At 66.7% G+C, this 347,895-nt stretch carries 295 protein-coding genes, 4 tRNA genes, 3 pseudogenes and 1 riboswitch (1 of these 303 only partly in view); of the genes and pseudogenes, 129 read left to right on the plus strand and 173 right to left on the minus strand.

Annotated elements, in window-relative coordinates:
• Nucleotides 1-541: the beginning of a TonB-dependent receptor gene (locus AB9O74_RS02695; RefSeq protein ID WP_176988925.1), read on the minus strand. Its footprint begins 2,594 nt before the window's first position; the window shows 541 of its 3,135 coding nt (coding positions 1-541); it begins with the start codon at nucleotides 539-541; its stop codon lies off the left edge, out of view.
• Between the two features lie 326 nt (nucleotides 542-867).
• Here AB9O74_RS02695 and AB9O74_RS02700 point away from each other — a divergent pair, with 326 nt between their 5' ends.
• A complete protein-coding gene (locus tag AB9O74_RS02700; protein WP_369348311.1) occupies nucleotides 868-1,929 on the plus strand; it encodes a LacI family DNA-binding transcriptional regulator in 1,062 nt (353 codons plus the stop codon).
• A gap of 24 nt (nucleotides 1,930-1,953) precedes the next feature.
• Here AB9O74_RS02700 and AB9O74_RS02705 read toward each other — a convergent pair whose 3' ends face one another.
• Nucleotides 1,954-2,478, minus strand: a complete 525-nt coding sequence (locus tag AB9O74_RS02705) for an N-acetyltransferase family protein (protein WP_369348312.1) — start codon at nucleotides 2,476-2,478, stop codon at nucleotides 1,954-1,956.
• A gap of 145 nt (nucleotides 2,479-2,623) precedes the next feature.
• Between AB9O74_RS02705 and AB9O74_RS02710 the strand changes: the two genes are divergently transcribed.
• Nucleotides 2,624-2,971 (plus strand): hypothetical protein, encoded by a 348-nt coding sequence (locus AB9O74_RS02710; protein ID WP_176988922.1) that lies wholly within the window; start codon nucleotides 2,624-2,626, stop codon nucleotides 2,969-2,971.
• A gap of 20 nt (nucleotides 2,972-2,991) precedes the next feature.
• On the opposite strand, the gene AB9O74_RS02715 is transcribed toward AB9O74_RS02710, so the two are convergent.
• Genes AB9O74_RS02715 through AB9O74_RS02730 form a run of 4 tightly spaced genes read right to left on the minus strand, consistent with a single transcriptional unit; the run spans nucleotide 2,992 to nucleotide 6,391 of the window.
• Complete coding sequence (locus AB9O74_RS02715) at nucleotides 2,992-3,369, minus strand: putative quinol monooxygenase (RefSeq protein ID WP_369348313.1); 378 nt, start codon at nucleotides 3,367-3,369, stop codon at nucleotides 2,992-2,994.
• 48 nt (nucleotides 3,370-3,417) lie between these two features.
• Nucleotides 3,418-4,242 carry a carboxymuconolactone decarboxylase family protein gene (locus AB9O74_RS02720; RefSeq protein ID WP_369348314.1) on the minus strand — a complete coding sequence of 275 codons (825 nt, stop codon included), beginning with the start codon at nucleotides 4,240-4,242 and terminating at the stop codon, nucleotides 3,418-3,420.
• 8 nt (nucleotides 4,243-4,250) lie between these two features.
• The gene (locus tag AB9O74_RS02725; RefSeq protein WP_369348315.1) at nucleotides 4,251-5,462 is read right to left on the minus strand and encodes an MFS transporter; all 1,212 of its coding nucleotides are present in this window, start codon (nucleotides 5,460-5,462) and stop codon (nucleotides 4,251-4,253) included.
• Entirely contained in the window at nucleotides 5,459-6,391 is a 933-nt protein-coding gene (locus tag AB9O74_RS02730) for an alpha/beta hydrolase (RefSeq protein ID WP_369348316.1), read from the minus strand. The genes AB9O74_RS02725 and AB9O74_RS02730 overlap by 4 nt, the downstream gene beginning before the upstream one ends.
• A gap of 232 nt (nucleotides 6,392-6,623) precedes the next feature.
• Between AB9O74_RS02730 and AB9O74_RS02735 the strand changes: the two genes are divergently transcribed.
• Nucleotides 6,624-7,517 (plus strand): LysR family transcriptional regulator, encoded by an 894-nt coding sequence (locus tag AB9O74_RS02735; RefSeq protein WP_369348317.1) that lies wholly within the window; start codon nucleotides 6,624-6,626, stop codon nucleotides 7,515-7,517.
• A 3-nt stretch (nucleotides 7,518-7,520) separates the two neighbouring features.
• On the opposite strand, the gene AB9O74_RS02740 is transcribed toward AB9O74_RS02735, so the two are convergent.
• The 5 genes from AB9O74_RS02740 to AB9O74_RS02760 form a co-directional block, all read right to left on the minus strand.
• Nucleotides 7,521-8,006, minus strand: a complete 486-nt coding sequence (locus AB9O74_RS02740) for a DUF2165 family protein (RefSeq protein WP_369348318.1) — start codon at nucleotides 8,004-8,006, stop codon at nucleotides 7,521-7,523.
• 180 nt (nucleotides 8,007-8,186) lie between these two features.
• Entirely contained in the window at nucleotides 8,187-8,534 is a 348-nt protein-coding gene (locus AB9O74_RS02745) for an RcnB family protein (RefSeq protein ID WP_176988916.1), read from the minus strand.
• Nucleotides 8,535-8,668: 134 nt separating this feature from the next.
• Complete coding sequence (locus AB9O74_RS02750; protein WP_369348319.1) at nucleotides 8,669-9,196, minus strand: DUF6622 family protein; 528 nt, start codon at nucleotides 9,194-9,196, stop codon at nucleotides 8,669-8,671.
• Between the two features lie 195 nt (nucleotides 9,197-9,391).
• Entirely contained in the window at nucleotides 9,392-10,396 is a 1,005-nt protein-coding gene (locus tag AB9O74_RS02755; protein WP_369348320.1) for a PHB depolymerase family esterase, read from the minus strand.
• A gap of 49 nt (nucleotides 10,397-10,445) precedes the next feature.
• Nucleotides 10,446-11,849, minus strand: a complete 1,404-nt coding sequence (locus AB9O74_RS02760) for a GntP family permease (RefSeq protein WP_369348321.1) — start codon at nucleotides 11,847-11,849, stop codon at nucleotides 10,446-10,448.
• Between the two features lie 157 nt (nucleotides 11,850-12,006).
• Between AB9O74_RS02760 and AB9O74_RS02765 the strand changes: the two genes are divergently transcribed.
• The 4 genes from AB9O74_RS02765 (at nucleotide 12,007) to AB9O74_RS02780 (ending at nucleotide 18,979) form a co-directional block, all read left to right on the plus strand.
• Nucleotides 12,007-14,205, plus strand: a complete 2,199-nt coding sequence (locus AB9O74_RS02765; RefSeq protein ID WP_369348322.1) for a TonB-dependent receptor — start codon at nucleotides 12,007-12,009, stop codon at nucleotides 14,203-14,205.
• 11 nt (nucleotides 14,206-14,216) lie between these two features.
• Nucleotides 14,217-15,095: an alpha/beta fold hydrolase gene (locus tag AB9O74_RS02770; protein ID WP_369348323.1), complete on the plus strand. Its 879-nt coding sequence runs from the start codon at nucleotides 14,217-14,219 to the stop codon at nucleotides 15,093-15,095.
• Nucleotides 15,092-15,574 (plus strand): MaoC family dehydratase, encoded by a 483-nt coding sequence (locus AB9O74_RS02775; protein WP_369348324.1) that lies wholly within the window; start codon nucleotides 15,092-15,094, stop codon nucleotides 15,572-15,574. Before AB9O74_RS02770 ends, AB9O74_RS02775 begins: the two co-directional genes overlap by 4 nt.
• Nucleotides 15,575-15,643: 69 nt before the next feature.
• Entirely contained in the window at nucleotides 15,644-18,979 is a 3,336-nt protein-coding gene (locus AB9O74_RS02780) for a PAS-domain containing protein (protein WP_369348325.1), read from the plus strand.
• Between the two features lie 42 nt (nucleotides 18,980-19,021).
• Here AB9O74_RS02780 and AB9O74_RS02785 read toward each other — a convergent pair whose 3' ends face one another.
• Nucleotides 19,022-19,696 (minus strand): response regulator transcription factor, encoded by a 675-nt coding sequence (locus AB9O74_RS02785; protein ID WP_346491210.1) that lies wholly within the window; start codon nucleotides 19,694-19,696, stop codon nucleotides 19,022-19,024.
• An 88-nt stretch (nucleotides 19,697-19,784) separates the two neighbouring features.
• Here AB9O74_RS02785 and AB9O74_RS02790 point away from each other — a divergent pair, with 88 nt between their 5' ends.
• Both AB9O74_RS02790 and AB9O74_RS02795 read left to right on the plus strand, forming a co-directional pair.
• Nucleotides 19,785-21,638 carry a 3-hydroxybutyrate oligomer hydrolase family protein gene (locus tag AB9O74_RS02790; protein ID WP_369348326.1) on the plus strand — a complete coding sequence of 618 codons (1,854 nt, stop codon included), beginning with the start codon at nucleotides 19,785-19,787 and terminating at the stop codon, nucleotides 21,636-21,638.
• A gap of 24 nt (nucleotides 21,639-21,662) precedes the next feature.
• A complete protein-coding gene (locus AB9O74_RS02795; RefSeq protein WP_369348327.1) occupies nucleotides 21,663-23,324 on the plus strand; it encodes a fatty acid--CoA ligase in 1,662 nt (553 codons plus the stop codon).
• A gap of 72 nt (nucleotides 23,325-23,396) precedes the next feature.
• On the opposite strand, the gene AB9O74_RS02800 is transcribed toward AB9O74_RS02795, so the two are convergent.
• Nucleotides 23,397-24,293 (minus strand): LysR substrate-binding domain-containing protein, encoded by an 897-nt coding sequence (locus AB9O74_RS02800; protein ID WP_369348328.1) that lies wholly within the window; start codon nucleotides 24,291-24,293, stop codon nucleotides 23,397-23,399.
• 103 nt (nucleotides 24,294-24,396) lie between these two features.
• Between AB9O74_RS02800 and AB9O74_RS02805 the strand changes: the two genes are divergently transcribed.
• Nucleotides 24,397-24,795, plus strand: coding sequence for a tautomerase family protein (locus AB9O74_RS02805; RefSeq protein WP_176988905.1), 399 nt, complete (start codon nucleotides 24,397-24,399; stop codon nucleotides 24,793-24,795).
• Nucleotides 24,792-25,352: a DUF4865 family protein gene (locus tag AB9O74_RS02810; RefSeq protein WP_369348329.1), complete on the plus strand. Its 561-nt coding sequence runs from the start codon at nucleotides 24,792-24,794 to the stop codon at nucleotides 25,350-25,352. Before AB9O74_RS02805 ends, AB9O74_RS02810 begins: the two co-directional genes overlap by 4 nt.
• A gap of 83 nt (nucleotides 25,353-25,435) precedes the next feature.
• On the opposite strand, the gene AB9O74_RS02815 is transcribed toward AB9O74_RS02810, so the two are convergent.
• Genes AB9O74_RS02815 through AB9O74_RS02825 form a run of 3 tightly spaced genes read right to left on the minus strand, consistent with a single transcriptional unit; the run spans nucleotide 25,436 to nucleotide 29,541 of the window.
• Nucleotides 25,436-26,413, minus strand: a complete 978-nt coding sequence (locus AB9O74_RS02815; protein ID WP_369348330.1) for a DUF2268 domain-containing putative Zn-dependent protease — start codon at nucleotides 26,411-26,413, stop codon at nucleotides 25,436-25,438.
• A gap of 55 nt (nucleotides 26,414-26,468) precedes the next feature.
• Nucleotides 26,469-27,851, minus strand: coding sequence for an aldehyde dehydrogenase family protein (locus AB9O74_RS02820; protein WP_369348331.1), 1,383 nt, complete (start codon nucleotides 27,849-27,851; stop codon nucleotides 26,469-26,471).
• A 34-nt stretch (nucleotides 27,852-27,885) separates the two neighbouring features.
• Nucleotides 27,886-29,541: an acetolactate synthase large subunit gene (locus AB9O74_RS02825; protein WP_369348332.1), complete on the minus strand. Its 1,656-nt coding sequence runs from the start codon at nucleotides 29,539-29,541 to the stop codon at nucleotides 27,886-27,888.
• Between the two features lie 114 nt (nucleotides 29,542-29,655).
• Here AB9O74_RS02825 and AB9O74_RS02830 point away from each other — a divergent pair, with 114 nt between their 5' ends.
• The 4 genes from AB9O74_RS02830 (at nucleotide 29,656) to AB9O74_RS02845 (ending at nucleotide 35,515) form a co-directional block, all read left to right on the plus strand.
• Nucleotides 29,656-30,843, plus strand: a complete 1,188-nt coding sequence (locus AB9O74_RS02830) for a DUF6708 domain-containing protein (RefSeq protein ID WP_369348333.1) — start codon at nucleotides 29,656-29,658, stop codon at nucleotides 30,841-30,843.
• Between the two features lie 197 nt (nucleotides 30,844-31,040).
• Nucleotides 31,041-32,222, plus strand: coding sequence for a helix-turn-helix domain-containing protein (locus tag AB9O74_RS02835; RefSeq protein ID WP_369348334.1), 1,182 nt, complete (start codon nucleotides 31,041-31,043; stop codon nucleotides 32,220-32,222).
• Between the two features lie 87 nt (nucleotides 32,223-32,309).
• Nucleotides 32,310-34,325: an amidohydrolase family protein gene (locus tag AB9O74_RS02840; protein WP_369348335.1), complete on the plus strand. Its 2,016-nt coding sequence runs from the start codon at nucleotides 32,310-32,312 to the stop codon at nucleotides 34,323-34,325.
• Complete coding sequence (locus AB9O74_RS02845) at nucleotides 34,322-35,515, plus strand: dipeptidase (protein ID WP_369348336.1); 1,194 nt, start codon at nucleotides 34,322-34,324, stop codon at nucleotides 35,513-35,515. Before AB9O74_RS02840 ends, AB9O74_RS02845 begins: the two co-directional genes overlap by 4 nt.
• On the opposite strand, the gene AB9O74_RS02850 is transcribed toward AB9O74_RS02845, so the two are convergent.
• From AB9O74_RS02850 to AB9O74_RS02860, 3 genes are all read right to left on the minus strand, one after another.
• Complete coding sequence (locus tag AB9O74_RS02850; RefSeq protein ID WP_369348337.1) at nucleotides 35,496-36,677, minus strand: MFS transporter; 1,182 nt, start codon at nucleotides 36,675-36,677, stop codon at nucleotides 35,496-35,498. The genes AB9O74_RS02845 and AB9O74_RS02850 overlap by 20 nt on opposite strands.
• Nucleotides 36,678-36,778: 101 nt before the next feature.
• A complete protein-coding gene (locus tag AB9O74_RS02855; RefSeq protein ID WP_369348338.1) occupies nucleotides 36,779-37,684 on the minus strand; it encodes a LysR substrate-binding domain-containing protein in 906 nt (301 codons plus the stop codon).
• Nucleotides 37,681-38,601: a hypothetical protein gene (locus tag AB9O74_RS02860; RefSeq protein WP_369348339.1), complete on the minus strand. Its 921-nt coding sequence runs from the start codon at nucleotides 38,599-38,601 to the stop codon at nucleotides 37,681-37,683. The genes AB9O74_RS02855 and AB9O74_RS02860 overlap by 4 nt, the downstream gene beginning before the upstream one ends.
• Before the next feature lie 134 nt (nucleotides 38,602-38,735).
• Here AB9O74_RS02860 and AB9O74_RS02865 point away from each other — a divergent pair, with 134 nt between their 5' ends.
• Nucleotides 38,736-39,485: a rhodanese-like domain-containing protein gene (locus tag AB9O74_RS02865; protein WP_369348340.1), complete on the plus strand. Its 750-nt coding sequence runs from the start codon at nucleotides 38,736-38,738 to the stop codon at nucleotides 39,483-39,485.
• Here AB9O74_RS02865 and AB9O74_RS02870 read toward each other — a convergent pair.
• From AB9O74_RS02870 to AB9O74_RS02980, 23 genes are all read right to left on the minus strand, one after another.
• Complete coding sequence (locus AB9O74_RS02870) at nucleotides 39,458-39,946, minus strand: type II secretion system protein (RefSeq protein ID WP_369348341.1); 489 nt, start codon at nucleotides 39,944-39,946, stop codon at nucleotides 39,458-39,460. The genes AB9O74_RS02865 and AB9O74_RS02870 overlap by 28 nt on opposite strands.
• Complete coding sequence (locus AB9O74_RS02875) at nucleotides 39,943-40,338, minus strand: type II secretion system protein (RefSeq protein ID WP_369348342.1); 396 nt, start codon at nucleotides 40,336-40,338, stop codon at nucleotides 39,943-39,945. Before AB9O74_RS02875 ends, AB9O74_RS02870 begins: the two co-directional genes overlap by 4 nt.
• Nucleotides 40,325-40,804, minus strand: coding sequence for a type II secretion system protein (locus tag AB9O74_RS02880; RefSeq protein WP_369348343.1), 480 nt, complete (start codon nucleotides 40,802-40,804; stop codon nucleotides 40,325-40,327). Before AB9O74_RS02880 ends, AB9O74_RS02875 begins: the two co-directional genes overlap by 14 nt.
• Nucleotides 40,804-43,146 (minus strand): secretin N-terminal domain-containing protein, encoded by a 2,343-nt coding sequence (locus AB9O74_RS02885; protein ID WP_369348344.1) that lies wholly within the window; start codon nucleotides 43,144-43,146, stop codon nucleotides 40,804-40,806. The genes AB9O74_RS02880 and AB9O74_RS02885 overlap by 1 nt, the downstream gene beginning before the upstream one ends.
• A gap of 1 nt (nucleotide 43,147) precedes the next feature.
• Nucleotides 43,148-43,651, minus strand: coding sequence for a hypothetical protein (locus tag AB9O74_RS02890; RefSeq protein ID WP_369348345.1), 504 nt, complete (start codon nucleotides 43,649-43,651; stop codon nucleotides 43,148-43,150).
• Nucleotides 43,648-44,199 carry a hypothetical protein gene (locus AB9O74_RS02895; protein WP_369348346.1) on the minus strand — a complete coding sequence of 184 codons (552 nt, stop codon included), beginning with the start codon at nucleotides 44,197-44,199 and terminating at the stop codon, nucleotides 43,648-43,650. Before AB9O74_RS02895 ends, AB9O74_RS02890 begins: the two co-directional genes overlap by 4 nt.
• The gene (locus AB9O74_RS02900; RefSeq protein WP_369348347.1) at nucleotides 44,190-44,687 is read right to left on the minus strand and encodes a hypothetical protein; all 498 of its coding nucleotides are present in this window, start codon (nucleotides 44,685-44,687) and stop codon (nucleotides 44,190-44,192) included. Before AB9O74_RS02900 ends, AB9O74_RS02895 begins: the two co-directional genes overlap by 10 nt.
• On the minus strand, nucleotides 44,684-45,373 hold the full coding sequence (locus AB9O74_RS02905) for a hypothetical protein (protein ID WP_369348348.1): 690 nt from the start codon (nucleotides 45,371-45,373) through the stop codon (nucleotides 44,684-44,686). Before AB9O74_RS02905 ends, AB9O74_RS02900 begins: the two co-directional genes overlap by 4 nt.
• Entirely contained in the window at nucleotides 45,366-47,060 is a 1,695-nt protein-coding gene (locus tag AB9O74_RS02910; RefSeq protein WP_369348349.1) for a GspE/PulE family protein, read from the minus strand. Before AB9O74_RS02910 ends, AB9O74_RS02905 begins: the two co-directional genes overlap by 8 nt.
• Nucleotides 47,060-48,130: a type II secretion system F family protein gene (locus tag AB9O74_RS02915; RefSeq protein WP_369348350.1), complete on the minus strand. Its 1,071-nt coding sequence runs from the start codon at nucleotides 48,128-48,130 to the stop codon at nucleotides 47,060-47,062. Before AB9O74_RS02915 ends, AB9O74_RS02910 begins: the two co-directional genes overlap by 1 nt.
• 110 nt (nucleotides 48,131-48,240) lie before the next feature.
• Complete coding sequence (gene gspG, locus AB9O74_RS02920; protein WP_369348351.1) at nucleotides 48,241-48,672, minus strand: type II secretion system major pseudopilin GspG; 432 nt, start codon at nucleotides 48,670-48,672, stop codon at nucleotides 48,241-48,243.
• Entirely contained in the window at nucleotides 48,672-52,520 is a 3,849-nt protein-coding gene (locus tag AB9O74_RS02925; protein ID WP_369348352.1) for a hypothetical protein, read from the minus strand. Before AB9O74_RS02925 ends, gspG begins: the two co-directional genes overlap by 1 nt.
• Before the next feature lie 124 nt (nucleotides 52,521-52,644).
• Nucleotides 52,645-53,559, minus strand: a complete 915-nt coding sequence (locus AB9O74_RS02930) for a hypothetical protein (RefSeq protein WP_369348353.1) — start codon at nucleotides 53,557-53,559, stop codon at nucleotides 52,645-52,647.
• A gap of 10 nt (nucleotides 53,560-53,569) precedes the next feature.
• The gene (locus AB9O74_RS02935; protein ID WP_369348354.1) at nucleotides 53,570-58,483 is read right to left on the minus strand and encodes an RHS repeat-associated core domain-containing protein; all 4,914 of its coding nucleotides are present in this window, start codon (nucleotides 58,481-58,483) and stop codon (nucleotides 53,570-53,572) included.
• Nucleotides 58,483-64,983, minus strand: a complete 6,501-nt coding sequence (locus tag AB9O74_RS02940) for an Ig-like domain-containing protein (protein WP_369348355.1) — start codon at nucleotides 64,981-64,983, stop codon at nucleotides 58,483-58,485. Before AB9O74_RS02940 ends, AB9O74_RS02935 begins: the two co-directional genes overlap by 1 nt.
• A 10-nt stretch (nucleotides 64,984-64,993) precedes the next feature.
• Nucleotides 64,994-69,922 (minus strand): hypothetical protein, encoded by a 4,929-nt coding sequence (locus tag AB9O74_RS02945; protein WP_369348356.1) that lies wholly within the window; start codon nucleotides 69,920-69,922, stop codon nucleotides 64,994-64,996.
• Between the two features lie 10 nt (nucleotides 69,923-69,932).
• Complete coding sequence (locus tag AB9O74_RS02950) at nucleotides 69,933-70,574, minus strand: rhodanese-like domain-containing protein (protein WP_369348357.1); 642 nt, start codon at nucleotides 70,572-70,574, stop codon at nucleotides 69,933-69,935.
• A 152-nt stretch (nucleotides 70,575-70,726) separates the two neighbouring features.
• Nucleotides 70,727-75,664: a hypothetical protein gene (locus AB9O74_RS02955; protein WP_369348358.1), complete on the minus strand. Its 4,938-nt coding sequence runs from the start codon at nucleotides 75,662-75,664 to the stop codon at nucleotides 70,727-70,729.
• A 248-nt stretch (nucleotides 75,665-75,912) separates the two neighbouring features.
• The gene (locus tag AB9O74_RS02960) at nucleotides 75,913-78,165 is read right to left on the minus strand and encodes a TonB-dependent receptor (protein ID WP_369348359.1); all 2,253 of its coding nucleotides are present in this window, start codon (nucleotides 78,163-78,165) and stop codon (nucleotides 75,913-75,915) included.
• 223 nt (nucleotides 78,166-78,388) lie between these two features.
• A complete protein-coding gene (locus AB9O74_RS02965) occupies nucleotides 78,389-79,387 on the minus strand; it encodes a dipeptide epimerase (protein ID WP_369348360.1) in 999 nt (332 codons plus the stop codon).
• A gap of 184 nt (nucleotides 79,388-79,571) precedes the next feature.
• Complete coding sequence (locus tag AB9O74_RS02970; protein WP_369348361.1) at nucleotides 79,572-81,014, minus strand: serine hydrolase domain-containing protein; 1,443 nt, start codon at nucleotides 81,012-81,014, stop codon at nucleotides 79,572-79,574.
• Between the two features lie 37 nt (nucleotides 81,015-81,051).
• The gene (locus AB9O74_RS02975; RefSeq protein WP_369348362.1) at nucleotides 81,052-82,671 is read right to left on the minus strand and encodes an amidohydrolase family protein; all 1,620 of its coding nucleotides are present in this window, start codon (nucleotides 82,669-82,671) and stop codon (nucleotides 81,052-81,054) included.
• Nucleotides 82,671-83,690 (minus strand): alpha/beta hydrolase, encoded by a 1,020-nt coding sequence (locus tag AB9O74_RS02980; RefSeq protein WP_369348363.1) that lies wholly within the window; start codon nucleotides 83,688-83,690, stop codon nucleotides 82,671-82,673. The genes AB9O74_RS02975 and AB9O74_RS02980 overlap by 1 nt, the downstream gene beginning before the upstream one ends.
• A 340-nt stretch (nucleotides 83,691-84,030) precedes the next feature.
• On the opposite strand from AB9O74_RS02980, the gene AB9O74_RS02985 reads away from it, so the two are divergent.
• The 4 genes from AB9O74_RS02985 to AB9O74_RS03000 are packed head-to-tail and all read left to right on the plus strand — an operon-like array spanning nucleotide 84,031 to nucleotide 88,685.
• On the plus strand, nucleotides 84,031-85,383 hold the full coding sequence (locus tag AB9O74_RS02985; protein WP_369348553.1) for a TolC family protein: 1,353 nt from the start codon (nucleotides 84,031-84,033) through the stop codon (nucleotides 85,381-85,383).
• Nucleotides 85,376-86,392, plus strand: a complete 1,017-nt coding sequence (locus AB9O74_RS02990; RefSeq protein WP_369348364.1) for an HlyD family secretion protein — start codon at nucleotides 85,376-85,378, stop codon at nucleotides 86,390-86,392. The genes AB9O74_RS02985 and AB9O74_RS02990 overlap by 8 nt, the downstream gene beginning before the upstream one ends.
• The gene (locus AB9O74_RS02995) at nucleotides 86,389-87,576 is read left to right on the plus strand and encodes an ABC transporter permease (protein WP_369348365.1); all 1,188 of its coding nucleotides are present in this window, start codon (nucleotides 86,389-86,391) and stop codon (nucleotides 87,574-87,576) included. Before AB9O74_RS02990 ends, AB9O74_RS02995 begins: the two co-directional genes overlap by 4 nt.
• Complete coding sequence (locus AB9O74_RS03000; RefSeq protein WP_369348366.1) at nucleotides 87,573-88,685, plus strand: ABC transporter permease; 1,113 nt, start codon at nucleotides 87,573-87,575, stop codon at nucleotides 88,683-88,685. The genes AB9O74_RS02995 and AB9O74_RS03000 overlap by 4 nt, the downstream gene beginning before the upstream one ends.
• A gap of 434 nt (nucleotides 88,686-89,119) precedes the next feature.
• Here AB9O74_RS03000 and AB9O74_RS03005 read toward each other — a convergent pair whose 3' ends face one another.
• Nucleotides 89,120-89,725: a hypothetical protein gene (locus tag AB9O74_RS03005; protein ID WP_369348367.1), complete on the minus strand. Its 606-nt coding sequence runs from the start codon at nucleotides 89,723-89,725 to the stop codon at nucleotides 89,120-89,122.
• A gap of 393 nt (nucleotides 89,726-90,118) precedes the next feature.
• Here AB9O74_RS03005 and AB9O74_RS03010 point away from each other — a divergent pair, with 393 nt between their 5' ends.
• The gene (locus AB9O74_RS03010) at nucleotides 90,119-91,168 is read left to right on the plus strand and encodes a YiiX/YebB-like N1pC/P60 family cysteine hydrolase (protein WP_369348368.1); all 1,050 of its coding nucleotides are present in this window, start codon (nucleotides 90,119-90,121) and stop codon (nucleotides 91,166-91,168) included.
• Nucleotides 91,169-91,326: 158 nt separating this feature from the next.
• Here AB9O74_RS03010 and AB9O74_RS03015 read toward each other — a convergent pair whose 3' ends face one another.
• A complete protein-coding gene (locus AB9O74_RS03015) occupies nucleotides 91,327-91,683 on the minus strand; it encodes a YkgJ family cysteine cluster protein (protein ID WP_346477304.1) in 357 nt (118 codons plus the stop codon).
• A gap of 137 nt (nucleotides 91,684-91,820) precedes the next feature.
• Between AB9O74_RS03015 and AB9O74_RS03020 the strand changes: the two genes are divergently transcribed.
• Nucleotides 91,821-92,261, plus strand: a complete 441-nt coding sequence (locus AB9O74_RS03020; protein ID WP_369348369.1) for a response regulator — start codon at nucleotides 91,821-91,823, stop codon at nucleotides 92,259-92,261.
• Here AB9O74_RS03020 and AB9O74_RS03025 read toward each other — a convergent pair.
• From AB9O74_RS03025 to AB9O74_RS03045, 5 genes are all read right to left on the minus strand, one after another.
• Nucleotides 92,229-92,813: a hypothetical protein gene (locus tag AB9O74_RS03025; protein WP_369348370.1), complete on the minus strand. Its 585-nt coding sequence runs from the start codon at nucleotides 92,811-92,813 to the stop codon at nucleotides 92,229-92,231. The genes AB9O74_RS03020 and AB9O74_RS03025 overlap by 33 nt on opposite strands.
• Before the next feature lie 132 nt (nucleotides 92,814-92,945).
• Complete coding sequence (locus tag AB9O74_RS03030) at nucleotides 92,946-94,217, minus strand: carbohydrate porin (protein WP_369348371.1); 1,272 nt, start codon at nucleotides 94,215-94,217, stop codon at nucleotides 92,946-92,948.
• On the minus strand, nucleotides 94,214-95,611 hold the full coding sequence (locus tag AB9O74_RS03035) for a cytochrome c (protein ID WP_369348372.1): 1,398 nt from the start codon (nucleotides 95,609-95,611) through the stop codon (nucleotides 94,214-94,216). Before AB9O74_RS03035 ends, AB9O74_RS03030 begins: the two co-directional genes overlap by 4 nt.
• Nucleotides 95,608-97,248 (minus strand): GMC family oxidoreductase, encoded by a 1,641-nt coding sequence (locus AB9O74_RS03040; protein ID WP_319206139.1) that lies wholly within the window; start codon nucleotides 97,246-97,248, stop codon nucleotides 95,608-95,610. Before AB9O74_RS03040 ends, AB9O74_RS03035 begins: the two co-directional genes overlap by 4 nt.
• Nucleotides 97,249-97,294: 46 nt before the next feature.
• Nucleotides 97,295-97,903, minus strand: a complete 609-nt coding sequence (locus tag AB9O74_RS03045; RefSeq protein WP_369348554.1) for a sugar dehydrogenase complex small subunit — start codon at nucleotides 97,901-97,903, stop codon at nucleotides 97,295-97,297.
• A gap of 119 nt (nucleotides 97,904-98,022) precedes the next feature.
• On the opposite strand from AB9O74_RS03045, the gene AB9O74_RS03050 reads away from it, so the two are divergent.
• The 4 genes from AB9O74_RS03050 to AB9O74_RS03065 all read left to right on the plus strand — a co-directional run bounded on the left by AB9O74_RS03050 (nucleotide 98,023) and on the right by AB9O74_RS03065 (nucleotide 102,101).
• Complete coding sequence (locus AB9O74_RS03050; RefSeq protein ID WP_354273099.1) at nucleotides 98,023-98,274, plus strand: hypothetical protein; 252 nt, start codon at nucleotides 98,023-98,025, stop codon at nucleotides 98,272-98,274.
• 6 nt (nucleotides 98,275-98,280) lie between these two features.
• Nucleotides 98,281-98,475, plus strand: coding sequence for a hypothetical protein (locus AB9O74_RS03055; RefSeq protein ID WP_369348373.1), 195 nt, complete (start codon nucleotides 98,281-98,283; stop codon nucleotides 98,473-98,475).
• A gap of 189 nt (nucleotides 98,476-98,664) precedes the next feature.
• Nucleotides 98,665-100,251 (plus strand): SDR family NAD(P)-dependent oxidoreductase, encoded by a 1,587-nt coding sequence (locus AB9O74_RS03060; protein WP_369348374.1) that lies wholly within the window; start codon nucleotides 98,665-98,667, stop codon nucleotides 100,249-100,251.
• Nucleotides 100,252-100,376: 125 nt separating this feature from the next.
• Nucleotides 100,377-102,101 carry an EAL domain-containing protein gene (locus AB9O74_RS03065; protein WP_369348375.1) on the plus strand — a complete coding sequence of 575 codons (1,725 nt, stop codon included), beginning with the start codon at nucleotides 100,377-100,379 and terminating at the stop codon, nucleotides 102,099-102,101.
• On the opposite strand, the gene AB9O74_RS03070 is transcribed toward AB9O74_RS03065, so the two are convergent.
• Nucleotides 102,091-102,765 (minus strand): ChrR family anti-sigma-E factor, encoded by a 675-nt coding sequence (locus AB9O74_RS03070; RefSeq protein WP_369348376.1) that lies wholly within the window; start codon nucleotides 102,763-102,765, stop codon nucleotides 102,091-102,093. The genes AB9O74_RS03065 and AB9O74_RS03070 overlap by 11 nt on opposite strands.
• Nucleotides 102,762-103,388: a sigma-70 family RNA polymerase sigma factor gene (locus AB9O74_RS03075; RefSeq protein WP_176988872.1), complete on the minus strand. Its 627-nt coding sequence runs from the start codon at nucleotides 103,386-103,388 to the stop codon at nucleotides 102,762-102,764. The genes AB9O74_RS03070 and AB9O74_RS03075 overlap by 4 nt, the downstream gene beginning before the upstream one ends.
• 162 nt (nucleotides 103,389-103,550) lie before the next feature.
• Here AB9O74_RS03075 and AB9O74_RS03080 point away from each other — a divergent pair, with 162 nt between their 5' ends.
• The 7 genes from AB9O74_RS03080 to AB9O74_RS03110 all read left to right on the plus strand — a co-directional run bounded on the left by AB9O74_RS03080 (nucleotide 103,551) and on the right by AB9O74_RS03110 (nucleotide 110,205).
• On the plus strand, nucleotides 103,551-104,690 hold the full coding sequence (locus tag AB9O74_RS03080) for an SPFH domain-containing protein (RefSeq protein WP_369348377.1): 1,140 nt from the start codon (nucleotides 103,551-103,553) through the stop codon (nucleotides 104,688-104,690).
• A gap of 21 nt (nucleotides 104,691-104,711) precedes the next feature.
• Nucleotides 104,712-106,058, plus strand: coding sequence for a TFIIB-type zinc ribbon-containing protein (locus tag AB9O74_RS03085; RefSeq protein WP_369348378.1), 1,347 nt, complete (start codon nucleotides 104,712-104,714; stop codon nucleotides 106,056-106,058).
• A complete protein-coding gene (locus AB9O74_RS03090; RefSeq protein WP_176988869.1) occupies nucleotides 106,055-106,321 on the plus strand; it encodes a hypothetical protein in 267 nt (88 codons plus the stop codon). Before AB9O74_RS03085 ends, AB9O74_RS03090 begins: the two co-directional genes overlap by 4 nt.
• Nucleotides 106,322-106,390: 69 nt before the next feature.
• Entirely contained in the window at nucleotides 106,391-107,338 is a 948-nt protein-coding gene (gene pip, locus AB9O74_RS03095) for a prolyl aminopeptidase (protein ID WP_369348379.1), read from the plus strand.
• A 9-nt stretch (nucleotides 107,339-107,347) separates the two neighbouring features.
• Nucleotides 107,348-108,100: a sulfite exporter TauE/SafE family protein gene (locus AB9O74_RS03100; protein WP_369348380.1), complete on the plus strand. Its 753-nt coding sequence runs from the start codon at nucleotides 107,348-107,350 to the stop codon at nucleotides 108,098-108,100.
• Nucleotides 108,101-108,304: 204 nt separating this feature from the next.
• Nucleotides 108,305-109,528 (plus strand): MFS transporter, encoded by a 1,224-nt coding sequence (locus AB9O74_RS03105; RefSeq protein ID WP_369348381.1) that lies wholly within the window; start codon nucleotides 108,305-108,307, stop codon nucleotides 109,526-109,528.
• On the plus strand, nucleotides 109,525-110,205 hold the full coding sequence (locus tag AB9O74_RS03110) for a hypothetical protein (RefSeq protein WP_369348382.1): 681 nt from the start codon (nucleotides 109,525-109,527) through the stop codon (nucleotides 110,203-110,205). Before AB9O74_RS03105 ends, AB9O74_RS03110 begins: the two co-directional genes overlap by 4 nt.
• Here AB9O74_RS03110 and AB9O74_RS03115 read toward each other — a convergent pair.
• A pseudogene (locus tag AB9O74_RS03115) lies at nucleotides 110,162-110,329 on the minus strand (helix-turn-helix domain-containing protein); the annotation flags it as partial. The gene AB9O74_RS03110 and the pseudogene AB9O74_RS03115 overlap by 44 nt on opposite strands.
• 353 nt (nucleotides 110,330-110,682) lie before the next feature.
• Between AB9O74_RS03115 and AB9O74_RS03120 the strand changes: the two are divergent.
• Both AB9O74_RS03120 and AB9O74_RS03125 read left to right on the plus strand, forming a co-directional pair.
• Complete coding sequence (locus AB9O74_RS03120) at nucleotides 110,683-112,350, plus strand: hypothetical protein (RefSeq protein ID WP_369348383.1); 1,668 nt, start codon at nucleotides 110,683-110,685, stop codon at nucleotides 112,348-112,350.
• Between the two features lie 117 nt (nucleotides 112,351-112,467).
• Nucleotides 112,468-112,845, plus strand: coding sequence for a hypothetical protein (locus AB9O74_RS03125; protein ID WP_369348384.1), 378 nt, complete (start codon nucleotides 112,468-112,470; stop codon nucleotides 112,843-112,845).
• A gap of 81 nt (nucleotides 112,846-112,926) precedes the next feature.
• Here AB9O74_RS03125 and AB9O74_RS03130 read toward each other — a convergent pair whose 3' ends face one another.
• The gene (locus AB9O74_RS03130) at nucleotides 112,927-113,724 is read right to left on the minus strand and encodes a helix-turn-helix transcriptional regulator (RefSeq protein WP_369348385.1); all 798 of its coding nucleotides are present in this window, start codon (nucleotides 113,722-113,724) and stop codon (nucleotides 112,927-112,929) included.
• Between the two features lie 104 nt (nucleotides 113,725-113,828).
• Nucleotides 113,829-114,605 (minus strand): annotated as a pseudogene (gene xth / locus AB9O74_RS03135) (exodeoxyribonuclease III); the annotation flags it as partial.
• Nucleotides 114,606-114,787: 182 nt separating this feature from the next.
• Between xth and AB9O74_RS03140 the strand changes: the two are divergent.
• From AB9O74_RS03140 to AB9O74_RS03155, 4 genes are all read left to right on the plus strand, one after another.
• Nucleotides 114,788-115,408, plus strand: coding sequence for a DNA-3-methyladenine glycosylase (locus AB9O74_RS03140; RefSeq protein WP_369348386.1), 621 nt, complete (start codon nucleotides 114,788-114,790; stop codon nucleotides 115,406-115,408).
• The gene (locus AB9O74_RS03145) at nucleotides 115,405-115,989 is read left to right on the plus strand and encodes a M23 family metallopeptidase (protein WP_369348387.1); all 585 of its coding nucleotides are present in this window, start codon (nucleotides 115,405-115,407) and stop codon (nucleotides 115,987-115,989) included. Before AB9O74_RS03140 ends, AB9O74_RS03145 begins: the two co-directional genes overlap by 4 nt.
• 93 nt (nucleotides 115,990-116,082) lie before the next feature.
• Complete coding sequence (locus tag AB9O74_RS03150; RefSeq protein WP_369348388.1) at nucleotides 116,083-116,580, plus strand: ferritin-like domain-containing protein; 498 nt, start codon at nucleotides 116,083-116,085, stop codon at nucleotides 116,578-116,580.
• A gap of 91 nt (nucleotides 116,581-116,671) precedes the next feature.
• The gene (locus tag AB9O74_RS03155) at nucleotides 116,672-117,739 is read left to right on the plus strand and encodes a catalase family protein (RefSeq protein WP_369348389.1); all 1,068 of its coding nucleotides are present in this window, start codon (nucleotides 116,672-116,674) and stop codon (nucleotides 117,737-117,739) included.
• A 15-nt stretch (nucleotides 117,740-117,754) separates the two neighbouring features.
• Here AB9O74_RS03155 and AB9O74_RS03160 read toward each other — a convergent pair whose 3' ends face one another.
• Complete coding sequence (locus AB9O74_RS03160) at nucleotides 117,755-118,648, minus strand: LysR family transcriptional regulator ArgP (RefSeq protein ID WP_369348390.1); 894 nt, start codon at nucleotides 118,646-118,648, stop codon at nucleotides 117,755-117,757.
• Between the two features lie 101 nt (nucleotides 118,649-118,749).
• Between AB9O74_RS03160 and AB9O74_RS03165 the strand changes: the two genes are divergently transcribed.
• The gene (locus AB9O74_RS03165; RefSeq protein ID WP_346488197.1) at nucleotides 118,750-119,367 is read left to right on the plus strand and encodes a LysE/ArgO family amino acid transporter; all 618 of its coding nucleotides are present in this window, start codon (nucleotides 118,750-118,752) and stop codon (nucleotides 119,365-119,367) included.
• Nucleotides 119,368-119,370: 3 nt separating this feature from the next.
• Here AB9O74_RS03165 and AB9O74_RS03170 read toward each other — a convergent pair whose 3' ends face one another.
• From AB9O74_RS03170 to AB9O74_RS03200, 7 genes are all read right to left on the minus strand, one after another.
• Nucleotides 119,371-119,994 (minus strand): AAA family ATPase, encoded by a 624-nt coding sequence (locus AB9O74_RS03170; protein WP_369348391.1) that lies wholly within the window; start codon nucleotides 119,992-119,994, stop codon nucleotides 119,371-119,373.
• A 3-nt stretch (nucleotides 119,995-119,997) separates the two neighbouring features.
• Nucleotides 119,998-120,339, minus strand: a complete 342-nt coding sequence (locus tag AB9O74_RS03175) for a type II toxin-antitoxin system prevent-host-death family antitoxin (protein ID WP_179458839.1) — start codon at nucleotides 120,337-120,339, stop codon at nucleotides 119,998-120,000.
• Between the two features lie 93 nt (nucleotides 120,340-120,432).
• Entirely contained in the window at nucleotides 120,433-122,727 is a 2,295-nt protein-coding gene (locus AB9O74_RS03180) for a GH92 family glycosyl hydrolase (RefSeq protein ID WP_369348392.1), read from the minus strand.
• 190 nt (nucleotides 122,728-122,917) lie between these two features.
• Complete coding sequence (proP, locus tag AB9O74_RS03185; protein WP_346491159.1) at nucleotides 122,918-124,405, minus strand: glycine betaine/L-proline transporter ProP; 1,488 nt, start codon at nucleotides 124,403-124,405, stop codon at nucleotides 122,918-122,920.
• A gap of 280 nt (nucleotides 124,406-124,685) precedes the next feature.
• Nucleotides 124,686-125,012 carry a thioredoxin family protein gene (locus AB9O74_RS03190; protein ID WP_369348393.1) on the minus strand — a complete coding sequence of 109 codons (327 nt, stop codon included), beginning with the start codon at nucleotides 125,010-125,012 and terminating at the stop codon, nucleotides 124,686-124,688.
• Between the two features lie 11 nt (nucleotides 125,013-125,023).
• Nucleotides 125,024-125,437, minus strand: a complete 414-nt coding sequence (locus AB9O74_RS03195) for a host attachment family protein (protein ID WP_319206196.1) — start codon at nucleotides 125,435-125,437, stop codon at nucleotides 125,024-125,026.
• Nucleotides 125,438-125,553: 116 nt separating this feature from the next.
• The gene (locus AB9O74_RS03200) at nucleotides 125,554-126,666 is read right to left on the minus strand and encodes an alpha/beta hydrolase fold domain-containing protein (protein ID WP_369348394.1); all 1,113 of its coding nucleotides are present in this window, start codon (nucleotides 126,664-126,666) and stop codon (nucleotides 125,554-125,556) included.
• A gap of 174 nt (nucleotides 126,667-126,840) precedes the next feature.
• Between AB9O74_RS03200 and AB9O74_RS03205 the strand changes: the two genes are divergently transcribed.
• From AB9O74_RS03205 to AB9O74_RS03225, 5 genes are all read left to right on the plus strand, one after another.
• Nucleotides 126,841-127,845: an aldo/keto reductase gene (locus AB9O74_RS03205; RefSeq protein WP_369348395.1), complete on the plus strand. Its 1,005-nt coding sequence runs from the start codon at nucleotides 126,841-126,843 to the stop codon at nucleotides 127,843-127,845.
• 61 nt (nucleotides 127,846-127,906) lie between these two features.
• Complete coding sequence (locus tag AB9O74_RS03210; protein ID WP_369348396.1) at nucleotides 127,907-128,584, plus strand: DUF3348 domain-containing protein; 678 nt, start codon at nucleotides 127,907-127,909, stop codon at nucleotides 128,582-128,584.
• A gap of 10 nt (nucleotides 128,585-128,594) precedes the next feature.
• Nucleotides 128,595-131,000: a DUF802 domain-containing protein gene (locus tag AB9O74_RS03215; protein ID WP_369348397.1), complete on the plus strand. Its 2,406-nt coding sequence runs from the start codon at nucleotides 128,595-128,597 to the stop codon at nucleotides 130,998-131,000.
• Complete coding sequence (locus tag AB9O74_RS03220) at nucleotides 130,997-131,644, plus strand: OmpA family protein (RefSeq protein WP_176988844.1); 648 nt, start codon at nucleotides 130,997-130,999, stop codon at nucleotides 131,642-131,644. Before AB9O74_RS03215 ends, AB9O74_RS03220 begins: the two co-directional genes overlap by 4 nt.
• Entirely contained in the window at nucleotides 131,634-132,239 is a 606-nt protein-coding gene (locus tag AB9O74_RS03225) for a DUF2894 domain-containing protein (protein ID WP_369348398.1), read from the plus strand. Before AB9O74_RS03220 ends, AB9O74_RS03225 begins: the two co-directional genes overlap by 11 nt.
• Nucleotides 132,240-132,257: 18 nt before the next feature.
• On the opposite strand, the gene AB9O74_RS03230 is transcribed toward AB9O74_RS03225, so the two are convergent.
• The 3 genes from AB9O74_RS03230 to AB9O74_RS03240 form a co-directional block, all read right to left on the minus strand.
• Nucleotides 132,258-132,551: a hypothetical protein gene (locus tag AB9O74_RS03230; RefSeq protein ID WP_369348399.1), complete on the minus strand. Its 294-nt coding sequence runs from the start codon at nucleotides 132,549-132,551 to the stop codon at nucleotides 132,258-132,260.
• A complete protein-coding gene (locus AB9O74_RS03235) occupies nucleotides 132,548-132,811 on the minus strand; it encodes a hypothetical protein (RefSeq protein WP_369348400.1) in 264 nt (87 codons plus the stop codon). The genes AB9O74_RS03230 and AB9O74_RS03235 overlap by 4 nt, the downstream gene beginning before the upstream one ends.
• Nucleotides 132,812-133,052: 241 nt before the next feature.
• Complete coding sequence (locus AB9O74_RS03240; RefSeq protein WP_369348401.1) at nucleotides 133,053-133,439, minus strand: hypothetical protein; 387 nt, start codon at nucleotides 133,437-133,439, stop codon at nucleotides 133,053-133,055.
• 141 nt (nucleotides 133,440-133,580) lie between these two features.
• Here AB9O74_RS03240 and mdcA point away from each other — a divergent pair, with 141 nt between their 5' ends.
• From mdcA to AB9O74_RS03285, 9 genes are all read left to right on the plus strand, one after another.
• Nucleotides 133,581-135,224 carry a malonate decarboxylase subunit alpha gene (mdcA, locus tag AB9O74_RS03245; RefSeq protein ID WP_369348402.1) on the plus strand — a complete coding sequence of 548 codons (1,644 nt, stop codon included), beginning with the start codon at nucleotides 133,581-133,583 and terminating at the stop codon, nucleotides 135,222-135,224.
• Nucleotides 135,225-135,234: 10 nt separating this feature from the next.
• Nucleotides 135,235-135,555 (plus strand): malonate decarboxylase acyl carrier protein, encoded by a 321-nt coding sequence (mdcC, locus tag AB9O74_RS03250; RefSeq protein WP_319206214.1) that lies wholly within the window; start codon nucleotides 135,235-135,237, stop codon nucleotides 135,553-135,555.
• Complete coding sequence (locus AB9O74_RS03255) at nucleotides 135,552-136,448, plus strand: biotin-independent malonate decarboxylase subunit beta (RefSeq protein ID WP_369348403.1); 897 nt, start codon at nucleotides 135,552-135,554, stop codon at nucleotides 136,446-136,448. Before mdcC ends, AB9O74_RS03255 begins: the two co-directional genes overlap by 4 nt.
• Complete coding sequence (mdcE, locus tag AB9O74_RS03260) at nucleotides 136,439-137,143, plus strand: biotin-independent malonate decarboxylase subunit gamma (protein WP_369348404.1); 705 nt, start codon at nucleotides 136,439-136,441, stop codon at nucleotides 137,141-137,143. The genes AB9O74_RS03255 and mdcE overlap by 10 nt, the downstream gene beginning before the upstream one ends.
• A 3-nt stretch (nucleotides 137,144-137,146) precedes the next feature.
• Nucleotides 137,147-137,785: a malonate decarboxylase holo-[acyl-carrier-protein] synthase gene (gene mdcG / locus AB9O74_RS03265; RefSeq protein ID WP_369348405.1), complete on the plus strand. Its 639-nt coding sequence runs from the start codon at nucleotides 137,147-137,149 to the stop codon at nucleotides 137,783-137,785.
• The gene (mdcB, locus tag AB9O74_RS03270; protein WP_369348406.1) at nucleotides 137,782-138,648 is read left to right on the plus strand and encodes a triphosphoribosyl-dephospho-CoA synthase MdcB; all 867 of its coding nucleotides are present in this window, start codon (nucleotides 137,782-137,784) and stop codon (nucleotides 138,646-138,648) included. Before mdcG ends, mdcB begins: the two co-directional genes overlap by 4 nt.
• The gene (gene mdcH / locus AB9O74_RS03275; RefSeq protein WP_369348407.1) at nucleotides 138,645-139,562 is read left to right on the plus strand and encodes a malonate decarboxylase subunit epsilon; all 918 of its coding nucleotides are present in this window, start codon (nucleotides 138,645-138,647) and stop codon (nucleotides 139,560-139,562) included. The genes mdcB and mdcH overlap by 4 nt, the downstream gene beginning before the upstream one ends.
• Nucleotides 139,563-139,649: 87 nt before the next feature.
• The gene (locus AB9O74_RS03280) at nucleotides 139,650-140,993 is read left to right on the plus strand and encodes an SLC13 family permease (protein ID WP_019184589.1); all 1,344 of its coding nucleotides are present in this window, start codon (nucleotides 139,650-139,652) and stop codon (nucleotides 140,991-140,993) included.
• A 75-nt stretch (nucleotides 140,994-141,068) separates the two neighbouring features.
• Entirely contained in the window at nucleotides 141,069-141,788 is a 720-nt protein-coding gene (locus AB9O74_RS03285; RefSeq protein WP_319206228.1) for a GntR family transcriptional regulator, read from the plus strand.
• Here the strand turns inward: AB9O74_RS03285 and AB9O74_RS03290 are convergent, their stop codons facing one another.
• Nucleotides 141,789-143,156, minus strand: coding sequence for a protein-disulfide reductase DsbD family protein (locus tag AB9O74_RS03290; protein WP_369348555.1), 1,368 nt, complete (start codon nucleotides 143,154-143,156; stop codon nucleotides 141,789-141,791). It abuts the gene before it with no gap.
• A gap of 114 nt (nucleotides 143,157-143,270) precedes the next feature.
• Nucleotides 143,271-143,516, minus strand: a complete 246-nt coding sequence (locus AB9O74_RS03295) for a hypothetical protein (RefSeq protein ID WP_369348408.1) — start codon at nucleotides 143,514-143,516, stop codon at nucleotides 143,271-143,273.
• Nucleotides 143,517-143,690: 174 nt separating this feature from the next.
• Between AB9O74_RS03295 and AB9O74_RS03300 the strand changes: the two genes are divergently transcribed.
• The 3 genes from AB9O74_RS03300 to AB9O74_RS03310 all read left to right on the plus strand — a co-directional run bounded on the left by AB9O74_RS03300 (nucleotide 143,691) and on the right by AB9O74_RS03310 (nucleotide 148,374).
• Nucleotides 143,691-146,192: an ATP-binding protein gene (locus AB9O74_RS03300; protein ID WP_369348409.1), complete on the plus strand. Its 2,502-nt coding sequence runs from the start codon at nucleotides 143,691-143,693 to the stop codon at nucleotides 146,190-146,192.
• Nucleotides 146,193-146,301: 109 nt separating this feature from the next.
• Nucleotides 146,302-146,877, plus strand: a complete 576-nt coding sequence (locus AB9O74_RS03305) for a metal-dependent hydrolase (RefSeq protein ID WP_369348410.1) — start codon at nucleotides 146,302-146,304, stop codon at nucleotides 146,875-146,877.
• A 231-nt stretch (nucleotides 146,878-147,108) separates the two neighbouring features.
• Nucleotides 147,109-148,374 (plus strand): hypothetical protein, encoded by a 1,266-nt coding sequence (locus tag AB9O74_RS03310; protein WP_369348411.1) that lies wholly within the window; start codon nucleotides 147,109-147,111, stop codon nucleotides 148,372-148,374.
• Here AB9O74_RS03310 and AB9O74_RS03315 read toward each other — a convergent pair.
• Nucleotides 148,286-150,352, minus strand: a complete 2,067-nt coding sequence (locus tag AB9O74_RS03315) for an autotransporter outer membrane beta-barrel domain-containing protein (protein ID WP_369348413.1) — start codon at nucleotides 150,350-150,352, stop codon at nucleotides 148,286-148,288. The genes AB9O74_RS03310 and AB9O74_RS03315 overlap by 89 nt on opposite strands.
• Nucleotides 150,353-150,854: 502 nt before the next feature.
• On the minus strand, nucleotides 150,855-153,338 hold the full coding sequence (locus tag AB9O74_RS03320; RefSeq protein ID WP_369348414.1) for an autotransporter outer membrane beta-barrel domain-containing protein: 2,484 nt from the start codon (nucleotides 153,336-153,338) through the stop codon (nucleotides 150,855-150,857).
• A gap of 244 nt (nucleotides 153,339-153,582) precedes the next feature.
• On the opposite strand from AB9O74_RS03320, the gene AB9O74_RS03325 reads away from it, so the two are divergent.
• On the plus strand, nucleotides 153,583-153,804 hold the full coding sequence (locus AB9O74_RS03325; protein WP_369348415.1) for a hypothetical protein: 222 nt from the start codon (nucleotides 153,583-153,585) through the stop codon (nucleotides 153,802-153,804).
• A gap of 27 nt (nucleotides 153,805-153,831) precedes the next feature.
• Here the strand turns inward: AB9O74_RS03325 and AB9O74_RS03330 are convergent, their stop codons facing one another.
• The 8 genes from AB9O74_RS03330 to AB9O74_RS03365 form a co-directional block, all read right to left on the minus strand.
• On the minus strand, nucleotides 153,832-154,074 hold the full coding sequence (locus tag AB9O74_RS03330; RefSeq protein ID WP_369348416.1) for a hypothetical protein: 243 nt from the start codon (nucleotides 154,072-154,074) through the stop codon (nucleotides 153,832-153,834).
• Between the two features lie 312 nt (nucleotides 154,075-154,386).
• Nucleotides 154,387-155,157: a 2,3-dihydro-2,3-dihydroxybenzoate dehydrogenase gene (locus AB9O74_RS03335; RefSeq protein WP_369348417.1), complete on the minus strand. Its 771-nt coding sequence runs from the start codon at nucleotides 155,155-155,157 to the stop codon at nucleotides 154,387-154,389.
• The gene (locus tag AB9O74_RS03340; RefSeq protein ID WP_369348418.1) at nucleotides 155,154-159,065 is read right to left on the minus strand and encodes an amino acid adenylation domain-containing protein; all 3,912 of its coding nucleotides are present in this window, start codon (nucleotides 159,063-159,065) and stop codon (nucleotides 155,154-155,156) included. The genes AB9O74_RS03335 and AB9O74_RS03340 overlap by 4 nt, the downstream gene beginning before the upstream one ends.
• Nucleotides 159,062-159,313 carry a phosphopantetheine-binding protein gene (locus AB9O74_RS03345; RefSeq protein ID WP_369348419.1) on the minus strand — a complete coding sequence of 84 codons (252 nt, stop codon included), beginning with the start codon at nucleotides 159,311-159,313 and terminating at the stop codon, nucleotides 159,062-159,064. The genes AB9O74_RS03340 and AB9O74_RS03345 overlap by 4 nt, the downstream gene beginning before the upstream one ends.
• Complete coding sequence (locus tag AB9O74_RS03350; protein ID WP_369348420.1) at nucleotides 159,310-159,945, minus strand: isochorismatase family protein; 636 nt, start codon at nucleotides 159,943-159,945, stop codon at nucleotides 159,310-159,312. Before AB9O74_RS03350 ends, AB9O74_RS03345 begins: the two co-directional genes overlap by 4 nt.
• Nucleotides 159,945-161,597 (minus strand): (2,3-dihydroxybenzoyl)adenylate synthase, encoded by a 1,653-nt coding sequence (locus tag AB9O74_RS03355; RefSeq protein ID WP_369348421.1) that lies wholly within the window; start codon nucleotides 161,595-161,597, stop codon nucleotides 159,945-159,947. The genes AB9O74_RS03350 and AB9O74_RS03355 overlap by 1 nt, the downstream gene beginning before the upstream one ends.
• Nucleotides 161,598-161,613: 16 nt before the next feature.
• Nucleotides 161,614-162,792 carry an isochorismate synthase MenF gene (locus AB9O74_RS03360; RefSeq protein ID WP_369348422.1) on the minus strand — a complete coding sequence of 393 codons (1,179 nt, stop codon included), beginning with the start codon at nucleotides 162,790-162,792 and terminating at the stop codon, nucleotides 161,614-161,616.
• Nucleotides 162,789-163,988, minus strand: coding sequence for an MFS transporter (locus tag AB9O74_RS03365; protein WP_369348423.1), 1,200 nt, complete (start codon nucleotides 163,986-163,988; stop codon nucleotides 162,789-162,791). Before AB9O74_RS03365 ends, AB9O74_RS03360 begins: the two co-directional genes overlap by 4 nt.
• A 455-nt stretch (nucleotides 163,989-164,443) precedes the next feature.
• Between AB9O74_RS03365 and AB9O74_RS03370 the strand changes: the two genes are divergently transcribed.
• The 4 genes from AB9O74_RS03370 (at nucleotide 164,444) to AB9O74_RS03385 (ending at nucleotide 168,737) form a co-directional block, all read left to right on the plus strand.
• On the plus strand, nucleotides 164,444-166,840 hold the full coding sequence (locus tag AB9O74_RS03370; protein ID WP_369348424.1) for a ribonucleoside-diphosphate reductase subunit alpha: 2,397 nt from the start codon (nucleotides 164,444-164,446) through the stop codon (nucleotides 166,838-166,840).
• 61 nt (nucleotides 166,841-166,901) lie between these two features.
• Complete coding sequence (locus AB9O74_RS03375; protein WP_070425230.1) at nucleotides 166,902-167,942, plus strand: ribonucleotide-diphosphate reductase subunit beta; 1,041 nt, start codon at nucleotides 166,902-166,904, stop codon at nucleotides 167,940-167,942.
• Between the two features lie 13 nt (nucleotides 167,943-167,955).
• On the plus strand, nucleotides 167,956-168,420 hold the full coding sequence (locus AB9O74_RS03380; protein ID WP_369348425.1) for a flavodoxin: 465 nt from the start codon (nucleotides 167,956-167,958) through the stop codon (nucleotides 168,418-168,420).
• The gene (locus AB9O74_RS03385; protein WP_176988796.1) at nucleotides 168,414-168,737 is read left to right on the plus strand and encodes a thioredoxin family protein; all 324 of its coding nucleotides are present in this window, start codon (nucleotides 168,414-168,416) and stop codon (nucleotides 168,735-168,737) included. Before AB9O74_RS03380 ends, AB9O74_RS03385 begins: the two co-directional genes overlap by 7 nt.
• A gap of 29 nt (nucleotides 168,738-168,766) precedes the next feature.
• On the opposite strand, the gene AB9O74_RS03390 is transcribed toward AB9O74_RS03385, so the two are convergent.
• Together AB9O74_RS03390 and AB9O74_RS03395 are read right to left on the minus strand one after the other, a co-directional pair.
• A complete protein-coding gene (locus AB9O74_RS03390; RefSeq protein WP_369348426.1) occupies nucleotides 168,767-169,078 on the minus strand; it encodes a DUF3817 domain-containing protein in 312 nt (103 codons plus the stop codon).
• 217 nt (nucleotides 169,079-169,295) lie between these two features.
• On the minus strand, nucleotides 169,296-170,057 hold the full coding sequence (locus AB9O74_RS03395) for an SDR family NAD(P)-dependent oxidoreductase (RefSeq protein WP_369348427.1): 762 nt from the start codon (nucleotides 170,055-170,057) through the stop codon (nucleotides 169,296-169,298).
• A 101-nt stretch (nucleotides 170,058-170,158) separates the two neighbouring features.
• On the opposite strand from AB9O74_RS03395, the gene AB9O74_RS03400 reads away from it, so the two are divergent.
• From AB9O74_RS03400 to AB9O74_RS03415, 4 genes are all read left to right on the plus strand, one after another.
• The gene (locus AB9O74_RS03400) at nucleotides 170,159-171,067 is read left to right on the plus strand and encodes a LysR family transcriptional regulator (protein WP_346488269.1); all 909 of its coding nucleotides are present in this window, start codon (nucleotides 170,159-170,161) and stop codon (nucleotides 171,065-171,067) included.
• A gap of 177 nt (nucleotides 171,068-171,244) precedes the next feature.
• Nucleotides 171,245-172,024 carry a DeoR/GlpR family DNA-binding transcription regulator gene (locus tag AB9O74_RS03405; protein WP_369348428.1) on the plus strand — a complete coding sequence of 260 codons (780 nt, stop codon included), beginning with the start codon at nucleotides 171,245-171,247 and terminating at the stop codon, nucleotides 172,022-172,024.
• Nucleotides 172,025-172,036: 12 nt separating this feature from the next.
• A complete protein-coding gene (locus AB9O74_RS03410; RefSeq protein ID WP_369348429.1) occupies nucleotides 172,037-173,185 on the plus strand; it encodes an MFS transporter in 1,149 nt (382 codons plus the stop codon).
• 55 nt (nucleotides 173,186-173,240) lie between these two features.
• Nucleotides 173,241-174,065 (plus strand): oxaloacetate decarboxylase, encoded by an 825-nt coding sequence (locus AB9O74_RS03415; protein ID WP_369348430.1) that lies wholly within the window; start codon nucleotides 173,241-173,243, stop codon nucleotides 174,063-174,065.
• A gap of 6 nt (nucleotides 174,066-174,071) precedes the next feature.
• Here AB9O74_RS03415 and AB9O74_RS03420 read toward each other — a convergent pair whose 3' ends face one another.
• Together AB9O74_RS03420 and AB9O74_RS03425 are read right to left on the minus strand one after the other, a co-directional pair.
• Entirely contained in the window at nucleotides 174,072-174,392 is a 321-nt protein-coding gene (locus AB9O74_RS03420; RefSeq protein WP_346477377.1) for a multidrug efflux SMR transporter, read from the minus strand.
• Nucleotides 174,389-174,760 (minus strand): multidrug efflux SMR transporter, encoded by a 372-nt coding sequence (locus AB9O74_RS03425; protein WP_369348431.1) that lies wholly within the window; start codon nucleotides 174,758-174,760, stop codon nucleotides 174,389-174,391. Before AB9O74_RS03425 ends, AB9O74_RS03420 begins: the two co-directional genes overlap by 4 nt.
• A 108-nt stretch (nucleotides 174,761-174,868) precedes the next feature.
• On the opposite strand from AB9O74_RS03425, the gene AB9O74_RS03430 reads away from it, so the two are divergent.
• Entirely contained in the window at nucleotides 174,869-175,732 is an 864-nt protein-coding gene (locus tag AB9O74_RS03430) for a LysR family transcriptional regulator (protein WP_369348432.1), read from the plus strand.
• Nucleotides 175,733-175,741: 9 nt separating this feature from the next.
• On the opposite strand, the gene cml is transcribed toward AB9O74_RS03430, so the two are convergent.
• From cml to AB9O74_RS03460, 6 genes are all read right to left on the minus strand, one after another.
• Nucleotides 175,742-176,941: a CmlA/FloR family chloramphenicol efflux MFS transporter gene (gene cml, locus AB9O74_RS03435; protein WP_369348433.1), complete on the minus strand. Its 1,200-nt coding sequence runs from the start codon at nucleotides 176,939-176,941 to the stop codon at nucleotides 175,742-175,744.
• Between the two features lie 149 nt (nucleotides 176,942-177,090).
• The gene (locus AB9O74_RS03440; RefSeq protein ID WP_369348434.1) at nucleotides 177,091-178,020 is read right to left on the minus strand and encodes a M14 family metallocarboxypeptidase; all 930 of its coding nucleotides are present in this window, start codon (nucleotides 178,018-178,020) and stop codon (nucleotides 177,091-177,093) included.
• Between the two features lie 76 nt (nucleotides 178,021-178,096).
• The gene (locus AB9O74_RS03445; protein ID WP_369348435.1) at nucleotides 178,097-178,753 is read right to left on the minus strand and encodes an SDR family oxidoreductase; all 657 of its coding nucleotides are present in this window, start codon (nucleotides 178,751-178,753) and stop codon (nucleotides 178,097-178,099) included.
• Nucleotides 178,754-178,830: 77 nt separating this feature from the next.
• A complete protein-coding gene (locus AB9O74_RS03450) occupies nucleotides 178,831-179,250 on the minus strand; it encodes a cupin domain-containing protein (protein WP_346488041.1) in 420 nt (139 codons plus the stop codon).
• A 118-nt stretch (nucleotides 179,251-179,368) separates the two neighbouring features.
• On the minus strand, nucleotides 179,369-180,346 hold the full coding sequence (locus AB9O74_RS03455) for a zinc-binding dehydrogenase (RefSeq protein ID WP_369348436.1): 978 nt from the start codon (nucleotides 180,344-180,346) through the stop codon (nucleotides 179,369-179,371).
• 50 nt (nucleotides 180,347-180,396) lie between these two features.
• Entirely contained in the window at nucleotides 180,397-181,167 is a 771-nt protein-coding gene (locus AB9O74_RS03460; protein ID WP_346480909.1) for a hypothetical protein, read from the minus strand.
• Between the two features lie 192 nt (nucleotides 181,168-181,359).
• On the opposite strand from AB9O74_RS03460, the gene AB9O74_RS03465 reads away from it, so the two are divergent.
• A complete protein-coding gene (locus tag AB9O74_RS03465; RefSeq protein ID WP_369348556.1) occupies nucleotides 181,360-182,640 on the plus strand; it encodes an Nramp family divalent metal transporter in 1,281 nt (426 codons plus the stop codon).
• 84 nt (nucleotides 182,641-182,724) lie between these two features.
• Nucleotides 182,725-183,558 carry a class I SAM-dependent methyltransferase gene (locus AB9O74_RS03470; protein ID WP_369348437.1) on the plus strand — a complete coding sequence of 278 codons (834 nt, stop codon included), beginning with the start codon at nucleotides 182,725-182,727 and terminating at the stop codon, nucleotides 183,556-183,558.
• Between the two features lie 35 nt (nucleotides 183,559-183,593).
• On the opposite strand, the gene AB9O74_RS03475 is transcribed toward AB9O74_RS03470, so the two are convergent.
• The 7 genes from AB9O74_RS03475 to cyoA are packed head-to-tail and all read right to left on the minus strand — an operon-like array spanning nucleotide 183,594 to nucleotide 190,087.
• Complete coding sequence (locus tag AB9O74_RS03475; RefSeq protein ID WP_369348438.1) at nucleotides 183,594-185,093, minus strand: MFS transporter; 1,500 nt, start codon at nucleotides 185,091-185,093, stop codon at nucleotides 183,594-183,596.
• A 37-nt stretch (nucleotides 185,094-185,130) separates the two neighbouring features.
• Complete coding sequence (locus tag AB9O74_RS03480; protein WP_369348439.1) at nucleotides 185,131-185,700, minus strand: SCO family protein; 570 nt, start codon at nucleotides 185,698-185,700, stop codon at nucleotides 185,131-185,133.
• Nucleotides 185,697-186,137 carry a copper chaperone PCu(A)C gene (locus tag AB9O74_RS03485; protein ID WP_369348440.1) on the minus strand — a complete coding sequence of 147 codons (441 nt, stop codon included), beginning with the start codon at nucleotides 186,135-186,137 and terminating at the stop codon, nucleotides 185,697-185,699. The genes AB9O74_RS03480 and AB9O74_RS03485 overlap by 4 nt, the downstream gene beginning before the upstream one ends.
• Nucleotides 186,138-186,175: 38 nt before the next feature.
• Nucleotides 186,176-186,499, minus strand: coding sequence for a cytochrome o ubiquinol oxidase subunit IV (cyoD, locus tag AB9O74_RS03490; RefSeq protein WP_369348441.1), 324 nt, complete (start codon nucleotides 186,497-186,499; stop codon nucleotides 186,176-186,178).
• Complete coding sequence (cyoC, locus tag AB9O74_RS03495) at nucleotides 186,496-187,134, minus strand: cytochrome o ubiquinol oxidase subunit III (RefSeq protein ID WP_179458797.1); 639 nt, start codon at nucleotides 187,132-187,134, stop codon at nucleotides 186,496-186,498. Before cyoC ends, cyoD begins: the two co-directional genes overlap by 4 nt.
• Entirely contained in the window at nucleotides 187,131-189,110 is a 1,980-nt protein-coding gene (gene cyoB, locus AB9O74_RS03500) for a cytochrome o ubiquinol oxidase subunit I (protein ID WP_369348442.1), read from the minus strand. The genes cyoC and cyoB overlap by 4 nt, the downstream gene beginning before the upstream one ends.
• Before the next feature lie 2 nt (nucleotides 189,111-189,112).
• Nucleotides 189,113-190,087 (minus strand): ubiquinol oxidase subunit II, encoded by a 975-nt coding sequence (cyoA, locus tag AB9O74_RS03505; protein WP_369348443.1) that lies wholly within the window; start codon nucleotides 190,085-190,087, stop codon nucleotides 189,113-189,115.
• Nucleotides 190,088-190,277: 190 nt separating this feature from the next.
• Here cyoA and AB9O74_RS03510 point away from each other — a divergent pair, with 190 nt between their 5' ends.
• Nucleotides 190,278-191,645 carry a PLP-dependent aminotransferase family protein gene (locus AB9O74_RS03510; protein ID WP_369348444.1) on the plus strand — a complete coding sequence of 456 codons (1,368 nt, stop codon included), beginning with the start codon at nucleotides 190,278-190,280 and terminating at the stop codon, nucleotides 191,643-191,645.
• Nucleotides 191,646-191,664: 19 nt separating this feature from the next.
• On the opposite strand, the gene AB9O74_RS03515 is transcribed toward AB9O74_RS03510, so the two are convergent.
• The 5 genes from AB9O74_RS03515 to AB9O74_RS03535 form a co-directional block, all read right to left on the minus strand.
• Complete coding sequence (locus tag AB9O74_RS03515) at nucleotides 191,665-191,934, minus strand: hypothetical protein (protein WP_313212984.1); 270 nt, start codon at nucleotides 191,932-191,934, stop codon at nucleotides 191,665-191,667.
• Nucleotides 191,935-192,015: 81 nt separating this feature from the next.
• On the minus strand, nucleotides 192,016-192,558 hold the full coding sequence (locus AB9O74_RS03520; RefSeq protein ID WP_369348445.1) for a hypothetical protein: 543 nt from the start codon (nucleotides 192,556-192,558) through the stop codon (nucleotides 192,016-192,018).
• Nucleotides 192,559-192,575: 17 nt separating this feature from the next.
• Nucleotides 192,576-193,622: a DUF2955 domain-containing protein gene (locus AB9O74_RS03525; protein WP_369348446.1), complete on the minus strand. Its 1,047-nt coding sequence runs from the start codon at nucleotides 193,620-193,622 to the stop codon at nucleotides 192,576-192,578.
• Entirely contained in the window at nucleotides 193,619-194,749 is a 1,131-nt protein-coding gene (locus AB9O74_RS03530) for an HlyD family secretion protein (protein WP_346477398.1), read from the minus strand. Before AB9O74_RS03530 ends, AB9O74_RS03525 begins: the two co-directional genes overlap by 4 nt.
• A gap of 28 nt (nucleotides 194,750-194,777) precedes the next feature.
• Nucleotides 194,778-196,433, minus strand: a complete 1,656-nt coding sequence (locus AB9O74_RS03535; protein WP_369348447.1) for an efflux transporter outer membrane subunit — start codon at nucleotides 196,431-196,433, stop codon at nucleotides 194,778-194,780.
• Between the two features lie 51 nt (nucleotides 196,434-196,484).
• Here AB9O74_RS03535 and AB9O74_RS03540 point away from each other — a divergent pair, with 51 nt between their 5' ends.
• Nucleotides 196,485-197,084 (plus strand): TetR/AcrR family transcriptional regulator, encoded by a 600-nt coding sequence (locus AB9O74_RS03540; protein ID WP_369348448.1) that lies wholly within the window; start codon nucleotides 196,485-196,487, stop codon nucleotides 197,082-197,084.
• Between the two features lie 95 nt (nucleotides 197,085-197,179).
• The gene (locus tag AB9O74_RS03545) at nucleotides 197,180-197,872 is read left to right on the plus strand and encodes a type 1 glutamine amidotransferase domain-containing protein (RefSeq protein WP_369348449.1); all 693 of its coding nucleotides are present in this window, start codon (nucleotides 197,180-197,182) and stop codon (nucleotides 197,870-197,872) included.
• A 17-nt stretch (nucleotides 197,873-197,889) separates the two neighbouring features.
• Here AB9O74_RS03545 and cueR read toward each other — a convergent pair whose 3' ends face one another.
• The 4 genes from cueR to AB9O74_RS03565 form a co-directional block, all read right to left on the minus strand.
• Nucleotides 197,890-198,390: a Cu(I)-responsive transcriptional regulator gene (gene cueR, locus AB9O74_RS03550; RefSeq protein WP_346491098.1), complete on the minus strand. Its 501-nt coding sequence runs from the start codon at nucleotides 198,388-198,390 to the stop codon at nucleotides 197,890-197,892.
• Nucleotides 198,387-200,927 (minus strand): copper-translocating P-type ATPase, encoded by a 2,541-nt coding sequence (locus AB9O74_RS03555; RefSeq protein ID WP_369348450.1) that lies wholly within the window; start codon nucleotides 200,925-200,927, stop codon nucleotides 198,387-198,389. The genes cueR and AB9O74_RS03555 overlap by 4 nt, the downstream gene beginning before the upstream one ends.
• A 118-nt stretch (nucleotides 200,928-201,045) precedes the next feature.
• The gene (locus AB9O74_RS03560) at nucleotides 201,046-202,356 is read right to left on the minus strand and encodes a sorbosone dehydrogenase family protein (protein ID WP_369348557.1); all 1,311 of its coding nucleotides are present in this window, start codon (nucleotides 202,354-202,356) and stop codon (nucleotides 201,046-201,048) included.
• Between the two features lie 8 nt (nucleotides 202,357-202,364).
• Entirely contained in the window at nucleotides 202,365-202,781 is a 417-nt protein-coding gene (locus AB9O74_RS03565; protein ID WP_369348451.1) for a DUF2231 domain-containing protein, read from the minus strand.
• A gap of 123 nt (nucleotides 202,782-202,904) precedes the next feature.
• Here AB9O74_RS03565 and AB9O74_RS03570 point away from each other — a divergent pair, with 123 nt between their 5' ends.
• Entirely contained in the window at nucleotides 202,905-204,032 is a 1,128-nt protein-coding gene (locus tag AB9O74_RS03570) for an alpha/beta fold hydrolase (protein ID WP_369348452.1), read from the plus strand.
• 47 nt (nucleotides 204,033-204,079) lie between these two features.
• On the opposite strand, the gene AB9O74_RS03575 is transcribed toward AB9O74_RS03570, so the two are convergent.
• Nucleotides 204,080-205,018: a LysR family transcriptional regulator gene (locus AB9O74_RS03575; RefSeq protein WP_369348453.1), complete on the minus strand. Its 939-nt coding sequence runs from the start codon at nucleotides 205,016-205,018 to the stop codon at nucleotides 204,080-204,082.
• 147 nt (nucleotides 205,019-205,165) lie between these two features.
• Here AB9O74_RS03575 and AB9O74_RS03580 point away from each other — a divergent pair, with 147 nt between their 5' ends.
• Complete coding sequence (locus AB9O74_RS03580; protein ID WP_369348454.1) at nucleotides 205,166-206,323, plus strand: alkene reductase; 1,158 nt, start codon at nucleotides 205,166-205,168, stop codon at nucleotides 206,321-206,323.
• 73 nt (nucleotides 206,324-206,396) lie between these two features.
• On the opposite strand, the gene AB9O74_RS03585 is transcribed toward AB9O74_RS03580, so the two are convergent.
• Together AB9O74_RS03585 and AB9O74_RS03590 are read right to left on the minus strand one after the other, a co-directional pair.
• The gene (locus AB9O74_RS03585; protein WP_369348455.1) at nucleotides 206,397-207,968 is read right to left on the minus strand and encodes an arylsulfatase; all 1,572 of its coding nucleotides are present in this window, start codon (nucleotides 207,966-207,968) and stop codon (nucleotides 206,397-206,399) included.
• Between the two features lie 103 nt (nucleotides 207,969-208,071).
• Nucleotides 208,072-212,835 (minus strand): ATP-dependent helicase, encoded by a 4,764-nt coding sequence (locus tag AB9O74_RS03590; protein ID WP_369348456.1) that lies wholly within the window; start codon nucleotides 212,833-212,835, stop codon nucleotides 208,072-208,074.
• A gap of 248 nt (nucleotides 212,836-213,083) precedes the next feature.
• On the opposite strand from AB9O74_RS03590, the gene AB9O74_RS03595 reads away from it, so the two are divergent.
• A complete protein-coding gene (locus AB9O74_RS03595) occupies nucleotides 213,084-214,871 on the plus strand; it encodes an FAD-dependent oxidoreductase (protein WP_369348457.1) in 1,788 nt (595 codons plus the stop codon).
• Here the strand turns inward: AB9O74_RS03595 and AB9O74_RS03600 are convergent.
• Together AB9O74_RS03600 and AB9O74_RS03605 are read right to left on the minus strand one after the other, a co-directional pair.
• Nucleotides 214,868-216,025: a histidinol-phosphate transaminase gene (locus AB9O74_RS03600; RefSeq protein ID WP_369348458.1), complete on the minus strand. Its 1,158-nt coding sequence runs from the start codon at nucleotides 216,023-216,025 to the stop codon at nucleotides 214,868-214,870. The genes AB9O74_RS03595 and AB9O74_RS03600 overlap by 4 nt on opposite strands.
• Nucleotides 216,022-218,697, minus strand: coding sequence for a TonB-dependent receptor plug domain-containing protein (locus AB9O74_RS03605; protein ID WP_369348459.1), 2,676 nt, complete (start codon nucleotides 218,695-218,697; stop codon nucleotides 216,022-216,024). The genes AB9O74_RS03600 and AB9O74_RS03605 overlap by 4 nt, the downstream gene beginning before the upstream one ends.
• Nucleotides 218,698-219,121: 424 nt before the next feature.
• On the opposite strand from AB9O74_RS03605, the gene AB9O74_RS03610 reads away from it, so the two are divergent.
• On the plus strand, nucleotides 219,122-221,017 hold the full coding sequence (locus AB9O74_RS03610; RefSeq protein ID WP_369348460.1) for a DUF885 family protein: 1,896 nt from the start codon (nucleotides 219,122-219,124) through the stop codon (nucleotides 221,015-221,017).
• On the opposite strand, the gene AB9O74_RS03615 is transcribed toward AB9O74_RS03610, so the two are convergent.
• From AB9O74_RS03615 to AB9O74_RS03635, 5 genes are all read right to left on the minus strand, one after another.
• Nucleotides 220,992-223,289: a patatin-like phospholipase family protein gene (locus tag AB9O74_RS03615; RefSeq protein ID WP_369348461.1), complete on the minus strand. Its 2,298-nt coding sequence runs from the start codon at nucleotides 223,287-223,289 to the stop codon at nucleotides 220,992-220,994. The two genes, AB9O74_RS03610 and AB9O74_RS03615, sit on opposite strands and share 26 nt — an antisense overlap.
• A 14-nt stretch (nucleotides 223,290-223,303) precedes the next feature.
• Nucleotides 223,304-223,843 carry a DUF4136 domain-containing protein gene (locus AB9O74_RS03620; protein ID WP_313218548.1) on the minus strand — a complete coding sequence of 180 codons (540 nt, stop codon included), beginning with the start codon at nucleotides 223,841-223,843 and terminating at the stop codon, nucleotides 223,304-223,306.
• A 78-nt stretch (nucleotides 223,844-223,921) separates the two neighbouring features.
• Entirely contained in the window at nucleotides 223,922-224,329 is a 408-nt protein-coding gene (locus tag AB9O74_RS03625; RefSeq protein ID WP_369348462.1) for a response regulator transcription factor, read from the minus strand.
• Nucleotides 224,330-224,444: 115 nt separating this feature from the next.
• Nucleotides 224,445-225,065, minus strand: coding sequence for a response regulator (locus AB9O74_RS03630; RefSeq protein WP_369348463.1), 621 nt, complete (start codon nucleotides 225,063-225,065; stop codon nucleotides 224,445-224,447).
• Nucleotides 225,066-225,295: 230 nt separating this feature from the next.
• Nucleotides 225,296-226,267, minus strand: coding sequence for a helix-turn-helix domain-containing protein (locus tag AB9O74_RS03635; protein WP_313211403.1), 972 nt, complete (start codon nucleotides 226,265-226,267; stop codon nucleotides 225,296-225,298).
• 403 nt (nucleotides 226,268-226,670) lie between these two features.
• On the opposite strand from AB9O74_RS03635, the gene AB9O74_RS03640 reads away from it, so the two are divergent.
• The 4 genes from AB9O74_RS03640 to AB9O74_RS03655 all read left to right on the plus strand — a co-directional run bounded on the left by AB9O74_RS03640 (nucleotide 226,671) and on the right by AB9O74_RS03655 (nucleotide 230,352).
• Nucleotides 226,671-228,176 carry an ATP-binding protein gene (locus AB9O74_RS03640; protein WP_369348558.1) on the plus strand — a complete coding sequence of 502 codons (1,506 nt, stop codon included), beginning with the start codon at nucleotides 226,671-226,673 and terminating at the stop codon, nucleotides 228,174-228,176.
• A gap of 88 nt (nucleotides 228,177-228,264) precedes the next feature.
• Entirely contained in the window at nucleotides 228,265-229,152 is an 888-nt protein-coding gene (locus AB9O74_RS03645) for a phosphatase PAP2 family protein (RefSeq protein WP_369348464.1), read from the plus strand.
• Between the two features lie 68 nt (nucleotides 229,153-229,220).
• On the plus strand, nucleotides 229,221-229,613 hold the full coding sequence (locus AB9O74_RS03650) for an OsmC family protein (RefSeq protein WP_369348465.1): 393 nt from the start codon (nucleotides 229,221-229,223) through the stop codon (nucleotides 229,611-229,613).
• Nucleotides 229,614-229,770: 157 nt separating this feature from the next.
• A complete protein-coding gene (locus tag AB9O74_RS03655; protein ID WP_369348466.1) occupies nucleotides 229,771-230,352 on the plus strand; it encodes a fasciclin domain-containing protein in 582 nt (193 codons plus the stop codon).
• A 197-nt stretch (nucleotides 230,353-230,549) separates the two neighbouring features.
• On the opposite strand, the gene AB9O74_RS03660 is transcribed toward AB9O74_RS03655, so the two are convergent.
• The 3 genes from AB9O74_RS03660 to AB9O74_RS03670 all read right to left on the minus strand — a co-directional run bounded on the left by AB9O74_RS03660 (nucleotide 230,550) and on the right by AB9O74_RS03670 (nucleotide 237,205).
• On the minus strand, nucleotides 230,550-231,395 hold the full coding sequence (locus AB9O74_RS03660) for an OmpA family protein (RefSeq protein WP_369348467.1): 846 nt from the start codon (nucleotides 231,393-231,395) through the stop codon (nucleotides 230,550-230,552).
• A gap of 78 nt (nucleotides 231,396-231,473) precedes the next feature.
• Nucleotides 231,474-236,000, minus strand: coding sequence for a YadA-like family protein (locus tag AB9O74_RS03665; RefSeq protein WP_369348468.1), 4,527 nt, complete (start codon nucleotides 235,998-236,000; stop codon nucleotides 231,474-231,476).
• Between the two features lie 215 nt (nucleotides 236,001-236,215).
• A complete protein-coding gene (locus AB9O74_RS03670; protein WP_369348469.1) occupies nucleotides 236,216-237,205 on the minus strand; it encodes a helix-turn-helix domain-containing protein in 990 nt (329 codons plus the stop codon).
• Nucleotides 237,206-237,996: 791 nt separating this feature from the next.
• On the opposite strand from AB9O74_RS03670, the gene AB9O74_RS03675 reads away from it, so the two are divergent.
• The 14 genes from AB9O74_RS03675 to AB9O74_RS03740 all read left to right on the plus strand — a co-directional run bounded on the left by AB9O74_RS03675 (nucleotide 237,997) and on the right by AB9O74_RS03740 (nucleotide 252,171).
• Entirely contained in the window at nucleotides 237,997-238,188 is a 192-nt protein-coding gene (locus tag AB9O74_RS03675) for a Flp family type IVb pilin (RefSeq protein WP_176988743.1), read from the plus strand.
• Nucleotides 238,189-238,286: 98 nt separating this feature from the next.
• Nucleotides 238,287-238,832 (plus strand): prepilin peptidase, encoded by a 546-nt coding sequence (locus tag AB9O74_RS03680; protein WP_369348470.1) that lies wholly within the window; start codon nucleotides 238,287-238,289, stop codon nucleotides 238,830-238,832.
• Entirely contained in the window at nucleotides 238,829-239,317 is a 489-nt protein-coding gene (locus AB9O74_RS03685) for a pilus assembly protein (RefSeq protein ID WP_176988741.1), read from the plus strand. The genes AB9O74_RS03680 and AB9O74_RS03685 overlap by 4 nt, the downstream gene beginning before the upstream one ends.
• Before the next feature lie 19 nt (nucleotides 239,318-239,336).
• Nucleotides 239,337-240,374 (plus strand): Flp pilus assembly protein CpaB, encoded by a 1,038-nt coding sequence (gene cpaB / locus AB9O74_RS03690; protein WP_369348471.1) that lies wholly within the window; start codon nucleotides 239,337-239,339, stop codon nucleotides 240,372-240,374.
• A 19-nt stretch (nucleotides 240,375-240,393) separates the two neighbouring features.
• Nucleotides 240,394-241,761, plus strand: a complete 1,368-nt coding sequence (locus AB9O74_RS03695; RefSeq protein ID WP_176988739.1) for a type II and III secretion system protein family protein — start codon at nucleotides 240,394-240,396, stop codon at nucleotides 241,759-241,761.
• Nucleotides 241,762-241,786: 25 nt separating this feature from the next.
• The gene (locus tag AB9O74_RS03700) at nucleotides 241,787-243,064 is read left to right on the plus strand and encodes a CpaE family protein (RefSeq protein WP_369348472.1); all 1,278 of its coding nucleotides are present in this window, start codon (nucleotides 241,787-241,789) and stop codon (nucleotides 243,062-243,064) included.
• Nucleotides 243,049-244,401, plus strand: coding sequence for a CpaF family protein (locus AB9O74_RS03705; RefSeq protein ID WP_346477442.1), 1,353 nt, complete (start codon nucleotides 243,049-243,051; stop codon nucleotides 244,399-244,401). The genes AB9O74_RS03700 and AB9O74_RS03705 overlap by 16 nt, the downstream gene beginning before the upstream one ends.
• Before the next feature lie 2 nt (nucleotides 244,402-244,403).
• Entirely contained in the window at nucleotides 244,404-245,342 is a 939-nt protein-coding gene (locus tag AB9O74_RS03710; protein WP_369348473.1) for a type II secretion system F family protein, read from the plus strand.
• A 36-nt stretch (nucleotides 245,343-245,378) separates the two neighbouring features.
• Nucleotides 245,379-246,329: a type II secretion system F family protein gene (locus AB9O74_RS03715; RefSeq protein WP_369348474.1), complete on the plus strand. Its 951-nt coding sequence runs from the start codon at nucleotides 245,379-245,381 to the stop codon at nucleotides 246,327-246,329.
• Nucleotides 246,330-246,334: 5 nt separating this feature from the next.
• Complete coding sequence (locus tag AB9O74_RS03720; protein WP_369348475.1) at nucleotides 246,335-247,228, plus strand: Flp pilus assembly protein TadD; 894 nt, start codon at nucleotides 246,335-246,337, stop codon at nucleotides 247,226-247,228.
• Entirely contained in the window at nucleotides 247,225-247,677 is a 453-nt protein-coding gene (locus AB9O74_RS03725; protein WP_369348476.1) for a DUF3613 domain-containing protein, read from the plus strand. Before AB9O74_RS03720 ends, AB9O74_RS03725 begins: the two co-directional genes overlap by 4 nt.
• 13 nt (nucleotides 247,678-247,690) lie before the next feature.
• Nucleotides 247,691-249,862 (plus strand): TadG family pilus assembly protein, encoded by a 2,172-nt coding sequence (locus tag AB9O74_RS03730; RefSeq protein WP_369348477.1) that lies wholly within the window; start codon nucleotides 247,691-247,693, stop codon nucleotides 249,860-249,862.
• A gap of 92 nt (nucleotides 249,863-249,954) precedes the next feature.
• Nucleotides 249,955-250,674: a DUF2968 domain-containing protein gene (locus AB9O74_RS03735; RefSeq protein WP_369348478.1), complete on the plus strand. Its 720-nt coding sequence runs from the start codon at nucleotides 249,955-249,957 to the stop codon at nucleotides 250,672-250,674.
• Between the two features lie 120 nt (nucleotides 250,675-250,794).
• Nucleotides 250,795-252,171 carry a serine hydrolase domain-containing protein gene (locus tag AB9O74_RS03740; protein WP_369348479.1) on the plus strand — a complete coding sequence of 459 codons (1,377 nt, stop codon included), beginning with the start codon at nucleotides 250,795-250,797 and terminating at the stop codon, nucleotides 252,169-252,171.
• A gap of 76 nt (nucleotides 252,172-252,247) precedes the next feature.
• On the opposite strand, the gene AB9O74_RS03745 is transcribed toward AB9O74_RS03740, so the two are convergent.
• Entirely contained in the window at nucleotides 252,248-252,682 is a 435-nt protein-coding gene (locus AB9O74_RS03745; RefSeq protein ID WP_369348480.1) for a hypothetical protein, read from the minus strand.
• Between the two features lie 126 nt (nucleotides 252,683-252,808).
• The gene (locus tag AB9O74_RS03750) at nucleotides 252,809-253,276 is read right to left on the minus strand and encodes an N-acetyltransferase family protein (RefSeq protein ID WP_369348481.1); all 468 of its coding nucleotides are present in this window, start codon (nucleotides 253,274-253,276) and stop codon (nucleotides 252,809-252,811) included.
• A gap of 28 nt (nucleotides 253,277-253,304) precedes the next feature.
• Between AB9O74_RS03750 and AB9O74_RS03755 the strand changes: the two genes are divergently transcribed.
• Both AB9O74_RS03755 and AB9O74_RS03760 read left to right on the plus strand, forming a co-directional pair.
• Nucleotides 253,305-254,153, plus strand: coding sequence for an AraC family transcriptional regulator (locus AB9O74_RS03755; RefSeq protein WP_369348482.1), 849 nt, complete (start codon nucleotides 253,305-253,307; stop codon nucleotides 254,151-254,153).
• A gap of 73 nt (nucleotides 254,154-254,226) precedes the next feature.
• Nucleotides 254,227-254,865, plus strand: a complete 639-nt coding sequence (locus AB9O74_RS03760; RefSeq protein WP_369348483.1) for a LysE family translocator — start codon at nucleotides 254,227-254,229, stop codon at nucleotides 254,863-254,865.
• A 60-nt stretch (nucleotides 254,866-254,925) separates the two neighbouring features.
• Here AB9O74_RS03760 and AB9O74_RS03765 read toward each other — a convergent pair whose 3' ends face one another.
• The 5 genes from AB9O74_RS03765 to AB9O74_RS03785 form a co-directional block, all read right to left on the minus strand.
• Nucleotides 254,926-257,649 carry a TonB-dependent receptor plug domain-containing protein gene (locus tag AB9O74_RS03765; RefSeq protein WP_369348484.1) on the minus strand — a complete coding sequence of 908 codons (2,724 nt, stop codon included), beginning with the start codon at nucleotides 257,647-257,649 and terminating at the stop codon, nucleotides 254,926-254,928.
• Between the two features lie 198 nt (nucleotides 257,650-257,847).
• Entirely contained in the window at nucleotides 257,848-258,615 is a 768-nt protein-coding gene (locus tag AB9O74_RS03770) for a SapC family protein (RefSeq protein ID WP_176988726.1), read from the minus strand.
• A 119-nt stretch (nucleotides 258,616-258,734) separates the two neighbouring features.
• Nucleotides 258,735-259,523 (minus strand): CDP-diacylglycerol diphosphatase, encoded by a 789-nt coding sequence (locus AB9O74_RS03775; RefSeq protein ID WP_369348485.1) that lies wholly within the window; start codon nucleotides 259,521-259,523, stop codon nucleotides 258,735-258,737.
• Nucleotides 259,524-259,622: 99 nt separating this feature from the next.
• Complete coding sequence (locus AB9O74_RS03780; protein WP_369348486.1) at nucleotides 259,623-260,249, minus strand: decarboxylase; 627 nt, start codon at nucleotides 260,247-260,249, stop codon at nucleotides 259,623-259,625.
• A gap of 100 nt (nucleotides 260,250-260,349) precedes the next feature.
• Complete coding sequence (locus tag AB9O74_RS03785) at nucleotides 260,350-260,844, minus strand: DUF1543 domain-containing protein (protein WP_369348487.1); 495 nt, start codon at nucleotides 260,842-260,844, stop codon at nucleotides 260,350-260,352.
• A gap of 170 nt (nucleotides 260,845-261,014) precedes the next feature.
• Between AB9O74_RS03785 and AB9O74_RS03790 the strand changes: the two genes are divergently transcribed.
• Nucleotides 261,015-261,320, plus strand: a complete 306-nt coding sequence (locus AB9O74_RS03790; RefSeq protein ID WP_346477457.1) for a hypothetical protein — start codon at nucleotides 261,015-261,017, stop codon at nucleotides 261,318-261,320.
• A gap of 79 nt (nucleotides 261,321-261,399) precedes the next feature.
• Here AB9O74_RS03790 and dld read toward each other — a convergent pair whose 3' ends face one another.
• From dld to AB9O74_RS03825, 7 genes are all read right to left on the minus strand, one after another.
• A complete protein-coding gene (gene dld / locus AB9O74_RS03795; RefSeq protein WP_369348488.1) occupies nucleotides 261,400-263,121 on the minus strand; it encodes a D-lactate dehydrogenase in 1,722 nt (573 codons plus the stop codon).
• Entirely contained in the window at nucleotides 263,118-264,278 is a 1,161-nt protein-coding gene (gene lldD / locus AB9O74_RS03800) for an FMN-dependent L-lactate dehydrogenase LldD (RefSeq protein ID WP_369348489.1), read from the minus strand. Before lldD ends, dld begins: the two co-directional genes overlap by 4 nt.
• A 3-nt stretch (nucleotides 264,279-264,281) precedes the next feature.
• Entirely contained in the window at nucleotides 264,282-265,046 is a 765-nt protein-coding gene (lldR, locus tag AB9O74_RS03805; protein WP_354273660.1) for a transcriptional regulator LldR, read from the minus strand.
• Between the two features lie 67 nt (nucleotides 265,047-265,113).
• Nucleotides 265,114-266,772: an L-lactate permease gene (lldP, locus tag AB9O74_RS03810; RefSeq protein WP_369348490.1), complete on the minus strand. Its 1,659-nt coding sequence runs from the start codon at nucleotides 266,770-266,772 to the stop codon at nucleotides 265,114-265,116.
• 185 nt (nucleotides 266,773-266,957) lie between these two features.
• Nucleotides 266,958-267,392, minus strand: a complete 435-nt coding sequence (locus AB9O74_RS03815; protein WP_369348491.1) for a VOC family protein — start codon at nucleotides 267,390-267,392, stop codon at nucleotides 266,958-266,960.
• The gene (locus AB9O74_RS03820) at nucleotides 267,389-267,847 is read right to left on the minus strand and encodes an MgtC/SapB family protein (RefSeq protein ID WP_121037036.1); all 459 of its coding nucleotides are present in this window, start codon (nucleotides 267,845-267,847) and stop codon (nucleotides 267,389-267,391) included. Before AB9O74_RS03820 ends, AB9O74_RS03815 begins: the two co-directional genes overlap by 4 nt.
• 99 nt (nucleotides 267,848-267,946) lie before the next feature.
• Entirely contained in the window at nucleotides 267,947-268,705 is a 759-nt protein-coding gene (locus tag AB9O74_RS03825) for an SDR family NAD(P)-dependent oxidoreductase (RefSeq protein WP_369348492.1), read from the minus strand.
• A gap of 208 nt (nucleotides 268,706-268,913) precedes the next feature.
• Between AB9O74_RS03825 and AB9O74_RS03830 the strand changes: the two genes are divergently transcribed.
• On the plus strand, nucleotides 268,914-270,008 hold the full coding sequence (locus AB9O74_RS03830) for an alkene reductase (RefSeq protein WP_369348493.1): 1,095 nt from the start codon (nucleotides 268,914-268,916) through the stop codon (nucleotides 270,006-270,008).
• Nucleotides 270,009-270,019: 11 nt separating this feature from the next.
• Here AB9O74_RS03830 and AB9O74_RS03835 read toward each other — a convergent pair whose 3' ends face one another.
• The 4 genes from AB9O74_RS03835 to AB9O74_RS03850 form a co-directional block, all read right to left on the minus strand.
• The gene (locus AB9O74_RS03835; RefSeq protein WP_369348494.1) at nucleotides 270,020-271,891 is read right to left on the minus strand and encodes a hypothetical protein; all 1,872 of its coding nucleotides are present in this window, start codon (nucleotides 271,889-271,891) and stop codon (nucleotides 270,020-270,022) included.
• Nucleotides 271,892-272,013: 122 nt separating this feature from the next.
• On the minus strand, nucleotides 272,014-273,909 hold the full coding sequence (locus AB9O74_RS03840; protein ID WP_369348495.1) for a CocE/NonD family hydrolase: 1,896 nt from the start codon (nucleotides 273,907-273,909) through the stop codon (nucleotides 272,014-272,016).
• Nucleotides 273,910-274,007: 98 nt separating this feature from the next.
• Nucleotides 274,008-274,403, minus strand: a complete 396-nt coding sequence (locus AB9O74_RS03845; RefSeq protein ID WP_369348496.1) for a hypothetical protein — start codon at nucleotides 274,401-274,403, stop codon at nucleotides 274,008-274,010.
• Nucleotides 274,400-275,755, minus strand: a complete 1,356-nt coding sequence (locus AB9O74_RS03850; RefSeq protein WP_369348497.1) for an MFS transporter — start codon at nucleotides 275,753-275,755, stop codon at nucleotides 274,400-274,402. Before AB9O74_RS03850 ends, AB9O74_RS03845 begins: the two co-directional genes overlap by 4 nt.
• Nucleotides 275,756-275,859: 104 nt before the next feature.
• Between AB9O74_RS03850 and AB9O74_RS03855 the strand changes: the two genes are divergently transcribed.
• On the plus strand, nucleotides 275,860-276,756 hold the full coding sequence (locus AB9O74_RS03855; RefSeq protein WP_176988711.1) for a LysR family transcriptional regulator: 897 nt from the start codon (nucleotides 275,860-275,862) through the stop codon (nucleotides 276,754-276,756).
• A 138-nt stretch (nucleotides 276,757-276,894) separates the two neighbouring features.
• Here AB9O74_RS03855 and AB9O74_RS03860 read toward each other — a convergent pair whose 3' ends face one another.
• Entirely contained in the window at nucleotides 276,895-279,714 is a 2,820-nt protein-coding gene (locus AB9O74_RS03860) for a beta-glucosidase (protein ID WP_369348498.1), read from the minus strand.
• 267 nt (nucleotides 279,715-279,981) lie between these two features.
• Nucleotides 279,982-280,425 carry a winged helix-turn-helix transcriptional regulator gene (locus AB9O74_RS03865; protein WP_369348499.1) on the minus strand — a complete coding sequence of 148 codons (444 nt, stop codon included), beginning with the start codon at nucleotides 280,423-280,425 and terminating at the stop codon, nucleotides 279,982-279,984.
• Nucleotides 280,426-280,500: 75 nt separating this feature from the next.
• Between AB9O74_RS03865 and AB9O74_RS03870 the strand changes: the two genes are divergently transcribed.
• The 7 genes from AB9O74_RS03870 (at nucleotide 280,501) to AB9O74_RS03900 (ending at nucleotide 289,088) form a co-directional block, all read left to right on the plus strand.
• The gene (locus tag AB9O74_RS03870) at nucleotides 280,501-281,808 is read left to right on the plus strand and encodes an MFS transporter (RefSeq protein WP_369348500.1); all 1,308 of its coding nucleotides are present in this window, start codon (nucleotides 280,501-280,503) and stop codon (nucleotides 281,806-281,808) included.
• Nucleotides 281,762-282,196 (plus strand): VOC family protein, encoded by a 435-nt coding sequence (locus AB9O74_RS03875; RefSeq protein ID WP_070425312.1) that lies wholly within the window; start codon nucleotides 281,762-281,764, stop codon nucleotides 282,194-282,196. The genes AB9O74_RS03870 and AB9O74_RS03875 overlap by 47 nt, the downstream gene beginning before the upstream one ends.
• Nucleotides 282,197-282,452: 256 nt before the next feature.
• Nucleotides 282,453-283,067, plus strand: coding sequence for a translesion DNA synthesis-associated protein ImuA (gene imuA, locus AB9O74_RS03880; RefSeq protein ID WP_369348501.1), 615 nt, complete (start codon nucleotides 282,453-282,455; stop codon nucleotides 283,065-283,067).
• Nucleotides 283,068-283,076: 9 nt separating this feature from the next.
• On the plus strand, nucleotides 283,077-284,492 hold the full coding sequence (locus AB9O74_RS03885) for a DNA polymerase Y family protein (RefSeq protein ID WP_369348502.1): 1,416 nt from the start codon (nucleotides 283,077-283,079) through the stop codon (nucleotides 284,490-284,492).
• Nucleotides 284,489-287,593 carry an error-prone DNA polymerase gene (locus AB9O74_RS03890; protein WP_369348503.1) on the plus strand — a complete coding sequence of 1,035 codons (3,105 nt, stop codon included), beginning with the start codon at nucleotides 284,489-284,491 and terminating at the stop codon, nucleotides 287,591-287,593. Before AB9O74_RS03885 ends, AB9O74_RS03890 begins: the two co-directional genes overlap by 4 nt.
• A gap of 110 nt (nucleotides 287,594-287,703) precedes the next feature.
• Nucleotides 287,704-288,210, plus strand: a complete 507-nt coding sequence (locus tag AB9O74_RS03895; protein WP_319207236.1) for a hypothetical protein — start codon at nucleotides 287,704-287,706, stop codon at nucleotides 288,208-288,210.
• A gap of 110 nt (nucleotides 288,211-288,320) precedes the next feature.
• On the plus strand, nucleotides 288,321-289,088 hold the full coding sequence (locus AB9O74_RS03900) for a YggS family pyridoxal phosphate-dependent enzyme (protein ID WP_369348504.1): 768 nt from the start codon (nucleotides 288,321-288,323) through the stop codon (nucleotides 289,086-289,088).
• A 55-nt stretch (nucleotides 289,089-289,143) separates the two neighbouring features.
• On the opposite strand, the gene AB9O74_RS03905 is transcribed toward AB9O74_RS03900, so the two are convergent.
• Nucleotides 289,144-290,040, minus strand: a complete 897-nt coding sequence (locus tag AB9O74_RS03905; protein WP_369348505.1) for a LysR substrate-binding domain-containing protein — start codon at nucleotides 290,038-290,040, stop codon at nucleotides 289,144-289,146.
• A gap of 98 nt (nucleotides 290,041-290,138) precedes the next feature.
• On the opposite strand from AB9O74_RS03905, the gene AB9O74_RS03910 reads away from it, so the two are divergent.
• Complete coding sequence (locus AB9O74_RS03910; protein WP_346477475.1) at nucleotides 290,139-290,330, plus strand: hypothetical protein; 192 nt, start codon at nucleotides 290,139-290,141, stop codon at nucleotides 290,328-290,330.
• A 313-nt stretch (nucleotides 290,331-290,643) separates the two neighbouring features.
• Here the strand turns inward: AB9O74_RS03910 and AB9O74_RS03915 are convergent.
• Nucleotides 290,644-290,814 (minus strand): annotated as a pseudogene (locus tag AB9O74_RS03915) (AraC family transcriptional regulator); the annotation flags it as partial.
• Between the two features lie 57 nt (nucleotides 290,815-290,871).
• Here AB9O74_RS03915 and AB9O74_RS03920 point away from each other — a divergent pair.
• On the plus strand, nucleotides 290,872-292,185 hold the full coding sequence (locus tag AB9O74_RS03920) for a chloride channel protein (protein WP_369348506.1): 1,314 nt from the start codon (nucleotides 290,872-290,874) through the stop codon (nucleotides 292,183-292,185).
• Nucleotides 292,186-292,239: 54 nt separating this feature from the next.
• Here AB9O74_RS03920 and AB9O74_RS03925 read toward each other — a convergent pair whose 3' ends face one another.
• The 3 genes from AB9O74_RS03925 to AB9O74_RS03935 all read right to left on the minus strand — a co-directional run bounded on the left by AB9O74_RS03925 (nucleotide 292,240) and on the right by AB9O74_RS03935 (nucleotide 294,578).
• Complete coding sequence (locus AB9O74_RS03925) at nucleotides 292,240-293,226, minus strand: MDR family oxidoreductase (protein ID WP_369348507.1); 987 nt, start codon at nucleotides 293,224-293,226, stop codon at nucleotides 292,240-292,242.
• Nucleotides 293,227-293,314: 88 nt separating this feature from the next.
• Nucleotides 293,315-293,809 carry a lysozyme inhibitor LprI family protein gene (locus AB9O74_RS03930; protein ID WP_369348508.1) on the minus strand — a complete coding sequence of 165 codons (495 nt, stop codon included), beginning with the start codon at nucleotides 293,807-293,809 and terminating at the stop codon, nucleotides 293,315-293,317.
• 127 nt (nucleotides 293,810-293,936) lie between these two features.
• Nucleotides 293,937-294,578: a TetR/AcrR family transcriptional regulator gene (locus tag AB9O74_RS03935; RefSeq protein ID WP_369348509.1), complete on the minus strand. Its 642-nt coding sequence runs from the start codon at nucleotides 294,576-294,578 to the stop codon at nucleotides 293,937-293,939.
• A 114-nt stretch (nucleotides 294,579-294,692) separates the two neighbouring features.
• Between AB9O74_RS03935 and AB9O74_RS03940 the strand changes: the two genes are divergently transcribed.
• Nucleotides 294,693-296,987: a TonB-dependent receptor gene (locus AB9O74_RS03940; RefSeq protein ID WP_369348510.1), complete on the plus strand. Its 2,295-nt coding sequence runs from the start codon at nucleotides 294,693-294,695 to the stop codon at nucleotides 296,985-296,987.
• A gap of 17 nt (nucleotides 296,988-297,004) precedes the next feature.
• Nucleotides 297,005-297,910, plus strand: a complete 906-nt coding sequence (locus tag AB9O74_RS03945; RefSeq protein ID WP_369348511.1) for a tyrosine-protein phosphatase — start codon at nucleotides 297,005-297,007, stop codon at nucleotides 297,908-297,910.
• Between the two features lie 109 nt (nucleotides 297,911-298,019).
• On the opposite strand, the gene AB9O74_RS03950 is transcribed toward AB9O74_RS03945, so the two are convergent.
• Both AB9O74_RS03950 and AB9O74_RS03955 read right to left on the minus strand, forming a co-directional pair.
• Complete coding sequence (locus AB9O74_RS03950; protein WP_369348512.1) at nucleotides 298,020-298,835, minus strand: trypsin-like serine protease; 816 nt, start codon at nucleotides 298,833-298,835, stop codon at nucleotides 298,020-298,022.
• Between the two features lie 73 nt (nucleotides 298,836-298,908).
• Nucleotides 298,909-299,376, minus strand: coding sequence for a MarR family winged helix-turn-helix transcriptional regulator (locus AB9O74_RS03955; RefSeq protein ID WP_369348513.1), 468 nt, complete (start codon nucleotides 299,374-299,376; stop codon nucleotides 298,909-298,911).
• Nucleotides 299,377-299,442: 66 nt separating this feature from the next.
• Between AB9O74_RS03955 and AB9O74_RS03960 the strand changes: the two genes are divergently transcribed.
• Nucleotides 299,443-300,921 carry an FAD-dependent oxidoreductase gene (locus tag AB9O74_RS03960; RefSeq protein ID WP_369348514.1) on the plus strand — a complete coding sequence of 493 codons (1,479 nt, stop codon included), beginning with the start codon at nucleotides 299,443-299,445 and terminating at the stop codon, nucleotides 300,919-300,921.
• A gap of 51 nt (nucleotides 300,922-300,972) precedes the next feature.
• Here AB9O74_RS03960 and AB9O74_RS03965 read toward each other — a convergent pair whose 3' ends face one another.
• Together AB9O74_RS03965 and AB9O74_RS03970 are read right to left on the minus strand one after the other, a co-directional pair.
• A complete protein-coding gene (locus AB9O74_RS03965; protein ID WP_369348515.1) occupies nucleotides 300,973-301,557 on the minus strand; it encodes a DUF3011 domain-containing protein in 585 nt (194 codons plus the stop codon).
• 47 nt (nucleotides 301,558-301,604) lie between these two features.
• Entirely contained in the window at nucleotides 301,605-301,886 is a 282-nt protein-coding gene (locus tag AB9O74_RS03970; protein ID WP_369348516.1) for a hypothetical protein, read from the minus strand.
• An 84-nt stretch (nucleotides 301,887-301,970) separates the two neighbouring features.
• On the opposite strand from AB9O74_RS03970, the gene AB9O74_RS03975 reads away from it, so the two are divergent.
• Both AB9O74_RS03975 and AB9O74_RS03980 read left to right on the plus strand, forming a co-directional pair.
• Nucleotides 301,971-302,771: an AprI/Inh family metalloprotease inhibitor gene (locus AB9O74_RS03975; protein ID WP_369348517.1), complete on the plus strand. Its 801-nt coding sequence runs from the start codon at nucleotides 301,971-301,973 to the stop codon at nucleotides 302,769-302,771.
• Between the two features lie 109 nt (nucleotides 302,772-302,880).
• Nucleotides 302,881-303,651 carry a hypothetical protein gene (locus AB9O74_RS03980; protein WP_369348518.1) on the plus strand — a complete coding sequence of 257 codons (771 nt, stop codon included), beginning with the start codon at nucleotides 302,881-302,883 and terminating at the stop codon, nucleotides 303,649-303,651.
• A gap of 43 nt (nucleotides 303,652-303,694) precedes the next feature.
• On the opposite strand, the gene AB9O74_RS03985 is transcribed toward AB9O74_RS03980, so the two are convergent.
• From AB9O74_RS03985 to AB9O74_RS03995, 3 genes are all read right to left on the minus strand, one after another.
• The gene (locus tag AB9O74_RS03985) at nucleotides 303,695-304,381 is read right to left on the minus strand and encodes a L,D-transpeptidase (RefSeq protein WP_176988692.1); all 687 of its coding nucleotides are present in this window, start codon (nucleotides 304,379-304,381) and stop codon (nucleotides 303,695-303,697) included.
• A 155-nt stretch (nucleotides 304,382-304,536) separates the two neighbouring features.
• Nucleotides 304,537-304,806 (minus strand): hypothetical protein, encoded by a 270-nt coding sequence (locus AB9O74_RS03990; protein WP_088433391.1) that lies wholly within the window; start codon nucleotides 304,804-304,806, stop codon nucleotides 304,537-304,539.
• 135 nt (nucleotides 304,807-304,941) lie between these two features.
• Complete coding sequence (locus tag AB9O74_RS03995) at nucleotides 304,942-305,718, minus strand: helix-turn-helix domain-containing protein (protein ID WP_369348519.1); 777 nt, start codon at nucleotides 305,716-305,718, stop codon at nucleotides 304,942-304,944.
• A 96-nt stretch (nucleotides 305,719-305,814) separates the two neighbouring features.
• Between AB9O74_RS03995 and AB9O74_RS04000 the strand changes: the two genes are divergently transcribed.
• From AB9O74_RS04000 to AB9O74_RS04010, 3 genes are read left to right on the plus strand one after another with little or no spacing between them, the layout of a single operon-like run.
• On the plus strand, nucleotides 305,815-307,281 hold the full coding sequence (locus tag AB9O74_RS04000) for an efflux transporter outer membrane subunit (RefSeq protein ID WP_369348520.1): 1,467 nt from the start codon (nucleotides 305,815-305,817) through the stop codon (nucleotides 307,279-307,281).
• A gap of 30 nt (nucleotides 307,282-307,311) precedes the next feature.
• Nucleotides 307,312-308,448 (plus strand): HlyD family secretion protein, encoded by a 1,137-nt coding sequence (locus AB9O74_RS04005; RefSeq protein ID WP_369348521.1) that lies wholly within the window; start codon nucleotides 307,312-307,314, stop codon nucleotides 308,446-308,448.
• Nucleotides 308,445-310,043 carry a DHA2 family efflux MFS transporter permease subunit gene (locus tag AB9O74_RS04010; RefSeq protein WP_369348522.1) on the plus strand — a complete coding sequence of 533 codons (1,599 nt, stop codon included), beginning with the start codon at nucleotides 308,445-308,447 and terminating at the stop codon, nucleotides 310,041-310,043. Before AB9O74_RS04005 ends, AB9O74_RS04010 begins: the two co-directional genes overlap by 4 nt.
• A 79-nt stretch (nucleotides 310,044-310,122) precedes the next feature.
• Here the strand turns inward: AB9O74_RS04010 and AB9O74_RS04015 are convergent, their stop codons facing one another.
• The 9 genes from AB9O74_RS04015 to AB9O74_RS04055 form a co-directional block, all read right to left on the minus strand.
• Nucleotides 310,123-310,977, minus strand: coding sequence for a hypothetical protein (locus AB9O74_RS04015; RefSeq protein ID WP_369348523.1), 855 nt, complete (start codon nucleotides 310,975-310,977; stop codon nucleotides 310,123-310,125).
• Between the two features lie 26 nt (nucleotides 310,978-311,003).
• Nucleotides 311,004-311,300, minus strand: coding sequence for a heavy-metal-associated domain-containing protein (locus tag AB9O74_RS04020; protein WP_369348524.1), 297 nt, complete (start codon nucleotides 311,298-311,300; stop codon nucleotides 311,004-311,006).
• A gap of 12 nt (nucleotides 311,301-311,312) precedes the next feature.
• Nucleotides 311,313-312,323, minus strand: coding sequence for a 2Fe-2S iron-sulfur cluster-binding protein (locus AB9O74_RS04025; protein ID WP_369348525.1), 1,011 nt, complete (start codon nucleotides 312,321-312,323; stop codon nucleotides 311,313-311,315).
• Nucleotides 312,324-312,332: 9 nt separating this feature from the next.
• Entirely contained in the window at nucleotides 312,333-313,799 is a 1,467-nt protein-coding gene (locus tag AB9O74_RS04030; protein ID WP_369348526.1) for an efflux transporter outer membrane subunit, read from the minus strand.
• Between the two features lie 44 nt (nucleotides 313,800-313,843).
• A complete protein-coding gene (locus tag AB9O74_RS04035; protein ID WP_369348527.1) occupies nucleotides 313,844-316,972 on the minus strand; it encodes an efflux RND transporter permease subunit in 3,129 nt (1,042 codons plus the stop codon).
• A complete protein-coding gene (locus AB9O74_RS04040; protein ID WP_369348528.1) occupies nucleotides 316,969-318,135 on the minus strand; it encodes an efflux RND transporter periplasmic adaptor subunit in 1,167 nt (388 codons plus the stop codon). Before AB9O74_RS04040 ends, AB9O74_RS04035 begins: the two co-directional genes overlap by 4 nt.
• A gap of 306 nt (nucleotides 318,136-318,441) precedes the next feature.
• Complete coding sequence (locus AB9O74_RS04045; RefSeq protein ID WP_369348529.1) at nucleotides 318,442-318,714, minus strand: hypothetical protein; 273 nt, start codon at nucleotides 318,712-318,714, stop codon at nucleotides 318,442-318,444.
• Between the two features lie 786 nt (nucleotides 318,715-319,500).
• Nucleotides 319,501-319,680: a hypothetical protein gene (locus tag AB9O74_RS04050; protein WP_369348530.1), complete on the minus strand. Its 180-nt coding sequence runs from the start codon at nucleotides 319,678-319,680 to the stop codon at nucleotides 319,501-319,503.
• A gap of 646 nt (nucleotides 319,681-320,326) precedes the next feature.
• Nucleotides 320,327-320,701: a glycine zipper 2TM domain-containing protein gene (locus tag AB9O74_RS04055; RefSeq protein WP_176988680.1), complete on the minus strand. Its 375-nt coding sequence runs from the start codon at nucleotides 320,699-320,701 to the stop codon at nucleotides 320,327-320,329.
• A 196-nt stretch (nucleotides 320,702-320,897) separates the two neighbouring features.
• Between AB9O74_RS04055 and AB9O74_RS04060 the strand changes: the two genes are divergently transcribed.
• From AB9O74_RS04060 to AB9O74_RS04075, 4 genes are all read left to right on the plus strand, one after another.
• Nucleotides 320,898-321,305, plus strand: a complete 408-nt coding sequence (locus AB9O74_RS04060) for an H-NS family nucleoid-associated regulatory protein (RefSeq protein ID WP_369348531.1) — start codon at nucleotides 320,898-320,900, stop codon at nucleotides 321,303-321,305.
• A gap of 11 nt (nucleotides 321,306-321,316) precedes the next feature.
• Nucleotides 321,317-321,673, plus strand: a complete 357-nt coding sequence (locus AB9O74_RS04065; RefSeq protein WP_179458704.1) for a VOC family protein — start codon at nucleotides 321,317-321,319, stop codon at nucleotides 321,671-321,673.
• Between the two features lie 64 nt (nucleotides 321,674-321,737).
• A complete protein-coding gene (locus AB9O74_RS04070) occupies nucleotides 321,738-322,652 on the plus strand; it encodes a hypothetical protein (protein ID WP_369348532.1) in 915 nt (304 codons plus the stop codon).
• 183 nt (nucleotides 322,653-322,835) lie between these two features.
• Entirely contained in the window at nucleotides 322,836-324,890 is a 2,055-nt protein-coding gene (locus AB9O74_RS04075) for a TonB-dependent receptor (RefSeq protein WP_369348533.1), read from the plus strand.
• Nucleotides 324,891-324,938: 48 nt separating this feature from the next.
• On the opposite strand, the gene pnuC is transcribed toward AB9O74_RS04075, so the two are convergent.
• From pnuC to AB9O74_RS04100, 5 genes are all read right to left on the minus strand, one after another.
• Nucleotides 324,939-325,535, minus strand: coding sequence for a nicotinamide riboside transporter PnuC (gene pnuC / locus AB9O74_RS04080; protein WP_369348534.1), 597 nt, complete (start codon nucleotides 325,533-325,535; stop codon nucleotides 324,939-324,941).
• Complete coding sequence (locus AB9O74_RS04085) at nucleotides 325,532-327,697, minus strand: TonB-dependent siderophore receptor (RefSeq protein WP_369348535.1); 2,166 nt, start codon at nucleotides 327,695-327,697, stop codon at nucleotides 325,532-325,534. The genes pnuC and AB9O74_RS04085 overlap by 4 nt, the downstream gene beginning before the upstream one ends.
• Before the next feature lie 67 nt (nucleotides 327,698-327,764).
• A riboswitch (TPP riboswitch) is annotated at nucleotides 327,765-327,860 on the minus strand.
• A gap of 39 nt (nucleotides 327,861-327,899) precedes the next feature.
• The gene (locus tag AB9O74_RS04090; RefSeq protein ID WP_369348536.1) at nucleotides 327,900-329,036 is read right to left on the minus strand and encodes a phosphotransferase enzyme family protein; all 1,137 of its coding nucleotides are present in this window, start codon (nucleotides 329,034-329,036) and stop codon (nucleotides 327,900-327,902) included.
• 101 nt (nucleotides 329,037-329,137) lie between these two features.
• Nucleotides 329,138-331,336, minus strand: a complete 2,199-nt coding sequence (locus AB9O74_RS04095; protein ID WP_369348537.1) for a hypothetical protein — start codon at nucleotides 331,334-331,336, stop codon at nucleotides 329,138-329,140.
• Between the two features lie 72 nt (nucleotides 331,337-331,408).
• Nucleotides 331,409-331,798 (minus strand): RidA family protein, encoded by a 390-nt coding sequence (locus AB9O74_RS04100; RefSeq protein ID WP_176988673.1) that lies wholly within the window; start codon nucleotides 331,796-331,798, stop codon nucleotides 331,409-331,411.
• 139 nt (nucleotides 331,799-331,937) lie between these two features.
• On the opposite strand from AB9O74_RS04100, the gene AB9O74_RS04105 reads away from it, so the two are divergent.
• Nucleotides 331,938-332,855 carry a LysR family transcriptional regulator gene (locus AB9O74_RS04105; RefSeq protein WP_369348538.1) on the plus strand — a complete coding sequence of 306 codons (918 nt, stop codon included), beginning with the start codon at nucleotides 331,938-331,940 and terminating at the stop codon, nucleotides 332,853-332,855.
• 29 nt (nucleotides 332,856-332,884) lie between these two features.
• Here AB9O74_RS04105 and AB9O74_RS04110 read toward each other — a convergent pair whose 3' ends face one another.
• Nucleotides 332,885-333,262, minus strand: coding sequence for a hypothetical protein (locus AB9O74_RS04110; RefSeq protein WP_369348539.1), 378 nt, complete (start codon nucleotides 333,260-333,262; stop codon nucleotides 332,885-332,887).
• A 184-nt stretch (nucleotides 333,263-333,446) separates the two neighbouring features.
• Here AB9O74_RS04110 and AB9O74_RS04115 point away from each other — a divergent pair, with 184 nt between their 5' ends.
• Entirely contained in the window at nucleotides 333,447-334,583 is a 1,137-nt protein-coding gene (locus tag AB9O74_RS04115; RefSeq protein WP_369348540.1) for a sensor histidine kinase, read from the plus strand.
• A complete protein-coding gene (locus AB9O74_RS04120; protein WP_369348541.1) occupies nucleotides 334,580-335,356 on the plus strand; it encodes a LytR/AlgR family response regulator transcription factor in 777 nt (258 codons plus the stop codon). The genes AB9O74_RS04115 and AB9O74_RS04120 overlap by 4 nt, the downstream gene beginning before the upstream one ends.
• A 4-nt stretch (nucleotides 335,357-335,360) precedes the next feature.
• Here AB9O74_RS04120 and map read toward each other — a convergent pair whose 3' ends face one another.
• From map to AB9O74_RS04170, 10 genes are all read right to left on the minus strand, one after another.
• Nucleotides 335,361-336,128 (minus strand): type I methionyl aminopeptidase, encoded by a 768-nt coding sequence (gene map / locus AB9O74_RS04125; protein ID WP_369348542.1) that lies wholly within the window; start codon nucleotides 336,126-336,128, stop codon nucleotides 335,361-335,363.
• A complete protein-coding gene (locus tag AB9O74_RS04130) occupies nucleotides 336,125-336,337 on the minus strand; it encodes a ParD-like family protein (RefSeq protein WP_088433419.1) in 213 nt (70 codons plus the stop codon). Before AB9O74_RS04130 ends, map begins: the two co-directional genes overlap by 4 nt.
• A 74-nt stretch (nucleotides 336,338-336,411) precedes the next feature.
• The gene (locus AB9O74_RS04135) at nucleotides 336,412-336,843 is read right to left on the minus strand and encodes a RidA family protein (protein ID WP_369348543.1); all 432 of its coding nucleotides are present in this window, start codon (nucleotides 336,841-336,843) and stop codon (nucleotides 336,412-336,414) included.
• 117 nt (nucleotides 336,844-336,960) lie between these two features.
• Nucleotides 336,961-337,863 carry a cation diffusion facilitator family transporter gene (locus AB9O74_RS04140; RefSeq protein WP_354273284.1) on the minus strand — a complete coding sequence of 301 codons (903 nt, stop codon included), beginning with the start codon at nucleotides 337,861-337,863 and terminating at the stop codon, nucleotides 336,961-336,963.
• A 28-nt stretch (nucleotides 337,864-337,891) separates the two neighbouring features.
• A complete protein-coding gene (locus tag AB9O74_RS04145; protein ID WP_369348544.1) occupies nucleotides 337,892-340,180 on the minus strand; it encodes an Orn/Lys/Arg decarboxylase N-terminal domain-containing protein in 2,289 nt (762 codons plus the stop codon).
• A 21-nt stretch (nucleotides 340,181-340,201) separates the two neighbouring features.
• A complete protein-coding gene (gene adiC, locus AB9O74_RS04150; RefSeq protein ID WP_176988665.1) occupies nucleotides 340,202-341,551 on the minus strand; it encodes an arginine/agmatine antiporter in 1,350 nt (449 codons plus the stop codon).
• Nucleotides 341,552-341,602: 51 nt separating this feature from the next.
• Nucleotides 341,603-343,048 carry a DcaP family trimeric outer membrane transporter gene (locus AB9O74_RS04155; RefSeq protein WP_369348545.1) on the minus strand — a complete coding sequence of 482 codons (1,446 nt, stop codon included), beginning with the start codon at nucleotides 343,046-343,048 and terminating at the stop codon, nucleotides 341,603-341,605.
• A 432-nt stretch (nucleotides 343,049-343,480) separates the two neighbouring features.
• A complete protein-coding gene (gene dsbG, locus AB9O74_RS04160; protein WP_176988663.1) occupies nucleotides 343,481-344,302 on the minus strand; it encodes a thiol:disulfide interchange protein DsbG in 822 nt (273 codons plus the stop codon).
• 41 nt (nucleotides 344,303-344,343) lie between these two features.
• The gene (locus AB9O74_RS04165) at nucleotides 344,344-345,144 is read right to left on the minus strand and encodes a TlpA family protein disulfide reductase (protein ID WP_369348546.1); all 801 of its coding nucleotides are present in this window, start codon (nucleotides 345,142-345,144) and stop codon (nucleotides 344,344-344,346) included.
• A gap of 114 nt (nucleotides 345,145-345,258) precedes the next feature.
• Nucleotides 345,259-346,323 (minus strand): helix-turn-helix domain-containing protein, encoded by a 1,065-nt coding sequence (locus AB9O74_RS04170; RefSeq protein WP_369348547.1) that lies wholly within the window; start codon nucleotides 346,321-346,323, stop codon nucleotides 345,259-345,261.
• Nucleotides 346,324-346,533: 210 nt separating this feature from the next.
• Between AB9O74_RS04170 and AB9O74_RS04175 the strand changes: the two genes are divergently transcribed.
• From AB9O74_RS04175 to AB9O74_RS04200, 6 genes are all read left to right on the plus strand, one after another.
• Nucleotides 346,534-346,932 (plus strand): heavy metal-responsive transcriptional regulator, encoded by a 399-nt coding sequence (locus tag AB9O74_RS04175; protein ID WP_369348548.1) that lies wholly within the window; start codon nucleotides 346,534-346,536, stop codon nucleotides 346,930-346,932.
• A gap of 73 nt (nucleotides 346,933-347,005) precedes the next feature.
• Nucleotides 347,006-347,188, plus strand: a complete 183-nt coding sequence (locus tag AB9O74_RS04180) for a hypothetical protein (protein ID WP_369348549.1) — start codon at nucleotides 347,006-347,008, stop codon at nucleotides 347,186-347,188.
• An 81-nt stretch (nucleotides 347,189-347,269) separates the two neighbouring features.
• Nucleotides 347,270-347,345 (plus strand) — tRNA-Ala (locus AB9O74_RS04185).
• A gap of 49 nt (nucleotides 347,346-347,394) precedes the next feature.
• Nucleotides 347,395-347,470 (plus strand) — tRNA-Glu (locus tag AB9O74_RS04190).
• Nucleotides 347,471-347,694: 224 nt separating this feature from the next.
• Nucleotides 347,695-347,770, plus strand: a tRNA-Ala gene (locus tag AB9O74_RS04195).
• A gap of 49 nt (nucleotides 347,771-347,819) precedes the next feature.
• A tRNA-Glu gene (locus tag AB9O74_RS04200) sits at nucleotides 347,820-347,895 on the plus strand.

The raw sequence follows: 347,895 nt of genomic DNA on the forward strand, positions 1-347,895 counted from the left end.
GCACATTGGCCTGGCTGGTCTTGTAGACCTCGATGCCGTTGATGGCCTCGGCGGCGAGCTGGGCGAAGTTGAACGCGCGGGTGCCGCCGTCGACACCGCCGATGGCGACCTGTCCCGAGGCACCGAACGCATCAGCACCTGGCATCTGGCGCCCGTTGAGCGTCACCATGTTGAACTGCGGGCCAAAGCCTCGCGCCGTGACCTGCGCCCCTTCGCCATCACGGCGCTCGATGGAGATGCCGGTGATGCGCTGCAGGGATTCGGCCAGGTTGGTGTCCGGGAACTTGCCGATGTCCTCGGCACTGATCGCATCCACCACGCCGGCCGAGTCGCGTTTGATGTCCATCGCCTGGCTGAGGCTGTTGCGGATGCCGGTGACCTGCACGGTATCCAGCTGCGTCGGGCTGCTGGGCTGGGCCTGCGCTTGGGCGACGGGCGCCGGCGTTGAGGCGTCCTGTGCGAAGGCGGGATTGATGACCAGGACGCCGCCCACAAACGTGAACATGGCCCTGGAGGTGAACTTCGCCAGCGTGCGGCTCATGAACGAGCCCCCCGGCCTTGGGTACGACGGAACGTAGAAGCGCTCATGACTCTCCCCTCTGACATATACGATCGAATGGATGTACCGCCCCTCCTGGGGGCACGTACGGGCGATGCCCGTCTTCCACACCGAACATCGCAGTGCGCTGTGCGCTCACTGCGACTCACACTCGCTTTCAGGCTTGCCAGAACAGCCGCGTGGTAAAGGGGGGGTACCCACTGGCCCTTACCCCGGCCAGGTGGTAGCGCTACCATCACGTCACGGCCGCAGACTAATCATCCGGGGTCTCGCTTGTCATCATGCAGCGCAGCAAAGGAAACGAGCCCTTGAAGAACAGCCACAGAACCGTCCGTCGAAAAGCGAGTGCCATCACCATTGACGACGTCGCGGCGCACGCCGGGGTATCCGCCATGACGGTGTCCCGCGTCATCAACGGCCATGCCGGGGTACGCGAAGGCAACCGCGAGCGTGTCATGCGCAGCGTGCTCGAACTGGACTATCGGCCCAATCCTGCAGCGAGCGCCCTGGCGGCGGCGCAGCACACCTGCATCGCGCTGATCTACACCAATCCCAGTTCCAGCTATCTTCGCGAACTGCTGGTCGGGGCCCTGCGCGGCTCCACCCGGGCCGCGGCGCAGCTGGTGATCGCGACCTGGGATGACCTGGGCGCGCAGGCGCGTCGCGAGGCGGCGCAGCAACTGTGCAGCAGCGTGGCGGGCGTGATTCTTCCCCCACCCCTGTGTGAGTCGAAGGACATCGTCGACGAATTCCTGCTCGGCGGCGTTCCCGTCATCTCCATCGCGTCCAGCCATTTCAGTGACAGCGTGTCCTGTGTGCGCATTGACGACCGCCAGGCAAGCCACGACATGGTGTCGCACCTGATCAGCCAGGGACATACCCGCATCGGCTATATCAAGGGCGATCCGAATCAGACCGCCAGCGCGCACCGCTGGCAGGGCTACCGGGATGCGCTGGCTGGCGTGGGCATCGCGTACGACGCTGCACTCGTCCAGCCCGGCTGCTTCACCTACCGCTCCGGACTGGAGGCGGCCGAAGGGCTGCTGGCCCTGCCGCAGCCACCCAGCGCGATCTTCGCCAGCAACGACGACATGGCGTCTGCCGTTGTTTCCGTGGCGCATCGTCGCGGCCTGGAGGTGCCGCGCGATCTGTCGGTGGTCGGTTTCGACGACACCTCCGCGTCGACGATGGTGTGGCCGGAACTGACCACGATCCGTCAACCGGTGGCGGAGATGGCGGACACTGCCATCGACATCCTGTTGCGCGAGATTCGACGCCCGGCCGCTTCGGCGCGCGGCATCGTCAACCACGTGCTTCCACACCAGTTGGTCACGCGGGCGTCCGTATCGCGGCCTTTGCCGGACGTTTAGCCGCCTGCCTCGGAGGCAGCCACCTTACAGGCGATGGTCCAGGACCTGGCCCGGCCACCCGTCTATGTTGAAGGTCGACAGCCTTTCGTAACCGCACGATTCGTAGAAACGCACCAGGTCGCCACTGCCTCCGCCATAGCAATCCACGCGCAGGTAGGCAACACCCGCGGCACGTGCCTGCTCGTCGGCGAACGCCATCAGCCGGCGGCCGATACCGCGCACGCGCGGATCCCGCGAAGCAACCAGCACACGGACATAGAGCTCTGGCTGGGTCGCCGCGGGCACGTAAGGCATGGCCTCGCCCAGCGCCAGGAATGCGCGTACCTCACCCTGCCCTGTTTCAGCCACCCAGGCGCCGGGCAGCGCGCAGGCATCGGTCACCTGGGTGATGCGGCGCGGAATGGACGACCATGCTTCGCTGCCCCACTGCTGCGGGTTGCCGATGGCCACGAACCACGCAATCACTTCGTCGAACAACCGCAGCACAGCGGGCGTATCGGTCACCCTGGCGCGACGGATGGTCAGCGCTTCCTTTCCTGGATCAGTCACGCATGTCACTCCTGCCGGTGGCGCTACGCCACGTCCAACAGTAGTTTGCCGCCATCTGTGGCAGACACCAAGTCTACCGAGGCGATGTCTGCGCGATATCGTGCACTGTTATCATGGGTGGCTGTATGGACAGGGATGTTGAAGGATGTTGAAGCTGCGGCTGGCGCAACGCTGGGAGCGATTGGGCGTTCGAGATGCCGACGTCGGCGTGATGCTGTTGTTCGCACTGCTCGCCGCGTTCCTCGCCTGGGGCGCCTATGAGATGGCCTATCCCGAACACGGCTGCATGCGGATGGGCAAGGGCAACAGCGGCCCGCTCCAATGCGACCCAGGGGAGCTGATGAAAGAAGCGATGTGGCCGATGTTGCTCAGCGCCCTCAGCGCCTACGCCGTCCTCTATGGTCTGTGGGGCTGGATCAAGGACATGGCGAGGCCGCTGACGCTGGACGGCGATACGGCCAGCGCTCCGGATGCCGATCAGCAAGGGCCTTGAGCGGGCCGCTGCCCGTCGGCTCACTTGATCTTCAACGCCGGTAGCAGCGGATCGACGTCCACCAGCTCCAGCGACGTGACCATGTGCAGTGTTCCGCTCTTGTACGCGAGGAAGTGCGGGCTCTTTACATGTGCTTCGTAGGCCTGGCGGTTGGCGTAGATCTCCAGGATGGTCAGTCGTGTCGGATCCTCCTTGTCAAACACCGCATACAGCGACAGAACACCAGGCTCAAGCGCCATTGAAGCGCGGACCTCTTCAGCCAGCGCCTCCCGATAGGCGGGGAGATGGGCAGCGTCCACGGTGATTTTCGACAGTCTCGTCATCTGCGCCTCCTCTGCCCGAGCGCTGAAGGAAAGCGCGATCAGACAGATTGAGATGCCCCACATTGCCTTGTTCATTGCTTTCTCCGACGCCTGCGCGTCATTCGATGAAAACCTCTCTCCGCGTCACTCGGTGCGCAGGGAGTCCAGTTGACGTTCAATGGCCTCGCGCGCACGCGTTGCCGCCTGCGGGTCGAAACGCGCGTCAAGAACATCGGCCAGCTCACGCAGTTGCTCGACGCTCACGCCGATGTTCATGCTTATCCCGACGTGAGACTGCAGCTGGGGTTCGACCCCGGACATCGCAGCCAGCATGCTGACGGTCGCCAGCTCGCGGCTCTGCCAGTCCAGGTTGTCACGTTCGAAGATGTCCCCGAACAGATGCGTCCGTAGATACGCGTTGGCCTGCGGGGCGAACTCGAACAAGGGTCCGGCGACCGGCGCACCTGCCAGCGTGGTTTGATTGGCCGTCCCTGCCGCCAGCAACGCATCGCCCTTGGGTATCGGCTTCACCGGTTCTCGACCGGCCTCATCGTGGATGCCGCGCTGCCTGCGTGCGTCCACCACCTTCATCATCTCGCCGAGTGCATTGAGGCTTCGGGGAAAGCCGGCATAGGCGTACACCTGTACGAGGATCTCGCGCACCTCGGCCACGCTCAGCCCCGCGTCCAGACCGTGATTCACTGCCTCGCCAAGGCGGGCCATGTCACCCGCCGCTGCGGCAGCGCTGATCGGAATGATGGCCTGCTGCCTGGCATCCAGTACGGTGGCCGGCTCGTTAGTAGAATTGAGATTCATCGGCTTCTCCTTCGTATGCATGTCGGAGTGGACCTCCGGGTTGGACGCTACCTTCGTGAGCGCCACGATGTGATGATTCTGCTCGGCCGACCCTGCCGGCAGCGTACCGAATGCGAGGCAAACGCTGAGCAGCTGCCCAGTGATCGACGTCATGCGCCTCATCAGCTTCGGGCCTCCGCAGCCATCGCCGAGGGGGCGGCGGACCCGGCGTCCGCGGCCGTGACATAGGCCAGCAGCGCCGCAGACACCAACACGCCGGCACTGGCCAGGAATGTGCCGGCGAAGCCGACGCTGTCCAGCAGCAGGCCGCCGAGGGTGGAGCCCAGCGCGATCGAGCACTGCACCACCGCGACCATCAGCCCCCCGCCCGATTCAGCGTCGTCGTTGCTGAAGGTTTGTGCCAGCCAGCTCCACCACCCCACCGGTGCCGCCGTGGCCAGCAGGCCCCATGCCGAAAGCAGTGCGGCCGTCGGCCACAGCTGCGGACCCAGCGGAACCAGTGCCGCGGCAATCACCGCCATCAAGGCAGGAACCGTCACCAGCGTGCGGTAAAGCCCGCGCCTGAGGAACGCCCCGATGGCGAGTGTCCCGACCAGGCCGCTTACACCGATGGCCAGCAGCACCAGCGGGACAGTGGCATCACCCGCGTTGGTGACCCGTTCCAGGAACGGTCGTACATAGGTGAACAAGGCGAACTGGCCCATGAAGAAGGCGCCGCACGCGGTCATGCCCAGCGCCACCACCCGCCGCCGGAGCAGTACGAGCACGCCGCGTTGTGGCTGCCTGCGCTCCGCTGCCATGGACGGCAGGCAGGCCCACTGCCACGCCAGCGCGACAGCCGCCACCGGCAGCAGGCACAGGAATGCCCCGCGCCACCCGATCACACCGCCCAGGTAACTGCCCAGCGGCGCGGCGATCACCGTTGCCAGCGCATTGCCGCCGTTGAAGATCGCCAAGGCACGCGGCACCTGTGCTGCGGGCACCAGCCGCATGGCGGTCGCCGCAGACAGTGACCAGAACCCACCGATCACCACGCCGATCAGCGCACGGCCGATCATGTAGACCGGATAGTTGGGGGCCAGCGCCACGACCAGACCCGACACCGCCATCAACGCAGTCAGCGTAAGAAGCAACGTTCTGCGGTCGATGGTCCCGGCCAGCCGGGAGATCGACAGGCTGGTCAGCACCGCGAAGGCGCCCGAGATGGCAATCCCATAGCCGGCAAGGCCCTCGGTCACGCCAAGGTCCGCGGCCAAGGGCGTGAGCAGGCTCACGGGCATGAATTCGGATGCGATCAACGCGAAGACGCACAGCGTCATCGCGAGCACGCCGCCCCAGTTGCCCTTGTCCCCGGTGGTGTCGGGACGACTCATTTCCCGGCCAGGCTCTGCTGGAAGAACGCCGTCAGCTTGGCGAACGGAATCAGGTCGGTGCGGTCATACAGGTCCACGTGCCCGGCGCCCTTCACCCAGTAGAGCTCCTTCGGTTGGCCGGCCCGCCGGTACGCGTCTTCGCTGAACTCACGGGAGTGTGCGGTGTCGCCGGAGATGAAGAGCATCGGCCGTGGCGAAAGGGTCTCGATGTCGTTGAACGGATGGAAGTTGATGAACTTGACCAGGCTGCTGAACAGCGGCTGCGTGGTCAGTTCAGGGCGCTCGCCGGCGGCCGCGTAAGCGCCGCGCGGCGTGCGGTAGAAGTCGAAGAACTCGCGCTGCACGTCCGGGGTATCGGGCTCGAGCGTGTTCACGGTCCCGGGCACATACACGCGCTGCCCGCCCTTGAACTCGACCAGACGCTGCTGCGCGGCCGCCTGGATCATCTCGTTCCGCTGCTCCAGCGATTGCGCCTTGTTCAGCCCCTGGCGCACGGCGGCGCCCATGTCATACATGCTGACCGTCGCGATCGCCTTGATCCGCGGGTCGATCTTGGCCGCGCTGATCACGAAGCTGCCGCTGCCACAGATGCCCAGGCCGCCCACCCGTTCCGGGTCCACGAACGACTGCGTGCTCAGGAAGTCCACGGCTGCACTGATGTCGTCCGAATAGATTTCCGGCGATACCAGGTGACGCGGCGTACCCGCGCTTTCACCCCAGAATGACAGGTCGATCGCGAGCGTCACGAAGCCCTGTTCGGCCAGCTTCTGCGCGTACAGCTGCGAGCTCTGCTCCTTCACCGCGCCCATCGGATGACCGACCACCACGGCCGGCGCGCGGCTATCGCGTCCCAGACCCTCGGGCCGGTACAGCGTGCCCACCACCTCCATCTGGTACTGGTTCTTGAACCGGACGCGCTCGCCCGTCACCCGGTCGCTCCTGTAGAAATTGTCCGCCCCCGTGCTCCTGGTGGCCGCTGGCGCGTCAGAAGCCCACGCAGAATGTGGAACGAGGTGACTGGCGAGCAGCGCCAGCAGCAGCGTGGTGGGTTTCATGCGGACCGCCTCTGGAGGAGTGAGGACGCCACGATAGGCCAGGGCCGTTACCGCGATAAGCCGGCTGAAAGTTGATGCATTACTGAGTTGAGCTCACAATTGGCCCATGAGCGCAGTGAAGACCAACGACCTGCAAGCCTTCCTGGTGGTGGCGCAGGAGCAGAGTTTCACCAAGGCGGCGGCCCGCCTGGGCGTCACCCCGTCTGCGTTGAGCCATTCGATGCGGCTGCTGGAAGAGCGCCTGGGCATCCGGCTGCTGGCCCGGACCACCCGCAACGTCTCCCCGACCGAGGCGGGTGAGCGCCTGATGGGCTCCATTGCCCCGCACTTCGAGGCCATCGGCGCAAGCGTCGAGGCACTCGGCGACCTGCGCGACCGCCCGGCCGGGACGCTGCGGATTTCCTGCACGGACGACTCCATGGAGACCATCATCCGTCCCCGCCTGGCCGGGTTCCTCGCCGAGTATCCGGACATCACGCTCGAGTTCTACGTCGACTACGGTTTCACCAATGTGGTGGAACAGCGCTTCGACGCGGGCATCCGGCTGGGTGAGGCGCTGAGCAAGGACATGATCGCGGTCCGGGTGGGTCCGGATTGGCGGCTGGTCGTGGTGGGGTCTCCCGATTATTTCGAGACGCATCCCAAGCCCAGGAAACCCGCCGACATCACGCGCCACCGTTGCGTGAACATCCGGCACCGCCCGAACGGCGCCATCTATGCCTGGGAATTCGAGGAAAAGGGCAAGGAGTTCACCGTGCGTGGCGACGGGCCGCTGGTGTTCAACAGCATGGTGCACGTCATCAATGCCGCACTCGACGGGCTGGGCCTGGCGTATGCGCCCGAGCCCATGGTGGCCGATCACATTGCCGAGGGGCGGCTGGTGGCCGTCCTGGACAAATGGTGTGTGCCCTTCCCCGGCTATCACCTCTACTATCCGAACCGTCGGCAACCCTCGCCGGCATTCTCGGCGCTGGTCGCGTGGCTCAAACGGGATGCCTAACGCTCACGCCCATGACCCGTTGAACAGGAAGAATGCGCCCAGGATCCAGACAAGCAGCATCAGGTGCCCGCGCTGCAGGTCGTCCTGACGGATCCAGTACGCAAACCAGAGTCCGCCGAGGTGCATGGCCAGCAGCAGGAGGGTGAAGAGGCTCAGCGCCAGGTTCAACCACGGACGGGCCTGATCAATGCCACTCGCAAACAGGAGTAGATAGCACCCCATCGCCATCGCTGAAAGCGCCAGCAGCTTCAGGGCCAGCAGCGCAAGTGCTGCGCTTCTGCTCAGGACACTGGACGTCACCGCACGCGTCGCAAGCGCGGTTTCAACCGGCGGCGCCTGCCGCAGCAGTGCCATGGACAGGGTGAGGCCCACCGCACCGGCCAGTTCGCGGAATGCTCTGATGTTGTCGATGACGGCGATTGCCAGCCAGACAGTCAAGCCCATCGCGTAGACGGATTGGAACAGCCAGATCGACATCGGCAACGACATGGGAGAACCATCCTGAGGAAGCTGGGCTGAGCAGCCTATTACCTCAACCGCGATTCAGGTCAACAGCGACCTCTTCCCCCTCGCGCCAAACCCCAGCCCGACCTCATCGAGGCGAGGGCTGGGGCAGTTTGACCGTGCGACGCCACGACCCGCCGTGGCGGCCAGCCGGGGGGCGTGTTCCTATCGGTGCAGTGCGTCGATGATCACGCCTGTTGCGATCTCCACCAGCAGGTACTCGGTATCCGACTGTCGAACCCAGCGATGACCGCGACCAGGGTCCCGCAGACGATAGTGCGCGTAGTCGTCCACCCAGTAGCGGCGGTCGACCTCAGCCCAAGGCAGCCTCTCCCCGCGTCGCCATGCCTTTTTCTGCCATCCCGGCGGTGGGGCATCGCGGTTGTGGGGGCCGCCGGCGTGAGGGGGTGGGCCATTGCCCCGTGCGTGGTGCGGCGGGTCGGCCCAGGCGGGAGCTGTGGCCATCGCCACTGCGGCCATCAGCGTAATGCCGAGCAAGCGTCGGGTTTTCATAGGACAGCCTCCACTTCGGCCGCAGCGTGCGGCGTCACAGCGGCGAATATAGGCCGCTGCGTGTGAATGGATCGACGCGCCCTGCCCTGACCCCACGGGTGCCCCGGTTCCACGTCGGCCAGGGCTTCACAGGCTCAGCCCGCCGCTTCCAGCTTTCCGCTTGGCATGACAAGCCGTGCAGCGCGCAGGTATCGCACGTACTTTCCAATGAAGATGCCGGTGAAACCGCCCGACAACAGCAGGTAGGCCGCGCGGAAACTTCCATCGGCGCTCAGTGAAGGAGACGCGGAGAGCGCAACCTCGAAACCGTACTTCACCGCGAACGTAACCAGCAGCAGCGGCAGCAGGCTGTAGTCCGCGCTGCGCCACACCTTCCCCGTGGACGCGTTGAGGGTGAGCGTTGCGCGTCGCAGCAGCATCCACCCAAGGGCCATGCCCGCGCCGATGCCGACCAGCCACTCGGCCCACGCCTCCCAGGAACCGCCGAAGCGGTGGCCGAGCGACCAGGCTCCCCAGGCGGTGAACAGGGCCGGCACGATGGCCAGTTTCGTGAGCGAGGTTTCACCGGGTTTCATGGCGGCGATGCCGCGGCTGACGAGGAAGACCAGAAGTGCCCAGACCCACACAGGGGTGTTCGAGATGAGGTGCTGCAGCATGATCACGGGGAGTCCTTGATGTGGGTGGGTGCCGGCGATGCAACGCCGCGCGGGAATGGCTCCATTCTCGCTTTGCACCGCCCCATCACAAGTGACAGGTGTCAGGCATCCGAAAGTACATTTTCCGGGGCTCCATCGTCCGGTGCCCTGGGTAGATCGGCGCCCCTCCCCGGCCTCTGAGCGGGCCTTCGGTCCGCGCCTTCAGCGCTGCTGATCCCTCAGGAACAGCCAGGTAATCAGCGTGGCGTCCGGCCCCTTCGGATCGGTGAACGGCAACCCGGACTGGCTACCGCTCCAGGCATGCCCCATCCCCTGCACCACGTAATGCTGGGCCAGTGTCCTGCCCCCATAGGTGTACGTGTCCACCGTGTAGGCGCGCCCGCCGGGCACCTGGCCCTGGAACGTGCTTGTCGGCAGATACTTCACCGAATCGTTGTCCACGCCATCGTCGGCCAGGTCATTGGTCTGCAGGAACTGGCGCACGGCCTGCTGTCCGTTCACCGGGTTGACCGTGGCATCCGCGCTGCCATGGAACACCAGCACCGGCATCGGTCGCGGCGACGGTGAGCCGGCGCACTGCCAGGCAAGCCGGCCGTTGCTGTCCGGGGAGTAGATGCTGCCCGCCAACAGCGCGTAGGCGCTGCCCGACACCGTGGTGGCGCCCTTGTACATGCCGCCGGAATGCACCGCGCCAGCGGCGAACACGTCCGAGTAGCACGCCAGCATGATCGAGGTCATCGCACCACCGGCGGAAATGCCGGTGACGTAGACCCGGCGCGGATCGATGTTGTAGCCCGCCTTCACCTGGCCCACGATTCCGGCCAGGATCGACGCCTCGCCACTGCCCCGCGCCTGGTTGATCGGCAACTGCCAGTTCCAGCACCGTGCGGGGTTGGCGGTGACGTTCTGTCGTGGGTAGACCACGATGAAACCTTCCGTATCGGCCACCTCGTTGAAGCCCGACGCCTCGCCCATCAGGTTCGGCCCGTTGACGCAGCCGTGCAGCACCAGCAGCAGGGGCAGTGGTTGGCTTTCCTGGTAGCCGGCCGGCACCCACACCTGGTACTCGCGGCTGCCGAACACATTGCCGTAGAGACCCACATCCCAATGCCCAGCGGGGCCTGCAGCAAAGGCGCTGCCCGCCGTCGCCAGCCAGCTGCACACCACCAGAAGTGCCGCCTTGATCGAATCGATTCCAGATGTCATCGCCAGATCCTCATGCGTGAGTTGTGGGTAGAGTGTTGCGACGCCGCTGTCAGACCCAGCCGGTGGCGTAGTAGATGCCGATCACCAAGAACACCGCGAGGGTCTTGATGACGGTCACGGCGAATATGTCCTTGTAGGCCTGGCGATGGGTGAGCCCGGTCACCATCAGCAGGGTGATGACGGCACCGTTGTGCGGCAGGCTGTCCATGCCGCCCGAAGCCATCGAGGCGACGCGATGCAAGACCTCCATCGGAATGCCGGCGGCCTGCGCATTGGCAATGAAGGTGTCCGACATCGCGGCCAGGGCGATGCTCATGCCGCCGGACGCCGAGCCGGTGACGCCGGCCAGGCCGGTTACCGTGACCGCCTCGTGCAGCAGAGGATCCTTGATGAAGCCCAGCGCGTTGGCCACGACCATGAAACCCGGCAGTGCGGCGATCACCGCACCAAAGCCGTATTCCGACGCGGTGTTCATGGCGGCCAGCACCGCACCGCCGATCGCGGCCTTGGTGCCCTCGGCGAACTTCGTCACCACCGGGCGCCAGGCCAGCGCCAGCACCGACAGGATGCCGACCAGCAGCGCACCGACGACGGCCCAGATCGCGCCAATCTTCGCCACGTCCTGCACCACCGGTACGGAACTGCCCAGTACCGATGGCACGAAGCTGTGCTCGGCCCCATACCAGTGCGGCATGCCCAGGGTGAACAGCTTGTTGGAGAGGAACACCAGTACCAGCGGCAGGATGGCAATGCCCGCATGCGCCAGATGGGTGCCGGTGAACGGTGCCGGCTCGTTCACCAGGGTGGCCGGATCGCCGTATCCCTCGCCGTTGCGCAGCGCGACCCGGCGCCGCCACTCAAGGTAGGTCATGCCCACCGCAAGCACGAAGACGCTGCCGAGCGTGCCCAGCACCGGGGCCGCCCAGGTATCGGTGCCGAAGAACGTGGTCGGGATGATGTTCTGGATCTGCGGCGTGCCGGGCAGCGCGTCCATGGTGAAGCTGAAGCCGCCCACGCCCAGCGTGGCCGGGATCAGGCGCTTGGGGATGTCACTCTGGCGGAACATCTCGGCGGCGAACGGATAGACCGCGAACACCACCACGAACAGCGACACGCCGCCATAGGTGAGCAGGCCCGAGACCAGCACGATCGAGAGCATCGCCCGCTGCGGCCCGAACAACCGGATCGCCGCACCGACAATGGAGCGGGAAAAGCCGGACAGTTCGATGAGTTTGCCGAACACGGCGCCCAGCAGGAACACCGGGAAGTAGAGCTTGAGGAAACCGACCATCCTGTCCATGAACAAGCCGGTGAACATCGGTGCCACCAGCGAGGGGTCGGTCAGCAGCACGGCGCCGAGCGCGGCGATGGGCGCGATCAGGATCACGCTGTATCCCCGGTAGGCGGCCAGGATGAGGAAGCCCAGTGCTGCAAGTACGATCAGTAACGACATTCGGCGCGTCCCGCTGAGGATGCGCCCAGTATCCCGATCTGGCGGTCGCTGCCGACTGGACCTAGGTCCACTCGCCGGTGTACCCCGGCACCGCTAGCCTAGGCTCCAGGGGTGGCAATGGGCCATCTGCAATGCACATGCCTGGGGGGAGGACCGAATGAAGCGGAACTGTTTGAGCCTGATGATCGGCACGCTGTTGGCCTCCGGGCCGGTACTGGCGCAGGACGCACCACAGGCCGCGCCGTCGGCGGGCAGGACCGCATCGGCCACCACGCTGGACAGCATCACGGTCACCGCGCGCAAGCGCGAGGAAACCCTGCAGGAAGTCCCGGTGGCCGTCACGGCCTTCACCGCCGAAGCCCTGGACAGGATGAACGTGCAGGACATCAGCGACCTGGATGGACAGGTGCCCAACCTGACCATCTACGCTGCGCGCGGTGCCAGCAGCACGGTCACGGCGTACATCCGCGGCGTCGGCCAATCCGACCCGACCTGGGGGGCTGACCCGGGCGTGGGCATCTACCTGGACGACGTCTACATCGCGCGCCCGCAGGGTGCGCTGCTGGATGTGTTCGACGTATCGCGCATCGAGGTGCTGCGCGGCCCGCAGGGCACGCTGTATGGCAAGAACACCATCGGCGGCGCGATCAAGTACATCTCCCGCGGGCTGCCGACCCAGACCGAAGGGTTCGCCCAGATCACCGCGGGCAACTACAACCAGCTGGACGCCAAGGCGGCCATCGGTGGGCCGCTGGGCGGGCCGGACAGTGGCCTGCGTGCCCGCGTGGCGGTGGCCAGCATGAATCGTGACGGCTTCGGCGAGAACACCTTCAACGGCCAGCCGGTCAGCGACAAGCAGATCAATGCCGCGCGGTTGAACCTGGGTGCGTACGCGGGCGACGATCTTGACGTGCAGTTCGCCCTGGACTGGGTCGATGACCAGTCGGGCATGCGGGGTTCCAGGATGCTGGCACCCAACCCGTTCCTGCGGGCGTACCCGCCGATGGATGACCGCTACGACATCCGTTCGGGCATGCGCAACCTCAACAGCGTGGAGACGAAGGGCGCCTCGGCGACGGTGAACTGGCGACCCAGCGAGGACGTGGCGCTGAAGTACGTGGTGGCCAAGCGCGAATCGGACAGCGAGGCGAACATCGACTTCGACAGTACGCCGGTGAAGCTGGCCGACGTTGGCGGCACCTACAACGACAACCAGGTCAGCAACGAGGTGCAGCTCAACTACGATGCGGGGGGCCGTGTGCGCGGCGTCGTGGGCCTCTACCAGTTCAGCGGTGAAGCCGGTGGTCAGATCCAGAACAACTACTTCAGCGCGCAGTTCGCGGACAACCAGGGCAAGGTGCTGACCGACAGCATCGCGCTGTATGCGGACTGGACCTTCGACCTGACCAGCAGGCTCAAGCTTGACGCAGGCGCCCGCTACACCGACGAAGACAAGCGCGCGATCGTGCTGAACCGCCTCTATTCCGATCCGACCTTCAGCCGGCCGGTCGCCGTGACGGCGGATTTCGACAAGAAGACCAACTTCAAGAACGTCTCGCCGAAGGTCTCGCTGGACTATCAGGTCACGCCGGACATCATGGTCTACGGTCTTGCCACGCGGGGATTCAAGTCGGGCGGCTACAACATCCGCGCCAATGCCGTGGCGGTGCCGCGCTCGGCCGAGCCGTTCGATGACGAAACCGTCGACAGCATTGAGATAGGCAGCAAGATGGCCTTCCTCGACCAGCGTCTGTTCCTGAACCTCTCGGCCTTCCACAACAAGTACAAGGACATCCAGCTTTCGGTGTTCACCGGCATCGATACCAATGGCGATGGCGTGGATGACGGCTTCTTCGGCGACTTCACCAATGCCGGCTCCGGCACCATCAATGGTCTGGAGATCGAGTACCAGTACCTGCCCAGCCAGCACTGGTTGATCTCGGGCAACCTGGCCTGGCTGGACGCCAAGTACGACGAGTACATGGATCGCGGCGTCAACGTCGCCGACCAGATGAAGTTCACCAACGCACCGGACTTCTCGGGCGCGTTGAACGTGGAGTACCGCACCGAGCTGGCCCGCGGCGGCAATCTGTCCGCACGCGTGAGCTACAGCTACCAGAGTGAAGTGTGGCCGACCACCGACCTCAGCCCGGTGATCCGCCAGGACGGCTACGGACTGGTCAACGCCGGTGTGATCTGGAAGCTCGATGAGGCCTGGACGTTCTCGCTGCAGGGCACCAACCTGGCCGACAAGGCGTATCGGACCACCGGCTACAACATCCCGGCGGTCGGCACGCTGATCGGGTTCTATGGTCCGCCGCGCCAATATAGTCTCAGTGCCCGTTACGATTTCTAGGAATCACCTGCATGACGCCGTCTTACGATGATCTGTACTGGAACAGTGACGATGGCCTGCGCCTGCACGCGCGCGACCATGCGCCGGAGGCGGGGCAAGCACCCCGGGGCACGGTGGTGTGCATCCCCGGCCTGACCCGCAACGGCGCCGATTTCGATGCGCTGGCCGGTTCACTGACTGCGGCCGGTTGGCGCGTGATCGCTGTCGACCTGCGCGGGCGCGCAGGTTCAGAACGCGCGCCGGACCCGTCCGGCTACAACCCACGGGCGTATGCCGACGACATGGTGGCGCTGCTACGCTCGCAGAACATCGACAAGGCCGTGTTCATCGGTACTTCGCTGGGCGTGCTGGTGACCATCACCCTCGCCTCCCGTGCGCCCGGACGTATCGCCGGGGCGGTATTGAACGATGCCGGCCCCAAGGTGCCGCGCGACGCCCTGGCACGGATCGGCAAGTACGCCGGCAAACCCGTGCCGCCGATGGATCCGGCGCAGGCCACTGCCTACGTGGAATCCATCGGCAAGGCCGCGTTCCCCCGCTTCACCGCCGAGGACTGGCGGGCGATGGCCTCACGTACCTTCCGCCAGCGCGAGGATGGGCTGCTGGTGCTGGACTACGATCCGGCGGTGATCCGCACGACCCGGCCGTGGGTGCTGTGGCTGCTGCGCCCGGTGCTGTGGCGCGCGGTGCGTGGGCTGACGGCACGCGTGCCGGTGCTGGTGGTGCGTGGCGCGTTGTCGGACATCCTGCCTGCCGATGTGGCACGGCAGATGGCCGCGACATCGACGAACGCCCGTCTGGTCGAAGTGCCGGAGGTGGGCCATGCGCCGACCTTGTCCGAACCGGAGGCGCGTGACGCGATCCTGGCCCTGCTGGAGCGTGTGCGATGAGTGCCGCTGCATCGAGCGAAGCGCTGCCTGCCGCCCTGCAGGCCCTGCAGCAATGGGCGGCCAACGAGCGGCTGGGCGGCGTCATGCGGATCGCGCAGCCGCGCATCGATGCGTTCGCGGACGCCACTGGTGACCACAACTGGATCCACGTCGATCCGGCCCGCGCAGCGGCCGGGTTGCCGGGTGGGCAGACCATCGCGCATGGCTTCCTCCTGCTCTCGCTCACGGTGGAAGAGGATGTGGCCGCCCTGGTCGGCTTCCCCGGCATCGCCCATGTACTGAACTACGGGTTGAACAAGGTGCGCTTCCTGGCGCCGGTGCCCAGCGGTTCGCAGGTGCGGGTGCGCTCGCGGCTGGTGTCATTGGAAGCGCGCCAGCCGGGTCAGTGGCTGCTGACCCAGCACAAGACCGTGGAAGTGGTCCCCGGCGGCGAGGTGGCACTGGTCGCCGAGCAGCTGTCGTTGATCGTCGCCGGCTAGTCCCGCTCCGCCCCACAGCGCATGGCTGGCGTGCTGCACGCCGGCTGTGGTTCTCTCTACACTGGAGCGATGTTGACGCCCTCCATCGTCCTGTTCGCCTGCATCGCGTGGACCGTGCTGTTGTTCGGCGTCGCGCTGTGGGGCGAACGTCAGGGGCACCGCCTCACGAAGGCATGGCCCGCCATCTACGCGCTGTCGCTGGGCGTGCACTGCACCGCATGGACGTATTACGGGGCAGCCTCGCAGGGCGTGCAATGGGGCTTCCCGATCCCGCCGACGCTGATCGGCATGGCACTGATCTTCGCCTTCGGCCTGCCGTTCCTGGCGCGGCTGGGGCGGCTGGCCAAGCAGCACAACAGTGCGACCATCGCCGATCTGGTGGTCGCGCGGCTGCGTGCCGATCAAGGGCTGGGTGCCACCATCACCCTGGTCGCGTTGTTCGGCATCATTCCCTACATCGCGTTGCAGCTCAAAGCGGTCAGCCAAGGGCTTGGCACCTTGCTCGGCGATCAATTCGCGCCCGTCGGGTGGCAGCTGGACATGTCGTTCTGGTTCGCGCTGACGATGGCGGCGTTCACCACCCTGTTCGGTGCGCGCAAGGCGTCGGCCACCGAGCACAACCGCGGCATCGTGGTCGCGCTGGGCCTGGAATCGCTGTTGAAACTGGGAGCGCTGCTGGCCATCGGCCTGTATGCCGGGCTGTCGGTGCACCAGGCGGGTACGCCCCTGCTTGAGAAGATGGCTGAGTTGCCGCCGCCAGCGGTCGTGCCGGACTACCTGACCATGGTGGTGCTCGGTGCGATGGCTGCGTTCACCCTGCCCCATCAGTTCCATGTGGGTGTGGTCGAGCTGCGCCAGTCGTCGGACCTGAAGACGGCGCGCTGGCTGTTCCCGGTGTATCTGCTGCTGATCGGACTGCCGTCGGTGCCGATGGCGCTGGCCGGTGCCGCGCAGCTGCCGTCCTCGGTGTCGCCCGATCTGTACGTGCTGGCGCTGCCGCAGGCGCGCGGGCACCACCTGCTGGCCTTGTTGGCCTACCTGGGCAGTCTGAGCGCCGCCACCGGCATGATGATCCTGTCCGGGCTGACCCTGTCGATCATGCTCGGCAACCATGGGGTGGGATCACGGCTGCTGGGAGGCGTGCATGGCGTCAACGCCGGTGCCGACCTGCGTCCCCGCGTGCTGGCCTTCCGCCGCGCCGGCATCCTCGCCGTCTTCCTGATGGCGTGGCTGTACAGCCGCGCGATGAGCGGCACCGAGGCACTCAGCGATTTCGGCCTGATGTCGTTCACCGCGCTCTCGCAGTTGGCACCGGCGGTGCTGCTGGCGGTGTACCGCCCGCGCACGCCCTCCCCGGCGATCATCGCCGGCATCGTGCTGGGATTGCTGGTCTGGCTGTGGCTGGTGCTGCTGCCGATGGTGGTCCCGACCCCACCGCCGTCGGCCAACCCGGGCGGGCTGCACTGGCTGGCGATGTTCTCGTTGCGTCCGCAACCGGGCCATATCGCCATCAGCATGGGTGCAAGCCTGGCGGTCAACCTGGTGACCGTCGTGCTGGTGTCGCGTGCGGTACGTCCCTCGCTGCCGCGACAGCGCGACGCGGTGGCGGCGGCGTCGTTGCGCAAGACCGCCGGTCGCTTCCTCGGCCAGGAGCGGGCACGGCAGCTGATGGACGGGCACGCCGGGCAGATGCTGGATGACGACCGGGTCACCGCCATCGAACGTGAACTGACCGCCGTGGTAGGTGCGGGCATGGCGCGGCTGCTGGTGGAAGCCGCACGGGATGGCGGCGCCGCGCCCCTGGACGCGGTCACCCGCGCGGTGGGCGAAGCCACCCAGGCGCTGCGCTTCAACCAGCGCCTGCTGGAAGCGGCGCTGGAGAACATGAGCCAGGGCATCAGCGTGGTCGACGCGCAGCTGCAGCTGGTGGCATGGAACAGCCGCTATGCCGCACTGTTCAAGTTCCCCCCGGAGCTGCTGCAGGTGGGGCAGCCGGTGGTCAACCTCACGGCGTGGGCGTTGGGCCAACTGAAAATCGGCGACACCCCCGGCGACACGCCCGACAAGGCACTGCAGCGCCGCGTGGTGCACATGCGGCGCGGCACGCCGCATCTGTCCGAACGGATCTTCCCGGATGACACGATCGTCGAGATCCGCGGCAACCCGATGCCGGGGGGCGGTTACGTGGCTACATTCACCGACGTCACTGCCTTCCGCCGGGCCGAGGACGCACTCAAGCGCAGCAACGAAACTTTGGAACGCCGCGTGCAGGACCGCACGGCCCGGCTGGAGCTGGCCGTGCACGAAGCCGAGCGCGCGAACGTGGCCAAGACCCGCTTCCTGACGGCGGTCGGCCACGATCTGATCCAGCCCCTGCACGCGGCGCAGTTGCTGACCGATGCCATGTCGCAGCACATCGACTCCGAGTTCCTGGACAGCTTCCTTCGCCAGATCCGTGGCGCCTTGGACTCGACCGACGACCTGCTGTCGGGCCTGCTGGATATTTCACGGTTGGAGGCCGGCGGGCTGGTCGCCGATCCGCGCCCGTTCGCGCTGTCCACCGTGCTGGATCCGCTGGCGCAGGAGTTCGCCGTGCTGGCCGCCGCGCACGGCCTGCAGTTCCGTTATGTGCGCACCCGCGCCTGGGTGCACAGCGACCCCTTGCTGCTGCGCCGCGTGTTGCAGAACTTCCTGGCCAATGCCATCCGCTACACCCGCGCCGGTGGTGTCCTGCTGGGGGTGCGTCGCCAGGGCCACGGGCTGTTGATCGGGGTGCATGACAGTGGACCCGGCATCGCGCCGACGCAGCAGGCGGTGGTGTTCGAGGAGTTCCATCGCGGTGACCGCAGCATCGGGCAAGGCTTGGGTCTTGGCCTGACCATTGCGCACCGGATCGCCGCCCTGCTGCATGCGCCGCTGCACCTGCACAGCGTGCTCGAGCGCGGCTCGGCCTTCTCCATCACCGTGGCGCGGTCAGTGCCTCCCGCAACACCACGAACGGAGCCCGCCGCCAGCGGCAGCAGCGCCATCAAGGGCCTGCGGGTGCTGGTGGTCGATAACGATCCGGACGCGCTGGAGGCCATGCGGCAGATGCTGCTCTCCTGGGGTTGCGACGTCATTGCAGTGTGCGACCCGAGCGCGCTGGAGGCGTCGGCGCACGAGGCCGCGTTGTGGTTGTTCGATTACCACCTCGACGATGGCGATACCGGGGTCGCGCTCTGGAAACGCCTGGTTGCCGTCCATGGCCCGCGGCCGACCGTGATTCTCAGCGCCGATACCGGCGGTGACACGCGCGACGCGGTGCGCGAGGTGGGTCTGTCGCTGCTGAACAAACCGTTCAAGCCCTTGGCGCTGCGCTGGGCCATCAACCACCTGTTAGCCAAGCCGGGCACGGTAACGCCTTGAGGCCCCGGCACTGCGCTGGCCAAGCGATGTCCGTGCCGCGGATCAGGCGTCCTGTGCCGCTTCGATCTGTCGGGATGGATCGGTCAACCCCATTTCGTGCAGCACGCGGATGGCCTGCGCACGATTGCGCACCCCCAGGCGGCCCATGATGCGGGTCATATGCGCCTTGACGGTGCGCAGCTGCACGCCCAGCCGGTCGGCGATCTGCTTGTTGAGCAGTCCTTCGGCCACCAGGCTGAGCACCTTGTATTGATGTGGAGACAGGCTGGCCAGGCGCGCGGCAAGATCGGCGTCCTTGCTGAAGGGCGCCACCCGCGCCACCGGCTCGCGCAGCATCGCCGGGATCCAGCGCTCACCTTCCAGCACGGACTGCAGCGCAGACTGCAGATCGGTCAGCCCCGAACTCTTGGGCAGGTAGCCTGCCGCACCCAGGTCGATCGCGCGGCGGATGACGTGCGGCTCTTCGTTGGCCGAGACGATGATGATCGCCAACCCAGGCTGCAATGCACGTATGGTCGCCAGCCCGGCAAGCCCGTGGTTGCCCGGCATATGCAGGTCCAGCAGCATCAGGTCGATCTGCTGGTGCTCGATCGCTTCCAGCACGCTGTGCAGTGAATCGGCCTCGCTGATCTGCAGATCGACCACCGCCTCCTCGGCCGCGCGATGCAGCGCAGCGCGGAACAAGGGGTGGTCATCGGCAATGAGCAGGGTCGGCATGTCCAGCCGAGGTTAGCAAATCGTCCGCGATCGGGCACGGGTACCTAGGTACGCTGGCGCGTCCCGACCGGCTTGCTAGTGTGGCGCCATGAACATCCGTCGCCCCGTTGTACTGCTGTACGCCGCGCTGCCGCTGTTGTCGGGGTGCCTCGCCGTTGCCCATGCCGCCCAACCCCGTGCGGATGGTGCCGCGCCGGTGTTCGAACAGTGGCGGGAAACCACGCATCGCGGCAACGATGACCTGCTGACGGCAGGCTTGGGAATCGATGCACTGCGCGTGGCCACCGCACCGGCATTCGCCAGCCCGGCGCGACCGACGGCCGGGGAAGCACGGCGCCGCGCGATCTGGAGCAGTTGGCGCGGCATCGCCGACCTGACCCCGGGCGGTGGCTTCGGCGATGTCTACGGCAGCCTGCAGCCGGCCCCGGGGCGCGAGTTCTCGGCCTACGCGCGCGTCCCCGGCGCCCGCCATCCCCATCGCGTGCTGGTGCAGGTGCCCGACACCTTCGATACCTCCAGACGCTGCCTGGTCGTCGCCGCCTCGTCCGGCTCGCGTGGCATCTACGGCGCGATTGCGGTTGCCGGGAGCTGGGGCCTGGCCCATGGGTGCGCCGTCGCCTACACCGACAAGGGCGCCGGCAGCGACTACTACGACCTCGACGCCCGCATCGGCGTCCAGGCCGACGGCACGCCTGCTGGCGAGGGCCCATTGGCCTTCGTGCCCGCAGCCACGGCGGCCGCGCACGGCGTTGCGTTCAAACACGCGCATTCGGGAGACAACCCCGAGGCGGACTGGGGCCGACATCTGCTGCAGGCACTGCAGTTCGGGCTGCAGGCGCTGGACCGCGCCTACCCCCGCTCCGCTCCCTTTACCACGGCGACGACGCGCACGCTGGGGGTGGGCGTATCCAATGGCGGTGGTGCCGTGCTGCGTGCGGCGGAGATCGAGGGCGCCGGGTTCGATGCGATGGTGGCGGGCGAGCCCAACGTGTCGGTCGCGGGCGCGCCACCGCTGTACGATTTCGTTACCCGGTCGGCGCTGCTGATGCCCTGTGCGTTGCTGGCACTCGATGATCTGCCACAGCCACCCCTGCAGTCACAGGCAGCACCGGCAGGCGCGCAGCGTTGCGCCCTGCTGAAGTCCGGCGGATGGGTCCAGGGTGATGACACCGCGGCACAGGCACAGTCTGCACGCCAGCAGCTTGCCGACGCAGGGCTGAGCGGCGGCGCCCTCCGCGCCGGCGCGTTTCCGACCGGGTTCGATCTGTGGCACGCGATCGCGGTGACCTACGCATCGGCCTATGGACGCTACGGCCCGGGCGAACATCCCTGTGCGTACAGCTTTTCGGCCGCCGCTGCTGACGGTAGCCCCGGTCCGGCGGCTGCCGAGGTTCGTTCCACCTGGTGGAGCGAAGGCAGTGGCATCCCACCGGGCAGTGGCGTGGTGCTGGTGTACGGTGGCGCGGCACAGTCGGCAGAGGATCCGCTGCACGGTTTGAATTGCCTGCGCGCGCTTGGCAGTGCCGACAGCGCCGATGCGCGGCGGGTACGCGCCGGCATCGCCGAGGCGGCGGTCAAGGCCCCGCGCCGCGGCCTGCCGATCGTGGTCATCCACGGCCTCGACGACGGCCTGGTGCCGATCGGGATGACCAGTGATCGTTACGTGGCGCTCGCACGCAGTGCCGGGGCGCAGATTGCGTACTGGCGGGTGGACAACGCCCAGCACTTCGACTCGCTGTTGGGCTTCCCGGACTACCGGACGCGTTACGTGCCGTTGCTGCCCTACATGTTCGCCGCCCTGGACCAGGTGTGGGATCACCTTGAGGATCCCGCCCGCGCTCTGCCACGGGATGCGCTCATCCACCCGACACCCCGCGCGGACGCCCCGCTGCTGCGCGACACCCTGTCCATTCCCGCGCCCCAGGCCAGTCCCGGCCGCTGACGCGCTGTTTCCCAGGAAAACCCCATGTCGCTCTCCACCGCCGCGTCCTCGTCCCTACCCGGGACCCTTGCATATCCGCTGCTGATCAAGCAGCTGCTGCATACACCACTGGCGGTGCGTCCGGAGCAGGAGATCGTGTGCGGCGAAGCGGTCCGCTTCGACTACCGCACCTTGCAGGCGCGCATCGGCCAGTTGGCCGGCCTGCTGACGTCGCTGGGGGTAAAGCACGGCGATACCGTGGCGGTGATGGACTGGGACAGCAACCGCTACCTGGAGAGTTACTTCGCGGTGCCGATGATCGGTGCGGTGCTGATGATGGTGAACGTCCGCCTTGCTCCCGAGCAGATCGCCTACACGCTCAATCACAGTGGCGCGCGGGTGCTGCTGGCCAATCGCGAGTTCCTTCCGGTGCTCGAAGGCATCGATGAACAGCTGCCGGATCTGCGCACCCGGATCCTGCTGGATGATGCCGATGGCCCGCTGCCGACCGGTTTCGCAGCCGAGTACGAAGCCGGCCTGCGTGAGGCCACGCCCATCACCCACTTCCCGGACTTCGACGAGAACACCCGCGCCACCACGTTCTACACGACCGGAACCACCGGCCTGCCCAAAGGGGTCTACTTCAGTCATCGGCAACTGGTGCTGCACTCGCTGGCGGGGATGGCGGCCCTGGGCAGTGCAGCCAGCCAGGGGCGCCTGCATCGCGACGATGTCTACATGCCGATCACGCCGATGTTCCACGTCCATGCCTGGGGCCTGCCCTACGTGGCCACGCTGATGGGCCTCAAACAGGTCTATCCCGGCCGCTATCTGCCGGGCCGCCTGCTGGAGCTGATCGCGCGCGAGAAGGTGACCTTCTCGCACTGCGTGCCGACCATCCTGCATATGCTGCTCGACCATCCCGCCGCTGCCCAGACCGATCTGCGCGGCTGGAAAGTGGTCATCGGCGGCGCTGCCTTGCCCCGCGCACTGGCGCAACGGGCTCTGGCCCGCGGCATCGACATTTTCGGCGGCTACGGCATGTCCGAGACCTGCCCCCTGCTCACCCTTGCCCAGATCGATACCGAGGCCGTGGCGGGTTCGGATGAGGCGCTGTCGTTGCGGACCAAGGCCGGCATCCCGGTGCCGCTGGTGGACCTGCGGATCGTGGACGAAGCCATGAACGACGTGGCCCACGATGGCATCGCCACCGGCGAGGTGGTGGTGCGCGCGCCCTGGCTCACCGAAGGCTATCTGCACGACCCGGATGCGTCGGCGGCGCTATGGGCGGGCGGCTATCTGCATACGGGAGACATCGGCAACATCGACGCCGGCGGCTATCTGCGCGTCACCGACCGCATCAAGGATGTGATCAAGACAGGCGGCGAGTGGATTTCCTCGCTCGCGCTGGAGGACATCATTGCCATGCATCCGGCGGTCAGCGAGGTCGCCGTGATCGGCGTCAGCGATGCGAAATGGGGCGAGCGACCGCTGCCGTTGGTGGTCACCCATGCCAACAGCGCGGTGACCGAAGCCGAGATCATCGAACTGGTCGCAGCGCGCAGCCGCTCAGGCGATATCTCCCGCTACGCGATCCCGGACCGGGTCAGCTTCGTGGAGGCGATAGAGCGCACCAGCGTCGGCAAGATCAACAAGAAGAAGCTGCGCAGCCTGCATGACCAGGGCGCGGCCAACGACGCCCGCTGAGGCTCGGCTGCAGGGCGGGGGCACGGATCAACGCCGCGGTCCGGCTGATGCCCCGATCCAGCAGATAGCTGCTCACCGCAACAGCCAACCGCCAGGCAGCGACGCGTGCAATGCCTGCTCGATGATGTCGGCCAGATGCGCGGCCGGTGCGCTGTTCTGCTGCGGCGCGCGGTGCAGTGCCAAGCCCAGCGACGGCAGCGGCGGCAGGCCATGCGCAGCCGGTGGTAATGCGCGCAGCGTGGTCGGCAGTCCGATCGGCGTGCGCAGCGCGAAGCCGAGCCCGGCGGCGGTGGCTGCCCACAACCCGCCCAGGCTGGGGCTGGTGAAGGCCAGCCGCCACGCGATGCCGTGCCGGTCCAGCGCCTCGCAGGCCAAGGTGCGCATCAGGCACGGTGCCTCCAGTGCGATCAGCGGCAACGGCTCGTCGCTGTTGCGGTGCCAGTGTGGGCCGCCGTCGGCCGCGCTCAGCCAGCACAGCGGTACCGTCGCGATCCGCGCCGCTGCGGCATTGCCCTCGTCCCACGCCAGTGCCAGGTCGAGCTGGCCGCTGGCCACCTTGTCCAGCAGCTCGGCATTGCGTGCGATGCGGCCCTCGATGCGCACCTGCGGATGGGCCTGTGCGAACTGCCCGAGCACCTGCGGCAGCACGCTTTGCCCGAAGTCCTCCTGGATGCCCAGCCGCACCCAGCCCTGCAGTGGCTCGCGGTGCAGCGCCGCGACCGCCTCGTCGTTGAGCCCGAGCATGCGCCGCGCGTAGGACAGCAGCACCTCGCCCTCCCCGGTCAGGCCCAGCCCGCGGCCGGAGCGACGCAAGAGCGGCACACCGGCCTGCTCTTCAAGCTTCTTCAACTGCGCACTCACCGCCGAGGTGGAGCGGCCCAGCCGGTCGGCGGCGCGCGCGTACGAACCGGCATCCAGGCCGGTCACGAAACTGCGCAGCGCATCCATGTCGAGATTGGTCAGACGCATATGACTGTTCCATATTCCGGGATTGGCGATCCCGAATAATCCGGTTTTCAGGACGCCCCAGGCAGGCGAGAGTACACCTCCCCGCCCCGCTTCGGAGTTCTCCGTGCCCATTACCCGCATCTCGCTCCTCGCCGGCCGTTCGCCGGCCTACCTTGGGGCGCTCACCAACGCCCTGGACCGCGCACTGGTCGAAAGCTTCCAGGTACCGCCACACGACCGGTTCGTGGCCGTGCACCAGCATGCCCCGGGCGAACTGGTGTTCGACCGCCATTACCGTGGCGGCCCGCGCTCGGACCAGTACGTGCTGTTCCATATCACCACCGGCAAGCCGCGCAGCGCCGCGACCAAGGCGGCGTTCTTCCGGCGACTGGTCGATGAGCTGGAGCAGGCGCCGGGCATTCCCGCCCAGGATGTGATGGTGGTGATCGCCGAATCGGGCTGGGAGGACTGGTCGTTCGGTGGCGGCATTTCGGCGGCCGATGACAGCGGGACAGCACCATGATCGCCATGCAATACAGCGTCGTTCTGGACGACGCCCATGACATGGCGCAGATCGACCGTCGCATCGCCGACAAGGGGCCGCTGTTCGACGGTTACCCGCAACTGCGCATGAAGGCCTGGCTCAGTGCGCGCCGGCAGGCGGGTGTGCCCGGCAGCGTCAATCTGTACGCGCCGTTCTATCTCTGGGCAACACCGCAGGGTCAAACCGACTTCCTGGCCAGTCCGGCATTTGCCACGCTGTGCCGCGACATGGGCCGGCCTGCGGTGCAGACCTGGTTGCCGTGGCATGCCGAACTGGCGCCGGGGCTGGCGCAGGCGCGCCACGCCAGCCGCACGATCACTCCGATCAGCGCCGATGCAGATCTGGCGGCACTGCGTGCCCAGGCCGTTGCCGAGGCGAGCGATGCGATCGCACGCGGTGCGCTGGCGGTGGTGAATGGGTTCGATCCCGCTGGGTGGACTCAGCTGCGCCTCCAGCTATGGAAGCAGGCTCCTGTCCTGGAGGACGCAGCGGCTCAGGTGTATGCAGTCGGCCATGTGTCGTTGCCGACCACGTGAATGCGCCCGGCCTGCCGCATCCGACCAATCTTGCGTGGATGATCAGAGCATCTCTGGAGAAACGTCTCGCGGCCTCACGGCTATCACTCGATCACCACGCCCGGCTTCCAGCCACTGCCTGCCAGGATGGTGTGGGGGTCGCCCATCGTGATGATCTCCTTGAGCGCCTGACGCTTGTCTTTGGCATTGGAATAGTATGCTTTGACGATGCGATAGCCGACCCAGTAACCGATGTCCTGTGGATTGGATGCGGAGGAGTTGTACAACCAGTTTGAGAAATCGGTTGATCCCATCTCTGCCTGGAATCTTGACTCGAGTTCCAGCTCCCGCCCCTTCACCAGGTCGGCCATGTAAGCGTAGGCGACATCACCGGTAAGCAGCTCCGTCAAGAATTCGGCTGAGCCTTCGACAAGCGATACATCAAGGACCGTAGCGTCTGGCTTGTCGGTCAGCGCGGGATTCTGCTGGACATGGACGAATTCATGGACCATGACGCGCACGAAGCGATCTTCGACATCCGGATTGATGAAGGTGGTCGCGCACAGCGCCTCCAATCCGATATTGATGCCGTCATTCGGGCCCGCGACAGCAACGGGGCGCCCGCGCCCTACCGAAACCGTCACCGCGGGAAACCGGGCGTCAGCGTACATTTCGGAGAAGAGACTCAACGCGCGGCCCACGCGAATCCTGGCGGCAGGGAGCACCGTGGCGCAATTGCGTGCGTCGACATAGATTTCCGGTCTATCGGCGATGGCTTTGGCGATGCGCTCCCCGGTGATATTGCGGATGCGGGCGAAGTGCTTCAAGCCTTCGGACCCCATCGCCAGATAGTCGCGCTGCAGCTGATCTGCTGTCGGCTTGCCATCGGAAGCCTCGTAGATCGCATAGAAGCGGTCGACGTCGCTGGTCACCACACGCGGCTCAGCGCCGGCTGGAAAGGCCAGCATCGCTTGTACGGCCCCAAGTCCAAGAACGATGAGGGAGGTCACTGCTTTTCGCGGTACAACCCAGCGCGCAGGGTCAGCGAGTGCGGTCATGCGCAGGTGGTGCAGCGACGACATGGAAACACCTCTCGGAGAATGGATTCACGGGTAGCGTCCCCGGCCAAGCACTCACTCAGCTCCTGCGCATCAGGATCATCTTCTCCTGCGACATGTCCCGCATCGTGTACGGAATGCCCCCGGTGCCGTAGCCCGACTCGCGGCGGCCGGCGAAGGGCATCCAGTCGGTGCGGAACGCCGTGGGGTCGTTGATCATCACGGCCGAGGCATCCAGCCGGTTGGCGGCGCGCAGGGCGATGTCGATATCCTGGGCGAACACACTGGCCTGGAATGCGGTAGGCAGGGAGTTGGCGCGCGCGATCGCCTCGTCGAGTTCGGTGTAGCGATAGACCGCCACTACCGGGCCGAAGATTTCCTGCGTGGTCACCCGCGCGTCACTGGCCGGATCGAGCAGCACGGTGGGCTGCAGTGTGGTCTCCGAGAGGCGCTTGCCGCCCGTGGCGAGCTGCGCGCCGCCGCGCACGGCCTCCTCGATCCATTCGGTGACGCGGTCCGCCTCGCGTGGCTGGATCAGCGGGCCTACCTCGGTGTCCTTCAGCGTGGGATCGCCGGTGCGCAGGCGTTCGACCCGGGCGATGAGTGCCTGGGTAAAGTCATCGGCAACCGCGTCATGGACGAAGATGCGCTGCGTGGAGACGCACACCTGACCCGCATGGTAGTAGCCGCCCTTGACGATCGGCTCGATGACCTTGGCCAGATCGGCACTGCGGTCGACGAGGGCCGGCGCAACGCCGCCATGCTCCAGCGCCGAACGTGCACCGCGTGCCAGCTTGGCATGCAGCGACCACCCTACCCGCGCCGAGCCGATGAAGCTCAGGAAGGCAACGCGGCGGTCCGTGGCCAAGGCCTCGGCCAGGTCGTTGCTTTCCGGGAGGAAGCTCTGGCACCACGGTTCGGGCAGCCCGGCCTCATGCACCATCGCCACGAATTCCAGGCAGGACAGCGGCGTTGCCGAGGCCGGCTTGATGATGACCGGGCAACCGACCGCGATGGCCGGTGCCACCTGGTGAACGATGAGGTTCAGCGGGTGGTTGAACGCCGAGATCGCCGCCACGATGCCGATGGGCTCGCGGGTAGTGAACGCCCAGCGTCCCTCCGACGCTGCCGACAGCCCCATCGGTATTTCGCGGCCGGCAAAGTTGCGCAGCTCATCGGCGGCGTTGTGGACGCCATCGATGGCGCGCGTGGTCTCGATGATGGCATCCGGCAGCGGCTTGCCGCCCTCGCGGGCAATCTGCAGGGCGAGGTGGTCGCGCCTGGCGTCCATCAAGGCGGCAAGCCTGCGCAGGATCGCGATGCGCGCGTGCGGCGCAAGCCAGCCGTCGCGGTCCTTGAAGACCCGTTCGGCGGCGCTCAGCTTGTGCTCCAGCGCGGTGGCAGTGTCGAAGCCGATCTCTGCGATCGGGGCGCGGTCGAAGGCCTGTACGACGGTCAACATGCGGGACTCCTTGAGGGGGTAGCATCGGAGGCGATCATGCGCAGCCCACGTTCGGGGTGCGGTTGCGCAGTTCATCCACCAGCACGCGGGTGTTCTCGGAATAGTCGATGGGCACGTCCAGCACGTGGACGCCACCGCCCGCGAAGGCGGCTTCGATCATCGGCACCAGCTGGTCGACGGCCGTCACCCGGCTGCCCTTCGCGCCGTAGGCCTCGGCATACTTCACGAAATCAGGGTTGCCAAAGCGCATCCCGAAATCCTCGAAGCCATCCACCGCCTGCTTCCAGCGGATCATGCCGTAGGCACTGTCGTTGAGGATCACCACGACCAGGTTGAGTCCGAGCCGGACGGCGGTTTCCATCTCCTGGGAGTTCATCATGAAACCGCCATCGCCGCACACGGCCATGACGCGCCGCTTCGGGTACAGCATCGCGGCCATCATGGCGGACGGCAGGCCGGCCCCCATCGTGGCCAGCGCATTGTCGACCAGCAGCGTGTTGGCGACATGTGTGCGGTAGTTGCGCGCGAACCAGATCTTGTACATGCCATTGTCGAGGCAGACGATGCCGTCATCCGGCATGGACTGGCGCACGTCATGCACCAGCCGCTGCGGCGTCACCGGGAATCGGTCCTCTTCCGCGCGGTCGTTGAGCCGGGCCAGGATGTTCTGGCGCAGCTCGATCATGCCCTCATCGGCCGTCAGGCGCCCCTCCAGGCGATCGGCCAGGGCATCCACCGAGGGGCCGATGTCGCCCAGCACCTCGATATCGGGGTGGTAGACCTGCTCGACCGTGGCCGACTGGAAGCTGATATGGATGACCTTGGGGCCACCGCCGCTCTTCATCAGGAAGGGGGGCTTTTCAACGGTGTCATGGCCGATGGCGATGATCAGGTCCGCGCGGGCGACGGCCTCATGTACATAGTCGCCCTCGGACAGTGCGGCCGTGCCCATGTAGAGGTTGGAGCCGCCGGTCACCGCACCCTTGCCCATCTGCGTGTTGAAGAACGGCAGCCGCGTGCGCGCCACGAACGTGGACAGCGCCTCGGTGAGCCACGGCCGGCTTGCGGCCGCACCGATCATCACCAGCGGTCGCTTGGCGGCGAGGATGGCGGCTTCCGCCCGATCCAGCGCGGCAGCAGGCGCGATCGGACGTTCCAGGGGATGCACCGGAATGACGGGCACATCGTCCACTTCCTCACCGGCGACATCCTCCGGGAGCTCCAAGTGTACCGGGCCCGGGCGTTCTTCCATCGCCACGCGGAACGCATCCCGGACCGTGGCGGGAATCGCGGCCGGGCTGACGATCTGGCGCGTCATTTTCGTGAGCGGCTTCATCGACGCCACGATGTCCACGATCTGGAAGCGCGCCTGCTTGGCGCTCATCACAGCCTTCTGCCCGGTGATGAGAATCATCGGCCACGCACCAAGGTGGGCATAGGCCGCGCCGGTCGAGAAGTTCAGTGCGCCGGGGCCGAGCGTGGCCAGGCACACGCCGGGCCGGCCTGTGAGCCGGCCGTGGGTGGCGGCCATGAACGCGGCCGCCTGCTCGTGGCGGGTGAGGACCAGCTGGATGCGCGAGTTCCGCAGCGACTCCAGGAAGTCCAGGTTCTCCTCGCCCGGCACGCCAAAGATGCGGTCTACGCCTTCGTTTTCCAGCGCCTTGACCAGTAGATCCGAGCCCTTCTGCATAGCATTGATCCTTGCGGTGAGGATGGGCTCACTATACGCCGGCTTGTTTTCCCGCCCGGTGACAGTCGTTATCCCGTGTGAAATCATGCAACGTTGTCCATCCGGCAACAGCGCGTGTTCAAACGTCTCTTCAAGAGAAGCAACAAGGAGGTTGCGGCCGAACCAGGCCTTGACGTCCGCAGTCAACGTCCTTCAGCGGGGGAAATCCGGGTCGAAGGCCTGAGCGAGACCCTGTTCCTGTCCCCGTTGCCGGTTCACACCGGCCAGGTCCAGGCATCCCGTCGAAACTTCTCGGACGTGAACGATGTGTTCCTGGAGATGGGCGGAAGCAACTGGGGAACGGTCGAGGGAAGCAAATGGCTGGCCGGGGCCATCTCGTTGCTGGTGATGATGGTCGTCGGCGTGCCGGCCCTTATGGTTCTGTATGGCGTGCTCGCCTATCCGCAGAACTGGCCGGATCCCTGGGGCGAGTTGAAATCGTTCATCCAGGTGTTTGCACTGGGGTCGCTTGGCGGCCTGCTTCCACTGGGGGCATTCGCCTACGGCCTGCTCGGTGACACATTCAAGCGTGACAAGCCCTACCCCGTGCGCTTCAACCGCCAGCGCCGCGAAGTCTGCTACATCGACCGCAAGACCCGCCGCGTCCTGATCGTGCCATGGGAAAGCGTTGTCGCCTGGGTGTCCAGTTCCCAGGGCGTGACCGCGTACGGCGCGACCCGCCAGTACACCTTCGGCATGGGACTGGAGGATGAAGCGCTGGACAGGGTGCAGTTCATCCTGTTGTCCCAGCCGAGTGATTCGCACTCCCTGGGCATGTGGACGGCGATCCGCAACTACATGGAAGACCATCAGCAGTTCAATGCGCCGAACCCATGGTTCAAGGCACTGGGCCTCACGCCGAGCGCGGATCGCCTGAAGACCTACGAGGGGATGCACACGTTCGAGATCGAGCGTGAGGATGCTCGCGCGATGGGCTCGCTGGACGATGGCGGCGACGATCTGACCCCGGAGCAACGGGAGAAGTACGGATACAGCACGCGCTCCTACTGGCCGCTTCGTCGCTGGTACCTCTGGCGCGTACTGACGTTCTGGAAGGCGCCTTATCTGCTGGCCGAATGGGTTCATCGCCGGGACCGACCTGTGCTGCCGGAAGCAGTGGTGGCCTGGTCCCAGGCACTGCCCGAAGCGCAATGGGCCAAGCCCAGCGCCGCGCTTGTGAAAGCCAATCAGATCGTGAAAACGGCGATGGATAAACAGGGCGCGACCTTCGTCGATGCCTGCAAGGCAGCGGGACTGCAGTGAGGTGCCGGTGTGGCGTGGTTGAGCCCGCGGGGTGAGGCCTGGCGCTGGCCGCCGGCATCCGCGCCAGCCAGCGTGGAACGGCAAGGTGGGCATGCGCTGGAACTGGTAGGCACGACGCGTTGCCCCCTGCCGCCGGTCACTTGCGGTGAGGGGCGTCTGCATCCGAACATGCAGCGGACACCTTCGCGGATTGGCCGATGACGCCGTTCACTACCTTGGCATTCGCCGCTCAGTCGATGACCGTGGGGATTACCGCATTGACTGCGGCGCTCGCCTTTCGCACCGGTACGCACTCCGGCCGCCGGCTCGCTGCGTTTTTCGGGACGCTGGGCCTTGCGCTTTTTGCCAGTGCCGTGCTCACCGGATGGCAGTCGTGGCTTCCCGGCCCAGCCGTCCGGTGGCTGCAGATAGTCAATGTCGTTCCGGTCTATCTCATCGGGCCGTTTCTGTACGCCTATGCGGCCAGCCTGCTGCAGGGTGGCACCCCGCAACGCCAGCCCAGGGATATCTGGCACTTCCTGCCTGCCGCGCTGGCCGCGTTCGCCATGCTGTTGTCTGCGATATGGCCTCCGGCGTTCGCCTGGCCTGGGGCAGCGGTAGCGCTGCAGGTCATCACCCACGCATGGGTGGTCATTGCGGTGCCCTATCTCGCGCTGTCGGCCTGGCGGCTGCGCGACGCGCCGCAACGCCTGGAGGAAGTCTCCGCGGACGAGGCGAGCCTGCGCATGCGCTGGCTTCGCCACCTGATCACCGTGATTGCCGTGCTTTGGCTGATCATCGGCCTTGAACGGATCAGTGTCGCACTGGGCGCCAGCAGCTGGCCGTGGCCCAGCGCGCTGCTCGCGCTGGCGATGATCACTGTCACGTATCTGCTTGCCTGGGGCGGACTGCAGCTCGGCGTGCTGATGCCGGCACGGTTGATGGACCGGCACGAGGCGCCGGGCGATCCCGCCGCTTCCCCTGACCCGGCCGGTCGCTACGCGCGCTCGGGCCTCGGCGACGCAGAGCGGATGCACATCGCCGCCGACCTGCGCCGACTGATGCGCGAACGGCGTCTGCACAACGACGGCGAGCTCGACCTGAAGCGGCTCAGCGAACAGAGCGGATGGTCGCCCAACTACATTTCCCAGGCCCTGAACCAGGAGCTTGGCCAGAACTTCTTCGAATTCGTCAACAGCATGCGCGTCGCGGATGCCGAATGCTGGCTGACGGACACCAATGATCAGCGCTCCGTTCTCGATATCGGGCTGGCGTGCGGATTCGGCAGCAAATCAACGTTCAATGCGGTCTTCAAGCGCATGACCGGCTTGACCCCTACGGCATTCCGTCGTCGGGCGACGACGTCCGATCCAGCAGGGTCGCGCGTTCCCGTTGTCTGATCCCATCGGCCTGGACGCCCGCCCGCCAACCCGGTGCGATGCTTCGCGCGGGTCGGGTACACCGGGTGCCTGCGGCTAGGAGATTCCATGCATACGCTTTCTGTTCTGCTGTTGTTGTTGGCCACCGTGACCGCGCAGGCGGCAGAAACCCACGAGTACCAGGTACTGCTGCAGGGCAACAGTGCCGGCAAGCAGACCATCAAGGCTGCGGCCGACGGCCTGACGGAGGTCGATTACCACTACAACGACCGGGGGCGTGGCGACGAGACGAGCGCGCAGTGGCGCCTCGACAGCGATGGGCTGCTGATCGATTACCGGGCGCGGGGCAAGAACTACACCAAGGCCGAGGTCAACGAGACATTCTCGCTGCACGAGGGCCACGCACGATGGAGCAACGCCAGTGAGCAGGGTGACCGGGTACTGGATGCTCCCGCGTTCTTCATGCCCATCTCGGCACCTCCGGAAATGCAGGGTGTGCTGGCGCGCGCCCTGCTGAAGGCACCGGGGCACCGCCTTGCGCTGCTGCCCTCCGGTGACGCATCCCTGGAGAACGCCGGGTCGCTGCGGCTCCAGACCCAGAGCGGGACCGTTGAACTGGTCCACTACCGCATCACCGGGCTGGACTTCACGCCCACGTCGGTGTGGCTGATGGGCGACGGAAGCACCGCTGCGGTCACCTACGCATCGGGCTGGGTCGCCGTGCTGCCGAAGGAACTGGAAGCGAGCCTGCCCGAGATCGTTGGCGCCCAGGAGCGCGCGGACGCCGATTGGTCGGCCAGGCTCGCACGCGATCTCACGCATCAGCCCAAGGGGCCGCTGCTGATCCGCAACGCCCGTCTGTTCGATCCGCGTGATCTCGTCGTTACCCCCGGCACCAGCGTACTCGTCCAAGGCGAGCGGATCATCCGCGTTGCCGCCGATGCACACATCGCCACCCCCGCCAATGCCGAGGTGATCGATGCGGGCGGGCGCTTCCTGCTGCCGGGCCTGTGGGATGTGCACAAGCACTACGCCGAGGCCGACGGTCCACTGGATATCGCCGGCGGCGTCACCAGCAGCCGCGATCTTGCGAACAACACCGACAACTTCATCGAGCGGGTCAAGCGTTTCGACGCCGGGACCGAGATCGGCCCGCGGGTCTCGATGGCCGGCTTCATCGACGGACCGGGGCCGTACGCCGGGCCGACCAAGATGCTGGTCAGCACGCCGGAGGAGGCCTGCCGCGCCGTCGACTGGTACGCGGATCGCGGCTATGTACAGATCAAAACGTATTCCTCGCTCAAGCCTGAGCTGTTTCCGGTGATCGCAGACCGTGCGCACGAACGCGGCCTGCGCGTCAGCGGGCATGTCCCGGCCTTCGTATCGGCACGCCAGTTCGTGGAGGGTGGCGCTGACGAGATCCAGCACATCAACTTCATCTTCCTCAACTTCATGTATCCGCGCGTACAGGAGACACGCAACATGAAGCGGCTGACGGAGATCGGCGAGCACGCCTACGAATACACACCCGATCAGCCGGAGGTGCAGGAGTTCATCGCCTTCCTGAAGCGCCACCACACCGTGCTCGATCCGACCCTTGCCGTGTTCGAGGATCTGTCCGGTGATCCCGACGACCCGGTGCCGCCGGGTCTGCGTCCGATCGCGCACCGGCTGCCGCCGCAGGTCCAGCGCAATTTCGGCTTCGGCGCCCTTCCCGTCCCGAAGGGTCACGAGGAGGCATACGCCAAGGCCTTCCCTTCGTTGATGCGCATGTTGAAAGCCCTCCATGATGGCGGCGTTACCTTGATGCCGGGCACCGATGGACTGGCCGGCTATCTGCTGCATGCCGAACTCGAGATCTACGCCCGCGCCGGCATTCCCAACGCTGAAGTGCTGCGCCTGGCCACGCTGACGCCTGCCCAGGTGATGGGCGTGGACAAGGATCGCGGCGTGATCGCAGCAGGCAAGCTGGCCGACATGGTGCTGATCGACGGGGACCCACTCCAGGACATGCGTGATATCCGCAACGTTGACATTGTGCTCAAGGGTGGCCGGGTCTTCGATCCAGCCGCCATCGAGCAATCACTCGGCATCCAGCCACGCAAGCAGGTACAGACCCGATGACGTTCCAGACTGATGCGAAGACGAACGATCCCTCCGACGCGGAGCGATCGCGGCGACGTTTCCTGGGTGCCTGCGCGCTAGGTGCCGCCGGGGCCCTGCTGCTGCCGGCGCAGGCCGGCGCCGCTGCCCCGGCGGCTTCCGCAGGCCCGCAGTGGCCGGGCTATCGGCGCGCCACCGTGATCGATGCGCTCAGTGGCGGGCCACTCGATACACGGGACACCACCGACTACGCGCCGCTGAGTGCACGTTCCCTGGCCGACGCGCGCGCCTCCGGGCTGACCGCCTGCACCATTACCGTCAGTGGCGTCGGCAGCTACCTCAACGACTACGCGTTGACGATGCGCAACATCGCCTACTGGAATGCGCAGCAGGCACTGCATGAGGACGCCCTGAGCCTTGTGCGTACCGGTGCGGACCTTGTCGATGCCAAACGCAGCGGGCGCCTCGGCATGATCTACGGCTTCCAGGATGCGACGCCGTTCGGCGAGGACAGTGAACGCTTCGATACCTTCCATGGCCTGGGCGTACGCGTCTACCAGCTCACCTACAATCGCCGCAATCTGGTCGGTGACGGCTGCCTCGAGCCGGCCAATGCGGGGCTGAGTCGATTCGGTCGCGAGCTGGTCGAGAAGATCGATGCCGGCCGAGGGCTGATCGATCTCTCGCATGCTGGCCAGCGCACCACGCTGGATGCGATCGCAGCGTCCCGGCACCCGGTCACGATCAGTCATACCGGCTGTGCCGCCCTCGCCGACAACCCGCGCAACAAGAGCGATCAGGAACTGCGCCAGCTTGCGGCACGGGGCGGAGTCGCGGGCATCTACCTGATGCCGTTCCTGCGCCAGCAGGGGCAGCCGACGGCAGAGGACCTGATCCGCCACATCGAACACGCCATCAACGTCTGTGGCGAGGAACACGTCTGCCTGGGCACCGATGGCATGATCTCCTCGATCGACCTGACCCCGGAGTACCGCGAGCGGCTGCGCGCCGTCGTCGAGGAGCGCATCAGACTCGGCATCTCCGCGCCCGGTGAAAGCGGCGATGTGGTCACCTTCCTGCCCGACCTCAACCAGCCCGATCGCTTCGACCGCCTGGCGTTCCTGCTGTCCCGGCGCGGGCACAGTGACGCCCGCATCGAGAAGATCCTGGGCAGCAACTACGCACGGCTGTTCACGGACGTATGTGGATGATGGCGCTCATCCGTCGCCGCTGCAGATACAGCACGATGCCCGCCAGGAGCGCGGCCACGGCCCCTGCCAGCGGCACCGATGCCAGCGTCGCGTAGCTGATCGTCAGGCTGCCCACGGCGCCGCCCAGCGCGGTGCCCAGGTTGAACGAGGCGATGTTCAGTCCGGCCGCCACCGAGCTGTAGCCGGGAATGAAGTGCTGGGCCTGCTTGAGCAGGCGCAGGGTCAGCAGCGTCACGATGGAGAAGAAGCAGATGCCCAGTGTGCCGATCAGGAGCATCATCATGGCCGGCACACCTGCGAAGCTGTACAGCCCGAGCAGATTCACCGCCAACGCGACCAGCGCCAGCAGGAGGCTGCGATCCCCGTCCATGGCATCGCCGAGGAATCCGCCGAGCAGATTGCCTGCGATGGCGCAGACACCGAACAGCAGCATGCCCAGGCTCAGCCACTGCACGTCCACGCCGGTGATCTGTTGCAGATAGGGCGAGACGAAGGTGAAGAACGAGAACGTGGCGACGCTGACCAGCGCGCCGATGCCCGCCGTCATCAGCAGCTGCGGGTGGGTGATGGCCTGGATGCCCTTCCATGCGCCGCCTCGGGCGGACGGAGCAGCGGTCCCACCCCGCGGCATGCACAGCGCCAGGCCCAACATGCCGGCCACGCTGAGCGCCCCGATGGTCAGGAAGACCACCCGCCACGACCACACGCTGCCGAGGTAGGTTCCGATCGGAACGCCGAACGCCAGGGCGAGCGTCAGTCCGATCCAGACCACCGACAGCGCCCGGCCGGACCGCTGCGGCTCGACCAGCCGCGTGGCTGCGTCCGAGGCCACCGCCATGAACACGCCGTGGCCGAGGCCGACCACGAAGCGGATCACCAGCAGGGTCACCAGGTTCGGCGACGCACTCATCAGCACGCTGCCCAGCCCAAGCAATGCGGTGGCCAGCAGCAGGATCTGCCGGTCACGCCAGTGGGCGACCAGGGCGGTGATGAAGGGTGCACCGATGGCCGCGCCCAGCGCATAGGCTGCGATGGCCGTGCCGACGAGGGAGATCCGCGCATCGAGATCATCGGCAATGGCGGTCAACAGCCCCGCGACAACGAATTCAGACAGACCGAACGCGAAGGCGCACAGCGAAAACACATAGATGGCAGCAGGCATTGCGGATCCTCGACGGCGGAGCTGCCGAAGACTAGTGCCTGCTGTGATGTGGGTGAAGGACCGTCTGCATACCGCGGCAAGATGCGGCGCGTCTCATCGTTTCAAGGCGGTGGCAGCGCCTGCAGCACGGCGTCGATCAGCCGGTCGCGGATCGCGGAGGCGCGGTTCTCGTTCCATGCCATGAACAGGTCCAACCGTGCCATGGCCTCGGGCGCATCGACCTGGAGCGGGCGGAACACAACATCCGGCCGTGCGGCCGTCGCCAACGAGGCGGGCAGCAGCGCGATGCCGAACCCGGCGGCCACCAGGGCGATCAAGGTCTGCATCTGCCGGCCGTGCTGCACGATGTCGGGCACGAACCCGGCGCCCTGGCACAGGCTGATGAGCTGGTCATGAAAGCCCTTGCCCAGGGTCCGGGGCGACGCAACGAACGCCTCGTCCCTGAGGGAGGCAAGGTCGACGGTCGGGCTTGCTCCAAGGCGATGGCCAACGGGCAGCGCCACGCAGATGGGCTCGTTCAGCACCGCGGCCAGGCGCAGGTGCGGTGTCGTCGTTCCCGGTGCCCGCATGAAGGCGATGTCCGCCCTGCCCTGCTCCAGCGCGTTGATCTGCTCCTGGGTAGTGGCCTCCCGCATCGTGAAGGTGATGCCGGGGTTGGCCTGTCGAAACGTGCGCAGCACGCGCAGCAACGGGACATACGGGGCGATGTTGATGAAGGTCAGGGTGAGGTGACCTTCGATGCCCTGTGCGACCCGGCGCGTCTGCGCCACGCCCTCTTCGAGGGACTGCACCGTGCGGCGGGCGGTTTCAAGGAAGGCTGCGCCGGCCGGGGTCAGCGCCACGCTGCGATTGGTCCGTTCGAACAACGGCGCGCCCACGAGGCCCTCGAGCCGGCGGATGGCCTGGCTCAGCGGCGGCTGTGCCATGTGCAGCCGCTCGGCCGCGCGATTGAAATGCAGCTCCTCGGCCACGGCGATGAACTGCTGGAGCAGGCGGGTCTCGATCATCGGGGCGTCTCCGCTTCCATCAGCTCCCGGCGCTGGGCCTCGATCCATGCGTCGCCGGCGGCACGTGCCTGGGCATCCAGTTCCTTGTTCTGCCGCTCGATCTCCTGATACTCCGCCCATACCTCGGGTGTGATCGTGTCGAGTCGATGGTCGGAACGCAGCGCGATCGAGGGAGCGGCGCCCGTGGAGACCGTGAAGTTGTCGAACAGCCATTGCCGTCGCTGCTCGGGCGAGGCATGCAGCAGGTCGGGCTCCGCATAGGTCTGCATCGGCAGGGTCTGCTCGGCAAGCGGGGTATCCGAAGAAATCCGTGCCAGCCTGACGACGAGGCGCTCATGGTCCCGGTCCTTCCGGTACAGGGCGACGGTGTCGCCGTCGATCCACAGCGCATACCAGTACCCCGCGATGGGATGGACCTGGAAAGGTCGTTCACGGACCAGGATCAGATCGCCGGGATCTCTGTAAAGCGCCCGCCAGCCCGGAGCGGCCGGGCGGATGCTGCAGTCGGCCGTCCCTTTCATGATCGTGTCCAGCGTCGGCGTGCCATTGCGTGCTGCAAGCCGCGTCGTCCAGCAGCGTGAGCCGTCACGGTTATGCGAGGCGATCAGCACCGCGTCTTCGTCCAGCACCACGGCATCGGTATGCACGAACTGATCGCCCGCTGCGTCACGATCCTGCAGGAGCGCGGAGAATCCCTGATCGGACAGCCTGTTGCCGTCCACGTACAGCACGTACGTCGTGTGGTGCTGATACCGGCTGACGTTGATGTCCAGTCGGCTTTCGGTCACGGCCACGACCTTCAACGTGTCCGAGGACAGCACGGTTTCCCGGTGGGTCCGGGCACATCCCGTCAACAGCGGCGCCGCACACAGCAACAGTGCGGCGGAACGCAGGAGGGAATCCAGTCTGAAGCTCATCGCGCTGTGGCCTGCGGGTGTGGGGCGGACTCGTGCAAGCATATCTGCTTCGGCGCCAGTGCAACCCTCTGTGGCCTCGCCTGCCGGCGTGCGGGTCGTTTACCATTGCGTCACAGTCCCATGGAAGAGACGATATGGCAGCCTTCAGCCTCACCCTTGCCGCAGCCATGCTGCTTGCTGCAGTCACCGGCGGTGAATCGACCCCGCAGCAGGACGTTCAATGCAGACGCCCACATCTGCTTCAGCTTGGGATGGTCACCCCGGACCTTCCTGCGCCCTCTTCGCAGTGCCTCATCCAGGCATCGCGCGTGACGCAGGCCATGCCCCTGATCGATCTGCGGACACGGCAGGATTTCGTGAGTTATCACCCGGCCGGCGCAAGCAACCAGCAGATCAGCCAGCTAATCAGCCAGCGGCCCCTAAACGTAGTCGTGTATGACACCGGGCGCCTGAGGCAGGACGCCGTGCTGCTGTGCGCCCGGCTGCAGCGCTACGGCCTGCAGGATGTACGTGTTGTCGACGGGGGCGTGGCAGCCTTGGCGCGTCACCGTAATGCCCCGCAGGCGATGACCCTGAGTCGGCTGGGCGACACCGAGGCAGCGGCCGCGATGCTTTCCGGCAGCGTGCGGATACAGTCAATTGCGCCGGCACTCGCCCAGTTGGTCGCCGCGCAGGGCATATCGAGTGCACCGCAGGGGCAGATGCTGATCCTCGGACAAGATCAGGCGCAGGTAGCGCCCCACTTCTCTGCAGGAGCCCGCACATCTGGAGTGTACTGGGTGGGCGACGCCAATCGCCTTCGCCAGCTGCTGCAGACCAGCATGGCGCAGGAGCGCAAGCGCGAGGATGGCCCTGGCTACAATCCCAACTGTTCCGCGCTTTGAGCCGGGACGGACTGCTGCTCCATCACCATGAACGTCCATCCGGCGTAGCTCGTCGCATCGCTGAATCCTGCATCTTCTTCATCGAATCCAGACTGTTTGAGGGGCGTGCGATCCGAGAGGGAATGGACGCCGATGATCTGGTTTCCCTGCATGATCAGTCCCCAATCGGCACTGCGGGAGAAGGGATCAACCGGGATGCGGCGAAGGTGGCGATGCAGTGTCCCGCCGCGCTGGTCCTCCAGTAGCTGATCCAGTGTCTGCGGCAGCTGCCGGCTTGGGTGGGCCTGCCGGAACGACAACAGCGCTGCCCGGAACGCATGCCCTTGCCGCAGCAGCTCCTGCTCCTCTTGTTGCCGGCGATCAAGGTGTTCCAGCGCCGCAAGGCCGGTTCCAGCCAATGCCAGCAGTGCAATGACGAACAGCAGTGACAGGTAGGCGAACCCATGGGCCTTTTGGTTCATAACGTGGAGAACTCGCGACCCTCAAGGGTGCGGCCTTCGGCACCACTGTGCACGTCGCTGATGCCGCCCTTCTGCTCGCCCTCGGCAGGCTTCAGCAGCCAACTGGCGTTGCTCCCGGTGACCGGGTCGATCGGCAAGGCGCGCAGATAGCGCAGGTCGACCAGCTCCTGCAGCGTGGCAGGGTGCCGCCCCTTGTCCTCCTGGAACCGGTCGATGCTCTCTCGCATGATCTGCAGGCTCTGCTGCAGGCTGAGGTCGCGTGCGCGGTCAAGCGAGTGGTCATAGCGCGGCAAGGCGATGGTCAGCAGTACCGCGATGATCGCCACTACCACGATCAGCTCGATCAGGCTGAAGCCGCGTGCCTTTCCCGCAGCCCCATCACCAGCGCGCATAGGGCACCTCGTTGAGGCCTTTGTCGCGCGACTGGCTGTACACATCGAATACGTCCTCGCCGGGCTGTGGATCATCTGCGCTGCTGGCGTAGCTGCGCAGGCCCCAGCCCGCAGCCGGATCTCCATCCGTGCCGCGGTGGAACGGGTCGCGCGGTATCCGTCGCAGGAAATAGAGCGTGGCCCCAGTGGGGCTGGACGCGTCGGTCACTCCGTCCACCAGCACCTGAAGGTCGGGCGGGTAGCCAGAGTCCCCGGCCTTGACCGGCACCTTGCCGGTCTCCGTCGCTCGCTTGTATCGGTCTATTGCGAGACGTATCTCTGCGAGTGATCGCCGCAACTCGGTTTCACGATGCCGCTGCAGCATGGTCTGCCCGACCGGTACGGCCATTCCCAACAGCATGCCGAGGATGGCTAGGCTGGCGATCAATTCCACAAAACTGAATCCGCGGATACGGCTGGTAAGCATCAGCGCACGCTCACGCTGGCATTGCTGGCCCTCACGGCATCGCCTCCCGGCTGCACCTGGGCAGACAGTACGCTGATTTCAGTTCGCTGGGCCGGCGCTATGGCTTTGAAGTTCACCCGCAGCAGCGCGCCCTGTCCCGCCACGGCGCTGCCCTGGCGGACCACGGTCGCCATGATACGGCCATCGCTGAGGTTGACCTCCTTGGTCAGGCTGCTCTGGCCGCCGCCCTGGTTCATGAAGTTGCCCTCCTCCACGCTGACCACCTGCAGTACCTGCGGATCGAAGCCGAGCATCACCGGGACCTGCTCCACTGCCTGGCTGCTGGCCAGGTTCAGGACCGCAGTGAACTGCTCGCCACTTTTAACCTCGCCGGGCAATTGCCAACCCATGACTATGCTGGGCTGGGCGGCAGCGGCGGCAGCGGCGGCAGCGTTGGTGGCTGGCAAGGCTTGCTGGTTGGCAGAGGCTTCCGGCAGCGGTGTGATCACGGGCGAGATCACCGACACCGGGGCCGCCGCATCACCGGCGGCCTTGCCATCGTCGGCGGTGTTGTCGGCAGCCGGGGTCGACTGCAGGTCGGCCACGCCGCCAAGCCGGGTCGCTGTCCCGCTCTCGAACTGCAACTGTTCGATGGACGAACGCCCGATACCACGGATAAGTCGCGGCGTGATGGACAGGACGATCTCGGTATCCTGCTTGTCGGATTTGCGGCTGCCGAACAGGCGGTCGAGTACCGGGAAACGGGAAATCCACGGCAGACCATTGGCTGTCTGACGGTCCTCCTTGTTGATCAAGCCAGCCAGTACCTGGGTTTCACCGTCGCGCAGGCGAAGCGTGGTCTCCGCATTGCGAGTGCCGATCTGGTAAGACAACGTGCCGGCCTGCGAGACGATTTCGCGGACCAGGTTGCTCACCTCCAGGCTGACCTTGATGGACACATCGTCTGATGCATAGACGGCCGGCTCCACTTCCAGCTTCAGGCCGACGTCCACGTAGTTTACGGTCTCGGACACGAAACCGGTCGACGTCGAGGTCGAGGTGATCACCGGCACCTTGTCGCCGATCATGATCTTTGCCTTCTGTCGGCTCTGCACGCGGATTTTGGGATTGGCCAGGATACGAGCGTTGGAACGATCCTCACCGATACGCAGCGCTGCATTAGGGATGTTGGCACGGATACTGCTGGAGTTGATGGCACGCAACTGGTCGAGGTTCATCCATTCGGCCGCCTGGTCGGCGCCTCTTATAGAAACACCGATTTCCTTGGGCAGGTTCAGGCCGGCATCGACAATGGCTGTTCGCTTCACCTCAAGGATTTCAACATCCAGCATGACTTCCGGATCACCGATGTCGTGCAGCGCCACCAGTTTCTCTGCCAGCGCAATGGCCTCCGCGCTGTCGCGGATGACGATCATGTTGAGCTTTTCATCGACAACCACGTTCTCGGTCTTCAAGATCGCCTTGATGCTGTCGGCCACTGCCTTGGCGTTGCCATTGGACAGAAAAAAGCTACGGATGCTCAATGGGCGATAGTCGCTGATCTTCTGCGGCGTGCTGGGGTAGACCAGAATGGAACGTGAATTGAGTACGCGTGTTTCAAGCTGGGTAGAAAGGCTGATCATCCGGATCGCTTCGTCCATCGGCGTGTCCCGCAGGCTGACGGACGCCTTCAGGTCCGGGCGGACTTCCGGGTCGTAGATGAAATTCACCCCTGAAGCCTTGGCGAGGACCTCGAAGATTAGCCTTGCCGGCACATCCTTGAATTCAAGGGTCACCGGCTTGCGGAAGCGGCCATCCAGACCTTCTTCCACCCGGCGCTGGAAGCCTGCCGACTGGAGGCGCTCCCTGGAGTTGAGTGCGCGTACGTTGCGGGGGTCCTCGGCCAATACCAGATCGAGCAGTCGCTGCGCTTCGGGCAGCTTGCCGGCGCCGATCATCTCGTCGATACGGGCCACCTGTGCATCGTGCTGTCGACGCATATTCAGCGCACGCTGCCGTTCACGCAGGAAGCTGTTGTTGGGATCTATCTGCAGTGCCTGCTGGTAGGCGCCTTCGGCGCCCGCAAGGTCGCCGCTCACCAGTGCGGCGTCGGCCTGCCCGCCCAATACTGCCAACGCATCATCGCGGCGACGCAGGAACTGTTGGCGATAGCGGACATTGTCCGGCGCGGCTTCGGAGGCCTGACGGTAGTAAGCCACTGCCTCGACATACTGCCCTGCCTCGAACGCCTTGTCGCCGGAGCGGACCTGCTGCTGCGACGCGCAACCAGTGAGCAGTGAGAGAAGTATCAGCCAGCGCAGGCGAAGGCGGGGAACCACTTGGGAGGAAGAGGACGGAGGCATCTCAGTCCTGGTCTGAAATAGTGACATCACTGATCGGGTACTCGCGGCTTGTGCCATCGCGCAGGGAGGTGAAGACGGCCATTTCTTCGCGGACGCCTTCGTAACGGTAGTGCTCGTCAACCTGTTCGCCAGGCTGGAGCGTATAGCTGGTGTTGTTGCACATCACAGATACCCAGTGCACTTGCCCGGACAGGACCCAGCCGAGCATCTGCAGGTCGGGGGCCGATGCGATCGGCGGTACCGACACGTCCAGCACTGGCGCAGCGGCCGCTATCAGCGGCGGTGAAGCGAACAGGTCCCCGGGCATCTGCCCCGCCCGCGCGGCCAAGACGCTCGCGCCTGCGGGGTCCGGCCTGGGGGTTTCGCGGGAGGGGAGCGCCGTCGGCACGGTGCTGCGTGTCGGCATGACGGTCGCGGTGCTTTCGGTGGCTGGGCGGAGCCAGAGAGCCAACAACAGGCCGGCAATGCTGAACGCGTAGATCCGGCGGCGTTTCCGGGCGATCATGGTGACCCCTCACCCATCCGCGCTTCCACCGCATCCAGGTAGACCGTCGAAAGGTGGATCTCCGCATCCAGCTCGGCCTGGCCGGGCTGGTCGCGTCGCAGCTGCAACCTTCCGATGTACACGGATCGATCAACCGCCTGCAGCGTGTCCAACAGCGGGGCCAGCGCGTCCCAGCGGGCCCGGGTGGCGTAAGTAATGGTCTGCCGGGTAAGTCCAGCGTCCGGACGCGACTGATAGTCGAACTTCAAGGCCGCGGGCGGCGCACCATTGGGCAACAGTCGCGCAAGTGCCGCATCGGTGATGCGGAATCTATCGGCAACGCCGGGCAGCGCCGGCGCACTGGCCAACTCCCTTGCAGGTCGCTGCACGGGCAGTGCCAGTCCATCGTTGCCTCGCTCCTGCGCCGCCAGCGACGAGGCGGTCCGTGCGACCATGACCGACTGGACGCACAGCAAGCAAACGACGCACAAGGTTGCCCATGCAAGCGCCCCGCCCCGCAGGAAAAGGCGTTGCATCGACCAGGCCAGCGAAGGCACATTCACTGCCATTGCGCATCCACCTCGAAGGTCAGCCCAGCGACCTGCTGTTCGATTCGCAGCAGCCTTACCTGCGCGAGTGGCGCCGTGGCTTCCAGCCCCTGCGCAAACGCAGTCACCGCCTCACGGTCGTCAGCCTCGGCCACTATGCGCACGGCGCCAGAAGCAGGGTTCACGTCCAGAGACAGGAGTCTTACGCCAGCGCGTGGCACCAATGCGCCAAGCAGTGTTGACCAGTCACGGTTGAGCAGCGCCAACTCCGTGCGGATGCTTTCAGCGGCGCCGGGGCTCAGCGGCGGCGCGGCAGGTGTGGGTGGCGGCGCTGTGTGAAGCGGTCGGGCGCTCGGCTGCGCCTGCTCCATCTCCTGCAGTCGCCCATCCAGCGACCACTGCAGCCACAGCAGGGATGACGAGCACGCCACCCCGACGATGGCCAGGATGGCCCAGCGGGTGAGCCGCGAAGGGGCTACGAGTGCAAGATCGTGCAAGGACGCGCTCACGTCAGCACCTCACACATACTCCTGGCTGCCGCATCGGTGGCCGCGATCCAGCGTATTGCCGCCGGGTCGGGGTAATCGAGGCGCTTTCGCCGCATCCACACCGGTATCGCATCCAGGCCACTGCCCTGCAGCGGCAACCGTTCGATCCCGACCGGCTCGCCATCCTGCAGGTGCAGCGCGCAATAGCCATCGTCTTCACCTGCCAGCAACAGGATGCGCCCACTGGGGGGCGGTGGGTCTGTAGCAACCGCGGCAAACACGCTGCTGGTCATCACGCTGATGGAGCGTCCCTGCAACTGGGAGGCAACCCGCATCCGCACGCCGGGCGGCCAGGCCACACTGACCAGTGGCATGCCATGGCGGGGCCAGTGCAGGCGGATTTCGTGGCCATGCCCACTACCCAACTGCGCCTCCCACAGTTGCGCCGCCTGTCGGCGCAGGGCCGTGGCACTGGCAATGCTGACCGTCCAGGGCGTGCAGGCCAGGGGCACCGAGGCTGCCGACAGCAGCACCCGGATGGACTGGCGTCGCGACAACGTGGCAAGCCAGACATCCAGCCCCTCCAGATCCAGGCCGTCTGCACCACTGCGATTGCCTTGCACCATCGCGTTGTCGGCTCCCAACGGCAGGCCGTGCCAGCGTGTGCGGGTTAAGTAGAGGGTTGCTCTTTTCATACGATCACGCATCACTGAAAGTCACTCGATTAACCTCCGCCAGCGTGGTGTCGCCGCGAAGGAAAAGCGTCATCGCTGCCTCGCGCAAGGTGACGCCCCCCAGTTTGGCGGCCTCGGCGCGCAGTGCACTGACCGGCGCCTTGGTGGCGACCAGATCGCGCAGGCGGTCGTTCATTACAAGGTACTCTGCGACGACTTGGCGCCCCTTGTAACCCGTTCCGCGGCAATGGCTGCAGCCGACCCCTGCCCGCACCGGATGTCCCTCCAGACTGGCAGCATCGAGCCGCGACATGGCCAGCTGCTCCGGATCCGGCTGTGCGGGTCCGCTGCACTGCGGGCAGTTCAAACGCAGCAGGCGCTGCGCCCAGATCCCAACCAGGGCGGAAGACAGACTGTAGGCATCCACGTCCATGTGCAGCAGACGACCAACCACATCGAAGATGCTGTTGGCATGCACCGTGGTGAGAACGAGGTGGCCCGTCAGGGCCGCCTGTACCGAAATCTGCGCCGTCTCTTCGTCGCGCACCTCGCCCACCATGATCTTGTCCGGGTCATGGCGCAGGATCGAACGCAGGCCGCGGGCGAAGGTCAGTCCCTTCTTTTCGTTGACTGGAATCTGCAGTACGCCGGGCAGCTGATATTCGACCGGGTCTTCGATAGTGATGATGTTCTCGCTACCATGGTTGATCTCCTGCAGCGCTGCATACAGTGTGGTCGTCTTGCCAGAGCCGGTTGGGCCGGTAACCAGAATCATGCCGTAGGGCTGGCTGACCAGTCTGCGCATGGTGTCCCGCGCGAGGGGCTCAAGATTGAGGTCGGCCAACTTGAGCGCATGGTCGCTACCGCCGGTCAGGGCACTACGATCAAGCAGGCGCAGCACGGCGTCCTCGCCGTGGATGCTTGGCATGATGGAAACGCGGAAGTCCACCTGCCCCCCATGGCTGCGGACGCGGAACCTACCGTCCTGGGGGATGCGCCGTTCGGCGATATCCAGCAGAGACATGACCTTGATGCGGGAGATCAGTCGTTGCGCCATGTCCACGCCATTGATGTCCGACACCGACACCAGGACACCATCCAGCCGGAACTTGACGCTCATGCCAGCCGGCGTTGATTTGAGGTGGATATCCGAAGCCCGCTGCTTCAGTGCGTCGTACAGGATCGCACTGACGGCACGTATGACCGGGCTTGAATCGGCTTCGATGGCTTCCAGCGATACCACCTCGCCATCCATACCTTCCGCCTCGGCGAGCTGATCGCCCAGCTGCACCCCCGTGGCACGGACGGCCTGTTCGGCGTTTGCCAGCAGGGCCTGGATGTCATCCATGTGGGCCAGCAACACGCCGTATCCGGGTGGCAAGTGCTCACGCGCCCAGTCCACCATCTCTTCGGCGAAGGGATCCGCCAGCACGAGCAGCAGCGGAGCGCTTTCAGCCTGGCGAATCACAACGCAGCCGCGTCGGAAACACTCTACATAGCCCAGCAGAGCGAAATCGGGCTGACCGGCGAAGAGCGCACGTCCCTCAGCGGCCTCCAGTCCACTCAACCCGGCCAGTGCCTGCACAAAGCCGGGATTGTCCACATCGAGCATCTGCTGCAGTTGCTGCAGCCAGGAGGATTCGGTTCCCAGGGCGGCGAGCCTTGCTTCACGCACACTCTCAAGGGTGAGCGTACCCGGCAGTTCCAGCGTCATGTCCATCAACCCACGCTCCCGACCAGTTCAAAGATCGGCGCATACATCAGTACTACAACGCCCCCGATCACCACGCCGATCAGTGTCATCAACAGCGGCTCGAACAGGCGTGAGAAAGCCTCGACGCGGCGGTCGAGTTCGAGATCGAGGAAGTCCGCCAACTTGTCCGTCATCGCGGGCAAGGCGCCACTTTGTTCACCAACGCGCAGCAGACTTCCGGCAAGGGGTGGCACCATGCTGCTGTCGGCCAGCGATTCGCTGAGCTTCTGTCCACTACGCAGGCGCTGCACCGCAATTCGGACTTCATCCGATTGCAGGGGTGACAGCACGCCGCGCACCATGTCCAAGGCCTGCACTAGCGGAATGCCACTGTGCAGCAGCATCGACAGCGTGCGGTAGAAGCGTGACAGGCCCAGGTTGCTGATCACTGCCGACAGTACCGGGGTGCGGGCCGCGGCCCGGTACAGGAGCAGCCTGCCCCCAGGCTGGGTTGCCAGCCAGGTCGCGCCCGCAGCACTAGCCAGCAACGCCACCAGCAGCATCAGAGGGTGCGCGTTCAAGGTGGTGCCTGCCCAGAGCAGAGCGCGGGTACCTGCACCAACTGCACGGCCAGAGCCGTCCAGAATGGTGGAGAACTTGGGTACGACATAGCCGACCAGGAACAACACCACCCCTCCGCCAACGATCAGCAGGAGCATCGGATAGATCGCGCTGGCCAGCACTTTACGGCGTATCTGCTCGATACGGCGGTCATACTCCAGGAAGCGCTCCAGTGTGTCTGCAAGACCGCCAGCGGTTTCGCTGGCTGCTACGCCTGCAACCAGGATAGGCGTAAACAGCGGCGCCTGTTTGGCCATTGCGGTGGAGAAACTGGCGCCTTCCCGAAGATGGGTCAACATGCGCGCAAGTACTCCACGGAACCCGCCGTCGGCTTCCTTGTCGTGCAGCGTCTGCAATACTTCGACGATGTTCAGGCCGGCCCGCAGCAATGTGAGGGCCTCCTGCAGGAATACCCCCAGGTTGAAGCGCACCCGCGCCGTGGCGACAGCCGCCCGCTGCGGAACGATCCGCAGCACGCGCCCCCCACTGCGAGTGGCCTGCCTCCCAGCCGCTTCGCTGCATTCGGCCTCTACGTCCAACCACACAGTCTGCGCTCCCAGCGCGACCTGAACACGGTGCTTCACCCTCAGCCCTCCGTGCCGATATCGGCATCCTCGTCTTCGCCGCCCGGGCGCCCGTCCTTGCCGAGGGAGACGATTTCGTAGTCCTGGCCATTGCTGGGAATTCGGTACAGGTAGGCATTTCCCCACGGATCCAGCGGCACCGCCTTCTGCAGGTAGGGACCATTCCAGCGGCTGTCACCTTCGGGCTTCTGGGTCAGGACGGACAGGCCCTCCTCCACCCGCGGGAAGCGGCCCACATCCATGCGGAACGCATCCGTTGCCTTGCGCAGTGCGTCGATCTGGTTGGCGGCGGCAGTGCGTTCGGACTTGCCGATCTGCTGGAAATAGCGCGGAGCCACGAGTGCGACCAGAAGGCCGATGATGACCACCACCACAAGAAGTTCCATGAGGGTGAAGCCAGTGGTGCGGCGACGGGGAGAGTGAATGAGATTCATCAGAGGGCCTTCAACTTCAAGGATAGCTTCGGCGCTTCATCGCCGAAATCAGTAGGGGACATCAGCACGAACTCGCCGACGCTGGTGGACGATTCTCCCTGGCCGATGGAGCCATAGATGAGCGTGCCCAGGACCACGGTGTACCCAGGTGCTGAATCGATCGTTGCAGTAACCGAGTTGACCCGGGGACCGCTGTTGTTGATCACGAGCCTGTAGCGGTACGTCCAGCGACGCAGCAGGCTGGAATAGCTCTTCGAGACCCGTTTGTAGCTGACGCTCAGTCCATCGATGGACGTATGGATGCCGTTGTCGACGGTGATGCCGTTGAGCGGATGGGCGGCAACACCCATGTACTGGGGATCGCTGCTGATCGCGTTGCCGATGCTGACCACGAACGGCTGGTCGCCATCGCGCACGTTGTCGACCTCGGCGCGGATGGAAGCGATCTGCGGCACCCACCAGTTGCTGCGGTTGAAGGTCATCTGCTTTGGACTGACCGTAGCTTCGGTGATATCGCTGGATGCGAGTGGCACCTGTACGTCGGCGTTCGGTGCACTGCCGAGGGTGACCGTGAACATCGCCACACCCAACGTCTCGTTGATGCGGATGGTGCCCGGGGCCGAGACCTTGATGACACCGGCCTGTGGACTATGGGGGACGACCACCACACCAGGTGCGTACGCACGGCTGCTGCCCCGTTCGTCATAGATCACGCCATAGATGTAGTAGGTGCCCGCAGCCAGCCCGGCCGTGGTCCACACATGGCTGCCGGTATGGGTGCCCGCATCCTGGCGCAAGCCTTCCACGATGCGCGTACCGGCAAAGCCGCTGCCTGTGCGGTCGTAGTACAGGGCGATGCGCGGGTCGATGTTCGGGTCGGTACCGGTCCAGGTGATGGTCACGCTGCCACCACTTGCATCGGTCAATGTGCCCGGGCTGGTCACGGCGATTGTCGGTGCCGTGTAGCTGCTGGTGCTGACGAACACGGTTGCGACCGGGGACCACTCGCTGGCTGCCCCGCGACCATCCTGTGCGCGCACACGCCAGTAATGCGTCGTTGCGTCGCGCAGCGGCGATGTCGGTTTCCAACTGGTCATCCCGCTCGTGCCAGAGGCAACCCGTGCACCGAGCGCGGCGTCGGTGTAGACCTCGAACGCATACAGCACCGGATCGCCTTCCGGATCTTCCACCGGATTGGCGGTGAATGTCGGGTACAGCGTCGTCACCCAGGCACGGTCGCCAGGGTTGGCAATGGTCGGCGCCGGCGGAGCCTCGTTGCGGGCATCCAGTACGAAGTCACCCAACACCCACCCGGTCTGGCTGTGCCCGTCACTGGCCTTGACGCGCCAATAGTAATGCTGGTTTTCGACCAGGCCCGTCACCTGCCAACCGGTGCTCCCGCTGCTGTCCGCCGCGATGGCCGGCGATGTCTGTCGCGAGGAGGAATCGAAGGTATTGACCACATCGATCTCGAAGACGTAGCTGATCGGGTCACCGTCAGCGTCGATGCTGTTGCGCACCTTCAGCAGGGCCGCGCCTTCCGTAGAGACCCGGGCGCCCGGCAGCGGGCTGGCAATGACTGGATCAGTCGGCGTGGCGTTGCCGGTCATCACCCGGAATGCGCGTGCCGGGGTCTGTGTCCGTGCGCCATGGCTGTCCACCGCGGTTGCCCGCCACCAGTAACGCGCATGGTTCGTCAACGGCACGGTCACCGTCCAGGATGTCGTGCCCTGCCCGCCCGGCGCAAGGTCGGCAATGCGCTCATGCACGTTGGACAACGTGGCGTCACTGAACACCTCGAACATGTAGGTGATCGCGTCACCGTCCACATCGGCTGCGTTGGTCGCGGCCAGTGTCGGCGTCAGCGTGGCCACATCGGCATTTGCCTCCGGCGTGGTCAGGTTGAATGCCTCCGGGGCGTCATTGAACAGATTCACGAAGAACGCGCCGTTAGCCCACTCGCTGAACAGATCGGCCGAGGCCGCACGTACACGCCACCAGTAGTTCGTGTTGTCGTCAAGGTCAACTTCCAGCTGCCACTGGACGGGCACTGTACGATCCACCGGCCGGGCCACGCGGCCCTCTGACAGGCGCACGGTCATTGCCGCGTCGGCATACAGCTCAAACACCATGGCAGTGGTCGGGTCATTGGTTGCCTCCGAGCCCTTCACCTGCAGCGATGGACGCAACGACGCCACCTGGGCCCCCGGCAACGGCGAGTCAATCGTGGGAATGGCCGGGCCGGCTGGCGGCGCCTTGCTTTCCACCCGGATGGCGGCCGAGCGCGCGCCTTGCATCGCGCCGTCGCTGACCACGTACTGGATGGCATAGGTGCCGGACTGCCCCGTATCGGGCGTCCAGTCAAACACCGCCGTACCGTCGCCCTGATCCTTGAACAAGGCGCCAACCGGCAGCGGCGAAGCGGCCAGCGTCACCTTGCGCCCCATCGGGCTGGATCCCTCCACCAGGAATGACAGCGTTTCACCTTCCTTGACCACCCGGTCCGGAACGAACTGGAGCACTGGCGCACGTGGAACGGCATCATGCGGCTTGAAGCCGACCTGGTAGTTGCCCGGCGAGTTCACGTCGAACAGATTGAACCAGTACTCCCACTGCTTGGTATCGGCATTGCGGGTTCGCGAAAGCCAGACGTTCTCAGCCGCGATGGCCTTGGCATCACCACGCTGGACAGGTCCCAGCGCCATCTGCCCACGGTACGGATCCGGCAGGCGGACATACAGGAAGCCCTGGCTCGCGGCCATGCTGAGTTTATAGCCACCGCTGGCGGCAACCAGTGTCGCCTCGCGCGAGCGATCAGTCACGTCGGCATCGACGTTGTCGGACTCATATACGGTGTACCGGGTGCCATCCTGCGCCAGGAAGTCACGCACCATGTCGCGGCCCGGCAGGTCAACGCGGACGTCGCGGACCAACAGGTGCGCATTGGTAGCTTCAAGCAGTGAGGTCAGTGCCCCGCCCAACTCGTCGGAATGGGTAAAGCGCGCGTCGAATTCGACGAATGTACCGGCGAGATTGCTCTCCATGACCCATCGGCCCATCTTGGCGCTTTTTGCGGCGATGTCGCCGAAATCAATCAGCAGCGAGTTGTTGACCGGAGCATCCTGGACGTAGCTTCCGAGCAACACGAAATTGATGGCCAGCCCCTGTTGGTTGTCGATGATCTTCGGCTGTGCGGAATCAACCTTCAGCTTCTTGGCATCGGCCATGCCAGAGTTGCGCACGCGCACGCCCAGCGTATAAGGCTCAGGGGCTTCGACTTCCTGGGTAAACGGGTCGTCGCCGACCACGTCACGGGTCAAGAAGTAGTCCAAGGTCAGCGCAGGCATTGGCTTGACCAGGATGGAATCGGGGCTGAGCACCATCTCCTGGGTCTCGTTGCCGTAGCGGTAACGCAGCGTGGCACCGACCAGATACCGCTTGCCCGCCGGTGTATTGCCTGCCGAGCCCGGCGCGGGAATCAGCAGCCAGTTCAGCACGGCGGTCGAGTTGCCCTTGACCTGGCCATCCGCCGCCGTGTCGTTGTGTGTCTGACGGATGAAGAACCTGGCAGTGAGGTCATTGGGATCGGTGGTGACGGTGACGGGAGCGCCGGTCTCGTCGGTCACCCGCACGTCCACCTCCACCTGGGTCAGTGGAACCGTGGGCAGTGAGTTGGTGATGCGCATCTCCGCATCGAACGCCTGGCGCTCGAGGGTCAGCTCCTGCTTGATCTCGATCTTCACCCGCGCGCAGACGGATTCCTGTGCGTGGGACAACGTGGTGAGGCTGGACAGTAGAACTGCTGACACAGCGATCCATGCGATTGACTTGATGTTCCAGTTCTTCATTCCATTTCCCCACATCGTCCTTGGCAAGTTTGCTGCTCGCGAGGTCTGTGCAACCAGCCGCCCCTTGGATCTCGCGAAGCACGACCCTCACATTCATCGGGCCACAAGCCCACTTAGAAACGTTCTACTTCTCTTCAACCCCGCCACCGTGTATCCCGCTAAGCGCTTCCAGCTCACGCACGAGCCGTAGTTCGGTCGTTGTGTCGACTGGAACGTCTGCCAAAGCTATGTCGTAGCATTTCTTGATCGTTATCCGCAGGTGACGGAGGTGCTTGCTACGCACGAACTCGTCGATCCTTCCATCCGCTACAACGGTATCTCCGAGCAAAGAAACCACCTGAAGATCCTTGGATGCCTTAAACAGATCAAGCGAAGTGATTGTTCCGATGTTGTTGAGCGCGATGTACTTCAATTGGCCGCTTACAGCGTTCGTGCTGACGTCTAGCGATCGGCAAGAGGTCGCCCTGACATACTGAAGAGAGGTCGACTGTAGTGCGGACGAGATCGTCCTTATCTGCTTGAGATCGATGAGTTGCAATACCTTCAGTTCAAGCAGCTGCTCGGCGGGGGGGAGCTCGTCAATGGCGGACTTGACCAGCGTGATTGCTTCAATGGATCCACCTGCAGCGCACGCCTGCATAGTGGCCGAATCAACGAATCCCCCGATACGACGCAGCAAAGAAGAACGTCCGGTGATGTTGAATCGCCCCGGTCTGGTACGCAAAGATAATCCCTGCAGCGCCAAATTGGAGAGGTCAATCGTGCCCTTCAGGCCGCCTTCGAGCGCAAGAGTCTCTAGTCCCTCTAACTCTTGGACGACAGAAGCGTCAATGGTACGCGAGTGCTCAACAGTCAGGTGTGCGACGACATCGCCGATCAGTGGCAAAAGCTCAAGCCCCGTGCCATCCCAGCCCGATCGCTCCAACAGCTCCAAGTGCAACCGCGAATGCCCGTCCAGCCCGGCAACAACGTCACGGCTCAGCGCTCCCTTAACGGATATTTTTTGAATGGATGCTGGCTGCTCGATATGTCTTGTCATGCTCAAGGCCTTAGGGTTTGGGAATGCCGTGCAGCGTCCAGTCCCTTTCGGCGATTGGATTGGCGAGATTGGATGATGACGTGCTCCCGTCATTCAGGGAGGGCTTCCAAATTCCGCCCCGCGCATTGATTTGCTTCTGCTCCTGAATGCGTCGATCAAGGTCGCTGCTGCCTGGCATCGGATTGAGCCCCGCAATATCGCAGCGACCCTTTCGCTTCCATTTGCCGGTCCGATCGCCGAGCTTCCCCGCCTTGCCTGAGTAGTAACGCCCGGGATGATCATTATCCGGAAACTCATAGGTACCCGGCTCAGACATCACCCCGTTGTGCACCAGCAGGCCATCTTCGCCTACAAAGAAGGTATGCGAGTGGCTGACCTCCAGATTGTAGACTGGAACAACCTGGCTGCGGATATCCACCGAAACGATGGCTACGCTTCTCATCGTGCCGTCGTGATCACGCACATCCAGCCGCGACCCGGCCTGAAGAAGCTGCGCAGCGCGCCATCCCTCTCGGGTATGGACAGGATGCCCGCCGGTTGCTTCAACTGTGTTGCCGCTCTCAAGCGTGAGGCGCACGATGTTCTGCTCTCGATGCGAGAGGATCACGTCAGTCACGATTTCGACGCGAGCCTTTCCCTCCCATTCCGCAAAGGCAATTACCTCGTCACCGGGTCGAAGGTCCTCGATTCTCCGGTTGCCCCGGGGCGTGGCCACGACGGTGTCTGCAGTAAAGCTGTTTACCGCGGAAACACCTTCCGCAACACCCATCGCGGTGCCCAGCCACTTGCCCAGGCGACCACATGGATTGGGAATGGGAAGCATGTCCCACAGGCAATCGACCATGCAGTCCTTGATCGTATCGCCTACATCTATATTGCAAGGATCGAGCAATGCTTGCCCGGCAAGATCAATGACCGAGCATGCCGCAACGCATCTCAGATAGTTCCATGCGAGGCAACCCAGCAGCGGAATGATCTCGCCAGTTGGGTCAACCATGTTGGTCGGAGAGTGACGAGCATATGCATAGAAATTATTGTTGGACGTGAATCCGAGTGGGTCTTCGCTGATGTACCTGCCGGTCTGGCTCTCGTAGTAGCGCTGCAGGTTGTAGTGGAGTCCAGTCTCAACGTCCAGGTACTGGCCCGGGAGGCGCCATGGCTGGACTATTGAAGCATCGCTAGCGACTTTTGCTGTGCCGAAGTCGGAATAGTCCTCGGCGGACCAGACGATCGCGCCCGCCTTGTTGGTGACCCTCCACGGGGTACCCAAATGATCATTGTGGTAGTAGAAGTAGCTACCGTCCGCATGCTGGAAGAGCGGGTACGTCGAGTAGTCATGCTCCGGATGCCAGCCATAGGCCCGCATCACACGGCCGCTGGCGTCGGCTTCTGCCAGCAGCCCTTCCTCACCATGGAGGTAAAGTGTCTTGCCAACCTGCGCGCCGTTACGGCCGATCAGAACCTGCTTGGAAAGCCGGTATCCGAACGGATCGTAAGTGTACTGGGCCACAACCGATTCAGCGCCGTCGCGCACCCGAATGAGTCTGTTGAAGCCATCATACTCATAGGAAGTTGTTCGGGCTGGTTCTGCGAGAGCGCTATCCTTCCTCTGCCGAACATTGCCGGCTGCGTCATAGACGTAACTTACAGTGCCCCGCTCAAGGAGTCGATTGGCCGAGTCGAACTTGGAAACACCACTGATCGCACTTTGCTCGATGCGGTTCCCGCCGGAATCCAAGACATAGGTTTGACTATCGCCAGCCGCATAATCGGCTGTTGACTTGATCAGTCGCATCGCGTCGTCGTACGCGAACCTGGTGGTCTTCCCTTCAGCCACCCTGGCGCTGAGTTCGCGCAGTTTCCCGAATCTGTTCTCGAGCTCGAACAACACGTTTTGACCAGGCCCGCGAACCTTGAGTGCGGTCAACTGCTGGTGACCATCGCGCTCAAAATCTTGCGTACTGCCACCGGGCAAAACGACTTTGGTTGGCGCTGTCCATTGCCAGCCGGTGACACTGATGCTTCCTTCGTCAGGTATTTCTACCCGACTAAGCTCCCCATTGCGGTCATAGCTGTAAGTGAGGGTAACCCCATCCGGACCCTTGTAAGTCCTTACTTTATTATTGGCGTAGTACGTGTACTCCCGCGCGAGCGGCGTTCCATCAATGGAAAGTCGCTCAGCTGTCAATCGATCAGCGTCATCATAAGTCAGGCTCGCGCTTGCGCCGTCACTGGTCCAACCGATGAGATTGTTGGCGGCATCCCATGTGAAGGTGTGGGTTGTCTGCGTGGCGCCATCGGCGCCGCGTGCTTCGCTCCGGATGAGACGTCCCGCATCGTCATACGCATGAACGACCTTGACACCATGATGGTGAAGGAGCTCTTTGGGGTTTCCTGCGGCGTCGTAGAAGTAGCGCGTCGTGTGCCCGAGTGGATTTGTCTCACTAGTCATGAGTCCACGGCGGTCATAGGTCATCTTTGTTTCGTTACCGCGGCCGTCTATCACGCTGACCAGGTTGTTCAAATTGTCATAGCCGAGCCTTGTGGCAACCCCCAGCTCATCGACAACTGCGGTAGTCCGACCCAGCGAGTCGTACTCGAAGGTCTGTGTTTTTCCCGCAGGATTGGTAAGAGCACGCAGCTTGCCACGTGCGTCATGCTTGGCCCCCAGGACAAGCGTATCCTGACTAAGGAGCTCGGTCTGTTGGACAGTTCGGTTCCGATTATCGTAGCGGAACTGGCGCTGGAAGGTCGGATAGGTAATTCTGGATGCGCGCGAGGCACCTCTATCAACGCCGTCGATATCTGAGTAGTCGAAGAGCGTATCGAAGCTCTCTCCATCGGTCACTTTCACCAATCGGTGTGAGTTGTCGTAAGCAAGTCTCGAGCGATTTCCAGCCGCATCTGTACGACTGCTCAACCTGCCGGAGGCGTCAAACAGGTCGGTGAATGCTGCGCCATAGGGATCAATGAGTACGCTGTCGCGTCCCATCGCGTCGAGCTCGTAGCGGATTTTCTTGCCGCGACCGTCCGTAGTGGAAATGAGGGCATCCGACGCGTCGTACTCAGACCGAATGGTGTTCTGATTGGGGTCCGTTTCGGTCAGCATGTTGCCGTGCGCATCATAGCTGTAGGTCCAGTCGCGACCAAGCGGATCCGTGGCTTTCAGAATTCTCCCTTGGGCATCATACGTGTAGTGCCAGCGATTACCTTCGCCATCCACTGATTCGATGACGTTGTGATTGGCGTCGTGCACGAGTTGCACTTCGACGGCATTCTCATCGTCTTTGTGTGCCTTGCGCAGCATCGAGTAGACGAGTCCGCGATCGTTGCGCCGGTACTCGGTCACCTGTTGCTCCGGCGTCCCCGCGGCAGCTATCCGCTCGACGATGTTTCCCTTCGCATCTCGAATGAAACGCCAGCTTGCACCGGACTCGTCATTGAACTCCTTCAAATCTATCGAGGCTGACTCGTAGCTGTAGTTGATCGAGCTGCCGTCTGCATACGTGATTCTCGTGACTTCATCGAATGCATCTCGCTGTACCGATGTGCTATTGCCGCGTTCATCGGTGTAGGTGAGGTTCCGGATGCTCCCACTTGAGGTCAACAGGACCTTCCCGTTCACCTCGTGGTACACCAGCCGCCCTTCAGCGTCGTACCGGCGTGTCTCCAATTTCCGGCCGGCCTCGGTCTGAGGCCACCTCACCGTAAGGCTGAACTCCTTCTTCGACTTGTCATACCCATAGTCGAATTCGGTGGCTCCACCGTCTGCAGCGGTCATCTTGGACACACGTCGCGTCGCGCCATACTCGACGCTCAGTGCACGGCCAGACGCATCTGTCACCTTACTGATGCCCTTGAAGATGTAGCCCGGGTACTCGATGAACGGGGAGTCCGGCTCCGGTACGGTATTGGCGTAGTCGTAGCGCGTCGTGCCGCCACGCGCGTCAATGACCCGGTTCATGAAGCCATCGCCGTCGTAGAAGTACTGTACGCGTCGGATCTTGCCGTCGATCTGTGTGTGGTCGCGGGCTTCGGTGACGAAACGCCCGTTGTCTTTGTACAACAGGGTATAGACGGTGCGGCCGTTATCATCCAGCACGCGCTCTACCTGGCCCTGGCTTCCATACTGGAACCACACGCGCACGTCATTGCGATCGCCATAGCTGGTGATGCGGCCGAACTGGTCATACTCGATCCATTCCCCGGTGCGGTCCTTCCAGTGGTAACCATCTACCTCGCGCGTAGTGACGCCGCCCTTGCCCGGACGCCCCGCCGCCGGGTGCGCATCCGGACCCGTGCTGGGCGGCAGCATCTGGACCGTCTGCTGCGCCAGTGAGAAGCGCGGGTACTTGGGACTGGTGAATTGGTTGGTGCCGGTGGTGCGCTCGAACATCACGCCCTTGCGAGCGGCACGATGGACCAACGCCAGGTCAATCGGCTTCTGGTCGATTCCGGTACGCCCAAAGTACAGGTCTCCTGGAATGGTGGCTCGACGCATCCAATCGTTCCCGAGGGGATTGCTTGGCGTGGTCGATGCGCCGGCCGTGGTGTCACAGCTGCGAACGCCGTCAATGGTGGTGCAGTTGGTCTGCGTCTTCAGATTGACGTAGGTGGACTGATAGCGATCTGGATGGCCCAGCCCAGCCCATTGGCGATTGAAGCCCCAGTCATTGCCATCGTAGTCACGGTTGATCCGCACATAGCCACCAGGAACTTTCACCTCCATGTCGTCCACAGTTACGCTGAACTTGCCATTTGTGCCGGCCAGGCCCATGGATCCGGTGCTGTTGAGGGAGTGGCTGACCTGCGCCCCCGCGGGTGCCGACAAGAGCATCGCCAGAAGCAATACCAAGCAGACAGCCCACATGTTTCGCCAGCTTGCGGCAATTCGGTCCTTAAGCATCGTCGTCCTGTTCTCCATCACTTGCCGCCTTCCTTGCCGCCGCCGGAGGCTTTGTCGCCGCCCTGACCGCAGTCACCTGTTCCATTTGCACACATCGGCATGCCCGGCATTCCCGAGTAGCCGGGACCACCGCTGCCGCCGCCTCCTCCACCGCCCCAACCACCGCTCCCACCGACCGGAGACGTACCGACCGGGCAGGAAACCGTGACCGAGCGGAACCACTGCGCACCGGAGCCACAGTTTTCGCTGATCACTCCGTTGGCGCACTCGTAGCTACAGCCGACGCGATATGTGTTGGTGTACACACGGCAGCCGCCCCCCCCCGACAAGGCAGTCGCTGCGGCACTTGCTACCGGCGAACTCATCCCGCCGGTCGCTGCAAGCCGGCCGAGGATTCCCTCCCCCATCCCGTCACCGGTCCCCGTCCCCTCCGAGCCGGATCCGGAACGCGCGCCACGCTGTGCCGGGTCACCTGCCACATCGTCACCATCCAGCGAGCGCAGCGCGATGATCCGATAGGGCAGGCGCACGCGCTGCTTGGCTTCGAGGCTGGCAGGCGGGGACGCAAGGAATTCGTACTTGAAGTAGTCGTCATCGCTCGGCAGCGTCGCGTTGACATTGTCAGCACGTACCAAGCCGTAGTTGGTCAGGACCAGCTCTCCTTGGAACACCGCGCCAGCGGCCATCTTCGGCAAGTTGATGCTGGTCGGCTGGATCATCACCACCGGCGCGGGAACGTCGGTCTCGAAGGTCGCGTTGAGGGTGATCTCGTAGCGGTCCTCGATGGTGATTTCACGCACGTCCCATTCCACCGTGATCAGGGTGTACTCCAGGAACACGGAGTGGTTCACCGTCAGGCCTGGTTTGATTACGACCCGCCCACCAGACTCCTGGTGGTTCGGCGCGCTCGCCCGGTAGCGGTAGCTGCCCGCCGGAAGATCCGCCAGGAACGCCTCGCCGAACGCATCGGTGGTGGCCTCGAAGTTCTGACTGATCACAGCTTCGTTCTGCAGGGTGATGCGTGCGCCAGCCAGGCCCGGGATCAGATTTCCGGCCTTGTCGCGGGTTGCGGTGTAGATATCGGCGGCCTTGAACAGCACGCTGCCCTGGCCGGACTGGGTGACAGATACGAAGACGTTTATGTCCTCTGCGGGGAGGTTGCTGCCCTGCACCCGCAGGCGGAATTCATGGATGCCCTCTCCCACTGCTGCGGTGGGCGCAATGTTGATGTCCAGGTTCCGCTTCTCGCCGATGCCCAGCGTGCCGATGACCGGGCTCGAGGCAAGCGAAATCCAGCCCGGGGCCGGTGCACCATCCGGAGTCACCAGCGCGGCAGTCAACTCATTCATTGCCACGAACCCGCGGTTCTCCAGCGCCACCGTCTCAATGGCATTGCTGCCCTGCGACAGCCCGGCCTCCACATAGTTGGGCTGTGAGAACAGCGCCGGCGTGGCTTCGCTCAACGTGTAGTCCACCGGAATGATCGCAAGCGGCCTGGTCGCGCCATCCGCCAGGACAGCGAGGAACAGCCGGCCACTGGGTGCGGCGTTGCTGTCACCGGACACGCTCGCGCTCAGAGTGAGGTTCTGCCTCGGTCCGATCTGGAGCGCAGCCCCCGGCTCGACCTTGATGCCCGGTGCCAGCGCTGCGTCGGACTGGTACTGCGCGGCGTACACGATGCGCAGGTTGTCGGCACGGGCGCCGACACCGGTCGTTGCGCGGAAGTCGATCCGGTAAGCGTAGTTGCGCGGCACGCTCAGCTTGAAGCTGGACGGGCTGACATTCACACGGTTGATGGTGAACTGTGCCTGCTGGGGGCGGTCGGTCATGTCCGGGTGGATCGCCGCGATGTTGTACAAACCCGAATCGGTGATCGTCGGTGTGAACTCATAGCGGAAGGCGCCGGACATGTCGCTGGTGACATCGGCCAGGCGCTCGAAGCCTTCCTGGTTGATGGCGATGCGCAGCGGTGCATTGCCGACCGGAGCGCCGCTGTCGCGGTCCAGAGCCTTGCCGAGCACGACCAGAGCATCCTGGCCAAACGACAGCACCGGACTGACGCTGCTGATACTGCCTGTATAAGGCGTGTTGCTCAGGGTGATGGCCCTCTCGCTGCCCGTGCCGGCGATTCTCAGCGCATCCGCCTCACCGCTGTTGTAGCGCAGCGCATCCACCTCCAGCCGCAGTTTCAACTGGTCAGGCGCAACGGCCGGTACCGGCATAAGGAAGCTGTCGGACACATAACGCTGCCCCGGTGCGATACGCGCCACGGTCTCGCCATTCGCCAGTGTGATCACCCCGGCGCCCGTGGCCTGCTGGTAAGGGACGCCGGCCAGCAGGTTGCCGTCCTTGTCCACCAGTTTCAGGCGCAGCTCGGTGGACGGCTGTTGCCCATTGCTGCGCGCGGTGAGTAGTTCAACCTGCACATCGGAGGTGTTTTCCACCGTCAGCCGCACCTTGCCACTGGCACCGCGAACGAAATTCTCCGACTCCAGGCCGACAACCAATGCACTGTCCACTGCGTTCACTTGCCGCATGGTGGACACGCGGGTGTGCTCGCCTTCGGCGGGGATGTTCTCCACGGCCACGACCAATTCAGCGGTGCCGGGAATGTCTGCATGGCCGCCCACCACGACCGGCACCACCTGCGTGCCATTGCTTGGCAGGGTGAATCGCTCGGAATTGAAACGCCGACTGCCGATGCTCAGCACCACCTGGCCGGACGCAAGCGGCGCGCCGCTGAGGTTGGAGACCTGGACCGACACGCGGTTCATCACGTTCCGCTTGAGCGGCAGACCACTGACGATCTGGGTGCTGACGCTGGGCAGCCGCAGGCTGCGCGGCTGGCGCTCACCATTCTCGTCAACCGCTTCCACCGTGTAGACGCGGTTGCCGCCGGTGAACCCGGTATCCGTCCACTGCAGGACCTTGACCGGGCTGGTGGTCAAGCGCACGCGTGCATCGCCCTCGCCGACATAGACCTCATACCCGGTAACCGCACTGCTGGCCGCCGTCCAGCTCAGCAGTGGCAGCTCAGCGGCATGCTGCTCCACCTTCAGCGTACGCACGGGAAGCAGCTTGAAGTTCAGGTAGGCAGAATTGGAGATCGCTGACTCATTGCCCGCGGCATCCACCGCGGTGACCACATAGGCGTGCTCGGAGGGCGATGGCGCGGCATCCACCACCTGTGCCTGTCGGATGCCCTCGCGGAGCGGGGTCAAACCGGCCACACTGGTGATCGTCGCCGCAGAGGAGCGGTAAAGGCGATAGCTCGACGGTGCAGGGCCTACAGGCGGCTGCCATGCGGCCAGCACACCCTGGCTGGTCAGGCTCAGCCGCAGGTTCTGAGGTGCGCCGGGCGCGTTGCGTGCGCTGTCAACTTCGGCTACGGCAGATTCGCCACTCATCGACTCCACGCCGTTGTGCCTGCGCAGGGTGGCAACGCTGTAACGGTATCGGCCGTCCGTCGGGGTGCTGTCCACGAAACTCGGGGTGTCGGTGCGTGCCAGAGCAGTCCGCGTACTTTCACCCGGTGCCTGGCGCAGGATCTGGTACTGCGACGCGCCGTCCACGGCCTGCCATTCCAGGCTGACCTTGCCGCCAGCCGCTGCCACCGCCCGCAGGCCGAGCGGTACATCCAGCGCAGGAAGATCGCCTTGGTACACCTGGAAGCGGTTACCTGCTTCGATGCGGCCCCCACGGTTGCCCAGCGCATCTTCGGCGATCACGTCGAAGGACAGGACTTCCGCGCCCGCTGTGCCGGCGTCCGCGGGCAATTCCACGCTGGCCGACCAGCGCAGATCGGTGATGCGAGACAAGGCCATGCTGACTGGCGCCCGACCGCTGCCAGACAGCCGATACTGCGCGACCGGCTGTTGGCCAGAGGCCACAGGTTCGCTGAAACTGAACTCCGCTTCGACGGTCCGCGAAGCCGCGACGTCGATGGGCGCACCCGGCTTCAGGATGATGGCGGATACCGCAGGCGCCAGCGTATCGATCTCGATGGTCCCACCTGCATCCACCACATCGCCGCGGTTGCCAGACTTGTCCCGGGCCGAGAACAGTACGGTGGCAGTGCCGCTGCCGGCGCTCGCGACCAGTTGCAGCGTGCCGGTCCACGTCAGCTCATCCACCATGACCAGATCCACCGGTACCGGCATGCCGCCATCCGGAACGATGCTCAGGTAGGGCGCGCCCTGCAGCGGTTCATTCATCGTTACACGCAGGCCGATCGCGCCCTGGCCGAACACCTTGCGTGCCGTGTCGTATGCGCCATGCGGGGTGTAATCGATGCGTACGACGTGCGGTGCGGTGCGGTCCAGCGTCGCCGATGCGGCAGCGCTTGGCAGGCTGCGCGTGCCCGCAGCGTTCAACGCTACGACGCGATAGAAGTAGCGGCCGTCCTGCTCCGGCTGGTCTTCATGCTGGCTCGCATTGGCCGCCAGGCGGGCAATGCGGGTGGCGTCGGTGACGGTGCTGAAATCGGCCGACGCGCGGTGCAGCTCCTGCGCCACTGCATTGGGATCGCTGGAGGGAGTCCAGCTGATGCGGATACGCCCGGTTACCGCGGTGGCGGTCGGCGCGCCAGGTGTGCCCGGGACGCTGCTGTCGAGCTGGATCACCCACTCTGCAGACGCTGCGCTGCTGCCGTTGGCATTGCTGGCGGTCGCGCGCACCCGGTTGGCCCCGGGTACCAGGGTCATCGGGAGCTCAAAGCGCCCACTGGCATCTACCTGCACGGGGGCCAGCGCGTCTCCGTTGAGCGTTGCATTGATGGTACTGCCCGCCAATGCGCTGCCCTGGAGCAGCAGTGCTGCAACGCGAACGGTCGTGTTGTTCGCGGGCTGGGTGAACTGGGGGGCAGCAGGCGCTGCATGCGCGACGACAATCGGGTACTCAGTGAGTTTCGTGTTGCCCAGCGAATCCACGCCGCGCAATCCGAGCACGTGCTCACCGTTGGTCACGCCCTCCAGGGCAAGGCGGACGGTATAGCGGCCGTTGACGAGCGCGGCATTGCCCAAGGAGCGCCCGTCCAACAGCAGCTCGACATAAGCAACGGCGCTACGATCGCTGGCGGTGAAAGTGATGGTGCTGTTGCCGGTGAAGACCGTCCCGGCTTCCAGTTGCCCACCATCGACACGGATATCGCCCAGTTCCGGGCCCTCCGCATCCGGTCCTGAGGCGAATCCAACGGTGACGTCGGCCGTAGCCACGGACGTGCGTCCGGCTGCGTCGGTGGCGACGACGCGCACCGCGTGGCGGCCATCGCCCACAGATGCCGGATCCCAGGAGACCCGGTACGGGGCACTCGTCACTGCGCCCACGCTGCGGTCGTCGATGAAGAACTCGACCTTGCTGATTCCTGAGGCATCGGTAGCGGAGGCTTCGAGCTGGATCACGCTGGACAGCAGCGCTCCCGGCATTGGCGTATCCAGGCGCAGGACGGGTGCGGCACTGTCGACCCGCACACCGCCGGCCAAGGTGGCCGTTGCCAGTGCACCAGTCTCGCTGCGGAACTCGACGGAAAGCTGCTTCAATCCGTCGCCCGCAGACAGGCTGTGTTCGACCAAAGCACTCCCCGCAGGCAGTGCGGTAAAGCCGCTGCCGACGGGCTCGTCATTCTCGATCAAGCGGTAGCCGATGGCATTGATGGCGCCGAGGCGCAGCGCGATGACGCGCTCTTCCAGCAGCGTTTTGGGTGCCGCCAACCGCACTTGAGGACCGAGCAGGGGCTGGGCACGCAGAAAGTCCCCATGGTTGACCCGGTCGCTTACCCGTCCGCCCTGCCCCTGTGGATTGGTCTGCGGGTGCAGCGGTCCGGTCGCGTGGCCCCACCAGTTACCGATGGCGCGCAGTAGTGCCGAGGGATCGTTGTTCTGCACGGCAAACGATTCGCTGCCGACCAGCTGCGAGCCGGATACGGTTGCCGTGCTGCCAGCCTCGGCGAGGATCCCGATCCGATTGCCAGCCAGGCTTGAGGCCGTCAACGTGGCACCGCCGCCGTCGGCCAGATGCAGTCCGATTCCGCTGTTGGCCACCTGCAGGCCGTTGAAGATCAACCCACTGCTACGGACCAGCAGGCCCTCGCCGTCGTCAGCGCCGGCGTTGCGGATGGACAGGCCGGTCAGCGTGTACGTGCCGTAGCTACGTGCCGTCTTCTCGATCCGGACACCTGCCCAGTCGCCCTGCGCTGCGGTAGCAGGGGCCTTGCCGAGTGGTCCGCCGATGCCGTCATCGGCCACGCTGGTGAAGGTCGCCTCCCGCTCGATGATGAGCCGGTCGCGCACCACCAGTCCTGCGCCCTGCCCCATCTTGACCACCACACCGTCTTCTATGCGCAGGTCAGCCGGCTGTGCCGTGCCGCCCAGTGCAGTGGAGAGCACCGCAGCTACCGCAAGAGACCCCCACATCCGGCGCGCATGTCGATGACGCGCCGGGGCGGCTTTCCTTTCCGCCAGCGGTGCTGCTTCCCTGCGAAGGCTCATGTGCTTTCCTGCCATGTCGTCCTGTCCGTGCATCGTCATCGCCTTACGGGGTAACCGTGATTGGCGTAGTGGTAGTGCTTTCCAGGTCCGTACCGCTCGCGGTCACCGTGGTGGCGCCCGGCGCTTGGGCCTTGAGCTGGAGATAGGGAGAATTCGCCTGGCCCGCCGTCACCGTCGTCGACATTGGCACCGTGGCCACGCCTGGCGCGCTGCTGGTTAGATTGACCGTGAACGGGACCATCGCCGTGTTGAGCGTGGGGTACAGCGCTCCTGGCACATGGAAGCCGACGTAGAAGTCCGCCGTGCGTCCGGCCTGTAGGGAGGCCGGCAACGAAATGCTGGGCCGCGCGAGCACCGTGCTTACGGCAGCCTCGGGCGCCGAATCGTACCCAGCCGCGGACGCACCTACTGTTGTCGAGCCCAAGCCGACGCCGGTGACGCGGAAGCGCATGGAGGAACTGTTTGCTGGAATGGTCACCGTAGCCGGCACCGAGCACACGGCCACCGCGCTACAGCGGAGGCTGACGACGAGCGGATCAACACCGTTGAAGGTGGCGCTTCCCGCCACACGCTCCACGGAAATTTCGTACTCGTAGTTGGCCAGCCCCTTGCCGACCACCACAGTCGGGCGGCTGAAGCGCAGGGCGGGTGTCGTGACGTTGACGGTCGGTGAATCGGTGGCCGCAATACCCGTGGCCGTCGCGCGCACCTTGTAACTCCCTCCGGCACGCGGCGTCTCGACGAACACCGTGTTGCTGTACTGGGAACCCGCTGCAATGGTGGCACTGTCCACGGCTGCGCCGCCGGTCAGGGCGCTGTGGAAGCTGCTGACATTGCCTGCCGGCTGTGCATCGACGACCGACAGGGAAACGCGCAGCGGGGCGGCCGCGGTCTGCAGGGTCGGATAGGTGGAGCCGTCGACGTAGGTCTCCAGATAGAAGTCATCGCGTGCGCTGGCGGGCGTCCTGCTCGTATCCAATGCACTGAACTGGAACCGCGGCTGTACCACGGACACCTGCAGCGGTACCGACGTGGAGACGTAGCCGGCGGCCGACGCGACGAGCTTGACCGCGCTGCCGCTGGTGAGGTCGACGCCGACCACGCGCACATATCCGATGCTCTGACCGGCGGGAATCACCACCTCGCCCGCAACCGCCCGTGACGGGTCGCTGCTGCTGATGGTCACGGTGAGCGCGTCCGTGCCATTGAAGGCGACGCCGTCAACCATCCGCTGAACGCCGACCTCATAAAGGTAGGGGCTCAATCCCTTGCCCACGACGGTCGCTGTCCGCGAGAACGCCAACTGCGGAGCCGTCACCGCAACTGCGGGGGACGTTCCGGTTCCGAGATCCGGGTTGGACCCCTTGATCCGATAGGTTCCCGGGGACGTCGGTTGACCGACATACAACCAGCCGGAAGACTGCGAGCCGGCCGCTATCACGGCACGCGGCACTGGTGCGCCACCGCTGGCTGCAGTGTAGATGCCATCGATGATCCCGGAAGGTGCCGCATCGACGATGGCCAGGTCGACGAACGTCTCCCGGGCCGCGCTGGCCAGCGTGGGATACATAGCCCCTTCGACATGCAGCTGCACATACATGTCGTCGCGCGTGCTTGCCGGACTGCGTTTGGTATCCAGGCTCTCGAACCGGAAACTCGGCGCGACCACGCTTACGGCAAGCTTGGTGGGTGGCGAGGTGTATCCCGGTGCGCTCGCATCCAGGATCGACGGCGTAGTGCTGGTCAGCTCAATACCCGTCACCTGGATATAGGCCTGCGACTGCCCCGCAGGTATGGTCACAGACGATGCGAGTGACTTGCCGTCGTTGCTGGTCAGCGTGACGGTCAAGGGATCAGCACCGTTGAAGATGGCACCATCGACGTACCGCTGTACGAGCAATTCGTACTGGTAGTTCATCGCCCCCTTACCCACTACTACCGAGGACCGGCTGAAGCGAAGTTCCGGCGCGCTGACCGTAACCGGCGCGGAAACGGTGGAGCCAAGCCCGGTGCTTGATGCACGGACGGCGTAGCTGCCGGTCGTCATGGGCGTTCCAATGTAGAACCAGCCGCTGGTCGAGTTGTCTGCACGAAGGGTGATGGCCTCGATTGACTCATCCGACGAAGGCGTGCCATGGAACCCGCGCACGATACCAACGGGCGTGGCCTGCTCGATGGCGAGGTCTACCCGGGTGTCGCGGGCTGCCACCTGGTTGTTGGCGTAGTTGGCCCCGGGCACGACGAGCTGGATGTACACATCATCACGTGCACTGGAGGGCGAACGGCGCGTATCGATCGATGCCAGCTGGAACTGCGGCATGACCGTGCTGACTTTCAACGGCGCGGGTGCTGCCAGGTAGGACGTGTGCGTCGCCTCGATCGTGACGACCTCGCTGCCGGTGACTTCTACGCCCTCCACCTGGAAGTACGCGTAGTAGGTGCCTGCCGGGATGGTCACCCGCTCCGGCACGCGTACAAATGCCGGATTGCTGCTGCGCAGACTCACCTCTACCGCACGCTGCGGCGAATAGTGATTGCTGCCCACGCGGCGATAGACATACATCTCGTACTGGTACGTCTTCAGGCCCTTGCCGACAACCTGGGTGGTGCGCAGGAAATCCAGCTGGGCCTGCTGCTGGATCTGCAGCTGTACCGTCGCGGAGGCAAGGCCTGGGCTGCTTGCCACCAGCTCACTGGTTCCAACCTGCAGGCCGGTGACGGTGATCACGGAACTTGCAGAGGTCTCGCCTTCGGCGATGCGCACTTCCTGTGGCTGCACGGATGCCAGCGAGGGATCCACGATAGCGAGAGTGACCGTCACACCGCCAGCGGGGGCTGGTCGCGACAAGCGCACCGGATAGGTCATCACCTCACCTTTGGGCAAGGCGACGCTCGTCCCGGCCTCCCCGAGACCGATTGCAATGCTCTCGATGCTGGCGCTCAGCTGTCCAGCCTCATAGCCGGGCGCACTGGCGTCGATGCGCACACTGCCAGCGCTGACGCCGCTGAGCACGAAGTTCGCGACGGTCTCACCCGCAGCGACCTGCACTGACGCCGGGACGGTGGCGACGGCTGTGTTGCTGCTGCGCAGTTGTACGGTGAGTCCGCCGGCCGGGGCCGGATCGGACAGCGTGAGCGGGATCGAGCGGGCCAGGCCCGGTGTGACCACGGTGGCCGATGGCAGATTCAGTGACACCGGACGCACCGAGACGGTGGACTGGCCCTCTACGTGATTGTCTGCGCTGGCGGTGATCGTGGCCACGCCCAGTGCATGACTGGCCAGCGGCACCTTGAGCGTGGTGGCGCCTGCGGCCAAGATGGCCGTCTGCGGCACGCTGGCCACGGAGGTGTCGCTGCTGCGCAACTGCACCGACAGCCCGCCGGCCGGCGCCGCTTTGCTCGCCACAAGTTCCAGTTCCGTGGTGCGGCCGGCACCCAGCAGCAGTTCCTGCGGTGACAGGCGCAGGCTCGGCGGCAGCACCACGCTGACCGTGGACTGGCCGGAGACCATGCCACTGCGGCTGGCCGTGATCACCGTGGTGCCGGTAGCGGCCGCGGTCAGCTCGAAGCTGGCCGACGTCTCACCGGCGGTGACCAGTAGACTCCCGGGTACGTTCGCCACGCCGGGAACGCTGGACACCAGCGTGACCGTGGCGTCGACAGACAGCGCATAGGGCAGCGCGACGGTGAAGCGGGTCGCCACGCCACGGATGACTTCTGCCGGCGACGGGGTGATGCGGATCTGCGCGGCCTGCACCGGCAGCGCCACTTCATTGGAAAGGAGGAACTGCCCGGCAGCGGCCGGGTCCGGGCTGCGCAGCCGCACGGCGAGGTTGGCCAATGCGCCCTGGGTGGGGATGCCGACGCGCAGGCGAGTGCTGTCCAGCCATTCGGTGGGCTGCACGACGGTGTTGAGCAGTACCTTGGTTTCGCTGCTGAAACCACGGCCGACGACATCCACCTTGACAGTGCCCTGCCCCACGTACAGCTGCGCAGGCTCAAGCGCGAGGATGGTCGGCTGCGGCGCGAGAACGCGCAGCGTCGCCGGGCCATCGGCAATGCCGGCGTCGGTCAGCAACGACAATGCCGCCACACCGGGTTCGGCATCAGCGGCGGCGGTGACCTGCAGGCGTGCGAGGGTACCGGTGGCACCGGGAAGCACCTCGATGCTCAGACCCGATGTGCGCTCGACCGGCACGGAAAGACCTTCAAGGCGTCGGCCGGCAACGTCGACTGTCGTGGTCTGCCCGGCCTGCAACGTAGAAGGCGTTAGTGTCTCCAACGTAGGTGACTGACCGACCGACAACGTGCCGGACTCCACCACGTAAGGAATGCCGCGAAGGCCCCAGCTCACGTTGCCGGTGATGTCGCCGGCGGGGACAACAACACCGTTGATGTCGTTACCACGGGCGACGTTGCCACTGCCGCTCAGCGACGCGGCGAGATCAGCGCTGATTGCCGCGCCCGCATTGTCCAGGATTTCGACATGATGGAACTGCACGGCATTGCCGCGTACGACGAAGCCACTGCCGTGTTGGAGCTGCACATGATCGAGCTGGACATCACGCGCTCCGGCGTTGAACGTCCATGCCTTGAAGTCACCCGCCGTGGGTACCCCGCCCTGTTGAGACTTCGCCGAGAGAATACGGATGCGCGCATCACGGCGCCCTATGGCCTTCAGACTGCCGGACTGCACATGGGCGGCCACGCCGGCAGCGACAAGGATGTCGGTGCCTGCTTCAATCTCCAGTGTCGCCCCGTTCTGTACTACAAGATCGGTCTGCAGCAGGTACGGCGAGGCAGCCGCGGTCCAGCGCGTGTCGGTCGCGATCGCGCCACCAACACGCGTCTGGGCTGACGCGACACATGCAATTGCCATCAGCGTGAGCGCGACCAGCCCCTGCCACATCCTCGTGGCGGGCCGGACGCGCAGCCACGCGCCGCGCTGATGCGCGACCGTTCCTGCTTCCATGCGTTTCCCCTTAGCGGTTTTCTGCAGCAGCCCAAGCCGGGAAGCCGCCGTCAATGACGGCTACCAGCCTGTGGCCCTTGGCAAACGCCGTGCGCGCCAGCGCGTCGGCAATGCCATCCCCTTGATCGATCAACACCAACCACCGCCGCTTGGAGAAGCGTTCCAGTTCGGCTTCAAACTCATGCGGCAACAGCGATTCAGCAGTCGCGATCGTTGCGACGTCGAACCGCTCGCGGGAGCGGAGATCGACCACCTGCATATCCACCGCGTCCGCCAGCGCAAGCGCCAACTCGACCGGCTTGACACGCAGCGGTTCGGTCCGGTCAACGTCCTGCATGCGCGGCAGGCGGCTGCTCTTCCATTGTTCGGTGTTGCCCAGCAGCCAGCGCGCCTGCGCGCCTTCGCGGCGGTCACGTTGGGCTGCATCCTGAGCAGCGCGAGTCGATAGTGCAGTGCTGTAATAAACCCGCTTCACATCGGCCAAGTCACCTGATGACGACGCATCGTCGGCGTTGATGATCGCGACCTGTTCGCCGTGTGCAAGTTCCTCTGCAAGCGCCTCGGCGCTCACCGTGGCACGGGCGGTGGGTGCGATCTCATTGGCAGCGAACCCGGCAGAAGGTGCCAGGCAGCCAGTGACAAACACAAACATTCCAAACAGGCCAGGCGATATCCGTCGCCCTGCAGCAGTCAGCTGATTCACAGTCATCCTTGTACCCAGCGGGCAGTTGCCATCCCCATGGCAAGTCATGGGGAAGTATAACCATGCAAAAATCCGGCGCGCAACGGAAATTGTTCTGTTGCTCATGGTGTCACCGTGATCGTGGACGTGGTAGCGCCCTCAATGTCCTGCCCGCTGGCAGTCACCGCTGTGGACCCGGGCGATAGTGCACTGAACGGCACATTGGTGACCCGATAGCCACCGACCGCGACCGTGACGGACGCCGGCACCGTGCCGACGCCGGGTGCGCTGCTGGTGAGGTCGATCGTCACTGGAATCACTGCCACATGGCTGGACGGATACGCCGCGCCTGGCACTGAGAGCGTGACAGTCATTGCGCGAGAGGTGCCGGCCTGCATGCTGACATTGCTCATGTTGCCGATCGCCACCTTTGGCGCGATCACACTGACGGGGACATCCGGGGCTGCATCGTGCCCGACCGCGGAAGCACTTACGGTCGTGACGCCCAATCCGACGCCCGTTACCCGCACCACCGCACTGCTTCCACTGGCCGGAATGGTCACCGTCGTTGGCACGCTGCAGACCGCCTCGGCTGAGCAGCGCAATTGCACCACGACGGGGTCGACCGCGCTGACGGCCACGCCGTCGACGACACGTTCGATGCTGAGCTCCGAATCGTACGTTCGCATGCCCTTTGCCACGATGACCTGGGCCCGGGTGAAGCGCAGGCCTGGCGGGGTAACGGTGACTACCTGGGAGGTTGCCTCGGCGATGCCTGTGGCGACGGCCCGTATCCGGTAAGTGCCTGCCGCGCGCGGCGTCTCGATGTAGACGTAGGGGGACTGGCTTGACCCGGCAGCAATCGGAATGCTCTGCACGGTCGTACCTGCGGTAGCTGCCGAGTGGAAGCTGCTGACGATGCCCGCCGGCACTGCGTCAACCACGCTGAGGTTCATGGTGAGCGCTGAGGCTGCCGTCTGCAGCGTGGGATTGTTTGCCCCAGGAACGTATAGCTGGATGCGCATGTCGTCGCGCACGCTCCCGGGGGAGCGCGTCAGTAACAGCGAGTTGAAGCGCAGTTCCGGCGCGACCACGGTGGCTGCCAGCGGAACCGTCGAACTGACGTGGCCGGCGGCACTCGCAGTGAACTCGACCGGCGTACCACCCGTGAGATCGATGCCCCTCACCCGCGCATACACCAAGGACTGGTTGGCCGGAATGACGACAGGGTCGATGACCGCGCGGCTGGGATCGCTGCTGGAGAACGTGATGGTGACCGGCTCGGCCGTGTCTGCCGCGACGCCATCGACGATACGCTGGACATAGAACTCACTCGCATAGTTCTGCATTCCCTTGCCCACCACGGTTGCCGCCCTCGAGAAGCGAAGGCTGGCGGCCGTGACCTGCACCGCAGCGGAAAGTGTGGAAGTGATGTCCGGGTGCGATGCGCGGAGGCGATAGCTGCCAGCGGCGATCGGCGTGCCCACATACACATAAGGGCTGTAGCTTGCGCCTGCCGCCACGGTCACCCCGCTCACCAGTGTGCCGGCGGTCAGCGCAGAATGTATGCCGGCGACGATGCCGTCGGGCTCGGCGTCCACGACGGTGATGTCCACCGCAATACTCGTCGACGCGGTATGCAGCGTCGGCTGGTTTGAACCCGGCACGTACAGCTGGATCCGGACGTCGTCCCGTGGGCTTGTCGGACTGCGACGGGTATCCATTTGATTCAGGCGGAACTCCGGCTCCACTACCGTGACGGCCAGCTTGGTTGCAGGAGAGGAATGGCCTGCGGCCGCTGCATCGATGATGGACGGCGCACCTTCCGTCAGCGCCTTCCCGCTGACCATGATGTTGGTCGACGACTGATTGGCCGGAATGGTCGCTGACAGTGCGAGCGCCTTTCCATCGGACGAAGTGAATGTGACCGGCAGCGGTTCTGCGCCGCTGTAGGGCGTGCCATTCACCACGCGTTCGATCAGCACTTCGTGGCTGTAGTTGGTCGTTCCCTTGCCGGACACCATCGCGGTTCGGCTGAATCGGAGGGCAGGTGCATCGACGGTGACCAGCGCCGACGTGGTAGAGCCGATACCCGTGCTGGAAGCATGGACGGCGTAAGCACCGTTGGTGGTCGGCGCGGCGATGTAGAACACCGGCGTCTGCGTTGTGCCCTGCGTCAGGGTGATGGAGCTGAGCGTATCCGCGCCGAGCTGTGTCGCGTGGAAACCGGGCACGATGCCGGGTGGCGAGGCATTGGCAATCGCCAGGTCCAGGACAATATCGCGCGCCGCCACGTGCGATCCTGGCTGGGTGGCGCCTGGAACGTAGAGTTGAACGCGCACGTCGTCGCGCGCACTGGCTGGCGTGCGTCGAAGGTCAAGGCTGCTGACGCGGAACTGCGGCTCGACGACACTTGCACTGAGGCGCGTCACGGGCGCCAGGTAGCCTTCGGCCTCGGCGTCGATGGTGACCACTCCGCCACCGGTGAGCTCCACGCCTTCGGCCTGGAAATACACATAGTAGGTGTCAGCGGGAATGACGACACTTTCCGGGACACGTACTTTCGAGGAATCGCTGCTGCGCAGGCGGACCTGCAGCGGTTGCTGTGCCGAATAGGACGAACTGCCGATGCGACGCTGTACGTAGAACTCGCTTGAGTAATTCAGCGCTGCCTTGCCGAGCACCGTCGTGGTCCGCGAGAAGCTGAGCTGGGACTGGGCCTGCACGGTGAGGGCGACCTGGGCCGGTGCCAGGCCTTCCGAGTTGGCCAATACACGCGTTGTGCCTTCCATCTCCGCCGCAATCGTGACCGTCGCGTTGGCTTGGATCTCGCCCTCCGCAATACGTACCTGGCGGGGCTGCACGTCAGCAAGCGCCGAGTTCTCCACCGACAGATCGATCAGCACGCCGCCTGACGGCGCTGGACGTGCCAGGCGAACCGGGTAGACCACAGAATCCTTGTTCGCCACGCGGATCGCGGTGACTGCAGGCACACCCAACGTGATCTGGATGCTCTCGATGCTGGCGCTCAGCTGCCCAGCCTCATAGCCGGGCGCAGTGGCGTCGATGCGCACACTGCCAGCGCTGACGCCGCTGAGCACGAAGTTCGCGACGGTCTCACCCGCAGCGACCTGCACTGACGCCGGGACGGTGGCGACGGCTGTGTTGCTGCTGCGCAGTTGTACGGTGAGTCCGCCGGCCGGGGCCGGATCGGACAGCGTGAGCGGGATCGAGCGGGCCAGGCCCGGTGTGACCACGGTGGCCGATGGCAGATTCAGTGACACCGGACGCACCGAGACGGTGGACTGGCCCTCTACGTGATTGTCTGCGCTGGCGGTGATCGTGGCCACGCCCAGTGCATGACTGGCCAGCGGCACCTTGAGCGTGGTGGCGCCTGCGGCCAAGATGGCCGTCTGCGGCACGCTGGCCACGGAGGTGTCGCTGCTGCGCAACTGCACCGACAGCCCGCCGGCCGGCGCCGCTTTGCTCGCCACAAGTTCCAGTTCCGTGGTGCGGCCGGCACCCAGCAGCAGTTCCTGCGGTGACAGGCGCAGGCTCGGCGGCAGCACCACGCTGACCGTGGACTGGCCGGAGACCATGCCACTGCGGCTGGCCGTGATCACCGTGGTGCCGGTAGCGGCCGCGGTCAGCTCGAAGCTGGCCGACGTCTCACCGGCGGTGACCAGTAGACTCCCGGGTACGTTCGCCACGCCGGGAACGCTGGACACCAGCGTGACCGTGGCGTCGACAGACAGCGCATAGGGCAGCGCGACGGTGAAGCGGGTCGCCACGCCACGGATGACTTCTGCCGGCGACGGGGTGATGCGGATCTGCGCGGCCTGCACCGGCAGCGCCACTTCATTGGAAAGGAGGAACTGCCCGGCAGCGGCCGGGTCCGGGCTGCGCAGCCGCACGGCGAGGTTGGCCAATGCGCCCTGGGTGGGGATGCCGACGCGCAGGCGAGTGCTGTCCAGCCATTCGGTGGGCTGCACGACGGTGTTGAGCAGTACCTTGGTTTCGCTGCTGAAACCACGGCCGACGACATCCACCTTGACAGTGCCCTGCCCCACGTACAGCTGCGCAGGCTCAAGCGCGAGGATGGTCGGCTGCGGCGCGAGAACGCGCAGCGTCGCCGGGCCATCGGCAATGCCGGCATCGGTCAGCAACGACAATGCCGCCACGCCGGGTTCGGCATCAGCGGCGGCGGCGACCTGCAGGCGTGCGGTTGTTGCGGTAGACCCCGGTTCCACCTGCACGGTGATCCCCGGCTTGGCAGCCCGCGCCGAAGTGAGCCCACCCAAGCGTTTCCCAGTCACCTCCACGGTGACGCTTTCGCCTGCCTGCAGGGTCGCAGGCAAAAGGCGATCTAGCGTCGGTGACTGGCCCACCGATACCGCACCGGATTGGAGGACATAAGGTATTCCGCGAAGTCCCCAGGTGATGGAGGTGGTGACATCACCGGACGGCAACAGTACGCCATCGATACCGTTTCCACGCGCGACGTTGCCGGTACCGGTCAGCGATGAAGCGAGATCAGCGGTGATGGCGGCGCCGGCATTGTCCAAAACGGATACGTTTTCCAGCCGCAGGCTGGCACCACGCACCTCCAACCCACTCCCATGCTGGAAGACCATATGTTCCAGATGGACGTTGCGTGCCCCGGTGTTGAAGGCCCACGGTTTGAAATCACCCGGCGCGCCACTGGCGTCCGAGAGGGATTTCGCGGAAAGCACGCGGATGGGTGCACCCCGGCGTCCGATGGCCTTCAGCGTTCCTGACTGCACGTGAGCGGCGACGCCCGCAGCGACATGGACGTCGGTGCCTGCCTCGATCTCCAGGGTGGCCCCGTTCTGGATGATGAGATCAGCTTCAATCAGGTACGGTGAGGCGGCTGCAGACCAGCGGGTATCGACCGCGATGGCGCCGCCCACACGGGTCTGGGCGACGCTGGTGACGCTGATGAGCAGCAGCGCGCACAGCAGCAGCCACTGGCTCGTGCTGGCCATCACGCGTACACGCTTGAGCGCGGCGCAGCAATGCGCCACCATCCCTGGTTTCATCGTTCGTCCCTTTGCATTGATCCATCAAAGCAGGTCGTGGAGCATGCGCCAGTCCACTTCCCTGGCCTGGGCGCCATCCGTCGGGGCAGAACAGACATCCGTCGACGCTGCACGACCATCCCCATGGTCATGCGCGGCGGAGTATAGCCACAGCGGCTTGGCTGAGGCAACGTCCAAAAGCACGGCCTTGGCCGATTGAGCAGGAAAGCGCGGCACCAACCGTGCCGCGCCGCCCCTTCAAGTATCGATCAGAAGCTGTAATCGAGCGACACGCCCACCGTGCGCGGCTGCATCATCACCGCATTCCAGCGTCGGTACTCCAGCGCGCCTGCCGCAGGAATCGTCCTGCCTGCCGCCACGTAGATGTCCTTGTTGGTGAGGTTGGTGATGAAGAAGCGCACGGTCGTGTTCTGGCTGCTCACTTCCGCGGTCAGATCGACGGTGGTGTAGCTGGGCAGATCAAAGGACTGCGTCGACGCCACCGAGGCCGCGCGCTCGCCGTAATAGCGCAGCGCTCCGCCGACGCTCCAGCCCCACTCGCCACTCGTCGGGAACTGGTAGTCGGCCTGCAGGCTGCCTGCCCATTCGGGCACCTGCGGCAGCTGTGCACCGGATTCGGCCTGGTTGGGGCCGCCCGGGCGGGCCGGGGGAATCGGCGCGGTCAACTTGGCATCGGTGTAGGTCAGGCTGCTGCTCAGGCGCAGGCCGTCGACCGGCATCAGCGCGCCGGTGAATTCAACGCCCTGGCTGCGTGCTTCGCCACCATTGACGCCATAGGAGATGCCCTGGGGCGTGAGCAGGTTCAGGCGGATGTCATCCCAGTCGATCCGGAACGCCGCCACTTCCACCAGCGCACGCCGATCCCAGAAGTGGGTCTTGAGGCCGGCTTCGTAATTGATCAGCGTGTCCGACTTCACCTGCGACGGCACATCGGGGGCGGCCGGCAGGATGGGGTTCGGGCTGCCGGCGCGATAGCCGGTGGCCACGCGCACGTAGGCCATGGTGTCTTCGCCCAGGAACAGCCGCGGACTGGCGCTCCAGGTGGTCACGCTCTCGGAGGATTCGGTGATGCGCTGCACCCCGTCGCCGCCCAGCGGACCGCCGAGCGTCTGGCGGAACTCCTGGTCATTGCGCGCATGGCGCACGCCCAAGGCCAGATCGAAGCGGTCGGTGAATTTCCAGGTGGCGTTGCCGAACACGGCCTTTTCTTTATAGGTGGTCAACACCGAGGCGGTGAACAGATCGAGCACCGGGATGAACGCCGGGCTCAATGCACTGCCACGCTCGGTGTAGGTGGCATCCTCATCGGTGTAGAACGCGCCGAGCTGCCACTCCAGGCGGCTGTCGCCCTTGGAGGTCAGGCGCAGTTCCTGGGTCCACTTCTTCAGTTCGATATCCGTGTCCAGGCCAGCATAGGCCATCACCGGACCGACGCCCGGCTTCTGGCCGAGCAGCGGGATGTACTCCACCGACTGGTCCTGAAGGCGCCACGAGTTGGATTTCATCCAGCTGCTGGCAGAGGTGAAATCGGCCCAGCCGAGATCCCAGTCCACCGTCAGGCCGTACACGTCGTACTTGATCGTGCTGGGCTGCAGGAACAGGTATTCATTGGCGTAGCCGGGCAGCTTCGGTTTGAAGGTGGCCGGGTCCAGTGCGACCGTCGCGAAATTGTCGCCCTTGTTTTCCTGGCGCATCGCGGTGAGCAGGACATCCACCGTGTCCGACGCCTTCCACAACAACGAAAGGCGGCCGGCGTTCTGGTACACATCGTTGGTGTCGCGGCGATGCAGGACGCTGTTGTCGATCCAGCCCGGGCTGGTCTGCTCGGCGTAGCTGGCGCGCAGGGCCAGCTGACCCTCCACCAACGGCACGTTGACGGCGGCACGCTCGGAATGGCCGACCCGGCCGCCATCGTCGACAACGCGCATCGTGGCGCCGACGCGGCCCGAGAAGTCCTCGAGGTCCGGCCGCTTGGTCACGTACTTGACCACGCCGCCCAAGGCACTGGCACCGTACAGCGTGCCCTGCGGCCCGCGCAGCACTTCCACGTTCTGCACGTCGTAAGGCAGCAGGTCGAACATGCCGGAGGTCGCACCGGACAGCGAGCCGTTGGCGGTCAGCGGCACATCGTCGACATAGATCGAGGTCGAGGCGGTGTTGCCCATCGGGGTGATGCCGCGGATCGAGATCGTCGAGCGGCCCGGCGCGCCGAGGCTGGTGATCTGCAGGCCGGGGACCAGTCCGGCCAGGTCGTTCATGTTGTTGACCTGGAGGCGGTCGAGCTGCTCTTCGCTGATGACACTGATGGACATCGGGATATCGGTCACCACTTCCACGCGTTTCTGCGCGGTCGCGGTCACGGTGCCCAAGGTATGTACCTCGTCGCGGTTGGGGTTCTCGGCGGCGACCTGTGCCAGTGCCGTGGCGCTGCAGCCCAAGGCCAGGATGCCTGCAGTGCAGGCCAGCGACAACGCGTTCATTCGGAGCGAACAGTGACTCATGTGATGAGACCTCGGTAGCGAAGCTGGACGCCCACGGCAATGGGCACGGAATGCGGCAGTCAGGGCACCCCGTAGTGCTGGGGTGGTGCCGGCCTGGCAATGACGCTCCTGGGATGAATGGCTACTTACAAGCCCATGTAGGACACAATAGTCCTGTTCAGAGAACTGTCAATCCTGCGTCGCAGCATTGACATCATTTCGTGCGCCAGGCGCGCCCCGCGCCTCAGCTCCGGGCGCCCCATACCGCGTCGTCGCACCAGATCGTGCCGTCGCGATAAACGACCCCCGGGCTACGGTCCTGCTTGAGGAAGGTCGGACCGTCCAGGTCGACGAGGTCACAGAGCTGCCCGACCACGAAGCCCGGCGCGGCCCCCAGGCTGCTGCACACCATGCAACCGACCATCACGCCCAGATCCGCTTCGCGCGCCGCGGCCGCGATCAACAGGGCTTCGGTCAGGCCGCCGCATTTATCGAGCTTGATGTTGAATACCTTGAAGCGGCCCTTCAGTCCTTCCACGTCCGCGAGGGTGAGCGCGCTCTCGTCCGCGGCGAGCGGGATGGGCGACACGAAGCCATCGAGATCGGCTTCGCGCCCGCGTGCCAGTGGCTGTTCGATCAGTGACACATCGGCTGCAAGCATGGCCGTCACCAGACGGTCGAGATCGCCGATCAGATAGCCCTGGTTGGCGTCCACGCCCAGCCAGACATCCGGGCGCACCGCACGAATGGCGGCGACGCGCGCGATGTCGAGGTCCAGGTCACCGGTCAATTTGACCTTGATGGAGCGCGCCTGCCGATACGCAACCGCGGCCGCCGCCATGGCTGCGGGGTCGTCGGCACCCACCGTGAATGTCGTCGGCAGCGGCCGTGGCGCAGCGAGCCCGGCCAGCGCCCAGACGGGTGTGCCGGTCTGCTTGGATTCCAGTTCCCACAGCGCGGCATCGACCGCGTTGCGTGCGCCGCCAGCGGGCAGGATCGCACGCAGCTCCTCGCGTGTCGGATGGGCTTCGATCGCATCGCGCGCCGCTTCCAGCTGGGCGCGCATGGTCTCGATGTCTTCGCCGAGGTAATAGACCCCGGTCGCCTCACCACGACCGACATGCGTGCCGTCATCCAGGGTGACCAGGCAGGCCAGCCGGGAGTCGAATACGTGACTGGCGATACGGAAAGGGGCTGCGAGACGCAGGGCGTCTACCGCAATGCCGAGTTTCAGGCGGGCCATCAGACGTTCACCCCGTCGGCGGCACGGTCACGCGTGATCGGGGGCGTCGCCAACAGCTTGATCGAGCACATCTCGTTTCCCTGCCTGAAGGTGAGTAATTCTCACATTGAGACAGTAGTTCTCTATTGAGAGAACTGTCAATGGGCGCCGCTGTGGGCGCCCTCCTTCTTCTCTTCGCTTCCGGCTACTTCGTCGGTGCGACGGCCGGGGCGAGCGCCGCCGCGATCCGCGACAGATGCTTGTTCCAGTCGAACTTCTGCCCTTCCGGGGTCCAGCCCAGACGCACGATCACGGCATCCTGCGAAGGGATCACCGCCACGATCTGATGGTTGTGGCCCATCGCCATGAACGCATCGGGTGGCACATCCTGCAGCACCTTGCGCCCCGCTTCCGTGGCTTCTGCGCGGTTCAACCACAGCTGGGCGCCGTAGGACGGTCGCGGCGATGCGGGGGTCGGCGTCAGCGCGAAGTCGAGCCATTCCTGCGACAGCAGCTGCTTGCCGCCGGCCTGACCGTGGTTCAGGTGCAGCAGCCCGTAGCGTGCCCAGTCGCGCGCCGTCGCATAGCCATAGGAACTGCCGACCAGCACACCGGATTCGTCCGGTTCGATCAGGGCACTGCGCATGCCGGCGGGCTCGAACAGCCGCTGCTGCGCGAAACGGGTCATGCCTTCCAGGGTGCCGCCGGTCGCCTCGAAGACGATCCGCGACAGCAGGTTGGTCGTGCCCGACGAATAGCTCCAGAACGTCCCCGGGGCGTGCTCCAGCGGCGAAGCAGCCGCCAGTGCGCCCATGTCGCCTGCCTCGAAGAGCATCTTGATCGAGTCATTGCCGGGCTTGTAACTTTCGACGAACGCCAGCCCGCTCGACATCGTCAGCAGCTGGCGCAGCGTGATGGCGCCACGCGGATCGCCCGCACCCTTCCACTCCGGCACGGGCGCAGGCTCATCCAGCTTGAGTACGCCATCATCGACCAGCAGGCCGACCAGCGTGCCCATGAAGCTCTTGGTCGCCGACCAGCCGAGCATGCGGGTGTTCTGGTTGAAGCCGGGCGCATAGCGTTCGGCGACGATCGCGCCACCCTGCACGACCAGGATTGCGCGGGTGTCCGGATAACCATCCACGTTCTGCTCATCGAAGGCGGCCTGCACCGCTGCATCGAGTGCGGCGCGGTCGAGGAGCGTTTCAGCGGCGGCCTGAAGTGCCGGCACGGGCTGGTCGCCCTGCGGCCACGGGCGTGCAGAGAGCGGCGACAGCGGCTTGAGCCGGGCCGTCTGGGCCTTGAGTGCGGTGAGCGGCACGTCGCCGGTGGTCAGCGTGCAGCCGACTGCCGGACGATGCAGCGCCGTGCGGGTGGGCGTGCCAGGCGCGGAGGCGGTGACGGTACCCGCCCTGCGGTCCACCGACAGCGTCACCGCCTTGGTGAAGGGCGCCAACGCGTGGATGTCATCACGCAGTACGTCGGCCTCGGCGCGGTTGGCCACGAAGATGCCCGCGCAGGCGATCTGCGCCGAGACAGCCGTGCCCAGGTCATCCGCGCTGGCAATCGGGGGCGCGGCAGCAAATGCTGGCGCAGACGTGGCGAGCGCCAGGGCGAGAAGGCTCCCACCGGTGGAATGTCGGATCATGAGGTGTGTCCTGTGTATGTTGGTGCGCGCACGTCTTTCAGCGCGTGCGGCATTGATGGCGCAGCGCCGAGCCGGCCCTGGCGCCGGTGTGCTTGCCGCCCTCGAAGCCGACCACGCCGTTGACGATCACGGTCTCGATGCCGGTCGGCGCGCCAGCAGGTGCATCCCAGCTCGCTACATCATCCAGTGTGTCCAGATCGAACAGCACGATGTCCGCGCGCATGCCCTCGCGGATCAACCCGCGATCGCTCAGCCCCATCCGCTGCGCCGGCCAGCTGGTCATCTTGCGCACCGCATCCTCCAACGTCAGCACGTGCTGTCGCTTCACATACTCGGCGAGGATGCGCGGGAAGGTGCCATAGGCGCGCGGGTGCGGCAGGCCGATGGCGCCGTCGCTGCCGTAGTTCACCGCCGCCGCGGCATCACTACCGATGCTGACCCACGGTTGGCGCAGCGCGAGCTGCACGTCCTGTTCGCTGATCATGAAGTACAGCGCAACCGCGCGATTGGGCAACCCTTCGAGCGCGATGTCCCAGGCCGCGTCCGCGGGATCGAGATTCAGTTCCTTGCCGATCTCGGCCAGCGTCTTGCCGTGGAACCGCCGATATTTGTCGCTGAAGCTGTTGGCCAGGCGCACATTCTCGAAGCCGCCCGAGGCATGCACCAGGTTCGACCAGCCGGGCATTGACCCCGCCGCGACCTCTTTCTTCATCCGCTCGCGCACCTTGGGGTCACGCACGCGTTCAATGCCTTTCTCGAGACCGTCGGCCCAGACCCAGCTGGGCGCGATGATTTCCAGGCCGGTGCCACCGGCGGTGTAGGGATACAGATCGGCGGCGACATCGACGCCACGGTCGCGTGCGGCATTGATCGTCGCCAGCGCCTGCGGCATCAGCTTGCCCCACTCCGGCGCGTAGGCCGCCTTGAGGTGGAAGATCTCCACCTTGACCCCGCCCTTCTCGCCGATCTCGATGGCTTCCTCGATCGCCTTGACCACACCCTCGCTCTCGTCACGCATATGCGTTGCATAGAAGCCATCGCATTGGGCGGCGACCTTGGCCAGCGAGATCAGGTCCGAGGTGCTCTGGAAGCTGCTGGGCGCATAGATCAGCGCACTGGAGATGCCGAACGCGCCGGCCTCCATCGCGATCTTGACCTGCTCGCCCATGGCATCGAGCTGCTTGCGCGTGGGCGCGCCCGCGGCATCACCCATCACATGCACGCGGGCCTGGGTCGAGGAGTAGTAGGTGCCGAAGTTCACCGCGATACCCTGCGTTTCCAGCTGCTTGAAGTAGCCGGGCATCCCGGAGGCAGGCACCGGCGGGCCACCCTCGCCGCCGATCAGCGTGGTCACGCCCATGCGCAGTTTGTTTTCCGCGGCGCCGTCCTTGAGCAGCGCTGCACCGGACTGGTCCATCATGTCGATGAAGCCGGGTGATACATAGCGCCCGGTGGCGTCGATCTCGCGGGTGCCGTGTCCGGGGACCTGGCCGACCTGGACCACCCGGCCGTCCTTGATCGCCACATCGGCGCGGACCCACGGATTGCCGGCGCCGTCGAGCACGCGGCCACCACGGATCACCAGGTCATGGTCGGCGGCCGCCACGTGGGTGGCCAGCAGCATGGACAGGCCCGCCCAGAGCAGGGTGCGCTTCATCATTTCATCTCCTTGTCGGTACGCCCGTCAGCGCGCACGTCATCCACCACCTCGCGGACCGCAGCAACCACGCGATCCGGCTGATCGATCTGGATGTAGTGGCCCGAGTCGCTCACGATCTGTTGCTGCCCGCGGCTGGACAGGGCGGCCTGCTCGGCATGCAGCGTGCGCCATTCCTGCTTGAACCGGGCGCCCTCCTCTGCCGACAGACCCATCTTCTCCAGCTCATCGGGCTTGAACGGTTTCAACGCGGTCAACACGATCACCGGGCGGTCGCCAAACGACGTCACCGCGCGGGCATCGTCCATGGTGCTGTCGAAGCCGTCGAGTTCGGCGGTCGCGCCGGTGACCGAGGCGCTGGAGAAGGCCGTGATCTCTGCGGCCTCATCCTTGGGTCGCGGGCCATGATCGGCGCGCGAGAACAAGAAGCGCACCAGGCCGGTCCGCGACAGCGCCGTCGCGGTGTGCATCAACAGCGACACCTTCTTCGGATGGACATCGATGCTCACCACGCTGCCGAGCCGGGCGATCTGGTCGGGGTGCGAGGGGTCGACCATCACCAGGCCGGCCACCTGCCCGCCGTAACGCCCGACATAGGTCCGGATGTACGGCCCGCCGATGGAGTGACCGACCAGCACCAGCGGATCGGTGATGCCGGCGCCTTTCAACAGGGCATGCAGGTCATCGGCCACGGCCGACGCACGCTGCGGGGTGTCCTTGGCGTCGCTGCGCATGATGCCGGCGCGATCGTAGGCGCAGGCACGGGTGAAGCCGGCGATCCGGTCGTGTACCCGCGTCCAATCCATCGTCCCGCCCGTGCCCAGCCCGGATTCGAAGATCACGGTCGGCGAGCCGCTGCCGCGGCACTCGATATGCATCTGGCGCCCGCCGATATCGACCATCTGCCCACGCAGCGGATGGTCGGTCGCCGCGCTGCGGCGCGCGAGCGCCTCGTACACCACCCCGATCAGGGTGAGAAGGATCACGAGCGCGAGCAGACCCAGCAGGATCCACTTCACCCATCGCCAAAACCGCCGCCAACCCTTTACTGCTGTCATGTCGTGCTCTCTTGAATGGCGTACTGAAGCGCGTGCCACACCGCGGTTGTGATCGGCGGAAGGCGTAGGAACGGGGTGGCCGTGACGGCCGCGAAGCGTCCCGGATAGGATATAAACGTCCTAATAGGAGAATTGTCAATCTGCAGCGCGCCACGGGCGCACTGGCCGCGGTCACCGTTGTGAAGACCCGCACTTCACGCGACGCACACTACCCTCTTGCCGTCACACCCCACGGAGCTGCCCCCTCGTGAGCCGGCACTGGCCGCCAACGCGCGCTTTAAAAGGACTTTCCAGTCTCCCCCTGCTGCTCTGCAGTGCTCTTGCCGTCGCCCAGGTCGCACCCGGTGACGCCGCCATTCCCGCCCTGGACTGGCAGCAATCCCAGCAGCGCCTGGAACAGGTGTCCGATGCCCTCGCCGCTGCGGATGCCTCGGTGCGCAACAAGCAGGACCTGCAGGACGCCACCCGCCTGCTGCGCCTGCCGGAGATCACCGGGGAAGTGCGTCGCCTGCAGTTCCAGAAGACCCTGACCCTGCCCCTCGGCTCGCTGGCCCCCGTCGCCGAGGCCTTCGGTATCGACTCGCCCCTGCAGTTCACCGAGCGCGATTGGCGGACCCGTCCGGTGGTGACCGCGGTGCTGCCGCTGTACACCGGCGGCCTGATCCCGGCCGCGCAGCAGGCTGCGGCCGGCGCCACCGACCAGGCCAGCGCCGAGCGCGAATCGCAACGGCAATCCTTGAGCGTGCAGTTGGCCCAGGCCTATTTCGGCCAGCGCCTGGCGGAACAGGCGGTCGACGTGCGCCGTGACGTGCGCGACGGCCTGCAGCGTCACCTCGACGATGCCCTGAAACTGGAGCGCGAAGGCTTTGCCACCCGCGCCCAGCGCCTGCAGGCCAACGTGGCCCGCGACAAGGCCGAGCGCGAATACCAGAAATCGCTCAATGATCTCCAGACCCTGAAGGCGGCGCTGGCCACCCTGCTCCGCAGTGGTGGTGAGGTCCGGCCGCTGTCGCCCCTGTTCGTGCACCGGGCGCCGATCGGTGCGCTGCCCACGTTCGAACGCGATGCGCAGGCCCGGCAGCCACAGATCGCGCGGCTGCGTGCCCTGGTGGCCCAGGCCGAGCAAGGCGTGCGGGTTCAGCAGGCCAAGCTCAAGCCCACCGTGTTCCTGTTCGGCCAGTACGATTTCCGTCGTCGCGATGAAATGCTTACCGATCCGGACTGGGCATTCGGCATCGGCCTGAAGTACACCTTCCTGTCACCCAGTTCGCGTCCGGCGCAGATCAGCGCCGCCCGCGCGCAGCAGGAGCAGGCCGAAGCCGGCCTGCGCGAGGCCGAGAACCAGGTGACGCTCGGCGTCCGCAAGGCCTGGTACGAACTGGACACCGCACGCCAGCAGTACCTGCTGCTGGACAGCAGCATCGAACAGAACCGTGAGAACCTGCGCCTGCAGGAGCTGGCGTTCCGCGAAGGCCAAGCGACCTCGCTGGACGTGATCGATGCACGCCTGGGGCTGGGCGGCGCGCAGGTCGAACGCGCGCAGGCGGCCTATCAGTATGACGTGGCACTGGCACAGCTGCTGGAGATCAGTGGACAGATGGATCGATATGAAGAATTCCGCCGCCGCGGCGACGAGGTGATCGCGCATGAATGACACATTGCAGGCACCGGCCGACGCGCCGCCGCCGAAGAAGCGCAAGCTCGGCATCCTCATCGTGCTGGTGCTGGCGATCGTGGTGGTGGTCGGCCTGTGGCTGGCCTGGCGTACCCCGGCCGAACAGTTGCAGGGCATGGCCGACGCCGACACTGTCAACGTCGCCGCCAAGATCACCGCGCGGATGGCCGAGCTGAAGGTGCGCGAGGGCGACCGGGTCAAGGCCGGCCAGGTGCTGTTCGTGCTGGACAGCCCGGAAGTCGCCGCCAAGGAAGAACAGGCGCATGGCGCGCTGGACGCGGCGCGCGCCGTGGCCGACAAGGCCGACGAAGGCGCCCGCAGCGAGGACATCCGCGCCGCGCAGGCCAACTGGAGACGCGCCGAGGCCGGTGCCACCCTCGCCGACGCCACCTATCAGCGGGTGCAGAACCTATTCAACGAAGGGGTGATGACGCGGCAGAAACGTGACGAAGCCCTGGCCCAGGCGCGCAGTTCGCGCGAGCTGTCCAATGCGGCGCGTGCGCAGTACGACCAGGCGCTGGCGGGTGCCCGCGACCAGGACAAGCGCGCCGCGCAGGGCCAGGTGCGCCAGGCACAAGGCGCGGTGGCCGAGGTCAACGCCGCCCGTGATGAGGTCAACGGCCGCGCACCCGTGGCGGGCGAGATCAACAAACGCATGTCCGACATCGGCGAGCTGGTGCCGGCCGGCTACCCGGTGTTCACCCTGGTCGACATCGATCACATGTGGGTCTCGGTGAACCTGCGTGAGTCGCAGATGCGCGGCCTGAAGGTGGGCAGCCGGCTGCGCGGCAACGTCCCCGCGCTGGATCGCGATGCCGGGTTCGAGGTGTATTTCATCAATCCGGCCGGCGACTACGCCACCTGGCGCGCCACCCGCCAATCCTCCGGCTATGACGTGCGCAGCTTCGAGATCCGGCTGCGCCCGGTCGCACGTATCGAAGGTTTCCGACCGGGGATGAGCGTGCTGTTCGCGTGGCCGCAGGGATGAATCGTCCGGTGTGGGCGGGCATGACCGCCTCGCTGCAGCGCGAACTGCATCACCTGCGTCGGGACCGCGCCGATCTGCTGCTGGTCACCCTGCTGCCGGCGCTGATGCTGGGCGTGATGGCCTGGCTGTTCGCCGCCTCGGTGATGCGTGATATTCCGATCGCGGTGGTCGACCTTGATCGCAGTGCCGAGAGCCGCCAGCTGACGCGGATGCTCGATGCCAGCCCCGGCGTGCGCGTGACCAGCCAGCCGTCCAGCCTGGCCGATGCGCAATCACAGATACGTCGGCTGGAGGTATTCGCGGTGGTCCTAGTGCCGCGCGATGCGACACGTAGTGCGCTGCGCGGCCGCCAGGGCACGGTGTTTGCGTACTACAACGCCACCTACCTCACCACCGGCCAGTCGGCCGTTCGGGATATCGTTGAAGCGGTCAGCGCCTGGAATGCGCGGCTGCTGGGCGAGCGCATCGCCAAACAGGTGGGCCCGGCCACGCTGCGCGCGCCGCCGATCGCGGTGCAATCGGACATCCTGCACAACCCGGCACGCAGCTACGAGCTGTTCCTGCTGCCGTTGCTGTTCCCTGCGGTCCTGTCGCTGGGGCTCGCTCTTGCCGTGGCGGCCAGCCTCGGCCGTGAAGTCCGTGATGGTCACCTGCGCGACTGGCTGGGCGCCGCGCCGTGGGCGGCCATCGCCGGCAAGATCGCGCCGTATGTCGCGCTGTTCTCGCTCTACGGTGCGCTGGGCGTGCTCTACCTGGCCCTGCTCCGCGGCGACGGCATCGCAGGCAGTGCGCTGCTGCTGATGCTGGCCCAGCCGCTGTTCTATCTGGCCTGTGCGGCGGTGGCGCTGCTGTTTGTCGGGCTCACCCGCGACATGGGCACGTCCCTCTCCGCGATCGGCCTGAGCATCGGCACGGCCTTGGCATTCTCGGGCGCCACCTTCCCGGTGGTGGACGCGCCGTTGTTCACCCGGATCTGGAACGTGCTGCTGCCGCTCACCGCTTACGTCAAGGTGCAGACCCAGCAACAATTCGTCGGCGCGCCCTGGAGCGTCTCGCTGTGGCCGTTGGGCACCTTGCTGCTGATGGTTATCGTGGCCGGCGGCATCGGTGGCTGGCGCTTGATCGCCGCCGCCCGCAGCCCAGATCCGCTACCGCCGGCTGCGCAGAACGAGGCTGGCGCATGAGCCGTTTCGCCTCCAGCCTGCGCTTGACCCTGCGCACGGCACTCACCGACCGCTATGCGGTGGTGCTGATGGTGGGCGCGGTGGTGCTCTACTCGTTCTTCTACCCCGCCGCCTACCGCCACCAGGTGGCCAGCAACCTGCCCATCGTGGTGGTCGACCACGATCAGAGCGCCACCAGCCGGGAACTCCTGCGCCGGGTCGATGCCCTGCGCACGGTCCGCATCGTCGAGCAGCCGGCCAGCGTCGACCAGGCCCGCGAAGAGATCGAGGCCGGCAGGGCCGAGGGCATCCTGCTGATCCCGGCCAACCTCGAACGCGATATCCTGCGCGGGGGCCATGGCTACCTGGTGCTGATGGGCAACGGGGCATACCTGGGCCGCGCCAGCTGGGTGCTGGGCGGCGTGGCCGATGCCCTGACCGCCTTTGCCCGCGAGGCTGCGGTGTCCCAGGCGGCGTTCATGGGCGCGCCACAGGCACCGCCGATCGCCCTGGTGCAGCGCCCGTTGTACAACACCCAGGAGGGCTACGGCAGTGCCATCGTGCCCGGCGTGGCCGAACTGATCGTGCACCAGACCCTGCTCATGGGCATCGGCGTGCTGCTCGGCGCGCGTCGGCTGGCGCTGGGCCGCCGCCTGCGCTTCGACCTGCCGACGTTGGCCGGCATGGCGGCGGGCTTCGGCACGATCGGGCTGCTCGGGCTGCTCTACTATGCGGGATTCACTGCCTGGGTGCAGGACTATCCACGCGGCGGCAATCCCATCGGCCAGTTGCTGGGCGGCACGTTGTTCATCGCCGCCACCGTGGCGTTCGGGCTGTTCGTCGGCAGCTTCTTCGCCACCCGCGAGCGTGCGTTCCAGGTGGTCATCGCCTGCTCGATCCCGCTGTTCTTCCTGGCCAACCTGTCCTGGCCGGCGGTCACCTCGCCGCCTGCGCTGGTGGCACTGGCCCACCTGCTGCCCACCACGCCCGGCATCAACCTGATGGTGCGCCTGAACCAGATGGATGCGAGCCTGGGCGAAGTCAGTCACGAACTGTGGACGCTGGTGGCGCTGCTGGTCCTGTATGGCGGCCTGGCGGTGTGGCGCCTTGGGGCACGCAGATCACGTTGACGCTATAAAAACATGAACCAATCGCCGCTGGGACAAAGCTCCCAGCTGCTTTTATAGCGTTCTATGCTCAGGTGGGACGCTTGAAAAATTCTTGTACCTACCGCGCAATCCAGCGGTCGTTGCGAATCGATTGCGCTGCTATGGAGTGCGCTTGCCAGTCTTATGTGCTGACGTACGGGGGGATATCGTCGTAGCCGGCGCCTTTACGATCCTGCGCACTCGCCCTGCCAAAACCCCGCCCAAGCTTACTCCGCTAGCCTCCGCCTTCTTTGTCAGATCCCTCAGAACCAGCGCGCTGGCTCTAACCCACATTGAACGCTCCGCGGACCCCTTGCCGGACCGAACCTCCTCCAAGCGAACATGGGCGCGCTTAGTCTCGACCAAAAGTCCAGACGACTTGGCAGGCCTCAAAGCCTTTATCTTCTTAACCTTGATCATAGGGCTTCTCCGTTTGCAACATGATTGTCCGATACAGCTTGACTTTCGTCAACAGGTATGATTTTCACAAGTCGAACAATGCGCCGCCCCTTTCTAATCGCGCGCGAGAACCCCAATGCGGCGTAATAGTCCAAAAGCGCTTCCACTGGTCTATCGATGCAAATCTCTTTGCATCGCAGCAATTTCGCAAGCTCTTCCAGATACGTGACGCAAATAGGACCGACGAGGTCCTCAAAAGGGTTGCGGGACGGATTGCGCTCCATGAAGTGTATTGTCGCGACAACTCTTCGACGGCTGACGCGCCCGAGTGCAATCCCCTGCAAGGTTTCGCCGCTACATATGGCGAGATCCAGCCTAGCTTCTCGGCGAATGATCTTTCGCCTCTCGATCTCCCATTCCCAGTTCGGCTTGATGTGAACCATGGCTTCCGGCCAGCTATCGCGCCAATCCTGAACTGCCAATAGATCGTGGTCTTCGGTATCCCGAAGCTCAAGTTGCGGCGCTTCAGTGGCGAATAGAGCTTCGACAATTGAGCAGGTTAACTCGCGAATTTCACTATGTCGAAATGCCGCTTCGCGGCGCTGGTAAGCACGGGTCGCCATAGAGTTAATCATCATCCCTGTTTGTGCGAAGTGTAACGACTGAGCCATCGACCGTCGACAGCCTATCAGTGCTCAGCGACGCACTGCCCCGCCCCTCGCTCCTTGTCCAAGGTAGTTTTGACGGATAGCACTGAAATATGTCGCGGCAGATGCGATCAAAATGACCAACTGACCTTTGTCGCACATGACCCTTGACAGCAGGTGGTGCGACAGGCGCCTTTCCGTCGACGTGGCCCGAAGTTCGCAGGGCTCAATCGAACTCACTCTAGATCTATGGTCGGCATTGTCGCATCATGGCGAGAATGAGGAAGCGGCAAATAAGCATTTGGCATCGGCACGATTCTAGGATAAAAAAATATGGAAAGACGAGAGCGGCGCTGGGATTCTTGCGAAATGCATACATATGACATTTCAACTCTAAAGCGGGGCGATATAATTCTATCCACTAGTGCTGAAAAGCTAAGTGGAATTATTCGCAGGGCAACGAAGAGCCAGTATTCACATGCGATGTTGTATGTAAAAAATACAGTTGTGCACGCAGACGAGGACGGTGTATTCACGACAAATCCGCAGCGCAAACTATTTCCAGCGAACACATCGCATGTCTATCGCTTGCAAGGGGTGGATGACCTCGCCATCAATTCGGCATGCCAATTTGCACTCAATCTTAGTGGCTCGATCTATTCGATACCTGAAGCGATCTTGTCAGCTGCACTAAGGAAAAGTGAGGTAAAAGCGATTTCGGACCAGCAGTATTGTTCCCGCTTAGTGGCTCAAGCGTATGCGAGTGCAGGGATTCACTTGGTCAGGAATCCAGACTACTGCTTTCCTGGAGGACTTGTCGACCATTCTGCAGCGAAGATCGTTCATGGCGCAACGCGGCCTGCAACCCCGGCGGAACTGGCGCTGGCGGAGACGATAGATACCGTAAAAATCCATCAAGAAAATACATACGCTTGGCTTCGGCCATTTGCGGAGCACGCGCGGCAAAACGGATTTGCCGTAATGACCATCAAGGAGGCGTTTGAGGCTACTGTCGCCCACCCTGAGCTAGATTCGATTCTAGCCCACTTGCTGGAGCGCAGCGGATACCTGGAGGATTTCACACTAGATCGCTTGGCGAATCCACACCGGTACGATGATCGGGTGTTTTCAAAACTACTTTCCAAGAGTGACGGTTCTCCCTACAAAATTCTGCGGGATGAATACGTTATTGGGGTTGATATTTTCAATAACTCCTTCAGTCACTATATGCAGTTTAGGCAAATCGTCACGCTACGATCATTTGTGTTACTCGCTAAGCTGCACAGGCAACGGATGATCCAGGCAAGGGACAGGATGAAGTCCATCATGACCCTTGGCGCCTCCGACCTGGAACTCTATGCAAAGGTGAAAGATGCGTGGTCCAAAATGCGAGCCGTACTTATAGATACGGAGCAATAACACTCAGTTCGACGGTTTGAGTGCTTTTTCTGCAAGACAAAAGTGCCTGTCTTTTGCGTGGCAACCAAGTGCCGGATCTGGCTCGTCAACTACAAATTTGTGGCGCCTCGGCGCACGTCGGTCAAACTGATGGGAGCCGCGCCCGGGTCCGCTGCCGGCTAGATCAGCACCTGCCGGGTACTGCGCAGGAACTGATGAATCTCCTTCTCGACCGCCTCGTCCAGCATGTACACCGGCCGCTGGCCATTGGGGCAGCGAAGCGTCGGCGTGGTGCCGAACATGCGGCAGATCAACGGCCGCTCTTCGTAGACCTCGCAGCCGTTCCTGCCCAGATACGGGCAGCTCAGCTCGGCCAGCGCGGCGGCATGCTCGGCATCGCTCTTGACCGGCAGGCGCGCCACTTCCTCGCTGGAGGCGGTGACCGGGCCACAGCAGTCGTGGCATCCCACCACGCAGCGGAACGAGGGAATCTGCTCGCGCAACCGCTGTATCGCGTCGCGGTTGGTATAGGGCATCGGGATGGGCCTCGGCGGCATCAACGGGAGGTCATTTTACAACCGTGGCGCCCGGGGCACGCATCAGGCGCCGGCCGGACCCGTGTCAACAAACAGGAAAACGGCCTTGGCCCGTCGTTGACACCCGAAGGCAGACCATGCCCCTCTCCTTCTCCGCCCCCACCCCCATGAACCGTTCTGCTGTTGCTTCTGCTGGTCGTACCGTACTGGTCGTCGAAGACGAGATCGAGCTCTCCCGGCTGTTCATCGAAGTGCTGAACGAATCGGGTCATACGGCGATTGCCGCCTATTCCGTGAGCGATGCGCTCAGCGTCATCGCCCACCAGCGCTTCGATGCCGCCATTCTGGATGTCGAGCTCCGGGACGGGCCGGTGTTCCCCGTGGCAGACCGCCTCGCGGCCCTGGGAACGCCCTTCCTGTTCGCCTCGGCGGTGTATTACCAGGTCGTGCCACGCGCGCATCAGCAGGTGCCGTTCGTGAGCAAGCCCTTCGACGTCAAGGTGCTGCAGCAGCGCGTCGAGGAGGCACTGACCCGGCGACCGGCGTCATCGGGTGGTGTAAAGGCAGCCGGCGACTGAGATCGGCGACGGGTCGCTCTCGATCCGATCCGCTACCAGCGCGATGACCTCGATGCCATCACCGTGCTCCTCGGGCGCGGTTTGGACCACTCGCATCCCGCCCGGCGATGCCTCTGCTCCCCGGCCCTCCAGTTCCAGCGTCCCGGTGAGTTCCCTGGCAACGTCCGGATCATCGAACGCCGCGACGATGGAAATGCGCGACAGGATCAACCGGGTGGTCTCCTGCCCGAAGACACGCACAGGGGCCGGCAGCCGCATTTCCGCGATGACACCCATCATGTTGCCCGGCGGCATGCCATCGGCCTCACCTTCCGTGGCGATCGGTTGCCAGCCCGCCTTCGCTTCCCCGCTGTCTTGAACGTCGCGCATGGCGAACGCCAGCGTCCTGAAGGCCTTGCGATCAGCCTTGCAGTTGACCAGCTTCAACGCCTGATTGATCTGCGTCCGGGTGGGGACCGAGGTGCGGGCGGGGTTCGAGGCCAGCGCCATCGGCGCGTAAGCGAGTCCGATGACTGCCAGAAGCAGCGCGGAGGTCAGAGTGCGGGGATTCAACGGGGAGGATCCTGTCTGTGGCCGCCTAGTGTAGCGACCCTCACTCACCACGGGTTTTGCCCACCGCGAAGGTGATACGCCGCGATACCGCGAGGCAGAGCGCCCGCAATACGGACGCCCTGCCCTCGACCCTCAAAGCGTCGCCTGCGCCTGCAGCGTGAACACCCAGCTGTCCGGCCGGCTCTCATACGCCCCGGGGCGCGCGACGTACTGCACCGCGGGCCGCAGGATCAGCCACGGCGTGACCTGCACGCCGTAGTTCAGTTCAACGAACTGCTCGTTACTCTGCACGTCCTTGCCGGTGATGCGCTGGTATTGGGCAAGCCGATCGGAAATGTCCAGGCGGGTCCACGCCAGGCTGAGGACATCATCCTCGCGCGATGCCACCACGCCGCGCCAGCTCAGCCCGGCTTCCCACGAGTACCGCATCAGGCCGGTCCTGGCATCCGCACGTGTCGCCACCCCGAACACTGACAGCCCGCGCACCGTGTCGCCCTCGGGCTTCAGAACGCGCTGCGCCAGCTGGATGTATGAGCCGCTGCGATGGGACGCGCGCGGTGCGGCCGGATTGCCGATGTCGTCGGCGTTGGACGTGTCCAGGTAATAGCCGACCTTGTAGGTGCCGCCGTAATGCTCCCCGGTGTTGCCGTGGCTGTAGCCCACTTCCACGGGCAGGAACAGGCCGGTCTTGCCACGATCGGACACGCGGAACCCGCTGTTGGCCTGTTTGCGCATCGGAACGACATCGTAGATGCCGGTCTGCGCGTACCAGCCCGAGGGATCGGCCCACTTCACCCGCAGGCCCCACTGGCCGGTCGGATTGTCCAGCCAGCCGGAGCTGTAGATCGGTCCCAGCGGATGGCCGCATTGGCCGTTGTTGTTGAAATTGCAGGTGTACGGCAAGCCGCCGAAGTCGTTGCCCATCGAGTAGAACCCACCCTTCAGGCTCAGCCGCTTGTCCAGCAGCCACCGCTCGTAGGAGAGCTCGTTGAAGCGCAGGTTCTGCCCCTGGCCATAGAAGGCCTGGTTCTGCACATAGGAGCCGGTCGAACGGTCATTGACCGCATTGCCGAAACGGTCGGAGAGCACTACGCGCATCGTGCCGTCGAAGCCGAAGGCCTTGCCGGTATCGATCAGGGCGCCAACATCGACGTGTTCGGCGGTGGACCAGCCGGTCCCTTTATAGCCATCGCTGTTGACACCCGTGGCGATCACGATGCGGGCGCTCGGCGTCACGCCACGGTCCTGCAGCCAGATCCGGGCCGCCCAGTCGGCACTGAGCGGCGTCTGGGCAATGGTGTCGACGGGTTTGGGTTTCGGGGCGTCCGGGTCGGCCGCCCACGCCGGCACGCTGGCCGCGAATGCCACCAGCGCGAGGCTGGCCAGGAGAGACGTGCGCTTCATGCCGAGGCCCTCCGCTGCGTGCGTTTCTTCCAGGCGCGTCGCAGCAGCAGGATCACGCCTATGAAGGCCGCAAGCCCCAGGATGAGCAGCGGCAGCCACAGGCGTGCGATCTTGGCCAGCAGCGGCTTCTCGCCGCCGTCGCGGATCAGCGCGACCTCGGCTTCCGTGACCTGGTCGCCGGGGCCAAAGCTCGTCCGCACGTAGCTCGCGACGGCCGCGACGTCGGCATCGCTCAAGGCCTGGACGAACGAGCCTTCCGAGAAATGCGGCATCAGCACGTGCTCGCCATCCACTTCGCGGTCGATGCCGCCGATGATGGTGGCCACGAGATTCTGTGGACGGGCCATGCCCACGGTGCTGTTGTGCACCAGCGACGGGTAGTAGCTGTCCTGGCTGCCCTCGCCTCGCGAACCGTGGCAGCTTGCGCAGAGGCCGGAGTACAGCACCGCACCGGACGCGAGGGGGGCGTCCGTGCCACGAACCGGCTGCTCGCCCGGTGTGTTAGCGGCATCGCCCCAGGCAAACGCAGCACGGGTGGCGTCCTTGTCCGCCACCGCCGGCACGGTGCGCAGGTAGGTCACGATGGCACGGATGTCCTCATCGCGCAGTTTGGAAAGGCTGTTGGTCACCGCCTCGGCCATGCCACCGCCCGCCTGTCCCTTGCCGGCCACACGGCCGGTTTTCAGGTACTGGGCGAGCTCTTCATCGGTCCAGCCGCCGATGCCACTGATCGGGTGCGAGGTGATGTTCGGCGCGTACCAGTCGCCCAGCGAGCCACCAGCGAACGCCTTGCCGCCCACTTCCTGCATCATCAATCCGCGCGGACTGTGGCAGCTCGAGCAGTGTGCCAGCCCTTCCACCAGATACGCGCCGCGATTCCACTGCGCGTCTTTTGCTGGATCGGGCTGGAACGGTTTCTTGTCCAGGAACAGCAGATTCCACACTGCCATGGACGAGCGGACGCTGAAGGGGAACGGCAGTTCGGTCGCGTGGGCCTCCTCATCGACCGGCGCCACCGCCTGCATGAAATACACGTACAGCGCGTGGATGTCCTCGTCGGTCAGCTTGGCATACGAGGTGTACGGCATCGCCGGATACAGATGGGCACCGTCCTTGCGCACGCCCTCGCGGACCGCCTTGGCAAAATCGGCCTCGCTGTAGTTGCCGATGCCGTGGCTCTTGGACGGGGTGATGTTGCTGGCCCAGATCTCGCCCAGCGGCGAGGCGATCGCGTAGCCGCCCGCATACGGTTTGCCCTGCTTCGGGCTGGTATGGCAGGCCACGCAATCCGCCGCCACGGACAGGTAGCGCCCGCGCTCCACCGTATCGTCGGCGCGCACGGTCTGGCTGAGGCCACCCAGCAAAGTCATCGTGATGAGCAGGAGGGTCTTCATGCCGCACGCTCGATGGCATCGGCCGCGCGCAGGGCCAGCGCGGCCATGGTCAGGGTACTGTTGACCACGCTGGCCGAGACCATCGCGCTGCCGCCCGGCAGCCACAGGTTCGGGTGATCATGCGCGCGGCAATCGCCGTCGACCACCGAGTCACGCGGATCGGCGCCCATGATGGTCGAGCCCATGATGTGGTTGTTTGCGTTGAGCGCCGTGGTGATCACGAACTCTTCCGCATTGAACAGCGTGCCGATGTGCCGCAGCTGCTCGCACGATTTGTCGTACCCCTTGCGCGCGTAATCGCCCAGCGAGTAATGGATGTCCGGGCAGGCCAGGCCGTGGCCGTCGACCCGGGTCTTGGACAGCGTCAGCCGGTTGGTCGGGTCGGGCAGCGGCTCGAGGCTGATCGACAGGTCCACCCCGTAGATCGCGCGGCGGCGGATTTCCGCGTCCAGAGCCTCACCGGCCAGCCCCATCTTCAGCGCCTGGTCGGTGGCGATCGCCACGCGGCTGATGTTGTTGAGGATGATCTTGGTGGCCGAGTACTCCGAGCGGAACGCGCCGTCGCGCGGCCCGACCATGCAGCTGGACTGCGCCGGCCCGCGCCCCAGCCAGATCGGCCGATCGGCAATGAACGAGCAGTGGAAGCCGGAGTGGTCCAGCATGTTGCGCCCGACCTGATCGGACGAATTGGCGATGCCGTTCGGGTTCTGTTCGTTGGCCGCGAGCAGCAGCAGGCGCGGCGTCTCCAGCGCATTGCAGGCGATCACGAAACTGCGGCCGGTGGCCTTGTGGCTGACCTTGTCGCTGTCATACCAGTGGATGGCGGTGACCCGGTTCTGTGCGTCGGTGTCGATTCTGTACGCCACGGCTTCGGCCAGCACCTTGGCGCCCAGTGCCTCGGCGGCCTCGACGGTATGCACGCCGTTGTACATCGCCCCGATCGGGCAGATCGGCTGGCAGTTGTTGTTGCCACAGCAGGCGGGGCGATCGTTCCAGGGCTTGATCATGCGCCCCTGCGGGATCGGCACCAGGTTGTAGCCGTGCGGATTGACCACCTCGGCGAATACCTTGTCACCGTTGCCCCAGGGAATCATGTCGGCCAGGTAGGGCTTGGAGCGTTCCGATGGGCTCTGCTGCGCCGGATCGTTCGGCCCGGAGACGCCCATGGCTTCTTCGGCGCGGCAGTAATACGGCTCGATGTCCTCGTAGCTGATCGGCCAATCGCGGCCGACGCCGTACGCGGACTGCATCTTGAAGTCGACGGGCAGATGGCGCCAGCAGGAGGCCGCCCAGTGCCAGGTGGTGCCACCGACCGCTTTGATGAAGCCCTGGTGGAAGCTGCTGGCATCGGGGCCGGTCAGGCCGACGTAATCGTTGGCGGGAAAATACAGGGGTGCCGTCGCGAACTTCGATTGCGGATACGGCCCCTGGAAGTCGCTGCCGATGCGCCGTTCGAAGCTGGCGTTGCGCCAGTTCTCGACCACATCGGAACGGTTCAAGCGCGGGCCGGCCTCCAGGACCAGGACGGATTTGCCGGCACGCACCAGCTGGTGGGCGATCAACGCACCGACGACGCCCGAACCGACGATCACGACGTCGGCATCGGCGTCGCCATCACGGAAAACCGGAGCTTTCATGAGAGGGATTCCAGAGCTGTGAAAAGTGTAAGAGGACCGCGCAGGCTTATGCGTGGGCTCGAATCGGGGCCGGCGGCGCGGCGGTCCACCAGGCGGGTCCGCCCTGGACGTAGGTCGGGGGGGAGAGGCCGTCGTCCACGCAGCGCTGCATGAGCGCATCGCGATAGGACACGGTCACGGCATGCACGCCCTTGCCCACGGTGCCGGTGTACCACGCGGTAATGATCGCCAGCGCTGCGGGCCTGGCCTCGCCCGCGGCGGCGACCAGCGCAGTGGCACCACTCACCTGCCCGGCCAGCGTAACCAGCGCGGGGAACTGCGCATGCAGCTCAGGCTGAAGTTGGGCGAACGCCTTTTCGATCCGGTCGGCCGTGGCCGGGTCCAGATCGGTCTTGCCGGTCAGGGCATGGGAGAGGTCGAGGAAGGCGGTATCGGCCTTGGCCGCAGGGGGCGTCGCAGCAGCGGTGGCCACTGGGGGCGCTTTGTCACCGCAGGCCGCGAGCAGGGAAGCCGAACCGACCGCAAGCAGGAAGCCTCTTCGTGTGAGGCCGTGCCCCCGCCGATTCTCGTCCAATCCCTCGGGAATACTCATGATGTGAACTCTGCTCCGTAACACGCCGGCTCCCCGCCCGTAGACCACGGAACGGCTAAGCATCGACGGCGGCAAGGGTACTCCATGCGCTTGTCATCACAGAGTGATCATCGGGGTGATCACGCATCGCCAACGGCGTCGGCGCTACAAACCGGGTTCCTCATCACCGCCGGAGAATCGCTATGCGAATCGTGTTGTTGAGTGCCGTCGCGGCGCTCGCGCTGTCGGCCTGCAGCCAGGGCGAGCGTACCGAGCAAGGCAAGCATGCCGACGCGATCGAGCAACCTGCAGCGGCCACCGCGCCTGCGGACGACGCGTCCGCCCGCAACGTGCCCGGGGGCGGCAGTGGCACGGCGGCTTCCGAAGAGCAGGACTCCGGCCATGGCACCGAGACCTCCGCGGAGCCGAAACACGCGTCGCCGCCGAAGCCCTGACCCGTCATGACGCCGCTCGATAAACCGTTGCGCCGGGAAGTCCTTATTGGCGAAGAGAGCTACACGCTCACGATCGACCCGGAGGGCCTGAAGCTGGTGCCCAAGGGCAAGCGGAACGGTCTGACCCTGAAATGGACGGACCTGGTGAACGGTGACGCGGCCCTTGCCACCGCGCTGCAGGCCTCGCTGTCGGCCGGTTGAGTGCGCCGGCCATGGGCCGGTCAGGGCGCGCCTGCGTTTTCGGCCGCTGAACATCCGATCCGGCATCAAATCCCAGGATCAGGGACAATACCCGCCCACCGTCTGCCCCGGCCTGCCGGCGAATGCCCGCCCAGGCGGCCATTGCGCGGCCGTCCATGCCTGCCTTCCTGCCGCTTTTCCGGATCCGAATTGAATACCACCGCCCTGCCCCTTGCCGATGACGACCTGCCCCTGACCGACCGCCTGCGCACCGCGCTGGACCTGCTGGAGGCCATCGAAGCCGACCGCAGCGTGCTCGATACGCTGCCGGAAGCCGACCGCGTCCGCCTTCACCAGGTCGTCGCCAAGGTCTACCACCCCGAGCCCAAAGCCCGCCGGGCGAAGCTGAAGCAGCAGGCCAAGGTGCGTCATCAGGAGAAGGTGGCCAAGGCGGAGGCACTGCTGGAGCAGACCGGCATCCGCGCCCTGCGCCGCAAGCCGGTGTTCAGCACCCCGAACTATTTCCCGCCGCACGCCGCGGGCCTGCACGACGCCTCCAACGGCGAGAACGCCGCGGCCACGCCGGAGCCGGTGCATTCGCCCGAGCTGCGCCACTGCTATGTCTGCAAGCAGAAGTTCACCCAGCTGCATCACTTCTACGACCAGATGTGCCCGGCCTGCGCCGAGCTGAACTTCTTCAAGCGCACCGAGACCGCCGACCTGACCGGTCGCGTCGCGCTGCTGACCGGTGGGCGGGTCAAGATCGGCTACCAGGCCGGCCTGAAGCTGTTGCGTGCCGGTGCGGAACTGATCGTGACCACGCGCTTTCCGCGTGACTCGGCCGCGCGGTACGCCGAAGAGCCGGATTTCGCCGAATGGGGTCACCGCCTGCAGGTCTACGGCCTGGACCTGCGCCACACGCCGAGCGTGGAAGCCTTCTGCAACGAGCTGCTGGCCACGCGGTCGCACCTGGATTTCATCATCAACAACGCCTGCCAGACCGTGCGTCGGCCGCCGCAGTTCTACGCGCACATGATGGCCGGTGAAACCGCTCCGCTGCAGGAGGTGCCCGATACGCTGCGCAGGCTGATCGGCGATTACGAGGGGTTGCGCAGCGCCGAGCTGCTCGGTACTACCGGGTCGGCCGCGCTGCCGGTGGTTCAGGGTCGCGACTTCAACGCCGCCAATGGCCTGACCCGTGCGGCCGAGCTGTCCCAGGTGCCGCTGCTGGACGATGAGCTGGTGGCCCAGCAGCACCTGTTCCCGGACGGGCGCCTGGATCAGGATCTGCAGCAGGTCGATCTGCGCGGCCGAAACTCCTGGCGCATGCTGATGGCCGAAGTGCCGTCGGTGGAACTGCTGGAAACCCAGCTGGTCAACGCCATCGCGCCGTTCATCATCAATGCGCGCCTGAAGCCGCTGATGCTGCGCACGCCGGGACGCGACAAGCACATCGTCAACGTCTCGGCGATGGAGGGGCAGTTCTACCGCAACTTCAAGACCACCCGCCACCCGCATACCAACATGGCCAAGGCCGCGCTGAACATGATGACGCGCACCTCGGCGGCCGATTACCAGAACGACGGCATCCACATGAACAGCGTCGACACCGGCTGGGTGACCGACGAGGATCCGGCGGATATCGCGGCCAAGAAGGTCAAGGAAGAGCGCTTCCACCCGCCGCTGGATATCGTCGATGGCGCCGCGCGCATCGTCGATCCGATCATCCACGGCATCAACACCGGCGAGCACGTCTGGGGGCAGTTCCTGAAGGATTACGCGCCCACGGACTGGTAACTGCATCCGGAACGGCGTTTGGCGCGTATGGAATGGACAGAAGGCCGCTGGCCCCCGCCCCCATCCGATACGACATGAGTCCCCCACCCTCCCCTCTGGATGAAAGACGCGCGGTGCTGAGCGCCATGCAGGTCGACAGCGTGGCGTCGCTGCCTGCGCTGGACCGGCTCACCGCGCTTGTTGGCTACACCTTCAACGCGCCGGTGGCGTTCGTCTCGGTCCTGGGGGATGTGAAGCAGCGCTTCCTTTCCCGAATCGGTCTGCCCATGGCGCAGACCGATATCCGTTCGTCGATCTGCACCCACGCCGTCACCGCCGACGGTGTCCTGGTCGTCCCGGATCTCGAGCAGGACGCTCGTTTCCGGGACAACCCGCTGGTGACCCACAGTCCCCACCTGCGTTTCTATGCGGGCGCGCCGCTGGTAGCCAAGAATGGCGTCGCCATCGGTGCGCTGTGCGTCATGGACACTCGTCCGCGCACCTTTGACCTGCGCGATCAGGAACAGTTGGCCACCTTGGCGGAGCTGGTGATCGCACAACTGGAGCTGCGCAACCTCTCCGGCAACCTCGATCCGGTCAGTGGCCTGCCCAGCCGGCACCAGTTTCATGCGGATCTGCCGGGCATTCTCTCGCGCTGTGCGGATGGAAGGGCTTACGCCGTCGCGGTGGACGTGCTGGATATTCCGCGCGCCAACCAGGTGGGCCAAGTGCTGGGGCTGCGCCCGTTGGAAGCACTGATCCGGCGTGCCGGCGTCCGTCTGCGCACCGCGCTGGAGGACGTCGCAAAGGTGTACCACGTCGGGGTGACCCGCTTCGCGTTCGTGGTCGACATGCCGACGGCAGGCCATGTCGAGAGCCTGGTCCTGGAGCTGAGGACGCGAATGCTGCGCCCGTTGATGGCTGCCGCGGTACCGATGTCCCCCCGCTTCCATGCCGGCATCTGTGCCGTCGATGCGGATGAGCAGGACAGTCACGACGTGCTGCGACGACTGCTGGTCAGCATGCAGGGCGCGTTCGACGCTCGCCAGGCGCTTTGCTGGTACTCCGAACAACGCGACGAACGGATGCACCGCGCCTACCGGCTGGCCTCGGATGCCGAGCGCGGGCTGCAGAACGGTGACTTCCATCTCGACTACCAGCCCCGTTTCACCCTCGACGGTCGGCGCCCGGTCTCGGCAGAAGCCTTGATCCGCTGGAGCCATCCCACCCTGGGGCCGATCAACCCGGGCGAGTTCATTCCGGTCTTCGAGCGGACCGCACTGATGGACGAGGTGACCACCTGGGTGCTGGACACGGCGCTGGATCAAGTCCAAGCGTGGCGCGCCCAGGGACAGGACATTCCGGTCTCGATCAATCTGTCCAGCAGTTATCTGTCCAACGCATCGGCATGGCATGACATCCGCAGCAAGCTCGAGCACAGGGCGCTGCCGTTCTCGATGATCGAACTGGAGATCACCGAGGGCGAATGGCTGCGTCCGGGGTCACCGGCGATCGACCACATCGCGGCGATGGCGGAGGCCGGCATCAAGGTGGCGATTGACGACTTTGGCAGTGGCTACAGCAACTTCAGCTACCTGTCAGACCTCCCGATCCACACCGTAAAGCTGGACAAGTCGCTGATCGATGGCATCGCCGACAATCGGCGCGCACGCGCCAAGGTGTCCGCCATCCATCATCTGGCCCATGAGCTGGGCTATCTGACGGTGGCCGAAGGGGTCGAGCAGGAAACGCAGATGGACGTTCTGGCCGACATGGGGATCGATGAAGTCCAAGGCTATCTGCTTGCGCGGCCCATGTCCCCGGCCGCGGTGAGGCAGGTGTTCGAACAGGGCGCGGGCGTCAGAGCTTGAACACCTGCTGCAGCTTGCGGGCGAACCAGCCACTGAAGACCAGCGGCGCATCCAGCGCTGAAACGCAGATGCACGCCACCCCGGGGGTGGTCACCGGCTGATGTTCGACCTCACTGTCCAGATCGGCCACATCGCCCGGTGCGAAGTGCCCCAGTGAATCGTCATAGGCACCGCGGAGGATCTGGGTCAGCTCGCTGTTGCCATGGCTGTGCATGGGCAGGCATTTACCGGGCGCGATCTTCAGCATGATCAGCGACGGCAGGTCCGGGGCGCGGATGCAGTGCACACCCGGCGCCATCCACCGCCATTTGAGCGCGCGGTAAGACGTCCCGAAATGCGGTGCAAGCGCGGAAGGCAGCCGATCCGGATCGTGCGTGCCCACCCGGCTGCGCTCGACCTCAACCGGCGCCACCGCGGGCGGCGTCGGCGCATCCAGCCTGCCCAGCATTGCCTCCCGCAGCGCCGCCTGCCGATCTTCTTCCGCTGGTGGCGACCCTTGCTGCTCAAGCAGCACCCCACCCAGGCGCTCCGCCGAGCGCAGCTGCTCCCGGCACTGGGGGCAGGACTCCAGGTGCGCGGCGGCAACCACGGACATCTCCGCTGCCAGCGTGCCGGTCGCAAACGCGAGCACGGTGGCCGGATCCAGGTGGTGGCGAGGATTCACCGCTTCTCTCCCATCAGCGACTGCAGTTGCAGAAATGCCCGCCGGATGTGTGATTTGACCGTTCCCAGGGGCATGTTCAATTCGTCGGCGATCTCGGAATGGGTCTTTGCTTCGAAGTACGACATCCGGATCAGCCGTGCCTGTGTGGCGGAAAGTTCGTCCAGCCGTTGCTTGAGCCGGACGTGCTCGGTGTGCAGCTCGGCCAGGGAGCCCCGCCCGTCATCCTGCTCGGCAGCCTGCTCGACCACCTCGTGGGCATGCACCCAGATGTGTTCCCGCCGCACGCGGTCGATATGCAGGTTGCGGGCGATCCGGTACAGCCAGGTGCCCAGGCCGCTCCGGGACGGGTCGTAGAGATCGGCGCGGTTCCACAGTTTCAGCAGAACCTCCTGGGCGAGGTCCTCCGCCACCGCCTGAGGCGCTCCCAGTCCACTGAGGTACCGGCACAGGCGCGGCATGAAGTGGTCGTAGATGCGCATGAAACACTCACGGTCACGCGCGCCGGCCACCGCGGCCACATCCGCAGCCCAGGTCTTCAGCTCCGCAGTGTGTTGCGCGGGAATGGCACTCATCCGGGCCGCCTCGAAAGGCGTCAACCTTGCAGCAGAGGGGTCGGCGTCCATCGTAGGCCAGTTCCGGGCGATCGGCGACTTGGGGTTCATGGCCGGTTGTACGGGCAACGGGGCGGATTGGATGCAGGCGCCTCTGCCGGTGCCCTGGCTGCTGATATAGTCAGCCGAGCATGGCGGGCACGGTGTCCGGCCACGAATCGCAGGGAGTGGGTCATGGGTCTTCGTCAGGCAGTGGCAGGGGCAGTCGGTGGCGTTCTGGCCGACCAGTGGAAGGACTTCTACACCGTGCCGACGGGCCTGCCCTCCACGGCAGCGCTGTTCGCGGCCGTGCCGCGCGGCACCAATGCCGGCCGCGGGTCGAACACCAGCGCCTCCTCGAACATCATCACCAACGGCTCGAAGATCGTGGTGCCTGAGGGTTACGGCCTGCTGCTGTTCCAGGACGGCGCGATCACCGGCTTCGTCGCAGAACCCGGCGGCTACGAGTGGCGCTCGGACGATGCCAATTCACAGTCGATCTTCGCCGGCGACGGCTTCGTCAGCCCCCTGATCAAGCAGAGCTGGGAGCGCTTCAAGTTCGGCGGCCAGCCGGGGTCGCAGCAGGCGGCCTTCTTCGTCTCGCTGAAGGAACTGCCGGACAACCGCTTCGGTACGCAGTCCGAAATCTACTGGGACGACGGCTTCCTCGGCACCCAGGTCGGCGCGGTCACGCGCGGCTCGTACACGCTGAAGATCATCGATCCGATCCTGTTCGTGAAGAACTTCGTGCCGGCCAGCTACCTGCAGCCGGGCCAGGTGTTCGATTTCACCGATCTGGACAACGCCGCCGCCAGCCAGCTGTTCAATGAAGTGGTCGGCTCGCTGGCCCCGGCCTTCAGCCTGTATACGAACGATCCCGGCAAGGGCAACCGCATCACCAAGCTGCAGCAGGATTCGCTGGGCTTCGCGCAGAGCCTGTCCGCTGCCGTCGAGCAGGGCTACCAGTGGAAGTCCGATCGTGGCCTGGCCATCGTCAAGACCGCCATCGTCTCGATCGAGTACGACGCCAACACCCGCGAACTGCTCAAGACCGTGCAGCGCGCCGATGCCCTGGCCGGCTCGCGCGGCAATTCCAACCTGCAGGCCAGCGTGGCCCAGGGCATCCAGTCGGCCGGTGAGAACGGCGGCGCGGCGGGCCTGGTCGGCGTGGGCATGGCCTCGGGCATGCTCGGGGTCGGTGGCATGCAGCAGCCGGTCGCTCCGGCAGCGGACGATCCGGTCGCCAAGCTGAAGAAGGCCAAGGAGATGCTGGACCTCGGCCTGATCACCCAGGACGACTACGACACGCTCAAGGCCAAGGCGCTGGGGCTGTAAGACACCGAGCGCACCGACACCATGTCCGACCCCAAGATCCCACCGCCGATCCCGGCGGTTCCGCCGCCGTTGCCGCCTTCCCCGGCAGCACCGGTCACCGGCCCGGGCTCGCCCCGGGACGTGCCACCCCTGCCCGGTAGTTTTCCACTGGACCGGGAGACCCTGCCCCAGCCCATCCGCGATGAGGTGCAGGCGCCCGATCCGGTCGCGCTGGACACCTCGGCGGCCGAGCTCAAGGACGGCCTCAACCGCTGCCCGAAATGCGGCTCCAGCGATATCCGTCTCAAGCTGGGCAGCGACCTGCTGGTCTGCCAGTTCTGCCGTCACGAATGGCATGGCGACCGCGTGGAGGAGGCCTTCGGGTTCGGCGAAGGCATCGGCGAGCTGCGCGGCACGGTGGTCGCCTCGGGTGCGCGCGACATCGAGGCCGATACCGCCAGCCTGATGAGCTTCAAGTGCACCGGCTGCGGTGCCGAAGTGACGATCAACACCGAGAGCACGATGACGGCGCGCTGCCACTGGTGCCGCCATGTGTTCGGGGTCAACGAGCAGATTTCCAATGGCGCGGTGCCCGATGCGGTGCTGCCGTTCCATATCAGCAAGGACGATGCGGTCGCCCGCATCCGCCAGTTCGTGGACAAGCGCCGTCTGTTCGCGCTCAAGGCGTTCAAGGACCAGTTCACGCCGGAGAACGTCACCGGCGTCTACCTGCCCTACATGATCGTGGACAGCAACGTCAGCGCCAGCGTGTCCGGCAAGGGCGAAATCCAGACCCGGCAGTACACGCGCGGCACCGAGAAGAACAAGCAGACCTACTACGACGCCGATGTCTACCAGGTGGATCGCCAGGTGGATTTCACCGTGGACGATCTCACCATGGAATCCTCGGCCGAACGCGGCAACCTGGATACGCAGGCCAATACCAACAACATCATCAACGCGATTCTGCCGTTCGATACCAAGAACGCGCTGAAGTGGAACGCCTCCTATCTGGCGGGCTTCACCTCGGAAAAGCGCAACCTCGACGTGGAGAAGCTGCGACCGCGGCTGGAAGATCAGCTGCTGTCGATCGCCCGCGCGCAGGTCGAGGGCTCGGTGCGCCGCTACGATCGCGGTGTGCGCTGGGAGCGCGAGCGCGTGGATGTGCACGGTACCCGCTGGGTGTCGATGTACCTGCCCGTGTGGCTTTACTCGTATCACCAGCCTGGCCGCAACGGCGGGATGCTGCACTACATCGCGGTGAATGGCCGCACCGGTGAAACCATGGGCAGCGTGCCCGTGCAGCAGTGGAAGCTGCTGCTGGCAGCGCTCACCACCGGCACGATCATTGAAGCCCTCGTTCTCTTCTTCCTGGTAGCTGCCTCATGAGCGATGACAGTGGACTCTGGTTGCTTGCCGCCGGCCCGGCCGGTGCGACGGCGTTGTACTGGGCGTTGTACCGGTACTACCGCAACACCGACAAGTCGCATGCGTTCGAGCATGAAACGACCATTGAAGCCAAGCCGGTGACAGGCGCGGACCGCAAGGTCGATACCGTGACGGGGACGCAGGAGCGACGCATCCGGGGTGACAACGTGGGTGCCTATCGGACACGGGTGCAGCGCGACAGGGACAGCCCGCCACCCTTGTGACGCGTCACGGGCGCGTCTCGACGAACCCGGGCGGTATCATGTGGCGTCAGTTTTCCGTAGGACGCCCCCATGCGCACGCTCTACCCCGCGATCACGCCCTTCCGCACGCATCAGGTGCCGGTCGATGCCCTGCATACCCTGTTCGTCGAGGAGTGCGGCAACCCGGACGGCATCCCGGTGGTGTTCCTGCACGGCGGCCCGGGCGCAGGCGTATCGCCGGTCCATCGGCGCTTCTTCGATCCGGTGCGCTACCGCATCGTGCTGATCGACCAGCGCGGCAGCGGCCGCTCCACGCCGTTCGGTGAGCTGCGTGACAACACTACCCAGCACCTGGTGGCCGACGTCGAGATCATCCGCACCCTGCTCGGCATCGAGCGCTGGCTGGTGTTTGGTGGCTCGTGGGGGTCCACCCTGGCGCTGGCCTATGCGCAGGCCCATCCGGACCGCGCGACGGGCGTGATCGTGCGGGGCGTATATCTCGGCCGTGCCGAGGAAAACCGCTGGTTCGCCGAGGCCGATGGCGGTGCACGCTGGGTGTTCCCGGAGCGCTGGGCGCGCTACGAGGCGCATATCCCCGAAGCGGAACGCGGCGACATGATCGAGGCGTACTGGCGCCGGCTGGACAGCCCCGACCAGGCGACGCGCATCGCCGCGGCGCAGGCCTGGCTCGGCTGGGAAGATCATGCCGCGACCCTGGCGCACGACGTCGATGCGGTGTCCGGGGATGACCCGCTGCACACGCTGGCCAAGGCGCGCATCGAGGCACACTACTTCCGCAACCACGCCTTCCTCGATCATGGGCAGCTGCTGCGTGATGTCGACCGTATCCGGCATCTGCCGGGCGTGATCGTGCAGGGCCGCTATGACATCATCTGCCCGGCACGCAGCGCGTGGGACCTGGCCTGTGCCTGGCCGGAGGCCTCGCTGCAGATGGTGCTGTCCGGCCACAGCGCGATGGAACCGGCGACCGCCGATGCCCTGGTGCGCGCGACGGATGCGTTCGCAGAGCGCCAGTAAGGAGTCGTAGTGGATTCGATCTACCTGGTGGTGGCGCTGGGCGCCATCGTGGCGGGCTTTGTGCAGGGGCTCTCGGGCTTCGCGTTCGGGCTGGTGGCGCTCTCCTTCTGGGCCTGGGTGCTCGACCCCAAGCTTGCGGCTACCCTCTCGGTGTTCGGTGCACTGACCGGCCAGCTGCTGGCGGCGTTCACCGTGCGCCGCGGCTTCAATCTGAGGACCCTGCTGCCCTTCGTTCTGGGCGGACTGGCCGGGATTCCGCTGGGCGTCTACCTGCTGCCGATGCTCGACATGAACTGGCTCAAGGCCATCCTGGGCACCCTGCTGGTGCTGTGGTGCCCGGCCATGCTGCTGTCCCGCCAGCTGCCACGTGTCACCGCGGGCGGGCGCGCAGCGGATGGCGTGGTCGGGTTTGCCGGCGGCATCATGGGGGGACTGGGCGGTTTCACCGGTACCTTGCCGACGCTGTGGTGCACGCTGCGCGGCTACGAGCGTGATGTGCAGCGCTCCATCGTGCAGAACTTCAACCTGTCGATGCTGCTGGTGACCATGGGCACCTACGTGGGCACCGGCATCGTCACCCGCGAGATGCTGCCGATGTTCGCCATCGTCGCGCCGGCCATGCTGATTCCTACACTTCTGGGTACACGCCTGTACATCGGCATCAGCGACGTGCGGTTCCGACAGATCGTGCTGAGCCTGCTGACGGTCTCGGGGATTGCGTTGCTGGCGTCGTCGCTGCCGGCACTGCTGGGCTGGCGCTGAGGCTGAGGTTGGGGTTGAAGCGATAAGGCTAAAGCGGCAGGCCGTTGCTGACGACGTGGGCATGTCCTAAACGCGACGACATCCGCCCATATCGCGAGAGACGGGACACTACGCCCGTCCTACGCTTGGCGTCCTGTTTTCGCGCCACGGTGCCAACTGCCCGGCCCAACTCCGTGGGTAACCCCCGTTCCCGATCGTGCCCCCATGACAACTGAAACCACTGCCCCACCCCTCGTCCCCACCGAGCGGATAGCCCCCGCGCCCAACCAGGGCTTCGCCATCCGCATCGTCGGCGCCGCCGCCTTCGCGCACCTGCTCAACGACATGATCCAGGCGGTGTTGCCGGCGGTCTATCCGATGTTCAAGGCCCAGTTCTCGCTGACCTTCGGGCAGATCGGCATCATCGCGTTTGTCTACCAGCTCACCGCCTCGCTGCTGCAGCCCTGGGTGGGCATGTACACCGACAAGCGGCCGCTGCCCTATCTGCTGCCGTCCGGCATGATCGCGACCTTCGTCGGCATCGCCCTGATGGCGACGGCGACCCGTTACGAAATGCTGCTCGTCGCCGCGGCCGTGATCGGCATCGGTTCGGCCACCTTCCATCCGGAGGCCTCGCGCGTGGCGCGGATGGCCTCGGGCGGTCGCTTCGGTACGGCGCAGTCCACCTTCCAGGTCGGTGGCAATACCGGCTCGGCGATCGGCCCGCTGCTGGCGGCGGCCATCGTCATCCCGCACGGGCAGCGTGCGATCGCGTGGTTCATGCTCGCCGCCGCGCTGGCCATCACCGTGCTGTTCCGCCTCACGGGTTGGACCATCCAGCACGGCCAGGCCAAGATGAAGGGCCTGGCCAAAAGCCACGGCATCGGGTTGAGCCGGGGCAAGGTGATCCAAGCGATCGCGGTCATCGCGGTGCTGATGTTCGCCAAGTTCGTCTACATCGCCTCGTTCACCAACTACTTCACCTTTTACCTGATGGAACGTTTCGGCCTGAGCGTGCAGCAGAGCCAGATTTACCTCTTCATCTTCCTGGCCTCGGTCGCGCTCGGCACCTTCATCGGGGGTCCGGTCGGGGACCGGATCGGGCGCAAAGCGGTGATCTGGATTTCCTTCCTGGGCGTGGCCCCGTTCGCGATCGCCCTGCCCTATGCCAACCTGATGGGCACGGCCGTGCTGGCGGTGGTGATCGGGCTGGTGATGTCCTCGGCGTTCGCGGCGCTCGTGGTGTATGCGCAGGAAGCCGTGCCGGGGCGCGTGGGCATGGTTTCGGGGCTGATGTTCGGCCTGATGTTCGGCATCGGCGGTATCGGTGCCGCGGGGCTGGGCAACCTGGCGGATGTGCACGGCCTGGTCTGGGTCTACCACTTCACCTCTTACCTGCCGCTGCTTGGGCTGGCGACCGCGTTCCTGCCGAAGACCAGAATGCCGTGACCCCCATCGAACTGCACTACACCCTCACCCCGGCGATGACCCGGCTGCGCGTGGCCGAGGCCTTGGCGCATGAGGCCCGAAAGGATGCGGCGTTGCTGGATGCGGTGGCGCGCGGGCAGCCAGGTGCACTCAAGCTTCTGCTGTTGCTGCCGTTTCCTGTGGCCAGCGCGTATCTGCTGCTGCAACGCGATGCGACATCCACCACGATGGTCACCGCGGTCGTGCTTGCACTGCTCACGCTGCCGCTGTGGCGTCTTGCCGATCGCCTCCTCGCGCCACTGCACCGGCGCATCGAGATGCGGGCAGGCAGGCACGCCGGCCGTCTGGGTGCGCTCAGCCTGCGCTTGGCCGAGATCACCTTGCGCACACGTCTGGCGTCGCAGGAAGGCAACTACGTGCTCCGCTTCGATGACCACGGCTTCCGCCTGGGCCGCGACCCTCAGCCCCCGGTGACGTTGGCCTGGACCGAGATCGTGCGCGCGGCCGAAACCGAGCACTTCCATCGCATCGCCTGCGCAGCGCTGCATCGCCGCGGCAAGGCCTACTGGATTCCAAAGCGGTCCGAGGCGATGGAGCCCGCCGCCTTCCAGCAAGGTCTCCAGCTGTTCCTGGAGAGGATTCCTGCGGCCGCCTTCAGTGAAAAAACTGACTCGGCAGCTGCCCGAAGCGTTTCTTGAACATCGCGGTAAACGCGCTCGGACTGGCATAGCCCAGCGAGAGCGCCACGTCGATCACCTTGTCACCGTGCGCCAGCGCACGCAGGCGCGGGTCGGTCGCCTGAGGCAGGTGCAGCGGCAGCACCGGGCTTGCTTGGTAAGGCCTGGGCGCACGGTTGCCGCGCACAAGCAGGCAATGCCGACAACCTTTGGGCGTCGGTGTACACAGCTGCCTTGCCTCGCCACTCTTGACATAAACCCCACAAAAAATTGCACCTGCACGCTCGAGAGCATGGCAGTTCTGTCACAGAGTGACGCTTTCACCACGTCCGGAACTGCGGAGTGCACTTCCCAGTTCATCGCAGCGGGGCCTCGCTGCTGGCGGAACGGCTTGTCTCCCCTATCCTCGCGACCTCTGAAAGCCGGGGGCGAGACCAAAGCCAAGACGTATTTGATCAGCTCGTCGTCCTCCGTGCTGTCCATCGTCAAGGAGACGACATGCGGTATCACCACCTCCGACGCCGAGGGCTCCACGCCCTGGCTGCTCTTGCACTGCTGGCGCTCGCTCCCACCAGCTTTGCACAGACCGTGAAATGTGGACTCTTCGTCAGTGAAACCGGGAGTGCCAAGCTGCAGCTGGACGCTCCCGATCGTGGACGGCAACTTTCCGAGTACGACTCTGACAAGTCGTTTGCACTCCAGTCGATCGACGGCCAGCTGAGCCTGGTCAATCTCAGGTACGGTCTGATCAGTACCGTGATGATCAGCAGGAACGGTCGTGAGCTGAGTGTGGATGACAGGCACTACCGTTTGAGCAAGCCTGCGCAATGTCAGGCGGTCATCCCGCATCCCGAGGGAAGCTGCCTGGCCGATCCCGCCGGCTGTCTTGCTGATCTCCACGAGAAGGACATCACGGAGCTTGAAGCGGGCTGCAATGAAGGCGTGCCTGCGCTGTGTTCCCGGTTGGTGGAGAAGTACAGGCAACTGGAACAATCCGACGAGGATGGGGGACTTTCGGAAATGCAGATTGCCGCCGCACGTGCCTATATGGAGAAGGCCATGGCGGAAATCGATATCCCGGCAAGTTGCCGCGAAGAGTCTGAGCACGCGGACGAGGCCGCATGCTTGAAAGTCATGGAGGCTTCTCCGGAGCTCGTGCAGAAGGTCAACGATGCTCTTCTCGGTGCATCTGCAGCGGCGGGGATGGTGGGGGTGCTGTCCCGCACCTCACAGCCGCCCTTGTCGCCTAAACACTTGGCCAATCTTCTCGCATTCTGCGAACAGACCAAGGATGGTGATTTCTGCACTGAAGTGGCCCAGCAGCACTGGGATGCGAACAAGCTGGTAGACGCCACGTCCGCACTGGCGCTGGCGTGCACAGGGGGTAGCAGCAGTGCCTGCACCATGGCGCCTGCACTTCAGCAACTGGGGGCGGAACTGGTTCCGCAGGCAGCGGAGACCATCCCGTGCGGCGAGTATGTCTCGCAACGTGCACTCATGGATACCCTGTCATTCGGCGACCGGGGCCTGGTCAAGGCGGGCTTTGGCCAGCTGCGTGCCCGGGTTGAGGATGGCGCTATCCGCATCCGGCATGAGCGGGGCGGAGATTTCGTTCTGAAACAGTTGCCCAACGGCGATCTGCTGGGCATGGACGAGTGGACCCGTTTCCAGCGATTCAAGCGCCAGCCTGATCAGGGCGGCCAGGCTCGTTGCATGCCACCGGTTGATTTCAACGAGGTACCCCTGGTGCAGGATTGCCCGAAGGCCCTGGTCGATGGAGGTGCCGAGACGTGCTGCGCAAGCGGCAAGTTGCAGGGCTGCAACGTGCTTGGTACGCGGCTGGGGTTGAACGGTCAGTGGCAGCAGGCAGCCGAACAGTATCTCAAGGTTTGCCGTGCAGGCATTCGCGAGGGCTGCGAGAACCTGGCCAGCGTGCAGGAGAACAGCAGCACGGTCGATGCGCACAGCATGCTTCAAGAGGTATGCCAGGCTGACTCCAGTGGCCGCCATGTCGCGTGCGACCTGCTGGAGACACGCAATTGGGGGCTGATGGTCATCGGCGGTGCCTTGCAGCGCGCATTGGAGGAGACGCTCCGTGACGAGGACATGGACACGGATGCCGACGAGGGAACTGCTCCAGGAAAGCGGACACCCAACCATAAATAGTGCCGCCGAGGCGTCTGCGGCCCGTGCGCCATCCTGTTGCAAACGCGTCCTCGCAAATCTGGCCTACTAGCTGGGCCACGACGCAATACGCCGAAAGTGCCGACCTGGAGCTCAAACATGCACGCTGCCCGATCACTGGCCCTGCTGATCCTTCTGCTGCCAGGCCCAGGAAAGCAGACGCAGGCCTATGGTGCGACTTCATTGCTTCCTGCTGGCACGTCTATCGCTGGATGCGCAGGGAGTGAGTACGGCTGCGCTGAATCCCGTACTCGCCTGGAGGCAGCTCAGTGCATTCAGGGGCTGGAAGCCGCTGGCGATCAGGGCGACGTTGACGCGGCGTTTGCGCTCGGGACCATGTATGAAGCGGGCCTCCATCACGCGCCGATCAGTCGTATGCTGGCCCGGCACTGGTTTCATGTTGCTGCCGAGGGCGGGCACGCAGAGGCCCAAGAGCGACTGGATGGAATGGATCGCTACGCGGACCACGACTTCTAGAACTACTTCACCATCGATCACCAGTACCCGGTCATCCACGTTCGCCCTGGAGCTTCGGGCCTATCAGGATGGGTTGATGCGTCAATGGAAGAACTGACTCGGCAGCTGCCCGAAGCGCTTCTTGAACATCGCAGTAAACGCGCTCGGACTGGCATAGCCCAGCGAGAGCGCCACGTCGATCACCTTGTCACCGTGCGCCAGCTGCTCCAGCGCACGCAGCAGGCGCGCCTGTTGGCGCCATTGCCCGAAGGTCATGCCCAGTTCGCGCGCGCACAGGCGCTGGATGGTTTTGACGTCCACGCCCAACCGGGTGGCCCAGTCCTGCAGCGTGGACGGATCTTCCGGGGTGGACTCCAGCTGCCGGCCGATCACCCGCAGGCGCGGATCGGTCGGCTGCGGCAGGTGCAGCGGCAGCACCGGCAGCATCTGCAGCTCATCCAGGATCAACTGCATCAGCCGCCCATCGCGTGACGCCGTCGGGTACGGCGTCGGTACATCCATGGCGGCGTGGATCAATGCGGCCAGCAGCGGCGTCACCGAGACCGTCGATGCGCTGGCCGGCGGTTGGGCGATCGCCTGCGGCAGGATGTACAGGCTGCGCATGCCGACCGCGCCGATGCAGCTGACCTTGTGCCCCATGCCGGCCGGAATCCAGATCGCGCGCGTGCTGGGTACCACCCAGCGCCCTGCCCCGGCCTGCACCACCAGCACGCCGGATTCGGCGTAGACCAGTTGATGGCGGTCCGGGTGGTGATGCAGCGCGATGATCGTGCCCGCCGGATACTCGCGCGCCCGGCAGAACACCGGGGTCTCCGGGCCGGCCGGCAGTCGCTTGCCCTCGCCGACGCCCGGGGCGATGTCCCTTCTTCGATATGGCATGGCAATACCCTTCAAAACAACCTGCCAGGCGACTGTACCGCCTCAGGCGCATTTTCGGTATCGGCGCCGGCCAGCTATCGGGGTTTGGTGGGCGCCAGCACCTCTATCCAGGTGGGCGCGTGGTCGCTGGGCTTTTCCAGGGCGCGCACCCACCTGTCCACGCCCGCGTCTTTCAGCTTGGGCGCCAGCACGGGATTGAGCAGCAGATGGTCGATCCGCAGTCCGCGGTCTCGGGCGAAGTGCTCGCGGAAATAGTCCCAGAAAGTGAAGATTTGCGCGTCACCGTGGACCGCGCGCAGGCTGTCGGTCCAGCCCTGCCCGAGCAGCGCCTGGTATGCCTCGCGCACCTCGGGCTGCAGCAGCGCGTCCTTGCGCCACGACTTGGGATCGTAGATGTCCGCATCGGTGGGCACGACGTTGAAATCGCCGATCAGTGCGACGGGATGCGGCAGCGCGACCAGGCTCTTGGTGTGCTTGTGCAGGCGCTGCATCCACTTCAGCTTGTAATCGAACTTCGGGCCGGGCTGCGGGTTGCCATTGGGCAGGTACAGGCCGCCCACGATCACGCCATGCGCGGCGGCTTCCAGATAACGGCTCTGGTCGTCTTTCGGATCGCCGGGCAAACCGCGCCGGCTTTCGATCGGGTCCTGGCCGCGTGCCAGCAGCGCGACACCGTTCCATGCGCGCTGTCCCTGCCAGATGCACCCGTAGCCTGCATCGCGGATGGCGGTCTCCGGGAATACCTCCTGGGTGGCCTTGAGTTCCTGCAGGGCGACGATGTCCGGTTGTTCGCGCTCCAGCCACGCGAGCAGATGCGGCAGCCGGGTCAGCACGCCGTTGACGTTGAAGGTCGCGATCTTCAGGCGTTTTCTGGCGGGCATGGCGCGTGCTTCGTGGCGGCGGGATCCGATGCCGAGGATTGCCCTGTATCGATCAACCTGCCGCGAATGCCGGGCGAGCATGGTGTGATGATCGCAAGGCGTTGATCGCGCATTGACCGGCGGCGCGTCACAGTAAGGGCTCGTTTCGGACTGGCAAAGGTATTTTCCTTGCACGGGTTGGCATGAAGAAGTGGACCGTTCTGCCGCGACGCTTCTACCAGCGGCACCCGACCGACGTGGCGCCCGAGCTGCTGAACAAGCTGCTGGTGCGCGATGACGGTCGGGCCGGCCGCGTCGTCGAGGTGGAGGCGTACGCCGGTGACCAGGATCCTGCGGCGCATTCGTACCGCGGCATGACCGCGCGCACCGCCACGATGTTCGGTGAGGCCGGGCACCTCTACGTGTATTTCAGCTACGGCATGCACTGGGGCTCGAATGCCGTGTGCGGTGAGGTCGGCCAGGGCTGGGGCGTGCTGCTGCGGGCGCTCGAGCCGGTGGCGGGGCTGGAGCTGATCCGCGAAGCGCGTCCGGCCATCCAGCGTGATCGCGATCTGGCCAGTGGCCCGGGGCGGTTGTCACAGGCGATGGGCATCACCAAGGCGCTGGATGGCGCGGATCTGGTGCGTAATGACCGTGGCATCCGCATTGTGTCCGATGGAATGGCGCCGCCAGAAGCGCCGGTGGTCGGGCCTCGGATCGGCATCAGCAAGGCGATCGAGTTTCCGTGGCGTTGGCATGTGCCGGAGCATCTGCATGTGTCGGGACGCACGGCTGCGAAAAAGTCACGGGAGCCCGTCTCGTGAGTCCCGCGACGCCGCCCGTGCGCTCCTCGCCTGCACGCCGGCTGCGCCGCTGGCTGCTCCGGTTGCTCGTCCTCGTCGTGTGCATCGTGGTAGCCGGCGTGCTGTGGAACAGCCCCATCGCGGAATCGCCACGGGCGCTCTGGCGCCTGTCGCAGATGCCAGCCCCGACCGCTCTGCCCGTTCCTGTGGCCGGCGTTTCGGCACGCCAGGTGGCCGATACCTTCGGCGCACCCCGGGGACGCGATCGTACGCATGCCGGCGTGGACATCTTCGCCAAACGTGGCACCGAGGTGCGCAGCGCGACACCCGGCATCGTCGCGGATATTCGTGAGAGTGGCCTGGGTGGCCGCCAGGTGTGGGTGATGGGCCCGGCGCGTGAGCGCTACTACTACGCGCATCTGGACGACTGGCGCGAAGGCCTGGCGCGCGGCGATGTCATCGAACAGGGCGCCGTGCTGGGCTACGTCGGCGATACCGGCAACGCGAAGGGCACGCCACCGCATCTGCACTGGGGCATCTACGGCGCCGACGGCGCTTACGATCCGCTGCCCCTGCTGAAGGCGTGGCCCGACGCGCCCTGAGCGTGCGTGCAGGGCCCCTTCACAACAAAGCGCACCGGCCTAACACCCACGCGCCTAGCGTCGGTCACTCGACACCCACCGGCAGTACCTCCCATGGCGATCAAGACCGCAGAAGACCTGTTCATCCACGAGCTCTCGGATATCTACAGCGCAGAAAAGCAGCTGACCAAGGCGTTGCCCAGGCTGGCACGCGCCGCCTCCAATCCCGACCTGGCCGCCGCCTTCACCACGCATCTGGAGGAAACCCAAGGCCAGATCGAGCGCATCGACCAGGTGGTGGAACTGCTGGGCATCCGGCTCAAGCGCATCAAATGCGCCGCGATGGAAGGGGTGGTCGAAGAAGGCAAAGACGCGATCGACAGCATCGAGGAAGGCCCGGTGCGCGACGCCGCGCTGATCGGTGGCGCGCAGAAGGTGGAGCACTACGAAATCGCCTCCTACGGCACGATCGCCGCGCTGGCCAAACAGCTGGGCTACAAGGCCGCGGTACCGCTACTGCTGGAAACGCTCAAGGAAGAGAAAGACACGGACGAAAAGCTCACCCTGCTGGCCTTGGCCGGTGGCGGCAATGCCAAGGCCGCTGCGGCCTGAATCCAGCAAGTGACCCGTTGCGCGGGGAGCGTGTCTCCCTGCGCAGCGCGTTCCAGTCTTCGATGTCCACCTTGATCACACAGGAGCCTCCATGACGTTGCGCCCACCCGTTCTCTACCACGCCTCGCTCGAGCACGCCGATGCGGACGAGGCTATCCACATCCGTGAGCTGACCGAGGTGTTCGCGCGCATGGCACTGACGGTGGCCGAACAGGAAGGCCACGCACATCGCGCGGTCCACGCCAAGGGCCAGGGCTTGTTGAAAGGCCGGCTGCGCGTGCTGGATGAACTGCCGGCGGAGCTGCGCCACGGCCTGTTTGCGCGGCCCGGCAGCTACGACGCGCGGGTGCGATTGTCCTCGCCGCCGGCCGAGCAGCTCCCCGATTCGGTCTCCACCCCGCGCGCGATGGCGCTCAAGGTGATCGGCGTGCAGGGCCCACGTGCGGAAGGCGCCGAGGAGCAGCACACGCAGGACTTCCTGATGGTCAACAACACGCCCGGCGTGGCCGGCTTCCTGCGCTCGGCCAAGCTGCTTGCCGCGACCACCGAGCGGATGCCGCGCACCAAGCGGATGATCTCGGCCACGCTGCGGGGTGCGGAGGCGGCACTGGAGGCGGTCGGTGGCCAGAGTGCCCTGCTCAAAGGCATGGGCGGCGAGCCGCAGCACCATCCGCTGGGAGAGACCTTCTTCAGCCAGGTGCCGTTTCTCTACGGTCCGTACATGGCCAAGTTTTCGTTGGCGCCGGTCTCACCTGCCCTGCTCGCACTGAGCGGCGACAAAATCGGTTCGGACGAAGATGCGCAGCGTGACGCGGTGGTGGCCTTCTTCACCGACCTGCCCAATCCGGTCGAATGGGAGCTGCGCGTGCAGCTGTGCCGCGATGTGGAGCGCATGCCGATCGAAGATGCGTCGGTTGCCTGGCCCGAGGCGGACAGCCCGTTCCTGCCGGTCGCACGCCTGAGCGTGGCACAGCAGGAGGCGTGGCAGCCTGACACCTCGCCGGGCGTCGAAGATGCGCTCGCGTTCGCGCCGTGGCACGCGCTGGCCGAGCATCGTCCGCTCGGCGGCCTGAATCGTGCACGCCGCGTGGTGATGGCCGCCTCGCGTCAGTTCCGCTCGCGATTCAATGGATGCCCGATCCACGAGCCCGTCGGCTGAAACGCGTCGGCCCCGTTACGGATCACGGAGCACCTTGCCTGCCGCGTCCCGCATGGCAGCCGTGATGCGCTGAAGCGTAGTCGAGCGGATCGCGGCGTGCTGCCAGTACAGCGGCACGTCGATCCAGCGTGCTGAATCCAGCTCGTCCACCGCGTTTGTCTTCAGCGCAGTGATGGCGAGTGACTCGGGCACCAGGCACCAGCCCAACCCAAGTGCGGCGGCCTCGACAAAACCTGTCGATGTAGGCAGGTAGTGCACCGGCGGGGCCAGCGTGGCGCGCGTGACAGTGCGTAGATACCGCGCCTGCAGGCGGTCCTTGCGGTTGAAGACGATCATCGGGGCAGTGGCCAGGGAGGCCGCGCTCACGCCTGCGCCAAAATGCGTCGCTTTGAATGCCGGCGCCGCGATCGCCACATAGCGCATCGTGCCCAGCGGGTGGACATTGCAGCCCTGCAGGGCCTTGGCATCCGCCGTCACCGCGCCCAGTGCCGAGCCGTCCCGCAGCAGATCCAGCGTGTGGTCCTGGTCGTCCACGCGCAGGTCGAAGGTATAGCCATGCGCAGCATGCAACGCGGCCAGCGCGGGAAGAAACCAGGTTTCCAGCGAGTCGTCGTTGACCGCCAGGCAGACGTTGCGATGCTGCACCTCCGCATCCGGCAGGAAGTCGGCGAGCACCTCTTCTTCCAGGGTCTGCATCGGACGTACCCGGCGCAGCAGCTGCTCACCGGCAGGTGTGGGGCAGCAGGGTGCCTGGCGCACGATCAGGACCTGGCCGAGACGGTCCTCCAGCGCCTTGATCCGCTGGGAGATCGCGGACTGGGTGAGGTTGAGCCGCCGCGCGGCGGCTTCGAAGCTGCCCTCCTCCAGGACGGCCGAGAACGCGGCGAGTTGGGGATGGAGCAGGCTCATGGCGATCTCCGCATCAGGAGTGCTTATCGTGCCACAGGAAATGTAGCTGGGCTTATTCGCCTCCTACGGCCACCCTGCACGCCCCTTCCGTGGATTTCCCCATGCAGCCAGCTGCCGCCCTCGCCGGATTCCTCACCGGCGCCGGTCTCATCATCGCCATCGGCGCCCAGAATGCTTTCGTGCTCCGCCAGGGTCTGAAACAGCAGCACGTCGCGCTGGTGGTCGCGGTCTGCGCAGCCGGCGACATCGCCCTGATACTGCTGGGGGTGGCCGGCATCGGCGCAGCCGTGGCGCGTTTCCCATTGCTGCTCGAGGTCCTGCGCTTCGGTGGGGCGGCCTTTCTCGCGGTATACGGCCTTATGGCAGCGCGCCGGGCCTGGTCCGGCGGTGGCGGGCTCGATGCAGCTGCTGACATGCAGGCGGGATGGCAGCGCACGCTGCTGGTGTGCCTGGCATTCACCTTCCTCAATCCGCACGTCTACCTGGACACGATGGTGCTGCTCGGCAGCCTCTCGACCCGCTACCCGGGCGATGCCCGGTGGCTGTTCGCGGCAGGTGCGTGCCTGGCCAGCGTGTCGTGGTTCACCCTGCTGGGCGTCGGGGCGCGCTGGCTGCAACCGTGGTTCGCGCATGCCAGGGCATGGCGCTGGCTGGACGCGGGCATCGCGGTGTTCATGCTGACGCTGAGCGTGCTGTTGCTGCTCAGGCCCCTGCAGTAACGCTTACACCGGGGTATGCAGCTCCATGGCCCGCATCACGATGGGTTTGGCCCAGTCCGGGGTCTGCAGCAACTCGATCGCCGAGGCCGGATAGTGCAGCCCGTTGCGATCCAGCTGCAGCACCGGCAGCGGTTCGGCGCCGTCGGCGTCGGCCGGGGCGCTGTTGTCGTAGACGTGCAGTTCCGCCAGGTGCGGCAACAGGGCCAGCAGGTTCTCGCGGGAGGAGTCGTAGCGGGCGCGGATCTTGTCGGCGGGGATATCGTGCCCACCGCGACTGACCCGCGCGGCGACGCGTTGCATGTGCAGCTCCACGCTCTGCAGGCCGCAGAACCAGATCGCCACGTCGTGATGTTCGCACGCCTCACGCAGCAGACGCGGGATGGTGTTGCCGCCCAGCGTGGTTTCGAACGCGAAGTCGGTGCCCTCGTCGATCGCCTGCCGCAGCCGGCGCGCGCCTTCATTCCAGGCCGCAGCGTTGGCCTCGCCCAACGACCACCCCGTCTCCACCAGGCGGCGGGTGAACGTATCCGGATTGAACCAGGTCAGGCCTTCTTCTTCCAGCCACATGCCCAGCAGCGAACTCTTGCCGGCGCCATTGACGCCAGCCAGTACCAGAATGCGCCCCATCGGTCAGAGGGGGCTGCCGAGGGCGACCTTGCGGCCACGGCGGATCGGCTGACCCAGCACCTTGCCCAGCCCGCCATCGCGGCCCAGGCTGGCCAGCGTGGTATCGAACGCGGCGCGCAGGCGTTCCAGCTCGCCCAGCCGCTCATCGGCGTCGCCACCGGCGGCCTTGGCCAGCAGCTCCTGGTAGGTCTTGATGTCCACGATCACCGCCTCGGGGTGATTGTGGTTGGTGATCACCAGGGCCTGTTTCTCGCGGACGGTCCGCATCAGGCTGGGCCAGCCGCGGGTTTTCACCGACGACGCCGTGGCCTTTTCAAGGCCGGGCAGATCCAGTGGCAGGGTCATGGCACGCTCCAGGACGGGATGGCCCTACTATACCCCTTCTGGCCAAATTGGACATAAATCCCATTTTGGCCAGAAGGGCGCCCCGGCAGCCGGTCAGCGGGACATCGAGTACGGCTGTTCCGCGCCCTGCCCCGGCCAGGCCTTGTTCGGCTCGGCCTGGAGGGTGAAGCGCAGCTCGCCACCGGCCAGGATTTCCTCGTGGCGCAGGAAGGTGCGCTGCAGCGGCTGGCCATTGAGCATCACCGAGCCGACGTAGTCGTGGCCCTTGCCCAGCCCGTCGGTGACGATGGTGAAGGTCTTGCCGTTGGGCAGGTGCAGCGCCGCCTTGGGCAGGAACGGGCGGCCGATGATGTACTCGCCACTGCCCGGTGCCACCGGGTAGAAGCCCAGCGCGGTGAACACGTACCACGCCGACATCTGGCCCAGGTCGTCATTGCCGGCCAGGCCATCGGGACGGTCGGCGTACTGGGTGTCCATGATCTGTTTCAGGCGGGCCTGGGTGCGCCACGGCTGGCCGGCGTGGGCATACAGGTAGGCCACGTGGTGGCTGGGCTCGTTGCCGTGCGCGTACCAGCCGATCAGCCCGGTGATGTCTTCCATGTGCTCGAAGATCGAGGGGTCGACCTTGGCCTCGAACACCTGGTCCAGACGGGCCAGCAGCGCGTCGCTGCCCCCGTGCGCGGTGGCCAGGCCGGCCACGTCGTGCGGCACATACCAGGAGTACTGCCAGGCGTTGCCTTCGGTGTAATCCGTGCCGTAGCCGCTGGCGCTCGGATCGAACGGCGTGCGGAAGCTGCCATCGCGCTTGCGCGCCCGCATGAAACCGGTGTCCTTGTCATAGGCATTGCGCCAGTTCGTGGCGCGCTTCTCGAACTCACCGGCGACCTGGGTGTTGCCCATCGCCTTGGCCATGCGCGCGATGGTCCAGTCGTCGAACGCATATTCCAGCGTCTTGCTGGCGGCCTCGCCTTCTTCATCGATCGGCACCCAGCCCAGCTCGCGGTACTGCGCGATGCCGTCGTACGGGCCGTAATTCGCGGTGGCCACCATCGCCGCCAGCGCCTTGTTCTCATCGAACCCGCGGATGCCCTTGAGGTAGGCATCGGCGATCACCGGCACGGCGTGGTAGCCGATCATGCACCAGGTTTCCTGGCCGTGGAACGCCCATACCGGCAGCATCCCGTAGGCGCTGTTGTGCTGGTGCGCGAGCAGCGAATTGATGAAATCGCTGTTGCGCTTCTCCGGCTGCACCAGGGTCAGCAGCGGATGCAGGGCGCGGTAGGTGTCCCACAGCGAGAACGTCGAGTAGTTGGTATAGCCCTCGGCGCGGTGCACGGCATTGTCCGCGCCGCGGTACTGGCCATCGCTGTCCATGAACACGGTCGGCCCGAGCAGGCTGTGGTACAGCGCGGTGTAGGCGCTGCGACGGTCGTGCTCGGGGCCGTCGATATCCAGCACCGACAGTGCCTGCGTCCACTGCGTCTTTGCCTCGGCACGGACACGGTCGAAATCGAAGCCCGGCACTTCACTCTCCAGGTTGGCGATCGCACCGGCCTCGCTGACCGACGAAATCGCCACCGTCACCACCAGCGGCGTGTCCAGCGTGCCGAAATCGAAGGTGCCGACCAGCTGGCGCCCTTCAATCTGCGCACGCTGGGCCGGGCTCTGGTGACCCGGCGGCGGGAAGCCCTTGTAGGCGATGTCGGTCTCGGTGTTGTGGAATGCGTGACCGGTCAGCGGCCGCGAGAAGCGCATCGCGAAATACAGTTGCCGGCCCGGTGCCCAGCCGCGGGTCTCGCGGAAGCCGGTGATGGTGCCGTCCTCACGGGCGCGCAGGCGCGACCACATGATCTTGCCCGGGTAGTCGTAGAGGCTGGTGCGCAGGTCCAGCAGCACGCGTGCGGGCTGGTTGGCCGGATAGGTATAGCGATGCACGCCGACGCGGGTGCTGGTGGTCAGCTCGGCGCGCACCTTCGGATCATCCAGGGTGACGGCGTAGTAGCCCGGCTCGGCGCGCTCGTCGTCGTGGCGGAAGCGCGAGGTGTAGCCACTGCCGGGTTTGTCCGGATCGCCACGCTCGAGGCTGGCATCGGTGCGCACCGGCATCAGCAGCACATCGCCCAGATCGGAATGGCCGCTGCCGGAGAAGTGCGTGTGCGAGAAGCCGACGACGCTGGTGTCGTCATGCCGGTAGCCCGCCGCCCAGCCATACGCCTTCTCGCGCGGCTGGATGCGGGTGTCCGGACTGAGCTGCACCATCCCGAACGGAACGGTCGCGCCGGGATAGGTGTGCCCCTCCCCGGCCGTGCCGATGAACGGATCGACCGCCGCATAGGCGCGTTCGCCGAGCTTCGCCGGTGCCGCCGTGGCCGTGCCGGCCACCAACATCGCGCCTACCGCGAGCCCCAACCACCGCACCGTCCCCGTTTTTGTCATGGCGTTGAATTTAGATCGATTCAGGTGAGGTTGATCCTAGCACCGGTGCGGTGGGGTGGCATGTTGCGGTGCGGGTGTTGCCGGCGCCGGCCCGATCGCCCGGCGCCATTGGCGCGCCGTTGATGACGGACGCAGACCGGCGTCACGCCGGACGCGCGTCCTCCGGCACGGCGGCCACCGGCAGCGTCGGCTGGGTCGCATCCACCGTGACCGGGTCGTCGCTGCGCATCAGCGCACGGGCTTCGGCTTCGCTGGCCACCGCCGGCGGCGAACCACGCAGCGGCATCCCGGCTGTCTCTCGCACGAACAGCATGGTGATCACGCCGATCACCGCCGCGCCCATCAGGTAGTACGCCGGCACCAGCGGATCGCCGGTGCGCTCCACCAGCCAGGCGGTCACCAACGGCGTGGTGCCACCGAACAGCGAAACCGAGACATTGAACGCAATCGACAGCGCGCTGTAGCGCACCGGCGTGTAGAACAGCGCCGGCAGCGTGGACGGCATCGAGCTGGTGAAGCACACCAGCGCCACGCCGAGCAGCATCAGCCCGAGGAAGATCAGCCAGTCATTGCCACTGCCAACCAGCTTCAGGCACGGGATCGCCAGCAGGAACAGCGCGATGCAGGCACCGATGATCATCGGGCGGCGGCCCAGGCGATCGCTGAACAACCCGCCCAGCACATTGAGCGGCATCATCACCAGCATCACGATGATGATCAGCAGCAGACCCTTGCTCTCGGCGTAGCCCATCGTGACGCTGAGATAGCTGGGCATGTAGGTGAGCAGCATGTAATCGGTGACGTTGAACACGAGCACCAGGCCGACACAGATCAGCAGCTGCGCCCAATGCACGCGGAACAATGCGCCCAGGCCGGGACGTTCGTGGTCGCGCTTTTCGGCTTCTTCGGCATAGGCGCGGAAGGCCGGGGTTTCTTCCAGCTTCATGCGCATGTACAGGCCGAGCAGACCCAGCGGGCCCGCCACGAGGAACGGGATACGCCAGCCCCAATCCAGCATCTGGGTGCCGCTCAGGGCCATGTGCAGCGCGGTGACGGTGCCGGCACCGGCGATGTAGCCGCCCAGCGTGCCGAACTCCAGCCAGCTGCCCATCAGGCCGCGGTTGCGGTCGGTCGAGTACTCGGCGATGAAAGTTGCCGCGCCGCCGTATTCACCGCCGGTGGAGAAGCCCTGCACGATGCGGGCGAGCAGCAGCAGTGCCGGCGCCCATATTCCAATCCGGTCATAGGAGGGGATCAGTCCGATGCTGAAGGTGCCGGCGGCCATCAGGATCATGGTGAAGGCCAGCACTTTCTGGCGGCCGTACTTGTCGCCCAGCGGCCCGAATACCAAGCCGCCCAGCGGGCGCACCAGGAAGGCGACGGTGAAGGTCGCGAAGGTCGCGATCAGCTGCGCGGTCGGACTGCTGTCGGGGAAGAACACCTGGCCGAGGGTCACGGCGAGGTAACCGTAGACACCGAAATCGAACCACTCCATCGCGTTGCCGAGCGCGGCGGCGCCGACGGCCTTCTTCAACATCGGGCGGTCAACGACGGTGACTTCGTCGACGTGCATCTGGCGGCGGCGTTTGAACCAGCCGAAATGGGCATGTGCGGCATGCAGGTCCTGCATCTGCTTTCTCCTGGAAGCAGGCCATCGCGGCGCCCGAGGTCCCGCGCACGGCACAGGAAATACCGCCTCTGATGACACAGCGCGATGCGCGACGAGGGGTTGCAACAGACGATCCCGGACGGCCGCGTGGACTCAGCGACGCTGCGGGATGGATGACCAGGAAGCGGGCAATGGCCCGGGGGTGATCAAGCGGGCCATGTTACTACAAACGGCGCTGTCGGTCCTCCCACCCTGCCCGCGGACTGCATGGAACAGCGTGTTTCAAGCTGTTTTCAGGCCTTCAGGTGCGCTCCAGCGCATCGATCAAGGGGGCAAGATCTTCCCGCTCCTGCGGCCGTACGGCCCGGGCAATTTCCTGACCGTCCCGCAGCAGAATCACGGTCGGCCACAGCTTCACCGCGAAGGAGCGGCCGAGTGGCCGCCCCTTCCCGTCTTCCACCTTCAGATGCGTGGTCTCGTAGCCACCGAGGAACTTCTGCAGCAGCGGTTGCGCGGCGCTGCAGTGGCCACACCAGCCCGTGCCGAATTCCAGCAGCACCCACCCGCTTCCCGCATCGAGCTCGGCGCGGGTGATGTCGGCAGGGCTGTACTCACGGACGAAGGCCATGGACAGTGTTCTCAGGACAGGGCGCGCTGGATGTCCTCCAGCGGCGCGTTGGTGAAGTCCTTGGCCAGATCCTTGATCAGGCGCTCCTGGGTTTCCTTGTGCAGCAGCGGACGGATGCGGCCCAGGGTCTGCGGATCGGCGATCAGGATCAGGTGTGCGTAGCGGTTCTTCAGCGCATCTTCGTTCAACTGGGCGGCCACCTGTTTGGCGAACGTCGCTTCGTTGAGCTGGGAGATGCTCATCTCCTGGGGCACCGAGCCGGACGGCCCCTGCCCGGACGCGCCGGTATCGCTGACGGCCTGCAGCTGCAGTTCCCCCTCCTGCTTGAGTTGCAGCTTGTGCGCGGTGCCGACGTTGGTGAACACGCGGGCCGAGCCGCCATCGGCTACAACGACCAGGGTACCTTCGGGAATCTGCTGACTCATCATCTACTCCTTATGGGGAAAACCGAGCGCGGGTGCACTCGGGTTCCACCGTAGGCAACCGCATGTAAGCACCGTGCATACGGATGTATGCACAGCGTATGCAGGCCCTGTGCGCCCTACTCTCCCGGGGATGCCGGCAGCGGCATCTGCAGGTGCCTGGCGAAGAAACGCGCCATCACCCGGTAGGCCTGCTGACTTTCCGGCAAGCGCGCGTCCAGGTGGAAGGCGTGGCCCAGGCCATCCCAGACATGCAGGTCCGACTCGCGGCCGAGGTCCACCAGTCGGGAATGGGTGTAGGCGACGTTGCTCATTTCGGCCGCGCGGGTGGCGGTGATGAACAGCGTGGGCGGAAACCGGGCCAGTACCGCATCGGAAAACACCGGCGACACCAGCGGATCCCGGAAATCGACCTTGCCGTAGTACAGGTCTTCCATGATCGGCAGCGAGCCATCGGCATGCGGCAGCAGGGCATCGGTCACCGCCGCGGCCACATAGCGCGAGTCGCCGCCGTAACGGGCATCGCCGCCGGCGCAGAACAACCCGGCGGCTGCCGGCATGGGCAGCTTCTCCTTGTCGAACCACGCCAGCGATTCACCAGTCAGCACGCCGCCGGCCGAGCAGCCGAACAGGCCGATGTGCTGCGCGGGCATTTTCTCCAACGCGGCGCGATACACCGCCGCGACATCCTCGCTGGCGGCCGGAAAGTGGTGCTCGGGCCCCTGTCGATATTCCACCGCCACCACCGTGGCACCGGTCATTGCCGCCACCGGGATCGCCTCGAGCAGGCCGAGGCTGTCGGCACGCCCGAACACGAAGGCGCCGCCATGCAGTTCGATCAGCAGGCGGCGCTGCGCCGGGTCGGCGGGTGCACTGCGCGGCTCGACCCGCACCACCGGTACGCCGTTCCAGCGCTCGTGGTGCAGCTCCACCGGATAGCGCTCGCGCAGCGCCTGGATTTCTCCGTAGGCCCACGCGTCCGCGCCCTTGCGGATCGCTGCCAATTCCTTGAGCACGGTGGCGTTGTCCATCTTTGCGACGGGATCACCGTTGACCACCGCGCTGCGCATCGCCGCCTGTGCTTCAGGGCTCAGATAGGGCGAGAGCGGTAAGGCAAACCCGGGGACGTTCCGCACGCCCTCCGTGGCTGAAGGTGCGGGCGTGGCCGCCATGGCGGTCCCGCTGGCGGCCAACCACAGCGCCATCGGCGCGATCTTCCCGGTCCAACCCATCTTCTGCACTCCCCTGTGAGATCGGGTCACAGAATAATCGTTGCCTCACCGCAGACGCTACGCAGCCGGGCCGGGATCCTTGCGCCCAAGGCAACTGTCTTTCGCCGCTGGACGGGTGTTTGCGGACCAACGCCGCGCGCAGACTGCCTGGCCTGCAACCTCGGACCCCACCCCATGCGCATTGATCTCCCCGGCCGCGTCGGCTTCGGCACCGCCCCTCTGGGCAACATGTACCGCGCCATCCCCGAACAGGAGGCACTGGACACCGTCCACGCTGCCTGGGACCACGGCATCCGCTACTTCGACGCCGCACCGATGTACGGCGCCGGCCTCGCCGAACTGCGCCTCGGCGAAGCGCTGCAGCACTATCCGCGCGATGCCTATGTGCTCAGCACCAAGGTCGGCCGTCGCCTGCTGGATGAAACCGAAGACACCGCCCAGCGTGATCTGGGTGAGAAAGGCGGCCTGTTCGAGCACGGACTGCCCAACAGAATCGTCTACGACTACAGCGCCGACGGCACGCTGCGCGCGATCGAAGAGAGCCTGAAGCGTCTGAAGACCGACCGCCTCGACATCGTCTGGATCCATGACCCGGCCAAGGATTTCCATGGCGATGACTGGCGCGCCGTGTTCCACCAGGCCATGTCCGGTGCCGCGACCGCGCTGACCCGGCTGCGCGAGGAAGGTGTCATCAAGGGCTGGGGCCTGGGCGTCAACCGCGTCGAGCCCTGCGTGATGGCGCTGCAGCAGGCCGACCCGGATGGCTTCCTGATCGCCGGGCGGTACACGTTGCTGGATCACGACGACGCCCTGGCCACCCTGATGCCGGCCAGCGAAGCGCGGGGCGCGGGCATCGTGGTCGGCGGCCCTTACAACTCCGGCATCCTGGCGGGCGGTGCGCATTACGAGTACCAGAAGGCCGGTGCCGACGTGCTCGATCAGGTAGCCCGCCTGAAGCAGGTCGCCGCGCAGTTCGGCGTCGACATCCGTGCCGCGGCGTTGCAGTTCTCGCTGGCACACCCAGCCGTGGCGGCCGTGATCCCGGGCGCCAGCCAGCCCAGCCGCATCGCGGAGAACCTGGCCCTGGCCGAGGTCGCGATTCCGCCGGCGTTCTGGAGTGCGTTGCGCGAACAGGGCCTGGTCTCTCCGCGCGCCCCGTTGCCGATCGACGGAGGCTGAACCCGGCGCCCGGGCGGTAGGCGGTCATTACGGTGTAAAATTCGTCGTTTTAACCGGAACAATGGCCAAAATCGCGCAACGGACGCCTGTCCCGGGCCCGGCCTTCATCCGGCTGCTGGCCCGCCTCGCCGCAAGCAACCTGTCCTCGGCGGGCCCTGCCCTGTCCGACCGACTGAGCGAGTGGGTGGACTGGACGCGGGCGGTCACCTTGTCCAAGGCGCTCGATGGCCGGCTTCCGCCTGCGGTGGAAGGCCCGGATTTCGACGCCGATGAGGACGCCGAGTGCCAGCGCATCCGCGCGGCGCTGGAGGCCAGCATTGTTCAGGAACCTGAGCCTGCCAGGCCCCCTCGCCGGGTCGTTGACGTCAGCGGTGCCGAAGCGTCCAGCGACTACACCGTGTTCCGCGAGCGCTATATCACCCTGCAACGCTCGATGCTCGGTGCCACCAGCCGTCTGCGTGGCCGCCTGCGCGACATGCTGACCCGCACCTCGCCCGAGATGGCCAGGCTCGCCGAAGTCGATGCGCTGATGGAGCAGACCTTGAGCGCGCGCGAGCACGGCCTGCTGGCCAAGGTGCCGGTGCTGCTCGGGGTGCATTTCGAACGCCTGCGCGAGGCAGGCAGCGACGATGCCTGGCGCGAAGTGTTCCGCCGCGACATGCAGAGCCTGCTGCTGGCCGAGCTGGATATCCGTTTTCAACCGATCGAAGGCCTGCTTGCAGCGCTTCGCACCCACTAACCGGGACGTCATGTTCAGAACCAGTCTTCACTACGTTGTTTTCCTGCTTGGCCTTGTGGCGGTGTGCTGGATCGGGGCGGGTTATGCCAGCACCAATCCGGTCGGCTTCGCGGTCGCCCTGCTGATCGCCGTCTGCTACCTCGCTGGTGGCCTCGAGCTGTATCGCTACCGGCAGGCGACCGCCTCGCTTGCCTCGGCCAGCGCCAGTGCGGGTACGGCAGGCGCAGGGCTCGCCGCCTGGCTCGGCCAGCTGCATCCAAGCCTGCGCAACGCGGTGCGCCTGCGCGTGGAAGGCGAACGGGTCGCCCTGCCCGGTCCGGTGCTGACGCCGTACCTGGTCGGCCTGCTGGTGCTGCTGGGCATGCTCGGCACCCTGCTCGGCATGATGGCCACCCTGCGTGGCACCGGCCTGGCACTGGAGAGCGCGACCGACCTGCAGGCCATCCGTGGTTCGCTGGGCGCGCCGGTGGAAGGTCTCGCGGTGGCGTTCGGCACCTCGATCGCCGGTGTCGCCAGCTCCGCCATGCTCGGCCTGCTCTCGGCCCTGTGCCGGCGTGAGCGCCTGGAGGCGGTGCAGCGGCTGGACGTGGAGATCGCGACCACCCTGCACACGCACTCGCAGTCCTGGCAGCGCAATGAAGCCTTCCGGCTGCTGCAGCAGCAGGCCGAGCTCATGCCCGCGCTGGTGGATCGGCTGCAGGCCATGACGGCCGCGATCGAACAGCAGAGCAGCGCCTCGGGCGAACGGCTGCTGGCCAACCAGCAGAACTTCCATGCCAAGGCCGACGAAGAATACGCGCGCCTGACCGCCGCGATCGAGCAGTCACTCAAGGACAGCGTCGCCGAAAGCGCACGCGCGGTAGGTGCGGCATTGCAGCCGGTGATGGACACCACCCTGGCCGGCATCGCCCGCGCCAACGCCGCCATGCACGAGACGGTGACCGAGGCAGTACAGCGCCAACTCGCCGGTCTGACCGAAGGTTTCGACGCGAGCCGCGTCGCCACCGCCGCGTCCTGGCAGGCCGCACTGGACAGCCAGCAGCAGACCAACACCGCGTTGACCGCCGACCTGCGCGCCGCGCTGGACGGCTTCGCCGCACAGCACGATCAACGCGCGCTTGGCCTGCTCGACGCGGTCTCCACGAAGCTGGTCAGCACCGCTGACGGTTGGCAGGCGGCCCAGTCCGCACAGCAGCAGACGAATGAAGCCATGGCGACCGAGCTGCGCAGTGCGCTGGCCAAGTTCGCCGCGCAGCATGGCGAGCGCTCCAGCGCCTTGCTTGAGGCGGTCTCGGCCGAGCTCAACACGACCGCGACGCGCTGGCAGGATGCCCAGGCCGCGCAGCAGCAGACCCACGCCGCGCTGACTGCCGATCTGCGCAGCGCACTGTCCAGCTTCACCGAAACGCACGAGGCCCGGGCCACCGGTCTGATCGACTCGGTCGGCAGCCGCATGGACGCCACCACGGCGCAGATCGCCGAGGCATGGCAGCAGGCCCTGGCCCGCCAGGATGCGGCCGCAACGGCACTGAGCGAGCGTCACCAGCAGGCGCTGGACGCCGCCGCCGCGACGCTGCAGGCACAGGCGGTGTCACTCGGCGATGCGATGCAGCAGTCCCATGCCCAGCTGCAGGACGCGCTGGAAGCACGCGATCAGCAACGTCTGAGCGCGTGGACTGAGGCCTTCACCGGCATGAGTGCCAGCCTCGGCGAGCGCTGGGAGCAGACCGGCGACAGCGTGGCCCGCCGCCAGCAGGACATCTGCGACACCCTCGCCCGCACCGCCAACGACATCACCCAGCAGGCACAGGCCCACGCCAGCGAGACGATCAGCGAGATCTCGCGCCTGGTCCAGGCGGCTTCGGAAGCGCCCAAGGCCGCGGCCGATGTCGTTGCCGAGCTGCGCAGCAAACTGTCCGACAGCCTGGTCCGCGACACCGCCACGCTGGAAGAACGCAGCCGCCTGCTGGCGACCGTGGAGACTCTGCTGGATGCGGTCAACCACGCCGCCAACGAACAGCGCGTCGCCGTCGATGCACTGGTATCGACCTCGGCCGAGCTGCTGGACCGGGTCGGCACCCGCTTCACCGATCACATCGAAGCCGAGACCGGCAAGCTGGGCAGCGTGGCCGCGCAGGTAACGGGCAGCGCGGTGGAAGTAGCGAGCCTGGCCGATGCGCTGGGCAGCGCCGTGCAGTCCTTCGGGACCGCCAGCGACGGCCTCAACGAGCGGTTGGCCCAGATCGCCGCCTCGCTGGACGGCTCGCTGGCACGCAGTGACGAGCAGCTTGCCTATTACGTGGCCCAGGCGCGCGAGGTCATCGACCTCAGCGTGCTCTCGCAGAAGCAGATCATCGATGAGCTGCAGCAGCTGGCCGGCCGCCGCAGCAGCAAGGCCGGAGCCGCCTCGGCATGAGCGACGAAATCGAAGTCGAGGCCGACGGAGGGGCGCCGATCTGGGCCGCCTTCGGCGACCTGATGTCGGTGCTGCTCGGTGCGTTCGTACTGATCCTGGTCGGCGTCGTCGCGCTGCAGTTGGAGCTGACCAACCGGCTGGATGAGGAGGTCAAGCAGCGCCAGGCCGAAGTGCAGCGTCGCCAGACGCTGGAGCAGGCACTGGCCGGCCCGCTCGCGGCCGGGCGCGTGACGCTGGTGGATGGCCGCATCGGCATCCGCGGCAATGTGCTGTTCGCCTTGAACTCCGACACGCTGCAGCCCGAGGGCGTCGACGTCCTCAAGAGCCTGGCCGGGCCGCTGAAGGGCTACCTGGCCTCGCGCGAGGAAATCCTCATGGTCAGCGGCTTCACCGACGACCAGCAGGTGCGCGATGGCAACTGGCGCTTCGCCGACAACTGGGAACTCTCTGCCGAGCGTGCGTTGACCGTGACCCGCACCTTGATTGCCGAGGGCGTGCCGTCGGATGCGGTATTTGCCGCGGCGTTTGGCTCGGAGCAGCCGGTGAGTTCCAACGCCGACGAGGATGGCCGCGCCAAGAACCGCCGCGTCGAGATCGCCCCGATCCCGAAACCCAAGGCGAGCAAGGCCGCGGATGCCCCGTAACCCTGTTGCAACCGCTGAGATTCTCGAGAACTGGCGAGCGGACAAGCTCGACGGGCTGGACCGCACGCGTTTTGCGGTGATCGAGGCGCTGCATGCCCGCATGCAGGCGCATGACGGTGAGGTGCGGGCGCTGTTGCAACGGAAGCTGGACGCGTTGGTCGCGGGTTACGCTGAGCGGGTTGCCGATGCGTCGGCATCGCTGACATCCGAGCCGGGCCTGTCATCGGGTCGCATCGGCCTGCAGGCGCTGGTCACGGAATTAACGGGGCAGCACAGTGCTGCGTATCCGGAATTGCCGGTGCTGGGCGAGGTCCGGGCGACGTGGGCCAGGCTTCGCAATGCCAGCCAGCTCAAGCAATCGCTGGCCCAGATGCCCACCAATGGTGGGCCGTTGAACTCCGGTGTACTGGTCCATCGCGCGCTGACCCTGATGAAAGAGACCTCACCCGGTTACCTGACGCATTTCATGGCGTACCTGGATGCGCTGTCGGGCATGGAGCACCTGCATCAGTGGGGCGTGCTGGTGGCGACGCCGAAGGTCGTGCCGCGGGGGGCGAAGCCGCGGCGGCCGCGTGCGGGCAAGGCGCCGGGCTGATCGAAGCGTCGAGAACGCCTATGTACGTCTACGCCTCCATGCGCGACGGGAAAGGGTGAGCGCTACTGCGACGGCAAGATAGACCAGCACGGTGAGCAAACGCCCGGCCGGAAGCACGAAGAACATCACCTCGGAATCTGGCCTGAAGAACGGCTCGCCCATCCAGCTGCCAAGCGGCAGGTAATACATCTGATGCAGGGTGAACCAGACCACGTTGTCCAACCCATGGGCCGCGAACCAGAGCAGCCATGGCAGCCCTATCCAGCCACAAAGCACTGACCATCCGAGCACGACGTACCTGAGTGCAATCATCTCAAATCACCGTCCCGGAGGAAGTCCTTCGGTTTGACGCCCAGGCGAATCACGTTCCTCAGTATGCCCAGATGGGCATCACCAAAGAGCAACGAGAATCCTACCGTCGTATAGAAGATCAGAAGCGCTGCCGGAACCGGGAGTGCGCGAACGATGCTCCCACAGTCACGGTTCCACGCAAGCAGCACGCCGACACCGACCAGTTCAACCGCGACCACCGCACCGAGCACGCGTCCAACCCATGATGCAGGCAGCTTCACCAGGCCCTCGACGCAAACTTGAACCTCGAGTACACCATCAGCATCAATACAGCCACATACATCGCCGCCAGTACGCTCGGCGGGTAGGCGTCGAGCGGGCAACTCATGCTAACCAGGTTCCGCGCAAGTACGAAGCAGGCAACAAACGCTGCCGCAATCGCTGCAAGCTTCAGAGATCGCGCAATGATCAATTCTGCGTACATTGGCATATGTGGGGTTCTTGTCCGTCGAACGATCAACGCTAAGCGGCGCTTTCTTCAGAGCGGCGTTGACCACGTCGAACAAACACGCCAACGCATGCGCCCGCCATGCCACTCAGGACGGACACCACTATGTTCGGCGCATTGATGCGGAAGATGGGCAGGAAGCCTGCCTGGGTTCCCGCGTTGACGAAGTAAGTCGCCATTCCCCAGAGACAGACGTACAGCACGCCGACGATGATCGCGAACCGGTACCGCCTTGCGATTAGCCCGCCAAACAGCGCGAACCACATGCCGGCAGCCGAGGACAGTACGTCGCTCGTGTCGAATGCAAAATTACTTCGAGCCACTACTGAGATCCCCAGGAAATACGTGGCCCCGAATACCAATGCCAGCACCAGAAGCAAAGCCCCAAGTTGTCGCCACATGGATTGAAACCCCCGTTCATCCCGTTCTCGCGCCACTCTACCTGAATACGTCTGCCCAGCCTTGCGCTCCACGCCCCCTCTTGCCGCCCAGAATCCACGGTGGTAGCGTGTAATTACGGCGTAATTATGAAGAGACGGCAGATGGCTCGAGACTGGAACACGCTGGCGAACCGCCGCCAGGCAAGGCTGCAGCGGGCCACGGATGGCGGGCTTGGGCGCCTGGTGCCGCATGCCGAGGTGCCGCGGCTCCTGCATACCGTGCTCGAACCCGGCGACCGGGTCTGCCTGGAAGGCAACAACCAGAAGCAGGCCGATTTCCTCGCCGAGTGCCTGGCCCAGCTCGATCCCGCGCAGGTCCACGGCCTGCACATGGTCCAATCCGTGCTCTCCCTGCCCTCGCACCTGGACGTCTTCGAGCGCGGCATCGCCCAGCGCCTGGACTTCTCCTTCTCGGGTCCGCAGAGCGGCCGGCTGGCCAATCTCGTCGCCGAGGGCCGGATTGAGATCGGGGCGATCCACACCTATCTCGAACTGTTCGGCCGCTACTTCATCGATCTCACCCCGCAGGTCGCACTGATCGCCGCCCAGGCCGCCGACCGCCACGGCAATCTCTATACCGGCCCCAACACCGAAGACACCCCCGTGATCGTCGAAGCCACCGCGTTCCGTGGCGGCATCGTGATCGCCCAGGTCAACGAGATCGTCGACACCCTCCCCCGCGTCGATATTCCGGCCGATTGGGTCAACTTCGTCACCGAAGCGCCGCGCCCGAACTACATCGAGCCGTTGTTCACCCGCGACCCGGCGCAGATCTCCGAGATCCAGGTGTTGATGGCGATGATGGCCATCAAGGGCATCTACGCCGAGTACGGCGTGCAGCGCCTCAACCACGGCATCGGCTTCGATACCGCGGCGATCGAACTGCTGCTGCCCACCTATGCCGAATCGCTGGGTCTCAAGGGCAAGATCGGGACGCATTGGGCGCTCAATCCGCATCCGGCGCTGATCCCGGCGATCGAGTCCGGCTTCGTGCAGTCCGTGCATTCGTTCGGCTCCGAGCTGGGCATGGAGCGCTACATCGAGGCGCGCTCCGATGTCTTCTTCACCGGCAGCGACGGCAGCATGCGCTCCAACCGTGCGTTCTCGCAGACCGCCGGTCTGTATGCGTGCGACATGTTCATCGGCTCCACGCTGCAGATCGATCTGCAGGGCAACAGTTCCACCGCCACCCGCGACCGCATCGCCGGCTTCGGCGGCGCGCCCAACATGGGCTCGGATGCACGCGGCCGCCGCCACGCCAGCCCGGCCTGGCTCAAGGCGGGCCAGGAGGCGGCCCTGCCCGGACAGATGCCGCGCGGACGCAAGCTGGTCGTGCAGATGGTGGAGACCTTCCGCGAGCACATGGCGCCGGCCTTCGTGGATCGCCTCGATGCCTGGGACCTGGCCGAGCGCGCGAAGATGCCGCTGCCGCCAGTGATGATCTACGGCGATGACGTCACCCACGTGCTGACCGAAGAAGGTATCGCGAATCTGCTGCTGTGCCGCAGCCCGGAGGAACGCGAACAGGCGATCCGCGGCGTGGCCGGCTACACCGCCGTCGGCCTGGGCCGCGACCGCGCGATGGTGGAGAACCTGCGCGACCGCGGCATCATCCGCCGCCCCGACGACCTCGGCATCCGCACCCGCGATGCCAGCCGCGACCTGCTCGCCGCGCGCTCGGTCAAGGATCTCGTGCGTTGGTCCGGTGGGTTGTACAACCCGCCCAAACGCTTCCGCAACTGGTAAGGGGCACGCCATGGAAACCCTGCGTTATCGCTTCCCCGGGCAGCACGATCTCACCGAGCGCGATCACCATGCGCTGGTCGGGGTAGTCGCCTCGGGCAATCTGGAAGTCCTGATCGAACCCACCCCACTGGATGGCGCGATGGAGATCGAGGTGATCACCTCGGCCACCGGCTTCGACACGATCTGGCAGGCCGTGCTGGCCGACTTCGCCGCGCGTCACCCGCTACGCAATGTACGGCTGTCGATCAACGATGCCGGTGCCACGCCGGCGGTGGTCAGCCTCCGCCTGCAGCAGGCACTGGAAACGCTGCAGGAAGGAGACGCGCCGTGAGCAGTCACAGCTTTTACGAAGCCGATGCCCGCGAACGCATCCGCTTTCTGCTCGATGTCGGCAGCTTCCGCGAATTCGTCGGCCCCGCCCGACGCATCATCAGCCCGCACCTGGCCCAGCTCGATCAGCCCGGCGCGTTCGACGACGGCATTGTGGTCGGCGGCGGCACCCTGGAGGGCCGCACCGTTCTGATCGCCGCGCAGCAGGGCCAGTTCATGGGCGGCGGCGTCGGCGAAGTGCACGGTGCCAAGCTTACCGGCCTGCTGGAACGTGCGATCGAGGTGCGTCCGGAGGCGGTGCTGCTGCTGCTCGACAGTGGCGGCGTGCGCCTGCATGAAGCCAACGCAGGCCTGATCGCGATCTCCGAGATCATGCGTGCGGTGTTGGCCACGCGCGCGGCAGGCGTGCCCGTTTTCGCACTGATCGGCAGCGGCAATGGCGCGTTCGGCGGCATGGGCATCGTGGCCCGCTGTTGTACGGCGGTGGTGATGTCCGAAGAGGGGCGGCTCTCGCTGTCCGGCCCGGAAGTGATCGAGACCGTACGCGGCGTGGAAGAGTTCGACTCGCGCGATCGCGCCCTTGTCTGGCGCGTCACCGGCGGCAAGCACCGCTATCTGATCGGCGATGCCGTGCAGTTGGTGCCGGACCGCATCGACGCGTTTGCCAAGGCGGCACTGTCACTCATCGACGCCCACACAGAGACCGAAGACCCGTTGCAGGCCCTCGATCAGGCACACGCCCAGCTGGGCGCGCGGCTGCAGGCCTATGGCGGCTGCCGCGACGGCCTGGAGGTCTGGACGCTGCAGGGCATCGCCGATGCCGGGCAGCTGCCCCTGCTGGACACCGCTGACTTCCTTGATGCCGTCAAGGATCGGAGCCTGCCATGGAACTGACGCCCCTGCTGGATGCGCTGTTCCCGCTCGGCCATGCGGTCACCCGCGAAGACGATGTGCTGGGCGGTACGGCCACCACCGCTGCCGGCGAAGTGACCGTCATCGGCACCGCCAACAAGCTGGAGGTCGGCGTCGACCACGCGCTCGCGCTGGCAGCCACCGTGCTCGCCAGCACCCGCGCGCACCCGCAGCGGCCGATCGTGATGCTGGTGGACACGGCCGGCCAGCGTCTGGCGCGGCGCGATGAGATGCTCGGCATCAACAGCTACTTCGCGCACCTCGCCTGCACACTGGATCTGGCCCGCCGCCGCGGTGCGCCACTGGTCAGCCTGGTCTACGGTGAATCCGTGAGCGGCGGCTTCCTGTCGTTCGGGCTGATGGCCGATCGCATCTTCGCCCTGCACGAAGCGCAGGTGCGGGTGATGGATCTGCGCGCCATGGCCCGCGTCACCAAACAACCGCTGGAGAAACTGCAGGCCCTGAGCCAGAGCTCGCCGGTGTTCGCGCCGGGCGTGGAGAACTACGTCCGCATGGGCGCCGTGGAGGCCGTCTGGGAGGGCGACCTCGCGCAGGCGCTGGTCGATGCGCTCCACGCTCCGGTCACCGGCGACCCACGTCGCGCGCGTGGCGCCGAGCGTGGTGGCCGCCTGTTGGCGCGCGATGTCGCCGCTGCCGTGGCCGCAGGCGAGGCCTGAACCATGCGCCGTCACGACCTGGTCTGGCTCGCTCCGCAGGCACCGTGGCAGGTGCTGAGCCCGGGCGCGGATGCGCGCCTGCGGGCGTGGGCCCAGGCGCGCCTGCCCTTTGTGGTGGCGCGACGCGATCCGGTCACTGACGGCGATCAGCTGCGGCTGGGCGTGCCCTTGCCCTTGGCCGAGCAGCGCCAGCGGCTGTCCCTGCGGGTCGAACGCATCCACGTGCAGCGCACCGCACCGCCGCCGTTGCTGGCCGAGGTAGCCGAAGCACTGGCCACCCCCTGGCGGGATGCGCCGCGTCCGTTGCTGGCCGACCTGCCCCAGCCCACCCCACCGCCCCGCGTGTTCGGCAGCTTCGCCTGGCAGAGCCTGACCGGCCTGCCGTATCTGCACGCCGGCTCCGATCTGGACCTGCTGTGGGAGATCGCCGATCACGCGCACGCCGCGGCGCTCACCGAACGCATGCGGCGCTGGGAACGCGAGCACGGCCTGCGCATCGATGGCGAGCTGCGCTTCCCCGGCGGGCGTTCCGTGAGCTGGCGCGAGTACGCCGGCGATGCCACCCGCCTGCTCGTCAAATCGGATGACGCCTGCTGGTTGTCCACACGCGACGCCCTGCTTGCGCAGCCGGTGGCCGCATGAACGCCGTGCCGCGCCCCGCCCCGTTGCCACCGCCCTCCCCCACGGCGGCTGCGCATCGGCTGGCCCGCATGGCGATCACCAGCCTGCATGCCGAGCTCGCCTGCGCCCCCAAACCCGGGTTGGTCACACCGTGGAGCCGCGGCAGCCACAATGACATGGACGCGGCCACCTTCCTGCGCAGCCTGTTCGCGCTGCGTGGCTATTTCGTGGCGGTCGCCGCCGCCGGTGCGCACAACGTGCCGTTCGATCATCTGCGCATGCTCGGCATCGAGGCGGAAACCGCAATGCTGCGGGCGACGGATGGCATCAACACCCATCGCGGCGCGATCTTCAGTCTCGGCCTGCTGGTCGCCGCGTCCGCGCGTCTGCGTCATGTCAAGCACGCTGCGCCCACTGCCACAGCGGTCTGCCACGCGGTGCGCGGGTACTGGGCGTCCGCGCTGCTCGCCGCACCGTTGAACAGCGCCAGCCCCGGCCAGCGCGCCCGGCAGCGGCATGGCGTGCCCGGCGTGCGCGAACAGGCGGCGCAGGGATTCCCGCTGCTGCGTGAGGTCGCTCTGCCCACCCTGCAGGCCGCCCTGCGCGCCACCGCTGACCGGCAGGCCGCGATGGTGCAGACGCTGATGTCACTTGTAGCGGTGACCACCGACCTCAACCTCCTCCATCGCGGCGGCGAACGCGGGCTGGCCTTTGCACAGCAGCAGGCACGTCGCTTCCTCACCGAGGGCGGCGCGCTGGAATCGGGCTGGCGGGCACGGCTCGGGCCGGTGTGCGACGCATTCGAAGCACGTCGGCTCAGCCCGGGTGGCAGCGCCGATCTGCTGGCCTGCGCGTGGTTCCTGCACCTGCAGGAGCGCGCATGAGTCTGGTCCTGCTCTGCCCCGGCCAAGGCGGCCAGCATCCGGATATGTTCAAGCGGGTGCGCGGGAATGTGCAGGCGCAGCCGGTGCTCGATCTGGCCAGCACGCTGCTCGGCGCTCCGGTCGAACAGATGGCGGCCGATGCGTCGCGATTCCGCAACGCAATGGCCCAGCCGCTGGTCTGCGCCGCTGCGCTGGCACATTGGGCGGCGCTGCAGACGCAGCTGCCGCCCATCACCGCTGTCGCCGGCTACAGCGCCGGCGAGTTGGCCGCACACGCGGTGGCGGGCAGCTTCGACACGGCCACCTGCCTGACGCTGGCCGGCGAGCGTGCCCGGATGATGGACGCTGCAGCGCCGGCCGATGCCGGCCTGCTGGCGGTGATCGGGCTGGACGAACCTCGCATCGCAAGAATCTGCGCGACGCGCGGGGTGTTCCTGGCCATCGTCAATGGGCCCGACCACGTGGTCCTTGGCGGTCTGCGACCTGCGCTGGAGGCCGTCGCCGCCGACGTGGCGGCCCACGGTGCCCGGACGGTCCCGCTGCCGGTGGACGTGCCCGCGCATACCCCGTTGCTGGCCGCAGCGGCGCAGGGCTTTGAGAAGCCGTTGCGCGCACTGCCATTGCACGCACCCCGGCTGCGCCTGCTGGCCGGCATCGATGGCCGCCCGGTCAGTGACGTCACCCGTGTCGTGGCGACGTTGTCCGCGCAGATCGCGCAGCCGGTGCAATGGCAGGCCGTACTGCAGCAGGCGGTCGAGCGCGGTGGGCGCGTTTTCCTGGAGCTGGGCCCGGGCGCGGCGCTCAGCCGCCGGGTCCGCGAACTGCACCCGCAGCAGGAGGCGCGTTCCGTCGAGGATTTCCAGACGCTGGAGGGCGTCCTGGAGTGGGTGGACCGCGCATGCGCACGCGCATGAGGGTCCGCTGGTAACCGCTGCACCCCGTAACCCTCGATGGCGGGTCGCCATCATGCTGCACGCGTATCAAGTGTCTCGGGAGGGCGCATGAGTCCGCAAATCGCAACGATCATCGGCTTGGTGATCATGTTCATCGTGGCCACTGCGCTGCCCATCAACATGGGTGCAGTGGCCTTCGCGCTGGCCTTCATCATCGGCGGCCTGTTCGTCGGTATGGAGGGCAAGGAGGTGTTGGCCGGTTTCCCGGGCGACCTGTTCCTGACCCTGGTCGGCATCACCTACCTGTTCGCCATCGCGCAGAAGAACGGCACCATCGATCTGCTCGTGCATTGGGCGGTCAAGGCCGTGCGCGGACACATCGTGGCCATTCCCTGGGTGATGTTCGTGGTCACCGCGGTGCTGACCGCGTTCGGCGCGCTTGGCCCGGCCGCCGTGGCGATCATCGGCCCGGTCGCGCTGCGCTTTGCCAAGCAGTACAAGATCAATCCGTTGATGATGGGCCTGCTGGTGATCCATGGTGCGCAGGCCGGCGGCTTCTCGCCGATCAGCGTCTATGGCGGCATCACCAACCAGGTCGTGCAGAAAGCCGGACTGGAAGTCACGGAAATGGCGGTGTTCCTGACCAGCCTGGGCTTCAACCTGCTGATGGGCATCATCTGCTTCTTCGCCTTTGGTGGGCTGGCCCTGATGCGCCGCGCGCCGACCGCGACCGAGCCACTGGTGGCCGGCAGCCAGGCGTCCTCGCGCCAGTTCGCGATCGAAGGCCACGGTGCCCTGGTCTCGGCCGGTGGCGGCACGCTTTCCAATGATCCGGACGCGCTCGATGACGTGCGCATCAACCGCGAGCGCGTGTTCACCCTGATCGGCCTGCTGGGCCTGGGCATCGCCGCACTGGTCTACAACCTCAACGTCGGCCTGGTCTCGATCACCGTCGCGGTGGTGCTGGCCCTGCTCTCGCCGAACTCGCAGAAGGGCGCGGTGGATGGCATCAGCTGGTCGACCGTGCTGCTGATCAGCGGCGTGGTGACCTACGTGGCCGTGCTGCAACAGGCCGGCGCGGTGGATTACATCGGGCATGGCGTGGGTGCGATCGGCATTCCGCTGCTGGGCGCGCTGCTGGTCTGCTACGTCGGTGGCATCGTCTCGGCGTTCGCTTCCTCCGCCGCGGTGCTGGGCGCCACGATTCCGCTGGCCGTGCCGTTCCTGATGCAGGGGCATCTGAGCGCGGCCGGCGTGATCTGCGCGCTGGCGATCTCCTCCACCGTGGTGGACGTGAGCCCGTTCTCGACCAACGGCGCACTGGTGGTGGCCTCGGCCGCGAAGGAAGAGCGCGAGGCGCTGTTCCGCCGCTTCCTGGTCTACAGCGGCCTGGTGGTGGCCTTCGGCCCGCTGCTGGCGTGGCTGCTGTTCGTGGTGCCGGGCTGGATGTAAACCGATGGCGGGCCTGCGCCGGCAGGCCCGCCATGACCCGGTAGAATGCGGTACACCTGCCCATGAAGCCCTGCCATGCCCCTGGCCCCTGGTCCCCGCCTGTCGAAGAAACGCGTGCCGCTCTACGAAGAAGTGGCTGAGCGGCTGCGCCAGAAGATCTACGACTACGAGCTGCCACCGGGCGAATGGATCGACGAGCCGATGCTGGCCGAAGAGCTGGGGATCAGCCGTACCCCGCTGCGCGAGAGCCTGAAGCTGCTGGCGGCCGAAGGGCTGGTCCAGCTGGATGCCGGCCGGGGCAGCCGCGTCACCCGCCTCACCCTGGAAGACCTCAATCAGCTGTTCCCGGTGATGGCGATGCTGGAAGGCCGCTGCGTGCATGAAGCGGTCAAGCGCATCGACGATGAGGGCGTGGTGCAGCTGCAGGCCCTGCACGATGCGATGGAAGTGGCCGCCGCCGCGGGCGACCTGGCCGAGTACTACCGCAACAACTACCTGATCCACGAGAGCCTGCAGACGCATGCCGGCAACCCGTGGCTGATCCGCGTCACCCACGATCTGCACCGCATCCTGAAAATGCATCGCGGCCGTCAGCTGCTGACCCCGGGCCGCATGGCGCAGTCACTGGCCGAGCATCGCGCCCTGATGGAGTGCATCCGCAACCGCGATGCCGAAGCCGCCGAGCAGATGATGAACCGGCATCTGCTCAGCCAGGGCGAGGCCTTGGCCGCCTATGTGGCGGCGGGCGGGCAGTTGAACGTGCCCGCGCCATTGCCGCGCCACGGCGGCATCTGACTACTCAGGCCGTGCTGGACTCAGCGCCTCGCGCATCGTCTCCTGGGTGACGACCTGCGGCAGCACGTCACCCTCCTGATTCGGTCGATAGAGCACATACAGCGGCACACCGGGGGCGCCCTGCTCCTTCAGCAACGCGCCGACCAACGGGTCGCTGTGGGTCCAGTCCGCTTTCATGTACAGCGTTTCCGTGCTCAGCAACAGCGACTGGAAGCGGTCCGTGGCCAGCACGGTCTGTTCGTTGGCGATGCAGGTGATGCACCAGTCGGCGGTCACCGTCAGCAGGACCTGGCGGCCTTCGCTACGGGCATGGGCCAGGTCACGCGCAGAATAGGCCGTCGCGCCGATCATCTTCGAGGGACGCGTCGCATTGCCATCGGTACTGGGCAAACGGTGGATCGCGCCCACGGACGCCAGACTGGCGACGATCACCACCCCACCCAGCACCTTGCGCCAGGTCTGGCTGCGCCAGCGGCCCTGCTCGAACAACCACAGGCCCAGCGCCAGCACGACGCAGGCGGACAGGATGATGGCGACGGCGTTCATGCCCTTCTGGTTGCCCAGCAACCACACGAGCCAGACAGCGGTCAGCAGCATCGGGAACGCCAACAGGATCTTCAGCGTCTCCATCCACGCGCCGGGCCGGGGCAGCCAGCGTCCCAGTACCGGAAAGAATCCGATCAACAGGAAGGGCAATGCCAGGCCAAGGCCCAGCATCACGAAGACCAGCAACGCAGCCAGCCATGAGGCGCTGAATGCATACGCCAATGCAGGCCCCATGAAAGGGGCTACGCAAGGGCTCGCCACCACGCAGGCCAGCACACCGGCCCAGAAGTCACCCGCGTAGCCCTGCCTGCCCAGCAGCTTCTGGCCCGTGCTGCCTACCGCGCCGCCCAGCGTGAACATGCCTGCCAGGCTCAGGCCGACCAGCACCATCACCCAGGCCAGCACGGCGACGAACGCGGGCTGCTGCAGCTGGAAGCCCCACCCCAGCACGCTGCCGGTGGAGCGCAGGATCAGAATCAACGCGCCGATGGCAAGGAACGAGAGCAGGACGCCGGCGGTGTACGACAGCGCGTGCCGCCGCACCTGCACCGGGTCCGCGCCCGTGCCCAGCACGGCCAGCACCTTCAACGACAAGACCGGAAGAACACAGGGCATCAGGTTCAGCACGACCCCGCCCAGCAATGCCATGGCCAGCACCCACGCAAGCCCATCGGGCACCATCGGCGTGGTGGCAGCCGCCGAAGCCGCCTGGGCGGAAGCCGTGCAGACGAGCGCACCCACGCCGATCACCCCACGGGAATAACGTCTTGCCAGATGCATCGCGATGTCCTGCCAGAGAAGGAGCGGCAGGTACGGGATCATCGTGATCACCGCGTGTGCCGACCCTCCACGCTATGCAGGTCGTCCCGTCAGGGCCATACAACAAGTACGAAAATCGCGTGCGGATTTCATCAGCAACGATCAGCAGCGCGTGTCTTACGCCAACTCGACCGTCAGCCGGGTCAAAGATTGCCCCAGCAGATGCAGCCGGATCTGGTCCAGGCTGGTGAAGTAGCACACGCTATCCGTCCCTGCCAGGCGATAGATGCCGCGCTTGCCGCCGAGCAGGACGAACTTTTCCTGGTCGACGAGATACTGGGCGACCGGAGGGACGCCCTGCGCTTTCAGTCCGTCGATATCGATGGGCTCAAGTGCGTCGAGATCATGCAGTGCTGTGGTCATGGGGAGAACAACGTCGCGATGGGAGTTCCAGCTTAGGGTCCGTGCACGCAGCAAGGCGTGCAATCACCGTGACGACAGCGAGAGTGCGCCGCGGTCCCGGATCCACTCCGGGCAGATCCGCGTCCTGTCAGAGCGCGTCGTTGTCTCGCACTGACATGGGAACGAAGTTGTCCGGTGCCTCACTTCGCAATTGCCGCACCATATTTCGTACTTGTTGCATACCGCCCTCGCGATGCCGCGTGTATTTCTGTCGTGCAAGCCCCTACCGATCCCCGACCGAATGACCGCCGCCGGCGCCGCCCCACCCTCATGGATGACCTTGTGACCTCTGCTATCGATGGACGACAGCGTGCGCGACGCATGGCGTGGCTTGCCGCCATGCTCGTCAGCGGCGGCACCCTGCTTTGGCTTGTACTGGCGCCGACCACGGCGCAGCGCGTGCCGTTCACGCTGGCGATCGGCCCCCAGCTGGCGACCCAGCATGGGCTGTCCGGGGATCCCGCCAAGGGCGGCGCCAGCGCCTATCTGGAGGCGGTGCAGGCCCTGTCAGGGCTCAAGCTGAAGCTGGTACGCGCGCCCTCGATCGAGCGCGCCGCGCTGCTGCTCAAGAATGAAGAGGTGGATGGCCTTGCCTTCTCCCTGCCCTCCACGGCAACGATGCTGCCTGCCACGGCAACCCTGTCGCCCTCGTTCTACAGTGGAAGCACCGTGATGGTCACGCGCCGGACAGCGGCACCACGGGCGCTCTCGTCGATGGGCGGCATGCGGGTCGGAGTGATCGGCAATGGCGAGTACCGGGCCTTCCTGGCCCGGAACTTCCCGGACATCGACATCTACCAGATGGCCAATGTGGACGAGATGCTGGACGCCGTGGACCGGGGCGCGATCGATGCCGCGCTGGGGGTGGACGCCGTGCTGGCACCCCTGGCGCGCAAGCGCTTCGACGCGCGATTGGCGGTGCAGGCCGCACCCGACGCGCCCCCGGTGGAGATGCGCGTCGCGTCGTTGCCGCACCGCGCGGCCGACATCGACCTCGCCCACCAGACGTTCCTGTCGCTGCCACTGGATACCCGGCAGGACATTCTCGAGCGCTGGTTGAATGCCCTGTACCGCTCTCCCCCTACCCTGCGTGCGGTGCTGAGCCATTACCGCCTCCACATCACCGTTCTCTGTCTTGCCGTGCTGGGGTTCCTTCTTGCCGTCGCCCGCGCCCAGCGCAGGGCACGGGCACTGGCCTCGCGCCAGGCCAGCGCGGCGCGCATTCTCACCCTGGTCAACCATGAAGTCCGCAATGGCGCGGCGTCGGTCATTTCCGCCATCGACCTGCTCGAGGCCGAAGCGGACGCGGCCGAGCGCGAGCGGCTGCTGCGCTCGGCGCGCTCGGCCGCCGATGCACTCAAGCACACGCTTACCAATGCGCTGGAGTTCATGTTCCGCAACAAACCGGACCAGGCCGACGCCGCGTTCCTCAAGAACGCCAGTGAGGTCGTGGAGGAATGCCTGTCCGCCATGCGCCCCTTGGCGCGCTGCAAGGGATTGCGCCTGCTGCTGCACATAGAGGGCCCGCGGACCACGCAGGCGTTGTGCGACGCGCGTGCCCTGCATCACATCGCGAGCAATCTGATCTCGAACGCGATCAAGTTCAGCGACCATGGCGACGTGACCATCACCCTGCGCTTCATCACCGGCGTGGGCCTGGCCGGCTCCCTTGTGCTCAGGGTCACCGACGTCGGGCCGGGCATTCCACAGGAGGACCTCCCCCACATCTTCGAGCCGTTCAGCGCGACCCGCATCGGTCGCCTCAAGCACGGCGCGGGGATCGGGCTGTCGCTGTGCCGGCGGATCGCCCGTGCCCATGGCGGAGATGTCACGGTCACCAGCACGCCGCGGATGGGCGCAACGTTCGTGGCTGTCCTGCGTGCCGAGCTCGCCGGAGCCGACACCGGCACCGGTTCACAGGCCGAACAAGCCGCTGCTCCATCCGTCGCGCATGCGCTGGTGATCGAGGATCAGCCGACCATCGCGCGGGTCATGGTCCGTCGTCTCTGTGGCCTCGGCCTGGATGCCCTGATCGCCAGCTCAGGCGCTGCGGCCGTGCGGACGATGAAACAGCACGGCCCGTTTGGCATCATCACCGTGGATGGTGACCTCCTGGATGCCGACGGGAGCGACGTCGCCCTGGAAATCCGGGCCATCGAGCGCCGTCGGGACTGGCCACCGGCACGCATTCTGTCCATCTCAGCCTCCCCGGACAGCATCGACCGCAACGCCTATGCGCGCGCCGGCGTGGACATCTACCTGGGGAAGCCCATCGACTGGGCTGCCTTCGACGCGGCGAGTGGGGGGACCAGGCGCGACGCGCCGCCCCCTGCCACGGCGATGGAGGAAGGATTGACCATGATGGAGACCTATCGCCAGCAGATGCGTCTCGACCAGGCCGGACTGGAAGTGTCACTACGCGTCCAGAACTGGCGCGGCGCCCTGGCGATGGCGCATCGCATGCAGGGGGCGGCCTCCATGGTTGCCGATGCAGAGGCGGTGGCGGTGCTGTGTGAGCTGCAGTTGTGCCTGAAAGCGCACGCCATCAACGGCAATCCCGCCGATGCGAGAATCTGGGCACTGGTGGAAGCGCTGAATCGGGACGGGATCGGCAACGTGAGGGCAGCGGGCGGATGATGGCACTCACGCAGCACGCGGGGCGCTTCACCTTCGCGACACAGTCGCACCACGTTCGCCCCATGGGCCGGCCCCATGCTCTGCGTTCGACACGTTCCGGGCCACTCCCATGTCCTCCGTCCTGGCTCACGCGGCCGCCGGCATCACCGCCTACCTGTGCAGCAACACATGGGCGGATAAACGGTCCCGGTGGGCACTGACGCCCTTCGTGTTCCTGGCGATCTGCCCGGACCTCGACTACGTGGCCGTCTGGTGGTTCGGCTACGTCCCCCATCCGCGATTCACGCATAGCCTGCTTTTCGCCCTGGTTGCCGCAGTGACAGTGCACGCTGCCACGCGTAGCAGCAGGACGGCCAGGTTCCCGGCGATCTGGCTCATTGCCGCGGCCGCCTCGCACGGAATACTCGATCTGTTGGTGGGTGCGCACGCCGTGCCGCTGCTATGGCCGCTCCCTGCAGAGATCCAGATGCCGATCGGCGTACTCCCAAGTGCGGGTGCGCTGAAGATCGGCAACTACTATCTGTGGAGGAACCTGGTCATCGAGCTGGGGCTGATGCTTCCCATGTACACCGCCATGGTGCTGCTGTGCCAAGGCGCTGTACGACGATGTCACCGGGTGATGGCGCTGACCCTCTCGCCTGCCTGGATCGGGCAGCTTGTCTGGTCTGTGAGTCTTTCGAGGTGATGGCGCCATCAGCTGAGTAGCGGCCGATAGCGTCGTGACGGCGAGGCACCAGTGATGGGGCAGCTTCGTGCGGCCCATCGGCCACCAGGCATTTTACGATTTGTTGCATAGCCGCCACGGCGTGACTGCTGCAAGCTCCCCGGCTGAGTTCATCCAGGATGGCGCGCCCTGCGAAGCGTCCTCACTGCCATCGGCACCTTGAACCTCAACAGTCACGATTCCGAGGTCTCAATGATCAGCCTGAACCGCTTCCCCATTCTCATTGCAGCCGCACTTTTCCCCGGCGCGGTTGCCAGCGCTGCCGAGGAAGACTCAGCACCGCAGACCAAACAGACGCGATATGAGCAGCTCGCAGTGCATGCAGTGCGCCAGCTTCTGTTCGACGATGCCGAGAGCGCTCGCGCCCTCAGCAGCTACTACGGTCAGTCAGAGGACGAGTCGCAGGCCGAAGTGTCCGCACTGGTTGAAACACGTTCCTACAGCCGCCAGTGGCGTCGCAACACCTCCTCCGCCATGAAAACAGCGGAGCTGGAAAACATCCGCGCCCGATACTTCCGCAGCATTGATGCGGTCATGGCGAATGGCAGATGCGACGTTTCGGGTAGCGGCACCCTTCCCTCGCCCGGGACCGGCATCGCCCGGCGTAAAGTCACGGTGAGCTGCAGCTTCGCCGACATCACGATTCCCGACGAAGCTAAAGAGACTACGCGCTCCCGGCGCGAGCGCCTCGAGCTGTTGGCCGACGCTGCGGCGCGCGCAGTGACCTCAGAGCCAGTTCGCCGCTTCGAGTGGTCCGTTGAGCTCTATCGGCCCAGGGTGCCGGAGACAGCCAAGTGGAAGGTTGATAGCGGTTCGCTTGTGCGCCTCGCGCGTGTGATGCACGAGGAAGCATTTGAGGAGATCGAGGAGGCCGCGTTCTACCGCACCCGCGACAGCGTGCACCTAGAGGACATGGGTGGCATGTCGGTGCAGGCCGTGGGCCAGCTGATTCTGGACAGTGCCATCCGGCAGAACAAGGACAGCTATCTTGCCCTGAGCACCTATCACGGAAGCAGGCGAGACGAGCCGTTCGAGGCCGCATTTGAGCATCTGATGGACTCTGGAGAGAAGCAGCTCATGCTGCTGTCCGAAGGCTTTTCCCAGTCCGCTTATGGGCCCTTGCCAGTCCTGGAAGCCCTTCCTCAACGCGTGCGGGAGGCCCGCTGTACCGTTACTGGTGAGGAGCCCACCGCGTTGGGATCGTCCGCATATCCGGTGATCAAGGCTACTGCGACATGCCTGGTGCCTATGCCTGCCGCGCTCACGGACCAGGACAGCGCCCGACTACGGGGCCTCGATCCGGAGACACGCATGGCCGCCCTCATCGCGCGATATACCGAGCCGACCGGACACGTTGAACCCCGCGCCATCACCGCCTCCGTCGTACTGCGTGCGGGCGAGGACCGCTGGATGCTGCGACTTGAATGCCGTAACCGGCCTCGACGGAGGCGCTGTTAGCGGTGCTGTCATAGCGCTCCTTGCTCAGGCCATCGCCTTGAACACTGTTCTTGAACCGCGCATGCTGGGCCCAGGCATCGACATACAGCCCGGTCGTCTGCGCCGGATCCTGCAGCCAGCTGCCATAGATGCCGATCGCCTGCCCTTCGACCTTGCCCTTGGCCGAGTAGCCGGTCAGTCGGGAGGTGATCGTATTGTTGGCACGGCCACTGCCCAGCATGACGCCGAGCTGGCCGCGCTCCGCACCCCAGGTGAACACATCAGTGCCGACCTGCAGCACATCGGTATCGCCGTTGACGCTGAGCTGGTCGCCGATCACGCCGTAGTCGGCCTGGTTACGGGACACCCGTGCCCACGCGCCGCGCTCGGACAGGCCGCGGGCGATGCCGCCGTTGCGGTCATGGAAGCGCGTGCCGAACATCTGCACCGCCGCGCTCTGGTTGGCCAGGTAGGCACCCGGCTCCGGGCGCAGCACCGGCACCGGCGGCAGGCACTGCGGCAGGCTCGGATCAATCAGGCACTGCTCCGGCAGGGTGATCACGCAGCCCGGGGCATTCGGGTCGGCCAGGCAGGGGTCGGGCTCCGGCGGTGCGACCGGCAGTTCCGAGCGCAGGTACCAATCGCCATCGTTGGGATCGGCCTTGCCGCCTTTGAACAGGAAGTACTCGTATTGCCCGCCCACCGCACGGCCGGCCAGATCGAACTGACCGTTGGACGCACCATCGACCTGGATCAGCTGGATGCCGTTGACGGTCTGCGCGCCAATACCGCCGACGTTGTTGACGGCTACACGGGTCTGCCCGCTGGTGCTGCCGTTGACGATCAGCTTGTCGCTGGCTGCGGTGTCATCGCCGAGGACGGTGTTGAACAGCAGCGCGCCACCGCTGCCGGTGTAATCACCGGTCACGGTCAGGGTGTTGAACGCAGTGCCGTCGCCCAGCGCGACGACGCCGCCGGTGCCGAGGGAGAGTGCACCGACATCACTGTCGCCGGTCAGTTGCCAATGGCCGCCATCGCCGATGGTCGCGGAGGTGACATTGTCGAAGCGGCCGTTGATGCGGCCGCCGTCCTGCAGCGTGACGTGGGCGAACGCGTCACTGGCAACGCGGATATCGCCAGCCACTGTGCTGGATTCAACCAGCAGGTTGGCAATGGCACCAGGGCCACGGTTGTTCACTACATCCAGCAGAATTCCGTTGCCGGCGGCGACGGTAGTTCCGTTACGCAGGATGATGTCTGCCTGTCCCGCATCCCCCACTTCGGATTCCACCACGATAGCGCTACCTGCTCCACTCTCAATACGGGAGCTGTCCACGACCAGGCTGGCCGAAGCGGACGCCTGGCCTCCCAGAGTGACGACCCGCATGCGGACACCGGTCACATCGCCCTGGATCAGGCTGTCACCCAGTACTTCGGCGCTGCCCGCGTTGAGCTGCAGGCCACCACCGCCGTTTCGGGGAACGGTGTCATGGCCAATGATGGTCGTGCCGATGAAGGTGACGTCACTCCCGACGATTACCGCTCCTCGGCTCAGCCCTTCGATATGGCTGCCGGTGATCGTCGCCGAAGACCTGACCGGATCAGCCACATTGATGCTCGCGCTGAAGCCATCGCTGACGGTCGACGTGATACGACTGCCGACAATGGTCGCCGAGGAGTTGAACAGCTGGAGCGCAGTATTTGAGCTGGTACCCGAATCCGTGGTCACCGTTGCTCCATTGAGCACGATCTGCGACTGCGACTCCGCGCGGATCCTCGCAGTCTCCGCTCCTGACTCCACAATCAAGGTGGACCTGCCGGTGACGTCCCAGTCCTCAACTACATCGCCCGGCACGACCGTGTGGGTGGAGCCGTTGCTCACAAAGCGCGCGAGAGCCACTTGGGGCTGCAGCGAGAGCAGGGCGAGGCCGATGGCGGCGGTCATGGCCGTGCGATTTCGCAGGCACGCGGTGGAGCGGAACGCGGGAGCGGTTTTCATGATGGATTCCGGAGGTTGAGGTGAGTACAAACCGGGCGCGTGGGCTTCCCTATGCAATCTGGGCGTAGTCCGGCTAAGGCAGGCAAGATAGAGGCGGCCTATCGGCCGGGCTATGCAACTAATACGAAAGCGCCTTCGTACACGTGGCCTGCTGGCCTTGTATTCAGTTTTCTCCGCAAGTGCGCTCACGGATGCGCCCAGCCATGTGATGGCCGCGTGATTTCAGTAATGCGAGGCGGACCCTTTGCCGGAAGGAATCTCTACGACCCGCGGGACCAGGCATTGCTGGAGGCGCGGCGGATGGCGATGGGGCTGTTCAGCGTGTCCCAGTGCCCCAGCGACGTGCGGGTGCAGAGCGAGTCACGGTAATAGATGGCCGTCCGTTGCCGGCATCCAGAGCAACAGCCCAATGGCCGCCGCCAAGGCGTGCTGGACATAGCGTGCACCCCGAGCGGCGGGCCTCGTCGGGTACGACGATGGCGCTGAGTGCACATGGTTGCCATCACCAGGTGGTACGCAAGCCAACCTGCCCGGCCACATCCTTGTAGCCGCCATCACCGCGCTGCAGACCCAGGTCGCCCCATGCCGTCCAGCGCCCGCCCAGCTGCAGCGAGGCACCGGCCTTGGCTTCGTAGCGGTTCTGCGGCAGCCCGCCGCTGAGCTGTTCGCCATCGAAGCGCAGGCTGTTTTCGTTCGACTCGCGGATCCAGTTGACCGACACGAACGGCTGTACGCGGTTGCCGGAATCGGTGTGGGCATGACCGAAGAAGCGCACGCCCACGCGGCTGGTGAGGCCATCAGCGTTATTACCATCGATCACCGTGCCGTTGCGTTCAACATGCGTATCGGTGTTCAGGCGGGTATAGCTCAGCTGCAGCTGCGGCTCGACGAACATCGCGACGCGCTCGCCATCGGCGACCTGGACGCCGTAACCGGCCTCGACGGAAGCGCTGTTGGCGGTGCTGTCATAGCGCTCCTTGCTCAGACCATCGCCCTGAACACTGTTCTTGAACCGCGCATGCTGGGCCCAGGCATCGACATACAGCCCGGTCGTCTGCGCCGGATCCTGCAGCCAGCTGCCATAGATGCCGATCGCCTGCCCTTCGACCTTGCCCTTGGCCGAGTAGCCGGTCAGTCGGGAGGTGATCGTATTGTTGGCACGGCCACTGCCCAGCATGACGCCGAGCTGGCCGCGCTCCGCACCCCAGGTGAACACATCAGTGCCGACCTGCAGCACATCGGTATCGCCGTTGACGCTGAGCTGGTCGCCGATCACGCCGTAGTCGGCCTGGTTACGGGACACCCGTGCCCACGCGCCGCGCTCGGACAGGCCGCGGGCGATGCCGCCGTTGCGGTCATGGAAGCGCGTGCCGAACATCTGCACCGCCGCGCTCTGGTTGGCCAGGTAGGCACCCGGCTCCGGGCGCAGCACCGGCACTGGCGGCAGGCACTGCGGCAGGCTCGGATCGATCAGGCACTGCTCCGGCAGGGTGATCACGCAGCCCGGAGCATTCGGGTCGGCCAGGCAGGGGTCCGGCTCCGGTGGTGCGACCGGGAGTTCCGAGCGCAGGTACCAATCGCCATCGTTGGGATCGGCCTTGCCGCCCTTGAACAGGAAGTACTCGTACTGACCGCCCACCGCACGGCCGGCCAGATCGAACTGACCGTTGGACGCGCCATCGACCTGGATCAGCTGGATGCCGTTGATGGTCTGCGCGCCAATACCGCCGACGTTGTTGACGGCCACACGGGTCTGGCCGCTGGTACTGCCATTGACGATCAGCTTGTCGCTGGCTGCGGTGTCGTCACCGAGGACGGTGTTGAACAGCAGCGCGCCACCGCTGCCGGTGTAATCACCGGTCACGGTCAGGGTGTTGAACGCAGTGCCGTCGCCCAGCGCGACGACGCCGCCGGTGCCGAGGGAGAGTGCACCGACATCACTGTCGCCGGTCAGTTGCCAATGGCCGCCATCGCCGATGGTCGCGGAGGTGACATTGTCGAAGCGGCCGTTGATACGGCCACCATTGAGCAGGGTCACATTCGCCTCCGCCATATCTTCCGCCACGACATTGCCGTTGACCACGGACGATTCAACCTGGAAGTTGGCAACGGATGCGTCGCCAGCGGTGAGTGCATTCCTGACCTCCAGAAGGTTGCCGTCCCCGCCGGCAAGTACTGACCCATTGCGCACCAGGATGTTGGCGTCCTGACGGGCCCCGCTCGTGAGCGTCTGCACAACAATTGCAGCACCAGACAGGCCTTGTACCGTTGAGCCGTCTATCACCACGGCGCGGCCGTCCGGCACCACGGTAGCGCTGGAGGAGATGAAGATTCCTGCATGCTCGCCAATCAGCGTGCTTGCGCCGGAAACCTCCACCTTGCCGCCGGCGTTCCAGATGGCATTGCCGCCGAATGGACCTGCTCCGATGCCGCGCACGGTCGATCCAACCACCGACAACGTGCTCTCGCCGCCCATCTGGATCGCGCCCAAGCCTGCGCCAGTGATGGTGCTGCTCTGGATGTCTGCATGCGAACCGGGATCCGCGGCGCCGGCGAGCGAGCCGAGACTGATGGCCGTGCGCGTCGCATGAGTGATCGTGCTACCTGAGATGTCTGCACGGGAGTCGATCAGCTGGATTGCCTCAGCGGCATAGCCTGCCTCCCCCTCCACTATCGCCCCCTGCAGGCTCACGGTGGAGCCCGCCCGGGCCTCGATGTTCAGCGTCCGTCCGTCGGGGGAGACAACGAGCGTGGAGTTGCGCTGGAGCAGCCATCGCTCGGGAGTGGCACCGGGCGCGACGCCCCGGGTCTCGTCGGGCGCAACGACACCGGCTCGAACAGAAGGAGACAGCAGCGCTATCAGCACTGCCGAGCTGAGGAGAGTCCTGGTGATTTCGAAGTGAGTGCGCACGTGAGTACCTTTTATTGGGGACCGCCGCTGAATGCTGAAACCAGCTTGCAGGCAAGGGTCCGGGAAGGCGGTCAACATAGAGGCCGCCTATCGGCCGGGCTATGCAACTAATACGAAAGCGCGTTCGTACACGTGGCCTGCTGGCCTTGCATTCAGTTTTCTCCGCAAGTGCGCTCACGGATGCGCCGAGCCATGTGAAGGCCGCGTGATTTCAGGGCTCGCCGTCGCGTCCGCCAACGCGATTCAATCTGCGGCGAAAGACGACGCGTCCTTCATGTGCACCTGCCCACATCATGGTTCCCTCAAAGGGAGAGCCAGCATGCCCAGGACGTATTTCTACGTGGTGGCTGTCCACAATGGATGGGCCCTGCGAGGCGGCGCCTTTGCCGGAAGGAACCTCTACGACTCGCGGGACCAGGCATTGCTGGAGGCGCGGCGGATGGCGATGGGGTTGTTCAGCGTATCCCAGCGCCCCACCGGCGTGCGCGTGCAGCTGGGGGTGGAGATGTGGGAGGAGATCGAGCTGTTTGGTGACGCTTGAGCGCTGGCGGCAGCTCCCACCCCGGGGCTATGGCTCTTGATCATCCTGGAGCGACTCACGGTAATAGACCGCTGTCCGTTGCCGGTGCAGCCGCGCCTCCATCAGCAGCTTGCCCTCCATTGGCAACAGACCTGCCTCCAGACCGCTGATGGTCACCGCGACGGAAACCAACCGGATGACCTCGAACTGGTCTCGCCCACATCGCGCGATGGCCTTGGCCTTCGCCTCCGTCAGGCTCTGGCAGATGACACAGAGGTGGGCATACGCCATCCGGGGCGGGCTGATGCGGGTCCGGATTTCGAAGACCAGCAGATAGGGATGGCTGCGCGGTTTGATTCAGGCGTCGACTCGGTCTCGGGCCACCGTGTCGATGGCGGCGGCGCAGGCGATAGGGAACGTGGTGTTGGCGTCCCGAACCTATCAGCACGCTGCACGCGCGGAAGCGTCCGCGTTCTCGAAAAGCGCCACCCGGTCTGCGCGATATTCCGTGTTGGGACACATGTCACAGGAATGCGCCATGCGCCCTTCAACTTGGCTTGCATGTGCGCTGCATCGACGGCTCGCTTCGGATCAAGCCGATGCTCAGCCGCGCAGCGTGGCGCCCCCGTCCACATAGAGATCGCTCATCGCGATATGGCCAGCCTGGTCAGAGAGCAGGAACATCACCCCGTTGGCGATGTCCTCCGGGCTGGCGAGCTTCTGCAGCGGTATGCCGGCCTTGTACGTCTCCGGACTGCCCTGGATCACCCGCTCGGCGCCCAGTTCGTCCACCCACATGCCGGTCTGCATCGGGGTCAGCGTCGAGCCCGGGGCGACGATGTTGCAGCGGATGCCCAGCGGCGCCAGCTCCAGGCCCAGGCAGCGGGTGAACATGGTCGAGGCGGCCTTGGAGGCGGCGTAGGCGGCCATGCCGTGGCGCGGGACGCCCGCGGCGTTGGAGCTGACCGTGACGATCGCGCCCCTGCGCCGCGGCGACATCACACGCGCCAGCGCACGGGAGACGTGGAAGACGCCATCCGTGTTGACCGCGAACACCCGGCGCCATTGCGCGTCGCCGGTGTCGACGACGGTGCCGGTCTGCAGCACGCCGGCGACGTTGATGCCGAACCCGATCGGCCCGAGCTGGGTTTCCACCCAGTCCACCAGTGCATCCACCGCAGCGGAGTCGGTCACGTCCAGTGCGCTGGCGTGCACGGTCGACTGCCCTGCCACGGCCACACGCTCGGGCGCCACTACGTCGGTCGCGACCACGATGCAGCCGCTGTCGCGCAGCTGCTCGACCAGCGCCGCCCCGATGCCGCCGCCCGCGCCGGTGACCAGTGCGATGGTGCCGTCGAATCCGGTGAGTTTCATGCTGATGTCCTGTGTAGGTCGTGCCGCCGAAGATGCGCATCCAGCCAGGGCGCGATCTGCGCCACGGCATCGCGGCCGGTGAGTTCGGCGTGCAGGTAGGGAAGCTCGATCGCCTCTACGTGGTCCGCATGGGTCTGCCACAACGCGGACTGCAGCTGTGGGCGGGCAACATGGTCGCGGCCGGCACGCACGTGCAGCAGCAGCCCGTCGTAGTGCGTGTGGTGATGGGCGCGGATCAGGCGGTTGGTGCCGGTGACGGCGCGGACCACGCCATCGAGGACGATATCCGGCAGGTTGCCCAGTGCGCTGTCACTGCGGCGCAGGAACGCCAGGATGCGGGCGCGGCTGTCCAGCTCGGGATGCGCCTCCGGGTCATGCCCGGCGATGGCGAGCAGGGCGCGCAGCGCGGCAATCGGGTCCGGCTCGGGTTCGGCCCGCCAGCACTCGCTGGGATAGGCATCGAGCAGCGCCAGTACGCCGACCTCGTGGCCGAGGCCACGCAGGTGCACCGCCATGGCCTGGGCGAGAATGCCGCCGACCGACCAGCCAAGCAGATGCACCGGCCCGGGCCGGCCCAATGCGAGGATGCGCTCCGCGTAGTCGGCCGCCAGCGCTTCGATGCTCGCCGGCAGCGGCTGGTTGGGATCGAGGACCGGCGACTGCAGGCCCTGCACCTCGCGCGCGGGTGAGAGTGCGCGGGCCAGGTCGCGGTAGTTCCAGGCGATGCCGCCGGCAGGATGAATCACATACAGCGGGGCCAGCGCCGCATCTCCGCTGGCCAGCCGGATCATCGGGGCGAGCCCATGGTCGGTGGCGGCCGGGGGTGCGTCGATACGGGCCGCGAGTGCGGCGACCGTCGGTGCCGCGAAGACCGCGCCCAGACCCAGCTCGCAGCGCCACCGCTGCTGGATCGCCAGCAGCAGGTGTACGGCGCTGAGGGAGTCGCCGCCCAGGGCGAAGAAATCGGCATCGGCACTGACCGGCGTGCTCAACCCCAGCGTCTCAGCGAACAGCGCGGCCAGCGCCTGCTCGGTCGCGGTGCGCGGCGCAACGCCCGAGACGGACGCCTGCGCCGGTGCGGGCAATGCGGCGCGATCCAGTTTGCCGTTGGCCGTGACCGGCCAGTGGTCCAGTTCCACGAAGGCAGCGGGCACCATGTAGTCCGGCAGCCGGTTGGCCAGATGAGCCCGCAGCGTCTCCAGCGACGGGCCACCCGCGTTGAGGTAGGCCACCAGCCGCGGCTCGCCGGGGCGGTCTTCGCGCAGCAGCACTTCCGCCCGGGTGACGCCCGGTGCCGAACGCAGTGCAGCGTCGATTTCGCCGAGCTCGATACGCAGGCCGCGCAGCTTGATCTGGTGGTCGCTGCGGCCGAGATACTCCACTGCCCCGTCTTCGCGCCAGCGCGCCACGTCGCCGGTGCGATACAGGCGCCCCCCGGCAACGAACGGATCGGGCAGGAAGCGCTCGGCGGTCAGATCGTCGCGCCCCAGATAGCCGCGTGCCAGCTGCACCCCGCCGAGATACAGATCGCCGGCGACGCCCGGCGGCAGCGGTTGCATGCCGGCATCGAGCACGTACAGGCGGGTGTTCCAGACCGGATGGCCGATCGGCACCGGTGCGGAGGTGTCGTCCTGGCTGGCGGGCCAGAAGCTGACATCCACGGCTGCCTCGGTGGGGCCATAGAGATTGTGCAGCTCGGCCTGGATCGTGGCATGGAAGCGGTCACGCAGCGCGGCATCCAGTGCCTCGCCACTGGTGAACACGCGGCGCAGCTGCAGCCCGCGCGCAGCCGGGGCGGCCAGGAACGCGGCCAGCATCGATGGCACGAAATGTAGGGTGGTGATCGCGTGCTGGCGGATCAGTGCGGCCAGCGCCAGCGGATCGCGATGCGCCTCGGGCGGGGCAACCACCAGGGTGGCGCCGCTGATCAGCGGCAGGAAGAACTCCCACACCGAGACATCGAAGGTAGCCGGGGTCTTCTGCAGGATGCGATCGTCCGGCTGGATCGCGTAATGCGCGCGCATCCACTCCAGCCGGTTGACGATGGCGCGGTGCTCGATCAGTACGCCCTTGGGCTCGCCGGTGGAGCCGGAGGTATAGATGACATAGGCCGCATCGTCCGGCTGCGGCACGGTGGCCAGCGCGGCGTCGTTGTGGCGCTGCCACTGGGCAGGCTCCAGCACGGGTGTGCCCGGAAACCGCGCGCGATCCTGTGCCAGCGCCAGCACACAGACCGGCTGCGCCGAGCGCAGGATCCGGGCCAGGCGCTCGTCCGGATGGGCCAGGTCCACCGGGAGGTACGCGCCACCGGCACGCAGCACGGCGACCAGGGTGATGATCAGCTCCAGTGAGCGCGGCAGCGCCACCACCACCCTCGCCTCGCGGCCCACGCCCTGGGCCTGCAGCTGCACGGCCAGCGCACGGCTGCGCTGCTCCAGTTCGGCGAAGCTCAGCTGATGCGCGCCGAAGACCACTGCGGTGGCCGCCGGCGTCGCTGCCATCCGTGCGGTGATCAGCGCGGCCAGGCTGAGCTCGGGCACCGGATGCGCCGTGGCGTTGATGTCATGCAGATAGCGCTGCGCTTCGGCGGGCGTGCACAGCGGCACCGAGGCGATCGTGCCGCCGTTGGCCTGTACGTCCAGCGCGGCCGACACGAAATGCAGCAGGCGCGCGGCATGCGCCTGCACCTGTGTGGGGGTGTACAGCGTGGGATTGGCCTCGATCTCCAGATCGAGCACGGCCGTGCCATCCCCGCGGAAGCCGAGCGTCACGTCATCGACTGGACCGGTGGAGAGCACCTCGAGCGTCGCAGTGACGCCGGCCAGCTGCAGCGGCCGATAGAACGGCTGCACATTGACCAGCGGACCGTGCAGGCGGCGCTGGCCGCCGATCAGCCCGAGGTCGCGCCGCAGCTGCTCACCCCGGTAGCGACCATGGCGCCGGCCCCGCATCAGGCGCATCGCGATATCGCGCACATACGCATCCACGCTGTCGTGCGTGGCCGCGACCCGCAGCGGCAGGACGTTCATCACCATCGCCGGGACGCGGGCGGAGACGCTGCCGAGGCGACCCATGAAGGGCACGCCGATCACCGCCTCCGCTTCGCCACTGATCCGGCGGCAGTACTCTGCGCCGAGCGCGGTCAGCAGGTCCGGCCAGGGCTGGCCGATCGCGGCCGCCGCCGTGTGCAGGCGCTCGCGCAAACTGGTGTCGATCGGCTGCACGTGGCGCAGCGCATCTGCTGCGGCCGGGGCCACGCCCGCCTGCAGCCCGGTGGCGGCCGGCGCGTCGGCCATGGCCTCGCGCCAATAAGCGGCATCGCGAGTGCGGCGCTCGCTGTCACGGTACTGGGTGTCTTCATCCAGCACGGGCAGCAACGGTGCCACCGCAGCCTGCTGCGGATGACCCGCATACAGCGCGCAGACGCGCTCGGTCAGCAGGCCCATGCCGTAGCCATCGGTGGCCAGGTGATGCACGCGCAGGTACCAGACGCTGCGCGCCGGGCCGAGCAGGAACAGGCGCTGTTGGCTGAGCCGATCGCGGGCGGGATCCACCGGGCTGAGCCGGTCGCGCTGCATGGCCTCGCGCGCGGCAGCGGCGGGGTCCGGCTGATCGGACAGATCCAGCACCTGCAACGTCGGCGTGTGCTGCGGGTCGATCCACTGGCCGGGCGCTCCCTGCGCGTCCTCGACGATGCGCAGTGCCAGCGCCTCCGCTTCCTGCGCGGCCTGATCGGCGGCACGCGCGAAGGCGGCGACATCCAGCTCACCCTCGATCCAGACGGCGTGGCCGGTGTTGAACGCGGGATTGTCCGGCGCCAGCCGCTGGGCACACCACAGGCCCGCCTGGGCCTCGCTCAGCCCGCGGACGAGGGGCCCGGCCGCGCCCGGCACCGCACGGGCATTCATGCGCTGGCCGCCGCCTCGGCCTGCAGCCGCTGCACCACGGTCCACCAGCCACCCAGCGTGGCGTGTTCGGCCAGATGACTGAATTCCAGCGGGATGCCGGTGTTGCCCCAGGCCAGTACCAGGCCGAGTACGCGCATCGAATCCAGCCCCAGGTCCATCAGGTTTTCATCGTCGTGGATGTCCTCGGGGGCTTCGCCGAGCATCCCGGCGACATCGGCGCGCATGCGCTCCAGGGTCAGTGCGGTCATGCCAGTGTCTCCAGCAGTTGATCGGTGGTCATCGGCACGCCACAGGTGCGGGCGATCCAGTGCAGGGCCAGGTCATGGTCGGCCCGCGAGAAATCGGCGACCGCGTCGGCGGCGATGAAACTCTCGATGTCGCGCTGGAAGCCTTCGGCGACCGTGGCGGTGCAGCCGATATGCGCGTACACGCCGGTGACCAGCAGCTGGTCGCGGCCGCGGGCGCGCATCATGGTGTCCAGATTGCTGCGCTGGAACGCGCTGTAGCGGTGTTTGACCAGTACATGGTCGCCCTCCACCGGGGCCACGGCCTCGATGATGGCTTCGTGTTCCTCGGTGGCGGACATGCCCGGGCCCCACAGATCGGCCTGCAGGCCACGATCACGCCGGTCCTGGTTGCCGCGCTGGGCGGTGTAGAACACCGGGATGCCACGCGCACGGCAGTGCGTGAGCAGGCGCGCGATGTTGGCGACGGCCGGGGCCAGCGGTGCCGCATCCGGCGCGAAGGCGGCCAGGAAGTAGCGCTGCATGTCATGCACCAGCAGCGCCACGCGTGCGGTGTCCGGTTGCCAGGCGCCACGCGGGGTGGGCAGCTCGGCCTGGGTGGGCAGCGGATACGGTTGAATCTTGGGCAGCGCCATCAGCGTGTTTCTCCTGTCTGTTGCATGAAACGTTCGCGCAGCTGGACACGCAGCTCGCGGCGGCTGATCTTGCCGACCGCGGTGGTGCCGAAGGCATCGACGAACACGATCTGGTCCGGCACTTTGAACGCGGCCAGGCCGCGGCTGCGGACCCAGGCCTTGAGGCTGGCGGCCTTGGTCGGCTCGCCCTGGGCAATGATGAAGGCGCAGCTGCGCTCACCCAGGTAGTCATCGGGGATCGAGACCACGGCGGCATCGAACACACTCGGGTGCGCCAGCAGGTGGTCCTCGATTTCTTCGGCGGAGATCTTTTCGCCGGCGCGGTTGATATGGTCGCTGGCCCTGCCCTGCACCACCAGATAGCCGCCCGGCAGCCGCTGGACCATGTCCCCGGTGCGGTAGAAGCCATCTTCGGTGAAGGCACGCGCATTGGCGGCCGGATCGTTGTGGTAGCCGCGGATGGTATACGGGCCGCGGGTGAGCAGATGCCCGGTTTCACCTTCCGCGACCGGGTTGCCGTGGTCATCGACCACCAGCACCTCGTCGTCTTCGCTGATCGGGCGGCCCTGGGTGGAGACGATGAGGTCGTCGCTGTCGTGCAGGCGCGTGTAGTTGACCAGGCCCTCGGCCATGCCGAACACCTGCTGCAGGGTGCAGCCCAGACCGGCGATGACGCGGCGCGCAGCTTCCGGCACCAGCTTGGCGCCGCCGACCTGCACCACCTGCAGGCTGGAGAGATCGTGGGCTGTGGTCGCGGCGGCCTGGGCCCACAGCAGCGCCAGCGGCGGCACCAGGCCGACACAGGTGACCCGCTCGCGCGCGATCAAGGGAAACGCGGCGTCCGGGCCCGCACCGGGGCTGAGCACCACGCGCCCCCCGGCGTACAGCGTGCCGAAGAACCCGGGCGAGCTCATCGGGAAATTGTGCGCGGCCGGCAGCGCGACCAGATAGACGCTGTCCCGGGTGATGCCGCAGATCGCGTTGCTGGCGCGGAACGAATACAGATAGTCATCGTGCGTGCGCGGGATCAGCTTGGACAGGCCGGTGCTGCCGCCGGAAATCTGCAGGAACGCGACCGACTGCGGGTCCGGATCGGCCGGCAGCTGTTCGAGGTCACCGGTCAGCGTGTCGAGCGCGGTGAACCCGGCCGCGTCACCGGCGATGATGACGTGCTGCACGTCCGGCACCTGCGCCTGCAGCTCGCGCGCCAGCGTGCGGTAGTCGAAGCCGTCATGGTTCGCGGCCGCGATGTACGCACTGGCTTCGGCCTTGCGCGCGAAATGCGTGACTTCGGTGATGCGGTGCGCGGGCAGCGCATACACGGGAATCAGGCCGGCACGGAACAGGCCGCAGACCACGGTGACGAACTCGGGCACGTTGCCGAGCTGGACCACCACCCGGTCACCCGGTGCCAAGCCCTGGGCCAGCAGGCCGGCGCCGATGCGGCCGGCCTCCTGCCACAGCTGCGCATAGGTCAGGCGCGTATCGCCACCGACCACGGCGATGTCACCGGCGAAGCGCTCGGCGCGCTCGCGCAGGAAACCCGGGAAGGTCTCGCCTCGCCAATGCCCGGCAGCGCGGTAGCGCGCGACCAGGGCCGGTGGCCAGACCTGGCGCAGCGGCACCCGGGAGGAAGAGAAGGATGCGTTCATGGACAGCTCCCGCACATCAGAAAGAACGAACGTCATGGACGCCGAGCGCGGTCAGCAGGGCCATGAACTTGGCAGCCGTTTCGGCTACCTCGAGATCGGGGTGTGAGTCCGCGACGATGCCGGCACCGGCATACAGGCGCACTTCGGTGCCCTGCACCCGTGCGCAGCGGATCGCCACGTACCAGTCGCCATCGCCCTGGGCATCGGTCCAGCCGACGGCGCCGGCGTAGAACCCCCGCGCGACCGGTTCGGCCCGGCGGATCAGCGCCAGCGCCTGCTGGCGCGGCGTACCGCACACCGCCGGGGTGGGATGCAGCAATGCGACCAGGGCGGCCGAGGACACCGAGGCGTCCTTCAACGTGCCATGGATGCGGGTACCGAGGTGCCACATGGTCGCGGTGGCATGCAGCGTCGGGCGCGGCTGCGCCTCGACGTGGTGGCACAGCGGGGCGAGCGCGGCGACGATGGCCTCGACCACGTGGCGGTGTTCGTCATGATCCTTGGCCGAGGCCAGGAGCGTTTCGGCGGCGCGCGCATCTTCGGCGGGATCGGCCGAACGACGGGCCGAACCCGCCAAGGGGTGCGACAGCACGCGGTCACCGCGCTTGGAGACCAGCAACTCTGGGGTCGCGCCGACCAGCCAGGCCGGGTCGGCCGCGCCCGCGGCGGGCACCGGCACCACGTAGGTGGCCACGCTGGGATCCTTGCCCAGACGCGCGGCCAGCACGCGCGGATGCAGCGGCTGCGCGGTGGTGACACGCAGGCTGCGCGCCAGCACGACTTTCTCCAGCGGACTGTCGCTGCGCTGCAGTTCGGTGACGGCCGTTGCCACTGCCTGCGCATACGCATCCGCAGACGGTTCAGCGACCACATCACCGACCAGCGTTGGCGTTTCCACACGGACTACCGTGGGCTGGCCGGACACCTGGTCCGGCTGATACAGCGCATCGCCCTGCTCGGGATCGAACGGCACCGCACCCACCAGCAAGCGCGGGCCGGAGCGCGGCGCGGCGAAGAACGCAGCGACGCGCTCGGCCAGCGTGGCGGTGGCGCCGGACGGCAGCCGCGCACGCACACCCTGCGCTTCCATCGCCTGCTGCGGGCTGCGCAGCAGGAAGTACGGCGCATCGGCGGCGTCGATGGCGGTGGTGTCGGTCATCTCTTCAGCTATTCCGCGGGCGAGCATCTCGTTCATGCCGCACCCCGCTCGCGGTGCACCGCTGCGGAGATGGCCAGGATCAGCAGCACCACGCCGACTAGCAGGTACGGCGCGCTCGGCGACCAGCGGTACAGCAGCGTGCCGATCATCGGCCCGACCACCATGCCCATGCCCTGCACCGACGCGACCGTGCCCGCGGCGGCGCCCTGCTCGTGAGCCTCCACCGAATCGGCGGCCAGCGCCTGGAAATTGGGGAACACGAAGCCCATGCCGAACGCCGCGAACGCATAGCTGGCCAGCAGCTGCCACGGCACGCTGACCAGCGCGACCGACGCAAAGCCCACCCCGGAGATCAGTGCGCCGACCAGGATCCAGCGCGTCGGGCGGATGTCCTTGAGCTTCATCACCAGGCCCTGCGCGAAGATCAGGCCCACGCCGACGGCAGTCAGGGCCAGCCCGGCGATGCGCGCGCCGTCTGCCGGCGACAGGCGCAGGCGGTCGATCGCGAAGAAGCCGACCGTCACCTGCGCGATGGTGACCGAGATCATCGCGGCGAACACCGCCAGCAGCGGCAGGCGCAGGCGTGCATCGCCGAGCCCGAGCGTCGGCTTGGGGCCGGTAGGCGTCGGCGCGACGGGGGGCGTATTCGGCAGCCGCCACCAGATCATCAGCAGCGACAGCAACGGCAACAACGCCGCCACATACAGCGTGAGCGAGAGATTCTTGTAAGCGATCCAACCGGCGGCGGCCGGGCCCAGCACCATGCCCAGTGCGTTGGCGGTGCCGAGCTTGGCCATGACGCTGCCGCGCTGCCCCGGGGCCGCCTGATCGGCAATGATGGCCGCGGCGGTCGGTGGCACGGCGGCATAGAACAGCCCGACCAGGGCACGCGTGCCGACCAGGACCAGCACGGAGAGCCAGATCGCCGGCGGTGAGGTCAGCGCCACATCGACGAACACCGCCAGCGCCACGTAGATCACCGCATAGGCCGCCAAGGCGATCAGCAGCACGCGCTTGCGGCCGATGCGATCGCTGAGCGCGCCCCATCGGCGTGCCGACAGCATCCACAACACACCCGCCGCCGTGACTGACAGGCCGGCGTGCCACTCGGCCAGGCCGAGCACCCGCACCACCGGGCCGATCACGGACACGAACGCCATCATCGCCATGGTGCCGAGCAAGGCGGCGGATACGAGGGCGGGCAAACCGGAAACGACAGGACGTGAAGACATTGAACACCACAGCCAATAAAAAGTTGAACCACGCGGTGCGCCAACGCGCGCGCGGTTCTGCCATCCGGTTGCGAACGCATCACCGCCCTGTGATCCATCAAATGATAACGGCTCGCATTTGCGTTTGATAGTGCAGGCTGTACCGGATGTTCATCTGCATGCCGGCCCGCCCCTGCGACAAAAAAGCACTACATCTTCGGTTGACGATCCACTCCAACCCCACTATGTTGTGTCCATCGGCTCCCCGCTTCCGCCAGGCCCGGTGCACCGTCTCGACGCCGCGTTGCTCTTGAACGCCCCGTCGTACCACCTGACCGGCGCCTGGAAGCAAGGCCCGTCGCCACCGATGTGAGCCTCTGGCGACGTATTCCTGCACACGCAGGGCCTGCCCACCCAACACGCCTTCTGTCCGGCTGCCGCTCGGCTCTGCCGCGCCGCCTGCTGGGCACTGCGCCATGCAAGGAGATCGCATGAACATCGACGACACCGTCGCCTCGACCCTCACCCCGCCCACCGATACCGCCTTTGATGCGGCCACCGCCAATGAAACGCTGTGGATCACCAAGGAAGGCGGCAACCGGCGCATGCCGTTCGACCAGGGGCGACTGGAGCGGACCGTGCACAGCGTGCACGCCGAGTTCCCGCAGCTGGACGTGGGCGACTACCTGCGCAGCGTGCTCGGGCAGATCGCACGCAGGCAACAGCTCAGCGCCGATGAGATGGTGGACCTGCTGATCCGCGAGGCGGAATCGCGCATCGATCTCACCGCGCCCGACTGGGAACACTTCGCCGCCCGGCTCTACCTGCGCCGCCTGTACAAGCGCGCCAGCAAGAACCGCTTCTACGATGCCACGCTGAAGTACGGCTCCTACGTGGGTCTGCAGGAGAGCCTGGCCGATCGCAACGTGTACTCGATCGATATCCTCAAGGCCTATTCCAAGGACGAACTGGAGGAAGCCGGGCAGATGATCGAGCCCGAGCGCGACACCCTGTTCGCCTACAACGGCCTGTATCTGCTGGCCACCCGCTATCTCGCCACCGATCATTCGCGTGCGGTGTATGAGCTGCCGCAGGAACGCTGGCTGACCATCGCGCTGTACCTGATGCAGCACGAACACGAGCACGGCGAGCGCTCACGGCGGCGGCGCATGCTGCTGGTGCGCGAGGCGTACTGGGCGCTGTCCAACCTGTACATGACGGTGGCGACGCCGACGCTGGCCAATGCCGGCAAGGTGGGCGGCCAGCTGTCGTCGTGCTTCATCGATACGGTGGACGACAGCCTGCAGGGCATCTACGACTCCAACACCGACGTGGCGCGCGTCTCCAAACACGGCGGTGGCGTGGGCGCCTATCTGGGGTATGTGCGCTCCGCCGGTTCTTCGATCCGAGGCGTGGCGAACTCCTCCGGCGGCGTGGTGCCGTGGATCAAGCAGCTCAACAACACCGCGGTAAGCGTGGATCAGCTGGGCCAGCGCAAGGGCGCGATCGCGGTGTACCTGGATGTCTGGCACCGCGACATCGAAGCCTTCCTCGATCTGCGCCTGAACAACGGCGACCAGCGCCTACGCGCGCACGATGTGTTCACCTCGGTGTGCCTGCCGGACCTGTTCATGGAGGCGGTCGAGCGGCGGGGTGACTGGTATCTGTTCGATCCGTATGAGGTGAAGCGGATCAAGGGTTGGTACCTGCAGGACTTCCACGATGAGCAGCGCGGCCAGGGCAGCTTCCGTGAGAAGTACGAGGAAGTGGTGGCCGACGAGCGCATCAGCCGGCGCACGATCAAGGCCATCGACCTGTTCAAGCGGATCATGGTCAGCCAGCTGGAGACCGGCAATCCCTTCATGTTCTACCGGGATGAAGTGAACCGGATGAACCCGAACAAGCATGCCGGCAGCATCTACTCCAGCAACCTGTGCACGGAGATCCTGCAGAACATGAGCCCCACCCGCATGATCCAGGAGATGATCAGCGGCGACCAGATCGTGACGACCAAACAGGCCGGCGATTTCGTGGTGTGCAACCTGTCCTCGATCAACCTGGGCCGCGCGGTCACGGCCGCCCCGGACCTGCTGACCACCGACGTGCTGGAGCGCCTGGTGCCGATCCAGGTGCGGATGCTGGACAACGTGATCGACCTCAACCAGCTGCCGGTGCCGCAGGCGACCATCACCAACCGCAAGTACCGCGCGATCGGCCTGGGCACGTTCGGCTGGCATCACCTGCTGGCCCTGCAGCAGATCGAGTGGAACTCGACCCAGGCAGAGGACTATGCGGACAGCCTGTACGAGCGCATCAACTACCTGACCATCCAGGCCAGCATGACGTTGGCCAAGGAAAAGGGCCGCTACAGCGCCTTCGTCGGCAGCGACTGGCAGAACGGCGAGTACTTCCGTGCCCGGGGCTACGTCAGCCCGGCCTGGCGCGAACTGGCGGCGCAGGTGGGGGTCAACGGCCTGCGCAATGGCTGGCTGATGGCGGTCGCCCCGAACATGAGCACCGCCCAGATCGCCGGCTCCACGGCCTCGATCGACCCGGTATACGGCGCGTTCTACTACGAAGAAAAGAAGGACTTCCGCCGCCCGGTCGCCGCACCGGGGCTGTCACTGGACACCTACCCGTACTACGAGAAAGGCGCGTACCGGGTGGACCAGTTCGCCAGCATCCGCCAGAACGCCCGTCGCCAGCGCCATGTGGACCAGTCGATCAGCTTCAACCTCTACGTGCCCAGCACCATCCGCGCCAGCACCCTGCTCGCGCTGCACATGAGCGCCTGGCGCGAGGGCCTGAAGACGACCTACTACGTGCGCTCGAACGACATCGACATAAGCGAGTGCGAATGGTGTGGTAGCTGACGACCGTTGGTCGTCAGCCCCGCACCGCCGCACCGCCCGCAAAGAACCAAGGACACACCCCATGGCCATCCCCCTCGAACGCATCAAGATCCTCGAACCGCGCCACCCCAACCGCTCCACCGGCATCATCAACGGCCGCACCAGCGGCATCCTCAACTGGAACGACATCCCCTACCCATCCTTCTACCGGGCGTACAAGGAGCTCTCGACCAACTTCTGGATTCCCGACGAAGTCGACATGAAGGGCGACGCACGCCAGTACGGTGAGCTCAACGCCCGCGAGAAGAACGCCTACGACTCCATCATCGGCCTGCTCGCCACGCTGGACTCGCCGCAGACGCGCTTCATCTACAACGTCGCCGAGTACATTACCGATCCCGCCGCGCACGCCAATGCCGCGATCATCGGCCAGCAGGAGGTGATCCACAACGAGAGCTACAGCTACGTGCTGGCCTCCATCGCCGGCCTGGCCGACCAGAACCGCGTCTTCGAGATCGCCCGCACCCACCCGACCATCCTCGCCCGCAACGCGCCAATCATGCAGTCCTACGACGACTTCATGCGCGAGAAGACCGCCGAGACGCTGATCCGTGCGCTGATCCAGTCCTCGATCCTGGAAGGCATCAACTTCTATTCCGGGTTCGCGTTCTTCTACAACCTGGTCCGCCAGAATCGCATGACCGGCACCGGCAAGATCATCAGCTTCATCAACCGCGACGAGCTGGCCCACACCAAGTTCATCAGCGAACTGATCCGCGCGATCATCGGCGAGAACCCGGCCCTGCAGGGCGAGCAGCTGACCGCCTATGTGCATGAAGCCTTCGAGCACGCCATCCAGCTGGAGACGCGCTGGACCGGTGAAGTGCTCGATGGCATCGACGGCATCGACGTGGACGAGATGATCCGCTACGTGAAGTACCGCGCCAACAAGATGGCCGGCATGCTCGGCATCGAGAAACTGTACAGCGAGACCAACGTCAACGTGATGCCGTGGATCAAGGCGTACGCCGACAATTTCACCGAAACCAAGACCGACTTCTTTGAGATGCGCAACGCCAGCTACAAGAAGACCAATTCGGACAATGGCTTCGACGATCTATAAGGCGCCCGGGCAGATGCAGATCCTGCTGGCTTTCGCCTCGCTGAGCGGCAACACCCGGGAGGTGGCGACGCTGATCCGGGCGCGCTGCGAAGCGCTGGGGCATCACGTGGACTGGCTCGACGTCGATGCCGGCGACGTGGCCGCCGTACTGGCGGACGCGGCACCGACCCTCTGCCTGCTCGGTTCCTGGACCGACAACGCCGGGCGTACCCCGTCGGAAATGAAGGACTGCGTCGCCGCGCTGCGTGACCGCTTCGGATTGCCGCTGCCGTTCCCGGTGGCGGTGTTCGGCACCGGCGAGACCCAATGGGGCGAGGAGTACTACTGCGGCGCCGCGCATCGGCTGGCGCGGTTCTTCACCTCGCGCTGCCCGGTGCTCGAAATCGAGCAGATGCCGCACGGCGCCGAGGATACCCACGCCATCCACCACTGGACCGACACCGTGTTGGCCCCTACCACGAGCACGACGACATGCTGACCCTGCACGCCCAGACCCCCGAGGATTACCACGCCGCCCTGCGCGAACATCCCGCCCTGCTGGTGGACTTCCACAAGGACGACTGCCCGGGATGCCGGATGCTGGAGATGTCGCTGGCAAGTGTTGCCGGCGCGATTCAAGACGCTGGCATGACCCTGCTGAAGGTGAGACTCGAAACGGTTGGAGAGGGATTGTTCCGCGAGCTCGGGCTGCGCCAGACCCCCACGTTGCTGGTGGTCCGCGACGGTCACGAAACCGCGCGGCTGGCGGGATTCCAGTCGCCGAAGCAGATTCTCGGCGTGCTCGGCGCTGGGTGACGCGCGCAGGGGATCGTCTGGTGCGGGCTTCAGCGCGTGCGTGCGATCGGCGCCGACAACAGCCCGCGACGCTTGAACCACCACTCCAGCGGCAGCGTGACCAGCGGCGGGACCGCCGCGGCCAGCGCCAGCAGTGCCGCCCACCAGGGCCAGCGCAGACGGATGGCGGCGAGCACCGAGACGACCACATAGACCATGAAGGCCACGCCGTGCACGGGCCCGAAGAGCTTGACCCCGACCGGCGTCGGATCGGCCGCCTGGTACTTGAAGTACATGCCGATCAACAGGCCGGCCCAGGTCAAGGCTTCAACGAAGGCGACCGTGGCGAATACGCGGCCCATAGGGCTGATTGGCGACGCATGCTTCAAGAGAGGCTCGGGGTCGTAACGGAAAGGACCCGCATCATAGCCAGTGACGGCGAGTGATGCGAATCATTCTCAGCCATGCTCGAGGGCGTCACGACCAACGGTCGTGACCCACCGTTTAGGGCGTGGCCCACCGTTTAGGTCGTGCCCCACCGATGTCGACGCGGGCGGTCGCAGCGCCGCCGCAAGACCTTCAGACAAACATGCCGCCCGATGCCTCCACCCGCTGCGCGTTGACCCATGCGGTCTGCGGCGACAGCAGTGCGACCGCCACCGGGCCGATGTCATCGGGCTTGCCCGGCCGGCCCATTGCGGTGATCGAGGACACCATCGCGTTGACCTGCGCATCGTCGCGCACGCGGCCGCCACCGAAGTCGGTTTCGATCGCGCCCGGTGCGAGTGTGTTGGCGCTGATGCCACGTGCGCCAAGCTCCTTCGCGAGGTAGCGGGTGAACACTTCGATGCCGCCCTTCATCATCGCGTAGGCCGAGCTGCCCGGCAGCGAGAAGCGCGCCAGTCCGCTGGAGACGTTGAGGATGCGGCCGCCGTCGGCGAGCAGCGGCAACAACGCCTGCGTCAGGAAGTACGGGCCCTTCAGATGCACGGCGACCAGCGCGTCGAACTGCGCGACCGTGGTGTCGGCAATCATCGCGTGCAGCCCTTCGCCGGCGTTGTTGAGCAGACCCTGCAGGTGGGTCTCGCCCCACCCGTCCAGCACGGTGCGGACCTGGCCGGCGAAGGCAGCAAACCCGGCGCTGTCGGCCATGTCCAGCGGAACGGCCGCAGCGCGACGCCCCAGCGCCTCGATCTGGGTGACAACTTGCTGGGCGGCCTCGGCCTGGCTGCGGTAGGTGAGCACGATGTCCGCGCCATCGGCGGCCAGCGCGAGGGCGGCATTGCGGCCGAGGCCACGGCTGCCGCCGGTGATCAGAACGATTCGGCGTGCGTTGCGCATGTCAGTCACCTGCTTGGATAAGGGAGGTCAGCGTATTGGCATTGCAGACCGGCATAAATCAGCGGATGCTGATTTGACTGTCCATACTTCGCAAACAATCCATGGATCGCCTCGATCAACTGCGCTGCTTCCTCCGGGTTGCCGAACTGGGCTCGTTCACCGGCGCGGCCGACAGCCTCGGCCTGCCCAAGGCCAGTGTGTCCCTCGCCGTGCAACGGCTGGAAGCGGAAGTGGGCGTGCAGCTGCTGCACCGGACCACGCGCCGGGTGCAGCTAACCGCCGATGGCGCCCAGTTCCAGGCGCGCGCGCACGATCTGCTGCACGAGATGGACGACCTGCAGGGCATGTTCCGGATCGATACCAGCCAGTTGAAGGGCCGCCTGCGCGTGGACATGTCCAGTGGGCTGGCCAGGCAACTGGTGATTCCTCAGCTGCCGGATTTCCTGGCCCGGCATCCGGGGGTGGAGATCGAGCTGAGCGGTACCGACCGCCGCGTCGATCTGATCCGCGAAGGCTTCGACTGCGTGCTGCGGGTCGGCCCGCTGGATGACAACACGCTGGTCGCCCGCCCACTCGGGCATCTGCCGATCATCAACTGCGCCAGCCCAGCGTATCTGGCCGCGCGCGGTACACCCACGACGCTGGACGACCTGGCCGGCCACGCCCTGATCCACTACGTCGGCACCCTGGGCCAGCGCTCGCCCGGGTTCGAGTACCCCGACGGTGAGGTCTATCGCAGCCTGCCGATGGGGGGCGCGGTGACGGTCAACAGCGGCGATGGATACACCGCGGCGGCGCTGGCCGGGCTGGGCATCATCCAGGTGCCACGACTGGGCGTCCGCCAGGCCCTGGCGGCGGGCACGCTGGTGGAGATTCTCACCGGGGTGAAGGCCGAGCCCATGCCGGTCACGCTGCTGTATGCCCAGCGCCGTCATCTGCCGCGCCGGGTGGCCGCGTTCATGGATTGGGCGGCGGCGGTGATCCGGCCGGAGCTGTTGCCGATGGCATGAGCGGGAGGCACGAGTGCCAGCTGAACGATCCAGCAGATATCGGCATATACGTGCATATTTAAGCAGACAAAGCGGCAGACTCTGCTACAGTGCGGACCACATACAGGCACTCCAACGCACATAGCTGCACATTCATGCAGCGCGATGGATTGCCTCCGCCCTGACCCGAGGTTACCCATGACCACCCAGGACGCCCTGCCGGGCGAACGCCAACAGACCATCCTGCGCCTGCTGCGCGAACACGGCCGCGTGATGTCGGCGCAGCTCGCCGTCGAGCTGCAGGTCTCGGAAGACTCGATCCGCCGCGACCTGCGCGAGCTGGCCGCGCAGGGCCTGTGCCGCAAGGTACATGGCGGTGCGCTGCCGGCGACCCCGACGTTCCCGGCGCTGGCCGAGCGCCACGAAAAGGACCACGAGCGCAAGCGCGCCCTGGGGCGTATCGCGGCCGCCCAGGTGCTGCCCGGCGAGCTGGTCTTCCTCGACGCCGGCTCGACCAACACGGCGTTCGCCACCTGCCTGCCCGAGCATCAGGGCATTCGCGTGGTGACCAACGCCCCGGATATCGCGCTGGCGTTGATGAGCCGCCCGGGCATCGAGGTCACGCTGATCGGCGGCCGCATGGACCCGCGCATCGGCGCGACCGTGGGCGCGCAGGCACTGGACGCGATCCGTGCATTGCGCGTGGACGTGTGCTTTGTCGGCACCTGCGCGGTGGATGCCGAGGCGGGCATCTGGGCGGTGGATGGCGAGGAGGCGACACTCAAGCGCGCCCTGATTGCCGCCAGCAGCCGCTGCGTGGTCGTCGCCACCAACGACAAGCTGGGCGCGCAGGCCGCGCACCGGATCGGCGATGTGGACCAGATCGACCTGCTGGTCGTGGAAGCGGACGCGCCAGCGGCACAGGTCGCGGCGTTCGAGCGCCGCGGTGTCTCCCTCCAGCACGCCGCGCAGCACTGAGGTCCGGAATCCATGTCGACGCTTTCTGCTTCTTCGTCCCTCCTCGCCCGTGGCCAGCAGCACGCCACCCGCGCCGCCTTCTTCCTGCCCGGCTTCGCCACCGCCGCCTGGGCGCCGCTGGTGCCGTTCGCCAAGAACCGCACGGGCCTGGATGAAGGCTCGCTGGGCCTGGTGCTGCTGTGCCTGGGCGCCGGTTCACTGCTGGCGATGCCGATCGCCGGGATGCTCGCCGCACGCCACGGCTGCCGTGCGGTGATGATCGCCACGCTGGTGATGGTGATCGCCACCCTGCCCCTGCTCGCCATCGCGCCCTCGCCGCTGACGTTGGGGGCGGTGCTGTTCGTGTTCGGTGCCGGCGTGGGCGCCTGCGATTGCGTGATGAACATGCAGGCGATCATGGTCGAGCGCGACAGCGGCCGGCCGATGATGTCCGGCTTCCACGCCTTCTACAGCATCGGCGGCGCGGTCGGTGCCGGCGCGATGACCGGCCTGCTTGCGGTCCACCTGCCGCCGTGGCTGGTGTGCCTGCTGGCCTCGGCGGTGATGGCGGCGCTGCTGGCGATCTCGCTGCCGTACTGGCGGACCGACAAGGCCCCCAGCGATGCGCCGATGTTCGCGGTGCCGCACGGGGTGGTGCTGGCGATCGGCGTGCTGTGTTTCGTGGCGTTCCTGGCCGAGGGCTCGGTGCTCGACTGGAGCGCGGTGTTCCTGCATGAAGTGCAGCAGGTCGACCCCTCCCGCGCCGGCCTGGGGTATCTGGCCTTCGCCATCGCGATGACCGTGACCCGGCTGGTCGGCGACGGCGTCGTGGCCCGGCTCGGCCGCCACCGTTCGATCCTGATCGGCAGCCTGGTGGCGGCGTCGGGCTTCGCCCTGGCGACGTTTGCGACCTGGATGCCGCTGGCCCTGTGCGGGTATGCGTTGGTCGGCCTCGGCTGCGCGAACATCGTCCCGGCGCTGTTCTCGATGGCGGGCAACCAGAAGGTCATGCCGGAAAGCCTGGCCATCCCGGCAATCACCACGCTCGGCTATGCAGGCGTGTTGGCCGGCCCGGCGCTGATCGGTTTCGTTGCGCAGGCCAGCAGCCTGGTGTTCGCCTTCAGCGCGGTGGCGGTGACGCTGGTGCTGGTGGGGCTGTGCGCGCGGTGGGTGAAGGCCTGACGGGCGTGCCGGACGATGGCGTTACCATCGGTCCACTGCCCACCGGATGCGCACCATGACGGCCCTGCCCTTCGATCCCCGCCCGCGCCGCGCGGCCTTCCGCGCACTGCATGAGGACGGCTGCTTCGTGCTGCCCAATCCGTGGGATGCCGGCAGCGCACGCTACCTGCACAGCCTCGGCTTCCATGCGCTGGCCTCGACCAGCTCCGGCTATGCGTGGAGCCAGGCGCAGGCCGATGGCACGCTGACCCTGGACGAAACGCTCGCGCATCTGCACAGCGTGGCCGCCGCGACCCCGCTCCCCTTGAATGCCGATTTCGGCGATGGCTTCGGCACGCTGGAGGATGTCGGCAGCAACGTCACCCGCGCCATCGCCACCGGGGTGGCGGGCATTTCCATCGAAGACGCCGGCCCCGATCCCGCCCATCCGCTGCGCACGCTGGAGGATGCCGTCGCACGGGTACGGGCCGCACGCCGTGCGATCGACGCATCCGGCGAGGACGTGCTGTTGATCGGCCGCGCCGAGAACTTCTTCGTCGGCCGCCCGGATCTGGACGATGCAATCACCCGCCTGCGGGCCTATGCCGACGCCGGCGCGGACTGTCTTTACGCGCCGGGCATCAGCACCCGCGAACAGATCGAGGCCGTCGTGGCTGCGGTGGCGCCGCGTCCGGTCAACCTGCTGGTCGGCAGCGCACTGCCCTTCACCCTGCAGGACATCGCCGGCATGGGCGTGCGCCGGGTCAGCGTGGGCGGTGCGATGGCGCGTACGGCCTGGGGCGGCATGATGCGCGCCTCGCAGTTGCTGATGGACGAGGGCCGCTTCGACGGGTTCGCCGACGCGGCCTCCGGGGCGGTGTTGAATCAGTTGTTCCGCTGATCAAACTCAGTGGCTGGACAGCACCACCACCGCACCGGTGACCAGCGCGATCCCCACCCAGCCGATCGGGCGGAGGCGGTTGCCGAACAGCACGCGCCCGCAGAGGGCCGTGCCGATCACCCCGATGGCGCCCCACATCGCATAGGCCGTGGCCAGGTCCATGGTCTTGACCGCCTGGCCGAGCAACGCGAAGGCAATCCAGACCAGCCCGATCGCGGCAACGCCCCACGCCGGCTTACGGAAGCCATCGGACTTGGCGACCATCATGTTGGCGGCGATGTCGATCAGCGCCGAGCACAGCACGAACAGGAACGCAGTGAGATTCATGACGTGTGCTCCTCACCGAGGGTGACGCAGACGATGCCGGCCGCCGCCATCACCAGCCCGATCATCTGCTGCACCGAGAGGCTGTCCTTGAACACGAACATGCCGACCAGCGTGAGCAGGGTCAGGCCGAGGCCCTCCCACACCGCGTAGGCCACACCGACCGCGATGCCGCGCACCGACAGTGCCAGGAAGTAATACGAAATGGCCAGGGCAACGGCCATCACGACATAGCCGAGATGGCCGCCATGACGGGCGGCATCGGCCATGAACGAGGTACCGACCACTTCGGCGACGATCGCCACGGTCAGGCAGGCCCAGGCGATCAGACCGCCACGGGCACGGGATTGCGAATGCACCTGTGTGTGCATGGAAAGCTCCTTGATTGCGGCCGGGGATGACACCCGAGCGGCGCCCACATTATCATCGCCTTTTCCATCACTCCAAAGATGGAATCCATCGACAAAGGCGATACATCCATGCGCTACGGCCCCGAATCCCTGCACGCCTTCGTCGAAGCCTCCGCACTCGGCTCGTTCTCCGCCGCCGCCCGCCGCCTGAAGAAGACCCAATCGACCATCAGCACCGCGATCGCCACGCTGGAGGCCGACCTGGGCCTCACCCTGTTCGATCGCAGCGGCCGCTATCCGGTCCTGACCGAAGACGGGCGCAAAGTGCTGGGCCATGCGCAGGAAATCCTCGCCGCCGCCGATCGCCTGGAGCAGCTCAGCATCCGGCTGGCCGACGAGGTCGAGCCGCGCCTCAGCCTGGTGTTCTCGGATATCTACCAGCTCAACCCCGACCAGCATCTGCTGCGCCGGTTCGAGCAGCGCTTCCCGGATATCGAGCTGGAATGGCTGGACGCCGAAGGCAGCGACGTGTTGGACGTGGTGCAACGTGGGCGCGCCCATCTCGGGCTGATCCCGCACCAGCCGGCGTACCCGTCCGAACTGGCGGTGCGCGCCCTGCCCCTGCGCGCGGACATGGCCATCTTCGTCGCCACCGGCCACCCGCTGGCGGCGCTGCCTGCGCCCGACGAATCGCATCTGGCCAGCCACCGCGAGATCTGCCTGAGCGGCGATGCCGCACGCGAGGGCCATGCACGCGGCCGCACCTGGTCGGCGTCGGATTACCTGATGGTGCTGGAGATGGCCGAGGACGGGTTCGGCTGGGCGGCGTTGCCGCGCTCGCTGGTGACGCGCTATGGCCGGGGCATGCTGATCGAACTGCCGTTGCCCGGCTGGCCGCGGCTGGTCTCCACCGATGCGGTATGGCACAAGGGGACGCCGCTGGGGCCGGCGGCGCTGTGGCTGCTGGATCAATTCCTGCTGCCGGCCCCCTGACGCGCGCCCTCAGGACGCGGCCTGCTCCCTGCGCTGCAACGCCGCCAGGGCGAGCAGCACGATGACGGCCATCCCCAGCGGGAATACGATCAGCGGCCACGCCGAGTCCCCGGGCAACGCCAGCACCACTGCGGTGCCGGCTACACCCACCAGCAGGCTCTCCACGCAGAAGTACACCGCGACAGCCAGGCCCGCCATGTCGTCGAACGCCTTCAACGCCCCATTGGCGGTCACCGCCACAGTGACCACGATGCCGACGGCCGACACCCACATCGGCAGGATGAACGTCACGAATGACGGCCGATCCAACCACTGTCCGGCGACGAGCAGGACCGCACCCATGACCAGCAGTCCCATGCCACGCGCCAGGCAGCCGCCCTCGCCCCAGCGCATCACGCCACGACGGACCCAGCGGGTGGTGACCACCATCACCAACGCCACCGTGGCGAACGCCAGGCTGAAGGCCAGCGGTGCGTAGCCCGCGCGCTCGATGAGAACACGCGGCGCGGTGGAGAAGAACACGAAGAACGTGCCCATCGCGGCACTGAAGCCCAGCGTGTAGGTCCAGAACCGCAGGCTGCGCAACACCCGCCCGACGTGTCGCGGCGACGCATCGGCCCGACTGGGGCGGGTTTCATGCCAGCCACGTGCTGCATTCGCCAGCGCAAGTGACGCAACCAACCCCAGAGCGATGAAAATCGCGCGCCAGCCCCACCCCCCGGCAAGCAGCGCGCCGAGAATCGGTCCCAACGCCGGGACGAAGGCAAGCATCGCGCTGAACACGGCGTAGATCGTCGTCCCTTCTTCACGATGGGCGTAGACGTCGCGCACGGTGGCAAAGGTCGCGACCAGCATCGCGGAGGCGCCCAGTGCCTGCAGCACGCGGAACATGATGAACATCGGCACGTCCGAGGAGGCGGCCATGCTGATCGAGGCGACTGCGAACAATCCTCCTCCTCCAAGAAGGACCGGGCGCCGGCCGAGCCGGTCGGCCAGCGGGCCGAACAGCAGTTGCCCCACGCCCAGCAGCACCATGTAGACACTCAGGGTGAGCTGGATGACTGCCGGCGTGGTGCCGAGCACCCTCGGCATCTCGGGTACGACGGGGAGATAGATATCCATCGCCAGCGAGGCCAGGATATCGAACGGTGCCATCAGCCGAAGCGCTGCAGGCAGGGAGTGGGTCCAGACAGGATTTCGAGCAGACATGCGTAAACCTCCGCGCAGTGAAGAACACAGCGCAGCGTCTGTCCTATCAGGCAATGCCGTTCGACAGAGCGCCGCAACAACGACCAGGGTTGTTGCGGCTTACTCGTCCGAGGACTTGGCGTTTCCCATGCAGTTACTCCCAGGCCGGATCAGCGGCCGACTGGATGTGCGATAGCGTAATCGATCGCCGCGCAGATCGCCGCCACCTGGGCGTCGTTGCACTGCTGTGGCGTGGCACGCGGGCTGTCCGGGTACACCTCGGTGGTGGTGGTATACCTCGCGCCACTGACACTGGCGCACAGGCCCAGTTTCTCCAGCGGATACTCGATCACCCCCGGCGCCACCACCGGCGAGCCGATGATCTCGCCCTTGTCGTCGGCCGGGGCGATATGGGTCACCCGCTCGACCGCCGCATTGACCGCGGTCTGGAACGCGGGCTGCGGGTTCTCACCGTCATCGACCAGATAGAAACCATCGGGAATCAGCCCCGGTTCGAACGGCTTGCCGTCGCGTGCGGCCAGGGCCGGGCGGAATTCGGTCTCATCCGTGTCGGTGGTTTCGTGCAGGTCGATGTGCATCGCGATGCTGCCGCGCAGCGGTGCGACCAAGGACATCAGCGCTGCGGATTCGGCCGCCGGGCTGTTGGCCATGAACGAGCGGTTCGGATCGATCGCATCGGCGTTCCAGCGCTGGATGCGCTCGTAACCCCAGGGGCTGACGCAGGGCACCACCAGCAGATTGGAGCGGCCGGCATACTCCCCTGCGCGGGTCTGCAGGAACTGCAGAGCGCCCTGCACGCCACTGGTTTCGTAACCATGAATACCGCCGGTGACCAGCATCGTCGGCAGCGCCGAATTCCAGTCGCGGCTGCGCACCGCGAACAGAGGGTACTGGTCCGGCGCGTAGTCCAGCGTGCCGTACTGGCTCACATCGAAGTGGCTGCGCAGGGCCTCGACGGCTGGCAGCACGTCCTCAGCATAGCGCCGCTGCGGCACCTGGCGGGCACGCCACTGCGCCTTCTCCGCTGCGCCCCACGGCTGGCCGGGGGTGCCGATGGGATAGAAGGAAGCGTCGTTCATGGCGTGCTCGTCTGTGTTGCGGTGTGGAACGGCGATTTTACCATCGCCTTCAGCATCGCCGCGCAGGGCTGCCCGCTTACGTCGGGGCAAGCTGCGCGACGGCGTCCTCCACCGGCCGGTCGCCTTCGGTGAGCTCGATGATCGTGCGGCGCACCTCGGGGTGCTCGACCAGCGCGACCAGCGTGGCAGCCACATCGGCGCGTGGGATATCGCCGTACGCAATCGCCGGGCCGGCGCTGACCCGGCCCGTGCCGGGCGCATCGCTCAAGGTGCCGGGACGCAGGATCACCCAGTCCAGATCGGTGGCGGTCAGATACACATCGGCACGCTTCTTGACCGTCATGTAATTCTCGAAGCCCTCGCCCATAGCCTTGTTGCGGCCCGCTTCCGGGAATGCCGAAACCAGCAGGAAGCGAGGTACACCCGCCTGCCGGGCGGCATCGACCGCGAGCTCGAGGCCGCGGCCATCGATGGCGTTGGTCACTTCCACGCCTGCGCCACCCGCACCGGCGGTGAACACCACCAGGTCACTGCCGGCCATCTGCGCGGCCAGTGCAGCCACGTCGGTGTTGGTGAGATCACCGGTGACCGGCGTAGCGCCCAAGGCCTCCAGTTCAGCGCCCTGCTCAGCGCGGCGATGCAGTGCGATCACGCGATGCTGTTTGTCGGCCAGCTGCTTGACCAGGTGACGGCCGACCTTGCCGGCCGCGCCGACGATGAAGACAGTGCTCAAGACGGTTCTCCTGTTTCAATCGACCTGCAAGGGTACGCAGGCGGATGTGACACGACCGTCCCGACACGCGCCGTCGTTCAGCCGCCGCTGTACTGCGCGTCGCTGACCTGCTCCATCCACGTCACCGGCGAACCGTCGACCGCTTCGGCGATCGCGATATGCGTCATCGCGGTAGCGGCCTTCGCGCCATGCCAGTGCTTGACGCCCGGCGGGATCCAGACGATGTCGCCGGGTCGGATCTCGCGCGCGGGCTCGCCCCATTCCTGCACGCTGCCCACGCCCGCGGTGACGATCAGGGTCTGGCCCAGCGGATGGGTATGCCACGCGGTGCGTGCGCCGGGCTCGAAGGTGACAGTGGCTCCGCCGACCCGTGCGGGCGCATCGGTCTGGAACGGCGCATCGATGCGCACCTTGCCGGTGAAATAGTCCGCCGGACCGGCCGCCGAGGCGGTGGTGCCCGCGCTGGTGATGCGGATGGGCGCGGTTTCGGTGGGCATGGCGCGATCTCCTGAAGGAACGGCGCAGCTCGCCGCGGACCCTCACTGTAGGCGCGCGGCCGCACCGGGACTAGCCGCCACAACCGGCATGCAGTCATGAGCCCAGCTCATCAATGGATCAGGGGCGCAGCAGCACCTTGCCGTTGCGGCCCGGCTCCAGGCTGGCCTTGGCGGCATCGCCGACCTCATCCAGCCCGAACACGCCGTCCACCGGCAGGCTCAATCCACCGCGGGCGGCCAGCTGCAGCAGTTCGCCGACCAGCCGACGCTTGTCCTCCGGCGCCATGGCCTGGCTGACCTTGCTGCCCCAGAAGCCCTTTACCGTGGCCTGCTTAAAGATCACGTCGCCCGAGCTGAGCTGCATCGGCTCGCCGGTCATCGAGCCGAACGAGACCAGCGTGCCGCCATCGCCGAGCAGCGTCATCAGCTCGCTGCTCGCGCGCCCGCCGACCGAGTCGACTGCGGCGGCGATCGAGGCGCCGCCGGTCGCGGCCTGCACCTGCGCCATCCAGTCCGACTGCGCAGTGGAGATGGTGTGTTCGATACCGAGTTCGCTCATCTCGGCCACGCCGGCGTCGCGCCGCACCAGGTTGATGCAGTGCACGCCGCGCGCCTTGGCCAGCATCGCCAGCGCCTTGCCGACCGCGCCGTTCGCTGCATTCTGGAGGATCCACTGGCCTTGCTTCACCTGCAGGAATTCCAGCAGCATCAGCGCGCTCAGCGGCATGGCGATCAGCTGCGCGGCGGTGTTGTCATCGATGCTGTCCGGCATCGGAATGACCATGCGTGCCGGCGCGATGAAGGACTCGGCCCAGGTGCCATGCACCGAGGCGGCGCTGACGCGCTGGCCAATCTTCAGGCCTTCGACGCCCTCGCCCAGCGCGTCGATCACGCCGGTCCCTTCGCTGCCACCGATCGCCGGCAGCTCGGGCTTGTAGCCGTACTGGCCGCGCACGGTCCACAGGTCGTGGTTGTGGATGGGCGCCAGCACGGTGCGAATGCGCACCTCGCCGGCCGCCGGGGTCGGCTCCGGCACGTCGCCGCCGTGCAGCACCTGGGTGGGATCACCAAAGGTGGTATGGATCGCAGCGCGCATCAGCAACGCTCCTTCTTCACGATGTTCATGGGGGTCTCCTGCAACGGGAATCAACGACGATGACGGTGCGCGGCGGCGATCGCGCGCGGCTGGCGGTACGCGCGTACGCGCAGCCACACGGTCTGGATCACCACGATGATGATCAGCACCAAGGCCAGGGTGGCGATGTTGGCGGCGCCCGGCAGATCCCAGCCGGACTGCTTGACGTACATACCGGCCAGCGCCCAGATCACGGCCGCCGGATAGGCGAAATGCCCGCGCAGCAGCTGGTTCACGACGAGCACCAACAGCGTGGCCAGGACCAGCAGCACCAGGCTCCAGCCGAGCATGTTGTCGGTCGGCAACCAGCGGTAGGCGACGATCACCTGCGCAGTGTTGAGGTAGGCCGCCAGCGACAGCCAGCCCGCATGCAGACCGAGCGGATAGGCGGCCCAGGCGCGCTGACCGCCCGGAGCGGTGATCGGCGAGGCGCGGTAGGCGGCCACGATCAGGCAGAGCAAGGCGGCCCAGATGATCGCCAGCGCCGGCAGGAACCACTGGTTGGAGAACACCGGCATCCAGGCGGCGGTGAGCGCGAAGCCCGCCGCGGCCCACGGGCGCACCCCGGTGATGTCCGGCTTGCGGAGGCGCAGCTGCCAGAACCCGAACAGCACGTCCCACAGGAAGATCACGCCCCAGATCGCGAAGGCGTACCCGGCCGCCACCAGCAGCGTCGGATACTGGTCGGACACTGCGCCGTTGGTCGGGCCGAACATGCCGGTCTGTGAGAGCCACGCCACTACGGGCATCGCCAATGCGGCCAACAACACGATCCAACGCATGCATCCACTCCAGCTGAAAAGAGCGGTGACGATACGCGGTTCAGGGTTAAGACGTTGGGAGACAACACATCGCGGAGGCCACAGATTGCAAAGACTTACTAACATAGCCTCTGCTATATTGCGGCCGTGGACATCCAACGCCGCCCCGGGAACTCCCCTGCCTGGCCTTCCTCGGACGGGCATACGCCCAGCCTGGGTGAAATGAACGCCAGCGTGGCGGTGCCCAGCGGCGGCCACTGGTGGTTCCGGCTGCTGGCCTTCCTCGGCCCCGGCTACATGATCTCGGTCGGCTACATGGACCCGGGCAACTGGGCCACGGACATCGCCGGCGGCGCGCAGTTCGGCTATCTGCTGCTGTCGGTGATCCTGCTTTCCAATCTGATGGCGATCGTGCTGCAGGGGCTGTCCGCGCGGCTGGGCATCGCGACCGGACGCGATCTGGCGCAGGCGTGCCGCGATCACTATTCGCGGCCGGTGAACCTCGGCTTATGGCTGCTGTGCGAGATCGCGATCATCGCCTGCGATCTGGCCGAGGTGATCGGCACCGCGATCGCGCTGAAGCTGCTGTTCGGCATCCCGCTGCTGGCCGGCGCGATCATCACCGCGGTGGACGTGGTGCTGGTGCTGCTGCTGATGAACCGCGGCTTCCGCGCGCTGGAAGCCTTCGTGATCGCGCTGCTGCTGGTGATCTTCGGCTGCTTCGCGATCCAGATCTTCATCGCCGCCCCGCCGCTGCAGGCCGTGCTGACCGGCTTCATCCCGCACGCGCAGGTGGTGACCGACCCCAAGGCGCTGTACCTGGCGATCGGCATCATCGGTGCCACCGTGATGCCACACAACCTCTACCTGCACTCCTCCATCGTGCAGACCCGGGCTTACCCACGCACCGATGCCGGGCGCCGCAGTGCACTGCGCTGGGCGGTGACCGACAGCACCGTCGCCCTGATGCTGGCGCTCTTCATCAACGCCTCGATCCTGATCCTGGCGGCAGCGGTGTTCCATGCGCACGGCCGTACCGACGTGCAGGAGATCGAGCAGGCATACGAGCTGCTGGCGCCGATGCTCGGCGTAGGGCTGGCCTCCACCCTGTTCGCGGTCGCCCTGCTCGCCTCGGGGATCAACTCGACGGTGACCGCGACGCTGGCCGGGCAGATCGTGATGGAAGGTTTCCTGCGGCTGCGGATCGCGCCGTGGGCACGGCGCCTGATCACCCGTGGCATCGCGATCGTGCCGGTGGTGGTGGTCACCGCGATCTACGGCGAGCAGGGCACCGCGCGGTTGCTGGTGCTGAGCCAGGTGCTGCTGTCGATGCAGCTGCCGTTCGCGGTGGTGCCGCTGGTGCGCTTCGTGTCGGACAAGGCCAAGATGGGGGCGCTGATTGCGCCGCGCTGGCTGATCGCGCTGTCATGGCTGATCGGCGGCCTGATCATCGTCTTGAACGTAAAACTGCTGGTGGATGTGTGGCGGGGCTGAGCATCCCCCCTTGACCTCAACGATGGTTGAGGTGGCACAGTGCGAGCTCCTCATCCCACTGGCAAGCCCAGATCGAGCCACGCAATGACCGACACCTCGCAGCACGCGCTATGGAATGGCCCCGCCGGTGAGGCGTGGGTGGAGGCGCAGCGCATACTCGACCAGATGTTCGCGCCGCTTGCCACCCACCTGGTCGAGGCGATCCCGCCCGGCGACGAACTGCACGTCCTGGATGTGGGCTGCGGGACCGGCGCGGTGGCGCTGGCCATTGCCGGGCGTCTGGAGCCTGGCGGGCATGTCAGCGGGGTCGACATCTCGGCCCCGATGATCGCGCTGGCGCGTGAGCGCGCGCAGCGTGCCGGGCTGGCCGTGGAGTTCATCGTCGCCGACGCGCAGCAGCACGCGTTCCTGCCGGGAACTCTGGACCGGATCGTGTCGCGCTTCGGGGTGATGTTCTTCGATGATCCCGTGCAGGCCTTCGGACAGCTGCAGCGGGCGGCGAAACGCGGCGGCGTGCTGCATGCCCTGGCCTGGCGCGGCCCCGACGAGAATGGCTTCATGACCACGGCCGAGCGCGCGGCCGCACCGTGGTTGACCCTGCCCGCGCGCCAGCCCGGGGGACCGGGGCAGTTCGCGTTCGCCGACCGTGCGCAGGTCGAGCAGATCCTGACAGCCGCGGGCTGGGAGGATGTCGAGATCCTGCCGCTGGACGTGGTCTGCCGGATCGACCGTGCGGACCTGGCGACCTACGTGACCTTGCTGGGACCGGTCGGAAGCGCGTTACGGAATGCGCAACTCGATGCGGCGGCACGGTCGCAGGTGATGGACGCGGTACTGCAGGCCTTTGCGCCGTTCGTTGAAGGCGATGCGGTGACGTTCACCGCCGCCTGCTGGGATGTGCGCGCCCGCGCCTGGTAGATCCACGCCCCGCGTGGATGCGACCCGCCGGCGCTCTACCCCTGCGAACAGCGCCTCGCCATCAGCGTGTTGGTCAGCAGCATCGCCACCAGTGCGATCGCGGCGGCCGTCACGAAGGCATAGGCGGCCCCCTCCGCGTAGGCGTGGCGGGCCAGCCGCGTGAGGCTGTCGCTGGCCCCGCCCTGCACGGACAGCTCGCCCACCACCACGCGCTCGATCAGCGCCGGCGTCCATGCCTGCCCGGCCTCGGTCAGCGCGCCGCGGGTGGCGTCACGTACATGGCTGGACAGCACCGCACCGAGCGTGGCGAACCCGATCAGGATGCCGGTGAAGCGCGCGGTGGTACTGATGCCCGAGGCCATGCCGGCGCGGTCCGGCGGGATCACGCTCATGATCGCCTTCTGCGTTTCGCCATTGAGCAGCCCACCGCCACTGCCCAGCACGGCCATCGCCAGCAGCAGGCCCGCACTGCTGTGCTGCCACAGCGCCACGGCGATGCCGAGGTTGCCGATCACGGCCACGCCCAGGCCAAGCGCCAGGATCTGGCCGGAAGCCCATCGCGTGCCGAGGCGGCGACCGAGGAACGGCAGCAGCAGCATCGCCAGCGCAAACGGCAGCATGTGCACGCCGGCCTGCAGCACGCTGTCGCCGCGGGCGTTCTGCAGCAGCAACGGCAGCAACGAGGCCATCACCTGTACGCAGGCGGCGTAGGCGAACATCGCCAGCACTGCGCCCACCAGCGCCGGCGCGCGGAACAGGCGCAGGTCGAGCATGGGCTGGGCCCGGCGCTGTTCGACCACGATGAAGCCAGCGCCCAGCACCGTGCCGGCCAGCAGCCACGGCAGCACCGCCGCGCTGCCCCAGCCTTCCACCGGCCCGCGGATCAGCGCCCAGGTCCACGACAGCATGCTGCCCGCGAACAGCAGTACGCCCGGCACGTCGATGCGGCGGCTGACTGGATCACGCGATTCCGGCACGAAGGTCCACGCCAGGCCGGCCAGCAGCAGGCACAGGGGAAGATTGATATGGAAGGCCCAGCGCCAGCCGAACCAGGTGGCGATGGCGCCGCCGATCAACGGCGCGAGCACCATGGTCAAGCCCATGATCGCGCCCCAGATCGCCCAGGCACGCGCACGCGAGGGGGCGGTCTGGTGCGCATGCCCGATCAACGACAGTGCCGGTGCCAGCATGAACGCGGCCGCCGCGCCCTGCCCGGCCCGTGCCAGGTACAAGGCCATCGCAGTGCCGGCGATGCCGCACGCCACCGAGGTCAGCGCGAACAGGCTCAAGCCGATCAGGAACAGGCGCCGGCGACCGATGCGGTCGGCCAGGGTGCCCGCCGGCAGCAGCAACGCGGCGAAGCACAGCACGTAGGCACTGACCACCCACTCGATGTCCGCGAAGGACGCCGACAGATCGCGCGCGATGGTCGGCAGCACCACACCGACCACATTGGTGTCGAGCACGGTGAGCGCGCAGCCGGCCGAGCCGAGCAGCAGCACGGCATCGGAGCGGTTGGGCGCGGTACGGCTCATCGCAGTGCCCGCCCTCGGAACGTGGCCGTCAACGGCCTCACGTGCCGGCCGCCGCCAGCCGACCGCGCAGCTTCTCCACGATCGCCTGCTCGCTCATCGCATAGCCGTACACATCCTGCAGCTGTCCGTCGGTGCCGAGCAGGAACCACGACGCGGTGTGCTCGAAGGTCGCGGTGTCGCCCTCGCCGACCCGGCGATAGCTCACGCCCAGGCTTTCGGCGATGGCACGCGTGCCCGCCTCGTCACCGGCCAGGCCGAGGAAGCCCGGATCGAAGGCGGCCAGGTACTCGCGCAGGTGCGCCGGTGTATCGCGCTGCGGGTCGACTGTCACGAAGACGACCTGCAGCTGCTCTGCCGCCGGGCCCAGGAGGCGCTTGATCTGCACCGCCTTGACCAGGCTCAGCGGGCACACCTCGGGGCAGTGGGTGAACCCGAAGAACAGCAGGGTCGGCTTGCCCTGCAGATCCCGGATGGTCAACGTGCGGCCGTCGCTGCTCTCCAGCGTGACGGCTGCAAAGGCCGCCTGGCCCATTACCGGTGCCTGCCCGTCGACGCAGCCGGCCAACAGCATCAGTGCCAGCAGGCCCGCGGCTAGCCGACGGCTCACTTCGCCGCTCCCTGCGCGACCAGGCCGTCGCGCACGCTGAAGTCCACCGCCTGTTCTGCACCGTGGGCGAACCGGAGTCTGATCCGCACCGTCTGCCCGGCCGACAACGGCCGCGTGGGCTTCAACAGCATGAGGTGATAGCCGCCGGGCTGCAGCGCCACGGTCTGGCCCTCCGGCAAGGCCAGGCCATCGGGCAGCGCTTGCATGCGCATCACTTCGCCGTCCATGCGCATGGCATGGATCTGCACCTCGGCGAACGCCGCGGACGAGGCGGACAGCAGCCGGTCCGGCCCGCCACCGTTATGCAGCTGGACATAGCCGGCCGCCACGCTCGCCGCCGGTGGTGGCAGCCGGATCCACGGATCGCTGACCGACACCGTTGCCGCGGCGTGGGTCGGCGCGGCCGCAGCCACCACCGGCATCAGGGGGCTCGTCAACAGCAGCCCGACCAACAGGGCGCCCGTGCGGCACCTGCTCATGGCGTGCCCGACATCTGCATCGGCATCATGTTGAGGTTGGCGTTGTGCATCACCCACAGCGAGCCGGCCACCACGATGGCGATCAGGAAGGCGGTGCACAGGAAGATGCCGGTGTTCTCGCGCTGGCTGCGTCCTACCCCGATATGCAGGAACAGCACCAGCTGCGCGACCAGCTGCACCACGCACAGCACCACGATCGCCGTCAGTCGCAGCGGCTGCGGTACCAACCCGGTCATGACCACGGCGAACGAGGCGCCGGTCAGCACCAGGCACAGCAGCAGGCCGAGGATGTAGCCCTTCAGGGTGGCGTGGCCGCTCATACGAACTCCCGCAGGTAGACGAAGGTGAACACACAGATCCAGATCAGATCCAGGAAGTGCCAGAACAGGCTCAGGCAGGCCAGGCGGCGGCGCACGATCCCGTCCAGGCCGAACTTCAGCACCTGGTGGATCATGATGGCCAGCCACAGCAGGCCGAAGGTGACGTGCAGGCCGTGCGTGGCCACCAGCGTGAAGTACGCCGACAGATACGCGCTCACGTCCGGGGTGGCGCCTTCATGGATCAGCTCGGCGAACTCATACAGTTCCATGCCGATGAACACCGCACCGAGCACGCCGGTCACGGCCAGCCAGCCCACCACCTGGTTGCGCCTGCCAGCCTGCAGGCCGAGCATCGCCAGGCCGAAGGTGAAGCTGCTGAGCAGCAGCACCACCGTTTCGGAGAGCACGAAGCCCAGCTTGAACAGCTCCTTGCCGCTGGGGCCATCGGCCGTGCCGTTGAGCAGCACGCCGAACGTGGCGAACAGCACCGCGAAGATCAGGCAGTCGCCCATCAGGTACATCCAGAACCCGACGACGGTCTTGTTGCCGTCGTCGTGGTGCTCGTCGGCGTGGTCGTGATGACCGGCCGCGAGCTGCCCGTGCTGCGAAGCAGCGGTCAGGGTATCGCCGCTCATGCCTTGACTCCTTCCATCTGCGCGAAGTGCGCGTCTTCGATGCGCTTCACCTCGGCGGCGGGCACGTAATAGTCCACGTCACGGTCGTACGAACGCAGCACGAAGGTGGCGATCACACCGATCAGGCCGATGCCGGCCAGCACCCACATATGCCAGACCAGAGCGAAGCACAGGACCAGGCTGAACACCGAGATCACCACGCCCGCTGCAGTATTGCGCGGCATGTGGATGTCCTCGTAGCTGTCCTGGCGCTGCCAGGCCCGGCCATGCTGCTTGTCGTCCCAGTGCTGTTCCAGCGAGGTGATCGCGGGCAGCGTGGCGAAGTTGTAGAACGGCGGCGGCGAGGACGTGGCCCATTCCAGGCTGCGCGCATTCCACGGGTCGCCGGTGAGGTCCATGTTGGCCTTGCGGTCACGCACGCTGACGTAGAACTGGATGAACATCGCGGCGATACCCGCGGCGATCACCAGCGCACCGATCGCGGCCACGATCAGCCAGGGCTGGTAGCCCTCCACGCCGTAGTGGTTCATGCGGCGGGTCATGCCCTTGAAGCCCAGCACGTACAACGGCATGAAGGCCAGGTAGAAACCGACCAGCCAGCACCAGAACGAAATCTTGCCCCAGCGCTCGTTGAGGGTGAAACCGAACGCCTTCGGGAACCAGAAGCTGATGCCGGCCAGGCACCCGAACACCACGCCACCGATGATCACGTTATGGAAGTGCGCGATCAGGAACAGGCTGTTGTGCAGCACGAAGTCGGCACCCGGGATCGCCAGCATGACGCCGGTCATGCCGCCGAGGGCGAAGGTGACCATGAAGCCGATCGTCCACAACGTCGAGGAGTGGTAGCGGATCCGGCCGCGGTACATGGTGAACAGCCAGTTGAACAGCTTCACGCCGGTGGGGATCGAGATGATCGAGGTCATGATGCCGAAGAAGGCATTCACGTTCGCGCCCGAGCCCATGGTGAAGAAGTGGTGCAGCCACACGAAGAACGACAGGATGCCGATCGACGAGGTCGCGTAGACCATCGAGCGGTAGCCGAACAGCGGCTTGCCCGAGAAGGTGGCGATGATCTCCGAGAACGCGCCGAAGCACGGCAGGATCAGCACGTAGACTTCCGGATGGCCCCAGATCCAGATCAGGTTGACGTACATCATGGCGTTGCCGCCGGCGTCATTGGTGAAGAAGTGCATGCCGAAGTAGCGGTCCATGGTCAGCAGCGCCAGGGTCGCGGTCAGCACCGGGAAAATCGCCACGATCAGGATGTTGGTGATCAGCGCGGTCCAGGTGAACACCGGCATCTTCATCAGGTCCATGCCCGGTGCACGCATCTTGAGGATGGTGACGATGAAGTTCAGGCCGGTCAGCGTGGTGCCGATGCCGGAGACCTGCAGTGACCAGATGTAGTAATCCACGCCCACCGTGGGGCTGTACTCGATCCCGGACAGCGGCGGATAGGCGACCCAGCCGGTCGCGGCGAAATCGCCGACGAACATCGACAGCATCACCAGCGCCGCGCCCACCGCCGACAGCCAGAAGCTGAGCGAGTTGACGAACGGGAAGGCGACGTCGCGCGCGCCGATCTGCAGCGGCACCACGATGTTCATCAGGCCCACGATCAGCGGCGTGGCCACGAAGAAGATCATGATCACGCCATGCGCGGTGAAGATCTGGTCGTAGTGCTCCGGGGGCAGGTAGCCGGCACTGTCGTTGGCGGCGATGGCCTGCTGGGCACGCATCATCAGCGCGTCCGCGAAGCCGCGCACCAGCATGACCAGGGCCAGGATGATGTACATCACGCCGATCTTCTTGTGGTCCACCGAGGTGATCCACTCGGTCCAGATGTAGCCCCACTTCTTGTAATACGTGATGGCCGCGACGATCGCCACGCCCAGCAGCAGCGAGCCCACCAGCGCCGACATGATGATCGGGTCGTGGTAGGGAATCGCTTCGAGGTTCAACTTTCCAAGCACAATCAGTTCTCCGCGGTACGGCTGGCAGACGCGGCCAGGCTTACGAGTTGGGATTTCGCGCCGGGTTCTTCGCCGGGCAGGCAGATCTCGTCATCGGGCATGCCGCCGTAACGGCGCAGGATGCTGTCGAACAGTCCGGTATCCACGCTGGCGAAGCGCTGCATCGGCGCACCGTGGGTCGGCTTCTCCAGTTCGGCCAAGCGGGCCTGGTCGAGGTGCTCGGCGGTGCCACGCGACTGCGCCAGCCACTGCGCGAAGTCCGTCTCGGTCATCACCCGCGCATCGAACTTCATGTCCGAGAAGCCCGAACCGCTGTAGGCGGACGACATGCCGGCGTAGGTGCCCGGGGTATGGCCGATCAGGTGCAGGCGGGTCTGCATCGCCGGCATGGTATAGACCATGCTGCCCAGCTGCGGCACGAAGAAGGCATTCATCATCGACTCGGAGGTCAGCTTGAACGCCACCGGCGTATCGACCGGCATCACCAGCTCATTGACCGTGGCCACGTTGTGGTCCGGGTAGATGAACAGCCATTTCCAGTTGAGCGAGACCACTTCCACGCGCAGTGCGGGCTTGTCCGACGCGATCGGGCGGTAGGGATCCAGCGCGTGGGTGCTCTTCCAGATCAACACGCCGAGCACGACCACGATCAGGCACGGAATCGTCCACACCACCACTTCGATCGCGGTGGAATGCGACCAGGTCGGCGCGTAGGTGGCCTCCTTGTTGGACTCGCGGTAGTGCCACGCGAAGTACAGCGTGAGGATGATCACCGGGATCACCACCAGCAGCATCAGGCCGGTGCAGACCAGGATCAGCTGCATTTCCTGCTCGGCGATGCTGCCCATGGGGTTGAACAGCTCCAGGTTCTTGCACCCTGTGAGCAATGGCAGCAGCGCTGCCAGGCCGAACCAGCGTCCGGCGCGAGCTCGACCGGCCGGGCTGGCGCGGCGAGCGGGATGTGTAGCGGGGTTCATGCGTGACGGCCCTTCCAACGCAGTGCCGGGCCGGGCGGCCCGGATCATGAAAAGTGGCGAACACCCCCCTGCATGACCGATATGCATGGGGGGTGCCCGCCGCAGCCGCGTACGTTAGGCAACGACATGATCCATACATGATGCGACACACTGTCGCAGCCCGGCCCTGCGCCGCGCGTACCATGCGCGCATGGAATGGAGCCCCCTCATCGCCGACGGCCACGGGCCGGTCTACCTGCGCATCGTGCAGGCGCTGGAGCGTGCGGTTTGGTCCGGTGCGCTGCGCCCCGGTGAGCGCCTGCCTGCACAGCGCGCGCTCGCCGCCGAACTCGGCGTGGACCTGACCACCATCACCCGCGCCTTCACCGAGGCACGAAAACGCGGTCTGATCGATGCGCGCGGCCCACTCGGCTCGTTCGTCGCGCCTCCGCAGGTGGAGCTCACCCAGTTGGTCGACCTGAGCATGAACCTGCCGCCCAGCCCCGGCGGCGGCCAGGTTGCCGACGTGTTGCGGCGTGGCCTGTCGTCCGTGCTCACCCGCAGCGATGCGGACAACCTGATGACGTATCACGTGGGCGGTGGCAGCCGCGCCGATCACCGGGCGGCCCAGCACTGGCTCAAGCCGATCCTCGGCAAGGTCGATGCCGATACGCTGGTCGTCACCGAAGGCGCGCAGGCGGCGCTGTCGGCCCTGCTGCTGGCGTTGACCGACGCCGGCGACACGATCCTCTGCGAGCCCCTGGTCTACCCGGGCCTGCTGCATGCCGCGCGGGTGCTGGAGCGACGGCTGCACGTGGTCGAGTGCGACGCGCACGGCATGCGTCCGGACGCGCTGGCGCGCGCCGCGAAGCAGCACGGCGCACGGCTGATCTACCTCAACCCGACCGCGCAGAATCCGACCGCCCACACGATGCCGCAGGCACGCCGTGAGGCGCTGGCCCAGGTGATCCGCGCGCAGGACCTGCGACTGATCGAAGACGATCCGTACTGGCTGCTGGTCGACGACGCCCCTGCCCCGCTCGCGCTGCTGGCGCCACGGCACACCTGCTACATCTCCACCCTCTCCAAGTGCCTGAGCCCGGGATTGCACACCGGTTTCGTGCGCCTGCCCGACGGCATGGACCGGCAGCCGGTGCTCGATGCCCTGCGCGCGGTCAACCTGATGGCGCCGCCGCTGATGAATGCCCTGGTGACGCAGCTGATCCTGGATGGCTCGGCCCAGGCGATGCTGGAACTGGTGCAGGAAGAGGCAGCCGAGCGCCGCTACCTGGCGCAGTCGGCGTTGTCGCCGCGCTTCCTGCAGCACTGCGCGGGCGTGCACGCGTGGTGCCGCTTGCCCGCGCACTGGACCGATGCCAGCCTGACCCACGCCGCGCGGCTGCAGGGCCTGGGCATCGCACCGTCGTCGGCCTTCACGCCCGAAGGCGTGGCGATCAACGATGCGGTGCGGATTTCATTGGGTGCGGCCGCCCACCGGCAGGAACTGCACCGGGCACTGCGCCAGCTGGATCAGCTGATGCATGTGGCGGCAGCGGAACGCCCGGGCTGGACGGTCTGAGTCCCGCGCCCCGGCACCCTCAGCCGGACACGGCCTTGGCTTGTTTCCAGACCGCTTCAAACTGGCTGGCGGTGATGCTGTCATCCGAATCCAGGTCCAGCCAGGACAGCGGCTGATCGGACAACGGGAAGCGTTCGTCGGCCTGCCCCGACTTGTCGGCCCAGACCAGCACGCTGCGATAGCTTTCGACCTGGCGGACGATCACATCGCCCTGTGCCTCGAGGTAGATCGTGCCGTTGCCGATCTCGGATTCCGCGGGGTGTTTGTAGTATTTCCGGGGCGTGCTCATGGCGGGGTCTGGATCTGGCGATGAAATGGGGCCGGGGAATATACCGTGATCCCCCGGCCACCGGGGGCCTGCCGTGGCCGCTCACGACGGCGGAAACACCGCTTTGGCGTCGCGGACGAACAGGGACCGCAGCTTGTCCCAGAAGTCGCCGCCCAGCAGGAACAGGCTGACCACCAGCAGCAGGTCACCGCTCATGGCGACCAGGTGCGGGTGCTGCATGCGCAGCGAACCGGTCTGCGGCGCGACGTACGGCCCGATCGAGCTCAGCACGATGACCGCGATGAACAGGATCAGCCCGATCCTATACCGCACTGGGCTGACCTGGGCGGCCGGCGCGAACCGGCGCAGGTGCCCGCCGATCAGCGACTTGAGATAGGCGAACCCGGGCTTGCCCATGATCGCCACCGCAAGCACCAGGAACAGCTTGGGGAACCCAAGGAGCAGCACCCCGTTGAGTGTGGCCTTCAGCCCATCGGACAACGTGGACGCCTCCACCACGGGCATCAGGCCCAGACCGAGTATCCATCCCACGATCCAGACCGCGACACCGAGGATCAGTCGCCGCCGCTGTCGCGGGTCGGAGGGCTGCACACCGGGAACCTGGGGCGAATCAAGGGTGGTCATCGCAATGCTCCTCGCGCTCAGCGCGGATGGGGGGACGCGGAAGGGGATGGGGACGTCGCGGCCGCGCGGGGCAGCCAGCGCCAGAGCAGGTGCATCAGGGTGAGCGTGACCGCGCCGGCCAGCGCGAACTGGGTCAGGCGGGTGAGCCAGACCATGACCGAGGTCGGGCCAGTGGCCAGCGCCGTACCGAAAATGATCAGTGCCGCGTTGCACGCCACCAGCGCGACGGCGCCGACGGCCCCGCCAGCGCTGATCCAGCGTCCGAAGCCGATCATCACCAGCAGCAGCAACAGGCTCAGGAACAGCAGGTTCGGGGTGCTCAGCAGCGCCAGGTGCAGGCACCACCCCAGCAGCCCACCCGCCAGGTTGCCGAGCACCAGCGCGAGCGCATGCCGTGCACTGCGTTGCGTCTCGAAATTGATCACCAGCATCACCGTGGTGACGATCACCGGCAGCGCATCGACCAGCCCCAGCAGCAGATAGACCAGCAGGACCGGCAGCAGCACCAGGGTCGAGACGGTCGCCAGTGCGAGTGGCGAGCCCGGCAATGGGCCGGCCGGTGGAGCCGCCGATGGCGCAGGCAGCGCCGGCCACAGCGCATGGACCCCCAGCATCAGCACCACCGCCAGCGCCATGCCGCGTACCAGCGCCCAAGGCAACACCGCGGCCTGCGCCGGTGCGGTCAACACCACCACCGGGATCACCGCAAGGCAGATCAGCAGCAGCATCGCCGGCAGCCGCGCGCGGCCGAGCAGCAGGCCGAGGAAGGCGAGGAACATGCCGAGCAGGGTCAGCCCGAACAGCACGATGGGCATCCCACGCAACAGCGACGCCAACAGGTAGGGAACCCAGGCCACGACCGTCATCACCATCACCAGGCCCAGCGCCATGCGTGGCGTGGGCCGCACCGGCAGACTCGCGAGCAGCACCGCGACCAGGACCGCCGCGAGGAAGCTCGGCCACCAGTGCATCACCTCGCCGATGACGAACGAGGCGGTGACCGCGACCGCGAAGCGCAGCACGCCGTGCAGCCGGATCGTGGTCGCGCTGGAGGAGGCGTTCATTGCAGGTAGCTCAACTGCGCGGCCAGCCATATCCATGCCCGGGCCAGCGGATTGAGCAGCGAACGTTCGGCGGTCAACACCACGACGCTGGCCTGCGCACCACTCCGCCCCGGCAGTCGCGCGGTCGGTTCCGTGGGCGGGTCGAGCACGATGCGCACCGGGAATCGCTGGGGTTCGCGCAGCCACCCGGTAGGCGCGGTGACCGTCGGCAGCTCACCGGTCGGCACTTCGCCGCCGCGTGCAATGCCCTCGCCGATGCTCTCCACGCGCCCGCCGAATACCTGCCCCGGGCGATCATCGAAGGCCACATAGGCCCGGTTCCCGGGTGCGATGCGACCCAACTGGTTCTCGCGCATGGGCGCGGTGACCCAGCGCGGCCCGTCGCCGATGAACCCCAGCACGGGTTGGCCGCGGCCGACGAACTGGCCCGGCGCCAGCCGCAGATTGCTGATGGCGCCGGCCGCCGGCGCAACCACCGTGGCATGGCGCAGGTCCAGCGCGGCCTGGTCGACGACAGCCATCGCCTGGAGCACCTGTGGAGAGCCGCCCTCACCACTGCCCAGGCGGATCCGCGCACGCTCGGCCTCGGCCTCGGCGCGCTGGATCTCCGCGCGTGTGCGCGCGATGTCACTGCGGGCGCGGATCGCCGAGGTTTCGGACAAGGCGCGCTTGGCGGCGAGGTCCAGCACGATCCGGCCCAACTGCTGGCTGCTGGCCAGCTCCACCCGCTGGCGCTGCAGCTGCGCAGTGGCGACGCGCATGTCCGCGGCCGTCGCCTCCATTCCCTGCTGGACGACCGCCAGATTGGCCTGGGCCGCGCGCAGCGCGATTTCAAACGGCAGCGGATCCAGACGGAACAGCACCTGGCCGGCACGCACCGGATGGTTGTCGCGCACCTCCACAGTCACCACCGGCCCGCTCACTTCCGGCGCGATCTGGACCAGGAAGCCGTCCACGGTGGCCTGCGAGGTATAAGGGGTGAAGCGGTCGGCGACGAGGTGATAGACGAACACGAGCAACAGCAGCGCCAGTACGCCCTGCACGATCCGCCGAAGCGGCGGCCGCGCTGTCGGCGTTGCGCCGGTTCCGGCCTCCGTCGGGTCTGCTGCTGTCGTCTGGTTCTGCATCGTGCCCTCTCCTGGTGTGTCGAAGGTGTCAGCGCGGCGGGACGGAAACCGATGACCGACTGGCCATCTCCCGGTTTCCCCCCTCCCCGCCCAGGGCCTGATACAACGCGACGCTTGCCCGGTAGCGGTCACCGCGTGCGCTGCTCAGCGCCAGCTCGGCGGAGAACAGCCCGCGTTCGGTATCGAGCACCTCCAGGTAATCCGCGTAGCCGTTGTCATAGCGCTCGCCGGCCAGGGCAACCGCACGTCGCAATGCGTCCACCCGCCGTTCCAGCGACGCGACCAGGTCGGTCTTCGACTGGATGGCGGCCAGGGCGTCGTCGACGTCACGGAACGCGTTCTGGATCGTGCGCTGGTAGTCCAGCACCGCCTGCACGTTGCGGGCCTGCGCCTGTCTGTTTGCCGCATCGATGGCACCGCCAGCGAAGATCGGCCCCAGCAGCTGGCCAACGAAGGACCACGTCCGCGAGGGACCACTGAACAGATCATCCAGTGCCGCACTGGCACGACCGCCCTGCCCGGTCAGTGACAGGGACGGAAAATACAATGCCCGGGCCACCTGGATACGCGCATGCGCAGCCACCAGTTGCTGCTCGCTCTGCAGGATGTCCGGTCGCCGCGCGAGCAGATCGGAGGGCAGTCCTGCCGGTGGCACCGGCGGCTGCAGGGTCTGCAGGGTGCCGCCACGCGCGATCGGGCCCGGATTGCGTCCGACCAGGACCGACAACGCGTTCTCCTGCTCGGCCAGCGCCTGCTGCAGTTCCGGCACGGCCGCCACGGCGCTTTCGTACTCGGCGCTGACCTGCAGCATCTCGAACTCGGACAGTGCGCCGCCGTCCAGGCGCAGCTGGAAGAGCGCCACGCTCGCGCGGCGGCCGGCCACGGTGGCGTTGGCGATCTCCAGGCGTCGATCCAGATCGAGCAGGGTGATGTAGCCGGCCACCACCGAGGCGACCACGCTCAACGCCACGCCCCGGCGCGCCTGTTCGCTGGCCATCAACTCGGCACGTGCGGCGTCCTGCTCGCTGCGCAGGCGCCCCCATAGATCGAGCTCCCAACTGGCGAACAGGCCCACCGCGTGCGTGCCGGATGCGCCGATCCCCGGCGCACGCTGACGGCCCGAGCTGACGCCGTAGCCCAGCTGCGGCAACGCGGCCGACCGGGCGGCCGTGACCCGCGCGGCGAACTCGTCCACCCGCGCCACCGCGATGCCCAGATCGTGATTGGCGCGCAACGCTTCATCGACGAGCGCATCCAGCTGCGTATCGCCGAAGCCCTGCCACCAAGGGGCCAGCGCGTCGAGCGAAGGGCCGTCCGCCGATGCCGATGCGATTCCGGGCAGCCGGTAGGCGGCAGGCACCTCGACGGTGGGCCGCACGTAGGCGGGCGTGGACATGCATCCGCTCGTTGCCAGCACACTGAGCAGCGCCGCGCCGCAGACGCCGGTGGCAGACCGTGCACGCGACAGCACGCAGACCGTCCGTGCAGCCGATGCCGCGCGCGGAGAGATCACTGACTGCGGGCACGTCATGGCGGCACCCTGTGTCTGGAGGGGATGGCGGATCAAACGATCCTCAGGCGCGTGCACCTTGCATCCCCCGGGTGCCCCCGCCTTCCGCGCATCATGCGCCCGGACGGGAGGGTTGGATCTCAGTATTTCTACCGTTCCGCGCAAGACGGGCATCGCCTCACCCGACACTAGACGACCGGTCTAATCCGGCGTACAGTCCCTCCCATGACCTCCGCCTCCGCCACCTCCCCCGTCCGCGACACGATCCTGGCCACCGGCCAGCGGATCATGGGCGCCAAGGGCTTCTCCGCCGTCGGCCTCAATGAAGTGCTCGCGGCGGCGGGCGTCCCCAAGGGCTCGTTCTACCACTACTTCGCCTCCAAGGAGGCGTTCGGCGAGGCGCTGCTGGAGGACTACTTCACCGCCTATCTCGCCGACATGGACCGCATCTTCCGGCAGCCCGGGCAGACCAAGGCCGAGCAGCTGGAGGCGTATTTCGCTGCATGGCAGGACAGCCAGTCGTTCGAGGATTGCCAGGGCAAGTGCCTGGCGGTGAAGCTCGGCGCGGAAGTCGCCGACCTGTCCGAGCCCATGCGGGCCGCCCTCCAGCGCGGCACCACCGGGATCACCGATCGTCTGGCGCGGGCGCTTGAAGCGGGCGTCGCCGACGGATCGGTGACGATCCAGGACCCGCCCGATGCGATGGCGCGACGCCTGTACCAGCTGTGGCTGGGCACCAGCATCATGGTCAAGATCGCCCGCACGGCCCGCCCCTTCCAGGACGCCGTGGCGTTGACCAGCCGCCTTCTGCATACCGCCCCCTGACAAAGGGATGTCTCACGCACGCCGGCATCGGCGTGTTCTTTTCGGCCCCATCACTAGACGACCAGTCTAATCAAGCACCCACAGGAGTATCACCCATGAAAGTCCTCATCGTATTGACGTCCCACGACGAACTCGGCAATACCGGCAAGAAGACCGGCTTCTGGCTGGAAGAGCTGGCCGCGCCCTACTACACCTTCAAGGATGCCGGCGCCGAGATTGTGCTGGCGTCGCCCAAGGGCGGGCAGCCGCCGCTGGATCCCAAGAGCAACGAGCCCGACTTCAAGACCGACGCCACCCGTCGTTTCGAAGCCGATGCGGACGCCAACGCACAGCTGGCCGACACCGTGCGCCTGGACAGCGTCTCGCAGGCCGACTTCGATACCGTGTTCTATCCCGGCGGTCATGGCCCGCTGTGGGACCTGGCCGAAGACAGCCACTCGATCGCGCTGATCGAAGCCTTCATCGCCGCCGGCAAGCCGGTTGCGCTGGTCTGCCATGCCCCCGGCGTGCTGCGTCACGTCAAGAGCGCCGAGGGCGCCCCGCTGGTCCAGGGCAAGAAGGTCACCGGCTTCACCAACACCGAGGAAGCCGGCGTCGGCCTGACTGACGTGGTGCCCTTCCTGGTCGAAGACATGCTCAAGACCGCGGGTGGCGACTACTCGCAGGGCCCGGACTGGGGCTCGTACGTGGTCAGCGATGGGCTGCTGATCACTGGCCAGAATCCGGCCTCGTCGACCGAAGCCGCGGCCGTGCTGATGCAGAAGCTCGCCTCTGCCCCAAAGGCCTGATCACCGGCGTAAGTCACTCAGGCGCGTGGTTTCCGCGCCGATACCCCACGTGAGGACACGGGGGTATCGGCCCCGAACAACGGCGTCCGGCGTGCCTTCCTGGACGCCGGCGCGTCTGATGCGGCGGCAACAGGCTCGGCCAGGTCGGCGATGATCGGGCAATCCGGCCGGTCATTGCCGTGGCAGTGCTCGGCCAGATGCTCCAGGGTCTGCACCATCGCCTGCAGCTCGGCGATCTTCGCCTTCAGCCCGCCCACGTGGGACAGCGCCACCGCCTTGACGTCGGCACTGGCGCGCTCGCGATCCTGCCACAGCACCAGCAGTTCGCCGATCTGCTCGACCGAGAAACCCAGATCGCGCGCGCGCCGGATGAAGCGCAGGCTGTGCGCGTCCTGCGGGCTGTAATGGCGGTAACCCGCCTCCGAGCGTGCCGCCGGAGGGATCAACCCGATCTGCTCGTAGTAGCGGATCATCTTGGCCGACACGCCCGAGAACGTCGCTGCCTCCCCAATATTCATCGTACGGTCCTCATCGCGCCTGCCTCCACGCCGGTACCCAGCGTATCGGCCTGCATCGGTGCATGGAAGCGCTTGAGCCGCAGCGCGTTGCCGAGCACGAACACGCTGGACAGGGCCATCGCCGCCGCGGCGAAGATCGGCGAGAGCAGCGTGCCGTTGAACGGGTACAGCAGGCCCGCGGCCACCGGGATCAGTACCGCGTTGTAGGCGAAGGCCCAGAACAGGTTCTGCTTGATGTTGCGGATGGTCGCCTTGCTCAATGCGATGGCATTGGGCACGCCACGCAGGTCACCGGACATCAGCACCACGTCCGCGGCCTCGATCGCCACATCCGTGCCGGTACCGATCGCCAGGCCGACATCCGCCTCAGCCAGGGCCGGTGCGTCGTTGATGCCGTCGCCGACGAAGGCCACCTTGGCCCCGCCCGCGCGGAAACGCTTCAATGCCGCCACCTTGCCATCCGGCAGCACTTCGGCCGCTACTTCATCGATGCCGAGCTGACGGGCGATCGCCGCGGCGGTGGCGGCATTGTCGCCGGTGATCATCGCCACCTTCAGGCCGAGCGCGTGCAGCGCCTGGATCGCGGCCGGCGTGCTCTCCTTGATCGGATCGGCCACTGCGATCACGGCCGCCAGACGACCATCGATGGCGGCATACAACGGGCTCCTGCCCTGCTCGCCCAGCTGCTGGGCGGTGGCGCGGAAGGCGGCGACATCCAGGCCGAGCTGGGTCATGTAGCGGTCCGCGCCGACCGCGACGCTGCGGCCGCCGACCTGCGCCGATACGCCGAAGCCGGGCACGGCCTCGAAACTCTCGATGGGGGCCAGTGCAAGACCGCGAGCCTTGGCGGCCGCCACGATGGCCTCGGCGATCGGGTGCTCGGAACGGGTCTCCACTGCGGCGACCAGCGCCAGCACCTCATCCGAGGTGAAACCGGCGGCCGGCTCCAGGTCGGTCAGTTCAGGACGGCCCTTGGTCAGCGTGCCGGTCTTGTCCAGCGCAATCACGCTCACATCGCGCAGGGCCTGCAGGGCTTCGCCCTTGCGGAACAGCACGCCCAGTTCGGCGGCGCGACCGGTGCCGACCATGATCGAGGTCGGCGTGGCCAGCCCCATCGCACAGGGGCAGGCGATGATGAGCACCGCGACGGCATTGACCAGCGCAAAGGTCAGCGCCGGCGCGGGGCCGAACACCAGCCAGACCAGGAAGGTCAACGCGGCCGCGGCCATCACCGCCGGCACGAACCACATCGTCACCTTGTCGACCAGCGCCTGGATCGGCAGCTTGGAGCCCTGCGCCTGCTCGACCAGACGGATGATCTGCGCGAGCACGGTGTCACCGCCCACCTTGGTGACACGGAAGCTGAAGGCACCGGTCGTGTTGAGGGTGCCACCGACGACCTCGGCACCCACCGCCTTGGCGACCGGCACCGGTTCGCCGGTGATCATGCTTTCGTCCACGTACGAGGATCCCTCGACCACTGCACCGTCCACCGGCACCTTCTCGCCCGGGCGGACCAGCACGATGTCGCCGCGCGTGACCTGTTCGAGCGGTACTTCGACGGTGTCACCGTCGCGCTGCACGCGTGCGGTCCGTGCCTGCAGCCCGACCAGGCGCTTGATCGCCTGTGAGGTGCGGCCCTTGGCCCGCGCCTCCAGCGTGCGGCCGAGCAGGATCAGGGTCACGATCACCACGGCCGCCTCGAAGTAGACATTGGCGGTTCCCGGCGGGAGTGCACCCGGCGCGAAGGTGGCGACCACCGAGTAGCCATAGGCGGCCGCAGTGCCCAGCGACACCAGCGAGTTCATGTCCGGCGCGCCACGCAGCAGTGCCGGCACGCCCTTGCGGAAGAAACGCAGGCCGGGCCCGAACAGCACCAGCGTGGCCAATGCGAACTGCAGATACCAGCTGGTCTGCATTCCCAGGGTGTGCATCACCCAGTGGTGCATGGCCGGCACCAGATGCGAGCCCATTTCGAGGATGAACACCGGCAGGGTCAGCGCGGCGGCGAGCACCAGGGAGCGGCGCAGCGCGCGCGCTTCCCCTTCGCGGCGTTCCTCCTCCTGGTCGCCGGCCGCGGCGGTGCTGACGGTGACGGCGCGCGCGGTATAGCCGGCCTTTTCCACGGCGGCCTCGAGATCGGCGACGGACACGGTCCCGGCCAGATGGCGTACCTGGGCGCGCTCGGTGGCGAGGTTGACGCTGGCGGCGATCACGCCGGGCACCTGCCCGAGGCTGCGTTCGACGCGGCCGACACAGGAGGCGCAGGTCATGCCCTCGATGCTCAGTTCGGTGCTGTCTTCCCGCACGGTGTACCCCGCACTCTCGATGGCGCGTACGGCGGCCAGGGGATCGGCCGCGCCGATGAAACCGAGGTCGGCGCGCTCGGTGGCGAGGTTGACGGAGGCGCTCATCACGCCGGGCACCGCGGTGAGCGCACGCTCGACCCGGCCAACGCACGAGGCACAGGTCATGCCCTCGATGGGCAGACTCAATCGGCTGATCGGCGCGCCGGACCGGGAAGCAATGGAAGACATGAGGCAGTCCTTGGGGTGAGGTTACCTGCCACCCTAAAGATTCCCATCATGGGAAGGTCAAGCGTCATAACGGGGACGGAGGGGATTATTAATCCCCTCCGTCCCCGTTACTGGAGCGTTACGGCGCGGGCGTGCCGTCAGGGGTGACGCGCCAGATCGTGTTGGAAAGGTCGTCGGCGACGATCAGGGCGCCGCGCGGGTCGACCGAGACGCCGACCGGGCGGCCGCGGGTCTTGCCGTCTTCGCCGAAGAAGCCGCTCACGAAATCTATCGGCTCGCCGGCCGGGCGACCATTGCTGAAGGGCACGAACACCACCTTGTAGCCGACCGGTGGATTGCGGTTCCAGCTGCCGTGCTCTCCCACGAAGACGCCATCGGCGAACTGCGTGCCCATCACCGGCGACGAGAACGCCACGCCGAGTGCGGCCACATGCGAGCCCAGCGCGTAATCCGGTGCGATCGCCGAGGCGACCTTCGCCGGATTCTGCGGCATCACCCGGCGATCCACGTTCTTGCCCCAGTAACTGTAGGGCCAGCCATAGAACCCGCCCTCCTTCACCGAGGTGAGGTAATCCGGAACCAGGTTCGGGCCGATCTCATCGCGTTCGTTGACCACCGCCCACAGCGTGCCGGTGCCCGGCTGGATCGCCAGCGCGGTGGGATTGCGGATGCCGGTGGCGTAATCCTTGTGCGCGCCGGTAGCCACGTCGATCTGCCAGATCCGCGCACGGTCGATTTCCACCGCCATGCCACGCTCGGTGATGTTGCTGTTGGAGCCGATACCCACATAGAGGTAGCGGCCATCGGCACTGGCGGTCATCGCCTTGGTCCAGTGATGGTTGATCGCCGCGGGCAGGTCGGTCAGTTTGACGGGTGCCGCGGCCGCCTTGGTCTGGCCGTCCTGGTAGTCGAAGCGCACCACGGCATCCTGGTTGGCCACGTAGATCGCATTGCCGATCATCGCCAGGCCATACGGCGCGTTGAGCTTGTCGGCAAACACCGTCTTCAGTTCATAGGTGCCATCGCCATCGGCATCGCGCAGCAGGGTCAGGCGGTTGCCGCTCTTGACCGCGGTATTGCCCTTGGCCTTGATCTTGCCGGCGATGACGTCCTTCGGTTTCAGATTCGGTGCGCTGCCGCCCCGGCCTTCCGCCACCAGGATGTCGCCGTTGGGGAGGACCAGCGTCTGCCGTGGAATGCTCAGATCCGTGGCGATCGCCGAGATCCGGTAGCCCTTGGGCACCGTCGGCAGGGTGTCGCCCCACTGGGCCGGCTTGGCAATGGTCATGTCCGGCATCAGCCCGCGATGCGGCTTGGGCATCTCCGGGTTGCCGCCGTACTGCTCGAGCTGCGGGGCCTTGCCGCTGCAGGCAGCCAGCGCGACCGCAAGCGCGGACACCGAGAGGATCCGGATCATCTGGCGGATCATCTGGCGGTTCATCGGACACCTCCCACGCGCAGGCTGGACAGTCCCAAGCAGGTCGCGATCAACGCCAGCACCGTCAGGATCACCGAGAGCACCAGCCCGGCCGGCATCACCGCCCACGCATCGCGGGCGTGGTGCAGGCAGTTGATGAAGCCTACGCCCCAGGTCACGGCCAGCAGCACGACATACACCAGGTTGCGGCTGCCACGGACCAGGCCGACGATCCCGCACAGCAGCGCCAGCGTGGTCATCACCATGGCGCCGATGAGCAGCCAGGAGGCGAAGTTGGCCCATTGGATCTCATACGAGCTCCAGTAAGCGTAGTCCGCCAGCAGCGCGCCGAGGAACAGCGGCAGCACGCCACCCAGCACAGCGGCGTGGAACGGATGGATGACCCATGATCGGGTCAGGACAACGGTCGAAGCCATGGTGGTCTCCTGGTGAGGGGCGAATCTCTCCCGATCCTGCCACTGCCCGCGTGATGGGGGTGCCGATGGCCTGCGCGCATGACACACTCGCCGGCCACTGCACCTCACCGGGTCACCACGCCGATGAAACGTCTGCTTTGGAGTCTGTTGGGCCTCGCCCTCGCGGGACTGTCCGCTTCTGCGTTCGCGTCACCGCCGTCACCGCCGTCACCGAACAACCGGGCCGAAGCGGTCGCCATCGTCAAGGAACTGCGGCGCGTGGTGAGCGATAACGGGGTGGAGCGGCTGGAAACCGTCCGCATTGGCGGCATCGACCAGGCGGTCTCGATCCGCAGCAACGACCGCCGCAATCCGGTGCTGTTGATGCTGCACGGCGGACCGGGCTGGGTGGCGATGCCTACCAGCTGGTACTTCCAGCGCGGCTGGGAAGAGTATTTCACCGTCGTCCAGTGGGACCAGCGCGGTGCCGGGAAGACCTACGTCGCCAACGATCCCGCCGCCGTCGCACCGACCATGACGCGCGAACGCATGATCGCCGACGCCGAGGAGATGGTGGCGTGGCTGCGCAGGGAGTTCGGCAAGGACAGGATTTTCGTGCTGGGCCACTCGTGGGGCAGCTACCTGGGCGTGGAACTGGCGCAGCGCCGGCCGGACTGGCTGCACGCCTACATCGGCATCGGCCAGATATCGAACGCGCCCGAGAGCGAACGCCGGGGATGGCGCTGGACCCTGCAGCAGGCCGAGCGCGACGGCAATGCCGTGGCGGTCGCCGAACTCCAGGCACTGGCGCCCTACGCCGTCGGCAATGCCCCGGTGCCGCTGCAGCAGCTGTTCCAGCAGCGCAAGTGGCTCAACCACTATGGCGGCATGGTGCACAACCGTCGCGGTGGCGATGCCGAAGCGGCCGGCGTCCGCCTGTCACCCGAGTACACCGATGCCGATGTCGCCGGCATGTGGAAGGGCAACGACTTCTCGATGGAACATCTGCTGTCCGGCGCCCTGACGCTGGACCTCACCGGCCGGCGCCGTTTCCAGACGCCGATCTTCCTGTTCCTGGGCCGCCACGATCACAACGTCTCCTCCGAACTGGCGGCGGCCTGGTTCGACACGATCACCGCCCCGGACAAGCGGCTGATCTGGTTCGAGCAGTCCGCGCACGAAGTGATGATCGAAGAGCCGGGCAAGACCTTGTTGACGCTGGTGCAGCAGGTCCGCCCGATCGCAGCGCGTGCGGGAGACGTCGCGCCCTGAGTGCCGGCACCCGACACCTGACAGCGCATTCCCGCCCCGGCGCTGTCTTAACGCCCCCGCGTGTCGGCACGATCCCAGTACGGTGGCGAGCCGATCGCATCGGTGAGGAATGCCGAGACTTCGCGGACCTTGCGCGAGCGCAGCTTGTTTTCCGGCGACAGCAGTTGCAGATGGACGCGCTCGGACTGCGGCGAAAACTCCCAGTCATCGAGCAGCGTGACCATCTGTCCCCCCTGCAGCGTTTCCGGGTTGAACAGCCAGGTCGGGAACATCACCACGCCGCGCCCCGCGAGCGCGGCCGCCAGCAACGCTTCGGCGTTGTTGCTGCGCAAGGGCCCGGTCACGTTCAAGGCCTTGAACGGCACGTCGGGCGTGGCGCGGAAGTACCACTTCTGGATGCCCAGCTGGCCTTTGTAGACCAGGCACTGATGCTGCAGCAGATCCTCGGGGCGCTCCGGCGTGCCGTGCGCGGCCAGGTAGGCCGGACTGGCGGCAAGCAGGTTCCGGTGCGGCGCGATGACCTTGCCGATCAGGCCCGAGTCGACCAGCGGGCCCACCCGGATGGTGATGTCCACCCCCTCCTGCACCGGATCGATCAGCATGTCGGTGAGGGTGAGCTCCACGAGCAGCTCCGGATACCTGGCCTGCAATGTGTTGACGATCTGGGCGATATGCAGCCGCCCCAGTGATTCGGGGGCGTTGATGCGGATCAGCCCCCGCAGTCCGGCATCGCGGCCTTCCAGCTGTTCGACCGCCTCGTCCAGCAGGTCGACCGCATCGCGCACCTGCAGGTGGAAGCGCTCGCCGGCCTCGGTCAGCCGCACGGCGCGCGTGCTGCGGTAGAACAACTGCTGCCCGACATCCTGCTCGAGTGCCGCGATGAAGCGCGATACCGACGACGCCGGCACCCGGTAGTGCCGCGCCGTGGCCAGGAAGCTGCCGGTGGCGGCAACGGTGAGGAAATAGCGGAGGGCTTTGAGCTGCATGGCGGGGGCCTCGGCGTCTGAATTGCGATTCCAGCAATAGTAATTTGTCTAAATGCCGGATTGTGGCCGTTATCGCATGACCATACGATGAGGTCACGCGCATGGCGGATCGCCATGCCCTCCCCCCTTCCCCCATCTGGACTCCCCATGAGCGCCCTTTTCGACACCTTCGACCTCGCCGGCCTGCCCCTGCGCAACCGCGTGGTCATGGCCCCGCTGACCCGTGCCCGTGCACCGCACGATGCCGCCGATGAGCGCACCGCGCTCTATTACGCCCAGCGTGCCACCGCCGGCCTGATCGTCAGCGAAGGCACGCCCATTTCCCGCGAGGGCCAGGGCTACCTGTTCAACCCCGGCATCTTCACCGCCGAGCAGATCGCCGGCTGGCGCCTGACCACCGATTCGGTCCACGCACTGGGCAGCCGGATGTTCGCGCAGATCTGGCACGTCGGCCGGGTCTCGCACCCGACCATCCAGGCCGATGATGCGCTCCCGGTCAGCGCCAGTTCGCGCCTGCCAGTGGGCGCGCAGGCGTTCGGCTACGACGCGCACGGCCAGCCCGCGCTGGTGGCCTCGCCGGCCCCGCGCCAGCTGCAGACCGAGGAGATCGCGCGCATCGTCGCCGACTTCGCGCAGGCGGCCGCCAATGCCATCGAAGCCGGCTTCGATGGTGTGGAAATCCACGGGGCGAACGGCTACCTGCATGAGCAGTTCATCAATCCGCGGGTGAATGACCGCAGCGACCAGTACGGCCCGCAGACGCTGGAGAACCGGCTGCGCTTCACCCTCGAGGTGATCGATGCCGTGGTCGCGCGCATCGGTGCCTCGCGCACCGCCATCCGCCTTTCGCCGTATGGCCAGCTGTTCGACATGCCGCTGTATCCGGAGATCGACGCGACCTACACCGCGCTCATCCAGGCGATCGGCCAACGTGGCCTGTCCTATGTGCATCTGATGGACCAGTCCGGCTTCAAGGTCGGCCAGAAGTCGGTCGATGGCGCGGGCGATTCGGGTTTCGGCGGCCTGCTGCGCACGCTGAAGCCGCACCTGCCCGGCACCGCGCTGATTCTCGCCGGCGGCATGACCCGCGCACGCGCCGAGCAGTTGATCGATGCCGGCGTGATCGATCTGGCCGCGTTCGGCACCGGCTTCATCAGCAACCCGGACCTAGTGGCACGCCTGCAGAACGGCTGGCCGCTGGCGCCTGCCGATCGCGAGACGTTCTATGGCGGCGGCGCCACCGGCTATATCGACTACCCGGCCTACGTTCCTGCACGCGAGCCGGCGGCCGCCGAAGCAGCCTGATACGGCAGGCACGACGAAAGGGGGACATCCCGTCCCCCTTTCGTTGATGCTGGTGCGGACGCACACCCTGCCGCTATTTTCCGGTCACTGCTTCCTGCAGCTTCTCCACCGCCTGGTCGGCCGTGAACGTGTTCGGCTTCTGGATCTTGGGGAAGTCCACGAAGGTCTCGTTGAACTTCGTCAGCAACGCGATCGCGCCGTACACGATGTAGACGTGGTTGAGGTACCAGTCCCAGTAGGTGTTGGAGGTCACGTCCGCGAACTCGTACGGATCCGTGCGCAGATTGTAGATCTTGGGGATGCGCATCACCGTGAACGGTTCGCCCCAGATCTGCATCGTGCCTTTGCAGCGCTGCTCGATGAAGGTCACCTTCCAGTTGTCATAGCGGATCCCGAGCATGTCGCCGTCGTCGGAGATGTAGACGAACAGCTTGCGCGGCGATTTTTCCTCCTTGCCGGTGAGGTACGGCAGCAGGCTGACACCGTCGATGTGATTCTTGTAGGTGCGCCCGATCGCCTTGACGCCCTTCTTGAGGTCGTCGACCACGCCCTTGTTACCGGCCAGTTCCAGGAAGGTGGGCAGCCAGTCATGGTGCTGCACGATCTCGTTGGAGACCGAGCCGGCCTTGATCTTGCCCGGGTAGCGCACCACCAGCGGAATCCGGAATGCGCCTTCCCAGTTGGTGTCCTTCTCGCTGCGGAACGGCGTCATGCCGCCATCCGGCCACGAATTGCGGTGCGGCCCGTTGTCGGTCGAGTACACCACCAGAGTGTCTTCGGCGATGCCCAGTTCGTCGAGGTAATCGAGCAACGAGCCCACGTTCTTGTCGTGGTCGATCATCGTGTCGTGATACGGCGACTGCCAGCGCCCGGCCTGCCCCAGGCTTTCCTTCTTGGTATGCGTGATCAGGTGCATGTGGGTGAAGTTGACCCAGACGAAGAACGGCGTGTCGTCGTCGTTCGCCTGCTTGATGAAGCCCTTGGCGCGCTCGGCGAAGTCGTCATCGCAGGTCAGCATGCGCTTGCGGTCCAGTGGGCCGGTATCCTCGATCTTCTGCTTGCCTACCTTGCCCCAGCGCTTCTGGTCGGTGCTGTCATCCTTGTCGGTGGCGAAACTGTGGATCACGCCGCGCGGCTTGATGGTCTCGATGAACTCCCCGAACTCGTCCTTGGGGAAGTAGTCGTACATCTCCGGCTCTTCTTCGGCATTGAGGTGGTACAGATTGCCGTAGAACTCATCGAACCCATGGTTGGTGGGCAGCATGTGGTTGAGGTCGCCCAGGTGGTTCTTGCCGAACTGCCCGGTGGTATAGCCCTCGTTCTTCAGCAGCGCGGCGATGGTGACGATCTTCTCGTTCATGCCGACCGGCGCGCCCGGAATGCCGACCTTCGACAGGCCGGTCCGCAGGACGCTCTGGCCGGTGATGAAGGACGAGCGCCCTGCCGTACAGGACTGCTCGCCATAGGAGTCGGTGAACAGCATGCCCTCGTTGGCCAGGCGGTCGATGTTCGGCGTCTGGTATCCCATCAGGCCGCGCGAGTAGCAGCTCAGGTTCGAGATGCCGATGTCGTCTCCCCAGATGACGAGAATGTTGGGCTTCTTTGCGGATGAACCGGGCTTCTTCTTTGCGGATGAGCTGGCCATGCACTTCTCCGACGACGGTGGTGCTCAATAGTCCGTGTCGGTCATCGTCGCGGCCAGCGTGTTTCTACTTAGACGGCGTCAGTAAGTCTTCGCCTCCCCCTGCTCATCCCTCCCAGCTGATGCCTTTTGGTGCACTGGAGAAACCTGCCGAACGCAGCGCGTCCATCAGGCCATCGCGTCGGGCCGGCGCATCGTCGATCAGTTCCACGGTGAACGAGGTGCGGCGGCCCCGCCGCAGTGCGCTGGCCAGCGCCTTGGCCGCGGCAGCCGTGGTGCCTGCCAGGGACACATCGTCCGCATCGAAGAACGTCAGCAGCTGGCGGCCCCCCTGGGCCAGGTACATCAGCAGCCGCCCACCGCCGATCACTACCAGGGCACCGGCGCGGCGCACCGGCCGCACGCGCGAGCCGTGCACCGGCCAGGGCAGCACGGTCCCGAACGGATTGGCCGGATCGACCGCGGACAACCCGACGGCGACCTCGGCAGCACCGGGCCGCAGGGACTCGGCGATGCCGCGCAGCCTATCCACGATCAGGCGGTCGGCGAACTGCGCCCCGCCCAGCCCTTCCACGAAGCGGCCGCGCAGCACGCGGCCCGCATCCTCCATGCCCCGATAGACCTGTTGCAGGGCCGGGAAGCCGCCGGCGATGCCTTCGGCCACCGCCGCGCCACGGGTCACGATGCCGTGCCGATCCAGCAGGCCGTCGGCCAGCGCCACCGCGCGTACCGTGTCGCTGATCGCCTCGCGCTGCAGCAGCGACCAGCGCCCGGCCAGGGTGGGTGCGGCGAAACTGGCGATCACCGCCGACGCGCCGTCGGCCAAGGGCGTCTCCCCCATCGGGATGCCACGGAAGCCTCGACCACGCCGCGACGTGCGCGCAACCCGCGGCCGTGGCGCGCGTGAGCCGGACATGCCGCGCAGCGGTGCCCACAGATCGGTGCTCAGATAGCCCGACCAGGCCAGGTCCCACAGCGCGGCGTGCAGCTGCTCGGCGCTGATATCCGTAGTCGGCGTTCCGGCCCGCGCCCAGTGACTGCCCACCGCCGTGACCAGCTGGCGCGCGAAGTACGCGCCGCCGTCGGCCAGCACCTGCAGCAGCGCCTCCTGCAACGCTGACAGCCCGGCCGTGACCGGGAGCGCCGGCAGTGTCTCGGCGGCGACCTCCTGCAGATGCAGCGAGACCAGGCCGTCCTCATCGCCCAGCCGCCCATGCCCGGCCCACACCACGGCCCCGGTGGCGAGCAGCTCATCGAGCATTGCCGGGGCGTAGTCGACCACGCGCGCCGGAAGAATCTGCTGCTCCCAGACCGACACCGGCAGCGCCACGCCGGCCAGCAGCTCGACCACGCGCAGCACCCCGTCGATACCCTCCAGCGCGCCCGCGCCACGGTGTGTGCTGCCACGCGCGGCCTGTTCGGCGTCGGCGAGCACGCCATGGCGCTCCAGCAGCAGCAAGGCATACGCCTCGCGCGCGACCGGCCGGGTCGCCTCGCGGGCCTGCTGCAGCGAGCGCATCCGCAGCCGACGGAACACCGTTTCGCCTACCCATTCGTGGCGGGCCAGCGGCGGCGGCGCGGCCATGGCGGCAGCGGAGCGTGCATCCCGGCGGGCCACACCGAAGCTGCCCTTGAGCAGCTTGCCCTGCGCCTCCAACGCCGCCAATGCCGCATCGACGACGGCCACGCCGAGCCCGAACGCGGCGGCGGCCTCCGCCGTGGTGAACGGCGCATGGGTGCGTGCGTATCGGGCGAGCAGTTCGCCCAGCGGGTCCACCGACGGCTGCAGGAACACCGCCGGCACGTCCGTCGGCAGGCCGACGCCGAGAGCATCACGCAGGCGCCCGGCATCTTCGATGGCCGCCCATTGCACACCGCCGGCGATCCGGACCGGGAAGGCGCGCCGCTCATCGACGAGGGCGGCCAGCTCAGGCGCGGGATCGGTATCGACCAGCCGCAGCGCGAGCGCTTCGTCGGTGAGGGGCCCCAGTTCGCGCAGCAGGTCGGCAATCCCTTCCCTGCCGCGCGCCCGCCGATCAGGTGCCCGCCGTTGCAGCTCATCGCCCACCTGCTCGACCACGGCCGCATCAAGCAGTTCGCCGAGGTCGACCTGGCCGAGCAGATCACCGAGCAGGCCGCTGTCGAGGGAGAGCACCGAGGCGCGGCGTTCGGCCAGCGGCACATCGGTGCCGTACATGAACTCGGCGACATACCCGAACAGCAGGTTCGCCGCGAACGGTGACGGCACCTCGGTGGTGACATCGGCAATCGCCACGCTGCCTTCGGCGAGCCGCTGCATCAACGCATCCAGCGCGTCCAGATCGTAGACATCCTGCAGGCACTCGCGCGCGGTTTCGATCAGGATCGGGAACTCCGGATAGCCCTGCGCGATGGCGAGCAGTTCACCGGCGCGCAGGCGCTGCTGCCACAGCGGCGAGCGGCGGCCGGGCGTGCGCCGCGGCAGCAACAGCGCGCGTGCGGCACATTCGCGGAAGCGCGCCGCGAACAGGGCCGATCCGCCCACGGCGCGGGTGACCTCCCGGCGCAGCCGCTCCGGCTCGAACAGGAACAGCTCCGCGCCCGGCAGGCGCCCCTGTGCGTCGGGCAGGCGCGCGATGATGCCGTCGTCGCTGGCGACCACCGCCGGATCCACGCCCCAGCGTTCGCGGATGCGCGCGGCCACCGCCAGCGCCCACGGATCGTGCACGCGCCGCCCATACGGCGAATGCAGCATCAGCCGCCAGTCACCGGCCTCATCGCGGCAGCGCTCCAGCACCAGGCTGCGATCGGTGGGCAATACGCCCGTTGCCTCGCGCTGTTCGGCCAGCAGCCCGGCGATGTTGGCGATTGCGTTGTCGGCCAGCCCGGCCGCCTGCAGCCGTTCGCGCAGTGCAGGCGCAATCCCCTCGTTCCCCTCGTCCCCCTCGTCCGCCACCGCGGCGTCGAGCGCGCCGATGAAGGCGCCCACCGCCTCGCCCAGCTCGGCGGGCCGGCCGACCCCCTCACCGCGCCAGAACGGCAGGCGCGCCGAACGGCCCGGCGCCGGGGTGACGACGACCTGATCGTGGGTGATCTGTTCGATCCGCCACGAGGTCGCGCCCAGGGTGATCACGTCGTTGACCCGCGATTCGTGGACCATCTCCTCATCGAGCTCACCGACGCGGCGCGACCCGGCGCGCTCCTCGCCTTCCGGCAGCACCACGCTGAACATGCCGCGGTCCGGAATGGTCCCGCCGCTGGTCACCGCCAACTGCTTCGCACCGGGGCGCGCGCTCAGTTCGCCGGTGGCCCGGTTCCAGACCAGACGCGGCCGGAAGCCGGCGAAATCATCGGAGGGATAGCGCCCGGCCAGCATGTCCAGGGTGGCATCGAAGGCGCTGCGGGGCAGCGACCGGTACGGCGCGGCGCGGCGCACGCGCGCATACCAGGCCTCCACGTCCAGCGTCTCCATCGCGGCGGCGGCCACCGTCTGCTGGGCCAGCACGTCCAGCGGGTTGCGCGGCGGGTCGATGGCTTCGATCTCGCCGGCCAGCATGCGCTCCACCGCCACGGACGCGTCGATCAGGTCGCGACGCGTGCGCGGGTAGACCAGGCCCGTCGAGATGCCCCCGACCTGGTGGCTGGCGCGCCCGACCCGCTGCAGCGCGCTGGCCACCGAGGGCGGTGCGGCCACCTGGATCACCAGGTCGACCAGACCCATGTCGATGCCCAGCTCCAGGCTGGAGGTCGCCACCACGCAGCGCAGTTCGCCGGATTTGAGCGCCTGTTCGATCTCGCGGCGCTGTTCCTTGGAGACCGAGCCGTGGTGCGACCGCGCGATCAGCGTCTCCGCACCGGCGGCCCGTCCGGCGGTGCCGCCATTGAACGAGCCGTAGTGCTCGGGCGCGGGCGCCGTTGTCGGGGCCTGCGCCGGGACCTGGCCGCGGGCGACGCGGTCGGCGTACAGCTCGTTCAAGCGCGCGGTCAGCTTTTCGGCCACGCCCCGCGAGTTGGCGAACACGATCGTGGAACGCCGCGCCAGCACCTGGTCCAGGATGCTGGCCTCCACATGGGGCCAGATCGAGCCGATCCGCCCGGACGCCGGTGGCGCATCGGCCGCGGCAGGGTGTGGCGGAATGTCGGCCATGTCCTCCACCGGCACCACGATGCGGACATCCAGGGCCCGCTGCGAGGGCGGATGGACCACGGTGACCGGGCGGTCGCCGCCGAGGAACCGCGCGACCTCTTCCACTGGTCGCACCGTGGCGGACAGCCCGATGCGCTGTGCCGGCGCCTGCAACAGGGCATCCAGCCGCTCCAGGCTCACCGCCAGATGGGTGCCGCGCTTGCTGCCGGCCACCGCATGGATCTCATCGATGATCACGGTGTGGACGTCGCGCAAGGTCTCGCGCGCCTGCGAGGTGAGCATCAGGAACAGCGATTCGGGCGTGGTGATCAGGATGTCGGGCGGACGCCGCAGCAGCCGCGCGCGCTCCGCCGTGGTGGTGTCGCCGGTGCGGATCGCGACCGACAGGGTGACCGCCGGGTCGCCGCGCCGCTCACGTTCGGCACTGACGCCCTGCAGCGGTATCTGCAGGTTGCGCTGGACATCGGCGCCGAGGGCCTTGATCGGCGAGAGATACAGCACACGGGTGCCGCGCTTCTTCGGCTCACCGCTGCGGAACAGCTGGTCGATCGCCTGCAGGAACGCGGCGAGGGTCTTGCCCGAACCGGTTGGCGCGATGACCAGGGTGTGCTGGCCGGCGCTGATTGCCGCCCAGGCCTGCGCCTGTGCCGGGGTCGGGGTCGCGAACGCCGCCGTGAACCAGTGGCGCGTAGCGGGAGTGAAGGCAGCCAGGGAATCGGGCGTGGGGTCGTTCGGGGTCGGCATGGATCCGGGTGTCGTGGGACGGTCGCCCGGCATCGGCCGCGAGCGCAAGGGAACCAGACTAGGGTATGCCGCGTAGGGCATGCGTCAACCGGCACCGATCGCGTCGCATCTGCCGGGCACCGGTCGCCCCTGGTCCGCCACCACTCGTCCCTTCACCCCCGGAATTCGGCCCCAGGCCACTGCTGGCGGGCCTCTACGGGACCACACTGGCCGGCATCGAACACGGCACTGCCACAGGAACCACCCCGATGAAACGACGCGATTGCCTCAAGGCCGGACTGGCCCTGCCGCTGCTGCCGACGCTGCTCAAGGCCGGGCCCGCCGCCGCGGCCGGTGCTGCCCGGGTACGTCCAGGCACCGCGGCCTGGCCTGCCGCCGCCGCGTGGGAGCGGCTGTCGCGTGCCGTCGGCGGTCGCCTGTCGGTGCCACAGTCGCCGTTCCTCGCGGACGCCGCCACCCGCGCCGCGGCGCTGGAGCAGCTGCAGAATCCGTTCTACCTCGGCGACCAGCCCGCGCTGACCCAGACCAGCGGCTACTTCGGCGCGTGGCGTTCGGTGCCCAGCGCCAAGGTGGTCGCCGCCGCCAACAGTGCCGATGTCGCCGCCGCGGTGAACTTCGCCCGGACCCATCACCTGCGGCTGGTGGTCAAAGGCGGCGGGCACAGCTACCACGGGACGTCCTGCGCGCCGGATTCGCTGCTGGTCTGGACCCGCGCGATGAACCAGGTCGAGCTGCACGATGCCTTCGTCGCCCACAACGCCCGCCCGGGCACCGCACCACAGCCCGCGGTCAGCGTGGGCGCCGGGGCGATGTGGATCGATGCCTACGATGCGGTCACCACGCGCGGTGGCCGCTATGTCCAGGGCGGCGGCTGCACCTCGGTAGGCGTGACCGGCCTGGTCACCGGCGGCGGCTTCGGCAGTTTCTCCAAGGCGCATGGCACGGCCGCGGCCAGCCTGCTCGAAGCCGAGATCGTCACCGCCGACGGTCAGATCCGCATCGTCAACGCCGACAATGACCCCGAACTGTTCTGGGCCCTGAAAGGCGGCTGCGCGGCGAGTTTCGGGATCGTCACCCGGATGACGCTGCGCACCCATGCCCTGCCCGACACCTTCGGCGGCGTCTCCTGCCAGATCCAGGCCAGCGACGACGCCAGCTGGCAGGCCCTGGCGGCGGAGATGCTGCGCTTCTACCGCGACACGCTGTGCAACGCGCACTGGGGCGAGCAGTTCACGTTCAAGGACACGCGTCGGCTGTCGATCTCGATGGTATTCCAGGGCCTGTCGCGCGGCGCGGCCGAAGCAACCTGGACGCCGTTCCTCGACTGGGTCCGCGCCCGGCCGGCGTACACCATCACCGACCCCTTGCAGGCATTGGCGATGCCCGCCCGCGACATGTGGAACGCGGATTTCTTCCGCGAGCATGCCCCCGCGCTGATCGCCGAGGATACCCGCGAGGGCGCCGCCTCCCGGCACATGCTGTGGAAGGGGGACCAGGGTCAGGTAGGCTGGTTCCTGCATGGCTACGCCTCGGCATGGCTGCCCTCCTCCCTGCTGGACGATGCGCGGCGCACGCAGGCGGCCGCAGCCATCTGCGCGGCCGCCGAGCACATGGATGTCGGCATGCACTGCAACAAGGGGCTGTTCGGTGCGCCCGCGGCGGCGTTGGCGGCCAGCCGCGAGACCGCCACCCATCCGGCGGTGCTGGATGCCTTCGCCCTGGCGATCATCGGCAACGCCAGCGGGCCGGTGTATCCGGGCCTGGGCCTGAACGTCGATGAGCCCCGTGCACGCCGCGGCGCGTTGAACGTTGCGCGCGCCTACCAGGCACTGAGCGTGGTGGCGCCGTCGGCGCCGGCCTATGTCTCGGAGAGCGACTACTTCCAGAAAGACTGGCAGCAGGCCTTCTGGGGACCGAACTACCCGCGGTTGCAGGCGGCCAAGCGCCGTTACGATCCGCAGGGTCTGTTCGTCATCCACCATGGCGTCGGCAGTGAAGACTGGAGCGCCGACGGCTTCGAGCGTGTCCGCGGCTAAGCCAATACCGTGCGCAACGCCTGCTGTGCACGCAGGTTTTCAGCAGGCGTGCCGATCGTGATGCGCACCCAGGTGTCATACGGGGCGAACACCCGGGCGATGCGCACGCCCTGCTGCAGGAGGCCGGCCGCGACCGTCGCGTGCGGGCGCCCGCTATCGACGAACACGAAATTGCCGGCCGCTTCGGTGGATCGCAGGCGCAGGTCACCGAGCACCTGCTGCCATCGTTGCCGCTCGGCGGTCACGGTGCGGCGTACCTGGTCTACGTGCGCGGTATCGGCAAGCGCCGCCGACGCGGCGGCCAGTGACAGCTGGTTCTGCGCATGGGCCCCGCCAACGCCACGCTGGCGCAGCGCCCCGGCAAGCGCCAGAGGCACCAGCGCATAGCCGATCTGCAGCCCGGCCAGGGCGTGGATCTTGCCGAGGGTGCGGAACACGACCACGTTCTGCCCCTGTCGCAGCAGGCGTACCGCGCTCAACGTGGCCGCATCCTCGCGGTAGTCGAGATATGCCTCGTCGACGATCACCAAGGTGCGCGCCTGCGCAGTGGTCACGAAACGATCGAAGTCCGCGCCCGGGCTGAGCGTACCGGAGGGGTTGTGCGGGTTGACCACGAACAGCGCGCGCGTGTCCGGCCCGACGGCTGCAAGCAATGCCGGCAGGTCGTTTTCCAGGCGGGCGTTCAACGGGACTTCCACCGCCCGTCCACCGAATGGCTTCGCCGCATCCACCAGGGCGCCGTAGCCCGGCACCGAGTAGATGAAGCCACCGGCACCCTGGCTGAGCGCCAGGTGCTGGCCGAGCGCTTCGAGCACTTCACCGACCACGACCTGCTCCGGCGTGACCCCCTCCAGCGTGGCGATCTGCTGTTGCAGCGCCTGCAACTGTGCCGCGCCCACATAGCGCGGCGCGTCCGCCAATGCGCGCTGTACCGCCGGGCCGACCTGCGGTGACGGTCCATAGCTGCTTTCGTTGAGATCCAGCCGCAGCACAGCTTCGGCGGCACCAGCAGGTGCCGGGACCAGTGGAGCAGTTCGTGCCTGCGCCGCCGCCGGTGCCAGTGCGACCGCCGCCGCACTGGTCAGCCCGGCGCGCAGCCAGTGGCGGCGCTGCGGATCGGTGGGTAGCGGGGAGTGCGGGACGGGACGGTTCATCGGAAACGGGTCTCCAAGCGCGCGTAGTAGTAGGTGCCGCTCCAGCCGAACGGCGACAGCTCGCTGTACGGGAACACGCCAAAGGTATCCGCACCGGAGACCTGCGGGGTGGTGGCGATGTTGCGGGTGGGATAGGTGTTGAACAGATTGTTGGCGCCCAGCACGAGGGTGACGGCATCGGTCGCGCGGAAGGCGATGTCCAGATCGGTGACCCAGCGCGCTTCCAACGTCTGGATCACATCGACGTTGCCCGCGCTCCCCGCCTCGGTCGGCAGCGTGCGGAAGCGGGTCGAGCCCTGTGCGAAGGCCGCGACATTGGCCGCGCTCTGGTTGGTCGCCGCCACGCCCTCGATCTCACCGTAGCGGTGCGTGCCCAGGTGGATGCCCCAACGGCCGACATCCCAGCCCAGCGCGACGGTCAGGTTGTCACGCGGCTGGCCTTTCTCCACGCGGGTGCGCTCGGTGACATCGAACAGGGGCGTGCGCACGCCGAGCGCGGTCAGCTGGGCCGGCGTCGAGGCGACGTGGGTCAACTCGGTCTTGTTGCGGTTGTAGGCGACGGTGGCGGTGAGCCGGCCGTAATCCGCCAGTTCCCAGCGGTAGCGGGCCGAGGCGTCCACGCCGGTGGTGCGGGTATCCGCGGCATTGCTGAAGTAGCGCACGCTGGTCACGCCTGGCGAACCCAGCGCCGCCAGATAGTCGCGGATCGCGGTGGACCCGGCCGCATCGACGAAGTTGCTGGAGAGGAAGATCCGGTCGTCGATGTCGATCCGGTACACATCCAGCGACGCGCTCAGTCCGCCGATGCCCCAGGTGAGCCCGGCGGTGAAATTGGTGGCCTGCTCCGGCTCCAGCGAGCGCGCGCCCAAGGCACGTGCTTCGACCGTATCCACGGGTGCGGTGCGTACCAGCACGTACTCCGGCACGCCGGTCACCGCGTTGTTGAGGGTGCGGCTGCTGGTGGAACTGAAGTACTGCTGGGCCAATGCGGGCGCGTGGAAGCCGGTGCTGACCGAGGCGCGCAATGCCACCCCGCCGTCGAGCTGATAGCGCAGGGCCAGCTTGCCGTTGGTGGTGCTGCCGAAATCGCTGTAATCCTCCCAGCGCCCGGCGAGGGAGACCAGGAAGCGATCGGTGACATCGGTCTCGGCTTCCGCATAGGCTGAGACGTTGTGGCGGTGGTGGTTGCCGGCGTCGGCCGGCTGGATGCCGGCAAACCCCTGGGACCCGATCGTGGGCACGGCGCCGGCGGAGGGACCATCGAGCACGCGCGCCGGCCCCCACACGTACGAATCCAGTTCACCCGGCGAGATGCCGTAGGTGTCGCGGCGGAACTCCGCCCCCACCGCCAGCCGCAGCGGCGCATGCCAGCCAAGGTCGATGCTGTTGTTCGCATCCAGGTTGGTGGTCCACTGCGAGGCCTCGAGGGCGCCGTTGTAGAAGGCGGTCGGACTGTCTGCGCCGAGCGTTGCATTGAGCGTATTGCGGGTGCGGTAGACCAGCTTGTTGCGGCCGTAGACGCTGCTCAGGTCCCAGTGCCAATCGCCGGCCAGACCTTTGATGCCCGCGCCGAGAGAGGCGTTGGTGCTCTGGGTATCCACCCAGGGCAGGAATCCGTGCGGATAGATCGCGCGCACGTTCTCGACCTGGCCGGCGCGGCGCAGCGAGGCGTTCGAACTGCCCTCGCTCACCCCGTAGCCGCCGAACGCGTATGCCTCCAGTCCTTCGGCCCAGGCCAGCGGTCTGCGCAGGTTGCCGAACACCGTCTTCTCCACGGTGTCGGCCGAGTCGGCGAAGCGCCACAGTGCATCGCGGTCGATGGTGGCCTCGCGCGGGTCGGCGACAGCGCCTGCCCCCGCACCACCGATCGGCGCCAGGCCCGTGCCGGAGCCGAAGGTACCCGACGGCGCCACCGGCGCACCGTTGCGGCCGATCCCGAAGTACTGCTGGCGGGTATCGGGCAAGGCGCGGTTGGCCGCCTTGCGGTCACGGTAGTCCCAGGTGAGGTGGAGGCCGCCGCCGTCGGCAAACGCCACGCCGGTGTCCAGCGCCACCGCCGTGGTGCCACCGCCGCCATCGCGGGTCGTGCCGCGGCTGACCCGACCCTCGAAGCCGTCGTCCTCGCGCAGCACGATGTTGATCACCCCGGCGATCGCATCGGAACCGTACTGGGCGGAGGCGCCATCGCGCAGCACCTCGATCCGCTCGATGGCACTCACCGGGATGGCATTGAGGTCGGTGGAGACCGCGCCCTTGCCCACCGTGCCGCCGGTGTTGACCCAGGCACTGGCATGCCGGCGCTTGCCGTTGACCAGCACCAGGGTCTGATCCGGCGACAGCCCGCGCAGCGTCGCCGAGCGGATGTGCGTGTTGCCATCCGGCGTGGTCGGGTGTGGGAAATTGAACGAAGGCAACAGCGACTGCAGGATCTGGCTGATGTCGGTGTAACCGCTGCTGCGGATGTCCTCGGCGCCCAGCACATCGATCGGCACCGGCGACTCCAGCACGGTGCGCGCCTGGGTGCGGTTGCCGAGAACCGTGAGCTGGTCGAGCTGGGTCACTGCCGGCGCGCTTCCCGCGGTCTGGGCATGGACCGGGGCGGCAGTGAGCAGGCTGGCAAGCACGGCGACGGACAGGCGACGACGTCGCGGCACGGTGGCGCGAGGATTCATGGTGTTTTCCGCAAAGGTCGGGCATCACGCCCGAAAGAGACGATGGAGCGGCGCAGGCGGCACGTCAGCGGCGACATCGCCGTGGCAGATACGAAGCTGGCAAGACAGGTTCCCCGGATGACCCTGCGGCACATCTTGCAAACTTGTTGCAGAGCGTCAATCGACCTGGACGCGTGCGCTGAGCACGCGTTGCATGCTCCTGTCGAGAGCGCGGCTCAAGTGACTGATTTCATTCAACGCATGCCGCCGGACATGCGTGAATGCCCTTACCTTCGGGCATATCCACATAGCCAACCGTGTTCGGCCGTCTGCCATGACAACGCCCCGGAGACTGCCGCCTGCGCAGCCGTGACGATCCGCAGGTGCGGCCACCCCTGCGCTGGCGTAGCCTGCGCGCAGCCCGCCCGCAAACGGAGATCGCCCTGTGATTCCGACCACGTCCGCCCGCCGTTTCCCCGCCGTGCTCGCCCTCGCGATCGCAGCCGCCCTGACGCTTCCCTCAAACCGGGCGCAGGCGCAGGCGCCGGCCCCCGCCAGCGCCCCGGCCGCCACCTCGTTCAACGCCCTGCTCGATGCGCAGACGATGGCCGCGATCAACGCCGATCCGGAACTGCGCACGATGCTCGGCATCAGTGGCGATGCCGCCGGTGATCTGTCCGGCCAGCTGACCGACGTCTCGCTGGCCCGGCGCGAGATCAACCGCCGCTTCCTGGTCGACAACCTGGCGCAGATCCGCGCATGGAACGGCCCGCCGCTGGATCCGCAGCAACGGCTCAGCGACGGACTGGCGCGCTGGTTCTACCAGACCCAGATCGATCTGATGGCGGTGCCGTGGGCCGCGGCCTGGTTGCCGGTCGGCGGCAGCACCTACGCCGTGGACCAGTTGTTCAGCCTGCCGGTCAACCTGCCGCAGTTCATGGACAACCAGCATGCGGTCACTGACGAGACCAGCGCCCGTCATTACATCGCACGGCTGCAGGCGATGGGCCCCAAGCTGGACCAGGTCCGGGCCAACGTGGACATGCAGGCCCGCCTGGGCGTGGTGCCGCCCGAAGTGGCGCTGGAGGGCGCGGCCAACCAGTACCGTGCCCTGCTGAAACCGGCGCCGCAGGACAGCCTGTGGGTGCAGTCATTGCAGCGCAAGCTGGACAAGGTGCCCTCGATCCCCGCGGCCCGGCGCGCTGAACTGATCGCACAGGCGACCACGGCGGTGCGCGACGCGGTGAACCCGGGCTATCAGCGCCTGCTCGACAACGTGCAGGCAACGCTGGCGACCCATCCCGGCAACAAGGGCGTGTGGGCACTGCCGGACGGCAAGGCGTACTACGATGCCGCGCTGCGCTGCTATACCAGCACCGACCTGGATGCCGATGCGATCCACCAGATCGGGCTGCGCGAAGTGGCGCGGCTGGACACGCGCATGGATGCCCGCCTGAAACAGCTCGGGCTGCGCGACGGCAGCGTGGCCACGCGCATCGCGCAGCTGCGCAAGGACCCGCGTTACCTGTACGAGGACAGCGACGCAGGGCGCACGCAGCTGATCGGCGACATCGAGCAGCGCCTGCGCGACCTCGATCCGATCCTGCCGACCTACTTCGGCCACCTGCCGACACAGAAACTGCTGGTGCAGCCGGTGCCCGCGCACATGCAGGCCACCTCGCCGGGCGGCTATTACTACCCGCCGGCGATGGATGGCTCGCGCCCGGGCACGTTCTTCATCAACCTGGGCGACATCAGCTCCAACACCCGCTGGAGCATTCCCACCCTCACCTATCACGAGGGATCGCCGGGCCATCACTTCCAGATCTCGATCGGCCAGACCCTGACCGACCTGCCGATGCTGCGCCGCAGCCTCAATCCCAGCGCCTTCAGCGAAGGCTGGGCACTGTATGCCGAACAGTTGATGGCCGAGGCCGGCGTGTACCGCGATGACCCCGCCGGTGACCTGGGCCGCCTGCAGGCCGAGATGTTCCGCTCGGTGCGGCTGGTGGTCGATACCGGTCTGCACCGCAAACGCTGGACGCCCGAGCAGGCCGTCGCCTACATGGAGGAGAAGACCGGCATGAGCCCGGCCGACGTCCGCATCGAGGTCAACCGCTACCTGGTGCAGCCCGGCCAGGCCTCGTCCTACAAGATGGGCCAGCTGCGGCTGCTGGAACTGCGTGAGCACGCCCGCAGGGAACTGGGCGACCGGTTCGACATCCGCGCCTTCCACGATCTGATCCTGGGCAATGGGGCAATGCCGATGACCGTGGTCAGCCAGGCCGTGGACGCGTGGATCGCCGCGGGTGGACCTACAACGACTGCCCCAGTTCGATGAACAGCACGTTCTCGCCGCCTTCGCGGAATCCCATGCCGAAGATCAACGGGCCGATCCAGGAATCGAAACCCAGAAACAGGCTGCCGTTCAAGATGCCGTCGCTCAACGACATGTCGCTGCGCCGCTGCCAGGCATTGCCATATTCGACCGTGCCACCGACCTGCGCCGAGCGCCCCAGCAGCGTGCCCAGCTCATAGGTATACCCGGCAAAGCCCAGTGCATAATCCTGGCCGGTCAGCTGGTTCTGCTGGAAACCGGCCAAGCGCCAGCGCCCGCCGAGCCGGTACAGATTCTGCACCGGCGCCGTGCCGGACGAAGTGACGTGGTAGCGCAGCCCCAGCTGCAGGGCATGCTTGCCGAATGATCGCGCAGCCGCGGCATCCAGATCGATCTGGCCGAACCGCGCATCCGCGCCCAGGCCGGTGCTGGACTGGTACGTACGGGCATTGACCAGATACCCCTCGCGCGGGAAATACACGCTGTCGATATCGTCCAGTGTGGCCTGCGCGATCCATGCTCCCTCGTCGAAGTCCACGCGCGGGATGGTGGGGTCGCCGACTTCCACCTCGGCGTTGCCGGTGTAGCGCTCCACCCCCACGGACAACGCGAGAACGTTGGACACATTGCGGAACAACGCCACCGTGGCGCCGGTGCGTCGCACGCGGTAGCGCGCGATCTTGTCGCCGGCATCGTCGTAGAGATTGAAGCTGCGGGTCTGGAAACCACCACCGGCCTGGAAGGCGTATCGATTACGCAGGTCGAACGGGTGGTAGTACTGACCGGTCAGGCCGGGTTCGCTGCCGATCTGCAGCGCGATGCGCGCTTCGGCGCCGTAAGGCGACAGCGGCGAGAACAGCAGCCCGGCGCGCAGGTTGCTTTCGTGATTGCCTTCGAGGTCGTTGCTCAGGCTCAGCCCGGCCTCCAGGTACACCGGTCCATTGGGCTTGGGATAGGCCGACACCACGACACCGGTTCTGCCGTCGCGTGACCGGATTTCGTAGTTGATGCTGGCCAGCGTTCCCATGCCATGCGCGCGCAGCACGCCGGCCTGCATCGCCTCGACATCCAGCGGTTGGCCGATGCGGACCGGGAGATAGGACAGCAGCAGTGCGTCGGCGTATCCGGTGTGGTTGTCGACCTCGACGAAATCGATCATGGTCGGCACCGCGGACGGGGCCCGCCCGGCCCGCTGCGCGGCCAGCCGGGTGTAGGTCTGCGGCGTCTGCGCGAACGCCTGCAGCGCCGGCGCGGCCTGGTCGGCGGCGAGCTGGCCGATCCGCAGCGCCTCGGGCGCCTTGTCGAAATCGCCCGTGGCGACCTTGCCGGTCAGGTCCGGCGAGATCAGCAGATCCTGCGTGCCCAGACTGTCCAGCTGTGCCTGCGCGCTGCGCGTGGTCAGGAACCCGCTGAGCTGGCCGATCACCTCCACCAGGCTGGCATTGCGGTCCAGCGCGCTCAACGGCGTGCCCACGTCCACCGCGATCACCCGATCGGCGCCCATCGCCCGCACTACGTCGATAGGTACCTGATTGGACAGGCCACCGTCGAGCAGCACCTGGTCATGAATCACCACCGGACGGAAGATGCCCGGCAACGACATGCTGGCCCGCATCGCCATCGGCAGGCTGCCATCGGACAACACCACTGGCTTGCCGGTATTGATGTCGGTGGCGACCGCCCGGAACGGAATCGGCAGGTCGTCGAAACGGCCATTGACCCGGCCGGCACCGGTCGCGCGCTCGAACAGGGCGATCAGCTTCTCGCCTTCGGAGACGCCCCCGGCCAGCGCGACCGCCTTGCCCTCGCCGCCCAGCCCGATGCCGATCGGGGCCAGTTGGGCATAGTCATCGGCCTTGCGTCGCAGCGAGCGCTCGCGGCGCGGCAAGGTGTCGGTGAACAGGCTCAGCCATTCGGTGCTCAGCACCAGTTGCTCGATCTGCTCGGGCGTGGCGCCGGAGGCGTACAAGGCACCGACCAGCGCGCCGGCACTGGTACCGGCGATGCAGTCCACCGGAATGTGCAGCGCCTCGAGCTGCTTGAGGATGCGGACATGGGCGATGCCCCGTGCGCCGCCACCGCCCAGCGCCAGCCCGATCCGGGGCCGGGTGTCGCCCGGGCCGCGCACGCCACAATGCCCCCCCTGGCCGGCCGCATCGTCGGCCGCAACGGGTTCCGCCGCGTGCAGCGGCGACAGCGCGCCGCTCGCGAACACGCACGCGAGCAGCAGCGATGCCGTGCACGGGCAGCAGTGCCGTGAAGGAATCAGCGCCACGCGCCGCCCACCCGTCAACGGCCAGCGGTGGCAGCGGGCGGGAAGCCAGCGAGCATCTTGTCCAAGGCGGTCTCCACCGCAGCGTTGATCTTGTCCGGCGACGAAGGCACGGTGCTGCTGGCCGTGCCACGCCAGACGGCCTGCTTTGTGCGCGTATCGAACATATCCAGCACCAGCGTGCCTACTTCGTAGGTACGGACAGTCGTGGTCGCGTTGCCCATGCCCCCGCCCCAGCCACCGCGCCAGCCCCATCCGCCCATGCCGGTCCCGGTGTAGAAGGTGTCAAGCGTCTGCTTCCGGTCAGTGACCGTGTGTGCGGCGAGCGCGATGTCGCCCTGCGGCACCTCGCGCAGGCCCTTGGCCTGCAGTCTGGCATTGATGCCATCGACGATGCGTTGTTGCACCAGGGGTGAGCCAGCCGTTGGCTTGACCGCCCAGCTGTAGGTTCTGTACGCGCCAAAGTTGGCGGCCGGATCGAAATCGGTGTTGACGGTCGGTGTGGATGCACAGGCAACCAGGCTGGCCGCGACAACGGCGATGCAGAGCGCTTTCATGACATGAGCCTCCCAGGTATGAACCGAATGACGCACTGCGGTCGCAGGCGTCCTGCTACAGCCAGTGACTCTCTGCGATCAGCTCCTGCGCGGGCCACGTAATGATCGCGAGACGAACGACTCACCCTTCACAGCGGCCGCAACCGCCTCCAGCAGGTCATCACCTGCATCGGACTTGAGCACATAGCTGCACGCTCCCAGGGCCATTGCCTGCGACACCATCTGCGGCGCGGCGTGCACGGTGATGAACACCACACCAAGAACGGGGCGCCGCAGTCGAAGCCGGCGTGCGGCCTCCAGTCCATCCAACTCCGGCATGCCAATATCCGTCACCACCACATCGGGCAACATCGCCTTTGCTGCCTGCACCAGTGAAGCCCCGTCCTGCACGAGCCCGATCACCTGGACGTGCTGGGCAAGCAGCCCGCGCAGCTGGCGTCCCATCGCGCACCCATCTTCGGCCAGCAGTACCCGTACCGCGTTCATCGCACTCGCCTGCTCGACACCTGTCCTGATGGTGCAACCGGACACCGGACGCTCGCAAGGGAAAAACCACCGCGAGCGGGCAAGTAAATCTACTGGCTGCACACGGCCAGGCTGCTCAGGGGCGGATCAGGCCCTCCAACTGGGCCTTGCGCACCAGCTCCAGCGTCCCGTGAACCCCCAGCTCCTGCATGATCGCGTACTTGTGCGATTCGATGGTGCGCACCGATACCCCCAGCGCGTAGGCAATCTGCTTGGAACGCAGGCCACGGCCGACGTATTCCAGAATGCGCAGCTGCTTGTCGGTCAGCGCATGCTGTCGGCGCCCCGACGACACGATCGCATCCACCGCCAGGCTGGGCGTGACATAGGTGTGGCCTTCCATCACGCCATGGATCGCGCGCACCAGTTCGTCGCCGGCCGCGCTCTTGAGCATGTAGCCACGGGCACCGGCATGGATCGTCTCGGCCGCGAGGCTGGACTCGTCGTGCATGGTGAGAAACAGAAACGGCGTCAGGCAACCTTCGCTGCGCACCTGGCGCATCACCTCAAGGCCGCTGATGCCGGGCATGCTGATATCCGAAACGACCATATCCGGCGTTTCGCGGCGGAGGGTGGCCAGCAGCTGCTCCCCGGACGACACCAGCACGATCGAGTCAAAACAGTCCATCAACAAGCGTTCGATGCCTTGGGCCACGAGCCTGTGGTCGTCGGCGACGACGACACTGCCGAACGGCACAGACCTCCTCTGCACGCACGAGACGCCCATTGCCTGCCTCCGTTCGCTGCGATAGCCCCCGTGGACCCGTCGCTGCAGCCACCATCGCCAGGTTCGTCATCGGCAATGCGCCACGACAAGCCTTCCCGATGCGTCTGCAGCGTGCCGAACATGCGAGTGGCTGCGTGACGGGGCCGTGATGCCACGCACGCGATGTCGCGCGTGCTGCAGCCAGCGGCTCAGGTCACGATTCAGCGTCGCAGGGTGTCTCGAGGACATTCCCCGAAGACAGTGCGGTACAGCAGGGAGAAGCGGCCCAGATGCCCGAAGCCCAGCCGCAGGGCTATCTCCGTCACACTCCCCGACGCATCTGCCTGCAGCAACGCGCTGCGCGCGCGGTTCAAACGGGCCACTTGGTGCCAGTGACACGGCCCATGTCCGTAGGCATCACGAAACAGACGTTCGAGCTGGCGTTCGCCCACGCCCAGGGCGAGCGCCAGGGCCGCGCTGTCGAAGGGCCGGTCAAGATGGCCTTTCAGATGGGTCTCGGCCCGCCGCACCACGGCATCGCGGTGGCGTTCGATCCAGCTGCCATCGGCACATCGTTCCGGTCCGGCATCGGCGGCACTGACGGCGTCCACGAAGGCGCCCAGCAGCAGCGCGGACTGCGCCGCCAGGTGCTCCGGCGTGATCAGGCCCTCCCAGCGGGCGGCGGTGTCCAGTGCGGAGAACACGCCGTAACGCAGTGCCTGCGCGTGCGCGGGGGCGGCCGGTCGGCTGCACCATCCGCGGCGCGGAAGGCGCAGTTCGCGGCCGACCCGCGCCACGGCCTCGCGCTGCAGGACCTCGCGCGGAATCAGCAGCACGGCCCACTGCCAGCCCCCGGGCTGCGGACGCACATTGAGCTCGCTGTCTTCGGCGAACACCATCACCTGGCCCGCCGGAACCCAGCGTCCGTTGGCCCACATCGGCTGCTGGCAGGACACGGCCATCGCCAGTGCGATCAATCCTTCGCCAAAACTGCCGCTGGCGAAAATCGGCAGCGTGTAGGTGCCGCTGTCCAAGCTGAACTCTGGAAAGACCAGCCGCTGGAGGCACGCGCGAAAGTGCCCGGCGGCCAGCAGGCGCTGTTCGAACCGCGTGTCGCGCACTACCCCCAGCAACGCATCGGCGTCGAAGCCATCGACGACGAAGCGGCTGTACGGGGCCATCGGTTCGTCCATGCCAGTTCCTCAAGCAGGTCGGAAATCGGATAGCGCGACGGGGGACAAGCTGTTTACATCGGCGCGATTGTGGGGCGGAAACGACATCGCTACAAGCGGTGACACGCTGCCCCGCAAGCGTGAAACGCATCACATTGAGACCTGTCCGAGGGAGGCGTTGCGCGCCTCGGGGACAGGCCTCGATCCGAAGCTTCCTCACGCACCCACCGAGGTCCACGTGCGCGTCAACGCGACTGTTACGCACATCGCTCCTGTCGACAGCACCCGTGCAGCAGCATCGGACGATTCGGTCAGCCCCATCGCCTCCACGCGCGCATCACCTGCGCTTCGCATCACATTCACGCACGTCCTGCCGCTGCTGATTGGTTGCCTGCTTGGCCAGTTGCTGCCGACGCTGGCGCAGATGCCGGGCTTCCGTCTGCACGTGCTGTGGATTCCAGGACCGCTCTTGATGGGCTGGTTGCTGTTCACCCCGCGCCCGCAGTGGCGCACGTGCATCCTCGCGGCCGCGGTCGGCACCGTGCTGGCGTTCGTGCTGGTGCCGTTCGTCGGGCTGAGTGGGCTGGTGGCCACTGCCGGTGAACTGGCCCTGGTGGCCGCCGTAGCCTGGCTATTGCTGCGCTGGCGCGCGACCGGTTCCGCGCTGGAGGGATTCCGCGACATCTCCCTGTTCATCGCACTCGGCTGCATCGCACTTCCCGTTTGCGTGGCGTGGTGGCAGATGCTCGTCTTTCCCGGCGCGCCCCGCGGACTGGCACCCGGCATGCTGCTCACACGGCTGCTCTGCAGCAGCGTGAGCTACCTGCTGATCGTGCCGACGGTGGTCAACATCGCGCGGGTGTTGCAGACACCGGAACGTCGGGCCGGCTGGCGTTGGCGCACGATCGCTGTCGCCGTGCTTCTGTTCGGCGTGCTGGGCGTGATCTGGGGCATGGACTGGCCCGAAGGGGTCATGACCCCGTTGCTGGTCCTGGCCCCCATTCCGCTCCTGATCTGGGTGTTGATCGTGTTCGGGGTCAGCGGGGCAGCGGTGTGCATGCTGATCGTGGCGGTGCTGGCGATGCAGTTGAGCTTGGCCGGCGTGGGTCCGCTCGCCTTCTGGACACCCGAGCGCAACCTGATCACCGCCCAGGTATGGACCCTGGGCACCGGATGTGCGCTGCTGTTCCTCGGCGCGCTGTCCGAGCAGAAGCTGTCCAATCACCTGAAACTGCAGCAGGCCTATCGTCGGCTGGGTGAGGTGACCGGGAGGATGCTGGTGGTGCAGGAAGAAGAGCGCACACGCATCGCGCGCGACCTGCATGACGACGTCAACCAGTCGCTGGCGGCGATCTCGATCTGCCTGAGTACCCTGCGCAACCAGATTCCCGAGGCCGACCGCCACAGCGTGGTCGAGCTCCAGGACCAGCTGTTGACGGTGTCCAATGACATCCGGTCGATCTCCCACGAACTGCATCCGAGCATCCTGCGTTTCACCGGCTTGGCCAGTGCACTCGATGCGTTCTGCATCAAGCGCAATGCTCGTGGCGCGCTGCGCGTGCGATGTCGGATCGAAAGCCCGCCCCGACTCGGTGACGATCGCGAACTGAGCCTGTTCCGGATCGTGCAGGAAGCGGTGAACAACGTGGACAAACACGCGCATGCCAGTACCGCCCACGTCCTGGTGACGGTGCGCGGAGAGCAGCTGCTGCTGCGGGTCGACGACGATGGGATCGGCATGCCGGTAGCGGGCAGCACGCCGGCGGCGCCGGGGCTGGGCATGATCAGCATGGAAGAGCGTGCACGGCTGCTGGGTGGCAGCCTGCGGATCAGTTCCAGCCCGCTGGGCGGTACCCGTGTCGAAGTGCGCTTTCCCTTGGGCGATGCCGCGACCGAGCTGCCGCCACTGCGCGTGGTCGCGCACCCGTAAAGATACTGAGGCCGGACGCGTAGAAAGGCGGTTGTACGGGCCGCATCCGCCGGACACAGTGGACCGACACTGGTCCGTGGAGCGCCCCATGCACAGGAATGCCCTACCCTCCCGCTGCCGCCGTGGTGCGGCCCTGCTCGCGCTGGCCTGCGCGTTGACGGCATGCACGTCGTCTCCGCCCCTGTCGACGGCGGCACCGCCGACCGCCGTGCCTGCCGCCGCGCCTGCCCCCGCCCCGGTGCCGGAGCTGCGCCCCGGCATTCCGGCCGGCTACCTCGGGCGCGCCCTGCCGGACAGCCTGGCGCTGCTGCCGCCACCACCGGCCCAGGGCTCCCCGGCCTTCGCCAATGACCAGGCCATCCACCGCGCCGCGCAGAAGCTGCGTGGCACGCCCCGCTACGCGCTGGCGACCACGGACGCGAACCTGCACTTCCCGCAGGTGGCCACTACCTTCTCCTGCGCGCTCGGGGTGCCGATCAGCCAGCAGACTTCGCCGACGCTCTACCTGCTGCTGCAGCGCACCCTGGTCGATGCCGGCCTGGCCACCTATGCCGCCAAGGACCACTACAAGCGCACGCGCCCCTTCGTATTCCACAAGGAAGGCACCTGCGCACCCGCCGACGAGGCCTCGCTGCGCACTGACGGTTCCTTTCCGTCCGGGCATACCGCGATCAGCTGGACCTGGGCGCTGCTGCTGACCGAGCTGAGCCCGGACCATGCCGACGCACTGCTCGCCCGCGGGCGCGCGTTCGGCGAGAACCGCCTGATCTGCAACGCGCACTGGCAGAGTGATGTGCTCGAAGGCCGCGCCGTGGCCGCTGGCGCGCTCGCCGCCCTGCACGCCAACGCCGATTTCACCCGCGACATGGCCCTGGCCCGGGCGGAAATCCAGTCGCTGCGCGGCAACAGCGTGCAGCCCACCGGCTGCGATGCGGAGAAAGCGGCACTGGCGGTCCCGATTCCCGGGGTGCTCTAGCACGCGCCCGTGCGCTGTCCCGCGGCCCATGCCATCCTGCGCTGATCTCCACCCCGAAGGCGCAGCAGATGGCACAGGTCCAGATCGTTTCCGATGGCGTCAATTACCGCCACCACATCCGCAGCGGTGAGCATGCGCTGCTGGCCGACGAACCAGTGAGCCTGGGCGGCCAGGCGGCAGGCATGGCCCCCTTCGATCTCTACCTCGCCTCGCTTGCGGCCTGCACGGCCATCACCCTGCGCATGTATGCGGAGAAGAAGGGCTGGGACCTGGGCGAATTCCGTGCCGAGCTGTCTTCCTCCCGCGACGCGGACGGCCGCTTGCAGGTTCATCGCGTACTGCATGCCTCCGGGGCGCTGACCGAGGCGCACTGGGCGCGCCTGCTCGAGGTCGTCGAGAAGACGCCGGTCACCCTGGTCATGCGTGAGGGAGCCACGATCACCAGTGAACAGGGCCCCTGACCGGGCGGTCGTCCCGTGGCTCCATCGCGTGCTGCAGACGCCGTTTTCACCTGGTTCTGACAGTTGAAAAAAGAAAGCCTCCCGCTGCATCCGTCACGACACTCCCGCCGTAGCTGAAGGTGCGTCACACCGGCGCATCCATTTGGGAGTTTTGGTCATGAAGATCCAGTTCGCAGGCCTCGTACTGATCGGTTGTCTTGCCGCCACCGCGTCCCCGCTCGTCTTCGCGCAGGCCGCGGCCGCGCCGATGGCGGCACACGGCAATCCGATGGTCGGCGGTGCGGCGATGTATGCCAACAAGGACATCATCGACAACGCCGTCAATTCCAAGGACCACACCACGCTGGTTGCCGCGGTCAAGGCCGCCGGCCTGGTCGACACGCTCAAGGGCGCAGGCCCGTTCACGGTGTTCGCACCGACCAACGCCGCGTTCTCGGCACTGCCGAAAGGCACCGTGGAAGGGCTGCTGAAGCCTGAAAAGAAGGCGGACCTGACCAGGATCCTGACGTATCACGTCGTTCCGGGCGCAGTCACCAGCACCGACCTGATGGCGAAGATCAAGCAGGGTGGCGGCAAGGCCAGCCTCACCACGGTCGAGGGTGAAGCGCTGACCGCCCGCGTCGTTGGCAAGGGCATCACCCTGACCGACAGCAAGGGCCAGGTCGCCCACGTCACCATCGCCGATGTGAAGCAGAGCAACGGCGTGATCCACGTGATCGACAAAGTGCTGATGCCGTAACCGGAAACGGCGGCTGCAGATCGCCTGCAGCCGCCCCGGAGCGGGAGGAAGATGACCTGGCGCGCCGTCTTCAGGACGATGACGGGGGAGACATCACGCTGTGCGGACGACGCGCCAGGTCAAGACGGTCCCTCGCCGGCGCATGCGTGCGCCGGCCGGGTATGCACACGGGGAAAGAGGACGCGGTCCGCCGGCGCTCAGCGCGGCAGTGCCTTGCCGGACAGTTCGACGCGTCGGTTCGGCGCCAGGCAGACGATCAGCGCGTTGCGCTGCGCCTGCTCGCACTGCACCAGCGGGTCGGCCTTGCCCCGCCCTTCGGCGACGATGGCCGCCGCCGGTACGCCGCCGGCCACCAGCGCGTCGCGCACGGCCTCGGCACGCCGTTGCGACAGCACCAGGTTGTAGCGGTCGCTGCCGATCCGGTCGGTATAGCCGATCACCTGGATGGTCTGCACCCGGCTGGCATCGCGCACCTGCTGCAGCAACGTCTCCACGTTGCGGCGTCCTTCGGGCGTCAGCACGGCACTGTCGAACGCGAACATCGCATCCGCCGCCAGCCGCAGCGGCTCGCTCGGCATCGGCGCGGGCGCCGGTGGCGTGGGTGGGCGCGGTGGATCGAGCACGGCGGCGCAGGCCTGCGGCTTCCAGTGCGCTGCCTGGGCAATGCCCTTGCCATCGAAATCGACTTTGAACTGGCAGGTGAAGTAATCCCCACCCGGACTACTGCGGAAATTGAACAGGTAGTTCCATTCGCGCACGCCCCACATGCCCTCGCCGAAATGCGGGGTGCCCAGCAGAGCGTACAGCTGGCGTTTGCTCATGCCGCGGGCGAACAGGCGCAGGTTGTCGACGTCCACGAACAGTCCCTCCTTCAGGCTGGCCCTGGCTGGATCCGGGAAGCTCACCGCCTCGGCGTCGACGGCGGTATCAGGCGATGTGGCGCGTTGCTCGCCGTGGCTGGCGCAGGCGCCGAGCAGCAGGGCTGCCAGGCTCAGGCCCAGTGACCGCAGCAGCGGCCCCTGGGAAATGGATGTGGGCTGCATGTGCATGGTGTTCCCCCTGTAAACGTTGAATGCGGACCGTGGGGCCCGGTGCCGGCGGCGCGCCGGCACCGGACGCGGTCACCACTGGATGCCGGCACCTACCGCGACACCACCATCGCCGCGGCTGTTGGTCGAACCGCTGAACTTGTAGATCCAGCGGCCGCCGTCGGAGACCCCCGAAATGCCCACCGCCACGCCGGATTCCCCGTTGAAGCTGCCTGCGGCGAGCGAGGCCATGCTGCGGCCGGCTTCATAGGGCTGCGGCAGGGCGGCCACCGCCATGGCCGAGGCGACACCGGCCGAGGCGCGGTTGTCGGTCTTCTGCAGGTTGCGGTCGAACGAGTCCATGCGCTCGTCGGTGTACGCCTTGGACCAGTCCAGGGTCTGGGCCATGCCGCTGCGCAGCTGGTCCACGTTGACGGCATCGGTGCCGGCGGTACCGGGGGCGACGTTGCGCACCGTGGTCGGACCGCTGGCGGTACTGCCGAGCGTCACGCTGTTGAGGTTGGTGGTGCCGTTGACGTTGGTGTCATAACGGATCGTGCCCTGCTGGGACGCCTGCAGCTGGCGGACGTTGACCGCGTCGGTGGCTTCGCTGCCGTCGGCGACGTTGGCGATCTGCCGTTCCGCGCCACTGCTGCCCACCGAGACCGTGTTGGCCCGGTTGGCCACCGAACCGGCGCCCAGCGCGACGCTGTTGCTGCCCTGTGCGCTGGCTCCGTTGCCCAGTGCGGTCGCGTTGCTGCCTGCCGCGGCAGCCCCGGCACCGCCGGCCACCGCGTTGTCGCCGGTCGCGGCCGGCGCCGCGAGGTTCTGCGTGTTGTTGACCTGGAACATCCCGGAGGTGCCGTTGTTGATGTTGTTGATCTGCGTGTCGGTGTAGGCCTTGGACTCGGTGATCGCGTAGTTCACGCCGTTCTGCAGCTGGCCGACATTGACCGCGTCATAGCGCTCCGACCCATCGGCCACGTGGGTGACCTTGCGCTCGGCACCGGTGCTGCCGACGGCCACCTCGCCCACCGAGTTGCTGGCACCGGCCTGGCCGTAGGCACCGGTGTACCCGGCCTGTGCGCCCACACTGGCCACCGAGCCGGCGCCGAGGGCGACGCTGTTGTCCGCGCTGGCGCTGGCGCCATCGCCGATCGCCGCGCTGCCGCTGCCCGCCGCACTCGCCAGCGGTCCGATCGCGATGCTGTCGGCACCGCCCGCGGTGGCCGCGCCCTTGGTCGAGTTGACCTGCACGTACTGGCTGTTGCCGCCCGGCTGGATCTGGTCGATGCGGGTATTGAGGTTGGTCAGCGAGGTATCCACCGCCGAGAAGGCCACGGTGACGTCGCTGTAGTCGTTGGCGATGACGCTGCCATCGGTGGCGATCGAGGAGATGCGGAAGGTCGGCGCGGTCCAGATGCCGGTGTTGCCATCGAAGTTGGTGGTGCCGCCGAAATACCCGACCAGGGCCGCGTTGGTCTGGAACAGCTGGTTGCCGTTGACCGCATCCAGGCTGCCGGCCAGCACGCGTCCGTCGGCCAGGTTGGTCAGTGCCACCGCCGCGCCGCTGGCATCGCCGGCCAGGGTGATGGTGTTGGTCGCGTTGCCACTGGCATCGGCGTCGTACTTCACGGCCAGGCGGTCCACGGTGTCGGTCTGGTCGGCGACGTTGGCCAACGAGGTGCTCACGGCATCGAAGGCGCTGCCGACGTTGTCATAGCTGCCGGCGGTGACCTGGCCATCGCTGGCCACGTTGTTGATCGTGTAGGTCGGGGCGGTGACCAGACCGTTGGCGTCCAGCGCTGCACCACCGCCCAGATGCGTGGCCACGGCCTGATTGGCATTGAACAGCTGGGCGCCGTTGATCGCTTCGTTGCTGGTAGCGGTGACACTGCCGGCGGCGACGTTGCTGAGGGTGGTCGCACCGGCCCCGTTGCCGAGCGTGGCGCTGGCGTAGTTCACGCTGCCATCGGGGTTGAGGTCGTAGCGCAGCGCGCCCTGCTCGGAGGCGTCCAGCTGGGCCAGGTTGACGGCATCGGTCGCCTGGGTACCCGCGGCGACATTGACCACCTGGCGTTCGGCACCGGCCGCGCCGACCGACACCGTACCCTCGCGATCGGCCACGGCACCGGCGCCCACGGCAATGCTGTTGGCGGCCGTGGCCGAGGCCCCGGTGCCGACAGCGATGCTGTCCAATCCGGTTGCGGCGGCCTCGGCGCCGGTCGAGTTGATCTTCAGGTAGCGGCTGCCGACGCCATTGCGGATGTCGGTGATCTGCGTGTTGAGGTTGACCAGCGAGCCATCCACTGCGGAGAACGCATCGCTGGCGTTGTCGTACACCCCCTGCGCGACGGCGCCACCGCTGGAGATCGTGGAGATCTGGAAGCTGGGTGCGGTCCACGCGCCGGTGGCGGGATCGTAGGCGGTGACACCGCCGAAGTAGTCGACGATCGCGCTGTTGGTATCGAACAGTTGGGCGCCATTGACCGCCTCGGTGCTGCCCGCGTCGACCGCGCCGTTGGCCAGGTTGGCGATCGTGGTGGTGCCCGTGCCGCCGCCGAGGGTGACGCGGCGGTAGTCCGCACCGCCAGCCCCGTCGTCGTCGTAGGTCACCGCCAGCGTGCCGACCGCATCGATCTGCGAGATCGCGCCCTGCAGCTGGGCCACGTTGACCGCATCGGTGGCGGCACTGCCGGCAGCCACGTTGCTGATCTGTCGCTCGCCACCCGCGAAGCCGACCGAGACTTCACCGGCCGATACCTGCGCCGCACTCAATCCATAGGCGCTGTAGCTGGCCTGCGCACCGCGGTTGGCCGCCGAGCGGTAGCCCAGCGCCACGCTGTTGGCCTGGTTGGAGGTCGCCTCCGAGCCGAGAATGGTCTGCCCGTTGGCAGTGCCCTTCGCACTGTCGCCGACGATCACGGAATGGCCCATGCGTGCGGCATAGTCCGCCGTCGGCACGCCCGTCGGATCGGTCGGGTCGTTGACGCCTGCGCCGGGGAACGCCAGGTTGGCGTCCTGCTGCGGCAGCTCGTGGCGTGCGTTCGCACCGATCACCACTTCCCTGGAGCCGTTGGCATACGCGCCATCGCCCACCAGCACCTGGTAGTCCTGCGCGGCGTTGACCGCCCAGCAGTCCACGCTGGCCACCAGCAGGTTGACGCAGCGGTTGGACCACGCCGGCGATCCGTCCGGCAGCAGCAGGCCGAGCAGGCCATTGGGGTTGCCGTTGTTGATGTTGTAGATGTAGCTGTCGGAGGTGACGCCACCGATCAGGGTCAGGTGCGAGCTGCCGCCGGTGCTTGCGCTGCCCAGCCCATCCAGCAGCGTACCGACCGGGGTCAGGTTGACCACCGGCAGGCCGAGCACGTTGGTGACCGAATAGGTCTGCATGACGTTGGCGCTGCTGACTTTCAGGTTGCCGTTGCGGACATAGCCGTCGCCGCCCAGCAGCCCCTGCGCGGTCGGGCCGACCAGCTGCGAGAGCGAGCCGACCAGGCCGCCGGTGCCGATGACCAGACCGGCGTTGGGATCGGCCGGGGCCGGCCCCTTCGGGCTGCCCGGCGGCAGCGCGGTCGGCGCCGGGAAGACGGTGCCCAGGATCGGCGAGGTGATCGCACCGACCGCACCCAGCACCGGCGTGGTGATGGCACCCACGGTAGTGCCGACGCCGTCGAGCAGGCCGCCGACCGCCCCACCGACACCGTTCAACAATCCGCCCAGCGCGTTGCCCAGACCATTCGGCGCCAGCGCCATCGAGCTGGTCTGCACGGCACTGACGCCGGCATCCACGAGCTTGGGATTGCGATCGGCCGCATCGACCACGTGGCCGAGCGCATCCACGCGCACGCCGCCAGCGACATTGCTGGCCAGCGATGCCTGCACGGCATCCGGCGCGTCGGGCGTCACCGTGGCGTCGGCGATCAGCGCCGCCCTGGCCTCCACCTCGGCCGCCGCCAGGCGTGCCTGTGCCGCCGCATCGACGTTGGCCTCCAGTGCGGCCTTCCGTGGTGACGGCGTCGCCGCGACCGCCACGCTCGCCTTCGCCTCGGCCTTGACCGGCACCCGCACCGGCGCTGCCGTCGGCGCAACCGAGGCGACCGCATCGATGTCGGCGTGGGCATTCAACCCGGCACCGTTACCCGTGCCTGCCGCGATGCCCCGATCGGCCAGGGCCGCCACCTGAGCGCCCGGCGCGGCAACGCGCCTGGGCAGGTCCGCGTTCGCCTGCGCAGCGGCATGCACCTGCAGCACCGGCCGGTTGGCCGTGGGGGTACCGAGGTTGAGGTTGACCTTGGCATCCACGCTCAGCAGGGGCGCCGTGCCACGATCACGTGCCGCCGCTGCCAGCGCCACTTCCGCATCGAGCTTCACCGGCAGTGGCGCGGTGTACTTGGCGGTCAGTGCCTGCAGGTCGGTGAGCGTCTGGTTCTCACCGGCCCATGCACTGCCCGTGCACAGCGCCAGCGAGAGACCCAGCGACAGCACCGACATCGGCACCTTCAGATGCACCACGACCGGACCGGCGGCCAGGCTGCCACGCGCGGTGGCGATTTCGGAGACGACCACCAGGGCATTCAGCCGGTGGCTCCACACCAATCGAAAAATACGGTTCATCAGGTATTCCCCCGTGTACGAATGCGTTGAACATCACCGGTGCCTGACGGCACGTGGATGTCATTACAGTCGAGGGGTCAAACCGCGAGCACTTCATTCCGGCAGCACAAACGTGCGTTCCGGCAAGACGACGGGTAAAACCGGCAGGGTGATGGGCAATTTCGGCAGGTTGCCGAATATGTGCACGGCCGGCGTGTGGATACTCTTTTGAATACTCAGGCCGGGCTGCCCATCTGCGCGGGCGCGCGCATCAGTGTGTCGCGTGGCAGCTCGCCGAACACGCGCCGATAATTATCGGCAAAGCGCGACAGATCCCACAGTCCGCAACTGAGCGCGATCGCCTTGACCGATTTGCGGCTGGAATCGGCCATCGACAACCCGCGGCACGCGGCGCACAGCCGCAGCATCGAGAGATAGCGGTTGGGCGACGTGCCGAACAGGTCTTCGAAGGCATACCGCAGCGCGCGTTCGCTGACACCGGCCGCGTCGCAGATTTCATTCATGTAGATATAGCGACGCAGATTGAGCCGCATGAAGTTCTCGGCGCGCTGGGCGATCAGATAATGCGTGCGCCGGCCTCGGCTGCAGGTCGGGTGGTCGTCGCTGCCGGCGCCCAACAGGGCCTGGATGTGGTCATGCAGCAGGGTATCCACGGCATCGGCCGCCAAGGCGCCGCCCTGCCCGGCCAGCGCGGCATGCACATCGGCATAGCGCTGCATCAGGCGCGCCCCGCCGCCGGCCGCGCCAACGTGGAACAAGGACAGCGCCTGGCCCGAAGGCAGTGTGTTGCGCAGGCTGAGTTCGGTCAGTTTGCGCTGCACCCGCTGCATCGGCGCGAGCAGCAGGGTGAGCTGGGTGCCGGCGCTGAGGGTGAACTCGCTGATGCCTTCGGGCAGAACGGTCAACGCCATCCCCGCCGCGAGCGGCATGCCGTGGCACCAGCTCACATTCTCGTCAGTGGCGTGGATCAGACCCAGCAGGCACCAGTCCTGCGGCAGCATGAAACGGCCGCGGAAATGGAACCCGCTCACGGCCGTGCAGAACAATGCCTCGTCATGCACCTGCGATTCAATGGCGGCCCGCGGGCCGTTGCCATCCAGCAGCACCATTTCCAGATCGCAGACACGCAACACACCACTGAGCGACGCCAGGTCGAATGCCCTTAGCCCGCTCTCGATCCGGTTATCCACCACACCATCTACCATGACAGTGATGCCCCCTTTGGCCTGGACCCCCGGTGCCTCGCCACATGGCCACCGGGTGCGCACTCCTTCGATTCCTGCTGCGCATTCTGTTACGGCCAACCTGCCGCGGCGATTCCTCCTGCCCGCCCATCCAGATCATCCGGCGATTCCCGCTAAATGATTCAGCAGATGCCTTGCCGCTCTGCGCGCGTGATTCGATGCGCATTTTTGGCAAGTATGCCCGAACTGGACGCCAGGTAAACAGAATCACAATCGCCATCACAAATATGGCCGAGACCCGTGAAACCCAGCGTTTGTGCGCGTCCGCACACCGTCAAATAGTTGACATCACGCTGCACTCACATAATCTCCACCCGCACTTCACTTTGGCGCCATTACATCAGGTTCATACAGCGCAGCCGCAGCTGACCGGTTTTCCCTAAAGTTGAATCCGGGTCTGCCGATTTTGTGTATTGGATACCGCGCGATTCGTCGAGCATCCTGATCAGGACGCCCGGACATACCGACGCGGTGATACTGCAACACAGGGGGAACGCCATGGACAGCAACCTTCATCTTCAGTGCCTTCATTGCCACTGCCGCGTGCCGGCAGCAGTGACGCACTGTCCAGCGCGATCTGCCGCCAATGACGTCGCCCGGGCACTGCCCGGCCGATAGCGCAGGCCTGTAAAGGGCCGCACTGCGCAGGATGCGCGGTCGAGATGGACGTCCTGGCGGAGCCAGGCAACACCATCGGTACCAGGGGTTGTATCCGCCCGTTCGGGCTCTGATTGGGAAAGGGAGAAACCGTCATGAATGCATCCGTTCGCAAGTTCCTCGTGGAAGAAGATGGCGTGACCGCGCTCGAGTACGGCCTGCTGGCCGCCGTGATCGCGGGCATCCTGGTGGTCGTGGGTAAAACGCAGATCGAAGGCTTCTTCACCGAGCTCTTCAAGAAACTCGGTGAAGTCGTCGAGGACGCCACCGGGAAAGCGTCGGCCTGATCGTCTGATGTGAATGCCAGCGCTGTCGCCCGGCTCTCCCCGTGGCGACGGCATGGCGCGGACGTGTTGAGGCACGACCGATTCGGGGGACATAACGCATGGAACTCCTTCCCCTGGTGGCATTGCTGCTGGGCGTACAGGTCGCCATCCATGACCTGTACGCCCGACGGGTGTCCAATCGTGGGTTGATGCTGGCCACCGGCCTGGCACTGGTGGCGCTGGCCTGGCAGTGGCTGATGGCGGGCCGTGGCTTTCCGGGCACGCACCTGCTGGGCTTCGCACTGGGATTGCTGTCGCTGCTGCCGTTCTATGCCATCGGCTGGATGGGCGCCGGTGACGTGAAGTATTTCGCGGTGCTCGGCCTGCTGCTCGGCGCAGCACCGCTGCTGCCGATCTGGATCATCGCCAGCCTGCTCGCCGGGGCACATGCGATGTGCGTGATCGTCGCGCGGCGCATCGGGCCTGTCTTCTTCCACGCCGCACTGTCCATCGGCTCCAGCGGTCCGGTCTCGCGCAGGGTTCAGCCGGTGATCGCGCAGTGGCGTCATGCACGCCAAGGCCGGGTCGGAATCCCGTACGCGGCGTACCTGGCCTTCGCCAGCCTGTGGTGGGTGCTGCAGCAGCACGTCGGCGGTGCCGCATGACGATTGCCCACCCGCACCGCCGTCCTGCCCGGCCCCAACGCGGCATCGCCACGCTGGAATTCGCCTTGATGCTGCTGTTCGGCCTGTTGCCGCTGTTGCTGGTGACGTACTCCGGCGTGATGATCATGGCCGTGCAGCAGACGCTCTCTGCGGCCTCGGCCGAGGGCGCACGGGCCGCCTTCCGCCATGCCACGCCGACCGAACGCCGTACTGCCGCCTGCCTGGCGGCGCGCCGCTCCATGCAGTGGCTGCTCACTTATGCCAAACAGGCCCCCGACTGCGCTGCGGCTGCCGCCCCGCCGATCACCGTCTCCACGCCCGCGCCGTGCGCCGACCTGCCGGCCGCGCAGTGCATCCGCGTGGAAGTGAGCTACGACTACAGCGCCTACCCGTTCCTGCCCGGCACCGGCCGCGTCTATGGCTGGGTGATGCCCAAGCCACTGCGCAGCACCGCCGTCGCCCAGCTCGACCTCGGCGGCAACTGATGACACTCCGGAGAACAGCATGCTCAAGTTGACCCGCATCGCCGCGATCCTGTTGATCGGCCTGGCGGTGATCCTCGCGATCGTCGCCTTCGGCGTCAGCCGTCGCGCCAGCCAGGCGCCCCCCGGGACGCCGGCGACGGCGAACGCACCGGCACAGCCGGCGACCTGGCCGGTGGTCGAGGCGGTCGGCGCGTTGCCGGCCGGACGCCCGATCACGGCCGAGGACCTGCGCGTCACCGGCCATCCTCAACGCCCCACTGGCGCCTACACTTCGATCAACGCGCTGGTCGGCGCGGTACCGACCCAGGACATCCCGGCCGGCACCCAGATCCAGACGGCACAGATCGCGCAGGGCTTTTCGTTGCGCCTGAACCCCGGCGAGCGTGCGCTCGCCGTACCGGTGGACGAACTGGTCGCCGCCGGCAACCGCATCCAGCCCGGCGATTTCGTCGACGTCTTCCTCAACCTGCGCGCCTCCGGTGGGTTGCGCGATGACGGCGATGCACAGACCCGGCTGCTGCTGTCGCGCCTGCGCGTGCTCAGCTATGGCGCGCATGACGTACAAAGCGTGGCCACGCTGCCGGCCGATGGCAGCGAGCCGCCGCCGGCCGACAGCCGTGCACAGGACATCACCGGCGGGAGCAGTTCGGCGGGTGGCTCGCGCAGCGATGGCAGCACGGCCCCGGCACGCAGCGCGGTGCTGGCCGTGCCGGTTGCCGAAGCGAACCGGCTGCTGCTCGGCGCCCAGCAGGGCAAGCTGTTCCTGGCGCTGCGCAACCCGGCCGACATCGGGCTCCCGGACCAGGCGCTGTTCCCGACGCCCAACCGCGTGCTCAGCCCGCGCCGCGAGCTCTCCGCCGACGAGCGCCTGGCCCTGCAGCGCCCGGAGAACGACGCCTATGCCGGCATCGACACCGATGCACTGGCCGGCCGGGGACGCAGTACGGCCGCCGCACTGCCGCTACCGACCAGCGCCCCCCGCCGCGCCACGCCGCGCGCGGACCGCGGCATCGAAATCATCCGTGGCGACATTTCCTCCCATAGCGGGTCGCGCTAAACCCATGCCGAGACAGCCCATGACCGAACGCCCCACCCTTGCGCGCCGTCTCTCCCACGTTCTGCCACGCTGCCTGCTGGTCGGCGTGCTGATCGGCAGCCCGCTGCTGGCCAGCGCCGAGGCAGAGCTGGTGCTGCAGACGCGCGAACAGCGGCCGTGGTCACTGCCGGCCAACCTGGAGCGTGTGGCCATCGCCGATCCCAGCGTGGCCGACGTGGTGATGCTGCGCGGCCGTGAGGCGCTGCTGGTCGGCAAGGCGCCGGGCAGCACCACGTTGCTGTTGTGGCGCAACGGCAGCCGCGAGCCGGAGCGTCTACAGGTCGAGGTGCGAAGCGCGGTGCAGGGCGCCGTCAGCGCGCAGGGTGGCGGCACCGGCCTGATCGTGCAGGACGGCCAGGGTCTGCTGCAGGGCCTGAGCCCGTCGCTGCTGGAGCACCAGAGCAGCGTGAAAGCCGCCGCGATGGCGGTGGGCAAGGACGGCCAGCTCGCCGACATCTCCACCATCGCCAGCGGTGGCGTGGTCCAGGTCGAGGTGAAGATCGTCGAGTTCAACAAGTCGGTGCTGCGCCAGATCGGCATGAGCTTCGGCAACAAGAACTTCAACGGCAACAACGGTTTCTACTACGGCATCACCCGCCCGGGTTCCATCCTGCCGGGCCTGTTGCCCGCCGGCGAATCGGCCGGCCCCGACGACGTCATCATCACCAACCCGCTCTCGTCCGCATTCGGATTGGTGTTCAAATCCCTCACCCATGGGTGGGATGCGAACATCGACCTGCTGCAGAGCAACGGCATGGCCCGGGTGCTGGCCGAGCCGACCCTGGTCGCGCTTTCCGGGCAGAGCGCGAGCTTCCTGGCCGGTGGCGAGCTGCCGATCCTCGAGCCGCAGGGCCTGGGCACCACCACGGTGACGTTCAAGCCGTTCGGCATCGGCCTGACCGTGACCCCGACCGTGCTCGGCCCGAACCGCATCGCGCTGAAGGTCGCCCCGGAAGCAAGCGATCTCAACTATGCCGCCGGCATCACCTACAACGATGTGCAGGTGCCATCGATCACCACGCGCCGCGCGGACACCACGGTCGAGCTGGGCGACGGCGAAACCTTCGTGATCGGCGGGCTGGTCAGCAACAACGTCACCTCCAACGTGGACAAGGTGCCGCTGCTCGGCGATCTGCCGATCATCGGCTCGTTCTTCCGCACCCTGAATTACAAGAAGGAAGAGAAGGAACTGGTCATCATCGTGACGCCACGGCTGGTGCAGCCCCTGGCCCAGGGCACCGAAGTGCCGCTGCCGGGCCAGCGCGAGGCATCGCCGAACCTGCCGGTCTGGGGGGCCTGGCTGCTGAGCCCGGCGTCCTCGGACCAGCTGCCCGGATTCTCGCGCTGAGCCCGATGCCAGGAACCTGCCCTCCATGTCCGCCACCCTGCAACTGGTCCAACCACGGGATGCTTCGATGAAGCTCGTGCTGTTTGCGCCGGACCGCGAACTGGCCACCCTGCTTTCGGCGTTGCTGCCGTCGCTGGGCACGGTGCAGTGGCTGGACAGCGCCGCGCCGGCGTCGGCGCTGGAACCGCTGCGCGATACCGGCTGCGTGGTGCTGCTCGACTACCGGCATGAGCACGCGGCGTTTTCCGCGGCCCTGACCCGCCAGCTGCAGGCGCAGGCGCCCGAGCTGCCGCTGGTAGCGGTGGGCTCGACCCAGGCCGAGCACATGGACGGCGTGGTGGCCGCGCTGCGCGCCGGGTTGCGCGACCTGCTCGATCTGGACAGCGCACCACAGGACATGGAGGCCGTGCTGCGCCGCGCCGCGTCGCTGGGCGTGCAGGGCCGCGGCGCCGTCCCGGTCGCGCCACCGGCACGCGCGCGCATGGTGCTGCTGCTCGGGGTACGCCCCGGCGTGGGCAGCAGCACGCTGGCCGCGCATCTGGGCGTGCTTGCGCAGCAGGCCACGACGGCCCACCCGGAGATTCCAGCCGAAGCAGCACCTGCCGGCACGGGCACGTTGCTGCTCGACCTGGGGCAACCCACCGGCGATCTGTCGCTGTACCTCAATGTGGACCCCACCTTCCATTTCGACGATGCGCTGCGCAACGCCGGACGCATCGATGCCACGCTGGCGCGCACCGCGATGGCCCACCATGCCACCGGCGTCACCCTGCTCGGCCAGCCGCCGGGCATGGAAGGGGCCGCACTGCCCGACCCCGGCATGCTGATGCAGCGCCTGCGCAGTGTCTTCCACACCATGCTGTGCGACCTCGGCGGCGTCCCCCTGCGCCAGTTGCCGGTGTCGCTGCTCAACAGTGCCGACGAAATCTGGCTGATCGCCGACCAGTCGATCGGCACCCTCGTCTCGCTGGACCAGATGCTCCGCCATCTCACCCAGGTCGGTGCGCGCGATACCCGGGCGCAGCTGATCATCAACCGCCATGACGATGCCAGCGGACTGAGCCCGGCGCAGATCGCCGCCCGCTTCGAGCTGCCGCTGTTGGCGGTGTTGCCCGATCGGCCCACACTGCGTTCCAGTGCCAGCCATGGCCGCCTGCTGCTGCAGGATGCGCCCCGTGATCCGTATGTGCGTGCCCTTGCCCCGCTGTTGTCGCACCTGGATCCGACGGCCCCCGCGCCGGCCAGGGGCTGGCGGGAACACCTCGCCCTTCGCCTGAGTGGTTCCCCATGGAAGACAAAGTGACCCCGTTCCCGACCACCACGGCCCGCGCCGATGCAGGCCCCGAAGCCGAGCCTGGCGTGCAGCCGTTCGAGCAGTCCGAGCAGTACCAGAAAGTGCTGATCGCCGCGCATGAGCACCTGCTCAACAGCATCGAGGACGAGCGCATCGACATCGACGCGTGGGCGCCGGATACCGTGTCGCGCTACGTGCATGCGCAGACCGCCGGCTTCGTCCACGAATGGCGGATCCCGATCAACGAGGCCGAAAAGGACATCGTCGCCAATGCACTGGTCAAGGAGCTGACCGGCTTCGGGCCGCTCGATGACCTGCTGCATGATCCGGAGATCGAAGACATCCTGATCAACGGTTACAAGGACATCCACGTCTCCCAGGGCGGCATGCTCAAGCGCGCGCCGCAGCGCTTCAGCGATGACAGCCACCTGCTGCGCATCCTGCGCCGGATCCTGGCCCCGCTCGGCCGCCGGCTGGACGAATCCAACCCGATGGTGGATGCGCGCCTGCCCAACGGCGGCCGGCTCAACGCCATCATCTCGCCGTTGGCCGTGGATGGGCCGATGGTCTCGATCCGCAAGTTCCGCAAGGACCCGTTCACCCCGGACGAACTGCTGCGCATGGGCACCTTCGATCGTCCGATGCAGGCACTGCTGCACGCGATGGTGCTGGGCCGCTGCAACATTCTCGTCTCCGGCGGCACCAGTTCGGGCAAGACCTCACTGCTCAATGCGCTGGCCAATTACATTCCGGCCAACGAACGCGTCATCACCGTCGAGGACACCGCAGAGCTCTCGCTCAACCACCCGCACGTGGTGCGCCTGGAAAGCCGGATCGGTGGCGCGGACGGCAACGGCGCGATCAGCATCCGCGACCTGGTCCGCAACAGCCTGCGCATGCGCCCGGACCGTATCGTGGTCGGCGAAGTGCGTGGCGCCGAAGTGCTGGAAATGCTGCAGGCCATGAACACCGGTCATGACGGCTCGATGGCCACCATCCACGCCAACTCGCCGCGCGACTGCCTCTACCGCATCGAGATGCTGGCCGGATTCGCCGGTTTCCAGGGCAGCGAGGACAGCCTGCGCCGGCAGATCGCCAGCGCCATCGATTTCATCGTGCAGATCTCCCGCCTGGGCAGCGGCCGCCGGGTACTGATCTCGATCACGGAAATCACCGGCGTCACCGACAACATGATCGCCACCCAGGAGATGTTCCGTCACGAAGTGCAGATCGATGCCGACGGCAAGGAATACGACCGCTGGGTCGGGCTGGGCTTCCAACCGCATTCGCACAAGCTCGAGCCGTTCCGCCGGCAGCTGCGCGAAGCGCTGGGCGGAGGCTTCTGAGCATGGCCTTCGTCCTGCTCCTGTGCAGTGCGGCGCTGGTGCTGGTGGCCCTGGCCGTGGAGCTGTGGGGCGGCGCGGCCGCACGCGAGCAGCGGAGGCTGTCACTGCAACACGCCGAGCAGCGACTGTCGCGGCCGGACACCTCACCGCGCCTGGCCGGGATCGGCGACAGCCCTGCCCCGATGCCGGTGACCACCGCGCCCAGCGGCCTGCCCTGGGATGCGCTGATGCAACGCGCCGCCCTGCCGACCGGCTGGCGGGTGCCGTTGCTGATTGCCGCCGCCGCTACGTTGCTGGCGTGGATCGCCAGTGCGCGGCTCGGCACCGCGTGGGCCGCGCCGATCGTGCTGGTGCTCAGTGCCTTGGCGGCGTGGTTCTGGGTATCGCGCCGGATCAACCGGCTGCAGGCCAAACTGCTGCGCCAGCTGCCGGACTTCCTCGACAACCTGGTGCGCCTGGCCGGGCTCGGCAACAGCCTGCAGATGGCCTTCCAGACCTCGGCCGCGCAGATGCCGATGCCACTGCGTGGCCTGCTCGATGCCACCCTGTCCTACACCCGCAGCGGGCTGGACCTCGACCGCGCGCTGGCGCAGGCGGCCCAGCCCTATCGGCTCGAGGCCCTGAACGTGCTGTCGGTCGTGCTCGGAGTCAGCGTGCGCATCGGCGGCCGTGCCGACCAGATCCTGCAGCGCATGGCCGATTTCATGCGCGATCTGGACCAGGCCCAGCAGGAGCTGATGGCCACCACCTCCGAGACCCGCATGTCGGCCTGGGTGCTCGGCCTGCTGCCGCCGATCAGCGCCGTCCTGATGGGGATCACCAGCCCGGAATTCTTCCAGCCGATCATCCACGAGCCACTCGGCCACAAGCTGCTGCTGTGGGCGCTGGGGCTGGAACTGATCGGCGGCTTCCTGCTGTACCGCCTGGCCAGATCCCTATGAGCGCCCCCCTGCCCGTCCTGGCCACCGGAGGTCACCATGACCAGTAACGGCTGGTGGATCGCCACGCTGTTGGTGCTCGCCGCGGGCGTGGCCCTGCTCGGAGTGCGCGGCTGGGTCCTGAGTGGCCGCGAGCAACGCCACCAGGAGGCACTGCAGGCCGCCCTGCGTCCGCGCGACGTGCCGGGCTCACCGTCCCCGCCCGCGCAGCCGCCGGTGAGCCTGCGCCAGCGCTGGCTCAAGGGGATCGCGGGGTTCGGCCAGCGCTTCAACGGCGGACGCATCGAAGCCGCCCTGCTCGCGCCGGAAGATCGGCTGCTGCTCGACCAGGCGGGCTGGAACACCCAGGCCGGCACCGCGATCTTCCTCGGCCTGCGCCTGTTGATCGCGGTCGCCACACTGGTCCTCGTGCTTGCCTTCAACCACAGCACCGGATTCAGCCGCGCGATGGCGATCTTCGGTGCCCTGGCGTTCGGCATCCTGCTGCCCAAGTTCGCCTTGCGTGCCTGGGCGATGCGCCTGCGCAAGCAGGTCTCCGCGGAGCTGCCCCTGCTGATCGATCTGCTGCGGCTGCTGCAGGGCGTGGGTTTCAGCATGGACCAGAGCCTGCAGACGCTGGGCGACAAGCTGCGCAACGCCATCCCGGTGCTGGGCCGCGAAATCCACCAGGCCAACATCGCCTACATGCATGGGCGCAGCCGCGAGCAGTCGCTGCGCCGGCTGAGCGAATCGTTCGATGACGAGGACCTGCGCAGCCTGGTGCAGCTGATCCTGCAGGTGCATGCCCATGGCGGCGCCGTGCAGGAGCCGTTGCGCCAGTTCAGCATCCGGCTGCGCGAGCAGCGCCGTTCCACCCTCAAGGAGAAGGTCGGCAAGCTCTCGGTGAAGATGACCGTCGTGATGATGTTGACCTTGTTACCGGCGTTGATGCTGGTGCTGGCCGGTCCGGCCATCATCGCCCTCGCCTCCGCCCTGACCAAACTGGATTGAACGCCATGCGCCACGCCGTGCTTTCCCGCCTCTGCCTTCTGCTCGCCGCGACAGCACTCTGCGCAGCCTGTTCGAACGTGCGCAACGGCTACCGCCAGGACCCGATGGCGTTGGCCTCGCCCGAGGTGGCGCCGCAGGACGACAAGCAGCTCTACGCCGAGCTGATCGCCAAGATGCAGCAGCAGGGCGCGTACTACGCGTCGCTGGCGCACGTGGATGCCTACCGGCAGCGTTACGGCGACAGCCCGCAGTTGCGGCTGCTGAATGCCGATGCTTTGCGCGAAACCGGGCAGCGCGAGGCCGCGCTGGCGATCTACGCCAGCCTCACCAGCGGACCGCAGGCCGCAGCCGCATGGCACGGACTGGGTCTGGTCGCGGCCCGCGACGGCGACGCGGCGCGCGCGGAACAGGCACTGGCGAAGGCCGTGCAGCTGCAACCGTTGAATACCGGCTACCTGGGCGATCTTGGCTTCGCCCGGCTGCGCGCCGGCGACTGGGCGCGGGCGCAGGAACCGCTGGCCAAGGCTGCCGAGCTGTCGCCCGGCAGCGCCAAGGCCAACGCCAATCTGGCGGTATGGGCCCTGCTTCGTGGCCAGAACGAGATGGCCGAGACGATCATGCGCAACGCGCGCTTGACCGACAGTGCCCAGGCCGAAGTGCGCCGGCTGGCGGAACAACTGCGCCAGCAGGCCACGCCTGCACCGTCGGTGCAGCGCGCCCCGGCCAGCGTCGCCGCGGCGGCCCCGGTACCCGCACCCACCGCCCACCCCTCGACCCCATCAGCAGCCCGCCGGGTGGCCGTCGATACCGATCGCCGTACCAGCAGCGATGCGCGTCTGGCGCCATCGATGCTTGAGCGCTTCAGCACCGCCACTCCCGCCAGCGAGAACACGCCATGAGCCAGCTGCGTCGCCTGCCTGTTTGCCTTCTGCCCGTCGGCCTCCTGCTGATGCTGCCGGCCTGGATTTCGCCCGTGCTGGCGCAGCAGGCACCGCTGACCGGACAGATGCTGGGCGGGCAGGATGCCCCGCCGGTCGCCGTCACTGCGCTGCCCGCCGCCGCGCCCGTCCAGTCCGATCCCGGTGACGTGGCGCGCGCACCGGGCCATGCCTCGGGCGTACCGGCCGAGCGTTACGTTCCCCCTGCACCGCCGCCGCGCACCGAGATCGGCCAGACCACCCGCGACCTGCTGCGCCTGCAGGCCGCGGGCACCCACGCCGGGCCGCGCCTGCCGATCCTCGGTGACCAGGCCACCGCCAGCTACGCGCGTTACCTCAAGAGCTTCGAGCACGAGATTCCCGAGTTCCTCAAGACCAGCGTCAAGAAGGACGTCAGCGATACCAACTAAGGAGGGCAAGGCCATGCACCAGTCCAGCGCCCGCGTACCCCCGCCGTCCCGCCGGCGGCTGCGCGGCGGGATGTCGGTCACCATGATGCTGGTCCTGCTCGGCCTGGTCGGCATGCTCGGCCTGGTCGAAGTGGGCTATCTGTACTGGGCCAAGCGCGATGCGCAGAAGGTGGTCGACCTGGCCTCGATGGCCGGCGCGCAGCGGCTGGATCTGTGCAGCGCCGACCGCGGCGACAACAGCGCCGCGCGCGGCAATGCGGCACAGGGCAATGGATTCTCCGGCACCCTGGCGATCCAGTGCGGCAACTGGAACCCGACACGCGGAACGGACGACCACTTCAGCATGACGCTGGATGCGGCGAACCCGCTCAACGCCGTCAAGGTCGTGGCGACCCGCCCGGTCCTGCCGTTCTTCGGCCAGAACACGCGCCTGCCGACGGTCCGCGCGCAGGCGGTGGCGACCCGCGCACCACCGATCGCCGTGTTCTCGGTGGGCTCACAGCTGCTGCGGGTCAATGGCACGACGCCGCTGGGCAACGTACTCGCTCTGGTCGGCGTCAATCTGGACCGGACCACCCTGCTCGGCTATGACGGGTTGGCGCAGGCCAAGGTCACGCCGGGCGGCCTGCTGCAGGCGCTCGGCATTCCGGTCGATGCCAACATCGGCATCGCCGAATTCAACGCGCTTCTCGCCGCGAACCGCGTATCGCTCGGGCAACTGCTGGACGCTACGGCCACGGTGCTGACCCGCAGCGGCGTGGCCAACGTGGACCTGACCGCACTGCGCAATGCGCTCGCGGCAAGGATCGATCTCAACCAGCTCAACGTGCAGCTCGGCAGCACCGATGCCACGAGCGGCCTGTTCGCGCAGGTCGTGGCACCCGAAGGCCCTGCATCGCCAGCGCTGCAGGCCGACATCAGCGCGCTGGACCTGATCACCACCAGCATCAGCATCGCCAGCGGCGGCAATGGCGTCGCGGTGAACAACCTCAACATCCTGGGCCTGGTGCAGACCCGCGCGGCGATCATCGAGCCGCCGTCCATCGCCATCGGCGGCATCGGCACGCGCGCCTACAACGCGCAAGTCCGGCTGAAGATCGATATCGATACCGCCGGCCTGGCCGTGCTCGGCCCGGTGCTGAGCGGACTGGGCATCCGCCTCAACCTGCCGATCTACGCCGATGTGACCAACGCGATGGGGACGCTGGAGGCGCTCAATTGCGGCGCAACACCGCCCACCGCCACGGTGCGGGTGCAGTCCTCGCTGCTGCGCGCCTGTGTCGGCCGCGTCGATGCGGCCAATCAGTTCTCCCAGCGCAACGTCTGCGATACCGGGCTGCAGAACGAGCAGCTGCTGACCCTGCTGGGCGCGCCGCTGGTCACCGACAAGATCTCGCTCGATGCTCTCGCACACGATGAACGCGTCACGCTGGCTGCCGGGGAAACCGCCTCTACCCGCTTCAACCAGGCCCAGGTCGGCTCGGCGGTTTCCGGCCTGGTAAGTGAACTGCTGCGGGTGCTGAGCAACGTGGTTACGCCCGGCAAGCAGGGCAGCACCGATGCCGCCACCGCCAACCGGTTGGCGGATCAGTATCTCAAGGCCGCCAATCCGGGCAACGGATTCTACGACGCCAAGAAAACCATCGAGCTGCTGCGCCATGGCAACCCGGCCCTTGGCATCGGTGCGCTCGGTGATTGGGATGTGCCCAATGGCGTGCCGTTCGCGTGTCCGCCCATCTATCTCACCACCTGTTACCGCACCGGCTCCGTGTGGGACGGGTACAACGCCACGGTGACCGGCGAGGGCATGGGGGCGCTCAGCGGCCTGCTCGGCTCCCTGCTCGGCGGACTGGTCGTCAACCGCTGCAACAGCCTGCTCAGCACCCTGCTCAACTACAACAACTGCGTCAAATCCAATCTCGCCTCCTATCTGCAGACCCGGCCCGGCGGCCTGCAGGACCTGGGCGGCGGCACCGGCGTCACCGATCCGGGCAGCGACCAGGTCCGCTGCAGCGGCCTGCTGTGCCTGGCCCTGACCCCCGTCCTGGAAACCCTGAAGCCGCTGCTCAATGGCGTCGGCACCCTGCTCTCGCAGACGCTGGCGCAGATTCTCGGGCTGGAGCTGGGCAGGACCGACGTGCATATGCAGTCCATCCAGTGCACCCCGGCACAGTTGGTTTATTGACGCCGTGGTGAAGTGCGGACCACGCGATTGTGCGTGCTAGACTCCGGCGGGGACTTAACTTCACCGATAATCCATTCGTGGATGGCCAGAATATGCGAGAGAGAAAAGGGGTAGGTTCCATCGTCACGCACGCGTTGACCGGTGGAATCGTGTTGCTGCTGACGTTGTCCGTCGTACCGCAGGCCCTGGCCGCGCGCGCACCGCGTGCCGAGCCGGCCGCGGAGGCCACACCGCGCCCGGCGCCGGTGGTCCGCAATACCGTGGACGAACTGCGCCAGCTGGTCGACTCCAAACAGCTGACCGAGCTGCGCACGACCTACAACGGTGCCTACGGCGCCAGCCTGCTGTTCAATACCAGCACGCTGAACTATTACGTGGCGCTGTTCCACGAGAAAGACTTCTGGCGCGTGATCAAGACCGATTCGGTCGACAACGCCGAGAAGGTCTACCGCACGTTCGTCGAACAGACCGAACAGCTGGCCCAGGTGTATATCGACACCACCCGCCTGCAGGCCGGCAAGCGTTACACCGAAAACCTGGTCGCCTACAACGCAGAGCGGCTGCGCAGCCTGCAGCAGGAAGCCGAGCTGCAGCGCCAGCAGTCGTTGCAGGTCAGCGCCTCGCTGGAACAGGCCAAGCAGCAGGCCGTCAGCCTGAGCACCGACCTGCGCAGCACCCACAGCGAACTGGACGCGCTCAACCAGCGCATCCAGACGCTGCAGGCGCAGCAGCTGGATCCGGCCCTGTCCCTGCCCTCGGCCGAGTCGGCCACGCCGGATGCGGTGCCGCAGGGCAACCCCGGCAGCCCGTAACGGCATCGCGCGCCCTGCCCCGGCAGGGCACGTCACGGACGGCGCCGATGGCGCCGTCTTCGTTTGCGGTGCAGTACCCTTGGTGGCGCAGACGTACTGCGCATCAGCAAGGAGTGCACCATGCCCGTTCCACGTCCCCGCATCACCGTGTCCGGCCTGCGCGGTGCGCTGGCGTCATCGCGCGCCGGACTCGCCGCGGCACTGGTCGCCGTCCTCGCTGTGCCGGTCGTCGCCGCTGCCCCGGCGCCGCCGACCGCGCCGCCGCTGTCGGCGGAGGCGTCCGATCCGAAGCTGCTGGGCTGGATGCAGGGCGCGCCGCCGCCGGAAGACAAGCGCATCCGCTACACCGACGACGATTATTTCAGTTTCCCCAAGCTGCGCTGGACGGCCTGCCATTTCCGCCAGTTGATGCCCACCGTCGGTGTCAGCCGCAGTGCCGGCGCTGCCCGTGCGCTGCCGCGTCGGCTGGATGACGCGATCGACGCGCTGTCGTTCACGCCGCTCGGCAGCAGCACCCGCATGACCTGGGCCCAGTCACTGCCGGCCAATTACACCGACGGCATCGTCGTGCTGCATGACGGCGTGGTGGTCTACGAACGCTACAGCGGCTGCCTGGACGAACATGGCCAGCACGGCGCGATGTCCGTCACCAAATCGATCACCGGGCTGCTCGGCGAAATGCTGGTGGCCGAGGGCGTGATCGATGAAACCGAGCGCGTCGGCGCGATCATTCCCGAGCTCAAGGACAGCGCCTTCGGCGACGCCACGGTCAAGCAGGTGCTGGAGATGACCACGGCGCTGCGCTACAGCGAAGACTACGCCGACCCCGATGCCGAGGTCTGGCAGTACTCCGCCGCCGGCAGCACCCTGCCCCCGCCCGCCGGCTACACCGGGCCGCGCAGCTACTACGATTACCTGCAGACCGTGCAGAAGCAGGGCCGCCACGGCGAAGCGTTCGGCTACAAGACGATCAACACCGATGCCCTGGGCTGGATCATCGCCCGCCGTACCGGCCAGTCGGTCGCGCAGCTGCTGCAGTCGCGGATCTGGCAACGTCTCGGCGCCGAGCAGGATGCGTATTACACCGTGGACTCCACCGGCACGCCGTTCGCAGGCGGTGGCTTCAATGCCGGCCTGCGCGATCTCGCCCGGGTCGGCCAGCTGCTGCTCGACGACGGCAAGGTGGGTGGCCAGTCGGTCGTACCCGCCGCCGCGATCGCCCGCATCCGCGCGGGCGGCAACACGCAGGCCTTCGCCAAGGCCGGGTATGCACAGCTGCCGGGCTGGAGCTATCGCGGCATGTGGTGGATCTCGCACAACGACCACGGCGCCTACATGGCGCGCGGCGTGCATGGACAGGCCCTCTACATCGATCCCACCGCACGGGTGGTGATCGCGCGGTTCGGCTCGCACCCCGTCGCCGGCAACAGCACGAATGACCCGACCACCCTGCCCGCTTTCGATGCCGTCGCGCGGTACCTGATGACGCAGCCCTGAGCGCGGTTGCCGGCGGCGAGCGGTCAAGCTGAGACGCCGTCGCCTCCGGTGCGCCGATCGAACCGATGCCGGGCGGTCACCGGCAGGCATCATAAACACGGTCATCCATCTGCCGGCTCAGCGCGAGGCTCGGCCGCTGGCCCGCCTTCTGGTATGCCGTCTCCCGCTGGCGCCGCGCCGCGGCGCACTTCACGGGATCGGTGTGGACCGTGATCAGCGCTCCGCGGACGCCCGAGGCCCGTGCCGCGCCGGGGCGCTGCGCACGCTTCTGGCGCGTGGGGGCAGCGTCAGCGCGCCGCCTGGCCTGGAGCTCCTGCCGCAGCGACTCGATATGCATGTCATTGGCCCAGGTGTCCGCAGGCGGCGGCATCTCGCGGATGCGTTCGGTGCGACCCTGGCACGGGGTGGACTGGTAGTGCCGCGCGCCGTCCACCAGGCAGGTGTGAACCTGTCGAGTGGGCGGCTCGACCGTGGTGGCACTCATCATCAGGGTCAGCAACCACGCAGGCATCGCATCGCTCCGTGCAGAGGCATCCAGCATGTCCCGGGGCGGGTACCGCTGTCGTGACCGGCTGCACAATGACCCACCGATGCGCATGAATCGGACACGGAATCAGTGTCTCGCCCTACCCCGATCCTACGGAGTGGCGCCCACGTGCAGCTCGAGCACCTCATCGCCCAGCGCATCGATCTCACCGGTCGGCCGCCAGCCGAGGTAGCGATAGAACCCGTACGAGCGAACCGCCGGATCCGCTGCACACCCCAGGATCAGCCGCGCATGCCCCGCCTCGACCAGATCGGCAATGGCCAGATCCAGCAAGTGCCGACCGATGCCCCGCCCTTCATAGGCCGGCAGCAACGCCAGGACCACGATCTCGCCGCCTTCGCGATCGCCAAAGCAGTAGCCGACCATCCGCTCACCTTCGAGTGCGATATGCCCCGGCAGCGCATCATCACGGATACCGGCCGCCCAGCTGTCTTCCGTGATGCCGAGCTCGGCGAGCTGGGCGGCGGAGAACGCGTTCTCGCGGGTGCGACCGCGCAGGTCGATGCAGGCCGCGGCATCGTCGGGTACGGCGCGGCGGTAATGGATGTGATTTACCATGGCTCATGGATTGCAGTGAGTTCAGGCGGTGAGCATACGCGAGCGCGACCCTTCCGGCCGCATGGCCTCGGATAACGACTTCTGGCGCGATCCCAAGCTGCCGTGGGTCGAGTCACGCCGCGCGTGCAACAGCCGGGCCTGTTACCGCCCGCACAGTCATCCCACCTGGTCGATCGGCGCCGTGGATGCCGGTGAGAGCATTTTCAGCGGCGCACCGGGTGGACAGCACCGCCTTCAGCCAGGCACGTTGGTCATCGTGCCAGCGCACCGTGTCCATGCCTGCAATCCAGCGCCCGACACCGCATGGAGCTATCAGATGCTGCATCTGGATGCGGCATGGATGGCGGCGGTCATGGCTGACAGGCAACCCATCGAGGCAGGGGCTGCAACGGCGCCGCCGATCCGGATTGACCGCAGCGTGGCGCGCTACCGGACGTTCTGCGACATGAATGACCTGCTGTTTTCCGGCGCCGATCCCGCAGAGAAAGAAGCCGCCGTGGTCGCTTTCATCGACGATCTCGAGGTCGCTGCCGGGATTCCGATCCCCGCCCCGCACACAAGCCCAGAGCTGCGCAGGCGACTGCAGCCGGCCTTCGCCCTGCTGGACGCCGCGCCTGTATCAGGCGCATCGCTGGCCGACCTGGCTACATGCACCGGGATGAACCGCTACGCGGTGATCCGTGCGTTTCGCAGCGCCACCGGACTCACCCCGCATGCCTGGCAGCTCAATCGACGGGTCAATGCCGCGCGGGAGCGACTAGGCCGGGGGCAAGCGCTGGCCGACGTCGCCCACGCACTCGGCTTTGCAGACCAGAGCCATTTCCAACGCCTGTTCAAGGCACACGCCGGCATTACCCCAGGTCGTTATCGCCGCTGAGCGCTGCGCAATATCGTGCAATACAGCATCACGCAGGATCGGCACAGTCACACGCCCCGTTGACGCCTGCCCCATGGAACAGTTTCTGCTCGTTGCTGCTGTGCACTTCCTGGCGCTGTTGTCACCCGGGCCGGACTTCTTCCTGATCGCGCGCACGGCGATCAATCAGGGCTGGCGCATTGCCAGCGGCGCGTGCATCGGCGTTGCCCTCGCCAACGGCGTTTACATTGCGCTGGCTTTCTCCGGGGTGGCAGAGCTGCAGTCCGGCAGCGTGCTGTTTCAGGTGATCCAGGTGGCGGGCTCCGTCTTCCTGCTGTACGTAGGCACGCTGTTCGTGCGCCATGCGGGTGCGGCAGCGCTACCATCGATGGCAGAACAGCCGACATCAGCGTCCCCCCATCGCGCCTCATCCAGGTGGGCCCGTGCCTTCGCGCTGGGCGGAATGTCAGCCCTGTTGAATCCCAAGAATGCCCTGTTCTACGCCAGCCTCGCGGCGATGTTGAGCGTACCCGGCACTACTGCGGGTACGCGGGTGTTCTATGGGCTGTGGATGTTCTCGGTGGTGCTGGGCTGGGATCTACTGGTCGCGGGCCTGGTCGGCCGTGCCTCCGTGATGCGACGATTCAGCAGCGCATTGCCGTGGATCGAGCGCCTGTCCGGTGTCCTGCTCATCGCACTGGCCCTGGCGGTGCTGGGCGGGATGATGCTCTGAGCGCCAGCGATACCTGCATCCAAACGCAGCGGGCCCGGCATTGCCGGGCCCGCGAGGCGATTACAGGAAGCGGTAGTCGAACTCCAGCCACAACTGGCGGCCGTACGGATCGTAGTTGCCGACCGGATAGAACGGCCAGCCACCGCCGTTCTTGTCCGCCGGCGGGCGGCTGTCGCGCAGGTTGTTGACGATCAGGCCGAGCGTGGCGTTGTCGTTGAGCTTGCGATACAGGCTGGCGTTGTAGGTCATGTACGGGGCGATGCGGCCGCTGCCGTCGGTCTTCGGCAACGAGCCGTAGCGCATGCCGTACAGCGTGGCGGTCCAGTCGTTGATCGCCCAGGTCACGCTGCCGTTGACCTTGCTGCGCCACTGGTAGGAATCCAGCGAGTTGCGCTGGTCCTGGACCTCGTCACCGGCGAACTGGCGGTAGCTGTGATCGATCACCAGCGAGTACGCCGCTCGCGCGGAGAAGCGACCGTAGCGACCGGCATCCCAGCGCAGGTTCGACTTCAGGTCGATGCCGCGCACGGTTTCGGAAGCGGCGTTGATCGGGTTGATCAGCACGCGCACCACCTGGTTCGGCTGCACCGCGGCATCGGCCGGGTTGCGGATTACCCGGCGCAGCGCGTCCTGGCATTGCGCCGAGCCGATATCGCGCGCGTCGCCGCCCACGGTCTGGCCGAGACGGCAATCCGCTTCGTCCTTGAGGATGCGCGTGGCGTCGAGGTTGGTGACCTCGTCGTCGATGCGGATGTCGTAGTAGTCGGCAGTGAAATCCAGATTCGCCGACGGCGACCAGACGAAGCCCAGGCCATAGGACTTTGCCGTCTCCGGCTGCAGTTGCGGGTTGGCGCCGCTGGTGTAGTCGATCGCCAGTCCGCTGAAGTCGCAGTCGTCATAGGCCTGGCCGGCACTGCGGCAGCGCCAGTAGTCGGTCATGCCGGGGTTGTAGCCGCGCGTTTCGGTCGCGAACACATAGTTCATGTCCGGCGCACGGAAGCTGGTCGCCGCACTGGCGCGCAGCAGCAACGTATCGAACGGGCGGAACTCCAGGCCGGTGCTCCAGGTCGCCTTGCCCAGGTGATCCCCGGCCGCGCGGTACTGGTCGTAGCGGCCGGCGACAGTCGCGGTCAGGCGCTCCAGCAACGGCAGCTGCAGCTCCACGCCGGCCGCATAGCGATCACGTTCGCCACCGGCGGGAATGCCGGCATTGAGGTTCCAGAACACGCCCTGGCCCAATGCCGGGTCGGGGCGGTTGCTGTAGCCCTGGCTGCCGGCCTCGACCACCGCTGCCAGCGCGGCACGGCCGCCGGGCAGATCGAACAGCTGGCCGTTGACGCTGACGCTGGCGGTCTGCAGCCACGCCGCGTTGCGGCTCTCGTAACGGTCCGACAGACCGTCGTACTCACCCGGGGTCAGCGGCTGGTACAGACGTGACGGATCGGGTGCATACACCTCCACGCCGTTGCGGGTGCCCAGCTGCGGACCGAGCAGGTATTCATTGATGCCGACCAGCAGGCCCGGACGCTGCGTCCTGTTCTCATAGCGCGAGCGGCTGTAGGCCGCTTCGTAGTCCCAGTCCGAGCCGCCGATGCTGCCTCGCGCACCAACGTTGAACGACCACGACTGCTCCAGGAAGCGGTTGGCGTTGCGCTGGACGCCGCCGATCTCTTCCGGCGCGAACCGCCGGTACCAGCTTTCCAGCTGACCGCTGCTCTGGTTGTAGAAGTAGTTGCGCGAAGAGGTCCAGCTCGGCGCACGCGTGTTGTTGTAGATGCGCGCAGTGCCGATGGCCGCATCGGCGAACAGTTCCTGGCGATCGTTCAAACGCCAGGTCACGGCGCTGTAGGCATCGATGTTGCGCTTCTCGGTCTGCACGGTCCAGAACGTCGGCGAGGCTTCATTGCTGCCGCAGTACCAGCCCTGGCGCGGGTTCTGCGCGCGGAACACACTGCCGCCGTACAGCGTGCTGGAGGCATCGCACCCGTCGGTGCCGGGATCGATGTAGTTGTTGGTGGACGCGTTGCGGCGATAGGCCACCGCCGTTGCCAGCGGGTCCACGCCACGCGGGTCGTCGGTCAGCGAGTCCATGAAATCGCGCTGCGAGCCGTAGATGGCCTTGCGGTTGGCGATCTCCAGGCCGAAGATCGCGTCCCACTGCTCGCCCGAACCGCCGCCCACGGCCTGCAGGCGCTGGTTGTCACCGCCGCCCTGCTCGGTGGTGCCGGCGCGGACATTGATGCCGACGCCGTCATAGGTTTTCTTGAGGATGATGTTGACCACGCCGGCGATCGCATCCGAGCCGTACACCGCCGACGCACCCCCGGCCAGCACTTCGATCCGGTCGATCAGCGCACTCGGGATGTTGGCCAGGTTGACCACGTTGACCGAGCCTTCGTAAGCCAGCGGGTAATCGGACTGGCGGCGGCCGTTGACCAGCACCAGCGTGCGGTTCGGGCCCAGGCCACGCAGATTGATCGTATTGGCCGCCGGGGTGAAGGTGTTGCCGAAGTCCTCGCCCTGCACGTTGCCGGTGTTCTCGGTCAGCGCGCTGAGTGCTTCGAAGGCGCTGCGATAGCCCTGCGCCTCGATCTGCTCCTGGGTGATCACCGTTACCGGGGAAGGGCCTTCCACGCTGGCGCGGGGGATGCGCGAGCCGGTGACCGTGACCGCATCGAGCTGGGTCGGCGCATCGGCGGCGTGGACCAGGGAGCCTGCGCCAAGCAGGGGCAACAACGACAGAACCAGGGCCCGCCGACGCAGCGGGCGATACAGCACAGACATGCAGAATTCCGGTAAAGAGCTACGTCCCGTCGCGGGCAGGCCCGTGCCGGAGCGTAGTGAGGAAGGGGCCGTGATTCTGCTGAACAGGCGGAAAAGGTGGAAATGACCGCCCGGGATATGCTTATCGATATTTCGCCTAAGCAACGAAAAACGGCGGCCCTGCGGCCGCCGTCTGCGTGACTTCGCGTGCGCCTGGGCTCAGGCGTCGGCAGGCAGTGCGCTCTGGCGGTTCACCAGCGCGCTGAAGCGTGCCAGCGAGCTCAGGTGGTGATGCACCAGCGCCAGCCAGCCGTTGCGGTGCCAGGCGACCACGGTGGCATCCGGCAACGCGGCGAATTTCTCCACGTCCACGACCTGGAAACCGTTGATCGACATCTGCCGGCCATCGGCCAGGGTGACGTCGATATTGCGGTCGATCAGCAGGCTGTTCTCGATCAGGGCAGCAGTGAAGCGACGGGTCGCATCATGCTCGCGGGTGTAATCGCCGCAGAAGCGCATGGCGTTGTCGACCACCTCGGTCGCCTTGCCATCCTGGAACAGCGGCAGGCCGTCCTCGCTCTGGCCCTGGTTGACCTGCCGGGCGGCCGAGTCCAGCGCGAGCACGTACTCGTCCTGCTCGCCGGCCTGCATGAACACGAACGGGTAGCGACGCACGTAGGCGGGCACGTAGCTCTGCTCGTCCCACAGGTCATTGGCAACGAACAGATTGCGCTGGGCCAGACCGACGGCCACCAGCGGCATCGCATCCTTGCCGGTGAAGATGATCGGGTAATGCTGGGCCAGCGAGCCGAACTCGCCGATCACGGCGGGGATCGCATTGGTATCCGCAGCAAAATGCGCGGTGTCGGGCACCAGGCGCCAGGCGGCATGCAGATCCGAGCGCAGCGGCACGGGCGCTTGGTAGAACAGCGGACCGGTGGCCTGGGACGGCGCAGCGGCGGGCGGAGTCGTGGTTTCAGCAGTCATGGAATCAGTCGGATACGACGCGCCAGTCAGCCCGGGCGCGAAAGCGGGAACCGCATTGAACGGCCACTATAACGTGCCACGTCCGCGGTTTTTGTTTCAATCGTGCGATCTGCCACGCCTCACAGCACGCCATCCAGCGGACCAGCCGCGCCGGTCAGCACGGCGCACGCATGGTCCTGAAGTTCCTCGCCGCTGGCCTTGTTGCCGGCTGCCAGGTCCAACCGGGTGGCCAGCAACACGAAGCCGGGCGCGCCGGCTGCATCGGTCCGTCCCGCCACCACCAGCGACCAGTTGCCGATATCGGCGGGGTCGGACAGGTGAGCGGCCAGCAGGCGCACCGGATTGGCGGTGAGCTCGGCACCCGGCAGCTGGCGGGCCAGATAGGCATGTCCGCGCAGCGGCTCCGGCAACGGCTGCCAGTCGCTGCCGATGGCAGGCTGCAGCCGGCGCAGCTGGCCCAGGACATCCGCGCGCAGGCAATCCACGTGGATGTGCAGCTGGTGCTGGGAGCGGCCATGCGGAGAGTTCAAGGCCAAGCTGGCCACATCGCGCGGCAGCGCCCGGCCCAGTGCCTGCTCGGTGTGGCTGCGGGCCGCCCAGGCGGCGGCGAAATAGTTCGGCGCACCGGCCCTCAGCAGCGCCGGGCTTTCGATGCCCGAGACCCGGTCCAGGGGCAGCAGCAGAAATTGATAGTGGCCATGCGAGTCCTTCAGCAGTACATCGCGGCGATGCGCCTCGGCGGCTACCGCCAGGCAGCTCCCGCGCGGCGCTGCATCGCCCGCGCAGTCGCGCTGGATGATGCCCCACAGCGCGTCCGGATTGGCAGGCAGTTTGGCGGGCGGTGCGGCCGGCGGCCGGGCCGGCGTGGCGCAGGCGGCCAACAGCAGCAGCGCACAGGACAGGGACAATCGGGCGATCACGGACAGGCTCGGACAAGGAAACAGGCCCGCAGCAGCGATGCCGGCGGGCGGGCGCGATTGTACCGTGCCGGTTCTGTCGCTTCCGTGTCAGTACGTGCTGTAAGGCACCTCGACCACCACCGGCGCGGCCGGTGCCGGCGGCTGCAGGGTGTAGCGATCCAGCGCACCATTGTCATCGGCGAACCGCTGCGACTGCGCCTGCAGCCGGTAGCGGGTGGCGCCAAGCTTGATGCTGCCGCCCTCTTCCAGCGCAGCACCCGCAGGCAGCAGCAGACCGCCGAGGTCGCTGTAGCCGCCGCCGTCCTGCGAGAAGACGTGGTCGACCAGCTCGCCCTCGCGCGTCATCGCGAACACATGCGGGTCGCCGTGCCGGCGGTTGTAGTCCTCGTTGCCAAGCAGGTCGGCGACCCAGACCCCGGGCAGCCGGTAGCGGGTTTCCAGCGCGATCGCATCCAGGCGCTCACTGTCGACCACCAGGCAGCACACCACCTGCTTGTTCTCGCGGTCGAGGATCGCGAAACGCTCGCCCTTGGCGACCTCGCGCGGCAGGATCGCAAACGGCTGGTTGCGCAGGACCGGCTCGGCGCCACTGGCCGAATGCAGGTTGCGCCAGCCACCGAAGACCGGCGCGTCCGGCTCGGCCGCAGCGGCGCTGCCCGCCATCGTCATTCCCAGTGTCACGATCAGCGCGGCCGTGATCTTCCTGCTCTGCATGTTCTACTTCCGTTGGTTGATCTGTCGCGGCGACATCGCCGGACCTCATAGGACCGCGACACTATGCGCCAGCGGCATGGCCGCGGGCAATCGGGTCCGCTCAGCCGATCACGATGTAGTCACTGACCAGGGTGATCCCGCGGTGCGCACCGCGCTCGAGCTGCACATGGCGGCCGCCGACCTGGTCGATGGCGATGCAGTCATCCACCTCCAGCAGCGCATCGGTATGCGGCTTGAACCAGCTGGCATCACGCAGGCCCTTGGCCTTGCGCTTGGCCTCGTCGACATCGGTGGCGACCAGCAACCGGTAGTCATGCGCCTCGCCCAGCGCGCCCGCGGCGTACCCGCCGAGATTGAGGAAATACAGCCGCGGCGCGCCCGCCGCCGGTGCGACATCGGCAAACCGCACCTGGTACTCCTCCACCCCATCCACCGCGAGCCAGCCATCGACGTGCAGCCCCCTGCGTTCGCCGAACCAGTCCTGGCGCAGCTGCGGGTAAGCCTCCTCGATGGCATCGACATTGGCGAAGGCCACGTCGTGCACCTCGATCCGGGCCCGGGCATGCCGCCCGCCAAGCATGAACACGTGCAACACCCGCGACTCCCGGCCTGGCCGATTCTGAGATGAGCCAGTGTAACGCCCAGGGCGCAGCGCCCTGCCCCCGTGCGCCGACCCGGCTGCGTCGAACGGTCGCGGGGCGGCCACCACGCGACGATGCGTGTGGCGGTGGTATGGTCGGCGCCTGACCCCGCAGGAGCGACCCGATGGCATCCCTTTCCCGTTACCCCCTCGCCGCGATCATGCTCGCAGGCACCCTGTCGCTGACCGCCTGCGTCAGCTCGCCAGGGCCGGAAATCAAGGGCCCGGGCCTGTGCAAGGCCGACGAACTGGGGTGGGCCATCGGGCAGCCGGCCGACCAGACGAACATGCGCAAGCTGCTGCTGCAGAGCGGCGCCGGCCTGATCAACCCGATCGGCCCGGCCACGATCACGTCGCGCGACCTGCGCCAGGATCGCCTGCGCGTGTTCATCGACAAGGACAACGTGATCACCGCCGTCCGTTGCGAGTGATTCCCCGCAGGTAGAGCCACCCCATGGGTGGCTGCTCTGAAACCTGCGATACGCCGGCACAGCCACCCATGGGGTTGCTCTACCCGTGGGTGGTGCAGTCGCAGCTGCCCCAGCCGCGCGTCTTCGCGGTCTGGCCGATGCCGGGATTGAACATATTGCTCGGATCCAGCTGCTGATAGAACGCCGCCAGGGCCGGCTTGGCCGGATACAGATGGCCCACGTTGTGTTCGGCCGGGTACTCGGCGCCCCGCGCGTCCAGCAAGGTCCACATGGCATGCTCGATCGCCAGCGGATCTTCGCCTTTGCGCACGATGTAATCCTGGTGGAACACATGGCAGAAGAAGTGCCCGTAATACAGCTTGCCGGCCAGCTTGGCGTCGATGGCCGCCGGCAGCTGTTCGACCCACGCGCGGTCGTCGCGCCGCAGGGCCACGTCCAGCGCCACGATGTCCTCGACCTCGCGCCGATGGACTTCGCGGTACCGCACCGCCGCGCCGGCGACGGCGAACCGATGCAGGAATGCCTTGCGGCCCTCCTCGGCCGTGCATTGGAAGAAGTCCCCTTCTCCATCGGCGAAGTGATTGCGCAGGAAAGTCTCGGTCGCCGAGGCATCCACCGCTGACACCTTGAGCAGCAGGTGGTGCTCGTAGCGATCCCGGAACTGCCGCATGCGTGCCGGCAGATGGCCGGGCAGGCACTGCATCGCAAGCTGGATCACCCGGTCGGTGACCCCGCGCAGGCCCAGGCTTTCGAACCAGCCATCGACCCGGCTCTTCAGCGCGAACGCCGCCGGCACCCGCGCGGTGCCGAAGCGGTCGATCAGCAGGAAGGTGTCCTTGCCGTAGCGTTCGCCGATGTCGTACGCCTGGCGGTGCAGGTACTCGCCGGAGATGGGCAGGCGCTCGAAGGCAGTCAACAGGTGGCGACGGATCGCGGTGAGGTCCTCCATCGCATTGCTGCCGATGTAGAACACCTCGCCCGGCTCGCGCGCGAAGGTGTCCAGGCGCACCGCGAACACCGCCAGCTTGCCGGCCGAGCCCGAGGCTTCGTAATGCCGCGCGGGATCGGCGTTGTAGCGGGCCGGGGTGGCCGCATCGACCTGGCGTACCTGCTCGGCATAACGCGGATCGGAGGCCGCGCGGTCGTTGTCGTTGTCCACGTCGGCAGCCGCGTAGTCGCCGCGCTGCAGCCGCTCCAGGATCTGCTCGGGGGTGTCCCCCAACGCGATGCCGAGATGGTTGACCAACTGCAGCTGCCCATCCGCGTCGACCTGGGCGAACAGCGCCATCTCGGTATAGGCGGGCCCGCGCCGCACCAGCGAACCACCGGAATTGTTGCAGACCCCGCCCAACACCGAAGCCCCGATGCACGATGAGCCGATCACCGAGTGCGGTTCGCGATCCAGCGGTGCGAGCATCTTCTCAAGCCGGTCCAACGTCGCCCCCGGCAGGCAGACGACCTGGCGGCCCGCGTTGATCAGCTGCACGCCGGTCAGGCGCAGCGTACTGATGATCACCACCGGGCGGTCATAGTCCGCGCCATCGGGCGTGGAGCCACCGGTGAGGCCGGTGTTGGCCGCCTGCATGATCACAATGGCGTTGGCCGCCACGATCGCCTGCAGGGCGTACCACTGCTCCAGCAGCGTGCCCGGGCGGACGACCGCCAGCACCGGGCCGTCGCCGAAGCGATAGCCCTTGCGGAACCGCCGGGTCGGTTTGTCGCCGGACAGGACGTGCGCATCGCCGACGATGCCGCGCAGCTGCGCCAGCAGCGCCGCCGTGCCCTGGGATGCACCGCTCACGGCGCGACCGCGAGGCGACGGGTCGCGTCCACCAGCGAATCGCGGCTGATGTCGGCGATGGTCTTCGCGCCGGTGAGCGTCATCGCCACGCGCATTTCCTTGGCCATCAGGTCCAGCAGGTTGGCCACGCCGGCCTCGCCCTGCGCCGCGAGGGCATACACGAACGCCCGGCCGAGCAGCACGCTGTCCGCGCCCAGCGCGATCATGCGGACCACGTCCAGACCCGTGCGGATGCCCGAATCGGCCAGGATCTTCAGCTCGCCCTTGACCGCATCGGCGATCGCCGGCAACGCCCGTGCGGTGGAAAGCACGCCGTCCAGCTGGCGCCCGCCGTGGTTGGAGACCACGATGCCGTCGGCCCCGAAGCGCACGGCGTCACGCGCATCCTCCGGATCGAGGATGCCCTTGATCACCATCGGGCCGGTCCAGAACTCGCGGATCCACTCCAGGTCTTTCCACGAAATGGAGGGATCGAAGTTGTTGCCCAGCCAGCCGATGTAGTCGGCCAGACCGGTCGGGCTGCCCCGGTAGGTGGAGATGTTGCCGAGGTCGTGCGGGCGGCCGAACAGGCCCACGTCCCACGCCCAGCGCGGATGCGTGACCGCCTGCAGCATGCGCCGCGCCGACGCGTTCGGGCCGCTCATGCCCGAGTGCGCATCACGGTAGCGCGCGCCCGGCGTGGGCATGTCCACGGTGAACACCAGGGTGGTCACGCCGGCAGCCTTGGCCCGCTCCAGCGCATTGCGCATGAAGCCGCGGTCCTTGAGCACATACAGCTGGAACCACATCGGCCGGTCGATGGCCGGCGCCACTTCCTCGATCGGGCAGACCGAGACGGTGGACAGCGTGAACGGAATCCCCCGGCTCGCCGCCGCCCTCGCCGCCTGCACTTCACCGCGGCGCGCGTACATCCCGGTCAAGCCGACCGGCGCCAACGCGACCGGCATCGCCAGGCGTTCGCCGAACAGTTCCGTTTCCAGGCTCAGGTCGGACATGTTGCGCAGGATGCGCTGGCGCAGCGCGATGTCGGACAGGTCCGCGACATTACGCCTCAGGGTGTGCTCGGCATACGCGCCGCCATCGATGTAGTGGAACAGGAACGGCGGCAGGCGACGTTGCGCCGCTGCGCGGTAATCGGTGGAGGCGGAAATGATCATGGGTCAACCGTGGGAAGAAGGAAGCCGTGACGCGCGGGCGCGGCGGGCTTCGTTGTCGTCGAGCGTGCGCAGGGAGGTGTGCACGAATTCCAAGTGCGCGTGCGCGGCGGCACGCGCGCGTTCGGGGTCGCCGGAAAGCACACCGTCCATCATCTCGCGGTGCTGGGCCGACAGCGGCTCGAAGGTGCGGGCGGAGGTATAGAGCTTCTCGCGGCTCTGCGAGATGTTGGTCTGCAGCAGCTCGAACAGGCCGCGCATGACCTGCAGCAGCACCAGGTTGTGCGAGGCCTCGGCGATGGCCAGGTGGAAGGCCGCATCCGCCTGCGCCTCGCCGGCCGGATCGTCCTTGCCGTGCGCGGCCATCATGGTCTCGAAGGCCTGGCGGATCCTGGCGCGGTCCTCGTCGGTGGCCCGCAGCGCCGCATGCCAGGCGGTCGCCCCTTCCAGCGCGTGGCGGATTTCCAGCACGTCGAAGCGGTATTCCGGGTCGCCCTGGAACAGCGGCAGGTACGGCATCAAGGGCTCATCGATGGTCTGCCGGGCGCGGGCCGCCGGCTCGCTCACGTAGGTGCCGCCGCCGACGCGCGCGCTCAGCAGGCCCTGGCTGGCCAGCTGCGCGATCGCCTCGCGCAGCGCCGTGCGCGAGACCCCCAGCTGCACCGCCAGGGGACGCTCGGCCGGCAGGCGGTCGCCGGGCTGCAGGTTCTGCTCACGGATCAGGCCACGCAGCTGCGCGGCCACCTTGTCGGACAGGCGTTCGTTCTTCATGGCGCCATTGTCGCCCGCGTCGCGGGCGATGGGGTCGATGCCGGTGGCCGGGATGCCGCGCATGGGCTCAGGGAATCATCCAGGTGAGCCAGTAAGCCTGCACCGTGGTGATGATGCCGACCATCACGGTGAAGATCAGGCTGTGCTTGACCGTGAAGCGGAACAGGTCCGACTCCTTGCCGGCCAGGCCGACCGCCGCGCAGGCAATCGCGATCGACTGCGGCGAGATCATCTTGCCGGTCACGCCACCGGTGGTATTGGCCGCGACCAGCAGCACCTCGGACACGCCGATCTGCTGGGCCGTGGTCGCCTGCAGCGCCGAAAACAGCGCATTGGACGAGGTATCCGAGCCGGTCAGGAACACGCCCAGCCAGCCCAGGAACGGCGAGAAGAACGTGAACGCCTTGCCGGTATGCGCCAGGGCCAGTGCCAGCGTTGCCGACAGCCCGGAGTAGTTGGCGATGAAGGCGAAGGCCAGCACCATGCCGATCGAGTAGATCGGGATCTTGAGCTCGTTGGCGGTTTCCCCGAACGTGCGCAGCGCCGCGGCCGGGCGCATCTTCAGCAGCACGATCGCGATCACCGCGCCGAGCATGATCGCGGTGCCGGTGGCCGAGACCGCATCGAATTTGTACACCGCCTCGTAACCGGTTGGCACCGGCACGATCGGCGGCATTTTCTGCACCAGTTGATCCAGCGACGGCACCGGAATCTTCAGCACCCAGTGTTCCAGCGCGCCCCCAGCGGCGAACAGCGCCTTGAACGGCTTGACGCTCCAGATCGTGACCATCGCGGTCAGGATCAGGAACGGCGACCACGCCTTGACGATCTGGCCGGCGGAATAACGCGGGGCTTCACGTGCCTGGGCAGCCGCCTCGGCGCTGGTTTCGGTATCGAAGCGGAAGATCCGCACCGGTGTCCACCTGCGCAGGAACAGGGTCAGGCACACCAGCGAGGTCAGCGAGGCGGTGATGTCCGGCAGCTCCGGACCGATGAAGTTGGAGGTCAGGTATTGCGCGATGGCAAACGAACCGCCGGCCACGAGCACCGCCGGCCAGGTTTCCTTGACACCGCGCCAGCCATCCATGATCGCCATGATCCAGAACAGCACGATGATGGTCAGGAACGGCAGCTGGCGCCCGGCCATCTGACCGATCTCGAAGGCATCCAGCCCGGTCACCTGCCCGGCCACGATGATCGGAATGCCCATCGCGCCGAAGGCCACCGGCGCCGTGTTGACGATCAGGCACAGCCCGGCCGCATACAGCGGCTTGAAACCCAGCCCGACCAGCAGCGCGGCGGTGATCGCCACCGGGGCACCGAAGCCGGCCGCCCCTTCCAGGAACGCGCCGAACGCGAAGCCGACCATCAGCATCTGCAGGCGCTGGTCTTCGGTGACCGAGAGGATCGAGGCGCGGATGATGTCGAACTGGCCGGTCTTGACCGAGACCTTGTACAGGAACACGGCGCCCAGAATGATCCAGGCAATCGGCCACAAGCCGTAAACGAATCCAAAGCCCGCCGCCGCGAACGCCTGCGACAGCGGCATCCGGTAGAACAGCAGCGCCACCGCCAGCGCGATGGCGACGGTGATCGTGCCGGCGAGCCAGCCTTTCATGCGCAGCACAGCCAGCGCGACGAAGAAGAAGGCGATCGGCAGCAGCGCGATCAGGCTGGACAGCCAAAGGTTGCCAGCGGGGTCATACAGTTGTTGCCAGGCCTGCATCGGCGGATCTCATCAAGACGGACAGGGGTCCGCGCGGTCAGCACCGCGCGAGCCGAGAACGCTCAACCGGCATTATTGGTATGACCAATAATTGGAGCGCCCGTTGAAACTGCCCGCATTGAAACGCCAAACGCAGGACGAGCCTATTAGACCATAGGTCTAGGCTCGCTTATTGGTATTACCATTTAGCAGCCGCAGTCGCTGGAGCGCCCCTTGAGCTCGACCGAGTTGCCGTCGGGGTCGCGCAGGCGCAGCGACAGCCCATCGCCCTCCGCGCCGTAGTTCCGCTCGGCCGGGCCGGTCACCTCCACCTGGTGCCCCTGCAGATGCAACCGCACCTGTTCGGCATCGAACGGCTCCACGCGCAGGCAGACATGCTCGACATTGCGCCCTTCCCGCCCCGGCCCCGCGCCACCTTTCAGCCCCAGAGGACCGTCGACACTGATCAGATCGATCAGCGACTCACCGGCATGCAGATGCACCATGCCCAGTGAGGGGCGCTCGCGCGCGACCGTGCAGCCCAGGATGTCGCAGTAGAAACGCACGGCACGCGGCAGATCCTGCACGCGCAGCACAACGTGATCGATGCGTTGGATCTCGAAGGGACGTTCGCTGCTCATGACGACTCCAGTTTCTTGGCGATACGGCTGAACACCACCAGCACGATCAGGCACAGCACACTCACGCCGACGGCGATCACGTACTCGCCGATGCCGACCGCGATTCCGATCGCGGCGGCCATGATCAGCGAGCTGGCGGTGGTCAGGCCGCTGACCTGGTCATCGCGCGACCCCCGCAGGATCGTGCCGGCAGCAACAAAGCCGACGCAGGCCACCACTGCTTCGATCAGACGCACCGGGTCGACCTGCAGGAGGTCGCGATAGCGCTCCTCCTGGAAGTGCTCGGCGATGCTGTCGCCCAGGCCCACGATGAGGGCCGCCGCCCCCGCGATGAGCATGTGGGTGCGCAGACCGGCGGCGTGCTTGCCCATCTCGCGCTCGATGCCGAGCGTGGCGCCCAGCAGCATGGCCACGGCGATCCGCAGCAGGATCGATAGATCTTGTTCCAGTCCCATCCGCGTCTCTCATCCGGCGATGGAGGGAGCGTCGCAGACAGGGGCGTCTGGGCACCGTGAAGCCAACGGCAGGCCAGGGTGAGCCTGCCGTCGCAGGGCTTACTGCGCCAGGTAACCGCCATCGATGGCGTAGTACGTGCCGGTCGCAAAGCCTGCATCGGCGCTGGCCAGCCAAGCCACCAGCGCGGCGACTTCTTCCGGCTTGCCCAGGCGCCCCAGCGCATGCCTGCTTTCCAGCGCCTGCTTCACCTTCGGGTCCATCTTGTCCAGCAGCGGCGTGGCAATGAAACCGGGGCCAACCGCGTTGATGCGGATGCTGTCAGCGGCGTGCTCCCACGCGGCCGTCTGGGTCAAACCGACCACACCGTGCTTGGCCGCGACATAGGCCGCTGAATTGTTGAACCCGACCTGGCCGAGGATGGAGGCCATGTTGATGATGCTGCCGCCCTTGCCCGCGCTGCGCATCGCCTGGATCTGCGCGCGTTGGCACAGGAACACGCTGGTGAGATTGACGTCGATGACGTTCTTCCAGCCCTCCACGGGATAGTCGCCACTGGTGGCCGACGGCCCGCCGATGCCGGCGTTGTTCACCGCGATGTCCAGGCCGCCAAGCTCCTGCACCGTCCGCTTCACCGCGGCCTCCACCGCCTGCTCGTCGGTGACGTTCAACGCGATGCCGATCGACTTCACGCCTTTCCCGCGCAGCGCCTCGGCCGTCTTTTCGACAGCGTCGGCCTTGAGATCCCAGACCGCCACCGCCGCGCCGGAATCGGCCAGCAGCTCGGCCACGGCCAGGCCGATGCCCGAGACGCCGCCGGTGACGATGGCGACCTTTCCCTTGAGCTGATAATCAATCATCGCGTTGTTCCTCATGTTGGAAAAAGGCTGCGGGCCATGCCTGCCCATGCCTCGACCATACGCCGCGAAAACGTTACAGAACGTGCACAGCGTGCTCCGCAACAATCCTTCCCATCGCTGCAACGCACCCGGGCCTATGCTCGGGGTCGTATGCCCACCTCCTATCTTTCATCCGCCAACGGCGGCAGCCCTCCCCCAAGGTAAACCCATGACAGAGTCCAGTGACGGCCAGTTGTTCTCCCCCACCCGTCTGGGGGCCATCGACGTCGCCAACCGCGTCGCGATGGCACCGCTGACGCGCAACCGCGCGATCCACGACCGCATCCCCAATCCGCTTGCCATCCAGTATTACGAGCAGCGCGCCAGCGCCGGCCTGATCATCGCCGAGGCCACCCAGATCAGCCCGATGGGCCAGGGCTACCTCGACACGCCCGGCATCTACAGCCAGGCGCAGATCGACGCCTGGAAAAAGGTCACCGATGCGGTGCATGCACGCGGCGGCAAGATCGTGCTGCAGCTGTGGCATGTCGGCCGCATCTCGCACACCAGCCTGCTGCCCGAGGGCGAAATCCCGGTCGCACCGAGCGCACTGCGTGCCAACACCAAGACGTTCACCGCCAACGGGTTTGAAGATGTCTCCGAGCCGCGTGCCCTGCGCCTGGACGAGATTCCCGGCCTGATCCAGGACTTCCGGCAGGCCGCGCGCAACGCGATCACCGCCGGCTTCGACGGCGTGGAAGTGCATGCCGCCAACGGCTACCTGATCGACCAGTTCCTCCGCGATGGCAGCAACCAGCGCACCGACGAATACGGTGGCAGCATCGAGAACCGCACCCGCCTGCTCGATGAAGTGGTCCGTGCGATTGCCTCGGAAATCGGCGCCGAACGCACCGGTGTGCGCCTGTCGCCGGTGACGCCGGCCAACGATGCCGCCGACTCCAATCCGCAGCCACTGTTCGAGCGTGCCGTCGAACGCCTGGATGCCATCGGCCCGCTTGCTTTCATCCATGTGATCGAAGGGGCGACCGGCGGCCCGCGCGACAACATCGCCTTCGACTATGCCGCCCTGCGCGCCAAGTTCACCGGTGCGTGGATCGCCAACAACGGCTATGACCAGGCACGCGCGGAAGCAGCGGTGGCGTCCGGCTATGCGGACATGATCGCCTTCGGTCGGCCGTATATCGCCAACCCGGACCTGGTCGAGCGCTTCCGTCTGGGCGTGGCGTTGTCCGATCTCGACCAGGACACGCTGTACGGCGGCGGTGCGCACGGCTACACCGATTACCCCAGCGTTTCCGGCTGATCCGCGCGCCGTTACCGGACGCGCATCGCATCGGTCACATCGCCGCCGGCAAGCACCGGCAGCAGCGCCCGGGGCAGCTTGCAGGGGCGCGTGGGCACACTGTCCACGCGCCACCCGCGCCCGAGCAGGACGCCCTTCCCCTTCGAGGGTGGGCCATTGCCGGGTGCCGGACAGCTGATGTCACTGAGCAGCACCTGTCCGTTGCGATCCAGCCATTGCTGGACGAAGTACTCGCCATCGGCAAAGCGCATCGTCCCGAGATTCAACTGAGTCAGCGGCTGGCTTTCCACATCGCCCTGCCAGGTAGACTGCAGTTCCACACCACTGAACAGCAGGCGTCGCCGCAGCAGCACCTGGTGGTTGGCATCCAGCAGGACCAGTTCCTCATCGCCGCCGTCCAGATAGCGGCGCGTCCAGGTGCGGTCCGTGCCCCAGGGCAAGATATCGAAGCTTTCTGGCGGCACCGGTTCGCTGCCATCGGCCAGCATCATGCCCAGCTTCCCGTCCCGGCGGAATACCACGCGGTCAGCGTCCATGCGCACCACAGCTTCGAAGGGACGACCCACGATGCGGCCATGCGCGAGGTTGTACAGGTGGTTGACGCCGGCGCCCTGCTCCCGGAGCAACAGCAACGGCGGGGTGACGTGGTTTTCGTCGATGGCCATCTCGGCAGGCACCGTGTAGGCCGTGCGGCCATCCCACCACAGCCGGGGTGAGGACTCGTCGCCGAACCTTCCCAGCAATCCGCTGCCAACGGCATCGAACCGGGTCACGTTTGAAGGCGCAAACATCAGCTTTCCATCGCAGTCCAGTACCGCTGCGGTCTCGGTATCGGTGGGATGGCGCACGCGCCATGGCGGTGCCTGCCGCTGTTCGGCATCGGGCTCGTCCAGCACCACTGCCAGCGCGGCCGGGGCGGCGGTGGGCGGGTGGGTGCCCTCCTTGTCCAACACCTGCCAGCGGCCACCGCAGTAGTCCAGGCGGACGTTGCCGCGCTGTGCGGCAAAGTGTCCATCGGCCATCAGCCAGCCGGGCTCGGGCGTGTCGTCGGCGCTGCCGGTAGCGTGCCGGTGGACCTGCTCGGGCCAGTCGCGCCGCCCTGCGGTGCCGCCGTACTGGCGGTAGCGGGGATACAGGCCATCCTGCTGGTAGCGCGCGATGTCGGTCGCCCTGCCCTGTGCATCCACGCGCCGCCACAGCTCGCCCTGACGCAGCCACCAGCCACCGTCGCTGACCGGCAGCAGTGCGTCGATATCATCGGAGAACAGCGTCGTGCCGTCTTCCTCCAGCACGTTGCAGTGCTCAGGCACCTGGACACTGCAGGCCACATACACAGCGCGGCCGGCGAACGGTCCGGCGACCCACTGGAACTGGCGCTCGTCCAGTTCCATGACCGGGCGCCCGTGCAGGTCATGGAAGCGAAGCGGACCGCGTCGGGGATTCCACAGCACGCGATCGGGCGCCGCCAATGGCACCCACTCGCCATCGTTCAGTGCAGGCAGGCGCACCTGGCCCAGCGCATCGACCACGCCCCAACCGCCGGTGGGGTCTCCGTCCGGCTTGATGAACGCCTTCCACAACGGATCCCCGGGGGCGGCCTGGCGCAGCACGAACTGTTCCTGGTACTCGGTGTAGCCGCGGTCCTCGCGCAGCAGGCGGCCTGCATCGTCATACCACTGTTGCGGCGTGGACGTGTGCTGCGCGCGCATCCAACGGTTGGCGGAGAGGCGCTGCATGCGCGCGCCATTGGGCGGTACCAGCAGGCGGCCATCGACGGACACCAGCGCCTCGGCGCCGAAGCTGTTGCCCAGCACGGTGAACGACTGCGCCTGCGCGCCGCCTGCCAGCGACACCAGCGCGGCTACCACGAACATCCTTTTCATCGGTCACATCGTACAAAGCGGAGTTGCACGCTACCGCCTGTCCAGGGACGATGCAATGCAACCGGCGCGACCCCGCACGCGGCGTGCCAGCGCAGCCGCGTGGCGAAGCAGGCCGTGTCCGCTCAGTACACCGGCAACGAAATGAAGCTGGCCTGCTGCGGCGCGTGCCAGATCTGCTGCGTCGCCTTCTGGTAATCGCCCGGCTTGGCCAGGTAGATGTTCGGCACGAACGTCTGCGGATTGCGGTCATACAGCGGGAACAGGCTGGACTGCACCTGCACCATGACCCGATGACCCGGCTGGAACACATGGTTCGCGGTCGGCAGACCGAACTTGTAGTCCAGCACCTGATTGCTCGCGATCGCCTTCGGATCGCTGAAGCTCTCGCGGTACCGGCCACGGAAGATCGCCATCGAGACCGACAGCTCGTAGCCGCCCATCTCGGGCGTCGACGGCGTCTGGTCCGGATACACATCGATCAGCTTCACCACCCAATCGCTGTCGCTGCCGCTCGTCGCCGCCTGCAGATTGACCTGCGGCGCACCACCGATCCGCAGCGGTTCGGTCAAGGGCTCACTGACGAACGTCAGCACGTCCGGCCGGCCGTCCACGAAGCGCTGATCCTTCACCAGCCAGCTGGTCCACATATCGCGGTCGGCGAACCGCACCGGGCGCGGCACGAACGGCACCGGCTTGGCCGGATCGGACACATAGGCTTCGAACGTGGCCTCCCCCGCCTGCGGTGCCTCGAAGGACAGCTTGCCGCCCGCGCGCAGGTACAGCGGCCGGGACTGGGCCACGCTGCGCGGCCACTGCTGCAGCTTGTCCCAATGGTTCTCGCCGGTGTTGTAGATCAGCACCGGCGGTGTCTGCGCCTTGGGCGCGCCATCGACCAGGTACTGATCGAAGAACGGCTTGAGCACATCGCGGCGGAACTGCAGCGCGGTATCGCCGTCGAACTTCAACGGCCCCAGGCTGCTGCCGTCATAGTTGACCTGGCTGTGTCGCCACGGGCCCATCACCAGATAGTTCAGCGCGTTGCCGGTGTCGCGCGGCTCCATCGCCGCATAGCTGTGCACCGCGCCCCACATGTCTTCCTGGTCCCACAGGCCCTGCAGCCACATCGTGGGCACCTTCAGTTCGGTCTTGGCCATGCGCGCGTCCAGCGCCTGCTCCTGCCAGAACGCGTCGTAGCCCGGATGCTCGATCAGCTTGTGCCACCACGGCAGCTGGTCCAGCCCATTGGCCTTGGCGTAGTCGCCCGCCGAGCCGGCGCGCAGGAAGGTCGTGTAATCGTCGTAGCCCACGCTGGGGATCGACGGCCCCTTGCCGCGCTTGGCCAGCTGCCCGGTGAAGTAGCCGAAGTTGACCTGCCGGAACGCCCCGTAGTTGAGCCAGTCGTCGCCCATCCAGCCATCGATCATCGGGCTCTGCGGCGCGGCGACCTTCAACGCCGGGTGCGGGTTGGTCAGCGCCATCACCACGGTGAAGCCCTCGTAGGATGAGCCCAGCATGCCGACCTTGCCGTTGCTCTCGGGCACGTGCTTGACCAGCCAGTCGATGGTGTCCCACGCGTCGGTGGCGTGGTCGACCTTGGTGTTGTTGAGCGGCCCGCGCAACGGCCGGGTCATCACGTAATCGCCCTCGGAGCCGTACTTACCGCGGATATCCTGGAACACCCGGATGTACCCGCCATCGACGAACACCTCGTCGCCCTGCGGCAGGATGTCGCGCATGTTCGGCGAATCCATGCGCTTGGCGCGGTTGGCGGCGTCGTACGGCGTGCGGGTCAGCAGGATCGGCGCGTTCCTGGCGCCTTTGGGCACCACGATCACCGTGTAGAGTTTCGTTCCGTCACGCATCGGCACCATCACCACGCGCTTGTCGTAGTTGTCCTGCGCCGTGGGCGTCACGAAGCCCTTGGCGGGAATGTCCGGGGTCATCGGCGAGGTCTGCGCCGACACACTGGCCGCAACCATCAGACTCAACAGCGCAACTGGCAATACACGCACACGCATGGGGCTCTCCCGGCAGTGATGGCAACTCCCGCAGCCTAGCGCTGCGGGCGCTGCCCCGGTAGATGCCGATCGGCCTGTTCCGTGGCCATTTCGCGCATTCAGCTGCCAACCACCGTTTCATGCAAAGCCTGCCAGGCCAGCGTGCCGTCAGCGCTGCCCACCAGGATGGCCAGGGCTTCGCGGCCATGGACCACGCCACCGGCCTCGCTCTGGTCTTCGCGGTAGCGCACCGCGCAGGCATTGGCACCCAACGGCAGATACTGCAAGGCATCGACGGTGATCTGCAGACCGGGCCGGCTGCCATGGGCCGATCCGAAGAAGCCTGCCAGCGCCGGCTTGTCCAGGCGCACGCCACGGATGCCGACCATGCTGAAGTCGTCGTTGAAACGGGCGAGCAGCGCGTCCAGTGCAGCCACCGGCGCGCGGCCGGTGAACCAGTCTTCGATCAGCACATGCAGGTCATGGATTTCGGTGAAGGCACGCGTGTCATTCATGGGGAGGTTCTCAAGGAAAGGGAGGACGCCGGCAGGCGCCACAACAGCAGGATCGGCAGCAGGCTCATGCCGGCTGCCAGCATCAGGGTGAGCGTGAATGCCTGTGCCGGCAGGACGGCGGAGAGCAGCGCCAGGACGCAGGCCAGCAGTGCGGCGGCCAGGCAGAAGCTGAGCTGGCGGTTGAGGTTCCACAGCGCGCTGCCCGGCAGCAGCTCCGCATCCGCCAGGCCCTGGAAGGCGAGCGTCTGCGCACTGCTGCTGCACAGGCTGCCACCCAGCCCCATCAGCGCGAACGCCAGCACCGGCAACCACGGGTGGCCGGCCTGCACGCCGATCAGCAGCGCGATGCCGAGCGCCTGACATCCCATGCCGAAGCTCAACAGCGGGCGCGCGCCGATGCGTGGCAGCCAGTGCCGGGTGGTGGCAATCGCGCAGGCCGAGGCGATCGCCCACGGCAGCATGAAGCCACCGATGGCGGCGGCCCCGTAGCCTTGCCGATGCAGGAGCAGCGTCGCCACCAGCTGGGTGCCGATGAAGGTGCCGGGCACCAGCAGATAGACCAGCATCGCCAACCGCAGCGAGGCATGCCGCAGCAGCGACCACTGCAGCACCGGCTGATCGGTCCGACGCGCACTGCGGGCGTAGAGGAACAGCACCACGGCGGCGGCAACCAGCAGCCCGGCGCCCACCGGCCGCTGGCCCGGCTCGGCGATCAGGCTCAGCGCGACCAGCAGCACGCTCAGCCCCACCGAGCCCAGCAGCAGCCCGCGCCGGTCCAGCGCTGGCGCGGACAGCGGCGCACCCGGACGCACCCAGCGGGCCGCCAGCGCCAGGGCCACCACGGCCAGCGGCACACTGACCAGCAGCACGCCCCGCCACGAGCCCCACTCCACCAGCACGCCCCCCAGGGTCGGCGACAGCGCCGGCACCAGCAGCGCGACGGCCATGATGCGGGCGGTCAGGCGTGCGCGGTCGGCCGGCGGGCATTCGCGATAGGCCATCGCCTGCCCGACCGGAATCAACAGGCCCCCACCCAGCCCCTGCAGCAGGCGCCAGCCGATCAGCCACTCGATGCTGGGGGCGGTGCCTGCCAGCATCGCGCCCAGGGTGAACAGCGCCAGCGACACGCACAGCAGCCGGCGCTCACCCAGGCGTGCCGCGAGCCAGCTGCCGAGGGGAATGACCAGGGTCAGGCCGAGCATGTAGGCGTTGCCGATCCACGCCAGCTGCGGCACGGAGGCCTGCAGGTCAGTCGCGATGGCCGGATAGGCGACCGTGCCGATGAACATGTTCACCAGGTCCAGCGAGAATCCCAGCAGGTACAACGTTTCCACTCTCGCCCGGTAGGTCATGGCGCGCTCCGATTGCAAGGCGGCAGCATGCGCGTTGGCGGTGGCTGGATATACGGGCAATCGAGTGCAAGACTGTCAAACCATTTTTGACAGACACGGCAGCCATGGTCAGCCTGGACCGCTTCGAAACCTTCAAGGCGATTGTCGATGCCGGCAGCCTGACCGCGGCCGCGGAGCGCCTCGGCCAGAGCCGGGCCGTGGTGAGCTTCAATCTCAAGCGGCTGGAGCAGGAACTGGGCGTGACCCTGCTGGTGCGCAATACCCGCAGCCTGGCGTTGACCGAGGCCGGCGAACGCTTCTACCAGCACTGCACCGCCCTGCTGGCGACTGCCGAGCTGGCGATCGAGGAGGCCCGCAGCGAACAGCTGCAGCTGCGTGGCACGCTGCGGCTGACCACCACGCCGGAGTATGCGATCGCCCGGGTCGTGCCGGTGCTGGAATCGTTCCGCGCCCTGCATCCCGAGCTGCGCCTGCACCTGTCGACTTCACCGGCGCCGGCGGACCTGATCCCCGAGCGGTTCGATCTGGCGATCCGGCTGGGGCGCCTGCAGGACTCGCAGCTGCGCGCGACCCTGCTGGACGAGCACGCGCTGTGCGCGGTCGCCTCACCCTCGTTGTTGTCCACGTTGCCCGACGATGCGGCACGCGACGATCCGGACTGGATCCGCACGCTGCCACGGTTGGGGTATCCGCGCCTGGCGGACCTGCCGCTGGTGGCCCCCGATGGGAGCACCGCGCTGTTTGCCTGCAACCCCGCCCATGCGGTGGTCACGGTCGACAACGCCTCCACGCTGCGCGCCTTCGCGCTGGCCGGGGCCGGCGCGACCGTGTTGCCGCAGTGGTTGATCGATGACGATCTGGCGCAGGGCCGGCTGCTGCCGATCCTGCGCCACCATCGTTTCCCGCGCCAGGGCGTGTATGCGGTGTTTCCGAACACCGCCCAGCCCTCGCGCCGGGTCCGGCTGCTGCTGGCGCACCTGCGCGAGCACCTGCCGGGGTGACCGGTGGCACGACCAACGGTCGTGGCCTGCCCGTCAGAACGTTGGCACGACCAACGGTCGTGCCCTACCCCGTAACGCGCCTCGGGTCCGATCCGCGGTAGGTACCGACCGTTGGTCGGTACCGGCGCGTCCGTCAGCTCAGCGGACGATCTGCTCGGCCAGCTCCAGCGGCACGCGCTGGACCGGCGCGTTGGCCGCGCGCGACAGCTGCACTTCGTACTGCCCACCGGCGATCTTCCACTGCTTGTCGGCGGTGTCGAAGCTGGCCAGCGTCTTCGGTTCGGCTTCGATGCGGATCCGGCGGCTCTCGCCCGGCTGCAGCATGACCTTCTGGAAGCCGATCAGGCGGATCGGCGTGATGCTGCCCTGCGGCAGCTGCAGGTACAGCTGCGGCACATCCGCACCGGCGACCTTGCCGGTGTTGCGCACGTCCACGCTGGCGACCACACGCTGGCCTTCCACCACCACCTGCAGGTTGTCGTAGCCGAAGCTGGTGTAGGACAAGCCATGGCCGAACGCGTACTGCGGAGTCAGGCCCTTGGCGGCGAACCACTTGTAGCCGACGTTGGCGCCTTCGATGTCGTAATCGATGGTGTCATCCGGCTTGTTCTTCGGGTTGAAGCCCAGGCCGTTGACGTGCGGGCGCGGCAGCTGGCTGACATCCACCGGCCAGGTCACCGGCAGGCGGCCGGACGGATTGACCTTGCCGGTCAGCAGCGCGGCGATGCCTTCGCCACCGCGGATGCCCGGGTACCAGGCCTGCAGGATGGCCGGTACCTGCTGCAGCCACGGCAGCTCGACCGGGCCATTGGTTTCCAGCACCACGACGGTCTTCGGGTTGGCCTTGGCGACCCCGGCGATCAGCTTGTCCTGGTTGTCCGGCAGCTGCATGTGCGGCAGATCGACCGACTCGGCCGACCACTGCGTGGCGAACACGATGGCCACATCGGCGGCAGCGGCAGCGCGCGCGGCGGCAGCCACGTCACGGCCATCCACGTAATCGATGCGGGCATCCGGACGCTCGGCACGCAGCGCTTCCAGCGGCGAGGACGGGTGGAAGATCACCGGGCCCGGCCAGGTCGTCGGCATCACACCCGGCACCGCATTGGTGCCGCGCGCGGTCCAGCCCACCATCGAGGAACCGCCGCCACCGATCACGCCCTTGTCGGCATGGCCACCGATGATGACGATGCGCTGCACGTCCTTGCCCAGCGGGAGCAGGTCACCGGCATTGCGCAGCAGCACGCTGCCTTCTTCGACGGTGCGCTGCGCGGCGTGGAAGCCGGCGTCGTCGTCGATCGGCTCATGCACCGGCGGCAGATCGAAATTGCCGTGCGCGAACATGGTGCGCAGGATGCGGCTCACCATGTCGTCCAGACGCGCCTGCGGCACCACGCCACCGGCTACGGCCAGGCGCAGCGGTTCGTCGAAATAGACCGCCTTGTCGAACACTTCACCGGCCGACTGCTGGTCCAGGCCGGCCAGCGCCGCCTTGGAGCCGCTGTGCACGCCGCCCCAGTCGGACATCACGAAACCGGGGAACTTCCATTCCTGCTTGAGCACCTCGTTCATGAGGTAATCGTGTTCGCAGCCGTAGGTGCCGTTGATGCGGTTGTACGAGCACATCGCCGAACCGGGCTTGCCGATGTCGATGGCGATTTCGAAAGCCAGCAGGTCCGACTCGCGCATCGCCTGTTCGCCGATCTCGGCGCTGTGGAAATTGCGCGAGGTCTCCATGTCGTTGAGCGCGAAGTGCTTCATCGTGGAGATCACGTGCTGGCTCTGCACGCCGCGGATCGATTCGCCGACCAGCACGCCGGCCAGCAGGGGATCTTCACCGGCGTATTCGAAGTTGCGGCCATTGCGCGGATCGCGCTGCAGGTTGACGCTGCCGGCCAGCAGGATGTTGAAGCGCTGCTGCCAGGCTTCACGGCCCATGGTGGCGCCACCGGCGAAAGCGATATCCGGGTTCCAGCTCGACGCGGTGGACGGACCGGACGGCATCGCGGTGGCGTGGTCGCCCTTGCGCAGGCCACCCGGGTTGGTCACGCCGACGCCGGCATCGGCCGACTGCTGCGAAGGAATGCCCAGGCGCGGCACGCCCGGCACGAAACCGGCCGAACCGACCGCGCCTTCCGGCAGCGGACCGCCGTCCTTGCCCAGCCCGAAGTAGCTGTGCAGCATCTGGAACTTCTCGTCCACCGTCATCTGCGCGAGCAGGGCCTTGGCACGGGCATCGGCGTTCAGGGCGGTGTCCATCCACGGCGTCTCGCCACCGACCGGCGCGGCATAGCCCAGGGTCAGCAGCGTGGCCGCGGTGGTGCCCTTCCTGCCGTCATGGGTGCGCAGCTTGATCGGGGCCGAGCTGGCCGACTGGAAGCCGTCACTGAAGTAGCTCTCGTTGGCTTCCAGCGCGACGCGCGACGGATCGAAGCCGGCGGTGGTGGCCGCATCGGCGCTGACCGCGCCCAGCAGCACGGCCGGTGCGCCCAGGCGCGAACGGGTGACCAGCGGCGGCAGTGCGGCGGCATCGGCAGCGCTGGTGTACAGCGCGACGACGTGGCGGCCATCGTTGAGGCGCAGGTAATTCAGCGACGGCTGTTCGGTGCCCGACTCGGCTTCGATCGGCAGGCGGGTCAGCACGACGCTGCCGGTCTGCTGCGCGGCGGCAGGATCGGCGGTCACGAAACGATAGTGGTAGCCCAGCGCGTCGGCCAGACCCTGCAGCGGGTCCACGCGGTCGGCGCGGCGTTCCACGTTGCGCACGGTCAGGGCATCGACCTGCAGCTGCTCCAGCTGCGCGGCGACCACGGTCGCATCCAGCTCATCCGGGGTCTGTTCCAGGGTCAGCACGGTGAACGCGTCGGTGGTGGCAACCGGGGCGGCAGCCCAGGCGGAAGCGCTCAGCGAGAGCGCGATGGCGGCCGTCAGGGCCAGGGGCTTTGAAATCGTTTTCATGAGCGGACGAAACACCTTTGCTTGCGCAATAAATCCAGGGAGTCTTGCCGCAGAAGGGTGCAGCGCCATGTCGGCGGGAACCACGCGCAGGCGCGCGGAACCGTTTACAACGCAAGGCGATGACGGCTACGTCCAGGCCCCTCCGCCCGTCGTGACAGCCGCACCACCCGGGAGCCCGTTACCGGCACTCCACCCCGGAAGAGTGGGCGAGCCTGTTCATGCCTGTCAACAGGATGCTTACATTTGGGACACCGTGGGCCTCGGGATTCACGACGAAACTGGCTTGATGACCCGGGTCTCGGCGGCCTCCACCACCTGGCCGCGCTGGTCGCGCGGCTGCATCAGCGCCAGGGGGCGCTCGTCGCTGTCGGCCTGCAGGACCGAGCGTGGTTCGCCCGGCGCGAACAGGAAGGCTTCGCCCCATTGGCGCAGCGCCACCACCAGCGGGAACAGCGCGCGACCGCGTTCGGTGAGCACGTATTCCTGATAGCTGCGGCCTTCGGCCAAGGGCTGCTGCGCCAGCACCTCCGCCTCCAGCAAGGCCTGCAGGCGCTGGCTGAGCATGCTCCGCGACATCCCCAGGCGGCGCTGGAAATCGCTGAAACGGCGCACCCCGTCGAAGGCCTCGCGCACGATCAGCAGCGACCAGCGGTCGCCGACCAGATCCAGCGCGCGCCCGACCGGGCAGGTTGTCATCGACTCGGTGGCCATCAGGATTCTCCGCTCAAGGTTTCATTTTAGAACCACATGCCGCAGAATCAACTGGTTCTATTTTGAGACTGAATGATGGCGACCACCGCCCCCGGAGTTTCCCCTTCCCCGCTTCCCTCCGCCCTGCTGATGCTGTTCGCCTGCGCCGCCGGCCTCAGCGTGGCCAATGTCTATTACGCGCAGCCCTTGCTGGATGCGCTGGCGGCCGATCTGCAGATCAGCACCGGCCGCATCGGCGCGGTGATCGCCGCCACCCAGCTCGGCTCGGTCGCCGCCCTGCTGTGGGTGGTGCCGCTGGGCGACCGCATGGAGCGTCGCCGCCTGATGGCGATCCAGACAGTGGGCCTGGTGCTCGCCCTGCTGGCCGTCGCGATGGCCGCGCAGGCCTGGAGCCTGTTGCTGGGCATGCTGGCGGTGGGCCTGCTCGGCACCGCGATGACCCAGGGGCTGATCGCCTATGCGGCCGCCGCCGCAGGCGAGCACGAGCGCGGCCGCGTGGTCGGTGCCGCACAGGCCGGCGTGGTGGTCGGGTTGCTGTTGGCGCGCGTGATGGCTGGCGCGGTGGCCGATCTGGGCGGCTGGCGCGCGGTGTACCTGCTCTCGGCGGCGCTGATGGTGGTGACGGGCACCCTGTTGTGGGCGCGCCTGCCGCGGCTGCCGGTGCCCATCACGTCCAGCGCGCGGACCGGCGTGATCGCCCTGCTGCGGCAGCAGCCGGTGCTGCGCCAGCGCGGCGTGCTGGGCCTGCTGCTGTTCACCGTGTTCGGGCTGTTCTGGAGCAGCATGAGCCTGCCACTGGGCGCACCGCCATATGCGCTCAGCCACACCGGCATCGGCGCTTTCGCGCTGGTCGGCCTGCTCGGTGCCTTGGCGGCGGCACGCAGCGGGCACTGGAGCGACCGTGGCCATGCCGGTCGGGTCACCACCGGCGCCCTGCTGCTGATGCTGCTCAGCTGGGCGCCGATCGCGGCGATGTCCCACCACCTGGGCTGGCTGGTGCTTGGCGTGCTGCTGCTGGACCTCGCCGTGCAGGCGCTGCACGTGACCAACCAGAGCCGGATCCTGGCCGCGGCCCCGCACGCACAGGCGCAGGTGATCGCCGCGTACATGCTGTTCTACGCTGCAGGGAGTGGATTGGGTGCGCTGGCCGGCAGTGCGCTGTATGCCGCCCATGGCTGGAACGCGGTATGCGCGGCCGGCGTCGGCATATCGCTGCTGGCACTGCTGGCGTGGTGGGCGATGACGGGTTATCACGCCATCACCGGTGGTCATGAGCCCTGCCCGGTTCCCGGCGGAGCGCGGATCGATAATGACTGCTCACGTCCGGAGCAACCGCATGCCCCCACACCGCCACTTCGATCAACTCTGGCGCGACCGCAATGACACCTCCCGGCAACGCAGCCCGCGGGTGCTGATCCGGGTGTTCGTCGGCCCGGGCGAACTGGAAGCGCGGGTGGCGTTCTACGAGCAGTTGCAGGGCGTGGTCGCCGATGCGGGTTTCCCGTTCCCCGAGGCCGGCCTGCGCCTGGCGATGGTCGGGGCGTTCCTGCTGATCGAAGGAGCGCCGGACAAGCTGGCCCCGTTCACCTCCACCACCGGGACGCTGCTGGTCGATGACGTGCAGCCGTATTACGACCGGCTGGTGGCGGCCGGGGCGCAGATCATCTTCCCGCTGCAGGTCGTGCCTACCGGCGCGGCCTTCAATGCGGTGCATCCGGACGGCACCGTGGTCGAGTACGTGCACCACCGGCCCGATCCACAGGGGCGCTGAGTAGATCCACGCCATGCGTGGATGCCCTCCATCACGCACTTGGCCATCCCATCTGGCGCGCTGCCATGCTGCTCTCCTGAAGCATTCAGCACCCTCAACCGGTTCGGAATCCGGCTGCCGAATTCGTTAGCATTTTTACTAATTGCGGGTAGGATTGTCGGTCTCAGCCTTTGACACGCGTGCTGCCGATACTCGCCGCCATGCCCTTGTTTCCCGCCCGTTTCCGCCTGCTCCAGCCCTGCCGGGAGGCCCGCTGATGGGCGCCGTGCTGGCCCTGGACCGGCTGCTGGAAACCCGCCGGGTCTGGCGGGGGCAGCCACGTGCGGCCTTCCCGGAGGTGGCCCCGCACCCCACCGGTCACCCGGCGCTGGATGCCCGCCTGCCCGGCGGTGGCTGGCCGCCTTCGGCGTTGTCGGAGGTACTGCTGGCTTCGCCCGGGGTCGGTGAGCTGGCCCTGGTCTGGCCGACCCTGGCACGGCTGAGCCAGCAGCAGACCGTGGTGCTGATCGCTCCGCCGCACCTGCCGCATGCCCCGGCCTGGGCCCGCGCCGGGCTGGCGCTGGGCCAGGTGCAGGTGGTCCAGGCCAGCCCACGCGATGCGCTGTGGGCCGCCGAACAATGCCTGCGCTCGGCCGCCTGCGCGGCGGTGCTGTGCTGGCCGCAGCAGGCCGATGACCGGGCGCTGCGCCGGTTGCAGGTGGCGGCTGAAACCGGCCAGTGCCTGGGTTTTTCCTTCCGCGATGCCCGGCATGCGCGCAACCCCTCTCCGGCCGCGCTGCGCCTGCAGCTCGACGATGGCCAGGTGCGGGTGCTCAAGTGCCGTGGCGGGCTGGCACCGGCGCAGCCGTTGCCGCTGGCCGTGGCCCATTGAGCCGCCGCCGTGGACTGGGCCTGCCTGCTGCTGCCGCACCTGGCGCTGGACGCTGCCCTGCGCCAGCAACCGGATCCGGCCGCGCCGCTGGTGCTGGTCACCGGGCCGGCGCAGCGGCGCGTGCTGCATGCGGTCAGTCCCTCGGCACGGCAGCTCGGGCTGCGCCGCGGCATGCTGCTCTCGGCCGCGCAGGTGCTCACCCGCGACATGCTCAGCGTGGAGTACGACCCGCGCGCCGAGCAGGCCACCCGCCAGCTGCTGGCGAGCTGGCTGTACGGCATCAGCTCGCAGGTCAGCCTGGATTTCCCGCATGCGCTGGCACTGGAAATCCGGGCCAGCCGCGCCCTGTTCGGTGATTGGCCGAAGGTCGAGCAGCGCCTCACCCGCGGCTTGACCGAGCTGGGCTTCCGGCATCGGCTGGTGGCCGCACCGAATCCGCATGCCGCCAGTGTGCTGGCGCGCGTGCATGGCCGGCTCGGCGTGGATGCGCACCAGCTGGACGCGGCCCTGGCCCAGGTGCCGATCGAACGCAGCGGGCTGCCGGTCGAGGCGGTCACGGTGCTGGCGCGGTCGGGCCTGCGCACGCTGGGCGCCGCGTTCGGCCTGCCACGGGAGAGCCTGGCGCGGCGTTTCCCGCCGCAGGTACTGGCGCACCTGGATGCGCTGCGTGGGATCAGCACGCCGCCGCTGCGCTATTTCCAGCCACCGGACCGCTTCGATGCGCGCATCGAGTTCGAGTACGAGGTCGAGTCCACGCAGGCGATGCTGTTCCCGCTGCGGCGGCTGACCGCCGACCTGGCCGCCTTCCTGTGCTCGCGCGATGGCGGCGTGCTGCAGTTCGATCTGTGGTTCGAACACGAAAACCACCCGGATACGCGGCTCTCGATCGGCCTGCTCGCGCCCGAGCGCGAACCGGCGATGCTGTTCGAGCTGGCCCGCAACCGTGTCGATCACCTGCAGTTGCCGGCGGGCAGCCGCGGCCTGCGGCTGCAGGCCGAGCAGCTGCCGCCGTTCGTGCCGGCCGCACGCGATCTGTTCGACCCCCGCCCGCAGCAGGCGATGCCGTGGGAGCAGCTGCGCGAACGCCTGCGTGCGCGGCTCGGCGATGACGCCGTGCAGGGGCTCGGGCTGCGCGCCGAGCACCGGCCCGAACGCGCGAGCGGCGATGCCCAGGGCGCCCCGAAGGTCCGGCCCCCGGTGCTGCCGATGCGTCCGGGCTGGCTGCTGGCGCAGCCACAGGCGCTGCAGGACCCGCACCTGCGCATCCTGTCCGGGCCGGAGCGGATCGAATCGGGCTGGTGGGATGCCGGCGACATCCGCCGCGACTATTACGTCATCGAAACCGGCCGGGGCCAGCGCGGCTGGGCCTATACCGCCGCTGATGCACGCAGCGGACCTTTCATGCTGCACGGCTGGTTCGCATGAGCGCGCCGCCGTTGCCCGGGTATGCCGAGCTGCACTGCCTGTCGGCCTTCAGTTTCCAGCGCGGCGCGTCCATCGCCGAGGAGTTGTTCGCGCGCGCCAAGGGCCAGGGTTACCGTGCGCTGGCGATCACCGATGAGTGCTCGCTGGCCGGCATCGTGCGCGCCTGGCAGGCCGCGCAGAAGCACCAGCTGGCACTGATCACCGGCGCCGAATTCCAGCTGGAGGACGGCCCCAAGCTGGTGCTGCTGTGTACCGACCAGGGCAGCTACGCCGCGCTGTGCCAGCTGATCACCACCTGCCGCCGGCGCGCGCCCAAGGGCGAGTACCGCTGCCTGCGCAGCGACATCGGATCGTTGCATGCCGGCCTGCTGTGCCTGTGGGCCGACGCCATCCCGGGCATCGAGGATGCACAGTGGCTGCAGGCCTGCTTCCCGCAACGGCTGTGGCTGGCGGTTGAACTGCACCGCGAGGCCGACGACCGCGCGCGCCTGCAGCGCCTGCGTCGTTTCGGCCGCGACCAGGGCATTCCATTGGTGGCCAGCGGCGATGTGCACATGCATGTGCGCCGCCGCCGCGCGCTGCAGGATACCCTCACCGCGATCCGCCACCACTGCACGCTCGGCGACGCCGGCTGGCGTCTGTTCGCCAATGGCGAGCGCCACCTGCGCACCCGCCAGGCCCTGGCCACGCTGTACCCGCCCGAGCTGCTGGCCGAGACGCTGCGCATCGCCGAGCGTTGCCACTTCGATCTCAAGCAGCTGCAGTACACCTATCCGCGCGAACTGGTGCCGGCCGGCCACGACCCGGCCAGCTGGCTGCGGGTGCTGGTGGAGGAAGGCATGCAGTGGCGTTGGCCAACGGGCGCGACGCCCCAGCAGCGCCACCAGATCGAACACGAGCTGGCGCTGATCCACACCAAGCAGTACGAGTCGTACTTTCTGACCGTGCACGACATCGTGCGCTTCGCGCGCAGCCAGCAGATTCTCTGCCAGGGCCGCGGCTCGGCCGCCAATTCCTCGGTGTGCTACGTGCTGGGCGTGACCGAGATCGACCCCAGCGAGATGGCGCTGCTGTTCGAGCGCTTCATCTCCGCCGAGCGCGACGAGCCGCCGGACATCGACATCGACTTCGAACACGAACGGCGCGAGGAAGTCCTGCAGTACGTGTTCAACCGCTACGGCCGCGAACGCGCCGCGTTGACCGCGGTGGCGATCAGCTACCGTGGCCGCAGTGCGGTGCGCGACGTGGCGCGGGTGCTGGGCCTGCCGCCGGACCAGGTCAATGAGCTGGCCGCCTGCCTGGACCGCTGGAGCAGCCACGAGCCGCTGCCCGAGGCGCTGCGCGAGCGCGGCTTCGATCCGGAGACGCCGCTGATGCGGCGGGTGGTCGCGCTGACCGCCGAGCTGGTCGACTTCCCGCGCCACCTGTCCCAGCACCCGGGCGGTTTCGTGATCTCCGAACATCCGCTGTCCACGATGGTGCCGGTGGAAAACGCGGCCATGGCCGACCGCACCGTGATCCAGTGGGACAAGGACGACCTGGATGCCACCGGCCTGATGAAGGTCGACTGTCTGGCGCTGGGCATGCTCACCGCCGTGCGCAAATGCCTGGCGATGCTGGAGGCACATGGCGAACCGCCGATGAGCATGGCGAAGATTCCCGCTGGCGATGGCCCCACCTACGACATGATCTGCCGCGCCGACACCCTGGGCGTGTTCCAGATCGAGTCGCGCGCGCAGATGGCGATGCTGCCGCGCATGCAGCCACGCTGTTTCTACGATCTGGTGATCGAAGTGGCGATCGTGCGTCCGGGTCCGATCCAGGGCGACATGGTCCATCCCTATCTGAATCGACGGAAGAAGCTGAAAGAAGAAGGCATCGAAGAGATCGACTACCCGCCCGCGCTGGAGAAGGTGTTCAAGCGCACTCTCGGGGTGCCGCTGTTCCAGGAACAGGTGATGCAGCTGGCAGTCGCCGCCGCCGATTTCAGCCCCGGCGAGGCCGATGCGCTGCGCCGTTCGATGGCCGCCTGGAAGCGCCACGGCGGGCTGGAGCCGCACCGCGACAAACTGCTCGCCGGCATGGCCGCCAACGGCTACAGCCGCGAATACGGTGAGCGCCTGTTCGAGCAGATCAAGGGCTTCGGCAGTTATGGCTTTCCGGAAAGCCACGCGGCCAGCTTCGCGCTGATCACCTATGTCAGCTGCTGGCTCAAGTGCCACCACCCCTCCGCGTTTGCCGCCAGCCTGATCAACAGCCAGCCACTGGGCTTCTACACCCCGGACCAGATCCTGCAGGACGCGCGCCGCCATGGCGTGCCGGTGCTGCCGGTGGACGTGCGTTACAGCGCGTGGGACTGCACCCTGGTCCCGCCCACCTCGCCGGGTCGCCCGTTCGGCATCCGCCTGGGCCTGCGCCTGGTCGATGGTTTCAGCGAGGCGGTCGCCAAGGGACTGGTACAGGCGCGCCACCGCGCGCCCTTCGACAGCGTCGCCGACCTGAGCCAGCGCGCGCAGCTGGACCGTCGCCACCAGGGCCTGCTGGCCGATGCCGGCGCACTCAAGGGCTTGAGCGGCCATCGCCATCGCGCACGCTGGGAGGTTTCCGGCGTGGAGAAGCCACTGCCGCTGTTCGAGACCGCGCGCGCCACCACTGAAACCGCCGTGCCGCTGCCGCTGCCGAGTGCCTTCGAGGACATGCAGGCCGACTACAACAGCACCGGCACCACGCTGGGCCGGCACATGGTGTCGTTCATCCGCAGCCAACTGCGCCAGCGCCGTTGCCACCGTTCCGACGAACTGAGCGCACTGCCGCACGGGCGCAGTGTGCGGTTTGCCGGCCTGGTGCGCATGCGCCAGCGCCCACAGACCGCCAGCGGCGTCACCTTCCTCACCCTGGAAGACGAATGCGGCATGGTCAACGCGGTGGTCTGGCGCAAGATCGCCGACCGCCAGCATCGGGTGCTGGTCGAAGCGCAGTTGATGCAGATCGATGGCCGGCTCGAACGCGTGGACGGCGTGCAGCACCTGATCGTCCGCCAGATGCACAACATCGACAGCCTGATCGACGGCGTGCGCACCCACAGCCGTGATTTCCGCTGAGCCATCTCGTGACCCACTTCACACTCTGAATTCAATTCCAGAGTTTTCCGACTGGTGCCGTGAATGGCCTATCCGGTATGGTCGCACCCTTCCAAGGATCCGGAGACGGTATGTCGCGTGCGCTGACCCTCACCACGCTGGTTGTGTCCAGCCTTGCTCTGGCGGTTTCCGGATGGACCGCGCTGCGCCTGCACCAGAGCCAGTCCGATGAGCGTGTCATCACCGCGCGGGGCCTGGTCATCCGCGATGCCAACGGCCAGGCGCGGGTGATCCTCGGCGCGCCGGTCCCCGACCCGCTCACCAAGGGCGTTACCCAGGGGCCGCGCGCGTCACCGCTGTCGGGCCTGATCCTGCTCGGTGCCGACGGCTCCGAGCGCGGCGGGTACGGCACCGCCGATGTCGGCGACGAGGCGATCCTCACCCTGGACGATGCCACGGGCACCACCGAAGTGTTCAAGGTCACCGCCAACCCGGACCGCGGCGCCACCCTGGTGGTCAAGCACCAGAACAGCACCGGCGCGATGCTGACCTCCTGGCAGGGCAAGCCGGAGCTGATCTTCCTCAACAACGACGAACAGTCGCACTACGTCAGCCCGCACTCCGCTGCGGCGCCCTGATATCGGCGGGCGGTGATTTTCGGGTAGCGCTATGACAACCTGTCCGTTGTCACGGGACCGCCCTGCCGGCGCGCCGACGCGCCGCAGCCGTCCCCGCTTCCGGAGCCCCCATGCCCATCGCTGCCCCCACCTGGCCCCAGGCCACCACCGTCGACGAGATCCGCCACAACCTGGAGATGGTGCGCGAACGCATCGTCCGCGCCTGTGCACTGGCCGGGCGCGACCCGGCCGGCGTGCGCCTGCTGCCGGTCAGCAAGACCGTCGATGAAGCCCGCCTGCGCATGGCGTGGGAAGCAGGCTGCCATGAGCTCGGCGAGAACAAGGTGCAGGAAGCCCAGCGTAAAGCCGCGGCCATGGCCGACCTGCCCGGCCTGCGCTGGTCGGTGATCGGCCACCTGCAGACCAACAAGGCACGTGACGTGGCGCGCTTCGCCAGTGAGTTCCAGGCGCTGGACAGCCTGCGGGTGGCACAGGCGCTGGATCAGCGGCTGGCACTGGAGCAGCGCACGCTGGACGTCTTCGTGCAGGTCAACACCTCCGGTGAGGACAGCAAGTACGGCCTGGACCCGATCGAGGTCGCCGACTTCGTGCAGCAACTCCCGGCGTTCCCGAACCTGCGCGTGCGCGGGCTGATGACCCTGGCGCTGTTCTCGTCGGACCCGGAACAGGTACGCCCGTGCTTTACACGGCTGCGCGACCTGCGCGAGCGGCTGCGCCCCACGCTGCCACCGGGCATCCGCCTGGAAGAACTGTCGATGGGCATGTCGGGCGATTTCGAAATCGCCATCGAGGAAGGCGCGACGGTCGTAAGGGTCGGCCAGGCCATTTTTGGCGCACGCTCGACCCCGGACAGTGTCTACTGGCCGACCCCGGCATGAGCCGCCATCGCCGGGTCATCGATTCCCACGACCAACCCTCAGCCCCGTTCCACAGTTAGCCCGCGGTACGCATGTGCAATGCATGCTCGGCCGCTTCGGCGTGCAGCCAATCGCGAAAGGCCAGGAAGCCCTGATGCGTCGCCGATCGCGGCGGGTACACCAGCCAGTGCGACCAGCGCGTTTTCAGACGGTGCGGTGACAGCGCGATCAATTGCCCGGAATCGAGCAGCAGGCGCGCCCGCGTCACCCGCCCCAACGCAACGCCGATACCATCCAGCGCGGCGCGATGGTGCGCTTCGGAATCATTGAGCATCGCCACATAGCGCGCCGGTGGCATGTCATCGACCAGCGCAAACCACCGGTCCCACTCACCATCCGGGTCGCCCAGCAGCGGCCAGTGCGAGATGGGCTGACCATCCACACCGCCCATCTGCTGTACGAGTGCAGGACTGGCCATCGGCACCAGCCACTCGTCGAACATCGGCTCGGCGGTCAACCCCGGCCACTGGCCTGCACCTACGCGCAGCGCCGCGTCGATCTGCAACTGGCGTGCGAAATCAGTGAGGCGTTCGCTGGACTCCAGATTGATCTCGATCTGCGGATAGGCGGCGACGAACCTGCCCAGTCGCGGCACCAGCCAGTTGGAGGCCATCGAAGGCAGCGCACTCACCGTCAGGACCCGGTCATGGCGCGCCGCGAACGGCTGGAACGCCTGCCCGATCGCGTCCAGATGGGGTGCGACCTGATCCAGCAACCGCTGCCCTTCCGGCGTGACCCGCACACCGCGTGGCTGGCGCAGCAACAACGGATAGCCGAGGCGCTGCTCCAGTTGCCGCATCTGGTGGCTGAGGGCACTGACCGTGAGGTTCACCGTCTCGGCCGCGCGGGTCAGGTTGCCCAGCCGCGCCGCGGTGACGAAATTCTGCAGCGCCTGCAGCGGTGGTCGGGACATCTGACTTGATCTCAGCTCAAGGGTGGCTTGCAGGAATATCGCTTTTTACGCCCGCATCCTGAACTTATCGTCAACTCCATTCAAGTGGAGATAGGCGCATGAACCTGTTCGGCGGACTGCTTTTTCTGCAGGGGCACATCACCAATGTTGCACTGGCCCGGCAACTGGCCGGCGTGGATGCCGTGGACGGCGAGACGGAGGATGGGCCGGGGGACGCCGCCGCAGGCGGAGCGCAGTGTGGGGAGGTCGCGCCGGGCGTCGTGACGAAGACATGCCCGAGCAACCGTTGATATCACCAAGGCGGCCGACGCGTCCTGGCGCCCTGTCCGCCACCGGATGTGCCATGCTCGCCCCGTTGCAACCAACTGGAGAGCGTCGCCATGGCCAAAGGCCTGAACAAACAGAAAGAGCAGAAGAAGAAACCTGCCAAGACCGCCAAGGAAAAGAAGGCGGAGAAGAACGAAAAGAAGACTACCCGCGGTTTCGCCCCGGTCTGACCGGCGGGTCTACCCGCTCATTGCGCGGGCAACATGGGAGTGCGGCCACACCACGGTGTCCCGCAGCTCCTCCCGCTACATCCCGCCGCAACTGGCACGCCAACGCTCATGCGTCGGCCAACCTCAGTCTCTGCGCATCCGTCGCCGGCGGCATCCCGAACAGCCGCGAACGCGCCTCCCGCTTCCGCAACTGCGCCCTGAACTCCAGCGGGCTCATCGCCGTGACCGACTTGAAGTGCGCATGGAAACTCGAGCGACGCATGCCCGCAATGCGCGCGCAAACCGACAGATTCAGTGAAAAAGACCGGCGGATCGCCGTGAGACAATGCGGTGCATGACCTCACCCGACCCTCAACGCCCTCTTCTTTCCAGGGATGCGTGGAAACGCCGTGCGGCCTTGTGGGGCGGTGCGGTGGCCGTGGCCCTGGTCGCGATCGTGTTCGCCAAGGCCAGCGACGCCGCCTTCAGGGTGTTCCAGTCGATCATCGCCCACTCGATCTGGTGGGCATTGCTGGTGACCCCGGCGGTCTTCGCGCTGCTGGCATGGCTGACCAGTGGCGCACTCAAACCCACGCGGGGCAGCGGAATTCCGCAGGTGATCGCGGCGCTCGATGTGCCGACACCGGCGTTTCGGCGGGACAACCTCTCGCTGGGGGTATCGGCAGGCAAACTCGCCCTGACCACCCTGTCCCTGCTCGGGGGCGCCTCGGTGGGCCGCGAGGGCCCTACCGTGCATGTCGGCGCCAGCGTGATGTACATGTTCGGGCGATGGTTCGGATTCCGCGATCCCAAAGAGCTGTCGCACTTTCTGCTGGCCGGGGGCGCCGCCGGTATCGCGGCGGCGTTCAACACGCCGCTGGCGGGCATTGTGTTTGCCATCGAGGAGCTCAGCGGCCGTTTCGAGCACCGCTTCTCCGGCACGCTGCTGACCGCGGTCATCGTGGGTGGCGTGGTATCCCTGGGCCTGCTCGGCAACTACACCTACTTCGGCAAAGTCACCGCGACCCTGCCGCTCGGCCAGGCCTGGCTGGCGATCGTCCTGTGCGGCGTCGTGGCAGGCCTGCTCGGCGGCGTGTTCGCCAACGCCGTACTGCTGACCATGGCAGGCCGGCCACGCTGGCTGGGTCAGCTGCGGCAGCGGCATCCCGTCCTGTTGGCCGCCCTGTGCGGGCTCGCCCTGGTCCTGCTGGCGGCGGCCTTTGGTGCGGGCGCCTTCGGCACCGGCTACGAGCAGGCCAGGGGGCTGGTCCAGGGCGCGCCCTCGGTCGGCCACGAGTTCGGCCTCATGAAACTCTTCGCCAATCTGGTCTCCTATGTCGCCGGCATTCCCGGCGGGCTGTTCTCGCCCGCCCTGGCCGTCGGCGCCGGCCTGGGCCACAACCTCGCCGCCATCATGCCCTCGGTCGATGAGCGCATCTTCGTCCTGCTGGGGATGTGTGCTTACCTCACCGGGGTGACCCAGGCACCGCTGACCTCCGCCGTCATCTCGTTGGAACTGACGGACAGCAGCGACATGCTGCTGCCCATTCTGGCGACGGTGCTGATCGCGCGCGGCGTCTCCGGCCTGGTGTGCCGCGTGCCGATCTACAAGGCCATGGCCGAACAGCTGGTCAAGCCGCTGCAGGGCGCCCATCCGCCGCCGGCGTAGCGGGCTGATCAATCGCAGGCGCGTGCTGCCCGTCGGCCGCGTGTGCGGGCCGGATCACGCGTTGACGTCCACCACGGTGCGCCCCTGTACGCGGCCCTGCAGTACCTGCCCCGCAAGTGCGGGCACCTCGGCGAGTCCGATCACCTGCGTGGTGCGGGCCAGCTTGCCCAGGTCGAGATCGGTGGCCAGGCGCGTCCACGCCTGCTCGCGCGCTGCGTAGGGCGCGTTGACCGAATCGATGCCGGCCAGCGTCACGTTGCGCAGGATGAAAGGCAGCACGGAGCCCGGCAGATCGGCCCCCTGGGCCAGACCGAAGGCCGCCACCACACCGCGATAGCGGGTCTGTGCGAGCACGTTGGCCAAGGTGCGGCTGCCCACCGCATCGATCGCACCCGCCCAGCGTTCCTTGGCGATCGGCGCACCCGGTTCGGACAGCGTGGCGCGGTCGATGATCTCGGCCGCGCCCAGCGCCTTGAGATAGTCGGACTCCTCCAGCCGGCCGGTCGAGGCGACCACCCGGTAGCCGAGCGCGGACAACAGCGCGATCGCGATGGAGCCGGCACCACCGTTGGCGCCGGTGACCAGGATGTCACCTTGGTCCGGTGATACGCCGCCATGTTCCAACGCCAGCACCGACAGCATCGCGGTATAGCCGGCGGTGCCGATCGCCATCGCGTCGCGGCTGGAGAAGGCCTCGGGAATCTTCACCAGCCACTCGCCCGGCACGCGCGCCTTCTGTGCATAGCCGCCGTGATGGGTCTGGCTCAAGCCCCAGCCGTTGACCAGCACACGGTCGCCAGCGGCGTACCCCGGATGGCCGGAGGTCTCGACCACGCCGGCCAGATCGATGCCGGGGATCAGCGGGAAGGTACGGATCACGGGCGAACGGCCGCTCAGCGCCAGCGCGTCCTTGTAGTTCACCGTGGAATACTCCACGGCAACGGTCACGTCGCCGGGCATCAGATCCTGTTCGGTCAGGTCGACGACGCCAGCCGTGATGCTGTCATCGCTTCGCGTGGCGAGAAGGGCTTTGAAGGACATGGGATCTCCGGTTCCGGTGCATGAGGGGCGTTGCAGAGGAAACCAGTGTGCGCACGGCGCTGTACCGTCCCGTTAAATGGCTGCCGTTCTAGCGTCCACTCATGGGGTAGGACCCGGCACAGACGTCACCCTCCTCGACCCCGTCAACCCAGGCCTTGAGCTGCTTGATCCGATCCAGGGTCAGCTGCTCGTACTCGCCGCTCTGGCACATCGGCAGAACGCTTCCGTAATCTTCTGGAGACGGATACCGCGCGGCGATCTGGGCATCGCGGAACACCAGCCAGGCACGCTGCGCTGCCTTGAATCGCTCCAGGAACACCGTGTCCTGGGCATTGAGCGCCAGCACTTTGGCATAGATCCGATTGAGCTCGGCATCGGCGCTCTGCGCGCTGTTGCTGGCACATTGGTTGAGCCCGGCCTGCGACTGGTTCGGGCTGTCGCAGGACATGCCATCGGACGTATGCGGCGCCGCCGCTGCCTTGGGCGGGCCTTTCGGCGCCTCTGCATGCGACGACGCCACCGGAAGCAACCCACAAACCAGGAGGAGTGCGGAAAGAACACGCATCGCAGCGCGCGTGTTCATTGGTATACCGCCGGAGCAGATGCGTGGATGACGTTGGTAGACATGACGGCTCCGATCACAGGCAGGTGGCGAGGTCCGCCACGGCCGGATTAACCGCGCGCCGCCGTGAATTCCATGTGACCGGGGCTCACTCGGCCAGCACGCTCGCAATCGCCACCGCCAGCAGCCCCCGCACCGTCTCCGCCGCGAGGTCCGGATCGCGTACCGCACGCATCGCCAGGCCCTCGACCAGCAACCGCATCAACAACGTGCGGCGTTCCAGATCGGCGTCTTCGGGGGTGCGGCCGCGCGCGATGTCGTGCTGCCGCAACCACGCGGTGATCGCCGCACTGGTCAGCCTGTCGTGCCGGCGCAGCACCTCGGCCACCACGGGATCGCGATGCGCTTCGGCGGTGATCTCCGCATACAGCGCGACATTGGCGATGGCATTGCCGCGGGTCTCCAGTGTCTCGCCGCGCGCCCACAGCTGGTAGCAGCGCAGCAGCCCGTCGACCAGATCGGCGGCGGCCGGCATGTGTCCGATCGCCTCCTCGTCGTGGGCGAGCTGCCGTTCGATCAAGGCCAGGATCAGTGCGCGCTTGTTCTGGAAATAGCGGTACATCAAGCCTTGGCTGATCTCCGCCTCCGCGGCGATGTCGCTGATCGAGCCGGCGTGGAAACCACGGGCGATGAAGCAGCGCTGCGCGGCATCGAGGATGCGTTGTCGCTGCGCTTCCGCACGGGCGGCGGCGGTGTCATCGGCGGCGGCGGAAAGGGAATTAAGCGTCATTGCTCGTCATGGCAGGCGTCCAGTTGAGGAAGGATGGTACGACAGCCGGCGGCTGAATGAACGGTCATTCATCTGTCATTTTGCGCGCCCAGACTGCGCCGGCCCCCTCCTTCCATGAACATTCCGATGCGCCACGCCCAGCTGCACCGCCACCTGTTAGCCCTCGCCATCGCCACCGCCCTGCCCGGCCTCGCCCTGGCCAACGACGCGGATACCGCCACGACCATCGATAGCGCCGCCCGCGACGTCGTCGCGCTGGATCAGGTGGTCGTCACCGCCCAGAAGCGTGCCACCAATCTGCAGGACACCCCGATCTCGGTCTCCGTGGTGGATGCCGAAGCACTGAAAGACCGCAGCGCGATCTCGATCGGCAGCCTGTCCGATGGCTCGATCCCCTCGCTGCGGGTCACCCCGTTCGCGACCCGCAGCTCGGCACTTAACATCGGCATCCGCGGCATCGGCGCCTCCGGTGATGCCAACCAGCCGGCACGCGATGCGGGCGTTGGCGTGTATGTCGATGGTGTGTTCATGGGCCGCGCGCAGGGCCTGGGCAGCATGCTGTACGACGTGGAGCGCATCGAGGTGTTGAAGGGGCCGCAGGGCACGCTGTTCGGCCGCAACACCGAAGGCGGCGCACTCAGCATCGTCACCCGACAGCCCACCGGCGAGTTCGGTGGCCGCGTGAGCGCAGGCGTCTCCAACTACGGCGGCTACACCACCGGCCTGCACCTGGACCTGCCGAAAGTGGGTGATGTCAGCTTCAAGATCGACGCCGTGCAGGCCACGCGCGGCGGGACCACCGACAACCCGATGCGCGGCGAGCGCGACTTCAACAGTTACGACAAGCGCGGCGCCCGGATCACCGCGCTGTGGCAGCCCAGCGACGACTTCTCCGCGCTGTATGCCTTCGACCGCTCCTACGATGCCACCACGCCGTACCACACCCAGCTGCTGGTCCCGGGCCCCTACGTGAGCCCGCTGCAGAAAGCCGGCGCCAGCGAAGATCGACGTGATTCCGCCATTCTCGGTGGCCCGCAGGAAGACAACATCGGCCGCACCAGCGGCCACCTGCTCAACCTCGGCTGGACGCTCAGCGACAGCCTGGAACTGAAGTCGATCAGCTCCTACCGCGAACTGACCCAGGGTCAGTTCGACATGGGCCTGGTCGACGCGATCTCCGCCTATGGCGGCCCGAACACGCCGTTCGGTCGCTACAGCCTGGCCCAGGTCTACCAGCACCAGTACAGCCAGGAGTTCCAGCTGATCGGCACCACCTCGCAGGTCCAGTTCCTGGCGGGCGCCTTCTACTATCACGAAACCGCCGGCGACAACGCGCAGACCCCCAACATGCTGCTGTGGGGGCCGGGCGGCAACAGCTACACGCTCAATCCCGCCACCAACCCGTTGAACCTGGGCAACGTGCGCGTCGATCGTGCCAGCAAGGCGTGGACCGACAGCCTCGGCATCTTCGGCCAGGCCACCTGGACGCCGGCCTCCCTCGAGCGTCTGCACCTGACCGCCGGTGGCCGCTATACGCGCGATGACAAGAAGGGCAGCCTGTACATCGTCAACGGCGCGGCCACCGATCTTGCCTTCGACGATGCGTGGGGACGCTTCGACCCGATGGTGAACATCGCCTACGACCTCGGCGAAAACGCGATGGTGTATGCCAAGTACAGCACCGGCTTCAAGGCCGGCGGCGCCAACTCGCGCTCCACGACCTACACCGCCTTCGCCCCGGAAGAGGTCACCGCGCTCGAGCTCGGCTTCAAGTCGCAGTTCTGGGACAACCGCGCGCGCCTGAACCTCGCGCTGTTCGATTCGAAGATCGGGCACAAGCAGATGGATTTCTCGCTGCCCTTCGATCCCAACAGCGGCGAGACCCGCACCACGATGGTAACCACCAACGCGCTCAGCAACGGCACCTCGCGCGGTGCGGAGCTGGAATTCAACGTGATACCGGTGGACAACCTCACCGTCGGCCTGAACTACGCCTACACGCGGATCGATGCGCAGAGCGCGGTCGACCCGTTCGGCGCGGGCGTGCAGGTCACCGTGCCGCCGCTGCTGGCGCCGAAGAACGCTGGCAGCGTGTCGTTGGACTACCTGCTGCCGTTCGCCAATTTCTCCGCGCTCAAGTTCCACCTCGACGGCAACTGGTCCGACGGCTACTACACCAGCGAGTACGACCAGATGCTCACCGACAGCTCCTTCATCGTGAACGCCCGCGTGGCGCTGATCGACGTCCCCCTCAACAGCACGGGCTCGACCTTGGCCGTCTCGCTGTGGGCGCGCAACCTGCTCGACGAAGAACACCTGTTCTACAAGCTCAACAACGCGTCCCTCGGCCAGAGCGGGATCTTCAATGATCCGCGCACCTATGGCCTGGACGTCACCGTCACCTTCTGATCGCCCTGGAGATTCCGATGAAGAACCGAAGCACCCCACTCGCCCTTGCCATGGCCCTGAGCCTGCCGATGCTCACCGGCGCCGGTATCGCACTGGCCCGCGCGCCCGTCGCCGAGACTGCGACCGCCGCCGCGCGCACCACCAACGTGCAGCCGGTCGCCGCCGACGCACAGCGCGTCATTCCGCTGCAGGGCGCATGGAACACCCGCACGTTTGCCGGCCTGCAGGGCACCCATGGGCCGATCCCGGCCAGCGCGTTCGTGCGCACCTCGGACCTCGGTCGCCTGACCGCCGCCGACCGCGACGCACTGGCCGCCGCCGGCGTCACGCTGGATATCGACCTGCGCACCGCCGATGAGCAGGCGCAGTCGCCGGACCTGCTGGCCGACGATGCCCGCTTCGCCTACCAGCGCACCTCGCTGATGGGGACCGAGAAGATGGACCTGCAGAAAATGATGACGACGTTCCCGGACTCGCTCGGCGCGGCCTACGTGCAATGGCTGGATCACAGCCAGCCGCAGTTCAAGCAGGTCTTCCAGCGCATCGCCGCCGAGCGCGACGGCACGGTGCTGTTCCATTGCACCGCCGGCAAGGACCGTACCGGCATCATCGCCGGGCTGCTGCTCGACCTGGCCGGCGTTCCGCGCGCGGACATCGTGCACAACTATGCGATCTCCGCGCATTACCTGGAAGGCCAGCCCAAGGACAGCGCGATGAACGCGCAGATCGTGGAACTGATCAGACAGAACCCGGAGATCGGCAGGAAGATGGCCGGCATGTCGGGCACCGCGCCGGAGAACATGGAGATGTTCCTGGTGGCCCTGCATCAGCATTACGGCGGTGCCGAGGGCTACCTGAAGTCCATCGGCGTCAGCGAGGCGGAAATCGATCAGCTGAAGGTGCGGTTGGGTCAGGCGGGCTGATCTGCCCAGCAGGGTGCGTGTGGGCCACGGACGGTCCACACGTGATGCACCGCACGTTGCGTGGCGACGCTCGCCACTGGCATGACGCGCAACGTCCAGATCACACTGCCTACGGCTGCTCGGTCATCACGCGTTGAATCCAACCCGCGTAGTGGCTCATCCGCACATTGCAGGTCACCTGGCCATAGCGCCCGGGTCGAGCCGTCAGCACATTACCCTGCACGACCTTCCAGGCTCCCTGCCCGGCCAGCAGCCACTGGCCATCGCGCTCGATGAGCACCGGGCCACCGCTGTCGCCGTTGCCCAGCACGCCCTCGAGGGGCAACGCTTCCGGCGGTTCGTCGAACACGTAGCAGAGCCAGCGGTCGTAGGCACTGGTGATCCGGTTGAACGCACGCCGGAGCTCGGTGCGATTGGGGCCGTTGGGAGAATGCCCCGTGGCGCCGGTACCCGTTGCGCCCTTCCCCAGGATTTTCGCGATCTGACCGGCCTCGTCGCTGTCGCTGTACAGGGCCACCGGCGTTACGTCCATGACCGGCGCCTTCAACCGGATCAGCGCAACATCATCGCCCGAGGCGAGAAACACCACGATCAACATCGCCTCGCCACTGGCCATGGCCTGATCGATCAACGTCTGCGGCAGGGTCCTGTAGCCCGGATGGGTGATGACGCGCTCAACCTCCCGCGCGGTTCCGTTGATCACCACCTGCTTGAGCCCGGCATGCATCGGCAGCGTGTGCGCGGCGGTCAGGACCCACTGTGGTGCGATCAGCGCGCCGTGACCCTCGCCGGGCATGTCCACGAGAGCGGGAAACTCGCTGGCAGGAACGCGGTACGCAGCATCCTCCACATCGTGGCGGATGACGATGGCACTGGCGGGTAACGACACCGCCAGCAGCAGCGGAAGCAGCAGGAGTCCTTTCACGTGTGATGCCTTGAGGTTCTGACAGGGGCGTCCAAGCGACGGGCGGAGGGGCTGAAAGGTCCGCGGTGCGTCGTTACGGCTCCCGCTCGCGGGCTTCCAGCGCGCTGGCGAACTGTGCCATCAAACGGACCAGCTCCGATACATCCTGCGCGGACCACGACGCGAAGATCTCCCTGCCGATCCGCTCGCGTGCCGCGTCCAGCCGATCGGTCATGTCCTTGCCCTTCGGCGCGATGGTCGCCTCACGGATGCGGCGGTCTTCTGGGTTTCCACGACGTGTCACCAGCTCCATCGCCGCCAGTTTGGCGACCTGCCGGCTGATGGTGGTGTAGTCGCGGCCCAGCCGGTCGGCCAGGTCCACCACGCCGATGGGGCCGACCCGCTCGATCACCACCAGCAGGCGGAACAGGGCCTGGTCCAGCGTCACCGCAGCCTCCTGGATCAGCCGCTCATCGTTGCGCGGCCGATTCATCACGCTGGCGAGGCTGACCATGGACAGGTGCAGCGACTTCAGCGCGGCCGAATTATGTGTATCTTGCACCTTCTTTTTCGCAGGCATAGCATCCCCTCCAAGCAAGTGCATATTACACACACCTGGAGCGGCGACATGGGGACGACCCCTGAAGTAGTGATCTGCGGTGCCGGCGCTGCCGGCCTCACCCTGGCCATCGAACTGGCCCGCCGCGGCGTTGCATTCCGCCTGGTGGAACAGCGGGAACAGCCCTTCCATGGCTCACGCGGCAAGGGCATCCAGCCGCGCAGCCAGGAAGTCTTCGAGGACATGGGCATCCTCGATCGGCTGTTCGCGGTCGGTGGGCCCTACCCTGTGTCCCGGATCCATCGCGCCGATGGCAGCAGCATCGACACGGCGGTCATCGAGGGCGCACCGGCCACGCCGGCCGAACCCTACCGCCAGCCGCTGATGGTTCCGCAGTTCCTGACCGAGGCCGTGATGCGCGATCGTCTGGCCGAGCTGGGCCACCGCGTCGAGTTCGGGCATGGACTGATCGGCTTCGAGCAGGACGCCAACGGCGTGACCGTTCGTCTTGCCACTCCCACCGGCGAGCAGACGCTTCAGGCGCGCTATCTGGTCGGCGCCGATGGCGGCCGCAGCTTCGTGCGGCAGGCACTGGACATCGGCTTCCCGGGCAAAACACTGGGCGTGCGCGCGGTGGTGGCCGACATCGTCCTGAAGGGACTGCCGCGCGATGCCTGGCACAGCTTCAACGAGGACGACATGGCGCGGCGCATCTCGCTGTGCCCGCTCATGGGAACGGCGCTGTTCCAGCTGCAGGCCCCCGTGCCGCTCGACGGTGACGTGGATCTTTCCGTCGACGGGCTGGCGGACATGGTGCGCATGCGTACTGGCCGCGACGATCTCGCGGTGCTCGATGTCTGTTGGGCGTCGGCGTACCGGATGAACGCGCGCTTGGCCGACCGGTACCGGGACGGCCGCGTGTTCCTCATCGGCGACGCCGCCCACACGCATCCGCCGACGGGCGGCCAGGGCCTGAACACCAGCGCGCAGGATGCCTACAACCTCGGCTGGAAACTGGCCGCAGTGTTGAAGGGTGCACCGCAGGCCCTGCTGGATACCTACGAGGAAGAGCGCCGCCCCATTGCAGCCTCGATGCTCGGGCTTGCCACGACGCTGCTCGCCCAGGCCCAGCGCGGCGACAACCGCCGCGGACGCGACGTGCAGCAGCTCGATCTCGCCTATCCAGAATCGTCACTCACGCTGCCTGCCGACGCCGGTAGCGGGCGCATCGCGCCGGGCAGTCGGGCGCCGGATGCGCCGATGGAGGGCGCGGGTGGACAGCGCGTACGCCTGTTCGACGTGCTGCGCGGAACGCATTGGACATTGCTCGGCTACGCCTGCGATCGGTCCAACGCCCCCTCGCGTGCGGGGTTGCGCGTCCACGTCATCGGCCCGTCTGGCGACCTGCACGATGTCGAGGGGCACTTCGTCGAGGCCTATGGCGTGCAACCGGGCGAGTGGCTGCTGATCCGGCCGGACGGGTACGTCGCCGCCGTGGTCGACACGTCGCGCATCGACATACTGGAGGGGCATTTCGGGGCGTATTGATGCCTGCCACCCATGCCCCCGAGCGGCTTGATCCGATTCTGCGTAGGCGCGTCAGTTATTGTCATCCGGGTTGTCGACCTTGCAGCCTTCACCGTGGCAGCCCTGATAATTGCCATGGGTGTCGAAGTTCGGATTTCCGTCCTTGTCGAACTGAGGCCGCGTGTCGATCGCGTCTGGGTTGTCGACGAGGCAACCATTGCCATGGCAACCGTCGTAGGTGCTGCTGTGATGCTTGTGGCTTTTATGGGAATCGTCGTCGGCCGCTCCGGCCAACAGCGCAGCGAGCACCACGCCGGCTGCTACCGCGCCTACGTCATGGCCACGGTCATCATAGCGACGCGTATTGGCGTCATATCCATCACCCCTGCCGTGGTGATAGCCGCCGACATCCGCAAACACGCCGGCGCAGCCGTCCGACACCCAGAGGTAACCGCTCCGCCTGTTGAAGCCCCACGATCTGTTGACGATGCAGGCGCTGGAAGAAGATTGTCGTACAAGCTGCGGGGATCTCAGCGGTCCCGCACTGCATTCGTTGTACTCAAAATGACGCGACGCGCATTCAACCGTTTCACCAGCGGCAGCCTGATACAGGGGAACCAGGCAGAGCAGGAAAGCAAGGGAAGTCACACGGCGCATAGCATGTCCTTGCAGGTTGGGGGTAAGGTCGATCGGGTGCGCCACGCTCACCCGCCGTAACCGCGGATTCGCATGCACTTCTTGATGAGATCCGATTTTTCCATTCCGCGGACGACGCCCTCGCCTACCGCATCGTCAGTACTCTTGGGGGCTTTTCCATCCCCGATCGTGGCCTTGGAAGCGTCGTAATCGCACTCTGCAAGGTCGCGCTGTTTCTGCTCTTCGCTTGCGCCCGGTCTGCTCCACGCCTTGATTTGGGACGTACCACACCCAACCAGCATCAGAGCACCAGAAAGCAGGGCGACAGCGCCAATCGACTTGGTCTGCATGAGGGGTACCACCCATACGAAGTGGCGCCGATCGGCCACGGGCCAATTAACGACGCGACGGAGTGAAAAGTCCGTGAACGGATCATGAATAATCATGTCGCCACCGCGTGCGGGAAGACGTTCGGCCACTTTCGCGACGTACTCACGGCCCGCGTGCTCCGCTTGGCCGGCATGCCGCACCCTCACAGCACCCCCCACCCCGCTGTCTCACTGGAGATTTCAGCGATGGCATCTGTTCCTTTACCCGCACGTACCCTGATCTGCTGTGGGCTGTGTCTCACTGCCAGTGTGGCCTTCGGCCAGGACGCCTCTCTCGGCGTCCAGCAGCAGACCATCTCCACTCAACAAACCGGCGCTTCCTCGACCACGTCGACCCGTCAGTCCGATGCCGGCCAGATTGACGATGCAGGCGCGGACCAGAACGGGAGTGCGGCGTTCGGCAACCTCGGTACGGTCACCGAGCAGACCAGCAGCAGCTCAGCGACACGAAGCCGGAGCACGCGCGCCTATGTGGGCGTCGACCTCAATGACGAGGGAGAGTGGGCCGATGACCATGGCCGTAGCTACGAACACCATCGGGGCGACAGTTCGGGCCCGGCGACCGACATGATCGGAAACTGGACGCTCGGCCAGGAGAGCGGTGAGACGTGTACCGTCCAATTGAAGGACAACCCCTGGCTGGGCGGATACGGCGCCTACGTGCCTGCAGGTTGCCCGGATGGATTTTTCCAGGCGTCGCGGTGGTTGATGTCAGGCAACCAGTTGCTGCTCACCGACAGCAACAACCAGGTCATCGGCCGCTTCCGTCCATCTGGCGGCGGTCGCTGGTCGGGGCGCCGGGAATCCGATGGCGCACGTCTGTTCCTGAATCCCGCCGCGCGCTAGCAGAGTCAGCGGCGCTGCGGCCGCCAAGCGGCCCCATCCGCCCATCAGCGTTGGCGTGCCGGGCCGCGTGCCGGTTACAGTGAGCACCGTATGCAGCAACCGCGACATCATGGATGCCACCGCCCGCATGGAATGCAGAATGATCCCCCTCCATCGCGCGTTGGTTGGGTTGGTGAGTGTGGTCCTGTCAGCGGCAGCCCATGCCGCGCCCGTTCCGTTCACGGCCTATGCCGACTTCTACCGATCGCTTGGCGGCAACCTGTTCCCGGACTCGGGGACACCGTTGGCGCTGCCCTGCGCCGAATCGCCGCGACACTGCATCTGGGTGACCTCGATGCGCCAGGCACTGCGGCGCTACGATCAGCCGCTGTGGACCACGCCGGGCGATTTGGCCATGTCGCCACCGAAGGGAACGCCCGACGTTGCCTTCGATGGCGACGCCGTGATGGTGGGTGCGCGGCGCTGGTCGCTGGGCAGCGCCGTCAGCCTCGGACCAGAGCGACGGGCCAGCGGCGCGCACATCCATCCTGAGCGCGTCGCAGACGTGACAGCCTGGCAGCGCGGCAGCTCGGTGTGTCTGGATGTCCGGCACGCCGGCAGTGGCGCGAGCGTCCGCTACACGACGGTGCTCCTGCTGCACAGTGATCGCTTGTACATCCTGCCGCCGCTGTTTGGCACCTGCGTGGCCGTCCGGGAAGCGCCCCGTGGTGGGTTCAGCTATCCCAGCAATGCCTACCTGGGAGATGAGCAGGAAAACCATCCGACCGGCCTGAAGGTGGACTATCTGCTGTCCGACGGCAGCACGCGCATCGCGCGCTATCTGTTGCACTTTCCGGATCCGGGCGACCCCTACAGTTTTGAGGCATCGCTCGACCCATGACAGCAACGGGGGGTGCGTGACGGCCTTGGCCGATTACGCCGGCCTACTTGCCGGTGGCACCCGCGTCTGCTCCATCCTTCGCCTGCGCGGTCGCGCGACTCTTCGCGAACTCGGGGAAGGTCTCCGCTATCGAGGCTTTGTCGGGCAGCACGTAGAACACCCCGCCGCGCTCGAACGTGGATTGGATGATCTGCTCGTAGAACGCCGGCGAGACATTGATGCAGCCATGGGTGACACGATTGTCGTCCGGCGACGCCGATGCCAGCCGCTCGGCGCGTCGCTCTTTCGGGACGCCCGTCGCCGTCGGGTGGATGGAGACGGCGGAATCGTAGTCCACCCACAGGACGCGGCCCGCGTCGATGGACGGCCCGAAGCCGCCCACAAAGCGCCCGGCGGGCGTCGTGCGATCCCGGCCTGGAATTTCGCGCAGGGCGAGACCGGCGATCCCCGGCGCGATATGGTCGCCGGTCGCCGAGCCGAACAGCCCCGGCGCGGCGCCGCGAAGCCGACCTTCGCCGTCGAAGACCAGGATCTGCGCAGCGGCCTTGTCCATGATCGCGAACGGATAGCCTTGGCTGTCCTTGCTCGCGACGATCCATCCCGCGAGTTCAATCACGGTCTCGGACACGTTCTGCCCTTGCGGAAGCTCATCGACGGCGGCGGCTGGCTGAGCGGGCGCATCCTCGGCGCTGGCCACGCCGATGCTCGTGAACGCCAGCGCCACGGCCAATGCGCCACGCAGGGCCCGGGTTACAGGGTATGAGTGCGTACGGATGGGACAATTCCTTGCATTGAAGACTGCACAACCACAGGAAACCAGTGGCCCGCAAAGGCCACTGGTTTCCGATTCACACGTTACTTGCGTGATACATGGTGCGGGAACGATCAGCCGCGCGGCTTGCGACGCGGTGCTTGTTCGAGCTGCTGGACGCGGCCCTCGATCTGATCGAGACGCTGGTTGGCCTGCTGCGCCGACTGATTGGCGGACTCTGCGCTCTGCGCCGCGCCCTGCACCTTCACGTCGAGCTGGTCGAGGCGGGAGTTGATCGTTGCAAACTCGTCTTTGTAGGTCGCACAGGCACTCAGGCCCACGGTAGCGACAAGCGCCACAGCAAGCGTACGCGCGGTCGTCAGGTGTTGTTTGGTCAGAATCATTGCACTGCCTCCTTCTTATGGGGTGTTCGGACTATAGCGGCCTTTACGCCAAAGCCATGACCGGCATTCAGTTGAAGCTGGGCGACGTAGAGGGAGCGTGAAGGACATCCTCCTCGTCGGCCCAGCCCGAAAACCTCACACTTTGGAGACCAGATACTCCGTTGGTGACACCCCGAGAGAGCGGCGAAACATGGCCGAGAACGCGCTTGGGCTCTGATACCCATGCTCCAGCGAGACCTCGAGGATGGAGACGCCCGAGGCGAGACGCGGCAGGCTGAGCAGCAGGCACATTCGCCGCCGCCAGTCGCCAAAACTCATGCCGACTTCTCGATGGAACAGCCTCGCCACCGTTCGCACGCTTGTGTTCATCTCGCGCGCCAGGCCTTCCAGCGTTACCGGTTCAGCGGGCTCGGCGATCATTCGTTCGCAAAGGCGCAGCAGCTTGAGATTGCGCGGCAGCGGGACATGCAGTTGAAGCCGGGGAGCCACTTCGATCTCGTCAAGGATCAGGTCCATGACGCGCTGGTCGCGCCCCCCATTGCCGTAATCCAGGCGGATCGCGGTAGCAGCAATGATGGCCTCACGCAGCAGCGCGGATACCTCGATGACCTCGCAGTGGGAGGGAAGGCCCGGCCGCACCTGCGGTGCAAGGTAGAGGGTCCGCATGGCGACATTGCCGGCGATGTGGATTCCGTGGACGACATTTTCAGGCATCCACACCGCCCTACCGGCCGGCACCACCCAGCTTCCAGCAGCGCTGACGACCGTCAACACGCCGCTTAGTGCATGGATCAACTGCGCCCGCGCGTGGCTGTGCGGACGGATATGTTCACCATGGGGATGCCGAGTGGCCAGGGCTGCGACGGGGCGGTCGGTGGCGTGGCAATCGCTGACAGTGCGTTTTTTGTCCATATCTCGACGATGGTAGTCCGCCAGGCGGGAGAAGGACAGACGTGAGGCTGGTGTCATGGATGCCTTGGCTCCACGACACCCACAAGCCCCTCGTCCATGATCGTTCCCCGTCCCTTCTTGTTGTGTTTGCTGGCTACCACCGCCCTCTCCGGATGCGCCGTGGGTCCAACGCGCTCCCCCCGTTCCACCCTCGACGCAGCGCCATCGTTGAACCCATCAGACAGCACCAGCGTGGGCCTGCCCACCGTGCCTCGATGGTGGAGCCTTTATCAGGACCCCACGCTGGATGCGCTGGTCAGCGAGGCGCTGCAGAACAACCGCGACCTGCGGGTGGCCTCGGCGAATCTAGCCGAAGCCCACGCGGTGCTCCTGGAACGCCAGGACAGTCGCCTGCCAGTCACCACCGTGTCCAGCGACATCGGGTATGGCAGCACGGTCAGTGACCAGATCGCAGCCGCGTTGGATCAAACCGGGGTACGCACCGGACCGCGCTACACCGCGGGGCTTTCGTCAGGCTGGCGGCTCGACCTGTTTGGCCAGATCGCCCGGAGCATCCAGGCCGCCCACGCCGACGAGGCGGCAACCCTGGCCGCTGAAGACAGTGTTCGCGTTGTCGTAGCCGCCGAAACGACGCGTGCCTACCTGGACAGCTGTGGCTTCGCCGCGCGCGCAGAAGTGGCGCAAAGGTCGCTCGCCGTAGTCACGCGCAGCCTGGAACTGAAGACCGCGCTGCGTGATGCGGGTGGCACGACGTCACTGGATGTCGCGCGCTCGGCGGCGCTGATGGAACAGGCACGTGCAGCAATTCCGGCCATCGAGGCCGCGCGGCAGAATGCGCTGTACGAACTGGCCGTGCTGACCGGACGTCCCCCGGATCATCTGTCCACCCCTGCGACGGGCTGTGTCAGCGTGCCTCGATTGACGGCACCGATCCCGATCGGAGACGTGACAGCACTGCTGCAGCGCCGGCCGGATATCCGCGAGGCGGAGCGGCGGCTTGAGGCCAGTACCGCGCGCATCGGCGTAGCCATGGCCAGTCTGTATCCGACAGTGTCCATCCTGGGTTCCGTTGCCAGTTCCGCGCCGACCGTGGACGGCATGCGCGACCACGGCTCGATCGTCTGGGGTGTGGGGCCGGCACTGTCCTGGCACTTTCCCAACCGCAACGCCGCGCGTGCGCAGATAGCCAAGGCCGAGGCCCAGGAAGTGGCCGCACTTGCACGCTTCGACGCCGTGATCCTGACGGCACTCAAAGACGTCAAGCAGGCGCTCGCCACCTATGCGGCGGCAGTGCGCCGGCAGAGCGCCCTGGCTACGGCTGCCCAGCAGAGCCGCGAGGCCGTCCGCCTGGCCGGGGTGGGCCGCAGCGCCGGCGCGATAAGTGAACTGGATGCGCTGGATGCGCAGCGACGGAATGTCGAGGCGGAAGCGATGCTCGCCTCGGCGGAGGCCGACGTTGCCTCGGACCAGGTGGCCTTGTTCCGCTCCCTCGGTGGCGGCTGGGAACAGGCGCCCGCGGTACGCCGACCTGTGATCACTCGCGCTGTCGATGCGGCGCGCTGAACCCCCTTCCCCCCTCCTCTGATAGCCAACATGACCAATACAACTCCTTCCCGCAGCGCACATGCCGATGCGTCCGGTTCGCTGCTCCGCAAGGCACGCCGCCCCGCGGCGATAGGCGCGATCGCGCTGTGCCTGCTGGCTGCCGGTGGCGCAGGCATTCGATGGTGGACGGCCGGCCGCTTCATGGTCAGCACCGATAACGCCTATGTCCGGGCTGACATCGCCACCATCAGTCCGCGCGTCACCGGCTACATCGTCAACGTGGGGGTGCGCGACAACCAGCGCGTCGCCAAAGGAGATGTGTTGGCGACGCTCGATGATCGGGACTACCGCATGCGCGTGTCCCGAGCCGAGGGTGCGGTCGCGGCCGCAAAGGCAGCGTTGGACGCGCAATACGCGACCATTGCCAATCTCGATGCGCAAGGCGAGCGGCAACGCAGTGTGATCGCCGCGACCACCGCAGACGTGCAGGCGCGCCAGGCTGATCATCGCCAAGCGACCCTGGAGTATCGTCGTGAACGTGCGCTGGAGCATCAACAGGCCTCCGATGCGCGGCACCTGGAAGCGGCCGACGCCAGTGCGACGCGTACAGAGGCCGCGGTGCAGGCCGCGCGTGCCACCGCCGAAGCGAGCCGAGCCTTTGCGAAGGTACTGGCGACAGAGCGACAACGATCCGCCGCCGCATTGGATGAGGCGCGCGGAGCGTTGTTGCAGGCCGAAGCCGGCTTGGCGCTGGCAAACCTTGATCTTGAACACACGGTGATCCGCGCGCCGATGGGGGGAACCATCGGCCAACGTGCCGCGCGGGTGGGAGCGTACGTCGGTCCGGGCAGCCCTTTGATGGCGATCGTACCGAACGAGGTCTACGTCATCGCCAACTACAAGGAAGTACAGCTGGAGGGCGTCACACCCGGCCAGCGTGTGGAAGTCGAGGTCGATGCGCTGGGTGGCGGAGTGCTGAAAGGCCGCGTCGAGAGCTTCGCGCCTGCATCCGGCGCACAGTTTGCGCTGTTGCCGCCGGATAACGCCACCGGGAATTTCACCAAGATCGTGCAGCGCATCCCAGTGCGCATCGCCGTGGATGCCGACCAGCCGACGCTCTCCAGCCTCCGGCCGGGAATGTCGGTCGTGGCTTCAATCAATACCCGACCGGAATCCAATCCATGACCGCCGCCACTGCACTGCCTGGCGAAGAATCAGTCTCCCTGCGCTCCTGGGTCGCGGTGATCGGCGGCGTGGTCGGGTGTTTCATGGCGGGCATGAACGTCCATGTCACCAATGCGTCGCTGCCCGATGTGCGCGGCTCGCTGGGCGCCACCTTCGAAGAAGGCTCGTGGATCACCACCGCCTATCTCGTGGCGGAGATCATCGTGATTCCGCTGGCGGCGTGGCTGGCGGCGGTGTTCACCGTCCGTCGCGTCCTGATGGTAGGGGCTGCTGGTTTCGTGATCTTCTCGATGGCCTGCTCGATAGCGCCCAACATCAACGCAATGATCCTGGCGCGCACACTGCAGGGTGCCTTTGGCGGCGTCCTCATCCCGCTTTCCTTCCAGCTCATCGTGACCGAGCTGCCCTCCTCGAAGCATCCCTTCGGCATGGCGTTGTTCGCCATTGCAAACAACGTTGCACAGGCCGCGGGGCCCTCGCTGGGCGGCTGGCTGACCGATGCCTATTCCTGGCGCGCGATCTTCTATCTCCAGGTCCCACCCGGGCTGCTGCTTCTGGCTGCGATCGGCTGGTCGATCCGGCCGGAGCCGATGGCGCTGGAGAAGTTCAGGAAGGGTGACTGGGGTGGGATCATCGCCATGGCGCTGGGTCTGTCCGCACTGCAGATCATGTTGGAAGAAGGCGGGCGCAAGGACTGGTTCTCGTCGTCGTTCATCATGGAGGCCTCCCTCGTCGCTGCCGTGGGCCTGGTGGCATTCGTCGTCATCGAGCTTCGCCGCAAGGAGCCGTTCCTCAATCTGCGACTGCTTTCCAGCTACAACTTCGGCTTGGCCAGCCTGATGCAGTTCACCTTCGGCGCCGTGGTGTTCGGGGTGGTATTCCTCATTCCCAATTACTTTTCCGACGTGCATGGCTACAACGCGCGCCAGATCGGGCTGACCATGATTCCCTACGGCATCGTGCAGTTCATCATGTCCTTCGCTACGCCGCCGCTGATGAGACGCACAAGCGTAAGAACGGCCATCGTGCTGGGCTTCGTCATCATGGCGGTGGGCTGTCTGATGAACATCCACCTGGACGCCAATGCGGCGAGCAACGTCATCGTGCCGTCGCTGATCGTACGCGGCATCGGCCAATCGCTGATCGTGGTCGCGCTCAGCGTGATGGCCGTGGAAGGACTGGAGCGCGCGGAACTGGGTTCGGCGGCGGGGGTGTTCTCGATGGTGCGCAATGTCGGCGGTGCCATCGGCATCGCCGTGGCCAGCCAGTTCATCGTGACCCGGGAACGGCTGCATGCATTGCACATCGGGGAATCAGTGTCGCCGTTCGCGGAGGCGACCCAGGTGCGTGTGGTCGAGCTGGTCAGGATGCTGGCGAAGGTGCCGGTGGATAGTGCGACGGCCCTCTACGGCAGTGGCCTCGCACTGGAGCGGCAGCAGGCCTTCGCGATGCTGGACCGGATCATCCATCGTGAGGCGCTGCTGCTTGCCTACAGCGACGCCTTCCTGGTGGCGGGAGTCGCCATGCTGGGCTGCGCGGCTGGCAGCCTGCTGCTTCGTGGCAGGAAGGCGAGCCCGTCCAGCGTGAAGCAATAGATCTACCAGCGCTGTGCGCCAACAGGTGTGGCCGGGGGTTGACCCCGGCCACGGCTACAGAGAGGTTGGAACCGGTGGCCTACGAGCCCTTCGCAACATCCACGACAAACGGCACCGTGCGGATTTCATCACTCGCCATGAACTGGATCCAGAGTGCATATCGGCCCGCATGAGGCGGCTGTGCGTGGAGCATCATCCGTGCCGACACCGGTCCGGCCTGCGGATGCGCTGCGCCGTGTCCACCGTGTGCACCTTTGGCGGCATCGGCGGACATTGCATGCGCATGAACGTAGGCGAGATCATCGGTACCGACGAACACCGCATGCGCCGGCACGCCCAGGTACAGGCCCAGGTCCTGCGCCGGCGTGCCGTTCTTCAACACCGTCAGGTTCAACATGCTTTCCTTGCCCGCCTGCAGACCGGCCTTGTCCAGCTGGACGGTATACGGACCATCGGTCCCTTCCCTCGGGGCCGAAACCGGCTGGGAGGAAGTCGCGCCGGCGGGGGCACTCACGTTGACGTCGAACCGAACCACCTGCTGGCCCAGCCCGCTCGGCATTGCGTCGGCGAAGACATGGTAAACGCCGGGCTTGGGGAAGGTCATCGCGACCCGGAACTGGCCGTCCGGTCCCGCTTTTCCGGGATGTTCGTGCAGGAAGGTGGAGAATGCGCTGTCGGTCGCGAGCACATGGAGCTCCTGTGTCAGCTCCTCGTCAAACTGCGCGATGCGCTTCCCGGTGGTTTTGTCGGCGAAGGTGATGAGCAGATCGCGGGACAGCGGGCCGGTTTCTTCGATGGACAGTTGGGCGATGACCTTCTCGGTCGTACCGGAAAGCGCAAAGGCGCCTTTGATCGATGCGTCGGACGCCGAAGACGGCACGGCCACGGTACCGAGGGCGGCGACGCCGAAGGTAAGAAGCTGTTTCATGAACATGTGACGTTTCTCCTCGAGAAAGGGAATTACGGGCGCGGCTGCGGCTGGTGCGGGTACCCCGCCTCTGCCAGCACCGCAATGAAGGCGGCCTCGTCCAGCGCGGTTTCCACGCGCACCTGTCGCGCCGGCGTGTCGGTTTCGATCTGTGCCAGCGGGTCGACGCTCAGCAGGGCATCTCTCACCGGCCTGGCGCAGGACCCGCACGTCATGTTGGGAATGTGGAACTGAAGCATGGTGTTTTCCTGATTGAGTGGTACAGCAACCACCTTCGGCGTTGACAGCGTGGCAATGTCAATCACCTGCCCTGCGATCTCCGCCAGCACATTGGTTTCCGTTCATGCAGCCGTCTCCGGCGTAAAGAAAACATCGGCGTGGAGATCGTCCTGGCGCAGGCGCCCTGCCCTGAGGACGCGCATGGCTGCATCCACCATCAACGGCGGCCCGGCCACGTAGGCCTTCCACCCTTCAACATTCGGATGATCCTGGGCCACGGCATCGGTCACCCAGCCGGTCCGCCACATCGTCTGCCGCTGATCGTGGGACAGCACAGGGGTAAACGTCAGGTTGGGCCGGGTCTGCGCCAGTCGCTGGAAATGCGCCACCCGGTACAGGTCACGGAGAGCGCGTGCGCCCACGTAGACATGGATCGGCTGCGACATGCCCGCCGCGATCGCCGCATGCACGATGGCCTGGATGGGGGCCAGGCCCGAGCCCCCGGCGATGCAGAGCATGGGGCCGTCGTGCTGGCTGCGCAGATGGGAGACGCCCAGGGGCCCCTCCACCAGCACGGGATCTCCCGGTTTCAGCGACGCGTGGATCCACTCGGTCACGGCTCCGCCCAGCACGCGGCGAATATGGAAATCGAGCTCGCCATCGAGCGCACCGCCGGCCATCGAATAATCGCGCGGTGGAACGCCCGGGAACGTCAGTCGCGCATACTGGCCGGCCTTGAACGCCAGCTTGGCGCCGCAGGTGGCGAGCCGGATGCGTTTGATGTCATGGGTCAGGCGTTCGATCGCCTCCACCCGACATTCAAGGCGTTGCATCGCGGGCGAAGGAGTCGCGTCGATGTCACCCGCATAGGCAGCGACCAGGTCGCTTCCCGGCAGCGCACGGCACGCCAGGAACAGGCCCTGGGCCTTCTGCTCGTCCGTGAGTGCGAAGCGACTGTGCTCCAGGTGCACGACGTTCCCGCTGATCACGCGGGACAGGCAGGACCCGCACCTGCCAGAGCGGCAGCCATGCGGATACGCCACCTCCGCGGCCAACGCGGCGTCCAGCACGGTGGTTCCCTCCGGCACGACGAGGGTTCGTCCTGCGGAGCGTAGTTCGACGTGTCGGGTCATGGCTGTCGCTCACCCATGTGCGCCACCACAGTCGATCGCTTCCCGCGTGCAGGGCAGCCAGCCACCGCCCAGCGCCTTGTAGATGCTGACAATGGCCAGGCGCTGGTTGGTCCGGGCTACCACCAAGGCACGCCGGCTGGCGAAGTCGGCCCGTTCCGCATCCAGGACATCCAGATAGATGCCCTCCCCGTGGGCGAACTGCGCGCGTGCAAGGTCTGCTGCCTGACCCGTAGCGGACGATTCCTGGAGCCGGAGCTGCAGCGCCTCGCCGGCCGAGCTGAAGGCACCGAACGCGTTGTCGGTTTCCTCCAGTGCGCGCAGCACGGTCTGGTCGTAGCGGATCAGCGCTTCACGCGCACGTGCTTCACTCGCCGCGATCCGGGCGCGGACCCGTCCGGTATCCAGGAAGGACCAGCGCAGCAGCGGTGCCAGAAGGCTGGACAGCGCCGAGCTGCCGCCCGTGGAGCCCAGGCTGCCCGCCACCACGCCAATCGACCCCTGCACCTCGATCTGCGGATACAGCCCCGCGGTCTCCACCCCGATGCGTGCCGTCGCTGCCGCCAGGCTCAACTCCGCCGCTTCGATGTCCGGACGCCGTGCCAGCAGCGCCGCGGGGTCACCCACGGCGATCCTGCGGACCGCCAGCGCGTCGCGTGCGGTTACAGTCGAGGGTGCGGCGAAGGTCTGCGGTGTTTCACTCAACAGGAGGGCGAGCGCGTTCGAGGCCACGGTGCGGCGGTGCGCCAGTTCGGGCCCCACCACCTCAACGGCGCGCAGCGCGGCGTCCGCCCGCAGGCGGTCGACCTCGTTGGCCGAGCCGGCCTCCACCAGCCCCTCGACCAGCCGCAGACTGTCGCGCTGGCTCCGGGTGATCTCGGCGACCACGCCGAGCTCCGCCTCCAGCCCGCCCAGCTCGAACCAGGTGGCCGCCACCGCCGCGGCCACGCTGGCCTGCACATCGCGCACCAGCGCTTCGCGTGACCCGGCGTCGGCCCGTGCTGCTTCCGACGAGCGGCGGACACGGCCGAACAGATCGATCTCCCAGGAGGCATCGACGGCGGCCCTATAGGTCTCGGTCCGGCGCGCCTGGCCCGGTCCGCGTTCCACCTCGCCGAGCCGACGGTTCTCATGGCCGACGCCGACGCCGCCGCGTGGCAGGTAGCCCTGCCGACTCTCGCGAAGCATCGCCTTGGCTTCGTCCAGGCGTGCGGCGGCGAGCCCGATGTCATGGTTGGCCGCCCATGCGCGCTGGATCAGCGAGGTCAGCACCGGATCATCAAAGGACCGCCACCACGCCGCGTCCACCGCACCGGGTGAAAGCCCGGCCGACCCTACGCGGAATTCGGTGGGGAACGGTGCCGACGGCAGGTTGGGCAGCGCCGGCGAGGAGACGTTGGGCCCCACGGACGCGCAGGCGGACAGCATCACGCCCGCGGCAAGGGGAAGCAGGAACACCCTGCGACGACGATCGTTCACGACGCACTCTCCTGTGCAGGATGGCTGGCGCCGCGCTTGCGCCTCTAGAAGCGGGACGAAATGCGGCGGATCACCACATAGAACACCGGCGTCAGGAACAGGCCGAACACGGTCACCCCCAACATGCCGGCAAAGACCGCCACGCCCATCGCCTGGCGCATCTCGGCGCCCGCACCGGTCGCCAGTACCAGCGGCACCACACCGGCGATGAAGGCCAGCGACGTCATCACGATGGGACGCAGCCGCAGGCGGCACGCTTCCACCACCGCATCCACGGTGGCCCATCCCTCCGCCTCGAGCGTCCGGGCGAACTCGACGATGAGAATCGCATTCTTCGCCGCCAGCCCGACCAGGACGATCAGGCCGATCTGCACGAACACGTTGTTGTCGCCCCCCATCAGCCAGACCCCGCCGATCGCGCTGAGCAGACACATCGGCACGATCAGCAGCACCGACAACGGCAGCAACCAGCTGTTGTACTGCGCGGCAAGGATCAGGTAGGCGAGCAGCACGCACAGCGGGAAGATGTACAGCGCCGCGTCGCCGGCCAGCTTCTGCTGGTAGGTCAGCTCGGTCCACTCAAAACTCACGCCCTCGGGCAGCACTTCCTTGGCCAGGCGCTCCATCACCGCCACGACCTGCCCCGAGCTGACCCCGGGTGGCGCGCCGCCGGAGATGTCGGCCGAGGGATAGCCGTTGTAGTGGATGACACGGTCCGGACCCGAGCTCGGCGTGACCGTCACGAATGACGACAGCGGCATCATCTGACCGGCGGCATTGCGCACCTGCAGTTGGCCGATCGCCTCGGCCTGCATGCGGTGTTCCGCGTCCCCCTGGGCGGTGACCTTGTAGGTGCGACCGAAGCGGTTGAAGTCGTTGATGTACAGCGAGCCCAGGTAGACCTGCAGGGACTCGAAGACATCCGCCAAGGGCACGCCCTGGCTCTTGGCCTTGGTCCGGTCGATCACCACGTCCAGCTGCGGCGCGTTGACATCCAGGCTGGTCATCAACCCGGCAACCTGGCCGGATTCGGTGGCCTTCATCATCAGGATCTGGGTCTGCTGGACCAGGGCGTCCAGCCCCACTCCGCCGCGATCCTCGATCTGCATCTTGAAGCCGCCGGTGGCGCCCAGCCCGGGGACGGGCGGTGGCGGGAATACACCAAGGAAGCCATCCTGGATGCCGGCAAACTTCGCCTGCAGGCGTCCTGCGATCGCCGTCGCCGCGAGATCAGGCGACGTACGGTCCTTGAACGGATCGAGCATGACGAACATGACCGCTGCGTTGGGCACGTTGACGAAGCCATTGATGGACAGCCCCGGGAAGGCGACCACGCTCTCGACGCCCGGCTCGGCAAGTGCGAGCTTCGACATCTGCTTGACGACGTCGTCGGTGCGGTCCAACGAGGCCGAGTTGGGCAACTGGGCGATGCCCACCAGGTAATACTTGTCCTGCATCGGCACGAAACCGGGCGGCACCACCTTGAAGCCGAACAAGGTCAGCGCGAGCAATCCACCGTAAACAAACAGCGCTACCCCACTGACCCGCACGAGTTTGCGCACGCCATTGCCATACGCGTCCGGTGCGCGCTCGAAGGGACGGCTGAGCCGCTGGAACACCCGCCCGGCACGGCCACGCAGGCTGCGCGGATCGCGTGGAGGTGCGATCGTGCGCGGTCGCAGCAGCATCCCGGCCAGCGCCGGGCTGAGCGTGAGCGAGTTGACCGCGGACAGAATCGTGGAGATCGCGATGGTCAGGGCGAACTGCCGATAGAACTCGCCCTGCAGGCCGGTCAGGAAGGCCGTGGGAATGAATACCGCAGCCAGCACCGAGGTGATGGCGATGATCGGCCCGGTCACCTCGCGCATGGCACGCCGCGCCGCCTCCAGCGGCTCCTCGCCGTCCTCGATATGCCGTTCGACGTTCTCCACCACCACGATCGCATCATCGACGACGATGCCGATGGAGAGCACCAGGCCGAACAGGGACAGCGTGTTGAGCGAGAACCCCATCAGATGCATCACGGCGAAGGTGCCGATCAGGGAGACCGGAACGGCCAGCAGCGGGATCAGCGAGGCCCGCCAGTTGCGCAGGAACAACACCACCACGATGACCACCAGGATGATCGCTTCCAGCAGCGTGGTCGCGACCGATTCCAGCGAGGCCCTCACGAAGACCGTCGGGTCATACGCGATGCGCGACGAGAGGCCTTCCGGGAAGTTCTTCTCCAGCCTGCCCATGGTCTCGCGCACGGCGGCCGACACATCGAGTGCATTCGCGCCCGGGCTCTGGATGATCTGCAGGGCCACCGCCGGCTCACCATCGAGCAGGCTGCGCAGCGCATAGGCATCGGCACCCATCTCGATCCGTGCCACGTCGCGCAGGCGGGTGACCTGGCCGTCATCGCCGGTGCGGATGATGATGTCGCCGAACTGTTCTTCGTCGGTCAGGCGGCCCAGCGTGTTCACCGTCACCTGGAAGGCAGCGGTGGAATCCGGCGCCTGCCCGACCGAACCGGCGGCGACCTGCACATTCTGCTCGCGCACCGCGGCAATGACATCGCCGGCAGTCAAGCCGCGGGCGGCGATGAGGCTGGGATCCAGCCAGAGCCGCATGCTGTACTCGCCCGCTCCCCAGACCAGCACATCGCTGATGCCGGGAATGCGGGACAGCTCGTCGCGCACCTGCAGATAGGCATAGTTGGAGATGTAGAGCGGGTCGTACCGCTTGTCCGGCGACAGCAGGTGGACCACCATCAGGATGTCGGGAGACGTCTTCTGGGTCACCACGCCCTGGCGCTGCACTTCGGCAGGCAGGCGCGGCAACGCACGCGAGACCCGGTTCTGCACCTGGACCTGTGCCATGTCCGGATTGGTCCCGTCGGCAAAGGTGACGGTGAGGATCATCCGGCCGTCGGTCGCGGACTGCGAAGACATGTACATCATGCCTTCGACACCGGTGATGGCCTGCTCCAGGGGGGCTGCCACCGTCTCGGCGATCACCTTGGGATTGGCACCCGGATAGGACGCCGTGACCTGGACAGTAGGCGGCGTCACCGCCGGATACTCGCTCAGCGGCAACTGGAAGAAGGCGACGATGCCGGCGATCACCATCAGCACCGACAGCACGATGGCGAAGATCGGCCGATCAATGAAGAAACGCGGGAAATTCACTGCGCCACTCCTTTCTTCGCCGGCGCCTTGAGCGGCGTACCGTCAATGGCACTCGCCTGCGGCGTCACCTTCATGCCGGGGCGCACCAGGCCCTTGACGACGATGCGATCGCCGCGCTGCAGGCCCTGCTCGATGACCCGCAGCCCATCCACTACCGGGCCGAGTTCGACCGGGCGGTATTCGGTCGTATCCCCCTTCCCCACCACCAGCACGTACCGGTGGCCCTGATCGGTGCTGATCGACTGATCCGACACCAGTACCCGGTCCTTCGACGGACCCGCCTCCAGTCTTACCTTGGCGAACAGGCCGGGGGTGAGCTGGCCATCGGGGTTGTCGATCACCGCGCGCACGCGCACCGTCCCCGTCCCGCGATCGGCCGCGTTGGAGAGGAAGTCGAGTCGCCCCTCGCGGCTGTAGTCCTTGTCGGTGACCAGCGCCACCGCGACCTTGGCGGCTGCCGGACCGGCCGCGGCGTCCTGCGTCCGGCCCGCGGCCAGTGAGCGCAGATAGGTGCGCTCGTCCACGTCGAAATAGACGTGGAGCGGGTTGATCGACACGATCGTGGTGAGCGGCGTCACCCCGGCGGCAACGAAGTTGCCTTCGGTGACCAGGACCTGCCCCACCCGACCACTGATCGGGGAGGTGACGTGGGTGAAGCCCAGGTCCAGTTGCGCGGCATCCAGCGCCGCCTTGGCCGCGTCCACCTGTGCCTTGCCGGCATTCAACGCCGCCGTGGCCGAGTCCAGCCGGTTGCGGGCCACGATCTTCTGGGCGAACAGCTGCTCGGCGCGTGCGTGGTCGGCCTGGGCGAGCGCCGAGACCGCTTGCGCTTCGCGCAGACGCGCGGCAGCCGCATCGCGTGCGGCCTGGAACGGTCGCGGGTCGATGTGGAAGAGCGCCTTGCCCTTCTCCACGAAGCTTCCCTCCGGCACGCTGACCTGCTGGATGTAACCGGCAACGCGCGGGCGCAGTTCCACCTGCTTGACCGCCGTCAGCGAGCCGGTGAATTCTGCGAAGGGCGTTACCGGGCGGACGATGACCTCGGCGACCGGCACACCGGGCGGCTGGGTGGAGCCCGCGCCGGGCGCGGTCTCCCTGCATCCAGCGAGGGCGAGTGCGGCGCCGATCGCCAGGGTCATCAAGGTGGTGCGCGTGAGTGTCATCGTTGTGCCTTTCGCGACTGCGGTTGGTTGTCTGGATTGCTGAACCGGAACGGCTCCGGCGACCGTTGTCCGGCATGCCACGCTGGGAAGGTCAAGCGGTTTCTGTGTGCGCAACCTGCTGCGCGGATGGCCACGCCAAACCGCAGGCATGGCGATGCCGCCTGGGCTGCGCTTAGGCAGGCCGGGCACGGGGGGCAGTCGTCAGGGTGTCGGGGCGTGGAGCAGCAGTCCTGCCCGGATCAGTCCGGCCATGGGCGCGGGTACAGGCCAAAGCAAGCGTGGCGGCAGCGCCGCCGCTACGGGGTGCTAGCCCCAGGGCCGACCGTACATGTCCTGCCCGGTGAGTTCATTGACCTCACGCAGAAGCGCTTCGGTGGCGGCGTAGGTGGTGCTGGCGTCCATTCGTCGGCTCGCCATGTCCATGCACTCGGAGCGGAGCGTTGCGGTCAGTTCGAAAAGCGCAGACAGCACGGCCTGGTTGTCAGGCATATCACGCAAAGCCGCCTTGCCAACGGCATACGCCTGCGCATGGTCGCCGGACTGGACGTGCGTTCTTATGCGATGCGATGCGTCACTCACAACCGACTCCGTGATACCCAGCATACGATAGCCCACCCACTGTCTCGCCCAGCGCAGCGCCCAGCCTGGTCTTCTTGGAGCAGATCTACGTCGGGTCCCATGCTGCGAGCTTCATCAACCGAATAATTCTCCGCTGATGTGCTGCGTGATCGATTGGATGTGAGGCGCATCCCAGTTCCCATGGCACCTTCCAGAATTCAGTGGCGACAGACGAATTCCTACTCTATGGTCCTTGTGCGGCATCCGTATCGCATTGAGGACTTGCCGCCAATGACGAGGAAAGTGATGCGATGAGTACGTCGGCAAAGCAGTTCCGTATCGCAGTACTGTGCACAGCTCTGGCACTGGGTACGGCTTGGGCTCAACCGTTGCCAGCGGAATCCAACGGCGGACTTGAGGAGGTAACTCTGGTCGCGGGTGTCCAGAACGGTCTGCGACACGCACTGGGCACACACTATGCCCGGTTTTCCGTCAACTTCGAACAGATGGCCAATCCCGTCCGACTGAAAGACGGGGGAATCCTGATCGACGGATGGAAAATGGGTCGCCCAACACGCATGCCGCTGCCTTCGTGTACTACGCAGATGGCCGTGTTCATGCTGCCTACTATGATGAAGCTCTAGGGCACGTTTTTTACTCTGATGCCTCGGATGGAAAGCCGCATCCCGCGCTACGTGTTTGGGCGGCACGATTCTCCTCGCAAGCAGGGATCAAGCGCCCGCCTGAGCACTCGCATGAGGCTCTTCCCGGCGTCGATATGCATTCGGATATGCCCAGCAACGAGGATCAAGCGGCACTCAGGTCCGTTGCAGCGTCGATCTGGAGTTCCTCGCAGGCCGCCAACTGGAACATGAATGTCGACGTTGGTGACATTCTGGGGACCGTTACCAAGGAAATAATCGACTGTTCAGCAGCCTTCGGTTTGGTGCCCAAGCCGGTTGGATGGATTCCCGGATGGTCGTACATCGCAAAGTCCGCAGGGCAAGTTCTTGCATATATTCTCGGGGTATCCGCACACAATACCTACAGGACATGCGTCGTGACAGCCTCACTCAGTTGGCGTACCGCGATCGAAATAGCATCCGCAGAACTCTGATTGCGCCGCCGATTCCAAGGGAAACGAACCATGGACTTCATTGGTCACATCTTCAGCGCGCTACTCGACTCGCTTGGCCAGGCTGGCAGCCGAAGGGCCTGGATATGCCTGGCCGTTTGCGTCCTCGTGATTGTTGTCTCGTGCGCGTGGATGCTGTCAGGGAAGCAAGGCTAACCAGGATGAAGTGCCGGATCGTGAGGAGGGCGTAGCGTGATCCATGAGAGACATCTGCATCCGGACGCCCAAGCATCGGCTGGCTTCATAACCGTCACGGCAGGGTCTGCAGACGCCACCCTTCTGCGTCCCTGTCGAGGCTCCACCCCTCGCTGAGCTCCAGCGTCCAGCCCGGCCCCGTCCATCTGGAGGCCTCGCTTTCCACAGGGTCGCCGCTGACGCTGAGCAGCGCCCAGTCCTTGGACAGCAGCGCGCCGGATTCCGCCGTCAGCTCCCCACTCATCCCGAACCGTCAGGGGAAGCAAGCGCAGCCCTGGCACTTGCCACGGGCTGCGCCCACCGTCAGCGCCAGCCGCGGTTGTGGTGGCGACGGTCCTGGTTCCAGCGGCGCTGGTCATGACGGCGGTCGTGGCGGCTGCTGCGCTCGTAACGGTGGTCGCGGTCATAGCGGCGATCACGGTCGTAGCGATAGTCACGGTCGCGGCGATCCTTGGTGGTCACGTTGCCAATCGCACCGCCCGCCACTGCGCCACCTGCGGTCATCAGCGGATCGCCGTTGGACAACACGTGCCCGGCGACGCCACCCACCACGGCACCCACCAGCGTGTTCTTGTCCTTGCGCGACATCGCATCGGCGTTGCCTGCGGCGGTCACGCCGGCGGTCAGGGCCAACGCGAGGGCCAGGCCACGGAAGCTGAAAGCGGTCGAGGTAAGCATCGTTGGATCCTTTGAGTGGAACGGTGTTGAATCGAATCTGGTGGCCGAAGATTGCCGGAACATTGCGCACCCGCAGATGAACCTCCCCCTGTTCAGTTTGGCGAAAGTACAGCTTTCCCCTCGCGGCGATCTGCGATGGCTTCACGCCGGCATTTGCTATCGTGCCCTCCGTCAGTCCCACCTACCCTGGAATCCCATGCCCCGAACGCCCTCCACTGCCCGCTCCGCATCCAAGATCAACGCCAGCCTGGCAGCGGCGGTCGCGCGATCGGGCATGGATGAGCAGGCACTGCTGAAGGCCGCCACCCGGGAGGCCTACGAGCGCGTCACCCTGCTGCTGAGCACCAGCTTCGCTGACTTCACTCCGGAGCAGCAGCGCCGGATCCAGGCACTGGTCGGAACCGAAGGCGCGGCCAGGCGTGAGAAGCCCGCCAAGGCCGCCAAAGAAGATCTGCCACCGCGTTTCTGGTTGCCGCACAGCGGCGCCACCTGGTCGGGCCGCGGCCGGGTGCCCAATGCCTTCCTGTCCTGGGAAGGCACCGTGGCGCATACCGAATGGAAGAAAACCCACCCGGATCAGCGTTTCCCTGCCTATCCGGGCTGAGGCGATCATTGATGCAGCAGACCGTCATCCCCCAGCTGCGCATGACCGATGCCACGGTCAGCGTGCCCTTCTACCAGCGCCTGGGGTTTGCAATCGACTGGGAACACCGGTTCGCCCCGGACATGCCGCTGTTCGTGCAGATCAGCCGTGAGGGCCAATCGTTGTTCCTGAGCGAGCATGCCGGCGACTGCGAGCCTGGCGGCGCCGTCTATTTCCACGTCCCGGACGTGGATGCACTGCACGCTGCGTTTGTCGCGGCCGGAGCGCCGGTGTTCCGGCCGCCGGCGGACGTGCCCTGGGGCGGGCGCGAGATGATGGTGATCGATCCGGACCACAACCGGCTGCGGTTTGCGACGCAGGGCGACTGATCGAAGCGACTATGATGGTCGCCATTGAACGAAGCAGTGGTTGCAGATGAGTCGCGGAATCAAGATGCGCAAGGCGGTGGGCACGCACGGCACCCTGCACCGGGTGGGCGACCTGCAGAAGCGCCATGACGCGCAGCAGACCCTGCCGACCCTGTTGTGCGATGGCTGCAACGTGCCGGTGCGGTTCGTGCCCGAGCACAGCAGGCCCGGCGTGGATCGTGCCCCGCCCCTTTTGGTCCCCGCCTACATCGCGCTGCAGAAAGGCAGCGAGCATCTTGCCGGCTGCCGCTACAACGCCCCCGGACACCTGCAGGCCCTCCTTGCCAGCGGAGCCGATCCCGAGTTCCTGCCCGCCGTGGACGATGGCAAGCATGAGCTTCGCCTGTTGATCCTCCAGCAGGCCCTGAAACGCGGCAGCGCCGGGCCGACGGCTGTCCCGGCGGCGGATCCGCAAATCGAGGGCTGTCTGCGCACCCTCGCCGACCTGCTCACGCTGCGCGCCATGGACGAGAGCGACGCCTTGCTCGCTGCACACCTCACCCTGCGGCTGGGCAAGAAGAAGGTCGACTGGGCCAATTTCTTTTACGCACTGGACCGCTACGACGAGGCGTGGGAGCGCCTTGGCGCGTCCTCCAGCGAGCTGCCGATGGCCTTGCTTGGCACGGTGCGGTCGCACCGATCACCGCAGCCGGGTGAGCCCCATGGCGTCACCTACCTCAACTGCGCGCCGAAGTATCAGCAGACGGGTGTAGCGGACCGTCGTGATTTCTTCGAGGTCAGCGTCGGCCACGCCGACGCCGCGTGGCTGCGCTCCTATCCGCTGGGCGCGGAGATCGTGATGTTCGGGCTGTGGCGCCAGGGCAGGAGCAGCACCGCGTCCCGGCCGCACCCGACCGACCCGCGCCGGACGATCACCAGCGTCACCCACAAACTTGCCCTGCGGCCGAGTTTCAGGCGTCAGCTGACCCTGGTCGAATAAGGCGGTCGACAAACGGCCACCCGCCCCCGCGCGACAGCTGCGCTACGGGAGGCCGCGCCGTGTATCACTACATTTCAAATGCGAATGGTTCGTGATACGATTGTTAAGATTTCTTGAAACCCCCACACGGACGTCCCCAGCCATCGCCAGCGGGCTCCCATAGCCACGGAGTATTTTTTCGCGATGTCGCACCCCTCCCCCTCTTCCCGCCGTTCCGCCGCCACGCTGGCGGTTGCCATTGGCCTGGTACTGACCGCCCAGGCGCATGCCGACGCTTCCGCGGACGCCGCCGCCTCGCCCCGCCAGATGGACACCGTCGTGGTCACCGCCACCGGCGCCCAGCAGTGGATCAAGGACGCCCCGGCCAGTATCAGCGTGATCACCCGCGAGGAGATCGAACGCAAGCCGGTCAGCAGCATCGGCCAGCTGCTGAGCACGGTTCCCGGCGTGACCGGTGGCTATGCGCTGTCCGGCGCGCAGTCCAAGATCCGCCTGCGCGGCCTGCCCGAGCAGTACACGCTGATCCTCATCGACGGCCGCCGCCAGGGCAATTCCTCCGGCGTGAATTACCGCGATGACCTGGGCCCGCAGGATCTGAACTGGCTCTCGCCGGACATGATCGAGCGCATCGAAGTGGTGCGCGGGCCGATGTCCTCGCTGTACGGTTCCGACGCCATGGGCGGCGTGATCAACATCATCACCCGCAAGATCGCCGACGAATGGGGTGGCTCGGTCACCTACAACTACAGCAAGCCCGATTCCTCCACGCGCGGCAATACGCTGCAGATGGGCGGGCTGTTCAGTGGCCCGCTGACCCGGAACCTGGGCCTGCGCGTGGGTGCCAACGTGACCGACCGCGAATCGGATCGCGGCGAGTACCAGACGCCGGGCAACAAGGCCGAGAACGCCAACGCGCTGCTCAACTGGCGCATCAATGACGACCACACCCTGGGCTTCGAGGCATCGCGCGGCGAACAGCGCAACAGCGGCGCCGGTGACGTCGGCGCCTGGGGCCTGTCCAAGCTGGTGCAGACCGGCTACGCGATCAAGCATGACGGCCGTTACGGCGATGCCGCCACCTCGAAGACCACGCTGGTCCAGAACGATTACGAAGACAAGGGCAGCTCGGTCGGCACGCATTCCAAGGAGACGGTGTTCGATACCGCATTCACCCGCAGCTTCCATTGGGGCTTCGAGCAGAGCCTGAACGTCGGTGGCCAGTGGAAGCGCGAGGAACTGGAGAACAGCGCCACCATCGGCACCGTGCCGGTGACCTGGACCGGCACCGGCCGGATCAGCCCGACCAGCGAAGCCGATTCCTGGGCGCTGTTCGCCGAAGACCACATCACGATGCACGAACGTTTCATCCTCACTGTCGGCCTGCGCTGGGACAACACCGACAACTACGACGACAACCTGAGCCCGCGCGTCTACGGCGTCTGGCATCCGTCCGATGCCTGGACTGTCCGCGGTGGCGTTTCGCAGGGCTTCCGCGCACCGACGCTGAAGCAGGGCACGGCCGGCGCGGCGACGCAGTCCGGTGGCCGCGGCTGCACCGCCCTCACCGTGGAGGGCTGGAACAGCCGCTCGGTCAGCGCCGATGGCACCACCGGCTGCTACATGGCCGGCAACCCGAACCTGGAACCGGAAACCAGCACCAACTACGAGATCGGCGTGGGCTTCGACAAGAATGGCTGGCTGGCCTCGGCCACCTACTTCCTGACCGACTTCGACGACAAGATCCAGCAGGTTCCGCTGCGTGACATCCCCGGCCAGACCACCAGCTTCGTCAATGGCTTCTGGTGGACCGTCGCGCAGAACGTGGAAAAGGCGCGTACCCGGGGCGTGGAAGCCAGCGTCACCGTGCCGCTGCATGAGCGCCTGACCTGGACCACCAATGCCACGCGCATGCTGGAATCGAAGAACCGCACCACCGGGTCCAACCTGCTGGTCGTGCCCAAGCTCACCGCCAATACCTCGCTGGACTGGCAGGTCAGCGACGACTGGTCGCTCAACCTGAGCGCCCAGCACATCGGCGAACAGCTGGTCTCCACCTCCAGTTCGACCTTCGCCAAGGCTTACACCACCTGCGACCTGGTGGCCGGGTTCGACGTCAACGAAAGCCTGACCCTGCGCGCCGGCGTGCTCAACCTCGGCGATGTCTCCACCATCGAAGAAGGCAACGACTACGACGGTGGCGCGCGGACGTTCTTCGTGGGTGCCACGGCGCGGTTCTGACCGCGCCGGGTCAAGAGCAGACCTGAGGTGACGAAGGGCGGCGCGGACTTAACCGCGCCGCCCTTCCGCGTTGTGGAACATGCTCTCGTTACGTGCGGCCGTCCACGCCCGCAGGCCCATCACCGCCAGGCCCACGAAGACCAGATACAGCGCCGCCGTGACATGCAGTGACTTGACCAGGTACATCCCGACGTACACCACATCGACCAGGATCCACAGCCACCATGCCGCCGTGTGCCGCCGCGCCTGCCACCACTGGGCGACCAGGCTCAGTGCGGCCAGCATCGCATCCAGCCACGGCAGCGCTGCATCGGTATAGAAGTGCATCGCCGCACCAAGCGCGATACCAAAGGCCACGCCGATGCCCAGGTCACGCCACAACGCCACCCGCGCCAGCGGCAGGATCGCAACCCTGCCATCGTCTTCGACCTGGCCGCGCCAGCGCACCCAGCCGTAGACCAGGAAGCCGCCGAACACGATCTGCAGCAGCGTGTCCGAATACAGCCTGGCCTCCACGAACACCAGCGCGTACAGCGCGACCGACACCAACCCGACCGGCCAGGCCAACGGCACCCGGCGCGTCATCAGCCACACCCCGAGCATGCTGACAGCGGCGGCCGACCATTCCAGGATCGCCGGGTTCATAGCGCGAAGGTCACCGACAACCGGGCCTGGCGCGGCGCGCCCGGGAACAGGTAGTAGTCACCCGAGCTGCTGCCGGTATCGCGCCAGTAGAAGCGGTTGAACAGGTTGTCCACCGAAAGGTTCCACGTCACCGGGTGCTCGCCCACCTGATGCTTGAAGCGCAGGCCGGCATCGAACACGCTGTAGGCCGGCGCGCTCACGCGGCCATCGGCCGTGGCCACGTTGGACGCGGCGTAGCGCCAGCCACCGGTCACCCCGAGTCCGGTCACGAACGGCAGCTGGTACTCCGCGTGCACCGTCGCGCGGGTCTTCGGTACGTTGATCAGCTGGTGGCCCTCGTAGTCCGGCGTGCCGGCATCGCGTGCGCGGGCGCGCAGGAAACTGGCGCTGGCGGTCAGCGACAGGCGCTCGCTGAGCTGCGCCTGCGCGGTGAGCTCCAGCCCGGTGTGGGTCTGCTGCCCTTCTTCGACGAAGGTGTAGCCCGCATCGCTGCCGTCCGGCTTGGCGTACTGGAACGGCTGCGAGGTGCGGAACAGTGCCGCGCCGAGGGTCAGCGCGTCGCCGGGGACGAACTTGACGCCCACTTCGACCTGGCGCGACAGCACCGCGGGCAGGAACGTGCCTTCGTTGGACGTCCAGAACGGGGCCTCCTGGCCGAGCGAGATGCCGCGCACGTAGCTGACGTAGGCGTTGACCTCATCGGTGGCCTTCCAGACCAGCGCGGTCTGCGGCAGGAAGCGCGACAGGCGGCTGTGGCGCTCGGGCGTGCCGCGCTTGTCGTAGGCCCGCTCGTCCAGGCGCACGAAACGGCCCCCGGCCAGCCACTGCCAATCGCCGAAGCTCATGCGGTCCAGCGCGAAGACCGCCGTCTGCGCGCTGTCCAGACGCCGCGCGGACGCACCCGGCATCAGCGGCGACGGCGCGAACTGCGGCACCTGTGCGTCGTGGATGTTTGCCGTGCCCACGTACTCGTTGACGTTGCGGCGCTTGTCCACGGTACGCTCGAAACGATCCGCGCCAATGCTCAGTGCGTGACTGACGGCACCCGTGTCGAACGCACCCCGCAGCTCGCCACGGAACTCCAGGTTGCGGCGGGTGTCGTCCGGACTGCGGTAATCGTAGATGTCGTAGTCGCCGTTGGGCGCGAAGTAGTTGCCCGGCACGCTGCCATCGGCGCATCCGGCGGCGTAGTAGCAGCCGTACGCAAAGGCGACGTTGTCGGCGATCACCGAGCGGCTGTAGCTGGCCGACACGCGCGACTGCCAGCGCGTGCTGAAATCGTAGGTGTGCAAGGCGGTCAGGTTGGTGCTGTCGATACCGACCGGCCGCTGCCAGGCCTGGTAACCCAGCAGGTGCTTGCGGTCCACGCCGCGCGGCAGCTCGGTGGCGCCCAGCAGCTGATAGCCCGAGGCCGAGCGCTGTGCGCTGGTCTGGTAGTTGGCATCCACTTCCAGCTTGCCGCGTTCGCCGATCAACCAGTCAGTGGCCAGCGAGTAGAAATTGCGGCGGCCATCGGCATGGTCGATGTAGGAATCGCTGTCTTCCCAGGCCGCATTGAAGCGCACGCCGAAACGCGGCGACAGCCAATGGCCGAGATCCACCGCGGTGTAGCGCGAGCCTTCCGAGTCGGTGCCGAGGGTGACGTTGCGGACCTCGGCCGGGCGCTTGCCCACGTAATTGATGATGCCGCCGGGCGCCATGACGCCCGCGGCGAGACCCGCCTCGCCCTTGAGGATCTCCACTGACTGGATGTTCTCCAATGCCAGGCGCTGCTCGCCGGTGATGGCCAGCCCGTTGAAGCGGTAGCCGGTGCCGGTATCCAGCGGGAAGCCGCGGATGGCGATGTTCTGGTAGTAGCCGACCGGGGCGTAGCTGTCGCCCAGCGAGGCATCGTTGCTGGCCAACTCGGACAGCGTACGGACCTGGCGGCTGTCCAGCAGGTCGCGGTCCAGCACGTTCACCGAGGCCGGGGTGCTCTTCCAGTCACCGGCGCCGAAGCTGCTGGTCTGCGTGGCGGTGGCCGCCGGCTGATGTGCCTGCACGCGCACGGCAGCCAGTTCGGTCGGCGAGCGCTCGGGCGCATCCGCGGGTTCGTTGGCATGGAGAGGCAGCGCGGCGCAGAGGGCGGCGGACAACAACGTGGGGCGGAAGCAGCGGTTCATTCGATTCGTCATCAGCGAGGGGAGACGAAGCGAAGGCGCGCACGCGCACCGACCCATCACGGCGGTATGCCTGCTGCTCAAAGCTCCCTACGCCGGTGCAAACCGGATCAGGTTCCAAGGGACTCTCTCAGCCTGGTTTCGCCAGGCACCCCCGCTTCTGCGACTATTTCACTACAAACCGTACGGATTTGCGAGCCTGCCCTCAGGCGGCGGCGTGCAGCGCCTTCAGCAGGCCCTGCCCTGCGGCGGTGCTGAACCAGTCAGCATGCCCCAGCAGGAAGGTGTGGTACGCCACGTCCGCATTGGCCGGCGAGTGGGTCACGCCCTCGAAGTACTCCACCTCCGAGAGCGCGAAATCCAGCTGCACGACCGGCAGCAGATCGGCCAGCAGGTGCACGCGCTCGGCCGACAGCGGCACGATCTCGCGATAGCCTGCGAGCAGCGCCAGTGCGATATCCACGCGCACGGCCTCCTCGCCGTGGTCCAGCGCCAGCCAAGCGATGGCATTGCGTTCGATGGCCGTGGCCAGGTCGAACAAGGCACTGGTCGGTGAGGCCAGGCCGACATCGAGCACGGTCGCGACCACGGACGTATCGCCGTGCGGGCGCCACAGCAGGTTGGAGACATGCCAGTCGTTGTGCGCCCACAGGCGCGGTTCGGCCTGCAGCCGTGCGGCCAGCCCGGCATGCCACGGCAGCACGGCACGCTGCAGGTCCGCCTGCCAGTCCTGCCGGGCCAGATAGGCCGCCAGGCCGGGGCGATCCGCGAGACCGGCCTGGACGGCGGCGACGGGATCGGCGGCACGGATCAGATCATCGCGCGCGACCAGCAGGTGCGTGCTGCGCTGGGGCCCGCGGTAGCTGGCCGACGCGCGATGCAGCGTCGCCAGCATCCGTCCCGCCTCGCGTGCCTGCGCGGAATCGGTCAGCAGCGTCCACGACGGCGCGTCGCGGTACAGGTCGTGGCCACGGCCCACGCTATGCAGCTCATAGGTCCACCCCTCGTGCTCGACCGCGCTTGCACCGTCGCGGTCACGCAGCACCTCGACCACGGGCACGCCTTGCACGGCCAGGTGCTGCAGGAACCGATGCTCCTCGTCCAGTCCCACGATCGTGCGGACGCTGCCGTGATGGCGCTTGACGAACACCCTGCCGCCCTGGCTTTCCACGATGGCGGCGGCGGACAGCGGCCGCGGGCTATGCCACAGCAGCTGGCACTCGCCCTCCAGCTGGGCGAAGCGCCCGCGCAGCCAGGCGATCTCGCGATCGGTGATGGCGGGCCAATCGGCCGCCACCTCATCGTTGTTGAGGCCTTGGACGCGGTGGGTGCTGTTGCTCATGGGATAACGGGTCGATGACGGCGAAAGGCACGCTGTCACCAGACAGTGGGCGCGGCGAGGATACCAAGCCGGGCCCGGCAAGGGGGAGCAACGGCCGTCGGTCAGGGCGTGCCGTTGCCCTGCTTCGCTGCGGCAGGCTTGGCCGGCAGCAACCGCGGCTGCTCCGCATACCAGTCGCGGGCCCCGGCGAGGTGCCACTTGCGCTGTTCGCCCTGCAGCTCGATGCCGGCCCCGAGCACGCCCCAACGCAGATAGAGATCGCCCCGGCGTTTGGCGTGACTCAGATCCAACCGCGCCTGCAGGGACAACCTCTCGTTCTCGGCCTTCAGGTCCTCCACGATCAGCTCGCCACTGCGCCAGCGCAGCTGGCCACTGGCCTGCACTTCGCCCGAGTCCAGCATGCCGAGCACCCAGCGCGGGTATTCACTGCGCTGGGCAAACACGCCGAGCAAGGGCCCGGCATCGCGCAGGCGCAGGTCGGCCAGCCCATCGACCTGGAACGGCGCGGCCGCATCGATGTGGCCGCTGCGGATCGCCACCTTGCCCCACCAGCGTCCATCACTCTTCTCATCCCCCACGTGGATGTTGCGCAGCTCCACCGTGGTGCCGCCGAGGTCGAACTGGCGGCTGTCGAAATCCGCTCGCTGCAGGCGCGCCTGCAGCTGCGCATCGCCGCGCATCGCGATGCCGGCCACGCTCAGGCGGGCGCCGGTCCCGCGCAGATCGGCCCTGCCCTTGCCGACCCGGCCGGACGCATCCAGCGACACATCCCCGCTGAGCAGTCCGGTGCCGCCGAGCAGGCGCACGTTGTCGTTGCCGAGGTACCGGTTGTAGGCCGTCAGGTCCGGCACGCGTGCATCGGTGAAGCGCAGCTGCGCGCGCATGCCGTCACTCAACTGCTTCAGGCGCGCATCGCCCTGCAAGGTGAGCGCGAGCTCGCGCCCATCGAACAACAGCGCTTTGGGCGCGTTGGTCGGCGCGGCCTGGAACCGCGGAATCTGCACCTTCAGCTCGGCCTGCGCCGGCGTGCCCTCGACAATCCGGCCCTGTGCCTGCGCATCGCCACGCATGCGGACGCCGGCCACTTCGGCCACGGCCGCCACCTGCGGAATATCCACCTTGCTGCCCGGTGCCAGCTCACCTTCGGCCAGCAGCACGTCGGCCTTCAGCAGACCACCGCCGTCCAGATGGAACCAGGGCTTTTTCACGAACAGGTCGCTGATCCAGTTCAGCGACTGGAACTGCCACGCGCCCTGCACCCTGCCGGACAGTCGCGGCAGCAGCTCGGCCGGCGCCTGGAACGGTATCTTCCGGCCGGTCACGCGGACATCGGCGTTGATCTCGCTGCCCGTCTCCGGGTCGCGCGGCAGCCGCGCCTGCACCCGCATGTCCTGCGCCACGTCCAGCTGCAGGGACAGCAGGCCACGGTCATCGGCGTGCACGCCGGCATGCAGCGGCAGCCGCCAGACCAGACGGCTGCCGGGTCGCAGCGCGCCGTCTTCCAGGGTCACATCCGCCTTCAGCCGCGCATTGGAGACCGCGCTGCCAACCTTGACGTGCGGGCCGCCGGTGTCGATGCGCAGGCCCTGGCTGCGGGCGTCGATCTGCAGCTGTGCCCAGGTGATGCCGAGTTTCTGCAGCCCCGGCGCGTCGTCACGGTAGTGGCGCGGGAAGTGGAAGCGCGCGGCGATATGCGCATCGTCCAGCACGTTGACCCCATCGAAGCTGACCTGGGCATCGTCGAAGCCTGCCGTGGAATCGAACAGCTCCGAAGGGCCGCCCTTGAGCTGCTTGAGGAAACCGACGGTGCCGTGGCCCTGGCCGACCACCAGCAGCTTGCCGAAACGGCCGCTGCGGATGGTGTCGCTGTGGATGGCATCGAAGCGCAGGGTCCAGCCGCGGTCGCCGCGCGGCGGTGGCGGGATGGCCTTGTCGACCCGCTCGACCTCGGCTTCCACCCCGGTCGCGTCAATGCGCGGAATGCGCACTTCCTTGCGGAACAGCGCCGGCAGGTCGATCCACGCACTGGCCCGATCGGCGCGGAACACATACTGCGTTCGGTTGGCCTGGCCACGCATGCGGATGTTCCAGACCACGGCCTGGCCCGGCATCAGGGTCAGCGCCGGCCCGGTCTGCATCGTGAATTTTTCAGGTTTGCGGTTGGTGACCGCATCGAACAGCGGCGTATTGAGGAATACGTTGCCTGCCAGCAGGTACAGCACGTAGAGCGCCAACAAGGAGAGCAACGCCACGCGCCACGGCCGGGGCCAGCGCTGGACGCGCTCGGGAATCAGGGGCATGTGGATCCGCAACAGGAAGCAGGATGACGGCCCACTATCGACAACGTGCGGCCGTCACCGCGTGAAGGCGTGCTACGGCAGCTTCGCAATCACCTTGATTTCCACGTCGAATCCGTACAGCCAGGTCACCCCGATCCCGGTCAGCGTCGGATACGGCGCCTCGCCCCAGTAGTCCGGCACGATGGCCCACACGCGCTCGAAGATCTGCTCGGGGTTGACCAGGAACACGGTGACATCGACCACGTCCTCGAACGTGCAGCCCGCCGCGCCGAGCACGGCGTTGAGGTTCTCGAACGCGCGCCGCACCTGCGCCTCGAGGTCGGGTTCGGGCGAGCCATCCTCGCGGCTGCCGACCTGACCGGACACGAACAGGAAGCCATTGGAGCGCACGGCCGGCGAATAGCGGTTGCGCTCGTACAGGGCCTGGCGGCCCGGTGGGAAAACGACATCACGTGTTGCCATGATCAACCTCTGCCCTGGGCCGACGAACGGCCCGTCACGAATGAAGCGCCACAGTAGACCGGCAGGGGCGCGGGATAAACGCGGCCTCCCCGCCAGGATTGTTTGTAGAATCCAAACAATCAGCCCCCGTGGAATGCAGATGGACCGGTTCGACGCAATGCAGGCCTTCGCCCGGGTGGTGGAAACCGGCAGCTTCACCAAGGCCGCCGACACGCTGCACATGAGCCGCACCACGGTCACGCAGCTGGTACAGCACCTGGAGGCCCGGCTGCGAGTGCGCCTGTTGAACCGCACCACCCGGCAGGTGAACGTCACCGCCGATGGCGCGGCCTACTACGCGCGGGTGATCCGGCTGCTGGCCGACATCGACGACGCTGAAACCAGCCTGTCCACAGCGGCGGCGGCGCCGCGCGGGCGCCTGCGGGTGGACGTGCCCGCCCCATTCGCGCGGCTGGTGCTGGTGCCCGCCCTGCCCGACTTCCTTGCCCGCTATCCGGAGATCCAGCTCGATCTGGGCGTCAGCGATCGCCACGTGGACCTGATCGACGAGAACGTGGACTGCGTGATCCGCGGCGGACAGATCACGGATCAATCGCTGGTCGCGCGCCATATCGGCGATCTGCAGGCCGCCATCCACGCCTCGCCCGCCTACCTGCAGCAGGCGGGCATCCCCGCGCATCCGCAGGACCTTGAGCAGGCCCCGCATCGCGTGGTCGGCTACCTGCGCTCGCGCAGTGGCACGGTGCTGCCCTACACCCTCCAGCGCGGCGACGAACAGGTCACGGTGAAGGGGCACCACCTGCTCGCGGTCGATGATGGCAATGCGTATCTCGCCGCGGGCGTGGCGGGCCTGGGCGCGCTGTGGCTTCCCGACTACATGGCCGCCCCGCATGTGGCCACCGGCGAGCTGGTCCGCCTGTTCCCGGAGTGGCGCATCGATGCGATGCCGCTGCACCTTGCGTTCCCCCCGAACCGGCATGTCAGCGCCAAGCTGCGCGTCTTCATCGACTGGATCGCGGCCTTGGTGGAGCAGCGCATGCCACGTGCGCGTCCGTAAGCGCGGGACGCACTGGCTGCACGCCACGGTTATCGGCTACGGGATGCACGCTGTGGCTCCAGCGCAACCGCGCGATCATCGGGTGTTTCCTTCAGCGGCGCGATGACCAGCGTATCGCCCCTGCATACATCCACATCCCGGTAGATCACGCGCCGGCCGTTGCGGAACGCCACGCGAAGGTCGAACCGGCAGCCTTCGTCGGCCAACCGGACCGTAGTGCCGACACCACCACCCGGCAGGGCATCGATCGACCGCGGAGTGAAGGCCTCGGTCCCGGCAGGCGCGACGTCCAGGGCCACGACACTGTCATGGGCCCGGTTGAGCAGGCCGAGGTAGCGTGCCTCCGCACCGTGCGCGTTACCGGCGAGCATCAGCGAAACGATCAGGAAGGGGCGGATCAAGGTCATGGCAGCGTCTCCAGGCGGGTGATGAACCCCTGCATCACGCGCCCGCGCGCCCTCGCCGCCAACCGATCCGGGACGAATCGTCGCCACGACCAGGCCAATCGTAATGGGCCGTCATGGCGCTTCCCGCCCTCACGCCGCCTGCCTAAGATGAGCTTCGCCAGAGATGCCTGGCCCGGAATCGACCATGTACATTCGCCTCGGCAGCACCCGGATCCGCCTGTCCCGCTACCTCGCCCTGTGGACGGCGGTGGCGGTGGTGTTCGCCCTGCAGACCTCGATCAACGCCGGCCTGCCGAACAGCCAACAACCCCTCTGGGATCTCCTGCGGTGGTCGCTGATCCAGTGGTACACCTGGGCGGCCCTGGCACCCATGGTGTTCCGCCTCGCCGAGCGCTTTCCGGTGCGCGGCAGCGGGCGCCTCCACGGGCTCGGCACGCAAGTGGTGGCCAGCTTCTGCATGACATTCATCGCCATGGTGGTGGGCGCGATCGTCTCCACTCTGTTCGAGCCCAGCGGTTTCTTCGAGCAGCTGGGCTACTTCCTGGAGCAGCACTTCGCCATCGGGCTGCTGACCTACTGGACCCTGTTCGCGATCCAGCAGGCCATCCATTTCCACGCCGAGAAAGCCCGCCGTGAACTGGAGGCGAGCCAGCTGGCCACCGAACTGGCGCAGTCGCGCCTGCTTTCGCTGAAATCCCAGCTGCAGCCGCACTTCCTGTTCAACACCCTGCACGCGATCATTACCCTGCTCGACGAGGACAAAGTCTCGGCCGAAGACATGCTGCTGCGCCTGAGCGAACTGCTGCGCGCGTTCCTGGAAGACTACGACGGCCAGGAAATCCGCCTGCGCCAGGAGCTCGACCTGATCGAGCTGTACCTGGGCATCCAGCGCACCCGCTTCAAGGATCGACTCACCACCCGCACGTATATCGCGCCGGACACGCTGGACTGCGCGGTGCCCAGCCTGATCCTGCAGCCGCTGGTGGAGAACGCGCTGCGCCATGGCATCGGCCAGCGCGTGGGCAGCGACACCCTCGAGATCGAGGCCCGCCGCGATGGCGATACGCTGTGCATCGAAGTCCGCAACCGCAACAGCACCCTCTCGGCCGAACCGGCCGCATCGGCCGGGCACGGCATCGGCATGTCCAACACACGCCTGCGCCTGAAGGAGCTGTACGGCGATGCCGCCGACGTCCGCCTGGACATGCTCTGGCCAGAAGGCGTGGCCTGCCGGATCCGCGTGCCGTTCCGTGAACTGGACAGTGCCGACGAGGCACCCGAATTCTTCCCGGGGACGTCGCCGGGGATCGCACCGGCATGAGCCTGACCGTGCTGGTGGTCGATGATGAGCCCATCGCACGGCACGCGATCGTGCGGTTGCTGCGCGATGATCCCGGGATCGAGATCGTCGGCGAATGCGGCGATGGCATCTCGGCGGTCGCCGCGATCCGCAGCCACTCACCGGACCTGGTGTTCCTGGACATCCAGATGCCTGCGATCAACGGCATGGACGTGGTGGCCACCATCGGTGCGGCGCGGATGCCGGCCACCGTATTCGTCACCGCGTACGAGCAGTACGCAGTGAAGGCCTTCGAGGCCAATGCCGTGGACTATCTGGTCAAGCCGTTCAGCCGCGAGCGCTTTGCCACCACGCTTGAGCGGGCCAAAGTCCGGGTGACGGCGTCAAGCGCGATGGGCACGCAGGCCTCGGCGCAGATCCTGCAGGCGCTGGATGCACTGCGTCAGCGGGACGACTACCTGCAGCGCATCCCGGTGCGCGTCGATGAGCATGTGGTGCTGGTGGCGGTGGAGGACATCGTCTGGATCAAGGCAGCACGCAACACGGTCGAGATCCACCTGGTCGACCGCATGCACGAACTGCGCGAGACCATGACCACCCTCGCCGCGCGGCTGGACCCGCGGCACTTCGCGCGCGTGCATCGCTCGGCGATCGTCAACGTGCGCCGGGTCAAGGCGATCCATCCGTGGTTCAACGGCCACCATGTGGTGACCATGGACACCGGCCAGCAGCTGCGCATGAGCCGGTATCAGAACGAGGCATTCCTCAAACTGGTCTCCACGCGCAGCGAATGACGGTTCAATCCGGCATCCGCTCGCCCGCGCGCAGCGTCAGCACCTCGACGCCCTCGGCGGTGACCAGCACGGTGTGCTCGGCCTGCGCCGACAGCTTCCCGTCACGGGTCGTCACGGTCCAGCCGTCGTCACTCATGTCGATGGCCGCGCGGCCCTGGTTGATCATCGGCTCGATGGTGAAGGTCATGCCCTCTTCCAGCTCCAGCCCGTCGCCGCGGCGCCCGTAATGCAGCACCTGCGGTTCCTCGTGCATCTCCTGGCCGATGCCATGGCCGCAGAATTCGCGGACCACGCTGTAGCCATGCGCCTTGGCATGTTGCTGGATCGCAAAACCGATGTCGCCCAGCGTCGCGCCCGGACGCACCACGCCGATCCCCTTCCACATCGCCTCGCGGGTGACCCGTACCAGCCGCTTTGCCGCGTAGTCCACCTCGCCGATCAGATAGGTCTTGCTGGAATCGGCGATGTAACCGTCCTTCTCCAGGGTGATGTCCAGGTTGACGATGCTGCCGCTGCGCAGGATGTCATCGGCGGAGGGCACCCCGTGGCAGACCGCGTTGTCGATCGAACTATTGAGTACGTAGGCAAAGCCATACTGGCCCTTGCTCGCCGGGCGGGCGTGCAGCTGATCGACGATGAAACGCTCGACCCAGTCATTCACCTGCAGCGTGCTCATGCCTTCCAGCGACAGCCCGTCCAGCGCTTCGAACACCTGTGCCAGCAGGCGTCCCGATGCGCGCATCAGCGCCTGTTCTTCAGCGGTCTTGATCATGCTTCGGCCACCCGCAGCGCGCCCGGTTCGACCCCGGCGGCACGCAGTTCACGGCTCACGATCTCCTGGTAGCTCATGCCCGGATTCATTTCGCACAGCATGCCGATCTTGATCCAGAAACCCGCCTGGGCGTTGATCGAGCGGCCCGAGACGCCGCTGGCGCGCCGCAGGTTGTCGTGCAGTTCGTCGTCGATGTTGACGATGCCCATGGGCGAGCCCTCTGAAGTGATATACACATCATATATGTTTCGTATATCACATGAAAAGACCCGCCCCGGATCGCTCAGCCGGTGTACGCCGTCGCCTCGATCTCGAACAGCATGCCCTCCAGTGCCAGCCGCGGCACCGGGATCAACGTGCAGGTCGGCGCACGACCCAGGGGCCAGCGGCGGCCGATCTGATCCGACAGGATCCCGAGCCGGTCCTGATCGTGATCCACCACCAGCACGGTCAGCTTGGCCACGCCGGCCAGGGTCGCCCCGGCGGAGGCGAGCGCCAGGCTCAGGTTGTCCAGCGCCTGGGCGACCTGCACCTCGAAGCGCGGCGACAACACGCCATCGGCGGTCTCCCCGCCCTGCCCGGCGATGTGGATCACGCGGGCCGGCAGGCGCACCACGGCAACGTGGGAATAGCCGTTCGCGGTCGGGTCGTACAGCCCGGGCGGATTGATGAAACCAAACAGGCCGGCAGGCGCAACAGGGGCATCGGTCAACATGGGGGAAGACTTGGTCAGGGAGTGAGTTCGCAGTCTCGTGCCTCAACCTCGGTTGAGGTCAACGCAGAGCATTGCAACGCTGCGATGCAGTCATGGACCCTCCGCTTGCGCACCGAATCAGGTCCAGGCCGGATCGGCCGTGAAATCGATGGTCAGCCAGAACTCGCTGCCGCGCGCATCCAAGCGCTCGGCGATCTCATCGCGCATCGCGTCCACGTTGCCGATGGTGCCGATCACCGTGTCCGGATGGGTCAGGATGTGGATTTCCACGAACCGCATGCGGCCCATCTTGGCCACGTGGCTGGTGAAATCCAGATAGCCGTGCTCGGCGACGAAGTCCTTCATCACCGCCTGCACGCGCGCATCCAGCGTATCCGGCGCCACCTGCAGGACTTCGCGCATGGCCTTCCAGGCGCTGCGGAGGGGTACCGGCAGCACCGCGACGCTGATCGCGGCCAGCACCAGCGGATCCAGATAGGGAATCCAGTGGGCGTGCTCGCCACCGCGCAGCAGCAAGGCTATCGCGAACGCCAGCACCACGGCCAGGCTCATCAGCCCGCTGAGCAGCCAGGCGCGCACGTCCAGCCACAGCAGGGCCGAATGCAGCTGCATCGCGCGGATGCGCACGAACGCCGCCATGGCCAGGTTGCTCACGCACAGCAGGGCCGCCCACAGCAGCGCAGGCCCGGCCTTGACCTCGTGCCCGCCGGTGGTCAGCCCGATCACCGAGTTGGCCAATGCATAGATGCAGGCCAGCGACAGGATCGCGCCGCCGAGGGCCTCCACCATCGGCTCCAGATGCCAGTACCCATACTGGAAGCGCGGGCTTTCTTCCCGCGCCACCAGCCGCAGCACCGACAACGCCACCAGGGTCAGCGCCACGTCCACCAGGCTGTAGACGCCGTCGAACAGGATGGCCTGCGATCCCACCAGCAGGCCCCCGATGAAGCCGACGGCGCTGACCGCCATCGTCACCCCGATGGAAAACGTGAGGACCCGCTGCTCGCGTGCTGTATCCATCGCTGGCCGAGGGTCCTCCGCGCGGGCGTCAGACCTTCAGCACCTCCACCTTGTAGCTCGGCGCATCGCCGTCGGTGTCGATGATAAGCCCGTGCACATCCGACTCGAAGCCCGGGAAGCGCGCGTTCTGCTCACGGGCGATCCGCAGCGACTGGATGATCGGCTCATCGCTGGCACCGAAGCGCTCGCCCGGCATGATGGTCGGAATGCCCGGCGGGTATGGCACCAGCATGGTGCCGGCGATGCGGCCACTGATCTGCTCGATGTCGACCCGCTCGATCTGGCCGCGCACCAGGTGGTCGTAGGCCTCGGCCGGGGTCATCACCGGCTCGGGCAGGTCCACGTACATCGCGCGCATCACCTGGGCCACGCCGAACTCGGCGTTGAAGGCGTGCAATGCATCGCACAGGTCGCGCAGACCCCAGCCGGCGTAGGCAATCGGGAACTCGGCGGCGAGCTGCGGCAGTGCACGGGTCAACGGCGCGTTGCTGTCGTACAGCTCCTTGAACGCCATCAGCTCGGTCACCAGGGTGCTCCACTTGCCCTTGGTGATGCCCATCGAGAACAGGAACAGCACCGAGTACAGGTTCGTCTTTTCCACGGTGATGCCGCGGGTCCACAGGAATTTGCTCAGGACCGCGGCCGGGATGCCACGCTGGCCCATCTCGCCATCCATCGACAGCCCGGGGGTCAGCAGGGTGACCTTGATCGGATCGATCAGCACGTAGTCGTCGACCAGGCCCTCGAAGCCGTGCCAGTGCGCGCCCGGCTGCAGGTACCACTCGCTGCGCTTGGCCACCATCGGGGCCGGTGCGTCGCCCTTGGCCAGCGAGCGCTCCAGCTTGTCCGGCTGCCAGACGCTGAACCACCAGTCGTCCCGGCCCAGGTCCTCGCGCACATGCAGCATCGCGCGGCGGAAGGCGATCGCCTCGTCGTGCATTTCCTGCACCAGCGATTCACCGGCCGCGCCCTCCATCATCTTGGAGGCCACATCGCAGGCCGCGATCACCCCGTAATGCGGGCTGGTCGTGGTGTGCATCATGAAGGCCTCGTTGAAGCGCTCGGCATCCAGCTCGCGGGAGGCCGCATTGCGCACGTGGATCATCGAGGCCTGGGAGAACGCGGCCAGCAGCTTGTGCGTGGAGTGCGTGGTGAAGATGATCGCATCCTGTTCGCGCGGCTTGCCCTTGGCCATGCCGTAATGGTTCTCGTAGAACGGATGGAAGGCGGCGTAGGCGTACCAGGCTTCGTCGAAATGCAGGAAGTCCACCGCGCTGCCGATTTCCTCGGCGATCTTCTCGGCGTTGTAGCACAGCCCGTCGTAGGTCGAGTTGGTCACCACTGCGATGCGCGGCTTGGAGCCGGCCTTGTAGGCTTTGCTGGCCAGTGGGTTGGCGGCGATGGCCTGCTGCAGCGATTCGGGCGTGAACTGTTCCAGGCTGATCGGGCCGATGATGCCGTGCGCGTTGCGGCTCGGGGTGAAGTACACCGGAATGCCTCCGGTCATGATCAGCGAGTGCAGCAACGACTTGTGGCAGTTGCGGTCGACGAACACCACATCGCCGCGCCCCACGGTGCCATGCCAGACGATCTTGTTGGCGGTGGAGGTGCCGTTGGTGACGAAGAAGGTATGGTCGGCACCGAAGTTGCGCGCCGCTTCGTTCTCGGCTTCCTTGATCGGACCGGTGTGGTCAAGCAGCGAACCCAGCTCCGGCACCGAGATCGACAGGTCACTGCGCAGGGTGTTCTCACCGTAGAACTGGTGGAACGCGCGCCCTACCGGTGATTTGGTGAACGCCACGCCGCCGGCATGACCGGGCGTGTGCCAGGAATAGTTCGACTCGGCCGTGTGGTGGATCAGCGCCTTGAAGAACGGCGGCAGCAGGTTGGCCATGTAGTCTTCGGCCGCGCGCATCACCTGGCGTGAGATGAAGCTCTTGGTGTCTTCGAACAGGAAGATGTAGCCGTGCACGAACTTGAGCAGCTTGCTCGGCACCTTCTCGATCGTGCGCCGCTCGCCGTACAGGAAGACCGGCAGGTTCGCGCGGCGGGCGGTCTGCTCACGCAGGAATCCGAGCAGGCGCTGGAACTGCTCCGGGTTCTCCTCGGTGCCGTCGATGGAGATCAGCACTGCCGAAGCCGCCACATAGGTGCGCGCACCGGCCTGGGCGTCGGCCAGCGTGAGGCCACACAGCACGCGCTGGTCGTTCTTGCGCAGTTCGTCCACCAGCGCACGGATCAGGATGCCGCCGATGCGCGGGGATTCGTAGTCGTCGTCAATGACGATGATCGGGTAATCAAGGGACTTGAAGTACACAGGGATTCTCCTGGGGGAAGATCACGAAAGCGTCGTGCGGACGGCGGCGTCGAGCGCGGGAAGCTGGCCGCGCTGGCGGCGACGCTCCTCGCTGAAGAACGGATAGAACACCGTGATGAACAACACGAACAGGAAGGCGTACTGCACGATGTTGCCGGCCGAGCCGAAGATCGCCCACAGGCAGTACACGACGGTGACGCTGGTCAGCAGCCAGAACGCGCCGGTATGCACCAGCGTGTGCGAGCGCTCGACCACGAAATAGCAGGCCACGCAGGAGTAGATGTACGGCAGCAGGGTCAGCACCACCGCGGCCGAGGTGATCACGTCGAACTGGGCCGATGCGGTCTTGGAGGTCGAGGTGACCAGCACCGCCAGGGTCATCAGCACGGCCACGATCAGCACGCCCTTGACCGGCACGTCGTCCTTGTTGGTCTTGCTGAAGATGCTCGGGAACAGGCCATCGTCCGATGCGGCCTTGGCGCTCTGCGCGGTCAGCAGGATCCAGCCACCGAGCGAGCCGGCGGCACCCACGAAGGCGCACAGGCTGACCAGCGCCCCGCCCCACCCGCCCACGGCATTGGCCGCAGCCAGCGCGAACGGCGCATCGGAGACCTGCAGGTCGCCATTGGGCACCATGCCCATGATCACCGAGGAGCTCGCGATGTAGGCGATCGCCGCCAGGAACACGCCGGCGAGCGTGGCGCGGGCGACGTTCTTCTCCGGATTCTCGACCACACCGGCGGTCACCGAGGCTGATTCCACGCCGATGAAGGCCCACAGGGTCAACGCCGCGGCGCTGGAGATCGCGCCGAAGTTGGATTCACCGGACACGTTGTAGGCGCCCTTGAAGATCGTCGGGTCGAAGAAGAACCAGCCGAAGATCGCGATGCCCAGGATCGGCACCAGCGCGAAGCTGGTGGTCACCGTCTGCAGCTTGCTGACGAACGACGGGCCGATGACGTTGGCGAAGCTCAGCGCCCACACCAGCGCCAGCACCGCGATGCAGCGCGGCACCGGCTCGGACAGGATCGGGAAGAAGTAGCTGAAATAGCCCACCGCCGCGATCGGAATGGCGACATTGCCGATCCAGTTGGCGAACCAGTAGACGGCGTTGGTCTGGAAGCCCATGTAGGGCCCGAACCAGTCACGCGCATGGGCATACGGACCACCCGCCTTGGGCGCCAGCTTGCCGAGCTTGGCGAAGACGAAGGCCAGCAGCAGCGCGCCGGCCGTGGTGATCAGCCAGCCCCAGATCGAGGCAGTGCCGATCTTGGCCAGGCTGGAGGGCAGCAGGAACACCCCCGACCCCATCATGTTGCCGGCCACCAGGAAGGTGGCCCCGACGACCCCGATTTTCTTTGCTTGTGCCATGACGCTTGCTCCTTTGCCAGGCAGGGACCCGGTCAGGCCGGGCGGTGGGAGTTACTTGATGAAGTTGTATTGCAGGCTGCCCTGCAGCCGCACCGTGTCGCCGCGCTGTCCGCCCTGCTGCTCCAGCTGTCCGTAGAGCAGTTCCATGCCCATCGTCCACGACGGCGCCGGGCTCCACAGCAGGTTGAAGACGCCGTAGCGGCTCTGGCGGAAGGCATCGGCAGCCAGCGCATCGTTGCGCCCGCTGGTCAGCTGGCCGTAGATCAGGTTCGAACGCCACAGCGGCGACCAGTAATGCGTGTATCCGACGAAGCCGCCGTACAGCGACAGCGCCTGCAGGCGGCCATCGGCCGTCACCACTGCATCCATGCCCGACCCGGTCAGGTCGGCCGTATAGCGCGCCAGACCTTTACCACCGAGCATGCCGAACAACAGCAGGTCCTGGTCGCCTACGGCCGCCGAGCCGCTGAGCTGCAGGCCACCGGCAAAGCGTCGGCCATCGCCGGCATCGCCGTCGTAGCCCAGGCTGCGCGCGACACCGCCGAGCTGCAGGTGTCCCCAGTCGCGTTCCATCCGGGCGGTGACGGTGACATCGGGGAGCTGGTCGACCGGCATGATCCCCTCGGCGGGGTTGCTCAACTGGGTGTCCGGATCCTCGGCGGCCACGGTGAGCGTGTTGCCCTTGCCCATCGCAAAGCTGTGGTGGATGCCGGCCACCAACAGGTAGCCCGCACCGCCCGGCCCGGCGAAATCCAGGGTGTCAGGCAGGCTGTCGGCATCCATGAAGCTGGAATAGCCATAGCCGGCATACGTGTTGCCGAGCTGGCCATAGGCGTGGCGCAGGCGGAACTGATAGCTGTCGCTGCTGCCGAAGAAGTCGTTCTCCAGGTAGAAGCGCAGGTTGCCGTGCGTGGTCGGGCGCCGCGCTTCGAAGCTGAAGCGGGTCTGCTTGGCATGCAGCGTGAAGTTGGACACATCCCGGTGGGCGCTGCCGACCGGAATGGACGAGGTGATGAACTGCTCCTGGTCACCGGCCGCTCGTGAATCGGCGATCGCATCAAGCTTGGCGTAGCCGCCGATGCGGATCAGGGTATCGGTGTTGGGGATCGCGAAAAAGCCTTTCAGCTCGGGATCGGTCGGGCCGGCGGCGCTGTCCGGGCGGGACGCGGCGGTGGACGGGTCGGAAACGGAATCACGTTGCGGGAGGATGGCCTGGCCCATGCCCGGCACCTGGGCCTGGGCGGTCAGCGGGGCCGGCGACGGCGACGGCGACGGCAAGGGCACTGCCGTCGTGCCCGGCGAAGGAATCGCCGTGGCCACCGGCGAGGTGGGAGGAGGCTTCCCGGATTCGATCGCTTCCAGGCGTTTCTCCATCTGCTCCAGGGTCTGTCGCAGTGTCTGGATGTCCTGCCGCAACGCGGCCGCCGAATCCTGCGCGTACACCGGCACCGCAGCCATCGCTGCCACGCACGCGACCGTCAACACAGCCAAGCGCATCACATCCTCCTTGAAACGCACACAGTCCCGCGCGTCCGCGCCGGCCGGCATCCTCGATGCCGCAGGTCGCGGGCGCGCAGCCCGGCACTGCAATGCGCGCGACCATCTCGCCCGCACGGGATCCCCTCATCCCTGATGACCAACGCGCTCACGCATGTCGGCCAGCGCCTTGAGTAACAATCGCAAAGTGAGAGTGCCGTGAACGTTGTCAGGCATTTTTCTGACCGTGAGGCCACGCATCCGATGCGTGCGGGGAAATCCGTGGGAGAGCGCATGGAGCCCAGCGTAGCGATCCAGGCGATTCCGGCCTTGATCCAAATCAAGCCGAAGGCTTTTGCCCCTCTGGAGATACTGGACTGCAGCGCGAAGCCGAAACGAAACGCGCCGGGCATGGCCCGGCGCGAGGTGTGGCGTGTAGCCGGCCGCGCTGGCTCAGCGTGGGCCGAGCACCACGGTCATGTCATCGCCCTGCGGCATGCCGGAGCGGCGTTGCACCATGCCCTGGGCATCCTTGAACAGAATGCCCGGCGTGCCCTGGAAACCAAGCTCGATCATCAACACCTGGTTCGCATCCAGCTTGTTGGCGACCTCCGCCGTCAGCGATGCCGCCGGCTTGATACCGCCGCGATCGAACAGTCGCTCGTTCTCCAGCAGTGCAGCACTGGGATTGGGCGCGGTGAGAATCGCGGCCGCCTTGGCCGGGCTGTCTTCGCGGATCACGCCAACCATGACGTGGCGCAACTGCACCTTGCCGGCATCCACCCACGGTCGTGCCGCTTCCCAGAAGCGATGGCAGTAAGGGCAGTTCGCATCGCTGAAGGTGTAGACCACGCGCGGCGCATCGGCACGGCCATCGCGCACCCAGGCGCTCTCGTCGAGCTTTTTCCAGCTGCGCTCGGACATCGGCTTGGCCACCAGCTTTTCCAGCGGCGCCGCACCCACGTCCTCACCGCTGGCATCGAACAGACTGCCGACGACCACGTGCTTCCCATCCGCAGTGACATACGCCGCCGCGGGTTGCTGCCCACCGACCACGCCGGCGAAACCGCGCAGGCCACCGGGCGCATCAAACTCGCCGATCACCTCGAAACCATGCTTTTCAATGCCCTTCAGTACCGCCGGACGATCTCCGCCAGCCTTCGCCGCTGCGGCATCACCAGCCTTCGGCGTCTGTGCCTGGCTGCACCCGGCCAGGGCCATCAGAAGCGACACGGCAAGCACGGTGCCCAGCGGGCGCGAGGACTTCAATTTCATGGTGACTCCTGGATTCAATAAACATGACAACGCGACCACCGTTACAGGCTGTCGAGCTTGGATTGCAGGCCGGCGGCACTCAGTTCACCCAGGTGTATCTGCCGCAGCCGGCCCTGCCCATCGAAGAACAGGGTAGTCGGATAGGCGTGCACCTGCAGCCGCTCGGCGGTGAGCGCGTCCTCATCCAGCAGCACATTGGCCAGCGTCAACCGCTCGGCGGCCAGGAAACCCTCGACCTCCTCACGGGTTTCACCCTGGTTGACGAACAGGAAACGGATATCCGGATGGCGCTGCTGCGCGCGGGCCAGTACCGGCATCTCGCGACGACAGGGGCCGCACCAGCTCGCCCAGAGATTGACCACCACCGGCGTGCCCTGCGTGTCGGCCAAGGCCGTTGGCGCGCCCTCCAACGAGGTCAGGGTGATCGCCGGCAGCGTCACCCGCGATTGCTGCAGCCAGCCAGCACCGCTGGACAGTACCGCCCAGCCGATCACACCGGCCAGGGCACCGGCCCATACCGGCCGACGCAGCGAAGGCCATCGGCGCAGGCGCCATGCGCCCCACCCCAGCCCAGCCACCAGGGCAGGCCACAGAAGGAAGCCGCCATCGCCGATGCGCAGGACGCCCCACGGGTCCTGCGCATAATCGCCCACATGCCAGAGCACGAATGCGGCGCGACCGGCCAGCAGGCCCAGCAACAGCATGTCCACCACCACCGATCGCGGACGCGGCGCGCCCTCGATCGCCGGCGCACGCACCACGCTGGCGACCAGCATCGCAATACCGACGGCCACCAACACCCACACGACCGCAAGCGGTACCGGGCCTACACTGCTGATCATTGATTCTCTCCGCCATCGCTCGGGGTCTGCCACGCTGCGACGGCTGTTGCTTCGGGCCCGCCGGCATGGTCCCAGCAAGAGGTCAATGGAGCAAGCGTGCCGGTGGCGCGCGATTCAGGCCACGGAGCGGACCGCCTCGACCATCCGTCCGACCGGTCGCGAAGCGGCCCGCTCGCGCTGTTGCGCCGCCACCTGACGCCGATAGCGCGCCGGTGTCAGCCCGACGATGCGCAGGAACAAGCGGCGGAATGCGCTCTGGTCGGAGTAACCCACCATCCATGCCACCTGGTCGACCACGCCACCGGCCTGCAGCAACAGCTGCGCCTTGGCGATGCGCAGGCGCTGGCAGTACTCGATCGGCCGCATCCCGGTGGCTTTCAGGAAACGGCGCTGCAATGTGCGCGGCTCCAGGCCGGCCTGCGCGCAGATGTCCTCCAGCCCGACACCGCGTGCGGCGATGCCGTGCAGCCAACGCTGCGCCTTGAGGATGCATCTGTCCCCGTGCGCGAAGTTCGGGCTGAAGCGCTCCAGATCGTCCAGTTCGGTACGCGGGATCACCAGCTGCAGCTGCTGGATGACGGTATTCATCACGCTCTGCCCATACACGCGTGCGAGCAGGCGCAGGCTCAGGTACTTCCAGGCATCCTGGCCGGCGGCGGTCAACAGATCCCCGTCATCGACCAGGGTGCGCTCGCTGGGCAACCAGCTGGGCACCATCATGCGCAGCGGCGGGCAGCGCGCGGGATCGGGCACGCTGACGGAACGCCCGGCCAGCACACCCGCTGCCGCCAGCAGCAGGCCGCCTTCGTCGCAGCCGGCCAGCAGGCTGCAGCCCTCGTGACATTCCCGCAGCCAGGCCAGCAGGCGTTCGTCGGGCGGTGCCAGGGTCCAGCTCGATTCGCTCCCGGGCACGACGATGATGGTCGGTAGCGCATCGCCGAACAGTTCCGTCCCGGCAACGCGCTGCATGCCACGGGCGGACATCGTCCACCGCGTCACCAGCATGCGTGCGCCGGTGCGGCGACCGGCGGCCACCGTGCGGTTGCAGCGTTGTGCCAGCTCGGAGAGCACCGGGGTGGCGGCGCGCAGGCTGCCGGGGAATTCCACCACCCCGACTTCCATCAGGGCCGGCTTGTCCGGCCGGCGATCCGGCTGCAGCGTGTTGCGGGGTGCGTCCATGGCCAATCTCCTGGAACAGTGCCTGCCGGCGCAGGCCGGGCAGAACGGGTCGATACATAAGATGGCCTGAGGCTACGGACGTCCCGGGAGGAGGACCATGCAACTAGTTGCAAATTTCACACCGGCTGAACTTCCAGTGGGGTTTGAGCAAGGCTTGACCCTGGAGCGCACTCCAAGGTTCAGAATGAGCCGGTCATCCACGAGGTGCTCATGAACATTGGACAGCTCGCGCGCCTGGCCGGCGTGCCCATCGACACGGTGCGTTATTACGAGCGGCAACAGCTGCTGCCGACCGCCCGACGCAGCGCCGGCGGCTACCGGGTCTTCGGCGAGTCCGACCTGACCCGCCTGCAGTTCATCCGCCGCGCCAAGACACTGGGCTTCAGCCTGGACGAAATCGCCGACCTGCTCGGCTTCAGTGATCAGCGCGGCCAGGACATAGCGCAGATCCGCGACAGCGCGGTGAACAAACTCACCGATATCGAGCAGCGCATCGGCGAGCTGCAGCGCATGCACAGCGCGCTCAAGCACCTGGTCGACGCCTGCCCCGGTCATGGCGATCAGGAACGGTGCCCGATCCTGACGGCGTTGACGGACGCACGCCTATGAAACCACTCACGCTCCATTTCAGCGCATGTGCCGCGACGATGGTGATGCCACGCACACGGCGTGATGCTCCGCGATGGATACGACGGTTGCCGCCGGCGTGCTGTATCTACTCGGCATCGTGATGTCGCCGGGTTTGCTGGCGATGTTCATTGCGATGGCGATGGCGATGGCGATGGCGGTGGCGATGAGCCTGAGTTCGGTGTCGGTGATCGGCAATGCACTGCGATTGCGCCATCAACGACTGCCTGGCGAATGAGCGTGCGTGCATGACGAAATTTCTTCACTTTTTCCTTGCCAATCCAAAACGCCGTCGCTATGATTTCGCTCCTCACGACGTGGGGCCATAGCTCAGCTGGGAGAGCGCCTGCATGGCATGCAGGAGGTCGGCGGTTCGATCCCGCCTGGCTCCACCACTTCTCCGGACACAGGCCGTCCGACAGAAGCCAAAATTCGGTTTAACGCGTCCCCATCGTCTAGAGGCCTAGGACATCACCCTTTCACGGTGGCGACCGGGGTTCGAATCCCCGTGGGGACGCCAGTTTCAAGCAGACAGCCCTGACCTCGGTCGGGGCTTTTTGTTTGTAGCGTGCCGTTCAATGACACGGCACGTGCGATCTTTCTTTTGGTTTGCGTGACGATACGGACTGCCGGGAACCGCCGACATCGATGGTCGAGTGGCTGCGTGCATTCTTTCTTCGGTGTTTCAGAAAAAAGACTTGGCGAACGCTTCACGGCCGCGTAGAATTCCGCCTCCAGCATCGTGGGGCCATAGCTCAGCTGGGAGAGCGCCTGCATGGCATGCAGGAGGTCGGCGGTTCGATCCCGCCTGGCTCCACCACTTCTCCGGACACAGGCCGTCCGACAGAAGCCAAAATTCGGTTTAACGCGTCCCCATCGTCTAGAGGCCTAGGACATCACCCTTTCACGGTGGCGACCGGGGTTCGAATCCCCGTGGGGACGCCA

This window comes from Stenotrophomonas sp. JAG2 (assembly GCF_041080745.1).
Lineage (GTDB): Bacteria > Pseudomonadota > Gammaproteobacteria > Xanthomonadales > Xanthomonadaceae > Stenotrophomonas > Stenotrophomonas maltophilia_AA.

Bases quoted from the DNA above. Each gene is read 5' to 3' on its own strand.
- AB9O74_RS02710 (WP_176988922.1), top strand. From the start codon at position 2,624: ATGTTGAAGCTGCGGCTGGCGCAACGCTGGGAGCGATTGGGCGTTCGA.
- AB9O74_RS02715 (WP_369348313.1), bottom strand. From the start codon at position 3,369: ATGAACAAGGCAATGTGGGGCATCTCAATCTGTCTGATCGCGCTTTCC.
- AB9O74_RS02720 (WP_369348314.1), bottom strand. From the start codon at position 4,242: ATGACGTCGATCACTGGGCAGCTGCTCAGCGTTTGCCTCGCATTCGGT.
- AB9O74_RS02725 (WP_369348315.1), bottom strand. From the start codon at position 5,462: ATGAGTCGTCCCGACACCACCGGGGACAAGGGCAACTGGGGCGGCGTG.
- AB9O74_RS02735 (WP_369348317.1), top strand. From the start codon at position 6,624: ATGAGCGCAGTGAAGACCAACGACCTGCAAGCCTTCCTGGTGGTGGCG.
- AB9O74_RS02740 (WP_369348318.1), bottom strand. From the start codon at position 8,006: ATGTCGTTGCCGATGTCGATCTGGCTGTTCCAATCCGTCTACGCGATG.
- AB9O74_RS02745 (WP_176988916.1), bottom strand. From the start codon at position 8,534: ATGAAAACCCGACGCTTGCTCGGCATTACGCTGATGGCCGCAGTGGCG.
- AB9O74_RS02755 (WP_369348320.1), bottom strand. From the start codon at position 10,396: ATGACATCTGGAATCGATTCGATCAAGGCGGCACTTCTGGTGGTGTGC.
- AB9O74_RS02760 (WP_369348321.1), bottom strand. From the start codon at position 11,849: ATGTCGTTACTGATCGTACTTGCAGCACTGGGCTTCCTCATCCTGGCC.
- AB9O74_RS02765 (WP_369348322.1), top strand. From the start codon at position 12,007: ATGAAGCGGAACTGTTTGAGCCTGATGATCGGCACGCTGTTGGCCTCC.
- AB9O74_RS02770 (WP_369348323.1), top strand. From the start codon at position 14,217: ATGACGCCGTCTTACGATGATCTGTACTGGAACAGTGACGATGGCCTG.
- AB9O74_RS02775 (WP_369348324.1), top strand. From the start codon at position 15,092: ATGAGTGCCGCTGCATCGAGCGAAGCGCTGCCTGCCGCCCTGCAGGCC.
- AB9O74_RS02780 (WP_369348325.1), top strand. From the start codon at position 15,644: ATGTTGACGCCCTCCATCGTCCTGTTCGCCTGCATCGCGTGGACCGTG.
- AB9O74_RS02785 (WP_346491210.1), bottom strand. From the start codon at position 19,696: ATGCCGACCCTGCTCATTGCCGATGACCACCCCTTGTTCCGCGCTGCG.
- AB9O74_RS02790 (WP_369348326.1), top strand. From the start codon at position 19,785: ATGAACATCCGTCGCCCCGTTGTACTGCTGTACGCCGCGCTGCCGCTG.
- AB9O74_RS02795 (WP_369348327.1), top strand. From the start codon at position 21,663: ATGTCGCTCTCCACCGCCGCGTCCTCGTCCCTACCCGGGACCCTTGCA.
- AB9O74_RS02800 (WP_369348328.1), bottom strand. From the start codon at position 24,293: ATGCGTCTGACCAATCTCGACATGGATGCGCTGCGCAGTTTCGTGACC.
- AB9O74_RS02810 (WP_369348329.1), top strand. From the start codon at position 24,792: ATGATCGCCATGCAATACAGCGTCGTTCTGGACGACGCCCATGACATG.
- AB9O74_RS02815 (WP_369348330.1), bottom strand. From the start codon at position 26,413: ATGTCGTCGCTGCACCACCTGCGCATGACCGCACTCGCTGACCCTGCG.
- AB9O74_RS02820 (WP_369348331.1), bottom strand. From the start codon at position 27,851: ATGTTGACCGTCGTACAGGCCTTCGACCGCGCCCCGATCGCAGAGATC.
- AB9O74_RS02825 (WP_369348332.1), bottom strand. From the start codon at position 29,541: ATGCAGAAGGGCTCGGATCTACTGGTCAAGGCGCTGGAAAACGAAGGC.
- AB9O74_RS02835 (WP_369348334.1), top strand. From the start codon at position 31,041: ATGACGCCGTTCACTACCTTGGCATTCGCCGCTCAGTCGATGACCGTG.
- AB9O74_RS02840 (WP_369348335.1), top strand. From the start codon at position 32,310: ATGCATACGCTTTCTGTTCTGCTGTTGTTGTTGGCCACCGTGACCGCG.
- AB9O74_RS02845 (WP_369348336.1), top strand. From the start codon at position 34,322: ATGACGTTCCAGACTGATGCGAAGACGAACGATCCCTCCGACGCGGAG.
- AB9O74_RS02850 (WP_369348337.1), bottom strand. From the start codon at position 36,677: ATGCCTGCTGCCATCTATGTGTTTTCGCTGTGCGCCTTCGCGTTCGGT.
- AB9O74_RS02855 (WP_369348338.1), bottom strand. From the start codon at position 37,684: ATGATCGAGACCCGCCTGCTCCAGCAGTTCATCGCCGTGGCCGAGGAG.
- AB9O74_RS02860 (WP_369348339.1), bottom strand. From the start codon at position 38,601: ATGAGCTTCAGACTGGATTCCCTCCTGCGTTCCGCCGCACTGTTGCTG.
- AB9O74_RS02865 (WP_369348340.1), top strand. From the start codon at position 38,736: ATGGCAGCCTTCAGCCTCACCCTTGCCGCAGCCATGCTGCTTGCTGCA.
- AB9O74_RS02870 (WP_369348341.1), bottom strand. From the start codon at position 39,946: ATGAACCAAAAGGCCCATGGGTTCGCCTACCTGTCACTGCTGTTCGTC.
- AB9O74_RS02875 (WP_369348342.1), bottom strand. From the start codon at position 40,338: ATGCGCGCTGGTGATGGGGCTGCGGGAAAGGCACGCGGCTTCAGCCTG.
- AB9O74_RS02880 (WP_369348343.1), bottom strand. From the start codon at position 40,804: ATGCTTACCAGCCGTATCCGCGGATTCAGTTTTGTGGAATTGATCGCC.
- AB9O74_RS02885 (WP_369348344.1), bottom strand. From the start codon at position 43,146: ATGCCTCCGTCCTCTTCCTCCCAAGTGGTTCCCCGCCTTCGCCTGCGC.
- AB9O74_RS02890 (WP_369348345.1), bottom strand. From the start codon at position 43,651: ATGATCGCCCGGAAACGCCGCCGGATCTACGCGTTCAGCATTGCCGGC.
- AB9O74_RS02895 (WP_369348346.1), bottom strand. From the start codon at position 44,199: ATGGCAGTGAATGTGCCTTCGCTGGCCTGGTCGATGCAACGCCTTTTC.
- AB9O74_RS02905 (WP_369348348.1), bottom strand. From the start codon at position 45,373: ATGCGTGATCGTATGAAAAGAGCAACCCTCTACTTAACCCGCACACGC.
- AB9O74_RS02910 (WP_369348349.1), bottom strand. From the start codon at position 47,060: ATGGACATGACGCTGGAACTGCCGGGTACGCTCACCCTTGAGAGTGTG.
- gspG (WP_369348351.1), bottom strand. From the start codon at position 48,672: ATGAATCTCATTCACTCTCCCCGTCGCCGCACCACTGGCTTCACCCTC.
- AB9O74_RS02925 (WP_369348352.1), bottom strand. From the start codon at position 52,520: ATGAAGAACTGGAACATCAAGTCAATCGCATGGATCGCTGTGTCAGCA.
- AB9O74_RS02930 (WP_369348353.1), bottom strand. From the start codon at position 53,559: ATGACAAGACATATCGAGCAGCCAGCATCCATTCAAAAAATATCCGTT.
- AB9O74_RS02935 (WP_369348354.1), bottom strand. From the start codon at position 58,483: ATGGAGAACAGGACGACGATGCTTAAGGACCGAATTGCCGCAAGCTGG.
- AB9O74_RS02940 (WP_369348355.1), bottom strand. From the start codon at position 64,983: ATGCACGGACAGGACGACATGGCAGGAAAGCACATGAGCCTTCGCAGG.
- AB9O74_RS02945 (WP_369348356.1), bottom strand. From the start codon at position 69,922: ATGGAAGCAGGAACGGTCGCGCATCAGCGCGGCGCGTGGCTGCGCGTC.
- AB9O74_RS02950 (WP_369348357.1), bottom strand. From the start codon at position 70,574: ATGTTTGTGTTTGTCACTGGCTGCCTGGCACCTTCTGCCGGGTTCGCT.
- AB9O74_RS02955 (WP_369348358.1), bottom strand. From the start codon at position 75,664: ATGAAACCAGGGATGGTGGCGCATTGCTGCGCCGCGCTCAAGCGTGTA.
- AB9O74_RS02960 (WP_369348359.1), bottom strand. From the start codon at position 78,165: ATGAGTCACTGTTCGCTCCGAATGAACGCGTTGTCGCTGGCCTGCACT.
- AB9O74_RS02965 (WP_369348360.1), bottom strand. From the start codon at position 79,387: ATGGCCCGCCTGAAACTCGGCATTGCGGTAGACGCCCTGCGTCTCGCA.
- AB9O74_RS02970 (WP_369348361.1), bottom strand. From the start codon at position 81,014: ATGATCCGACATTCCACCGGTGGGAGCCTTCTCGCCCTGGCGCTCGCC.
- AB9O74_RS02975 (WP_369348362.1), bottom strand. From the start codon at position 82,671: ATGAAGCGCACCCTGCTCTGGGCGGGCCTGTCCATGCTGCTGGCCACC.
- AB9O74_RS02990 (WP_369348364.1), top strand. From the start codon at position 85,376: ATGAATGACACATTGCAGGCACCGGCCGACGCGCCGCCGCCGAAGAAG.
- AB9O74_RS02995 (WP_369348365.1), top strand. From the start codon at position 86,389: ATGAATCGTCCGGTGTGGGCGGGCATGACCGCCTCGCTGCAGCGCGAA.
- AB9O74_RS03000 (WP_369348366.1), top strand. From the start codon at position 87,573: ATGAGCCGTTTCGCCTCCAGCCTGCGCTTGACCCTGCGCACGGCACTC.
- AB9O74_RS03005 (WP_369348367.1), bottom strand. From the start codon at position 89,725: ATGGCGACCCGTGCTTACCAGCGCCGCGAAGCGGCATTTCGACATAGT.
- AB9O74_RS03010 (WP_369348368.1), top strand. From the start codon at position 90,119: ATGCATACATATGACATTTCAACTCTAAAGCGGGGCGATATAATTCTA.
- AB9O74_RS03015 (WP_346477304.1), bottom strand. From the start codon at position 91,683: ATGCCCTATACCAACCGCGACGCGATACAGCGGTTGCGCGAGCAGATT.
- AB9O74_RS03020 (WP_369348369.1), top strand. From the start codon at position 91,821: ATGCCCCTCTCCTTCTCCGCCCCCACCCCCATGAACCGTTCTGCTGTT.
- AB9O74_RS03030 (WP_369348371.1), bottom strand. From the start codon at position 94,217: ATGAAGCGCACGTCTCTCCTGGCCAGCCTCGCGCTGGTGGCATTCGCG.
- AB9O74_RS03035 (WP_369348372.1), bottom strand. From the start codon at position 95,611: ATGAAGACCCTCCTGCTCATCACGATGACTTTGCTGGGTGGCCTCAGC.
- AB9O74_RS03040 (WP_319206139.1), bottom strand. From the start codon at position 97,248: ATGAAAGCTCCGGTTTTCCGTGATGGCGACGCCGATGCCGACGTCGTG.
- AB9O74_RS03045 (WP_369348554.1), bottom strand. From the start codon at position 97,903: ATGCTTAGCCGTTCCGTGGTCTACGGGCGGGGAGCCGGCGTGTTACGG.
- AB9O74_RS03050 (WP_354273099.1), top strand. From the start codon at position 98,023: ATGCGAATCGTGTTGTTGAGTGCCGTCGCGGCGCTCGCGCTGTCGGCC.
- AB9O74_RS03055 (WP_369348373.1), top strand. From the start codon at position 98,281: ATGACGCCGCTCGATAAACCGTTGCGCCGGGAAGTCCTTATTGGCGAA.
- AB9O74_RS03065 (WP_369348375.1), top strand. From the start codon at position 100,377: ATGCAGGTCGACAGCGTGGCGTCGCTGCCTGCGCTGGACCGGCTCACC.
- AB9O74_RS03075 (WP_176988872.1), bottom strand. From the start codon at position 103,388: ATGGACGCCGACCCCTCTGCTGCAAGGTTGACGCCTTTCGAGGCGGCC.
- AB9O74_RS03080 (WP_369348377.1), top strand. From the start codon at position 103,551: ATGGGTCTTCGTCAGGCAGTGGCAGGGGCAGTCGGTGGCGTTCTGGCC.
- AB9O74_RS03085 (WP_369348378.1), top strand. From the start codon at position 104,712: ATGTCCGACCCCAAGATCCCACCGCCGATCCCGGCGGTTCCGCCGCCG.
- AB9O74_RS03090 (WP_176988869.1), top strand. From the start codon at position 106,055: ATGAGCGATGACAGTGGACTCTGGTTGCTTGCCGCCGGCCCGGCCGGT.
- pip (WP_369348379.1), top strand. From the start codon at position 106,391: ATGCGCACGCTCTACCCCGCGATCACGCCCTTCCGCACGCATCAGGTG.
- AB9O74_RS03105 (WP_369348381.1), top strand. From the start codon at position 108,305: ATGACAACTGAAACCACTGCCCCACCCCTCGTCCCCACCGAGCGGATA.
- AB9O74_RS03120 (WP_369348383.1), top strand. From the start codon at position 110,683: ATGCGGTATCACCACCTCCGACGCCGAGGGCTCCACGCCCTGGCTGCT.
- AB9O74_RS03125 (WP_369348384.1), top strand. From the start codon at position 112,468: ATGCACGCTGCCCGATCACTGGCCCTGCTGATCCTTCTGCTGCCAGGC.
- AB9O74_RS03130 (WP_369348385.1), bottom strand. From the start codon at position 113,724: ATGCCATATCGAAGAAGGGACATCGCCCCGGGCGTCGGCGAGGGCAAG.
- AB9O74_RS03140 (WP_369348386.1), top strand. From the start codon at position 114,788: ATGAAGAAGTGGACCGTTCTGCCGCGACGCTTCTACCAGCGGCACCCG.
- AB9O74_RS03150 (WP_369348388.1), top strand. From the start codon at position 116,083: ATGGCGATCAAGACCGCAGAAGACCTGTTCATCCACGAGCTCTCGGAT.
- AB9O74_RS03155 (WP_369348389.1), top strand. From the start codon at position 116,672: ATGACGTTGCGCCCACCCGTTCTCTACCACGCCTCGCTCGAGCACGCC.
- AB9O74_RS03160 (WP_369348390.1), bottom strand. From the start codon at position 118,648: ATGAGCCTGCTCCATCCCCAACTCGCCGCGTTCTCGGCCGTCCTGGAG.
- AB9O74_RS03165 (WP_346488197.1), top strand. From the start codon at position 118,750: ATGCAGCCAGCTGCCGCCCTCGCCGGATTCCTCACCGGCGCCGGTCTC.
- AB9O74_RS03170 (WP_369348391.1), bottom strand. From the start codon at position 119,994: ATGGGGCGCATTCTGGTACTGGCTGGCGTCAATGGCGCCGGCAAGAGT.
- AB9O74_RS03175 (WP_179458839.1), bottom strand. From the start codon at position 120,339: ATGACCCTGCCACTGGATCTGCCCGGCCTTGAAAAGGCCACGGCGTCG.
- AB9O74_RS03180 (WP_369348392.1), bottom strand. From the start codon at position 122,727: ATGTTGGTGGCCGGCACGGCCACGGCGGCACCGGCGAAGCTCGGCGAA.
- proP (WP_346491159.1), bottom strand. From the start codon at position 124,405: ATGCAGGACCTGCATGCCGCACATGCCCATTTCGGCTGGTTCAAACGC.
- AB9O74_RS03190 (WP_369348393.1), bottom strand. From the start codon at position 125,012: ATGGCCTTCGTCCGTGAGTACAGCCCTGCCGACATCACCCGCGCCGAG.
- AB9O74_RS03195 (WP_319206196.1), bottom strand. From the start codon at position 125,437: ATGAGTCAGCAGATTCCCGAAGGTACCCTGGTCGTTGTAGCCGATGGC.
- AB9O74_RS03200 (WP_369348394.1), bottom strand. From the start codon at position 126,666: ATGGGTTGGACCGGGAAGATCGCGCCGATGGCGCTGTGGTTGGCCGCC.
- AB9O74_RS03205 (WP_369348395.1), top strand. From the start codon at position 126,841: ATGCGCATTGATCTCCCCGGCCGCGTCGGCTTCGGCACCGCCCCTCTG.
- AB9O74_RS03210 (WP_369348396.1), top strand. From the start codon at position 127,907: ATGGCCAAAATCGCGCAACGGACGCCTGTCCCGGGCCCGGCCTTCATC.
- AB9O74_RS03215 (WP_369348397.1), top strand. From the start codon at position 128,595: ATGTTCAGAACCAGTCTTCACTACGTTGTTTTCCTGCTTGGCCTTGTG.
- AB9O74_RS03220 (WP_176988844.1), top strand. From the start codon at position 130,997: ATGAGCGACGAAATCGAAGTCGAGGCCGACGGAGGGGCGCCGATCTGG.
- AB9O74_RS03225 (WP_369348398.1), top strand. From the start codon at position 131,634: ATGCCCCGTAACCCTGTTGCAACCGCTGAGATTCTCGAGAACTGGCGA.
- AB9O74_RS03230 (WP_369348399.1), bottom strand. From the start codon at position 132,551: ATGATTGCACTCAGGTACGTCGTGCTCGGATGGTCAGTGCTTTGTGGC.
- AB9O74_RS03240 (WP_369348401.1), bottom strand. From the start codon at position 133,439: ATGTGGCGACAACTTGGGGCTTTGCTTCTGGTGCTGGCATTGGTATTC.
- mdcA (WP_369348402.1), top strand. From the start codon at position 133,581: ATGGCTCGAGACTGGAACACGCTGGCGAACCGCCGCCAGGCAAGGCTG.
- mdcC (WP_319206214.1), top strand. From the start codon at position 135,235: ATGGAAACCCTGCGTTATCGCTTCCCCGGGCAGCACGATCTCACCGAG.
- mdcE (WP_369348404.1), top strand. From the start codon at position 136,439: ATGGAACTGACGCCCCTGCTGGATGCGCTGTTCCCGCTCGGCCATGCG.
- mdcG (WP_369348405.1), top strand. From the start codon at position 137,147: ATGCGCCGTCACGACCTGGTCTGGCTCGCTCCGCAGGCACCGTGGCAG.
- mdcB (WP_369348406.1), top strand. From the start codon at position 137,782: ATGAACGCCGTGCCGCGCCCCGCCCCGTTGCCACCGCCCTCCCCCACG.
- mdcH (WP_369348407.1), top strand. From the start codon at position 138,645: ATGAGTCTGGTCCTGCTCTGCCCCGGCCAAGGCGGCCAGCATCCGGAT.
- AB9O74_RS03280 (WP_019184589.1), top strand. From the start codon at position 139,650: ATGAGTCCGCAAATCGCAACGATCATCGGCTTGGTGATCATGTTCATC.
- AB9O74_RS03285 (WP_319206228.1), top strand. From the start codon at position 141,069: ATGCCCCTGGCCCCTGGTCCCCGCCTGTCGAAGAAACGCGTGCCGCTC.
- AB9O74_RS03290 (WP_369348555.1), bottom strand. From the start codon at position 143,156: ATGATCCCGTACCTGCCGCTCCTTCTCTGGCAGGACATCGCGATGCAT.
- AB9O74_RS03295 (WP_369348408.1), bottom strand. From the start codon at position 143,516: ATGACCACAGCACTGCATGATCTCGACGCACTTGAGCCCATCGATATC.
- AB9O74_RS03305 (WP_369348410.1), top strand. From the start codon at position 146,302: ATGTCCTCCGTCCTGGCTCACGCGGCCGCCGGCATCACCGCCTACCTG.
- AB9O74_RS03310 (WP_369348411.1), top strand. From the start codon at position 147,109: ATGATCAGCCTGAACCGCTTCCCCATTCTCATTGCAGCCGCACTTTTC.
- AB9O74_RS03315 (WP_369348413.1), bottom strand. From the start codon at position 150,352: ATGAAAACCGCTCCCGCGTTCCGCTCCACCGCGTGCCTGCGAAATCGC.
- AB9O74_RS03325 (WP_369348415.1), top strand. From the start codon at position 153,583: ATGCCCAGGACGTATTTCTACGTGGTGGCTGTCCACAATGGATGGGCC.
- AB9O74_RS03330 (WP_369348416.1), bottom strand. From the start codon at position 154,074: ATGGCGTATGCCCACCTCTGTGTCATCTGCCAGAGCCTGACGGAGGCG.
- AB9O74_RS03335 (WP_369348417.1), bottom strand. From the start codon at position 155,157: ATGAAACTCACCGGATTCGACGGCACCATCGCACTGGTCACCGGCGCG.
- AB9O74_RS03340 (WP_369348418.1), bottom strand. From the start codon at position 159,065: ATGAATGCCCGTGCGGTGCCGGGCGCGGCCGGGCCCCTCGTCCGCGGG.
- AB9O74_RS03345 (WP_369348419.1), bottom strand. From the start codon at position 159,313: ATGACCGCACTGACCCTGGAGCGCATGCGCGCCGATGTCGCCGGGATG.
- AB9O74_RS03350 (WP_369348420.1), bottom strand. From the start codon at position 159,945: ATGGCGCTGCCCAAGATTCAACCGTATCCGCTGCCCACCCAGGCCGAG.
- AB9O74_RS03355 (WP_369348421.1), bottom strand. From the start codon at position 161,597: ATGAACGCATCCTTCTCTTCCTCCCGGGTGCCGCTGCGCCAGGTCTGG.
- AB9O74_RS03360 (WP_369348422.1), bottom strand. From the start codon at position 162,792: ATGAACGAGATGCTCGCCCGCGGAATAGCTGAAGAGATGACCGACACC.
- AB9O74_RS03365 (WP_369348423.1), bottom strand. From the start codon at position 163,988: ATGTCTTCACGTCCTGTCGTTTCCGGTTTGCCCGCCCTCGTATCCGCC.
- AB9O74_RS03370 (WP_369348424.1), top strand. From the start codon at position 164,444: ATGCAAGGAGATCGCATGAACATCGACGACACCGTCGCCTCGACCCTC.
- AB9O74_RS03375 (WP_070425230.1), top strand. From the start codon at position 166,902: ATGGCCATCCCCCTCGAACGCATCAAGATCCTCGAACCGCGCCACCCC.
- AB9O74_RS03380 (WP_369348425.1), top strand. From the start codon at position 167,956: ATGCAGATCCTGCTGGCTTTCGCCTCGCTGAGCGGCAACACCCGGGAG.
- AB9O74_RS03385 (WP_176988796.1), top strand. From the start codon at position 168,414: ATGCTGACCCTGCACGCCCAGACCCCCGAGGATTACCACGCCGCCCTG.
- AB9O74_RS03390 (WP_369348426.1), bottom strand. From the start codon at position 169,078: ATGGGCCGCGTATTCGCCACGGTCGCCTTCGTTGAAGCCTTGACCTGG.
- AB9O74_RS03395 (WP_369348427.1), bottom strand. From the start codon at position 170,057: ATGCGCAACGCACGCCGAATCGTTCTGATCACCGGCGGCAGCCGTGGC.
- AB9O74_RS03400 (WP_346488269.1), top strand. From the start codon at position 170,159: ATGGATCGCCTCGATCAACTGCGCTGCTTCCTCCGGGTTGCCGAACTG.
- AB9O74_RS03405 (WP_369348428.1), top strand. From the start codon at position 171,245: ATGACCACCCAGGACGCCCTGCCGGGCGAACGCCAACAGACCATCCTG.
- AB9O74_RS03410 (WP_369348429.1), top strand. From the start codon at position 172,037: ATGTCGACGCTTTCTGCTTCTTCGTCCCTCCTCGCCCGTGGCCAGCAG.
- AB9O74_RS03415 (WP_369348430.1), top strand. From the start codon at position 173,241: ATGACGGCCCTGCCCTTCGATCCCCGCCCGCGCCGCGCGGCCTTCCGC.
- AB9O74_RS03420 (WP_346477377.1), bottom strand. From the start codon at position 174,392: ATGAATCTCACTGCGTTCCTGTTCGTGCTGTGCTCGGCGCTGATCGAC.
- AB9O74_RS03425 (WP_369348431.1), bottom strand. From the start codon at position 174,760: ATGCACACACAGGTGCATTCGCAATCCCGTGCCCGTGGCGGTCTGATC.
- AB9O74_RS03430 (WP_369348432.1), top strand. From the start codon at position 174,869: ATGCGCTACGGCCCCGAATCCCTGCACGCCTTCGTCGAAGCCTCCGCA.
- cml (WP_369348433.1), bottom strand. From the start codon at position 176,941: ATGTCTGCTCGAAATCCTGTCTGGACCCACTCCCTGCCTGCAGCGCTT.
- AB9O74_RS03440 (WP_369348434.1), bottom strand. From the start codon at position 178,020: ATGAACGACGCTTCCTTCTATCCCATCGGCACCCCCGGCCAGCCGTGG.
- AB9O74_RS03450 (WP_346488041.1), bottom strand. From the start codon at position 179,250: ATGCCCACCGAAACCGCGCCCATCCGCATCACCAGCGCGGGCACCACC.
- AB9O74_RS03455 (WP_369348436.1), bottom strand. From the start codon at position 180,346: ATGCGCGCTGCGATCCATACCACCTTTGGTGATCCCACCCAGGTGCTG.
- AB9O74_RS03460 (WP_346480909.1), bottom strand. From the start codon at position 181,167: ATGCGTTGGATCGTGTTGTTGGCCGCATTGGCGATGCCCGTAGTGGCG.
- AB9O74_RS03470 (WP_369348437.1), top strand. From the start codon at position 182,725: ATGACCGACACCTCGCAGCACGCGCTATGGAATGGCCCCGCCGGTGAG.
- AB9O74_RS03475 (WP_369348438.1), bottom strand. From the start codon at position 185,093: ATGAGCCGTACCGCGCCCAACCGCTCCGATGCCGTGCTGCTGCTCGGC.
- cyoD (WP_369348441.1), bottom strand. From the start codon at position 186,499: ATGAGCGGCCACGCCACCCTGAAGGGCTACATCCTCGGCCTGCTGCTG.
- cyoC (WP_179458797.1), bottom strand. From the start codon at position 187,134: ATGAGCGGCGATACCCTGACCGCTGCTTCGCAGCACGGGCAGCTCGCG.
- cyoA (WP_369348443.1), bottom strand. From the start codon at position 190,087: ATGAACCCCGCTACACATCCCGCTCGCCGCGCCAGCCCGGCCGGTCGA.
- AB9O74_RS03510 (WP_369348444.1), top strand. From the start codon at position 190,278: ATGGAATGGAGCCCCCTCATCGCCGACGGCCACGGGCCGGTCTACCTG.
- AB9O74_RS03515 (WP_313212984.1), bottom strand. From the start codon at position 191,934: ATGAGCACGCCCCGGAAATACTACAAACACCCCGCGGAATCCGAGATC.
- AB9O74_RS03520 (WP_369348445.1), bottom strand. From the start codon at position 192,558: ATGACCACCCTTGATTCGCCCCAGGTTCCCGGTGTGCAGCCCTCCGAC.
- AB9O74_RS03525 (WP_369348446.1), bottom strand. From the start codon at position 193,622: ATGAACGCCTCCTCCAGCGCGACCACGATCCGGCTGCACGGCGTGCTG.
- AB9O74_RS03530 (WP_346477398.1), bottom strand. From the start codon at position 194,749: ATGCAGAACCAGACGACAGCAGCAGACCCGACGGAGGCCGGAACCGGC.
- AB9O74_RS03535 (WP_369348447.1), bottom strand. From the start codon at position 196,433: ATGCCCGTCTTGCGCGGAACGGTAGAAATACTGAGATCCAACCCTCCC.
- AB9O74_RS03540 (WP_369348448.1), top strand. From the start codon at position 196,485: ATGACCTCCGCCTCCGCCACCTCCCCCGTCCGCGACACGATCCTGGCC.
- AB9O74_RS03545 (WP_369348449.1), top strand. From the start codon at position 197,180: ATGAAAGTCCTCATCGTATTGACGTCCCACGACGAACTCGGCAATACC.
- cueR (WP_346491098.1), bottom strand. From the start codon at position 198,390: ATGAATATTGGGGAGGCAGCGACGTTCTCGGGCGTGTCGGCCAAGATG.
- AB9O74_RS03555 (WP_369348450.1), bottom strand. From the start codon at position 200,927: ATGTCTTCCATTGCTTCCCGGTCCGGCGCGCCGATCAGCCGATTGAGT.
- AB9O74_RS03560 (WP_369348557.1), bottom strand. From the start codon at position 202,356: ATGATCCGCCAGATGATCCGGATCCTCTCGGTGTCCGCGCTTGCGGTC.
- AB9O74_RS03565 (WP_369348451.1), bottom strand. From the start codon at position 202,781: ATGGCTTCGACCGTTGTCCTGACCCGATCATGGGTCATCCATCCGTTC.
- AB9O74_RS03570 (WP_369348452.1), top strand. From the start codon at position 202,905: ATGAAACGTCTGCTTTGGAGTCTGTTGGGCCTCGCCCTCGCGGGACTG.
- AB9O74_RS03575 (WP_369348453.1), bottom strand. From the start codon at position 205,018: ATGCAGCTCAAAGCCCTCCGCTATTTCCTCACCGTTGCCGCCACCGGC.
- AB9O74_RS03580 (WP_369348454.1), top strand. From the start codon at position 205,166: ATGAGCGCCCTTTTCGACACCTTCGACCTCGCCGGCCTGCCCCTGCGC.
- AB9O74_RS03585 (WP_369348455.1), bottom strand. From the start codon at position 207,968: ATGGCCAGCTCATCCGCAAAGAAGAAGCCCGGTTCATCCGCAAAGAAG.
- AB9O74_RS03590 (WP_369348456.1), bottom strand. From the start codon at position 212,835: ATGCCGACCCCGAACGACCCCACGCCCGATTCCCTGGCTGCCTTCACT.
- AB9O74_RS03595 (WP_369348457.1), top strand. From the start codon at position 213,084: ATGAAACGACGCGATTGCCTCAAGGCCGGACTGGCCCTGCCGCTGCTG.
- AB9O74_RS03600 (WP_369348458.1), bottom strand. From the start codon at position 216,025: ATGAACCGTCCCGTCCCGCACTCCCCGCTACCCACCGATCCGCAGCGC.
- AB9O74_RS03605 (WP_369348459.1), bottom strand. From the start codon at position 218,697: ATGAATCCTCGCGCCACCGTGCCGCGACGTCGTCGCCTGTCCGTCGCC.
- AB9O74_RS03620 (WP_313218548.1), bottom strand. From the start codon at position 223,843: ATGAAAGCGCTCTGCATCGCCGTTGTCGCGGCCAGCCTGGTTGCCTGT.
- AB9O74_RS03625 (WP_369348462.1), bottom strand. From the start codon at position 224,329: ATGAACGCGGTACGGGTACTGCTGGCCGAAGATGGGTGCGCGATGGGA.
- AB9O74_RS03635 (WP_313211403.1), bottom strand. From the start codon at position 226,267: ATGGACGAACCGATGGCCCCGTACAGCCGCTTCGTCGTCGATGGCTTC.
- AB9O74_RS03640 (WP_369348558.1), top strand. From the start codon at position 226,671: ATGCCGGGCTTCCGTCTGCACGTGCTGTGGATTCCAGGACCGCTCTTG.
- AB9O74_RS03645 (WP_369348464.1), top strand. From the start codon at position 228,265: ATGCACAGGAATGCCCTACCCTCCCGCTGCCGCCGTGGTGCGGCCCTG.
- AB9O74_RS03650 (WP_369348465.1), top strand. From the start codon at position 229,221: ATGGCACAGGTCCAGATCGTTTCCGATGGCGTCAATTACCGCCACCAC.
- AB9O74_RS03655 (WP_369348466.1), top strand. From the start codon at position 229,771: ATGAAGATCCAGTTCGCAGGCCTCGTACTGATCGGTTGTCTTGCCGCC.
- AB9O74_RS03660 (WP_369348467.1), bottom strand. From the start codon at position 231,395: ATGCAGCCCACATCCATTTCCCAGGGGCCGCTGCTGCGGTCACTGGGC.
- AB9O74_RS03665 (WP_369348468.1), bottom strand. From the start codon at position 236,000: ATGAACCGTATTTTTCGATTGGTGTGGAGCCACCGGCTGAATGCCCTG.
- AB9O74_RS03670 (WP_369348469.1), bottom strand. From the start codon at position 237,205: ATGGTAGATGGTGTGGTGGATAACCGGATCGAGAGCGGGCTAAGGGCA.
- AB9O74_RS03675 (WP_176988743.1), top strand. From the start codon at position 237,997: ATGAATGCATCCGTTCGCAAGTTCCTCGTGGAAGAAGATGGCGTGACC.
- AB9O74_RS03680 (WP_369348470.1), top strand. From the start codon at position 238,287: ATGGAACTCCTTCCCCTGGTGGCATTGCTGCTGGGCGTACAGGTCGCC.
- AB9O74_RS03685 (WP_176988741.1), top strand. From the start codon at position 238,829: ATGACGATTGCCCACCCGCACCGCCGTCCTGCCCGGCCCCAACGCGGC.
- cpaB (WP_369348471.1), top strand. From the start codon at position 239,337: ATGCTCAAGTTGACCCGCATCGCCGCGATCCTGTTGATCGGCCTGGCG.
- AB9O74_RS03695 (WP_176988739.1), top strand. From the start codon at position 240,394: ATGACCGAACGCCCCACCCTTGCGCGCCGTCTCTCCCACGTTCTGCCA.
- AB9O74_RS03700 (WP_369348472.1), top strand. From the start codon at position 241,787: ATGTCCGCCACCCTGCAACTGGTCCAACCACGGGATGCTTCGATGAAG.
- AB9O74_RS03705 (WP_346477442.1), top strand. From the start codon at position 243,049: ATGGAAGACAAAGTGACCCCGTTCCCGACCACCACGGCCCGCGCCGAT.
- AB9O74_RS03710 (WP_369348473.1), top strand. From the start codon at position 244,404: ATGGCCTTCGTCCTGCTCCTGTGCAGTGCGGCGCTGGTGCTGGTGGCC.
- AB9O74_RS03715 (WP_369348474.1), top strand. From the start codon at position 245,379: ATGACCAGTAACGGCTGGTGGATCGCCACGCTGTTGGTGCTCGCCGCG.
- AB9O74_RS03720 (WP_369348475.1), top strand. From the start codon at position 246,335: ATGCGCCACGCCGTGCTTTCCCGCCTCTGCCTTCTGCTCGCCGCGACA.
- AB9O74_RS03725 (WP_369348476.1), top strand. From the start codon at position 247,225: ATGAGCCAGCTGCGTCGCCTGCCTGTTTGCCTTCTGCCCGTCGGCCTC.
- AB9O74_RS03730 (WP_369348477.1), top strand. From the start codon at position 247,691: ATGCACCAGTCCAGCGCCCGCGTACCCCCGCCGTCCCGCCGGCGGCTG.
- AB9O74_RS03735 (WP_369348478.1), top strand. From the start codon at position 249,955: ATGCGAGAGAGAAAAGGGGTAGGTTCCATCGTCACGCACGCGTTGACC.
- AB9O74_RS03740 (WP_369348479.1), top strand. From the start codon at position 250,795: ATGCCCGTTCCACGTCCCCGCATCACCGTGTCCGGCCTGCGCGGTGCG.
- AB9O74_RS03745 (WP_369348480.1), bottom strand. From the start codon at position 252,682: ATGCCTGCGTGGTTGCTGACCCTGATGATGAGTGCCACCACGGTCGAG.
- AB9O74_RS03750 (WP_369348481.1), bottom strand. From the start codon at position 253,276: ATGGTAAATCACATCCATTACCGCCGCGCCGTACCCGACGATGCCGCG.
- AB9O74_RS03760 (WP_369348483.1), top strand. From the start codon at position 254,227: ATGGAACAGTTTCTGCTCGTTGCTGCTGTGCACTTCCTGGCGCTGTTG.
- AB9O74_RS03765 (WP_369348484.1), bottom strand. From the start codon at position 257,649: ATGTCTGTGCTGTATCGCCCGCTGCGTCGGCGGGCCCTGGTTCTGTCG.
- AB9O74_RS03770 (WP_176988726.1), bottom strand. From the start codon at position 258,615: ATGACTGCTGAAACCACGACTCCGCCCGCCGCTGCGCCGTCCCAGGCC.
- AB9O74_RS03780 (WP_369348486.1), bottom strand. From the start codon at position 260,249: ATGCAGAGCAGGAAGATCACGGCCGCGCTGATCGTGACACTGGGAATG.
- AB9O74_RS03790 (WP_346477457.1), top strand. From the start codon at position 261,015: ATGGCATCCCTTTCCCGTTACCCCCTCGCCGCGATCATGCTCGCAGGC.
- lldD (WP_369348489.1), bottom strand. From the start codon at position 264,278: ATGATCATTTCCGCCTCCACCGATTACCGCGCAGCGGCGCAACGTCGC.
- lldR (WP_354273660.1), bottom strand. From the start codon at position 265,046: ATGAAGAACGAACGCCTGTCCGACAAGGTGGCCGCGCAGCTGCGTGGC.
- lldP (WP_369348490.1), bottom strand. From the start codon at position 266,772: ATGCAGGCCTGGCAACAACTGTATGACCCCGCTGGCAACCTTTGGCTG.
- AB9O74_RS03815 (WP_369348491.1), bottom strand. From the start codon at position 267,392: ATGAGCAGCGAACGTCCCTTCGAGATCCAACGCATCGATCACGTTGTG.
- AB9O74_RS03820 (WP_121037036.1), bottom strand. From the start codon at position 267,847: ATGGGACTGGAACAAGATCTATCGATCCTGCTGCGGATCGCCGTGGCC.
- AB9O74_RS03825 (WP_369348492.1), bottom strand. From the start codon at position 268,705: ATGATTGATTATCAGCTCAAGGGAAAGGTCGCCATCGTCACCGGCGGC.
- AB9O74_RS03830 (WP_369348493.1), top strand. From the start codon at position 268,914: ATGACAGAGTCCAGTGACGGCCAGTTGTTCTCCCCCACCCGTCTGGGG.
- AB9O74_RS03835 (WP_369348494.1), bottom strand. From the start codon at position 271,891: ATGAAAAGGATGTTCGTGGTAGCCGCGCTGGTGTCGCTGGCAGGCGGC.
- AB9O74_RS03840 (WP_369348495.1), bottom strand. From the start codon at position 273,909: ATGCGTGTGCGTGTATTGCCAGTTGCGCTGTTGAGTCTGATGGTTGCG.
- AB9O74_RS03845 (WP_369348496.1), bottom strand. From the start codon at position 274,403: ATGAATGACACGCGTGCCTTCACCGAAATCCATGACCTGCATGTGCTG.
- AB9O74_RS03850 (WP_369348497.1), bottom strand. From the start codon at position 275,755: ATGACCTACCGGGCGAGAGTGGAAACGTTGTACCTGCTGGGATTCTCG.
- AB9O74_RS03855 (WP_176988711.1), top strand. From the start codon at position 275,860: ATGGTCAGCCTGGACCGCTTCGAAACCTTCAAGGCGATTGTCGATGCC.
- AB9O74_RS03860 (WP_369348498.1), bottom strand. From the start codon at position 279,714: ATGAAAACGATTTCAAAGCCCCTGGCCCTGACGGCCGCCATCGCGCTC.
- AB9O74_RS03865 (WP_369348499.1), bottom strand. From the start codon at position 280,425: ATGGCCACCGAGTCGATGACAACCTGCCCGGTCGGGCGCGCGCTGGAT.
- AB9O74_RS03870 (WP_369348500.1), top strand. From the start codon at position 280,501: ATGGCGACCACCGCCCCCGGAGTTTCCCCTTCCCCGCTTCCCTCCGCC.
- AB9O74_RS03875 (WP_070425312.1), top strand. From the start codon at position 281,762: ATGCCCCCACACCGCCACTTCGATCAACTCTGGCGCGACCGCAATGAC.
- imuA (WP_369348501.1), top strand. From the start codon at position 282,453: ATGGGCGCCGTGCTGGCCCTGGACCGGCTGCTGGAAACCCGCCGGGTC.
- AB9O74_RS03890 (WP_369348503.1), top strand. From the start codon at position 284,489: ATGAGCGCGCCGCCGTTGCCCGGGTATGCCGAGCTGCACTGCCTGTCG.
- AB9O74_RS03895 (WP_319207236.1), top strand. From the start codon at position 287,704: ATGTCGCGTGCGCTGACCCTCACCACGCTGGTTGTGTCCAGCCTTGCT.
- AB9O74_RS03900 (WP_369348504.1), top strand. From the start codon at position 288,321: ATGCCCATCGCTGCCCCCACCTGGCCCCAGGCCACCACCGTCGACGAG.
- AB9O74_RS03905 (WP_369348505.1), bottom strand. From the start codon at position 290,040: ATGTCCCGACCACCGCTGCAGGCGCTGCAGAATTTCGTCACCGCGGCG.
- AB9O74_RS03910 (WP_346477475.1), top strand. From the start codon at position 290,139: ATGAACCTGTTCGGCGGACTGCTTTTTCTGCAGGGGCACATCACCAAT.
- AB9O74_RS03920 (WP_369348506.1), top strand. From the start codon at position 290,872: ATGACCTCACCCGACCCTCAACGCCCTCTTCTTTCCAGGGATGCGTGG.
- AB9O74_RS03925 (WP_369348507.1), bottom strand. From the start codon at position 293,226: ATGTCCTTCAAAGCCCTTCTCGCCACGCGAAGCGATGACAGCATCACG.
- AB9O74_RS03930 (WP_369348508.1), bottom strand. From the start codon at position 293,809: ATGAACACGCGCGCTGCGATGCGTGTTCTTTCCGCACTCCTCCTGGTT.
- AB9O74_RS03935 (WP_369348509.1), bottom strand. From the start codon at position 294,578: ATGACGCTTAATTCCCTTTCCGCCGCCGCCGATGACACCGCCGCCGCC.
- AB9O74_RS03940 (WP_369348510.1), top strand. From the start codon at position 294,693: ATGAACATTCCGATGCGCCACGCCCAGCTGCACCGCCACCTGTTAGCC.
- AB9O74_RS03945 (WP_369348511.1), top strand. From the start codon at position 297,005: ATGAAGAACCGAAGCACCCCACTCGCCCTTGCCATGGCCCTGAGCCTG.
- AB9O74_RS03960 (WP_369348514.1), top strand. From the start codon at position 299,443: ATGGGGACGACCCCTGAAGTAGTGATCTGCGGTGCCGGCGCTGCCGGC.
- AB9O74_RS03965 (WP_369348515.1), bottom strand. From the start codon at position 301,557: ATGCGCCGTGTGACTTCCCTTGCTTTCCTGCTCTGCCTGGTTCCCCTG.
- AB9O74_RS03970 (WP_369348516.1), bottom strand. From the start codon at position 301,886: ATGCAGACCAAGTCGATTGGCGCTGTCGCCCTGCTTTCTGGTGCTCTG.
- AB9O74_RS03975 (WP_369348517.1), top strand. From the start codon at position 301,971: ATGAATAATCATGTCGCCACCGCGTGCGGGAAGACGTTCGGCCACTTT.
- AB9O74_RS03980 (WP_369348518.1), top strand. From the start codon at position 302,881: ATGGATGCCACCGCCCGCATGGAATGCAGAATGATCCCCCTCCATCGC.
- AB9O74_RS03990 (WP_088433391.1), bottom strand. From the start codon at position 304,806: ATGATTCTGACCAAACAACACCTGACGACCGCGCGTACGCTTGCTGTG.
- AB9O74_RS03995 (WP_369348519.1), bottom strand. From the start codon at position 305,718: ATGGACAAAAAACGCACTGTCAGCGATTGCCACGCCACCGACCGCCCC.
- AB9O74_RS04000 (WP_369348520.1), top strand. From the start codon at position 305,815: ATGATCGTTCCCCGTCCCTTCTTGTTGTGTTTGCTGGCTACCACCGCC.
- AB9O74_RS04005 (WP_369348521.1), top strand. From the start codon at position 307,312: ATGACCAATACAACTCCTTCCCGCAGCGCACATGCCGATGCGTCCGGT.
- AB9O74_RS04010 (WP_369348522.1), top strand. From the start codon at position 308,445: ATGACCGCCGCCACTGCACTGCCTGGCGAAGAATCAGTCTCCCTGCGC.
- AB9O74_RS04015 (WP_369348523.1), bottom strand. From the start codon at position 310,977: ATGTTCATGAAACAGCTTCTTACCTTCGGCGTCGCCGCCCTCGGTACC.
- AB9O74_RS04025 (WP_369348525.1), bottom strand. From the start codon at position 312,323: ATGACCCGACACGTCGAACTACGCTCCGCAGGACGAACCCTCGTCGTG.
- AB9O74_RS04040 (WP_369348528.1), bottom strand. From the start codon at position 318,135: ATGACACTCACGCGCACCACCTTGATGACCCTGGCGATCGGCGCCGCA.
- AB9O74_RS04050 (WP_369348530.1), bottom strand. From the start codon at position 319,680: ATGTACGACCATCCGGGAATCCATCCAACCGGCTTGGGCACCAAACCG.
- AB9O74_RS04055 (WP_176988680.1), bottom strand. From the start codon at position 320,701: ATGCTTACCTCGACCGCTTTCAGCTTCCGTGGCCTGGCCCTCGCGTTG.
- AB9O74_RS04060 (WP_369348531.1), top strand. From the start codon at position 320,898: ATGCCCCGAACGCCCTCCACTGCCCGCTCCGCATCCAAGATCAACGCC.
- AB9O74_RS04065 (WP_179458704.1), top strand. From the start codon at position 321,317: ATGCAGCAGACCGTCATCCCCCAGCTGCGCATGACCGATGCCACGGTC.
- AB9O74_RS04070 (WP_369348532.1), top strand. From the start codon at position 321,738: ATGCGCAAGGCGGTGGGCACGCACGGCACCCTGCACCGGGTGGGCGAC.
- AB9O74_RS04075 (WP_369348533.1), top strand. From the start codon at position 322,836: ATGTCGCACCCCTCCCCCTCTTCCCGCCGTTCCGCCGCCACGCTGGCG.
- pnuC (WP_369348534.1), bottom strand. From the start codon at position 325,535: ATGAACCCGGCGATCCTGGAATGGTCGGCCGCCGCTGTCAGCATGCTC.
- AB9O74_RS04085 (WP_369348535.1), bottom strand. From the start codon at position 327,697: ATGAACCGCTGCTTCCGCCCCACGTTGTTGTCCGCCGCCCTCTGCGCC.
- AB9O74_RS04090 (WP_369348536.1), bottom strand. From the start codon at position 329,036: ATGAGCAACAGCACCCACCGCGTCCAAGGCCTCAACAACGATGAGGTG.
- AB9O74_RS04095 (WP_369348537.1), bottom strand. From the start codon at position 331,336: ATGCCCCTGATTCCCGAGCGCGTCCAGCGCTGGCCCCGGCCGTGGCGC.
- AB9O74_RS04100 (WP_176988673.1), bottom strand. From the start codon at position 331,798: ATGGCAACACGTGATGTCGTTTTCCCACCGGGCCGCCAGGCCCTGTAC.
- AB9O74_RS04105 (WP_369348538.1), top strand. From the start codon at position 331,938: ATGGACCGGTTCGACGCAATGCAGGCCTTCGCCCGGGTGGTGGAAACC.
- AB9O74_RS04110 (WP_369348539.1), bottom strand. From the start codon at position 333,262: ATGACCTTGATCCGCCCCTTCCTGATCGTTTCGCTGATGCTCGCCGGT.
- AB9O74_RS04115 (WP_369348540.1), top strand. From the start codon at position 333,447: ATGTACATTCGCCTCGGCAGCACCCGGATCCGCCTGTCCCGCTACCTC.
- AB9O74_RS04120 (WP_369348541.1), top strand. From the start codon at position 334,580: ATGAGCCTGACCGTGCTGGTGGTCGATGATGAGCCCATCGCACGGCAC.
- map (WP_369348542.1), bottom strand. From the start codon at position 336,128: ATGATCAAGACCGCTGAAGAACAGGCGCTGATGCGCGCATCGGGACGC.
- AB9O74_RS04130 (WP_088433419.1), bottom strand. From the start codon at position 336,337: ATGGGCATCGTCAACATCGACGACGAACTGCACGACAACCTGCGGCGC.
- AB9O74_RS04135 (WP_369348543.1), bottom strand. From the start codon at position 336,843: ATGTTGACCGATGCCCCTGTTGCGCCTGCCGGCCTGTTTGGTTTCATC.
- AB9O74_RS04140 (WP_354273284.1), bottom strand. From the start codon at position 337,863: ATGGATACAGCACGCGAGCAGCGGGTCCTCACGTTTTCCATCGGGGTG.
- adiC (WP_176988665.1), bottom strand. From the start codon at position 341,551: ATGGCACAAGCAAAGAAAATCGGGGTCGTCGGGGCCACCTTCCTGGTG.
- AB9O74_RS04155 (WP_369348545.1), bottom strand. From the start codon at position 343,048: ATGCGCTTGGCTGTGTTGACGGTCGCGTGCGTGGCAGCGATGGCTGCG.
- dsbG (WP_176988663.1), bottom strand. From the start codon at position 344,302: ATGAAATTGAAGTCCTCGCGCCCGCTGGGCACCGTGCTTGCCGTGTCG.
- AB9O74_RS04165 (WP_369348546.1), bottom strand. From the start codon at position 345,144: ATGATCAGCAGTGTAGGCCCGGTACCGCTTGCGGTCGTGTGGGTGTTG.
- AB9O74_RS04170 (WP_369348547.1), bottom strand. From the start codon at position 346,323: ATGGACGCACCCCGCAACACGCTGCAGCCGGATCGCCGGCCGGACAAG.
- AB9O74_RS04175 (WP_369348548.1), top strand. From the start codon at position 346,534: ATGAACATTGGACAGCTCGCGCGCCTGGCCGGCGTGCCCATCGACACG.
- AB9O74_RS04180 (WP_369348549.1), top strand. From the start codon at position 347,006: ATGGATACGACGGTTGCCGCCGGCGTGCTGTATCTACTCGGCATCGTG.